Here is a 363,589-nt window from a genome sequence, read left to right as displayed (position 1 = left end):
GCTCGACCTGGGTCCGCGGCACGATCGTGGGATTGACGTTGTCGATCACCGTCTCCCGCGAAATGATCACCCGACCCACATCCTCACGCGAGGGAACCTCGTACATCACCGACAACAACACCTCCTCGATGATCGCCCGCAACCCCCGGGCACCCGTCCCCCGAATGATCCCCTGCTCAGCGATCGCCTCCAGAGCATCCGGCGTGAACTCCAACCCCACACCGTCCAACTCGAACAACCGCTGATACTGCTTCACCAACGCATTGCGCGGCTCCGTCAGAATCCGGATCAACGCCTCACGATCCAGATCATGCACACTCGTGATCACCGGCAACCGACCGATGAACTCCGGAATCATCCCGAACTTCAACAGGTCCTCCGGCATCACCTCACCGAAACCGCCCCCCGCCAACTCCTCCTTCGACCGCAACACCGCGTTGAACCCCATCCCCTGCCGCCCCGTACGCGACTCGATGATCTTGTCCAACCCCGCGAAAGCCCCACCACAGATGAACAACACATTCGTCGTATCGATCTGAATGAACTCCTGGTGCGGATGCTTGCGCCCACCCTGGGGAGGCACACTCGCCGTCGTCCCCTCCAAGATCTTCAACAACGCCTGCTGCACCCCCTCACCCGACACATCACGCGTGATCGAGGGATTCTCACTCTTACGAGCGACCTTGTCCACCTCGTCGATGTAGATGATCCCCGTCTCGGCCTTCTTCACGTCGTAATCGGCCGCCTGGATCAACTTCAACAGGATGTTCTCCACATCCTCACCGACATACCCCGCCTCCGTCAGCGCCGTCGCGTCCGCGATCGCGAAAGGCACGTTCAGAATCCGCGCCAGCGTCTGCGCCAACAACGTCTTGCCCGACCCCGTCGGACCCAACAGCAGGATGTTCGACTTCGCGATCTCCACATCCTCACCACCCGGGCGCTCCCCCTCCGAGCGCACCCGCTTGTAGTGGTTGTAGACCGCCACCGACAACGCCTTCTTCGCCTGGTCCTGACCGATCACATACGAATCCAGGAACTCGAAGATCTCCCGCGGCTTGGGCAACGCATCCCAGGAGAGCTCGGTGGAGTCGGCGAGCTCCTCCTCGATGATCTCGTTGCAGAGGTCGATGCACTCATCGCAGATGTACACGCCGGGGCCGGCGATGAGCTTCTTCACCTGCTTCTGGCTCTTGCCGCAGAACGAGCACTTCAGCAGGTCCCCGCCGTCGCCGATGCGTGCCACCCAGCCACTCCTCGAAACTAAGGCCGCCGATGCCGCGTGCTCTCGCGGTGCGGGGTACCGATACCCCGCACCCGGCCGCGCACGGACGGGCGATCCGTGTGTCGCTCTTTCGCCAGACTAAGCGAAAAACCGGACCGGCTTCACCACCGGGCCCTTCCGGGCGGGTTGGCGGCCGGTCCGGTCGACGCTTTCTCTCGACCTGTGCCCGCAGGGTCTACTTGTTCAGCGAGGCCTTGCGGTACGGGAGCACGAAGTCGATGATGCCGTACTCCTTGGCCTCCTCGGCCGTGAGGATCTTGTCGCGCTCGATGTCCTTGGACACCTGCTCGGGCGTGCGGCCCGTGTGCCGCGCCAGGGTGGTCTCCAGCTGGGTGCGGATCCGGGTGATCTCGTTGGCCTGGATCTCGATGTCGCTGGCCTGACCGTGCATGCCCTCGGTGGCGGGCTGGTGGATCAGGATGCGGGCGTTGGGCAGCGCGCCGCGCTTGCCCGCGGTCCCGCCGGCGAGCAGGATCGCGGCGGCGGAGGCGGCCTGGCCGATGCACACCGTCTGGATGTCCGGGCGGACGAACTGCATGGTGTCGTAGATCGCCATGAGCGAGGTGAACGATCCGCCGGGCGAGTTGATGTACATCTGGATGTCGCGCTCGGAGTCCAGCTGCTCCAGCGTGATGAGCTGCGCCATCAGGTCGTTGGCGGACGTGTCGTCGATCTGCACACCGACGAAGATGATCCGCTCCTCGAAGAGCTTGTTGTACGGATTCATCTCCTTGACGCCGTAGGACGTCCGCTCCACGTAGGACGGCAGAACGTAGCGGCCCTGGGGAGACATCGGGGCCGTGCCGCCGATAAAGGGGTTGAACTCGGTCATTTCACGCCTTCCACGCTTCCACGCACTGCACCCTTCCCGGGACCGCCGGGTCGGGCTGGGTCACTGTGCCGGCCCCGGGTCCGTTCGGGGTCCCGGCGGTTCCGGTCGGAGACCACTTACTGGCTGCGCTCACTGGTCACGTCGAGCGTGCCCTCCAGGACCTCGTCGATGAAGCCGTAGTCCTTGGCCTCCTGCGCGGTGAACCAGCGGTCGCGGTCGGCGTCCTTCTCGATCTGCTCGACCGTCTGCCCGGTGTGCTCGGAGATCTTCTCGATGAACATCTTCTTCACGTAGAGCAGCTGGTCCGCGAGGATGCGGATGTCGGAGGCGGTGCCCCCGATGCCGCCGGACGGCTGGTGCATCATCACCCGGGTGTGCGGAAGCGCGTAGCGCTTGCCGGGGGCCCCGGCGCACAGGAGCATCTGGCCCATCGAGGCGGCCATGCCGATGCCCACGGTGCGGACGTCGTTGGGGATGTACTGCATCACGTCGTAGATCGCCATGCCCGCGGTCACTGAACCGCCGGGCGAGTTGATGTACATCGTGATGTCCCGCTGGCGGTCCTCTGCGGACAGCAGCAGGAGCTCGCCCACCAGACGGTTGGCGATCTCGTCGTCGACCTGCTGGCCGAGGAAAACGATTCGCTGGCGCAACAGGCGCTGAGGCGTCTGCTCAAGAAAAGGGGAAAACTGCGACTCGGACGTACGAGCGTCGAATCGCGAGGACTCATCAAAGATCGGCGGCACTCTCGTCACCTGCTCCGGAATCGAAACGGTTGCGATACAGCGACACTAACGCCGACCGACACCGGGGTCGCACGGATACGGCGCCTGTTCGCTTTGAGCGCAGGGTGACGCAAGCCCGGCGGGCCCTGTTCTCCCGAAGGCGAACAAGAAGGTGTCCGGGAGCGGGAATAACAGGGCTTGCGGTGCCGCCGGGGACGCCCCGGACGCGGGCGGGCACCACCGGGAAAGGCGACGGGCCCCGCCCGACCGCGAGGGGTCGTGCGGGGCCCGCGAACGCTCGGGGCGGGGAGCCTACTTGGCCTCGTCCTTGGCCTCGTCGGCCTTGGTGTCGGCCTTGGTGTCCTCGTCCTTCGCCTCGTCGGCGGGGACCTCGACGGCCTCCTCGGCGGACTCCGTCTCCTCCAGGACCTCCAGGGTCTCGACGGCGGCCTCGGCGGCGGCCTTGGCCGCCTTCTCCTCGTCGGTCTCCTGCTCGATGACGTTGCCGTCCTCGTCGGTGACCTTCGCGGAGGCGAGCACCAGGTCCATGGCCTTGCCGCGGACGACCTCGGTGAAGGCCACGCGGATCTGGTTGGACTGCACCAGGTGCTGGGCCAGCTGGTCCGGGCTGACGCCCATGCGCTGGGCCTGCTCGAACACGTACTGGCTGAGCTCGCCCTGGTCGGCGCTCAGGTCCTCCTGGATGGCCAGCTGGTCGAGGATGAACCCGGCCTTGACCGCGGAGCGGGCACCGGTGGTGAGCTCCTCCTCGAACTCCTCCTCGGTCTTCTCCTGCGACTCCAGGTAGGCCTCCTTGGTGAGGCCGCTCTGGGCGAGCTGCTGCTCCAGGCTCTCGCGGCGGCGCTGGATCTCCTCGTCGACGACCGCGTCGGGCAGCGGCAGCTCGATCGACTCGATCAGCTTCTCCAGGGCCTTGTCACGGGCGGAGGACAGCTGCTGGATGCGGCGCACCTCGGCCATGCGCTTGCGCACGTCCTCGCGCAGCTCGCCGATGGTGTCGAACTCGCTGGCCAGCTGGGCGAACTCGTCGTCCAGCTCGGGCAGCTCCTTCACCTTGACGCTGTGGACGGTGACGGAGACCTCCGCCTCCCGGCCCTCGTGCTCGCCGCCCACCAGAGTGGTGGTGAAGGTGGCCTCACCCTCGGCCTCCATGCCGCGCAGGGTCTCGTCGAGGCCCTCCAGCATGGTGTTGGTGCCGACCTCGTAGGAGTAGCCGCTGACCGCGACGTCCTCCAGCTTCTCGCCGTCGACGGCGGCGGACAGGTCGATGGAGACGTGGTCGCCGTCCTCGACCGGGCGCTCGGCGCCGACCAGGGTCGAGAAGCGCTCGCGCAGGAGGCCGAGCTGCTCGTCGATCTGCTCCTCGGTGACCTCGGAGCCGTCGACGGTCACCTCGATCCCCTTGTAGTCGGAGACCTCGAACTTGGGCCGGATGTCGACCTCGGCCGTGAAGGCGAGCTCGCTGTTGTCCTCCAGCTTGGTGACCTCCACGTCGGGCTGGCCGAGCGCGAAGATCTCCTCCTTCTGGATGGCCTCGTTGTAGAGCTCGGGAACGGCGTGGTTGACCGCTTCGCTGATCACAGCGCCGCGACCGACGTAGCGGTCGATCAGTCGCGCCGGCGCCTTGCCCGGGCGGAAGCCCTTGATCCGAACCTGCTTCGCGAGCGACTTGTAGGTCACGTCGAAAGCGTGATCGAGCTCCTCGAAGGGCACCTCGATGGTCAGCTTGACCCGGGTGGGGCTCAGCTCCTCGACAACGGTCTTCACGGGGCGGTACTCCTAGGTTTGCCGGCTGGTGTCCGCGTCGGCCCGCAGGCGCACCACACAACGGCGAATGCACGCGCGCACCCCCGCCCGATCTGACGATCTCCGGCGTCGGGGTGCCCTGCGACGGGCTGGGACTTACAGTTTCCTGCTGATCGCACCAAGTCTAGGGCAGATGCACAGGGGGCCACCGCGCACGGCCTGAAGCCGCCGTCGCGGTTGGTTTCGTCGGGGTGGCGGGATTCGAACCCGCGGCCTCATGCTCCCAAAGCATGCGCGCTAACCAAGCTGCGCCACACCCCGTGCGCCGTCCCCCGGTCGCCGTGTCCGGCTCGCGGTTCTCGACACGGCCGAACACGCCGCCCGCACGTTCACGCGAAAGGAGTGTGCGACCAACGCTGCGGAGACTGTACTCTTGTCTCCGTCGGCTCAACGAGTCTAGAGGAAACTCGAAGGCTCCGACGCCACGCGGGCGTAGTTCAATGGTAGAACCCCAGCCTTCCAAGCTGGTCATGCGAGTTCGATTCTCGTCGCCCGCTCTCCACGGGGCGGGGGCCGGTGCGCGAGCACCGGCCCCCGCCTTTTGCGCGCCGCCGCAAGCCCCGGGGCGACGGCCCCCCGGTCGGGGCCGAACGGCGTTCGGCCCCGACCGCGGAATACCCCGCACGAGCGGGTACGTTGACCATGCGGGCGGGGTCGCCGACGAAGGCCGGGCACGGGCACCCCTGTGAGAATCGGGTGACTGGATGACGGACGCGGACACGGGTACGGCGCTGAGCGCGCGCTGGTTCGAACGGCCGGACGGGCTGGAGCGGCCCGCCGTCGTCACCGGGGTCTTCGACGTCCTGCACGTCGGCCACATCCGCTTCCTCCAGGCGATCGCCGACCGGGGCCTGCCCCTGGTCGTGGGCATCGAGTGCGACGAGCGCGTCCGCGCGTGGAAGGGCCCCGGCCGCCCGGTCAACCCCGCCGAGGAGCGCGCCGAGACCATCGCCGCCCTGCGCTCGGTGACCGGCGCCTTCGTCATCGACGGACCGCCCGCGGTCGCCGACTGGTCCGCCTACGCCGAGGTGCTGCGCCCCCTGGCCCCGGCCGCCCTGGCCTTCACCGCCGGGGACCGCTACACCCGGGCCAAGGTCCAGGGCGCCGAGGCGCTGGACGCCCTGGCCTGGGAGCTGCCCTTCACCCCCGGGCGCTCCACCACCGCCGCGCTGGGCCGCCTGGCCCACGCCCTCTGAGCACACCCGGCAGGGGCTTGCGGGAAGCGGGACGCGCGGGCGGTTGTTGATCCACGCGTAACGCGAATCGAGGCCCGTATGACCATGATGTCCGGTCGGCCCTCTTACAGGGCCCTGGTCAACGACGGGAGCGCCAGCGGGCAGGACCTGCCCGCGGGCATCACCCGCCGCATCATCTCCTACGCCCGCCCACACTGGCGGGCGATTCTCCTGTTCCTTCTCGTGACGTCGGTGAGCGCCGCCATCGTGGTGGCCAACCCGCTGTTGCTCAAGGCCGTCATCGACCGGGGCATCATCCCCGGGGACACCTCGCTGGTGGTCGGCCTGGCCGTCGCGGCCGGGGTCCTGGCCCTGCTGGAGGGCGTGCTCGCGCTCACCGGCCGGTGGCTTTCCTCCCGCATCGGCGAGGGCGTCATCTACGCACTGCGCACACAGGTCCACACCCACGTGCAGAAGATGCCGCTGGCGTTCTTCACCCGCACCCAGACCGGCTCGCTCATCAGCCGGCTGAACACCGACGTGGTCGGCGCCCAGCGCGCGATCACCTCGGTCCTGCAGTCGGTGGTGTCCAACCTGATCAGCGCCACCGCCGTGATCATCACCATGCTGGCGCTGTCCTGGCAGGTCACCCTGCTGGCGCTGGCGCTGGTCCCGCTCTTCCTCGTCCCCGCCAAGCTGATCGGCCGACGCCTGGCGCACATCTCGCGCGACGCGATGGACACCAACGCCGACATGAGCTCCCTGATGACGGAGCGGTTCAACGTCGGCGGGGCCATGCTGGTCAAGCTGTACGGGCGCCCCGAGGACGAGTCGGCCGGGTTCGCCCGCCGGGCCGGGCGGGTGCGCGACCTGGGCGTGCGCCAGGCGGTGTACGGCGGCCTGCTCTTCACCATGCTGGGCACGGTGACCGCGCTGGCCACCGCGATGGTCTACGGCGTCGGGGGCGTGCTGGCCGCGGGCGGCGCCTTCGAGGTCGGCACCCTGGTGGCGCTGACCACCCTGATGGTGCGCCTGTACGGACCGGTGACGAGCCTGTCCAACGTGCACGTGGAGATCATGACCGCGCTGGTCTCCTTCGACCGGGTCTTCGAGATCCTGGACCTGGAGCCGGCGATCAAGGAGTCCCCGGACGCCCGCCCCGTCCCGTCGGGTCCGGTGGGGGTGGAGTTCGACAACGTGTCGTTCCGCTACCCCGGCGCCGAGGAGACGTCGGTGGCGTCGCTGGAGCTGAGCCCGCGGGGGCGTTCCGGCACCGACGACACCCAGGTGCTGAGCGGGGTGTCCCTGCGGGCGGAGCCCGGGACGATGGTGGCCCTGGTGGGCCCCTCCGGCGCGGGCAAGACGACGCTGACGCACCTGGTGTCGCGGCTGTACGACCCGACCGAGGGCGCGGTGCGCATCGGCGGGCTGGACCTGCGCGAGGCGACCGCGGAGTCGCTGCGCGAGGCGGTGGGCGTGGTCACCCAGGACGCCCAGCTGTTCCACGACACGGTGGGCGCGAACCTGCGCTACGCCAAGCCCGGCGCCACCGAGGAGGAGATGGCGGCGGCGCTGCGGATGGCGCGGCTGGGCCCGCTGCTGGAACAGCTGCCCGACGGGTTGGAGACCATGGTGGGCGACCGCGGCTACCGGCTGTCGGGCGGCGAGAAGCAGCGCCTGGCGATCGCCCGGCTGCTGCTGCGCTCGCCCTCGGTGGTGGTGCTGGACGAGGCCACCGCGCACCTGGACTCGGAGTCCGAGGCGGCGGTGCAGGAGGCCCTGGCCGAGGTCCTGGCCGGGCGCACGTCGTTGGTGATCGCGCACCGGCTCGCGACGGTGCGCGAGGCCGACCAGATCCTGGTGCTGGAGGACGGGCGGATCCTGGAGCGGGGCACGCACGAGGAGCTGCTGGGCCGGGGCGGGCTGTACACGGCCCTGTACCGGACGCAGTTCGCGCCGCAGGACCACTGAGGTCCGGGGGCCGCCGGGGCCCGGGGGCGGGTGCCGCGCTACTTCTTCTCGCGGTCCCCGCCCTTCTTCCCGCCCCTGTCCTTCTTCTTGCGGCGCTTCTTCCCGTCGTCCCGGGCCGTGGGGCGGGAGGCCTTCCCGTCCCCGCCCCCCTTCTCCTTGCGGCGCTTCTTCTCGGCCTTCTCGGCCTTTTTGGCCTTCTCGGCCTTCTTCGACTTCTCGCGCCGCTTGCGCTTCTTGGGCTTCTTGGCATCCTTGGAGGTGACGTGGCCGGCCAGTACCGCGGGTACCGGGGCCAGCCCCGGGCCGCCGTCGAAGATCCAGTCGTCGAGGGCGTCGAGCAGCGCGTCCTCGGTCATCTTTCCCAGCCACACGGGCCGGCCCCCGGCGGCGTGGCCCGCCTGGGAGGGCTGCACGACCACGACGTCGGCCTGGAAGCAGATGCCCAGGCACTTGCTGGTGCGGACCGGCACGGTGCGCCCGGCGTGGTCGTCGATGGCGGAGAGGCGGGCGAGCTGGGCCCTGTGGTCGACGCCCGGGACCTTCTTGCGGGTACCGCAGCAGCAGCCGCGGCAGACCGTGAGCCGGCAGGGCCGCCCGTCGATCTCGCCCACCGTGCCCCCTCGCTCCAACGTTAGGTTCCCCTTACCTGGTCGGCCTCAGGGTAACCCGTCCCGGAAGCACCCTGACCAGTGGGGACGTCGAACGGCCGCCAGGTCTCGGGAAGCCCGTCGGCCGAGCCCCCGTCCCACCCGGCCTCCCACAGGAAGGGCAGGCCCGCGGCGGTCAGCGGTCCGGGCCGGTCCATGAGCTGCATCCGCAGCTGCGGTTCGGTGCACGCCCCCGAGTTGCCGCACCGGGCCACCGGCCGCCCGGCCTCCACCCGGTCCCCCGGGCGGACCGTGGCCGACCCGCGCCGGAGGTGGCCCAGCAGCACGTACGCGCCGCCGATGTCGATGACGACGTGGTTGCCCAGCAGCCCGGACGGGCCGCGCAGCTCGCGCAGGGTGTTCTCCAGGACCGAGCCCAGCAGCCACGGCCAGGAGTTGCGGCTGCGGTGGTCGCGGCTCCGGTCGCGGACGGCCACGACGGTCCCGTCGGCGGGCGCGTACACCGGCGCCCCGAACGCGGGGAAGTCCTCCGGCGGACGGCTCAGCGGCCGCCACCCGATGTCGGGCCGGGTCCCGTCCTCGGCGACCAGGCCCAGCGCGTGGGTCTGCCCGTAGGCGTGGCTCCCCTGGCTGGGGACCGCGTCCACCGGGCTGGTCAGCGCCATCCACCTCCCCCGCACCGGGGGGCGCAGCACCCGCGGGGCGCAGCGGACGGTGCCCAGCCGCAGGTACACCGCGAGCGCGACGGCGAACAGGGACCATCCCGCCCACCAGGACAGGCCGGCGTACCCGGCGAGCAGGGCCGCGCCCGCGGCCCACATGAGGGGGACGCGGATCCGGGCGAGCAGGACCTGGGAACGGGAGGGGGCGAGATCGGGCATCTCCATATTGTGGACGCCCGGTCCCGCCCCCTCGAACCGCGGGCCTACCGCTCCTTGTTCTGCTGTGCTCGTTTGCGCAGGTAGTCGGTGGCGGCTCCGGCCCCCTTGTCGATCTTGTCGTCGTGGGTGCCGCCGGTCGCCTTCTTCGCGGCGTCCGCGGCCTTTCCGATCAGCCCGTCCGCCTTGTCGGCGTGGTCGTCGACGGCCTTCTTCAACTTGTTGAACGCGTCTCCGGCACCGGACATGGAATCCCCCCTCAGATCCGTCCTGCACCCAAGGCGATACCCGGTGTGGCCCGGGTTATGCCGACGGGTCATATGTGCAGGATGAGGCGGGCGACCGAGAAGTAGATGATGAGCCCCGTCGCGTCGACCAGGGTCGCCACCATCGGGGAGGAGACCACCGCCGGGTCCACGCCCACCTTGCGGGCCAGCAGCGGCATCGACGAACCGATGATCGCCGCCCAGGTGCAGATGGCGATGACCGAGACGGCCACCACCACGGCCACCTGGAACCCCACCAGCAGGGCGCCGATGGCCAGCGCCAGTCCGGCCAGCATCAGGCCGAGCAGCAGCCCGACCCGCGCCTCCTTCCAGATGACCCGGGGGAGGTCGCGCACGCGCACCTCGCCGACGGCCAGGGCGCGCACGATCGCGGTGGCGGACTGGGCGCCGACGTTGCCGCCGGTGCCGATGAGCATCGGCACGAACACCGCGAGCGCCGTGACCTCCTCCAGGGTGGTCTCGTACACCTGCATGACGTTGACGGTGAGAGTGGCGGCGACGATGAGGAGCATCAGCCACACCGAGCGGGCGCCGACCAGGCGCAGCACGCCGACGCTCACGTAGTGGTCGCCGACGGGGCTGGCACCGGACTGGCGGGCCATGTCCTCGGAGTCCGCGGCCTCGATGAGCTCCAGGGCGTCGTCGAAGGTCAGCAGGCCCACGAAGCGGTCCTCGGAGTCCACCACCGGCAGGGAGACCAGGTTGGCCTCCTGCATCAGGCGGGCGGCGTCCTCGGCCTGGTGGGTGGCGCGCACCCGCGGGGCGAGCACGTCCACCACGTCCTTGAGCAGTCGGGCGTCGTTGACGACCAGGTCGCCCAGGGTGACGGTGCCGACCAGGCGGCGGCCGTCGGTGACCACCGGCAGGGTGTAGATGGTCTCGGCGTCGGCCCCCTTGGCGCGGACGATCTCCAGGGCGCGGCCCACCGTGAGGTCGCGGTGCAGGACGACCGTTTCGGGCGTCATGTACCGGCCGACGGAGTCCTCCGGGTAGCCCAGCAGGGCCGCCGTCATCCGGCGCTCGGCGGGGCTGAGCCCGGCCAGGGCGCGGGTGGCGATCTTGGCCGGGGCCTCCCCGATGAGGCGGGCCCGGTCGTCGGGGTCCATCTCTTCGAGGATCTCGTGGAAGGCCGTGTCGCGCAGGCCCAGGAGGATGGCCTGCTGCTGGCCGGGGTCGAGTTCCTCGAAGACCTCCAGCTCGCGGTCCTTGTCCAGCAGGCGGAAGGGGATGATCGCCTGGCTGCCCGCCATGCGGGAGAGTTCGTCGGCGATCTCGTAGGGCCTGTGTTCGGCCAACCAGAGCCGGATACCCGTCAGGTCGTTGTTCTCGACCAGTTCCGTGAGTTCTTCAGCGCGCTCGCCTTCTGACATGCGAAGCACCCCCTCGCGTTCTCCTCCGCCCGCAGGGCACGGCCAGCGGGCGACACCGGTTGCGGATGACGGCTCCGGGTCCCGTCGTCACTGGTGTGGTGGACCGCGCGGAGTCGGCGCCGGGGGCGGGAGGGCGCGCACGGGTGTCCGGGGACGTGTACGGGGGCGGTCGCCGTACGCGGGACGGGGAGCACCCCGAACCCTACCCGTCCGCGGGCCGCGCGCGGGTCCGCCGCCCCGTACCGGGGGTGTCGCGTGCGGCTCAGTCGCGCCAGAGGACGACCAGGGCGCAGTCGTCGTTCTTGTCCGCGCTGAGGAGGTCGACCATCTTCTCCGCCCCGGTGGAGAAACCCCTGGTGACCAGGGTCTCGGCTGCGCCGAGCAGTCGGTCGATGCCGGCGTCGAGGTCTTCGCCCGGGGTTTCGATGAGGCCGTCGGTGTACAGCATGATGGCGTCGCCGGGCCGCAGGCGGCCGCGGACCGAGGTGTAGGTCATCTCCGGGATGACCCCCAGGACCACGCCCTTGGCCTCGGTGGCGGCCCAGGAGCCGGCGCCCGCGTCGTAGTGCACCGCGGGCGGGTGGCCCGCGGAGGCGATGCTGTAGTCGCCGGTGGACAGGTCCACGCTCAGGTGCACGGCGGTGACGAACCCCTCACCGCCGCCGGTGCGCATGAGGTAGTCGTTGCAGTGGGAGAGGAAGTCCTTGGTGGGCACCGCGCCGATGAGGCCGCTGAAGGCGCCCGAGAGCAGCAGGGCGCGGGTCCCGGCGTCGACGCCCTTGCCGGAGACGTCGACCACGGCGATGTCCAGGCGGTCGCCGTCTCGGTCGGAGACGACGAAGTCGCCGCCGAAGGAGGAGCCCCCGGCCTGGCGCAGGACCGCGGTGCGGCCCCAGCCCGCGGGCGCCTCGGGCAGGCGGCCCTGCTGGCGGAGGCGGTCGCGCAGGTCCAGGAGCATCATCTCGCCGCTGAGGCCCTGCACTCCCAGGCGCTCGCGCACGCCCGACAGCAGGTAGGACAGCACGGCGGTGACGCCGATGGTGACCAGCAGCCCGGGGCCGACCTGTCCGAAGTCGAGCATGTAGGCGACGAAGACCAGGACGGCGGCGACCACGGCCAGCAGGAACGCCAGGCTCTTGCGCTTGAGCAGCAGGCCGCCGGCCAGGACGGTGAGGATGGTGGAGCTGGGCGGGAACCAGCCGGAGGGGCCCCAGACGGCGCCGACGCCGACGCCGACGGCCAGGGCGACCAGGGTGATGAGGACGAGCCGGTAGCGGAAGAGCACCTTGCGCCGGAGGACCGCGACGATCCGCTGCGCGGTGGTGCGCAGCAGTCGGGTGGCCTTGGCGTTCGGTGTGGGCTTCATGGATCCTCTTGCGGGCGCGCCCGTCCGCGGGGGTTCGGTGTCGGTCGGCTCGGTGACCCGGGCCGTGACCGTGGAGGTACGGCCGGACCCCGACGCCGTCCCCGGCTCGGGACGCGCGACGGGTGGAGGGCGGTGATGGGGGCCCGCCCGGGGTCGTGGCGGCGGGCCGTGGGCACCGCCGGGCGGCGGCCGGGACGGAACCGGGCCGCTGAGGACGAACTGTAGCGCGGGGGGTGTCCGAGTTGCACGTGCATCGATCGGTGTTCTCCCCCATAATCGAGGGTTTGGGCTCAGCCCAAACCCGCCCCTGCCGCCGCGCGCACGTGCGCCGGCGCCCCGGGCGCGGGGCGCCGGGGGCCCGGCGGGGAGGGGTCACGGGCCCGGACGGGCCCGTGGAAGGGATGTCAGGGCAGCGGCGGCAGCTCCCCGGTCGCCTCGTAGGCGCTCAGCATGGCGATGCGGCGGGTGTGCCGCTCCTCGTCGCTGTAGGGGGTGGAGAGGAAGACCTCGACGAAGCGGGTCGCCTCCTCCGGGGTGTGCATCCGGGCGCCGATGCCGAGCACGTTGGCGTCGTTGTGCTGGCGCGCGAGCCGGGCGGTCTCCTCGCTCCAGGCCAGGGCGGCGCGGACGCCGGCGACCTTGTTGGCGGCGATCTGCTCGCCGTTGCCGGAGCCGCCGATCACGACGCCCAGCGCACCGGGCTCGGAGGCGACGCCCTCGGCGGCCCGCAGGACGAAGGGCGGGTAGTCGTCGACCGCGTCGTAGGCGAGGGGGCCGGCGTCCACGACCTCGTGGCCCCGCTCCTTCAGCCAGGAGACGAGGTGCTCTTTGAGTTCGTAGCCCGCATGATCTGATCCAAGGTAAACACGCACGCGGACAGTCTTGCAGGTCGGCGCGGCCGGGGAGCACGGAACCCCGCCCGTCGAGGGGACGGGCGGGGTTCCGGCTGCTGGTGGACCGAGGGTCAGGCGGCGCCGGCGGCGGCCGCGACGCTCAGACCGAGGACGGCGAAGAGGGCCATGGAGGCGATCGCGACGATGTTGCTGATCACGATCATCTTGATGTCCTTGCCGAGAGGTCCGGCCTTGGAGACCGCGGGCTTGTTGCTCAACTCACACCTCGATTGGGTTCGACCAGGGGATGACCAGTCGGAATTTTTCCACACCCCACAACGCGATTCTCACCGGGGCCGATTCCTGGTATGAGCCGTTCCGCGCCGTGAGACGTGACACATCCTTGAATCACATCTGTACGGCCTTGACCTCGCAGAACTCCTCCAGGCCGGGGAGCCCCCACTCACGCCCGTTGCCGGAGCGCTTGTAACCGCCGAAGGGCGCGCGCGGGTTGAGCGCGCCGCCGTTGAGCTCTACCTGGCCGGCCCGCAGGCGGCGGGCCACCGCCAGGCCGCCCTCGGCGTCGGCCGACCACACCGCGGCGCTGAGCCCGTAGACGGTGTCGTTGGCGAGGGCGACGGCCTCGTCCTCGGTGTCGTAGGGGATGAGGGCCAGGACCGGGCCGAAGATCTCCTCCTGGGCGATGCGCATGTCGTTGCGGACGTCGGCGAAGACCGTGGGCCGCACGTGGTAGCCGGGGCCCTCGACCGGTTCGGGGCCGCCGGCGACCAGGCGGGCGCCCTCCCGGACCCCGAGTTCGATGTAGGCACGGACCTTGTCCAGCTGGGCGGCGGAGACCAGCGGGCCCAGCCGGGTCGACTCGTCCTTCGGGTCGCCGGGCACGTACTTGGCGGCGGCCTGCGCGGCGAGGGCGACCGCCTCCTCGTACACGTCGCGGTGGACCAGCATGCGGGTGAGGGCGTTGCAGCTCTGCCCGGTGTTGCGCATGACGTCGGCGACGCCGCGCTTGACGGCCGCGGTGAGGTCGGCGCCGGGCAGGATCACGTTGGGCGACTTTCCGCCGAGCTCCAGGGCGACCCGCTTGACGGTCTCGGCGGCCACCTGGGAGACCCTGACCCCCGCCCGGGTGGAACCGGTGAAGGAGACCATGTCGACGCGCGGATGGGCGGCGACGGCCTCGCCGACGACCGGGCCGGTGCCCGAGACCAGGTTGAACACGCCCGCGGGCAGGCCCGCGTCGTGGAACACCTCGGCCAGGGCGTAGGCGCTGAGCGGGGCGACCTCGCTGGGCTTGAGGACGACGGTATTGCCCGCCAGCAGCGCCGGGACCACCTTGAGCACGATCTGGTGCAGCGGGTAGTTCCAGGGCGTGATGGCGCCGACCACGCCGACGGGCTCGCGGACGATGAGGGAGTTGCCCAGCCTCTCGCCCTCGAAGTACCGCTCGCCGCTCTCCTCGACCAGGTCGATGTAGGTCCGGAACATGAGGGCGGGCAGGCCCGCCTGCACGGAGCGGGAGAACTTGACCGGCGCGCCCATGTCCCGGGTCAGCACGGCGGCGATGGGGTCGATGCGCTCGTTGAAGAGCTCCAGTGCCCGGGCCAGGTGGGTGACCCTGCGGCCGGGGGCCAGCGCCGACCAGGCCGGGAAGGCGGCCGCGGCGGCCGCCACCGCGGCGTCGACGTCCTCGGGGTCCCCGGCCGGAACACCGTCGATGACCTGCTCGGTCGCCGGGTCGATCACGTCCAGGGCCTCGTCGGAGGCGGACTCGCGCCAGGCGCCGTCGATGTAGAGGGATCGCATGCCCCCACTGTCGCAGAACCGGATTCGGTCGGCCAGTGCCGGGACCGCGACCGGTGGTCCCGCCGATGGCGGTCCCCCGCGGGCCCGGGAGGGCGCGCGGGGGGGGCGGTCCCTAGTCCCAGTGCGGGGGGCGCTCGGCGATCAGGCGGGAGGTGGAGTCCTCGGAGACGTCGTCGCCCCAGCCCAGCGCACCCTCGTCGGAGGTGGTGTCGGGCAGGACGTCGAGGTCGTCGAGGAACTCGACCCTGCGGTCGTCGTCGGGTCCGTGCACGGCCGGTCCTTTCATCGTGGTCGGCCGCCCCCGCGGCCCCCTCCAGTGTGCACCCGGGCGCCTCCCGGTCCGCGCCGCGCCCGGGGAGGGCGCGGCGCGGGGCGGCCTAGTCGAAGACGGGGCCGCGGGTGCGGGTGCGCTTGAGCTCGAAGAAGCCGTCGGTCCCGGCGACCAGGCGGACGCCGTCCCAGAGCCTTCCGGCCTCCTCGCCCCGCGGGACGGGGGTGATGACCGGGCCGAAGAACGCGACGCCCTCGATCTGGATGACGGGGGTGCCCACGTCCTCGCCGACCAGCTTCATGGCCTCGGCGTGGGAGGCGCGCAGCGCCTCGTCGTACTCGGTGGAGCCGCCGGCCTCCGCCAGGTCCCCGGGCAGGCCCGCCTCGGCCAGGGCGGCGCGGATCGTCTCCTCGGTGCGGGGCTCGGCGCCGTTGTGGAAGCGCGTCCCCAGGGCGGTGTAGAGGGGGCCCAGGACCTCGGAGCCCAGGCGCTGCTCGGCGGCGACGCACACGCGCACGGCGGCCCAGGACGCGTCGAGCAGTTCCCGGTAGTCCTGGGGGAGGTCGCGGCCCTCGTTGAGCACGCCCAGGCTCATCACGTGCCAGCGCACCCGCACCGGGCGGACCTTCTCGACCTCCAGCAGCCAGCGGGAGGTGATCCACGCCCAGGGGCAGGCGGGGTCGAACCACATGTCCGCGTAAGCGATGTCCGTCTCGCCCGCTTCCGCGGTGGTCTGCGTCATGGAGTGCTCCTCGGTCGAGAGTCGTGGCGGCGCGCGGCAGGGGGCGCCGTAGCGCTACAACCTTCGTTTTCGGTTGCGCATTCCACCCTGGCGCGTGGCAGGATCGGAGCCGAATCGACAACCGATCCACCGGCCCCGACGACGCTCCGTCCAGAGGACTCCCCCGGCCCGAGCCGTCGCCCCCCGGTGCAGTGATCCGGCCGGCGACGACGGCGGCCGTGGAGGGAGCGTGGCGTGGCAGGGAACCTGACCCGGGACGAGGCTCGGGAGCGGGCGCGCATTCTGGGCGTCGACTCCTACGAGGTGGCACTCGACCTCACCACCGGTGACGAGACCTTCCGATCCACCACCGTGGTCCGCTTCTCCTCCTCGGAGCCGGGGGCGCGGACGTTCGTGGAGCTGGCCGCGCCCCGCGTGCTGTCGGCGACCCTGAACGGGGCGGAGCTGGATCCGGACCGGCTGTTCGACGGCGAGCGCCTGACGCTGCCGGAGGTGGCCGCCGACAACGAGCTGAGAGTGGTGGCCGAGGCCGCCTACATGCGCACCGGCGAGGGCCTGCACCGGTTCGTGGACCCGGTGGACGACTCCGTCTACCTGTACACCCAGTTCGAGACCGCCGACGCGCACCGCATGTTCGCGTGCTTCGACCAGCCCGACCTGAAGGCGACGTTCGAGCTGACCGTGTTCGCGCCGCCGTCGTGGACCGTGGTGTCCAACAGCGCCCCCGACGTGACCCGCGAGGAGGCGGGCGGGGAGCGGGTGCGCTGGCACTTCCCCGCCACCGAGCGGATGTCCACCTACATCACTGCGCTGGTCGCCGGTCCGTACCACGAGGTGCGCTCCGAGCACGACGGCATCGACCTGGGCCTGTTCTGCCGTGCGTCGCTGGCCGAGCACCTGGACTCCGACGCCCTGTTCGAGGTCACCCGGCAGGGCTTCGACTTCTTCCACGACCTGTTCGGCGTGCGCTACGCCTTCGGCAAGTACGACCAGCTGTTCGTGCCGGAGTTCAACGCGGGCGCCATGGAGAACGCGGGCGCCGTCACGTTCCTGGAGGACTACGTCTTCCGCTCGCGGGTGACCGACGCCCGCTACGAGCGGCGCGCCGAGACGATCCTGCACGAGATGGCGCACATGTGGTTCGGCGACCTGGTCACCATGCGCTGGTGGGACGACCTGTGGCTGAACGAGTCCTTCGCCACGTACGCCAGCGTGTACTGCCAGGCCAACGCCACCAAGTGGACGGACGCCTGGACCACGTTCGCCAACGTGGAGAAGTCCTGGGCGCTGCGCCAGGACCAGCTGCCCTCGACCCACCCGATCGCCGCCGACATGGTCGACATCCAGGCGGTCGAGGTGAACTTCGACGGCATCACCTACGCCAAGGGCGCCTCGGTGCTCAAGCAGCTCGCGGCGTACGTGGGCGTGGACGCGTTCTTCGCGGGCGTGCGCGCCTACTTCCAGGAGTTCGCCTTCGGCAACACCGAGCTGAAGGACCTGCTCAAGCACCTGGAGGCGGCCTCGGGCCGGGACCTGTCGGGCTGGTCGCGCGAGTGGCTGGAGACGACCGGGGTCAACACGGTGCGGCCGGACTTCGAGGTGGACGCGGACGGGAACTTCACGTCGTTCGCGGTGCTCCAGGAGGCCGCTCCCGACCACCCGACGCTGCGCTCCCACCGCCTGGCGATCGGCCTGTACGACCGCACCGGCGAGGGCATCGTGCGCCGCGAGCGCGTGGAGCTGGACGTCAGCGGCGCCCGCACCGAGGTGCCCGGCCTGGTCGGCAGCGCCCGCCCCGACCTGGTGCTCATCAACGACGACGACCTGACCTTCACCAAGATCCGCCTGGACGAGCGCTCGCTGGCGACCGTCGTCGCGGGGATCGGCGAGATCCGCGAGTCGCTGCCGCGGGCGCTGGCCTTCGGCGCGGCCTGGGACATGACCCGCGACGGGGAGATGCCCGCCCGCGACTACGTGGACCTGGTCGTGTCCGGGATCGACGGCGTGGACGACGTCATGGTCGCCCAGACCCTGCTGCGCCAGGCGGTCTCGGCGCTGCACAACTACGCCGACCCGGCCTGGCGCCCGTTCGGCTTCGAGCGGCTGTCGGAGCGGCTGCGCGAGCTGCTGACGACCGCCGAGCCCGGCGGCGACCTGCAGCTGGCCTACGTGACCGCGCTGGCCTCCAGCGCGGTGGGCGACGCCGACCTGTCCCTGCTCCAGGGGCTGCTGGACGGCGCGATCACCGTGGACGGCCTGGTGGTGGACACCGACCTGCGGTGGACCCTGCTGCGCCGCCTGGTCGCCACCGGCAAGGCCGGCGAGTCGGAGATCGCCGCCGAGCTGAAGAACGACCCGACGGCCACCGGTCAGCGCAACGCCGCCGGCGCGCAGGCGGCGATCCCCACGGCGGCGGCCAAGGCCGCGGCGTGGGACCGGATCGTGGGCGAGGACCTGGCCAACGCCGAGTTCCGGTCGGTGCTGCTGGGCTTCGTCGAGCCGGGCCAGGCCGACCTGCTCCGGCCCTACGTGGAGAAGTACTTCGCGCAGCTGGCCCCGGCGTGGGAGAAGTGGACCGGCGAGTTCGCGCAGACCTTCGCCGAGGTCGTGTACCCGGGCGGCCTGGTGGAGGAGGCGACGCTGGAGCGCACCGACGCCTACATCGCCGAGAACTCCCCCGCCCCGGCGCTGCGCCGCCTGCTCGTCGAGGGGCGCGCCGGCGTGGAGCGGGCGCTGCGGGCCCGCGCCGTGGACATCGCCGCCGGCCAGAGCCGCTGAGGTGTCCGGGGCCCGGGCGCGGGCTCCAGGAGCACGGACGGGCCCGGGGAGGAAGTCCTCTCCGGGCCCGTCCCGTGTGCGCGGCGGCCTACAGCGTGCGGCCGGTCCCGTCGCCGAGGGGGCCCAGGGTGCGGCGGATGCGCGCCACCATGCGCGGGTCGGCGAGCAGCTCGTCCACCAGGACGGGCTCGCCCTCGCCGTTGGTGAGGGGGATCCGCCAGTTCGGGTACTCGGTGTCGGTCCCCGGCTGGTTCTGCATGCGCCGCTCCCCCACCACGTCGGTGAGCGCCACCCCGACCATGCGGGCCGGCGTCCGCACGAGGTAGGCGTGCATGGCCGTGACCACCGCGGCCGGGTCGGCGAGCGGGTCGGCGTCCTCCTCCAGCAGTCCCAGTTCCACGAGCAGGGCGCGCCAGCGCTCCACCCGGGCCTCGGCGTCGGCGCGCTCCTCCTCCACCGGCCTGGCCAGCAGGCCCAGCCGGTCGCGCAGCTCCACGTGCTCGGCGGACAGGAACGACGCCACCGGGGGCAGGTCGTGGGTGGCGACCGTGGCCAGGCAGTCGCGGCGCCAGTCGCCGGGCGCGCGCGGGCCGCCGTCGGCGTCCTGCTCGAACCACAGCACGGAGGTGCCCAGGATCCCGCGGTCGGTCAGGTGGTCGCGCACCCAGGGCTCGACGGTGCCCAGGTCCTCGCCGATGACGACGGCGTCGGCGCTGCGGGCGGCCAGCAGCAGGGCGCCCACGGTCCCCTCGTGGTCGAAGGTGACGTAGGTGCCCTGGTCGGCGGAGGCCCCCTCGGGCACGCACCACAGGCGGAACAGCCCCATGATGTGGTCGATGCGCACCCCGCCGGAGTGGCGCATGGCCTGGCCGAGGATCTGGCGCAGCGGCGCGTAGCCGCGTTCGGCCAGGCGGCGCGGGTGCCAGGGCGGCTGCCCCCAGTCCTGGCCCAGGCTGTTGAACTCGTCGGGCGGGGCGCCCACGTGCAGTCCCCGGACGAGGGCGTCGCCGAACATCCAGGCGTCGGCGCCGCCCGCCTGCACGCCGATGGCGAGGTCGTGCACGACGCCCGTGCCCATGCCGCCGGCGCGGGCGGTGTCCTGGGCCCGGGCGAGCTGCTCGTCGAGGATCCACTGGAGCCAGCGGTGGAACTCCACCAGGGGCCAGCGGTCCAGGGCCGCCCTGCCGACGGCGTCGTCGCCGATGTCGCGCAGGCGTGCGGGCCAGGTGCGGTGGTCGGGCCCGTGCTCCTCGGCCAGCGCCGACCAGGTGGCGAACTCCACCAGGGGGCGGCCCTCGCGTTCCAGATAGGCGCGCAGCGCGGCCTCGCGGCCAGGGGCGCGGGGCACCTGGAAGAGGATCTCCAGGGCCGCGCGCTTGGCCTCCCAGACGGCGTCCCGGTCGAGCAGGTCGGCGGTGCGGCCGCGTTCGCGCAGCGGCCGGGCCAGGCGCTGCACGCCCTCGCGCTGGGCGGGGTCCAGGCGGGCGTACTCGGGGACGTCCTCGATGCGGATGTAGAGGGGGCTGGCGTAGCGGCGGCTGACCGGGAGGTACGGGGAGGGCTCCACCGGGGCGACGGGCTCGGTGGCGTGCACGGGGTTGATGAGGACGAAGCCGGCGCCCAGGTCGCGGGAACCCCAGTCGCAGACCTCCGAGAGGTCGTGCAGGTCCCCGATGCCCCAGGAGGCGCGGGAGCGGACGCTGTAGAGCTGGGTCATCAGGCCCCACAGGCGGGGGTTCTCGCGGAGCGCGGTGGGCTCGATCCGGTCGGGGACGACCAGCAGCGGCGCGTCGTGCTCGGTGCCGCGGTGGGTGGCGCGCAGCGTGTGGACGCCCAGGGGCAGCCCCTGGTCGAAGGGCAGCAGGGAGCCGTCGGCGGTCTCCACCGTACTGTGCGCGCCCTCGGGTAGCACCTGCTCGGGCGCCTTGCCCTCGCGCAGGACGACCGCGGGCGGGAGCAGGCCGGGCGCCCGGTCGGGCGGCGCCTGGTCCGGATCCGCGCCCAGGGCGGCCAGGACATGGCGGACGACGTCGGGATCGACGGGGACCCTGCGCCCCCGCCAGTCCTCGTAACTCGTCGCGACACCGTGCTGCTCGGCCGCGCGGGCCAGCTGAACGTCCCTCACAGAATCCGATCATGCCCTACGCGGGGCTCCGTACACCGCAAGGACGGGCCGGTACCGGCCGCCCGCCGCCCGCTTGGGCCCGCCCTGAAAGGAAAGGGGAGGTTCGTTCCGGGCCCCGTCCGGCGCGTCGCGCCGGACGGGGCCCGGGGAGCGCCGTCCCGGGAGCCATGCCGCCGGGGGTATCGATATTCGGATGGCCCTCCACCTGCACTCCCTGCATAATCTGGGGGTGTGCTCGCGAACTACCGGCGGCTGTTCGCCGTCCCCCACGTCCTGTCCCTGCTCGCCTGGTCGCTGACCGCACGCTTCTACACCCCCGGCCTGATGATCGCGGTCACCTTCCTGGTGGTGGAGTGGACGGACTCCTACTCGCTGGCGGGACTGGTGGCGGGCTCCTTCACCCTGGGCATCGCGCTCGTGGGGCCGCTGCGCGGGCGGATGGCGGACAAGGGCGGCACGGACCGGCTGGTGCTGGTGTGCGGCGTGGTGTTCACGGTGGGGCTGCTGGCGCTGACGTGGCTGCCGGGCTCGCTGTGGTGGGTGTCGATCCCGCTGGCGCTGGGGACCGGCCTGTTCGGCACCCCCGCGAACCAGATCGTGCGGGCGCTGTGGCCGCGGTTGACCCGCGGCCCGGAGCGACAGGCGATCTACGCGGCCGAGGCCACCACGCAGGAGCTGCTGTTCGTCTTCTGCCCCATCCTGACCGCGGGCGCGGTGGCCTTCGCCGGGGCGCGCTGGGCGCTGGTGATGCTCGCGGTGCTGGGCCTGCTGGGCGCGCTGGGCTTCGCCCTGGCCCTGCGCCGGGCCGGGGTGACCGGCCCGGCCCCGGTGGATCCGGGCGCGGCCCCGGCGTCGGCCGGTCCGCGGCGGAGCCTGCTGCGCGAGCCCGCCCTGGTGGTGCTGTTCGCGATGTGCCTGCTGATGGTGAGCGGGATCATGGGCGTGGACCTGGTCATCGTGGCCTGGGCCAACGAGCTGAACGCCCCGTACCTGGTGATGGTGCTGGCGTCGGTGTGGGCGCTGGGCTCCCTCGTGGGCGGCGCCATCGCCGGGGGCCTGCGGGGACGGCCGCGCCTGGTGCGCCGCTCGTTCGCCTCGGCCGCGGGCGTGGCGGTGCTGCTGCCGTTCACGCCGCCGCTGATGGAGCTGTCCACACCGCTGTGGGTGACGCCGCTGCTGTTCCTGTCCGGCCTGGCGATCGCCCCCACCCTGGCCGCCACGATGGGCCGGCTGGGCGACCTGGCCCCGTCCGACCGGCGCGCGGAGGCGTTCGGGTGGATGGCCACGGCGCTGGGCGCGGGCGGCGCGATCGCCGGCCCGCTGGCGGGCGGCCTGATCGACCTCATGGGGATCTCGGGCGGTGTGCTGGGAGCGGCCGTGCTGGTCACGGTGGCGGCGCTGCTGAGCCCGCTCGTGCCCGAGCCGCCGGCCGAGGCCGCGGAGACGGCACCGGTGGAGGCCTCCGGGATCGCCGAGGCGGCTCCCCCCGCGGGCGCGGTCGGGATGGTCGCCCCGGTGGCGGAGTCCGGCCCGGCCGCGCCGGAGGACCCGGCCGGGCGGGGCGGGGACTGATCCGCGGTCCCCGCCCGGGCGGGTCCGCTCACGCGTTCCAGACCGGGGGGACCCGGTCGGCCCAAGGGCGGGCCCGCTCCAGCTGTGCCGCCAGGGACAGCAGCAGGGGCTCCCCGCCCATCCGGCCGGTGACCATGGAGCCCAGCGGGGAGCCGTCGGCCGCGTGGTGCAGGGGCACGCTCATGGACGGCTGGCCGGTGACGTTGAAGACCGACGTGAACGGGGTGAACGCGGTCATCCGCCGGAACTCCTCCCCGGGGCCGTCGCCGGTGAAGTACCCGACAGGGACCGGGGGCGAGGCCAGCGCCGGGGTGACCACCGCGTCGTGCTCCCCGGTCGCGGCCAGCCACGAGCGGATCCCGCGCTGGAGGCGGGCGCAGGCGGCGATGTAGTCCGGGACCGGGAGCGCTCGGGCGCGCTCGCGCAGCCAGCGGTTGAGCTCGCCGAGTTCGTGCTCGCGCCCGGCGGGGACGGGGGTGGCCGAGGCCATCGCCGCCCACACGAGCGCGAAGTCGTCGGAGAAGGTCCCGCCGAAGTGCGCGTCGCCCGGCTCGGGGATCTCCTCGACCTCGTGTCCCAGGTCCGCGAGCAAGCGCAGGGTCGCCTCGTGGGCCGCCAGGACCTCGGGGTGGACGGGGATCCCGGCCGACCCGGTGTGGGCGTAGTGGCCGATGCGCAGCCGCCCCGGCTCGCGGCCGGCGTGGTCGGCGAAGGTCTCGCCGGGCGGCAGCGGCGGAGCGGTGTGGTAGTCGCCCGGGCGGTTCCCGGACATGACGTCGAGCAGCAGCGCGGCGTCGGCGACGTGCCGGGTGAGGGGGCCGCTCGTGGAGAGGCCGACGAGGTCGGGCTTGGCCGGGGCGCCGGAGACGCGGCCCCGGGTGGGTTTGAGGCCGAACAGCCCGCACACGGAGGCGGGGATGCGGATGGACCCGCCGCCGTCGCTCGCGTGGGCGACGGGGGCCAGCCCGGCGGCGACGGCCACCGCGGCGCCCCCGCTGGAACCGCCCGGGGACAGCTCCGGGTTCCAGGGGTTGCGGGCGGGCGGGGCGACCTCGTTCTCGGTGTAGCAGCCGGACCCGAACTCGGGGGTGTTGGTCTTGCCGGTGAAGACCGCCCCTGCGGCGCGCAGGCGGGCGACGGTGTCGGAGTCGAAGGACGCGACGTTGTCGGCCATCACGCGTGAGCCGTAGGTGGCGCGGACTCCGGCGAGGGGTTCGAGGTCCTTGACGGGGACGGGGATCCCGAGCAAGGGGGGCAGCGTCTCCGGCGTGTCGGCCATGGCCCGTTTCTCGGCATATCGGGCTTGCTCCAAGGCCTTTTCCGCTATGACCGTAATGTAGGCCCCCAGGGCGGGACCGTGCCGTTCGGTACGGGACAGAACGTGCTCTGTGATCTCACGAGGGGACAGTTCACGACTGCGGACCATCGCGGCGAGCCGGTGGGCCGGAAGGTCATGGATCTCGGTCATACCGACCCAGATTAGCGGGCACGCCAACGGGCACCACGAGAGGTGGAACCGAAGTTCTCTGGAGAGATCGGCGAATCACCTATCCTTCCCCGCCCTTGCGGTTCCGACACCACCCGGAGCCACAGAACAAGGGGAGGAAAGTGTGAGAAGTAATGCACTAGGACTCGGATATGAGTGGAACTAACCTGTCCGACGTGGAATCGGCAACCAGAGTGAACGCGTCGTCCAAGAAGCCCGGGCCCGAGAGGTCCGAGAACCCCTTCTTCCCCAACCAAAAGACACAAAAGGACATTTCGGGCGCGAAGGCACTTTACGGGGCCCTCCGCGAGAAGGGGGCCGCCCGCAAATGGGCCGTGCGCGGTGTCTCCGCCGTCGCGGTCGCGGTCGCGTGCGCCCTGATCACCTCCGACTGGCGGATCGGCGCGACCCTGGGGATCGCTGCCATGGTCGGCATCTCGATGTACCAGTCCAGGCGCGAGTCGGAGATCCCCCGCTGGCGCAAGCCCTCGGCCGCCCAGCGCAAGACCGAGGTCCAGCTCAAGCTCATGAAACAGCTCGGCTACCGCGTCCTGCACGCCCGCACGGTGCCCGGCGGCAACGGCCAGATCGACCACTTCATCGTGGGTCGGCGCGGCGCGTTCGCCATCGACTCCGAGTCCTGGGACAAGCGGCTGCCGCTGCGCAACAAGCTCGAACAGCTCTACCACGGGCGGTTCAACAAGAACCAGCGCATCGACGAGGCGCTGGAGGAGGCCAAGCGGGCGGAGGAGCTCATCAGCAAGGAGCTCGGCCGCGAGATCAAGGTGCGCGCCTCCCTGGCCATCTACGGCCCCGGCATGCCCTGGGACAGCCACCGGCTGCGGGGCGTGGACATCATCTCCGGCACCAAGGTCCGCAAGTGGCTGCGCACCGGGCGGGCCCGCCTGACCGAGCAGGAGATCGAGGACATCCACAAGGCGGCGGAGCGGGTACTGCCGCCGCGGAACTGACACGCGATCCCGACGGCCCGGCCGGACCACAACGCCGTGGTCCCCGGGCCTCACGTGTGCCCCGGTCCGGCCCCCGCACGGAACCCGAACAGGGCGAATCCGCATCCCGTCTCGGTATGCGGAACCCACGTCTTCCTCCCTGAGACCGCGAGCGCGCCGGAAGGGGGCTACCATCAAGGGGAAACACCCGTAACGATGGGAGTCCGCGCCATGCCACCCCTACGCTCACGCACCGTCACCCACGGCCGGAACATGGCGGGAGCGCGCGCCCTCATGCGCGCCACCGGCGTACAGAGCGAGGACTTCGGCAAGCCCATCGTGGCCGTGGCCAACAGCTTCACCCAGTTCGTCCCCGGCCACGTGCACCTGCGCGAGGTCGCCGACGTCGTCGCCGACTCCGTCCGCGCCGCGGGCGGCGTGCCCCGCGAGTTCAACACCATCGCCGTCGACGACGGCATCGCCATGGGCCACGGCGGCATGCTCTACTCGCTGCCCAGCCGCGAGCTGATCGCCGACGCCGTGGAGTACATGGTCAACGCGCACTGCGCCGACGCCCTGGTGTGCGTGTCCAACTGCGACAAAATCACCCCGGGCATGCTGCTGGCCGCGCTGCGCCTCAACATCCCCACCGTGTTCGTCTCCGGCGGGCCGATGGAGGCGGGCAAGGTGACCGTCGTCAACGGCACCGCCACCACCGTCAAGAAGCTCGACCTGATCAACCCCATGATCGCCGCGGCCGACGAGAGCGTGTCGCAGGCCGAGCTGGACGAGATGGAGGAGAACGCCTGCCCGACCTGCGGTTCGTGCTCGGGCATGTTCACCGCCAACTCGATGAACTGCCTCACCGAGGCCATCGGCCTGGCGCTGCCGGGCAACGGCACCGTCCTGGCCACCCACACCGCCCGCCGCGCGCTGTACGAGGACGCCGGCCGGCTGGTCGTGGAGGCAGCCGAGCGCTACTACGGGCAGGACGACGACTCGGTGCTGCCGCTGTCGATCGCCACCCCGGCCGCGTTCGGCAACGCCATGGCCCTGGACGTGGCCATGGGCGGGTCCACCAACACGATCCTGCACCTGCTGGCCGCCGCGACCGAGGCCGGCGTCGACTTCGGCCTGACCGACATCGACGCGGTCTCGCGCCGGGTGCCGTGCCTGAGCAAGGTGGCGCCCAACACCGACAAGTACCACGTCGAGGACGTCCACCGGGCCGGCGGCATCCCCGCCATCCTGGGCGAGCTGGCCCGCGGCGGGCTGCTGGACACCTCGCTGCCGACCGTGCACGGCAAGACCGTCGGCGAGTACCTGGCCGAGTGGGACATCTCCTCCGACACCGTCCTGCCCGAGGCCGTGGAGCTGTTCCACGCCGCGCCGGGCGGGGTGCGCACCACCCGGGCGTACTCGCAGAGCACCCGCTGGGACAGCCTGGACACCGACCGGGAGAACGGCTGCATCCGCTCCGTGGAGCACGCCTACACCAAGGACGGCGGCCTGGCGGTGCTGTTCGGCAACCTCGCCCCGGACGGCGCGATCGTCAAGACGGCGGGCGTGGAGGAGGAGCTGTGGACCTTCTCCGGCCCCGCCAAGGTGTTCGAGTCGCAGGAGGACGCCGTGGACGGCATCCTCGGCAAGCGGGTCGGGCCCGGCGACGTGGTGGTCATCCGCTACGAGGGCCCCAAGGGCGGTCCGGGCATGCAGGAGATGCTGTACCCGACGAGCTTCCTCAAGGGCCGCGGCCTGGGCAAGGCGTGCGCGCTCATCACCGACGGGCGCTTCTCCGGCGGCACCTCGGGGCTGTCCATCGGCCATGCCTCCCCGGAGGCGGCGGCGGGCGGCGACATCGCCCTGGTCGAGGACGGCGACGTCATCAGCATCGACATCCCCGGCCGGAGCATCGTGCTGGAGGTGTCCCGGGACGAGCTGGACACGCGCCGCGAGCGCCTGCTCAAGGAGCTGGGGCGGTTCCAGCCGCGCGACCGGCAGCGTCCGGTGACGGCCGCGCTGCGTGCCTACGCCGCGATGGCCACCTCGGCCTCCACCGGCGCGGCCCGCGACGTGACACAGATCGAGCGCTGACGCGGCGGTGGGGGGCCGGACACGGCGGGTCCGGCCCCCGCCGTGTCCGGCGGTGGAGAGCACACGGGCACCGTGGGGCGCGCGGCACCGCCGCACCGCCCGAAGGCCGAGACCGCGCGGGCATCCCAGGGGTACGGCACCGCCACCCGCGTACCCGACCTCTCAGGTCGGTACACCTGGACCGCACGGGCACCCCGAGGAACCCGGCGCGGACGCACCACCCGAGGGTCGAAACCGGCGGGGGCGGCCGGAGCCGCCCCCGCCCCGCCGCGGTCAGCCGCAGCAGCCGCCACCGCAGCAGCCGCCACCGCCGCCGGAGGCGGGCGCCGGGGCCATGCCGCCCACGGCGACCGTGGACAGCAGGCGCACCGTGTCCCCGTGTCCCCGCGGGCAGTCGGCCGGGTCCCCGGACTCGGCCATCGGACGGGAGAGCTCGAAGGTGTCGCCGCACTCGCGGCACCGGAAGTCGTATCTGGGCATGCCCCCAGGATAGGGCCGCGGCCACGGCCGGAAAGGGCCCGGACGGGAAAAGCCGCCCCCGGTCGCCCGTCAAAGGCGCCGGGGGCGGTGAGGCGGAGCGGGACGGGACGCGCTGTCCCCGCCGCCGGGTGCGGTCGGGCCGTCAGGCGGCCAGGTGAGCCATGTACGGCTCCCACTGCGGGTCGCCGTGCAGGTCCCCGTTGATCAGCCGCCAGTGCGGCCCCTTGGGCACCTTGGGTGTGACGTGCAGCTCCCAGCCGAGTTCGTCCAGGAACTTGTCGGCCTTGCGGTGGTTGCACGGCTTGCAGGCCGCCACCACGTTCTCCCACACGTGCGCGCCGCCGCGGCTGCGCGGGATGACGTGGTCGATCGTCTCCGCCTTCTTTCCGCAGTAGCCGCAGGTGTGCCGGTCGCGGCGCATCAGCGCCACGCGGGTGAGGGGCACCCTGCGACTGTAGGGAACACTGATGTAGCGCCTGAGCCTGATCACCGACGGCACCTCGTAGGAGTGCGTCGCCGAGTGGAGCAGCGCCCCCGCCCCGTCGCGGTGTACGACCTCCGCCTTCTCCCGGAGCACGAGCAGAATCGCCCTGCGCAACGGCAATGTCGTGAGCGGTTCGAAACTCGCGTTGAGCAGCAGCACGTGTCGGCGGGCGGTTGGGCCGCCCTCTCTGCTGCGCGAGCCGCTCATCGCGTCGCCCCGGCCGTCGGATGCGACGACCGTGTCTCTTCCCCGGCCAGCCGTTCGGCCAGCCAGGAGACCTCCCTGTGCACCGATCCCGTGATCGGTGGCTCTGTACGCCTTGCCACACGGACCTCCCGGTGGTCCCGCCGAGTTGCGTCCCGCATTCAGTGTGCGCGGTGAGGAGGCTCCGGCGCCACCCCAATTTCCACCGCCCGCGTCGCGAGGCCGCTGTTATCGCTATTCCTGGTCATAATGCGTGTCGCCGAAACCACGTTCCCCGTTCCCTTCCTATACCGATCGCATGTGAGATAGCGGTGGATAGAGTGCGAAGCATGCCTGAACTCCGCTATCCGCCGGCCGAGCGGCTCGACCTCGTCGAGAACCTGCACGGCCGCCCCGTCTCCGACCCCTACCGGTGGTTGGAAGACCCCGAATCCGCTCCGGCCAAGGAATGGTCGGCCGCCCAGGACACCCTGTTCTCCGAACTCGGCGCACACCTGCCCGGTCGGGACGCGTTCGCCGCGCACGTGCGCGAACTCCTGGGGGCCGGCAGCGCGGGCGCACCCGTCTGGCGCGGGGAGCGCCGCTTCTCGGGACGCCGGACCGCAGACCAGGAACACCCCGTCCTGTACGTGCGGGACGGCGACGGGCCCGAGCGGGTCCTGATCGACCCCGGGGCGCTGGACCCCTCCGGGCTCACCACACTGGACGCCTGGAAGGTGGACCCGTCCGGGCGGCTGCTCGCCTACCAGCTGTCGGAGGGGGGCAGCGAGGAGTCCGTCCTGAGGGTCGTGGACGTGGACAGCGGGGAGGTCGTCGACGGCCCGATCGACCGGGCGCGGTACACCCCCGTGGCGTGGCTGCCGGACTCGTCGGCGTTCTACTACGTGCGCAAGCTGCCGCCCGGGGAGGTCCCCGAGGGCGAGCAGGACTACCACCGGCGCGTCTACCTGCACCGGCTGGGCACCTCCGCCGACGAGGACGTGCTGATCTTCGGCCAGGGCCGGGACAAGACCGAGTACTTCGGGGTGTGGGTGAGCCGGGACGGCCGCTGGCTGGTCCTGGACGCCTCCAAGGGGACGTCCGCCGCCGCCGACCTGTGGCTGGCCGACCTGGAGCGGAGCAGTCCCGAGGCGCCCGCCTGGGTGAGCGTCCAGGAGGACGTGAACGCCGCCCTGTCCGCCCACACCGGCCGGGACGGCCGGCTCTACCTGTTCACCGACCGCGACGCCCCGCGCGGGCGGCTGTGCGTCGCCGACCCCGAGGCCCCGGAGTACGGGAACTGGCGCACGCTCGTGGCCGAGTCGGACGACGCGGTGCTGGAGGACTACGCGGTCCTGGACGGCCCCGGCCTGGAGCGGCCCGAGCTGCTGGTCTCCTGGACCCGGCACGCCGTCGGCGAGGTGACCCGGCACGACCTGGCCACCGGCGCGCTGCTGGGCACGCTGCCGCTGCCCGGCCTGGGCAGCGTCGGCGGACTGCTGGAGCGCCCCGAGGGCGGCCACGAGGCCTGGTTCGGCTACACCGACAGCACCACCCCGTCGTCGGTGTACCGCTACGACGCCCGCACCGGCTCGGTGGAGCTGTGGGAGAGCGCGCCCGGCTCCGTCACCGTGCCCGAGGTGCGGGTGGAGCAGATCGCCTACACCTCGGGGGACGGCACCACGGTCCGGATGCTGGTGATGGCGCCCGCCGCCCCGGCCGACGGTCCGCGGCCGACCATCCTGTACGGGTACGGCGGCTTCCGGATCTCCCTCACCCCCGGCTACTCGGCGACCGCCCTGGCCTGGGTGCGCGCCGGGGGCGTGTACGCCGTGGCCGGGCTGCGCGGCGGCCTGGAGGAGGGCGAGGAGTGGCACCGCGGCGGCATGCTCGCGGACAAGCAGAACGTGTTCGACGACTGCGCCGCCGCGGCCGAGCACCTGATCGCCACCGGGGTCACCGAACCCGGGCGGCTCGCGGTGATGGGCGGCAGCAACGGCGGCCTGCTGGTCGGGGCGATGGTCACCCAGCGGCCGGACCTGTTCGCGGCGGCGGTGTGCTCGGCCCCGCTGCTGGACATGGTCCGCTACGAGCGGTTCGGGCTCGGCCGGCTGTGGAGCGTGGAGTACGGCAGCGCCGAGGATCCCGAACAGCTGGGGTGGCTGCTGGACTACTCGCCGTACCACAACGTGCGGGAGGGCACCCGCTACCCGGCCGTGCTCTTCACGGTGTTCGACAACGACACCCGGGTCGACCCGCTGCACGCGCGCAAGCTGTGCGCGCAGTTGCAGTGGGCGACCTCGGCGCCGATCACGGAGCGGCCGGTGCTGGTGCGCCGGGAGGCCGAGGTGGGGCACAGCACCCGCTCGGTGAGCCGCAGCGTGGAGCTGAACGCCGACCAGCTGGGCTTCCTCGCCCACCACCTGGGCCTGGGCGTGGACTGAGCCGGGCGGAGCGCGCCCCGCGGCCGGGCCGCGGGGCGCGCTCGCGGGGTGGGTCCGCGGGGTGGGTCCGCGGGGTGGGTCCGCTCTCGCTTCCGCGAGAGCAAGGACACAGCTTCCGCGGGCCCCGGGCCGTGTGCCCGTGCGGCGGCGGCTGGGAGAATCGGGTCCGGCCACCCCCCGCAGAGCCCACGAGAGGACCACGGACGTGACACAGACCGAGGAGGCCGCGGGCGCCGGAACGGCGACCGGGCCGCGCCGCCACGTACACCTGGCGCAGGTCCGCTACGCCGACCTCGACCCGCAGCACCACGTCAACAACGTCCGCATGCTGACCTACCTGGAGGACGCCCGCGTCTCGTTCCTGCGCTTCGGCGGGGCGGTCGAGGGCGAGGAGGTGTTCGGCGCCATGGTGGTGGCCCGCCAGGAGGCGGACTACGCGGCGCCGCTGCTGCCGCGTTCGGAGCCGGTGCGGGTGGAGCTGTGGGTGACCGAGGTGCGCAACGCCAGCTTCTCGCTGGCCTACGAGATCCTCGACGACGACCGCGTGTACCTGCGCGCCCGCACGGTGCTGGTGGGCTTCGACGTCCCCACGCAGAGCGCCCGGCGGCTCAACGACACCGAACGCGCCTTCCTCCGGCAGTACATCTGACCGGCCGGTCCGGACGGTACGCGCAGAGCACCCGACGGCCCGACGACACCGGACGCGCCTTCCCCGGGCAGTACGTCCGACCGGCCACGCTGTGAGCGCCGCGGCCCGGGGGGACGGCCCCGGTACCCGGGGGCGCCCGGAGCCGCCCGGGGCTACTTGAGGGAGATCGAGACGACCTCGCCGTCGTCGCCGTCGTCGTCGGAGGACACCGAGACCCGCGTGGGCTCGGCGACCGCGGGGCGGGACACCTCTTCGGGGACGTTCACCATGCTGTGCGCCGCCATGACCATGTACTCCCACAGCTGGCGCTCCAGCGCCTCGTGGAGTTCCAGGGAGTCGACGGCGACGCGCATGTGCTTCAGCCACAGGTCGCGCTCCACGGCCCCGATGCGGAACGGGAAGTGGCGCATGCGCAGCCGCGGGTGGCCGCGCTGCTCGTTGTAGGTGCGCGGGCCTCCCCAGTACTGGATGAAGAACAGCCGGAGCCGCTCCTCCGCCGGCCCCAGGTCCTCCTCGGGGTACATGGGCCGGAGCAGGGGGTCCTCGGCCACGCCCTCGTAGAAACGACGGACCAGGCGGGTGAAGGTCTCCTCACCGCCCACGGCCTCGTAGAACGTCATGCGCACGGGCTCCTCGCCCGGGCTCTGCTGGTCATCGCGCGCGGAAGTCATCGCCCCTAGGGTATGCGAAGTCCCGGCCGCTCTCCGAGGGCCCTAGGACCCCGGAATAAACCCGCAGGGACACGGAACCCGCCCGCCCCGCTCTCCGGCCGCCGGCCGACCGGACCCCCACCGAGCGCCCGCCCGGGGCAGAGCCCCACGGCGTGCCCGATACCCCGGCCCCGGTCGGGCGGCGCTCCGGCACCGGAGCGGGCCCGCACCCCGTGGCGCGGGACGCGGCCCGCCCGCGGGGGCTCGCCGCCTCCCGGAGAACACCGGGGCCGGCCCGACGCGAACGTCGGACCGGCCCCGGGGCGACGGCGGAACAGGCCTAGTCGCGGGTGAGCTTGCGGTGGGTGACCGCGTGCGGCCGGGCCGCGTCCGGACCCAGGCGCTCGATCTTGTTCTTCTCGTAGGACTCGAAGTTGCCCTCGAACCAGAACCAGTTGGCGTCGCCCTCCCACGCCAGGATGTGCGTGGCGACGCGGTCCAGGAACCAGCGGTCGTGGGAGGTGATCACGGCGCAGCCCGGGAAGTCCAGGAGCGCGTTCTCCAGCGAGCCGAGGGTCTCGACGTCGAGGTCGTTGGTGGGCTCGTCCAGGAGCAGCAGGTTGCCGCCCTGCTTGAGGGTGAGCGCGAGGTTGACGCGGTTGCGCTCGCCGCCCGACAGGACGCCGGACTTCTTCTGCTGGTCCGAGCCCTTGAAGCCGAACGCGGCCACGTAGGCGCGGCTGGGGATCTCGACCTTGCCGACCTGGATGTAGTTCTCGCCGTCGGAGATGCTCTCCCAGACGTTCTTGGAGTCGTTGATCCGGCCCCGGTACTGGTCGACGTAGGAGATCTCGACGGTGTCGCCGACGTTGATGGCGCCCTTGTCGGGGGTCTCCTCGCCGACGATCATCTTGAACAGGGTGGTCTTGCCGACGCCGTTGGGGCCGATGACACCGACGATGCCGTTGGGCGGCAGCGAGAAGCTCAGGTTCTCGATGAGGACGCGGTCGCCGAAGCCCTTGGTGAGGTTCTTGACCTCGACCACGGTGGTGCCCAGGCGCGGACCCGGCGGGATCTGGATCTCCTCGAAGTCCAGCTTGCGGGTCTTGTCCGCCTCGGCGGCCATCTCCTCGTAGCGCTGCAGGCGCGCCTTGCTCTTGGTCTGGCGCGCCTTGGCGTTGGAGCGGACCCACTCCAGCTCGTCCTTGATGCGCTTGGCCCGCTTGGCGTCCTTCTGCCCCTCGACCTTGAGACGGCTCTGCTTGGTCTCGAGGTAGGTGGAGTAGTTGCCCTCGTAGGGGTAGAACTGGCCGCGGTCCAGCTCCAGGATCCAGGTGGCCACGTGGTCCAGGAAGTACCTGTCGTGGGTGATCGCGATGATCGTGCCCGGGTACTTGGCCAGGTGCTGCTCCAGCCAGTTCACACTCTCGGCGTCGAGGTGGTTGGTGGGCTCGTCGAGCAGGAGCAGGTCGGGCTGCTCCAGCAGCAGCTTGCACAGCGCGACACGGCGCTTCTCGCCGCCGGAGAGCCTGGTGACGTCCGCGTCGCCGGGGGGGCAGCGCAGCGCGTCCATCGCCTGGGCGAGCTGGCTGTCCAGGTCCCAGGCGTTGCGGTGGTCGAGCTGCTCCTGCAGCTTGCCCATCTCTTCGAGCAGGTCGTCGGAGTAGTCCGTCGCCATCTGCTCGGCGATCTCGTTGAAGCGGGTCAGCATCGACTTGGTCTCGGCGACACCGTCCTCGACGTTCTCGAGGACGGTCTTGCTCTCGTCGAGGTGGGGCTCCTGGGCGAGCAGGCCGACCGTGAACCCGGGCATGAGGCGAGCCTCGCCGTTGGACGGCTGCTCGATGCCGGCCATGATCTTCAGAAGCGTCGACTTACCCGAACCGTTGGGGCCCACGACACCGATCTTGGCTCCGGGGAGGAAGGACCCCGAAACGTTGTCCAGGACGACCTTGTCGCCGTGCGCCTTGCGCACGTTGTTCATGGTGTAGATGTACTCCGGCATGCCTCCAGCCTAGGGCGTCTCGGGAGATGCCCCCGCCATCGCGGGGGCCTCTCCGGTCAGTCCTTCGGTGCGCGGTCGCGCCACCGCTCCACCGGCAGTCCCCAGGCCAGCGCCCGCCCCAGGAGCACCGCCATGGAGTACCCGGGGTCGGCGGCCAGAGCGGTCTCGACGGCGGCCATGGCGAGCACGTCGTCGCCCTGCTGCCAGGCGGCGACCGCGGTGAGCGCGGCGGGGGCGGCCCGCCACCGGTCGGGCAGGTGGCGGACCAGGTGGGCCCACAGGTCGCGGTGGCGCGGGGCGGTGCCCGCGGTGATGGCGGCCCACGCCCGGTCGCGCACCCGCAGGTGTCCGAGGTGGACGCCCAGCCGGGCGGTGTCCTCGCGCCCGGGCGTCCCGCCGCCCCCGACGGCCGCCCGGACCTCGTCCGTGCCGCGCGCCACCCGCGCGTCGTCCGGCAGCGAGCGCATCCGGGCCTCGAACGCCGCCGCGACGGCGCCCACCGCGGCCCGCTCCGACCCGTCCACGGGGGCGAGCAGGGCGCGCACGCGGTCCAGGTCGGCGGAGGCGGCCCGGGGAGGCCGGGCGGGGGCGATGCCGCGCAGGACGGCCCCGGCGGGCACGGGTGAGCCGTCGACGTCGATGACGGTGCCCTCGGGCGGGCAGCAGGAGGGGGAGACACAGGTGTAGGACCAGTAGCGCCCGCCGGTGACCCGCAGGGCGTCGATGACGCTCACCCCGCGCTCGCGGGCGGCGAGCATCAGGGCGTCCACGTAGGGCGTGACCCGCCCGGGCGGCCCGTAGGCGACGATGAGGAGCCCGCTGCACCCCTCGGCGACGGCCAGGTCGACCGGCGGCCGGGCCCGCTGCAGGGGCGTCAGGTGCCGGTGCTCGCCGTCCAGCGCCCCGCAGAACGCGGCGTGCACGCCCGTGCCCCTGGCCGCGATCACCACGAGGCCGGGGTCGGGCGGCTCGCCGACGAGGTAGGGCATCCCGGCGATGATGTCGAGCGGGTTGCGCAGCTCCAGGCGCCCGCCCACCGGCGGCACCGCCCCGACGGCATCCGGCGGCCGGTCAGCGCGACCCGCGTCCGGGGAACCCGTCCCGTCGCCCGGCGGCGAGCCGCCCCGCTCCGTACCCGAGGGGTCCTTCCCGCGGCCCCCCGCACCGCCCGGAACACCTGACGCGTCCGGACCACCGCCCGGGGGCGGATCGCCGGGGCGCGCACCAGAGGGGTCCGGCCCGGCGGGGTCCCGGGTCCTCCCGCGCCCTCCGTCCGGCCCCTCGGATCCCGGCGGCGGGCCGCCCTCGGCCTCCGGCGTCCGCGGACGGCCCGGCGGGCGGTCGCCGTCCCCCGCGGCGCCGGGCACCCGGTGGTCGGGCACCGGACGGTCGGGCACGGGTCGGCGGGGCGCCGGGCGGTCGGTCGGCGCAGGGGGATCGGCCACGGGCGCGTCGGGCGGGAGGGCGTCGGCGGGCGGGCGGGGCGCGGGGACGCGGCGGCGGCGCGCAAGCGCGGGACGGGGGTCGTCGGGGTCGGCGGACTGCGGGAAACGATCCTGGTCGAAGTGCATATATTCACGGTGCGTGACGGACCGGCCGCACGCAACGGCTTTCCGGGACCTGTGGACAACCCCGGTACGCGCGGCCCCTCAGGCGTCCGCGATGCCCTGCGGCCGCTCCGGCGCGGCCGTGGTCTCGCGCGGATCCGGCACGGTGCCGCCCTCCGGCCGCCCGCCCGGCAGGCACACCCGGTTGCGCCCGGTCTCCTTGGCCCGGTACAGCGCCAGGTCCGCGGCGGTGAGCAGCTCCACCAGGTCGTTGCCGTGCTCCCCCGCCACCGCCAGGCCGACCGACACGGTGACGGTGACCTGCACCTTCTCCACCGCGATCTCCATGCACCCGACCTCCACGCGCAGCCGCTCGGCGGCGTGCCAGGCCTCGTTGACGTCGGCGCCCGGCAGCAGCACCACGAACTCCTCGCCGCCGAACCGACCGAGCAGGTCGGACTGGCGCAGCTGGTGGGAGATCGTGGTCGCCACCCCCATGAGCACCTGGTCGCCGAAGAGGTGGCCGTGCGTGTCGTTGACCCGCTTGAAGTGGTCGATGTCGATGATCAGGACCGCCGACCGGTTGCGCGCCGCGCGGGAGCGGGCGATCTCGATCGACGCCTCCTGCTCCCAGGTGGGCGCGTTGAGCAGCCCGGTCTTGGGGTCGGTCCGCGCCGCCGTCTGCAACTGCTGGTACAGCAGGCTGCGCTGGAGCAGCAGGATCGGCGGGACCACGATCGGCAGCAGGAACAGGGAGATGTGCGCCAGCGCGGCCACGATGACCCCGACGCACAGCTCGACCGTGTCGACCATGAGGGCCTCGCGGTCCCACAGCGGCAGCAGGCCGCTCTTGGTCCCGGTGCTGATGCGGGCCGCCAGGGCGACGATCAGGGTGTTGAGGACGGTGAAGACCGCGCAGCCCGCGAGGGCGAACAGCACTCCGGGCACGGAGGTCAGCTGCTCGGTCACCCCGGCGTCGCCGCGCAGGCCGCCCATGAAGTCGCCGGCGATCATCCAGTGCCAGGCCACGGAGACCACGAACCCGGACACGCCCACCGAGGCCGTGTTGAACACCCGCCGGTACACCAGCGTCTGGCGCAGCCGCCGCTGGACGAGCAGGTAGACGGGGACGGGGATGAGGAACGAGTAGACCGGGGGCAGCAGCAGGACGACGGGGAACCACCAGGCGCCCAGCAGGTCCCGGTTGAGGCCCGCGTGCTGGGGGGTCGCCAGGCGCCTGTTCGCCTCGACGCTGATCGCCGCGCCGGCGACCAGCGTGGCGAACACCGCGAGGTCCACCGGGGAGAACGCGGTCAGCGCGAAGGCCACGCCGAACAGGAACAGCGCGGCGAGGACCAGCAGGGACATGTAGACGATCAGGCCAGGGGGCTCCTGGAGGAACGGCCACCGCGCCCGTCCTCCGGCCGGGCGATCCACCGACGCCGCCGACCTCTCCGAGATACTCACTCCCCCGCCCTCCCTTCACTCCGCACCACGGCCGACTCCTCCCACCGGGTCTCCCACCGCTGACCACCGCCTCCGGCGCCACCTCCTACGACGGCCCCTCCTCGCCCGACGTTCCCTTACAGTGCCACTCGGTCACGACGTATGGATAGTCGTGTTTCCAAGAGGTGATCCTCCGGCCGGTACAAGCCGACGCCCCACGACTTTACATTACTTTGGGTAATAACTTAATCACGGATCGCATGAGCCGGAGTGTGAGAAGGACGATCTTTGGGGGAACCCGGTACCGCCGAGGGTGGTTGCAGCGCGAAAACTAGGGCATTCTGCTCTGGGATCCAAAGGCTCTCATCCGACCGCCGAACAGGTTCGTCGGGGTCCATGCCTACGGGTACCACCGTTCTCCCACAACCAGCGAAGGAGCGCTCCCATGGTCGGCAACGGCGTCACCTGGACCTGATCCGTCCCTGAGACGGAAACCGGGTGAGGGCGACTCGAAGCCACCCTCACCCGGAACGTCTTCCGCGGTGGCGGCCGCCCGGGGCGACCGCCGCCGTTCTCAGTCCTCCGTCGGTGCCGCCGCCGCGTAGGCGGCGCGGAAGGCCCGGTAGCGCGCGAGTTCGGCCTCCATCGGCTCCACCACGCGCGCCGCGGCGATCTCCCGCACCTTGGCCTGCGCCGCCCGCTCCACGTCCTCCCGCCGCTGCACCGCGGCCACCTCCACGAGGTTCCCGCAGCCGACCCCGGTCAGCCACCCCACCGCGAGCGCGGCGACCACCAGGGCGGACGCGTAGGCCACGAACACCGCCTCGTCGAACATGGCGATGCCGGTGATCCCCCCGCCCAGCCGGCTCACCAGCGCCACGACCGCCCAGACCGTGCCGATCCCGGCGACGGCCAGCAGGGCGAACTGCACCGAGCGCGCCAGGCGCCACCACGACGGGCTCTCGTCGGGGTCCCCGACCGCCGACGACACGGCCCCGCCCAGTTCGGCGGGCAGCTCGGCCGCGAAGGACCGGGCGGCGGCGCGCATCCGGCGCCGCCACGGCGCGGGCATGTCCTCGGAGACGGTGTCGGCCGCCTCGGACAGCACCGTCTCCAGCTCGGCCTCGTGGGCGTCCACGGGGCCGCCCAGCACCTGGTCGCCGTCCTTGCGCAGGAAGTCGAGCTGCACCGCGGCGAGCGGGTCCTTGCGCAGGCGCGCCGCGCGGCGGGCGACCGGCCAGCCGACGCGGCGCCGTCCCCGGCGCACGTCGTTGGCCTCCACCGCGTCGGCGACGGCGGTGACGGCGGCGGCCCGGGCCAGCCCCTCCTGGGTGCGCGAGCGCACGTCGGAGGGGACGGTCTCGGGGATCTCGCCCTCACCGGTGTACTCGGCGTAGGGGGCGACGACCTGGTCCAGGTCGGCGACGAGCCGGTCGACGAGGGCGCGCCGGTCGCGCACCGTCTCGGCGAGGAACTCGTGGAGGTCGCGGATGCCCTGCCCGGTGAGCGTCGAGGTGGTCAGCACCCGCGGGTGCACGCCGGACTCCGACTCCAGCAGGCGGCGCAGGTCGGTGAGCAGTTCCTTGAGCTCGTCCGGCTCGACCTTGTCGACCTGGTTGAGCACCGCGACGGTGACCGCGCCGTGCCCGGCCATCTTGGCCAGGTACCGGTGGTGCACCGCGGCGTCGGCGTACTTCTGCGGGTCGAGCACCCACACGAGCAGGTCGACGGAGCCGATGAGCCGGTCGGCCTCGGCGGTGTGCATGCTGCGCACCGAGTCGTGGTCGGGCAGGTCCAGCAGGACCAGTCCGGTCAGCTCGGAGTCGCCCGAGTCCAGGACGCTGGTGCGCGAGTGGCGGTAGCGGGTGGGCACCCCGAGCCAGCCCAGCAGGGCGTCGGCGCCCTCGTGGCCCCACACGCAGGCGTGCGCCTTGGAGGTGGTGGGCCGGGTGATGCCGGTCTGCGACAGCTCCAGCCCGCACAGGGCGTTGAACAGGGAGGACTTGCCGCTGCCGGTACCGCCGGCGAGGGCGACGACGGTGTGCTCCGCGGACAGCCGCAGGCGGGCGCCGGCGTGGTCGAGCAGCTGTCCGGAGCGGGCGGTGAGCTCCTGGGGCAGGTCGCCCTGGCCGAGTTCGTTGAGCGTGGACAGCGCGTCCAGCCGCTGGATCAGCTCGGCCCTGCTGGTGTTCCTGGTGTGCTGCCAGGAGTCGTGGGTGGTGGGCCGGTACTCCTCGTCGTCGGACGGCTCCCCGGGGTCCACGGCCCGGAAGGACCCGGAGACAGCGGAGGGTCCGGGGACGCGGCGGGGCAGCGGCTCGGGACCCTCGTCGGCCCCGGCGTCCGCCGCGTCCGGCTCGGGGACCGGCGGGTTCTCCGCCGCCGGCGCCGCCTTCGCTGCGGTGCCGGGCGTCCGCTCGGGGGCCGGTTCCCCGGCTCCGTCGCGGTCGGCCCCGCCGTCCCCCTCCGCCCCGGCGGGGCGGGGGGCGCGTTCGACCCGGGCGCGGCGGCCCGCGGCGGGGACGGCCGGGAAGGACCCGGTCGCGGCACCGCGCCCGGCGATGCGGGAGTCGTCGGCCGCCTCGGCGAGGCTGCCCACCCATCCGGCGAGGCCGTCGGGGTCCTCGTCGGCGCCCTGCGGCCCCGGCCGGTCCGCCCCGCGCGGACCCCCGGGGGTGTCCGGGGCGCCGCGCCCGGCGGCCGTGTGGCGCCCGTGGCGGCCGCTGCGGCGCTGGGACGGGGACCGGTCGCCGGTGCCCTCGCCGACGGGGCCGCCGTCGCCCCCGGGGGCGTCTGCGGGCTCCTGTCCGGCCGCGGGCGCGGCCGGCCCGCCCGGGACGGCGGACGCGTCGTCGGGGTAGGCGGAGATCCCGTCGTGCGCCGGCTCCTCCTCACCGCCCGGGCGGGCGTGGTCCGCGTGCTCGGGGACCGGCACGGTGTACCCGCGCCAGGCCCCGCTGTCCGAGCCGCCGCCGGCGGACGCCGGAGCGTCCCCGTCCCGGTCGGCGCCGCCGGTGTCCCCGGGCGCGTGCGCGGGGTTCCACTGAGTCGTCATCGCGCAATCTCAAGGTTGTACGTGGCCTGGTAGAGCTGGACGGCGGCGTCCTCGGAGGGGATCCCCGCCGACGCCAGGGCGGTGTCGAAGGGGACCCGCTCGCGGTCGAGCAGGCCGTTGATGCGGGTGACGAGGTTCTCCCGCGCCTTCGCGCCGATGCTGCGCAGCGACTGCGCGCCGAACAACCCCTTCAGCAGGCGTTGCGGTGAGGGCCCGGAGGCCTGGGCCGCGTGCGCGCCGCCCCCGGACCGGGACCTCTCGTAGCCGAGCAGGTCGATGATGAGGATCAGGGTGACGATGTCGCGGTCGAAGGTGACCAGTCGGGCGACGGAGCGCTTGGTCGCGCCGGCCTCCCCGGTCATCTCGGCGATATCGCGCTGCCACTCGCCGATCTCCTGGCGGATCTGCTGGACCAGCAGGCCGGTGCCGGGCTGGTTGAGCGCCTTGGTGGCCAGGTCGGCGCCGCCGGGGACGTCCCGCCAGACGCGTTCGATCTCCTCGGAGGCGCGTTCGCAGGAGGAGACCACGAGGGCCTCCACGGCGTCGCGGACGGCACGCTCCAGGGCGGCCACCCGCTGCCCGCGCTCGGCCTGCTCGGCGCGTCCGGCCCGGCGGGAGCGCCGGCCGCGCGGGCGCAGGCTGCGGGCCAGCTCGCCGCTGGCCGCGACCTCCTGCCAGCGCGCGATCAGGGATCCGCGCAGCAGGGAGCCGTCGCCCAGGCCGGTGCCGATGCGCGTGCGCGCGTCGGCGTAGCCGGTGTCCACGGCGGTGCCCATGACCCGCCCCGCCTCGATCTGGGTCTCCACCTGGCGGGCCAGCTCGGGCACCCGCGTGCGGAAGCTGTCGATGACCCCGATGAAGGTGCGCCGGGAGACCCGGTCGCGCTGCTCGGCCTCGCCCGCGACGTCCGCGAGGAACTCGCGGATGTGGTCGGCGACGTTGGAGGTGAAGCGCTCGCCCCGGATCTGGTCGGTCTCGGGGATCGCGAACCGCGCGGCCGGGCCCAGCCCGTTGGCCTCCAGCATGGCGCCGAAGTGGTCCAGGAGCCGGCGGCGGCCGCGGCGCGGCACGCGGGACAGCACGACCGCCATCGAGGTGTCGCGGTCGCGGGCGACCTGGAGGAACTCCCACACCCGGGCGTCGGCGTAGCGGCTGCTGGTGGTGACGAACACCCACAGGTCGGCGGCGTCGAGGAACTTGGCCGCGAACTCGTGGTGGGCGGCCACCGCCGAGTCGACGTCGGGGGTGTCGAGCAGGGCCACGCCGGGCGGCATGGCCTCGGTGGCGGCCAGGACCAGCATGCCGTCCTTGCCCGGCATGGCCAGGCCCTGCTGGCGCACGCGCGGCAGGGACGGGATGAAGGAGGCCTCGCTGAACCAGTCCACGTCGGCGGGGTTGCACGCCAGCACGGGGCTGTTGGTGGTGGGCCTGCGCACGCCGGTGGTGGTGACCTGCTCGCCGACGAGGCTGTTGACCAGGGTGGACTTTCCCGCTCCGGTGGATCCCGCGACCGCGATGAGCAGCGGGATGTCGGGGCGGCGCACCCGGGGCAGCACGTAGTCGGTGAGCTGGGCGAGCACGTCGGCCTGGAGGACGCGCCCCTCCTCCGCGCCGGGGAGGTCGTCGGCGAATCCGAGGTCCCGGATCTGCTTGCGCAGGGATTCCAGGACGTGCTCGAAGCGGTCGTCCTCCGGGGCGGGTGCGCGGTGCTTGGCGGGTCCGGCCGGAACCGGGACGGTGGGCCCCCGCCGGGCCTCGTTGATGGCCCGGGGGTCCCCCTCGGGCAGCGGTCCGGGGCCCTGGGCGGGCTGGTCGGAGGTGGCGGCCGGTCCGGTTCCGAACCGGTCCGCGGGACCGGAACCGGTGGTGTCCGGCGCGGCCGACGGCCGGGTCATGATCGGTGTGCCCTCCTCATCGGTGCTGACGTCCCTCCGGGCGGGCGACGCCATCGGGGGGTGTTATGGGAGATCGCGCCCGGTCGCCAGTCGATGGGTCTCGAACTGGGTTCCCGTGTGCAGTATGTCAAGTTCCCGCGCTGTTTGGACCACTTCTCCGATGATCGCCACCGCCGGGGGCCGGACTCCGGCGCTCTCGGCCGAATCGGCGATGGTGGCCAGCGTACCCGTGACCGTCCGCTGTCCGGGCAGAGTCGCGTCCTGGACCACGGCGACGGGCGTGTCCGCGGAACGCCCGTGGGACACGAGCGCTGCGGCGATCGCGGACAGGCGTTCGACGCCCATGAGGACGACGACGGTGCCGCCGGCGCGGGCCAGGCCCGCCCAGTCCACGGTGGAGCGGGGGTCGCCGGGCGGGACGTGGGCCGAGACGATGTGGACGTCCTGGGCGACGCCGCGGTGGGTGGCGGGGACGCCGGCGGCGGCGGGGGCGGCGAGCGCGCTGGTGACCCCGGGGACGGCGATGACGGGGATCCCGGCCTCGGCGCAGGCCGCGGCCTCCTCTCCCCCGCGGCCGAAGAGGAACGGGTCGCCGCCCTTGAGGCGGACCACGAACCTCCCCCGCCGCGCGCGGTCGACGAGGACGCGGTTGATCTCCTCCTGCTGCATGGAGCGGCCGTAGGGGATCTTGGCGGCGTCGATGATCTCGACGTCGGCGGGCAGCCGGTCCAGCAGGGAGGTGGGGGCCAGCCGGTCGACGACCACGACGTCGGCCTGGGCGAGCAGCTGGCGCCCCCGAACCGTGATCAGACCGGGATCCCCGGGGCCGCCGCCGACGAGGGCGACGCCGGTGAGGCGCTCGCGCCCGCGGCGGGCGTCCAGGGTCCCGTCGGCGAGGCCGTCGACGATGGCGTCGCGCAGTCCGGCGGCGCGCCGCGGGTCGCCGGACGCGACGACGCCGACGGTGACGCCGCCCTCCTCGCCGCTGGCCGGGGTCCAGGCCGCGGAGGTGTGCCGGTCGTCTGCGCGCACGCACCAGATACGGGCGCCCTCGGCCTCGGCGGCGACGGCGGCGTTGACCGCGGGGTCGTCCGTGGCGGCGTGGACCAGCCAGTGGGCGGGCGCGCCGGGCCCGGCGACGTCGCCCGGCTCGTAGGCGCGGGCGGTCCAGGTGATGCGCCCGGCGGCGGCGAGGTCCTCCAGCGCGGCGGAGACCGCGGGGGACACCACGGTGACCCGGGCGCCCGCCCGGAGCAGCACGGGGACACGGCGTTGGGCGACGCGGCCGCCGCCGATGACGAGGACGTCACGGTCGTGCAGGCGCAGGCCGAGGAGATAGGTCACGGAGCGGACCCCTTCGGTCGTCGGTTCCGGACCCCGGCGACGGCGGCGGGGCACCGGCGGGCGCTCTGACCGGCCGAAAGTCCGGCACACCCGCCGGAAATGGTCGGCGATTGCTCCAAAGTACCTTGTCAAAGCGGTATTACGAGGAGGTGAAGGAAACCTCCTGGGAAATGTGAGACCGCCCGCACCCCGGGGGGTGCGGGCGGTCCCGTCCGGCGGTCCCCCCGGTCAGCGCCCGGAGTCGACCCCGGCGTCGTCGAAGGTGGCGACGTCGCGCAGCGCCCGGGCCGCGCCCTGGAGCAGCGGCAGGGCGAGCAGCGCCCCCGACCCCTCGCCCAGGCGCATCTCCAGGTCCACCAGCGGGCGCAGGCCCAGGTGCTCCAGCACCAGGGCGTGGCCGGGCTCGCTGGAGCGGTGCCCCGCGAAGTAGGCGTCGGTGGAGTCGCCGGAGACGGCCGCGGCGGCCAGGGCCGCCGACCCGGCGATGACGCCGTCGAGCAGCACGGGGACGCGCAGGGCGGCGCCGCCGAGGATGAACCCGGCCAGGGCGGCGTGTTCGAGCCCGCCCAGGGCGGCCAGGGTGCCGATGGGGTCGGCGGGGTCCACAGGGTTGGCGGCCAGGGCGCGGCGGACCACGTCGACCTTGTTCTCGAACATCGCGTCGTCCACACCCGTGCCGCGGCCGGTGGCCTCCTCGGGGGCGGCGCCGGTGAAGGCGCAGATCAGGGCGGCCGAGGGGGTGGTGTTAGCGATGCCCATGTCGCCGGTGATCAGGCAGCGGTTGCCCGCGGCGACCAGGTCCCGGGCCACCTCGATGCCGCTCTCCAGGGCCTGCATGGCCTGGTCGCGGGTCATGGCCGGGCCCTGCGTGATGTCGGCGGTGCCCCGGGCGACCTTGCGCGAGAGCAGCCCGGAGGTGTGGGGCAGGTCGCCGACCACGCCGACGTCGACCACGGTGACCTCGGCGCCGACCTGGGCGGCGAAGGCGTTGACGACCGCCCCGCCGTTGAGGAAGTTGTGCACCATCTGCTCGGTGACCTCCTGCGGCCAGGCGGTCACCCCCTGGGCGTGGACACCGTGGTCCGCGGCGAACACCGCGACGGCCGCGGGCTCGGGGATGGGGGGCGGGCACTCGCCGGCGAGTCCGGCGAGGCGGACGGACACCTCTTCCAGGATCCCGAGGGAGCCCGGCGGTTTGGTCATCCTGTCCTGCCGGTCCCGGGCCTCCTCCACCGCGCGGGTGTTCAGGGCTCCGATGGCGGCGATGGTCTCCTCCAGGAGGGTCGTGGGCTCCTGACCGGGCAGTCCGCGACGGCCGAAGCGGTCGTGGTGCACCGCCCAGGACAGGGGGCGTCCCTTGGCCCAGCCGGAGAGGCTGAGTTCGGGTTCGGTGGGGAACTCCTCGACGTGGCCCAGGCACAAGTAGGCGACGACTTCGAGGTGGGAGGGGAGGTCGAGGGCGCGGGCGACGTCGCGCTCGTCGGCGAAGCCGACCCAGCCCACGCCCAGGCCCTCGGCCCGGGCGGCCAGCCACAGGTTCTCCACGGCCAGGGCGCAGGCGTAGGCGGAGCTCATGGGCTTGGCGTGGCGGCCGGGGGTGGGCCGCGCGCCGCGGGTGGGGTCGACGGTGACCGCGATGTTGAGCGGGGCCTCGGCCACGGCCTCGACCTTGAGCCCGGAGAACGCGCGGGCGCGGACGCTGGGCAGGGCGTGGGCGTACTCGTCGCGTTCGCGGTGGGCCAGGTCCAGGACGCGGCCGCGCAGCTCGGGGTCGCCGATGACGACGAAGTCCCAGGGCTGGGAGTGGCCGACGCTGGGCGCGCGGTGGGCGGCGTCCAGGACGCGGGTGAGCACCTCGGGGTCGACCGGGTCGGGGAGGAACCCGGTGCGCACGTCGCGCCGGTCGTGGATGGCGCGGTAGACGGCGGCGCGGGAGGCGTCGTCGTAGGCGTGGTCCGGGAGCCCGCCTGTCGGGAGGGCCTGCGCGGCGGACGGCTCCGGGCCGGCGGGGGCCGGAGCGGGTCGGGGCGGCTGTGCCGGGTGCGGCTCGGAGTGGGGGAGGGCCGCTTCGTGTGCGTGCATGCTCTGTTCTGCTTCGGTGGTCGCGGGGGTGGTGTCCGCGGGTGTCCCGTCGGCGGTGGCCGCCGGGTGGTCGGCGCGTTCGGGCGGCACGGCGTCCGCGGGCCGGTCCCCGGCGCGGGGGGAGGCCGGGGCGGGCGCGTTCCGGAAGGGGATGACGTTGGGCCGGGGCGCGGGCGGGGCGGGTTCGGCGGGCCGTTCGGGGGCGGGGGGCCTGGCGCCCTGAGCGGGCGCGGGCGGCGGCGCGGGTGCCTCGGGCGGCGGGGCGGGCACGGCCGGAGGTGCGGCCGGAGGTGCGGCCGGAGGTGCGGCCGGAGGCCGGGCGACGGGCGCCGCGGGGGTGGGCCGCTGCTGCGCGGGGAGCGCCGGGGAGGGCGCGGTCCGGGCGGCGGGAGCCGGCTCGGGGCGCCGGAACGGGTTGGCCCCCGCCGGGCGCCGGGGGCTGGTCCCGCGCCCGCTCTCGGGCAGGCCGTCGAGCAGCCCGCCCAGCGGTCCGGATCCGGAGGCCGCGGGAGTCCGGCCGCGGGAGTCCTCGCCGCCGGAACCGCCGTAGCGCGCGTCCTCGCGGTCGTCGTCGGTCATGATCGCCCCCAGTGAAGGTGTGTCGACTGCCCGTTCCCACTGCTCGTCCCGGTGTTCGACCGGTAAGAGTAGCCTGCGGCGGCGCGCCGCCCGCACGGGTCCCCCGGACCTGGGCGGATCGCCGGTCGACCCCCTTCCCCAAGCCCCTCACACCACCGTCAACTGTGCCAGAGCCGCCCCGCGGGCGCGCCCGGGCGGCGTCCTCCCCCGGCCCGGGACCGGACGGCGGCGCGGGGCGCGGGACCGTACGCGGACGGCGGTCCGCCCGGGTCCCCGGCCCGCGGCGGGGCGCCGGCGGCGGGGTACCGCCGCGGCCCGCCGGGGCCGGATCCGGCCACCGCTGGCTCCTCCCCCGCGTTCCCCCGCCCCGTCACCCGGAGTGGCGGCGCGTGTGCGAGAGTGGCAGCGCTCCCTGCCCCCGGGCCCCACCGAGCATCCGAAGGAGACCCCCCATGCGACGACGCACGTTCCTCACCGGTGCCACCGCCGCGGCCGGGCTGGCCGCGCTGAGCGGCGGTCCCGCGCCGCGGGCCGCCCTGGCCGGCACGGACGGCACCGTCCCGCGCGTCCTGGCCGAGACGGCCCCCGCGGGCGGCCCCGTCCGCCCCGAGCGCCCGTTCGACGTGGTCACCGTCACCGGGCGCCCCGGTTCCCGCGGCGCCATCCGGTTCCGGACACCGTCCGGGACCGGCGGCTGGGAGCCCCTGCACCTGCACTCCGAGGGCCGCGAGGGCGAGGAGCCCGTGGGCTCGGCCCTGGTCCGCGCGCCCGAGGGCGCCACCGGCTACGAGGCCGACATCGAGGGGTCCACCGCCGCCGTCAACCTGTTCGACGGCGAGGGCCTGCGCGTCGGCGGCCCCGGGCAGGCCTCCCTGTCCGCCGGGGACACCGGCTCCGCGGGCTCTCCCGTGCTGCGCCTGCGCACCCGCGCGGGCTGGGGCGCCGACGAGTCCTGGAGGTTCGACGACGAGGGCACCGACCTGTGGCCCGCGGTGTTCCACCCGGTGCAGGCGATCACCGTGCACCACACCGCCATGGCGACCACCGGCGACCACGCCGCCGACGTACGGGCCGTGTACTACCTCCACGCGGTGGAACAGGCGTGGGGCGACATCGGCTACCACCTGCTCATCGACCCCGAGGGCACGGTGTACGAGGGCCGCCACTCCGGCGGGGACGGCGTCCCCGTCTTCTCCGGTCCGCCGCGGCCGGGCCGGGCCCGCTCCGTCACCGCCGGGCACGCGTTCGGCGTCAACCACGGCAACATCGGCGTGTGCCTGCTCGGGGACTTCACCGACGCGCTGCCGACCGCCGCGGCCCAGGACTCCCTGGTGCGCGTGCTGCGCGTGCTGTGCGCCGTGACCGGGGTGGACCCCCGCGCCGAGATCGACTACACCCACCCCGACACCGGGGCCCTCACCCCGGGCCCGGCCCTGGGCCGGCACCGCGACTGGCTGGCCACGGAGTGCCCCGGGGAGTCCTTCGCCGAGGTGTTCGAGACCGCCGTCCGCGACCGCGTCGCCCGCGGCCCCGCCTGACCGCCGGTCCCGGCCGACCGCCCGTGGCCGACGCCCCGCGGCGGGGCGCCGGCCACGGCACGGCCGGTGGGACCGCACCCGCGACCTGCCTAGGCTTGTCCGGATCGCGTCCTGTGAACCCGGGAGATGAGCCTCCATGACCGCCGAGCGTCCGCGCCCCGTCCTGCCCTCCGTCGTCCTGGAGACGGAGCGGCTGCGCCTGCGCGCCTTCATCGAGGACGACATCGACGACGTGTACGCCGCCTGCAACGACCCCGGCCTCCAGTCCTGGCTGCCGCTGCCGCGCCCGGGCTGCCCCTACACGCGCACCGACGCCGAGCAGTGGTGCCGGGAGATCGCCCCCGGGATACGCACCGGCGGCGAGGGCCAGCAGTGGGCGGTGACCAGCGCGCAGGACGGGCGCCTGGTCGGCGCGGTGGGACTGATGCGCGTGCTGTGGCCCGCGATGAACAGTGAGATCGGCTACTGGGCCGCGCCCTGGGCGCGCGGGCTGGGCCACACCGCCGAGGCGGTGGTCGCGGTGTCCCGCTGGGCCCTGGACCGGGGGTTCCAGCGGCTGGAGATCAAGGCGGCCACCGGCAACACCGGCTCGCGGCGGGTGGCGGAGAAGGCCGGGTTCACGCTGGAGGGCGTGGAGCGCAGCGCCATGCCGCTGCACGAGGGCCGCACCGACCTGGCCGTGTACGGGCTCGTCCCCGCCGACCTGTACGACGGGCGGGCCGCCCGGGGGTAGGGCGCGCGGACCGGGCGCACCGGGGCCCGCGCGCCGGGCCGTGTTCGAACACCCGGGGCCGGGCGGCCCGGCGCGGGGCGGCCGGCACGGGCACCGCCACCGCGCCGCGGCACCCGCTCAGCCCCACACCCGGGAGAGCGACCAGGTCCCGGTGGCGGTGTCGTGGCGCAGTTCGTACACCCCCTCGGAGCCGGCGGCACCAGCCTCCAGGCGCCAGTGCTCGCTGCGCGGTGCCAGGGGGCCGCGCGAGGCCCGCCAGCCCTCCTGCGGCGTCACCCAGTGGTCCATGATCCGGCGCACGCCGTAGACCCTGCCGTTCCAGGTGAACCGGGCCGGCCGGCCCGCGTCCCGCACGACCGTCACCTCTGTCCCGTAGTACCTTCCCACGACACTTCCCCTCGGCATCGACCCCTCCGGCCCCGCGTGTGCCCGCCCGTGGGGAAGATACGGACAGATGTTCGAACAAGTGTTCCCACAGTAGCGAAATCGGCGGACCCGTGGAACTGTTTCGCGAAGGTCGGCATCACCTCATGTGACCGGTGCGAGACGCCACCGGGGGCGGGACCGGCCGGGCCCCGGCGATCCACCGCCGGGAGGCGCCCGGCGGACCTCCCTCGGTACGCTGGCACCACCCCCATCCCCGATTCCATGCGAGGACCCTGCACCGTGACGTCGAACGGCCACCAGAGCGGCAAACCCCTGCGCGCGGGCGACCCCCGGGAACTCGGTGGCCACCGCATCACCGCACGCCTGGGCCGCGGCGGCATGGGCACCGTGTACCTGGCGCAGGACCCCTCCGGGCGGCCCGTCGCCGTCAAGCTCATCCACCCCGACCTCGCCGACGACGAGTCGTTCCGGCTCCGGTTCGCCCGCGAGGTGGAGTCGGCCCGCCGGGTCGCCCGGTTCTCCACGGCCGGGGTCATCGACGCCCGCCTGGAGGGCGACCCGCTGTACATCGTGTCCGAGTACGTTCCGGGCCCGAACCTGGACGAGGCGGTCCGCGAGGGCGGACCGATGACCGGGGGCACCCTGGAGGGCCTGGCCATGGGCGTGGCCGCCGCGCTCACCGCCATCCACGGGTCGGGGGTGGTCCACCGCGACCTCAAGCCCGCCAACGTGCTGCTGTCCCCGGTGGGCCCCAAGGTGATCGACTTCGGCATCGCCCGCGCCCTGGACGACTCCGGCGGCGGGGTCACCCGGTCCAGCCAGCTCATGGGCACGCCCTCCTACATGGCCCCGGAGCTGCTGATGGGCGAGCGGCCGACCGCCGCGGCCGACATCTTCGCCTGGGGCTGTCTGGTGGCGTTCGCCGGGCGGGGCGAGGCGCCGTTCGACGCCGCCAGCGTGCACGCGGTGCTGCACAACATCACCACGGCGCCCCCGCGGCTGGAGGGACTGGACCCGGCCCTGCACGACCTGGTGGCGGCGGCCCTGGACAAGGACCCCTCGCGGCGCCCCACCTCGCAGCGGATCCTGGCCCGGCTCACCGGGCAGGAGGACCCTGCCGAGTCCGAGGTGCGGCGCACCATCAGCGACTCCTGGGAGCTGCCGGTCGGCTCCCCGGTGCCCGGTACACCGCCCGTCCCGGACACCCCGCCGCACGGGGGGACACCGCCCGGGGGCCGGACCGCCCACCCGTTCGATCCGGGCGCCCGCGGGCCGGGCGGCGGACACGTCCCGCCCCCGCCGCACGACCGGGGTGTCCCCCGCAACGGCGACGGACAGGTTCCGCCCACCCTGTACGAACAGGGGTTCCACGGCCCCGGCGACGGGCGGGTGCCGCCCACGCACCGCGTCCCCACCGGGCACTCCACCCCGCCGTTCGACCAGCCGGCCCACCGTGCCCACACGGGGCCGGGCGACCCGGTCCCGCCGCACCGCGGCACGGACGGGGGCCGGGGCGGTGCCCCGGGCGGCCGCCGCCTCCTGGCCCTCGGCGCGGGAGCGGGTGCGCTGGTCCTGGTCGCGGGGGTCGGCGCGGTGGTCCTGCTGAACCGCTCGCCGGAGGTTCCGCCGAGCAGCTCCCTGTACAAGGACGACTTCAGCACGAACCCCAACTGGAACTCCCAGATCCGGGAGGAGGGGCTGAGCGACGGGTACTGGGCCGACCAGCGCGGCTACCTGCTCACCCTGGAGCCGACCGACATCTCCGACTCCCGCGCCGAGCTGGTCCCGCTCTCGGTCTCGGACGAGGAGCCCCTGCCCGCCTCCGTCGTGGTGAGCGCCACGGCCTACGCGGTCCAGGGCCCCGAGGCCGGACTGTTCGGCGTGCGCTGCTGGAACAACTTCGACGAGGACGACAACCGCAGCCAGTACGAGGCCCTGGTGCGGTTCGACGGCGGCGCCGAGCTGCGGCGGATGAACGAGAACGGCGGCAACCAGGTGGTCGCCGACGTCGGCGCGGTGGGCTCCTTCGAGCCCTACCCCGTGGTGGCCGCGGAGGTGCGCGACGAGGGCTACGAGGCCGGCGAGCCCTACTCCTTCGACGCCGAGGCGGTCCCGCTCAACACCGTCACCCTGTCCTGCCGCTACCACGACGCCGACGCCGAGGGCGGGGAGCGGATGGAGCTGTCGATGTGGGTCAACGACGAGCACGTGCTGTCCTACACCGACGAGGAGCCGCTGCCCGACAACGCCGAGGACGTCGACGAGCGCCGCCAGTCCGGGATGGTGCTGCGGCCGGGCCCGGGTCTGGAGTCCCTGGGCGTGCTCTTCACCGACTTCTACGTCGGCGAGATCGCCGAGGAGGGCGCGCGCTAGGCGCCCCGGCCCGCCGACGGCGGCCGGAGCGCGCCGGGCACAGGCCCCGGCTCCGGGGCCCGGACGCGCCCGGCGCCCTTCCCCGCGCGGGCGGCGGCGGAGCGCCGCCGTGGTGCGCACCGGCACCGGCCTGGCATGATGCCGCGGAGCATTCGCATTCGGTGAGGAGTGGAAGCATGCGCGCCATCGTCCTGGAGGAGACCGGCGGACCCGAGGTCCTGCGCCCGTCCGAGGTCCCCGACCCCGTGCCCGGCCCCGGTGAGGTCCTCATCGACGTCGAGGCCCGCGGGGTCAACTTCATCGACATCTACCAGCGCAGCGGACAGTACGAGGTCCCGCTGCCCTTCGTCCCTGGCATGGAGGCCGCCGGGACGGTGGCCGCCGTGGGGGACGGCGTCGACGACCTGTCCGTCGGGCAGCGGGTGGGGTGGGCGATGGCACCGGGCGCCTACGCCGAGCGCGCCGCGGTCAAGGCCTCCCTGGTGGTACCGGTGCCCGACGCGGTGTCATCGGAGCAGGCCGCCGCCCTGCTGCTCCAGGGCATGACCGCCCACTACCTGGTGAACTCGGTGCACCCGGTGGCCGGGGGCGAGACCGTCCTGGTGCACGCGGCGGCCGGCGGCACCGGGCTGCTCCTGGTCCAGCTGGCCAGGGAGCGCGGCGCCCGCGTGATCGGCACCGTGTCCTCGCCGGAGAAGGAGCGCATCGCCCGCGAGGCGGGGGCCGACGAGGTCGTCCGCTACACCGAGACCCCCGTGGCCGAGGCGGTGCGCGACCTCACCGGCGGGGAGGGCGTGGCCGCCGTCTACGACGGCGTGGGCCGCGACACCTTCGGGGCGAGCCTGGAGTCGCTGCGCCCGCGCGGTGTGCTGGCGCTGTTCGGACAGTCCTCGGGCCCGGTCGAGCCGGTGGACCCGCAGCGGCTCAACGCCGCGGGATCGGTGTACCTGACCCGGCCGTCGCTGGCGCACTTCGTGGCCGACCGCGAGGAGCTGCTGTGGCGGGCCGGCGACCTGTTCTCGCTGGTGGGGGCGGGCCGCCTGGACGTGCGGATCGGCGGTCGCCACCCGCTGGCAGAGGCGGGCGCCGCCCAGGCCGCGCTGGCCTCGCGCGCCACCACGGGCAAGCTCGTCCTGGTCTGACCCGGCCGGGTCCGGGCCGGGGCCCCTCCCCGGCCGGGACCCGTGGGGCGCTACCCCTCCTCGCGCGGGACCGGCGCGGACTCGGTGCCGCGCGTGCCCGCCACCCCGGCGCGGCGCACGTCGTCGCGGGCGTCCTCCACCGCCCGCCGGGCCGCCTCCGCGGCGTCCCGGGCCGCCTGCGCGGACGCCGACCGCTCGGTCGGGTCGGGGCCGGTGAGCTGGGCCGGGCCGGAGCCCCCGGCGTCCTCGTCCTTCTCCGTGGAGGGCCGCGAGCGCACGGCGTCGCCCGCGAAGGCGTGGGTGACGTTCTTGACGGCCTCGGTGAACTCGCCCGGAATGACCCAGAACGTGTTCCCCTCCCCGTTGGCCAGCTGCGGCAGGGTCTCCAGGTACTTGTACGCGAGCAGCTTGGCGTCGGCGTTGTTGGCGTGCACGGCCTGGAAGACCCGCTCCACGGCCTGTGCCTCGCCGTCGGCCCGCAGGATCGCCGCCTGCTGGTCGCCCTGCGCCTCCAGGATCGCCTGCTGGCGGGCGCCCTCGGCCTTGAGGATGCGGGCCTGCCGGTCGCCCTCGGCGTGCAGGATGGCCGCGCGCTTGTCGCGGTCGGCCCGCATCTGCTTCTCCATCGCCTCCTTGATGGTGGGCGGCGGGTCGATCGCCTTGATCTCCACCCGGTTGACGCGGATGCCCCACTTGCCGGTGGTGTCGTCCAGGACGCCGCGCAGGCGGGTGTTGATCTCCTCGCGGGAGGTGAGCGTGCGCTCCAGGTCCATCGAGCCGATCACGTTGCGCAGCGTGGTGACGGTGAGCTGGTCGATGGCCTGGATGTAGTTGGCCACCTCGTAGGCGGCGGCCTTGGGGTCGGTGACCTGGTAGTAGAGGACGGTGTCGATGTTGACGACCAGGTTGTCCTCGGTGATGACCGGCTGGGGGCGCGAGGTGAACACGTGCTCGCGCAGGTCGAACTTGGTGTTGACCCGGTCCACGCCCGGGATGAGGAAGTTCAGCCCGGGCCCGAGTGTGCGGATGTACCGGCCGAAGCGCTCGATGTTGTACGCCCGCGCCTGGGGAACGATGCGGATCGACGTCAGGGCGAGGGCGACGAAGAGGACGGCGAGGATGATGAAAGGTATGACGAGTTCTGTCATGTTCGGCACCTGATCTCGGATCGTGTGTGCGGCGGTGCGCGCGGCCCGGGCCCGCCCCGCCGGTCCCGGCGGCCGGGCCGCCGGCTCAGGGAAGGGCCTCGCGCGGGTAGACCACGGCGGTCGCGCCGTCGATCTCCATGACGTCGACGTGCGCTCCCACGGGGATCACCAGGTCCTCGTCGATGCTCCGCGCCGACCACTCCTCCCCGGAGAGCTTGATCAGTCCCCTGTCCCGGTCCACCGGCTGGAGCACCACGGCGCTGCGTCCCACCAGTCCCTCGACCCCCGAGCGCACCACGGGCCCGCGGGAGAGCTGGCGGCGCATGATCGGCCGGACCAGGTAGACGCCCGCGGCCGAGGCCGCGACGAACCCGATGATCTGCACGGCCACCGGGAGTCCGACGGCGCCGAGGAGGGCGGCGACCAGGGCCGCAGCCGCGAGCAGGCCCAGGACGAAGGTGAGGGTGAAGACCTCGACGACCCCCAGGACGACGGCGAGGACCAGCCAGACCAGCCAGGCGTCCATGTACCCCCCTCCGGTTCGTGTTCCGGGTACTCCTTTGCTACCCACACGGGCCCGACAAACCACACGATTCGCTTACGAGTACGGGGATTTCGCCCGTTGGACCCGGCAGCGCGGTGACCTGTGCCGGAGCCGCTCACCGCACGGCGCGCGACCGGGCGGACGGTGTCCCGGGCGGGGCCGCGGGAGGAGTGCGCGGCCCCGTTCGGCCCCGGACGCGGCGCGGCCCCCGGAGGCACCCGCTCAGGGCCGCCGGGGACCGCGCCGCCCGCCGCTACCGTCCGCCGGAGAACTGGTAGACAAGCTGGTAGGTGGGCCGGTTCTGCCAGGCGATGGGCCACATGTCGATGCCTCCCACCGACTGGTGGATCACCGTGTCGGCGCACAGCTGGGCGCCGACCGCGCAGTGGTCGTCACCCGGGTAGACCTCGCCCGCCGGGGTGGCCACCGCCTCGGCGAGGGTGTCGAGCAGCACCGTACGGCACTGCGCGAGGTCCCCGCCGCCGCAGTAGGCGCCGTCGCCGAGGGGGCCCTCGACGTCCTGCCCCAGCACGGTGCGCAGGTCCTTGTCCACGTACGACCACCATCCGTACTGGAAGGCGGAGCCGCGGTGGGGCTGGCCCTGGTTGACACTGCCGGGCGTGCCCCCGCCGATGTGGCCCGAGGGCGACTCGTCGATCTGCGCCACGGCGGTCAGGCCGGTGTAGAGGTCCTCCCCCAGCTCGGGTTCGAACTGGGCCCGGACCAGGAGCGGCCACCAGGCGTCCAGGACGCGGATGGAATCGGCGTAGGAGTAGTAGCCGGCGTCGCGGAAGGGCTCGCGCCGCTGCGACCCCGCCGCGTTCCACTGCCGCAGGCCCTCGACCGCGGACGCGAGTCCGGGGTCGGTGACCTCCGCGGAGTCGATGACCTCCAGGAGCAGCGGCAGCACCTCCTGGGCGCGCAGGTCCGCCGTGCCGGCCTCCATCATCACCCGGGTCAGGCTCGCGGTGGTGAACGCGTGCCCGCCGTCGACCAGCGCCGACACCCGGGTGTCCAGCAGGTCGCCGCGGTGCACCGAGCCGGTGGACCAGCCCGAGGTGTACCCCTGGGCCGGCTTGTTGTTCCAGTTGACGATGTAGTCCGGGTCGACCGCCTGCGGGTGCTCGCTCTTGGGGATGTAGGCGACGCTGTTGTCCTGCGGGTCCCAGCCGGCCCAGCCCGCGTCGGAGTAGGCGTCGATCGGCAGGTTGGGGTTGGTGCCCGGGTTCCGCTCGGGGTTGGCGCCGGAGTTGATGAACGCGATGTCCTCGTCGTCCACGTAGTGCCAGTTGAACGCGTACCCGATGTCCCCCGCGGCGTCGATGAACGTCTCCGCCGAGGTGATCTCGTCCGGGTCGTTGAAGCGCTGGAACCCGATGATGGAGTCCACCTCGTGCATGTAGGTGGAGCGCAACGACGTGAACGCCACCGGGACCCCGTCCGCCGTCGCGAACGACTGCACCAGCCCGTACTCGGACCGCAGCGAGGTGAGCGTGTAGCCGCCCGCCGGGGTGCCGTCGGCGACGGTGGGCGACCACTCGTTGGTGACGCTGAGCTCCTCGAAGGGCGTGCAGTCACCGGAGGAGTCGACGTAGGCGCGGGAGGCGGTGGTGGGCGCGGACCCGTCCGTCTCGCACAGGTGCACGGCGAAGGTGTCGGTGAGGTCCTGGCCCGCCGACGTGGCGCTCCAGGCGTAGTCGACGCCGCGGCCCATCTGGACGTAGAAGCTCACCCCCGCGAAGGAGGCGCCGCGGGCGCTGATGCCCGGCCCCTGGAGCTCCTGGAGCAGGAGCAGCTGCGGGGAGAAGTACGCGGTCTGCGGGCCCATGACGGCCACCGGGTTGCCGCTCTCGGTGTGCTCGCCGGAGACCAGCAGGGCGTTGGACATGCCGCGCGGGTCGAGCAGCCCCTCGGGCAGCACGCCCTCGTCGAACACGCCCTCGGCGGCGGAGAGGTCGCCCTCCTCCACCATGGCGTCGATCTCCCCCTGCTGCTCCTCGGTGAGGTCCTCGACGGTGGCGTCGCCCTCCTCGCCGGGGGCGGCCGTGGTCGCCGCGTCGGGCTCGGGGGACCGGGCCGCCTGGCCGGAGGCCGCCGAGCCGTGCTCGTCGTGGACGATGTCGTAGTACTCGACCGAGCCCGGGTCGGGGTGGACCTCGCCGACCGGGTCGTCGGGGGTGCCGCCGTAGGGGAACTCGCCGGGGATGCTCACCACGGCCTCGGGGTCGTTCTCCATGCGCCAGTCGTGCCAGAGGGCCAGGCCCTCCTCGGCCCCGTAGCGGTCCTGGAAGTTGGCCAGCACGAGGGCGGACTGGACCTCGCCGCCCCCTCCCCCGCCGAAGATCCCGCCGACCATGGAGGCGATGCCGACGACGTCGGTGGCGGTGAAGCGCTCGATCTCGCCCGCGTTGGTGATGGCGTCCTTGTGCCCGGTCAGGACGTACTCGCCGGGGAAGTACCGGCCGCCGTCGGCCTGGTCGATGTAGGTGTTGACGCCGTCGATGTAGTCCTCGACGTCGGCCAGGGCCTGCTCCCCGCGCTCTCCCGAGGCGGCGACCCGGTCGATCTGGGCCTGCTTGTCCTCCTCGGTGTAGGGCGCGCTGCGCCACAGGTCCTGTTCCAGGCCCCGGTTGCCCTCGGCGCCTCCGGCGAAGGAGGTCAGCTCGCCGCGCCCGACGCGGCGCAGGACGTCCATGAGGAAGAGCCGGTCCTCGGCCGCCGCGTAGCCGGCGCCGAACATGGTGCCCTCGCGGGTGGTCCCCTCGATGTGCGGGATGCCGTGGTGGCGGTCGCGGGTGACCGTGACGTCGGCCCGCGGCTTGTAGGTGCGGCCCACGTCGCCCCGGGCCACGCCGAAGGTGGCGTCGAGGAAGAAGTCGTCCAGGCCCGCCTGGGTGAGGCCGTCGTAGTGGTGCACGAGGTTGTCGTACATGTCGAGCTGGCTGGAGGAGAACTTGGGCCGGGTGCCGAAGACCTGGTGGCCGAGGATCTCGACGAGGGTCGCGCTGCCGTTCTGGCCGGGCGGGAGGATGTCGTGGCATCCCCCGGGGGCGCAGTAGTCGGGGACGGGCTCGGCGGCGGCGGGCGCCGTGGGCAGGGCCGCGACGGTGGCGGCCGCGACCGCCAGGGCGAGGCCGCAGGCACCGGTGCGCAGGCGCCTGCGGAGGGTGGGGGGAGACGGGGGCATGTGCTGTCACCACCTGGGGGTGCGGGCGATGGTTCAGCGGCATGTTACGTACCGGTAAGTAAAGTGCGAAAGAGTTTCATGTTCTGCGGCGGAGCGGGGCGCGGACCTGCGCGCGGCCCCGCCGGACCGCAGGTTTAGAGTGACCTACGCCACATCCAGCACAAACGGGCGGCGACGCGGCGCACCGGAGCCGTCACGAACGGTCCGCACCCTCCGGGGGCGTGGCCACATCCGGCCACGGCCCGCGGGCCCCTGCGGCCGAGGTCGGACGCGGGATCGCGTTCCGCCCTCCCCCTCCCTTTGACACAATCGGCGCATGAACCCTTACCCTTCCCCCGACGGCGACCCCTGGCAGCAGCACCAGCAGCCGCCGCACGACCCGTCCGCATGGAACCCCGCCGACGGGTACGGGGCGGTGGAGCCCTACGGCAATCCCACCGGCGGCTACTCCCCCGTTCCCTCCGGGCCGGTCCCCGGCTCCCACGACGAGCCGGTGCTGAGCACCATCGGGGACATCGCCATCACGCAGAACACCGTCATCACCCCCGCCGGGCGCTTCCCGATCCGCGGGACGGTGTGGACGGTCACCGACATGACCCGCACCGAGCGCACCACCCCGGTCTGGGCCGTGATCGTGGCGATCCTGGTGTTCTGGTGGACCTGCCTGCTGGGCCTGCTCTTCCTGCTGGTGAAGGAGGAGAAGACCAGCGGCCACGTCCAGGTCACCGTGCAGGGGCACGGCCACTACCACGCGGCCTCCATCCCCGCCTCCTACCGCGGGCTGTCGGCGCAGATCAACCAGCAGGTCAACTACGCCCGCAGCCTCGCGGCCTGAGTCCCCGGGAAGGGCTTCGGGGCGGGGGAGGGTTCCCGAGCCCGGGGGCACGGGCAGGGCGGGCGCCGTCGCCGTGGCCGCGTTCGGGACCGCACCGGCGGCCCCCGGTGCGCGGACTCAGAGAGCGGCCACCGCGAGGGCGCCGGCGCCGACCGCCCGGGACAGGCGGACCGCCCGCCGGATGTCGCGCACGGCGGGAGGCGGCCCGTCGCCCATGACGGGCCTGGACTCCGTGTTCTCGCCGTACACGTTGGTACCGCCCAGGGAGACGCCGAGCGCCCCGGCGAAGGCGGCCTCGCACTGACCCGCGTTGGGGCTCGGGTGCCGGCCACCGTCACGGCGCCAGATCCGCAGGGCCGTGGCCGCGTCGCCGCCCACCAGGGGCGCGGCGGCCACCGCCAGCAGGGCGGTGAGGCGAGCGGGCCCCCATCCGGCCAGGTCGTCGAGCCGCGCCGCGGGGGTGCCGAACCTGCGGTACCGGGGACTGCGGTGGCCGACCATGGCGTCCAGCGTGTTCACGGCACGGAACCCGGCCAGGCCCGCCGTGCCGCCGAGAGCGCCCCACACCAGGGGTCCGACGACGGCGTCCGAGGTGTTCTCGGCGACCGACTCCACGACGGCCCGCGCGATCTCGCGCTCCCCCAGCCCCCGCGGGTCACGGCCGCACAGCCGCGGCAACAGCTCACGGGCGCGTTCGAGGTCGCCGGACTCCAGAGCACGGGCGATCCCCTCGGCCTCCCGGCAGAGCATGTCGCCGCCCAGCACGGCCCAGGTGAGCACGGCGGTGGCGGCCTGGCCGCCCCGGCCGGCCAGCCACCCCAGCCCGACCGCGGGCAGGACGGCCCCGGCGGCGAACACCGCACCGGCCACCGCCGAGTCCCGGTACACGCTCCGCTCCCACCACCCCGCGGCCCGGCCGAACGTCGCCACGGGATGGCCCCTCTCGGGGTCCCGCACCAGCACGTCCAGCAGGTAGCCCGCCGCCATTCCTCGTGATCGCACCGCACCACGGTAGCGACTCGGAACCTCACACTCTCCGCGCGATTACCCAGAGTGATTATAGTTACTCAGAGTAGTCGATGCCGAGGAGTCCCCCATGCACATCCCCCTGACCTGGACGCTCCTCCTCATCGGCCAGTGGTGGGGCTTCTGATCACTGGAATCCAGGAGTTCACGAAACACCAGCGGGCCTGCGGCGCAGCATGGGTTAATCACCGGTAACGTGGTGCACGAAACCCATAGAGGCCGGTTTGACGGACCACGGGTGGTAACGAGCGTCAACTACGAATCACTGTAGTTGCCAAACCTTTGCCCGCCCGTGGGCGAGATCTGCCGAATACCCTAGAATGTCTGCCCGAGACACCACGGCACGGGCCGACCGCCCGACCGCAGGTCGTCGACGCCGCCACGGCCGCACCCCAGTGATCACAACGTGGTCACGCCCCGCCACCGCGGGCCACAATTGAAGCGAGCACCCGTAGCTCAGTGGATAGAGCACCGGACTTCTAATCCGATGGCCGCAGGTTCGAATCCTGCCGGGTGCGCCACAAAACCCCAGTTCAGATGGGGTGCATGAGGACCTCGCAAGAGGTCCTCGCCGCGTTTCGGGGCCTGAAGTGCTCCATGTGTGCTCCCCGGTACAAGGTCCCGTACAGGTGGAGTCCGACCTCCCGGAGCACTTTGCCGTCCGGTACCCCTGTGTCCCCTGCCCGGCGGCACCCTGTGTCCGGCCTCCCTATGCCCTATCAGTTCGCATACGGCCGTTTCAGCCGAGCCCCCTTACACGACTGGCCTCACGCAGAAAGAAGCCGATGTGATCGATGCGTTCGACTGGGGTTCCGTTCCCGGTCCCGTGGACTACTACCGTGCGACAGCGGTCCGCGACGGTCTCCGAGGTCTCTCACATGCTCGCGGGCGCATGGACGCGGCGTCGGCTGCGTCCCTCCTGGCGGGTGGAGGAATCATCCATGACCACAGCGGCACGGTCCTGCCCGCGGCCGTCCCGGCGGCCCCGATCCTGCTCCAGATCGCGGAAGAGGGCTGTAGCGGGGTGCAAGAGGCTGCGCTGGAACTCATCGTGAACGCGTTGGACTTCCGTCCCTGGCCAGGGTTCGTACGCACCCGGGGCCAAGTCCGTCTGTGCTGCGCGATCGCCGATCACGTCCACGCACGTGCTCCCGCCCTGGCCAGGTTCGGTGACCGAAGCCGTCGCCTGCTCAGGGCGGCCCGGGAACACTGGCGGGTGAACGTCGAGGAGATTTACACAGAAGGCACCGACACCCTGGTATTCGGCACCATGGCTGGATCACTACCGGTGGTTCCGCAAGCAGCCGAACTCCACGTCGGCGGCAGTGTTGCCGGTGTAAGCACCCTGGCCATGGAGTATCCGGCAGTCGAGGATCACGCGCAGGTGTGCGTTCGTCTGACTTCTACGAAGCTGTCGAAAACCCACTCCGGAGCCAGGCTGTACAACGCATCATGCGGCGGACAGGACACACAACGATCAGTCCTTTGATCCGATGGCCCACCAGCACCGTCAACGGCGAAGCCCCAGACCAGGCGGAGTGAAACCGCCACACGGCCCAGGGCTGACGGCACTGCATCGCTCCTTGTGCGCCCCCGCCCCGCTACCCGACAGAGACTGTTTCCCCACGCAGCATCGCGGTGGTGACCGTCCGCTGCCGCTTGGCCACATCGGGATGCACCGAATGGTAGGTGTCCTGGTTGAAGTGCGTCGTCGCGTGGCCCGGCTCGACCAAGGCCACCTTCACTCCCGTATCCGCTGCCAGAGCGAGCGAGGCAGCTCCGTGGCGGAGCCCGCGTAAGGCAATAGGCGGGAGTTCGGCGGCGTTGGCGACGTGGCAGAACCAGTCACCGGCCTGTCGCGGATGCCACCCGCACTGTCCTGACGAGAGGACGCGGACTCCGAACCGGGGAAAGTTGCCGCTGCTGTGAGGCGCTGCCCGCTCTGAATGAAGAAAACCGAGGGCACGGTGAAACTCCGGGGCGCCTCCCGGCAGGAGAAGACGCCCCGGGCTGCTCGCAGTTTCCTCAGCCCCGCAGTGCCAGATAGGTGCGGATGCGGTCGGTCAGCTCGGCGAACTCGCCCTCAGCCAGTTCGGGAACTGCTGCCGGGGGCCTTGTCGGGTAGTCCTCCGATTCGGCCGTGCGGGGGCGCGGAACAGCTCCGAGGTCGAGGTAGGGGCGCACCAGAGCCCCAGCGACCAGATCGGGGTCGGCGTCCACCCGGTCCGCCGCCGTGAATGGGGCGGAGCAGTCGCGGTAGGCCTGCTCCCAACGGGTCGAGGCGGTCGAGGCCCCGGCCACCCAGGCAGCCTGTGCGGGAAAGCCGGGCGGGTCGGTGAGCAGGTCGCCCCGGCTGAAGGAGGTGACGGGCCGAGGCACAGCGGGCAGCGCGCCCGGGACCAGACGGGGCGACGGGGTCGGCCGAGGGCTGAAAAGTGCGGCCAGGGCGGTGGCCAGCAGCGCGGCGGTCAGCGCCCACACACGCCCGGCCATGCTGTGACAGGGCCGCCGGTGACGGCCGGTAGTAGGGTGTTCCACGGTCTCCTCCTGGAGCTATCAGGTGGTGATCTCGCCCCGGCCCGGTGTTCGAGCACCGGTCGGGGCACATCTGTGTTTCCAGTTTGTGAAGCCGCTTCTCGTGCGGGTGTCCTTGGCCCCGAAGGGCTGGGCTTTCCGCCCGGACCCGCTCGGGGTTGTCTCTCCGCCCCGTGGGGGACGCGGGGTTCCCGGCGGGCTGGTCGATGGTCGCTCTGCCTCGCGAGGTGGTTCAACCCCCGACCCGCAAACCGCCTACGTGCGGGTGTTCGTCATCCACGGGTCGATATCCCGGTCCCGCCACCCGTGGTCCGTTCCTCCCTCCGGGCCCGGGTCTTGGTCACCCGGGAGGCGATCAGAGAAGGGCTGACCCCGAAGCACGCGGCCAGCGCCGCGTAGCTCTCCCCCGCCTCGTGCCGCGCCAGCAGCTCGGCGTCGGGCACCCCCAGGTCCCGGGGCGGTCGGTGCCCGTAGCGGCGCACATGCCCCTCGGCCTTGCGCTGTAGGGCACGGCGCTTGCGCAGCCGGACCAGGTACATCACGTTCTGGTGCCGCGCCCCGGAGCGGTCATAGCCCCACAGCAGGGACGGGGTCTCCCCCTCGTGCCACAGCGCCAGGAACGCCCGCCGGGCCCGCCCCAACGTGCGGGTGAACGTGACCGGGTCCATGTTCAGGGAGCGCTCCGCGCGGCGCCGGTCCTCGTGCTCGGCCAGAGCGGTGAGCACTTCCCGGTGAGTGGGCTTCAGGGCGGTCCAGATCTGCGCCAGGGCGAGGCGGTCGACGATCTGGTCCTCGTGGGAGTGGGCCGGCGCCGAGGCGCTGGTCCAGTACCGCACGAACGCCCGAGTCAGCAGGGCCTTGTCCTTGCCGCCCAGCCCGCGGACCTTGAGGTCCTGGTAGTGCTGCGCCTTCATCGCCTTCCACCCGACGGCGATCAGCTCCGTCTCCTCCGGACGCTCGTGGGCGAGCTGGAGGTGTTCGGCGATGGCCTCCCACGCGGTCTCCGCGCGGTGCGCCGGGTCCATGGCGTCCACCCACCGGCACTCCCGTGCCGCCCACACCGCCAACCGCACCACCTGGAAGGCCGTGTACCCGTGCCCCACCGGATCGTCGGCCCGCGGCCGGGGCAGCAACGGACCGAACTCACTCGACCCATACGGGGCATTGTTGTTAGCGGGCGCCTTCTCGCGGTGATCGGTGAAGGCTCTCGTGAGCCCATCCGGTTCGTTGTGCTCGGCGCGAGCGGGTTCCCGCGCGGGAGCAAGTCCTCGTAGTCGTTGGGTTCGGCAAGGACCGGGGGAAGAGGTCATCAGGGTTCTCCCTCACGTGGTTCGTGACAGAACCCAGTGTCATAAATGGAAATCCCCAGGTGAAGATAGTTGTAGCTTTCCTGGAACCAGACCTAGAAGGCTGGAAAATTCTGGAAAACACCCGTGCAGGCCGGAAGCTCGTGGTCTCATGGGTGCCATGCCCCCTGATAAGAAGGCGCTGATCCGCTATGGCCGTGAGTTGCGTGCTCTGCGTGATGAAGCAGGGCTGACCCAGACCGCCCTGGCCCGTCGGGTGTCCATCAGCAAGAGCACGATCTCCGACATCGAACGAGGCAGGACCGCCCCCACCCCTCAGCTGCGCGCCGACCTGGACGCCGTACTGGGGTCGGGGCGGCTAGAGCGCGTGTGGACCGAGTCGACCGGATCGGGCCGTGAGGCATGGAAGTACGAGGTGGCAGCCCTGGTGGACGGGGCGAGTGCGGTGTACGAGTACCAGGTGCTGGTGTGGCCCGCTCATCTGCAGACAGAAGCCTACGCCCGCACTCTGATCCGCTACGGAGCCCAGTGGTTGTCCGAGGAGGAACGAGAGACACGTGCGGCTGAGAGGCACAAGCGCGCCACACGCATGGCCGAGAGTCTGCACCCGAAGTTGTGGGTGGTGGTGGACGAGACGATCTTGATGCGCCGCTACGGTTCGCCGCAGATCATGAGGGACCAGTTGGCGTTCGTGGCGGACCTGGCCGAGCGGGAGCGGATCACGATGCAGCTCGTTCCCCTGGGGGCCTCCAAGCACCCGGGTAACTCGGGGGCCTTTAAGCTGATCACGACGGACAACACGCCGGATGTGCTGTTCGCGGAGTCCGTCCGTGAGGGTCAGCTTGTCACCGACGCGGTGGAAGTGGCGCAGTTCCGAGGACAGTTCGCCGCTCTGCAGGCCGCGGCGACCAGCCCCGAGGTGGCGCTATCCAGGTTGCAGGACGAGATCAGAAGGTTGGACGATGAACAGGCCCAGGTGGCACAAGAGCAGCTTCAGTGACGGCGGCTCGAACTGCGTGGAGGTGCGAGAGCATGTGAGCGGGGCCGATGTTCGGGACACACAGCACCGCAACGACGCCGAACTCACCTTCCCCGCCGCGGAATGGCACGGCTTCCTGACCCAGTTCAAGCACCAGGCCCTCTGACACCCTCGGTTTCCCGCCTCTGAAGACCACGTCTTCAGAGGCATTTTCTCGTGTTCCTGCCCCACCCCCCCGACCACCGACACATTGGCGGCCCGGTCATGGATGCCGACCACCGAGACGTGTGCCGGGAGGCGATCCCAGCACTCGCCGCAGCCTCCGGCAGACACCGCACAGAACAGTCACGAGAAGCGCCGGGACCCGCGGGAAGTCGGAAGTGGATTTTGGTGCTTCAGGGCAGAGCGGGAACCCCGTTCAGACTCGACCATGCCAGGCCATCCGCTCACCCACCGGGTCGCGGGCTCAGACGGACGGTGGCCACCACAGGGACGCGCACGCCCTGCTCGATCGCGGCCTCACAGACGAAGGCCATCAGCCACCCGATCGCTTCATAGGACCACTCCGCCAGGTGCCCCTCGAAGGTCGCACGGTGCCCCTCCGGCTTCGCGGCAGTGAAGTCGGGGACCCTTGGAGTCAGTCCACGGGCCGCGTCCAGTCCGGGCACGGCGGTGATGTCGGTGAAGACCCGTTGGTGGATCTGAAGCAGCCGGTTCGCCATCGCCGATGCGGCATCGGCGACCTCTGCACTGGTGCCGGAGTCCAGGCTCACCACCACCGCGGTACGGGACTGGGCGGGTAGCTCGGCGAACCAGGGAAGTGCGCTCACGAGGTCGCTGTAGGCGCCTTCGTCAGGATCGGGAGGCAGGTCCTGCAACGGAACGAGCAGTTGGGCGGCCTCCAGGTCGAGCCGCCCCACGCGGTCGGCGACCGCCCCGGCGCAGTCCAGCATCTGCTGGGCGGGCACCGCCCGGCGAGGTCGGGCGAGCGACTGCTGGGAGACCTGGAACCACAGCCGTCGACTGCCCTGACCCACGGAGTCCAGGCCGGCGTCGTTCATGCCCCACAAGCCCGCTTCGGGCCGCCTGTCGTCGGGAGCAGCCAGCCATCGACAGGTCTGAGAGCGTGCGTGAAACAGGATGTAGGGGTCGGCGTCGGCGGTGGCGGGGTCGTACCAGGGGTGGAGATCCAGGGTGCCGTGCAACGCGCAGAACAGCGTCCCGTCAGCCATCGTGCCTCCTCGGCATCAGTTTCGGCAGGTGAGGGGGTTCTCTGTTTCGATGTATCTGCGGAAGGGGTCGTCGAAGATGCCCACCAGGTCGACGTCGACGACCGTGCGCCATTGGGTTCGTGTGCTGGCGTTGCAGTCGGCCCGGGCCACGGCACGGTTGGCCGATCCTCCGCCTGAGTAGACGGTCTTCTTGCCGGTCGAGCCCGCGTACTTCCAGGATCCGCCCACGTATTGCTGGAGGCGAACGGTCACTACGGCCTGGTTGGTATCGCAGTCAATGTTCTCCCACCAGGCATGGCCGGAAGCCTGACCTGAGGATCGGTGGACCCTGTCGGCCAAGGTGTTGAACCTGCAGATGAGCTCACCTTGGGCCTGGCCGGTGGGGGCGTGGCGAGCGGTGGAGAGAACCGACCGGACGTCAGGCGCAGGGTCGGTTCGGGCGTGGGCCGGTGTCGTCAGAGCCAGGGTGAGGGATACAGCCGTGGCCAGGACGACCAGTGTGCTCGCGAACTTGGGCACAGGCCCACCCTCTCTGATACGCGGCAGGGGCCATGACGCACCTGTCAGAGCCTCATGGCCGGGACAGCCGTTCTTCGAGTTGCAGAACGACCAGAGCCAGATTGATCTCTCACTGTGACGGGTGCGCTACACGAACATATACAAGCTTTCGTCAGCCCGAAGGTGACACGCCCAGCGTCGGATCCGGCGCTCGCACTGACCGTTGAATGCGTATGAACCACCAGGCAGCGCAGATCCCCCTCCGCCGGTGCGGGACGGAGCATCACTCGACGACATTACGGCCTCGATAGGCCTCGGCATCGAACACTGGGCCACAGCCGCCTTCGGAAGCGCCGACCAAGGAGTTCATCCGCTTCGGGCCCAACTCGCGAGGTGCCACCGGATGCCGTCGGTAAGCCGTGCGTGCTCCGTTCGTGCTCTGCGGTTTTGGAACGGGACGACACCGGGTGGCATGGCATGGCACCGGTCGACACGGAGGATCGGATGGGGTGGCATGAAACGGTACATAGCGACACGCCACGGTAAGTAACCACTTCTAATCCGATGGCCGCAGGTTCGAATCCTGCCGGGTGCGCACCAAAACCCCAGTTCAGACGGGTTTCCGCGAGGACCTCGCAAGAGGTCCTTGCGGCGTTTTCGGGGCTTGTGTGCTCCTCGTGTGCTCCCCAGTACAAGGTGAGTGCAGGTGGGGGCCGACCTCGCAGAGCACTTTGCCGGGGCGTGACCCTGCGGGGCCGCGCCGGCGTCCCCCTTTTTCCGCCTACCAGCGCCCCACAGCCGCACTGACGGCCCCGCGGGGTGTGTCGACGGCGGGCCCGCTCCTGTCGCACCCGTAGCCCCATATGACCGTTTCCGGCAAACCCCTTACCCGGAACGAAACACTCGCCTGCGCCGCTGGCCGCGCAAGCAGGGGATCGTGCACCGCCCGGACCGCCGGGTGCTGGAGTCCCCTCGGCGGTCGGGCAGGCATCAGTGGCGGGTCGAGCGCACCATGGCCTGGCCGGCCGGATGCCGTCGTCCGCGCCGCCGCTATCGGCCGACCACTTCGTGGCCTTCGTCGGCATCGCCTGCGCACTGATCCGCCATCGCCGACTCACCGAGTGAGATGGGCCCCGATGCGATCGGTACGGGCGGACCTGACGGTCGAAGTGGGTTCCACCGGGACCCCGCGGGAACCGATCCGGGGGTGGCGGGTCCGTCAGCGCTCGCCCGCCACCGTCTCCTCAGGCGTAGCGTCGTCGCGCCGGGAGGCTCTCGGCGTCCCTTCCTCTGCGCCGCGTTTCCCTGACAGGAGCGCGAACACGCCGACGGTGGCGATCAGCGACAGGGCGGCGACACCCAGAGAAGTGCTGTCCCAGGCCGCCGTGAAGTGGTCGGCGAGTACCTCCGACTCGGAACCGCCGAGGTCACCGGCGGCCACCCTGGCAGCGATCTCGGACGAGCCGACGCGTGCGGCAACGATACTGGTCAACGCCGAACCGAAGACGGCGATGACCAGGGCTTCGGCGCCACCGCGGAGCGTGTTGAGGAAACCGGCGGCCATCCCCGCCTTCTGGGACTCGACGATGCTCATCGCCTGCCCGTCGGTGATACCGAACGAGAGTCCCATGCCGGCGCCGATCAGCACGAGCGGCACCAGCAGCCCGAGCGGGGTGATCTCCGGGTGGAGCACGGTGAGCAGGGCGTTCCCACCGGTGACGAACAGCAGCGCGATGATGATCAGGCCGCGTGCCGACACACCCCTGGTGACCAGCCAACCGCCCAGGGGAGGGGTCACCAGCACGGGTGCGGTGAGCATGAGCATCATCAGGCCAGCGGTCTGGACCGAGGCCCCCTGCACCCCCTGAAGGTAGGTCGGCAGGAAGACGAGCACGCCGAGGAAACCGATCGAGGTCGTCAGCGTCGCCAGGCACCAGGCCATGAAACGGCCGTTGCGCACCAGGCTCAGGTCGAGCACCGGTCGGGCCACTCTGCGCTCGATGACGAAGAAGAACACCATGAGCGCCAGGCCGAACGTGAGTGTGCCGATCACCTTCGGAGTTCCCCAGCCCGACTCGGGGGCCTCGATGACCGCGTACATCACCAGCGTCAGGCTGAGGACGAAGGTCACCGCGCCGCCCCAGTCGACTCGTGGCCGTTGGGAGGCGCGGGACTCGGGTATGAACACCGACCCGACCAGGATGAGCAGGCCGACCACGGCGAAGGTCAGGAACGCCGCTCGCCAGCCCACGGCGCCGACCAACAGGCCTGACAGCGTCGGTCCGATGGCGATGCCGACGCCTGCCATGGTGCCCATGGCGGCGAAGGCCCTGGTACGCGCGGCACCGTCGAAGGCGGTGGCCAGCAGGGCACCGCCGCTGGCCATGATCGCGGCGCCGCCGACACCGGTGAACAGCCGGGCCGCGTCGAGCAGGAGGATGTCACCGGTCACGGCGCTCGCCACGTTGCCCAGGGAGAAGACGATCGCACCGATGACGAACAGCAGCCTTCGCCCGAATAGGTCGGACAGGGAACCGCAGACCAGGGTGAACGCGGCGAAGGTCAGATTGTATCCGGCCACCACCCAGTGCAGCGGGGCACCGGAGGCCTCGAGTTGCACACCGATGCTCGGGACGGCGACAGCCGTCCCGGAGATGGACATGGCCACGACCAGAACCCCCAACATGACGCTGGCGAGTAACACGACTGGACGTGACCTCTGCCGCGGTTGGCTACGTGTCATACCTACGTGCCTCTCTTCGTGAGGGGAACCTTTGCCTCCATTCTTGAAACTCAACATAAGTTGAGGTCAAGGGAATACGATGTGCCTTATTTCCGTCGCGGCTCAGGCAAGGAGAAGTCCGCCTATTGATGACTCGGTGACCACGGGGCGGGCCGACCGGCCAGAGCAGCGGGGCCTTTCGCCGTGCGGGCTGGGATCGGACCCTGTGATGGGCGTCGCCCAGGAACTACAGGTCTCCGGTGTCCTCGCACACGGTGTGGGAATCCGTGGCAAGGAAAGCGCCCAAAAGTCCGTTACTACAGTTGGAATCCCGGGATGCCCTGGTCCGCGAAGCAATCGAGGCTTTCGGATTCAGACCCGGCCTCCTCGGCCATGTGACAAGGGCTTCGCGAGATGCCGTCGGACGCCGCCCGCCCACGATGCGTGGTCCGCGGTGCCGTGCCGACACGGCACCAGGCGACATCACACGGAACGGCGTCACGATTCGGATGGGGAGTGACGGAACAACAAGAAGTGACCCGTTGCAGTACGAGACCAGCAGCCTTCCCATCCGATCACCGCAGGACCGAATCCTGTCGGGCGCGCCAAGACCGAATTCCCTAGGGGGTCCATGAGAACCTCGACGCGTTTCGGGCTGACCCGTGCTCGTGATGTGCTCCTCCGCGCAACCTCAGCCACAACACGCCCATCGGACCGGGAAAACCCATCTCAGACCCTCATTCCCTGCCAACGACAGTGGACGCGTACCCGGACCACACGCCTGTGCCCCCTCTCTCGGGGCTCACCGGACCGATCACGCACACTGGGTGCTCGGGGCGAGGCGTCGGGGTCCAGGGGCGGTGTCCTTGTCAGTGGAGGAGGTTGTACGTGATGGCCTCGATCAGGGCGATGGCGAGAAGCGCGGCGACGATGCCCGGGTAGAGGCGGAGGTTGTCCCTGAGGCCCGCCCGGTACCCGGCCCGAGCCGACGGGAGTTCGCGCCGCCGGTAGCCGAAGGTCGACTGCCAGAGGATGACGGACCCCAGTGTCGCCAGGACGTAGGCCTGGAACTCGATCACGAGAACAGGCGAGGTGGCGACGATCGCGATCGCCTGCTCCGGTGACGTCGGGGCGTACGGCATGCCGATGAACACGGCGCGCCCCACCGTCGCGGCCACGCCGAAGAAGGGGATGACGAGCGAGGGCAGGGTGGTCGTCAACAGGGCGGCGAACAGGAGGTTCGCGACGAACGTCAAGAGCGTCGCCGCCAGGATGTCGCCGCTGGTGTAGGCGGCGACGACGGTGGACGCGCCCGGCGCGGCGAGGAATGCCTCGATGTTCTTGAGCCCCCACTCGTACAACCCGGGGACGAGGGAGGTCACGATCATCGTCGCGACGAGGGTGCCGTAGACGGCGAGGTTGATCAGAAGGTAGGTCCTCCGGTTCTCACGCAGGACGGTGCGGAAGTTCGCGAGGATGGGCACGGGCGTGCTCCTTTTCGTGTGGTGGGCGTGGACGCGGCGAACGGCGGGGAGGCGCGGGTGTCGACCGGTCACCTCCGCTCCCCGTGGCCGACGCGGACCGGGGTCGGGCGGGCCGATGACGGTGCGGCGGCGGTGCTACGCACGGAAGGCAGGTGCTCGCTCGCCGCAGGTGATGAAGCGCTGGTGATCGGGGTGCCCCGGGCGTCCCGAGCGGCGACGGTGCGGGGCGGACGGTGTGCCGACGGCCGCGAGGTCCGTACCGCCGCGGACGCGGTCGTCGTGAGGGACGGGACTCTGACCTCGGTGATCAGCGTGGCGGCGCCGGTGCTCACGGCGGAGGTCGGAGCCAGGGTGGCGTTCCGCGCGCCCGGCACCGGGCGGCGCTGTGCGCCGGCGACGTTCTCGACGTACGCCAGCCCGATCACGACGTGCCTCCAGCCGCCGATGCCGCCGGTCGCCGTCCCGGTGACGATCGACCGCACCGGGCTCCGGGCACCACCGCGGCGACGGCCAGGACATCCGCGCCCAGCGGACCGGCCGGCGGTGCCCGGCACCACCAGGGGTGGAGCGATCGCGGTGACGGGGTCGCCCGGGGGCGAGGTTCCGGGCGGCGCGGGGCAGGAGAAGACGATCCGTCGCATGCGAGGACTTCACACCACGACGTCGCGTCGGGGTCAAGCCCGCGCCCGGACCGATCGCTGTGAAGTCCCGTTTCGGGGCCGAGGACCGGTCCGCCGGTGAGCGGTGCCCGTCGGCCCCCCTGTGCTCATGTGCCCGGTGCACACGAGAAGTGAGGGGCCTTCAGCTCCCGGGCCATACCGGACCGGAGCCGCCGCCCCACGACCGCCGGGTACGGGCCGACCACGGAGAAGGCGCACTCCAGGCGAGTCCCAGGGAGGCGGTCCGGCAACCGGGGCCCACCTCGCACCCCGCCCCGCCGTGGGCGGTCGCTTTCCCCGGAACGTCTCCACGGGGCGGCAGGGCCCGGCCGGTGCCCGCCGGGACGAACGGCGCCAGGGCCGCGGGGGTGAAGCCCACGCGCCGACGGGCGGCGCGAGGGGCCGGGGCGAACCCGCTCTCACCGCTCGGTCTCCCCCGGTGCGCGGACGGAACGCGGCGAGGGCCTCTCACGAGATCCTCGCCGCGTTCCGGGCCGCTCCGCGCTCCGTGTGCGCTCCCCGGCATGAGGTTCTGGCGGGGCACACCGCGCGGAGAACGCCCCGTTCCGGGAGCCGCCAGACCGGCTGAAACGTTCTGCGCTGCGGGTCCTGTCCTTCCAAATCGGGGCCGGTGTCGGGAGCGGCTTCGGCGTGGAGCGTGTCGGCACCGCGCGGCGGTGCGAAGGTCCGCGCCCGGTGCCGTTTCGGCCGCCGCCCGGCTCCCCGGGCGGCGGCCACGGCGCCCTGCCCTCCTCCGCTACTTCAGTCCCAGCAGCGCACGGGCGGGGGGCACCCTGCGCACGGCCTCATACGCCGCGACGCTCAGGGCGAGGGAGAGGAGGCAGATCAGGGCGAAGGGGCCGAACCCCCGGTCGGCGTGCTCCACCACGTGGTAGGCGACGGCCACCAGGAGGGTCTGGTGGAAAACGTAGAGGGGGAAGGCGGCGGGGGTGAGGTAGGCCATGATCGGCCACTCGGTGTCCAGGTACCTCTTGCCGTAGCCGAGCATCGCCAGCAGCGTCACCCAGCAGACCAGCGTGCGCAGGGGGCCGGAGGCGGCCTCCTCCAGCGCCCCCGGCAGGAAGGCGTCGAGGAGGACGCCCGCGGCTCCGGCCAGGGCCGCGGCGAGGTACACCCGGCGGCGCCGCACGAGGGCTTCGACGACCGAGCCGTCCAGCGCGATCAGGAAACCGAGGGCGAAGTACCCCGCGTAGACGAAGATGTTCTTTCCGCCCACGTCCGGGAGCAGGGAGAGGAGCACCAGCGCGGTGAACGGGACGAAGACGAGGCGCGATCCCCGCATCCACGCCGGGGAGGCGCCCTTTCCGATCATCGGGAGCATCAGGGGCAGGAGCGCGACGGAGATGACGAAGAGGAACACGAGGAACCACAGGTGGGCCGGGGAGATCCCGCCGCCGTACTCGGACCAGTCGGAGAAATCGGTGAAGTACTTCAGCAGGAAGTCCGCGTAGTCCCCCTCGTACCCCGCGTGGAACCTCATGGCGTAATACGCCTGGGGCGGGACGACGACGAGCACGCCGACGGCGAACGGGACCAGGAGCCGCGCGACGCGCTCCCTGGTGTAGCGCCCGGCCGACCTGCGCCGGAGCGCGTGCAGGCTGGACATCCCGGCCAGCAGGAAGAGCAGCGGCATGAACCAGGAGGAGAGGTGGACCAGGGCGGTCGCCGCCGTGTTCGCCGAGCCCTGGACGTAGAACGGCGTGGACTGGTCGAACACCCTGGCTGTGTGGTATGGGAAGAGGAAGAGTATCCCCAGGTTCCTCAGTCCGTCGATGTAGTGGCTGCGCGGGGTCTCCGCCCGTGCGGTTCGCCGCACGGGCGCGGGCGGGCCGGACACTAGTTGCTCCTTCTCAGCTCGATCGCCCCGTTGTCGGTGGTGACGGTGATCGTGTTCGGGCTGCCGGGGGTGTCGGCCAGGTCGGAGTCCACAGCGCCGTTGTCCGTCGCCGTGGTGACGTCGTACTCGGCGTCGGGGACCTCCAGGGTCACGGCGCCGTTCTGTGTCGTCGCCGCCACCCGGCCGGGGACACCGGTGAAGGACACATGGATCCCCCCGCTCTCGGACTCGGCCTCGACCCGGTCCGAGGTGATGCCGGTGGCGCGCAGCCGACCGTTGGAACCGGACAGGTCCAGAGGTCCCGATGCTCCCCGGACCTCCACGTCTCCGTTGTCGGAGGTGATGCTCAGCTCGGCGCTGAACTCGGAGGCGGTGATCTCTCCGTTGGCCCCCTCGACGGTCAGGGCGGTGTCCTCGGGCACGAGCACCTCGTAGCGGGTCCGGCAACCGCCGAGATCGATCAGTCCGCAGTCGGTGTCCAGGACCAGTGCGCCGTCCTCGAACTCCCAGGAGGTCGTCGCCCGCCCGCCGAGGCCGCCTCCCTCGGTGAACCAGCGCGTGACCTGGAGCTCCTCGACGTCCGCGGGTCTGACGTCGAGGTCTCCGCTGTTCAGGAGGATCGTGACCCGGTCCTGGACCGGGCCGAAGGTACGCTCCTCCGGTTCCACTCCGTCGGAGGAGGCGCAGCCGGTCAACAGGGCGAGGGTGAGGGACATGCCCGCGAGCGGCAGGGGCGTGCGGAGGAGGCGGGGGCGCGCACCCGGAGGGCTCTGCCGGCGGTCGCTCCCCCGGGGGCGGGGCGGGGTCGTCAGGTCATCCACGGCGCACCTCATCGGTCGGTTCGGTGGGGGCGGGCGGCAGCAGTGCCGTGATGACGGCGGACATGGCCCTCTCGACGGTGTCCCGGTCCACGGCCTCGGGGTCGACGAGGTGCTCCATCGACAGGCCGTTGCTCAGGCAGTGGAGGATCAGCCCGGCGAGCTCGGGCGGGACGGCCGGGGTGATGTCGCCCGCCGCCGCGATCTCGGCGATGGAACGGGCCGCCGCTTCCCGCTGCTCCCGGCGGAGCGGTGTGACGACGTCCTTGGTCTTGGGGTCGTGTGCGGCCAGAGCGGCGAACTCCAGCCCGAGCCGGCCCTTGTCGCGGTCCTCGGTGATACGTCGCGCGACGATCCGCGCGGCGCGCCGGGGCAGGGTGGCCGGACCGCCCCCGGTGTTGGACTCGTCCATCACGGCGGTGCGTTCGGCGTCGGCCCGCTCTCTGAGGATGGAGCCGAAGAGTTCCTGTTTGCTCCCGAAGTTCGAGTAGATCGCCCCCTTGGTGAACCCCGCCTCGCGGGCGATGTCCTCCAGGCGGCTGTCCGCGTAACCGCGTTCGGCGAAGACCCTGGCCGCGGCGGCCAGCAGTCGGTGCCGTACCTCCTCACGCGGTGTGCGGGGGGTCGGTCCCTGGGGTGGTTCCTGGGTGTTCTCCATGGCGCAGAAGGTAGCAAACTTTCGGTATCGAAAACTTTCGGTACTGAGATTCGGAGGTGAATCCTCCGGCTTCTTCCCTAAGGGGGACCGCCGCCCGCCTCGGCCGGGCTCCGCGAACCCGGTGCCGGACCGGAGCGCGGGAACGGGACGGGGGCCGGCCCCGCCACCGGAGCGCACACACGGAGGGAGCCGTCACCCGCCGCATCGGACCAGGTGGAACCCGGCCGGGCCGGTGACCCCCTCCGTGGTCCGGACGGTTCCGGCGCCGCCCGGGCCGCTGGTCCGCCCCCCGTCCCCGTGCCGGCTCCCCCTGCCCCCGTGACGTCGTGCCGGGGAGACCCCTGAGGTGCCCCGGAGTTTCGGGGAGGATCCCGGGCCGCCCGGGGACGTCCTTCGGTCCCCCCGGCCGACGGGCGACCGGCCCGCCCGGCGGACGGGCATGAACGCGCTGTTCACCCCGGGGTGCCGACCCGGGGCGCCGTTCGTTCCGGAACACCGGGGATGTTCCGCGTTTTCCGGAGTCGCCGGCGCCCGGTAGCGTCATGGCATAGGGGGCGCGGACACTGGAGAGCCGGGCTTGACCGGCGCCAGGGTCGGCCTTGAGGAGCTGCCGAAGATGTCCCGAGAGCCGGTGCGGTACGTACCTGCGGTGAATGACACGACAGTGCGCGGCGTGGTCTATCCCCGGCGGTCCCTGGTCCTGGTCGCGGGGGTGCCCGGGGCCGGGAAGAGCACCCTGCTGCGGCGGCTGTTCGGTCTCCGCGAGAACGAGAGGCGGACGGTGCTCACCGCGGGGGGCGTGCGGGTGATCGACTCACTGCAGTCGCGGTACCGGCTGCGCCCCCTGCTCACGCGGATCCCCTACCCCCTGTGGCGCTGGGTGGTGCACGTGCTGCACCTGGTCCGGGTGGCCGCGGCGCTGCGCGGGGGCCCGGTGGTACTGCACGAGTGCGGGACCCGGAGACCGGTCCGCGTACTACTGGCCCTGCTCTGCCGGCTCCGACGGTACGAGATGCACGTGGTGATGATCGACGCCACTCCGCGGGAGGCCCGCAAGGGGCAGGACGCCCGTGGCCGCCGGGTGACCGAGCGCAGCCACCGGGCGCATTCGCGGCGCTGGCGGCGGCTGCGCGCGGCCACCCGCCGCGGGCCCGCGGCGTTCGCGCCGGGCGCGTGCAGTCTGCTCACCCTCGACCGGCGGCAGGCGCGGGAACTGGCCTGGATCCGTTTCGGTCCCCGCGCGGGTACCGGTGGTCCCGTGTGCACCGTGGCGGGGCTGCCCACCGCCCGGTCTGAACGCGTGTTGTCGGACACCTAGCGGCGCCGGCGCATCGCCGCCCACGGGAGGACGCCCCGTGGGCCCGCCCGGCGGTCCCTCGCGCCGTGGCCGGTGGTCGCGACGGACTCGCTCCGGGACCGCCGCGGCGGTGCCGGCACCGGGCCGCTCCCGTCACGCGTCCGGGTCGCGTTGCCGGTCGGCGCGCGGGCAGCGCGCCTTCCCGGAGTCTGCGGGCACCGTCTTCGCACACCCGGAGGTCCCGCACCGTCGGAGGTGTCGGCGCACGGGGAGGGATCCCCACCCGGCACGGAGGCGGATCGGCGGCGGCCGGGTCCGGATGCCGCCGCCCGCGGGGCTCGGGGGCGACGGAACGGGACTCCCGGCGGTGGACGCGCCCTCCGTGCTCCCCACCGGGCGAAGGCGGCGCACCGGTACCGCCGGGGGCCTGCGCGGCCCGCCCCGGGGCAAGGACGGAGCGGACGCCGGCGGAGCCGGCCGGTCACCGGCGCGCGGGGAGCCCCGCCCGATCCGGAAGTGGGGTGCGGCAGCGACGACCGGCCGTCCAGGGGCCCTGCCGGGGAGCGACTTTTGTCGGGGGCGGGTCTGCTCTCGCGGACGATGTCCCCGGCGGGGCCGGCTCTCTAGGGTCATAGGTGACGGCAAGCGACCGAGTGGTCACAGGAACAACCGAAGGGACGAATCCAACCCATGGTGGGAATCCGCAGGAACCGGAACGGGCGGGGCCGAGGCGGCATGGCGGTCGCGGGGGCGGTGGGGGCCGTGGCGCTGCTCGGCGCGCTGGTGCCGGCCGCTCCCGCGTCCGCCGTGATCGGCGGGGTCGACGCCACCGAGGAGTACCCGTTCATGACCGCGCTCTTCGACGACCGCGGGCTGCACTTCTGCGGCGGCTCGCTGATCGACGAGCAGTGGGTGCTCACCGCCGCCCACTGCTCCGACTTCGACCTCCTCCCGACCGAGAGCATCTCGGTGCGGGTGGGCAGCAACGACATCGGGGAGGGCGGCAGCGAACGCGAGGTCGTCGACGTGGTCCAGCACCCGGACTACGAGGCCGAGGACGTCAGCGACGACCCGGACTACCCCCACTCCTTCCTCCTCGTCCGCAAGGACATCTCCCTGCTGAAGCTGGACTCCCCGGTGGAGCAGGAGCCCATCCGCCTCGCCCAGGACCGGCCGGAGCCGGGCACGGAGGTGCGGGCGCTGGGCTGGGGCGTGGTCGACGAACTCGGCCAGGAGCCCAAGCCGGAGATCCTCCAGCAGATCGACACCGGGATCGTGTCCGACGACCGGTGCGCCGAACTCGATGACGACCTGTGCTCCGAGCACCCCACCGAGCAGGCGCAGGTCTGCTCGACCGACTCCGGCAGCCCGCTGATCCGCGGCCGGGAGGGCGCGTGGGAGCTGGTCGGCCTGACCAGCCGCGACGGCGACTACGACGAGAACGTCGCCTGCGTGGGCCCGTGGGTCTTCACCGAGGCGGCCCGGCACGCCGACTGGGCCGCGGAGACGGTCGGAAGGTAGCCGGCCGGCCCGCTGCGGGCGGCACCCCGGAGCAGGGCGGCGGACGGGCCCTCCTCACGCCGCGCGCGGTGCGCGGGCGGAGGCGGGCCCGTTTCCGTGCCGTCGCCGCTGCGGTGCCGGGCGGCCCGGGCACGGGAGCACCGCCCCGGGGCACAGCGCTCCCGTGCTCACGGAAGTCGCATGTGCGGTGCCGGGCGGACCGGGGCCGGTCCGGGAAACGGGAAAGGCTCCCCCGGGGCCGTCTCCGCCCCGAGGCCCCGGGCCCGGCGGGGCACCGTGGGAGCGGGCGGATCTCCGGTCCGCGGCACACGGACCCGCCCTCCCCGGGGCGCAGCCCGCAGGGGGCCGTGCCGGGGCGCGCGGCGGTGGCCCTGCGCCGCCCGCGGGGAGCGCCGGGTCACGCGGCCAGGGCGGCCAGGGCCAGGAGCCCGAGGCTGATGGCGTTGTAGACCGCGTGCATGAGGACCCCGGGCCAGATCGACCCGCTGCGGCGGTACAGCTCGGCGCCGATCAGCCCGACGATCAGGGCCGCGGGCAGGACCTCGTTGATGCCGTGCATGAGCGCGAACACCACGGCGCTGCCGACCACACCGACCAGGGCGCCGTAGCGCAGCAGGACGGTGGCCACCACCCCGCGGAACAGGAACTCCTCGCCCAGGGGGGTGAGCACGGCCAGCGTCAGCATCGTCAGGGCCAGGGAGAGCGCCCCGGCCCCGGCCCCGGCGGCGTAGCTGGCCTGGGTGTCGGACCCCATGTCGACGAACAGGCCGACCAGGAAGACCGTCAGGATCCTGGCCACGAACGCGACGAGCCCGGCGGCGGCCCCGATCAGCAGCCAGCGCGCGGTGGTGGCGCGCACGCCGAAGGCCCGCCAGGAGCGCACGCGCAGCATCGCGGCCGCGGCGAAGGCGATCAGTCCTCCGCCTCCGCTGACCACGCCGGAGAGGACGGCGGCGGTGGGGCCGCTCATGTCCAGCCGGTTCAGCTGCGGCGCCAGCACGAAGGCGACGAGCGCCATGACCGCCAGGCCGACGACCAGCTCGATCCATCCGGGGCGCGGTGCGTTCCGGGCGGTGTCCGGGGTGCCGCGGTGCGGGGAGTGCGGGGATTCCAGGTGGTCCACGGGGCGGGTCCTTATCCGGTGGCGGTTCTCCAGGGCCGACCGTCGGCCGGTCCTCCCGGAAGGAGGTCCGGCGCGGCGATCGTGGTGGGCCACTCGTGCCCCCGAATCGCCACACTATGCACGCAAGGGGGAACGGAAGGTCACCGCCACCCCATACGCCGACAGGTGACGACGCCCCGGGGCGGGCGAAGCGCACCGCCCCCGGGAACACCGGGGCGGCATGCCGTTCGGGGCGGACCGGCCGACCACGGCCCCGGCGGACGAACCGGCCCTGAGTGAGCGGGCCCCGGTACCCGTGCGGGCCGCGCACGGCGGCACACCCCGAGGCAGGGGGTGCGCGGCGGCGCGCCCCGGAGTCGGCGGCGCGCGGTAACGCACCCCCGAGGCAGGGGGCGCCGCACAACGGCACACTCCGGCACGGGGTCACCGTGCGTGCTCACCCGCACGGGGCCCGCGCGTCCGGGCACCCCGCCGCCGGAAGGGCTCCGGCGGGGCGCGGGGCCCACCGGAAACCGGGGTCCGGGCCGGCTCCCCATCCGGGGGCCCGGCCCGGGCACAGCGGACCGGGGACACGTTCTCCCAGGTGAAGGAGTGCGCCCTGCCTGCCGCCCGCACCGAACGGGGGCGAAAGCCGCGAGCCGCGCAACCCGCGCGGGAAGTCGGCGAAGCTGGCTGGCCAGGTCCGCCACGGGGGCGCTTTCAACGAGACACCGACTCCTCCGAGTGATAATTTCTTCACCGAAAGTAGTCATGCGGACCGCGGCGCACCCGCGCCGCGCCGTCCCGGGCCGGCTCCGACCGGCCCCTCCGCGTTCGCCCTCGACCGCTGTCCGGCGCCCGTCCCGCCCGCGCCGCCGAGCAGCACACCCGGCCGCCTCGGCCACCGACTCCGCCGCCGATCCCGCTCGGCGTTCCCGAATCCCTGGAGAAGGCACCTTTGACCTCGACCTGTCATCCCTCAGCCACGCCCGGGTCCGACACCGTCACCGCCCGCCGCTCTCCACGGCCCCGCGCCGCGATCGCGACGACCACCGGCGTCCACGTCCGCAACCGCGTCCGCACCGGGGCGGCCTCGTGAAGCGCGAGGCCGTCGTCACCGGGATCGGCGTGGTCGCCCCCGGCGGGATCGGCGCCGCCGCGTTCTGGGACCTGCTCACCGCGGGACGCACGGCCACCCGCGGCATCACCCTGTTCGACCCGGCCGGCTACCGCTCCCGGATCGCCGCCGAGGTCGACTTCGACCCCGCCGCGCACGGCCTGGACGACCACCAGGTCGCGCGGATGGACAGGTACGTGCAGTTCGCCGCCGTGGCCGTGGCCGAGGCGCTGGCCGACAGCGCGGCGCCGCTGGCCGGGGTCGCGCCCTGGCGCGTCGGCGTCAGCATGGGGACGGCGGTCGGCGCCACGACGCGGCTGGACCGGGAGTACACGGCGGTGAGCCGCGGCGGCGCGGACTGGGTGGTCGACCCCGCCAGGACGGCCCCGCACCTGAACCTGGCGCTGATGCCGAGCACGCTCTCCGGGGAGGTCGCGGACCTGGTCGGGGCGCGCGGCCCGGTGCGCACGGTCTCCACCGGCTGCACGTCCGGGCTCGACGCGGTGGGCTACGCGGCGCAGGCGATCGAGGACGACCTCGCCGACGTCGTCGTGGCGGGCGCCGCCGAGTCGCCGATCGCGCCCATCGCCATGGCCTGCTTCGACGCCATCAAGGCCACGTCGAACAGCAACGACGACCCCGCGCGTGCCTCCCGCCCGTTCGACCGCGACCGCAACGGCTTCGTCATGGGCGAGGGGGCGGCGGTCCTGGTCCTGGAGGAGGCCTCCGCGGCCCGGCGGCGCGGCGCGCGCGTGCGCTGCCGGGTGGCGGGCTTCGCCAACCACGGCAACGCCTTCCACATGACCGGGCTGCGCCGGGAGGGGGTCGAGATGGCCCGCGCCATCACCACCGCGCTGGACCGGGCGCGCCGGCCGGCGACCGACGTGGACTACGTCAACGCGCACGGGTCGGGGACGGTGCAGAACGACCGGCACGAGACCGACGCCGTCAAGCGCTCGCTGGGCGAGCACGCCCGCCGGGTGCCCATGACCTCGATCAAGTCGATGGTGGGGCACTCCCTGGGGGCGATCGGCTCCATCGAGCTGGCCGCCTGTGTGCTGGCCATGGACACCGGTGTCGTACCGCCCACGGCGAACCTGTCCACGCCCGACCCCGAGTGCGACCTCGACTACGTCCCAATGACGGCGCGCGAGCGGCGGACCGACGTGGTGCTGTCCGTGGGGAGCGGTTTCGGCGGGTTCCAGTCGGCGGTCGTCCTGGACCGGGGAGAGTGAGGGCCACCATGGACACGGTGATCACGGGGCTGGGCGCGGTCTCCCCGGCGGGCGTGGGAACGGCGGCCTACTGGGCCGCGCTCGTGGAGGGGCGGACGCTGATCGCGCCGATCCCCCACTTCGACACCGCGGGGTTCCCGGTGCGGCTGGGCGGGACGGTCCCGGGGTTCGACCCGCACGAGCACCTCGACGGCCGCTACGTCGTCCAGACCGACGCGTTCAGCTGGTTCGCGATGGTCGCGGCGGCCGAGGCCCTGCGCGACTCGGGGGCCGACACCGCCGCGGACCCGTACTCCACGGGGGTGCTGGTGTGCAGCGGCGCGGGCGGGGTCGAGTTCGGCCAGCGCGAGCTGGCGGCCCTGTGCCGGAGCGGCCCCGACCACGTGGGCCCCTACCAGTCCATCGCCTGGTTCTACGCGGCGAGCACCGGCCAGGTGTCGATCAGCAACGGTCTCAAGGGCATGTGCGGTGTGCTGGTCACCGAGGAGCCGGGCATGCTCGACGCGCTCGGGCAGAGTGGGCAGGAGCTGCGGCGCGGCACGTCCGCGATGCTGGTGGGCGGCAGCGAGGCCCCGCTCGGATCGCCGTTCTCGCTGGCCTGCCAGTTGGAGACCGGCCTGCTCAGCACCGGGGAGGACCCCGGCACGGCCTATGTCCCCTTCTCGGAGGAGGCGCGGGGGTACGTGCCCGCGGAGGGCGGGGCGGTCGCGTTCGTGGAGGGCTCCTCCGACGCGCGGGCGCGCGGCGCGCGGGTGCGCGCCGTCGTCGCGGGCCACGCGAGCACGTTCAGCGGGGTCGGGAGTATGGACCCCGGGGGCGAGGGCCTCCTGAACGCGGCGCTGGGCGCGATGGCCCGGGCCGGGGTCGGGCCCGACGACGTGGACGTCGTCTTCGCCGACGCCATGGGCACGCCCAAGGCCGACGCGGACGAGGCGGCGGCGATCCGGCGGCTGTTCCCGCGCGGGGTCGCCGTCACGGCGCCCAAGACGGGCTTCGGCCGGGCCTACGCGGGGGCGGGCGCCCTGGACGTGGCCGCGGCGGTGCTGAGCCTGGAGCACCAGGTGGTTCCGCCCACCCCGCACGTCAGCGACCCGCCCGTGGGCCTGGACCTGGTCGTCCGGGTCGCCCGGCCCACGCCGCTGCGGACCGCGCTGGTCCTGTCGCGCGGCGCGGGAGGGGGGAACTCCGCGATCGTCCTCAAGCACCCCGACCACGCCTGACACATCCGAGACACCGGATCCGAGGAGGACCATGTCCCAGAGCACCATCACGATCGAGGAGCTGGTGGAGCTGATCTCCACCTGCGCCGGGATCAGAACCGACGCCGCGTCCGCGGCGGCGCGGACCTTCGAGGAGTTGGGGGTCGACTCCCTGGGGGTCCTCGGCATCGTCGCCGAGATCGAGCGCCGCATCGGCCGCAAGCTGCCGGGCGACGCGGACATGTCGCCCTCCCCCGCCGCCCTGGTCGCCCTCGTCGACGAGGGCGCCCCCGCTTCCCTGGAAAGGCTGTGATCGACGTGCCCGTGGTCGCCGAGTACAGCGTCGTCATCGACGCGCCCTACGAGCTGGTCTGGAAGATCACGAACGACGTGGCCTCCTGGACCGACCTCTTCCCCGCGCACGAGTCCGTGGAGATCCTCCACCGGGAGGGCGACACCACCCGGTTCCGGATCACGAAGCGCCCCGACGAGCAGGGGCGGGTGCTGACCTGGGTGTCGGACCGCACCGTGGACCGGGAGGCGGGCGAGGCGCGCGCCGTGCGGGTGGAGACCGGCCCGTTCGCGTACATGCGTCTGCGGTGGGGCTACCTCCAGGTGCCGGAGGGGGTGCGTCTGAGCTGGCGGTACGAGTTCACGATGAAGCCCGACTCCCCCTACGGCGACGCGCAGATGAAGGCGCACTTCGACGAGAGCGCGCCGGCCGAGCTGGAGCAGATCAAGGGCAGGATCGAGGCAAGGGTGCCCGCGGAGGGCTCGGCCGTCTGATCCGGGCCGGAGACCTCTCGGGGCCCGCGGCCCCGGCGCGCGTTCGCGTGCCGGGGCCGCGGGCCCCTCGGTGTCGGTCCCGGACGGTGTCAGGGCTTGAGGTCGATGGTGACCCGTTCGGTGACGCCGTTCACGGTGACGGCGAGGTCGACGACCGCCTCCGCGAGCGCGGTGAACCGGCCGGTCGCCGGGTCGAACGCGGCGGCGTGGCCGTCCCCGGCGTCCCCGGCCGGCCCGATGTGGACGTCGTCGGAGCCGGACCAGTCCGCTCCCACCGGGTAGGCGACCGGTACCCGGTCGCCGTCGTTGTCCACCGTCGCGGTGACCTCGGCGTGCTCGCCCACGGCGACCGCGGTCGGTGCCGCCAGCTCCAGTCCGTCCACGTGGGGGCGCAGCTCCGCCGCCACCCAGTCCTGCGCGGGGTCGCCGCCGGTGTCCACGCCCCACAGCGACCAGCCGGTGAAGCCGCCGTCCGCGGGGCCGGCCGAGGGGTTCTTGCCGACGTTGCCGTTGACGACGTAGGGCACGCCGTCCACCCGCTGCGCGTGGAACAGGCCGGCGTGCGCCCCGATGAACACCGCCCCCTTGCCGGACCCGGCCTGGAAACCGGCGAGCCACCTCTCGACGGTGGCCGCCTCCTTGCGGTCCGACAGCTCGCTCGCCCTGGTGGGGAGCGGGTCGCGCAGGGGCACGTGCTGGGCCACCACGACCGACGTCACGGCGGGGTCCTCGGCCGCGCGGTCGAGTTCCCGGCGCAGCAGCGGGAGCTGCGACCAGTCGCCGGCCCGGTAGGAGAGCCGCGCCGTGTCCAGGAGGAGGAACCTGGTGCCGTGGTGGTCCACCACGTGGCGGGTCGCCCCGAACGCCTCGCGGAAGGCGTCCAGCGAGCCCTCGGACACCTCGTGGTTGCCCGGCACGTAGTAGTAGGGCAGCTCGCCCTCCAGCTCCTCGTCGAGGATGCGCCGGGCCAGCGCGAAGTCCTCCGGAGCGGCCTCGTCGACGAGGTCGCCGTTGACGATGAGGAACTCGGCGTCGGTGGCGCGGATCTCGCGGAGCGCGCGCCGTGTGTAGGCGACGATCTCGCTGTCGGGGTCGCGGGCGACGAACTGCGCGTCGGACAGCACGGCGAACCGCCAGTCGCGGCCGGCCACCTCCCCTCCGGTCGCGGCAACCGGGTCGGTGACCGGTTCGGCGGGCGGGAGGTCCACCGGTGGCGGCACCATCGCGGTCAGCCCGTCGACGACCACCTCGCCGTGGTAGGCGGCGCCCGGGTCGGTCTCGGCGAAGTAGAGGCGGCGCAGCGACAGCGGGTACCGCGTGCCCGGCGGCACCTCGAAGACCAGATCCCGCCATCCCGGCTCGTCGAGGTGGCCGGCGCGCAGCGCGGGCAGCAGCTGTCCGGAGCCGTCCCACACCTGGAGGCTGGCCCACTCGCCGTTCCCCGCGGAGTGCACCCGGGCGCGCAGCTCCTGCGGCTGGCCGGGGATCTCCAGCTCGCCGCCGGGCGGCAGGACCCCGCCGGTGCGGGTGCCGGTGGAGGTGGTGAAGTCGTAGGTCAGCCCCACCGCGGCGCCGTCCTCGCCCTCGGCCGCCGCGACGGCTCCCCGGGCACGCTCGCCGAAGTAGGTCCAGTCGGCCGCGTCCTCGAAGTCGGCGACGACGGCCTCCTCCAGGCCGACGGTGACCGCGAAGGAGGTCTCGACGCCGGCGACCCGGACCGTGGCGACCGCGGCCCCGCCGTCGGTGGCGGCCCGGATCTCGAACCGCCCGTCGGCGGTCGGCTCGGCCCGCGCGACGGACGCGTCGAGGGTCAGCTCGACGTCGGCCGGCTCGATGGGCGCGGCGAACCCGCGGGAGTCGTAACCGGTCACCTCCAGCACGGCGGACGCCTCGGCGTCGGCGAGCCCCACCCGCGGGGAGGTGGTCTCGATCCGGGCCAGTTCGCCCAGCACGGTCAGCTCGGTCTCCCCGGTGGCCCCCCGGCCGATGGCGGTGACGGCGGTGGTGCCGGCCGAGCGGGCGGTGAACACGCCGTTCCGGTCCACCGTGCCGATCCGGCCGTCCTCGGAGCGCCAGTGCGGGTCGGCCGGGACCGGCGCGTAGGTCTCGTCGTGGCCGTCCGCGGTGAGCGTGCGCGTCAGGCCGGGGAACACCCGGTCGGGCCGGGTCGGCGCGACGGCGGCGGGGTCCTCGCCGCGGTCGACGGCGATCCGCGTCCGGACCCAGAAGCCGTCCAGTCGGCCGCTGCCCTGGGGGGCGAACAGGGCGAGGCCGTTGGGGACGGGGCGCTCCTCCCCGTCCGAGGGCCGGTTCTCGACCCGCACCCCGTCCGCACCGGGCGTGCGCGCCACCAGCGTGGTCGAGCCGCCGCCGTCGAGGTTGAGCGCGGTGTGCGCGCCGGCCTCGACCATCATCTCCCCCAGTTCGTCGAGGCCGACGCCCTCGGCGAAGGAGGGCTGGCGGCCGTCGACGCTCAGGAGGTACATCTGCGTGCCGTCCTCGGAGAAGCCGAGGGCCGTGCGCGGGGCGCCCGGGGTGTTGTCGGCCTCGCGGGCCGGCTGGACCTCGCCGTCGACAACGAGCAGCTGGCGGCCGTTCAGCGCGGCGCGGACCTCCTGGTCCCCGGCGGTCCGCACCTCGTAGTCGATGGCGACCGGGTCGCCCACGGCCAGGCCGGACAGCGCGGCGGCGCCGTTCTCGCGGCCGACCAGGACGAAGGAGTCGTCGGCGATCTCCCCCTCCCGGGGCTCGTCCGCGATCTCGGTGACGCGTCCGCCGGTGACGACGACCTCCAGCGTCTCCGCGGCGCCCTCCACCGCCCGGCAGCGGCAGTAGGTCCCCCAGAGCGGGGTGAACGCGGCGATCCCGCCGGCCTCCAGCGCGGGCTTGTTGAGGGCGTCGAGCGGGGCCGCCTCCCCGTCCGGCAGCTCGACGGTGCCCTCGAAGAACACCTCGCCGATGGCGCCGAGCCCGTCGGACGTGAAGACCGCGGCGGAGCGGCGGTGGTCGTTGGTGATCGGGGACTGGATCACCTCGCCGTCCCGCACGGCCACGCCCTGCGGCGCGCCGGAGGCGTTGATGTCGAAGAAGTCGCCGTTGACCGCCGCGACCGCGCCGGCCCGGTCCGCCTGGACGCTGAGCGGCTCCCGGTCGGTCACCCGGCCGGGGAACAGGTGGTCGACGGTGACGCCGCCGGTGAGGTCGGCGGTGAGCAGGTCGGCCTGGAGCCAGGTGGGCGTCCCGGTGTGGCCGTCCGGACCGTAGGCGTCGAACGAGTGCAGCGTGACGCCGGGGGCGACCGGGCGTTCGGCGGCGAACGTCTCCAGCCGCGGCTCGGGGGCGTCGGCCGGCGCGGTCGGACCGCCGGGCGGGACCTCGACCGTCTCGCTGAACGCGGTGTGGTCGCGCGGGTCGTCCGGCTCCGCGCTCGCGGGCGCGAGGGGGGTGAGGGAGAGGGCGAGGGCGAGGGCGGAGCCCGCGACCCCCGCGGTACGCGTGCGTGAGCGGATCGACCGGCGATTCATGGAAGGCCTCCGGACGGCTGAGGGGTGGGGGGAGAGCCCTGTGCGTTGACTTCCTACCATCACGCCGCTCTCCTGTGTAGGAAGTGAACGACCCTCGGAAACGGTGCGGATTTCGGGAGAAAATCGCACGAGGAGGGCGCTGAACAGCGGACACGCCCCGGCGGGGGCGGTCGCGGGGCGTCCTCGGGCACGCCGCCCCGCATCCGGATTTCATCCGGGAACGGCCTGTTCGTCACACGGAGTCCGCCGGCGGGCGGCCGGGCGCGGGCGGGGCGGGGGGCCGTGTCGTGCGGGGGCGTGCGGAGCGGTGCGTGGCGGCGGTACTGCGCACGGCGGCCACGGGCCCGGTCGGCGCATGACGGCGCGCCACGTCCGGTGGAGGCTCCTCAAAAGGGTCCGCCCCGGCGTGCGAAGTGGTGCGGAAGATGGCGGCCACGGGCCCGGTCGGCGCATGCCCGGGGCCGCACGATGGTGTCCCGCCGAGTGGTCTGAAAGCGCCGGAGCGTTCGAACGGGAGCAACCCGCTGGTCAGTGGGTCGTCGCCCCTGTGATGCCGGGGTCGAACGAAGTCACACCACCTCAGGGGACATGACCCGCCGCACCCGGTGGAGGCACCGCGGCGGGGTCCGTCCCGGGGTGCGAAGTGGTGCGGGGGTGGCGTGCGGGACAGCGCCGGGCGGTATGGCGGGCGGCGCGGTGCGGGGCCCGCGGCGGCGAAGGGCGCACGACGGCGGCCCCGTCAGCGGGTGTGGACCGGGGTCAGCCGGAACACGGGGATGAGCCGGTCCGCGCGCTGTTCGTAGAGGGCGAAGTTGGGCCAGACGTGGCACATGAGCGACCAGGCGCGGTCGCGCTCGCGCGAGGTGAGCTCCTGCGCCCGCACCCGGACCCGGCGCCCCGACTTCTCGACGAGGGCGGTCTCGGCGTCCCTGAGGTTGTGCGCCCATGCGGGTGTGCGGGGCGCGCCGAAGGACGAGCCGGCGATGAGCAGGTGCGCGCCGTCGCGGACGTACAGCAGGGGTGTGCTGCGCGGCTTCCCGCTGATCCGTCCGGTGACCGTGAGCATGAGGTTCGGCAGGCCGGCGAGGTCGAGCACCCCGACGTGGCCGCGGCTGATCCGCTGGAGGCCCCGGTCGAGGCCGGAGATCTGCGGCAGCAGTCGCGGCAGCCACGGAAGGGCGCCGATCCGGACGGCGAGCGGGGTCAACAGTCCCATGCCCGCATCGTACGGCCGGGGCGCTCGCGTGGCCACGGCCCACACCGCGCCGGTTCCGCCGGGCTCCGCGCGGCCGGGTCCGCGCCCGCGGACGGACCGGGGCCCGGCGCCGGAAGGTGCCGCGGGGCCCGGAGGGGCCCGCGGCGCCCCCGGCGTCACACCATCGGGTTGCCGTTGACGGAGTCCGCCGGGTCGACCTGTTCCTGGACCACGTCCCAGTGCTCGACGATGCGCCCCTGCGCGAGGCGGAAGACGTCCACGATGACGACCGGCTTCTCCGCCCACCCCAGGACGTGGCTGTGCGTGAAGACCAGGTCCCCCTGGGCGGCGATCCTGCGCGGCTCCCACACGAACCCGCTCAGGGTGGGGGCCACGGCCCGGAGCGTGTCGAGCCCGTCGGGCATCGACGGGTTGTGCTGGACGTAGGGCTCGGCCCAGTACCGGTCCACTGCGGAGACGTCACCCTCGACGAAGAGCTCCCGCATCGCCCGTAGGACGGTCTCGGTGTTCCTGCGTTCGAGGTCCCGCGCCGGGTCGGTCGCGGTCTCCTGGTCGGTCGGGGTGTCCATCGGGGGGTCCTCTCGATCGTTGCGGCGAAGCCGTGCGGCCCTGCGTGGACCGCGGCCGTGGAGTGCGAAGGCCCGTTACCCGAGCCCTCCGGGCACGGCGGTGACGCGCCGCCGGCCCGTGTCCAGGGGTTCGGGGGCACCGTCGCGGATGCGCCTCGGGCCGATCCCCACCGCCGCGGCGAAACGGTCCGGGGCGGTCCCGCCGCCCTTGCCGACGGCGAGGGCGGCCCGTGTCCCGGGGCCGGGGCGGTGGCCGGGCCGCCCCGCGCTACGGCGCCGCCGGATCGCCGCCGGGGGACGGCTCCGGCCCCCCGGACGGGCCCTGGCCGGAAACCCGCGGCGCGTCCGCCGCGAACCGGTACTCCAGCGCGCCCGAGGGGCAGCGCCCCACCACCTCGGCCACGCGGTCGGCGTCGGCGCCGTCCGGCAGGATCCACGGTCGCCGGGCCGGGTCGAAAACCTCGGGCAGGCCGTGGACGCACTCGGCCGCGTGCCGGCAGAGCCCGGCCTCGAAGGTGACGGTGATCGACCGCCCCTCGTACGCCTTCTTCGCGGTCGCACCGCTCATCTGGGTCCTCTCCGCCGCAGTGTCCGGCCGCTCAGTCGCTGACCCTGCTGCGGGACTGGTACAGCAGGTCCTGGTAATCGGGGTGGCGGGCGATCCAGCCCGCGAAGAAGGGGCAGGTCGCCAGCACCCGCAGGTTCGCGGACCGGGCCTCGTCCAGGGCGGTGCGGGCCAGCGCGGACCCGACCCCCCGGCCCTCGTACTCCGGCTCGACCTCGGTGTGCACGAACGCCACGAGCTCCGGAGTCCTGATGTACTCCGCGACGCCCGCGACCCTGGACTCCCCGTCCACCCGGGCCTCGTAGCGCTTGGCCTCGGGCACGTTGTCGACTTCGACCGCCATGTCTGCTCCTCCTGGATAGGCCGACCGGGGCATCACAGTAGCCCTATTCGGTTGATGCATCAACTTTTTGCGGACGGGGCGCCCCGGCGGCGGCCTCCCGGCCACGCCTCGGAAGCCCACCCGGGAGCGGCCCCGCGGCGGCCCTGCCGCCTCCCCCGGCTCCGGTGGCGGGCCCGCCGGAACGGGTGGCGTCCGCGCCCCTCCCGGGTCCGGGGCCGGGAGGGGCGCGGACGGACCCCTCAGCCGGGGCCGGCGCGGGCGCCCCCGCTGCGGATCCCGCGGGCGAGGCGGACCGACCGGCCCGCGCCGGCCGGGGGGCCGAACGGGGACGGGCCGTCCCCGGTGCGGCCCGGGACCCGTTCCGCGACCGGGTCAGACGTCGCTTTTCCGGCGGGCGGCGAGCAGCTGGGTCTCCCAGGCGAAGGCGACACCGGTCGCGCCGCCGTGCTCCAGCAGGACGTCGACCATGGCGGGCAGGGTCTCCTCGCGGGCCCAGTCGCGCTGCCACTCCGACGCCACGGCCAGCCAGGTGATGGGCACCACGCCGGCCTCGACCATGCGCCGCACGGCCATGTCGTGGGCCTCGGCCGAGCCGCTGCCCGAGGCGTCGGTGACGGCGTAGACCTCGAAGCCCTCGCCCGCCGCCTGGATCGCCGGCATGGCCAGGCAGATCTCCGTCCACAGGCCGGCCAGGATCAGCTTCTTGCGCCCGGTGGCCTTGACGGCGTCGACGACGCGCTGGTCCTGCCAGGTGTTGATGAGCGTGCGGTCGATCGGCTTCTGCTCCGGGAAGACGTCCTGGACCGCCTGGATGAGGTAGCCGCCGCGCTCCTCCAGCACGGTCGTCAGGATGGTCGGGACGTCGAACGCCTTGGCGGCCTTGGCCAGGCCCACGGTGTTGTTGACGATCATCGTGGGCTCGTGGCTGTTGAGGTTGGCGAACTGGAACGGCTGGTGGTCGATGAGGACGACCACGCTCTCCTCGGGGGTCAGCAGCGCCTGGAGTCCGGCCTTGGCATCGGTGCTCATGGGAGTCCCTTTCGATGGGTCGCGGTCGGGGGATGCGGAGGGTCCGCCGCCGGGAACGGCGGCGGTACGGGGGTGCGCGTGTCCGCCTCGACGACGGTTCGTCCCGCCTCAAGTAGTTGACGCGTCCCCTAGATTAACGCGGATAGATGATGCGTCAACCATTGCAGGTGAGAGCCGGATCGCCTTCCCTGCAAGGGAAACCAGCGCTGAAAATGTTGATACATCAACAGTTTGAAAAGGCCGGGTGTCCCGGAGAACACGCGGCACGGCTCCTGCCGAGGCCGGGAGGGGTGCGACGGGGAGAACCGCTGCGGCAACCGGCGTGACGGGGCGGTGCGGTCGGGATGCGGCGGGGCGGGACGGCCGGCGCCCCGCGGGACAGGGCGGTCGGCGCCCGGCCGGGAGGGGTACGACGGGGAGGACCGCGGCGGGACGGGGCGGTCGGGACGCGGCGGCGCGGGGCGGTCGGCGGCGCGGGACGGCCGGAGGCGGGCGCGCTCCGGCGTGCGGTGCGCACCGGGCGGCGCCGGTGCGTCTTCGGGCGCGGTGCGGGGCGGGGGTCCCCGGGCGGAACGGCGGGGCCTCCCCCGGCCGGTCCGTCAGTCCGGCTGCTTCTCCATGTGCTCCCGGACGCGGGTGGAGAGCCTGGCGAAGGCGGTCAGCTGGTTCGGGGTCAGGGCGTCGACGAACAGGCGGCGGACGTGCTCGACGTGCAGGGGCGCGGCCTCCTCGATGGCCGCGTGGCCCGCCGGCGTGACGACGATGAACGCTCCGCGCCCGTCGTCGGGGCAGTCCTCCCGGGCCACGAGCCCGCGCTTGGTCATCCGGGTGACCTGGTGCGACATGCGGCTCTTCTCCCAGCCGACCAGCCTGGCCAGCTCCAGGAAGCGCATCCGCCCGCCGCCCTCCTCGGTGAGGTTGACGAGCACGGCGTAGTCGGACGCGGACATCCCCGAGTCCACCTGGAGGCGGCGGGACAGGCGTCCCAGGAGGGCTTCCTGCATGCGGATGAAGCCGTCCCAGGCGGCCTTCTCCTCCGGGTTGAGCCAGCGCGGCGTCGCGGTCATGGGCGCAGTGTAACGACATCCCCGGCGCCCCCTCCACCCGGGACGCCCGGCGTCCCGCCGGCCCCGCCCCGCTGACCAGGAGGGGAACCGCGGAGCCCCGCACACCGGGGCCCGTGTCAGGCGCCCCCCGTGGCGCCGAGGAAGGCCAGCACGGCGCGGACGCGCCGGTTGCCGCTGACGTCGGCGTCGACGCCGAGCTTGGCGAAAACCGCGGTGGTGTGCTTGCTGATCGCCCCCTCGCTGAGGAAGAGGCGGCGGGCGATGGCCTGGTTGGACAGCCCCTCAGCCATCAGCGCGATGACGTCGCGCTCGCGGGCGGTGAGGGCGTCGAGCGGCGAGGCGGAGCCCGCGTTCATGATCTTGGCGACGACGGCGGGGTCGAGCGAGGTCCCGCCGCGGGCGACCCGCTCCACCGCCTCGATGAACTGCTCGGCGTCGAAGACCCGGTCCTTGAGCAGGTAGCCCACGCCGCCGCTCCCCTCGGCCAGCAGTTCGCGCGCGTAGAGCTGCTCGATGTGCTGGGACAGGATGAGCACGGGCAGGCCCGGCCGGTCGCGGCGCGCCCGGAGCGCGACCTGGAGCCCCTCGTCGGAGAAGGTGGGCGGCAGCCTGACGTCCACGACGGCCACGTCCGGCCGGTGCTCCCGGAGCACCCGCAGCGCGGTCGGCCCGTCCCCGGCGGTGGCCACGACCTCGTGGCCGTAGGCCTGGAGCAGCCGGACCAGTCCGTCCCGCAGCAGGTAGAGGTCCTCGACTACGACGATGCGCACGGCACCTCCACGGTGGCGCGGGTGGGCCCGCCGGGCGGGCTGTCGATCCGCAGGACCCCGTCGAACGCGCGGAGGCGGGTCGTGAGCCCCGCCAGCCCCGATCCGGCGCCGATGCGGGCTCCCCCGCGCCCGTCGTCGGTGACGGCGATGGCGACGCCGCCGCGGGTGCGGTCGATGGTGATGTCGATGGCCGATCCGTGCGAGTGCTTGACGGCGTTGGCGACGAGTTCGGCGGTCGTGAAGTACAGGCTGGACTCGATCGGCGTCTCCAGCCGCCGTTCCAGGGTGGAGCGGACCGAGGTGCGCAGGGGCGCGTCCAGGGCGAGGGCGCGGATCGCGTCGACGAGGCCGCGCTCCACCAGGACCGGGGGGACGATCCCCTGGGTGAGTTCGCGGAGTTCGCGCAGGGCGGCCAGCGAGTTCTCCCGGGTCTGCCGCAGCAGCGCCCTGACCTCGGCCTGGTCCTCGCCCAGCAGTCGCTCGGCCGCGCTGAGCGAGAGGCCGATGGAGACGAGCCGCGCCTGCGCGCCGTCGTGGAGGTCGCGTTCGATCCGGCGCAGCTCGGCCTCCTGCGCGTGGGTGAGGTCGGCCCGGCCCTGGACCAGCACGGCGATCCTGGTGGTGGACCGCACCAGCAAGGAGGGGCCGAGCAGGCGCCGCGCCACGAGGACGGCGGCCCGCCACCCCAGGGGCAGCAGGAGCACGCCCAGGGCGGTGGACAGCACGGCGGCGGGCACCCGGGCCTCCTCCGGCAGGGGCGTCGTTTCCGGCCGCGCCGCCGCGGCGGCGGCCCCCGCGGCGACCAGTGCGAGCGGGGCCGCCGCGGCGGCCCCGGCGGTGACGGGGGCGACGAGGATCCAGAGCATGTCCCGCCAGGCCGCGGGGTCGTACACCCGCGTCAGGATCCACCGGTGCAGGAGCGAGATCCAGCGGAACCGCTGGTAGTCGTACCCGTTCCACCAGTAGCGCGTCGCCATCCGGGTCACCGGGACGAGGGGCCGGTAGGAGTCGGGGATCTCCCGCCCGGTCCAGCGCCCGGCCAGGGACCGCACGGCGCGGCAGAGGGGGCGGGGGAACACCACCAGGCTCGGGACCGCCACGCCGAACACGCACCAGAAGGTGCCGACCGCGCTGCCGGTCAGGGCGAGGAAGAAGAACGCGGAGGCCGCCCACGCGCCGGGGACCAGGGCGGTCAGGACCAGGAGCACGGGCGAGCGCACCGCCCCCTGGGCGAACGGTCGGGCGACGGCGAGGAGGCGTCCGCCGGGGAGCCGGCGCATGGTTCCTCCGGTTTCCGGCCGGGAGCGGGTCCCGTCCCGGCCGTGGGTGGGGGTTCTCGGACAGGGGCGGGCGGTCCGGGCCGGCCGCCGTACGGGGGCACGGGCGGGGTCCGGGACCGCCCACCGCCATTGTCCCGGTCGGCGCCCCCGCGCGCACCGCCCCGGCGCCAAGTGTGGGTCCAGACCCACCCCGGCCCGGGGTCCAGACGGATTCCGGCGCGTCCGCCCGGTTCCTAGCCTGCTGGAAGGGCCGTCGCAGAGCCCGGCCCCGGACGCTCCGCGAACCGGGACGACGGATACGGCGGCGTTCCCGCGGGCCGGGCCGAGCACTCCCCGGCGCCGATCCGCCCCCCGAAGGAGAAACCCGCCATGACCCTCCCCTCCGGCCCCGCGACCGCGCGGCCCGCCGGCCGCCCGCGGCTGCTGTACCTGGACAACCTGCGCACCGCGCTGACGGTGCTGGTGGTGCTGCACCACGCCGCCATCGCCTACAGCAACGTCCCGCGCTGGTACTACCGGGAGACGGCGACCGACCCCTCGGGAACGCTCCTGGACCTGATGCTGGTGCTGAACCAGGCGTTCTTCATGGGCGCCTTCTTCCTCATCGCGGGCCTCTTCGTCCCGGGCTCCTACGACCGCAAGGGCGCTCGGCGCTTCCTCGCCGAGCGTCTGCTGCGCCTGGGCGTCCCGCTGCTGGCCTGGCTGCTGGTGCTCCGGCCCCTGGTGACCGCGGGCGACTACGCGCAGGCGCGGGAGGCGGCGGCCCGGGAGGGCGCCGCGCTCCCCTACGCGGAGTACTACCTGGCCTCGTTCTCGCCGGGGCCGATGTGGTTCGTCGAGGTGCTGCTCGTCTTCAGCGTGCTCTACCTCCTCTGGCGGCGCACGGCCGGCCGGGGCCGGGACGCGGAGCGGTCCGCTCCGGCGGCGGTGCGGGCGCCCGGGGCGGTCGCGGTGGCCGGTTTCGTCGCGGGGCTGGCCCTGGCCGGCTACGTGTGGCGGATCTGGCTGCCGATGGACGCCTCGGTCCTGGGCCTGCCCACGCCCGCCTACCTGCCGCAGTACGCGGCGCTGTTCGTCGTCGGGCTGGTCGCGGCCCGGAGCGGCCTGGCGGAGGGCCTGTCCGTGCGGGCGGGGCGGGCGGGGTTCGCCGCCGCGGCGGCGGCAGCGGCGGCGATGGTCCTGCTCATCGTCGGCTCCTCCGGGGGAACGGAGTTCCTGGGCGGCGGGACCTGGCAGTCCCTGGCGATGACCGCCGCGGAGTCGGTCCTGGCCGTCGGGGTCATCGTGGGCCTGCTGGTGCTGTTCCGGGAGCGCTTCGACCGCCAGGGGCGCCTGGGCCGGTTCCTGTCGGGGCACGCCTTCACGGTCTACCTGATCCACCCCGTGGTCCTGGTGGCCCTGGGGCACGCGCTCGGCGGCGTGCAGGCGCCGGCGGTGGCGAAGTTCGCGCTCCTGGCGGCGCTCGCGCTCCCGCTCTGCTGGCTGCTGGCCCTCCCGGTGCGCGCGCTGCCGGGCGCGCGCAGGGTGCTCTAGCCCCGGGTCCGGAGGGCGGCGGTCCCTCCGGGCGGTCCGCGGCGGGCGGCGGCGGGCCGGGAAGCGGCCCCGGCGGGTCGCAGGGCACGGCGGACCGGCGGACCGGCGGACCGGCGGGATGATCCCCGCGAACCGGGGAAAGGGCGCGGCGGGCCGGGAAGCGGTCACCGTGGGACCCGGTAGGTCGGGGGGCGATCACCGCGCGGCCGGGGCGGCCACCGCAGACCCCCGCACGGCGGCGGGGGGCGGTCGCCGCGGGGCGCGGCGGGTCCGCGGGGGAAGCCGAGCGGGCCGCCGCGCGCCCCGGGCCGGGGACCGGGCCCGGCGCGCGGCCGTGCCGGGTCCCGCCGCGCCACCGGGCGGAGCTCCCCGGATCCGCGGAGCCGGGACCTACTGCGGGGCGAGCGGGCTGACCAGGAGCAGGCCGGCGCCCGTGGCCGTGCCCGCGCCGATCCCGTCCAGGCACAGCTCCTGGAGCGCGTCGCTGTCCCGCACCACCGCCTCGCCGGTGAAGTGGTACCGGGCGGGCCTGCCGCCCAGGCGCTTCCACTTGGCCGAGGTGACGTCCAGCGCGCCCGCGAGCTTGTCGGCCAGCCAGTCCTCGAACCCCTCCTCCGCCAGGGGGGCGCGCTTGCCGCGCGGGCGCCCGTCCCCGGTCTCCGCCCCGCGCGGGGCGGTCGGCGCCGTGATCAGCTCCCAGCGGACGGCCTCGCCCTCGGGGTGGCGGGACATCGGGTGGATCGCGGCGGAGGTCGCCCCGGGGACCTTGCCCCAGGCGGGCGCGGTGTCGGAGCTGACCACCAGCGTGCTCGGCGAGAGGCGAGCCCACAGCACCCGGGCGTCCGACCCGGCGTCGGGGTCGACCGCTTTGCGTACGGCCCGCCCCATGGCCGCCCACTGGTCCATGCCGGTGCTGCGCTTGGGGTCGAGGTTGATGCGGGCCAGGTACAAGGGTTCCCCTCCAGGGTGTCCCGCCGGAGCGGGGCTCGTGTCCGGTCGCGGGCCGCGGGGGTCCCGTACGTCCGAGGTGAAGCCTCCACTGTACGAGGCGCGGGCCCCCGGCCCGCCCCGGTGCGGGGCGCGCCCCTCCCCCGCGGCCGGCGGGGGTCAGGGCAGGTCGAGCGACCACTCGCCGTTGTGGGCGACGTGGACGAGGGAGGGACCCGCCGCGAGGCTCCCGGTTCCCGCGCGCTCCTCGAACTCCAGGAAGGCGGCCCGGGACGGGGCGGTGGCGTCCGGGGCCGCCTGCTGGACCGCCAGGCCGCCCTCGGCGCCCGAGCCCGTCACGCCGAGGTCGCCGCCGGGCCCGGAGTACCGGAAGACCCCGTGGCCGCTCCCGGACTCCGGGAGCTCCGGGGCCGTGGAGACGGGCCGCAGGGTGACCCGCCAGGCGCCGTCGGCCTCGACGTTGACGTGCGTCGCCGAGGCGTCGCCCACCAGGCCGGCCACCTGTCCGGAGAAGTCGCCGGGATCGTCGCCGGTGATGGGGAGGAAGGTGTCGAGCAGTACGGAGGAGAACCCGCCGTCCGCGTCGGTGGTGAAGAGCTGCAGTTCCCGCGCGCCCTCCTCGTAGAGGACGTCGACGACCGCGGCCCGGGCGGCCCGCACGTCCTCGGGCAGTTCCACGGCCTGCGCGGAGTCACCCTCGAAGACGACCTCCTCGAACGTGCCGAACGGCTCCCCCTCGGCGGTCGGCCCGGCCTGCTCCGACGGGGACGGCGACGGGGTCGGCGCGGCGGTGCCGGTGCCGTCGGTTCCGCCGCCGCCCGCGCACCCGGCGAGCAGCGCCGCTGCCGCGGCCAGTGCCGTGAGGCGGACGGGACGGACGGGACGGGATCTGTGGGTGTTGCTCCGGGGGACCATGTCCGCTGAGACGCCGGCGCTCACCGCCGGGTTCGGGGCACCGGCCGCGGAGTCCGCCCGCGCGGGCGGCGCCCCGCGACCGGGACGCGCCCCGCGCCCCGCGTCACCGGCTCCCGGGGCCGTCGCCGATCACCGGCAGGCCCGCCAGCAGGGCGCGGCGGCTCTCCCGCACGTGCTCGCGCATCACGCGCTCGGCACTGTCGCCGTCCTTGGCGAGCACGAGCTCCAGCACGCGGTGGTGCTCGCGGTCGGACTCGAAGGGGCGCCCGGGCCGGTTCAGCGAGGTCATGACGAGGCGGGGGTAGGCGAGCTGGTTCATCAGCGTCCGGTAGTGGGCCTCCAGCTTGTGGTTGTCGGCGCCGCGGACGAGCAGGTCGTGGAAGTCGTGGACCAGTTCGGCGTAGCGCTCCCGGTCGTCGCGCGCCACGGCCTCGTCCGACTCGCGCAGGTTGGCCTCCAGCAGGTCGACCTCCGGCACGCGCCCCCGCTGCGCCAGGAGCCGGGCTGCGGCGCCTTCGAGCAGCTCCTTCATCTCGAAGAGCTCGGTGATCTCCCGCCGGGAGGGGATCGTGACGAAGGTGCCCACCCGGGGCCTGATCTCGACGAGGCCCTCGGTCTGGAGCTGCTTGAGGGCCTCCCGGACGGGGGTGCGGCTGACGCCGTACTCCTCGGCCAGCGCGAGTTCGGAGAGCAGGGTCCCCGGCTCGACGGCCCCGCTGATGATGCGTCCGCGCATCTCCTCGATGACCGTGGCCTGGATGGACGTGGGGGGCGATTCACGTGTGCCTCGCGCCACTGTGACACTTCCTTGTCCGTGTCGGGGTCTCGCGGCCGATTATCCCAGAGGGGGCAGCGCCGCCCCGTCGAAGAACCGGCCCGCGCTGTAGACCATGGGGGCGCCGTCGGTGACGTCCGCGTGGACCACGCGGCAGATGAAAACGGTGTGGGTGCTGGCCCGGAGCCGCTCCCGGATCTCCACCTCCATCCGCGCGCTGCTGCCGTCGAGCAGCGGGCTCCCGTGCGGGCCGGGCGTCCAGTCCACGTCCCTGAACTTGTCGTCGGACTTGCCCGCGAAGCGGGTGACGACGTCGAGCTGGCCGGTCGACAGGATGTTGATGGCCAGGTGGTCGGTGCGGAACAGGCAGTCGTGCGTGGAGGAGGTGTGCTGGACGCACACCATGACCACGGCCGGGTCCAGGGAGATGCTGGAGAAGGCGTTGACCGCCAGCCCCTTGGGGACGCCCCCGTCGAGCGCGGTCACGACGGTGACGCCGGTGACGAACTGCCGGTTGACCTGCTTCATCAGGTCGGTGGTGGGCGGGGCGGCGAGCGTGTTCACGGTGGTGCTCCTTGTCATCGCGGTGGCTCAGTCCTGTCCGACGCTGATGATGCCGATCGCGGTCAGCAGCGCCCGGGGGTCCCAGGTCACGACCTCCTCCGCGATCCGGTCGCCCTCGAAGCGGGCGAAGGTGGCGCCGCCGACCCGCACGACGCGGCCGGTGGCGGGGACCCCCATCAGCGGGCCCTGGTGGGTGCCGGTGCTGTGCCAGCGGATCGCGGCCCGGTCGCCCTCGACGACGATCTCGTCGAGGGTGGTGGCCAGGTCGGGGAACGCGGACCGGGTGGCGAGGATCGACGCCTTGAACGCCTCCGGGTCCTGGGGCGGCGACTCGGCGCTGTGGCGGCGGTAGCCGTCGGCGAGGAGGCCGTCGAGCGCGTCGACCTCGCCGAGGTTCCACGCCCGGGCCCAGACCCGCTCGATGAGTTCCCTACGGGTTTCGGGGTGCGGCATCGGACTTCTCCTTGTCGTTGTCGTTGTCGGCACGGTGGTCCCGCACGAGTTCGCGGCCCAGGGCGAGGCTGAGCCCGGCGATGATCACGAGGAAGGGCAGCGAGGTGACGATGACCGTGTTCTGGAGGGCGTCGAGGCCGCCCGCCAGCATGAGCACGATCGCCGTGAGGCCGGTGATCAGGCCCCACAGGACGAGGACGGGGCGGCGGGGGTCGAGGGCGCCGCGGGAGGTGAGCGTTCCGAGCACGTGGGTGTTGGAGTCCGCGCTCGTCACGAAGAAGATGACCGTGAGCAGGATGGCGACCACCGAGGTGGCGGTGGACAGCGGGAGGTGCTCCAGGGTGGCGAAGAAGGCGTTGCCGAAGTCCGCCGCCGTCTGCGCGGCGATGTCCCCGCCCTGGAACAGGTCGACGTGGATGGCCGTGCCGCCGAACACCGCGAACCAGGTGAAGAACGCGACGCTGGGAACGGTGAGGACACCCGCGATGAAGCCGCGGATGGTGCGGCCTCGGGAGATGCGGGCGAGGAAGATCCCCACGAACGCCCCCCACGAGACCCACCAGGCCAGCATGAAGTAGGTCCACCCCTGCATCCACTCCAGGTCGCCGAAGGCGGCGCCCTGGAGGCTCATGCGGAAGAAGTCGCCGGCCCACATCCCGATCGACTCGATGTACAGGTTGACGAGGAAGACCGTGGGCCCCATGACCAGCACGAACACGAACATCGCGGTCGCCAGGCCGCCGCTGACGAAGCTCAGCCACTTGATGCCCCGGTCGATGCCGGTGACGGCCGACAGGGTGAAGAGGGCGGTGACGGCGGCGATGATGAGGACCTGCGGGACGGAGTCGACGGGGATCCCGAACAGGCGGCCCATCCCGCTGTTGATCTGGAGCGCCCCCAGGCCCAGCGACGTCGCGGTGCCGAAGAGCGTCGCGAAGACGGAGAGCACGTCGATCGCCTTGCCGATCGGGCCGTCGGCCCGGTCGCCGAGGAAGGGGCGGAAGAGCTGGCTGACCAGGGGCCGGCGGCCCTTGCGGTACGTCGAGTAGGCGATGGCGAGGCCGAAGACGGCGAAGATCGCCCAGGCGTGCAGCCCCCAGTCGAAGTAGGAGTACTGCAGGGCCCGCACCGCGGCCTCGGGGGTGTTGGGCTCGGCGAGGCCGTGCGGCGGAACGGCCAGGTGCGAGATGGGCTCGGCGACGCCGTAGGAGACGAGGCCGATGCCCATGACCGCGCCCAGGAGCATGGTCAGCCACGCCAGGTTGGAGAACTCCGGCCGGTCGGTGTCCTTGCCGAGCCGGGTGCGGCCGATGGGGCTGAACGCCAGGGACACCAGGAAGACGAGGATCGCCAGGGTGATGAGCAGGTAGCTCCACCCGAAGGACGCGGTGACCCAGTCCAGGGAGGCGGCCGTGACCCTGTTGAGGTTCTCGGTGAACAGGGTCGCCCAGGCCACGAACACCGTGGCGACCGCGATCGAGGCCCAGAAGACCGAGCCGAGCCGCCCGGTGCCGTCGCGCCGGGCGGGCGGCGCCTTCCCGGTCCCGGAGCCGTCGTCGCGCGGCGCCACGAGGTCTTCCGGTTCCGCCGTGCGGTTCGCACCCGAACCCACGTGAACTTGCTCGGACATGAAACTCCTCGTGTCGGTGAGCCGCCGCTACGGCTCTGGCATGCAAGAGATCGTAAGCCACGTCACAGGCGAAGTGTCAAGGGCCACCGTCGCACAGGGACCGCGGACCACGGCGAGAACCAGGGAAATCCCAGTTCAATAAGGAGGTTGAGAAAATATCCCGGACGTCCGCGAATCCCCGGAAGTCGGATCACGGCCGCCCTTGACCTTGCATACATGAGACGCCTAGGGTCTGTGCCATGCAAGAGATCGCTACCAATGCCCCGCGCATCGACCTGCGCAAGCTGGTGACCTATCGCGATGTCGTCGTCACCGAGGCGGGAGCGCGTCCGGACCGGCCCGCGCACCGCGCGAGCGTCGCCGCCGTGGTGCGCAACCCGTGGCTCGGGACCCCGCCGCGCACCGACCTGTCGCGGGAGCAGGCGCGCGTGGCACCGGTGCTGGCCGGCCTCCTCACGGACCGGCTCATCGCCGCGCTGGGCGGCGCGGACCGGATCGAGGCCTTCGGCAAGGCCGCGATCGTCGGGACCGGCGGCGAGATCGAGCACGCGGGAGCGCTCATCCACACGCCGTTCTTCGGCGACCTGGTGCGGGAGTTCCTGGAGGGCGAGTCCATCATCTGCTTCGCGGACGCCCGCGCCGAGGCCGGCGAGGACCTGGTCGTGCCGCTGTGGCACAAGACCCGGGCGGCGACCCGCAGCCACTACCAGACCGTCACCGCACGCGTCTCCGACGCGCCCCGCGCCGACGAGATCGTCGTCATCGCGGCCGCCTCGACCGGGCCCCGCCCGCACCCCCGCATCGGTGACCGCACCACCGACAGCGCCGTGACCTCGGAGAACCTGGAGAGAGTCCTGACATGAAGATCCGCAAGATCGTCACCCACGTGGAGGAGATCCACACCGAGGGCGGCCGACCGGTCGAGCCCGCCGCCCGCATCGCGGTCGTGGCGGCGGTCATCGCCAACCCCTGGGCCGGGCAGGGGTTCGTCGAGGACCTCGGTCCGGGCATCGACGCCACCGCCTCCGACCTGGGCCGGCTCCTGGCGCCGGAGGTCCTGCGGGCGCTCGGCGCCCCGGCCCAGGCCTACGGCAAGGCCGCCATCGTGGGCCTGGACGGCGAGGTCGAGCACGGCTCGGCGCTCATCCACACGCTGAAGTTCGGCGACCACTTCCGCCGGGCGGCCGACGCCACGACCCTGCTGCCCGCCGTCGAGAAGCGCGGCGGGGCGGGCACGGTGTTCGACATCCCGCTCAAGCACGTCACCGACCCGACGATCCGCTCCCACCACCAGACGGTCGAGGTCCGGGTCTCCGACGCGCCCCACCCGGGCGAGATCCTCGTCGCGCTCGCCGCCGCCTCCCGGGGACGGCCGCAGCAGCGGCTGGCCGACCTCTCCACCGAGCAGTAGGCCGCCATGACCCGACCGACCCTCGTGCTGCTGCACGGCGTCGGGCTCGACCACACCATGTGGGAGCCCCTCGCCGGCCCCGCGGCCGACCGCTTCACCGTCGTGGCGCCGGACCTGCCCGGGCACGGGGGCGGCGCCCCGGCCCCGGAGGGCACCGCGCTGGCGGACCTGGCCCGCGGCGCCGCGGCGCACATACCCGCCGGCTCCCACGTGGTGGGCTTCTCCCTGGGCGCCCTCGTCGCCCAGTACCTGGCGCTGCACCGGCCCGACCTGGTCGCCACGCTGACCTCGGTCAGCTCGGTGTGCCGGCGCACGCCCGGGGAGAGGAGCGCCGTGCTCGCCCGCCTGGACGCGGCGCGCGCCGACTTCCCGGCGTCGGCGGCGGCCTCGCTGCGGCGGTGGTACGCGGACACCGACGTCGACGCGGAGCGGGTGGAGCGCACCGGGCGCACCCTGCTCGCCAACGACGTGGACTCCTTCCTGCGCTGCTACCGCGTGTTCGCCACCGCGGACGCCGAACTGGGCCCGGAGCTGGGAAGGATCTCCGTGCCCGCCCTGGCCGTCACCGGGGAGGACGACCCCGGGTCGACCCCGGAGATGACGCACCGGCTGGCGGACGCGATCCCGGGCTGCCGGGCGGTCGTCGTGCCCGGGGCACGCCACATGCTCCCCGTCCAACGGCCCGGGGCGCTGCTCGACAGCCTCACGGACTTCATCGGAGACCACGCCCATGTCTGAACTCAGGAAACTGGACCACCTCATCGGCGGCGAGCGGGTCGCGCCCGCCTCCGGCGACCACTTCGAGAGCACCGACCCGACCACCCGCGCGCCGCTCTACCGGGCCGCGCGGGGCGGCGCCGCGGACGTCGACCGCGCGATGGCCTCCGCCCGGCGGGCCTTCGAGGACCCGCGCTGGCGCGACCTGAGCCAGACCGGGCGGGGCCGTCTCCTGCGGCGCCTGGGCGACCTGGTCGCCGAGAACGCCGAAGAGCTGGCCCGGATGGAGACCCGCGACAACGGCAAGCTCCTGCGGGAGATGCGCGGCCAGCTGGCCGGTCTGCCCGAGTACTACTTCTACTACGCGGGCCTGGCGGACAAGATCCACGGGGACGTCGTCCCGGCCTCGGACCGGCGGGTCCTCAACTACACCTCCCGGGAACCGCTCGGGGTGGTCGGGGCGATCACGCCCTGGAACTCGCCGCTGACCCTGACCACCAGCAAGCTCGCCCCCGCCCTGTGCGCCGGGAACACCGTCGTGGTCAAGCCCTCCGAGCACACCTCGGCGAGCGTCCTCCGGCTGGCCGAACTGGTGGTGGAGGCGGGGTTCCCGCCGGGGGCCGTCAACGTGGTCACCGGGTTCGGCGCGGAGGCCGGCCAGGCGCTGGTGGACCACCCCGGCCTGGCCAAGATCTCCTTCACCGGGAGCACGGGCACCGGGGCGCGCATCGCCTCCGCCGCGGCCGGCCGGTTCGTGGGCTCCACCCTCGAACTCGGCGGCAAGTCCCCCAACATCGTGTTCGGGGACGCGAACGTCGCGAACGCCGCCATGGGGGTCGTCGCGGGGATCTTCGCCGCCGCGGGGCAGACCTGCATCGCCGGCAGCCGCGTCTTCGCGCACCGGTCGGTCTACGACGAGCTCCTGGAGCGGGTCGCGGAACGGGCCGGGCGCATCCGCATGGGCGACCCGATGGACGACGCCACCGAGATCGGCCCCCTGGCCTTCGAGGCGCAGCGGGACAAGGTCGCCGGGTACGTCGACCTGGGACGCGGCGAGGGCGCGCGGGTCCTGACCGGCGGTCGCGCCTCGGACGGCGGCGGGCTGGGCGGCTACTTCTACGAGCCCACCATCCTCGTCGACGTGGACAACGGCATGCGCGTCGTGCGGGAGGAGATCTTCGGCCCCGTCCTGGCGGTCATGCCCTTCGACACCGAGGAGGAGGTCCTGCGCCTGGCCAACGACACCGAGTACGGGCTCGCGGCGGGCGTGTGGACCTCGGACCTGGCCCGGGCCCACCGCATGGCCGCCCGCCTGGAGGCGGGGACCGTGTGGGTCAACACCTACCGGGCGATGTCGCCGATGTCCCCCCGCCAGGGCTTCAAGTCCAGCGGCGTCGGCATCGAGCACGGCACCGAGACCGTCAAGGAGTACACCCGGCTCAAGAGCGTGTGGATCAACACCGACGAGGGGCCCGTCTCCGACCCGTTCGTGCTGAGGAGCTGACATGCCCCAGGTCGACATCACCCTGGCCCGGGGCCGCACCCCGGACCAGGTCAGGGCCCTGATCCACGAGGTGCACGCCGCCGTGCTGCGCACCACGGGCACCAGGCCCGAGCACGTCCGGGTCGTCGTCCACGAGGTCCCGCGGACGCACTGGGCGACCGGCGACGTGACGCTCGCGGAGGCGGACTCCGCCCCCGGGCCGGACGCCGGACCGCAGACCGACAGCGCCGCCGAAGGGCGGCCCGCCGACACCGAACACCAGGAGTGGCAGTGAGATTTTCCCTGTTCGCGCACATGGAGCGCTGGGACGAGGACGTGAGCCCGGCCCGGCAGTTCGAGAACCTGACCGAGCTGACGCAGATCGCCGAGGCGGGCGGTTTCGGGACGGTGTGGATCGGCGAGCACCACTCGATGGAGTACGTGGCCTCGCCGAGCCCGATCCCGCAGCTCGCCTACCTGGCGGCGCGCACCACCACGATCCGCCTCGGCGCGGGCACCATCATCGCGCCCTTCTGGAACCCGCTCCGGGCGGCGGGCGAGACCGCGCTGCTCGACGTGATCAGCGGCGGACGGGCCGAGATCGGGATCGCGCGGGGCGCCCACCAGTTCGAGTTCGACCGGATGGCGGGCGGACTGGCGGCGGCCGACGGGGGCGGGCACCTGCGGGAGCTGGTCCCGGCGGTCCGCGCCCTGTGGCGGGGCGACTACGCGCACGACGGGGAGATCTGGCGCTTCCCCACGTCCACCAGCGTGCCCAAGCCGGTCCAGCGGCCGAACCCGCCGATGTGGATCGCCGCGCGCGACCCCGCGTCCCACGACTTCGCGGTCGCCAACGGCTGCAACGTGATGGTCACCCCCCTGATGAAGGGCATCGAGGAGGTGGAGAACCTGGTCGGCAAGTTCAACACCGCGGTGCGTGCCCACCCGGAGGTGCCGCGGCCCGAGCTGATGGTGCTGCGGCACACCCACGTGCACAGCCCCGGAGATCCCGAGGGGTGGCGCCCGGCGGCCGAGGGGATCCAGCGGTACTACCGCACCTTCGACGCGTGGTTCGGGAACCGGAAGACGCCGGAGAACGGGTTCCTGGAGCCGAGCCCGGTGTCGAAGTTCGCGGAGCGGCCGGAGTTCGCGCCGGAGTCGCTGCGCAGGACCGCGGTGATCGGCACGCCGGAGGAGGTCGTCGAGCGGCTGCGCCGGTACGAGGAGCTGGGCATCGACGAGTACAGCTTCTGGATCGACAACAGCCTGTCGCACGAGGAGAAGCGGGCGTCCCTCGAACTGTTCGTCAAGGAGGTCGTGCCGGCCTTCCGGTAGGCCCGGGGGCCGGGGCCGCGCGGACCGGTCGAACGTCCGCCCGGGGCGGACGCCCGGCCGGCGCGGGCCGGGCACACCGCCGCGGGGGCGGGCGCCCCCGCGGCGGCCCCGTTGCGGCCCGGGCGGGCCGCACCCGGTGCCGGGGCTCACCCGGCCGAGGCGTGCTCCTGGTAGGCGGTGCCGTCGGTGAGCGAGGCGACGAGGCCGCCGAAGGCCGCGATACCGGCCTCCTCGGCCCGCCGCAGCGCACCGGGGGCCTGGAGCAGGTGGGCGCGCGCCTTCGCCTCGGCCGCCGCGAGCAGCGGCAGGACCGGGGTGAGGGGGGACTCCGGGATGCCCAGCGCGTCGGCGTGGGCGCCGTGGTACCTGCGGGCGAGCGCGTGGAGCAGGTCGCGCCAGTCCGGTTCGGTCATCGGCGAGCCCGGGGCGGAGGCCAGCCTGGCGCCCGCCGCGTCGAACAGGGCCGCGACCAGCGCCCTGCTGTTCTCGTCCGGCGCGTCGGCGGTCGAGTCGACCAGGTCCAGCAGCTCCCCCGCCCGCTCGTGGTCATCGACCCCGAGGAAGAACTCCCCGTCCAGGCCCAGCAGGTGGCCCACGTACCACCAGTAGCGGTAGAGGCGCTCCTGCTCCTCCCGGGTGAGCCGGTGGCCGACGCCCTCCAGGAACCTGAACGGGACCACGGTGAAGTCGAGCCACGTGCGCGCGACGTCGGCCTGGTTGATGGGGACGCCCCACCGGTCGGCGTCCCAGCCGTGCGCGGTGGCCGACGCCCGCACGCGGGCGTGCAGCAGCCGGACCTGGACGGTCTGCACGTAGCCCGGGGCCCCGCGGAGCAGTCCGCCGGGCAGGATCGCCGACGCGTTCCACAGCCCGGTCTCGGCGAGCCGGCGCGGCGCGGTCGAGGTCAGCCTTCCCGTGCCCACGAGCAGCCGGGCGATCGAGGGGGAGCTGTAGGTGTGGGTCAGCGAGCCGCCCGCGAAGGCCAGGTTGCTCCAGTGGAACGGCACGGCCAGCGAGGTCAGGTCGCCCTCCTCCAACAGGTCGGCCGACACCCAGTCGGGCACGGTTTCCGTGTGGTCGAGCAGCGCGGCGACGGCGGGCGGGGCGTCCGGCACGCTCGCGCGGCCCTCGGCGAGGCCGCGCTGGAGCGCCGCCCGCGCGGGCCGGCCGAGGTCGTCGAACTCGGTGATGACGGCGTCCGCGAGCGGGTCCCCCGCCCGCAGGCTTCGCACGAGGAGGTCGGCGCGGTCGCCGTGGCGTTCACGGGCGCCGTCGAGGCCGGTGACCCGCAGGGGCGCCGGCGGGGTGTTCTCAGAGTCGGTCATGGGGTCGTTTCTATCCCCGCCGGCCGAGGGCAGCCACGGCCCGCCGATCCCCCCTTCCGGCGGCGGGGCGTCGGCCGGCGGCAGGAGCGGGCCGGATCGGGGACGGGGGTGCACGTCGGAGGGCAGGGCGCCCGGGACGTGAGGCGGGAGGGCGGGCGGCCCCGGCTCCAGCGGTGCGGCGGCGGCTCGGCCGGCGGGCACGGCCGCGGAGCGGCCACCGCTCGGGCGGGAGCCACGGCTCCGGCGGTGGCTGCGGCCGAGGCTCCCCGTACGACGGCCGCGGCGCACGGCAGGGCCCCTCCCCCAGTGGGGGCGGGGCCCTGCGGACGCGGTCCTCAGGCGCCGGTGCGGGTCTTCTCCCGGTCGGCGGGGGCGGTGCGGCGGGACCACAGCATCCGCGCCACCGGGAGGAGGACGACCACGAGCAGGAGCAGGAGCAGGGTGCCGGAGATGGGGCGCGTGGCGAAGCCCAGGGCGTCGCCGTCGAACAGCAGCAGCGACCTGCGCAGCGAGCTCTCCAGCAGCGACCCCAGAACGAACGCCAGGACCAGGGGTCCGGGCTCGAACCCGAACTTCTTCATGAGGTAGCCCAGCGCGCCGAACACGACCACCAGGACGATGTCGAACACGCTGTTGCGCACCGTGTACACGCCCACCAGGGTGATCAGCACGGTGATCGGGGCGAGGATCGCCGGGCGGATGCGCAGGATCCGCACGAAGAGGCCGACCAGGGGGATGCTCATGATCAGCAGCAGGATGTTGCCGATGTACATCGAGTTGATCACCCCCCAGAACAGCTCCGGCTCCTGGGACACCAGCTGCGGCCCCGGGGGCACGCCCTGGATGAGCAGCGCGCCGAAGATGACCGCCATGGTGGCGTTGGCCGGGATGCCCAGCGTCAACAGCGGGATGAACGAGGAGGTGGCCGCCGCGTTGTTGGCGGTCTCCGGCGCGGCCACGCCCTCCACCGCGCCCCGGCCGAACCGCTCCGGGGTGCGGGAGCGGCGCTTCTCCAGGGCGTAGGAGGCCATGGAGGCGAGGGTGGCGCCGCCGCCGGGCAGGATGCCCAGGACGAAGCCCAGGACGGAGCCGCGGGCGATCGCCCCGGAGGACTGGCGCAGGTCGGAGCGGGAGGGCCAGGTGTTGGTGACCTTGACCGCGCCCGAGACCGCCCGGTGGCGCTGCTCCAGGTTGTGCAGGATCTCGCCGATGCCGAAGAGGCCCATCGCGATCGGCACGAAGTCGAGCCCGTCGGCCAGGGCGAGGGAGTCGAACGTGAACCGCTCGGCACCGGTGAAGGTGTCGCGGCCCACGGTGGCCAGCAGCAGGCCGAGCCCGGCGGCGACGAGCGCCTTGACGCGCCCGCCGTTGCCGACGGTGGCCACCAGCAGGATGCCCAGCAGGGCCAGCACGGTGTACTCCGGCGGCCCGAAGCTCAGGGCGAAGCCCGCCACCAGGGGCGCCACGACGGACAGGGCGACGATCGAGACAGTGCCGCCCACGAACGACCCGATGGCCGCGATCCCCAGGGCGGTTCCGGCGCGCCCCTGCCGGGCCATCACGTGGCCGTCGAACACCGTCACCACCGACGACGCCTCGCCGGGCAGGCGGAGCAGGACCGAGGTGATGGTGCCGCCGTACTGGGCGCCGTAGAAGATGCCCGCGAGCATGATGATCGCGGTCACGGGCTCGATGCCGAAGGTGAGGGGCAGCAGGATCGCGATGGTGGCCGCGGGGCCCAGTCCGGGCAGCACCCCGACCAGCATGCCGATCACGACGCCGATCAGGCAGTAGAGCAGGTTGGTCGGTTCGAGGACGACACCGAACCCGTTGATCATGGGGGCCAGGGAATCCATCGGCATTTCCTAGAAGAGGTGGGGGATCGGCACGGACAGCAGGCCCACGAAGACCGCGTAGAAGGCCGCCACGATGAGGACCGAGGCCACGGCGGACAGCCGCCAGGACTCGCCGCCGAGGAAGCGCAGCCACACGAACGCCAGCAGCGCGGAGGGGATCTCGAAGCCGATCGTGCCGATCAGGGCGATGAAGCCGGCCATGGTGCCGATGCCGGCGAGGATCTTCCACGACGCGGCGGAGAAGGCCTCGGTGTCGGCGGTGCGGCGGGCCGTCCCCAGCAGGACGCACCCCAGCACGGTGATCACGGCGCAGACGACCAGGGGCCAGGTGCCCGCCGCGGGCTCGGCGGGGGTCCCCGGTCCCAGGGACCAGGACCCGAGGCATCCGACCGCGCCGAAGGCGGTGACCACCAGGGCGACAGCGGTGTTGGTCCGAGGTCTCGGCGGCTCCGGGGCCTCCTCGAACCCGGGCTCCGCGTCCTGGACGGGGTCCGCTCCGGCCGGCGGCCCCGGGGGCGCCGCGGCGGGGCCGGGCCCCTCCGGGCCGTCCGGGGCTCCGGGGCCGTCCGGGGCGGGCGCCCCGCCGGAGGCCTCCCCGGCCTCCGGCGCGGTGCGCTTCGCGGGTCCGGGCCCCATCACCCTTCTCCGCGCATGTCGATCCCGTACTCCTCGACCATGGCGCGGTAGTCCTCCAGGGAGGCGCCCCACTCCTGCGCCACCTGGGCGGGCTCCGTCTCGTGCGGGGTGTAGAAGTTGTCCTCGTTGAAGGCCTGGTAGGCCTCGCTGGCGAACACCTCGCCGAACGCGGACCGCAGCGACTCGACGGTGTCCTGCGGGGTCCCGCCGGGGGCGACGACGGCCCGGTACTGGGAGACCAGCACGTCGTAGCCCTCCTCGGTGGCCGAGGGCACGTCGGGCAGGTACTGGTTGCGCTCGTCGGCGAACGTGGCCAGCGGGGTCAGCTCGCCGGCCTCGATCTGCGGCATGGCCTCGCCGATCTGCACCACGCCCACGTCCACCTGCGAGCCCAGGACGGCGACCAGGGTGGGCGAGCCGCCGTCGAAGGGCACCGGGGTCCCCTCCACCTCCGCCTGGGCGAAGAGCAGTTCCTGCGCGAGCTGGCTGCCGGTGCCGACGCCGGTGGTGCCGTACTTGATGCCGTCGCCGTCGTCGACCACGTCCTGGAGGGTGTCGAAGTCCGAGGACGCGGCGGTGACGAGCACGTAGTCGTCCCGGGAGATGCCGGTGACCACCTCGAAGTCGGCCAGGTCGACGACCTCGTCCCCGGCCACGGCCAGCGGGGTGATGGCGATGAGGGAGGCGTTGATGACCATGAGGCTCTGGCCGTCGGGCTCCTGGCCGGCGAGTTCGCCCGCGGCCAGGGCGCCGTTGGCGCCGGGGGTGTTGATGACGGGCATCGCCACGCCCAGCGGCTCCTGCGCGCCCTCGGCCAGGGCGCGGGCGATGAGGTCGGTGCTGCCGCCCGGGTCCTGGCCGACGAGGAGGTCGATCGGGCCCCGGGGGTAGTCCTCTCCACCACCACCGCCCCCGCTCGACAGGTTCCCGCCGCAGGCCGCGGCGGACAGCGAGAGACCGACGGCCGTGACGGCGGCCGCCGTTCGGCGCGCGTACCGCCTGCGCGGTGTGTGGATCATGTTTCCTCCTGCTTGCGGTGCCGTGCCGGGGGATCGGTGCACCTGTGAACGGGGTCACGCCTTCGGGTGAGTGGCAGCATAGAAAGCCCTGATCATGCATGTCCAAGTCGAATGCGGCATAAGCTGATACCTTCAGGGCATCATGTTCTCTTTCGACCAGCTGCGCGGGTTCGTCGCCGTCGCGGAGGAGCTGCACTTCGGCCGGGCGGCCGAGCGCCTGTCGATGACACAGCCCCCGCTCAGCCGGCAGATCCAGAAGCTGGAGCGCGAGGTCGGGGTCCTGCTGCTGGAGCGCGACCGCCGCCACGTGGTCCTCACCGCCGCCGGGGAGGCCTTCCTGGCCGAGGCCCGGCGCCTGCTCGCCCTGGCCGAACGCGCCCCCGACCTGGCACAGCGGATCTCCGCCGGGTCCAGCGGCACCCTGCGCATCGGGTTCACCGCGGCCTCGTCCTACGGGGTCCTGGGCCGCCTGCTCAACGCCGTGGAGGAGCAGCTCCCGGAGATCGACATCGAGCTGGCGGAGATGGTCACCCGGGAGCAGGTGGCGGCGCTCTCGTCCGGCGAGCTGGACCTGGGCCTGGGCCGTCCCCCCTTCGACTCCGAGGTCTTCGGCTCCCGGATCCACCACCGCGAGCAGCTGCTCGTGGCGGTGCCGCGGGAGCACCCGCTGGCGGCGCGGCCGGGCCCGCTGCGGCCCGACGACCTCATCGACGTGCCGCTGATCATGCACTCGCCCATCAAGGCCCGGTACTTCTACGACCTGGTGGTGAGCCTGCTCCCCATCTCGCACCAGAACGTCGTCCACACGGTCAGCCAGGTCCTGACCATGGTCTGGCTGGTCGCGGCGGGCCGGGGCATCGCGTTCGTCCCCGCCTCGGCGACCGGGCTGGGGGTGGAGGGGGTGGTCTACCAGGCGCTGGAGGGGCTCCCGGAGAACCCGGTGGAGCTGCACCTGCTCTGGCCGCGCGCCTCGCGCAACCCCGTCGTGCGGCGCGTCCTGGAGATCGGGCCGCGCTGAGCGCACGCCGCCCGGCGGGCGGGGCGGCCGGCGCGGACCCCCTGCGGCACGGGACCGGGGCTCCGGTCCGGACCGCCTGATACCCCCCGGGTATCAGTTGATGCAAAACCAGTCTTGGACAGCATCGAAACGCACTCCGTACGGTAACGGCAACAGCCCGCGGGCACCGGCCCGCCGGGTCCGCCCCCCACCTACGCGAGGACGACGCGTGAACCCGATGCACCCCGATGACCTGGCACGGCGACTCTCCTCAGGACTCCTGTCCTTTCCCGTGACCCACTTCGACGCCGATCTCGCCTTCGACGAGGACCGTTACCGGGAGCACCTGTCCTGGCAGGCGGACCACGACGTGGCGGGCCTGTTCGCCGCGGGCGGCACCGGGGAGGGCTTCTCCCTCACCCCCGAGGAGATCGACCGGGTGGTGCGCGCCGCGGTCGGCGAGATCGGCGGACGGGTGCCGGTGCTCGCCCCGGCGACCGGCGGCACCGCCGCCGCCGTCGCCCAGGCCCGCGCCGCCCAGGAGGCCGGCGCGGACGGCGTCCTGCTGCTCCCCCCCTACCTCACCGAGGCCGGGCAGGCGGGCCTCATCGAACACGTGAGCGCCGTCTGCGCGGCCACCGACCTGGGCGTGATCGCCTACAGCCGGGCCAACGCCGTGTACACGCACCGCACCGTGGCCGCCCTCGCCGAGCGCAACCCCAACCTCATCGGCCTCAAGGACGGCGTCGGCGACATCGAGGCGATGACCCGGACCTACGCCACGGTCGGCGACCGCCTCATCTACATCGGCGGGCTGCCCACCGCCGAGACCTTCGCCCTGCCGCTGATGGAGCTGGGCGTGACCACCTACTCTTCGGCGATGTACAACTTCGTCCCCGAGTTCGCCCTGGAGTTCTTCGGGGCGGTCCGGTCCCGGGACCGGGCGGAGGTCTACCGCCGCCTCAACGAGTTCGTCCTCCCCTACCTGGAGATCCGCGACCGGGGCCGCGGCTACGCCGTCTCCATCGTCAAGGCGGGCCTGGACGCCGTCGGGCGCGGCGGCGGCCCGGTCCGCCCGCCGCTGACCTCCCTCGCCGACGACGAGCGCGAAGAGCTCGCCGCCCTGATCCGGAAGGTCGCCTGAATGACCGAGCACACCACCCACCCGGAGCACCCGGTCCTGGACGGGCGCCCCCTGGTGGCGGGACGGCCCGTCGAGGGGGCCGCCGGCACCCTGCTCGCGGTCGACCCCGCCACCGGTGAGGAGTTCGGCCCGCCCGTCGGGCTGGTGGACGCCGCCCAGATCGAGGAGGCCACCCGGGCCGCGGAGGAGGCCTTCGACGCCTTCCGGTCGCAGACCCCGGCCGAGCGCTCCGCGTTCCTGCGCCGGATCGCCAACGAGATCGAGGCGCTCGGGGAGGAGCTGGTGGACCGCGCGGTCCGCGAGACGGGCCTGCCCCGGGCCCGCATCGAGGGGGAGCGCGCCCGCACCACCGGCCAGCTGCGCATGTTCGCCGGCATCGTCGAGCGGGGCGACGCCCTCCAGCCCAGGATCGACCCGGCGCTGCCGGACCGGACCCCGCTCCCCCGCCCCGACCTGCGCCTGGTGCACATCCCGATCGGGCCGGTCGCGGTGTTCGGCGCGAGCAACTTCCCCCTGGCCTTCTCCACCGCGGGCGGCGACACCGCCTCCGCGCTGGCGGCGGGCTGCCCCGTCGTGGTCAAGGGGCACAACGCCCACCCCGGCACCGCGCTGCTCGTCGGCCGCGCCGTCGCGGCCGCCGCGGCCGCGTCCGGGCTGCCCCCGGGCGTCTTCTCCGTGCTGTTCGGGGAGGGCAACGGGATCGGCCGGGACCTGGTCTCGGACCCGCGGATCAAGGCCGTGGCCTTCACCGGGTCGCGGGCCGGCGGGCGCGCCCTCATGGACATCGCCGCCGCCCGTCCCGAGCCCGTCCCGGTGTTCGCCGAGATGTCCTCGGTCAACCCCGTCGTGATCCTGCCCGGCGCCCTCGCGGGCGAGGGCGCGACGGAGCTGGCCGACGCCTACGTCGCTTCCCTCACCCTGGGCTCGGGGCAGTTCTGCACCAACCCCGGCGCGGTGTTCGTCCCGAGCGGCCCGGACGGCGACCGGTTCGTCGCCCGCGCCGCCGAGGGCGTCGCCCGCACCGCGGGGCGGACCATGCTCACGTCCGGCATCGCCGCCGCCTTCGGCAGGGGCGTGGACGCGCTGGAGGGGCACCCCGGGACGGAGACCGCCGCCCGGGGAGAGGCCGGCCCCGGCCCCAACGACCCGGCCCCCGCGCTGTTCACCGTGGACCAGGCCGACTTCACCGCCGACCCCCGTCTCCAGGAGGAGGTGTTCGGCGCCGCGGGCCTGCTCGTGCGCTCCCCGTCTCCGGAGTCGCTCGCCGAGGCGCTGGAGGGGATGGAGGGCCAGCTCACCGCCACCCTGCACGCCGACGCCGAGGACCCGGACGACCTGGCCGCGGCGCGCGCCCTGCTGCCGGTCCTGGAGCGGCGGGCCGGGCGGGTGCTGTTCGGCGGCTGGCCGACCGGGGTGGAGGTCGCCCACGCGATGGTGCACGGCGGCCCCTACCCCGCCACCTCCGACTCCCGCGGCACCTCGGTGGGCGGCCTCGCCCTGCACCGCTTCCTCCGGCCGGTCTCCTACCAGGGGATGCCCGAGGCCCTGCTGCCGCCCGCGCTGCGCGAGGACGACCCGTGGGGCCTGGACCGGCGGATCGACGGTGTCCCCGCGGCCCCGGGGTCCGGGGGCACGGGAGGGGACCGGCGATGACCGCGCCCGTCGTCACCTCGGTCGAGGTGGTCCCGGTGGCCGGGCACGACAGCATGCTGCTCAACCTGAGCGGCGCCCACGGCCCCTTCTTCACCCGCAACATCGTGATCCTCACCGACAGCGAGGGGCGCACCGGCCTGGGCGAGGTGCCGGGGGGCGAGGCGATCCGCTCCACCGTCACCGACGCCGCCGACCTCGTGGTCGGCCGCCCCGTGGCCGAGCTCAACCCGCTCCTGCGCCGGGTGCAGGACGCCTTCGCCGACCGGGACCGGGGCGGCCGGGGACGGCAGACCTTCGACCTGCGCACCACCGTGCACGCGGTCACCGCCCTGGAGTCGGCCCTGCTCGACCTGCTGGGGCAGTACCTGGGCGTGCCCGTGTGCGACCTGCTCGGCGAGGGCCGCCGGCGCGAGCGGGTGCCCATGCTGGGCTACCTCTTCTACATCGGTGACCGGAACCTGGCGCCCCTGCCCTACCCGGAGGAGAAGGAGCCCGCCGACGACTGGGAGCGGCTGCGCCGCGAACCGGCGCTGACGCCCGAGGCGGTGGTGGCGCTGGCCGAGGCCGCCGCCCGGCGGTACGGGTTCCGCGACTTCAAGCTCAAGGGCGGGGTGTTCCCCGGGGAGGAGGAGGTGGCCGCGGTGCGGGCGCTGGCCGGGCGCTTCCCCGACGCCCGCGTCACCCTGGACCCCAACGGAGCCTGGTCGCTGGCCGAGGCGGTGCGGCTGTGCTCGGACCTGCACGGCGTGCTCGCCTACGCCGAGGACCCCTGCGGAGCCGAGGGGGGCTACTCCTCCCGCGAGGTGATGGCGGAGTTCCGCCGGGCCACCGGGCTCCCCACGGCGACCAACATGATCGCCACCGACTGGCGGCAGCTGGCGCACAGCGTGCGCACGCACGCGGTGGACATCCCGCTGGCGGACCCGCACTTCTGGACGATGCGCGGGTCGGTGCGGGTGGCCCAGCTGTGCCAGGACTTCGGACTCACCTGGGGGTCGCACTCCAACAACCACTTCGACATCTCCCTGGCGATGTTCACCCACGTGGGCGCCGCCGCCCCCGGGCCGATCACCGCCCTGGACACGCACTGGATCTGGCAGGACGGGCAGGCGCTGACCCGTCGGCCGCCGCGCATCGAGGACGGGGCGATCACCGTTCCGACCGCACCCGGGCTGGGCGTGGAACTGGACCGCGAGGCCCTGGACGCGGCCCACCGGCTCTACCTGGAGCACGGCCTGGGAGCGCGCGACGACGCCGCCGCGATGCAGTACCTGATCCCGGGATGGACCTTCGATCCCGACCGCCCGGCCCTGGTGCGCTGACACCCGCCCCTTCCCCTTGGAGCCCTGATGAACACTCCGTCCCCGTCCGGCGAGGCCCTGCGCACCGCGGGAGGGCCCGGCGGCGCCGCCGACCGGATCGCCTCCGTGACCCTCTCCCGCGTCGACCTCCCGCTGGCCGCGCCCATCAGCGACGCCAAGGTGCTCACCGGCCGCCAGCGGCCGCTCACCTCGGTGTCGATGCTGTTCGCCGAGATCCGCACCGAGGAGGGCCTGGAGGGGATCGGCTACACCTACTCCAAGCGGGCGGGGGGACCGGGCCAGTACGCCCACGCCCGCGAGGTCGCCCACGAACTCGTCGGCGAGGACCCCAGCGACATCCAGCGCCTGTGGACCCGCCTGGTGTGGGCGGGGGCGTCCGTGGGCCGCAGCGGCCTGGCCGTGCAGGCGATCGCCGCCATGGACATCGCGCTGTGGGACCTCAAGGCCAAGCGCGCCGGACTGCCCCTGGCCAAGCTGCTCGGCGCGCACCGGGACGCGGTGGACTGCTACAACACCTCCGGCGGCTTCCTGTCCTCCCCGCTGGAGCAGGTCGTGGAGAACACCCGGGCCGCCCGGGCCGCGGGCATCGGCGGGATCAAGATCAAGGTCGGGCACCCCGACCGGCGGGTCGACCTCGCCCGGGTGGCCGCCGTCCGCGAGGAGCTGGGCGACTTCCCGCTCATGGTGGACGCCAACCAGCAGTGGAACCGGAGCACGGCGGTGCGCATGGGGCGCCTGCTGGAGGAGTTCGACCTGGTCTGGATCGAGGAGCCGCTGGACGCCTACGACGCCGAGGGGCACGCGGCCCTGGCCCGGGAGCTGGCCACGCCGATCGCCACCGGCGAGATGCTCACCAGCGTCGCGGAGCACGAGGAGCTGCTGCGGGCCGGGGCGGTGGACTTCATGCAGCCGGACGCCCCGCGCGTCGGCGGGATCACCCCCTTCCTGGAGATCATGGCGCGGGGCAGGCGGGCCGGGGTGCGCATGGCCCCGCACTTCGCCATGGAGATCCACCTGCACCTGGCGGCGGCCTACGAGATCGACCCGTGGGTGGAGCACTTCGACTGGTTGCAGCCGCTCTTCGAGGAGCGGCTGGAGATCGCGGACGGGCGGATGCGCGTCCCCGACCGCCCGGGCCTGGGGTTCTCGCTCAGCGAGCGGGCGCGCGAGTGGACCGCGCAGAAGGCGGCCGTGGACGCGGACGGGACCCGGGACCTCCTGGGCTGAGTCCCGCTCCGGGCGCGGGGGCGTGCCCCCGCGCCCGGCTCCGCCGGGGCGGGGGTCCACCGAACGCGACCGGTCGTCCGGGAGTGTCCCCGCGCCCCCGCGACGCACCGGAGCGCCCCGCGCCCCCGGGGCGTCGCGGGGTCCGCGGACGGGTGCGGGCATCCCCCGGGCCGGGGCGCGGGCGGGTACGGATGCTCCCCGAGCGCCGGTCCCGGGCCGCCGGACTGAGCCGGATTTAGTCGTTGTGCACGTCTTGTGGCGCTACGCCACTACGCATAGCATCGGGCCGACCCCACCGGGTCACCACTGGCATCAGCACCCCTACCCCCGGGAGCCCCCGCATGCTGAGACGTCTCCTCACCCCCCTGCTGGTCGCGCTGAGCGCGCTGGCCCTGACGCTGGTCGGCGCCGCCCCGGCCGCCGCCGCGCCCGCGGAACAGGACCGGCCGCTGCGCCAGACCGTCCTGTACTACGACTCCGGCCAGGCCGCGGAGTACACCTCCGCCGTCGCCGCGGCCGTGGACATCTGGAACTCCAGCGTCTCCAACGTCCGCCTGGAGCCCGCCCCCTCCGGGCGGCGCGCCGAGATCCGCGTCATCGCCGACGACGGCTGGCCCCGCGCCCACCTGGGCCCGGTGCGGCCGGGCGGGCAGGTCACCGTCTGGATGGGCCGCCAGGGCACCGCGGAGGGCTACGACGCGGTGCGCATCGCCGCCCACGAGCTCGGCCACAGCCTGGGGCTGCCCGACGTCAAGCCCGGCCCCTGCTCCTCGCTGATGTCGGGCTCCACCGGCGGCGTGAACTGCACCGTCCGCGCCCCCAACGCCTCCGAGCGCTCGCGGGTCGAGGCCAACTACGGCACCGGCCTGGCCGGACAGCGCGAGGCCGACGGACGGATCCTGGTCGACCGCTTCTGACCGGGCCGGGCGGGCGCCCCCGCCCCCGGCCCCGCCGCCTCCCACGGCGCCGGCCCGTACCGACGGGCCGGCGCCGCGCGCGTTGGGACGGCCGGACCGGGCCGTTCTACACTCCGGCCATGCGCACCGTGTTCGTGTTCCCGGCCGCCGGACTGGACGAGACCGTCGGGACGCTCGACCGGCACCTGCCCGGGCGGCGCCTTCCGTGGGTCATGGAGGGGTGCCTCTACATCGAGCTGGAGGTCGAGGGGACCGACCACCTCTTCACCGACTGGGAGCCCGGGGCCGTGGCGGCCCTCGACGCGGCGCTGGGGTACCACCCGTCGTGGGGGCTCCAGGTGGACGTGTCCGGGCGCGTCGACGGCACCGCCGAGGTCCACCGCATGGCGGCGCTGCTCCTGCGCGGCGGGGGCGTGGCCGTGGACGACTACTCCGACCACCCCTGGACCCCGCGGGAGATCGCGGACGGGGCCGTTGTCGGCGGACTGAGGTTCTTCGACTTCCGCGCGAACGGCGGCCGGGACGGGCCGCGGCCGTGAAGCGGTGCCGTGCACCCGGGAGGGGGTTCGGCGGGCACGGCGGCCGGAACCGGCCGGCCCCTGGAACCGCCGCGGTCGCCTCAACCGCGCCACGGGAGGGGGCTTCCGGTCGGGGCCCGACCGGGGAGGCCTCGGCGGGGCTGTCCGCGGCGGGACCGCCCGCCCCCGGCGCGCGGTTCCTCCCCGGGGCGGCGGAAGCAGGTGTCGGTCCCCTCCCACGCCCGGCCCCGCCCCAAGGCCCGTGGCACGGCCCCGGCGGGAGGCCAGGAGGCCGGCCCGCCCCGGGGCGTGTCCCGCGCCCTCGCGGACACCGCCGTTGTGGAGCCCGGCGGGGCCGCCCTAGGGTCTGTCCCGGGACGGCGGGGCCGTCCGGCGGCCCGCGGGCCCCGGACCGGTCGACGGGGCTGTCGGAGCCGGACCGCGGAGGGCGGAAGCGATGGACGCGCACACAACGGGGTACACGGCGGTGGAGTACGGCCGGGTCGGCGTGCTCGTCGGCGCCGACCGGGGCGCCTACCCCTACGCCAACTCGCTGCTCGTGCGCGGCACGGAGGCCGCGCTGGTCGTCGACCCGTCGCTGTCGCTGCTGGACGACCCTCCGGCCGCGGACCTGGTCGTGGTCAGCCACGCGCACGAGGACCATGTCGCGGGCCTGGGCGGCTACGACGCCCCGGTCCGCGTCCACGCGCGCGACCTGGAGGGGCTGCGCTCACCCGAGGCCCTGGTCTCCGCCCTGGGGCTGGCCCCCGAGGCGGCCGAGGCCACCACGGCGAAGGTGCGGGACCGGTTCCGGATGCACGGTCGGCCGGACGCCTCGGGGTTCGAGGACGGCGCCGTGTTCGACCTCGGGGGGTGCACCGCGACGGTGGTGCACCTGCCCGGCCACACGCCGGGCCACTGCGGCCTCCTCATCGAGCCGGACGGGTTCCTGTTCGTGGCGGACGTCGACCTGACGGGGTTCGGCCCCTACTACGGCGACACCGGGAGCAGCCTCACCGACTTCGAGGCCTCGATGCGGCGCTGCCGGGAGATCGACGCGCGGTGGTACGGCACCTCGCACCAGAAGGGCGTGGTCGAGGGCGCCGGGGAGTTCCGGCGCAGGCTCGACGCCTACGCCGGCGTGGTGCGCAGGCGGGAGGGGGAGCTGCTGGCCCTGCTCGCGGAGCCGCGGACCCTGGAGGACGTCGTCGCGCACCGGCTGGTGTACCGGCCGCACGTGGAGGGCCCGCACGTGGACGCGGTGGAGCGCAGGACCGCCGTACAGCACCTGGAGGTGCTGGTGGGGCAGGGGCGGGTCGCCGAGGTGGAGCCGGGGCTGTTCCGCGCCTCGTGAGCCCGGTCCGCCGGGTCGGGGCGCCCCCGGCGGACACTCCCCGGCGCGGGCGGGCTCCGCAGGAGCGCGGGCCGGGGCGACGCCGGCGTCCGCGCCCCCCGGCGGGCCGCTCTCCCGGTCCGCCTTCCGTGACCGGTGCCGCCCCCGGGCACCGCCGGGAAGCACCGCCGTGTTCCCCCGGCGGGCCGCTCCCCCGGCCGCCCCGCACGGTCATCCACACGATCCCGTGCGCGGGAGGAAGACCGCGTGTCCGCGACCGTCCGCGGGCCCCGGCGCACCGACCGTCCGGACCGCTCCTCCGCGAGCGGCACGGCGCAGGGGGTGCCCGGGCCCCTCCGGGGGGCCGTCCTACCGTGGACCCATGACGAAATACGCGCGGATGTACCGGCTGGGGTTCACTCCGTGGGAGCGCTACGGCGCCGCGGGAGGGAAGCGGCTGGGCGGCCTGCTCGACCGGGAGGCCGCGGAGCGGCCGGGCGGCCCGGGGCGGGCACTGGACCTGGGGTGCGGGCGCGGGCAGTTCACCCCCGAGCCCGCCCGGCGCGGCTGGGAGACCGTGGGCCTGGACCTGGTCCCCGAGGCCGTCGAGGCCGCCCGGGCGAAGGGCCCGGCGGAGGTCGCCTACGTCGTGGGGGACGTGACCGACCTGGGCGCCTCCGGGCTGGGGACGTTCGACCTCTTCCTCGACATCGGCTGCTTCCAGGGCCTGGGGCCGGAGCAGCGGGCGGCCGAGGGGCGGGGCGTCACCGAGCTGGCGGAGCCCGGGGCCGTCCTGCTGATGCTCGCGTTCGGCCCCTCCCGGTACCGGCGGCTCGTCGAGGGCGTCTCGCGGGAGGAGGTCGAGGCCGCGTTCCCCGGATGGGAGACGCTCTCCGCCGAGGACGCCGACCCCGCGGGGCTGGGCTGGCCGATGAACCGCACCTCGCCGCGGTGGTACCGCCTGCGCCGCGCCGCCCGCTGACGCCGGAGCGCGGTGGGAGTCCGTCCCGCGCGGCGCCGCCGATCCGGTCCGCGCGCCGGTCGCCGTCCAGGCGCGGACGGTCGCACGCGGCGGCCGGGCGGATCACCCCGTGCGGGGCCCGGCGCACCGGCCGCGGGCGGGCCGGACGGGAGCGGCGGGCCCCGGAGCAGGGGCGCGGCGCCGACCCATGACATAGGTCATGGCCGACCCGTGCGAAACGGGGGACGCATCCATGATCGGTGACACTGGGTAACGGACCGAACGCTGTCTAGGTTCAAAGTATGAGCACCGACGACGACCACCGCTTCCCCTACCAGCCGCCGCGGCCGGCGGACTCCCCCGCACACGGCGCGGCGCGGACCGCACCGCCCCGGCCGCCCGCAGCCCCGGAACAGGGCCGCCGCGGACCGCGGCCGGTCCCGCCGGACACGGAGTACCACCGCGTGCTCGCCGGGGAGAAGCGCCGCATCGGGCGCGGCGTCCTGGCGATCGCCCTGGTGGTGGTCGGCCTGTACGCCTCCAACATCGTCCTCGCCGTGCTGGCCGCCCTCGCCGACTCCGCGCTGGGGCACACCAACCCGACGTTCGGCGGCACCGAGTACACGGTGCTGTTCCACATCGGCAACCTGCTCTCGGTGGCCCTGCTCATCCCCTGGAGCATGGTCGTCCAGCGCTGGCTCTACGGGGTGCGGGGGGCTTCGCTGCACTCCGTCCTGTCGCGGTTCCGGTTCGACGTGTTCGGCCGGGCGCTGCTGGTCATCGGCCCGCTCTGGCTGCTGCTGTCGCTGGTCGGCATCCAGTTCCTGCCCTACGAGCAGGCCCAGCAGTCGGCGGGCTACCTGCTCGGCCTGTTCGCCTCCACCCTCGTACTGGCACCCCTGCAGTCGGCGGGCGAGGAGTACGGCTTCCGCGGACTCGTCTTCCGGGTCGCCGGGAGCTGGGGCCGGGGACCGCGCACGGCCCTGTTCCTGGGCGTCCTCGTCTCCAGCGTGGTGTTCACGCTCGTCCACCTCTCGGCCGACCTGTGGTTCAACGTCTGGTGCTTCTCGCTCGCCGTCGCCCTGGCCCTGATCACCTGGCGCACCGGCGGCCTGGAGGTCGCGTCCGTCATCCACGCCCTGAACAACACGCTCACCTTCCTGATCCTCACCGTCCTGCACGCCGACCAGAACGCCGGGCTGGAGCGGTCGGCGGGCACCGGGTCGCCCACCCTGCTCATCCCCAGCGCCACCGTCCTCGTCATCGCGGCGGCGGTGTGGCTGGGCACCCGGCGGTCGGGACCGGCCACGACCCCCGCCGGCGCGCCGACCGATCGGTTCCCGACGGCACAATGAAGGGCATGAGCGACTGGGTGATGACCGGCGCACGCAGGTTGGAGGCCTACGTGCGCTGGTCCTCGTACGCCACCGTCACGATCCCGACCACCACCCTCCTCGGGAGCACCCGGTGGTCGGAGTGGTCGTCCGGCGCGGACCTGGCCCTGCCGGCCGCGGCGACCTTCCTCTCCCTCCTCCTCAGCGCCGGCAACATCGTCATCGTCAACCGGAGCATCGACACCGTCGTCGGCCGGGTCAGGCCGCTGCGCCCCGCCCTCGTCGCGGGGTGGGCGGCCGTGCTGGCGGCCGTGGTCGCCACGGCCCTGATGCTCCCCTCGCCGGCGATGACCCTGACGGTGGCGACGACGGCCGGCGCGGTCGCGGCGAGCTTCGCCCCCGCCCTGGACATGCGGCGGGCCCTGCTGCTCAACGGCGCGGTGGTCGCCGCCGCCGCCCTGCTCACACTGGCCTCGGACCCCGGACCGCTGCTGGTCGGCTCGGCCGTGGCGAGCGCCGCCCTGTGGGTGTGCTGGCTGAGCGCGTGGACGCTGTGGGTGCTGCGCGAACTCCAGGCGGCGGTGGAGGACCGGGCCGCGCTCGCCCTGGCGAACGAGCGCCTGCGCATCGCGCGCGACCTGCACGACGTGTTCGGCCGGACCCTGGCCACCATCGCGGTCAAGAGCGCGCTGGCCTCGGAGCTGGTCGACCGGGGCCGGGCCGTTCCCGCCGGCCGCGAGCTGGGCGAGATCCGGCGGATCACGGAGGAGGCGGGCACCGAGGTCCGCCGGGTGGTGCGGGGCGAGCTGCGCACCACCTGGGAGGGCGAGGTGGCGGGCGCGCGGTCGCTGCTGGAGTCCGCGGGCATCGCCTGCGCGGTGACGGGCGACCCGGTTCCCGAGGAGTACGCCGAGGCCCTGGGACGGGTCGTCCGCGAGGGGGTCACCAACCTTCTGCGACACTCGCGGGCGACCCGGGTCTCGCTCACGACGGAGGTCGGACGGGGCCGGGTGCGCCTGGCGATCACGAACGACGGCGTCGGCCCCGGTGCCCCGGGCGCCGTGCAGGGGACGGGACTGCACTCCATGTCGGAGCGGATCGGCGCGCTCGGCGGGAGCGTCACCGCGCGCCGCGACGGAGACCGGTTCCTGCTCGACGCCGTGATCCCGCTCCCGGAGGAGGACCCCGCATGATCCGCATCCTCGTCGCCGACGACGAACACCTCATCCGCGACGCCGTCGCCGGGCTGCTGGACCTGGAGGACGACTTCGAGGTCGTCGGCCGCGCGGCCTCGGGTGAGGAGGCCCTGGCCACGGCCCTGCGGGTGCGCCCCGACGTCGCCCTGCTCGACCTCCAGCTGCCGGGCCCCGACGGGATCGAGGTGGCCCGGCGGCTGGCGGTCGAACTGCCCGACTGCCGCTGCGTCATCGTGACCTCGCACGGCCGCCCGGGGTACCTGAAGTCGGCGCTGGCGGCGGGGGTGCGCGGCTTCCTGCCCAAGACCGTCTCCTCCCGCACGTTCGCCGAGGTCGTGCGCGACGTCGCGGGCGGCGGCCGGTACGTCGACCCGGCGCTGGCCGCGGAGGCGATCAGCACGGGGGACTCGCCGCTGAGCCCGCGCGAGTCCGACGTGCTGGCGCTGGCCCGCGACGGGGCACCGGTCGAGGAGATCGCCCGGCGCGTGTCCCTGTCCCGGGGGACCGTGCGCAACCACCTCGCCTCGGTCATCGGCAAGCTCGGCGCGGCCAACCGGCACGAGGCCGCGCGCATCGCCGCCGAGCGCGGCTGGATCTGACGGCGGCCGGCCCGCGCGGCCCCCGCCCCGGGCACCGTCCGCACGCGGGGGGGCACGGCGGCCGGCCCCCGGGCGGGACGGGCGGCCCGGTCAGGCCGGGCCGCTGAACCCGGTGAAGAGCACCAGCAGCGGCAGCGCCGCGTTGTTGACCGCGTGGACGGCCACGGCGGGCCAGATGGAACCGCTGCGGCGCATCACCTCGGCGGCGATCAGGCCCACCACGAATGCCGCGGGCAGGATGATGTTGACACCGTGGAAGACGGCGAAGATCGCCGAACTGCCCAGGGCGCCGATGACCGGTCCGTAGCGGTACAGGGAGGTGGCGACGACCCCGCGGAAGAGGAACTCCTCGCCGATCGGCGTCAGCACCGCCAGGAACAGGACGGTCAGGACGAAGGCGACCGCCCCGCCGCCCGCGGCGTCGTAGTACATGCCCTGCGGGTCCTCGGCGTACCCGGTCAGGGTGGTGACGGCCAGGATCACCGCGCCCTTGACGACCAGCGCGACCAGGCCCCAGAGGGCGCCGAGCAGCATCCAGCGCCCAGTGGTGCGGCGGACGTTGAAGGCTGCCAGTGAGCGGATGCGCAGCACCGCGGCCACCGCGAAGCCGAAGAGGCCGGTGACGCCCGACCAGGAGGCCACGAGGACGCCGAACGCCACCGGGCCCAGGGGCTCGGACGGGATGAGCACGAGCGAGACCACGGCGGCGGCACCGGCGGCCAGGCCGGCGATGACCTCGGGCCAGCCGGGGCGCTGGGGGGCGGCTCCGGGCGGCGCGGGCCGCCGGGGCCGGTCGGAGCGGGCGTTGGACATGGCGGTGTTCTCCTCTGGCTCGGTCGGTCCGGCGGGGGCCGTCGGGGGGTGGGCGCCGCGGAGGCCGTGAACCCCGTGGACGGTGCCGCGGCGCGGGACGGTGGCACCGTCCATGGAGTCCTCCCCGTTCGCAACGAGCGTTCCACCGGAGCCCGGGGAAGCCGCGGACCTGCGCGGACAGCGTCGTGTCGGGCGCCCCGCCCGTGGTCTCCCGGGCCTGTGCCCATTCCAGCGCGGGCGGCCCCCGGGCGGCAGTGGCGCCGCGTCACCGGCGCGGGATGACATTTCCGGTGTCCGACACGTGACGTGGCGTCACGCCCCCGCCCGGGCGCCGGACCGAGCCGGGGCGGGGCGAAACGGAGCGGGCGACGCCGAACGGATCGCGGAGGGGGATGCCGGGGCGCCGTGTCGCCGAGCCCGGACACGCGAAAGCCGGCCCGACCGTGGCGGTCGGGCCGGCTCCGGGTCCGGTTCCGGGCGGGACCCGGCGCGGGATCAGGCCAGGTCGAAGCGGTCCAGCTCCATGACCTTGGTCCACGCGGCGACGAAGTCCGCGACGAACTTCTGCTTCGCGTCGTCGGAGGCGTACACCTCGGCCAGGGCGCGCAGCTCGGAGTTGGAGCCGAACACCAGGTCGACGCGGCTGCCGGTCCACTTCACCGCGCCGGACGCGTCCTTGGCGACGAACGTCCGCGAGGTCTCGGAGCTCTCCCCGGTCGGGGTCCAGGAGGTCCCCAGGTCGAGCAGGTTGACGAAGAAGTCGTTCGTCAGGGTGCCCGGCGCGTCGGTGAGGACGCCCACCTCGGAGCCGTCGTGGTTGGCGCCCAGCACGCGCAGGCCGCCGACGAGGACGGTGGTCTCCGGGGCGCTCAGGCCCAGCAGGTTCGCCTTGTCGATCAGCAGGTACTCGGCGGGGAGGCGGTTGCCCTCGCCGTAGTAGTTGCGGAAGCCGTCGGCGACCGGCTCCAGGTAGGAGAAGGACTCGGCGTCGGTCTGCTCCGCGGTCGCGTCCACGCGGCCCGGGGTGAACGGCACGACGACCTCGTGCCCGGCCGCCGCGGCGGCCTTCTCCACGCCCACGCCGCCGGCGAGGACGATGAGGTCGGCCAGCGACACCTTCCTGTCGGAGGCGGCGTTGAACTTCTCGGCGACGCCCTCCAGGGTGCCCAGCACCTCGCGCAGCCCGGCCGGGTCGTTGACCTCCCAGTCGACCTGCGGGGCCAGGCGGACGCGGGCGCCGTTGGCGCCGCCGCGCTTGTCGCTGTCGCGGTAGGTGGAGGCCGAGGCCCAGGCGGTCTTCACCAGCTGGGACACGGTCAGGCCGGACTCGGCGACGGCGGCCTTGAGGGCGGCGATCTCGGTCGCGCCGATGGCCTCGCCCTGCGGCTCGGGCAGCGGGTCCTGCCAGAGCAGGGTCTCCTGCGGGACCTCGGCGCCCAGGTAGCGCGACTTCGGGCCCATGTCGCGGTGGGTCAGCTTGTACCAGGCGCGGGCGAACGCGTCGGCGAACTCCCCGGGGTTCTCGTAGAAGCGGCGCGAGATCGGCTCGTAGACCGGGTCGAAGCGCAGCGACAGGTCGGTGGTGAGCATGGTCGGCTTGTGCTTCTTGTTCGGGTCGTGGGCGTCGGGGATGATCTCCCCGGCGTCCTTGGCGACCCACTGGTTGGCGCCGGCCGGGCTCTGTTCGAGCTCGTACTCGAACTCGAACAGGTTCTTGAAGAAGCCGTGGCTCCACTGCGCCGGGGTGGTGGTCCAGGTGACCTCCAGGCCCGACGTGATGGTGTCGCCGCCCTTGCCGGTGCGGAAGTTGTTCTTCCAGCCCAGGCCCTGCTGCTCCAGCCCGGCGGCCTCGGGGTCGGCCTCGACGTTGTCGTCCGGGCCCGCGCCGTGGGTCTTGCCGAAGGTGTGGCCGCCCGCGATGAGGGCGACGGTCTCCTCGTCGTTCATGCCCATGCGGCCGAAGGTGTCGCGGATGTCGCGGGCCGCGGCGACCGGGTCCGGGTTGCCGTTGGGGCCCTCCGGGTTGACGTAGATGAGGCCCATCTGGACGGCGGCCAGCGGCTTCTCCAGCTCGCGGTCGCCGCTGTAGCGCTCGTCGTCGAGCCAGGTGGTCTCGGGGCCCCAGTAGACGTCCTCGTCGGCCTCCCACACGTCCTCGCGACCGCCGCCGAAGCCGAAGGTCTCGAAGCCCATGGACTCCAGGGCCACGTTGCCGGAGAGGATGAGCAGGTCGGCCCAGGAGAGGTTCTGGCCGTACTTCTTCTTGACCGGCCACAGCAGGCGGCGGGCCTTGTCCAGGTTGGCGTTGTCGGGCCAGCTGTTGAGCGGGGCGAACCGCTGCTGGCCGGCGCTGCCGCCGCCGCGGCCGTCGAACAGGCGGTAGGTGCCCGCGCTGTGCCAGGACATGCGGATGACGAGCGGGCCGTAGTGGCCGAAGTCGGCGGGCCACCAGTCCTGGGAGGTCGTGAGGACCTCGGCGATGTCGGCCTTCACGGCGTCCAGGTCCAGGGCGGCGAACGCCTTGGCGTAGTCGAAGCCCTCGCCGAGGGGGTTCGCCACGGCCGGGTTCTTGGCCAGGATCTTCAGGTTGAGCCGGTTGGGCCACCAGCCGCTGTTCCCGCCGCTCTGCGTGGGGTGGGGCGCGCGGCCGTGGGCGACGGGGCAGCCGCCGGACCCCCCGGTCTCGGGGGTCGGGGCGACTACCTCGTTGTTTTCGGACATCGTCTTCCTTCCGGAACAGGGAAGAGGTGGATTCTCGGTTTCAGGACTCGCGTGTACGGGAGCAGTCGGGGCACAGGCCCCAGTAGACGACCTCGGCCTCGTCGACGCGGAAGCCGTGGTCGGACGAGGCCGTCAGGCACGGCGCGTGGCCGACGGCGCAGTCGACGTCGGCTATCGCGCCGCAGGACCGGCACACGACGTGGTGGTGGTTGTCCCCGACCCGTGTCTCATAGCGGGCCACGGAGCCCTGCGGCTGGATGCGCCGGATCAGCCCGGCGCCGTTCAACGCCTTGAGCACGTCGTAGACGGCCTGGCCGGACACCGCGCCGAGGTTCCCGCGCACGATGTCGATGAGCGACTCCGTGTCGGCGTGCGGGTTGTCGTGCACGGCGGACAGCACGGCCATCCGGGGGCTCGTCACCCGCAGGCCGGACTCGCGCAGCATGCGCTCGAAATCCGAAGGGGTAGGCATGGCGGGAAGTCTGCCGTCTTTTCTGGAATCAGTCAAATCATGTGATGGATCCACACCAACCGGACATAGCCCTCCGCACCGGCGGGGACCCCCGGCCCGGGTCGGCCGCGCACGCCCGCCGCGACGGGCGGGAGGGCTCGGCGCGCTCCCCCGCCCCGCACACCCCGCCCGAGCACGGAGAACTCCCCCGGAACGAATACCGGACAGGCCGTGGCGACCCCGGAAAAGGACGACGGGAAAGGCGTGCCGAAGCCGGGCGACGCACCTCCGCGAGCACCGGACCCCCGACGGGAAGGGACCTGAGACACACACGCGCCCCTGACTCCCACGGGAAGAATCGGTTTACCGTGGAATATAAAAACACGGAAACAACGGAGAGGAGAGCCCCCGGGAAACGGCCATTGAAATCATCCTGTGATTCTCCCAAGCGAATTCCGTTCCTTGGGGAACGTAGGCTCATGGGCGGGCGGAACCCGTTTCCGCCTCCGTCCGGGCCCCCATGCCCGGATGGCACCGGAGAGTGCCTCTGCGCGCCTCTCCCATCTCCCACCGCCCAGAGCCGTGCTCCCGTCCCGGACGGCGGCCACGGCCGAGGGCCGATCCGCGACGACGGATCCCAGCCCCCGAGGACCCCCGTGAAGACCAGCACCACCGAGGCACGGCGCGCGCTCCGCGCCGGGGCCGTGTTCGCCGCGCTGGGCGCCCTGAGCCTGGCCTGGGCCGCCCCCGCCACCGCCACCGCCGACGAGGACCCGAACGGCTTCGCCGAGTCGGGCATCAACGACCGGGCGAACATCTCGCACCTGGGCCCGCGCGGCGGCGACGTCCACGGCGTGCGGGGCTACCTGCACGACGGCGACATCTGGGCCGTCGGCATCACCTCGATCCTGGTGGACGTGGACGAGGACGTCCTCCGCTCCTGGGTCCGGTTCGAGGAACTGGGCATCCGGCTCACCGAGTCCGACATCCGGGAGATGCTCGCGGACGACGCCTCCCCCGCGGACGTCGACGGCACGTCCGAGGAGGAGCCGGCGCAGGAGACCGAGGCGCCGAGCCCCGCACCGGAGGGCACCGAGGAGCCGGAGCCCGCCGAGGCCCCCGAGGAGCCGGCGGTGGCCCCCTCCCCCGGCGCTCCCGAAGAGGAGATCCTCCAGGACGCCCCGGGCACCGGGGACGACGGCGTCGCCTCCGTCGTCGGACTCGACGAGAACACCGCCGCGCTGGCCTCGGCGGGCGACGACGTCGTTCTGGACGCCGACTTCACCGGGGTCTGGCTGCGGCTCCAGCAGTCCTGGTCCGGCGGCCCGGCGTACGGGTTCGACGAGGTGGAGACCTCCTTCTCCGTGAACGAGTACGACGCCGAGATCTCCTTCTCCACCGAGGAACTCGTGTGGGAGGACCGCTACCAGGGCCAGCGCCTGTGGGGCGCGGCGCACTTCCTGGAGATGGTGGTCGAGTTCCCCGAGCAGGGGCTGGTCGTCACCTATCCGCTGGGGCAGACGTGGGTCGGCTCCCCCTTCGAGCCGACGGCCGGGGGCGGCGAGGACGGCGGCTCCGAGGGCGGTGAGAGCGGGAACGGCCCCGAGGAGGGCGGTTCCGGCGGCGGGGACGAGGGGAACGGGTCCGCCGTGGGCATGCCCGTGCCCGCGGACAAGTCCACCGACACCCTCCCGCGGACGGGCTCTCCGGTCGTCGGCCTGATCGCGGCGGGCGCGGCGATCGCGGCCGGCGGCGGGGCGGCCGCCTACCTGGCGCGACGCAGGAAGCGGGAGGCCACGGCCTGATCCGCGTGGCGCGGGGCCCCGGGAGCGTCGGCTCCCGGGGCCCCGCCGTTTCGGCGCGGCCCCGGTGGTGAGGTGACGGGGGCACCCGGGGCGGGTGACCTCCGGCCCGGGCGACGGGTACCGGGGCCGGGGGCCGGGGGCCGGGAGGACTGTACGGGTGACGGACCGCGGCGGGCCCCCGCCGGGGAAGCATCCGGGCAGGGGGACGGCCCGCGGCGAAGGCGGCCGGGAGAAGGCTTCGACCCGGTGGACCGCAGGACCGGGTGACCGGGCGGCGGCCCGGGGGCGGGGCGGCGACGGCCCGGCCGGGAGGTGAAGAACGTACAAGACCGGCGGGCGGGCACGGCGCCACCATGGGCGCATGGAGAACACCGAACACCCCGCAGGCGCGGGCGCACCCGTGCGCTTCGACACCAAGATCGCCGTCCTGCTGCGCGACGACCTCGCCGTCTGGCAGCGGTTGAACGTGACCTCGTTCCTGGTCAGCGGACTGGGAAGCCGGGCCCCGGAGGTCGTGGGCGAGCCCTACGAGGACGGCAACGGCACCGTGTACCTGCCCATGTTCCGCCAGCCGGTGCTGGTGTTCGAGGGCGGCAAGGAGGTCCTCACCACGGCCCACGGGCGGGCCGTGTCCCGGGGCATGGACGTCGCCGTGTTCACCTCCGACCTGTTCGCCACCGGCAACGACCGGGACAACCGGGCGGCGGTGCGGGCGGTGCCCCGGGACTCGCTGGACCTGGTGGGGATCGCGGTCCACGGGCCCAGGAACGGGGTGGACAAGGTCGTCAGGGGCGCCCGGCTGCACGGCTGACCGGCGACTCGCGCAGCGCCCGGGCGAAGCGCCCCGGGGACAGCCCCAGGACGCGGGTGAAGTGCCGGTTGAGGTGGGCCTGGTCGTGGAACCCGGCCTCGGCCGCGGCCCGGGCCGGGGCCCGCCCCTCCAGGAGCAGGCGGCGGGCCAGGTCCACCCGGCGCCCCACCAGGTACCGGTGCGGGGGCGTGCCGAACCGGCGCCCGAAGGCGCGCACCAGGTGCGCGGGGTGGGAGTGCAGCTCCGCCGCGGCCTCGTCGAGCGAGACCCCCTCCACCACCCGGGAGTCGATCAGGTCGCGCAGCCGCCCGGCCAGCGCCGGGCGGTCGCCGGACGGCGGCGGTGGCCCCGGGTCCCCCAGGAGATGGCCGCGCAGGCGCTCGGCGACGAACGCCAGCCGGCTCTCGGCCTCCAGCTCCCCGCCGGGTTCGAGCAGGGCGCGGTGCAGGGTGTGGACGCGCCGCCGCAGCGCCGCGTCGTCCAGGGCGGGGCGGTCGACGGAGCGGCCCACGAGGTCGGTGCCGATGCGCGCCGGCTCCAGGTAGACGACGCGCTTGCGCAGCCCCTGGGCCGAGGTGGGCGTCCCGTTGTGCGGCACGTGCGGCGGCAGCAGGGTGACGGTGCGCTCCAGGGCGCCGTGCTCGTGCCGTCCGAGGTCGTAGCGGACCAGGCCGGAGTCGAGGACGAGGAGGGTCCAGGCGGCGTGGGTGTGCATCGGGTAGGCGTGCCCGAGCATGTGGGTGTGGAAGACCTCGACGACGCCCGGGACGTTCGGCCTGGCGACCAGGGTGTCGGCGTGCGCGTCCATGCCGGTAGGGTACGCCCGCTCCGCCGGCCGGGGCCTGCGCCTCATGTCCGGGGAGGGCGGGGCGCATCACCGCCGGCCGCGACACGGGGGTCCGGGCCCCGCCCCGGGCCGGGGCCCGGCCGCCTCCCGGTGGGGGCGGCCGGCCCCGCAGCCGCGGGGTCAGTCGTTGCCGGACTCCATGGCGGCGTGGTCGAGGAACAGCTCGTCCTCGGGGGCGCGGCCTCGGGAGGCGATGGTCTCGGCGCCGCCCTCGGGCATCGCGCCGATGAGGCCGGTGGAGGCGGCCTGGGCGGCGCCCACGGAGGCGGCCTCCCCGGTGCCCACCATGCCGAGCCGGGCGTACTCCTCCAGCTTGGAGCGGGAGTCGGCGATGTCGAGGTTGCGCATGGTCAGCTGGCCGATCCGGTCGGTCGGGCCGAACGCGGAGTCCTCGGTGCGCTCCATGGACAGCTTGTCCGGGTGGTAGCTGAACGCGGGGCCGGTGGTGTCGAGGATCGAGTGGTCCTCGCCGCGGCGCAGGCGCAGGGTGACCTCGCCCGTGACGGCGGTGCCCACCCAGCGCTGGAGCGACTCGCGGAGCATGAGCGCCTGCGGCTCCAGCCAGCGGCCCTCGTACATCAGGCGGCCCAGGCGGCGGCCCTCGGTGTGGTAGGCGGCGAGGGTGTCCTCGTTGTGGATGGCGTTGACGAGGCGCTCGTAGGCGGCGTGCAGCAGGGCCATGCCGGGGGCCTCGTAGATGCCGCGGCTCTTGGCCTCGATGATGCGGTTCTCGATCTGGTCCGACATGCCCAGGCCGTGGCGCCCGCCGATGGCGTTGGCCTCCAGGACCAGGTCCACCGGGGAGGCGAAGGCCTTGCCGTTGATCGTGACGGGGCGGCCCTGCTCGAAGCCGACGGTGACGTCCTCGGGGGCGATCTCCACCTCGGGGTCCCAGAAGCGGACGCCCATGATGGGGTCGACGATCTCGATGCCGGTGTCCAGGTGCTCCAGAGACTTGGCCTCATGGGTGGCGCCCCAGATGTTGGCGTCGGTGGAGTAGGCCTTCTCCGTGCTGTCGCGGTAGGGCAGGTCGCGCTGCTGGAGCCACTCGGACATCTCCTTGCGGCCGCCGAGCTCGTTGACGAAGTCGGCGTCCAGCCAGGGCTTGTAGATCCGCAGGGCGGGGTTGGCGAGCAGGCCGTAGCGGTAGAACCGCTCGATGTCGTTGCCCTTGTAGGTGGAGCCGTCGCCCCAGATCTGCACGCCGTCCTCCAGCATGGCCCGCACCAGGAGGGTGCCGGTCACGGCGCGCCCCAGGGGGGTGGTGTTGAAGTAGGCGCGCCCGCCGGAGCGGATGTGGAAGGCACCGCAGGCCAGGGCGGCCAGGCCCTCCTCCACCAGGGCCGCACGACCGTCGACGAGCCGCGCGATCTCGGCGCCGTAGTCGTGGGCGCGGTCGGGGACCGAGGCGATGTCGGGTTCGTCGTACTGGCCGATGTCGGCGGTGTAGGTGCACGGGACGGCGCCCTTCTCGCGCATCCACGCGACCGCCACCGAGGTGTCGAGACCCCCGGAGAAGGCGATGCCGACTCGTTCACCGACGGGCAGAGAGGTGAGTACCTTGGACATGGCAATAAGTATGCATCATGATGAATGCACATGCAAAGTGGGGGTCGGCCCCTCGGCTGTGAGCCTCGTCATCCCTCCGCCGGCCCGGCCGCGGGCCCGGGTCCGGGCCCCGCCCCGGCGAGGAAGCCGCGCAGCAGGGCGATCCAGGCGTCGGGGACCTCCAGGTGGGCGTCGTGGGAGGCGTCGAGGTCAGCGCGGACCGTGGCGGGGCGGCGCGCGATCATCTCGTCCTTCTGCGCCTCGGTGAACAGGCCCGTGTCCGCGAAGACGGCGAGGGTCGGTGCGGACACGCTCTCCCACTCGGCCCAGCGGGGCCGGTCGGCGGCGGCGATGACCGCCTGCATCACGTCGGCGTCGAACCGGGGGCGCAGTCCGCCGGGCCCCTCGGCCAGGTCGGCGGCCCAGGACGCGGAGAGCAGGTCGGGGCCGAGGAACGCGCGGGCCGCCTCCCGGTCCGGGAACGGCAGCGGCCACGAGGCGAGGAACGCGCCGATGCGCGCCGCCCCCTCCGGGTCGTCGCCCGCCGGGTGCCCCTCCAGCAGCACCAGCCGCTCGACGAGGTCGGGCCGGGCCGCCGCGGTGAGCAGGGCCGTGTGCGCTCCCAGGGACTGGCCGACGAGCCGCACCGGCCCTCCGGCGACCCGCTCGGCGACCGCGGCGGCGTCGGCGACGAAGGCGGCGCGCGAGGTGTCGGCCGGACGGCGGGTACTGCGGCCGTGGCCGCGCTGGTCCGGCAGGAGCACCCGGAAGTCCGGGGCCAGGGCCCGGGCGGTCGGCTCGAACTCGCGGGCGCTGCCCGCCAGTCCGTGCAGCACCAGCACCGGCGGCCCGTCGCCGCCGGTGTCCAGGACGTGCAGGTCGACGTCTTCGCGGCGCAGAACGGTGGCGCGCAGGGGCTCGGTCATGGACGCCAGTGTGCCGGACCGGCCCGGAACGAAAACCGCACAAGCCACATTCGTCACTTGGGCACCAAATACGCGTAGATCTCTTGCGACACCCCGGGAAATCGTGAAGGTTTTCTTCTGAGCGGACCCCGGTCGCGTACCGTCGTCGCCAGGACACGACGCGGAATCCGTCGGGCCCACCCGTAGGAGAGCCTCCGGAAGGAGCCACCTTGGCGCACCCGTCCCGACCCACCTCCCCCGTCCCCCGGCGCGGCGCGGTCCTGGGCGGAGCCCTGGCCGCGGCGCTGACCGCCGCCCTGCTCCCCGCGGTGCCCGCCGCGGCGCTCATCGCGCCCGCGTCCCCCGCGGCCGGCGCCACCGAGTGCCGGGTCGACCCGCAGGCCCCGCCCAAGCGGCAGATGCGCGCCGAGTGGATCGCCGGGGTGCAGAACATCGACTGGCCCAGCCGCACCGGACTCACCCCCGACCAGCAGCGGGCCGAGCTGCGGGCCCTGTACGACCGCTCCGAGGCCAACGGCCTGAACGCCGTGTTCGTGCAGATCCGACCCACCGCCGACGCCTTCTGGCCCTCCCCGCACGAGCCCTGGTCGGAGTGGCTCACCGGGACCCAGGGGCGGGACCCCGGCTACGACCCCCTGGAGTTCGCCGTCGAGGAGGCCCACGCCCGCGGCCTGGAGTTCCACGGCTGGTTCAACCCCTACCGGGTGGCCATGCACGGGGACCCCGCCCGGCTGACCGCGGACCACCCGGCCCGCCGCAACCCCGACTGGACCTTCACCTACGGAGGCCGCCTGTACTACGACCCGGGCATCCCCGAGGTGCGGGAGTTCGTCATCGGCGCCATGATGCACGCCGTCGAGAACTACGACATGGACGGCGTGCACTTCGACGACTACTTCTACCCCTATCCGGTGGACGGCCAGGAGATCCCCGACGCCGACACCTTCGCGGAGTACGGCGGGTCCTACGCCGACATCGGCGACTGGCGCCGGGACAACGTCAACGCCATGGTGCGGGAGATGGACGCGGCCGTGCACGCCGCCAAGCCGCACGTGAAGTTCGGCATCAGCCCCTTCGGCATCTGGCGCAACGCCTCCACCGACCCGGAGGGGTCGGACACCGGCGGGCTCCAGTCCTACGACGCCCAGTTCGCCGACAGCCGCCGGTGGGTCCGCGAGGGCTGGGTGGACTACATCAACCCGCAGGTCTACTGGGAGATCGGGCTGCCGGTCGCCGACTACGCGGAACTCGTGCCCTGGTGGGAGCAGGTCGTGGAGGGCACCGGCGTGCACCTGTACATCGGCCAGGCCGCCTACAAGGTCGGCAACGCGGGCGCCTGGTCGGACCCGCGCGAGCTGGCCCGGCACCTGGACTTCAACCGGGACCACCCCGGGGTGCTGGGCGACGTGTACTTCAGCGCCACGTCGCTGCGCACCAACGCCTCGGAGGCGATGGCGGTGCTGCGCGGGGAGCACTACCGGTACCCGGCGCTGGTCCCCCTGCACGAGGACCTGCCCGGACGCGCCCCGGAGGCGCCGCGGGTGACCGGGGGCGCCCGGGGCGACGGGGTGGAGCTGTCCCTGCGTCCGGGCCGGGGCGAGACGCCCTCCTACTACGCGGTGTACGCCGTGGACGGGGAGCCGGGGCGCGACCCCGACTGCGACGTGGCCGACGCGCGCACCCTGGTCGGCACGGTGCCCGCCGACGGCGACGGCCGGGCGGTGTTCACCGCCGAGGGCGGCGGGCGCACCTACTACGCCACCGCGCTGGACCGGACCCACCACGAGAGCGGTGTGAGCAACCCGAGGCACGTGCGCTAGGTGCGTCCGGCCGCAGGGCCGGAGGACCTCACCCGGCCCGGTCCCGGACGGGAGGAGGTCCTCCGGCGGGTGCGGACGGCCGTCCGCGCCCGCCGGAGGCCGTCGCGGCCCGCGCCCCGCCCGGCGGGTCTCAGGGGCGGCCGGCCCGCCGACCGGCGGCGAGGACGACGGCGATGCCCGCCAAAGCCGCCAGGACCACCACCGTGTTCGGGGACAGGAACTCGGCGAGCGCCCCCGCCAGCGCGAACCCCACCCCCTGGAAGATCATCAGCCCGGCGGTCACGAGGGTCATGACCTGCCCGCGCTCCCCCGCGGGGACCGCCTCCACCAGGAGCCGGTCCACGCCGAGCGCGTATCCGTACCCCGCGCCGGACAGCACGAGCAGGCCGAGCAGCACCGCCGGCCCGGGGTACAGGCCCAGGCCGAGCAGCGGCACGAAGGTGAGCAGCCCGAGCGGGACCACGGCCCGCACCCGCTGAGCGTCGGTGAGCAGGGAGCCGGCCAGGAAGGTGCCCGCGATCATGCCCGCCGGGGTCGCCGACAGCAGCAGCGCGACCAGGGCGGGGCCGCCGCCCAGGCCGTCGGCCAGCGGTGCGGCCAGTGCCTCGGCGGACACGCCGAGCACCGGGGGGAACCAGGTGAGGGCGAGCAGGACGCGCAGGCGCGGAGAGCGCAGCACCCCGCGGGCACCGCGCAGGGACTCCGCGACCGGTGAGGAGGCCCCGCCGGCCGGGGGGAGGGCGCGCCCCGGGCGCCCCGCCGCGGGCGGCGGACGGCGGGCGGGACGGGCGGGGAGCCCCAGGCGCAGCAGCAGGCAGGACGCCAGCAGCAGGCCCGCGCCCGCGAGCAGCGCGAGGGCGGGTGAGAGCGCCGCGAACAGCACCCCGCCGAACGCGAACCCGCAGATCTGCGCGAGCTGCGCCGCCATCCGCAGCAGGGAGCGGCCCAGCGCGAACCCCTCCGGGGGCAGTACGTCGGCCACCGCCGCCGCCTTGGTCCCCTGGTAGAGCGGGGCGACGGCCCCGGTGGCGAACATCAGCAGCAGCATCACCGGGACGGGCGTCCCCGGCACCGCCATGCACGCCACGAGCAGCGCGGTCACCGCCTGGGTGAGGACCATCAGGCGGCGGGCGGGCACCCGGTCGCTCCAGGCGGACAGCAGGGTCGCGCCCAGCAGGTGCGGCAGGAAGCCGACGGCGAAGGCGAGCGCCGCCAGCAGCGGCGAGCCGGTGCGCGAGTACACGGTGAGGGACAGGGTGATCTGCGCGGCGACCTGCCCCAGGATCGCCAGTACCTCGGCCAGGAACAGGACGCGGAACTCGGGGACGGCCAGGACCCTGAGGTAGCCGGTGCGCGCGGCGGCGCGCGGCGCGGTCGGGGATGTCATGCCCCCAGGCTGGGGCCGTCCCGGGATAGCCTCAAAGGATTCGGCACCGGCCGAATGGTCGCGCGCGAACGGGGGGATCGGTGGCCGGACGGCTGGTGTTCACCCATGACGACCTGCTGCGCTGCCGGTTCGCGGTGTCGCCGCTGTGGGAGGCCACCGCGGCGGTGCGGCTGCTGGGCGAGCCCCACCGGGGCACGCTGCGCCGCCTGTGGCCCGAGGCGCTGCGCGAGCGCAGCGGCACCGACCTCGGGCTGGACCCGCTGCCGCTGCTGTCGCCGCGCCCCGGGTACACGCCCGACTTCCTGGCCCCTCCCCCGCCGGGCCCCTCCGTGGACCTGGAGGAGGAGCTGGCGGCGCTGCTCGCCACACCGGTCGACCGGGTCTCCGTGGAGCTGGAGCGCTGCCTGCTGGATCCGCGCCGGGGCCTGCCGGGCCCGGTGACCGGTCCGCTGCTGGCCGACCCCGGGCGGACCCTGGAGCGGATCGCCCTGGCCCTGCGCCGGGCCTGGGACGCGCTGGTGGCACCGCACTGGCCGCGGGCGCGGGCGCTGCTGGAGGCCGACGTGTCGCTGCGGGCCCGCACCGTGGCCCAGGGCGGGCTGCGGGAGGTGATCGCCTCCGTGGCGCCCGACACCCGCTGGCGGGGCCGGGTGCTGCACCTGCCCGCGCCGTCCGAGGGGGAGCGGACGCTGGACGGCCGCGGCCTGGTGCTGATGCCTAGCGTGTTCATGTGGCCGGAGAGCGTGGCCAAGACCGGGGAGCCCTGGCAGCCGACGCTGATCTACCCGGTGCACGGGGTGGGCCGGCTGTGGGAGGCGCCGGCCCCCGGGCCGGCCGGGGACGCGCTGGCCCGGCTGCTGGGACGGACCCGGGCACGGCTGCTCGCGGAGCTGGCCGAGCCGGCGACGACCACGGTGCTGGCGCGCACCCGGGGGTGGAGTCCGGCCACCGTCTCGGAGCACCTGTCGGTGCTGCGCGGGGCGGGGCTGGTGCGCTCCTGGCGGGTGGGGCGGCGGGTGTTCTACACGCGGACCCCGGCGGGGGACACCCTGGTCGCGGCGGGCGGCCGGGAGCACCCCGGGGAGGACCCGAGACGGGCCCTGGCTTAGGGTAGGCATGCCTCACCTGAAACCGGAACGGAGTCCCGTGTCCCCCATCAGCCGTACCCCGCGCCCGCCCGTGCGCGCCCTGCCCTGCGCCGCCGCCCTGGCCGCCCTGACCCTGCTCTCCGCCTGCGGTACCGGCGCGGACACCGCCGCCGGCGGGGACGCCGATGGCGGCGGACCGGCCGCCGAGGAGGGCGCCTTCCCGGTCACCGTCGAGCACGAGTTCGGCGAGACCACCCTCACCGCGGCGCCCGAGCGCATCGTCACCCTGGGCGTCACCGACGCCGACGCCGTGCTGGCCCTGGGCGCCGTACCCGTCGGCAACACCGGGTTCGCGTTCTTCGAGACCGGGCTGGGCCCCTGGACCGACGAGCTGGTCGGCGACGCGGAGACGACCCTGCTGGACTCCGACTCCGAGCCCAACATCGAGCAGGTCGCGAACCTGGCGCCCGACCTCATCATCGGCGTCTCCGCCGGGTTCGACGAGGCCGTCTACGAGGACCTGTCGCAGATCGCCCCCGTGGTGGCGCGCCCGGCCGGGACCGCCGCGTACTCCGTCGCCCGGGAGGAGGCCACCGCCTCCATCGCCGCGGCGATGGGCGTGCCGGAGCGGGGGGCCGAGCTGAACGCGGAGACCGACGCCCTGCTGGAGGAGGTCCGGCGGGAGCACCCGGAGTTCGCCGGCCTGGTCGGCGGGGCGGTGCTGCCCTACGACGGGAGGTTCGGCGCCTTCCTGCCCGGGGACGCCCGCGGGCGGTTCCTGGTGTCGCTGGGCTTCGAGATCCCCGAGGCGATCACCGAGCGCGACACCGGGGAGGGCTTCTTCGTGGAGGTGCCCGCCGAGAACGTCGAGTGGCTCGACGGGGACCTGCTGCTGGTCCTGAGCGACGACGAGGACTACGACCCGGCGGAGGCGGCGCCGGTCTTCGCCGACCTGGACGTGGTGCGCGGGGGCGCCGCCCTCGTCACCACCATCGACCAGCGCGGTGCCATCACCTACAACTCGGTGCTGTCCATCCCCTACGCGGTGGACACCCTGGTCCCCCGCATCGCCGACGCCCTGGCCTGAGGGCGCCGCCGCCGCGGGTCGCTCCCGTCCGTCCCGCGCGCACGGGAGCGACCCGGGACACGGCGGGGCGGGCGGCGCCCGCCGCCGGCCCGGGGAACGGATACGGGGCGGATGTCCCCTTCCGCTTGACCTCGACACGTGTTGAGGGTGTGGAATTCTCCCGGACGCGCGTGCGCCCGGTGAGGAGGAGAGCGTGGAGACGACGAGTCCGGCGGCCCGCGGGGGCGCGCGGTGACCGCGGCGGCCGGGGCGCCCGGACGGGCGCGGCTGTGGGATCCCCCCAACCGGGCGGTGGTGGCCGGGGTGTTCGGGCTGATGACCTTCATCGCCTTCGAGTCCTTCGCCATCACCACCGCGCTGCCGGTCATCGCCCGGAGCCTGGAGGCGGAGCAGTGGTACTCCCTCGCGTTCGCCGCGACCGCCACCACCGGACTCGTGGGCATGACCGTGGGCGGCCGCTGGGCCGACCTGCGCGGGGTGCGCCGGCCCCTGGTCGCGGGCGGAGCACTGTTCCTGGCGGGCATCGCGCTGTGCGCGCTCGCCCCCGGCATGGGGACGTTCGTCGTGGGCCGGCTGCTCCAGGGCGTGGGCGGCGGCATCGACTCGGTCGTGCTGTACGTGGTCATCGCCCGGTACATCCCCGAGGACCTGAGACCGCGCATGTTCGGGCTGCTGACCGCGGCCTGGCTGCTGCCGTCGATCCTGGGGCCGCTGGTCACCGGTGCGCTGGTGGAGCTGATGCACTGGCGCACGGTGTTCGCCCTGGTGCTGGCCGGTTCCGCGCTCTCGCTGGCGGTGCTGCTGGGCGCGACGCGCTCGGCGCCGGCCCCGCGGGGAGAGGGGTCCCCCGTCGGGCGCCGGGGCGTGTGGGCGGTGGCCGCGGCGGTCGCGGTCCTGGGCCTGCACGTGGCAGGGCAGCAGGAGATGCCCTGGCTGGCGGTGGGGACGGTGGCGGGCACGGCCGCGGCGGCGCTCGCCGCGGGGCGGCTGCTGCCCGCCGGGACGCTGCGGGCGCGCGCGGGCATCCCCCGGCTGGTCGCCTTCCGGGGTGTACTCGGGGCGGCCAACGCCGCCACCGACATCTACCTGCCGCTCTACCTCCAGCACCGGTTGGACTTCAGCCCCGTGGCGTCGGGAGCGGTGGTCGCGATCGGGGCGTTCGGCTGGGCCCTGGGCGCCTGGGTGCAGGGGCGTGCCGGCGTCCCGGCCGGTTCGCCCGCCTCGCTGCGCGCCGCCGCCGCGCTGACCCTGTGCGGACCGGTGGCGGCGCTGGGGCTGGTGACCGGGGTGCTGCCGCTCTGGGCGGCCGTGCTGGGCTGTGTCCTCATGGGGACGGGCATGGGACTGGCCTATCCGCAGGTGAGCACGCTGGTGCTGGGGCTCTCCCCCGCCGCCGAGCAGGGCGGCAACAGCTCGGCGCTCCAGGTGTCGGAGTCGCTGGGCACCTCGCTGCTGATCGCGGTGACCGGCGCCGTGCTCACCGCCTCCGCGCTCACCGGGTACGGGCTCGTGTACGGGGTGGTCGCCGGGACGGCCCTGCTGGCCGCGACGCTGACCCTGACCTTCACCCGGCCGCCGGCGCCGGAGGCCGCGGAGCCGGCCGGGTGAGCCGTCCGCCGCCGGGCGGGACCCGGTGGCGGCGGCCGGTGTCCCCTGCCGGAGGTGCCCCGGAGGGTCCGCGGCGGCGTTCTCCGCGGCGGCCGGCCCGGTCGGTGCGCACCCCGGGTGTCCGCGCGGAGGCGGTGGCGGGGCGGACGGCCGAACACGCGTCGAAAGATTCGCATCCCTTGGTGCGCAGGGCCTCCCGCTTCACCCACACTGCGCATCCGCCCCTTATTCCCGGCTTACAGTTCGTGGGTACGGCCCACGGGCAAGGGTCGAAAACCAGTAAGGAGCGTGCGTCGATGTTCGACAGTGTCGTGGAGTGGTTCAAGGGCGTCTTCGGCGGGGCCGCCGAGGAGGCGGTCCAGGGGGTCTCGGAGACCGCCCAGGGTTACGGCGAGGCCGCCCAGGGGTTCGGTGAGACCGCCCAGGGCTACGGCGAAGCGGCCCAGGGCTACGGCGAGGAGGCCTTCGGCGGGGCCGCCGAGGCGGCGCAGGGCTACGGCGAGGCCGCGTTCGGCGAGGCCACCGAAGCCGCCCAGGGTTACGGAGAGGCCGCGTTCGGCGAGGCGGGCGAGGCGGTCCAGGGCTTCCAGGACCAGGCCGGCGCGGTCGGCGGGTTCGTGGAGGACCCGGGCGGCGCCATCACCGACGCCGCGCGCGACCGCCTCACCGGCGAAGGAAGCTAGCGCCGTCCTGCCCGGCGTCCCCACCGGGCAGGACGCGTTCGGCCCCCCGGACGGGACCCCCCTCGTCCGGCGGGAGCCGGCCCGGAAAGGCGGCACCGCCCCGCCGCCGGGGCGCGGACCGCGGCGGGCACACTCCCCCACCGCGAACGCACACCACCGCCGCGGCCGACGCGGGCGGGCCCGCGACGCACCGCCCCGCACACACGTCGCCCGCCCGGGCGCGGACCTCGGTGACACCCTCCCGCCCGCCGCCGGGGCCCACCGCTCTGCGGTGCCGTGGCACGCCCCCGGCCACCCGGGATCCCCGCCGGACCCGCGGGTCCCGCGTCGGGAACTGCGGTGTTCCGCAGTACCGGGCCGGGCCCCGCGGCGGCTACCTTGCCGTAGGGCGAGGACGAGGGGGACCCATGGGCGGACGGTCGGTGCGCGTCTGGGCGCGGGCCGTGGCGGGCACCGGCCTGGGCGCGCTGTCGGCGCTGGCGGCGGCGGTGGTGCTGGTGCCGCTGGCGGTCCTGCTGCCGCTGGCCGCCGCCGACCGGGGACGGCGGCTGCTGCGCCGGGCGCTGCGCCCGCTGGAGCGGGTGGAGCGGTGGCGTCTGGCCGCGCTCTTGGACATCGAGACCGTCGGTGACCCGGGGCCGGCGCGGGTCCTGGCGTACCTGGCGGTGCGCTGCCCGGTGGGGCTGTTCGGCGGTCTGGTACTGGGGTTCTTCCTCCCCGCCGGCGTCTATCTCGCGCTCTCCCCGCTGGGTGTCCTGGACGGCAACCCCGTCGGGATCGTCCCCTTCGGGCTGGCCCTGGTGTGCATGGGTGTGCAGGCGATCGTGGGACTGGTGGGCACCGAGCGCTGGCTCGCGCGCCGTCTGCTGGGCCCCAGCCGCCGGGACCTGCTGGAGGAGCGGGTCGCCGAGCTCACCGCCTCGCGGGCCGGGGTCGTCACCGCGGTCGACCGGGAGCGGCGCCGGATCGAGCGCGACCTGCACGACGGACTCCAGCAGCGGCTGGTCCTGGTCGGCATGGCCCTGGGGCGCGCACGCCGCGACCCCGGCTCGGCGGGCGGCCGGGAGCTGGTGGACCAGGCCCACCGGGAGGTGGGGAACGCGATCCGCGACCTCAAGGAGGTCGCCTGGCGGGTCTACCCCGCGGTGCTGGCCGAGTCCGGGCTGGCGGCGGCCCTGGACGGCCTGGCCGCCCGGTCCGAGCTGCCGATCCGGGTGTCCTGCGGACCGCTGGCGGGGGTCCCGCCCGCGGTGGAGACCGCGGCCTACTTCGTGGTGGCCGAGGCGGTCACCAACACGGTCAAGCACGCCGGGGCGAGCGGGGTGGACGTGAGTGTCGAGAGGAAGGGGGACGCGGTGGCGGTCCTGGTGCGCGACGACGGGGCGGGCGGGGCGGACCCGTCGGGGTCGGGGCTGTCCGGGCTGGCGGGGCGGGTGGGCGCGCTGGACGGGCGCCTGACCGTGGACAGCCCGGCCGGCGGGCCGACGACCGTGGCGGCGGTGCTGCCGTGCGGGTGATCGTGGCCGAGGACTCGGCGCTGCTGCGCGAGGGCCTGGTACGGCTGCTGGAGGACGAGGGCCACCGCGTCACCGCAGCCGTGGGGGACGCCGGGGCGCTGCTCGCGGCCGTGGCGCAGGAGGAGCCCGACGTGGTCGTGGCGGACGTGCGCATGCCCCCCTCCCACACCGACGAGGGCTTGCGGGCGGCGGTGCGGCTGCGCCGGGAGCGCCCGGGCGTCGGGGTCCTGGTGCTGTCCCAGTACGTGGAGCGGCGGTACGCGACCCGGCTGTTCACCGAGAACACCGGCGGCGTGGGCTACCTGCTCAAGGACCGGGTGATGGAGGTGGACGGCTTCCTCGACGCGCTGGAGCGGGTGGGGTCCGGCGGGGCGGCCTTCGACCCCGAGGTGGTGCGGCAGCTGCTGGCGGGCGGGGAGGGGGACGTGCTGACCCCACGGGAGCGCGAGGTGCTGGAGCTCATGGCGCAGGGGCACACCAACCCGGCCATCGCCGGGCGGCTGTTCGTCTCGGTGAGCGCGGTGGAGAAGCACGCCAACGCGATCTTCGAGAAGTTCGGGCTGGGCTCGACGCCCGGCTACAACCGCCGGGTACTGGCGGTCCTGCGCCACCTGGGCGCCTGAGGGCGGCCCGCCGGGGGTTCCGGGCCCCGGCGGGCCGCCCGCCCGCGGGCGGGTGCGCTTCGGCGGGGGATCAGCCGAAGTCGACGTCACTGCACAGGTAGTACACCTGGTCCTGGTGCGAGGCCTTCCAGATCGTGTAGACGATGTGGTGGCCGGTGTAGCCCGAGGTCTCGACGTCGATCAGGTAGTCGTTGCCGGGCGGGTACTGGCCGGTCTCCTCGACCAGCTCCAGGTCGCTCCAGCCGGGGGCCTGCGCCGTGGGGTCGAAGCCCTGGCGGGTGACGTACACCTGGAAGTAGTCCGCCCCGTGCGACGCCTGGTCGTAGAGGTGGATGGTGAAGTCGTCCGCGACGGGGGTGGTCTCCCAGGCGCCGGGGGTGTCGAGGGAGTCGTAGCGCCCTCCCTCGGTGTTGCCCCCGCTGCACAGGGTGCCGTCGGGCACCTGGCCCTGGTGGTCGCCGCCGACGTTGTCGCGGTACAGGCCGTTCCAGTTCCACATGGCGTTGGGGTCGTCCCGCCACGCCTGCCAGCACAGGGGGTCCTCCTGCTCCATCGCCGGGTTGAGGTGGTCGTCCCCCCAGCGGTCGAAGCAGCCGTAGTTGCGGGAGGCGGGGTCGACCACGGAGCCGTGCGCGGAGGCGGGGGCGGCCGTGGCGGTGAGGGCGAGCAGGGGCAGTGCCGCCAGGGTGAGGGCCCGGGCCGCCAGGGGAAGGCGGGGGGCGGTAGGGGCGGGGTCGTGGTTCGTCATTGCGTCTCCGTCTGTCCCGGCCGTGAGGCCGCGTGACGGGGAGCGCTCCCATGGCGATTGTTACCCAGCGGATCCGAACCGAAACACAGCGCTGCCGAAAACCGGTCGACCCGCGGGGACGGCGCGGTCTACGGTTCGGTGAAGGCACACGGACGGAAGGGAAACCCATGCGCGAGAACTCCGGGCGACGAGCCCCCCGCACCCCCGCGTCCGGGGCGACGGCGCAGCGCTGACACCCCGGACGGCGACCGGCGCACCCGTACGGGGCGCGCCGGCGGTCCGTGACGCCCGGAAGGCACCGGACGGGGTCGGGCGGGAGGCACAGGCGTGCCCCTCTCCTCGTTCTCGTGATCCTCCGGGAGTACCCGTGTCCTCGTTCCCGTTCCGTCGCAGGCGCGGCGGGCGCCCTTCCCTGGGCCGCGACTTCACCCTGCTGTGGTGGGCGTCGGCCCTGACCAACCTCGGTGACGGCGCGCTGCTGGCCGCCGGCCCCCTGCTCGTCTCCTCCGTGGCGCCCGCGCCCCTGGCCGTGGCGGGCGCCGCGGCCGTGCAGACCACGCCGCACCTGCTGTTCTCACCGGTCGCGGGCGCCCTGGTCGACCGGCTGCCCCGGCGCTCCGTCCTGGTCGCCGCCGACCTGGCCCGGGGTGCTGTGCTCGCCCTGCTGGCCCTGGCCCTACTGACCGGCGGCGCGGACCTGTGGGCCGTGTACGCGGCGCTGTTCGCGCTCGGCACGGGCGAGGCCCTGGCCGACTCCGCGTACGGCGCCCTGGTGCCCTCGGTGGTCCCGCGTGAGCTGCTGGGGCGCGCCAACGCCCGGCTGGCGCTGACCTTCTCGCTCAACAACCAGTTGCTGGGGCCGCCCCTGGGCGCGCTCATGTTCGCCGCGCTGTGGGCCCTGCCGTTCGGGTTCGACGCCCTCGCCTACGGGGTGGCCGGGCTGGTCCTGCTGCGCCTGGCGGTGCGGCCGCGGGCACCGGAGCCGGAGCGCGCGGCGGGCGGGAGCCTGTGGGCGGACACCGTCCGGGGCCTGGCGTTCGTGCGCGGCGTCCCGGTGCTGCGCACGCTGACGGCGTGCATCCTGGTGATGAACCTGACCGGGGTGGGCGCGTTCTCGGTCTGGGTCCTGTACGCCCGCGAGCACCTGGGGCTGTCCGAGGCCGGGTTCGGCCTGTTCATCGCGGCCGGGGCGGTCGGCGGTGTGGCGGGGGCACGGCTGTACGGGGTCCTGGAGCCCCGGGTGGGCCGGGCGTTCCTGCTGCGCTGGGGCCTGGTGCTGGAGGCGGCCACCTACCCCGTGCTGGTCCTGGTGCGGGACCCCTGGGCGGCCGGGGCGGTCATGGTGCTGTTCGGTGCGCACGCGGTGGTGTGGGGGACGGCCGCCGTGACGGTGCGCCAGTCGGTGACGCCGGACGCCCTGCTGGGCCGGGCCGCCGGGGTGTACCGGTGGGCCGACCTGGGCGGGGCCGCGCTGGGCGCGGTGCTCGGCGGCGTCCTGGCGCAGACCCTGGGGCTGTCTGCCCCGTTCCTGGTCGCGGGGGCGGCGGTGGGGGCGCTGGCGGTGGCGGCCTGGCGCCCGCTCGGCGCGGCCGGGGGGTGACAGGAGGGAATCACGAGGAGAATTCCGGGACACCGTCCCTGAAATAGCCCGGACATATGGTATTTACATATCACCATTGGCGGGTTACCTTTCTGGCACGCCGCCGGAACCTCCGGAAACCGGTACGGGGCAACGGCGGCGCACCACGATCCGTCCCTTCGACAACCCGCTCACAACGTGACTGGGAGCGCTCCCAAACCTGCTGGTCACACCTTTTCGCCGTACCTTTCACCGTGCGGCGCCCAACCCCTTCCCCCTTTTCCGGAGACCATCCCCCGATCCGGGTCGCGCCCGTCCCCCACGGGGCGGGCGCTCGGTCCGCCCCCGCCTGGGATCATGGGCCCCGAGGTCCCGCGGCCCGCGGGGCCCGTACCCGGAGGGAGCGAACGTGGCGGACCCGATGGAGACCGACACCGTCGTCGTCGGCCTGGGCGCGATGGGCGCCCAGACCCTGTGGCGGCTGGCCCGGCAGGGGATCGACGCCGTCGGGGTCGAGCGGTTCACCCCGGGCCACGACCGCGGCTCCAGCCACGGCGAGTCCCGCATCATCCGCACCGCCTACCTGGAGGGCGAGGAGTACGTCCCGTTCGTGCGGGCCGCGTGGCGGGCCTGGGCCGAGCTGGAGGAGGCCTCCGGCGAGCGGCTCGTCCACCGCGTCGGAGCGCTCATGCTGGGCGCCCCCGACAGCTCCGCGGTACGCGGCTCCCTGGCCGCGGCCGCGCTCCACGGCCTGCCCGTGGAGCACCTGTCCGCCGCCGGCCTGGCCGGACGCTTCCCCCGGCACGCGGTGCGCGCGCAGGAGGAGGGGGTCTTCGAGGAGGAGGGCGGCGCCGTCCTGCCCGAGGCCGCGATCCTGGCCGCGGTGCGGCTGGCCCGCGCCGCCGGGGCCCGCGTGCTCACCGGCGCGGCCGTCACCCGGATCGAGCCCGACCCCGACCGCCCCCGCGTCCTCATCGGTGACACCGAGATCCGCGCCCGGCGGGTGGTGGTGACCGCCGGGGCGTGGCTGCCGTCCCTGCTGCCCCCGCTCGCCGGCCTCGGCGGCGGCCTGCGGGTGGAGCGCCGGGTGCTGGGCTGGTTCCGGCTCACCGGCGAGGTCCCGCCGTACGCCGCGGACCCGGTGTTCGCCCGCGACGAGCCCGACGGCACCCTCTGGTACGGCTTCCCGAGCCTGGACGGGCGCACCGTCAAGATCGGGGTGCACGCCGAGGCACCCGGCGCACCGCGGCGGCCCGGGTCCCAGTGGGGCGAGCCCGTGGACCCCGACACCGGACCGCGCGCCCCCGACGCGGACGACGCCCGGCGGCTGGGAGAGCTCACCGCCGGGCTGCGCGGCGTCGAGCCGCTGCCCGAGCGGATGGCGGCGTGCATGTACACCATGACCTCCGACGAACACTTCGTCATCGGCCGCCACCGCGAACTGCCGGGCCTGGTGGTCGCGGGCGGGTTCTCCGGGCACGGGTACAAGTTCGCCTCCGCGGTGGGGCAGGCCCTGGCGGACCTGGCGCGGGACGGCGGGACGGAACTCCCCGTCTCCATGTTCGACCCGCACCGGTGGGACTGACCCGGGCGGCCGTGGCCCCCGGGAGGGGGACGTGCGATCATCTCCCCCAGCGCGGCGCGAGCGCACCCTCCACCTCACCCCGCCCCGGAAGGACCACCGCATGCAGAGCACCACCCGGCGGACCGCGCTCGTCACCGGCGCCTCGTCCGGCATCGGCCGGGCCGTGGCCGCCGACCTCGTGCGGCGCGGCCACCGCGTCTACGGCACCAGCCGCGACCCCGGGACGGTGGCCGACCCCGTGCCCGGGGTGGAGTACCTGGCCCTGGACCTGGCCGACGCCGCCTCCGTCGAGGCCTGCGCCGCGGCGGCCGGGGAGGTGGACATCCTGGTCAACAACGCGGGCGAGAGCCAGAGCGGGCCGCTGGAGGAGCTGCCCATGGACGCCCTGGAGCGGCTGTTCCGACTCAACGTGTTCGGCGCCGTGCGCCTGACCCAGCTGGTCCTGCCCGGGATGCGCGCGCGCCGGTACGGGCGGGTGGTCATGGTCGGATCGATGCTGGCCAGCTTCCCGCTGGCGCACCGGTCCTCCTACGTGGCCTCCAAGGCGGCGGTCAAGGGGTTCGCCGACGCGCTGCGCCGCGAGGTGTCCCCGTACGGGATCGGGGTGGCCACCGTGGAACCGGGGTCGATCAACACGGGGATCAGCGAGCGGCGCACGCAGTACCTGCGCGAGGGCTCCCCCTACACCGCCGACTACCGCACCATGCTGAAGGCGCTCAACGCCAACGAGGCGGCGGGCATCCCCGCCGAGGCGGTGTCGCGCACGGTGCTGCGGGCCGTCGAGGACGCCCGGCCGCGGCCGCTGTACGCGGTGGGCAGCAACGCGCCGGTGGTGTTCGCGCTGCGGCGGCTGCTGCCGCGGTCGGTGGTCCTGGCCATGGTCGCCCGCAGGCACGGCCTGCGGTGAACCCGTCCGGCCGGTCGGCGCCCCCGGTACGGGAGCGGGGGCGCCGGCCGCGCCGGTCCGGTCCCGTGGGGCCACGCGCGCCGGGTCCCGCCGGGGCGTCGGTGCGGGACCGGGGGCGGCCCGCGGAGCGGGCCGCGCGGAGGCGGTAAGCGGGTTGAAAGCGGGAGGTCGGAGAATCGGCTCCGACGCAGGGCGCGAAGCGGCAGGCGACCACGAGAACGCCACAGGACGGAAACACGACCCGTACGCTCCGCCGGAGGGCCGCACCCTCCGGCGGTGATCGGGCCCACCGGTCCGGAGGGCGGCGCCCCCGGTCGGGGACGTGCTCCGGCGCGCGGAGGAGGCGGCGCAGGTCCGGTACGCCGTGGCGGTCGCCGGTCCTGTGCCCGAGGGCGGGACCGGAGCCGAGGCCGTGGGGGAGGCGTGTGCTCCGTCCGGCTCCGCGGTGGCGTCAGCGCGGAACCGGGTGCCGGTCCCGGGCTCGTACACCCCCGGCGCGGCGGACCGCCGCGGCGGTCCTCGCCCGTCCGGAGTGGAGGGGCGCCGCCGGACCGGGGCGGGGCTGTCCTAGGTTGGGCGGTACAGATCGCCGACAACCGTGGAGGTGCCGCGTGAGCGTCGTCAAGTTCAACGTCCTGACCGTCCCGGAGGGCTCCGGGCACACGCTGGAGGAGCGGTTCGCCAAGAGGGCGGGCCTGGTGGAGGGGCAGCCCGGGTTCGAGGAGTTCCAGCTGCTGCGTCCGGTGGAGGGGACCGACAAGTACCTGGTCTACACCCGGTGGCGGTCCCAGGAGGACTTCGAGAACTGGCTCAACAGCCAGGAGTTCCGCAAGGGGCACGCGCAGGCCGCCGCCGACGCGGACCGTGCCGGGCACGGCCACGGGCACGGCCACGGCCACGGACAGGGCGGTCCCGCCGCGACCGGCAGCGAGCTGTGGGGCTTCGAGGTCGTCCAGCGCGTCTCGGCCCCCGGGGAGTAGCCGCGACCGCCCCCGGGCGGGCTCCCGGGGGCGGCGTCCCACCCGCCGACCACCCGGCGGCGGCGCGCTCCTGCCGGTACCCCGCCGAGCTGCGACGCGGCCTGCGCGGGACGGCTCGGCCTCAGGGGCGGCCCGGTCTGCGGGCCTCGATGAGGAAGCGGGTCGTGGTGGCGGTGAAGGAGCCCTCGCGCCCGATGTGGTCGTGCATGGCCCGCAGCCGGTCCAGGTAGGCGTCCACGGTGAAGCCCGGGACCATCCACACGACCTTGCGCAGGAAGTAGACCACGGCTCCGACGTCGAAGAACGCGGTGTGCAGCTCCTCCGACCGCAGGTCCACCACCTCCAGCCCCGCGGCCTGCGCGGCACGCCGCGCACGCTCGGGGTCCCGGCTCCCGCGGCTCTCCCGCGACTGAGGGCCGAGGAAGAACTCCACCACCTCGAAGACGCTCGCCGGCCCCACCTCCTGGGACAGGTAGGTGCCGTCCGGGGCCAGCACACGGGCGATCTCCTCCCAGTCCGCGGACACCGGGTGACGGGAGACCACCAGGTCGAACGCGCCGTCCCCGAACGGCAGCGGATCCGTGTCGGCCGCGGCGACCACGGCGGCGCCCAGGGGGTGCAGCCGTCGGGTGGCGGCGGCGATGTTGGGCGGCCACCCCTCGGTGGCGACCGTCAGCGGCGGCCGGCGGGGAACGCCCGCCAGCAGCTCCCCTCCCCCGGTCTGCACGTCCAGGGCCGCGTGCGCCCGCGCCATGCGCTCGGCCACCAGGCGGTGGTAGCCCCAGGAGGGGCGCTGCTCGGTGGCGCGCCCGTCCAGCCAGGAGAAGTCCCATCCGGCCACGGGTGCGGCGGCGGCCTCGGCCACCAGGTCGTCGAAGGTGCTCATGGCGCCATGGTCACATCCGGGCCCGCCGCGGGTCAGGTGGATTTCCGGCGCGCCGGGGCGGGTCGTCCCGTCACGGGTCCAAGGGACACCCCGCCGCAGGCGCCCCCGGAAGCCCTCGCCAGGATGGTCCCCCATGAGGACCCTCCTCCGGTTCGCCGGTTCCGCCGCACCCCTGCCCGCCGTCACCGCGGGGCTGGTCGCGGTGCTGGTCGGGGTGACGAGTTCCGCCGCGATCGTGTTCACCGCGGCGGAGGCCGCCGGGGCCGACGCCGGGCAGATCGCCTCGTGGATGCTGGCCCTGGGCGTGGGCATGGCCGTCACCTGCGTCGGCCTGTCCCTGCGGTACCGGGCCCCGGTGGTCACCGCCTGGTCCACCCCGGGCGCCGCGCTGCTGGCGGTGGGCCTGGACGGTGTGACGATGGCGCAGGCGGTCGGGGCGTTCGTGTTCTCGGCCGCGCTGATCACGCTGAGCGGGGTCACCGGCTGGTTCGAGAAGGTCATGGACCGCATCCCCGTGCCGCTGGCGGCGGGGCTGCTGGCCGGGGTGCTCCTGCAGTTCGGGATCGGCCTGTTCACGAGCATGCAGGGCGACCCGGCCGTGGTGGCCGCCATGTTCGCCGTGTACCTGGCGGCCCGGCGCTGGTCGCCGCGCTACGCGGTGCCCGCGGCCCTGGTCGCCGGGGGCGCCGTCGCCGCGCTGACCGGGTCCCTGGACCTGTCCGGGGTGACCCCGCGGCCGGCGGTGCCGGTCCTGGTCGTCCCCGAGTTCTCCTGGCAGGTGCTGGTGAGCGTGGGGGTGCCGCTGTTCGTGGTGACGATGGCCTCCCAGAACCTGCCCGGGGTGGCGGTGCTGCGCAACGACGGCTACCGGGTGCCCGTCTCCCCGCTGATCGGGTGGACGGGGGCGACCAACCTGGTGCTGGCGCCCTTCGGCTGCTTCGGCATGAACCTGGCGGCGATCACCGCCGCGATCTGCACCGGCCCCCAGGCCCACCCCGATCCGCGGCGCAGGTACCTGGCGGGGGTGTGGGCGGGTGTGTTCTACCTGGTCGTCGGGGTGTTCGGGGCGACCGTCGCCACCCTGCTGACGGCGCTGCCCCCGGCGCTGATCGCCGCCATCGCCGGGCTGGGCCTGCTCGGCACCATCGGCGGCTCGCTGGCGTCGGCGCTGACGGACGCCCGGTCCCGGGAGGCGGCGCTGGTGACGTTCCTGGCGACGGCCTCGGGGATCACGCTCCTGGGGATCGGATCGGCGTTCTGGGGGCTGGTCGCCGGCGCGCTGACCTGGGCGGTCACCGTGAGGCGCGGAACCGGCGGGGAGGCCGGTCCCGCGTGAAAAGAGGTTGCGGACCCCGCGTCTGCGCCGGTACAAACGACGGGCCCCGGGACGAACGGTGAACCGGGGCCCGACGACGAGAGGAGGCCGGGCCATGTCCACCGTGCACATCGCGCTCGTGTCCTCCCGGGGGAACCACTAGGGCCCACGCGGCCCGCCTCCGGGTGGTCGGGCGCACACACGAAGGTGTCGCCTTGACTGTTGCAGTATCCGACCTGACCGTCCGTCCGATCACCGGACCCGAAGAGCTGCCCCTGTTCAACCGGTTCCCGTACCTGCTGAACGATGAATTCGCCGAGGACCTGGCCGACGGCCGCCGCCGCCCCGCGTGGATGTGGCTGGCCCTGGACGGCGGGCGGCCGGTGGGCCGCCTGTCCTTCTGGGCCTCGAAGCCGGGCGACGACCCCCTGCTGATCGACGTGTTCGACGTCGACGACGAGTCCGCCGGCCTGGACCGGGGCGCCGTCCTCGAACACCTGCTGCGCACCGCGCTTGCGGGCACGCTGCCCGGGGGCGCGGTGCCCCCCGAGTTCCTGAGGTTCGTCTCCGCCGGCTGGCGGTCCGACCCGCGCGAGCACCGGGCGGTGACCGAGCGGATGGCCGCCGTGGAGAGCACCGGCGGCTCGCTGCTGGTGGAGCGGCTGCGTTTCCAGTGGGACGCGGACGGCGCGCCCGTGCGCCCCGGCGACCGGCTGCGCTTCCGGGGGATCCGGGACGAACAGGAGATGCGCGACCTGATGGAACGCGCGCTCCACGGCAGCCTGGACGCCCACCACCGGCACGAACTGGCCGCCAAGTCCCCCGCGGAGGTCGTCTCCGCGGAGTTCGCCGAGGAGTTCGGGCACTACTCCACGCCCCGCTCCTGGTGGCGGATCGCCACCCTGCCCGACGGGGAGCCGGTCGGGTTCGTCCTGCCCGCACGCAACGCCAAGCACCCGATCATCGGGTACATCGCGGTGCTGCCCGAGCACCGGGGCCGCGGGTACATCGACGACCTGCTGGCCGAGGGCACCCGGGTCCTGGTCGAGGAGGGCGGCGTCACGCACGTGCGGGCCGCCACCGACCTGGGGAACACCCCCATGGCCGCGGCCTTCGCCCGGGCCGGGTACGCGACCATCAGCGGGGTGGTCGACATGGTCTGGGACGCGCCGCTGTAGGCCCGCCGGGGGCCGCGCCCGCCGCGCGGCCCCCGCTTTCCGCGGTCCCCGCACGTGCGGGGGCCGTGCCCCGCCCGTGGACGCTCCCGCGGGCGGGGCGGGACGGCGGTCAGATGCCGCGGTCCCGGTCAGGCGGTGGCGAGGACGCGCCCGGCGTCGGCGACCGCCGCCGCCAGGTCCCGGGGGTCGGCGGTCATCCCGGCGACGACCAGGTCGATCTCCTCCAGCCCGGCCCGGGACAGCAGGGCCTTATCGTTGGTCGCCCACTCGCCGCGGGCGGCCAGCACGGCGTGCGCCGTCTGGGCGGCCGCCTGGGCGATGAGTCCCGCGGTCTGGCTCACCCTCCCGTGCGGGGCGTGGTTGTGCTCGGCGTACCCCAGGGTGAGGGCGGCGATCCCCCGCCAGCGGGGCGGCGCGCTCTCGCGCAGCGCCCGCGGGTAGCCCGGCCGGGGCAGGTCCCCCACCAGCGTGCGGCCCAGGGCCAGTTCGGCGACCACCAGGTAGGTGGGGATGCCCGCCAGGTGGAACAGCAGGGGCTCCACGTCGAAGTCCCCCTCCCGCGCCCGCGCGGTCTCCCGCTCCACGACGTCCAGGTCCCGGTAGTGCACGTCCACCCGGCGGCCGTCGACGCGCAGCCAGGCCCCGCCGTTGAAGACGCCCTCCGACCAGCCCCCGATCTCCGACACCTCGCCGGGCCAGCCCACGTCCCGCAGGTCCTGCGGCTCGAACCCGCCGCGGTAGTAGACCGCCAGGTCCCAGTCGCTGTCGTCTCGGTGCGTCCCCTGTGCCCGTGACCCGCCCAGGGCCACCGCCTCCACGCCCGGCAGCCCGCCCAGGCGGTCCGCGGTGCCCTGGAGGAAGGCGTCATCGGAAGTGTCCATCCGGCCATGCTGCCACCCGTCCGGAGCCCTCGCCCCGGGACCGCCGGGCTCCGGGCCGACGGACCGGCGATCTACCGGGGTGCCGGCCCGCCCACACCGGCGGCGCAGGCCCGGACCGCCTCCGGGTCCCACCGCCGCGCGTCCGGGCCGACGGGAGGCGGCTCAGGGAGCCGTGGGCTCCACGGCCGACCGCTCCGGCCGCCGTCCGTCGACGGGGTCGTGGCGGACCGGCGCGTAGGTGCACCACCGCAGGAACCGCTCGGCCGGACCGCGCACCCCGAAGCGGCGCATCAGGTCGGCCACGACCACCGTGGCGGCCCAGACCCCCGCGCCCACCAGCACCGAGGCGGTGTCGGACATCCCCGACCCCAGATCGAGCGTGTAGGGCATGAACAGCACCATCCAGGCCACCGACTGCAGGAGGTAGCAGGTCATCGACCGCTGCCCCGTGGCGACCAGCGCCCGCACCACCGGCCCCCGGCGCCCGCCGAGCCGCACCGCCACCAGGGCGATGAGCGCCGCGTAGCCGAAGCCCCCGGCGTAGCCGGTGACCACGTGCAGCCAGGCCGCCGCGGCGTCGACCGCGGTCGAGGACGGCGACCACAGGCCCGCGACCGCCAGCGCCCGGGGCAGCCCGCCCAGGACGGCCAGCGGGATGCCGATCCCGGCGGTACGGCGCAGCAGCCCCAGGTGGTCCTGTGGTCGCTCCATGACCCGGCGCCGGGCGGCCCACACACCGACGACGAACGGGAAGACCGAGGTGACCAGCAGCAGCGGCGTCATGAACGGCCAGGTCATCAGCCGCGTCAGCAGGTCGGCCAGCGGATCGGGGCTGAGCGCGCCGCCGGACTCGGCCGAGGCCGCGGCGGGCAGGGTGGTGCCCAGCGCGTAGACCAGGGAGCCCGCCGCCATCCAGGCGAACCCGTGGGCGAGCAGCCTGCGGTCGCCCACGTGCAGCAGGCCGGCGAACAGCAGGGCGATGAGCCCGTACACCGAGATGATGTCGCCGAAGAAGAGCAGCACCACGTGCGCCAGTCCGATGGCCACCATCCACCGGCCGCGCCTGCGCACCAGGGCGCGGACCCACGGCCAGGACCGCCCCTCTCCGATCCGCCGCAGGTATATCCAGGCCAGGCCGTACCCGAACAGGGCGGCGAACATCGGGTAGCCGCGGGCCTCGGCGAGCACCAGCACGGCCATGGTGGTGACCGTGTCCGCCACGCCCGCCGGTGTGCCCGTGAGGTCGCCGCCCGCCATCAGGCGGAAGATGTGGGCGTGCACCACGGCGATGACGAGGAGCATCACACCGCGGGCGAGGTCGGGGGCGATCGCCCGGCCCGAGAGGTCGGTGCCGTGGACCCCGGCGGTCGGGGGTCGGCGGGTGGAGGGCATACGAGATCGTTCCGATCCGGGAGAGTCGTCCAGGGAAGTACGGCACGGGCACACGGGGTCCACGGGACAGGGTGAGATACGATGCCGTATCTAAAGCCGCATCTTTAAGATACGTCACCGTATCTTAGTTGGGAAGCCCCTGTGGACGAACGGAACGACGGGTCCGCAGCCCCGAAGACGCGCAGGCGCGGCGAGGAGCTGGTCTCCGCCATTCACGAGGCCGCGATCCTGGAGGCCGCCGAGAACGGCGTCGGGGGGCTGTCCATGGAGGGCATCGCCCGCCGCGCGGGCACCGCCAAGACCTCGCTGTACCGGCGCTGGTCCGTGCCCTCGGACATCCTGCTGGACGCGATGTACAGCCACTTCCCCCAGGAGCGCGCGGCCCCCGGGGCCGACGACCTGCGCGGGGACCTCGTCGAGTCGCTGGCCGTCCTGGCCGGGCTGGGCGAGGACCCCCTGGGCCGGGCGATGTTCGCGGTCATCGCCGAGTCCCTGCGCGACCCCGGCCTGCACGCGCGGTTCGAGGCCGAGGTGTTCGACCCCAAGGGCGGCCGCTTCACCCGCACCGTCCTGCTGCACTACGCCGGGCAGGGCCGGATCGACCCGTCCCGGATCACCGACGTGACCGTGGACATCGGCGAGGCGATGGTGCTCAAGTACGCGGTCGACCACGGCCGGTCCCCCGACCGCGAACACCTCGCCCGGATCGTCGACGAGGTGATCCTGCCCGCCGTCGGCCTGGACCCGCGCCGCGCCGGCGCGGAGTAGTCGCCGCGGCGGACACCCCGGAGGTCCGACGGACCACCCGTGCCGCGCCCGTACAGACCGACCCCGCTGGCGGGCCGCCCACGCGGTTCCGACTCAGAGCAGCCACCGCAGCGGACACACCGGAGGTCCGGTGCGCCACTCGTGCCGTGCCCGCGCGGCGGCGGAAAACCGGTGGGGCCGTGGCCGGGACGGCCGCTAGGCTCCGGGGCATGCGACTGCCACCGGGTGTGACCGCCGACCGGATCGAGGAGGTCGACGTGGGCCTTTCGGGGGCCGCGGTCGCCCGCCTGTACACCGGGGGGCGGCCCGCGGCGGTGTTCAAGTCGGCACGGGAGGACCGCCCCGGGCAGGTGGCCGAGCTGGTCGGCACCGTGCGACGGCTGCGCCTGCTGGCCCGCACACCGCTGCCGGTCCCCCGGCTGCTGGACTCCGGCAGGTGGGAGGGGGCGTACTGGCTCACCATGGAGCACCGGCCCGGCCGTGGCGCCCACGAGCCCGGGCACGACCGGCCGGCCCTGATCGCCCTGCTGGCCCGGGCGCTGCGCGAGCTGCACGCCGTCCCCACCGCGGACCTGCCGCTGCCGATGGGCCCGGACGTGCTGCTGGAGCAGGCGCGCGGGCGGACGGCCTCCGGGGCGGTGGACCGCGGCTGGCGCGCCGAGGGCCACAGGACGGGAACGACCGCCGCCGAGGTGCTGTCCGGCCTGGCCGGGCGCCTGGCCCGGACCCCGGTGTCCGGCCCGGTCCTGCTGCACGGCGACTACTGCCTGCCCAACGTCCTGGTGGACGGGCGGGGCGGGTGGTCCCTCATCGACCTGGGCCGGGTGGGCGTGGGAGACCGGCACCTGGACCTGGCGGACATGACGGGCAGCATGCTGAGCGGCCTCAACCCGTCGTTCGGGCCGCGCGACGCCGAGGCGTTCCTGGACGCCTACGGGCGCGACCTGGTCGACCCGGAGCTGCTGGACCTGTACCGGGTCCTGGACGACTTCTTCTGGCCCGGCTGAGCCGTCAGCGGGGGTCGAGCGAGCGGAGCAGCCCGTTGACCTGCTCGGGGCTCTCGTACAGGGAGAGGTGTCCGGCGCCCTCGATCGTGTGGACCTCGGCGTCCAGGAACCGGCGGGCGGGCCCGTGCAGCCGGGCGGGCGAGAAGAACGGGTCGTGCGACCCGGTGGCGACCGCGACCGGCGTGTCCGACCAGGCGCGGATCTGCTCCGCGTGCAGCGGGCTGGGCGTGGACCCGGTCCGGCAGCTGCGCGCGACCAGGGTCAGCCACTCGGCCTCCTCGCGGGGCTCGTCGCAGGGCGTCTGCGGCCCGCTGAGGAACTCGACGAGGCGACCGCTGGTCTGCTCGGTGGGGCGCAGCATCCACGGCAGGGTGGCGCGCATCGACTCGGAGGTCATGCCCGGCGCCGTCAGCCCGGCCGGGTTGAGCAGCAGCAGGCCGGCGACCAGCGAGGAGGGCGTGGAGGCCAGGGCGATGGCGGCGCCCCGGGAGTGGCCGAGCAGGAGGACCGGACCGTCGGTGATCCGCGGCAGGAGTTCGTCGAGCCAGGCGCCGTACGCCTCGATCCCGGGCCTGCCGACGCGCTCGCCGCAGCTGAGGCCGGGCTGGCCGGGCAGGTCCACCAGGTACACCGGGCGGTCGCCGGCGAGCGCCCGGGCCGCGGGCACCGTCGTGGCGGCGTTGAAGTTGGTGCCGGACAGCACCAGGACCGGGGTCCCGGGGCCTCCCGAGGCCCGGAAGGCCTGGGTGCTCCCCATGTGGGTGTCCACGGGGGGCAGCGGGCCGAGGTCGGGCCAGCGGCTGATGGCTTTGTGGCACCAGGCGTGTACCGAGCGCTCGGCGGTCTCGGAGCGGTAGACACGCGCGGTGCGCGAAGGAACGACGGTCATGGATCTGGGATTTCGCGTAGGGAGAGTGTGTTCGCCGGTCTGCTACCCGGCGCGCCAAAAGAGGACTGTACGCCTCCCTCGGGCCCCGTGCCACCTCGGGGGCGCACCCGGTCTCGGGAAGGTGTCGGGCCGCCTCCCCGAACCCGCGTGGTGTGTCCCTTCCCGTGTCATTTCGCCCTGTTCGAAGGCGGAAATCGACCGGTGATCGGGTGAAATCCGGCCGGTTCCGTGACCGGCTCCGGACTCCGGTGCAAGAAACGCCTGAGGGCGCCCCCGCCGTCGGGGGGACGCCCTCGCGCACCGGGCCGGACGGCGCTACATGTCGTCCGGGTCCGAGCCGATGCGCCCGCCGCGGTCCAGCGCGCCGACGGCGTCCATGTCCTCGGCCGCCAGCTCGAAGTCGAACACGTCGAAGTTCTCCGCGATGCGGGACGGCGTCACCGACTTGGGGATGACGACGTTGCCGGTCTGGAGGTGCCAGCGCAGCACAACCTGGGCGGCGGACCTGCCGTACTTCGCGCCGATCCGGGACAGCACCGGCTCGTCCAGCAGGCCCTTGCCCTGGCCGAGCGGGCTCCAGGCCTCGGTGCGGATGCCGTGGGCGGCGTTGAGCCCGCGCATGGCCTCCTGGGAGAAGTACGGGTGCAGTTCGATCTGGTTGACCGCGGGCACCAGGTCGGTCTCCTCCAGCAGCCGGGTCAGGGTCTTCTCGGTGAAGTTGGACACGCCGACGGCCGTGGCGCGGCCGTCCGCGGCGATGCGCTCCAGCGCCCTCCAGGTGTCCACGTAGGCGTCCTGGGACGGGACGGGCCAGTGGATCAGGTAGAGGTCGACGTGGTCCAGGCCCAGGCGTTCGAGGCTGGCGTCGAAGGCCCGGAGCGCGCTGTCGGCGCCGTGGTCGCCGTTCCACAGCTTCGTGGTGACGAACAGCTCCTCGCGGGGCAGCCCGGAGGCGGCCAGCGCCCGGCCGGTGCCCTCCTCGTTGGCGTAGATGCGGGCGGTGTCGATGCTGCGGTAGCCGACCTCCAGGGCGGTCTCCACGGAGACCTGGGCCTGGTCGTCGGGGACCTGCCAGACGCCGAAGCCGAGCTGGGGCATGCGGAGGCCGTTGTTGAGGGTGATGTACTGCATGGGTCCCTTTCAGGGGTCGCGGAGTCGCGGGGTCGGGGAGGAGCGGGCGCGGTCCGGGCCGCCGCGCCCGCGGGGCGGTCAGCCGGGCAGGCGGACCAGCATCTTGCCGGTGTTGGCGCCGCGCATCATGTCGAGGAAGGCGGTGACGGCGTTGTCGATGCCCTCCACCACGGTCTCCTCGGCGCGCAGGTCGCCCTCGGCCAGCCATCCGGCGGCGCGCCGGGCGTACTCGCCCATGAGGGGCGCGTGGTCGCCGACGATGAAGCCGCGCAGGGAGAGCCGCCTGCCCACCGCGAGGAACAGGTTGTCCGGCCCGGGAACGGGCCCGGTGGCGTTGTACTGGGAGATGGCCCCGCACAGGGCGATCCGGCCGTGCGTGCGCGCGGCGGCGATCGCCGCCCGCAGGTGGTCGCCGCCGACGTTGTCGAAGTAGACGTCGATCCCGTCGGGTGCGGCCAGGGCCAGCTGCTCCTCCAGCCGCCCCTCGCGGTAGTCGATGGCGGCGTCGTAGCCGAACTCCTCGACCAGGCGGCGCTTCTTCTCCGGGCCGCCGGCCGAGCCGACGACCCGTGAGGCGCCCAGGCGGCGGGCGATCTGCCCGGCGAGGGAGCCCACCGCCCCGGCGGCGCCGGAGACGAACACGACGTCGCCCTCGCGGACGGGGGCGATCTCCGTGAGCCCGACGTAGGCGGTGAAGCCGATCATGCCCAGCGCGTTGAGGTAGGCCTGCGCGGGGGCCGCGGCGGTGTCCACGACCCGGAACGCGCCGGCGGGCAGCAGGGCGTGGTCGCGCCAGCCCAGGGAGTGCAGCACGGAGGCCCCGACCGGGACCGCGTCGTCGCCGGAGGCGATGACGGTGCCGACCGCGCCGCCCTCCATGGCCTCGTCCAGCCGGTAGGGGGCGACGTAGGACTCGGCGTCGTTCATCCGGCCGCGCATGTACGGGTCGACGGAGATCCAGTCGTTGCGGACCAGGACCTGGCCGGGCCCGGGATCGGGCAGGGCCGTCTCGACGAGCGCGAAGTCGGCGGGGACGGGCTCCCCGGAGGGGCGGGCGACCAGGTGGACTTCCCTGCTGGTGACGGACACGGTGAACCTCTCGGACGAACGGGCCGGGGCATGGCCCCGCTGCGGCGGGCGGTGGGCCCGGGGGCCGACGCTAGTACCTCCATGTATTCATCGACCAATAAAATCGGCGAAGTGAGGTATAGGTATTCCAATGGATCGGCACCGTCCCGGGAGGACGCCCCCGCCGAGGCCGCCCCCGCACCGCTGGATCTCCAGCAGCTGCGGACCTTCCTGGCCGTGCACCGGTCCGGGTCGTTCACCGCCGCCGCCCACGCGTTGCGTCTGTCACAGCCGACGGTGACCACTCAGATACGCGCCCTGGAGCGCCGGGTGGGACTCACCCTGTTCGAGCGCCTGCCGCGCGGCGTCGCGCCCACCGCGGAGGCCGCGGAGCTGGCGGCGCGGATCGCCGAGCCGCTGGACGCGCTGGAGCTGGTGGCCGGTGCGGGCCCGGCGGCCCCGCACCGGCCCCTGCGGCTGGCGGGGCCGGCGGAGGCGCTCCAGGTGCTGGTGCTGCCGGCCCTGGCCCCGCTGGTGGAGTCCGAGGGGCTGCGGCTGCGGGTCCGCCACGGGCAGGCCGACGCGCTGCTGGAGGAGCTGCGTGCGGGACGGCACGACCTGGTCGTGTCCACCGTGCGCCCGCGCGGGCGCTCGCTGGTGGCCGAGCCGCTGGCGGACGAGGAGTTCGTACTGGTGGGGACGCCGCTGTGGGCGCAGCGCATCGACCCGGAGCGGCTCGCCCGCCAGGGCGCCCCGGCCCTGTGCGAGGTGCCGCTGGTGGCCTACGACGAGAGCCTGCCGCTGCTGCGCCGGTACTGGCGGCACGTGTTCGGGGTGCGGCTCACCTGCAAGGCAGCCGTGACGGTGCCGGACCTGCGGGCGGTGTCGGCCGCCGTCGCGGGCGGCGCCGGGGTCTCGGTGCTCCCCCGGTACCTGTGCCGGGACGAGCTGGAGGAGGGGCGGCTGGTGGCGCTGCTGGAGCCCGAGGACCCGCCGATCGACACCGCGTTCCTGGTCCGGCGGCCGGGGATGCCGGAGGACTCCTGCATGGAGCGGGTGCTGTCGCTGCTGACCGCGGCGGGGCGCTCCTGGTGAGCCGGTGCCCCGTGCGCCGGGCGCAACCACTCCGCCGCCGACGGGATCCCACCGTCCCGACGGACGGCGACGAGGAGGGTCCGATGACGGAGAGCGCACCGGGGGACGGGCGGCGCGGGTCCTGGGCGGTGACCGTCCCGACGGGCCTGGCGGCGGCGGGTTTCGCCGCGTTCGCGCTGGTGCGCGCTCTGGGCCTGGAGAGCGGGTTCCCCCTGGTCCCGGTGCTGGCGTACACCCCCTACGTCGCCGCCGCGGCGGTCCTGGCCGTCCCCCTGGCGGGGGTGCTCCGCCGGTGGGTGTCGCTGGCCGTCCTCGCGGTGGCCGCCGCGGTGCTCGTGGCCGCGGTCGTGCCGCGCGCGGTGCCCTTCGCGGTGACCCACGCGGGCGGTCCGGCGCTGCGGGTGATGACCTTCAACGCCCTGGGCGGCGGAGGACGGGTCGACGAGGTCCTCGCCCTGGTCCGCGACCGGGAGGTGGACGTGCTGGCCCTCCAGGAGGCCACGCCGGAGCTGCTGGCCGACCTGTCCGCCGCCGGGCTGGACGACCTGCTGCCGTACGTCGTCGACCACTCCGGCCCCGGGGCGACGGGGAGCACCGTGCACGCGTCGCTGCCGCTGGCCGACGCGGGCTCGCTGTCGGGTCCGGGCGGGTTCGCGATGCCGGTGGCGGCGCTGGAGGTCCCGGGCGCCGAGTACGGCGGGGCGGTGGAGGTGGTGTCGGTGCACGTCCCCCCGCCGGTGGACCCGCGGTACACCGCGGCCTGGGAGGCGGAGCTGGCGGGGCTGGCCGCCCCCGCGCCCGAGGGTGTGCGGCGCGTGCTGGCCGGGGACTTCAACGCCACCCTCGACCACGCCGCCCTGCGCGGGGTGCTGGACGCGGGGTACCTGGACGCGGCGGCCGCGCTGGGCGGGGGCACCGTCCCCACCTGGCCGGCCCTGGGGAGGCCGCTGCCCCCGGTGGTCATCGACCACGTCCTGGTGGACCCGTCGATGGGCGTGGACGGGCTGGAGGTGGTGGAGGTGACCGGGAGCGACCACCGCGCGGTGCTCGTCACCGTCACACTCCCGGGCGGGCGCTGACGCGGCGCTTGACCTTCACACCGGTGGCACGGTCTACGTTCGGGGCATGAGCGATCAGGAGACCCCCGCGACCCGCTTCCAGGTGGTACTGCCCGACGAGTCGCCGGACATGCCGCCGCGCGTGCTCACCGACCTGGCGCTGCGGGCCGAGGAGCTGGGGGCGGACGCCCTGTGGCTGCCCGACCACCTGCTCCCGCCCGGCCCGTACGGGACGACCTTCGGCGGCGTGTACGAGCCCCTGGTGACGCTGGCGCACCTGGCCGCCCGGACCGAGCGGGTGCGGCTGGGCACGTCGGTGCTGGTGGCGCCGATGCGCGACCCGTTCACCCTGGCCAAGCAGGCGGCCACCCTGCACGCCCTGTCCGGCGGGCGGTTCGTGCTGGGGGTGGGGGTCGGCTGGTCCCGCGAGGAGTTCGCGGCGGTGGGCGCGGACTTCGCCGCGCGCGGCGCCCGCACGGACGAGGCGCTGCGGCTGCTGCGCCACCTGTTCGAGGGCGAGGGCCCCTTCGAGGGGCGTTTCCACTCCTATGCGCACGGGGTTCGAGCCCCGTCCCGCCTCACCCCTCCCGGTCACCGTGGGCGGCGCCTCCGAGCGCGCCCTGGCGCGGGCCGCCGCCCTGGGCGACGCGTGGCAGGGGGTGGGCCTGGACGCCGCCGGGTTCGCGCGCCGCCGCGACCGGCTGCGGGAGCTCACCTCCCGCCCGGTGCGGGCACAAACCCGGATCGCGTGGGCCGGCGGGGAGGCGGAGTTCGAGCGGGCCGCGGACCTGTACCGGGCCCTGGCCGCGGAGGGCGCGGACGCCGTCGCGGTGTGGTTCGGGGACTGGGAGGGGTTCGGCGGCCGGATGGAGCGGTTCGCCGCGGCGGTGGCCCGGCCCGCCCGGGAGGAGACGGCGGGGCCCGCCTGAGGGATGCTCCCCGGGGACGCGGTCGCCCGTCCGGTCGCGCGGGGCGGCTTGCCCGAACCGGCCGGCGAAACCCTCCGAGGGCCACCTGTCGGTGCCGGCCGGTGGACCGGGGCCGCCGGAGAAGCCGCCGCGCGTCCTCGCGGTCAGCCGAAGAGGCCGCCCCGGTACTTCTTGTGGACCGCCTGCTTGGACACGCCCAGGGCTTCGGCGATCCGCTCCCAGGTGGCCCCCCGGTTGCGGGCCCGGCGCACCAGGACCGTCTCCAGCCGCTCCATCTCCTTGCGCATGCGCACGGTGGCGTCCAGCCCCACCAGCGGGTCGTCGCTCTCGGTGGCACGGGCCAGGTCGGTCAACCGCTCGACGTCCATGGCCCGACTTTATTCGAGGCCCGCTCCCGGCCGCACGGCCGGGCGGGCGGCGAGGCGGCCCGCGCCCCCGGGGGCCGTCCGGGGCCGCCCCTGTGGCAGGGTGGGGTCGCTTCGGAGACCGGACGGGGGAGGACGCGTGGGACAGGGTGGCGCGGCGGCGGAGGAACTGGTGCCGGGGGTGGTCGTGGACCGCGCCCGGTTCGACGACGTGCCGGCGATCGTGCGGCTGCTCGCCGACGACCCGCTGGGCGCCGCCCGGGAGTCCCCGGACGAGCCGGAGGTGTACCGCCGGGCCTTCGAGGACGTCGACGCGGACCCGAACCAGTTCCTGGCGGTGCTGCGCCGGGGCGACCGGGTCGTGGGCACGCTCCAGCTGACGGTCGTCCCCGGCCTGTCGCGGCGGGGGGCGGCGCGGGCGCAGGTGGAGGCGGTGCGGGTGCACGACGGCGAGCGCGGCACCGGGCTGGGGACCGCGTTCTTGGAGTGGGCGGAGCGCGCGGCCCGCGCCCGGGGCGCGGTGCTGGTGCAGCTCACCTCCGACCGGGCGCGCGGGGACGCGCACCGCTTCTACGAGCGCCTGGGCTACACGCCCTCGCACCTGGGCTTCAAGAAGCCCCTCGACTGACCGGATCGTTCCGGTGGCGGCCCCGATCGTGTCTGTCGGGGACCGCGGCGGCGCGGGACGATCGGTGCATGAGCAGAGCACTCGTCGTCGTCGACGCGCAGAAGTCCTTCCTCCGGCGGGAGTCCTGGCGGGCCTCCTCCAACCCCGACGTCGCCGACGACGTCGCCGCGCTGGTGGCGCACGCCCGCGGGCGCGGCGACCGGGTGGTGTGGGTCCTGCACACCGAGCCGGGGACGGGCGGCGTGTTCGACCCCGCGCTCGGGTCCGTCGAGCCCCTGGACGGGCTGGAGCCGCGCGGGGGCGAGCCCGTGCTGCGCAAGACGGTGCACAGCGCCTTCGGCGGCACCGGGCTGCACGCCCTCCTCCAGGGGTGGGGCGTGACGGAGGTGGCGGTCTGCGGCATCCGTACCGAGCAGTGCTGCGAGACCACCGCCCGGGCCGCCTCCGACCTGGGGTACGGGGTCGTCTTCGTGGTGGACGCCACCGCCACCGAGCCGATCCCCGCACCGGGCTCGCCGCCCGGGCGCCCGCTGGAGGAGGTCCTCGCCGACCCGCTCACCCTGGGCACCGACGCCGTGGTGACACGGACGGTGTACGCGCTGTCGGGGCGGTTCGCGCGCATCGCCACGGTGGCCGAGGTGGTCGGCGTAGACTGACCGGATCGTGACCACCGTAGGTTTCCTCCTCCTCCCGGGCGTGCACCTGCTGGACCTGGCCGGCCCGGCGCAGGTGTTCTCCACCGCGGCCGACCTGGGCCTGGGGTACGCGGTGCGCTACAGCGCGGCGCGGGAGGAGGTGGTCACCGCGCAGGGCCTGGCCCTGCGGGTGTCCACCGACGCCCTGGCGCCCTCCCCCGACGGGCTGGTGCTCGTTCCGGGGTGGCGGGCCGGCGGCCGGGTCCCCTACCGGGTGCTGGCCGAGGGCCAGGCCGCGGCGCTGGCCGCCCACCGCGCCGCGGGCGGGACGGTGGCGAGCGTCTGCTCGGGCGCCTTCGCCCTGGGCGAGGCGGGGCTGCTGGACGGCCGGCGCTGCACCACCCACCACGGGCTCCAGGACCTGCTGGCACGCCGCTTCCCGCGCGCCCGGGTGGTGCCCGACGTGTTGTACGTGCCCGACGGCGGTGTGGTCACCTCGGCGGGCATCGCCAGCGGTATCGACCTGGCCCTGCACCTGGTCACGGTGCGGCACGGGCCGGCGGCGGCGGCCGCGGTCGCCCGGGAGATGGTGGTGTACGCCCGCCGCAACGGCGACGAGCCCCAGGCCGGGGTGATGCTGCGGCACCGGGGGCACCTGGTGGACGCGGTGCACCGGGTGCAGGACGCCATCGACGCCCGGTTCCGCGAAACCCTGCCGCTGGCGGAGCTGGCCGCGCGGGCGCGGGTGAGCGAGAGGACCCTGACCCGGCTGTTCACGGCGGCGACCGGCCTCACCCCGCTGCGCTACCAGCAGGGCCTGCGCCTGGAGCACGCCGAGCACCTGATCGGCGCGGGCGAGACCGCCGAGGCCGCCGCACGCGCCGTGGGCTTTCGCGACGCCCGCATGCTGCGCCGCCTGCGCGCGCGCCCGGCCTGACCGGGAGCACGCGCCGGGGCCCGCCGCGGCGCGGCGGGCCCCGGGGCGCTCAGGACCGCAGCGCCTCGACCAGCTCGCGCTCGTCGTCCTTGGAGAGGTTGGTCCGCAGGACGGTGGGCTCCAGCGGGCGGTACGCGTCGATGACGCGGTCCGCGGTGGTGATGTCGGCGAGCAGGAAGACGGCCGCGCGACCGCCCTCCAGGTGGGCGCCGATCTCCTTGATCATGTCGTCGTCGATGCCGATGTCGGTCAGCCTGCCCGCGACCGCGCCGGTGGCGGCGCCGACGGCCAGGCCCAGCAGCGGGTTGAGGAAGATCAGCCCGATGAGGGTGCCCCACAGGGCGCCGCCCGCCGCACCGGCGCCGGTGGTGCTGAAGGTCTGGTGGATGCGAGGGCGCCCCTTGTCGTCCTTGTAGGCGTAGGCGGCGTCGTCCAGCCGGAGCAGCTGCTGCCGGTTGAGGTCGGAGGCGATGTCCAGGGCCCGGTCGGCGGTGTCGCGGTCGGCCACGCCGAGGACGATGAGCTGTGCCATGGGTCTGTGTTCTCCCGTCGTCGCCGGACCCGGTGCCGGGCCCGGTCTGCGGGGACCTTCCCCGGGTCCGTCCCGGCCAAGGCCAGGAGGGGTCCCGCGGGCGGCAAAGAACGCCCCCGGCCGGGTCAGGAGCGGCGGGCGAGGAAGAGCCGGGTGACATAGGGGATGCGGACCGCCCCGTCCGGGAAGTGCTCGCGCGCCAGGGCGGTGATCGCCGCGCGGGCGGCGTCCCCGCCCAGGGCGCGGACGACGTCGGCGACCCTGCTGGAGGACAGGGCGCTGCCCAGCAGCGCCTCCAGGCCGAGTTCGCGCGTCCAGGCGGTGGAGTGCGCGACCGCGTGGGCCAGCCCGTCCGCCGCGTTCATCTCCCCCACGGTGTCGAACACCCGGTGGTCGCGCCGGTAGTCGTCCCCGTACTTCTCCAGCAGGCCCTCGTAGGCGTCGACGAAGTCGCTGGACTCCCAGTCGCGGTCGTTGTGCAGGACCGCGACGGTGCCGCCGGGCTCCAGGACCCGGGCGGCCTCGGCGTAGAAGGCGGGCCGGTCGAACCAGTGCACGGCCTGGGCGGCCAGGACCAGGGAGGCGGACCCGACAGGGAAGGGGAGCGCCTCGGCCCGGCCGTCCACGTACTCCAGGCCGTCGGCCTCGTCGGCGGCGGTGCCGCGCATGGCGCGTCCGGGCTCGATCCCCACCACCCGGGGCCCGGGTCCGAACAGGTGGCGCAGGGTTCGGGTGGAGATCCCGGTCCCGGATCCGGCGTCGAGCAGGAGGCGGGGCTCACCGGAGCCGGCCAGGACGTGCTCGCGCAGCCGCGCGGTGATGTCCGCAGGGTAGCCGGGGCGGAAGCGTCGGTAGTCGTCGGCGAGCCGGTCGAAGGCCTGGGTCCTGTCGGTCAACTGCGGTGCCTCCCGGTGGGGGTCGCGCCCGCCCGGGCGGCGGGCCCGGACACCAACCTAACGCTGAGGCGGGCCCGGCCCCGGAGGCGGGCGCGACTCCGACCCAAACCCATTATTCCTACTGAAACAGTTGACTTTTTCGCGACGCCGGACGTACCGTCGTGTCACCCGCAGCGACCGGCCCGCGACCGGACGCGCGAGGCGAACGCCGCGCACTCCCGACCCCCTGGAGCACGCCCATGAGCACCACCACGGACCTGCGCGTCCGCCGGGTCGCCGGTCGCATCGGCGCCGAGATCTCCGGCGTCCGGCTCGGCCCCGGCCTCTCGGAGGCGACCGTTGCGGCGATCCGCTCCGCCCTGCTGGCGCACAGGGTCGTCTTCTTCCGGGACCAGCGGCACCTGACCGACGAGACCCAGGCCGGGTTCGCCGCCCTGCTGGGCCCGCTCACCGCCCCGCACCCCACCACCGGCGCGGCGTTCGGCAAGGACCACCACGTCCTGCCCATCGACTCCGGCCACGGCAGGGCCGACAGCTGGCACACCGACGTCACGTTCGTCGACCGGCCGCCGCAGGCGAGCGTGCTGCGCGCCCTGCACCTGCCGCCGTACGGCGGCGACACCCTGTGGGCCGACACCGCCGCCGCCTACGAGGACCTGCCGCAGGGCCTCAAGGTCCTGGCCGAGGGGCTGCGCGCCGTGCACACCAACGACTACGACTACGCGGCGGTCGCCCCCGAGCCCGAGCCCGGCGAGGACCTCAGGAAGTACCGCGAGGCGTTCGTCTCCACCCTCTACAGGACCGAGCACCCGGTGGTGCGCGTGCATCCCGAGACCGGCGAGCGGGTGCTCTTCCTCGGCCACTTCGCCCAGAGCTTCACCGGGCTGAGCACCAAGGACTTCCACCACCTGTTCGACCTCCTCCAGCACCGGGTGACCCGGCCGGAGAACACCGTGCGCTGGAGCTGGCGCGAGGGCGACGTGGCGGTCTGGGACAACCGCGCCACCCAGCACTACGCCGTCGCCGACTACGGCGACGCGCCGCGCCTGATGCACCGCATCACCGTCGGCGGCGACGTCCCCGTGGGCGTCGACGGCCGCCCGAGCCGGGCCCTGGCGGGCGACTCCGGGGAGTTCACGCCCGCCCTGTGACCCCTCGGCCCCCGCCCGGCGCGGGGCCCGCCGCCCGCGCAGGGGCGGACCGTGCACACGCGACGCGCCCCTTGCGCCGCCCAGCGGCGGCCGGGCCGCCGAGCCGCCGTTCCCGGGCCGTCCGGGGGCACGCCCGGAGCCGGGTCCCCGGCCGCCGCACCGGCGCTCAGGGGGCGGCGGCCGGGGCGCGGTAGCGGGAGGGGCTGAGCCCGGTGTGCTGCTTGAAGGCGGCACTGAAGGCGAAGCCGCTGCCGTAGCCGACCCGGGCGGCGACCGCCTCCAGTCCCAGGTCCGGTCGGGTGGTGAGCAGGTCGCCCGCGACGGTGAGGCGCCAGGTGCGCAGGTAGGTCATGGGCGGGGTGCCCACCGCCCGCTGGAAGCGGTCGGCCAGCGTGGAGCGGGAGACCGCGCAGGCACGGGCCAGCCCGGCCAGGGTCCACGGGTCGGCGGGGCGCTCGTGGACGAGGTCCAGGGCCCGCGCCACCACCGGGTCGCGCCGGGCGTTGAGCCAGCTCGGCGCGTGGTCGGGCGCGTCCTCGATCCAGGCGCGGACGGCCATGACGAGCAGGCAGTCCAGGAGGCGGTCGTTGAGCCCGGACTGGGCGACGCGGTCGCTGGTGATCTCCCGGGTCAGCAGGGAGACCAGGGCCGGGTCGACGCGCTCGCCCGGCAGCACAGCCAGGCGCGGCAGCGCGGACAGCGCCAGGCGGCCCACCTCGCTGTCGTCCTCGTAGGCGCCCACGACCATGGTGTCGGGCCCCTCCGGGTCGTTCCCCCAGGTGCCGACGCCGTGGCGCATGCTCACGCGCACCTCCTGCCCGTCGGCCGCCACACAGCGCTGGCCGGGGTGGACGGTGACCGTGGGGGAACGGCCGCTCCGGTCGGAGAAGGAGTAGGGCTCCGGGCCGCGGACGAGGACCACGTCCCCGGCCGCCGCCGCGGTGCCGCCGTCGCCGACGTCCACCCACACGCGCCCCGAGGTGACCACGGCGAGGGTGAGGGCGGAGCGGTCGAGCAGCCGGATCCCCCACGGGGGACGCATGACCACCCGCAGGGTGAAGGCCCCCCGGGCCCGGGGCCCGTCGAGGAGGTGGGAGAGAGGATCCATGGCCCGACCCTAGTCCAGACGATCTCTTATGTCCTCCGGTGTCCAGACCATGTCGCGTCCGGACCCGGGCTGATGGACTCGGATCATGAGCGAGAACACGATCAACGAGCACATCCTCGTCACCGGCGGCACCGGGATGACCGGACGCCGCGTGGGCGCCCTCCTGCGCGAGGCCGGGGCCGGGGTCCGGGTGGGCTCCCGGACCGGGGAGCCGCGCTTCGACTGGCACGACACCTCCACCTGGGACGCCGTCCTGGACGGGGTCACCGGCGTCTACCTCTGCTATCACCCGGACCTGGCCTTCCCCGGGGCCGCCGGGACCGTGGCGGCGTTCGCCGAACGCGCCGCGGCCGCGGGCGTGCGCCGCACGGCGCTGCTGTCCGGCCGGGGGGAGAAGGGGGCGCAGGACGCCGAGGACCGCGTCCGCGCCGCGTTCCCGGACACCACCGTGCTGCGCTGCTCGGTGTTCGCCCAGGACTTCTCCGAGAGCTTCTTCCTGCCGCCGCTGCTGGAGGGTGTCCTGACCCTGCCGGTCCCCGACGTCCCCGAGCCGTTCGTGGACCTGGACGACGTCGCCCGGGTGGCCGCGGCCGCCCTGACCGGCGACGCGCACCGGGGCGCGACCTACGAGCTGACCGGACCGGAGGCGCTCACGTTCGCCGAGGCGGTGCGCCTGGTGGGCGAGGTGTCGGGGCGGCGGGCCCGCTTCCTGGAGGTGTCCCCGGAGGAGTTCGTCGCGGCGATGTCGGCGGCGGGCGCGCCCGAGGAGCTGGCGCAGGGACTGGTGGGGCTGCTGGAGGAGATCCTGGACGGGCGCAACGCCGCGCCCGCAGACGGGGTGGCGCGCGCCCTGGGCCGCCCCGCCACGCCGTTCGCCGAGTACGCCCGGGGCGCGGCGCACGCCTGGCGCTGACCCGGTCCCGCGCGGCGGCCGCCCCCCTCCGGGGGCGGTCGCCGCCGGGCCGTGCCCCCCGACGCGGTGCGACTTCGTTCGACCCCGGCGTCACAGGGGCGACGAACCGCTGATCAACGGGTCGTTCCCGTTCGAACGATCCGGCGCTTCCACACCGCTCGGCGGGACACCCTCCGCCTCCGCGCGTCCGGGCGGGGACCGCGCCCCCGCCGCCGGGGCGTCGGCCGCCTGCGGTGCACGGCGCGCCGACGGCCCGGGGGCGAGCCCCGGTCGCGCACGGAGCGCATACGGGGCGGCAGGCGTGAAGCCCCCGGACAGGTGAGAAGGGACACCCGGCGGCGGCCGCGGCGGGGCGATCCCGGTTCTACCGGTAGGTAACCTCACCGCCCGTGATCACGGGGGCGCATCGAACACGCTGCGTGGATAAAACACACATAAGCGGGCACGATCCGTGAGCAAATGTCAGGTAAATCTTAAGTTTCCGCTCGAAGTTCGACTGTTACGCGCCCCTCGGTGAGAGTTCCTGTGACCAGCCGCACACCGAACTTTCAGAGGAGGGGGCCCATGCCGATGTTCGGACGCGCCGCCACCGCGGGGAAGGGCACCGTCACGGGCCCGGTCCCCGTCAAGAAGCCCATCTACCGCCACCTGTACTTCTGGGTGCTCATCGGCATCGCGCTCGGCATCATCGTCGGCCTGGCCTTCCCCCAGCAGGCGGCCGGCATGCGCTGGCTCGCCGACCTGTTCATCGCCCTCGTGAAGGTCGTCATCGCGCCGACGATCTTCTGTACGGTCGCCGTCGGCATCGCCGGGATGGGCAACCTCGCCAAGGCCGGCGGGCTGGCGATGCGCACGATGGTGTACTTCACCGTCACGACGGTGATCGCCCTGGCCCTGGGCCTGGTGACCGTCAACATCATGCAGCCCGGTGTCGGCCTGAACATGTCGTTCGACGAGGCCGACGCCGCCGACACCATCGCCGCGGTCGAGGAGACCGAGGGGGGCATCTCGGGCTTCCTCCGCGCGATCGTGCCGGACTCCTTCATGTCCGCCTTCGTCGACGGCCAGCTGCTCCAGGTCCTGCTCCTGGCGATCCTGGTGGCCTGCGCGCTCACCATGCTCGGCAAGCGCGGCGAGCCCGCCGTCCGCGCGCTGGACACGATGTCGCACATCATGTTCGGCGTCATCAAGATCGTCATGTACACCGCGCCCATCGGCGCCTTCGGCGGCATGGCCTTCACCATCGGCGAGCACGGCAGCAAGGTGCTGGGCAGCCTCGCCTTCTTCATGCTCAGCTTCTACATCACCTGTGTCCTGTTCATCGTGGTGGTCCTGGGGATCATCTCCCGCATGGCCGGCTTCAGCCTGTTCAAGGTGATCCGCCTGATCCGCGACGAGCTGCTGATCGTCCTGGGCACCTCCTCCAGCGAGTCCGTCCTGCCGCGCATGATGGTCAAGATGGAGGCCTCGGGCGTGAAGAAGTCGACGGTGGGCCTGACCATCCCCACCGGCTACTCCTTCAACCTGGACGGCACCGCGATCTACATGGCGATGGGCGCCATCTTCATCGCACAGGCCACCGGCTCGGACGTCTCGATCTGGACCCAGATCGGCCTGCTGCTGTTCATGGTGATCTCCAGCAACGGCGCGGCGGGCGTCAGCGGCGCCGGCCTGGTCACCCTGGCCGCCTCGCTGGCGGCGTTCGGCGACGTCATCCCACTGGCCGGGATCGCGCTCATCGTCGGCATCGACCGGTTCATGTCCGAGGCCCGCGCCCTGACCAACCTGACCGGCAACGCGGTCGGCACCCTGGTCATGGGCCGCTGGACCGGGACCCTGGACCGCGAGCGGCTGCGCGAGGTCCTGGACCGGCCCAACTCCATCGACATGGACGCCCTCATGAGCTACAACGACGGGGCCGACCGGGGCGAGGGCGCCGACGGGGCCCCCGAGGGCCGGGAGGAGACCGCCTCCGCGGCGCCGGCCGCCGACGGGGCGCCCGCGGCCGACGGGGACGCGGAGCCGGACGGGGACCGCGCCCGCGTGGACACCCGCACCTGATAACGACCCAGCGCGGTCCGGCCTACTCCCGGCGCACACGGACCGCGCCCGGTGCGCACTCCTCCTGCAACCCTGGTGCCGCACCGGCTCCCCGCCCGCCCCGCGACGGCCCGACAGGGTCGGCGCGGGGCGGCGCTCTTTCCGCGGGGGCGCCCGCCCGGCGTCGCGGTGCCGCAGTGCCGACGCCGGTCGTGGCGGCGGCCCTGGACCGGCCGGCCTCCCCGGCGCCGTCCCGCGCGCCGGCCCCGGGCATCACCGGCGCGAACCGTGGAGGTCGCCTCCGGCCGCCTGGTCGCCGCCGGGGCTCCGCGGGAGCGGGGCGGGACGGTCCGCGGGTTCCTCGACCGGATCCCCCGGCGGCCCGGGCCCGGCCGAACACGAACACCGCGGGTTCCGGATCCGAGCCCTCAGCCCGGTCGGCGCTCCGTGAAGGCGACCGGGGCCTCGAAAGCGGCCCGGCGGGCGGCGCGGCGCAGTGCGGCCAGTACCGCCGGGCCCGCCAGCAGGATCGCGGCGGTGTTGGTGAGCGCCCTGCCGGTGTCCCAGTTCCAGGTGGACGTGTACAGGGTGAACACCGCGAACCGCTGGAGGTTCTCCACCACCGGGGCGCCCGCGACGAAGGACAGCTGCGTGTCGATGCCCGCGGTGAAGGGCCAGAACCACATGTTCATGATGAACCCGAACCCGTAAGCGGCCACGATCCCGTAACCGACCAGCATCCAGATCTCGGCGCGACCGGTCACCCGCCGGGGAAGCAGTCCGGCGCCCATCCCGATCCAGGCCGAGGAGATCATCTGGAACGGCAGCCAGGGCCCCACCCCGGCGGTGAGCAACGCCGACGCGAACAGGGAGACGGCGCCGAGCAGGAAACCGAACCCGGGGCCGAACACCCGCCCGGCGAGCACCAGCAGGAAGAACACGGTCTCGATGCCCATCAGGCCCGCACCCAGCGGGCGCAGCCCGGCGTTGAGCGCGGCCAGCACCCCGAGCAGCGCCAGGGCCTTGGTGTCCATGCCCCCGGAGGTCATCTCGGCGACCGCGACCGCCAGCAGGATCGGCATGGCCACGATGAAGATGAGCGGCGCGTCGGCGCTGTGCGCCATCGCCTCGGGCTCGGGAGCGGCGAACAGCGGCCAGAAGAACATGGCCAGCCCGGCGGCACCGGCCAGGGCCAGCACCACGGCGCTGCGGGCGCCGACCCGTACCGCCGGCACCCGGTCCGCGCCGGAGGAAACGACGGTGGTGCTCATGTGCGCTGCTCCTCGGGTGCCAGGGCCGACTCGACCTGCTCGACGGTGAGCCACGGATCCGGGGCGAGCACCTTGGCGACCTGGGGGGCGAAGGTCGGGGAGGCGACGACGACCTCGGCGGTGGGGCCGTCGGCTACCACCTCCCCCTGGGCCATGACGACGACCCGGTCCGCGGCGCGGGCGACGAACTCCACGTCGTGCGTGGCCACGACGACGGCGCGGCCCTCGCCCGCCAGTTCCCGGACCACCCGGGAGAACCGCTCCTTGGCGTGGTAGTCCAGCCCGCGTGTGGGCTCGTCCAGCAGGACCACCCCGGGTGCGGCGGTGAGCTGCACGGCCAGCACCAGGGACAGGCGCTGGCCCTCGGACAGGTCCCGGGGGTGCCGTCCGCCGGGGACACCGGGCGCGATGCGGTCGAGCAGGGCGCGACAGGTCCCGGGGGCGGCCCCCGACTCGGCGTCGCTCTGGGCGCACTCGGCGGCGACGGTGTCCAGGTAGAGCAGGTCGCTCGCGGTCTGCGGGACCAGGCCGACGCGTTCACGGGCGCCGGCGGCGTCCATATCGCGGGGGTCGGCCCCGTCGGCGTCCACGGTCCCCGAGCGGCGCGGCCCCGAACCCTGCACCGCCCACAGCAGCGATGACTTGCCCGAGCCGTTGCGGCCCATGAGGGCGACGACCTCGCCGGGGAGCAGGTCCAGGTCCACCTCGCGGACGGCGACGGTGCGCCCGTAGGCCACGACGACGTCCCGGGCGCGCAGGGCCGGGGCGGCGGTGTCCCGGGCGGGCGGGGTGCCGGGGACCCGGCCGGCCAGGCGTCGGCGCAGGGGCGCGGCGCGGCGGCGTGCGTCGCGCACCGACAGCGGCAGGGGGTCCCAGCCCGCCGCGCGGCCCAGGCGGACCACGGGCGGGGCCACGTCGGAATCGGCCACGAGGGCGGCCGGCTCGCCGTGCAGCACCCGTCCGTCCCCGGGCAGGTGGACGAGGCGGTCGGCGTACTGGAGCACCCGCTCCATGCGGTGCTCGGCGACCAGGACGGTGGTCCCCAGGTCGTGCACCAGGCGGGTGACGGCGGCGAGCACCTCCTCGGCGGCGGCGGGGTCCAGGGCGGAGGTCGGCTCGTCCAGAACGAGGACGCGCGGGTGCGGGGTCAGGACGGCGCCGATCGCCACCCGCTGCTGCTGCCCTCCGGAGAGGGTGCGCAGGGGACGGTGCCGCAGTTCGGCGATGCCGAGCAGGTCCAGGGTCTCCTCCACCCGCTTGCGCATGACGTCGGCGGGCACGCCGAGCTGCTCCATGCCGTAGGCGAGCTCCTCCTCGACGGTGTCGGTGACGAACCCGGCCAGCGGGTCCTGGCCGACCACCCCCACCAGGTGCGCGAACTCCTGTGGCGGCCGGTCGGCGGTGCTCTGTCCCGCCACCGATACCCGGCCGCGCAGGTGCCCGCCGGTGAACCGGGGCACCAGCCCGTTCACAGCGTTGAGCAGCGTCGACTTGCCCACGCCGGTGCGCCCGGTGACCAGGCACAGCTCGCCCTCCTCCACGGAGAGGTCGATGTCGCGCAGGGCGGGTGCGGGGGCGTCCGGATAGTGGAAGGTCACCCCGGCGAAACGGATCATCAGGTGTCCTCCGGGTTCGGTTCCGCAGTTCGCCGTACCGGGCGCACGGGCCGCACCCGCTCAGGCTCCCCGACCAGGGGGCGCAGCGCCCGGTCCGGGTCGAGAACGGAGAGGGGCGGGGGCGTCAGCCACGCGGGTGACGCGGCCGCGACCAGGGCGAGGAACGGCAGGAGGGTGAGTTCGGGCCAGGCGAGCGGGTTGAGTGAGGGGTACAGGGCGGCGGCCTCGTAGCGGGAGGCCAGCTGCATGAACACGACGGCCGCCGCTCCAGCGCCCGCGGTCAGGAACTCCGCGCCCCGCCACGCGGCGGGCCGGTAGCGGGTGCGGCGCACCCGGCGGCCGCCCAGCACGAACCCGGCGGTGGCCAGGGCCAGGCCGACGGCGATACCCCAGGTGCCCATGTGCGGGGAGGTCGAGGAGTCCATGAGCCCGTACAGGCCCACGCACACGCCGATGAGTCCGCCGATGACCAGCAGGCCGGTGAACAGGCGGGTCCGGGGGGCCACGGCGCCCACCCGGCCGTACCCGTGGGAGGCCATCGCGGCGGCCAGGGCCAGCGAGCGGTCCAGGGCGTCCTCCAGGACGGGGATGACGATGCCCCGCAGTGCCCGCACGCCCCTGCGCCGTCCGGCCCGCAGCCGCCGGGCCCGGCGCACCCGGCGCACGCTCTCCACCAGTTGGGGGGCGACGGTCATCGCGACGACCACGGAGGTCCCGACCTCGTACAGCGCCCCCGGGACGGACTTGAGCAGGCGCTTGGGGTCGGCGAGCGCGTTGGCCGCACCCACGCAGGCCACCACCGCGGCGAGGCGCAGTCCGTCGTAGAGGCCGCCCAGGAGTTGTTCGAGCGCGACCGGGCCGAGCAGGCGGATGCCCCCGGCCGTCTCGGGCAGCGGGATACGCGGCAGGGTGAACAGGACGATGTCGCCCTGTCCTCCGCCGAAGATCACCCGGAACACCACGCGGGACACGATGATGAGCACGCCCACCAGCAGGTACAGCCGGAAGGCCAGCGCCCAGGGCGCGTCGGTGCGCCGCCGGGCGACCACGGTCCCGGCGGCGCACACCGCCAGGACCGCGATCAGCGGGTTGCTGCTCTGGGAGACCGCGGCGGCCAGGCCCAGGGCCCACAGCCACCACGCGCCCGGGTGGAGGGCACGCGGCAGCGTGCGGGCGGTGGCGGGGTTCCTCACTCGGCGTGCGCCCCGCGTTCGCGGCGGCGCTGCCAGGCGGTCGCGAGCCCGACGGTGGCCAGGAGCGCGGCGGCCCCGCCGCCCAGGAGGGTCCCCCAGGGGAGACCGTCGACGTCCGCGGTGCTGGAGACGAGTGCGGCGCCGTCCTCACCTCCGTCCCAGCCGGACACCTCGCTGGGCAGGTCGTCGGGGCCGGGGACGGGCTCGTCGAACCGGGAGGGCTCGACGCCGGGGCCGCTGTCCGGGCCGGCGGCCGTCACGGCCGGGTCGTCCCCGTCGCTCCGGGCCTGCGGCGGGCGGGCCCCGTCCTGCGCACCGGTACCGGAGTCCGTGTCGGTACCGGGGCCGGAACCCGCCTGTTCCGAACCGCCGCGGTCGGAACCACCGGTGGAACCGCCCGGGGCGCCCCCGCCCTCCCCTCCCGCGGATCCCCCGGTGCCGCCCGAGCCCCCGGAGGCCCCGGAGCCGCCGTCGCCGCCGCCGTTCTCCGGCCGCAGGGGGTCGGTACGGGGCGGCGGGTTGGTGTCCTCGGTGCGGTTCAACGAGAACGACCATCCCTCGAAGCTGCCCAACGGCGGCTTGCGGTTCATGGCTCCCCACTGGCTGTAGGTCCAGGCCCCGCCGTTGGGCGCGTGCCAGTAGGACCAGTACGCCGAGGCCGGCGGGGTGTCGATGCAGGGTTCGCTCTCCGGGCCGGGCCTTCCCTCGATCCGGCAGATGAACGCCTCGCCCCACCGGTTGGTGCCGGTGATCTCGATCCCGGCGTTCTTGAGGGCGGAGTGGCCGGTCTCCTGGTCGCCGACCGCGCAGCGGACGATCGTGTCCCCGCCCAGCTCCTGGAAGTCGACGACGACGGTGACGCCGTTGCCGTCGGGGCAGTGGCCCGGCAGGCCCCGGCCGTGGTCGACCGCCAGGACGGGTCCGGGTTCGGCGACCACGGCCCCGCCGGTGACCCCGGCCAGCAGCAGGGCCGCGGCGGCCGTGTGCAGGACGCGGCGCAGGCGGGAAACGGGTCGGGGGATGCGCAGGGTCACGGTGTCTTCCTCTCGGCGGAGCGGCGGGTCGCGAGGAACAGGGAGGCGCCCGCGACGGTGAGCACGAGTGCAACGGCCACGAGCGAGGCGAGCCCGGCACCGGTGACGGCGAGGGAGGGCTTTCCGGCGCCGGCCGACTCCGGCACGGGGGCGCTCGGCCGGCCGGTCGGCGAGGCGGTGGGCCCGCCGGTGGGCCCCGCGGTCGGATCCGTGGTCGGTCCGCCGGTGGGGCCCGTCGTCGGTCCGGTCGTGGGACCGGCGGTGGGTCCGGCCGTGGGGCCCGCGGTCGGTCCGGTCGTCGGCCCCGTGGTGGGCACTTCGCTGGGAGACGCGGTGGGGCCGGGAGGGTCGACCGGAACCAGGCCGATCTCTCCCAGGGGCACCCGGGCCAGGCCCAGCAGGGCCTGGGCGGAGGCGCGGCGCCACTGGTCGCGCTGCATGCCGGGGATGCCCTCGGCCACTGCCCCGTCGCGGGACTCGGCGTTGTAGGCGATGGCGCCGGCCTCGGCGGCGGCCGCCCCCGAGGAGGAGGTGAGCCGGTGCGCGTCGATCCAGTCGGCGGCGGCGTCCGCGGCGCCCTCGCGCCCGGCCGCGGACAGGGCCTGGCCGGCGAGGCCGGTGCTGTTGGTGTTGGAGGCGGCGGTGGGGCCCGAGCCGCCGAAGGAGCCGTCGGCGCGCTGGATCTCCTCCAGCCAGTCGGCCCCGAGCGCCGCGGCCTCGGCGGCGTCCTCGGAACCGGTGTCGGCGGCGGCCAGCAGGGCCTGGACGGCCATACCGGTGGAGTCGGGGTCGAGGACGACGGTCGTGGCCTCGTCGCAGGTGGGGGCCGGGGTGCCGAACTGGTCCGGGAAGAGGCGGAAGCCGCCCGCGGAGCACTGCTGACGGATGAGGAAGTCGACGGCCTCCTGGGGGACCCCGCCGCTGCGGGCCAGACCGATGACGCCCAGGGACTGGCCGAAGGTGTTGCTGTTGTCGGTGTCGCCGCCGGGGATGCGGTCGCTGATCCGTCCCTCGTCGGAGCCGCCCTCGGGCCCCTGGACGAGGTCGAGGGTCTCCTGCCGCATGTCGAACCCTCCGAAGTCGGCGGGGTCGGCGCCGCTGACCACGGAGGCGTAGAGGATCTTGGCGGTCGCGCCGCCGATGCGCGCGTCCGGGTCGCCGCCCCAGCCCGCGTAGCTGTTGTAGTTCGCGACGTTGGCGGCGACCGCGGCCTCGACCCGGTCCGCGGCGGCGGGGTCGGCCCCGGTCGCCTGGAGAGCGACGAGGGCGTCGATGGTCAGGCCCCAGTCGGGGGCGGTTCCGAAGGGGCCGGGCAGGGAGCCGTCCTCCTGGAGCTCTCCGGCGAGCCAGCGGGCGGAGGAGACGGCGGCGTCCGCGTGGGCGGCGTCCTGGGCCCCGGCGGAGGCCGGTGACAGGAGCGCCGCGCCCAGGGCCGCCGTGCCCAGCAGGGCGAGGAGGGGGGTGCGTCGGGGGGGCACGTGGGAGTCCTTCGGGGCGGGGCCTCCTGCGAGGGGCCCGGCCCCGGGCACGCGACCGCCACCCGGGGAAGGCCCCACGAGTAGACCATGACAAGTGGGTGACCGTGTCTCCTCGCGCCTCGGGCGATCCGACTCGCGGTGGTGGGGGCCACCGCACACGGTTGCAGGTCAGCGCCGGATTCCCACCGGACTTTCCCCTGCAGCGCGAAAATGCATTTATTTATTCTTTACCTGACAAAGCGACGTCATCGTACATCAGCCGTACGCCCGCGGCGAGGGGCCCGCCCCCGCGCGGACGTCCTGCCGGGACGGCTTCCGTCACGGGCGGCACAAGATCCCCTTGCGACACGGGAACCGGCGGAGTGGAGGCGGGCCGGAGCGGGTAACGGTTGACCGTCCGGACACGACGTCCGGCTCCCCCTCACCCCCCGGGAGACCCCGTGAAGTTGTACGCCGACCGCCCGGTCCGCGCCCTGTTCCAGCTCGCCTCGGACGCCCTGGCCGTCCTGTGGGTCTACCTGTGGGTCAACGCGGCCCTGGACCTGCGTGCCATGATCGGCCGGCTCGACCGGCCCGGAGAACTCATGGCGAGCACGGGACAGGGGTTCAGCGAGCACATGGACAGCGCAGCCGAGCAGGCCGCCAAGGTGCCCCTGGCCGGGGAGACCCTGGCCGTCCCCTTCACCGAGATGAGCGAGACCGGGGCGTCCCTGACCGCGGCCGGGGACTCCTTCCGGGAGACCGTGGCCTCACTCGCCACCACCCTGCCCCTGCTGGTGGCGGCGGTGCCGATCCTGCTGGTCGCCGCCACCTGGCTGCCCGCCCGCGCCCGGTGGATCGCCCGGGCCACCTCCGTGCGCCGCACGGGGAAGCTGTCCCCGCAGGCCCGTTCCCGGCTGCTGGCGCTGCGCGCCCTGACCGGCGTGGCCCCGGCGCGGCTGGCCGCGGTCCACCCCGACCCGGCGGGGGCCTGGCGGTCCGGGGACACCGCCGCCCTGGAGCGGCTGGCCGCCCTGGAACTGCGCCGCATGGGACTGCGAGCCCGCTGAGCGCGAACCCCGCGGTCCCGGGTCCCGGTGGGCCGGTTCCGGCCACGGGCGGCGGGGGCGGATGTCGGTGCCGGTGCCTAGCCTGGGGTGAGACCACCTCCGGGAGCCGCACATGCACCTTTCCGCCCTGCTCGACTTCGACGTCGTCCCGTTGGACACCGAGGACGCCGTGGCCGTCCTGCTCGACGTCACCGCGCCCGAGCGCGCGAAGGACACCGGCCGGCCCAGGGCCACGCTCCAGATCGTCCTGGACACCAGCGGCTCCATGCACGGGGGCCGCCTGGACGGGGCGGTGAAGGCCCTCCAGGGGTTGGTCGACCGGCTCGACCCCTCCGACGACTTCGGGCTGGTCACGTTCGACACCCAGGCCCGGGTGGTGGTGCCCTGCGGGCCGCTGACCGGCAAGGACGCGATCCGCGGGACCATCGGGGCGCTCCGGGCCGGCGGGGGGACCGACCTGTCCAGCGGCCTGCTGCGCGGCATCCAGGAGGCGCGCCGGGCGGGCGGCGGGCGCGGGGCGACCCTGCTGCTGGTCTCCGACGGGCACGCCAACCACGGCGTCACCGACCACGACCTGCTGCGGCAGGTGGCCGCCGACGCCTACGGCCACGGGGTCTCGGTGGCCACGCTCGGCTACGGGCTGGGCTACGACGAGGCGCTGCTGGGGGCGGTGTCCGAGGGCGGTACGGGCAGCGCCCTGTTCGCCGAGGACCCCGACACCGCGGACGGGCTGATCGCGCAGGAGGCGGAGTACCTGCTGGCCAAGAGCGCGCAGGCGGTGTCACTGCGGATCCCCGCGGGCGAGCACGTGCGCGCGGTGGACGTGGTGGGCGAGATGCCCTCGCACCGGCTGCCGGACGGGTCGGTGATGGTGGAGCTGGGCGACTTCCACTCCGGCGAGGAGCGCAGGCTGCTCCTGCGGCTGGAGGTGCCGGGCGTGGCGTCGCTGGGGACGGTCACGCTGACCACGCTGGAGGCGACGTATGTGGACCCGGAGACGCTGACGACCTACACCGCCGCCCTCCCGGTGAGCGTGAACGTGGTGCCGGGGGACGAGGCCTCGGGGCGGGTGCCGCGCCCGGAGGTACGCACGGAGGAGGCGCTCCAGCGGGCCCAGACCGCCAAGAAGAGGGCGAGCGAGGCGCTGCGGCGGGGGGACCGGGCCGAGGCCGCCCGCCTGCTGGACGAGGCCGGGCAGGGCCTGGAGGACCTGGGCGACGTGGGAGCGCCCGGCGCCCCGGGGGTACCGGGCGCCGCGTACGGCGCCCCGCCGCCCGCCCCGGCGGCCTCCCAGGCCGCGGAGCTGCGGGGCATGGCGCGGATGGCGCGGGAGGACGACCTCTCGCGGGCCGCCAAGACGACGTACGCCAGCCAGTCCGGCTACACCCGTCGGCGCGGCCGGTACGAGCAGCGGTCCCAGCCGCCGCAGAACCCGCAGGGATCCCAGGCACCCTGGCCGCCACAGGCACACCCCGGACCTCCGCCCCCGCTCGGCGCACACCCGCCCGGGACGGCCCCCGCGCCACAGCCGCCCCAGGGGGCGCAGGGAGCGCCTGCGCCCCAGGAACCCGACGGTCCCGGGGCGCCGCAGGACGCCGACGGGGGCCACGGCGCGGCCGGGCGCGAGGGGGGTCCGCGGCGGATCAGCGGCCAGGACCCCGACCGGCGGCTCTCGTCCCCCGACGCGGCGGACGAGGCCTGACGGCGGCCGTCACGGCACCTGGTAGAACGAGTCCTTCACGTCGGTGACGGCCATGTGCCCCGGGGCGTGCCCGATGGCGAACTCCGGGGCCGAGGCCGCCACCGCCGCCTGCGGGGTCACCCCGCAGGCCCAGAACACCGGGACCTCCCCCTCCCGCACCTCGACGGGATCGCCGTAGTCGGGCCGGGCCAGGTCGGCGATCCCCAGCGCGCCCGGGTCGCCCACGTGCACCGGAGCCCCGTGCACGGCCGGGTAGCGCGAGGTGATGCGCACCGCGTCGGCCACCCGGTCGGCCGGGACCGGCCGCATGGACACCACCAGCGGCCCGCGGAACCTCCCCGCCGGGCGGCACTCCCGGTTCGTCCGGTACATGGCCACGTTGGTCCCCGCCTCGATGTGGCGCACCGGCACCCCGGCCTCCAGCAGCGGCGTCTCGAAGGTGAAGCTGCACCCGATGAGGAACGCCACCAGGTCGTCCCGCCACAGGTCGGTGACGTCGGCGCGCTCCTCCACCAGCTCCCCGTGCCGGTAGACCCGGTAGGCGGGCAGGTCGCTGCGCAGGTCGCCGTCGAACACCGACGCCGAGACCTCCCCCGGCTCGGTCACGTCCAGGACCGGGCAGGGCTTGGGGTTGCGCTGGGCGAACAGCAGGAAGTCGAACGCCGCCTCGCGCGGCAGGGCGATGAGGTTGGCCTGGGCGTATCCGGGGCTGTAGCCCGAGGTGGGCGTGCGCAGCCCCGCGCGGAACAGCGCGCGGGCCCGGTGCGGGGACAGCTCTGCCGGGTTCATCGGTCCTCTCCTCCTGGAGTCCTAGAGCGTGAAGCGGACGGCGGTCCCGGGCCGGGCCTGGGCCGCCCGGGGCAGGTCGGCGGTGCGGACCACCGCGATCACCGGGTACCCGCCGGTCGCCGGGTGGTCCGCCAGGAACAGCACCGGCTCCCCGGTGGGCGGCACCTGGAGCGATCCGGGCACCATGCCCTCACTGGGCAGCTCGCCCTCGCGCGCCCGCTCCAGGACCGGCCCGGACAGCCGGGCACCCACCCGGTCGCTGCGCGGGGTGACCTCGTAGGGGAGGGTGAGCAGGGTCTTGAGCGCGGCACCGGTGAACCAGTCCTCGCGCGGCCCGGGGACCACGCGCAGCACCGTCTCCGGGCCGCCGATCGGCGGTACCGGCGCCAGGTCGATGTTGGGGAAGCCTACGGGCGGCGGGCCGACCGGCAGCACGGCGCCGGGGACGGGCAGGTCGGGGCCGAGCCCGGCCAGCACGTCGGTGCTGCGCGAGCCCAGAACCGGCGGCACGTCCACCCCGCCGCGCACGGCGAGGTAGGTGCGCAGGCCGCGGGTCGGCGCGCCCATGGCCAGCTCGGCGCCGTCGGCCAGGCACAGGACGGTGTTCACCGCGGCCCCGCGGCCGTCGACGGTGAGCGGCACGGGGGCCCCGGTGACGGCGACGGTGACGGGGCCGCGGGCGCGCACACGGAGCCCGCCCAGCGTGGCCTCCAGGACGGCGGCCCCCGCCGGGTTGGCGAGCATGCGGTTGGCCAGGGCGTAGGAGTCGGCGTCGGCGGCCCCGGAGCGGCCCACGCCCAGGGCCGCGTGGCCGAACCGCCCGCCGTCCTGGACCGTGGCCATCGGCCCGGTCGCCACGATCTCCAGGGCGCTCACGACACCTCCTCGAAGCGGACGCGCACGCCCGGCCGGAGCAGGCCCGGCGGGTCGCGGTCCAGGTCCCAGATCCTCTCCGCGGTGCGGCCGAGCAGCTGCCAGCCGCCCGGGGAGGCGCGCGGGTAGACGCCGGAGAACTCCCCGGCCAGGGCGACGGCCCCGACGGGGACCCGGGTACGGGCCTCGGCGCGGCGGGGGACGTGCAGCCGGGGGTCGTCGCCGACCATGTAGCCGAACCCGGGGGCGAAACCGCAGAAGGCGACGGTCCAGGTGGCGGCGGTGTGGGCCGCGACCACCCCGCGCGGGGTGAGACCCGTCAGCGCGGCGACGTCGGCCAGGTCCTCCCCGTCGTAGACGACGGGGACGACCACGGTCTCCCCGCCGGCCCGCTCCCCCGCGGGGGCGGGCGGGACCCGGCGCACCGCGGCGGCCACCGCCGCGGGGTCGGTCCCGGGGGCGAGCCGCAGCAGCACCGTCCGGGCGGCCGGGACCACGTCGGCGACGCCTTCGACGGGTGCGGCCTCCAGGGCGGCGACCAGGGCGATCACCGCGGACAGGTCGGCGACCTCCACCAGCACACCGCTGTCGGCGCAGGTCAGTACGCGCACGGTTTCTCCTTCGGGCCGGGGCGGGGCCCCAGTGGGGTCAGGGGGCGAACGGGGCCGGGGTGACGCCCTCGGCGCGCAGCCGGTCGGCGACGGCGCGGGCGATGGCGACCGCTCCGGGGCTGTCGCCGTGCACGCACAGGGAGTCGGCCTCGATGAGGATCTCGGTGCCGTCGACCGCGGTGACGGGCTCGCCGCGGGCGATGCGCAGGCAGCGCTCGGCGATCTCCCCCGGGTCGTGCAGGACGGCTCCGGCCTCGTGGCGGGAGACGAGGGTGCCCTCGGGGGTGTAGGCGCGGTCGGCGAACGCCTCCCGGTGCACCGGCAGCCCGGCCTCCCCGGCCAGGCTCAGGAATCGCGAGCCGGGCAGGCCGAGCACCGGCATGGCGGGGTCGAAGGCGCGGACGGCCTCGACCACGGCGGCGGCCTGGCCCTCGTGGTGGACGATCGTGTTGTACAGGGCGCCGTGCGGCTTGACGTAGCGGATGCGGTCGCCGGCCAGGCGGGTGAAGGCCGACAGCGCGCCCATCTGGTACAGGACGTCGGCGGTCAGGTCCTCGGGCGGGACGTCGATGAAGCGGCGCCCGAACCCGGCCAGGTCCCGGTAGCCGACGTGGGCGCCGACGGCCACGCCCCGGGCCGCGGCGTCCGCGGTGGTGCGGCGCAGGACCGAGGGGTCGCCTGCGTGGAACCCGCAGGCGACGTTGGCGCTGGTGACGATGGACAGCAGGGCCCCGTCGTCGCCGAGTTCCCAGCGGCCGAATCCCTCACCGAGGTCGGAGTTGAGGTCGATGCGCAACGTCGTTCTCCCAGCTTCTCGTTTTCCCGTTTCGCCTCCGGGGTGCCCGTCCCCGGCCCGGCGGGCCGCCGGGCCGGGGACGGGTCCCGGCTACTGCCAGAGCGCGGCGATGCCGCCCAGGGCGTTGTAGGCCATGTAGACGGTGAGCATCCAGGCCAGGACGCCGATGACGATCAGCCACACCGGGTACCTGTAGCCGCCGAGCAGGTCCCGGGAGCGGCGGGCCGCGACCCACAGCATGATGCCCAGGCCGATCGGCAGGATGACGCCGTTGAGGGCGCCGGCCAGGACCAGCAGGGTGTTGGGGGCCTGGCCGGAGACCAGCAGGATGACCAGGGAGACGCCGATGAACGCGGTGACGAGGAGGCCGCGCCGCTTCTCCAGCACCGGGTGGAAGGTGGAGACGAAGGAGATCGAGGTGTAGGAGGCGCCGATCACGGAGCTGACGGCGGCCGCCCACATGATCACGCCGAACAGGCGCATGCCCGCCTCGCCCGCGGCCTGGAAGAAGGCCTCGGCCGACGGGTTGGGGGAGTCGAGGATCTCGACGCCGCCGGAGACCACGCCGAGGATGGCGAGGAAGAGCAGCACGCGCATGACGCCGGTGACGATGATGCCCAGCACGGAGGTGCGGGAGATCGCGGCGATGTTCTCGGGGCCGCCCTGTCCGGCCTCGATGAGGCGGTGGACGCCGGCGTAGGTGATGTAGCCGCCGACGGTGCCGCCGATGATGGTGACGGCGGCGAGGAAGACGTCCGTGCCCAGCTGCTCGGGCAGGACGGATTGGCGCAGGGCCTCGCCGACCGGGGGCCGGGAGATGACCGCGACGTAGAGGGTGAGGCCGATCATCGCGACGCCGAGGACGACCAGGATGCGGTCCAGGGCGGCGCCGAGCCGCTTCGCGCCCAGGATGACCACCGCGAGGACGGCGGAGACGACCGCGCCGATCCGGGGGTCGACCCCGGCCAGGGCGTTCAGGCCCAGGCCGGTCCCGGCGAGGTTGCCGACGTTGAAGACCAGGCCGCCGAACACGATGAGGAAGGCCAGCAGGTAGCCGGCGCCGGGGACGACCTTGTTGGCCAGGTCCTGGGCCCGCATGTTCGCGACGCCGACGACCCGCCAGATGTTCAGCTGGACGGCGATGTCCACGAGGATCGAGACGAGGATCGCGAAGGCGAACGTGGCGCCGAGCTGCGCCGTGAACTGAGTGGTCTGGGTGATGAAGCCGGGCCCGATGGCGCTGGTGGCCATGAGGAACATCGCGCCGAGCAGCGTGCTGCTCAGCGCGACCCGTCCGGGCCTGGGCCGCACCTTGGCGGGGGTGGGGGGCGTCTCGCCCATGGGTCTCTCCTGGGGTGCGAAGTGGAGATGTGACGTGACGCGGACCACTCCACGCCTCGTTGGATTGTTGAACAATACTTCAATCCAACAAGATAGGTAAAGAACGTGGCGGTAAAGATCGCTGGTCAGCGATGTAACAGTGTCTTCACGGCCACCCCTCTATTCATCGGATCATCCAAGGGCGGATTCCCCCGACGGTCCCCGTCCGGATCCCGCCCTTATCGGCGACAATGGGAAGGGCATCGACCCTTCGCCAGCGAGGAGCCCCAGTGACGGCCACGGACGACCGCATCGGCAGGCCGAACCGACGGCTGCTGCCGCCGCTGCCCAGCCAGGCGGAGCGGGTCGCCGAACTGCTGCGCGAGGCCGTCATCGACGGCGACCACCCGCCCGGCGGCCGTCTCTCCGAGGAGCGGCTGTGCGAGGAGCTGGGCGTCTCCCGCAACACCCTGCGCGAGGCGTTCCGGCTGCTGGTCCGCGAGCGGCTGGTGGTCCACCAGATGCACCGCGGCGTGTTCGTCACGCTTCCCACCGCCGAGGACGTCCGCGACCTCTTCGCCGCGCGGCGCTCCCTGGAGCTGCCCGCAGTGCAGCGCGCCGCCGACCCCGCCCCCGAGGCGCTGGAGGCGGTGGGCCGGGCCGTCGAGGAGGGCGGGGCGGCCCGCGACACGGGCGACTGGTGGGGCGTGGGCACGGCCAACATGCACTTCCACCAGGCGCTGGCCGGACTGTCGGGCAGCGCCCGCATCGACGAGTTCATGAGCCGGATACTGGCCGAGACCCGGCTGGTCTTCCACGTGATGGACGCGCCCCGCGAGTTCCACGCCCCCTACCTGGACTGGAACCGGCGCATCCACACGCTGCTCGTCTCCGGCGACCGCACGGCCGCGGCCTCCGAGCTGGAGACCTACCTGGACACCTCCGAGGAGCAGCTGATCACCGCCTTCCTCGCCCGGGAGGCCCCCGGCCCGGCCTGACCGCCCGTGCGGACCGGTGCGAACCGGGCATCGGCCACCGTTTCCGGCCGGGCGCGGCAAAAGCCGGGTGACCCAGGTCCCGAAATGCCATGATGGGCGCGCAATGGAACTGAACGGACGCCCCGCCACCACCGGGGAGCTCGCCTCCCTCGCCCTCCACGGCTACGGCCACTTCACGACGATGCTGGTCACGGACCTGCGCGTGCGCGGCCTCGACCTGCACATGGAACGGCTGAGCCGGGACTGCCGGTCCCTGTTCGGCACCGAGCTCGACATCCTCAGGGTGCGCGAGCTGGCGCGCCGGGCCGCCCGGGCCCACGCCTCCCCCTCCGTGATCCGGGTGACCGTTTTCGACCCCGGGCTGGACCTGGGCCGCCCCGCGGGGCGGAGCCTGCCGCAGATCCTCGTCACCACCCGCCCCGCCCCCGCGTTCGACCGGCTGCCGCCCCCGCTGCGGCTGGGCGTGCGCCTGTACACCCGGGACAGCCCCCAGGTGAAGGGCACCGGCCTGTTCGGCCCGATCCGCCAGCGGCGGGCCGCCCAGCTGGACGGGTACGACGACGCCCTGTTCAGCGGGGTGGACGGCCGGGTGTCGGAGGGCCCCACCTGGAACATCTGCTTCCTGGACGGCGAGGGCCTGGTGTGGCCGCAGGCACCGTCGCTGTCCGGGGTGACCGCCCGGCTGGTGGGCGGGCTGGCCGAGGAGGCGGGGGTGCGGGTCGCCACCCGGCCGCTGTCGGCGGCGGCAGCCGCCCGGATGTCCGGGGCGTTCGTGACCAACGCGGTCACCGGGGTGCGCCCGGTGGCCGCGATCGACGGCGCGCGGCTGCCGCCGGCGGCGCTCACCAACAAGCTGGCCGCCACCTACCGGGATCTGCCCGGCGACCCCCTGTGATCCCCCGGCCCGGTCGGCACCGCGCCGGCCCGGCCGGGCCACCAGGTGCGCGGGCCCACGTCCAGCGCCAGGGCGGGAACCAGGAAGGTGCGCACCAGCAGCGCGTCCACCAGCACGCCGAACGCCACCAGGAAGGCGAGCTGGAGCAGGAACAGCAGGGGGATGACGGCCAGCGCCGCGAAGGTCGCCGCCAGCACGACCCCGGCGGAGGTGATGACCCCGCCGGTGACCGCCAGTGCGCGCAGCACGCCGTCGCGGTGCCCGTGGGCCAGGGTCTCCTCCCTGGCCCGCGACATCAGGAAGATGCTGTAGTCGATGCCCAGCGCCACCAGGAAGACGAACGCGAACAGCGGCACCACCGGGTCGGCGCCCGGCAGGTCCAGCACGTGGTCGAAGACCAGGGTCCCCACGCCCAGGGCGGCGGCGAACGACAGCACGTTGGCGGCCATGAGCAGCAGCGGCGCCACGAGCGAGCGCAGCAGCACGACCAGCACCAGCAGGACCACCACCAGGACCAGCGGCACCACCACGGCGAAGTCGCGCTGGGCGGTCTCCAGGGTGTCCAGGTCGGTGGCGGTGACGCCGCCGACCAGGGCCCCGGCCTCCGGGGCGTCCTCGGCCAGGCGCTCGCGCAGGTCGCGGACGGCGTCCACGGCGTCGGGCGACTCCGGTCCCATGGTGAGGACCACCTCGACCAGGACGCGGCCGTCCTCGGTCAGCGGCGGGAGGTCGGCCCCGGGCGGGCCCGGCTCGGTGGCGGGGGCGGCGGACTCCACGGTCGGGGAGGCCTCGGCCGCGGCAACGACGGCGTCGAGGTGGTCGGCGTCGGCGACCACCAGGGCGGGGGCGGCGGCCGCGTCGGTGCCGAAGCCCCGGTCCAGGACCTCCTGCGCGGTGACCGCCTCCACCTCGGTGCGGAACACCTCGGCCTGGCCGGTGCCCTGGGCGCTGAAGGCGGGGGCGAACACCGCCGCCGCGGCCAGCAGCGCGGTGGCGGCGATCCACAGCGTGCGCGGGCGGCGGGCCACCCCGCGGGCGACGCGCCCCCACAGCGGGTGGGCGTCCATGACGCGGTCGGTGTCCCCGCCGGTGTCCCCGGTGGGCCGGTGCGGGGCGGTGGGCCAGAACGCGGCGCGTCCGGCCAGGGCGAGCGCGGCGGGAAGGAAGGTCATCGCCGAGAGCACGGCGGCGCCGACGCCGATCGCCACGACCGGCCCGAGGCTGCGGGTGGACGCCAGATCGGCGGCGAGCAGGCAGAGCAGGCCCAGGACGACGGTCCCGGCGGAGGCCAGGACCGGGCCGGTGACCCCGCGCACGGCGGCCAGCACGGCGGTGGGGACGTGTCCGTGCCGGGCCAGCTCCTCGCGGTGGCGGGCGACGAGCAGCAGCGCGTAGTCGGTGCAGGCTCCCACGACGAGGATGAACAGGATGCCCTGGCTCTGCCCGTTGAGGCTGACCAGACCGGTATCGGCGGCCAGGTAGACCAGCGCCCCGGACAGGCCCAGGGCCAGCAGGGACGCCAGGACCACCAGGACCGGGAGCAGTGGTGATCGGTAGACGGCGACGAGGATGACCAGCACCGCGGCGATCGCGACCAGGAGCAGGGTGGAGTCGATCCCGGCGAAGGCGGCGGCGAGGTCGGCGGCGTACCCGGCGGGTCCGGTGACCTGTACCTCCAGGGAGCCGACCGGGTGGTCGTCCAGGACGGCCCGGAGCTCCTCGACCGCGTCGGAGGTCTTGTACCCGGAGTCGATCGGCACGACGAGCTGGGCGACGGAGGGGTCCTCGGTGCCGGGGAACGGGCCGACGACGTCCCCGTCCACCCAGGGCTGCGCGGCGACCGCCTCCCCCGCCTCGGCGACGGCGGCCAGGTCCTCGCCGGTGAGGTCGGTCTCCCCCGACCACACGGCGATCGCGGGGACGGCGTCGCCGCGCTCGAAGTCCTCGGCGAAGCGCGCCGCCTCGGTGGACTCGGCGCCCACCGGCAGGAACGCCGCGCGGTCGTTGGTCTGCACCTCGCCGAGCCTGCCCAGGAAGGCGCCCAGGGGCCCGGCCCCCAGGGTCCAGGCCAGGACGACCACCAGCGCCGCCCCGATCCACCACCGCGACCGGCGGGCCGGTCGCCTCTCGTCGTTCACCGTCGTACTCCTGTCACGCCTCATTGCACGGAAAACAAGCTTCTTGTTTTTCGAGCTTTCTGTGGTCGCGACTGTACACCCTTCCGGCGCTCCGGGAGACGGGGGTCCCGGGCTCAGGCGGGCTGCCCCGCCCGCGCCTCCCGTTCGGCGGCCCGCGCCATGTTGCGCGACATCGACCCGAACACCACCCCGTGGAACGGCGTCACCGCGGCCCAGTACAGGTGGCCCGTCAGCCCGCGCGGCCGGAACAGGGCGCGCTGGCGCAGGACGGTGCGGCCCCCGCCGTCCTCCACCCTGAACTCCAGCCACGCCGGGCCGGGCAGCCGCATCTCCGCGCGCAGCCGCAGCAGCTCCCCCGGTACGACCTCCTCCACCCTCCAGAAGTCCAGGGAGTCGCCCACCCGCAGGCGGCCGGGATCGCGGCGGCCCCGGCGCGGCCCCACCCCGCCCACCGCCAGGTCGATCCAGCCGCGCGCGGCCCAGGCCAGCGGCCAGGAGTACCAGCCGCGGGCGCCGCCGATCCCCTCGACCACCCGCCACACCGCCCCGGGCGGGGCGTCCACCCCGCACACCCGCTCGTCGGTGTACAGGCTGCCGCCCGCCCAGTCCGGGTCCGAGGGCAGCGGGTCGGACGGCGCCCCTGCCCAGGACGCCGACGTCCACCGGGTGTCCACCCGGGCCTGGGAGGTGCGGCGGACCGCCAGCTCCACCGCGCGGTCGAACCCGAGCCGCGCGTGGTCGCCGAGCAGGCCGGACAGGTCGTCCTCGCCGCACACGGCGTCGTGGCGCAGCGACTCCACCAGCGGACGGGAGATGGCGGGCGGCACCGGCGTGACCAGCCCCACCCACAGGCTCGACAGCCCCGGCGAGAGGACGGGGACGGGCAGGATCAGGCGCGGGCGCAGGCCCGCCACCCGCGCGAACCGCTGGATCATCTCGGCGTAGGTGAGGACGTCGGGCCCTCCGACGTCGAAGGCGCGGTCCTGCTCCGGCGGCAGGTCGGCCGCCTCCACCAGCAGCCGCAGCACGTCGCGCACGGCGATCGGCTGCACCCGGCTGCGCACCCACCGGGGCGTGGTCATCACCGGCAGGCGCTCGGTCAGGTACCGCAGCATCTCGAAGGACGCCGACCCCGAGCCGATGATCACGGCGGCCCGCAGCACCGCGGCCGGCACCGGGCCCTCCAGGAGGATGCGGCCCACCTCCGCGCGGGAGGCCATGTGCGGCGACAGGTCCTCCCCCTCGGGGGCCAGCCCGCCCAGGTACACCACCCGGCCCGCCCCCGCCCCGGCCGCCGCGTCGGCGAAGTTCCGGGCGCCCCGGGCGTCGGTGTCGGAGAAGTCCCGGCCGCCGGACATGGAGTGCACCAGGTAGTAGGCGACGTCGACGCCCTCCAGCGCCCCGGCCAGCCCCTCCCCCGAGACCACGTCGCCGCGGACCGCCTCGACGTCGCCGCGCCAGGGGTGGTCCCGCAGCTTGCCGGGGTCGCGGGCCAGGCAGCGGACCTCGAACCCGGCGTCCAGCAGCTGCGGCACCAGCCGCCCCCCGATGTACCCGGTGGCCCCGGTCACCAGGGCCCGGCGCCCGCTCACCGGGCCGCGCCCGCCGGGGCGCGCAGGCGGCGGCGCCGCTCCCGGTGCCGGCGGTACGGGTTGTCCTCCGGCAGCCCGCCGGTGAAGCGCCCGTACATGCCGACGGTCAGCAGGGCGATGCCGACGACGAGGCTGAAGAGCACGTTCGGCATCGAGAACGCGAGGATGTTGTGCGCGGTGTCCATGAGAAAGAGATTGACCAGTCCGCTGGCGATGAAACCCGCCCCGACCAGTGTGGACACCGTGGACGAGTAGGTGCCGCCCACGACGGTGGCGCACAGCAGCAGTGAGCCGATGGCCACGGAGAGGAATCCCAGCGCGCCGTTGGTCGTCAGCCCGGCGACGACCTCGCCCCGGGTGTCGAACAGCGGCAGCCGCACGAAAAGGCTCGTGGCGCCAAAGCCCGCCAGCACCAGTCCCAGCAGTCCGGTCCCAACGCGGTGGACGACGCCCAGGCGCGGATCCGCCGAACGTGTGGTGTCGAGGTCCATGATGTCGCTCCCTTCGGAGTTCTCCCAGCTAGAGTCGGTGGTGAGTGAGAAGCGCGGCAACTCGCGGCGCTTTCGCAACGCTTGGGGCGGGCATGGCCGACGCACTGACACCGGGGGCGACCGCGCGGCTGCTGGGGATCGCCCCCTCGACCCTGCGCAGCTGGGACCACCGGTACGGGATCGGGCCCCGCGGGCGCAGTCCGGGGGGCCACCGCCGGTACGCGCCGGGCGACGTGGCCCGGCTGCGCGAGCTGTGCCGCCTGGTGGGCGAGGGGCTCGCCCCGGCGGTCGCGGCCGAGCGGGTGCTCGCCGGGCCCGACCGCGGCGCGGACGCCCCGCGCGCGCCCGCGCCGCGCCCCGGCGGGGACACGCTGGCGGTGGGCGGCGCGCCCGGCATCCAGGGGGTGGCCCGGGCCGCGATGCGCCTGGACGCCGACCTGGTGGAGGAGCTGGTGGGGCGCGCACTGCGCGCCGACGGGGTGGTGGCCGCCTGGGAGGGGCTGGCGATGCCCCTGCTGTACGGGATGGGCCGCAAGTGGGAGGAGACCCGCCGCTACGTGGAGGTGGAACACCTGCTGTCGTGGTGCGTGTCCTCCGCGCTGCGCCGGGTCGCCGCCGGCCCCGCGCCCCCGCACCGCGTCCGGCCGGTGGTCCTGGCCTGCGGGCCCGCGGAGATGCACAGCCTGCCGGTGGAGGCGCTGGCCGCCGCGCTGCGCGAGCGCGCCCTGCCCCACCTGGTGCTGGGGGCGTGCACCCCGGTGGCCGCCACCGAGCGCGCGGTGCGGCGCACCGCGCCCCGGGCCGTGGTGCTCTGGTCCCAGGTGGGCGGTGCCGGGGACCTGTCCGCGCTGCGCGCCGCGGCGGTCGCGGCGGCCCGGTCGCCGCAGGCGGTCCGGGTGTACACGGCCGGGGCGGGGTGGCGCTCGCTCACCGTGCGGGCCGCCGGCGGGCACCTGGGCTCGCTGTCGGAGGCCGTGCGGGCCCTCGATCCCGGGTGAGCGCGGTGCGGGCCGAGTACCAGAGGTGGTCGAGGGCGGTCAGGGACATCGGCCCGACCGGGGTGCGCAGCCCCAGTGCGAGTTCGCGGGGCAGGCGGGTGCCCCCGTCGAGGAAGGCCAGCACGTCGCCGAGCCGGTCGGGGGCGAGCAACCGGGTGAAGAACTCCGCGCCCCGCACCCGCCCCGTGGCCAGGGCCCGCAGGAGAACCGCGTCCATGGCCAGGTGGCGGCGGCGGTGCGGGACCGGCGGCACCGGGACCCGCCCGTGCTCCAGGGCCCGGGCCACGGCCGCGGTCTGGCGCAGCACCCCGCTGAACGTGTAGCCGGTGGAGGGGCGGGTCGCCCCGCCCGCCGTGCCGATCCGGAAGACCCGCCGCCCGGCGCGGGGGCGCAGCGGGGCGTCGGTCATGGGGATGACGCCCTGCTCGGCGGCGGTGACCTCGAACCCCGCCAGTCCCAGGCGGGCGCAGTGCGCGGCCAGCAGGCGGTCGTACTCGGCGGTGGCGAGCGGCGCGGGCCCGAACTCGGTGTACTCCACCAGCGCCTCCCGCGCCGACAGGGGCAGCACGTACGCGAAGGCCACCGCGTTCTCCGGCTGCGGCGGGCGGAAGTCCATCAGCACCGCCGCCCCCGGGTCGAAGGCGTCCCCGGGAGTGCGCACGAACCAGCCGCGGAAGTGCTGGAACAGCAGGGTGCGGCCCGGCGGCAGGGGCCGGGGCGGCCGGGAGTCGAACACCCAGGAGGCGGTCAGCCGGGCCGGGGAGCCGTCGGGCATCACCCCCTCGACCACGGCGCCGTCGGCGCCGTCGCGGACCCCCTCCACCAGCAGCGGGACCGGCTCGACCCGGCCGCCGAACCCGGAACGCACCCGGGACTCCAGGTCGGTCGAGCGCAGCATCTTGTACACGAAGGGGTCGGCGGGCGCGGTGCGGGAGGCGCCGTCGGGCCCCACCACGGTCAGCCGCCGCCAGCGGGCGGCCAGCAGGTCGTCCCAGTCGCCACCGTCGGGCTCCCAGAAGCACCAGGTCCGCGGGGGCGGGGTGTGCGGCCCGAGCGGGGGCTCCAGCAGGGCGACACGCACCGGGGCGCCCCCCGGATGGTTGACGCCCGCCAGGCGGTGGGCCAGGGTGAGCCCTGCGGCTCCCCCGCCGACGATCACCACGTCATGGTCGTTCATGGTGCCCACTCTGCCTGGGGAGGCCGCTCGACCGCGAGAGTTCGCACCCGGAGGATGATACGTGGACACCACGACGGCCAAACGCGACGGAGCGGTGACCGGGGGGTTCGACCACGCGTCGGCCGTGTACGACCGGCTGGTGGCGGGCAGCCCCGGCTACCACGCCCACCTGCGGATCTCCGCCCGCAGGCTCGATCCGGGGGCACTGGCGCCGGAGCCGCTCGTCCTGGACCTGGGCTGCGGGACCGGGGCGTCCACGGCGGCGCTGCTGCACACGCTCCCCTCGGCGCGGATCGTCGGGGTGGACGCCTCGGAGGGGATGCTGGACGAGGCCCGCGCCAAGCCCTGGCCGGACACGGTGTCGTTCCACCGCGCCCGGGTGGAGGAGCTGACGCCGGAGTGGGCGGCCGAGCACCTGGGCGGCCCGGCGGACGCGGTGTTCGGGGCCTACCTGATCCGCAACTGCCCCGACCCCGGCCTGGCGCTGGACGTCATGCGCGACCTGCTGCGGCCGGGCGGGCGGATGGTGCTGCACGAGTACTCGGTCGCCGACTCGACGGCGGCGCGGGCCGTGTGGACGGCCGTGTGCCGGGGGGTGATCATCCCCGCGGGGCGGATGCTGTCGGGTGACGCGGAGCTGTTCCGGTACCTGTGGCGCAGCGTCCTGGAGTTCGACGGCCGCCGGGCGCTGCTGGAGCGGATGCGCGGCGCGGGCCTGGTGTCGGTGGCGTCGGCGCCGATGCCGGGCTGGCAGTACGGGATCACGCACACCTTCGCGGGCATGCGCCCGGAGCCGCGGCGGTGAGCCGCCCGGCGGACGTGCGGGACCGGCGCGCCGAGGAGGTGCGGCCCGCGCCTCCCTCGGGCCCGCGGCCCGCCCTCACCCCGCGGGCGGCCGTGGTGGGCGGCGGGATCGCCGGACTGGCGGCGGCATGCGGGCTGGCCGAGCGCGGCGTGGACGTGACCGTGCTCGAACGCGAGGAGTCGCTCGGCGGACGGCTGCGCGGCTGGGAGACGGAACTGGCCGACGGGTCGCGCGCGGCGATGGACCGCGGCTTCCACGCCTTCTTCCGCCAGTACTACAACCTGCGGGGGCTGCTGCGCCGCGCCGACCCGGGACTGGACTCCCTGGTACCGCTCGCCGACTACCCGCTGGTGCACCGGGACGGCCCGCGCGACCGGTTCTCCGGCCTGCCCGCGACCCCGCCGTGGAACGCGGCCGTACTGGCCGCCACCAGCCCCAGCTTCCCCCTGCGCGACCTGGCGCGGGTGAACCTTCCGGCGGCGCTGCACCTGCTGGACGTGGACGTGCCCGGGGTGTACGAGCGGCTCGACCACGTGAGCGCGCGGGACCTGCTGGAGGCGGTGCGGTTCCCGCCGACCGCCCGGCACCTGGCGTTCGAGGTGTTCACGCGCAGCTTCTTCGCCGCGCCCGAACGCCTGTCCGCGGCGGAGCTGGCGGTGATGTTCCACCTGTACTTCCTGGGGTCGTCCGAGGGGCTGGTGTTCGACGTGCCGCGGGCGCCGTTCCCCGAGGCGCTGTGGGAGCCGCTGGCCCGGTACCTGGGCGGGCTGGGCGCGAAGGTGCGCACCTCGGCTCCGGTGGAGCGGGTCGGGCCGGGGGCGGACCGGCGCTTCTCCCTGCCCGGGCACGGGTCCTTCGACGCCGTGGTGCTGGCCGCCGACGTCCCGGGGACGCGTTCCCTGGCCGCCGCCTCGCCGGACCTGGGGGACGCCGCCTGGCGCTCGGGGCTGGCGCGGCTGGAGTCGGCGCCGCCGTTCCTGGTCTCGCGCTACTGGCTGGACCGCCCGGTGCGCCCGCACCGTCCCGCGTTCCTGGGCACCGCCGGGTACCCGACCCTGGACAACATCAGCGTCCTGGAGCGGTACCGGGACGCGGAGCGGGAGTGGGCCAGGCGCACCGGCGGATCGGTGGTGGAGCTGCACGCCTACGCCCTGCCCGGGGGCTGCGACCCCGAGCGGGAGCGCGGGGCCCTGTGGGAGCAGGCGGTGTCGGTGTACCCGGAGCTGGGGGCGGCCGGGGTGGTGGACGCCCGGCACGAGCTGCGCGAGGACTGCCCGCTGTTCGCGCCGGGCTCCTACCGCGCCCGTCCGGGGACGGCCACCCCGGACCCGTTCCTGGTGGTGGCGGGCGACCACGTCCGCACCGGCCTGCCGGTCGCGCTCATGGAGCGCGCCGCCACCAGCGGCCTGCTGGCGGCCAACGCGCTGCTCTCCCGCTGGGGCCTGCCCGGCCACACCCTGTGGACCGTGCCCCGCCGCGGCCGGCTCGCCCCCGCCCGCGCCCTCGCCCGCCTCACCCGCGGCGCCGGCCGGCCTCAGCCGGGGAAGCGGCCGGTGGAGCGCAGGAGGTAGCGGCGCTCGGCGTAGGCGAGGTCGTCGCGCCACAGGCGGCGCGCGGCTGCGCGCACCGCCGGGCGGACGGCCGCGGACAGGCGGCGGGCCAGGGCGAAGCCGGGCCGGTCGGAGGCGGCGACCGTCGCCTCGACGACCGCGGTGCGCGGCACGCCCCGCCCGTCCACGCCCAGCGGGGTCGCGTGCGTCTCCACCACGCTGCCCAGGCCCTCGCCCTCGATGATGCGCATGACGACGGTGCGCGGCTCCGGGCAGTGGAACTCCGCGCGGACCGGCACCCCCCAGCGGCCCGCCACCCGGAACCCCACTTCCACGACCATGCGGTCCGGGTCGGGGTCCGCGCCGCGCGGCACCTCCGTGACGCGCAGCCCCACGAACGAGTACGGGTGGAACCAGGACCCGTGCCAGGGGTCGAGCCGGTTGGCGATCACGTCCTCGGGCTCGCACCGGCCGGCCAGGCTCTCCACAGCGGTGATCGCCCGGTCCAGCGGCGGGCGCTCGGGGACCACCGGGGCCTGCGTCGGCTCCTCGCGGCCCACCGCGTCCAGGCGCACCCACACCAGTACGCCGTCGTCGTGGACCGGGTAGGGGCTCCAGCCCGGGAAGCCCTCCGCGCCCAGGGCCAGGCCGTGCCAGCGGCAGACCAGGCGGCCGTCGTCGACCGCGCCCCGGCACAGCGGGGCGCCCAGGTGCGGGCAGGCGCCGGGGCCGGCGTGCGCGGTGCCGTCGGGGGTGCGCCAGGAGACGAGTTCGACGCCCCCGACGACGCGTCCGAAGGGCCGGTCGGCGCGGACCTCGCGGGAGGCGGCCAGCACGTACCAGTTGCCGGAGGGGCGGGCCACGGCCCGCTTGAGCGCGGCGGCGATGACCGCGGGCGAGCCCTCCCTCCAGGTGGGGCCCTGGCCGCTCCAGGTGGTGGCGGGCATGCGCCGCAGGGGGAGGCGGCGGGGGGTCGGGTCGGGAAGGTTCACACCGGGCCTACCTTTCGGGTACCGGACGGGGGCGCGGGATCGACCGGGCGATCAGGGAGCGGGCGAGGGCGGGCACCGCGGCGGCGAGCTTGCGGGTGTCGGAGACCCGGTGGCGGGTGCTCCACACGTCGTACCCCGCGGCGGAGATCTCGTCCAGGATGGCGCGGTAGAGCCGGAAGGCGGTGGCGACACACGGGCGTGCCACCGGGTCGAGCATCGCGATCCCCGGCTCGGCCTCCCGGTAGAAGCCCTGGTTCACCTCGACCAGGGCCGCCACGGCCCGGCGGGCGCGCGGGTCGGGGCGGCGGGTCCGGGCGCAGTGCTCCAGCAGCTCCCGGTCCACCCCGTGCGCGTCCAGCACGTCGGCGGGCAGGTACACCCGCCCCCGGGCGAGGTCCTCCGCGGTGTCGCGCAGGAAGTTGGTGAGCTGGAACGCCTCGCCCAGGGCCGCCGCCGGGCGCTCGGCCTCCCCCGGCGGGACGACGGTGCCCAGCACCGGCAGCACCTGGAGGCCGATGACGGCCGCCGACCCGTACATGTACTCGCGCAGGTGGTCGAGGTCGCGGTAGTCGGCGACCTCCAGGTCCATGCGCATGGAGCGCATGAACGCGGTGAAGTGCCCGGCGGGCAGCCGGTACCGCCGCACGGTGTGCGCGAGGGCGCTCAGGACGGGCTCGCCGGGCTCGCCGCCCTCCAGGGTCCGGACCAGGTCGGCGTCGACCGCGTCCAGGCGGGCCGCCCGGTCGGCGGCGGCCCCCGGCGCGGGCTCGTCGACGATGTCGTCGACCCAGCGGGCGAACCCGTAGAGGGCGTGCACGCCCGGCCTGCGGTCCGGCGGCAGGACCCGGGTGGCGGTGAAGTAGGTGCGCCCGTGGCGGGCGTGCAGCTCCCGGCAGCGCAGGTAGGCGCTGCGCAGCGGCGGCGGGGTGATCCCCGCGGCGTCGAGTTCGGCGTTGGCGGTCCTCATCGTCCCCCCGTCCGCGCCACCACGCGGGCGGCGGCGAGCTTCCCCGAGATCAGCACGGTCGGCAGCCCGACCCCGGGCGTGGTGCCGCACCCGGCCAGGGCGACGTTGGCGAGGCCGGGCACGGTGTTGCGGGGCCGGAACGGCCCCGTCTGCGAGAAGGTGTGGGCGAGCGAGAACGGGGTCCCCCGTGCCAGCCCCTGGCGGGCCCAGTCCGCCGGGGTCACCAGGTGCTCGGCCCGGACGGCCGCGTCCAGGCCGGTCAGCCCCCGCTCCTCCAGGGTGGCCACCAGGCGGTCGCGGTAGCGCGGCCCCTCGGCGTCCCAGTCGATGTCCCCCGCGGCCAGGTTGGGAGCGGGTGCGAGCACGTAGAGGGTCTGGTGGCCCTCCGGGGCGAGCGAGGGGTCGGTGTGCGTGGGCCGGGTGACCAGCAGGGAGGGGTCGCTCATCGTGCGGCCCTGGCGGATGACCTCGTCGAAGGTCCGGTCCCAGGCCTTCCCGAAGGAGATCGTGTGGTGCTCCAGGTGGTCCCAGCCCCGGTCCACACCCAGGTGCAGGACCACCGCGGACGGGGAGTGGCGGAGCGGCACCGCGCGGCGCGGCGCGCCGCCGAGCAGCCGGTACGCCGCGGGCAGGTCCGCGGTGACCACGGCCTGGTCGCAGGGGAACCGCTCCCCCGAGGCGGTGACGGCGGCCGTGACCCGGTCCCCGGCGCGCTCCAGGGACGTGACGGCGTCGCCGTACCGGAACGCGACGCCCGCCTTGGCCGCCGCGGCGGCCAGGGCGTCGCCGAGCGCGCGCATCCCCCCGCGGGGGAAGTACACGCCGGCGATGGTGTCCATGTAGGAGATGACCGCGTAGGCGGCCAGGGCGCGGCGCGGCGCCACCCCGGCGTACAGGGCCTGGAACGAGAAGATCCGCCGCAGGCGCTCGTCGCGCACGCGGCGTCCGACGGCGGCGGAGAGCCGCCCGAACCCGCCCAGCGCGGCCAGCCGCACCAGGTCCGGTCCGGCCAGGTCCAGCGGCGAGTCGAACTGGGCGTCGATGAACGTGCCCATCTCCGCCCGGTACAGCCGGGTCAGCCAGTCGCGCAGCCGCAGGTAGCCGTCGGCCTCGCGCTCGCCCGCCGCGCGGGCGACCTCTGCGGCCATGGCCTCGGCGTCGGTATGGACGTCGATGGTGGAGCCGTCGGCGAAGGCGGCCCGGTAGGCGGGGTGCAGCGGGACCAGGTCGAGGCGGTCGGCGACGGTCTCGCCGACCGCGGCCAGGGCCTCGTCCAGGAGTTCGGGCATGGTCAGGACGGTGGGGCCGGTGTCGAACCGGTAGTCCCCGATGTCCAGGCGCCCGGCCCGGCCGCCCGGGTGCTCGTCGCGCTCCAGGACCGTGACCTCCCGTCCGGCCCCGGCGAGGTGCAGGGCGCAGGCCAGCCCGGACAGGCCGGCCCCTACGATGACGACCCGGCCCCGGCCCGCCGGGGTGCGGCCGCTCATACGCCCTCCCCGATGCGGCGGGCCAGGTCGGCGAGGTGGGTGTGCACCGGTTCAGGCAGCTCCACCCCGTCCAGGTGGGCGGCCCCGCGGGCGGCCAGCCCGCGGCAGTGCTCCCGGACCCGGTCGGCGGCCCCCAGCCGCTCCAGGGCGGCGGCCGCCTCCGCGGTGTCGGCCCCCGAGCCGACGCGTTCCAGCAGTTCCAGGGCCTGTGCGTCGCCCTCCTCCCGGGCGATGCGGGTGCCCAGCGCCAGCAGCAGGGTGGTCTTGCCCTCGCGGAGGTCGTCCCCCACGGGTTTGCCCGTGGCCCGGCTGTCGCCGTAGGCGCCGGCGAGGTCGTCGGCGAACTGGAAGGCGACCCCGACGTCCCGGCCGTAGGAGCGCAGGGCCTCGATGACCGCAGGCGGCGCCCCGGCCATGGCGGCCCCCAGGTGGAGCGGGCGCTCCACGGTGTAGGAGGCGGTCTTGAGCAGGTCGATGCGCAGCGCCAGCGACTCCGAGCGCGACCGCGTCGCCTGGCCGCGCACGTCGAGGAACTGGCCGGCGATCATCTCCGTGCGCATCTCCCTCCAGACCTCGCGCCCCTCCTCCGGGCGCGGGACCCCGGGCAGGGCGCCGGAGAGCATGTCGTCGGCCCAGGCGAGGGCGAGGTCGCCGACCAGCACCGCGAGGGACTCGCCGTAGCGCCTGTCCTCCCCGGACCAGCCGTGCTCCCGGTGCTCGGCCTCGTGGACCCGGTGGACGCACGGCACGCCCCTGCGGGTCTGCGAGCCGTCCATGACGTCGTCGTGCACCAGGGCACAGGTCTGGAGGAGCTCCAGCGAGGCGCAGGCGGCCAGGGCGTGCTGGGCGACGGGACCGGACACGGGCCCGCCGCCGGCGCGCCAGCCCCACCAGGCCAGTGCCGACCGAAGGCGCTTGCCCCCGGCCAGGGTGAAGGCGACGGTCTGGGCGGCGGTGCCGGCGGCGAACTCGGCGTCGGTCGCCTCGACCCGGCGCAGGCGGCGGTGCAGGTGGTCGCGGAGCACCTGGTCGAGAACCGCCCGGGGATCACCGTGCACGTGGTGGATCCGGAGCGGAACCGGCTCGTTCAGAACGGGTTCGATGTCTGCCTCCCCTGGACTGTTCATGTCACCGCCAATAATCTCGGAAACCATGAATCTCGGCAACCAAACTATTTTTCCGGTGCCCGAGACCCTCTCCCGGACCGGCGAGATGGAGTGTCCCGGCGTCGTAGACTCGGAGTGACCCAAGGCCGAGCCCCGGGGAGAGAGGAACAGTGGGCAACGTGTCGACCACCTCCCCCACCGAGCCCGAAGGAATCACGAGGTTCGGTCACTACCAGTCCCTGCAGAACGACGGGCAGATGCTCGCCGTGCGGCTCATCAAGCTCCTGCACCGGATGGCCGACCGCTCCGGGATGAATCCCACCGACTTCCAGTGCTACACACTGTTGCGCGTGGCGGGCACGATGACACCCGGAGAGATAGCCGCGAGTTTGTGTCTTTCCACCGGATCGGTGACCGGCGTGATCGACCGGATGGAGGCCCACGGGCTGGTCGAGCGCACCCGGCACCCCGAGGACCGGCGCAAGGTCGCCGTGCGCCTCACCGAGGGCGCCGACGGGATCAACGCCGCGTTCGCCCCCGGGATGCGGCGCGCCATGACGGAGCTGCACGACGGCTACTCGTCCGAGGAGCTGTCCGTCATCGTCGACTGGCTGGGACGAGTGGGCCGCACCCTGGACCACCTGTCCGAAAAGCCCTAAAGAGCACTTTTCTCCGCTTTAAGGCGGATTAGTCCGGACACGCCGCAGCCGCGCGGCTCCCCGTGCGCGCCGGTCCGGGCTCCTAGGATGCCGCCAGACCTGCTCGACGCCCGTGGCGCGGTCCGTTCCCCGCGCCCGGCCGACACTCCGCCCGGGAGGATCCCCCCGACCTTCCGAGGTCGGAAAGGAATCGTCATCCCGACCCTGCGCGCCTACATCAGAGAACACACCAACCCGGCGGTCTTCACGGTCTCCGGACTCGTCATCCTCGCCTTCGTGGTCCTGGGCATCGCGTTCACCGATCCCCTGCTGGAGGCCGCCACGGCCACCCGGGACTGGATCGGCGTCAACCTGGGCTGGCTGTACGTGCTCGCCACCACGTTCTTCCTCGCGCTGGCGCTGTTCCTCATGTTCAGCAAGTTCGGGAGCGTCCGGCTGGGCCCCGACGACTCCCGCCCCGAGTTCGGGACCGTCGCCTGGTTCGCGATGCTCTTCACCACCGGCATGGGCATCGGCCTCGTGTTCTGGGGCGTCTCCGAGCCCATCCACCACCTGCACTGGCCGCGCTCCGTCGAGCACCTGCCCGCCGAGGGCGAGCCGCCCTCCGTGGCCGCGGCGGGCGAGGCCATGGCGCTGAGCTTCTTCCACTGGAGCTTCCACCCCTGGGCGATCTACATCGCCCTGGGGATGTCCCTGGGCTACTTCACGTACCGCAAGGGGCTGCCGCTGCGCCCCGCCTCCGCGCTGTACCCGCTGCTCGGGGACCGGGCGTTCGGCTGGCCCGGCAACCTGGTGGACATCCTCGCCGTGTTCGGCACCATCTTCGGCCTGGCCACCTCCCTGGGCCTGGGGACCCTCCAGATCAGCGGCGGCCTCCAGCACGTCTTCGGCATCGAGTCCAACGCGTTCGTCCACTCGGTGCTCATCGTCGTCATCACCGCCGTGGCGCTGCTCAGCGTCCTGGCCGGGATCGACAAGGGCATCCGCCGCCTCTCGGTGATCAACCTCTGGCTGGCGGCCGTGCTGCTGCTCATCATCTTCCTGCTCGGCCCCAAGCTGTGGATGGTCAGCGTCACCACCACCGGCCTCGGGGACTACCTGGCCAACCTCGTACCGTGGAGCCTGTCCTTCCCCAGCCCGCTCATGGACGAGCAGGCCGCGAGCTGGACCACCACCTGGAGCATCTTCTACTGGGGCTGGTGGATCTCCTGGGCGCCGTTCGTCGGCATCTTCCTGGCCCGGGTCTCCTACGGGCGCACCATCCGCGAGTTCGTGATCGGGGCGCTCTTCGCCCCGGTGCTGGTCTCGGTGCTGTGGTTCGGGGTGTTCGGCGGCTCGGGCCTGTACTACGACCTCTTCGAGGGCGGCGGCTTCAACGCCCTGGAGGAGGAGGACCGGGCGTTCCGGCTGATCGAGATGCTGCCGATCGGTCCGGTCGTCGGGATGATCATCTCCGTGCTGCTGATCATCGTGGTGGCGGTCTTCTTCATCACCTCCTCCGACTCGGGGTCCCTCGTGGTCGACATGCTCACCAACGGCGGAGACCCCAACCCGGTCAAGGTCCAGCGGGCCTTCTGGGCGATCAGCGAGGGCGCCGTCACCCTGGTGCTGCTGGTCCTGGGCGGGGCGGACGCCCTCGCCGCACTCCAGGCGGCGGCGGTGGTCACGGGCCTGCCGTTCGCGGTGATCCTGCTGTTCATGTGCTGGGGGCTGGCCAGGGCCCTCAAGGACGAACGAGCGCCCGGGCGCGGGCCCAAGGTCGTACGCGATCCCGAGGAGCAGATGCCGTCCTACCGCCCGCCCGGCGAGCGTCCCGGGCACTGACAGGAAGAGGCACCGCGATGTCCCCGAAGAAGTTCAGCAACCCGTTCCACGGAGTCGTGGACATGATCACCGAGATGAACCGGGTCTCCGACGCCATGTCGTCGATCGAGACCGGGCAGGCCGGGCACCGCGAGCGCGGGTACTCCGACGCCTGGAGCCCGCCCACCGACATCCTCGCGCGCGGGGAGGACCTGATCGTCCGCTGCGAGGTGGCCGGGGTGTACGAGGAGGACGTGTCCGTCAACCTCGTCCACGGGGTCCTCACCATCAGCGGGGAGCGCAGGCGCGACGAGGAGGGGAGCGTCGTCTACTACTCGTCGGAGCGGTTCATGGGCACCTTCCGCCGCGAGATCGCCCTGCCCGAGGGGGTGAACGAGCGCGACATCGAGGCCTCCTACGGGGAGGGCCTGCTGGAGGTGGTGGTCCGCGGGGCCGCCACCGCCGCCGCGCCCAAGGCGATCTCCGTGCGCAGGCGCAAGCGCGGCTCCTGAGGCCGGGCGGCGGCGCACCCGTGCGCCGCCGCCCGGAACCGGCGGGAACCGAACGCCCCCGCCGCACGACTCCGAATACCGAGGGCCGTCTCCGGCACGGCCCCCGTATCGGAGGAACGATGCAGCACACCCGTACAGCCCGTGGCACCCTGCCGATCGCGGCCCTGCTCGGCCTCGCGCTCACCGCCTGCGGAACCGGAGCGGGCGCCGACGCGCCCGAGGGCGCGTCCGCCGAGTCCGCGCCGCCCTCCCCCGCGGCCGAGCAGGCCGAGGCGTTCTCCATCACCGACCCCTGGATCAAGGCGGTCACCGCCGAGGAGGGCATGACCGCCGTCTTCGGGGAGGTCGCCAACGGCTCCGACTCCGAGATCGTCATCGTGGCGGCCGAGTACCCGGACGCCGAGATGGTCGAGCTGCACGAGGTCGTCACCGAGGGCGCCGACGCCACCATGCGCGAGATCGACGGCGGTTTCCCCGTCGAGGCCGGGGGCACCCGCCTCCTGGAGCCGGGCGGCGACCACATCATGCTCATGGGCCTCACCGCGGACGTGGAGCCGGGGGCGGAGGCCACCGTCACCGTGGAGTTCGCCGACGGCTCGACGGCGGAGTTCACCGCCCCGGTCAAGGAGTACGCGGGGGCCAACGAGGAGTACGAGGGCGACGGCCACGGCGGGGACGGCCACGGGGAGCACGAAGACGGCGGGGACCACTGATGGCGGGCCTCAGCAGACGGGGCCTGCTCCTGGGCGGGGCGGCGGCGGGGGCGGGCGCCGCCGCCGGGGCCGCGGGCGGCGTCCTCGCCGCCCGCTCCCCCGCCGCGGAGCCGCCGGCCGCCGCGCCCCTCAACGGGGAGCGGACCGTGCCCTTCCACGGTGCGCGCCAGGCCGGGGTGGAGACCCCGCCGCAGGCCCACGCCTGCTTCCTCGGCCTGGACCTGCGCGAGGGGGTGGACGCCGAGGGCGTGCGCCGGCTGATGCGGCTGCTCAGCGACGACGCCGCCCGGCTGTGCCGGGGCGAGCCCGCCCTCGCCGACACCGAGCCCGAGCTGGCCACCGTCCCGGCGGGGCTCACCGTGACGTTCGGGTTCGGCCCGGGGCTGGTGGAGCGGGTGGACCCCGCGGCCGTCCCCGGGTGGCTGCGACCGCTCCCGGAGTTCGACCACGACGACCTGGACCCGCGCTGGGGCCAGGCCGACCTGGTCGTCCAGGTCTGCGCGGACGACCCCGTGACGGTGGCGCACGCGGTGCGGATGCTGGGCAAGGACGCGCGCGCCTTCACCGGGCCCCGCTGGACCCAGAGCGGGTTCCGGCGCGCCCACGGCTCCGAGGCCGACGGCACCACCATGCGCAACCTCATGGGCCAGGTGGACGGGACGGTCAACCCCCGGCCCGGGACCGGCGACTTCGACCACCTGGTGTGGCGGGAGGAGGGGCCGCCCTGGCTGGCCGGGGGCACCGGTCTGGTGCTGCGGCGCATCGCCACCCACCTGGACACCTGGGACGAGTTGGACCGGCCCGCCCGGGAGGCCGTGATCGGCCGCCGCCTGTCCGACGGGGCGCCGCTGACCGGCGGCGGCGAGCACGCGGAGGCCGACCTGGACGCCACCGACTCCTCCGGCCTGACGGTGGTCCCGGCGTTCGCGCACGTGCGCCGCGCCCGCACCGGCGATCCGGACGAGCGGATCTTCAGGAGGGGCTACAACTACGACCTGCGCGACCACGGGGCGGCCGAGGCCGGGCTGCTGTTCGCCGCGTTCCAGGCCGACCCGGTACGCCAGTTCGTGCCCCTCCAACGGCGGCTGGACGAGCTGGACCTGCTCAACGAGTGGGTCACCGCGGTCGGCTCGGCGGTGTTCGCCGTCCCGCCGGGGTGCGCCGAGGGCGACTACGTCGGCAGGACGCTCCTCGAACCCTGACCCGGAGCGGGCGGACCGCCGCCCGTGCGCGCCGCGGGCCCGCGCCCCGGAAGGGGGCGCGGGCCCGGCGGTCCGCGGCGGCCCGGATCAGAAGGTGCGGCCCTCGTCGTAGGGGCCGATGACCGCCAGCGCCTGCGGTCGCGACAGCAGCTCGGCGGCGACCTCGGCGACCTGGCCGCCGGTCACCGCGTCGAACCGGGCCAGGTCCTCGTCGATGGAGGAGTGGCGCGGGTGGTTCAGCTCGTGCCCCAGCAGGCGGCCCATCCGGGCGTTGGTGCCCTCGCTGCCCAGGACCAGGGAGCCCTGGATCTGCCCCTTCGCCCGGCGCAGCTCCTCGTCGGTGATCCCCGACGCCGCCACCTTGGCCAGCTCCTCGCGGCACACGCCGATGACCTCGTCGGCCTTCTCCGGCAGGCACCCCGCATAGATCTGGAAGGCACCGGTGTCGGCGTAGCCCGTGTGGTAGGCGTGGACCGCGTAGGCCAGGCCGCGCTTCTCGCGCACCTCCTGGAACAGGCGCGAGGACATGCCCCCGCCCAGGGCGGCGCTGAGCAGCCGCAGCGCGTGCCAGCGCGGGTCGGTGCGCATGATGCCCTCCGACCCCAGGATGATGTGCGCCTGCTCGGTGTCGCGCGACTGCACCACCTGGCCGCCGGCGGTGGCGACCGGGCCGCCGCCGATGCGGGGCCGGGCCGGGCGGGCGTCGCCCGCGGCGGCCAGCCGCTCGGCGAACATCTCCCGGACCTGCTCCACGACCCGGTCGTGGTCCAGGCTCCCCGCCGCCGTGACGATCAGCTCCGAGGGGACGTAGGCGTCCCGGTACTGCTCGGCGATCCGCTCGCGGGGCAGTGCCTTGATGGTGTCGATGGTGCCCAGGATCGGCCGCCCCAGCGGCGTGTCGCCGAAGAAGTGCGCCGCGAAGACGTCGTCCACCAGGTCGGCGGGCTCGTCCTCGTACATGGCGATCTCCTCCAGGATCACCCCGCGCTCGGTCTCCACCTCCCCCGCGTCCAGTACCGAGTTCGCGACCATGTCGCCGACCACGTCGATCGCCAGCGGCAGGTCCCGGTCGAGCACCTTGGCGTAGTAGCAGGTGTGCTCCTTGGTGGTGTACGCGTTGTGGTCGGCGCCCACCCCGTCCAGCAGCGCGGAGATCTCCAGCGCCGACCGGGTCCGGGTCCCCTTGAACAGCAGGTGCTCCAGGAAGTGCGCCGAGCCGGCGTGCGCGGCGTCCTCGTCGCGCGAGCCCGTGGTCGCCGAGATCCCGAACGCGGCGGAGCGCCCGCCCGCGATGTGCTCGGTGACCACGCGCAGGCCTCCGGGCAGCACGGTCCGGCGTACCAGGCCGGAGCCGCCGTCCGGGTCCAGCAGGGTCACGGTCGTGCCCGGCTCCTGCTCGGCGGCGATGGGGACAGAACTCATGGATCCTTCTTCTTCGCGTCGGGTGCGGCGGGCTTACCCGCCCGAGGATACGCGGTGGGGGCGGCCGCACCCACGGTGCGACCGCCCCCTCACGTGCTCAGAGCGGATCAGGTGTTCTCGGAGCGGCTGCTCGAACGGCGGCGGCGCCGGCGCGGGGCGCCCTCGCCGCCGTCCTTGTCGGCGTCGTCGTCCTCCGGCTCGGCCGGGGCCTCGTCGGCGGCGGCCGGGGCGGCCGGGGCGGACTCCGCCTCGACGACCTCGACCGGGACCAGCGACAGCTTGCCGCGGTCGTCGATCTCGCGGATCTCGACCTGGATCTTCTCGCCGATGCCGATCACGTCGTCGAGGTTCTCGATCCGCTTGCCGCCGTGCAGCTTGCGGATCTGCGAGATGTGCAGCAGGCCGTCCTTGCCGGGCAGCAGCGACACGAACGCGCCGAACGTCGTGGTCTTGACGACGGTGCCCAGGTAGCGGTCGCCGACCTCGGGCATCGTCGGGTTGGCGATCTGGTTGATCGTGTCGCGGGCGGCCTCGGCCGAGGGGCCGTCGGTGGCACCGATGTAGATGGTGCCGTCGTCCTCGATCGTGATCTCGGCGCCGGTCTCGTCCTGGATCGAGTTGATCATCTTGCCCTTGGGGCCGATGACCTCGCCGATCTTGTCGACGGGGACCTTGACGGTCAGGATGCGCGGGGCGTTCGGGCTCATCTCGGCCGGACGCTCGATGGCCTCCTGCATGACGTCGAGGATCGCCAGGCGCGCGCCGCGGGCCTGCTGGAGCGCGAGCGCCAGCTGCTCGGCGGGGATGCCGTCGAGCTTGGTGTCGAGCTGCAGGGCCGTGATGAGGTCACGGGTGCCGGCGACCTTGAAGTCCATGTCGCCGAACGCGTCCTCGGCGCCGAGGATGTCGGTGAGGGTGACGAACTCGTCGCCCTCGCTGATCAGCCCCATGGCGATGCCGGACACCATCTCCCGGAGCGGCACGCCGGCCGACAGCAGGGCCATGGTGGAGGCGCAGACCGAGCCCATCGAGGTGGAGCCGTTGGACCCCAGCGCCTCGGAGACCTGGCGGATCGCGTACGGGAACTCCTCGCGCGTGGGCAGGACCGGGAGCAGGGCGCGCTCGGCGAGGGCGCCGTGCCCGATCTCGCGCCGCTTGGGCGAGCCCACCCGGCCGGTCTCACCGGTGGAGTAGGGCGGGAAGTTGTAGTTGTGCATGTAGCGCTTGGTCTTCTCGGGGTTGAGAGTGTCGACCGTCTGCTCCATGCGCAGCATGTTCAGGGTGGTGACGCCCAGGATCTGGGTCTCACCGCGCTCGAAGAGCGCCGAGCCGTGGACGCGCGGCAGCACGCCGACGTCGGCGGACAGCGGGCGGATGTCCTTGGGGCCGCGGCCGTCGATGCGGACCTTGTCGCGCAGGACGCGCTCGCGCATGAGGTTCTTGGTGAGCGAGCGGAAGGCGGCGGAGACCTCCTTCTCGCGGCCCTCGAAGGCCTCGGCGACCTTCTCGGCCGCGACGGCCTTGACCTTGTCCAGCTCGGACTCGCGCTCCTGCTTGTCCGCGATGGTCAGCGCCTTGGACAGGTCCTCGCGCACGGCGGCCTCGACGGCCGAGTACGCGTCCTCCTCGTAGTCGAGGAAGATCGGGAACTCGCCCTCCTCGCGGCTGGTCTGGTCCGCGACGGCCTGCTGGGCACGGCACAGCACCTTGATGAAGGGCTTGGCGGCCTCCAGGCCCTCGGCCACCGTCTGCTCGTTGGGGCCGACGGCGCCCTCGGCGACCAGCTTGAGGGTGCGGACCGTGGACTCGGCCTCGACCATCATGATCGCGACGTCGCCGTCCTCCAGGACGCGGCCGGCGACGACCATGTCGAAGGTGGCGCCGTCGAGCTCGGAGTGGGTCGGGAAGCCGACCCACTGGCCGTCGATCAGGGCGACGCGCACGCCGCCGATCGGACCCGAGAAGGGCAGCCCGGCGATCTGGGTGGACATCGAGGCGGCGTTGATGGCCACGACGTCGTACAGGTGGTCCGGGTGCAGGGCCATGATCGTCTCGACGATCTGGATCTCGTTGCGCAGGCCCTTCCTGAACGACGGGCGCAGCGGCCGGTCGATCAGGCGGCAGGTGAGGATGGCGTCCTCGGAGGGACGGCCCTCGCGCCGGAAGAAGGAGCCGGGGATGCGGCCGGCCGCGTACATGCGCTCCTCGACGTCCACCGTCAGCGGGAAGAAGTCGAGGTTGTCCTTGGGGCGCTTCGAGGCGGTGGTGGCCGACAGGACGACGGTCTCGTCGTCCAGGTACACCGTCGCCGAACCGGCGGCCTGGCGGGCCAGGCGACCGGTCTCGAAGCGGATGGTACGGGTGCCGAACTTGCCGTTGTCGATGACGGCTTCGGCAGAGTAAACGCCCTCCATGGGCGACCTCCTACTACACGTGTTCGCGTTCGAATGCACCGGACCCGCTGGTCCGGCGTGTGGTTTCGTTCCCCGCGTCCGTGCCCCGGAGTTGATGACGGCCGGTCATCGATCGAAGCCCACGGGGTCCCGTGACGGGACCTTCCGGGAGCCACTACCGAGGACCGGCCCCGACTCTGCGGCCGAGGGAGTGTGGGCGCGGGTGGTCTCTGTTCGGTCAGGGTGCCGGGCGGGAGTGACCGCCGACACGTACACCCTACTAAGAAAGGGGGAGCGGCCGGAGCCGCTCCCCCCGACGTCCTAGCGGCGCAGGCCCAGGCGCTCGATCAGGGAGCGGTAGCGGGTGATGTCCTGCTTGGCGATGTACTTGAGGAGACGGCGGCGGCGGCCGACCATCAGGAGCAGGCCACGACGGCTGTGGTGGTCGTGCTTGTGGTCCTTGAGGTGCTCGGTGAGCTCGGTGATGCGGTGCGTGAGCAGCGCGACCTGGACCTCGGGGGAGCCGGTGTCACCCTCGCCGGTGGCGTACTCGGCGATGATCTTCTCTTTGGTGGCGGTGTCGATCGACACGTCGCTCCTTCTCTGCTGAATCGGCACGCAGGGAGAACCCGGACCGGGAGGGCTCGGGTTCAGACGCGGTGACCGCGCGTACGAACAGTCACCGTCGCGTGTGTCGCACGGCTCCCGCCGATGACGGGAGGGCATCGCGCTTCCCCTGGTCACGAGAGCGTGATCTCGCGCGGGGCACACGTGGACGACTCCACCCTACCGCAAACGCGGAGGCCCGGGGCGCGCACGGAGCGTGGGGACGGTCTCCCCCGGGCTCAGGAGACCCCCAGGACCACGCGGCAGCGCTCCACGTCGCGGCGCATCGCCACGATGAGGTCGTCGATGCCGTCGAACCGCTCCTGGCCGCGGATGCGCGCGGTGAAGTCCACCGTCATCCGCACTCCGTACAGCTCCAGGTCGTCACGGTCCAGGGCGTAGGCCTCCACGGTGCGCTCGGCGCCGTCGAAGGTGGGGTTGGTGCCCACCGAGACCGCGGCCGGCCAGCGCGACTCCCCCCGCGGGGACCGCTCCGCACGGCTCAGCCAGCCCGCGTACACGCCGTCCCCCGGGACGGCCGTGGCCGGGGCCAGGTCCATGTTGGCCGTGGGGAACCCCAGCAGCTCGCGACCGCGGGCCGCGCCGTGCACGATCTCACCCTCGACGCGGTGCGGACGGCCCAGCAGCCCCGCCGCCCCGGCCACGTCTCCCGCGGCCAGCAGGGCGCGCACCCGGGTGGAGGTGATCGTCTCGCCGTCGGCGACCAGCGCGACGCCGTCGACCGTGAAGCCGTGCTCCGCGCCCAGGCGGGCCAGCTCGGCCACGTCCCCGGCCGCGCGGTGGCCGAAGCGGAAGTCCTCGCCGACCACCACCGCCGCGGCGTGCAGCCGGTCCACCAGGAGGTCGCGCACGAACTCCTCGGGGGTGCGCCCCGACAGGTCCTTGGTGAAGGGCACCACGCACACGGCGTCCGCCCCGTACCCGCCGAGCAGGTCGATGCGCCGCTCCAGGGGCGTGAGCACCGCGGGCGGGGTGCCGCGCAGCACCGCCCCGGGGTGCGGGTCGAAGGTCACCACGACCACCGGCAGACCCAGGGCCCCGCCCCGCTCGACCGCGGTCTCCAGCAGGGCCCGGTGCCCCCGGTGCACGCCGTCGAAGACACCGACGGCCACGACGGACCGCCCCCATCCGGAGGGCACGCCCTCGGGCCCGTACCATCGCCGCACGTTCGACTCCCCTTCGCCGTTCGCCTTGGCGGAGGGCCCTTCGGCCCTCCCGCCCCAAGCCTGCCACGCCCCCCGGGCGTCCGCGGACGCGAACCCCCCGCGCCCGCCCCACGCCACCCTCGACAACCGTCACGCAAAGTATTACGATGTACTACGTTACCCGGTGTGAAACTGTGGATCCACTGGACCGAGCGCAGCGAAGCACACATCGCCCGCCATGACGTCGAGCCCTACGAGGTGGAGGAGACCGCCGAGGCCCCCTACCTCGCCTTCCCCGGGCGGGAGGGGTGCACGATCCTTCTCGGCAGAACACACGCGGGGCGGCACCTGACCGTCGTCATGGTCGAGGCGACCGACGAGCACCGTTCCTGGTACATCGTGACCGCGCGGGACATGACCCGGGCGGAGCGCCGACGATTCGAACGAAAGCACGGCTGACATGGACGCCAAGAGACTGGAAGAACTGGCCGATTACTACGACACCCATGACGTGGCCGACGAACTGGGCGAGGCCACCGGGCATCCGCCGGTCGCCCGCGACGATGTCATGATCGTGTCCTCGATCCGCCTGCCCAAAGCCACCATGGACCGGGTCAGGGAGGCCGCCCACCAGGAAGGCGTCAAGCCCACGGCGCTCATGCGGCGGTGGATAGAACGGCAGCTCGACCTGGCCGAGAGGGTCGCCGTCGAACGCGAGTCGGCTCAAGAGGAGCACCTGGCTCTCCTGCTGCGCTTGGCCGTGCGGCAGGAACTCCAGGACGCCGGGCTGCGCGGGGTGTGAAACCGGGTTGTGCGGTCGGGGAAGGGGTCGACAGGGGGCGGGGGGCTCGCTAGCCTGCCCGGATGCCGATGATCGACACGGGATCGACCCGACTCGCCTACGACGAGGCCGGCGACGGACCGGCCGTGGTGCTGCTGCACGCGGGACTCGCCGACCGGCGCATGTGGGACCACCAGTTCGCCGCCCTGTCCGCCGGGCACCGGGTGGTGCGCTACGACCGGCGCGGGATCGGCGGATCCGCCGACCACGAGGGGCCGGTCGAGCACCACCGGGACCTGCTGGACCTGATGGACGCCCTGGACATCGACCGGGCGGCCCTGGTGGGCGCGTCGTTCGGCGGCGCCCACGCCGTGGACGCCGCGCTGACCGCGCCCGGCCGGGTCGGCGCGCTGGCGCTGGTCTGCCCCGGGGTGTCCGGACACCGGTGGCCGCGGTCGTTCACCGACGCGGCGGCCGCCGCCGTGGGCCCCGCCGTACCCCCCGGCCGCATGGCCCGCTACCGGGCGGGCAACGCCGCCCCCGACCCCGCGGACGTGGCGGCGATGGCGCAGGCACAGGCGCGGTTCATGGTGGCGGGCCCCGGGCGCTCCCCGGACGACCTCCCACCGGAGGCCTGGGACCTGTCGCTGCTGATGCTGCGCGAGCTGTTCGCCCGCCTGTGGTCCTCCCCCGCCAACCGGCCGCGGTGGATCGACCCGCCCGCCAACGGGCTGCTGGCCAAAATCGGGGTGCCGACGCTGGTCGTCAAGGGCCTGTCCGACGTGCGGGAGGTCCAGGACGTCGCCGACCTGTACGCCGCCGGCGTCCCCGGGGCCCGGCTGCTGGAGCTGCCCGACACCGGCCACCTGCCCCCGCTGGAGCGCCCCGCCGAGTTCACCGCCGCCCTGGCCGGGTTCCTGGAGGAGGCGGCCGCGGGGTCCTGAGGGGTCCTCCCCCCGCTCCGGGCGGCACACCGGTCAGGCGGGCTCGAAAACCACCAGCGGCTTCATGTGGTCGCGGCGGTTCTCCGCCAGCGCGATCACCCGGCCGTCGGGGTCGAACAGGCCGATGGGCCCCCGCCCCTGGTCGGTGGGGTCGATCCGGTTCCCGTGCCGCACCCTGCGGGTCTCCTCCGCGGTGAGGGCGCGGGCGGGGAAGGCCGCGGCGACCGCCTCGGCCAGCGGGACCTGGGTGAACTCGGTCGCCAGCTGCTCCAGGGTGCGCGCCTGCTCCAGGCCGTAGGGCCCCACCCGGGTGCGGCGCAGCGCCGTGAGGTGGCCGCCGGTCCCCAGGGCCTCGCCCATGTCGCGGGCCAGGGAGCGGATGTAGGTTCCGCTGGAGCAGACGACGGAGGCGTCCACGTCCACGAACCCCCCGTCCGCGTCGGCGACCCGGCGGATGTCGGTCACCTCGAACGCGGCGACGGTGACCGGCCGCGCCTTCAGCTCGACCTCCTTGCCCTCCCGTGCCGACTTGTAGGCCCGCTTGCCGTCCACCTTGATGGCGCTGACCTGCGGCGGGACCTGCATGATCTCCCCGGTGAGCGCTCGCACCGCCGCGCGGACCGCCTCGTCCCCGACCCCGGAGGCGTCGGCCCGCACCCCCGGCCGGCCCTCGGCGTCGTCGGTGTCGGTGGTGAGCCCCAGCCGGATCGTGGCGTCGTACGCCTTCTCCGTGAGGGTGAGGTGGCCCAGGAGCTTGGTGCCCTTCTCGATCCCCAGCACCAGGACCCCGGTGGCCATCGGGTCCAGGGTGCCCGCGTGCCCGACCCGCCGCGTGCGGGCCAGCCCGCGGGTCTTGGCGACCACGTCGTGCGAGGTCCAGTCGGCGGGTTTGTCGATCACTACGACGCCGCTCTCGGCCATCGGTCTCCTCGGTCAGGGATGGGAAGGGGGGCGGGCGGGCGGCGCGGGGCCGCCGCCCGCCCCCCGGGTCGTCCGTTCGGGGAGGACGGGGAGGCTACTTCTCGTCCCCGTCGTCCTCGTCGTCCTCGATCTCGCGCGGGGCCTTGTAGGGGTCGGCCTCGCCCGCGGGGCTCGCGCCGGTGGCCCGCTCGGCCACCTCCGCGTCCGACCTGCGCGCCTGCACCAGCAGCTCCTCGATGTGCTGGGCGTTCTCCTGCACCTCGTCGATGACGAAGGTCAGGCTCGGCGTGTGGCGGATGCCGGTCTGCCTGCCCACCTCGCTGCGGATGAGGCCCTTGGCGCTCTCCAGCGCGGCGGCGGAGGCCGAGCGGTCCTCGGCGCTGCCGAACACCGTGTAGTACACCGTGGCGTCCCGCAGATCGGCCGTGATGCGCGCGTCGGTCACGGTGACGAATCCCAGGCGCGGGTCCTTGATCCGCCGGTCCAGCATCTCGGCGACGATGCGCTGGATGCGGTCGGCGATCTTGCGCGCGCGTGCGGCGTCAACCATCGTCAGTCTTCCTCTTCGTTGAAGAGCCGCTGCCTGGCGGACAGCAGCTCCAGTTCGGGGCGGCCCGCTACGAAGTTCTCGCAGGTGTCCATCTGCTCCCGGGCGTGGGCCGCGGTCGGGGCGACCACAGCGACACCGATCTTGGCGCGGCGGTACAGGTCGTGCTCCCCCACCTCGGAGACCGACACCGAGAACTTGCGGCGCAGCTCGGCGATGACCGGCCGCACCAGCGAACGCTTCTGTTTGAGCGAGTGGACGTCCCCGAGGAGGACGTCCAGGGTCAGCGCCCCAACGTACAAGTGATCACCTGTGGTGTTGTGAACCGTCAAAGGCGGGGCCCCGGACAGCGAGTGTCCGGGGCCCCGGTGGATCAGGCCTCGCGACGACTAGTCGCGGGGCTTCTCCTGCATCTCGTACGTCTCGATGACGTCCTCGATGCGGACATCGTTGTACCCGACACCGATACCGCACTCGAAGCCCTCGCGGACCTCGGTCGCGTCGTCCTTGAACCGGCGGAGCGACTCCACCGTGAGGTTCGCGGAGATGACGACCCCGTCGCGGATGAGCCGCGCCTTGGAGTTGCGGCGGATGATGCCGTCGCGGACGATCGAACCGGCGATGTTGCCGATCCGGGGCACCTTGAAGACCTCGCGGATCTCAGCCGAACCGAGCTTGACCTCCTCGTAGATGGGCTTGAGGAGACCCTTGACGGCGGCTTCGACCTCGTCGATGGCCTGGTAGATGACCGAGTAGTAGCGGATGTCGACGCCCATGCGGTCGGCGAGCTCGCTGTTCTTACCCTCGGGCCGAACGTTGAAGCCGATGATGATGGCGTCGGCGGAGGCCGCCAGGTTGATGTCGTTCTGCGTGATCGCACCGACACCGCGCCCGATGACCCGGATGCTCACCTCGTCGCCACCGGCGTCGATCTTGAGCAGCGACTCCTCCAGGGCCTCGACGGAACCGGACATGTCGCCCTTGATGAGCAGGAGCAGCTCGGAGCGCTCCCCCTCCTCCAGGGTCTTCTGCCAGTTGTCGAGGGTGACCCGGCGGGCCGACCGCGCCTGCTGGGCGAAGCGCTCGCGCGCCTCGCGCTGCTGGGCGATCTGGCGGGCCACCCGGTCGTCCTTGACGACCAGGAAGCTGTCGCCGGCGCTGGGAACGTTGGTCAGACCCAGCACCTGCACCGGACGGGACGGCTCGGCGCTCTGCACGTTGTTGCCGTGCTCGTCGAGCATGGCGCGAACGCGGCCGTAGGCGTCGCCGCAGACGATCGAGTCGCCGACGTTCAGCGTTCCGCGCTGGACCAGCACCGTGGCGGTGGAGCCGCGGCCGCGGTCCAGGTAGGCCTCGATGGCCAGGCCCTGCGCGTCCATGTCCGGGTTGGCCTGGAGGTCCAGGGCCGCGTCGGACGTCAGCACGATCGACTCCAGCAGCGAGTCGATGTTGGTGCCGCGGAGCGCGGAGATGTCCACGAACTGGACGTCGCCGCCGTACTCCTCGGCCACCAGGCCGTACTCGGTGAGCTGCGCGCGGACCCGCTGCGGGTCGGCGCCCTCGACGTCGATCTTGTTGACCGCGACCACGATCGGCACCTCGGCCGCCTTGGCGTGGTCGATGGCCTCGGCCGTCTGCGGCTTGACGCCGTCGTCGGCCGCGACCACCAGCACCGCGATGTCGGTGACCTTGGCACCGCGGGCACGCATGGCGGTGAACGCCTCGTGGCCGGGGGTGTCGATGAAGGTGATCTTGCGCTCTTCGCCGTCCACCTCGGTCGCGACCTGGTAGGCGCCGATGTGCTGGGTGATACCGCCGGCCTCGCCGCTCACGACGTTGGACTTGCGGATGGTGTCCAGCAGTCGGGTCTTACCGTGGTCGACGTGGCCCATGACGGTGACCACGGGCGGACGGGGACGCAGGTCCTCTTCGGTGCCGTCGTCCTCGCCGAACTCGATGGAGAAGGACTCCAGGAGCTCGCGGTCCTCGTCCTCCGGGCTGACGACCTCGATGCGGTACTTGAGCTCCTCGCCCAGCAGCATCAGGGTCTCGTCCGGGAGGGACTGGGTCGCGGTGACCATCTCGCCCAGGTGCATGAGCACCTGGACCAGCGACGCCGGGTTGACCTCGATCTTGTCGCCGAAGTCGGACAGCGAGGCACCGCGGGACAGGCGGATGACCTGGTTGTTGCCGCTCGGGATCTTGACGCCGCCGAACGACGGGGCCTGGAGGTCGTTGAACTCCTGGCGCCGCTGCTTCTTGGACTTGCGGGCGCGCCCGGGACGACCGCCCGGACGTCCGAACGCACCGGCCGTGCCGCCGCCGCGACCGCGACCGCCGCCACCGGGACGGCCGCCGAAGCCGCCGCCACCGCCGGGACGGCCGCCGCCACCGCCGCCACCGCCCGGACGCGGACCGCCGGCACCGGCCGGGGCTCCGCCGCGACCGCGGCCGCCGGGGCCGGGACGGCCGCCGCCCGCACCGCCGCGACCGGCACCCGCGGGCGGGTTCGGACGGGAGGAGGGCATGTTCATCGGGCTGGGGCGCGGACCGCCCGGGCGCGGGCCCGGACGGGGGGCACCCGCGGCGCCGCCGGGGCGCGGCACGCCCGCGGCACCGCCCGGACGCGGGGCGCGGTCGCCCTGCGGACCCGGACGCGGACCGGGGCGGGGACCGCCCGGAGCACCGGTGGCACCCGGACGCGGAGCGCCGCCCGGACGGGGCGCGCGCTGGTCGCCCTGCGGACCCGGACGCGGACCGGGGCGGGGACCGCCCTGGCCGCCGGGGCGCGGGGCACCGCCGCCCGGACGCGGGGCGGCCGACTTGGCGCCCATGCCCGAGGCGTTCGTCTGGAACGGGTTGTTGCCGGGACGCGGGCCGGCCGGGCGCGGGCCCGGACGGGGGTTGCGGCCCTCGGAACGGGGACCGCGGTCTCCGCGGTCACCGCGCTGCGGACGCTCGCCGCGCTCGGGGCGGTCGCCACCGCGCTCGGGACGGTCGCCGCGGGGGGCACCGCCCTCGGGACGGCCCTGCTGGCCGGGGCGCGGAGCGCCGCCGGGACGCGGGCCGGACTCGGAACGCGGGGCCTTGGGGCCGGGCTTGGGGCCCGGGGCCGCCGGACGCGCGGCCTCGCCCTGGGCGGGCGGGGCGGCCTGCGCCGCCGGAGCCGGTTCGACCGGAGCCGGTGCGGCGGGCGCCTGCGCAGGCGGAGCCTGCTGGGGCGCCGGGGCCTGGGCCGCCGGAGCCTGCGGCGCGGGCTTGGGAGCCGGACCCGGCTTGGGTCCCGGCTTGGGGGCGGGCCCCGGCTTGGGGCCCGCGGAGGACTCGGCACGCGGGCCGGGCTTGGGAGCCCCGCCCTTCTTGCCGCCGTCACCGCCGTTGTTGAAAGCTTCCTGCAGGCGTCGTACGACGGGGGCCTCTATCGTCGAGGACGCCGAACGGACGAATTCGCCCATCTCGTTGAGCTTGGCCAGGACGGCCTTGCTCTCTACTCCGAACTCCTTGGCGAGTTCGTACACCCGGACCTTCGCCACTACTCTCCTTCAGCTTCGGTCCGGGACATGGGCTCGTGCCGGACCGTTGTTAGCTCGTACTCATCGCTGCGTACTCATCAGGCGCTCATCGCAATCTCGACCTGCTTCCTCATCGCTACACAACAATGGGCCGTACACATCACGTGCAGCACGCAGCACTGCACACCGACCTCGGTCACTACAACCCGGAGGCCGGTCCGGACATTCCAACCCTATCGGGACGGCTCCGCCGGGGGGTCGTGCGGGGTGGCGCCGAACAGCGCCTCCACACGTGAAACGTCCCACCCGTCGTCGCCCGGTCCCCTCCGAAAGGCGCGTGACCACACCCGCCTGCGCTCGGCCGCCCGAAGGCACCGCCGATCGTCGTGCAGGTAGGCACCGCGACCCGGACGTCGACCCCGGACGTCGGGGATGACGGCCCTGCCCTGGGCCACCATCCGAACGAGGTCGGATTGGACTGCCCGCGACCGACACCCCACACACGTACGCGTGGGGCGGTCGGGACCGTCTCCCGCAACCATATCGCGTCGAGGCATGGCCGCGACCCGTTAACCGTCCGTCGCGGCGTCGCGGCCGTCCGTGTCGTCCGCGTCGCCGGTCGGCCCCGCGGCCTCGGCGGGCTCCGCGTCGGAGCGGATGTCGATGCGCCAGCCGGTCAGACGCGCGGCCAGGCGGGCGTTCTGGCCCTCCTTGCCGATCGCCAGAGACTGCTGGTAGTCGGGCACGACCACCCGCGCCACCCGGGCGGCCATGTCGAGGATTTCCACGGAATTGACCCGCGCCGGGGACAGCGCGTTGGCGACGAAGACCGCCGGGTCGTCGGAGTGGTCGACGATGTCGATCTTCTCCCCGTGCAGCTCCGCCATGACGTTGCGCACGCGGCTGCCCAGCGGGCCGATGCAGGCGCCCTTGGCGTTGACGCCGCCCCGGTTGGAGCGGACCGCCATCTTGGTGCGGTGCCCGGCCTCGCGGGCGATCGCGGCGATCTCCACCGTGCCGTCGGCGATCTCGGGGACCTCCAGCTCGAAGAGCTTGCGCACCAGGTTGGGGTGGGTGCGGGACAGGGTCACCGAGGGGCCGCGGTGGCCCTTGCGCACCTGGACCACGTAGGCGCGCAGGCGCTCGCCGTGCGTGTAGGTCTCGGTGGGCACCTGCTCCTGCGGGGGCAGCACCGCTTCGAGCCGGCCCAGGTCGACCAGGACGTTGCGGGGGTCCCGGCCCTGCTGGATGATGCCCGAGACGATGTCGTGCTCGCGCCCGGCGAACTCGCCCAGGGTCAGCTCGTCCTCGGCGTCGCGCAGGCGCTGGAGGATGACCTGCTTGGCGGTGGAGGTCGCGATGCGGCCGAAGTTGGTGGGCGTGCCGTCGGACTCGCCGACGACGCCGCCCTCCTCGTCCAGCTCGGCCACCCACACGGTGACGTGCCCGCTGGAGCGGTCGAGCTCGACCCTGGCCTTCTTGTCGGGGCCCTCCTCGCGGTGGTACGCGATCAGGAGGGCGTCCTCGATGGCGCGGGCGACCAGCTCGACGGAGATGTCCTTCTCGCGTTCCAGGCTGCGCAGAACGCTCATGTCAATGTCCACGGGGCTCCCCCTCTAGTCCGCCGCGTCGGTGTCGGCGGCACGGCGGAATTCCACCTGCACCCTGCCCTTGCCGAGATCGGCGTAGGAGTAGGTGCGGGGACGGCCCTCGACGTCCAGGGTGACGCCGTCGTCGTCGGCCCCGGTGACCCGGCCGGTGACCTCGCCGCCCTCCGCGAGCGACGCCTGTACCAGGCGCCCGCGCGAGCGGCGCCAGTGCCGCGGCTCGGTCAGCGGGCGGTCCACCCCGGGGGAGGTGACCTCCAGGACGTAGGGCAGCTCGCCCATGACGTCGGAGGACTCCAGGAGGGTGTCGACCTCCTGGCTGACCTCGCCGACGGTGTCCAGGTCCACCCCGTTGTCGGAGTCCACGACCACCCGCAGGACCCGGCGCTTGCCGGCCGGTGTCAGCTCGACGGCCTCCAGGTCCAGCCCGGCCGCGGCCAGGACGGGTTCCAGCAGCTCGGCGATGCGCTCCTCGCGCGCCTGCGCTCCCATGTGGTGTGCCCCTTCAAGGCGAGAATCCCGCCCGTGCGGCCTTCGGGCCGGTGTACGGGGCGGTCCAGCTCTGTACGTGAGTCTTCGACTGTCGGGTCCGCTCCCCCCACGGGGACGCGAACCGGCCGCGCGTCGCGTACGACGGCGGTCGTGGTGCAAGGGTATCCACACCCGGGGGCTTTCCAGGTCGCCGTCCTCCGGGGGACGGGTCGCGGGGCGCCCGGGCCGGCCCGCAGGGCCCGCCCCGCAGGAGATGCGGGCGGGGAGCGGTGCCGGCCCCGGCCGTGGAAAGATGGAGGCGGCCGCCGCCGAGGGCGGTACGGGGCACGGAGGGAGAGCGCGTGGGCGAGGTGAGCGTCAGTCGCCGCACCGTCCTGGGCGCGGTGGTGGCGGGCGCCGCCGTCGCGGGGGCGGGCGGGTGCGGAGGAGCCGAGTGGTACCCGGCCGACGTGACCCCCGACGAGCACGTGGTCCGCACGCTGCTGCGGGAGAAGGAGCTGGTCGCGGCCCGCTACGCGAAGGCCGTCGAGACCGGTTCGGGCCCCGCCGACCTGCTGGAGCGGCTGCGCGGCCACCACCTGGAGCACGTGGACGCGCTGGCGGCCGCGCTGCCCGAGGAGTCCGCCGCGGCGCAGGGGCCCGGGGAGCCGTCGGAGCGGCCGGTGGACCCGGCCCCGGACACCGCCCCGGACGCGGAGGGGCTGCGGGTGCTGGAGGTCTCGGCCGCGGCAGCCCGCATCGACCAGGCGGCGGCGGTCTCCGACCCCGGCCTGGCCCAGCTGATCAGCGGCATCGGGGCCTGCGAGGCCGTGCACGCCCACCTGCTGGCGCGCGCGTGAGCAGGCGGGGCCGCGAGGGAAGTGGAGGAGGGCGATGCCCGTGAGTGACGCGGACCTGTCCGTCGAGGCGGCCGACGACGGCCCCCGGGCGCTGGCCGAGGCCCTGTCCGCCGAGCACGCGGCGGTGTACGGGTACGAGTTCGCGGGCGGTGCCGGCGGCGGCCTCGACTACCGCACGCGGGCCGGCGAGGCGGCGCTGGTGCACAAGGCGCTGCGTGACGAACTGCACGGGCTGGCGGTGGCGTCGGGCGTGCGGCTGAAGCCCGCTCCGGCCTGGTACCCCCTGCCGGAGGAGCGCGGCGACGAGGCGCTGGACGCCTTCCTGCTGGGGCTGGAGGAGGACACGGCCCGCGCCTACGCGTGGCTGTCGTCCGCCCGCGACACCGACCTGCGCACGACCGGGGCCCGCAACCTCCAGGGCGCGGCGGTGCGGGTGCTGGAGCTGGGCGGGGACCCCGGGGCCCTGCCGGGGTTCGACGCCGCCTGACGCCGGGCGGCACCGTACTGCGGCCCCGCCCGCGGGAGTGCGGGCGGGGCCGGTCGCGTCGGTGCGTCAGGCGCGGCAGGCGGCCTCGGCGCGCTCGACGACCGCGTCCAGGGCGACCTCCTCGCGCCCGCCGGTGGCGCGGTCGCGCAGCTCCACCACGCCGTCGGCGAGGCCGCGGCCCACGATGACGGCGGTGGGCACGCCCAGCAGCTCGGCGTCGGTGAACTTGACGCCGGGCGAGACGCCCTTGCGGTCGTCCACCAGGACGCGCAGCCCGCGGGCCTCCAGCTCGCCGGCGATGCGCAGCGCCTCCGCGATCTGGTCGCCCTTCCCGGTGCCGACGACGTGCACGTCGGCCGGGGCGATCTCGCGCGGCCACACGATGCCCTTGTCGTCGTGCGACTGCTCGATGACGGAGGCCACCACCCGGGAGACGCCGATGCCGTAGGAGCCCATGGTGACGCGCTTGGGCTTGCCGTCCGGGCCCAGGGCGTCGACCTGGAACGCGTCGGCGTACTTGCGGCCCAGCTGGAAGATGTGGCCGATCTCGATGCCGCGCGCGGTGTACAGGGTGCCCTGCCCGTCCGGGGAGGGGTCGCCGTCGCGGACCTCGGCGACGTCGATGGTGCCGTCCGGGGTGAAGTCGCGCCCCGCCACCAGGTCGATGACGTGGTGGTCGGGCCGGTCCGCGCCGGTCACCCAGGCGGTGCCGGTGGCCACGCGCGGGTCCACCAGGTAGCGGACCTTGTTGTCGAGCAGGGCGCGGGGGCCGATGTAGCCCTTGGCCAGGAACGGGTTGGCGGCGAAGTCGGCCTCGTCCAGCAGCGCGACCTCGGCCGGCTCCAGCGCGGCCTCCAGGCGCTTGAAGTCCACCTCGCGGTCGCCGGGCAGGCCGACGGCGAGCAGCTCCCACTCCCGCGCGCCCGGGACGCGGGTCTTGACCAGGACGTTCTTGAGGGTGTCGGCCTCGCTGAAGTCGCGGCCCAGGTCCAGGTCGTTGAGGAGGTCGACCAGGGTCCGGATGGTGGCGGTGTCCGGGGTGTGGTGGACCCTCGCCTCGGGCAGCCCCTCGACCGGCAGCGCCGCGGGCGCCGGGGTGGTGACCGCCTCGACGTTGGCCGCGTAGTCCGACCCCGTGCTGCGCACGAAGGTGTCCTCGCCGGTGGGCGCGACCGCGAGGAACTCCTCGGAGGCCGAGCCGCCCATGGCGCCGGAGGTGGCCTTGACGACGACGTACTCCAGGCCCAGCCTGTCGAAGATGCGGATGTAGGCGGCCCGGTGCTTGTCGTAGGACTCCTGGAGGCCCGCGTCGTCGATGTCGAAGGAGTAGGAGTCCTTCATGTGGAACTCGCGGCCGCGCAGCACGCCCGCCCGGGGCCGCGCCTCGTCGCGGAACTTCTCCTGGATCTGGTACAGGATGACCGGGAAGTCCTTGTAGGAGGAGTACTCGCCCTTGACCAGGAGGGTGAAGACCTCCTCGTGGGTGGGGCCGAGCAGGTAGTCGGCGCCCTTGCGGTCCTGGAGGCGGAAGAGGGTGTCGCCGTACTCCTCCCAGCGGCCGGTCGCCTCGTAGTACTCCCGGGGCAGCAGCGCGGGCAGCAGCAGCTCCTGGCCGCCGATCGCGTTCATCTCCTCGCGCACCACGCGGGCGACGTTCTCCAGGACGATCTTGCCCAGGGGCAGCCAGGAGTAGACGCCGGGGGCGGCGCGGCGCACGTAGCCGCCGCGGACGAGCAGCTTGTGGCTCGGCACCTCGGCGTCCGCCGGGTCCTCACGCAGGGTGCGCAGGAACAGGTTCGACATCCGCAGTAGCACGGCCACTCCTCGGTGATCGCGCCCCGGCGGGGGCGCGGTTGTGTTGGAAGGCCAGGGGACGGCGCCGCGCGGCCGGACGGGGGCGGCGTGCGGCGGGAACCCTGGGCAGACCCAGGCTAACGCCACCGGGGGGCGGTGCGCGCGCTCATTCCCCTCCCCGCGGACGACTACGCTGGGGGCCGCATCGGGACGGACGGGACGGGGACATGGGCGGACGCGGTACGCGGGACGACGACGAGGTCATCGGGGCCCCGGGGATGGAGCTGCTGGCCGACGCCGACCGGGCCGACTCCTGGTTCCTGGTGGTGGGCGGCACGCCCCAGTCCCACGTGGACCTGTCCGACCCGGCACACCTCGACTTCTCTTACGTGCGGCGGATCGCGCACGCCGCCGACCTGGTCGCCCCGGAGCGGGAGCCGATCAGCGCCCTGCACCTGGGGGCGGGGGCGCTGACCCTGGCCCGCTACATCGCGCACACCCGGCCGGGCTCGCGCCAGCGGGCGGTGGACGTGGACGCCCCACTGGTGGAGCTGGTCCGGCGGCGGCTGCCCTGGGACCGGCGCGCGCAGCTGCGGGTGGGGATCGGCGACGCCCGCGAGTGGCTCGCGACCCGCCGGGACGCGAGCGCCGACCTCATCGTGTCCGACGTGTTCGCGGGCGCCCGCACCCCGGCCCGCCTGACGTCGGCGGAGTTCTACGCCGAGGCCGCCCGGGTGCTGCGGCCCGGCGGGCTGCTGGCGGTGAACGTGGGCGACGGAGGGGCGCTGGCGCACACCCGCGGCCAGGTGGCGACGGTCCGGGAGGCGCTCGCGCACACCGCGCTGTCGGCGGAGCCGGGCGTGCTGCGCGGCCGCCGGTTCGGCAACCTGGTGCTCACGGCCTCCCACTCCCCGCTGCCCGAGGACGAGCTGTCCCGGCGGGCGCACCGCGACCCGGAGATGGCGCGCCTGCTCTCCGGCGGGGACCTGGACCGGTTCGCCTCCGGCCACGCGCCCGTGCGCGACGCCGCCGCCGTCGACTCCCCCGCCCCGCCCGACGACGTCTTCTGACCGCGCCGGGGGCGCCGCCTACTCCCGGGGGAGTAGGCGGGGCGGGGGATCGCCTCCCGGGGGAGGACGGAAACCCCTGCGTGCGGGCCGTACCGTCGGGGGTGTGACAGCACCACTCCCGCGTCCCACGCGTACCGACGTCCGGATCGCGCTGGGCCTGCTCCTGCTGTCGGCGGGCAGCACCTTCGTGATCGGACTGGTGGACCCCGAGCCCGGGGTCGCCGAGCCGTGGCCGTGGGGGTACGCGGTCATCGCCGCCGCCGCACTCCCCCTGCTGTGGCGCACCGCCCTCCCCCGCACCGTCGCGGTGGTGTCGGTGACGGCCGCGACCGCCTACTACCCGCTGGGGTACCCCGACGGGGTGGTCATGGCCTGCACCGCCGTGATGCTGTACACCCTGGTCAGGTGGGGGCACCGCGCGTTCGGATGGACGCTGGGGATCACCCAGTTCCTGGCGGTCAACGGCTACGAACTGCTGGTCGGCCAGACGTTCCGGGCCGAGGCGATCGGCGTCGTCGGCTGGGTGCTGGTCCTGCTGTGCACGGGCGAGGTGGTGCGCTGGCGGCACGAGTACCTGCGGGCGGACCGCGAGCGCCGGGCGGAGGCCCTGCGCACCCGGGACGAGGAGCTGCTGCGGCGGGCCTCCGAGGAGCGGCTGCGGCTGGCCCGCGACGTCCACGACACGGTCGCGCACAACATCTCCCTCATCAACGTGCAGGCCGGGACCGCCCTGTACCTGATGGAGAACGAGCCGGAGCGGGCCTCCGAGGCGCTGGCCACCATCAAGCAGACCAGCAAGGACACGCTGGTGGAGCTGCGCGCCATCCTGGGGGTGCTGCGGACGGTGGACGAGGGCGCGCCCCGCTCCCCCGTCCCGGGCGCCGACCGGATCGACGAGGTCGCCGAGGCCGCCCGGAGCGCCGGGATCGAGGTGGAGGTCGAGGTCGCGGGGTCGCCGGTGCGGCTGCCCGTGGGCACCGACAACGCCGTGTACCGCACCGTGCAGGAGGCACTGACCAACGTGGTGCGCCACGCGGGCGCGGACCGGGCGACGGTGCTGGTGGACTACCGGCCCCGCGAGGTCCTCGTGGAGGTGTCCGACGACGGGCGGGGCACGCTGGGCGAGCCCTCGGCGGGCAACGGCATCACGGGCATGCGCGAGCGGGCCTCCCTGGTCGGCGGCACGGTGGACGCCGGCCCCGCGGAGGGGGGAGGATTCCGGGTGCGGGCCCGGCTGCCGATCGAGGGTTCCGACGAGCGAACGGGGTGACCGGTGATCCGGGTACTGCTGGCCGACGACCAGGCGCTGGTGCGCGCCGGCTTTCGCGCCCTGCTGGACAGCGCGGACGACATCCAGGTGGTGGCCGAGGCCGCCGACGGCGGCGAGGCCGTGCGGCTGGCCCGCGCCGAGCGCCCCGACGTGGTCCTGATGGACATCCGCATGCCCGGGGAGGACGGGCTGGCGGCCGCCGCGCGGATCATCGCCGAGCCCTCCCTGGCGGGGACCAGGATCATCATCCTCACCACGTTCGACCTGGACGAGTACATCTTCGAGGCGCTGCGCTCGGGGGTGAGCGGGTTCCTGGTCAAGGACACCGAGCCGCGCGACCTCCTCCAGGCCGTGCGCGTGGTGCACGGCGGCGAGGCCCTGCTCTCCCCCGGGATCACCCGGCGGCTGATCGCCGACTACACGAAGAACCGCCGCCGGGCCCCCCGGCCCTCGCCGCGGCTCAACGGCCTCACCGACCGGGAGCGGGAGGTGGTGGCGCTGGTGGGCCGCGGGCTGTCCAACGAGGAGATCGCCGCGGAGCTGGTGCTCAGCCCCGCCACCGCCAAGACCCACGTCAGCCGGTCCATGGTCAAGCTCGGGGTGCGGGACCGGGCGCAGCTGGTCGTGCTGGCCTACGAGTCGGCGCTCGTCTCCCCGGGCTGGAGCGGGGACCAGGCCCCCTAGGGGTCCCCCTAGCCCCCGGGGAGTAGGGCCCCGCGCCCGGCTACCCCGGGAGGAGGCGGGCGAAAGCCCTCCCCGGGACGATGTCCCGGACCGGACCCGCACCGGATGCTTCTCGTGGTTCCCGACGACGATCACGAGGCCCTGCGATGTTCGACGACCCCCTCCTCCTGGCGCGGCTGCAGTTCGCGTTCACGGCGGCGACGCACTACATGTTCGTGGCCCTCACCCTGGGCCTGGCGCCCTACATCCTCACCGCCCAGCTGCGGGCCGCCCTCTCCGGTGACCGGGAGCGGATGTCCGCGGTCCGCTTCTGGGGCGGGCTGTACCTGGTCAACTACGGCATGGGCGTGCTCTCCGGGCTGGTCATGGAGCTCCAGCTGGCGCTCAACTGGAGCGGCCTCCAGGAGATGTACGGCTACTCCTTCGGGGCGCCGCTCGCCCTGGAGACGATGACGGCGTTCTTCATCGAGTCCACGTTCCTGGGGCTGTGGATCTTCGGGTGGGAGCGCATGGGCCGCTGGGCGCACCTGGCGTGCTTCGCCGTGGTGACCGCGACGGCGTACCTGTCGGCCTGGTGGGTGCTGGTGTCCAACGGGTTCCTGCGCAACCCGGTGGGCTTCGAGATGGAGGACGGCGTCGCCCACCTGACCGACCCGGCCGCCCTGTTGGCGAACCCGGCGGCGACCATGGCGTTCGGGCACGTCGTGACCGGTTCCCTGCTGGTGGGCGCCGCGGTGGTCATCGCGACGAGCGCCCACCACCTGCGGCGCGGGAACGACCCGCAGCGGATGTTCTCGCGCGGCATGGGGTACGGGGCGCTGGTGATGTGCCTCGTGCCGATCCCGGTGGCGGCCTTCGGCGGGGTGCAGTTCCAGCTGTTCGGCCAGGACCCGCCGACCAGCGGCCAGACCTACACCGCGGCGGAGATCGAGGCGGTCGAGGCCGCCGGGAGCGGGATCCACCCCGCCGTCGGGGCGACCGCGGACATCCTCATGATGGGGCTGTGGTCGCTGATGTTCTTCCTGGGACCGCTCCTGCTGCTGGGGCTGCTGGCGGCCCGCTTCTCCGGGCGCGTGCGGGCGGTCCGGTGGCCGCTGTACCCGCTGGCCGCCCTGCCCTTCCTTCCCTACCTGGCGAGCGTGGCCGGGTGGGTGTTCCGTGAGACCAGCCGCCAGCCGTGGACGGTCGTGCACCACCTGACCACGGCGGACGCGGTGACCCCGATGTCGCCGGCCGCCGCGGCGGTCTCCTTCGGGCTGTTCACGGCCGCGTTCGCGGGGCTGGCCGCCACGACCTGGTGGCTGCTGGTGCGGTTCGCCCGGCGCGGACCCGGGGGCGGTCCGCTGGCCGAGCACCGCGACGACGCCCCGGAGCAGGACCCCGCCCGCGTACCCGCCCTCTGAACCGGAGCCGTGCCATGTTGGACGTCCTGTCTTCTCTTCTGCTCGTGCTGTTCGTCGTGGGCTACCTGGTGCTGGCCGGGGCCGACGTGGGACTGGGCATGCTGATGCCGCGCGTGGCGCGCGGCCCCGGGCAGCGGCGCCGCGTGGTGGCCGCGATCGCCCCGTACTTCCTGGCCACCGAGGTGTGGCTGGTCGCCCTGGTCGGGGTGCTGGCCGGGATGTTCCCGTCGGTGGAGCACCACGTGGTGGAGCGGCTGTGGCCGGTGCTGCCGGCGCTGGCGGCCGGGCTGCTGGTGCGCGACGCGGGGCTGTGGCTGCGCTCGCGGGTGCCGGGTGCGGCGTGGGCCGCGCTGTGGGACGGCGCAGTGGTGGCGGGCAGCTGGACGCTGGCGCTGTCCTGGGGCTGGATCCTGGCGGCCCTGATCGCCGGGGATGCGGGGGCCACCCTGTTCACCGTGCCGTGCGCGCTGACGGTGGCGGCGCTGTTCGCGCTGCGGGGCGCGGCCTTCGGCGCCGAGCGGCTGGTGGGCGAGTCCGACGCCGAGAGCGCGGACGTCGCCGCCCGGGACACCCGCCGGATCGCGGCCGCCGCCCTGGCCGGCTGCCTGGTGACGGCGGCGGCCGCCGTCCCGGTGGCGGGGGTGGGCCCGGCGGCGCTGCTCCCGGCCGTGCTGCTGGCGGCCTGCCTGGCGGCGACCGCGGGCCTGTCCGGGCCCATGCTGTCCCGGCACACCTCCGCGGTGGCGATCGCCGTGCCGGGCGTGCTGGTCGCGGTGGCGGGCGGCCTTCCGGTGGCGCCGATCCCGGAGGCGACAGCGGTGCTGGTCTGGTCGGTGCTGACACCCGCAATTCCGGTCATGCTCATCGGCCAGGTTTGGCTCTACCGAATGACACGCCGCCCGAGCCCGGCCCCGGGGTTCTTCGCCTGAGGCGGGACCCGCCGGGCCTGTGGCGACGGGCCTGGCGGGACACGGGCGTGTCGGTAAGGATTCGTCGATGGGACCGTCCCGGATTGGGCAAGCCCGGTCACGGGCAGGTCATGTGTCGGGAACCGCGCCGCCCGGGCGCGGTGGACCGGACTTCGGACCGATCCGAGGAGGGATCATGACCCACCCCCTGACCGCTCCCCCGAGCGCCTGCAGCTGCGGTTCGGGCTGCGGCTGCGGCTGCCAGAGCGGCGGCTCGTGCGCCTGCGGCGGCAGCTGCGGCTGAGACCGGACCCCGCTCCGCACCCCCTTCCCGGCGGGCTGCCCCTCCCCTTGGGGGCAGCCCGCCCCCCTGTGCACCGCTCTCCCGTTTCGCGACATTGCGCGACGATGGGTATACGCTGTGTTACCAGATGTAGCTGCGCATCCACCCGTTGGGGGGAGATCGGCGATGCCGCTCACCAGGCCGACGAAAGGGAGTGCCACCGAGCACGCGAGGCTGCTCCGGTGCGTCCAGGGCATCCAGGAGCGCTCGGCCCGGGCGGTCCCCTGGGAGCCCGACACGGTCGGGATACCGAGGGGCGGCTCCGAGAGACCGCTGTCCCGGATCAACGACGTGGCCTTCTACGCGAACGCGCGCAACGAGGTGGCGGCCCTGGCGGCGGTGTGCGCGGAGCTGCTGCGGCTGCACCACCCCGGGGACGGGGAGGGCGCACCGTGCGCGGGGTGCGGGCGGGCGTGGCCCTGCCCCACCTTCGAGGAGATCTCCCGACTGCCGGGGTGAGACGGACGCCGCCCGCCGGAGCCGGGGCGCGATCCGGCTGCCGACGGGCGGCGGTCCTCACCGGCCGTACTCGGCGTCCGGTGACCGAACCACCGGGCGCCCGGACCGGGCATGAACCGAGCGTAATACTGAAACACGTTCTAATGCAAGCCCTCTGGAGCGCGCGCATCCCAGCATTCGCACGGAATCTTTGCAAACCCAGAGACTGGAACCGGTTATGGGTTTCTGGTCCGGAGACGGGCAGGGCCGCCCCCCGGAGGGGGAAACGGGTGGGGCGGGGAAGGCTCCCGGCCGGCGGGGGAAGGTCAGGCCCAGGGGCGGGGGACAGCCCCTGGGACCGACCACGGGGCAACGGGCGCGGCGTCCCGGAACCGGGGCGCACCCTGTAAGAACGACGTTAACGACACCGCGCCGCATCGGACACCCCCATCAGATAACCGGAGCGTCTCGATTCCCCGGAAGGCGCCGAAAAGCCCGCGGTGACCTGGGGCTACGTCGGGGCGGAACGTCACCGGACGCTCACCGGGCGAATACGCCCGCACATGAAAAACCGGGAACCGCCACCCCGGACGACCTTTTCAGAAAGGTTGCGCAAGGTTGCGATTCCCAGCCCAAGCAAACACGGGGGATCCCTCCGGACTCCGTCCGCGGGGGTGTTCTCAACTAATACGCGTGGCCAGCAGGTGGGCGGACGGTGAGTCGGCGTCGACGATATCGGTGACCTTCCACACCTGACCGCCGACGCTGAAAACGTCGCCCACCCGGACGTCGATCATCGGAGTGGGCCTCCACTCCTTGGGGCCGCCGATCTTGGCGACCGCCCGGCCGTCGTCGTCGATCCAGAACTGGCCGCCGCCCACCGGACCACCGAGGAAGCGGTCGTTGCGTCCGTAACTGATCTTTTCCTGCGCGCCGATTTCGTGGACCACAGCAGTTTCTGTCCCAACCGTCTCGGATTCCCTGGAAAACTCAGCCATGTTAACCCGTACGGGTCAATTGTGCATGGCGATTCCAGCCTCACGGAGGCTTTTTAGAAGAGTAGCCGACAAAAGTAAGTGCGGGCCGGGACCAAAGTCCCGACCCGCAGTGGCAAAACAAGGGCGCCGAACCCCGGGGAACTACCGGTTCCCCATGAGCCCCTTGATGCGTCCGGCGACCGCCTCCAGGGCGGAGCTGAACGGGTGGTCGTGGACCATGTACGTCCACGTCATCGACGGGCGCTTGACGCCGACCTCGGACACGTCCAGGGCGCCGTCCCGGACCTCCAGCTCCTCGAAGCTCTCCGCGGCCCGCGCGCGGGCGCCGTCCAGGAAGCCCTTGAACACCGGGACCGCGTCGCGGTTGAACTCGTCCAGCGGGTCCCGGCGGCCAAGGAAGCGCAGGTGGATCCCCTCGCGCAGCTCCGAGAGGAACGCGTTGTGGTCGGTCCAGCCGCGGTCCAGGTGGTACAGGGTGATGAGCCGGGCGGCGTCGGCGACCGCCTCCTCCCCCACCTCTTCGACCAGCTCCGCGTGCCTCTCCGACCGGTCCTTCCTGATGTGCCGGTCGCCCTCGTCGCCGCTGAGGACCAGCTCGCGGTGTTCCAGGACCACGTCCCGCTGCACGTCGATGAGCTGGTTGTAGCGCCACGTGTTGCGGTGCACCTCCAGCAGCTGCCCCTCGGCCACCCGCTGGGCGTGGTCGACCATGGACAGCCAGGCCGGGTCGGTGACCTCGCCGCGGTCGTCGGTGGTGAAGCCCGAGGTCTCCGTGGCGTTGTTGACCACCAGGTCGTCGTCCATGCTGACGAAGAAGACCGAGTCACCAGGGTCGCCCTGGCGTCCGGCACGGCCGCGCAGCTGGCCGTCCAGGCGGCTGCTGGGGTAGCGGCCGTAGCCCATCACGTACAGGCCCCCGGCCTCGACCACCCGGTCCCGGTCGGCCATGTCGCTGCCGCCCAGGCGGATGTCGGTGCCGCGCCCGGCCATCTGGGTGGAGACCGTGACGGCCCCGTGGGTGCCCGCCTCCGCGATGACGGCGGCCTCGTCGGCGTCGTTCTTGGCGTTGAGGACCACGCACTCCAGGCTGGCCTTGCGCAGCCGCTCGGCGAGCCTCTCGGACTCGGCGACGTCCTGGGTGCCGATGAGGAGGGGCCGCCCGGTGGCGTGCACCTTCTCGGCCTCCGCGACGAGGGCGTCCTCCTTCTCCTCGCGGGTGGCGAAGAGGTGGGTGCCGTGGTCCTCGCGGACGTTCGGCTTGTTGGAGGGGATGACCGCGACCTCGAGCTCGTAGAACTCGCGCAGCTGCTCGGCCACGGACATGGCGGTGCCGGTCATCCCGGCCCGGGTCGGGTAGCGCAGGATCAGCGACTGGACGGTGATGGAGTCCAGCACCTCGCCCGTCTCGCTGACCGCGACCTTCTCCTTGGCCTCGACCGCCGCCTGGAGGCCGTCGGGCCAGCGCTGGAGCAGCGCGATGCGGCCGCGGGACTCGTTGATGATCCGGACCTCGCCGTCGCGCACCACGTAGTGGACGTCGCGCTGGAGCAGCACCTGGGCGTGCAGGGCCAGGTTGACCTGCGGCAGCAGGGAGGACTCCTCCTCCGCGTACAGGTCGACCCCGCCCAGCGCCTTCTCCACCGCGTCGATCCCGGCGTCGGTGAGCTGGACGTTGCGGCCCTCGCCGTCGATCTCGTAGTGCATCCGGGGCTTGAGGGTGCGCACGATGTCGGCCATCTCGACGTCGGCGTCGACCCGCTCGGCCGCGCCCGCCAGGACCAGCGGCACGCGGGCCTCGTCGACGAGCACGGAGTCGGCCTCGTCGATGATGGCGATGTGCGGCTCGGGGACCACCCGGTCGGCGATGTCGGTGACCATGCGGTCGCGCAGGACGTCGAAGCCCAGCTCGCTGACCGGGGCGTAGGTGACGTCGCAGGAGTACGCCTCGCGGCGCTGCCCGGTGGTGGACTCCTCGGTGATCCAGCCGACGGTGACGCCGAGCATGTCGTAGAGCGGCTTCATCCACTCCGCGTCGCGGCGGGCCAGGTAGTCGTTGACGCTCATCAGGTGGACGCGGCGGCCGCGCAGGGCGAAGCCCGCGGCGGCCAGGGCGCCGGTCAGGGTCTTGCCCTCACCGGTGGCCATCTCGGCCACGTGGCCGTCGAGGAGCGCCATGACGCCCAGGATCTGAACGTCGAAGGGGCGCTCGTCGAGGGAGCGCCGGGCGGCCTCGCGTCCCACGGCGCACAGCGACACGAGGTCGTCGCGGCCGTAGGGGAGGTCGCCGGTGCCGAGTTCGATGGCCTTGTCCGTCAGCTCGGCGTCGTCGAGCTCGCGCAGACCATCCTCCTCGGCCTCGATAGCCGACAGGAGCTTGGTATAAGGCCGCAGATCCACCGCGCCGGGCTTACCCAGCAGACGGCGCACGCTTTCCGCCATTCGTCCGAACACCACCACAGGGTAACGCCGGACACACACCCCACAAGACCCCCGAACGGGCACGTTCGAGAACCGGCCGCGCGAGCGGGGCGGCCGGTCGGCCTCGGGATCAGTTGACGAGCTGGTGCCCGCTGCGCTGGCGGGCCTCCACCGCCATGGCGTGCTTGACGAGGGTGACCAGGACCCGGACCACGGATCTGCGGTCGCGGGCGTCGCAGGGCACGACCGGGACGTCGGGGGTGAGGTCGAGCGCGTCGCGCAGGTCCTCGGCGGTGTACATCGACGCCTCGGGGTCGAACTCGTTGATCGCCACGACGAACGGCAGCCGGTACTGGCGCTCGAAGTAGTCCAGGGCCTGGAAGGTGTCCTCCAGGCGGCGGGTGTCGGCCAGGATGACCGCCCCCAGGGCCCCGCGCACCAGGTCGTCCCACATGAACCAGAAGCGCTGCTGGCCGGGCGTGCCGAACAGGAACAGGGTCAGGTCGGTGTCCAGCGAGATGCGGCCGAAGTCCATGGCCACGGTCGTGGTCTGCTTGTCCGGCGTGTGGGAGAGGTCGTCGACCCCGGCGCTGGCGGCGGTCACGGCCGCCTCGGTCCGCACCGGGGGGATCTCCGAGACGGCGCCGACGAACGTGGTCTTGCCGACGCCGAATCCCCCGGCGATGATGATCTTCGTGGACAGTGCACCGGGTGCTTGAACGTCGTTCGTGGTGTTGGCTGGATCTATCACAGTCACATGTCCTAGCGAGAGTGCCGGGGCCGGACGGGCGAGTGCGGCCCGGTCTTCCGAGGGGCACGGCGTTCCCGGGTCCGAACCCCCGCAGGTTCGCCGCCCCTGGAACCTAACACCGGACGGCCGTTTTGGACGGCGTTTTGGCACAGTGGCCGCGCGGGTCCGCTTTCTCACACTGTTCGGGGCCGGGGCCCCGGACAGCACGAAAGACCACCGCGGCGCCCGTGGAGCCCGATGGCGATCCGTCCCCCCGCGGGGGAACCCAGAGTGACCAGGTAAGCACAGAACTCTACCCCGGGCGCCGGACTTTACGACATTGTGAGCGGCCGTTTTCGGCCGCTTTCGGCCGCGCCGATCCCTGTCCGACACCGCCCGCGGCGTCTACGGTGGGGGCACGGCACCCGCAACGATGCACGCGGTCGCGGAACCGACTCCTGGCACGAGCACCCGACCGCACCGCGGGAGCCGTCGGCGGCGTCCCGGACGCGCGTCCGGTGAACCGACGTCCCGCTCTTCGACGTCGGGGCGGCCGCGCCCGACCTCCGCCGGAGCCCCACCGGCCCACAACCGTCCACGTGGGCCGGTGGCGGCCGTGCCCGGAGCCCGTCACCCGGAGCCCGGGCCGGCCCGGGCGGGCGGCCCGCCCCCCGGCCCCGCGCCCCGGCGGGACCCCCGCGCGCGCCCGGCGCCGCGGATCACGGGCGGCACCCGCCCGACACGATCTAGGATGGGAGCGCCTGCGCGGCGCGGGCCGCATCCGAAGCCCCCCGCGCGAGCGCACACCCGTCCTACTTTTCAGGGAGCCGAGAACTCCGCATGTCCGATCAGCGCGTCGTCCGTCCAGCCCCGATCAGCGGTTTCCCCGAGTGGACCCCCCGGGTCCGGTCCGTGGAGCAGCACTGGCTGGACCATATCCGCGCCGGATTCGAGTCCTTCGGCTTCGCGTCGGTGGAGACCCCGTCCGTGGAGAGCCTGGACGTGCTGACGGCCAAGGGCGAGACCTCCCAGGAGGTCTACACCCTGCACCGGCTCCAGGCGGACCCCAAGGACGACAGCGACGCCCGGCTCGGGCTGCACTTCGACCTGACCGTGCCCTTCGCGCGCTACGTCGCCCAGCACTTCAACGAGCTGACGTTCCCGTTCAAGCGCTACCAGATGCAGCGCGTGTGGCGGGGCGAGCGGCCGCAGGAGGGCCGCTCCCGCGAGTTCACCCAGTGCGACATCGACGTCATCAACGTCGACTCCGTGCCGCTGCACTTCGACGCCGAGCTGCCGCGCATCGTGCACCGGGTGCTCAGCGGGCTGGACCTGCCGGCCTGGACGCTCAACGTCAACAACCGCAAGGTGCTCCAGGGCTTCTACGAGGGCCTGGGGGTCGAGGACCCGGTCGCGGTGATCCGCGCCGTGGACAAGCTCCACAAGATCGGCGACGACGGCGTCCGGGAGATCCTCACCGGCGGCGGCCTGACCGCCGGGCAGGCCGACGCCTGCCTGGCGCTGGCGCGCGTGCGCGGCACGGGCGCCGAGGTGCCCGGGCGGGTGCGGGCGCTGGGCGTGTCCTCACCGCTGCTGGAGGAGGGTCTGGAGGAGCTGGCGTTCGTCCTGGACGACCTGGCCGACCTGCCCGAGGGCGCGGTGGTCGCCGACCTGTCGATCGCCCGCGGGCTGGACTACTACACCGGCACGGTCTACGAGGCCTCCTTCGACGACGACCCCGGCTACGGCAGCATCTGTGCGGGCGGCCGCTACGAGGACCTGGCCGGGCAGTTCATCCGCCGCAGGCTGCCGGGGGTGGGCATCTCCATCGGCCTCACCCGGATCTTCGCCAAGCTCGTGGCCGAGGGCAGGATCCAGGGCGGCCGGATCTGCCCGACCGACGTCATGGTCGTGGTGCCCGCCGCCGAGCGGCGCCGCGAGGCGCTGGCGGTGGGCGAGCTGCTGCGCTCGCGCGGGTTCAACACCGAGGTGTTCCACTCCGCCGCCAAGGTCGGCAAGCAGATCCAGTACGCGTCCAAGAAGGGCATCCCCTTCGTGTGGTTCCCGCCTTTCGGCGAGGACGGCGGCCACGAGGTCAAGGACATGGGGAGCGGTGAGCAGGCCGCGGCAGACCCCTCCACCTGGTCGCCGGGGGACCGCACAGAGTAGTCGGTCCGCGACGCGGATGCGACCGGCATGGGCGGTTTCCGACCGCTCGTGCCGGAACCGGCCATTCCCGGGACAGACCGCGGGGAGAAGTGCGACACTGGTCGCGGCTGTTCTCCGCGGTCCCGGGTCCGGACGGACCCGCGCCGCGGGCCGTTCGGTGTCCTAGTAATCGAGGCCATGTCTCCTCCTCGCCACAACCTGCCCCTGTCCGCCGGCGAGTTCATCCGCTTCGTCGGCCGTGAACGCGACATCGTCGACCTGGGCCGCCTGCTGGGCACCGCCCGGATGGTCACGCTGACCGGGACCGGCGGGATCGGCAAGACCAGGTTGGCCCTGCACCTGGCCGAGCGCGTGATGCGCCGGTTCCCCGACGGCGTGCGCTTCGTGGACCTGAGCGAGGCCACCACCGAGGACCAGGTGCTGCGCGCCGTGGCCGGGGTCCTCCAGGCGGTCGAGGACGACAGCCGCACGATGACCGAGGCGGTCATCACCGCGCTGCGCACCCAGAGCCTGCTGCTGTTCCTGGACACCTGCGAGCACGCGGTCGACGCGGTGGGGCGGCTGTGCCGCGCGGTGCTGCGCGACTGCCCCCGGGTGCGCGTCCTGGCCACCAGCCGCCAGCCGCTGCACGTCCAGGAGGAGAGCATCTGGCGGGTGCCGCCGCTGTCGCTGCCCGCCCGGCCCACCCCCACCGACCCCTACTCCGCCGACCCGGCGCCGCTCCCCCGGCGGGACGCCCAGCGCTACGAGTCGGTGCGGCTGTTCGTGACCCGGGCGCACGCCGCCCGCGCCGGGTTCGAGATGACCCGGGAGAACTCCGGCCACATCGCCGAGATCTGCCGGCTGCTCGACGGCATGCCGCTGGCCATCGAGCTGGCCGCGGCGCGGGTGCGGGTGCTGTCGGTGCAGCAGATCCTGCGCCGCCTGGACGACCGGTTCCAGCTGCTCACCAGCGACGGGTCCTCCGGCGCCCTGCCGCCGCGCCAGCGCACGCTGCGGGCGGTCCTGGAGTGGAGCCACGACCTGCTGAGCGGCCCGGAGCGGGCACTGCTGCACCGCCTGTCGGTGTTCGGCACCTGGTACCGGGAGGCCGCCGAGGACGTGTGCGCGGGCGACGGGGTGGACGCGGGCGACATCCTGCCGCTGCACTTCTCCCTGCTGGACAAGTCCCTCATCATGGTGGACGCCGAGATCGAGGGCACCGCGCACTACCGGCTCACCGAGACCGTGCGCGCCTACGCCGCCGAGCACCTGGCCGCGGAGGGCGGCGAGGACGAGCGGTGGTCCCGGTACCTGGACTTCTGCGTCACCCGGCTGGAGGAGGCCGCGGAGGGCTCGCGGTCCCCGCTGTCCTGGGCGGAGCGGCTGGCCCACTTCCGCCTGCTCGACCACCACCGGGAGAACCACGCCCGGGTGGTGCGGTGGGCGCTCTCCAAGGGAAGGGTGGACGAGGCGCTGCGGGTGTGCGTGGCGCTGCGCCCCTACTGGCTGGTGCGCGACCTGGCCGCCGAGGGCGGGCGGATCCTGGAGTCGGTGCTGGCCACCGACCCCGACGAGCAGTCGCCCCGGCTGCGGGCCCGCGCGCTGGCGCTCCAGGCGGAGCTGCGCCTGGACCTGGACGTGGCGCCGCGGGTGTCGACGCTGGCCATGTGCGCGCTGGAGGCGGCGCGCGCCTGCCGGGAGGCCGGGGCCGCGGCCTCCGCGCTGGCCACCATGGCGGCGCTGGCGCTGCGCACCAACGCCCTGGACGAGGGCCGCCTGCACGCCGAGCGCGCCCTGGCCTGGGCCGAGCAGGACGGCGACCCGCTCACCGAGACCACCGCCCTGGGCGTGCTGGCACAGCTGGCCCGGCGGCGCGGGGAGCCCGACCGGGCCGTGGAGCTGCTGCGGCACTGCATCGCGCTGGGCGAGAAGCTCAACGACCGGTGGAGCGTGGCGCGCTGCCTGCACGTGCTGGGGTCGATCGACGCCGAGCGCGGCGACTTCGAGCGGGCCCGGGAGCTGTTCGCCGAGTCCCTGGCGGTGTTCGAAGAGCTGGGCGCGGCCCCGGCCATCGCGCACTGCTCGCGCGAGCTCGGGCGGCTCTACCTGGCGCAGGGGCACATCCTCCCGGCGCGCGAGCCGCTGGCCTCCTGCCTGCGGGTGAGCTTCACCTCCGGACAGCGCATCGCGGTGGCCCGGGCGCTGGAGGCCCTGGGCGAGCTGGCGCTGGCGGAGGAGGAGTCCGAGCGGGCCGCCGCCCTGGCCGGCGTGGCGGCCGACCTCAGGACGGCGCTGGACCGCCCCTCGGCCGAGACCATGCGGCTGCGGGCGGCCGTGGAGCGGCGGGTGGGCCCCACCCGCACCGCCGACGCGTGGAACGCCTGGCGGGCCCTGCCGCTGGAGCAGGTGCGCGACCGCGCCCTGGCCTTCCCGCGCGCCTCGGACCGCCCCGCCGAACCGGTCACCCTCACCCCGCGTGAGCGGGAGATCGCCGAACTCGCCGAGCAGGGCCTGTCCAACAGGGAGATCGCCGACCGGCTCACGATCAGTCAGGCCACCGCAGCCCGACATATCGCGAACATCTTCAGAAAACTCTCCATTTCCTCCCGGACCCAGCTGACCGGCTGGGCTTCGGCCCGGGATCGGACATGAACACCCCGGCGCGCTCCGACCGCACTTGCACACGGCGCGTACAGACGCTAAGACAGAGATTCCGACCGCCCCCTACGATGCCGTCCCCTTGCCAGCGAACCCCACCACGGTGAGGACCTCCCCCGACCGCCCCGACATGTGAAGGCCATGGCACCTTTGACCGCGCCCGCGCGGCACAACCTCCCTCGGCCGGGCACCGGCTTCGTGGGCCGCGAGCGGGACCTGAGCAGCCTGCTCCGCCTGCTGGAGTCGAGCCGTTCGGTGACGCTGTGCGGCACCGACGGGATCGGCAAGACCCGGCTGGCCCTGCGCGTGGCCGAGCAGTCCACCGCCTCCTTCCCCGACGGGGTGTGGGCCGCGGACCTGGCCGACACGCACACCGAGCTGGAGGTCCACGCCCGGGTGGCGCACGCGGTGGGCGTGGTGGAGGAGCCGGGGCAGCCGCTGGGGACGACCGTGGCCGAGGCGCTGCGCGACCGGCGGCTGCTGCTGGTGCTGGACGGCTGCGACCACGTCGCGGACGCGGTGACCCGGATCGGCGAGACCCTGCTGGCCTCCTGCCCGGGGGTGTCGATCCTGCTCACCGCCCTGGACCCGCTCCGGCTGCCGGGCGGGACCGTGTGGCGGATGACGCCCATGGCGCTGCCGGTGGCCTCGCGCAACGGCCCTCCCCCGGACCCCGCCGACTCCGAGGCGGTGCGGCTGTTCCTGGACAGGGCCCGCATCCGCGACCAGCGCTTCGACCCGTCCCGGCCGGAGCTGGAGACCGTGGCGGTGCTCTGCGACCTGGCGGGCGGCGTACCGCTGGGCATCGAGGTCCTCGGTGGGAGCGCTCCGGGCGCCGGTCCCGACACCCTGGCCCGGGGGCTGCGCGAGCACCTGGCCTCGCCCGAGTTCCAGCCGGGCCCGGGGCAGGCGGTGGCGCGCAGCGACGTGCTGCCGGTCGTGCTCGACTTCGTGTACCGGGCGCTGCCCGCACCGGAGCGGATCCTGCTGCGCCGGCTGTCGGTGTTCCGCGGCTGGGACGTGGAGACGGCCGAGCAGGTGTGCGCCGACGGCGGCCTGGCCCGGGAGCAGGTGCTGGACCTGATGGCCTCGCTGCTGGACCGGTCGCTGATCACCGTCACCGGGGAGTTCGAGGGGCGGCTGCGGTACCGGCTGCCCGAGGCGGTGCGCGGGTTCGCCGCCGACCGGCTGGCCGAGGCCGGTGAGGACGTCCTGTTCCGGGAGCGGCTGCTGGAGCGGATGATCCTGCTGACCGAGGACCTGGGGCGCCGGCTGGAGTCCAGCCGGTCCATGCCCTGGAGCGAGCGCGACGCCGGACGGCGCCGGGTGCTCGCCGAGTACGACACGCTGCGCTCCCTGCTGCGCTGGACGCACCGGGAGGGGCGGGCCGAGCAGGGGCTGCGGCTGGCGTCGAGCCTGGCCGCGTACTGGGTGAGCCACCAGGACTACTCCGAGGGCGCCCACCTCATGGACCTGCTGCTGGCGCTGGAGGACGCGGAGAAGGCGCCCTCGCGGGCGCGCGCCCTGGTGGGCCGGGCCCAGCTGGCGCGGGTGCGCCGCGACCACGCGCTGGCGCTGTCCCTGGGCGAGGAGGGGCTGCGGCTGTGCCGGGAGTCCGGCGACGAGATGTTCGTGCGCACCGCCCTCAACCTGCTGGCCCTGGTGGAGGTGCGCGAACGCGTGCCCGACCGGGCGGCGGTGCGGGTGGAGGAGGCCCTGCGGCTGTGCCGGGAGTCCGGCGACCTGTGGGGCGAGGCGATCGCCCTGGGCACCCGGGGGGCGCTGGCCGCCCAGCAGGGCGACCACCAGACCGCCGACCAGCACTACAACGCGGCGCTCACGCTGCTGCGCGGGATCGACCACCGCTGGGGCGTGGGGGTCACCCTCATCGGGCAGGCCCGTGCCGCCGAACTGGGCGGCGACCTGGTGACCGCGGACCGGTGCTACCGGGAGGCGCTGGACACCCAGCGGCTGATCGGCGCCCCCGCCGAGGAGGCCCGCTGCCTGGCCGGGATCGGCCGGGTGGCGTACGCGCAGGAGCGGGTGGAGCAGGCCTGCGACTACCTGAGCGAGGGGCTCCTGCTGAGCCACGCGGCCGGGCAGCGCGCCGAGGTCGGGCGGGCGCTGGTCGCGATCGCCAGGGTCGCCTTCGCGGTGGGGATGCGCGACGGGGCCTGCGGGATCGCCGGGGCGGCCGTGCAGATGCGCGAGCAGCTAGGCCTGTCGGTCCCCGAGGCCCCGTGGCCGTTCGGCGACGAGGAGAAGACCCGGCGGCGCAGGAAGCGCCTGGTCACGCTGTGGGAGGAGGGGCGCCGGATGAGCACCGCGGAGGCGGTGCGCGAGGCCGAGCGCCTGGCCGAGGAGGTGCGCCGGCCGCCGTCGCGGCGCAGCGCGTCCTCCGGGGGCTCCCCGCGCGGGACGGCCGCCCGGGCGTCCCGTCCGGCGCGCAGACCCGCGGCGCCGCTCCCGCCCCCGCCGCTGACCCCGCCGCAGGACCGGCTGACCCGCCGCGAACTGGAGGTGGCCCGCCTGGTGAGCAAGGGGCGGAGCAACCCGGAGATCGCCCGCGTGTTGTTCATCAGCCCCGCCACGGCGGCCCGGCACATCGCCAACATCAACCGCAAGATGGGCTTCCACTCGCGCGCCCAGATCGCGGCATGGATCCAGAGCCATGGTGACCGGGACTGACGGTTCCCGCCGAAACCCCCACGAAGGGGGCGTGGATTTCCCCTGCACATGGAATCTACATATGCATCTGCATAGCAATATGCATGTGCATCCGACCGTGAACGCGCTAGGCTTCCAGCCATGGGACGCCAGCGGTCGCGGCACCTCGGTGACGCGGACGCGAGCGGTCCCACAGCGGCCGTCGAGCCCGGGCCGAACCCCCGGGTTCACGGCGGACCGTCAGTCCCGGGAGGATTCCCGGGGCCGGTGGGAACCCGCGCCGGCGCGAGGTGGAACCTGGGGAGGGACCTCGCTCGGACCGGTCGGTGCGGCGCCGCCGGGCTCGCCACGTGGAGGGGGCGTGACGAGCCCGGACGGCGGTACCACCGCGACCAGGGCGAACTGGGGGAAACCATGGGGGTAGGACTGTCTTCTGGAACCGGACGACCGGGGCGCAACCTGCCGCGCCGGGACGACCCCATCGGCTCGCTGACCGGCGGCCTGTGCGAGCGCCTGCGGCTGCGCCAGGGGCGCGGCGGCAGCATCCGCGGTGAGGGGTCGCGCGTGGACGCGCTGGCCTTCGCCGCGACGGTGGAACGCGCCGCCGCCGGGCTGAGCCGCCGGGGCCTGTGCCTGGGCGACGTGGTGGGCGTGCTGGCACCGGTCTCGCCCGAACGGTTCCTGGGCACCTACACCGTGATGGCGGTGGGCGGGCGCGCCCTGCCCCTGTCCCCGTTCTCGGAGCCGGACGTGCAGTGCGCCGCCCTGACCGAGACCGATGCCCGCCTGCTCGTGGTGAGCGCCGACCTGGTCCCGGTCGCGCTGGAACTGGCCGACCGCTCCCGGGTGCGGCAGGTGATCGCGTTCGGCGACGCCCTGGGGACGACGTCGTTCGAGGACCTGCTCCGGCCCAGCCCGGACGGCACCGGCTACAGCCCCTCGCGGGGGCTGTTCGACAACGGCATCCTGGGCTACGAGGAGACCGGGGCCGGCCTGCTGACGACGCTGTACCCGCACAGCGACCTCATGGCGCGGTTCGTGGCGCTGCGCGAGCGGCTGTCGCTGACCGCCGAGGACGTGGTGTACGTGGACGAGCACGGCGAGGAGGCCACCCGGGCGGCCCTGGTGGCGCTGGCGCTGTGGACCGGGGCCTGTGTGGTGGCGGGGACGGACTGCCCGGCTCCCGAGGGCCGCCGGGTGACGGTGCGCTGCGCCCCCGAGCCCGAGCGGGTCGCCGCTCCGGGCCCGCACGCCTGAGCCGGGCCCCTCCGCGCACCCGCGGCCCGCGTCCGGGATCCGCCGACCGGTCGTGCGGGAGCGCCCGTCCCGAGCACGGGGCGGCCCACCTGAAGCACGCTCGCCCCACAGGGGCGGGTCGAGACGCGTGGTCGCACGTGCCGCTCCGGCACACCCGCGACCGGAGCACGGGCATGCGGGCCCGCCCGTATCCGCCGCACCGGCCCACCAGAAGCGCGTCCGCCCCCGGAGAGGTGTCGAAACGCGTGGTCGCGCGTGCCGCTCCGGCACACCCGCGACCGGAGCACGGGCATGCGGGCCCGCCCGTATCCGCCGCACCGGCCCACCAGAAGCGCGTCCGCCCCACGGGGGATCAGAGGTCGGTGGTCGCACGGCACCGCTCGGACAGGGACGCCCTCAGAGCGCGGTGTCGGCCAGGGACAGGCCGGGCCGGGGGTCCTCGATCTCGAACCAGGCGACGTGGGTGGCCTCGCTCCAGTACTCGCCGCTGCGGGTGGCGCAGCTGTCCACGATGAGCTTGCCGCGGCCGAAGTCGTCGCCGTCCTCGCGGCTGTGCCCGCCCTCTCCCGCGCGCTCGCCCTGGTCGGCGACGGCGACCCGCAGGCGGGTGCCGTCGGAGCGGATGAACAGCGTCATGACGCCCCCGCTCTGGCCGGAGCGGGAGTGCAGCAGGGCATTGGTCGCCAGCTCGCTGACGGCCAGCTCGGCGTCGTCCAGGACGGTCTCGGAGTGACCCATGCGGGCGAGGAAGTCGCGGACGCGGGCGCGGACGGAGCGGACCGCGGTCAGGTTGCCCGCACAGCTCCACACGGTGTGGTCGGTGGCGCCGCCGGTGAGGTCGCCGTCCTCGATCGTCGCGGGCGCCGCGCTCTCGGGTACCTCCGCGGGCACGTATTCCCGGAGTTGCCTCGCCTCAGCCATCCGGTCACTCCAATCACCCGCGCGGGCGCGCGGGTTGCGCCGCCTGCACTCACCTTAGACAAGGGTGTGCCGACTCCAGAACAGCACACCCTCCTTCGCCGCACCTGGGATTGGCCACAAAACCCCGTCACGTGTCCTCCCCGATGCAGACAAAGGAAACAGTCCGGACCTCAGGCGAACCCATGTGACATGCAACACGTTGGCAATGACCAGGAGCGGGGCCGCCGACCAGGGGAGGGGGACTCCAGTGAATCCCGCGAATCGACCATTAAATCAACGAACCTCATAAAACGGAAAATAATCTATTCAAACACCACGTTTTCGCCTCCACTCGACATCGATCGGGACACGACCCCGGTGCGCCCCGGCAGTGCGGGGAAGGGGTTCCGGACCCCCGGAACCACCCCCCGGAGCACAGCCCGGAGACCTCACCGAACCCGCCGCGACCAGGGGTTTCACCGCTTCCGTACCCACCTCGGCACAGCCGCGACCAAATGGTCACCCTCCGTGACAACGCATGCGGGAGGCGTTGTTTGACGCCCGTGAGAAGGGACAACAAGGTTCTGTCGACACCGTGCCGCCCTCTCTCGTCCCGCGCGCCCGGTGTCCGCCCCCGCCGTCCCCTACCCCCGTGAGGTGTCCCGTGTCGTCCCGTCCCGATCCCGCCCCCTCCTCCCCCAGCCGCCGGACCCTGCTCAAGGTGTCCGCGGCCGGAGCGGCCGTCGCCCCCGTCCTGGCCGCCTGCGGCGGCTCCGGGGGAGGCGGCGGAGGGGGCGGCGGCGAGCCCGTCCGGGGCGGCCGGCTGAGCGTGGGCGTGGCGGGCGGCGGTGTCAACGACACACTCGACGCGCACAACCCCACCGACAACGTCGACATCGCCCGCAACTTCGCGCTCTACGCCACCCTGGTCCGCTACGCCAGCGACGGCACCATCGAGAACTGCCTCGCCGACTCCCTGGAGCCCGACGAGGACGCCACCGAGTGGACCGTCGTCCTCAAGGACGGGCTGACCTTCCACGACGGCTCCCCCGTGACCGCCGACTCCGTGGTGTACTCCCTGCGCCGCATCCTGGACCCGGACGCCCCCCAGCGCGGGGCCGGGGACCTCACCGGGGTGGACGCCGAGGGGCTGGAGGCCGTCGACGGGCTCACCGTGCGCATCCCCTGCACCGAGCCGACCGTCACCCTGCCCGAGGCCCTCGCCGAGTACTACAACTGCGTCGTCCCGGAAGACTACGACCCGCGGGAACCGGTGGGCTGCGGCCCCTTCAAGGCGGTCGAGTTCGTGGCGGGCGAGTACAGCCTGTTCGAGCGGCACGAGGGCTACCACGAGGAGGGGCTCCCCTACGCGGACGAGCTGGAGATCGTGGACTTCCCCGACGACGACGCCCGGGTCAACGCGCTCAACAGCGGCAGCGTCGACATCATCACCCAGGTGCCGCACGTGCAGGTGCCGATCATCGAGGGCAACCCGGACCTGGACATCATGGAGTCCGAGACCGGCATGTGGCTGCCCTTCACCATGCGGGTCGACACCGCCCCCTTCGACGACGTGCGGGTGCGCCGGGCGTTCCGGCTCATCGTGGACCGCCAGGAGATGATCGACCAGGCCCTGGCCGGGTACGGGCAGGTGGGCAACGACATGTACGCCCGGATGGACCCCTCCTACCCCGAGGACCTCCCCCAGCGCGAGCAGGACATCGCCGAGGCGAAGCGGCTGCTCGCCGAGGCCGGGCACGGGGACGGCCTGGAGGTGGAGCTGGTCACCTCCGACATCAGCGCGGGCGTGGTCGCCGCCGCCGAGGTCTTCCAGGAGCAGGCCCGCGAGGCCGGGGTGACCGTGAACCTGCGCCGCGTCAACCCCAGCGAGTACTGGAACGAGGAGGAGGGCTTCCCCTACCCCTTCGGCCAGGACTTCTGGAGCGCCCGCCCCTACATCACCCAGGCCGCCCAGGGGTCGGTGGTGGGCGCCCCCTACAACGAGACCATGTGGGGCGAGCACGAGGAGTGGCTCGGCCACCTGGAGGAGGCCCGCCGCACCGCCGACCTCGACGCGCGCAACGAGCTGATCCGCGAGGCCCAGGAGATCGAGTACGAGGAGGGCGGCTACATCGTCTGGGGCTTCGTCAACCTGCTCGACGCCCACCACGCGTCCGTGGGCGGGCTGGAGCCGGCCGTCTCCGGGCACCCGCTCGGGTCCTACGCCTTCCGGAACTTCTGGAAGGACGCGTGATGTTCCGGCTCGTCGCCGTTCGCCTGTTCTTCGGGCTGCTCACCCTGTGGGCGGTGTCCGTGGCGGTGTTCGCCGCCACCCAGGCCCTGCCCGGTGACGCCGCCCTGATGATCCTGGGCCGCGACGCCACCGAGGCGCGGGTCGCGGCGCTGCGCGAGCAGCTGCACCTCGACCAGCCCCTGGTCGTGCAGTACGCGCAGTGGCTCCAGGGGGTCGTCCGGGGCGACCTGGGGATCTCCTACTCCAACCGGTCCCCCGTGACGGAGGTGCTGAACGGCCCCATCGGGGCGTCGCTGACGCTGATGGGCCTGGCCGCGCTGGCCGCCGCGCCGCTGGCCCTGGCCGTGGGCGCGTTCAGCGCGCTGCGCCGGGACCGGGCGTTCGACCACACCGCGTCCCTGGGGACCCTGGTGACGGCCGCCGTCCCCGAGTTCGTCGTCGGCATCCTGCTGATCCTGGCACTGGGACCGGGCGGACTGGACCTCTTCCCGTCGGTGTACTCGCGCAACGGCGGCCCCGAGCAGTGGGTACTGCCGGTGCTGACCCTGGCCTTCGCGGTCGCCCCGCCGATCGTGCGCATGATGCGGGCGACCATGATCGAGGTCCTGGAGAGCGAGTACGTGCAGCAGGCGCGGCTCAAGGGGCTGGACGAGCGGACGGTGCTGGTGCGCCACGCCCTGCCCAACGCCGTCGGCCCGGTCGCCCAGGTGGTGGCCCTCCAGCTGGCGTGGCTGGCGGGCGGCGTGGTGGCCGTGGAGTTCCTGTTCAACTTCCCCGGCATCGGCAAGGTGCTCATGGACGCCATCGAGAACCGCGACGTGCCCCTGGTGCAGGCCGTGGTGCTGCTGATCGCCGGGGTGTACATCCTCGTCAACCTGGCCGCCGACGTGATCGGCCTGGCCGCCAACCCGAAGGTGAGGGTGACCCGATGAGCGCTCCCCCGATCGAGGACCTGGCCGCCGGAGCGGCCCGGGGGCGCCGCGGCGGCGGGCTGTTCCGCGCCGCCTGGGGCCACGGCCGGACCAGGGTGGGCGTGGTCCTGACCGCGCTCGTCGTCCTGGTCGCCGTGCTCGGCCCCCTCCTGGCGCCCTACAGCCCGACCGAGTTCGTGGCCCGCCCCTTCGAGACCGGGGTGGACGGCACCGTGTTCGGCGGGGACAACCGCGGGCGGGACGTGCTCACCCGGTTCCTGTGGGGCGGGTGGACGCTGCTGCTCCTGGCCGCCGCGTCGGCGGGGCTGGGCGTGCTGGCCGGGACGGTGGTCGGCGTGGTCGCCGGGTACCTGCGCGGCTGGGCGGACGAGGCCATCATGCGCGTCAACGACATGCTGCTGGCGTTCCCGCAGCTCATCGCGGCCCTGCTGGTGATGTCGATCATCGGGCCGCGGACATGGCTGATCGTGGCCGTCATCGCGGCGTCGCACATGCCCCGGGTGGCGCGGGTGATCCGCGAGGCCACCCGTGCCGTGGTCGAGCAGGACTACGTGAAGGCGGCGGAGGCCGTCGGACTGCCCCGGTGGCGGATCATGGCGTTCGAGATCCTGCCCAACGTGACCGGCCCGCTGCTGGTGGAGCTGGGCCTGCGGCTGACCTACTCGATCGGCGTGGTGGCGGTGCTGGGCTTCCTCGGGATGGGGTTGCAGCCGCCGACCGCCGACTGGGGCCTGATGATCAACGAGAACCGGCAGGGCATGCTCGTGCAGCCGTGGGCGGTCCTGCTGCCCGTGACCGCGATCGCGACCCTGACCATCGGCGCCAACCTCATCACCGACGGGCTGTCCCGGGCGGCGATCGGCATCGACCGGGGGGTCGGGAAATGACGGAGTCCGAGGAGACCGTGCTGGCGGTGGAGGGCCTGACCGTGATCGGCCGCCCCTCCGACGTGACGATCGTCGGCGACGTGTCGCTGACCGTGCGGCGCGGCGAGATCCTGGGCCTGGTGGGCGAGTCCGGTTCGGGCAAGACCACGGTGGGCCTGGCGCTGCTGGCGCACCGCAAGCGGGCCACGGAGATCACCGGGGGCCGGGTGGAGGTGTCCGGGCGGGAGCTGACGGCGCTGGACGAGCGGGGCGTGCGCGCCCTGCGCGGCCGGGCGGTCGCCTACATCCCGCAGTCGCCCGCCTCGGCGCTCAACCCGGCGCTGCGCCTGCGCGTCCAGCTGCGCGAGGCCCTACACGACGGCGCGGTGCCCCCGGAGGGGGCCGACGCCCGGGTGCGCGAGGTGCTGCGGGAGGTGGCGCTGCCCGACGACGCCGCCTTCCTGAGGCGGTACCCGCACCAGCTCTCGGGCGGGCAGCAGCAGCGGGTGGCGATCGCGATGGCGTTCGTGGGCCGCCCGGACGTGGTCGTCATGGACGAGCCCACCACCGGCCTGGACGTGACGACCCAGGCGCACGTGCTGGACACCGTGCGGCGGATGACCCGCGACTACGGGACCGCCGGGATCTACATCAGCCACGACATGGCGGTGGTCGCCCGGCTGGCCGACTCGGTCGCGGTCATGTACCGCGGCGGGCTGGTGGAGCACGGGCCGACCGCGCGGGTGCTGGCGTCGCCGAGGCACGAGTACACGCGGGCGCTGCTGGCGGCGGTGCCCCGGATGCGCACCGACGTGCCCGAGGCCGAGCGCGACGGGGAGCTGCTGCGGGTGTCGGGCCTGTCGGCCGGCTACGGGCGCACGCGGGTGCTGGAGGGCATCGACCTGTCGGTGGCCCGCGGGGAGTGCACGGCGCTGGTGGGCGAGTCGGGGTCGGGCAAAACGACGCTGGCGCGCACGGTGGCCGGCCTGCACCGGGGCGCCGCGGGCGAGGTGCTGTTCGACGGCGCGCCGCTGCCCCTGCCCGGCCGCCGGCGCACCGCCGAGCAGCGCCGCCGCGTCCAGTACGTGTTCCAGAACCCGTACGAGGCGCTCAACCCGCGCAAGCGGGTGCGGGACCTGGTCCTGGGCCCCTACACGCACCTGGTGGGCCGCCCCGCCGACCCCGACGGCGTGGTCTCGCTGGCGCTGGAGCGGGCCGCGCTCCCCGCCTCCTACGCCGACCGGTTCCCCGAGCAGCTCAGCGGCGGGGAGCGCCAGCGGGTGTGCATCGCCCGCGCGGTGGCGACCGGGCCCGACCTGCTGGTGTGCGACGAGGTCACCTCGGCCCTGGACGTGTCGGTGCAGGCGGAGATCGTGGCGCTGCTGCGCGGCCTCCAGGACGAGGGGATGGCGCTGCTGTTCGTCACCCACGACATCGCCCTGGTGTCGAACATCGCGCAGCGCGTGGCGGTGCTGGAGCAGGGCCGGATCGTGGAGTACGGGCCGGTGGGGCGGGTGATGTCGGAGCCGGACCACGCGTACACGCGGGCGCTGCTGGCCGACACCCCGGACTTCGCCCCGGAGGCGGGCGCCGCCGCCGGGTGACCCCGGGCCGGCGGGTCCGCCCGCCGGCCCGCCGTTCGCGGCGGGGGGCGCGGGGTGGTTCCCTGGTCGGGCCGGAACCGCACGGCCGTTCCCGGTTCCCGTGCCCGGCCCCCGTCTCCCCCGTCCCGAAAGGCGTCCGATGCCCCGTCTCCCCTTCTCCTCCCTCGCGGTCCCGGCCGCGGCCTGCCTGCTGTTCGCCACCGGCTGCTCCTCCCCGGAGGACGGCGCCGGGACCGGCGGCGAGGCCGCTCCCCCCGCCGAGTCCGCCGGCGCGGGCGCGCAGGAGTCGCCCGCGCAGGACGGCGCCGCGGCGGGCGAGGGGGCGGTGGACCTCGTCCTCTCCTACACCTCGGCGGAGTCCGCCGGCATCGGCCTGCACGGGCAGGGCGCAGGCCCCTCCGCGGGGGACGCCGCCTCGGAGTTCGGCTCCGACGTGCTGACGATGGACGACGCCACCTGCACCGGCACCGCCGAGCTGGTGGACTTCGAGGCGACCGACGAACTCGGCACCCTGGTCAGCGGACAGGTCGCCGCGGACGGCACCGGCTCCCTGTACATCGACCAGCCCGACAACGAAAGCCACCCGGGGTGGCTGAGCGTCTCCAACGGCTCCGGCCAGACCGGGACGTGGAGCCGGTCGGAGGACGTGGTCATGCTGACCGAGATCGCCATGAACACGGTGGACCTGGCCGGGACGGCCTCGCTGTCGGGCGAGGTCACCTGCACGGTGTTCGAGATCTTCTGACCCGGACCGCGGCCCCCGCTCAGCCCTCGGCGACGGGGACGCGGGGGCGGCGGGCGGTCATGGCCAGCAGGACGGCCAGCCCGGCGGCGGAGGTGCCGAACAGCAGCGCGCCCATCGGCACCGCCGTCGTCTCGTCCAGCCCCACCAGGGGGGCGACCACCGCGCCGCAGAGCGGGGACAGGGCGCCCAGCAGGGCGCTGGCGCTGCCCGCGCGGCGCTCCTGCCCGTCCATGGCCAGGGCGAACGAGCCGGTGAGGATCATGCCCATGCAGGTCATGTAGACGAAGATCGGAACGACGAGGGAGACCAGCGGCCCCTGGAGCAGGGTGGCGGCGAGCAGCACCCCGGTGGCCAGCACCGCGACCGAGACCGCGGCGACCAGGAGGCGGCGCTCGCCGAAGCGGGGCGAGAACCGGCCCACGGTCCAGCTGCCGCCGATGATGGCGATCCCGTTGATCCCGAAGAGCACCCCGAACACCTGCGGGGACACCCCGTGGAGCTCCTGGTAGACGAAGGGCGTCCCGGCGACGTAGGCGAAGCTCCCGCCGTGCAGCAGCCCGGTGACCAGCGCGTATCCCAGGAACACCCGGTCGCGCAGCAGCTCGCCGATGGTGCGCGCGGTGGCGCCCACGCTCCCGGGCGTGCGCCGCTCCCGGGGCAGTGTCTCGGGCAGGCGCAGGGCGGTGACGGCGACGATGGCGGCGCCCAGCAGCGCCAGGGCCCAGAACACGATCTCCCAGCCGGCGAAGGAGGGCCACAGCAGGGCACCGCCGACCACCGGCGCCACCAGCGGGGCCACGGCGTTGATCACCATCAGGAGGGCGAAGAAGCGGGTGAGCTCGTGTCCGTCGAACACGTCGCGCACGACCGCCCGGGAGAGCACCACCCCGGCCGAGGCGGTGAGCCCCTGGAGGAAGCGCCCCGCCACCAGCACCGCGATGTTCGGCGCCAGCGCGCACAGGGCCGACGACAGCACGAAGAGGCCCAGCGAGACCAGCAGCGGTCCCCGGCGGCCGTACGCGTCGCTGAGGGGGCCGACGACGAACTGGCCGAGCGCCAGCCCGACGAGGCAGGTGGTGAGGCTGAGCTGGACCTGGGAGGCCCGCGCGTCCAGGTCGGCGGAGATCTCCGGGAACGCGGGCAGGTACATGTCGATGTTGAGCGGCCCCAGCACGGCCAGCAGCCCCAGGAGGAGGGCCAGGGACAGGCGGGCGCGGCCCGTGGGGTTCCGCAGGGTCATCGGCGCTCTCTCGGGGGTGCGGGGACGGAAAAGCGCGGTCCGCGCCGCTAGCAGGCTAACCGGGACGGGATGCCGCGAAACCGCCCCCTGCCGTCATCTGACACCGATGTGTGCGAAACCGCGCGGCGGCCGGGCCGGGTTCAGGCACCCGCCCGCGCCTGGACCGCGGTGATGGCGACGGTGCTGACGATGTCCCGCACCGTGGCACCCCGGGAGAGGTCGTTGACCGGGCGGCGCAGCCCCTGGAGCACCGGTCCCACCGCGACCGCTCCGGCACTGCGCTGGACGCCCTTGTACAGGGTGTTGCCGGTGTTGAGGTCGGGGACGACGAACACCGTGGCGCGCCCGGCCACCGCGCTGTCGGGGAGCTTGGTGCGGGCCACCCCGGGGTCGACCGCCGCGTCGTACTGGATGGGGCCCTCGACGGGCAGGTCCGGGCGGCGGGCGCGGACCAGGTCGGTGGCGGTGCGGACCTTGTCCACGTCGGCGCCGCTGCCGGAGGCGCCGGTGGAGTAGGACAGCAGGGCCACCCGGGGGTCCACGCCGAAGCGGGCGGCGGTGTCGGCGGAGGCCGAGGCGATCTCGGCGAGCTGCTCGGCGGTGGGGTCGGGGACCACGGCGCAGTCCCCGTAGACGAGCACGCGGTCGGCCAGGCACATGAAGAACACGCTGGAGACCAGCGAGGTGCGCAGGATCTCGAAGGAGGGCCGGATGGTCTGGGCGGTGGTGTGCACCGCCCCGGACACCATGCCGTCCGCGTACCCCAGGTGGACCATGAGGGTGCCGAAGTAGGAGACCTCCCGCACGGTGTCGCGGGCGAGCTGCTCGGTGACGCCCTTGTGGGAGCGCAGTCGGGCGTACTCGGCCGCGAACTCGTCGCGCAGCGGCGAGGACTCCGGGTCGACCAGGTCGGCGGCGGTCACGTCCAGGCCCAGGTCGGCGGCGCGGGCCCGGATCTCCCGGGGGTCGCCGAGCAGGGTGAGGTCGGCGACGTCGCGGCGCAGCACCAGGTCGGCGGCGCGCAGCACCCGCTCCTCGGTCCCCTCGGCCAGGACGATGCGGCGGCGGTCCGCGCGGGCCCGCCCCAGCAGGGTGGACTCGAACATGAGCGGGGTGACGGTGTCGGTGCGGGCCACCTGGAGGCGTTCGAGCAGGGCGGGGCCGTCCACTCCGGAATCGAACGCGGCGACCGCGGACTCGACCTTGTGGTCGGGCAGCGGCGCTTTGCCGCCCCGGACGTCGGCGAGCAGGGTGGCCGCGGTGAAGGTGTCCAGGCCGGTGGCGATGACCGGCACCCGGACGTGCATGCCCGCGAGCAGCCGCCACACGGGTTCGGGCATGTCGGAGTCGGTGTCGCCGGTGAGGAACACCCCGGCGATCGCCGGGAAGTCCGGGGACAGGTGGGCGGCGATGAGCGCGGGCAGGACCGCGCCCGCGCGGTCGGCGGGGAGGATGACGGCGCTGTCGTCGCGCACCCGGTCCAGGATGTGCGGCAGGGACATGGCGGCGACCAGGAGGCCCGACACCTCGCGTCCGGTCCGCTTGTCCTCGCCGAACAGCAGCCGCCCGCCGCAGGCGCGCTGGAGGTCGCGGACGGTGGGCACGGTGAGGCCGGGGACCTCGGGCACCACCGACCAGGGTCCGGCGGCGCGCAGGTCCGCGGCGCGCTCGGGCTCGACCCGGCCCACGACGGTGCCCAGCAGGGCGGCGTGCTCGCGCTCCAGCTCGGCCTCGGCGACCGCGGCGGCGCCGCGGACCTGCTCCTCGGAGCGTCCGCGGCCCGAGAGCGACAGCAGGACGGGGGTGCCCAGGTTGGCGGCGACGCGGGCGTTGAACGCGAACTCCGTGGGGGTGACCACGTCCGTGTAGTCGGTGCCCACGACCACGACCGCGGCGCACTTGGCGGCCAGCGCCCCGTAGGCGGCGACGATCTCGGACATGGCCTGGTCGGGGTCGTCGTGGACCCGGTCGTAGACCACGCCGACGCACTCCTCGTAGGGGGCCGTGACGCCGAACCTGCGGCGGACCGTCTCCACCAGGGGGTCGCGCTCGCCCCCGCCCACGACCGGCCGGAACACCCCGAGGGAGTCGACCGTACCGGCCAGCAGCTCGGCCAGGCCGAGCGCCACCGGTCTCTTGTCGCCCTCGGCGTCGCTGGAGGCTATGTAGACACCGTGCACCGTCGCTGTCCCTTTCTCCGGGGTGGGGGGTCGGCGGGCGCCGGTCAGAAGAGCACCGACATGACCTCTCCGACCTGCTGGAACCCGACCCGCTGGTAGGCGGCCCGGGCCGGGGTGTTGAAGTCGTTGACGTACAGGGTGACCCGCGGGGCGATGTCGGCGCGCGCGTGCCCCACGACCGCGGCCATGCCCGGCGCGGAAAGGCCCTGCCCGCGCAGGTCGGGGTGGACCCACACGCCCTGGATCTGGCAGGCCTGCGGGGTGACGGCGCCGATCTCGGCCTTGAACACGACCCGGCCGTCCTCGATGCGGGCGAAGGCGCGGCCGGTGCGCACCAGCTCCTCGATGCGGGCGCGGTACAGGGCCCCGCCGTCGCCGGCGTCCGGCGGGACGCCGACCTCCTCGGTGAACATGGCCACGCAGGCGGGTACGAGGATGTCGAGTTCGGAGATCCGGACCCGGCGAACCCGCGGGTCGGCGGCGACGGCGGGCTCCCCGGCGATCTCCAGCACGGGCTGGCGGGCGCGGATGGCCCGGGCCGGGCCCCAGGCGGGGGCGACCTGCTGCCAGAAGTCGCCGACGGCGTCGACCGGGCCGACGATGGACGAGCAGCGGCGGCCCCGCCAGCGGGCGTGGTCGGCGAAGCTGCGGATCGCCGCGGGGCCGGCGTTGACAGGGACCAGGTTCGCCCCGGAGTAGCAGAGGGCGGCGAGGCGGCCGTGTTCGACGTGCCCCCACACCTCGGTCCCGTTGCCCGCGGAGATCCCCGCGGTCATCAGCCGTGAGGTGACGAACACGTTCCCCACCGGATCCGTGTCCAGGAGGGCGCGCACGGCCTCCCTGTCACGTTCGCCGAGAATCCTCACCGGTGAGGTCCGCAGCATCGCATCTCCCCCATCCGCCCGCCGTCGCCGCCGACCGCGGGATCAGGTCCGTTCGCGCCGCTTCCAGCCTATTCCACGCTCACCCGGACGTCCCGGGGCGATCCACCAGAGGTTCGCTCTGCGCGGTGCGCGGGGACGGCTCGGGGCGCGCCTGGCAGACGGCGTCGGGCCCGGTGCCGTCGGCGCGCTCGGGGAGCGTGCCCTCCAGCAGGTAGTCGCGGGCGATCTCATCGACGCAGACGTTGCCGGTGAGGGCGACACCGTGGGTGAGCCCGCCCTCCTCGATGACCAGGGACGCGCCGGTCAGGCGCTCGCGCAGCGCGTAGGAGCCCTCGACGGGGGTGGCCCCGTCCCCGGTGGCGTGCACGATGAGCGCGCCGCCCCGGTACGCGGGGTGCCGGTAGGGGCCGTCGCCGACCTGGAACCACGCGTCGGCGTCGGCGCCCCAGGTCGCACACGGGGCGTTGTACCAGATGTTGTGCCAGCCCATGAAGGGCGCGGAGTCGTGCACGTCCTCGGCGTCCTCGTGCCAGGTCTCCCGGTCCGCGGGCCAGGGGGCGTCGGTGCACTGGACGGCCAGGTAGGCGCCGTACCCCGTGTCGGTGGCGGCGTCGGGCATCTCTCCGTAGGACTCGTGGAGGCTCCTCAGCGCGGCGGAGTCGCCCCGGGTGATCCGGTCGGACAGGGCCGCGGCGACGGTGGGCCAGGAGGCCCCGCTGTAGGCGACAACGATGACGGAGCTCTCCAGTTCGGTGGGCCCGACCACGCCGCCGGCGGGGTCCTCCGCCAGCTCCGAGCGCAGCGCGTAGTAGGCCTTCTCGACGGTGTCGGGGTCGGCGCCCAGGCCGTAGGCGTCGTCGTGCCGGGCGACCCAGCCGAAGAAGCCGCGGGCCGACCGGTCCAGGGCCAGGCTCTGGCGCAGGTTGCTCTCGTACCAGGGGTTGTCGGGGTCGACGACGCTGTCGAGGACGAGCGCGCGCACCCGGTCGGGGTACAGGGCGGAGTAGACGGTGCCCAGGTAGCTGCCGTAGGAGTAGCCCAGGTAGTCGATCTCCTCCAGGTCCAGGCCGACCCGGATGGCGTCCATGTCGTGGGCGAGGTCCTCGGTGCGCATGTGGTCCAGCAGCGGGCCGGTGTTCTCCGCGCAGGAGCGGGCGTAGGCCTCGGCGTCGGCGTGCAGCGCCTCCTCGGCCGCGGCGTCCGCGGGGACGCCGTCCGGCCGCGGGGCGGTGAAGTGGGAGGGGTCGCAGGTGACCCTGGGCGTGGAGGCGCCCACCCCGCGCGGGTCGAAGGCGACCACGTCGTAGACCTCGCGCAGCTCGGGCGACATCCGCCGGTGCGTGTGGGAGGCCCACCGGCGCCCGGCGCTGCCCGGGCCGCCGGGGTTGACCAGCAGGGTGTGCTCGGCGGTGCCGGTGGCGGGCACGCGGGAGAGGGCGATCTCGACGGTCTCGCCGCCGCCGGGGGCGCCGTGCTCCAGGGGCACGGTGAGCGCGGCGCACTCCAGGGTCTCGTCGCCGACCGGCTCCAGGTCCTCGCAGGGCCCCCAGCGCAGGGCCTTCTGGTCGATCCGGGTGGCGGGGGCCGCCCCCGGGGCGTGTGCGGCGGCGGGCGCCGGGAGCGCCACCAGGGAGGCCGTCAGGACTCCCGACATCACGGTCAGAGCAGGTGCTCGCACGTGTCCACTCCCTCAGCCAGGCGTCATGACCATATGTATTTTCCATGTCACGAACAGTGATGACAGGAAACGACACGGCCGCTCACCTGGGGATGCGCCGGTAGCATGTGACGGCCCGCACCAGAAGGGGACAAAGGACACCATGCGTCTTGACCGTGTCGATGAGCGGATCATCGCCGTCCTCGGCGCCGACGCGCGCATGAGCTTCGCGGAGATCGGCGTCCGGGTCGGGCTCAGCCCGTCCGCCGTCAAGCGGCGGGTGGACCGCCTGGTGGAGTCGGGCGCCGTGCGCGGGTTCACCGTCGTGGTCGACCCCCGGGCCGTCGGCTGGACCACCGAGGCGTTCATCGAGCTGTACTGCCGCGCCCGCACCTCCCCCGGCGAGATCCGCACCGTCCTGACCCGCTACCCCGAGATCACCTCGGCCTGCACGGTCACCGGCGAGGCCGACGCCATCGTGCAGGTGCGGGCGCGCGACACCCGCCACCTGGAGGAGGTCATCGAGCGCATCGGCGCCGAGCCCTTCGTGGTCCGCACCAAGAGCACCCTGGTCCTGTCCCGGCTGGTCGACCGGCCCGTCCCGGCCGGGAGCACCGAGACCCCGGGCTGAGCCCGGGTCCGACCGCAGAGCGGTCGGCCCCGCCGCCCTCTCCCGCAGCGCACGTGGAACAGCGGCGGGATCCGACGAGGGAGGCGTTCCGGCGCCGGAGGACGGGAGACCGGGCGCGGGCGTCCCGCACGGCCGGTGGAAGGACGGCCCTCTCAGCGGAGGGAGCGGAGGTGGCGGCGGAGGTGGGGTTCGAGGTCGGCGGCGGAGGCGTCGTAGGGGGCGGCCTGGACGACCTCGGCGGCGACGGCGAGCTGCGCCAGGCGCCCGGCCGGGGTGTCCAGCAGCCCCGAGAACTCCGCGCGCACGCGGCGGGCGGCCTCCGGCACCGGCAGGGAGTACGTGTACAGGAGCGCGGCGTCGAACCCGGCCGGAGCGGTGCCCCAGCCCTCCCAGTCGATGATGCGCAGCGGGGCCGCGGTGAGGTTGGCCCAGTGCAGGTCGCCGTGGGCGGTCTCCCAGTGCTCGACCGCCAGGTCCTCCCCCGCGAACTCCGGCAGGATGTCCGGAATGCGGTTGACGTACGCCTGGTCGACGACCCCGCGCTCGGGGTGCGGCGGGACCGCGCGGATCGCGTCGACGGCCTCCGCCAGGCCGTCCCACCACCGCTCGTCCAGATCCGGGAGCCGGTGCGGCACCGGGCCGGGTGACAGCGGCGGCGACGACAGCCGCTCGTACAGGTGGGCCTGCACCGCCCAGCGGCCGTCGTCCTCCCCGTCCCAGGCGGCCTCGGCCAGCAGCGCCGGCCGCGGGACCCGCTCGTCGAGGAGGTGGGCGGCCAGGGCCGGGCCCTCCCACACCGCGCCCCGCGCCCGGGGCGCGCACCAGACCCGCAGCCAGCCCGCCTCGCCCCCGTCCGTGGTGACCGGACCGCTGCGGGTGTGTCCGCCCGACCCCGGCCCCGGAGGGGCCGCGGGGTCCGCGACGGCGCCCAGGTGGTGGGCGGCGCGCAGCCAGCAGGCGTCCAGGTCGGGGGGCGACGGGATCAGCAGGGACACGGTTCTCCTCGGCGGGCGGACTGCGGTGGCGCGGGGACGGCTCCCCGCCGCGCCATCCTGCCCGCTCCGAGTCCTGCCCGGGGCCGTTTCCACCGGATCGGCTCGGTAATTTATGGATTCCAGGATTTTAATACCTGGAATCCAAGCGATAAGAACCGCATGCCACCCCTCCGGCACAGGGCCGCGATCACCCGCCCGGGCTCCCGCGTAGGGTTTCGGGTGCACGTTCGCCCGCCGCGGCCGGACCGCCGGGCAGCCCGAGAACGAGGAGTGACATGTCCGTCTTCGATGTCGAGATCGACGCCCTCACCGGCGGTTCCGCCGACCTGGCCGGCTACCGGGGCAGGGCGGTGCTGGTCGTCAACGTCGCCTCCCGGTGCGGGCTGACCCCGCAGTACGCGGGCCTGGAGGACCTCCAGCGGCGGTACGAGGAGCGCGGGTTCACCGTGCTCGGCGTCCCCTGCAACCAGTTCATGGGCCAGGAGCCGGGCACCTCCGAGGAGATCTCCACCTTCTGCTCGACCACGTACGGCGTCACCTTCCCGATGACGGAGAAGGTCGACGTCAACGGCGAGGGGCGCCACGCGCTCTACGGCGAGCTGGTGTCCGCGGTCGACGCCGAGGGCCACACGGGCGACATCCGCTGGAACTTCGAGAAGTTCCTGATCGCCCCGGACGGCACCGTCGCCGCGCGCTTCTCCCCCAAGACGGAGCCGGGCTCCGGGGAGGTCGCCAAGGCCATCGAGGCCGTCCTGCCGGGCTGAGGGACCGGCCGCCGCCGGCCCCGGGCCCCGCTCCCGCAGGGCCGGGGCCGGCAGCGGCTGCGGGCCGCGGCGCCCGCGCACGGGGCCGGCCGCGTCGGGCCGGGCCGGCCCCCGGACAGCGGACGCGACCCGCGGCAGGTCACGGACTTTGACATAGATGTTGTCAATGCATACTTTGTGCGGCATGGACAGGCCAGGGTGGACCAGGCAAGACATCCCCGACCAGTCCGGGCGGACCGCCGTCGTCACGGGCGGCAACACCGGTCTGGGGTCGCGGACCGCGGCGGCGCTCGCCGAGAAGGGCGCGCTGGTCGTGCTCGCCGTGCGCGACACGGACAAGGGCGCGCGGGCCGCCGAGCGGATCACCGCGCGGGCCCCGGGCGCGGACGTCCGGGTGCAGCGCCTCGACCTCGCGTCGCTGGCATCGGTCCGTACGGCCGCGGAGGAGTTGCGGACCGCCCACGAGCGCATCGACCTGCTGGTCAACAACGCCGGGGTGATGTGGACGCCCAGGTCGACGACCGCCGACGGGTTCGAGCTGCAGTTCGGCACCAACCACCTGGGGCACTTCGCCCTCACCGGCCTGCTGCTCGACCGCCTGCTGGCCGCCCCCGGCTCACGGGTCGTCACCGTGAGCAGCGAGGCCCACCGGTTCGGGGCCTCCATCGACTTCGGGAACCTGGACTTCGAGCGCGGGTACACCAGGAACGCGGCCTACGCGCGGTCCAAGCTGGCGAACCTGCTGTTCGCGTACGAGCTCCAGCGCCGCCTGGCAGAGGGCGGCCACGGTACGGTCTCCGTCGCCGCCCACCCGGGCGGGAGCACCACGGAGCTGAGCCGCGACTTCCCCCTCCCCGCGCGGGTGCTGTTCGACGGCATCTTCGTTCCGCTGCTGGGGCAGAGCCCCGAGGACGGCGCCCTGCCGACGCTGCGGGCGGCGACCGACCCCGGGGCGCGGGGCGGCGAGTTCTACGGCCCCGGCGGGATCACCGGGATGCGGGGCCGGCCCCGGCCCGTCCGCTCCAGCGCGAGGTCCTACGACCGGGCTGTCCAGCTGCGGCTGTGGCAGGTCTCCGAGGACCTGACCGGGGTCTCCTACCCCCGGTGACCCCGCCCCGCTCCCGCACCCGGCCTCAGTCCCCGTCGAAGGCCACCCCCGTCATCTCCTCTGAGGCCGCCCAGACCCTGCGCGCCTCCTCGGGATCGCGCAGGGGCGCGTAGAGGCGCTGCTCCACGGGCGGCCCGCCGAGGTGGCCCAGGCCGCCGGGGCCGTAGAGACGCGCGCCCCGCGCGGCCGGCGAGGTCGCCGCGTACAGGGCCGGGAGCGGCGCGGTCTCCACCGTTCCGACCAGGATGCCCCGGGAGGACAGCGCCCGGATGAGCCGCACGCCCGCGGTGTCCCGGTCGCGGCCCATCTCGGGCCGGGCGGCGAGCAGGCTCGTCGGCGCCACCCCCGGATGGGACAGGTTGCTCGTGATGCCCCAGCCACCGGCCAAGCTGCGCCGCTCCAGTTCGAGGCCGAACAGCCCGAACGCGATCTTCGACTGGGCGTAGGCACGGCCGGCGTCGTAGGACCGCTCCCAGTTCAGATCGTCCCAGTTGACGGCGCCCCGCCGCGCGGCGACGCTGACCTGCGAGGTCACCCGCGCCCGGCCCGCCCGGAGCAGCGGCAGCAGGTGGCCGGTCAGGGCGAAGTGCCCGAGGTGGTTGGTACCGAACTGCAGCTCGAACCCGTCGGCCGTCGTCCGCCGCTCCGGCGGGGTCATCACCCCCGCGTTGTTGACGAGGACACGGATCGGTGTGCCCTCCTCGCGGAGCGCGCCGCCCAGGGCCGCCACCGAGTCCAGCGAGGACAGGTCCAGGGTGCGCAGCGACACCGCGGCGCCGGGGACCCGGCGGCGGATCTCGGCGAGCGCCGCCTCCCCCTTGCCCGGGTTGCGGACCGGCAGGACCACCTCGGCCCCGGCCCGCGCGAGCATCGCGGCGAGGCGCAGGCCGAGGCCGTCGCTGGCGCCGGTGACGACGGCGCGCGCGCCGGACAGGTCGGGAACGGCGGCTTCGGGTCGTGTACGCGGCATGGTCGTCTCCAGGGTCGTGACCGTCCGTATAAGAGTCCCCGGAGCAGGCCCGACTTATCCCCGCCCCCGCGATCCGACCTTCCACCGGGGGAACCGGGCCCGCGGAGGGTAGGGCTACTGGATCGCACCACCGGCGACCAGCAGAGACTGCCCGCTGACCCAGGAGGCGAGGTTCCCCGCGAGGTACTCGGCGGCGTCCGCAACGTCGTCGGGCGTCCCGCCCCGGCCGCCCAGCGGGCGGAACGCGGCGTTCCCCTGGTGGAATTCGTCGCCCTCCGTCACCGAACTGAAGACGCCCGCCCCCGCGGTGGCCGTGGGCAGGATGGTGTTGACGGTGATGTCGCGCGGGCCGAGTTCCAGGGCGAGGACGCGGACGAGCCAGGCCACCGCGGCCTTGCTCGACGAGTACAGGCCCACCCCCGGGTGGGGGCTCGCGGTGGTGCTGGACCCGATGTAGATGAGGCGTCCGCCGTCGGAGAGCAGGGCGGCCGCCTTCTGGAGCGTGAAGAAGGCCCCCTTGGTGTTGACCGCGAAGAGGTCGTCGAACTCCTCCTCGGTCACGTCCAGGACGGGCTGGTCGATGATCTCCTTGCCCGCGTTGGCGACGACGATGTCCAGGCGGCCGAAGGCGCCGAGGGCGGCGGACAGGAGCCGGTCCAGGTCGGGAGGGAGGGACACGTCGGCGCGCACCGCGATGGCCCTCCCCCCGGCCTCCTCGATCTCCGCCACCGTGTTCCGGGCGTTCTCACCGTCCCCCGCGTGGTTGATGACGACATCGGCTCCGAGGGAGGCGTAGCGCAGGGCGATGCCCCGGCCGATGCCGCGGCTGGAGCCCGTGACCAGGGCGGTCTTTCCGGTGAGGTCGGTCATGGTGCCGTTCCTTTCGTGGACGGGTGGGGTCTCGCGGTTCCTCGACCGCGCACGGGAGGGGGACGGGGAAGGACGGGGTCCGCGGGTGCACGGCGGACCCTCGTCCACCCGGACCGGTACGGCCGCGTGGCGGCCGGCCGTGCCGCGGACGGTGGCGGCGCGGACGGCGTACAGCCGTCCCGGTCCGGTCCGTGCCGGGCGGGCGGGGGTAGGGCCGCGCCCGGCGGGTCTGTGCGGGCCTCAGCCGCCGGTGCCGAGGCTCTCCCTGCGGGCGGGGCCCTGGCCCTCGCCCTCGGCGACGCCGCTGAGCACCTCGGAGGCGGCCATCTCGTCCCGCGCGGCGAGCCGGTCGAATCCGGCGAGCGGCGGGTAGGCGTACCGGCCCAGGGAGCCGATGAGGACGGCGCCGACGACCAGCACGCCCATCAGGACAGGGATGACCGGGTCGTAGGAGCCCAGCTCGTCGTAGGCGACCCCCAGCAGGAGGGGGCCGAAAGCGGTGCCCAGGAGGAAGGCGGCCTGGACCGCGGCGAGGATGCGCCCGAAGTGGCGGGTGCCCAGGTAGCGGCTGATGAGGATGGCCAGCAGGTCCCCCTCGATGCCGAAGGCGACCCCGATCAGGGCGACCGCGGCAACGGCCGTCGGGAAGGGCGGCTGGAGGAACAGCAGGCCCACGATGGGGAGGAGGATGACGATCGGGCCGACGACGGTCCCGCGCACGCGGTCGATGATGACACCGCCGATCAGGCGCCCGACCAGGGACGCCAGGCCGAAGACGACCAGCAGCATGCCGGCCTGGTCGGCGCCGAGCCCCCGGTCGCCCATCATGGGCACGAGGTGCACCTGGAGGCCGATGATCGCGGTCCCGACCATGCCCAGCCCGAGGGCGATGAACCAGAACCGGCGGGTGCGCACCGCCTCGCCGAAGGTCAGGCCGGGGAGTTCGAGGCTGACGTCGCGGTCCCCCACCCGGGTCTCGTGGACGAGCCTGCCCCGCACGTGCTTCTCCGCGCGGGCGCGGACGAACAGCAGCACCGCGGCGACCGACACGGTGACGGAGACCAGGGACATGATCCCGTACGCGGACCGCCAGCCGAAGTCCTCGATGAGCACGCCGACCAGCAGCGGCGCCAGCGCCGCGCCCAGGCCGATGATGGCCGTCACCACGCCGATCGCGAGGGCCCGGCTGTTGTCGAACCAGGTCACGACCGCCCGCGTGGCGGGGACCGCGGTGCCGGCACCGAAGAATCCGACGAAGAAGCAGGGGATGAAGTAGACGATCTCGATCGGCGGCGTGGCGCCGACCAGTGCCAGGGAGGCCGAGAAGAGCACGAAGGACGGGACGAGGATGTGCCGCACGGCGAAGCGGTCGACCAGCCGCCCGACCACGAACAGGCCGATGACCATGCCGACCGCGGCCACGGAGTACGCCCCGGTGACGGTGGTGCGGCTGAACCCCGTCTCCTCGACGATCGGCACCACGAACAGGCCGAGGGTGGCCAGGAACATCGTGTTGGGACCGACGGCGTTGGCGAGGCCGCTGCCGAAGATCACCCACCACGGGCTCCGCTGTCTCGTCGTTCCCGGAGGGCTGGAGTTCACGTGGCTGCTCCTGTCGCTGGTCTCGGTCGGTCTCGTACGGGCACGGCCCGCCCGTGATCGGGTGGCGGCGCCGACGGGTCGGCGGCGGCCGGGGGGCCGGGGGCCGTACTGCGGTACTGCGGTCCTCGGACGGGGCGCGCCCGCGCCACCGGTTACGGCCGCGGTGGTGGTCGGGCCGCGGTGCGGCGGCGCTCGGGCACCCGGCCGGGCCGGGCGCGCCGGTGACGGCTCCGCGGTTACGGCCGCGGTGCCGGTCAGACGGCGGAGAACACGGTCTCCGTGAGCCGCTCGGAGGCCTCCCAGACGCGCGCGGCCTCCTCCGGGCTGCGCAGGGTCGAATAGAGCTTCTGCTCGGTGGGCGGGCCCCCGAGGTTGCCGAAGCCGCTGGGGCTGTAGAGCGCGCCCGGCTCGGTGGCCGGGTCCGTCGCGGCCATCAGGGCGGGGAGCTTGGCGGTCTCGATGGTGCCCAGGATGATGCCGCGGGCGGAGAGGAACCGGATCCCGCGGATGTTCAGGCGCTCGCTGTCGCGGCCGATCTCGGGACGGGCGGCGAGCAGGCTCGTGGGGGCCACCCCCGGGTGGGACAGGTTGCTGGTGATGCCCCAGCCGTTGGCGCGGCTGCGCCGCTCCAGTTCGAGGCCGAACAGCCCGAACGCGATCTTGGACTGGCCGTAGGCGCGCATGCCCTGGTAGGACCGCTCCCAGTTGAGGTCGTCCCAGTTGATGGACCCCTGCCGGGCGGCCACGCTGATCTGGGACGTGACGCGGGCCCGGCCGGCGCTCAGCAGCGGCAGGAGGTGGCCCACCAGTGCGAAGTGCCCGAGGTGGTTGGTGCCGAACTGCAGCTCGAACCCGTCCTCGGTGGTCTGCCGGTAGGGCGGCATCATCACACCCGCGTTGTTGATGAGCAGGTGGAACGGCTCGCCCTCCTGCCGGAGCGTGTCCCCCAGCGCCGCCACCGACGTGAGGGAGGACAGGTCGAGGCTGCGCAGCGAGAGCCGGGCGTTCGGCACGCTCCGGCGGATCTGCGCGACGGCGGCCTCGCCCTTGGCGGGGTTGCGGACGGGCATGACGACCTCGGCGCCGGCCGCGGCCAGCCGCTGGGCCATGCCCAGTCCCATGCCGTCGCTGGCGCCGGTGACGAGCGCGCGCTTACCGGTCAGGTCCGGAACGGTGATGTCGATGTCTCGGCGGGGCATGTTCGTCTCCTCGGGTGGTGGTGACCTCACGATGGGCGATCTTCCGCGGGGCTTCCAGGGACCGCCGATCCGAGGCTCGCGGAACCGCCCCTGCGCGCAGAGGGGGATCGGCCGTCCGTGGCTACCGCCGCGCGGAGGCGGTAGACACGGAACAGGCCTGGACGTGGGCCCCGAGGAGGAGAAGCCGTGATCGATCGCACCGGGCTGGCGGAGTTCCTCCGCAACCGCCGGGAGTCCCTACAGCCCGAGGACGTCGGCATGCCGCGGGGGCAGCGCCGCAGGACCAAGGGCCTGCGGCGTGAGGAGGTCGCGGTGCTGTGCCACATGTCGACCGACTACTACTCGCGGCTCGAACGCGAGCGCGGACCGCAGCCGTCGCAGCAGATGCTCGCCTCGATGGCCCAGGGGCTGCACCTGTCGCTGGACGAGCGGGACCACCTGTTCCGCCTGGCCGGGCACAACCCGCCCGCGCGGGGTGTGGTCAGCGAGCACATCAGCCCGGGCATGCAGCGGATCCTGGACCGTCTGGACGACACGCCCGCGGAGATCGTCACCGAGCTCGGGGAGACGCTGCGCCAGAGCCCGATGGGGGTGGCGCTGACCGGGGACACGACCCGGTTCACGGGCCCCGAGCGCAGCCTGGGGTACCGGTGGTTCACCCGCCCGGAGTCGCGGCTGCTCTACGCGCCGGAGACGCACGGGTTCCTCACCCGGATGTACGCCTCGGGCCTGCGGCAGATCCTCACGCTCCGGGGGCCGGACTCGCGGGCCGCGTACCTGGCGGACCTGCTGTTGGGCGAGAGCGAGGAGTTCCGGCGGGTCTGGGAGGAGCACGAGGTGGGCGTGCGGCCCAACGAGCTCAAGCACTTCGTCCACCCGGAGGTCGGCGCCCTGGAGCTGAACTGCCAGCGGCTGCAGGACCCGGAGCAGTCGCACTCGCTGCTCGTCTACACCGCCGTCCCCGGCAGTGAGAGCTACGAGAGGCTGCACCTGCTGTCGGTCATCGGGACCCAGTCGCTGCACTGAGCACAGCGGCGGCCGGCCCGGCTCCCCGGAGGGACCGGAGGGGAGTGCACGTATCCGTCCCGGGCCCGCTAGCCTGACCTCGCGAACAGTGGAGCACCCTCCAGGAAGCGGGACGGTATGAGCGGCATCGGGAAGTGGAGTCTGGGCCTGGGGGTTCCGCTCCTGGTGGTGGCGGTCCTGTGCTCGGTGCTGGACGTGATCCCGGTCTCGGTGATCACCGGGCTGCTGGGGCTCATGGGCGTGGGCATCGCGGGATACGACGCGCTCTACAACCTGCTGTCGCGCGCGCAGCTGCGCCGACGGGGCGCCCGGGCCGCCGCCCGGGGCCCGCGTCCGCACGGGGACGCCCGGTGAGGCGACCCGGGCATCCGGACCGGCGCCCTGCGCGACCGCGGCGCCGACCGTGATGGGTGGGCCGCGGCCCGCCACCGCCGCCCGCGGGCCGTTCCCCGAGGAGTTCGGGGCCCTGTCGACCGGCCCGGGGCTCCTCTTCTTCGCCGTCGGGGCGGCGTAGGGCGTCCCCGACCGCGCCCGGCGGGTCCTCGGCGCGCGGGCACCCGCCCGGCGACTCGGACCGGGGCGCGCCGCGGGGGACGGGGCGGATCCGGCCCGGCGGCGCCGGCCGTCGGCTCCGGGTGCGGCCGGCCGCTCAGCCGCCGGCCGCGGTGGCGGACAGCCCGCAGTCGCGCAGGATGCGGGCGGCGGTGTCCGCCGCGCTCGCGTGCCGGTCGATGGTCCGCTCCGCCGCGCCGGGCAGGAGGTCGCGGGGGCGCCACCACCGGCGCAGCTCCGCCTCTCCGAGCTCGCGGGCGAGCGGTTTGGTGGCGTGCCGGGCCAGCGTCACCTCGAAGGGGAGGTCGAAGTAGTACGCGTGCGCACGGCCGGGGTGGTCGTCGATCAACGCCGTGAGCATGGGCCCGTAGTGGTCGGCGTAGAAGATGCCTTCGAGGACCACGTGTGCGCCCCGCCCCAGGATGTGCCGGACCATCAGGTCGATGAGGCCGATGTTGACGGCGCCAGGCCGGTCCCGCTCCCTGAGGATGTCCCGGCGAACCACGTCCTGCCCCACGACCGCCATGCCCCGGCGCCCGTAGGCGGCGCGCACGGTGGCGGCCACCGTGCTCTTCCCGGACCCGGAGTTGCCGCGCAGCACCACGAGCCGCGGCCCGGACCCGGCGTCGCCCGTCGAGACCATGGGGTCACCGTAGCCGACCCCGGCCGGGCCCGCCGCGGATTCGCCGACACGTCCGCCGGGAAGAAAGGGCGCGCCGTGCGATGAGTCCGGGGGATCGTGGAGGTCGGAAGCGGGAGAGACCCGCGAATGTGGAGAAGGGAAGTGCCCATGGCGTCGAACGAGGGCGGGGTCGTGCTGAGCCTGCCGATCGCGGACCGGATGCGGGCGATGGTGTTCTATCGCGAGGTGTTCGGGTTCGCCCTGGTGGGCGAACCGGCCGGGGACGGGGTACCGGAACCGCTGCAGTTCGCGATCGGGGACCGGACCCTGCTGGCGCTCATCCCCTCGGGAGGGTTCGGGTGGGTGCTGGGCGAGGGGCGGGAGGTCGCGCCGCCCGCGTCGCACGAGGTGCTGCTGAGCCGGGCGGTGGCCACACCGGCCGCGGTCGACGACCTGGTCGAGCGGGCGCGGCGGGCCGGGGGCGCGGTCGCCTCGGAGCCCCGGGAGCAGCCGTGGGGGTACTCCGGCGTCCTCGCCGACCCCGACGGGCACCTCTGGCAGATCACCGTCGCGGAGGACGGCCCCGCCTGAGGGGCCCGGGGCGGGGGCCGCGCCCACGCGAACGCCGTCACACCCGGGGACGGGTCCCCGCCCCCGGGTGTCACCGGCCCCCGGCCTCCCCGGTGCCGCGCCGGGGACGGGCGTTACAGTGGCAGCCCGATACCGCCGACGGGCAGGAGTCACCCATGCGGCTGTGGACGATCCCCGCCTCCGTCGCCGCGGCTCTGACCGCGGCCACCCTCGTCCTGCTCACCCAGGCCGGGGACGAGGCCCCCGCGCGGTGGATCGCGTTCGGCATGTTCTGCGGAGCCCTCGTCTTCACCGGCATCACGTGGCCGGTGGCGCGCACCGAGGCGGCCGGTGTCCGCTTCGACCGCTCGGGCCCCGTCCCGCCCGGGGCGGACCTGCCGACGGGCGCCCCCTGGACCTTCGAGCAGTACGCCCGGGCCCTCTCCGCCCGGGTCCACCGGCAGGGCGGGATCGTCTTCGCCGACCCCCGGCGCGACACCGTGCGCGTGATGTTCGACCCCGCGGCCTCGATCCGCCTCGTCACCCGGATCGAACACGGCGACGGCACCTCGTCCACCGGGGTCCGGCGACGCTGGCAGGGACTCTTCCTCCAGATCCGGGCCGTTCCCGGCGAGCGCCCCCGCGTCCGCGTCGCCGACGCGGGCGTCGGCGCCCGTGTCGACGGGTCCGGGCGCCTCATCCCCGTGTGGGCGCCCGGCCGGGGCTCGGCCCGGACCACCGAACAGGCCGTGGGCCGCGCGAACGCGGGTCGGCCCCGGACCGGCACCTCCCTGAGTACCCGGGCGTTCGAACCGCTCGTGCTCGGTCTGGCGGCCGAGGCGGGCTGGATCGACCGCTCGGAGGTCCCCTCCCCGCCGGCCCCGTCGGAGAACACGCGGGGAGGCCCCGCCGGGGACTCCCGCGACCCCTACCGGGCCTTCACCTACGTCGGCGGAGGCGTCCTGGCAGCCTGCGTGGTCGCGACCGCCGTCGGCCTGGCCCTCGGCATGCCCTGGTGGGCGTCGTTCATCGTCGTCGGCAGCGGCCTGTTCTTCTGCCTCGTCTTCGCCCTCCCCGCCCTGCTCCTCCCGCGTCCGGGCGCGGGGACCGCGGGCCGCCGTCCGCCGCCGGGGCACTGAGCGCCCCGGCACGGCCGGGACCCGGGTCCTTCGGCCGCCCCGGGGGCCGCCTCCGGCGGACCTGCGCGGCGGACGCCGGTAGCCGGGCGGCGGGCCCGACCGGTCCGGGATGTCACAGCGGGCGGGGCGGCGGTGTCGGAAAGGGCGTACCCCCGGACAAGGAGGCACCGCCCCGTGAACACCGCCCTCTGGATCGCCGCCGCCGTGCTCGCCTGCGTCGCCCTCGCCGCGGGCGCCGGAAAGCTCCTCCTGCCCATGGAGAAACTCGCCTCCGCGGCCGGCGGGGGGTGGACCGCCGACGCGGGCCCCGGCTTCGTCCGCACCCTCGGCGCGCTCGAAGTCCTCGCCGCCGCGGGCCTCACCCTCCCCGCCCTCCCGGGCGCCCTCCCGGTCCTGGTCCCCGTCACCGCCGTGTGCTGGGTCCTCCTGATGGCCGGGGCCATGGCCACCCACATCCGCCGGGGGGATCCCCTCCTCTTCCCCGCCGTGAACGGCGCCTACCTCGTCCTCGCCGCGTTCCTGGCCTGGGGCCGGTTCTTCGCCGTCCCCCTCTGATCCACGGCCCCTGTCACACCCGGCCCGCCGCCGGTGTCCCGTGGTCGACCCGCCGCGTCCGAAGGAGTCTCAAGGAAGTCGTCAAGCCCCTGCGGGAGCGGCGGGGCCGGGCAGCCGCTCCTTCGGAGCCACAGACGGCGGGACCCCGTCGGCCGCACCCGGCCCCGGCCACCCGGCAACTCACGGAGGCACCATGAACGCGCCCACCCGCACCGCCGTCGTCCGCGGCTCCGGCCTCCCCGCGGCACGGGCCCCGACAGCCGTGCCGTCCCCCTCCGGACCACCCGGCGCGCGGTCGGCGCACGCGGCACGCACACCGCCGGGACCGCCGGGGGGCGCGCCCGCCGTGGCACCGTGGAGGGACACCGCGAGGGCCGGCGGCCACCGCGAGCGCCCGCTCCGGCTCCGGTCCGCGACCGAACCGGCGAAGGGCTGAGGGGGGAGACCATGGACACCGGCTCGAGCACCGGCGGTACCGGAGGCGGCGGGCGGACCGACCCGGCGACGGAGGTCTTCCTCGCCCACCGCAACCTGCTCTTCACCGTCTCCTACGAGATGCTCGGCTCCGCCGCCGACGCCGAGGACGTCCTCCAGGAGACCTGGCTGCGCTGGTCCGGGGCGGACCGGGCGCGGGTGCGCGAACCGCGCGCCTACCTGGTCCGGATCGCCACCCGCCAGTCCCTGAACCGCCTGCGCACCCTCAAGCGCCGCCGCGAGTCCTACGTCGGCGCCTGGCTCCCCGAGCCGCTGCTCACCACGCCCGACGTGGCCGAGGACGTGGAGCTGGCCGAGAGCGTGTCCATGGCCCTGCTGCTGGTCCTGGAGACGCTGTCGCCCACCGAGCGGGCGGTGTTCGTCCTGCACGAGGCCTTCGGGTTCGGCTACGGGGAGATCGCCGCCGCCGTGGACCGGACCCCGGCGGCCGTCCGCCAGATCGCGCACCGGGCCCGGCGCCGCGTGGAGGCACGGCGGCCCCGGGCGACGGTCCCTCCCGGCCAGGCACGGGCGGTGCTGGAGTCGTTCAGGCAGGCCTTCGAAACGGGCGACGTCCAGGGCCTGCTGGACGTGCTCGCCCCCGACGTGGTCGTGGTGGGCGACGGTGGAGGCGTCAAGCAGGCGGTGCCCAACCCGGTCACCGGTGCCGGGAAGGTCGTCCGGCTACTGCTGGGCGGCCTGCGCAAGGTGGGCCGCGCGGTGACCGGGTCCCCGACCCTGGTCAACGGCGGTCCCGCCCTGGCGATCCACCTGGACGGGGAGTTCGACGGCGTCCTGGCGGCCCGCGTGGAGGGCGGCCTGATCACGGGCCTCTACCACGTCCGCAACCCGGAGAAGCTCACCCGGCTGGGCTCCGAGACCCCGCTGACCCTGCGGTGACGCCCCGGTCCGGGGCCGCCCGGCCGCGGGTACGGGAACGCCCCGGGGCCATCCCCATGCCCCCGGGGCGCGCTCCCCCGGTCCGCGGCGGCCGGTGCGCGGGCGCGCGGGGTCCGCGTTCCGCGCGCCCGCCGCCGGGGGCCCCGCGGACCTCAGCCCTCGGGCAGGGCCACCGGCGCGAGCCCGTCGAACTCGTCGCCCGGTCCCGGGTTCGTCGGGTCGGTGGCGCCACCGAGGTGGTGCATCACCCCCCACACGGCGTTGAGCGCCGTCTGCACCGCGCCCTCGGCCCATCCGGCCGTCCAGGACACGTCGTCGCCCGCCAGGAACAGCCCCCGGTACTCCTCCGCGAGCGCGTCCTGCGCGAAGTGCGTGAACAGGCGGCGCTGGTACCGGTAGTGCCCCGGCAGGTTGGCCTTGAAGGCCCCCATGAAGTACGGCTCGTCCTCCCACGACACCGTGACCGGGTCGCCGGTGATGTGCGAGCGCACGTCCACGCCCGGGTACACCTTGGCCAGCGAGGCCAGCATGACCTCCAGGCGCTCGTTGGGCGAGAGCGGCAGCCACTTCAGCGAGTCGTCGCACCAGGTGTAGGACATGCAGATGGCGGCGGGCCCGTCCGGGTCCGGCCCCTCCAGCAGGTAGGTGCCGCGGGTCATGCGGTCGGTGAGCGTCATGCTCATGACGTCGCGCCCGGTCGCGGGGTCCACGTCCTTCCAGAAGGCGCGGTCGACCGGTACGAACAGCTTGGAGGACTCCATGTAGTGGGTGCGCTCGATGGCGGTCCAGTGGTCGATCGGCAGCAGCGACTCGTCGCAGTCGATCTTGGACAGCATCATCCAGCTCTGCGCGGTGAACACCGCCGCGGCGTACGTGCGGGTGGAGCCCGACGCGTCCGTCACGGTGATGTTGCCCGCCGCCGAGCCCTTCGCCGCGGTGCGGCGAAGGGCCGTGACGGCCGGGCGCGGACCTTCCGCGTGCAGCTTCTCCAGAGTCGTGCCCTGCGCCCAGTGGACGATCTTGTCCGGGGCGTCCTCCCAGAGCCGCCGGGGAAGCTGCTGGACACCGCCGACGATGCCCATGTGGTCGTCGTCCGCGCCCGTGTACGTGACCCGGAGGATCTCCAGGATCGAGTTGGGGAAATCGGTGTCCCAACCACCGGTGCCGAATCCCACCTGTCCGAAGATCTCACGGTGGCGGAAGGAAGCGAAAGCCGGAGAATCACACAAAAATCCGTAGAAGGTCTGGTTGTCGAGCTTCTCGACGAGGTCGTTCCAGATCTCCTTCTGGGTCGCCACGTCGCGCTCGCGGATGGCGCGCCGCATCCGGGTGTGCTGTGCGCCCTCCTCCAGGGTCCGCTCCCAGGCCCGCGCGACCTCGCGGTACACCTCGGGCAGGTCGTCCAGGGTGGTCGCGTAGTGCGACTCCCCCTTGAGGTCGACGACGGTGCTGGGGGTGGTCGGCGCGAGCGGGTTGGGGAACGGCTCGGCGCGCAGGCCCGCCCGGTCCGCGTAGTGCCAGAACGCCGTGGAGGAGGGTGGGAAGCGCATGGCCCCCATCTCGGCGACGACCTCTTCCTCCTCGACGCCCGGGAAGCGCTCGGTGCGCAGCCGCCCGCCGATCCGGTCGGCCTCGTAGACGACCGGCCGCAGGCCCATCTTCATCAGCTCGTAGGCGGTGACGATGCCCGCCAGGCCGCCGCCGATGACGGCGACCTCGGTGCCGAGCCGCTCCGCCGGGACCTGGCCGAGTCCGGCCGGGTGCTCCAGGTACCGGTCGTAGGCGAACGGGAAGTCCGGTCCGCACATGTTCGGCGGCGGCTCCTGCACCGGTCCGGTGCCGGCGGCCGTGGGCACGGCAGACGTCATGAATCCCCTCCAGGGTCGGTGTGGGCGGTGCGTGCGGGTGGTGCGGTGCGCGTGCGGGCGGTGTGCGGCCCGTGCGGGCGGTGTGCGGCCCGCGCGGGCGCGGGCTCAGCCGCGGCTCAGGGGGCCGTACAGGTCCGGCCTGCGGTCGTCCAGGTAGGACTGTTCCTCGCGGGCCCGGGCGATGGCGCCCAGGTCGGCGTCGCCGACGAGGAGTTCCTCGCCGGGGCCAGCGCGCAGGGTCTCGGACCCGTCCGGGGCGATGAGGGCGCTGCGGCCCGCGTAGCGCAGGGCGCCCTCGGTGTCGCAGCGGTTCACGTACGCCAGGTGGATCTGGTTCTCCAGCGCCCGCACCGGCACGACGCGCTCGGGCACGTCGGTGAACGGCAGCATGAGGGCGGTGGGCACCACGAGCAGTTCGGTCCCGGCCAGCGCGTGGGCGCGCACCGGCTCGGGGAACTCCACGTCGTAGCAGACCAGCAGCCCCAGGCGCACGCCGTGCAGGTCGGCCTGGACGACCGGGGTGTCCCCGGGGGCGAAGGCCGAGCGGTCGAGGTCGCCGAACAGGTGGGTCTTGCGGTAGGCGGCCAGGCGCCCGCCGTCCGGGCCGGTGAGGACGACGGTGTTGTACACCGCGTCCCCGTCCCGCTCCGGGAAGCCGTGGACGAGGGCGACGCCGGTGTCGGCGGCGATGCGCGCGACCCGGTCGGCCAGCCGTCCGTCGAGGGGTTCGGCCAGGCGGGCGAGGTCGGCGCCGATGTTGTAGCCGGTCAGCGACATCTCGGGCCCGACGAGCAGCGCGGCGCCCGCGTCGGCGGCGGCGCGCGCCCGGTCGGAGAGGCGGGCCAGGGCGTCGGCGGGGTCGCCGCTGCGCCCGGTGCCCTGGTCCAGGGCCACGCGCAGGGTCCGCCGTGCCATCCGCTCCTCCGTCCGGTGCGCTCGTTCCGGGCCCGGGGCGCCCTCGCCTCGGCCCGGCCCCGTCACCGCTGGTGGGACGGCGGCGAGGCCGGGTCCACTCTAGGCGGCGCCCCCCGTCGGAAGTGTGCGTCGGACATCGGATGTCTTGCGTCTTTCCGGCACTCGCGTACGGTTCGTTGCGCACGCACGCGGGTTCGCGCCGGACTCGTGCGCGGGGCGCCGCGCAGGCCGCGGCGCACGGCCGCGGACCACGGCGGAGGGGGCCGTGGGACCCGGCCCCCTTCGCGGGCCCGTCCCGGGTCAGGGGCGGGCCGCGACGCCGTCCGCGGTCTCCAGCGCGGAGCGCTTCATGCCGTAGCCGAAGTAGACCGCCAGGCCGACCACCAGCCAGCCGGCGAACGCCGCCCACACGCTCACGCCCATGCTGGCCATCATGGAGGCGCAGGCCAGCACGCCCAGGACCGGGGTCACCGGGGCACCCGGCACCCGGAAGGTGCGGGGCAGCTCCGGCCGGGTACGGCGCAGCACCAGCACCGCCACGTTCACCAGGGCGAACGCGAACAGCGTGCCGATCGCGGTGGCGTCGGCGAGCGGGCCCAGCGGGATGAGGGCGGCCAGGACCGCGATGAGCACGGAGGTGATGACCGTGTTCAGGCGCGGGGTGCCGTTGGCGTCGACCTTGGAGAACGCCGCGGGGATGAGGCCGTCGCGCGACATGGCGAAGAGGATGCGGGTCTGGCTGTAGAGGACCACCAGCACGACGCTGGCCAGGGCCAGGACGGCGCCCGCGGCGAAGACGACCGCCCAGACCGGGGTGCCCGTGACGCCGGTGAGGATGCCGGCGAGGGAGGTCTCACCGTCCGCGAAGTCCGTCCAGTTCAGCGCGCCGACCGCCGCGAAGGCCACCAGGCAGTAGAGGGCCGTCACCAGGATCATCGAGAACATGATCGCGCGCGGCAGGTCGCGCTGGGGGTTCCTGGCCTCCTCGCTGGCGGTGGAGACCGAGTCGAACCCGATGTAGGAGAAGAACAGGGTGGCGCCCGCGGCGCTCACGCCCGCCATGCCCAGGGGCATGAAGGGGGCGAAGTTGCCGTCCTGGACGGCGGTGGCGGCGATGGCCACGAACATCACCAGGATGGCGATCTTGACGGTGACCATGACGGCGTTGACGCGGCTGCTCTCACGCACCCCGGCGAGCAGGGCGAACATCGACAGCAGGACGACGGCGGCGGCCGGGAGGTTGACCAGCCCGCCCTCCATCGGCCCGGCCAGCACGGCGGACGGCAGGGAGAGGCCGGTGGTCAGGTGCAGGAGTTCGTTGATGTACTGCCCCCAGCCCACGCCCACGGCGGCCACGGAGACGCCGTAGGTGAGCATCAGGCACCAGCCGCAGATCCACGCCATGAACTCGCCGATGGTGGCGTAGCTGTAGGAGTAGGCGGAGCCGGAGGCCGGGATCATGCCCGCCATCTCGGCGTAGGCCAGGGCGGAGAACAGCGCGGTGATGCCCGCGAGCACGAACGAGAGCACGACCGCCGGGCCGGCGACGGGGACGGCCTCGCCTAGGACCACGAAGATGCCGGTGCCCAGGGTCGCGCCGATGCCGATCATGGACAGCTGCCAGAAGCCCATGTGCCTGCGGAGCCCGGCGCCCGCGGCGCCCTCGGTCTCGGCGACGAGCTTCTCCACCGGCTTGCGCCTGGTCAGGCGCTCCCGAAGCGCGGGCGCACCGCCCGGGCGCGCGGACGCCCGGGGGGCGTCCGCGGGGGTCTTCTGGTCGACCACGTGTCACTCCTCGTCTCGGACGCGGGCACACCGCTCTCCCGTGGTGAGGGCACGCCCGAGTGCCCCGGGAGGGGTGCGGTGTGGGGGAGGATACGCGCTTTGTCCCACTTACTGTGGGAAAACGCCCCCAGCAACGGTAGTCGCGTTATCTGGGTAACATGACCCACATTCGTTGCTTATATCCGTTTTCCGCGCGAGGAACGTGCGCGTCGGCGCAAAGAACGCCCTCCGGCGTGAGCGATGACACATCGGATCACCGTGGGTGAGGTGGTCGGGTGACCTGCACGTATAAGGGGAACGTGTCCGCCCGAAAGAGGGCTCCCGCCGCGGAGCGGCGGCGCCGGTCGCCCGGCCCCCGGCCGGGGGCGGCGCGCCCTCCCGGCCGCGCACCCTCAGGGCGGACGGCCCCCGGCCGCGGCGGCCCGCCGTGCGGGGCCGGGATGCGCGGGGAGTCCCCCGGCACCGGTCCGGAAACGGGAAAGGCCGCGCTCCCGGTGCGGGAGCGCGGCCGTCGGCCGGGTCAGACGCCGGATCCGTCGGGCGTCACGGGTGCCTCGTCGGGGCGGGCCCGCTCCAGGGCGGAGGCCATCGTGTTCCACTGGCCCCGGTCGGCGGCGCGCCGGTGCACCGGGAGCGGGGTCCGCGTGCCGTCCGCCGACACGTGCAGGAGGCGCCCGTCCTCGATCTCGAAGTGCTCACCGCTTCCGGCGACCACGGCCTCGCCGCGGTTCGGCGAGGCTCCCGCGCCGGACACGCTGGCCCGGCCGTCCAGGATCTCCAGCACGAAATAGGTACCGCGCCACCTCCAGATCGCCAGGCCGAGCACCACGACCGCGACCAGCACGGCCGGGAAGAGCGTCTCCAGGCCCGCGGCCCACAGGCCGAGGAACGAGGCGAGCGCTGCCGCGGCGGTGAGGAGGGCCGGGCCGACCGGGGACCTGCGGATGACGAAACGCGCGGGGGCCATGTCATCTCCTCTTCTCGGGGGAGCGGAGCTGCTGCTCTCTCCTTGCCCGGATTCGCGCACGTCACACCCCCGGGCCCCGCCGCAACGCCCGCGGGGCCGGTGAAGCGGCGAACGGCCGCGCCCCGGTCAGGGGCACGGCCGTCGGAAACACAGGGTCAGCCCGCCACCGCGACCGTCGGCGTACCCGACTCGGCCCCGGCCTCGCCCATCTCCTCGGCGATGCGCATGGCCTCCTCGATGAGGGTCTCCACGATCTTGGACTCGGGCACGGTCTTGATGACCTCGCCCTTGACGAAGATCTGGCCCTTGCCGTTGCCGGAGGCCACGCCCAGGTCCGCCTCGCGGGCCTCGCCCGGGCCGTTGACGACGCAGCCCATGACGGCCACGCGCAGCGGCACCTCCATGCCCTCCAGCCCTGCGGTGACCTCCTCCGCCAGCGTGTACACGTCCACCTGGGCGCGGCCGCAGCTCGGGCAGGACACGATCTCCAGGCCGCGCTCGCGCAGGCCCAGGGACTCCAGGATCTGGGCGCCGACCTTGACCTCCTCCGCCGGGGGCGCCGACAGGGAGACGCGGATGGTGTCGCCGATGCCCTCGGACAGCAGGGCCCCGAACGCGACCGCCGACTTGATGGTGCCCTGGAAGGCGGGGCCGGCCTCGGTCACGCCCAGGTGCAGCGGGTAGTCGCAGGCGGAGGCCAGCTGCCGGTAGGCGTTGACCATGACGACCGGGTCGTTGTGCTTGACGGAGATCTTGATGTCGCGGAAGCCGTGCTCCTCGAACAGCGAGCACTCCCACAGCGCCGACTCCACCAGGGCCTCCGGGGTGGCCTTGCCGTACTTGGCGAGTAGGCGCTTGTCCAGCGACCCGGCGTTGACGCCGATGCGGATGGGCACGCGGGCGTCGCCCGCGGCCTTGGCGATCTCGGCGACCTTGTCGTCGAACTTCTTGATGTTGCCCGGGTTGACGCGCACCGCGGCGCAGCCCGCGTCGATCGCCTGGAAGACGTACTTGGGCTGGAAGTGGATGTCGGCGATCACCGGGATCTGCGACTTCTTCGCGATGATCGGCAGCGCGTCGGCGTCGTCGTTGGTGGGCACCGCCACACGGACGATCTGGCAGCCCGAGGCGGTCAGCTCGGCGATCTGCTGGAGCGTCGCGTTGATGTCGGAGGTACGGGTGGTGGTCATGGACTGCACGGACACCGGCGCGTCCCCGCCCACGGGGACGTTGCCGACCATGATCTGCCGGGTCTTGCGCCGGGTCGCCAGCGGGCGCGGCGGGGTGGCGGGGATACCGAGATCGACGGTCGTCACGCTTGATTCACCTCGTCTGCCGCCGGAGGGAGGGGCGGCACTTGGAATTTCGTCCGATTCACAGAGAAGACGCCCGGCGCGCTGCGCGGAGCCACGACCGGAAATCGACGCCTGTGCGGGGCGGCCGTGCTGAACCTGCCGCCGTTCCCGGATCGCGAACCCAGATTACCCGCACCTCGGAGGGTGTCCCGCACCACCGGGGAGGGCCGGACCGGACCGGGCGGCGCCGCGGCCCACCGGCCGGAACAGCCGTTCGAGAACCGGGCGGACGCCGGGTGTCCGGCGAACGTCCGCGGAGCGTCCGGCGCAAGACGGACGGGGGGCGGGGCGGGAGGCCCTCGGAACGCGCCGCGCCCGGCCCCGGGGCGGAACGGACGCGGGCGGGGGGTCGTCCGGGCCGCGGGGCACGCCGTGGCCCCCGGCCCCGCGGCGGCACGGGGAGGCCCCCGCGGCGGCGGACCCGCCGGGACCGCGCAGGCGCGCGGATCCGAACCGCCGGGTCCTCACCCCCGGGCAACGCGCGTCCGGGGCCGCGCAGGCGCGCGGGAGCCGACCGGGCGGCCCCGCTCCCGGGCACGCCGACGGGCCCCGCGGCGGCCCCGGCCCTCGGGACCGCCGCGAGCGGTCAGCCGAACAGGCGGACCGGGTTGAACAGGTCGGCGATGAGCAGGACCACGCTGAACACCAGGAAACACGCCACCACGATGTAGGCGACCGGTGTCAGCATGGCCACGTCGACCGGCGCCGGGGCCGGCCTGCGGGTGAGCTTGGCCCAGCCGCGCTTGATCCACTCCCAGAGGGCGCCCGCCATGTGCCCGCCGTCCAGCGGCAGGATCGGCAGCATGTTGAAGGCGAACAGGAAGAGGTTCACACCGGCCAGGATCTGGATCATGATCGAGGCGGTGTCGGCGATGGGCAGGCCCTGGGCCATGATCTCGCCGCCGATGCGGGAGATGCCCACGATGCCCACCGGGGAGTCCGCGGTGCGCTCCTCGCCCAGGAACGCGGCGCCGAACACCCCGGGGATCTTGGACGGCAGGGCGATGAGCGCCTCGGCCACGCCCACCATCATCGAGCCCATCTCCCCCGCCGACTCGGCGAAGGTGAGCGGGGCGCGCTCGGTGGCGAACATGATCCCCAGGAACCCGACGGTCTCCATCCGGTAGACCGGGAAGCCCTCGGAGTCGGTGACCTCGTCGCCGTCGGCGTCGGTCTCGTAGATGAAGTCGCCCTCGGCGGTGCGGGCCGGGAGCTCGTTCTCGATGATGTCGACGGTCAGCGGGATCCGCTCGCCGTCGCGCTCCACCACGAACTCGGTGGGCCCGAGGGAGTCGCGGATGAGCTGGTTGGCGTCGTTCCACTCCGGGGTGGCCCGCCCGTCGACCTCGACGATGACGTCGCCCGCGCGCAGCCCCGCCTCGTTGGCCGGGGTGGGCGGCCGGCCCTCGCAGGAGTCGACCTCGTCCTGGACCTCGGCGGAGACCACGCACTCGTTGACCACACCGATCTGGGTGGTCTGCTGCGGGACGCCGATGCCCATGAAGAGCACCGCGAGCAGGATGGCCGCCAGGATGACGTTCATGCCGGGCCCGGCGAACATGACGATGAGGCGCTTCCAGGGCGCGCGCTGGTAGAACTGCCGGTCCTGGTCCTCGGGGTCGAGTTCCACGTAGGAGGCCTCGCGGGCGTCCTCGGCCATCGCGCGCCAGCGGGAGAGCCTGCGGCCGCCGTCGTCGTCGGTGCGCCGCGCGGGCGGCATCATGCCGACCATGCGGACGTAGCCGCCCAGCGGCACGGCCTTGACCCCGTACTCGGTCTCGCCCCTGCGGAACGACCAGAGGGTCCTGCCGAACCCGACCATGTACTCGGTGCACTTGATGCCGAACATCTTGGCGGTGCCGAGGTGTCCCAGTTCGTGCCAGGCGATCGAGAACAGCAGCCCCAGAACGAACAGGACGATCCCGACCACGGTCAGCAGCAGGACCATGCATCTCTCCCTACACCGGTGTCAGGCCCGGCGTGCGACCAGTTCGCGCGCTCGGGTACGGGCCCATCCGTCAGCGGCGTACACGTCGTCGAGGGTGAGGTCCCCTGGTCGGTGGGACGCTGCACCGGGGCGCTCCGTTCGCTGATGCTCCGAGACTACCCTCGCGACGGTGTCCAGGATCGACGGGAACGCGAGGTTTCCGGCGAGGAACGCGGCGACGGCCTCCTCGTTGGCGGCGTTGTACACGGCCGGGGCGGTGCCGCCCGCCTCGCCGACCTCGCAGGCGAGCCGGACGGCGGGGAAGGCCTCGTGGTCCAGCGGCTCGAAGGTCCAGGTCTGGGCCCGGGTCCAGTCCATGCCGGGCGCGGCGTCGGCGACCCGGTCGGGGGCGCTCATGCCGTAGGCGATGGGGATCATCATGCTGGGCGGGCTGGCCTTGGCGATGGTGGAGCCGTCCACGTACTCGACCATCGAGTGGACGATCGACTGCGGGTGGACGACCACGTCGATGCGGTCGAAGGGGATGTCGAACAGCAGGTTGGCCTCGATGACCTCCAGGCCCTTGTTGACCAGGGTCGCCGAGTTGACGGTGATGACCGGCCCCATGCTCCAGGTGGGGTGGTCGAGCGCCTCGGCCGGGGTGACGCGCTCCAGCTCCTCCCGGCGGCGGCCGCGGAAGGGGCCGCCGCTGGCGGTGACGACCAGGCGGCGCACCTCGTCGCGGCGGGCGGTGACGTGCCCCTGGGCGAGGCTGCGCAGCTCGGGGCCGGGCAGGTGGGGGAAGCACTGGGCGATGGCGAAGTGCTCGGAGTCGACGGGGACGATCTGGCCGGGGCGGGCCAGCGCGCGGACCAGCGGCCCGCCGATGATGAGGGACTCCTTGTTGGCCAGGGCCAGGGTGCTCCCGGCGCGCAGCGCGGCGAGCGTGGACTCCAGGCCCAGGGCCCCGGTGATGCCGTTGAGGACGACGTCGCAGGGGTCGGCGGCGAGTTCGGCCACCCCCTCGGGGCCGGCGAGGACGGTGGCTCCGCAGCCGTGCCCGGCCAGGGCCCGCCGCAGCTCGTCGGCGCGGGCGGGGTCCGCCACGGCCACCCGCGGGACGCCGAACGCGGCGGCCTGCTTGGCGAGCAGGTCCACCCGGCCGCCCCCGGCGGCCAGTCCGGCGACGCGGAAGCGCCCGGGGTTGCGGTGGACGATGTCCAGGGCCTGGGTGCCGATCGAGCCGGTGGAGCCGAGGAGGACTACGGATCGCTGCTGTTCTTGTCGCACGCCCCCATTGTCGCGCACGCGGCGCACCGCCGCCGGGGCCTGTGGACAACGGGAGGGGAAAGGCGGGGGTCCTCCCGGCGGACCGGCGGAGCAGCGGGTTCACGGGGTCTTTACATCCGACGCCCGCTGTCCTAACTTAACCGGTGAGTAAGTTACCTCACGGTCACTTACGATCCCCCTCACCCCCGTCCCCCACCCCCGCCCCGCGGCACCCCCGCGCACCGGCCGGCCCGGATCCGGCCCTCCCCCGATGGTCCTCGGTGGCGCGACGACCCATCGGAAACCTCCCGTCCCCTGCTCCCCGAGGTTCCCGACCCATGCGTTCCCAGACCCCGCGTTCCGCTCCCCCGCGCCCGCGCCCCGCCCCCGTCCGGCTGCTGGCCGGCCTGGTGGCGGCGGTGCTCGCCGCGGTCCTGCTCTCCCCCGCGCCGGCCGCAGCAGCGGTCGGCTCCCAGATCCGCTACACGACCATCACGAGCCACGACGGCACCGCGATCAGGGCCAAGGTCATCACCCCCACCGGCACCGAGGGCCCGCACCCGCTGCTGGTCATGCCGTCCGCCTGGGGCACCCCGCACCTGCTCTACGTCGGCGCGGGCGCCCGGCTCGCCCAGGAGTCCGGCTACCAGGTCGTCACCTACTCCTCCCGCGGCTTCTGGGACTCCGGCGGCCGGATCGAGGTCGCCGGTCCGCAGGACCGGGCCGACGCGAGCGCGGTGATCGACTGGGCGCTGGAGAACACCGACGCCGACCCCGGGCGCATCGGCATGGCAGGGATCTCCTACGGCGGCGGCATCAGCCTGCTCACCGCCGCCGAGGACGACCGGATCAGGGCGGTGGCCTCGCTCAGCGGCTGGGCCGACCTCCAGGAGTCCCTGTACCCCGGCGGGACCGTCGACGTGCAGTCCGCCGAGCTGCTGCTGGGCGCGGCCGCGCTGACCGGCCGCAAGGGCGAGACCCTCCAGAACGTGGAGCGCGCCTACCGCCGCGGCGACATCGGCCCCGCCCTGGACATGGCCCCCGACCGGTCGGCGGCCACCAAGGTGGACCGGATCAACGCCAACGGCACCGCCGTGATGATGGCCCACGGCTGGAACGACGGCATGTTCCCGGTCGGCCACATCACCGACTTCTACGGCGAGCTGTCCGGCCCCAAGCGGCTCATGCTCGCCCCCGGCGACCACGCCACCCAGGAGCTGTTCGGCGCGGCCGGGCTGCCCGACGAGGTCTGGGAGGGGGTCGGCGACTGGTTCGACCACCACCTCAAGGGCGAGGACAACGGAGTGGGGGCCGCCGACCCGGTCATGGTCAAGCCCAACAACGGGCGCGGGGCCTGGTCCTCGCACCCCGACTGGGAGTCGGTGACCGGCGGCGAGCAGACCTTCCACCTGGGCAGGCCCGGCACGGACTGGACCCGCTGGCAGAGCAGCGGCGCGATGGGCGCCGAGCCCGACACCGGGTGGAGCCACGGCGTGCGCACCGGGATCGGCACGACCGCCGAGAGCGGGACCGTGCTGCTGAGCGGCGCCCTCCAGCAGTTCTTCGACGTGCCCACGGGCGTACTGCTGCCCACCGTGGACCGCTACCGGGCGGGGGTCTGGACGAGCCCCGCCTACCCGGACGGCGCCCGGGTGGCGGGCGCGCCGGAGGCGACGTTCACGCTGACCCCCACCGCGCGGGAGCAGTCGGTGTTCGTGTACCTGTACGCCATCGACTCCAACGGCCGGGGGGCGCTGCTCTCCCACGCCCCCCACACGCTGCGCGACGCGGTCCCGGGCGCACCGGTGACCGTGACCACGGAGCTGGCGCCGGTGGTGTGGGACGTGCCCGCCGGACACCGGCTGGCCGTCGTGGTGGACACCCGCGACCTGCGGTACCGCTCGGAGAGCACGATCGGGAACCGGGTGACGTTCACCTCGCCGGAGGCCGAGCCCACGCGGGTGACCATCCCCTTCGCCTGACCCCGGTCCGCTCCGGCGGGGCCGTGCGACCGAATCGGTACCGTCGCAAACCCCGCCGGACGCAAGGCCGGAACCCGGTCGAAGCGATCGGCCGGTCGCGCCGCGGCCCTGGCGGGGCGGCGCGACCGCCGTGACCGCCTCCGATGCGCCCCCGCACCGGAGGCGGTCGCCGCCGCGTCCCCGAAAAACCGCGGACACAAACTCAAAGTAGTCATGTGATTACTTCATGTGTGCAAAAATGCGGTCCATGACCTCGTCCACCGCGCACAAACTCCTGGCCGCCCTCGCCGCGGCGGCCCTGGCCGTCGGCGGCCTCGTCCACGCCGACCGGTCCCTCGAACCCGCCCAGGCCGGGACCGTACCCGAACGCCTCCACGAGGCGCACGCCGTCCTCGACGAGGCCGACGGAGTGGTACGCCAGAGCGCGGCGGTCTCCGAGGCGCAGCACCGGGCCGTGCTGTCCTACTGGACCCCCGAGCGCATGGCCGCCGCGCTGCCCATCAGCGAACTGCTCGCCCAGACCCTGCCCGGGGCCGCGGACGTGATCCCGCGCCCCGAGCCCGAGCACCAGGCGGCCCCGCGCGACGACAGCACCGGGGAGAGGTGGACCGCCGGGGGGCGCGTCGTGCGCACCACCGGCAAGGTGTTCCTGACCATGGACGGGCGCGACTTCACCTGCTCGGCGTCGGTGGTGGACTCCCCCAACCGGAGCACCGTCGTCACCGCCGGGCACTGCGCCAAGGACGGCACCGGCTCCTGGGCGCGCAACTGGACCTTCGTGCCCGCCTTCAGCGACGGCTCCTCGCCCTACGGCCGCTACACCGCCCGCGACCTCCTGGTGTCGCCGGAGTGGTCCAAGCGGGCCGACGACAGCTTCGACCTGGCGGTCGCGGTGCTCAACACCGACGGCGGCAGGTCGGTGCAGAACGAGGTGGGCGCCCAGCGGATCTCCTTCGACACCTGGACCGACACCCGGGTGCGCGAGGGCGTGCAGGTGTACTCGTTCGGCTACCCGGCGGCGTCCCCGTACAACGGCCGCGAACTGCACTACTGTTCGGGCGCCACCCGGGCGGACACCGGCGGGACCACGGCCAACGGGATGCGCTGCGGGATGACGCAGGGCTCCAGCGGCGGCCCGTGGCTGACCGGGTTCGATCCCGCGACCGGGGTGGGCACCGTGTCCTCGGTGGTGAGCTTCAAGTACGCCGACGACCGGCGGACGCAGTTCGGACCGCGGTTCGGCGCCGAGGCCCGCAAGCTGTACGACCACGCCTCCGGGCTGTAGCCCGCGCCGGTGCGCCGGACCGCCCGGGGCGGCCCGGCGCGGTGACCGCGGCGGTGCCCGCCCCGCCCCACGCGGGGCGGGAGCCGCCGGGGCCGGCCCGCCGGCCGGTGCCGGCGGGAGCCCGTCAGGAACGGCTCACAGGCTGATGCCGGTGAGCACCAGGACCCGCTCGCAGGTCAGGTCGGTCATGGCCGCGCGCACGCCCTCGCGGCCCACGCCCGAGCCCTTCACCCCGCCGTAGGGCATCTGGTCCGCGCGGAACGTCGGCACGTCGCCGATGATCACACCGCCCACCTCCAACTCCCGGTGCGCGCGGAACGCGGTCGGCAGGTCGCGGGTGAACACGCCCGCCTGGAGGCCGAAGTCGCTGTCGTTGACCGCGGCGAAGGCGGCGTCGGTGTCGGCGACCCGCTGGAGCACCAGCACCGGGCCGAACACCTCCTCGCGCATCAGCCGGCTGTCGGCCGGAGCGCCCGCGACCACCGTCGGGGCCATGGTGACGCCGTCGCGGACGCCGCCGGTGAGCAGCTCGGCTCCGCCCGCGGCGGCCTCCCGGACCCACTCCTGGACACGGACGGCCGCGGCCTCGTTCACCAGCGGTCCCACGTCGGTCTTCTCGTCGGCGGGGTCGCCGGTGCCCAGCGCCTCCACCCGTTCGACCAGGCGCGACACGAACGCGTCGTACACGGCGTCGGTGACGACGACCCGCTGCACGCCGATGCAGACCTGGCCGGCCTGGTTGTTGCCGAACAGGGCCACGCGCTCGGCCGCCCACTCCAGGTCGGCGTCGTCGAGCACCACGGCCGCGGCGTTGCCGCCCAGCTCCAGGGTGACGTGCTTGTGCGGGGCGCGCTTCTGGATCTCCCAGCCGAACGCGCCGCCGGTGAACGAGACGACCGGCAGCCGGTCGTCCTCGATGAGGCGCCCGGCCAGGTCGTCGGGCATCGGCAGCACCGACACCGCGCCGGCGGGCAGGTCGGTCTCGGCGATGATCTCGCCCAGCAGCAGCGCGGTCATCGGGGTGGCCGGCGCCGGCTTGAGGATGATGGGGGCGCCGACGGCGATCGCCGGGGCGATCTTGTGGGCGACCAGGTTCAGCGGGAAGTTGAAGGGCGAGATGCCGAGCACCGGGCCGCGCGGGACCCTGCGGACCAGGGCCATCCGGCCGGTGCCGCCGGGGTCGGTGTCCAGGCGCTGGAGCTCGCCGCTGTCGCGGCGCGCCTCCTCGGCGGCCCAGCGGAACACGGACACGGCGCGGGCGGCCTCGACCCGGGACCACTTGACCGGCTTGCCGCTCTCGGCGGTGATGGTCAGGGCGATCTCCTCGGCGCGCTCGCCGATGCGGCGGGAGATGTGGTCGAGGGCGGCGGCCCTGGCGTGCGCGGGGAGCGCCGCGGACCCGGCGGCCGCGGACCGCGCGGCGGCCACGGCCTGCTCGACCTGGTCGGCGGTGGGCACGGAGACGCGGCCCGCGACCCCGCCGGTGTAGGGGTTGACGACGGTGATTTCGCTGTCGCCGGTCGCGGCGGTGCCGGCCAGCCAGAACGGGTGCGTGGACATGCAAGGGACGCTAGTGCCGGGGCCCCGTCCGCGCCTTGTCCAGAATTGCCAGGCGGGCACCGCCGATTGGCCGCGATGGAGCATGTCGGCGCGGTCTTCTAAGGTCGTGCCGTACGGCACGACGCGCGCACCCGCGCCCCGACGAAAGGCCCTCCCATGGGCGTATCCCTCTACTACAGCGCCGAGCGCGGCACCCCGCTGACCGCGGACGAGCGCGCGGCCGTCGAGCGCCTGGCGAGCGCGGGCGAGGACTCCCTGCGGGAGGAGGCCCTGGAGCTCTTCCCGGTCTGGCACGCCTCGGGCGAGGTACCGCGGGAGTACCGGTCCCCGGCGGAGGTCTTCGAGGGGCTGTACCTCTACGCCGACGACCACCTCTCCGCCGGGCAGGTGCTGGCCGGGTCCAGCAAGATGCCCCCGGCCGCCTGCGGGGGCGAGCCCCTCCTCGCCCAGCTGCGCCACTACCTGGACGCCCTCACCCTGATGCGGCGCGCCCTGCCCGACGCCCGGTGGCACGTCCACGCCGAGGAGGTCGAGATTCCCTGGACCGAGGACGGGTACACCCTGGGCGACGCGACCACGTGAAGATCCCCTCCGGTCTCCCGACTGGCACCGGAGGGTTCTTTCGTACACAGTGGTGGTGAGGGCCCCGCCGTCGTGTCCGGTCCGGGTCCTCGGGTCCGCCGCCGCCGACGGAAGCCCGGGAGTGCCCATTGCCGCTTGTCTACCGCACGCTCATCGCGGTCCCGGAGGACCAGGACCCCATCGCCGCCGCGTCGGCCGTGCTGTCCCGGTGGCTGAGCAAACGGGGCAACTCGGGAGCGCGCGTGGACTTCACGGCCTCCGGCCGCTATGAGCTGAGCAACCGCTCCCGGGCTCTCGTGGTGCGGCACGACAACCCCGACGAGGGCCTGTCCTTCCTCCGGCTGACCACCGAGTCCGACAAGCCGGACGGGGTGTGGCGGACCGTCGTCACGGTCGTGGTGGACCCGGAGCTGGCGCCGTGGCGGTACCTGTGGCTGGACATGACCGTGGACACGGCGGGCGCCTCCGAGCAGCCCCGGCTCGACATCATGCCGCCCGAGGCCGCGCGGATGCTGCTGGACGCCCTGCCCGCGCACGACGGCCGCCACCGGGTGCCCTCGGCACCGGTGATCGTGCGGGGCCGCGACGACTCCCTGATGGACGTGCTGGTGTCCGCGATCCGCGACCCCGAGCGGCGGCTGGCGGTGCTGGCGACCGGCGCGCCCGGCGACGTCACCGTCGCGGACTGGCGCACCTCCATGGCCGCCGCCCTGTCGCGGTGCACCGGCATGTGCTCGGTGTACGTGCTGGACTCCGCCGCCCAGGAGCGGATCGTCGACCTGCTGCCCGCCGGTATGGACATCCCCTCGGGCGGGGTGCGGACCTTCTTACCCGGGATGGAGGGGGACCCCTCCCGGCACCCGCGGATGAGCCCGACCACACTGGACACCGCGCGTGACGGAGAGCGCATCCGCAACTGGGTGGGGGCGGCGCTGTCCCGGCGGGTACGGGAGAACGCGCTGGAGGTGGCCCTGCCCGGGCCCCTGCCCGCGGTGGACGCCCTCCTGGCCGAGGAGACCGACGACCTGCGCCGCACCCCCTCCCCCGCGACGGGCGCCTCCCCCGGCGTCCCCGCCGCGGGGGCGCATCCGGCGGCCGATCCCGCCCCGGCCGCGGACCTGGCCGCCGTCCAGGAGGCCAAGGCCCTGGAGGTCCAGGTGCAGCGCCTGCGGGAGGAGGTCACCCGGCAGGGCGAGCGGATCGGTGAGCTGTCCGAGGAGCGCCGCCAGCTGCTCGCCGAGAGCGCGGACCTGGCCGAGGAGCTGGAGGAGGAGCGCGGACGGCTGCGCGCCGCCCGCTACGAGGTGCGGTGGCTGCGCGAGCAGGCCCGCGAGTCCGGGCTGTTCCAGCTGTCCGCCGCCCCCGCGCCGCGCGACCCGTCCCGGCGCCCCCCGTACAGCGTGTCCGAGCTGCTGGAGCGGATCACCGACGACACCGCGCTGCCGCACCTGTTCTTCACCATCGAGGACCAGACGGTCTACGAGCTGTCCGACAGCCGCAAGGAGACGCTGTGGGTGACCCGGGCCTGGGAGGCCCTGCTCGCCCTGAACGACTACGCCCGCTACCAGTTCGACAACCCCGACCGGGGGCTGGGTTTCCACTCCTACCTGAAGGAGAACCCCGACGGGTACCGGGTGATCCCGGTCAAGCGGCTGGCCTCGCAGGAGTCGGACCACGTGCGCAACCGGGGCAAGCTCAACGAGAAGCGGTTCTTCCGGGTGCCGGAGGACGTCCACCCGGCCGGGCGGGTGCCGATGTACGCGCACATCAAGCTCGACATCGAGTACGGGATCTGCCCGCGGCTGTACTTCTACCCCGACCTGGGGCCCGGGACCACCAACCGGGTGTACATCGGGTACCTGGGACGGCACCTGCCGGTGCAGCAGTCGAACTGACCGCGCGTACCCTGGGGCCGTGAGGGGAACGAGCACCCGGGCCGTACGGGTCCTGGCCGAGGACGAGTGGCGCGGGCGCGCCCGCCGCCACGAGGAGCGGGTGGACGCGCTGACCGCCGGCCACCTGAGGCGCCGCCGGGCGGGCGAGAGCCACCCGGTGGAGGACTTCCTGTTCACCTACTACAACCTCAAGCCCGCGCGGCTGCGGCGCTGGGACCCCGGGGCGGGCACCGTGCTGGCCGGCGAGGGCGCGCGGGAGCGGCTGGCGGACCGGTTCGCGGTCCGGACCCCGCTGGGCGTGGGCCTGGACGCGGCGGCGTTCCTGGAGGCGCGGCCGGTGGTCGGGTTCGTGGAGCGGCTGCTGTCGGCGGTCGCGGACCGCCCGGCGCACCTGGGGTGCTTCGGGCTGCACGAGTGGGCGATGGTGTACCGCACCCGGGAGGTCCGGCACGGCGGGGTGCCGCTGCGGCTGGGGCACGAGGGGACCGACCGGGTGGTGGAGTCGCACCGCGTCCGGTGCTCCCACTTCGACGCGTTCCGGTTCTTCACCGACGAGGCCAGGCCGCTCAACACGCTGCGGCCCACCCGGGAGACGCAGGTCGAACTGGACCAGCCGGGCTGCCTGCACGCCAACATGGACCTGTACAAGTGGGCGTACAAGCTGTCCCCGGCGGTGCCCTCGGAGCTGGTGGCGGACTGCTTCGAGCTGTCCCGGGACATCCGGGAGCTGGACATGCGGGCCTCACCGTACGACCTCGCGGACCGGGGCTACGCTCCGGTGCGGATCGAGACGGCCGAGGGCAAGGCCGAGTACAAGGACGCCCAGGAGGGGTTCGCCGAGCGCGGGGCGGTACTGCGCGCGCGGCTGCTGGACGCGTGCCGGACGCTGCGCGACGCGGCCGCCTAGCCGCGGGGCAGGGCGCAGGAGGCGGTGCCGCCGGGCAGGCGGTGGCGGTGCGCGGCCACCCACCCGTAGGCGACGCGGTTGGCCGAGCGCAGCAGCGGCAGCCGCATGAGGCGGCCCAGGGGGCGCAGCGCGGGCCGGGAGTGCAGCAGCACCTCGGCGACGGCGTCGCCGCCGCGCAGGCGCCGGCCGTCGGCGTGGACCACCCAGGCCGCTTCGGAGGTCTGTTCGGGTGTGAGGCCGAGGGCGGCGAGGTCGGTGTCCTGCCAGGCGGCGAACGCCGTGCGCGCGCCCAGCCGGTCCCGCGCCACCGCGACCATCCGCTTGCAGAAGCCGCAGTCGTCGTCGTACAGGAACGTGCCCGCCGGGCTGCCCGTGCTCATACCCCCATCATGCCCCCGCCGCTCCGCGGCCACGAGCGGGGGGCGGCGGGCGCGCTCTCCCCGCCCGCCGCCCCCCGGGGTCAGCCGGCGGCCCCGTGCACGATGCGCTCGGCGCGCTCCTCGCTCGGCGGGATCTCCCCCGAGAGGATCCTCTCCGCGTGGTGGCAGGCCACCCGGTGCCCCGCACCGCCGACGGGCCGCAGCTCCGGGCGCTCGGTGTCGCACCGGTCCTCCTGCCGCCAGGGGCAGCGGGTGTGGAACCGGCAGCCGGCCGGCGGGTTCGCCGGGGAGGGCAGGTCCCCCGCCAGGAGGATGCGCTCCCGGGTGTCCTCCACCGTGGGATCGGGAACCGGCACCGCGGACATCAGGGCCCGGGTGTAGGGGTGCAGCGGCGTCTCGTACAGCTCGTCGCTGGGCGCCTCCTCCACCAGGGCGCCCAGGTACATCACCCCCACCGTGTCGCTGACGTGGCGGACGACCGCGAGGTCGTGGGCGATGACCAGGTAGGTCAGCCCCAGCTCCTCCTGGAGCTCCTCCAGCAGGTTGAGCACCTGCGCCTGGATGGACACGTCCAGCGCCGAGACGGGCTCGTCGCAGATGATGAGGTCGGGCTCCAGCACCAGGGCGCGGGCGATGCCGATGCGCTGGCGCTGGCCGCCGGAGAACTCGTGCGGGTAGCGGTCCAGCGCGTTCGCGGACAGGCCGACGCGCTCCAGCGCGCCCACGACCCGCGCGCGCCGGTCGGCGCGGGTGGCCTCCCTGCGCTCCCTGGCGCCCATCGACGCCGCCTCCTCGTCGGAGGGCCCGCCGATCCCGTGGGTCTCCAGCCCCTCCATCAGGATGGAGCCGATGTTCTGCCGGGGGTTGAGGCTGCCCAGCGGGTCCTGGAAGACCATCTGGAGGTTGCGGCGCTCCCGGCGCATCGCCTCGCCGCCCAGCGTGGCCAGGTCGCGGCCGTCGTGCACGACCGACCCCGAGGTGATGTCGACCAGGCGCAGCACCGCCCGGCCCAGGGTGGTCTTGCCGCAGCCCGACTCCCCCACCAGGCCGTAGGTGCTGCCGCGCTCGATGCTCAGGCTGACCCCGTCCACCGCGTACACGTGGCCGACGGTGCGGTCGAACACGACGCCCCGTCTGATCGGGAAGTGGACCTTGAGGTCCTCGATCCGCAACAGGCTCATGCCCTCTCCTCCTCGTCGCCCACCACGGACGGGCTCTCCAGAACGGCCCGGTCCACCACGTCGGCGTGCCGGACGGGGTTGACGCAGCGGTGCGCGTGGGCGTCACCGGTCTCCGAGCGGACCAGCCGGGGCGGCCCCTGGAGGCAGTCCAGGGTGTAGTGGTCGCAGCGGGGCGCGAACGCGCACCCGTCGTTCCAGGCGATGTTGTCGTTGACCGACCCGCGGATCGGGGTCAGCGGCTCGCCGCGCGGGGCGTCCAGCCGCGGGATCGACCCGAGCAGGCCGACCGTGTACGGGTGGGTGGGGTCGGCGAACAGGGGCTCGCGCGGCGCGGTCTCCACCGCGCGGCCCGCGTACAGGACGTTGATGTCGTCGCACAGGCCCGCCACCACGCCCAGGTCGTGGGTGATCATGAGCAGGGCGGTGCCCTCCTCGGTGACCAGGTCCTTGAGCAGTTCCAGGATCTGGGCCTGGATGGTGACGTCCAGGGCGGTGGTGGGCTCGTCGGCGATCATCACCCGGGGCCGGCAGGCGACCGCCATGGCGATGAGGGCCCGCTGGCGCATGCCGCCGGAGAGCTGGTGCGGGTACTCCTTGAGGCGCCGCTTGGGGTCGGGGATGCCCACCCGGTACAGCAGGTCGGCGGCCTCCTTCTCGGCCGCCGAGCCGCGCAGCCCCCGGTGCCTCGTGAGGATCTCGGTGACCTGGCGGCCGATGGGGACCACCGGGTTCAGGGAGCTGAGCGGGTCCTGGAAGATCATCGCCAGCTGCGAGCCGCGCAGGTCGCGCATCTTCTTGGGGGACAGCCGGAGCAGGTCGGCCTCGGTGTCGCCGGTGCGCAGCACCGCGGAGCCCCCGACCCTGACCCCGCGCGGGGGGAGCAGCCCCATCAGGGCCAGCGAGGTGACGCTCTTGCCGCAGCCGGACTCCCCCACCAGCCCGGTGACCCTGCCCTCCTCCAGGGTGAACGAGACCCCGTCCACGGCCCGGACCTCGCCGGAGCCGCGCCCGTCGAACACGACGGACAGTTCTTCGACCGCGAGCAGCGGTGTGCTGGAACCCATGCTTACTTCCTCAGCTTCGGGTCGAGGGCCTCGCGCATCGCCTCACCCAGCAGGGTGAAGCCCAGGGCGGTGACGATGATGGCCAGGGCCGGGTAGACGGCCAGCTGGGGGGCGCTGGAGAGGAACCGCTGCGCGTCGGCGAGCATCGTCCCCCACTCCGGGAAGGACGGGTCGGGGTTGCCCAGGCCCAGGTACGACAGGGCCGCCGCGTCGATGATGGCGGTGGCCAGGGTGAGCGTGGACTGCACGATCACCGGTCCCAGGGAGTTGGGCAGGATGTGCGTGAGCGCGATCTTGTGCCTGCGCACGCCCAGGGCCCGGGCGGCGACCACGTAGTCGCGGTTGCCCTGGGAGATCATCGCGCCGCGCAGCAGGCGGGCGAAGATCGGCACCTGGGCGATGCCGACCGCGAGCATGACCGTGGTGAGGCTGGGCCCGACCAGGGCCGCCACCGTGACCGCCAGCAGCAGGGTGGGCAGCGCCAGCATCATGTCGATGACGCGCATGATGACGTTGTCGATGAGCGCGCCCCAGCGCCCGCCCAGGGTGGCCGCGGCACCGGCGGTGCCGCCCAGCAGCGCGCCGGCGCCGAACCCGACCAGGGTCGCCACAACGCCGACCAGGAGGGTCTGGCGGGCGCCGATGACCATGCGGGAGAACTGGTCGCGGCCGAGGTTGTCCAGGCCGAGCCAGTTCTCGGCGCGGGGGCCGACGAAGATGTTCTGGTTGGGGAAGACCTCCCCGCCCCAGGTCTGCGCGGTGGCCGAGTAGGGGGCGATGAGCGGCGCGAACAGGGCCACGAGGACGAACAGCGCGACGACCACCGCGCCGGAGATCGCCATGGGGCTGCGGCGCAGGCGGCGGAAGGCGGTGAGCCAGATCCCGGCGCCGCCGGAGCCGTCGTCGCGGGGGCCCATCAGCTCGGCGAGGCGGTCGATCCGGTCCGCCTTGCGGGTCAGCAGGGAGGTGCCGCCGGAGCCCTCCGGGGCGCCGGCGCCCGGGTCCTGCGCGTCCTCCGCGGGGTTCTGCGCGTTGGGTGTCGTCGGCATCACTGGGCCCGCACTCTCGGGTCGAGGAGGCTGTAGGAGATGTCCACCAGCAGGTTGATCAGCACGTACATGGTCGCGATGAGCAGGATGAACCCGGTGAGGACCGGGTAGTCGCGGGTCTGGGTCGCCGCGTACACGAACGAGCCCACTCCCGGGAAGGCGAACACGCTCTCGGTGAGGACCGCGCCCGCGAACAGGCTTCCGGTGAGCAGGCCGATGGCGGTGACGACCGGCAGCATGGCGTTGCGCAGCACGTGGCGTCCGCGCACCGTACGACGTTGCAGGCCCTTGGCGTTGGCGGTGCGCACGTAGTCCTCGTCGAGCACCTCCAGGACGCTGGCACGGGTCATGCGGACGATGACCGCCAGCGGGATGGAGGCGAGCGCCAGGCCCGGGAGCGCCAGGTGCATCAGGGCGTCCCACACGACGTCGAGTTCCCCCGTGCGCAGGCCGTCCAGGACGACGAACCCGCTCAGGTCGGTGCGGTTCAGCCCCGGGGAGAGCCGGAACGCCGAGGGGAACACGCCCAGGCGCTCGGCGAAGACCACCTTGAGCAGGAAGGCGAGGAAGAACACCGGCGTGCAGATGCCGATGAGCGAGCCGCCGACGGCGGCGAAGTCCAGGACGCCGCCGCGGCGGCGTGCGGCCAGGTAGCCGAGCGGGATGCCGACGGTGACGGCGATGAGGATCGCGGTCAGCGCCAGCTCGAACGTGGCCGGGAACCGGGTGAAGAACTCCTCCACGACCGGGCGCCCGGTCTGCAGGGACGTCCCCAGGTCGCCTTGGAGGATGTTGCGCAGGAACCTCACGTACTGGACGGTGAGGGGCTCCTCCAGGCCGAGGGAGCGACGCAGCTGGGCCCGCTGCTCTTCGGTCGCGTCGTCGGGGAGGAGGGCGTACTCCGGCCCGCCGGGTAGGCGTTGGAGCCAGATGAACAACAGGATCGACAGACCGCCGAGGGTCGGGATCAGCTGGAGAGTACGCCTGACGATGAAACGCAGCACCTTCGCCGCCTTTCGCCAGTGGGGTGGAACCTCCCCCGCCGGGATGGGGCGGGGGCGACATGGACGGGGCCCGGCCGACCGGGGGACGGGTCGGCCGGGCCCTCCCCCTCCCGCGGGGCGGGAGGGGGGTTTCCGAGGCCCCGGATCACGGGGCCGTGCGGTCGGAGGCCGGGCTGTGCCTTCGGGAGTCCGCGCCCCGCTCCGGTCCGGCCCGGCGTCCGGGGACGCCGGGCCGGACCACCGGCGGCGCGGCGGAGCGTCCGGCGACGGGCCTCAGTCCTCCTTCCAGGAGCCCTCCGAGAAGTTCTCCTGGGTGAGCGGGCTGACCTCCGGCGGGTTCACGTTCTCCGCGAACACGATGGAGGGCGGGGAGCTGGAGATCGGCAGGCCCGGCAGGACGTCCATGATCTGCTCGTTCAGGCCCTGGTAGGCGGCGTTGCGCTCCTCCGGGTCCGGGTTGCCGCTGGCCTCGGCCATGGCGTCGAACAGCTCGGGCTCGTCCATGCCCCAGGCGTCGTTCTTGACGGAGAACCAGGTGCCCAGGAAGTTGTAGGCGTCGTTGTAGTCGCCGGTCCAGCCCAGCAGGTACAGCGAGCACTCGCCGCTGTCGGTGTTGGGGACGTACTCGGTCCACTCGAAGGACTTGGGCTCGACCGTGACGCCGACGCTCTCCAGGTCCTGGCTGATGACGTCGAAGATGTCGCGCGGGGCCGGCATGTACGGGCGCGTGACCTCGGTCGGGTAGCAGAAGTCGAGGGTCAGGTCCTCCTGGCCGGCGTCGGCCAGCATCTCCTCGGCCAGCTCCGGGTCGTAGTCGTAGGTGGTGACGTCCTCCGACCAGCCGTCGAGCGTGTCCGGGTGGAACTGGGTCGCGACCTCGCCGCCGGCCGGGAGGATGGTGTCGACGATGCGCTGGCGGTCGACCGCGTGGGCCAGCGCCCGCCGCACCTCGATGTCGGCCAGCTCCTCGCTGGTCTCCTGCTGGAAGGCCAGGTAGAGGACGTTGAAGACCTCGCGGGTCGGGACCTGGAAACCGGCCTCGACCAGGGGCTCGACGTCGGCCGGGGCAACCAGGTCGTAGCCGTGGATGTCACCGGCCTCCAGGGCCTGGCGGCGGGCGGTCTCGTCGGGGATGGCGCGCAGGATCATGGTCTCGAACCCGGCGGGGTCGCCCCAGTAGTCGTCGAAGCGCGCCAGGGTGACCTCGGCCTGGTCGCGGTTCCACTCCTGGGCCGTGAACGGGCCGGTGCCCGCGACGGCGCCGGGCTCGCTGGTGTAGTCGGGCAGCGTATAGCTGCCCTCCTCGCCGGTGATCTCGGCGTCGGCGATGGTCTCCAGGCTGGTGGGGCTCAGGATGCCGAACGCGGCGAGGCTGAAGCCGCCCGGGAAGATGGAGGAGTACTCCGAGATGGTGATGACGGCGGTGAGCTCGTCGGTGGCCTCACAGGAGACGTAGCGGGAGTCGGGCAGGCCCTCGTCCTCGTTCTCGGCGAAGCCGCCGAAGATCGTCTGCCAGTAGTAGGAGTTGTTGGAGCTCTGCCAGGCGCCGGTGAGGTTGTGCCAGCGGTCGAAGTTGGCGCAGACGACCTCGGCGGTCAGCTCGTCGCCGTCGTGGAAGAGGACGCCGTCGCGGAGGTTGAAGGTCCACTCCGTGCCGTCCTCGGACTGCTCCCAGGTCTCGGCCAGGCCGCCGACGATCTCACTGCCGCCGGATTCGTGTTCGAGGAGGGTTTCGTAGACCTGGCGGCTGTAGCGGAAGGTCTCGCCGTCGCTGGCGAGGAACGGGTCGAGGGACTTGATGTCGCCGGCGGAGGCGAAGACGAACGGCGCGGAGGAGTCCGCTGCCGGGTCCCGCTCACTCTCCGCACACGCTGTGGCCAACAGCGCGACGGACGCCGCTGCGGCCAGCAGGGCCAGCGGTTTCCTGGAAGACTTCGTGAACATGTCCACCTCTGTGGGGGGTGGGCGCCTGTGCCCGGGGGTCGATTGAGAGGACACTAGACCGGGGTCATAGCAGCGGGGAAGATAGACGTCCGGGTATTAATACAACCGTTTCAGATCTGTGGCGCGATCCATAGGTGCGTTTCGCTGGGCGCCTTGTTCAACCGGGGCCGAAAGTCCGGGGTCCGCGTCGCCGGGGTGAAGCGCGGGACCCGACGGGGAGTGCGGGGTAACACCGCCTTCATCTTTTGTGCGCTCCGGGAAACAATGACGGAACGTGATATTGGGTCATCGGATGAATGACCATTATGTCCATATCGGGTCTTCCCCGGGGTGCCCGTGGCGGGGGCGTGCGGGGCCTATGATCTTCCGGGTGACCACTCCCCTTGACGACGCGGCGCTGACCGCGTTCCTCGAAGGCCAGGACAGTGCCTGGCTGGCGGAACAGCTCATGCTGGCCGCAGACGACGACCCCATCACGCGGATCCGGCTGACCGCCGCCGCGGGCTCGGAGAGCGCCGTGGACGACGCGCGCGCCGTCCTCCTCACCGCCGTCGAACAGCACCTCCCCGAGGAGGAGGCCGACGACGACGCGCTGCACCGCGCCATCGACCTGCTCGACGACCTCGTCGACTACGGGTTCGAGGACGAGGGCGGCGACATCGCCGACGAGGCCCGCGACACGTACGTGGACCGCCACGGCGACGACGACAGCGACCACCTCTCCCGCCTGAGCGCCCTCGCCGACGACTGAGCCGCCGCCCGACCACGCCCGCCGTCCCCGGGCCCCGGGGCCGGGGACGTACAGAACGGCGGGGGACCGGCCGCGCCGGTCCCCCGCCCCGATCGGTCGCTACTTCCCGCCCGAGGGCGCCTTCCCGGTCCCGTCGGCGTCCTGCGCCTCGGCCGTGGTACCGGCGGGCTCGTCCGCCTCGCCCTCGGCGGCACCGGTGGGCTCGGAAGCCCCGACCGGCTCGGCCGCCGCGCCGGTCTCGGTGTCGGTAAGCCCGGCCTGCGCCTCGGCCGTCCCACCAGACGCAGCCTCTTCGCTGGACTCGGACGCCCCGGCCGCCCCGGCACCGCCGGTGGACTCATCGGCCTCGACCGCCTCGCCCTCGGCGGCACCGGGCCGCTCAACAGCCTCAGTGGGCTCATCCGCCTCGGAAGCCTCAACGGACTCGTCCGAAACAGCGGTACCCGCGTCGACGACCGCGTCGGCGGTCGTCGCCCCGGCCGCCTCATCGGACACGACGCCCTCGGCGGACGCGGAATCCCCGGCGGGCTCATCAGACGCGGACACACCACCGGTGGCCTCTTCGGCCTCGCCCTCGGCGGCACCGGTGGGCTCGGAAGCCCCGACCGGCTCGGCCGTGGTGCCGGCGGGCTCGACCGCCTCCGACGTCTCGACGGCCGGGTCCTTCACCTCAACCCCGGCGACCCCGGAATCCTCAACGGAATCGTCCGACACAGCAGTGCCCGCGTCGGTGGCCGCAGGCACGTCGACGACCGCGTCGGCGGTCGTCGCCCCGGCACCGCCGGTGGACTCGTCGGCCTCGGCCGCCTCGGAGGACACGGGGGTGTCGGCGAGGTCGCCGTCCCCATCCGGAGCAGCGGCGCCGGCGGGCTTCTCCTCACCCGCACCGGTGTCCGCGGCTTCTTCCTGCGCTCCGGCGGTCTCACCGGACACGGCCTCCCCGCCGGTCCCAGCGGCTTCAGAACCCTCAACGGACCCGTCCGACACGGTGGCACCGGACGTCACGGACGCAACGTCGTCCGACGCGGGGGCCGCGGCCTCGGAGGCCCCGTCCGCTCCCTCGGAACCGGCGCTCTCCTCCGGCGCGGAGGCGTCGACGGCTTCGGCGGACGTGTCCTCGCCGTCGGCGCCGGTACCGACCGCGCCGACCACGGCGGCGGCCTCGACGACGTCGGTGGACACGGCCCCGGAGGACGCGTCGGCCTCGTCGGCCCAGGCCGGGTCGTACCAGCTGGCCACCGGCGCGGGCTCGTCCTCGGCGGCGGGGACCGGGTCGGAGACGCCCGCGGAAGCGACGGCCTCCGACGGCTCCGGGGACACCGTCTCGGAGGACGCGTCGGCCTCGTCGGCCCAGGCCGGGTCGTACCAGCTGGCCACCGGCGCGGGCTCGTCCTCGGCGGCGGGGGCCGGCTCGGAGGGGCCCGAGGAAGCGACGGCCCCTGCCTCGGGGGAGTCGGAGGCCGCGGGGCCCGAGAAGAGCGCGGACGTGGCGAGGTCCCCGGAGTCTCCGGTGTCCTCCTCGGCGGGGGCGTCCGGGAGGGTGGTGGCCGCGGAGGCACCCGCGGTCGCAGCGCCCACGGTCGCGGCGGCGGCGCCCACGGTCGCGGTGGCCGCACCGGCGGGCATGGCGACCGCCGCGGCCAGGGCGGCGACGTCCTGGGCGCTCTCGGTGTTCCTCGGGCGCTCGGGCGAGCACCAGCGGCGGACCTCGGTGGTCCACAGCGCGATGTTGACGACGATGGCCGCCACCGCCGCCGCCAGGGCTCCCGCCAGCAGCGGCGTCACCGCCAGCTTCGAGGACAGGAACAGCGCGTACAGCGCGACGCCGAGCATCAGCAGGGCGACCGCCTGGGACGTGCGCCACAGGGCGTGGTCGCCGCGGCGGACCGGCACCGCCAGGGCCGCGGACGCGATACCCGCCAGGATCGCGGCGACCAGGAGGATCCACAGGTCGCCCACCACCTCCTCGGGGATGTCGGCCGGGAAGAGCGACCAGGTCAGATAGCCCAGCAGACCGAACACGGGAGCGGCGACGAACATCAGGACACACGTCTGCCGCACGTCCAGCGGGGGCCGCACTGGGGAGGCTGCGGGGGACGAAACGGAATCTTGCATGACAAAAGGTTCCCGTGTCGCCCTCTCCCACGCAAGACGGCAGGTCAGGACGGTTGCCCTGCGCTTTCCACGTAGGCCAGCGCCTCCCTCGTCAGGGTGTCCACGTCCAGCCGCACGTCGAACTCGCGCCCCGGCTCGTCCGGGTCCAGCGGTTGCAGGGTCTCCAGCTGGGACCGCAGCAGCCCGGGGGGCATGAAGTGGTCCGGCCGGACGGCCAGCCGCTCCCAGATGACCTCCTCCGGGCCGTGCATGTGCAGGAAGCGCACCCCCGGCGCCCCCTCCCGCAGCAGGTCCCGGTACGACCGCTTGAGCGCGGAGCAGGCCATCACGGTGGACTCCCCCAGCGCCTCGTGGTCGGCGATCCACCCGGCGAGCTCGCGCAGCCACGGCCAGCGGTCCTCGTCGGTCAGGGGGACCCCCGCCGCCATCTTGTCGATGTTGGCGCGGGGGTGGAAGACGTCGGCCTCCGCGAAGGGCAGGTCGAGGGCGCGGGACACGCGTTCGGCGACGGTGGTCTTGCCGCTGCCCGAGACGCCCATGAAGACGAGATGCATGGTTTCTCCTCGTGGGGGACCTGCACGACCGCAAGTGCCGCCACCAATAGTGATATCAATCGGTCCGGCTAGGCTTCAGCCGGACCCCCGGTCGAGACAGGGAGAACGATGGGCACTGATCACCGCACGCTGCACAACCGGGTGCTGGCGGTCCTCGGGCCCGCCATCGCCGCGGGCGAGTACTCCACCGGCCACACGTTCACCCTCCAGGGGCTGGAGGAGGACTTCGGCGTGTCGCGGACGGTGGCGCGCGAGGCGGTGCGGGTGCTGGAGTCGATGCGGCTGGTGGTCAGCAGGCCCCGCACCGGGATCCGGGTGCGCCCGATGCGGGACTGGAGCATCTTCGACCCGCAGCTGATCCGCTGGCGGCTGGCCGGTTCCGGCCGCATGGAGCAGCTGCGCTCCCTCAACGAGCTGCGCGCCGCCGTCGAACCCGGCGCCGCCGCCCTGGCGGCGGTCCGCGGCGACGCCCAGGCCCGCGCCCACCTGGTGGTGGTCGCCGACGAGATGGTCCGCACCGGCCGCGCCGGCGACCTGGACACCTTCCTCGAACTGGACATCGCCTTTCACCGCCACATCCTGGAGCTGTCGGAGAACGAGATGCTCATGGGCCTGGCACAGGTGGTGTCGGAGGTCCTGGTGGGGCGCACCTCCTACGACCTGATGCCCCGCCACCCGCGCCCGGAGGCGCTGCGGCTGCACAAGGCGGTGGCCCAGGCCATCCGCGACGGCCTGCCCGACGTGGCCGAGGCCGCCATGCGCGCCATCGTCACCGAGGTCGTCGAGGCCCTGGAGGACGACCCGACCCGGGCCGACGAGGACGACGTCCCCGCCTGAGCCGGGCCGGCGCCCTACAGCACCAGGCTCAGGCCGAAGGCCAGGCCGAACCCGATGAAGCCGATGAGGGTCTCCATCACGGTCCAGGTCTTGAGGGTGGTCTTGACGTCCATCCCCAGGAACCGGCCGACCAGCCAGAACCCGGAGTCGTTGACGTGCGACAGGGCGGTGGCGCCGGAGGCGATGGCGATGACGATCAGCGCCAGGTCGATCGACGACAGCCCGGAGGCCGCCTGCACGGCGGGGGCGATGAGCCCGGCCGCCGTGGTGATGGCGACGGTGGCCGAGCCCTGGGCGACGCGCAGGGCGAGCGCGATCACGAACGCGGCCACGATGACCGGCAGCCCGGCGGCCTCCAGGGTCTCGGCGAGCGCGCCGCCGATACCGCTGGTCCGCAGGACCATGCCGAACATGCCGCCGGCGCCGGTGATGAGGATGATGCCGCAGACGGGGCCGAGGGAGTCGCCGATCAGGGTCTCCATGCCCTGGCGGGTGAACCGGCCCCGGCTGAGCGCGAGCATCGCGACGATGACGGTGATGAGCAGGGCGATCGGTGTCTGGCCGACGAGCTGGGAGACCTGCACCCACAGCGCGTCCTCGGGCACGGTGCCGGTGGCGGCGAGGGTGGTCACACCGGTGTTGGCGAAGATGAGGAGCATCGGCAGGAGCAGCAGGCCGATGACGGTGCCCAGGCTCGGCGGGTTCTCGTGGTCCACGGTGCCGTCGGACATGATGTCGTCGGGTACGGGGATGACGATGCGCTTGCCGATCCACAGGCCGAACAGGTAGCTGGACAGGTACCAGGTGGGGATGGCCAGCAGGAGGCCGATCAGGAGCACCAGGCCCATGTCGGCGCCGATCTCGACGGCGGCGGTGACCGGGCCGGGGTGCGGGGGCACGAAGGCGTGCATCACCGCGAAGGCGCCCGCGGTGGGCAGCGTGTAGGTCAGGACGGAGCCGCCGACCCGGCGGGCCACGCTGAAGACGATCGGCAGCATGACGATGAGGCCGACGTCGAAGAACAGCGGGAAGCCGAAGAGCAGTGACGAGACGCCCAGCGCCAGGGGCGCCCGCTTCTCACCGAACGCCCTGATCAGGGCCGAGGCCAGCACGGCGGCGCCGCCGGTGACCTCCAGCATGCGCCCGAGCATGACGCCGAGGCCGACCAGCAGGGCGACGTTGGCGAGCGTCCCGCCGAACCCGTCCAGGAGGGTCGGCATGATGCCGCCGACGGGGATGCCCGCGGCGACCGCGGTCAGCAGGCTGACCAGGACGAGCGCGAGGAAGGCGTGCAGCCTCAGGCGGATGATCAGGAACAGCAGCAGGGCGATGGCCCCGGCCGCGATCCCCAGGAGGGGACCCGTCCCGTAGACGGGGGTGAAGTTCTCCACAGCGGAGCCTTCCGGTGAGCGGGTGACGGTGCGACAGGGTCGTCGGATGGCACGACCTCGACCCGGCCTTGAACCGAGTGCACGAAATGGTAATACCATTTGTGAGCATCTGTGAACACCGGAGTGGGTTTCTGTGACCCCGGCGAGACCCGCGTCACCCGCACCCCCGCGGACACGGGCCTTCCGACCCGAGAGTGACCCCCATCACTACCGACGCGGCCGGGATCCCTCCGGATCGGGGACGTGAATTCCTCCGTCGCCTTTTGCGAACACACGGACACCGGCCGCCGCCCCGCCCCCTTGGCACCCCCTCCGGGGCGCGGCCGAACACAACGTCGAATCCCCGAACACACCCGCATTGACCTGGAGCGATCCTTCACCTCCCCGTTTAGGCGAGGGGTTTATTCGGTTTTCCTCACCGCCCGGAAAAGCACGAAGGGCGGCACATGGTTCACCATGCTCTTCAAGCTCCGAGCGCCCCCGCGGAACACTCTGTCCGAAAATTACTAAAAGGTGCTTCTATCGCATGTCCACGAACTTCGGCCCCGTCGACCCCGAACCCTTGACAGCATGCTGTCAAGATGACAGGATGTTGTCATGAACGCTGAGAGCACGCAGATCGTCCACCTCGCCGTCTACGAAGGCCTCGCGGACTGGGAGATCGGGCACGCCGTCGCCACCGTCCGCAGCGGCGAGTGGCAGCGCTCCCCCGGCCGCTACGACGTGGTCACCGTCGGGCACAGCGGCGCACCGGTGACCACCATGGGCGGTGTCACCGTCCTGCCCGACATCACGCTGGCCCAGCTCAAACCGTCCACCAGCTCCATGCTGATCCTGCCGGGGGCCGCCTCCTGGGACACCGACCCGGAGTCGATGACCTCCTTCGCCTCGGCCGCCGGGATCTTCCTCGACGCCGGAGTCCCCGTCGCGGCGATCTGCGGGGCCACCGCCGGCCTGGCCCGCGAGGGCCTGCTCGACTACCGCGACCACACCAGCGCCGCCCCGGAGTACCTGCTGGCCACCGGCTACACGGGCGCGGGGCGGTACCGCAACGCCCTGGCCGTCACCGACGACGGACTGATCACCGCAGGCCCCACGGCGCCGATCGAGTTCGCCCGGGAGATCTTCGCCCAGCTGGACCTGTTCGCCCCCCGCACCCTGGAGGCCTGGTACCGCCTGCACGCCCAGCACGACGCGGGCGCCTACTTCGCGCTGACGGAGGGGGCCTGAGCACGGCCGGTCCCGACGCGGGCAGAGCCGAGCTGCTCAGCGGGACCGCCCTCGCCGTCTTCCGCCTCAACGGCCAGTTCCTGGCCGTCGCCGAGGAGCTGGCCCGGCCGGCGGGGCTGACCGCCGCGCGCTGGCAGGTGCTCGGCGCGGTCACCGACACCCCCAAGGCGGTGTCGGGCATCGCCCGCGAACTCGGCACCGCCCGGCAGAGCGTCCAGCGCATCGCGGACGTGCTGGTGGAGCAGGGGCTCGCCGAGTACCTGCCCAACCCGGCGCACAGCCGGGCCAAGCTCCTGTCCCCCACCGCGGAGGGGGTCGCCGCCCTGCGCCGGATCGACCCCGCGCACGGGCGGCTGGCCCGGGCGCTGGTCGCCGAACTCGGGGAGGAGGGCGCCGCGAGCGCGCTGGCCTCCCTGCGCCTGCTGTCGGAGGCGATGGAGAGGATCGGCCCGCAGGGCTGAGGGGGCGGCGCAGTATCGTCGGTCGCGGACCCGCCCGCCCCCTCCGAGGAAGTGACCATGATCGACCTGCGCTCGGACACCGTCACCCGCCCCACCCCCGCCATGCGCCGGGCCATGGCGGAGGCCGAGGTCGGCGACGACGTCTTCGGCGAGGACCCCACCGTGCGGGCCCTGGAGGAGGAGACCGCCGCCCTGCTGGGCAAGGAGGCCGCCCTCTACGTCACCTCCGGCCACATGGCCAACCAGCTGGGCCTGTACGTGTCCGTGCGCAGCGGCGACGAGGTGTGGGCGCACGAGCACCACCACCTCGTCGGCGACGAGCAGGGCGCCACGGCGGTGCTGGCCCGGGCCCTGCCGCGGATGTACTCCGAGGGGACCGCGCCCTCCGACGCGCTCCTGGAGGAGTGGATCTCCGGGCGCGGCGACGTCCACCGGGCGGAGCCCGCCCTGCTGTGGCTGGAGAACACCTTCACCGGCCGGGTCGTCCCGCTGTCCGAGCAGCGCAGGGTGACCGCGTTCGCGCACCGCCACGGGCTGCGCGCCCACCTGGACGGCGCGCGGCTGTGGAACGCCGCCGCGGCGCTGGAGGCCTCCCCCGCAAAGGTGGCCGAGGGGTTCGACTCGGTCTCGGTGTGCTTCTCCAAGGGCCTGGGCGCCCCGGTGGGCTCGGCCCTGGCCGGGGACGCCGACACCGTCGCCCGCGCGCGGCGGGCGCGCAAGCTGCTGGGCGCGGGGATGCGCCAGGCGGGCATCATCGCGGCGGGCGCCCTGCACGCCCTGCGCCACCACCGGGAGCGGATCGCCGTGGACCACGCGCGCGCGGCACTGCTGGCGGAGCGGATCGCGCGGGTGCCCGGCCTGGGGGCTCGGGCACAGACCAACATGGTGCTGGTGGACACCCCCTCCGGGCGGGCCGCCGCGTACCGGGAGGCGTTCGCCCGGCACGGTGTCCGGGTCCTGGAGATCGGGCCGCGGACCCTGCGCGCCGTGGTCCACCTGGAGATCACCGACGGTGACGTGGAGACGGCGGCCACGGCGGTCGCCAAGGCGGCCGCGGAACTCTGACCGGCGGTCCGCTCCCGCAGTCCCCGCACGTCGGATGCGGCCCCCTCCCCGCCCCTGGCTAAACTGTGGCGGTCCCGGGGACCGTCGCGCGCGGACGGATGCCACTCGTCCCATGGCGGGCGTCACATCGCGTAGTAACATTCGCGTATGACATTGTCGTACTAGAGAGCGGTAGCACCCCCATGCCGGGAAGAATCCAGTCCATCGAACGCGCGGCCGCGATCCTGCGCCTCCTGGCCGGGGGCGCCCGGGGGCTGAGCCTGGCGGAGATCTCCCGCTCCCTCGAACTCCCCAAGGGCACGGTCCTGGGCATCCTGCGCACCCTCCAGCACGTGGGGTTCGTCGAGCAGGACCCCGAGTCCGGGCGCTACCGCCTGGGCGGCGGCATGCTCAGCCTGGGCACCCGCTACCTCGACGGCAACGAGCTGCGCACCCGCGCCCTGAACTGGGCCGACACCCTGGCGTCCCGAAGCGGCGAGAGCGTGCGCATCGGCACCCCGCACCAGGGCCGGGTCCTGGTGGTGCACCACGTGTTCCGCCCCGACTCCTCCCGGCAGACCCTGGACGTGGGCACCCTGCTGCCGCTGCACGCCACCGCGCTGGGCAAGGTACTGATGGCCTTCGACCCGCTGGTCACCCCGCTGGAGGAGGCGTCCGCCGAGGAGGGGCCGGTGGTCCTGCCCTCCTACACCCGCTTCACGATCACCTCCCCCGGCGAGCTGGAGAAGCAGCTGGAGGAGGTCCGGGACAACGGGTGGGCCTGGGAGGCCGAGGAGCTGGTGGACGGCGAGGTCTCCCTCGCCGCGCCCATCCGCGACCGGCGGGGGACCGCGGTCGGGGCGATCGGCGTGCGCGGTGCGGTCGAGCGCTTGCGCGGCCCCGACAACAGGCTCGACATGGAACAGGTGTCCTACGTGCGCGACGCGGCCCGGGCGATCTCCCGGGAGCTGGGCGCCACCCCCTACTGATCCCCGCACCGCCCCGCGCCGCCTCCCCCGCCCGTCGGGGGGCGGCGATTTCGTCGTACTTCCGAGGTGTTGTCACGGTGTTCGAGAGGGTACGTGACCCACGCGACACGATTGCGTCACGCCGTCTTGACACAGGTGGGAAAAGCGGATGAAACTAACGCCTACTTCATACGTCAATGTCGTACAACGTGCGGGTATAGCCCGTTGTTCGCGCGTGACCGTACCCGTTCCCGAGCCCTCCAGCTGAAGGCGAGAGCATCCGATGAGCCAGCAGTACGTCGCGGCGATCGACCAGGGCACCACGTCGAGCCGCTGCATCCTCTTCGATCGGGACGGCCGCATCGTCTCCGTCGACCAGCGCGAGCACCGGCAGATCTTCCCCAGACCCGGCTGGGTCGAGCACGACGCCGACGAGATCTGGGCCAACGTCGAGGTCGTCGTCCAGAACGCGCTGGAGAAGAGCGACATCACGCCCGACCAGGTGGCCGCCGTCGGCATCACCAACCAGCGCGAGACCACCGTCGTCTGGGACAAGGAGACCGGCGAGCCGGTCCACAACGCCATCGTGTGGCAGGACACCCGCACCGACGACCTCGTACGCGAACTGGGCGGCACCGAGGGCCAGGACCGCTTCCGCGCCGCATGCGGCCTACCGCTGGCCACCTACTTCTCCGGTCCCAAGCTCCGCTGGCTGCTGGACAACGTCGACGGCCTGCGCGGGCGCGCCGAGCGCGGCGAGGTCCTCTTCGGCACCATGGACACCTGGATCATCTGGAAGCTCACCGGCCGCCACGTCACCGACGTGACCAACGCCAGCCGCACCATGCTGATGAACCTGTCCACCCTGGAGTGGGACTCCGAGATCCTCGACGCCATGGGCATCCCGGCGTCCGTGCTGCCGGAGATCCGCTCCTCCTCGGAGGTCTACGGCGAGGCCCGCGGCTACCTGTCCGGCGTGCCGGTCGCCTCTTCCCTGGGCGACCAGCACGCCGCGCTCTTCGGCCAGACCTGTTTCGACCCGGGCGACGTCAAGGGCACCTACGGCACCGGCACCTTCCTGGTGATGAACACCGGCACCGAGCCGGTCACCTCGGAGAACGGCCTGCTGACCACCCTGGGCTACAAGCTCGGCGACGCCCCGGCCGTGTACGCGCTGGAGGGCTCCATCGCGGTCACCGGCTCGCTCGTGCAGTGGCTGCGCGACAACCTGGGCCTGATCTCCACCGCACCGGAGATCGAGACGCTGGCCCGCACCGTGGAGGACAACGGCGGCTGCTACTTCGTCCCCGCCTTCTCCGGCCTGTTCGCCCCGCACTGGCGCAGCGACGCCCGCGGCGTCATCACCGGCCTGACCGGATACGTGAACAAGGGCCACATCGCGCGCGCCGTCCTGGAGGCGACCGCCTGGCAGACCCGCGAGGTCGTCGACGCGATGAACGCGGACGCCGACATCGAGCTGACCACCCTGAAGGTGGACGGCGGCATGACCGCGGACAACCTGCTCATGCAGATCCTGTCCGACGTCCTGGACGCCGAGGTGGTGCGCCCCATGGTCGCGGAGACCACGTGCCTGGGCGCCGCCTACGCCGCGGGCCTGGCGGTGGGCTACTGGCCCGACGTGGAGACCCTGCGCGCGAACTGGCACAAGGCCGCGGAGTGGACGCCCGAGATGGAGCCCGCCGTGCGCGAGCGGGAGTACCACAACTGGAACAAGGCGGTGAAGCGCACCCTCGGCTGGATCGAGCACGACGAGAAGTGAGCCGGACGGGCCCGCGCCCGTCCCGACGACCGCGTCCCGGGGGCACACCGGCTGCCACCTGACGGCCCCCGGGCGCGACCGGGCCGCCCCTGCGGGGACGGCCCACCCGATCCCATTCCTGTGACGGGTGCATCCGATTATGCCCGTGCCCGCGGGCGGACGCGGACCCCGTGACCCGGCTGCCCCGCAGGGGCGGAGGCCACCATGGCGGTTTATCTCGCGGAGTTCGTCGGAACGGCGATCCTCATCCTGCTCGGCGGCGGCGTCGTCGCCGGCGTTGTCCTCGCGAAGTCCAAGGCATTCAACGGCGGCTGGATCGTCATCACCCTCGGCTGGGGTATGGCGGTGGCGATGGCCGTGTACACGGTCGGCACCATCAGCGGCGCGCACATCAACCCGGCGGTGACGCTGGGCCTGGCCAGCATCGGCGACTTCGAGTGGGCGCTGGTCCCCGGCTATCTCGCGGCGCAGCTGGCCGGCGCGTTCACCGGTGCGGTGCTCGTGTACCTGGCCTACTTCGCGCACTGGAAGGAGACCGACGACCCGGAGGCCAAGCTGTCGGTGTTCAGCACGGCCCCGGCGGTGCGCAACCCGGTCGCCAACTTCACCACCGAGGCCATCGGCACGGCGATGCTGGTCCTGGGCGTGCTGGGCATCGGCGCCAACTCCGGCCACGTGACGCAGGGGGACGCCGACCTGTCCGCCCTGTTCTCCTCCGGTATCGCCCCGCTCCTCGTGGGTCTGCTGGTGCTGGCCATCGGCCTGTCCCTGGGCGGCCCGACCGGGTACGCCATCAACCCCGCCCGCGACCTGGGGCCGCGGCTGGCGCACGCGGTGCTGCCCATCCCGGGCAAGGGCCCCTCCGACTGGGGGTACGCCTGGATTCCCGTGGTGGCCCCGATCGTCGGCGGCGTCATCGGCGCCTGGATCTGGAAGCTGACCGGCTTCGGCGGCTGACCGGCACCGGTACGGCGCGGGGCGGGGGCGGTGGACCCAGTCCACCGCCCCCGCCCCGCGCGACCGCTCCCCCGCCGGTGCCGGCCCGGACCCGGCGTACGGCGCCTCCGCGCCCCGGTCGGTCCCGGCGCCCCGCGAGCGCCCGCCGCCGCGGGGCCGGGGTCCTCGCCGGCGCGGGCCCGGCCCGGGTGCCGTCCTGCGCGCACCGTGCCGTTCCCCCGCCCCACCGAACGGGGGACGCCGGTCGCGGAGGCGCCGTTCACGCCGGTCCGCGGCCGGAGGCGGCCCCGCCCGCGTCCCCGCCCCCGCGAAGGACGCGCAGCAGGGCCCGCCACTCGGCGCACCCGAAGGCCAGGACGGTCTCCTCCGGGCGTCCGCTGTCGCGGATCGCCCGGCCCCCGGGGACCGCCGCGACCTCGACGCACTCCCCCTGGTTGGGCTGGCTGTGCGTGGACTTCCGGTACGGGAGCCGGGTCCGGTACGACGGTTCAGGGTCGACCGCTTCGGGCACTCGGCGCCTCCAGGTAGGTCTCGCGCAGGTGGTCCAGGGTCTCTCCGGGGCGCAGCGCCACCAGGCGCAGGTGCTCGGCGAGGGTGCGGTAGCGGGCGACCTCGTCGGAGTCCTCCAGGTAGATGCCGTCGGCGGTGGTCTCCAGGTAGACGACGGTGGGGTCCACGGGGTGCGGGAAGTCCATGATGACGAAGGGGCCGCCCGAACCCGGGTTGAGCCGGTCGGCCAGGGTCATCTGGACGGTGATGTTGGGGCGCTCGGACATCTCCAGCAGGTGGCGGACCTGCCGGACGAGGATGTCGGGCTGGGTGCGCAGCCGCAGCAGCGCCCCCTCGTCGAAGATCGCCCGGAGCAGGGGCGGGTCCTCGTCGTCCAGGATGCGCTGCCGGATGAGGCGGGCGTCGGTGAACCGCCGGATGTCGTGCGGGACGGACAGGCAGGCCTGGGCGGTGACCCGCATGTACTCCGGCGTCTGGAGCAGGCCGGGCAGGACGAGCGGCTGCCAGGTGCAGATGTCGTCGGCCTCGGTCTCGAAGCCGACGTAGGGCGAGGCCACGACGTCGCGGTACCGGCTCCACCATCCCCGGTCGAGGGCCTGGCGGCACAGGAGGAGGACCTCGTCGAACTCCGGTCCCGGCTCCATGCCGCAGGCGTCGAGGATGGCGCGGACCTCACGGATCCGCGGCCGCTTCTTCACCCCCGATTCGATGTTGGAGAAGGTGGACTTGGACAGACCGGCGGTCCGCGCTACCTCCTCGCCGGTCTTTCCGGAGGCGAGCCGTACCCTGCGCAGCTCAGAGGACAGGCGACGGCGGCGGATCGTGGGTGAGTACCTGGTGGCCATGATGCCCTCATGCTAGGACCGGCGATCACCGCGGAGCGGGGTAATCCGAGGAATCAGAGGTTCGGGGCTATACATCGCGGCGGAAACCGCGATGACCGTTTTCTTGCACCTGGAATTCAGGTTTTCGTGCCCCCTGCCCCGCTGTTTTGGAACGTTCTCGAACTCCCGACTGAGGCGACCCGAACCCCCGGGCGCCGTCCACCTGCGATTCCGCGGCCCCCGTGCCCGCACGGAGGGCCGCCTCCCACCACGTTCGACATTGACGCACCACGGACACGTCATGCGCCACACCGGTCACCACCGGTCACAGGAGACGGTGCGCTTTGCCCGCCGGACACCCCTGCGCCCGACGGAGCCCCCCGGAACTCCCCGTACGCCTGCACTCTCGTGCGGCATTGTCGTATGATATCTGCGATGGCCGCATGGAACGCGGAGCCCGTTCCGGCGGCCGCACAGCCATCCCTCTCCGAGGAGCAACCGGCCATGACGACCACTCCCGAACCGGCAGCCGCCCACCGCCCCGGCGCACCCGCGCCGCACGCCGACGCCCCCGGTCCCGCCGTCCCGGACACCGGGGCCCCGGGTCCCGGGGCCGCGCTCCCGGGACGCGGCGCGGAGCGCGGGCGCACCCGCGCCGAGCTGTCCCGCGGCACCTTCGACCTCCTCGTCGTCGGCGGGGGCATCCTCGGCACCTCCGTCGCCTGGAACGCGGCCCAGGCCGGCCTGCGGGTCGCCATGGTGGACGCGGGCGACTTCGCCGGGGCCACCTCCAGCGCGTCCTCCAAGCTCGTGCACGGCGGCCTGCGCTACCTCCAGACCGGCAACCTCAAGCTGGTCGCGGAGAACCACCGCGAGCGCCGCTCGCTGGCCACCACCGTCGCCCCGCACCTGGTCAACCCGCTGCCGTTCCTGGTCCCGGTCTACGCGGGCGGCCCGCACGGCGCCGCCAAGATGGGCGCGGGCGTGTTCCTGTACTCGGCGCTGTCCGCGTTCGGCGACGGCGTGGGGCGGCTGCTGTCCCCCGCGCAGGCCGCCCGGCTGGCGCCGGGGCTGCGCACCGAGGGCCTGAAGTCGGTCGCCGCCTACGGGGACCACCAGATGAACGACAGCCGCATGGCCATCATGACCGTGCGCGCGGCCGTCGAGGCGGGGGCCGTCGTCCTCAACCACGCCGAGGTGGTGGACCTGCGCCGCACCGGGACCCGGGTCACCGGGGCCGAGCTGCGCGACAGCGCCGAGGGGGCGGAGTTCGGCGTCGACGCGCGCCTGGTCCTCAACGCCACCGGGCCGTGGGTGGACCGGCTGCGCCGGCTGGAGGACCCCGCGGCGGCGCCGAGCGTGCGCCTGTCCAAGGGGGCCCACCTGGTGCTGCGCACCCCGGAGCCGTGGCGCGCCGCGCTCACGATCCCCGTGGACCGGCACCGGGTGTCGTTCGCCATCCCGTGGGAGGGCCGCCTGCTGCTGGGCACCACCGACGAGGAGTACACCGGCGACCCGGCGGAGGTGGCCGTGGTGCCCTCCGACGTGGACCAGATCCTGGGCGAGGCGGCGCTGGGCATCGACGCGCCCTACCTGGACGCCTCCCACGTGGACTACGCGTTCGCGGGACTGCGCGTGCTGCCGGGCGGCGGCGGGGACACCAGCGCCGCCAAGCGGGAGACCGTGGTCACCCAGGGCCGGGGCGGCATGCTGTCGGTGGCCGGGGGCAAGTGGACGACCTACCGGCACATCGGCCGGACGGTCCTGGAGGAGCTGCGCAGGGTGCGGGCGGTGCCGCTGGCCGAGGAGATGGCCGACCCGCTGCGGACGGTCCCGCTGCCGGGGCTGGCGAGCCCGGACGCGGTGGCGCAGCGGATCCTCATCGACCGCGAGCCGGGGGCCCGCCTGGAACCGCCGGTGGCCCGCCACCTGGCCTCCCACTACGGGAGCCTGGCCCTGGACATCGCGGCGCTGATCCGCGACGAGCCGGAGCTGGGGGAGCGCATCCACCCCGAGGGCCCGGACGTGTGGGCGCAGGTGGTGTTCGCGCGCGACCGCGAGTGGGCGGTGACCGTCGACGACGTGCTGCGCCGCCGCACCACGGTGACCGTGCGCGGCCTGGAGACCCCCGGGGTCCGGGCAGGCGTCCAGCGGCTGCTGAGCGCCCCCGCTGCCGCCCGGCGCTGACACGGCCCCGGCCGGGGTCCCGCCCGGGACCCCGGGGAACACGGAGAGCCCCCGGAAGGACGGACCTTCCGGGGGCTCTCGAACGTGTGGTGCCGGTCTAACCGGAGTTAGATGGCGACGACGTTCTCGGCCTGCGGGCCGCGAGTGCCGGCGACGATGTCGAACTCCACGCGCTGGTTCTCCTCCAGGTTACGGAAGCCCGAACCCTGGATGGCGCTGTAGTGAACGAAGGCGTCGGGGCCACCGTCGTCGGGGGAGATGAAGCCGAAGCCCTTCTCGCCGTTGAACCACTTCACAGTTCCCTGAGCCATGTTGTCTCCTTCAGCTCGGTGTACAACGGGCGCAACCTCACGCCCGAGAATTGCCGCGAGCCGACTTCTCAGGGAAACCGCCCGCCGGTCACAAACTCCGCGGGCAAGACACCAACTGCGAAATTCAACGACTAACAATCATCACGAACGTACCACAGACCCCTGCGATCGCGAGGGTTTTCGGTGTGGCAACACGCACGGGCGACCGGGGAATAACCGGTGTCCGCGCAGGACGGGGCGCGGCATCCCCGCGATGGTGGGGGATGCCGCGCCCCGGTGGCTCTGACCGGCCCGGACTCAGCCCTGGTCGATCCCCACGAAATGTCCCTTCTCCGCCTCCAGCAGCGGCGCCGACTCCTCGTCGGGGGCCACCGGGAGGTCGATGTCCTCCGGCGGGTTCGCCTTCATCTCGGCGTCCACCTCCGCCCAGGTCCGGTGCAGCTGGGGGACGCACGAGAGCAGGTGGCGGCTGTAGGGGTGCAGCGGGTTCTCGAACACCCGCGCGGTGGGCCCCATCTCCGCGATCGCGCCCTTGCGCAGGATCACCGACCGGTCGCTGACGTAGTTGCCCAGGGAGAGGTCGTGGGTGACGAACAGGATCGCCATCCCCCGCTCCTTCAGGTCCGCCAGCAGGTTGAGCACGTCGATCCGGGTGGAGGCGTCCAGCATGCTGATCACCTCGTCGGCGACCAGCAGGTCCACGTCCAGCAGCAGTGCCCGCGCGATGAGCAGGCGCTGGAGCTGTCCGCCGCTGAGCTGGTGCGGGTACTTGCCCAGGACGTTCTCCGGGTCCAGGCGGACCGTGCCGACCGCCTTGAGCACCCGCTCGCGCCAGTCGGCGTCCGAGGTCCCCGGGAAGTAGGAGCTGCGGATCATCTCGAACACCCGGTCGGCCTTGAAGATCGGGTTGAACGAGCTGAACGGGTCCTGGAAGACCCCCTGCACCCGCCGGTAGTACGCCTTGCGGGCGGCGTGCCCGCGGATGGTGGTGATGTCGGTGCCGTCGAAGGAGATGACCCCGGACGTGGGCTTGAACAGCCCCAGCACCATCTTGCCGAGGGTGCTCTTGCCGCTGCCGCTCTCCCCGATGAGGGAGACGACCTCCCCCGACTCCACCTTCAGGCTGACATCGCGGACGGCGCGCAGCCGCCCCCCGCCGAACGCCCCGACCCGGTACACCTTGTGCACGTGGCTGAGTTCCAGCACGTCCGTCTCACCCCGTCTTCCAGCAGGCGGCCCAGTGGCCGGGTTCGATCTCGACCAGCGGGGGGCGCTCCGCGCACTTGGCGAACGCCAGCGGGCAGCGGTCCTTGAAGCGGCACCCCGTGGGCGGGTTGAGCAGCCCGGGCGGGGTGCCGGGGATGCCCTCCAGCCGGCCCTGCTCGGTGGTGGAGCCCACCTCGGGCAGAGCCGAGATGAGCATCTGCGTGTACGGGTGGCGGGGGGCGTTGACGATGGTGGACGCCGACGCCTTCTCCACGATGTGGCCCGCGTACATCACCATGATCGTGTCGGCCATCTGGTACACGAGCGAGATGTCGTGGGTCACGAACACCATGCTCTTGATGTACTCCCGGTCGCGGAACTCCACCAGGGACTCCGCGACCGCGCGCTGGGTGGACACGTCCAGGGCCGAGGTGACCTCGTCCGCGATCAGCAGCGACGGGTTGAGCAGCGTGGACATCACCATGACCACGCGCTGCTTCATCCCGCCGGACAGCTCGATCGGGAACCGGTCGAGCACGTCGGTGTCGAGGCCGACCAGTTCGAGGCGGCGCTTGAGCTCGTCGGCGATGTCCGCCGGGCGCACCCCCCGCGCCCGGAGGAGGTCGTTGATCATCCGCCCGATCTTGCGGGTCGGGTTGAGCGCGCTCATCGCGTACTGCGGGATGAGCGAGATCTCGTGGTACCGCAGCGGCACCATCGCCTTCTCGTCGGCGATGGGCACGTCCTTGCCGTCCAGCTCGATCGTGCCGCCGATGTGGCGCATGCGCGAGTCGAGGCGGATCAGGCTCTTGCCCAGCGTGGTCTTGCCGCACCCGGACTCGCCGGCCAGACCCATGATCTCGCCGTCGGCCAGATCGAAGGTCACGCCGTCCAGGGCGTGGACGTCCCCGCGCAGGGTCTGGTAGTAGACCTTGAGGTCGTTGACGCGCAGAGTCATCAAAGCTCCCGCAGCTTGGGGTTGAACACCTCGTCCAGCCCGACATTCAGGATGTACAGGGAGCCCACGATCGCGGTGATCCCGAGGCCCGGCGGAATGAACCACCACCACATGCCCAGGTAGAGGGAGCTCCACTTCATCGCGCTCTCCAGCATGAGGCCGAGGGAGACGCCGTTGGTCGGGCCGAGGCCGATGAAGTCCAGGCCGGCGGCGATGAGGATCGAGCCGCCGAACAGCAGGATGAAGGACATCACCAGGTAGGAGCTCATGTTGGGAGCGATCTCGGTGGTGATGATCCGCCACGTGCGGCGTCCGCTGAGCCTGGCCAGGTCGACGTAGTCGCGGGTGGACAGCGACAGCGCCTGGGAGCGGACCGCGCGGGCCGCCCACGGCCAGGAGGTCAGGCCGATGAACACGCCCTGGATGAAGACGCCGCGCACTTCCAGGTAGGCGGTGATGACGATGAGCACGACCAGGGCGGGCAGCACCAGCACGACGTTGGTGAGCATGTTGAGGATCTCGTCGACGATCCCGCCCTTGTAACCGGCGACGAACCCGACCGTCGTCCCGATCACGAAGGCCACGCCGCCGCCGAAGACCCCGATGAGGAAGGTCGCGCGCAGGCCGAACACGAACTGGGCCCAGATGTCCTGGCCGAAGCTGGTGGTGCCGAGCCAGTACTCGCCGCTCGGCGGCTGGCTCTTGGGGCCGACGTACTCGTTGGGCCCGTGCTCGATGAAGAGCGGGCCGATGATGCCGAGCAGCAGCAGGCTCAGCACGATTCCCAGGCCGATGAGCAGCTTGGGGTTGCGCACTGCGAAGTGCAGGACCTCGGAGGTCTTGCGCTCGGTGGTGGGCTCGGGGCCGCCCGCGGCGTCCGCGGTGCCCGGTGCTCCGGCGATCTCGCTCACGCCGCGCCTCCCGTCATCTGGACCCGGGTGCGCGGGTCGACCAGCACGTAGACGATGTCGATGATGAAGTTGGCGATCAGGACGCCGACCACCACGAACAGGAAGGTGCCCTGGAGCACGAAGAAGTCGCGGTTGTTGAGCGCCTGGAGGATCAGGGTGCCCAGGCCGGGGTAGTTGAACACGATCTCGGTGAGCAGGGCGCCCGACAGGACGGTGCCCAGCTGGACGGCCAGCCCGGTGATCTGCGGCAGCATCGCGTTGCGGAACGCGTAGCGGCGGATCAGGCGGGTGGGGGCGCCCAGGGCCTGGAGGTAGTTCGAGTAGTCCGCCTCCAGCTCGTAGATGATCATGTTGCGCATGCCGATCGCCCAGCCGCCCAGTGCCACGACGAACATGGACAGGAACGGCAGGACCCAGTGCGTGAGCAGGCTGGAGATGAACAGCCAGGAGAACTCCACCCGCAGGGACGGCGAGTAGCCGCCCGCGGTGGGCAGGACGCCGGCGACGATGCCCAGGCTCCAGGCCAGCAGGAGGGCCAGCCACATGTAGGGCATGGCGGTGAGGATGTACCCGACCGGCAGGATCGTGTTGTCGAGCAGCTTCTTGCGGGCCGCGAAGGCGCCGATCCGGTTCCCGACGATCCAGCTCAGGATGATCGAGGGCAGGAGCAGGCCCAGGGTGAAGGGGACCGCCCTGAGGATGATGTCCAGGACGGGCTGGGGGTACAGCATGACGCTGACGCCCAGGTCCCCGCGGAAGAGGTTGGCCCAGAAGGAGAGGTACTGCTCGTGCAGGGGGGTGTCGAGGCCGAAGACCCCCGTGTAGTACTCGTTCATGCGCTGTAGGGCCTCGGGGTTGCCGACCGAGGCGCGGGAGAGCATGCTCCGGACCGGGTCACCCGGCATAAAGCGCGGGATCATCCAGTTGATGGTGACCGCGATGACGAACGTAAGCAGGTAGACGAAGAGCTTACGGCCGATGTAGCGCCACACACGTTCCTCCAGGTGATGGTGGCGGACGGACGACGAGCCCCGGGCGGGGCGGGACACGGGACGGAGCCCCGGTCAGGGGTTCTCCGTGGGGGTGGCCGGTGTCCCGCCGGCGCCGGGGTGGTCCCGGGCGGGCTTTCGCGCCGTGCCCGCCCGGGACCGGGCGGTCGGCGGGACTCGGGAGGAGGGGTGCTCCGGCCCGCCGACCAGGGGTGCGGCTACTCGCCGGCCGGCTCGATGGTGGCCAGGGTCTGGATGCCGCCCAGCTGCCAGATGCCGTTCCACATGGAGGCGTACGTCTGGGGCGCGCCCTCGCGCTCACTCGGCCAGTTGGTCCAGTACGTGTTGTTGGCCTGCGACCACATGCCGTTGTACCAGAGCGGGATGGCCGGGAGTTCGGCCAGCTGGATCTCCTGGATCTGCGAGGTGATCTCGGCCGCGGCCTCGATGTCGTCCGCGGGAACGGCGGCGAGCTGCTCGACGAGGGCCCACGCCTCCTCGTTCTCGTAGCGGCCGAAGTTGACCGTGGACTGCTGCTCGTTCACCGGGAGCTGGAAGACGTAGTCGTAGTACGTCCACGGGGTGTTGCTGGCCCCGCGCTCGTTGTTGATGATCAGGTCGAACTCACCCGAGTTGCGGTTGTCCACCAGCAGGTCGAACTCGGGGGTCTGGGCCTCGATGTTGATGCCGACGGCCTGGGCGTTGGCCGCGATGACGTTGGAGGCCTCCATCCAGTCGGTCCAGCCCGCGGGGACCTCCAGCGTCAGCGAGATGGGCTCGCCGTCGGGGGTCTCGACGAAGCCGTCGCCGTCCTCGTCCTGGTAGCCGGCGTCCTCGAGGAGCTCCACCGCGCGGTCGGCGTTGAAGGTGAAGCCCTCGTCCTCGACCAGGCCGTGGTCGATGTAGTCGTCCCAGATCGGGAGCAGGCCGGTCGGGCTGGCCGCCTCGACCAGGTTGGCGTACGGGCCCTCGATGATCTGGGTGATGTCGATCGAGTGGGCCAGCGCCTGGCGGAACGCCGGGTCGTCCAGCGGGGCCTTGGTGGTGTTGGGCACCAGCCAGGCCGTGTTGGCGGGCTGCATGTAGGGCGGCCCGTCGTAGTAGCTGGTGATCGTCTCGTTGCCGTTGATGATCTGGTCGATGCCCGGCAGGAAGTTGTTCGACAGGTCGACCTGTCCCTGCTGGAGCATGCCCAGGGTGACGTCGTTGGAGGCGTTGACGAGGTCGACGATGTAGCGCGGCTTCATGTCGAGGTCGAGGGCCTCGGTGCCCCACCACTCGTCGTTGCGCTCCCAGACCAGGCGGTCGTCGGTGTGCGACTCGTAGAAGTAGGGACCGGAGCCGACCGGGTCCTCGTTCACGTCGCTCATGATCTGCTCTTCGGTCTTCTCGCCCCAGATGTGCTCGGGGGCGATCGGATGCGAGTAGACCCAGTTCATCCACTCCTGGGGACGGTTCTCGGCGAACGTGACGCGGACGGTCTGCGCGTCCACGGCCTCCACGCCCTCGATGAAGTTCCACAGGTTGCTGAAGGGGACGGAATCGAACTGCCCGACCTCCAGCGTGGAGACCACGTCGGCCGAGTCGAAGACCTCGCCGTCCCGCCACGTGATGCCCTCGCGCAGGACGATCTCGTGGACGTTCTCCTCGGGCCAGCTGTCGCTCTCCGCCAGCCAGGGGACGTACTCGCTGGTGTTGGGGTCGAAGAGGAAGAGCGGCTCGTAGGCGAGGCCTACCGTGCCGACCGCGTACTGCCCCTGCATGAAGGGGTTCCAGTTGGCGGGCGGGCCCCAAGCGGTACCGGTGGTGTAAAGCGTCTCGTTCCGCGGGTACTCGCCGGAACCTTCTCCGTTTCCGCCGCCGCCACCCGAGCAGGCCGTGACCGCGAGGGCCACTGCCGCGAGTGCCGCCGGAAGCCGAAGAGATCTCATCTCGACTCCTCCTTCATCCACCCGGTCGGCCGCTCGTGGGGGGAACTGCCCTCTCCGGGACTCGGAGAGGTGGGAGCGCTCCCAATCAGGGGCGCGGAGACAGGCCGTTGCTGAACCGGGTAAGTGACGTTAACAACAACACGCGGACGGGAAGGGCGTCAATGGGCGTCACTTCGCTGTTATTCGCTTGTAACAGCACAGATGTGGGCAAGACATTCGGTCGACCGCCGCTGAACCGGTTCCGCACGGGACCCCGCCCCCCTCTCCGGCGACGTGATGGAGACCACGCCGTGCGCGGTAGTTTTCCATAGTGCGCGGCGTTTTGGTAGCGCTCCCACGCACCTCGGAGGCACCGTCGGCCACACGCTTCCCACCGGCCGGCCACGGTGCCCGGACGCGCCCCCTCAGCCGCCCAGGGGGCCCGTGCTGCCGCGCGGCTGGAGCTCTCCGCGGTCCGTCTCGCGGGCGCCCACCGCGCGCCCCTCGACGGCCCGGGACAGCATGCGCACGGCCTCCCGGCCGCAGGCGACCACGTCCCGCGCGACGGCGGTCAGCGAGGGGCGCACCAGACGGCACAGGGTGGAGTCGTCCCAGGCCACGATGGACAGCTGGCCGGGGACGTCCACGCCCATCTCGTGGGCCACGCCCAGCCCGGCCACCGCCATGATGTCGTTGTCGTAGACCAGGGCGGTGGGCCGTTCGGCGCTGGCCAGCAGGCGGCGGGTCATCCGCGTGCCCGCCTCCCCCGTGTAGTCGGCGTGGACCGTCACCGCCCCCGGGAGCCCCACCTCGGCGGCGGCCTCCTCGAAGGCGCGGGTCCGGTCCCGGGTGTGCATGAAGTCCTCCGGCCCGGCCACCCGCACCACGCGCCGGTGCCCCAGCGCGGCGAGGTAGTGCACGACCTCGCGGACCGAGGAGGCGTCGTCGGTGTACAGGCACGGCAGGGTCCCGGCGCCCTTGGGACCGCCCAGGACCACCGCGGGCAGCGGCAACTCCTCGACCAGGGCGACACGGGGGTCCTCGACGCGCAGGTCGACCATGATCACCCCGTCCACCCGGCGCTCGGCGAACCAGCGCCGGTACGCCTCGATCTCCGCGTCCCGGTCCTCGGTGACCTGGAGCAGCAGGTCGGTGCCGCCGACCGCCAGCTCCGCCTCGATACCCGAGATGAGCTGCATGAAGAACGGCTCCACGCCCAGGTCGCGGGCGGGCCGGTCGATGATCAGGCCGAAGGCGCCCACCCGGCCGCCGGGCGACAGGGCCCGGGCCGTGCTGCTGGGCGCCCACCCCAGGTCGCGGGCGATCGCCAGGATGCGTTTGCGGGTCTCCTGGGAGACCCCCGGGCGGCCGTTGAGGGCATAGGAGACCGCCCCCTTGGACACCCCCGCGGCCTTGGCGATGTCCATGATGGTCGGCCGTCGCATCAAACCCCCCACACGTCCCCCTGACCTCGAATGCTGAACCGGTTAAGCGGCGATGTGGGATTGTACTGCACGCCCCGCGGGGCGCTTCGGCCGCGGCGGGGCCGGGGGTTCACCCGGACTGGCAGCCGGGGCACCGGTAGAGCGTGCGCCCGGCCAGCTCGGACGCGGCGATCGGGGAGCCGCACACGCGGCAGGGCTCCCCGGTCCGGTAGCAGACGTAGAGGGTGTCCGGCCGGGGCACCGGGCGGGCGTCGGGGTCGGGCCGGTGCTCGGGGCGCGTGGTGATGATGTACCCGTCGCGGACGCCGTCCCGGAGCAGACCGGACAGGTCCTCCCACAGCGCGTCCCACTGCTCCCGGGTCAGGTCGCGGCCCGGGGTCATGGGGTCCAGGCCCGCGCGGAACAGGGACTCCGCCCGGTAGATGTTGCCGATTCCGGCGATGACCTCCTGCCGCATGAGCAGGGCGGCGATGCTCGTCCGGGAGCGGGAGACCGCCCGCCAGGCGCGCCCGGGGTCGGCGTCGGCGCGCAGCGGGTCGGGGCCCAGCCGGTCCTGGACGGCCAGTTTCTCCTCCTCGGTGACGACCTCGCAGGCCGAGGGGCCGCGCAGGTCGGCCCAGCCGGAGGCGCCGACCAGCCGGGCGCGCACCGCGCCGACCGGCGGGGGCGGGACGGCGAACCCGTCCGGGCCGCGGACCAGGCCGGTCCGCCCGGCACCCGCGGCGCGGGGCGCGCCCAGGTGGCGCTCGCCGTCGGCGTCACCGAAGGTCCAGGCGCCGTACAGGCCCAGGTGGACCCGGAGCCACTCCCCCGAGTCGAAGCCCAGGAACAGGTGCTTGCCGTGCGCCTCGCCCGTGGTCAGGACACGGCCGTCGATCCGTGCGGCACCGTCCGCGAAGCGGCCCTGGGGGCTGGACGCCCGTACCGCGCCGCCGCCGAAGGCCTTGTCGAAGTGCGCCGCCAACCGGTGCAGCGTGTGGCCCTCGGGCACCCGTTCCCCCTTGCTCGCGTCCCGGAACGCGACGTGCCGGGATCCGCACCACAGGGTAGTGCGGCCGGGGCGGTGCGGTTCAGTGGGCGCCCAGGATCTCCCGGACGAGGCGGTCGGGGTCGGCGTGGCAGCGCCAGGCGGGGACCACGATGACGGGATCGCCGGTGATGCGGTTGAGGGCGTCGCCGCGGTCCATGAGGCGGCGCAGCCGGCGCCCGTCGGGCTCGCGGTCCAGCAGGACGAGCAGGCGCCGGGCGCCGAAGCGGACCACCAGGTCGGCGGTCCACCCCTCCGCGGTCTGCTGGAGCGAGACGCGGGTCCCCGCCTCCCGGAGGCGGTCCACCAGGGCCCGGCAGGCGCCGTCCGGGGCGCTCTCGGGGGCGCGGACCAGCTCCGCCAGCGGGCCGTCTCCGGACTCCCAGTGGGAGCGGTCGCCCACGACCACGAGCCGCTGGCGGGTCCGGGTGAGCACCGCGGACCACAGGTGGCCCATACGGCGCACCCGGCGCTCGATGATCGCCGGAGCCCCCTGGGCGAGCAGCGGCGAGAGCACGGTGACGTCGGTCCGGTCGAGCGCGCCGCCGAGCAGGTCGGGGCCGCCCACCAGGACGCGGTGGCGGAAGACCCGCGGCCGCAGCAGCCGGCGCAGCAGCGCCACCTGGGGCTGGGTGGGGGCGACCACGGCGATCGTGCGCCCGAGCGGCAGGTGCTCGTCGATCTCGTCGACGACCACCACCGCCCGGTAGGCCTCCTCGCGGTTGATGTAGGACAGGCCGGGGGCCGCCTCGCAGACGCCGGCGATGTCGCGCCACTCGAAGGCGGGTCCGCCGCCGGGGTCGGGCGCGGTGCGCACCGACACCCGGCCGCCGTAGCAGTGGCGCGAGGCCGTCTCGGCGAGCAGCGGCGGCGCCCCGGAGTGCTCGTCCAGCCACAGGGTCTCGTCGACGGCGCGGCGGGCGGCCCGCAGCGCCGAACCCGTACCGTGGCGCAGGCCCTGCTCGTCGAGCCGGTCGGCGGCGAGCCCGGCGGCGGCCAGGGCACGGCGCTCCTCCCCCGGTTCCAGGGCGCTGGCGGGGCCGGGGTGGGCCGGGTCGCCCAGGACCAGGGCGCGGGTCGCCCGGTGCAGGGCGGGCAGCAGTTCGGCGACCCGCGTGCGCTCGGCGCCCAGCACCACGACCAGGTCGAACAGGCCGGCCTGCGGCGGCAGGGCGCGGACCTGGTCGGTACGGCACGCCCAGGCGGGCAGCACGTCGATCAGGCCGTTCATGCCGGGCCAGCCCAGGCCGTGGTGCCAGTTGAGGGCCTCCAGGCGGTTCTCCAGGGCGGGTCTGCCGCGCCACAGCCGGGGCGCGACGGCGGCGGCCAGGCACTCGGCGGCGATACGCCGGTGCGCCTCCCCGGCCCGCGCCAGCCGGTCCGTCAGCTCGTCCAGGGGGTCGTGCCGGGTGCGCCGGTCCAGGGCCGCGCGCCAGCGGCTCTCCAGGCGTGCGGTGGCGCACAGGCGGGCGAGGGTCTCGGGGTCGGTGTCCAGGCCGAGTTCGCGGCGGATGGCCGAACGGTGCTGGAAGGCGCCCAGTCCCCCGGCGAAGGCGCGCTCGGCCCGGGGCAGCCAGTACTCGGGGCCGCCCCGCTCGGGGGTGAAGAGCCGGTCGGGGTCCCAGCCGTCGGCGATGCCGCGCTCGCGCTCCTGGGCCAGGTGGGCGAGTTCGTACCCGCCCGCCGCCATGGCGTCCATCTCGTCCCAGGCGGCGCGGACGCGGGACCAGTGGTGGGCGAGGTCGCCCCCGTGGTCGGCGGGGTCCGCACCGCGGGGCGGGACGCCGCCGTGCTCGGCGAGCAGCCGCTCGATGACGCGGGCCTCGGAGGCCCGGTGCTCCCTGCCGCCGACGCGCATGACGGGGTGTCCCCCCTGCGCCCGGAGCAGGACCTCGCGGACGTCGTGCTCGGTGCGCCCGCACACCAGGACCCGCTGCCCGGAGCCGACGGCGGTGCGCACCAGGGCGTCGACGAGGTCGTGGGCGCCGGTGCCGGGCGGGGCCGCGGCGGCGGTGAGCCGGTCGTTCATGGCCGCGCGCAGCACGGTGTACCCGGCCTGGTCCAGGGGGGTGGCGCTGAGCGGGACGGGCGGGGCCGCGGGGTGGGGGGCGGTCCCGGCCTCGCGGGCGCGCCGCGCCCCGCGGGCGGGTCCGGGCCCGGGGTCCGGCACGCCGTCGGCCCCCTCCAGCAGAGCGTGCAGGGCGGTACCGCCCAGCGCGCCTGGGTCGATGCCGTCCCGCTCGGTGGGGTCCAGGTCGGCCAGGACCGCCTCGACCGTGCCCGGCTCGGGCGCCTCGTCTCCGGAGCGGGCGCCGGGGCCGGCGCGGAACAGGACGGCGACGTTGTGCGCCCCGGTGACCCGGTCGCGGGGGGTGCCGCGGGTGGCCGCCGGGTCGATGTCGTCGACCCGCTCGATCTCCAGGCGGGAGAGCAGGGTGCGCACCTTGGCGGCCAGGTCGGTGACGGCGGCCGGGAGCCCGGCGGGGTCGGGGGCCCCGGAGCGCAGCCGGGTCCGCAGCTCGAAGAGGTCCTCGGGGTCGGTGGTGCCCAACCGCTCCAGCAGGGCGGCGTTGACGTCGGGCGGGCCGATCGCGCGCAGGCGCGGGGCGTCGGGGGCGGCGGGGTCCTCGACCGCCTGGACGTCGACGGTCAGCAGGGGCAGGGCGGACCGGTCGGCGCCCTCGCCGAGGATGACGAGGGGGTAGCCGTAGCGCAGGGCCTGTCCGTGGCGGGCGGCCAGGCGCACCACCCGGGCCGCGGCGGGCCCGGCCGGGGCGCGCGCACCGCTCCCGGCGAAGAGGGTCTCGGTGCCGCCGGGCAGGCAGGCGCAGGTGTCGCCGTCGAGTTGGGCCAGCAGGACCGTGTGGGTGTGCACGGCCTCCCGCCGCAGGCAGGCGCGCAGGTAGCCGAGCAGGGCCCGGGGGTCGGTGCCCTCGGCGGCGGGCGGCTTCCAGCGCAGGGTGGGCCCGTTCGCCTGCTGTGCGCCGATCCGGATGACCGCGGGCCGGTGCCCGCCGGGCACCGGTTCCCGAAGGTCGCCGATCTCCTGCTCGTCGTCCCGTAGTGATCTCACGTCCGCCCCCGGCACCGATTTCGGTGATCAGTCGATCACACACCGCTGTCAGCGCCCATTGTCGTGGATAAGGCGGGCCGATATCCCCCGAACGCGTGAACCCGTGCGGACTTTCAGGCGCGGGCGCCGTGCAGGCGCAGGGAGATCCACAGTTCGGCGCGCACGTCGGGGTCGTCGAGATCGACGGGGAGCAGTTCGCGGATGCGGCGCATCCGGTACCGCAGGGTGTGCCGGTGCACGCCCAGGGCCTCGGCGGCGGCGTCCCAGCGCCCGGACGCCGCGAGGTAGGCGCGCAGGGAGGCGAGCAGGTCGGCTCCGGAGCGCTCGGCCAGCAGCGGGGCGAGCAGTTCCTCGGCCATCCGGGTCCCGGCGGGGGTGTCGGCCAGGCCCAGCAGCCCGCCGGGGAGTTCGGCCGCGCGCACCGGGCCGCCGCCCCGGGACCGGGCCGCCTCCCGGGCGCGCTCGGCCTGGGCCAGCGCGGCGGCGAGCCCCGTGTGGTCCGCGGGGTCGCTGATCCCGACGGGGCCGTCGAGCAGGTCGGTGACGACGGCGTCCGGGGTGTCGGCGGCGGTCAGCAGCACGGCGCCCTCCCCGTACGCGGCCACGAGGGCGCCCGGCGGCGGAGGGGCCCCCGGCGCCCCGTCCGCGGCGGCGACGACCACGGGGGCGGGCGGCAGGGTGGCGACCAGCCGCTCCGCGCCGGGGTCGGCCGGGTCCAGGGCCCCGGAGAGGAGGGCGGCGAGCACGCCCTCGCCCAGGCGGGCGCCCTCCCCGTGGGCGTCGCGCTCCAGTTCGAGGGAGAGCAGGGAGACGGCGGCGTTGACGAGGGTCCGCTGCTCGGGCCCCAGCGGCCCGTCGGTGCCCACCGCGAGGAACCCGCGGACCCGGCGGCCGGTGGCCAGCGGCTGCGCCCAGATGTGCTCGGCGCCCGCGGTGACGGCCGCACTGGCGCGGGGCCCGGCGGCCCTGAGGCGGTCCAGCCCCCCGCCCAGGTCCCGCGGGAGCGGGGACGCCCCCGCGGGCGCGGTGTGGCGGGGCGCGCCGTCGGAGGACAGCAGCAGCACCCTGGCGCCCAGGTCGCGGGCGAGCCGGTCGACCACGGCCGCGGCCCCGGACAGGGCGGCCCGGGTGAGGTCGCGCTGGGCGGTGAAGGCGCGGCTGAGCCCTTCGTACTCCTCCTTGGCCAGGACCCGGGAGACCTCCTTGCCGATGGCGATGAAGGGGGTCGGGCGCGGCACCTCCAGCAGGGCGACCCCGAACTCGACGGCCGCCTCCCGCAGCTGGTCGGGGGTCCGCTCCAGGGCGACCCCCACGCCGAAGCCCAGGCCGGCGATGTCGCGCAGGGCCAGCCTGTGCACGTATTCGCGCAGGTCCACGGGGGAATCGGCCCAGCGGACGCCGGTGGTCAGCAGCAGCTCGCCCCCGGCGAGGTAGGGGGTGGGGTCGGTGAGCTCGCTGACGGCGACCCACCCCACCGCGCGGTCCAGCCCCCCGTCTCCGGTGAGCGGGCGCAGTCCCAGCGAGGGCGTCCGCACCAGTCCGCCCAGGGTCGGTGGCATCGGCCCTCCACTCGTCGCGGTCGGCGGCCCTGCCGCATTGGCGCAGGGACCTGCACCGATTATCCACGGTGTCCATGTCCGCCGGCCCGGGCGCGCCCTAGTGTCAGGCGGGTCGGGGCGGCTCGCCCCGTCCTGTTCCGCACCCCCGTGTCGCACTGAAGGAGGCAGACGCATGGCCGTGACCGAGGTCGCCCAGTCCCGCCGGGTCGTCACCGAGATCCCCGGCCCCCGCTCCCGTGAGCTCCAGGAGCGCCGTGCCGCCGCCGTCGCCAGGGGCGTCGGCAGCGTGCTGCCCGTGTACGTGGCCCGGGCCGGCGGCGGGATCGTCGAGGACGTCGACGGCAACGCCCTGATCGACTTCGGGTCGGGCATCGCCGTGACCAACGTCGGCAACGCCGACCCGCGCGTGGTGGAGCGCGCCGCCGAGCAGCTGGGGCGGTTCACGCACACCTGTTTCATGGTCAACCCCTACGAGGCGTACGTCGAGGTCTGCGAGGCCCTCAACCGCGTCACCCCCGGCGACCACGAGAAGCGCTCGATCCTGCTGAACTCCGGCGCCGAGGCCGTCGAGAACGCGGTGAAGATCGCCCGCAGCGCCACCGGCCGGCAGGCCGTCGTGGTGTTCGACCACGCCTACCACGGGCGCACCAACCTCACCCTGGGCCTGACCGCCAAGAACATGCCCTACAAGCAGGGCTTCGGGCCGTTCGCGGGCGAGATCCACCGCATGCCCATGGCCTACGCCTACCGCTGGCCCACCGGCCCGGAGAACTGCGGTCCCGAGGCCGCGGCCCTGGTGGTCGACCAGATCAGCAAGCAGGTCGGCGCGGAGAACGTGGCCGCCGTGGTGATCGAGCCGATCCAGGGCGAGGGCGGCTTCATCGAGCCGGCCCCCGGCTTCCTGCCCGCCGTGGCGGAGTTCTGCCGCGCGAACGGGATCGTGTTCGTCGCCGACGAGGTGCAGACCGGCTTCGCGCGCACCGGCGACATGTTCGCCTGCGAGCACGAGGGGATCGTCCCCGACCTCATCGCCACCGCCAAGGGCATCGCGGGCGGCCTGCCGCTGGCCGCGGTGACCGGCCGGGCCGACCTCATGGACGCCGTGCACGCCGGCGGCCTGGGCGGCACCTACGGCGGCAACCCGGCCGCCTGCGCCGCGGCGCTGGCGTCGCTGGAGGCCATCGAGTCCGACGGCCTGGTGGGACGCGCCCGCGAGATCGGCGACCTGATGCTGGGGCGCCTGCGCGGGCTGGCCGAGAAGCACGCGGTGATCGGCGACGTGCGCGGACGCGGCGCGATGATCGCGATCGAGCTGGTCAAGGACGACCGGAGCCCGGACCCGGAGACGCTGGCCCGGGTCCTGTCGTACTGCCACTCCCAGGGCCTGGTCCTGCTGAGCGCGGGCACCTACGGCAACGTGGTCCGCATGCTGCCGCCGCTGGTCATCGGCGACGACCTGCTCCACGAGGGCCTGGACATCCTGGCCGAGGCGTTCGCCCGCCTCTGAGGGGCCGGGGCCGCCGCCCCGCGGGGCGGCGGCCCCGGGGCTCCCGGCGGGGACCGCCCCTACCGGGTGCCCCAGGCGTAGGTCTGCTTGCGGAGCTTGAGGTAGAGGAAGGTCTCGGTGGAGGCCACCGACTCGACGGCGCGCATGGCCGCCAGGATCTCCAGCAGGCGGGTGTCGTCCTCCGCGACGACCTCGACCAGCAGGTCGAAGGAGCCCGCCGTGATGACGACGTACTCCACACCGGGGATCTCGGAGATCACGTCGGCGGCGGCGTTGAGGTCGCCGTCCGTGCGCACGCCGATCATCGCCTGGCGGTGGAATCCGAGCATCATGGGGTCGGTGACGCCCACGACCTGGACCACCCCCGACTCCAGGAGCCGCTGCACGCGCTGGCGCACCGCGGCCTCCGAGAGGCCTACGGCCTTGCCGATGGCGGCGTAGGAACGGCGGCCGTCCTCCTGGAGCACCTCGATGATGCGCTTGGCGGTCTCGTCCAGGACGATGCCGCCGCCCCGGCGCGCGGGTGCGGGGTCCGACTGGCCGCTCACATGGCCCTCCGTGAATCCAACGTATTCTGTGCACATGAACGGCGGATTTCATTGAGATCCGCATCCCTTACAACGGATTCCAAGGCTACTGCACGGTCATCCCTTTGACGAAGCCGACGGCGGGCCTCAGCGCTGTCCCTCGCGGACCGAGTCCAGCGACAGCAGCGCCACGTGCAGCGACAGGCAGGTCTCGACCGAGTCCAGGTCGGCGTCGAGCACGTTGGAGATCCTGCGCAGTCGATCGTAGAACGCGGGCCGCGACAGGTGCGCGCGGGAGGCCGCCGCGGCCTTGTTGCGGCCGGCCGCCAGGTAGTGGCGGAGCATGTCCGCCAGGTCCGAGCCGTGGCGGGCGTCGTGGTCCAGCAGCGGGCCCAGCTCGCGCTCCACGTAGGTCTGCAACCGCTCGTCGTCGCGGAACAGGTGCAGCAGCCCGCGCAGGTGCAGGTCGGGCAGGCGGTAGAACGGCCGCCGGTCGCTCTGGCGGACCGCCACGTCGCCCACCTGGCGGGCCTCCAGGAAGGAGCGGCGCACCTCGCGGACGTCGTCGGCCGGGGAGCCGACCGCCAGGACGGCGGCGTCCCCGACGGTGACCGCCAGCCGCTCGGCGAGCATGTGCAGGGTGGCGTCGACGCGCCGCCTCGGCGGCAGCGCCAGCAGGACGCCGACCCGCAGGTCGTCCAGGGAGCCCACCAGCGCGGGCAGCCGCAGGTCGCGGCAGGCCCGGGCGGCGCCCTCGGCGGTGTCGGACAGGCGGGCCTGGGCCGCCAGGCCGGTACCGTTCTCGCGCAGGCGCAGTACCAGGCCCAGGAGTTCGCGGTTGTTGAGGGGCACGCCCACCGCGCGGGCCCGGACCAGGGCCTCGTCGGGGTCGGAGTAGGCGCGGTCGATGATGCCCGCGATGATCGTGCGGTGGGTCTGGCGCTCCAGGCTCTCCTCGTGGCGTTCGAGCAGGCGCCCCAGCGCCAGGGTGGTCGCGGCCCGCTCGATGAGCATGCTCTGGCGCGGGGTGGGGTTGGCCCCGGCGATGAGGATCAGCCGGCCCCAGTCCTGCCCGCGGGCGCCGACCGTGGTGACCAGCCAGCCGGTGGCCGGGGCGTGGACGGTGCGGGTGCCCGAGCGGACCGCGCGCGAGCGGCTCTCCCAGGAGGTCAGCAGGGTTCCGGGGTCCTCGCCGTTGAGGTCGCAGGCCAGGACCTGGTGGGCGAGGTTCTCCAGGACCACGGGACAGCCGGACAGCTGGGTGATCTCGTGCAGGATGCGTTCGGTGTCGGCGCCCTCCACCGACAGGCGGGTGAAGACCGAGTGGAGCTTCTCGGACTCGCGCAGCTCCTCCAGCTGCTCGTTGACGACCCGGATGTGCACCGCCTCGGTGATCTCCACGAACCGGGCCTCCCGGTCCAGGAGTATCACCGGGACCCCGGCCCCGCGGGCGGCGTCGAGGAACGCCGCGGGCAGCTCCGCGTGGTACTTGCGGCCCAGTTCGACGGCGATGCCGCTGACGCCGACGGCCGCCAGGTCGTCCATGTAGCGCTTGAGCGCCTCGGGGTCGTCGGGCATGGCGATGCCCGTGCTGAGCACGAGTTCTCCGCCGCGCAGCAGGTGCGCCAGGTCGGTGACCTCGGCGATGTGGACCCAGCGCACCGGCACGTCCAGGCGCTCGGAGCCCACGACGACGCGGGGGCGGGCGCGCTGGAGGGCGGGCAGGCGCAGGACCTCGGCAAGGGTGGGAAGCACGTCCGCAGTCTAGGACACAGTGTCAGCGCCGCCCCGGTCGCGCTTGACACTGTGCGCGGCCCCGACGCCGCCCGCGGCCCGGAGCCCCCGGTGAGCAGGGGAAGCGGCGCCCTTACAGTCCGTAAGTCCGGCCTGCATGTTGTCAACATGGTGGTTCTGGCCAACGCCGCGGGCCCCGGCGAGACTGGGGGCATGTCGGAACTTCTCTCGCGCCACCGCGCGGTCATGCCCTCCTGGCTCCCCCTGTACTACGAGTCCCCGCTGGAGATCGCCTCCGGGAGCGGCTCCCGCGTCACCGACGCGCAGGGCCGCACCTACCTGGACTTCTTCACCGGCATCGTCACCAACATGCTCGGCTACGACGTGGCCGAGGTGCGCGAGGCCGTGGAGAGGCAGATCGCCAAGGGCGTCGTGCACACCTCCACGCTGTACCTGATCCGCTCCCAGGTCGAGCTGGCCGAGAAGATCGCCCGCCTCTCGGGCATCCCGGACGCCAAGGTGTTCTTCACCAACTCCGGCACCGAGGCCAACGAGACCGCCCTGCTGCTGGCCACCTGCGCCCGCGGCAGCGACGAGGTGCTGGCGCTGCGCGGCAGCTACCACGGCCGCTCCTACGGCACCATCGCCGTCACCGGCAACCGCGCCTGGAAGAACTCCTCGCTGTCCCCTCTCAACGTGCACTACCTGCACGGCACCGACCACGCCTCCCCGGTGTTCCGCGGCATGTCGGAGAAGGAGTACGTCGAGGCCTGCGTCGCCGACCTGCGCGACGTCCTGGACACCGCGGCCCCGAACGTCGCCTGCCTGATCGCCGAGCCGGTCCAGGGCGTGGGCGGGTTCGCCATGCCGCCGGACGGGCTGTACGCGGCCTACAAGGAGGTGCTGGACGAGCACGGCATCCTGTTCGTCTCCGACGAGGTGCAGACCGGCTGGGGCCGCACCGGCACCAGCTTCTTCGGGATCGGCGGCCACGGGGTGACCCCCGACGCCATGACCTTCGCCAAGGGCCTGGGCAACGGCTTCGCGGTGGGCGGCGTCGTGGCGCGCGGCGACCTCATGGACGGCCTGTCCGCGCTGGGCGTGGCCACGTTCGGCGGCAACCCGGTGTCGATGGCCGCAGCCGGAGCCGCCCTCGACTACGTGCTGGAGCACGACCTCCAGGGCAACGCGCTGCGCCAGGGGGCCCTCATCATCGAGGGCCTGCGGCCGCTCACCGGGCTGGCGTCGGTGTCGGACGTGCGCGGCAAGGGCCTGATGTTCGCCGTGGAGATGGCGGACCCCCGTACCGGCGCCCCCTCCCCCGCCCTGGCCGGGCGGGTGCTGGAGGAGACCCGCGAACGCGGGCTGCTGGTCGGCAAGGGCGGCGTGCACGGCAACGTGCTGCGGATGGCCCCGCCGCTGAACCTGTCCGCCGAGGACGCCGCCGAGGGCCGCGACCTGCTGGTCGACGCCGTGCGCGCGGTGGACGCCCAGGCCTGAGAAGACCCGAGGAGACGAGGGAAGACCATGGGAAAGCACGTCACCCACTGGATCGGCGGACGCCGCCACGAGGGCCCGGCCGGGCGCCGGGGCTCCATCCACAACCCGGCCTCGGGAGAGGTCTCCGGCACCGTCGACCTCGCGGGCCCGGAGGAGGTGGACGCGGCGGTGGCCGCCGCCGGGGCCGCGTTCCCGGCCTGGCGCGACACGTCGCTGTCCCGCCGGGTGCAGATCCTGTTCCGGTTCCGCGAACTGCTCAACGCCGAGCGCGACGGGCTGGCCGCAGCCGTCAGCGCCGAGCACGGCAAGGTGTTCTCGGACGCACAGGGCGAGGTGGCCCGCGGCCTGGAGGTCGTGGACTTCGCCTGCGGCATCCCCCACCTGCTCAAGGGGGGCTTCTCGGAGAACGTGTCCACCGGCGTGGACTCCTACTCCATCCTCCAGCCGCTGGGCGTGGTCGCCGGCGTCACCCCGTTCAACTTCCCGGCCATGGTGCCGATGTGGATGTTCCCGGTGGCGATCGCCTGCGGCAACGCGTTCGTGCTCAAGCCCAGCGAGAAGGACCCGTCCGCCTCGCTGCTGATCGCGGACCTGTGGGCGCGGGCCGGCCTGCCCGAGGGGGTCTTCAGCGTGGTCCAGGGGGACCGGGAGGCCGTGGACGCGCTGCTGGCCCACCCCGGCGTGGCGGCCGTCAGCTTCGTGGGCTCCACCCCCGTCGCCCGGCACATCTACCGGACGGCGGCCGAGCACGGCAAGCGGGTGCAGGCGCTGGGCGGGGCCAAGAACCACATGGTGGTGCTGCCCGACGCCGACCTGGACCTGGCCGCCGACCAGGCGGTGTCGGCCGGGTTCGGCTCGGCGGGCGAGCGCTGCATGGCGATCTCCGCGGTGGTTGCCGTGGACCCGGTGGGCGACGAGCTGGTCGCCAGGGTCAAGGAGCGGGTGTCCCGGCTGCGGGTGGGGCCCGGCGACGACGAGCGCAGCGAGATGGGCCCGCTGGTCACCCGCGAGCACCGGGACAAGGTCGCCTCGTACCTGGAGTCCGGGGTGCGCGAGGGCGCCTCGCTGGTCGCGGACGGCCGGGTGCACCCCGTCCTGGGCGGCGGGGGCGACGGGTTCTGGCTGGGCCCGACGATCCTCGACCACGTCGGCCCGGAGATGTCCTGCTACCGGGACGAGATCTTCGGCCCGGTGCTGAGCGTGCTGCGCGTGCCGGACTACGACGCGGCAGTGCAGCTGGTCAACGACAACCCGTACGGCAACGGGACGGCGATCTTCACCAACGACGGCGGGGCCGCCCGGCGGTTCCAGAACGAGGTCGAGGTGGGGATGGTCGGTATCAACGTGCCGATCCCGGTGCCGATGGCCTATTACTCGTTCGGTGGGTGGAAGCAGTCCCTGTTCGGGGACTCGCACGCGCACGGCACCGAGGGCGTGCACTTCTACACCCGCACCAAGGCGGTCACCGCCCGGTGGACGGACCCGGGGTCGCGCCCGGCCGGGGGCGTGGATCTGGGCTTCCCCGTCAACGGGTAACGGCCATTCCGGACAGTCGGTAGTTCCAGGAAATACCGGACGGATGCGGCTCACCGCCGGTCACGGCGGGCGACTCGGAGTATCGTGGATGTCGCCCGCCCCTGCGGGGGCGGCCACGGCCTCATCGCGGGACCATTCCGGAAAAGACGCGCTCACCTTCCCCTCCTCCCCATGGAAGCGGGCGCGTCCGCGGAGCGCTCCGGGTCCTCCTCCCCCTTGGACCCGGAGCGCGACCGCGCTCTGCTCATCGGGCCGCGAAGACCCGGGTGTCGGCCGCGACCGGCGCCCCGGCGCCGACCAGCGCCGCGCAGTCACCGCAGCCGAACACCGCTCCCCCGTCCGGCAGAACGCCCAGGGCGGTCCGCGGCCGGGGCCATCGCGTGTGGCAGACGACGCAGGCGTCCCCCGTGCACTGCTCCGCGCTCAGCCGTTCCGGGTCGTACACGTATCCGTCGGACAGGGCCTCGACCCTCGCATCCGATGCGCACATCGTGCTCGTTCCGCGCAATGTCCCTGCTCCCCCCGTGGTTTAGGACAGTCTTGCGGGCCGATAGTTACCGGCTCTTTATTCAATCAGAGGCACGAGGCCCCTGGAAGGGTCCGGACCGATCTAAATCACTCCGCGCATGGAGATCATAGCTCTAAGTAACCAAGTCTGGGAAGACCCCATCTGGAACGTACGCAATCTGCGCATTTGTCGGACATCCAGAAGCTGAATCGCCTCCGGAAGGCACGCATCAGCCCCGTGGAACCACGGTGAAGCGGCGCAGGGCCAGCGCGGGGTTGGTCGCCCGGACCTCAGCCACCCGGGAGGCCGAAACCTCGGCGGCGGCCACCTCGAAGGCCTGCTCCCCCAGGGACGCGAGGGGCGTGCCCATCGGGTCGACCACCATGCTGTTGCCCGACCCCGAGGGCGCCGCCTGCCCGGCCGCGGCCACGTACACGGTGTTCTCCACCGCGCGGGCGCGCACCAGGGTCCGCCAGTGCTCCTCCTTGAGCGGGCCGGGCACCCACTGCGCGGCCAGCAGCACCACGTGCGCCCCCGCGTCGGCGATCCGCCGCGTGACCTCGGGGAAGCGCAGGTCGTAACAGGTCTGGAGGCCGAAGGTCACGCCCCCGACGGCGAAGGTCCGCGGGTCCTCGATGGGCCCCGGGGCGACCACGTCGGACTCCCTGACCCCGAACGCGTCGTACAGGTGGACCTTGCGGTAGAGCGCGACCCCCTCCCCCGCCGGGGACAGCGCCACCAGCGTGTTGGTGAAGTGCGTCCCGCCCGGGGTCTCCTCGTTGACGCCGAACACCAGGTGGACGCCCTCGCGCCGGGCCGTCTCGGCCGCCGCCGCGACGAACGGCCCGTCCAGGGGTTCGGCCGCCTTCACGTAGCGGTCGTCGGTGCGGGGCGCGGTGAACATCGTGTACTCGGGCAGCAGCACCACCCCGGCGCCCAGGGCGGCGGCCCGCGCGGTCAGCCGCGCCACCGAGCGCAGATTCTCCGCCTTGTCCTGGCCTGGGGCGAACTGGGCGACCGCGACCTGCACCATCGGACCCTCCTCGTCGACACGGGTGCCACGAGTGTACGGCCGCGGCACCGCCCCGGCCCGCCCCCTTGCCCTCGCGTTGAACATGCGTTTAATCTATTGAACATGAGTTCAACCGCTGCCTCCGACCTCACCGCCCGGGCCCGGATCCGCGACGCCGCGATCGAGTGCTTCGCCCGCAGGGGGTTCGGCGCCACGGTCCGCGCGATCGCCGGGCACGCCGGGGTCTCCCCGGGCCTGGTGATCCACCACTTCGGCTCCAAGGCCGGGCTGCGCCGGGCCTGCGACGAGCACGTGTCCGGGCTCGTCTCGGCGCTGGAGGGCGGGGAGGCCTCCGGGGCGGACGGGTTCCTCGTGCACCTGGCCGCCGTCGACGAGTACGCGGACCTGCTCGCCTACGTCCTGCGGACGTTCCAGGACGGCGGGCCCCTGGCCGCGGGACTGTACGAGCGGATGGTCGCGGACACGGCGCGCTACTTCGAACGGGAGGTCCGGGCGGGGACCGTCAAGCCCTCGCGCGACCCCGGGGGGCGGGCCCGGTTCGCCGTCGCGAGCGCCCTGGGGTCGCTGCTCGTGCTCATCACCCTCGACGGCGGCGACGGGGACACGGACTACGGCGCGCTGCTCCGGCGGTGGACCGCCGGGTTCATGCTCCCCGCCCTGGAGCTCTACACGGACGGGGTCTTCGCCGACTCCTCCGCCTTCGACGCCTTCCTCCGCCACACCGGTGCCGACGGCACCGCCGACGGGGCCGGAGACGGTCCCGGCACCACCCACCCCTGACGGGAGCGCCCATGTCCTCACCCGCCGTCGACGCCCGCGGCGTCGACAAGTACTTCGGCCGGTTCAAGGCCCTGGACGGTCTGGACCTGACCGTGGAGACCGGGCAGGTCGCCGGGTTCCTCGGCCCCAACGGGTCCGGCAAGTCCACGACCATCCGCGTCCTGCTCGGCCTGCTCCGGGCCGACGCCGGTGCCGTCCGCCTGCTGGGCGGCGACCCGTGGAAGGACGCCGTCGCCCTGCACCGGCGGCTGGCCTACGTCCCCGGCGACGTCACCCTGTGGCCCAACCTGACCGGGGGCCAGGCCATCGACCTGCTCGGCCGGCTGCGCGGGGGCCTGGACCGGGGCCGCCGGGAGGAGCTGCTGGCCCGGTTCGAGCTGGACCCGACCAAGAAGGCCCGCACCTACTCCAAGGGCAACCGGCAGAAGGTCGCCCTCGTCGCCGCCCTCGCCTCCGACGCCGAACTGCTCATCCTGGACGAGCCGACCTCCGGGCTGGACCCGCTCATGGAGGCGGTGTTCACCGGGTGCGTGCTGGAGGCCAAGGAACAAGGGCGCACCGTGCTGCTGTCCAGCCACATCCTGTCCGAGGTCGAGAAGCTCTGCGACACGGTCACCATCATCCGCCAGGGGAAGGCCGTGGAATCGGGGACCCTGGAGGACATGCGCCACCTGACCCGGTCATCGGTGCGCGCGACCGTCACCGGTGACCCCGCCGCCCTGGCCTCCCTCCCCGGCGTGCACAACGCGGAGATCGACGGGGACCGGATCTCGATGGACGTGGACAACGACCACCTCGACACCGTCATGCGGTCGGTGACCGATCTGGGCGTGCGCTCCCTGGTGAGCAACCCGCCGTCCCTGGAGGAGCTGTTCATGCGCCACTACGGCGACGAACTGGCCGCCCTCAACGGCAACAGGGGGAGTGCGGCATGAGCGCCCTCACCGGGACCGGGACCCTCACACGGTTCATCCTGCGCCGCGACCGCATCCGGATGTCGGTGTGGACGGTCGCCCTGGTCGGCACGGTCGCCATGACCATCCCCACCCTGGACGAGGCCTTCTCCACCGACGCCCAGCGCCAGGCGCGGGCCGCGCTCATGGACACGCCCACCGGGATCCTCTTCGGAGGACCGGGCTACGGGCTGGACGACTACACGCTCGGTGCCATGGTGGTCAACGAGCTGACCATGAGCCTGCTCATCGCCACGGCGATCATGAGCATCCTCCATGTGGTCCGGCACACCCGGGCCGAGGAGGAGAGCGGCCGCGCCGAGCTGCTGCGGGCCGGGGTGCTGGGCAGCGGCGCCCAGATGACGGCGGCTCTGGTCACCGTCGCACTGCTCAACCTGGTCATCGGCGGGCTGTCCGGGGCGCTCATGGCCGGCTACGGCCTGGACGCCACCGACTCCCTGGCCTACGGGCTGGGGCTGGGGCTGGCAGGCCTCACCTTCGGGGCCGTCACCGCAGTGTGCGCCCAGCTCACCGAGCACGGGCGGGCCGCCTCCGGGACGGCCTTCCTCGCCGTGGGCCTGCTCTTCATGGCCCGCGTCGTCGGCGACCTGGCCGAGCGCGGGGGCGGCCCCTCGTCCTGGGCCTCGCCGTTCGCCTGGGTGCAGCAGGCCCGGGTGTTCGACGACCTGCGCTGGTGGCCGCTGGCCCTGTACCCGCTGTCCATCCTGGCCCTGTTCGGCACCGCCTACGCCCTGGCCGGGCGCCGGGACCTGGGGGCGGGGCTGATCCCGGCCCGTCCCGGGCCCGCCGCCGCGAGCCCGCTGCTCAACGGCGTGTTCTCCCTTCACCTGCACCAGCAGCGGGGGTCGATCATCGCCTGGAGCGTCGCCACCTTCCTGTTCGCGATCTCCTTCGGCACCCTCGCCACCGAAGTCGAGGGGATGCTCGACTCCAACCCCGACCTGATGGCCATGCTCGGTGGCGCGGCCGAGGACGTCACCGCGGGCTTCCTCGGCGTCATGTCGGGCTACGTGGTCATGGCGGCGGCGGCCCAGGGCATCCTGTCGGTCCTGCGGGCGCGGAGCGAGGAGTCGGCGGGCCGCGCCGAACTCGTGCTCGCCACGGCGGTGGGCCGGGTCCGCTGGTACGGGGCGGCCCTGGCGGTGGGCGTCCTGTCCACGTCGCTCCTCGTGGTCCTGGGCGGGCTCGGCATCGGGATCGGTGCGCTCAGCTCCACCGACGACTCCTCCTGGATCGGCACGATGCTGGAATCGGCGCTGTCGCAGCTCCCGGTGGCGCTCGCCTTCGTCGCGGCCACCGCACTCGCCGTCGGGGCGGTCCCGCGCCTGATGTCGCTGGTGTGGGCGTGGCTGGGGTACAGCGTCTTCACCACCATGCTCGGCGCCCTGCTGGGCATGCCCGACTGGGCGCTGAACCTCAGCGCGTTCGGGATGCTGCCGCAGCCGCCGGTGGAGCCCTTCGAGGCCGCACCCGCCGCGGTCGCCTCAGCCGCGATCCTGGCCGCCCTGGTCCTGGCCCTGGCGGGCTTTCGCCGCCGGGACCTGGCCGTCGGCTGAGGCCGGGGGCGGGGGTCCGGGGTCGCGCCCGGTCCCTCAGGGCAGGAACGACAGGGCCCAGGCGGGGGCCAGCACGACGATGAGGAAGCGGGCGGTGCGGGTGGCGAAGGTGACCGCGCAGAACAGCAGGATGTTCATCCGCACCACGCCGGCCAGGACGGAGACCACCATGAAGGGCGGGACGCTCGCGAAGGAGCTCAGCGCCAGCAGGCCCACGCCCCAGGCCGGGCGCTCCTCGGCCCGCAGGCGCCAGCGGGCGGCCCGCTCGGTCCACTTGCCCGGCGTCCGGGTGCGCCTGCGCAGCCAGGGGGCCGAGAGGGTGCCCTTGCCCGCGTAGTAGTAGGGCAGCTTGCCCAGGGTCTGGCCGAGTCCGGCCGCCACCGCCATGGCCACCAGGGCGCCGTCGCCGTTGAGGGCGACGGCGCCCAGCAGGTAGACCTCGATGTTGAGGACCGGGACGAGGCCGGCCGCGAGGGCGACGACGAAGGCCAGCCCGGTCTCGACCACCGCGCGCCCCGGGTCAGTTCTCCGCGGCCGCGAGCTGGCCGCAGGCCCCGTCGATCTCCTGGCCGCGGGTGTCCCGGACGGTCACGGAGACGCCGTGGGCCTGGAGCCGCCGGACGAACTCGCGCTCGTCCTCGGGCCGCGACGCCGTCCACTTGGACCCCGGGGTGGGGTTGAGCGGGATGAGGTTGACGTGCACCAGGTGGCCCCGGAGCAGCTCGCCCAGCAGGTCGGCGCGCCAGGCCTGGTCGTTGATGTCCTTGATGAGCGCGTACTCGATGGAGACCCGGCGGCCGGTGGTCCCGGCGTAGCGCCAGGCGGCGTCCAGCACCTCGGCGACCTTCCAGCGGGTGTTGATCGGCACCAGCTCGTCGCGCAGCTCGTCGTCGGGGGCGTGCAGCGAGATCGCCAGGCGCACCTGCATCTTCTCGGAGATGAGCTTGTCGATCGCCGGGACCAGGCCGACCGTGGACACGGTGACGCCGCGCTGGGAGATCCCCAGCCCCTCGGGCACCGGGTCGGTGATCCGGCGCACCGTCTCCAGGACGCGCTTGTAGTTGGCCATGGGCTCGCCCATGCCCATGAACACGATGTTGCTGATGCGCCCGGGGCCCCCGGCGACCTGCCCGCGGTCCAGGTCGCGGGCGCTGGAGACCACCTGCTCGACGATCTCGCCGGTGGACAGGTTGCGGGTGAGGCCCGCCTGGCCGGTGGCGCAGAACGGGCAGTTCATGCCGCAGCCCGCCTGTGAGGAGATGCACAGGGTGACGCGGTCCGGGTAGCGCATGAGCACCGACTCGAACAGCACCCCGTCGAACGCCTTCCACAGGGTCTTGCGGGTCATCCCGTTGTCACAGGTGATGTGCTTGACCGGGGTGAGCAGGCGGGGCAGCAGCGCCTCGCCCAGCTTCTCACGGGAGGCGGCGGGCAGGTCGGTCATCGCCGAGGCGTCCGACTCCAGACCGCCGAAGTAGTGCTTGGCGATCTGCTTGGCCCGGAAGGGCTTCTCCCCCAGGTCCGTGACGATCTGGGCCCGCTCCTGCGGGGTGAGGTCGGCCAGGTGCCGGGGCGGCTTGGCACGGCGCGGTGCGACAAAGGTGAGCTCGGCGGGCATAGAGAGTCCGTAAGGGGTGGAGTCGATGGTCTCGGCCCGGCGCGGGACGGCAGCGGTACGGGTCGTTATACGACCTATACGCGGCTGCGGGTACGGCTCCGCCTGTCAGGGCACTACCGTCGATCCTACCCGTCATATCCGAGAGTGTTCCGGCCCCGGGGCCGGCCGCGGATCCGACCCGGTCCCGCCGCCGCGGCGGAGCCCCGTACCGGGTCCCGGCGGCCGCGAGCGCCTCCGTCGCGGGCGCTCGACGCGTCGGGGCCGCCGCCCGTAAGGTAGGCGGGGATCTCCCGGCTCCGGCGGGGAGAGCACTTCAAGCACTGTGCGGACGGGTCGGACCGGGCCCGGCGGGACGGCGGGTCGGCGCGCGTGGGAGGGCCGGTGACAGGGATCGAGGTCCTGCTCGACGAGATCAGCCCGTATCAGAGCCGCCGTGTGGTGGTCGAGTGCGACTCCCGGACCACGGCCGCCTACCTGCTGGACGCGCGCGGCCGCATCCGCGTCCCGGTGTGGCTGGCCAACCACGAGATCGCCCCCCGCGCGGCCGAGCCCGGCGGCTCCTTCGAGGGCCGGGCCCCGCTGATGCCGGAGGGGCACACCAAGCACCCGCAGGGCCGCCCCCGGTTCGACCCCGCGTGCCTGCGCGCGGTGTGGTTCGAGGAGGGCGACGGCGTCGCCCTGGTCGACGAGGAGGGCCTGCTCGCGGTCATCCCCGGCTGGGCGGAGGCCGACAGCGGCCTGCCCGGGTACGCGCGCGAGGCGATCGGGCGCAGCGCCTACGCCTGGGAGCTGGACCCGGTGAAGGGGCAGCTGTGGCCCCGGGTGGTGCACGCCGAGGCCTACTGGGACTGGCGGCGGGCCTCGGGGGCCTGGCGCAGCGTGCAGCGCACGGTGCTGGGCCACCTCAACCGGTCGGTGGGCGAGGCGGGCCACTACTGGGACGTGTCCGACGGCCACCCGCCGCTGCTGCGGGTGTCGGAGCGCCCGCCCACCGGGCAGCGGCCGTTCACGATCCTGTCCACCGTGGGCATGTGCGGGCAGCGGATGCCCACCCTGGACCGGTACATGGCCGACACCTCCAGGTACGCGCGGGTGGAGCTGGCGCTGGCCACCACCATGCCCGCGCACCACGCCGCACGGATCTTCCGGTGGATCGGGGCGTTCCCGTGGCGGGCGGTGACCTGGTTCGGCACCGGGCACACGGTGAAGTGGCTGGACAACCCCGAGGACCGGGCGATGCGCCGCGGCGCGGGGGCGGTGCTGCTGCTGGAGGACCCCTCCCCGCTGGTCGCCGCGGCCGGCCACGCGCCGCCGGACACCGCGGGGCTGGCCTTCCAGGGCGACCCGGTGCGGTGGCTGTGGATCGTGCCCATCACCCGCCCCGAGCACCTGTTCGCCAAGGAGCACGACAGCGCGACCCTGGTGGAGAAGCTGGCGGCGGAGGGCCGCAGCTGGATCCTGTCCTGAGGGCCGCCGGCCGCCCGCACCAGGCCCCGGCACGGTCCCCGGGGTCCGGGTGGGGGCGGGTGGAGCGCGAAGGCCGGCGCCGGCCGTACCGGGCGCGCGCCGAACGCGCGGACCCCGGATGCGGGGTGCGGGGCCGCGCGGAGTGCGCGGCCGGGGCGCGAAGGCCGGCGCCTACGGTGCCGGGCGCCCGCCGCCCGGGCGGAGCCTAGATGGTGACGCCGCGGTCGAGGCGGACCTGGCTGAGCACGCGGTGGAAGGAGTCCATCTCCTCGTCGCTGAAGCGCTCGACGAAGCTGCGCAGGGTGGCCTGGGGCTCGGGGCAGGTGTCGAGGAACTCGTCCATGACCCGGGCCGTGTACTCGGCGTGCGACTCCAGCGGCCAGTAGACCCAGGCGCGGCCGCGCTTCTCCCGGTCGAGCAGGCCCTTGTTGAAGAGGATGCCCGCGACGGTCATGACCGTCGTGTACGCGATGTCCCGGTCGTAGACCATCGTCTCGTGGATGAGCCGCACGGGCAGCGGTTCGTCGGACCGCCACAGCGCGTCCATGATGGCGGCTTCCAGTTCCCCCAGGCCCCTCATGGGTCCCTCCCCACCCCTCGCGTCTACCGGTGTGCGCGTATCGCGATCTTGGCACGCGGGGCGCTCCGGCGTGGGAGAACGCCGAAGAGCGTACAGATCCGCACATCCTCGGCGGCGTTCACCGGCGATTCACGAGCGCGGTGCCCCGTCGCGGCAGGGAAAGGAGGCGGCGCGGGCGCGGGTGTGCGGCGACCGGGCCCGGGTCCCACCGCTCCCGCTGGGAACGTCGGCGGCGGGGCCCGGCCGTCCCGCCCGGTCGCTCGCACCTACTCCGACGGGGGCCAGTGGGACCGGGTTCCCCCGGAATCTCGATATCGAGAGTGGTACAGGACACATCCGGTGCGGCCGATAGCGGACAAAACCTTCACACGCCAAATTCGCCACAAAAGCCTACAAAACAGGCACCACAGACACATCGCGCTTGGTTACCGACGCGTAGCGCCAGGGTGGTTGTGAAAAAATGTTAGCTATCTCCTAGTTTCAACACGGCCCGTGTTCCCCGAGGGGAGGCCGGTACAAGTAGCCTGGTACCCGACGAGTGCCGGCCTGGTCAGACCGGTCTTCCGCCACGCGGTTGACCCCGTGTTCTTCCTTGAGCCCGCCGAGCCGGCAGCCACCCGTCTTCCCATACATCCACGAGCGAGCTGCGGAAGTGGGCGATCTCCGCCGTGTCGTCTGAGGCGTCTCAACCCCTGACAGATTTCGGTCCCAACGAGTGGTTGGTCGAGGAGCTTTATCAGAAGTACTTGAACGACCCCAACTCGGTCGACAAGGCCTGGTGGAACTTCTTCGCGGACTACAAGCCCGCGGAAGCGGCCGGTACCAAGAGCGGGGGGACCACGGCCGCCAAGCCGCAGGCCCCGGCCCCCGCGACCACCGCCGCACCCAAGAAGCCCGCCGCGCCGGCCCCCGCCAAGGCGGCCCCGAGCGCGGACGAGGCCCTCCAGGTCGACGAGGAGCGGCTGCGCGGTGCACCCGCGCGGACCGCGACCAACATGGAGTCGAGCCTGACCATGCCGACCGCGACCAGTGTGCGCGCGGTGCCGGTCAAGCTCCTCTTCGACAACCGGATCGTCATCAACAACCATCTCCGGCGCGGCCGCGGTGGGAAGGTCTCCTTCACCCACCTCATCGGCTACGCCATGGTCAAGGCCCTCGAGTCGATGCCGGAGATGAACCACTCCTACACGGAGATCGACGGCAAGCCCGGTGTCGGCAAGCCCAGGCACGTCAACTTCGGCCTGGCGATCGACCTGCAGAAGCCGGACGGCTCCCGCCAGCTGGTCGTGCCCTCCATCAAGAAGTCCGACGAGATGGACTTCATGGAGTTCTGGAGCGGCTACGAGGACCTGGTCCGCAAGGCCCGCACCAACAAGCTGGGGGTGCCGGACTTCCAGGGCACCACCATCAGCCTCACCAACCCCGGCGGCATCGGCACCGTGCACTCGGTCCCGCGCCTCATGCCGGGCCAGGGCACCATCCTGGGCGTCGGCGCGATGGAGTACCCGGCCGAGTTCCAGGGCGCGTCCGCGGACACGCTGGCCGAGCTGGGCATCAGCAAGGTCATGACGCTGACCTCCACCTACGACCACCGCATCATCCAGGGTGCGCAGTCGGGTGAGTTCCTGCGCCGCATCCACCGGCTGCTGCTGGGCGAGAACGGCTTCTACGACGAGATCTTCAACTCCCTGCGCATCCCCTACGAGCCGGTGCGCTGGGTGCAGGACATCCACGTCAACAAGGCCACCCAGCTCGACAAGACCACGCGGGTCCAGGAGCTGATCCACGCCTACCGGGTGCGCGGCCACCTCATGGCCGACACCAACCCGCTCGACCACGAGCAGCGCAAGCACCCGGACCTGGACGTGCTCCAGCACGGCCTGACCCTCTGGGACCTGGACCGCGAGTTCCCCACCGGGGGCTTCGGCGGCAAGCAGGTCATGAAGCTGCGCGACATCCTGGGCGTGCTGCGCGACACCTACTGCCGCACGGTGGGTATCGAGTACATGCACATCCAGAGCCCGGAGGAGCGGGAGTGGATCCAGGCGCACGTCGAGCGCGAGCACGAGAAGCTCGACCGTGACGAGCAGCTGCACATCCTGCACCGGCTCAACAGCGCCGAGGCGTTCGAGACCTTCCTGCAGACCAAGTACGTCGGCCAGAAGCGCTTCTCGCTGGAGGGCGGCGAGTCCCTGATCCCGCTGCTCGACGGCGTGATCTCCAGGGCCGCCAAGGCCGAGCTGGACGAGGCCATGATCGGCATGGCCCACCGCGGCCGGCTCAACGTGCTGGCCAACATCTGCGGCAAGTCCTACGGGCAGATCTTCGGCGAGTTCGAGGGCAACCTCGACCCGCGCAGCGCGCACGGCTCCGGCGACGTCAAGTACCACCTGGGCACCGAGGGCGTCTTCCAGACCCACGAGGGCGAGAAGATCAGCATCTCGCTGGCGGCCAACCCCTCCCACCTGGAGACCGTCGACCCGGTCCTGGAGGGCATCGTCCGCGCCAAGCAGGACCTGCTGGACAAGGGGCCGCACGGCTTCACCGTGCTGCCGATCCTCATCCACGGCGACGCGGCGTTCGCCGGGCAGGGCGTGGTCGCCGAGACCCTCAACCTGTCCCAGCTGCGCGGCTACCGCACCGGCGGCACCGTCCACATCATCGTGAACAACCAGGTGGGCTTCACCACCTCGCCGTCGGACAGCCGGTCCAGCGTGTACGCCACCGACGTCGCGCGGATGGTCCAGGCGCCGATCTTCCACGTCAACGGGGACGACCCCGAGGCCGTGGTCCGGGTCGCGCACCTGGCCTTCTCGTACCGCCAGGCGTTCAACAAGGACGTCGTCATCGACCTCGTCTGCTACCGGCGCCGCGGCCACAACGAGGGGGACAACCCCGAGTTCACCCAGCCGCTGATGTACAACGTCATCGACGCCAAGCGCTCCACCCGCAAGCTGTACACCGAGGCCCTCATCGGCCGCGGGGACATCACGGTGGAGGAGGCCGAGTCGGCCCTGCGCGACTACCAGACCGAACTGGAGCGCGCGTTCACGGAGACCCGTGAGGCCGACAAGAAGCCGATCGAGCCGGGTGCCGTGGTCAAGCCCGAGGTGTTCACCGAGGGCCGCCTGGACCACTCCTCCGTGGAGACCGCGATCAGCACGGAGACGGTCAAGCGGATCATCGACACCCAGGTCAACATGCCGGACGGGTTCACCCCGCACCCGCGCCTGGCCCCGCAGCTCACCCGGCGCGCCACGATGGTCGAGAACGACGCGGTGGACTGGGCCACCGGCGAGCTGCTCGCCTTCGGCGGGCTGCTGCTGGACGAGCACCCGATCCGCCTGATCGGCCAGGACAGCCGCCGCGGCACGTTCGGCCAGCGGCACGCCGCCCTGGTGGACCGCGAGACCGGCGAGACCTACACGCCGCTCAAGCGGTTCGACGACGGGACCGTGAAGTTCCACGCGCACGACTCGCTGCTGAGCGAGTACGCGGCGCTGGGCTTCGAGTACGGGTACTCGCTCACCCGCCCCGAGGCGCTGGTGATCTGGGAGGCGCAGTTCGGCGACTTCGTCAACGGCGCCCAGACCGTCATCGACGAGTACATCAGCTCGGGCGAGCAGAAGTGGGGACAGCGCTCCAGCGTCACCCTGCTGCTGCCGCACGGCTACGAGGGACAGGGACCGGACCACTCCTCGGCCCGGATCGAGCGGTTCCTCCAGATGTGCGCCCAGGAGAACATGACGGTCGCGATGCCGACCACCCCGGCGAGCTACTTCCACCTGCTGCGCTGGCAGGCGAAGTCCCCGCTGGAGCGGCCGCTGGTGATCTTCACCCCCAAGTCGCTGCTGCGCCTGAAGGCCGCGACCTCCGCCGCCGCGGACTTCACCTCGGGGCACTTCCGGCCGCTCATCACGGACGACTCGATCGCTCCGGACAAGGTGCGCCGCGTGGTGCTGTGCTCGGGCAAGATCTACTACGACCTGGACGCGGCGCGCCGCAAGAGCGGTGACAAGCACACCGCGATCATCCGGGCGGAGCGGCTCTACCCGCTGCCGATCGAGGAGATCCGGGAGCAGCTCAAGGCCTACCCGAACGCGGGCGAGGTCCTCTGGGTCCAGGAGGAGCCGGCGAACATGGGCCCGTGGCCCTTCGTCGCGCTGGTCTTCTCCGAGCAGCTCGACCGCCCGTTCACCCGGATCTCGCGTCCGGCGTCCTCCTCCCCCGCGGCCGGCTCGGCCAAGCGGCACGAGGCGGAGCAGCGCGCCCTGGTGGACACGGTCTTCCCGCCCGCGGACTAGCGGGGGGACCGAGGTGTACTACACGGATCGCGGGATCGAGGAGCTGGAGGCGCGCCGGGGCGAGGAGCAGGTCAGCCTCTCCTGGGTCGCCGAACAGCTGCGGACGTTCACCGACGTCCACCCCGAGTTCGAGACACCGGTCGACCGGCTGGCCACCTGGCTGGCCCGGCTGGACGACGAGGACGAAGAGTAGGGAACACCCCCGAAGGGGCCCGGGAGAGATCCCGGGCCCCTTCGGCGTTCCCGTGCGGCCGGGCGGGGCCGCCGGGCCGGGGCAGGGGGCGCAGGGCCCCGCCGCCGGGGTGGGCGCGGGCGGGGAAGGGGTCGGTATCGGGGAGAACCCGGAGACACCCCCGGGAATCCGCGACATATCTTGAGTTCGCCGGACTCGCGACATATCGTGAAGGCATCGGAGCGAGCGAAAGGGTGCACACGATGGCACGTTGGACCATCGACAGGCCGACGACACAGACCCTCGACGGCATCGTGGCCTTGCGGGTACGGATCCTCGGCGGCCAGGTCAACATTCTTCCCACCGACGACCCGGTCACCTTCGAGGTGTCCGACATCGTCGGCGAGCCCCTCCTGGCGGTCCAGGAGGCGGGCATCCTCACCATCCACTACGAGGACCTCACCGGGTCCGGCCTGATCGAGCGGCTGCGCCCGGTCCAGCTGGGCGGCTACAAGCAGGTGCAGCGGCGCAGCGCGACCGTCGACCTGCGCGTCCCCCGCGACTGCCCGGTCGACGTCACCACCATGGGGGCGCCGATCGTGGTCGCGGGCGTGGGCGCGCGGACCAGGCTCAAGACCGCCTCGGGCGAGGTCACCGTGGACGGGGCGTCCGGCGAGACCGACGTCAACACCGTGTCCGGCAACGCCTCCCTGCGGAACGTGTCCGGGGGCCTGGCCTTCAACAGCGTCAGCGGGCAGCTGGCCGTGGCGGGCGGGCGCGTCTCCTCCCTGAGCGCCAAGACCGTCTCCGGCTCCGTGCTGGCCGACACCGACCTGGCCCCGGCGGCCCGGGTCCGGATCAACACCGTCTCCGGCGAGGTCGCCCTGCGGGTGCCCGCGGACACCTCCGCCTCGGTGGAGATCCGCAACGCCGGCTCCGCGGTGGACTCCGACTTCGGCCTGGAGAAGCGCGGCGGCCGTGCCCGGACCCTGCTGAGCGGGCGCATCGGCAGCGGTGTGGACCCGGCGACCATCACCATCAACTCCGCGTCCAACCGGAGCGCGCTGCTGCGGCGCGCGCCCGAGACTCCGGCCGCGATCCCCGAGGGGGCATGAATGAGCACTTTCTTCGGCCACGGCAGACTCCGGCTCTACCTGCTCAAGCTGCTGGACGAGAGCCCCCGGCACGGGTACGAGATCATCAGCCTGCTCCGGGACAGGTTCCTGGGGGTCTACTCCCCCTCGCCCGGCACCATCTACCCGCGACTGGCCCGCCTGGAGGAGGAGGGCCTGGTCACGCACACCGAGGAGGGCGGCCGCAAGGTCTACAGCCTCACCGACAAGGGGCGTGCGGAGCTGCGGGCGCGCGAGAACGACCTCGACGACCTGGAGCGGGAGATCACCGACTCGGTGCGCGACATCGCCCGCGCGGTCAAGCAGGACGTCCGGGAGACCATCAGCTCGCTGCGCGAGGAGCTGAAGTTCGCCGCCGGCGGCGCCCGGCGGCCCGCCGAGGAGCCGGCCGCCCGGCAGGCCCCGGCCGGGGAGGCCCCGCGCCGCGAGGAGCCCGCCGCGAAGGAGGAGCCGGCCGCGGAGAAGGAACCCGGGACCGGGACCGCTGACGGGGGCGGCTCCCGTGAGCAGGACCGACCGCGGGACGGCGAGCAGGCCGCGGGGGACCGGGCCTGCGACGACGGCCACCGCTGGTCGCGCGAGTGGGAGAGGTTCACCCAGGGGTTCGGCGCCTTCGGGGCGGTCTGGGGCCGGGGCGGCTCCGGCCGGACCCCGGACCTGGACCAGGCCCTGCGGGACTTCAGCGAGCGCGTCCGCGACGTGGCCCGGGAGGCGGGCACGGTCGGCGAGGCCGCCGTGCACGACCTGCGCCGCATCCTGGACGACACGGTCGAGGTGATCCGCAGGGACGCGCGCGGCTGGGGCCCGCCCGCCGGGCAGGGCGCGGAGCCCGGGACCGACGGGTCCGCGACCGCGGAACCGCAGGCCCCGGGGACCGGGGAGCCCGGGACCGCGGCGGCCGGCGAGGCCCCGGCGGCCGGGACCGGTGGTCCCGAGCCCGCGGCCGACGCGCAGGCACCGAAGCCCGGGGCCGACGGTCCCGAGCCCGCAGCCGACGCGGGGCCGGGGCCCGCGGCGGCCGGCGAGGCCCCGGGGGCCGGGACGCCGGACGCCGGCGACACCCCCGCCGCGGAGCCGGAGGGGTCCGACCGGCCCGGGGCGGCGCGGCCCGCTCCGCCCTCGGACGACGACGGCGGCGGCGACCCGTGGAGCCGGGTGGTCGACGACCCCGGCACCGACCGGTAGCCGCGGAGCGGGAAACGGAGAGGGCCCGGAGGGGCGCCGCGGGGGCGCGCCTTCCGGGCCCTTCCCGTGTCCGGTCAGCGGCGGGCGACGCCGTCCTCACGGGCCTGGGCGGCGACGGCGGCCGAGACCGCCGGGACCACCCGCTCGTCGAAGGGGCTGGGGATGATGTGGTCCGCCGACAGGTCGTCGCCGACGAGGCCGGCCAGCGCCGTGGCGGCGGCCAGCTTCATGTTCTCGGTGATGTCGGTGGCGCGGGCCGCGAAGGCGCCCCGGAACACGCCGGGGAAGGCCAGGACGTTGTTGATCTGGTTGGGGAAGTCGCTGCGCCCGGTCGCCACGACCGACGCGTACTTGCGCGCGACGTCCGGGTGGATCTCCGGGTTGGGGTTGGCCATCGCGAAGACGATCGAGTCCGGGGCCATCGTCGCGACGACGGACTCGGGGACCTCGCCCGCGGACAGGCCGATGAACACGTCGGCGCCGGCCAGGGCGCTCTCGATGGAGCCGCGCAGGCCCGCCCGGTTGCTGATCGCGGCCAGCTCCCGCTTGACGGGGGTCAGGCCCTCGCGCCCCTCGTAGACCATGCCCTTGGAGTCGGCCACGGCGATGTCGCCGATGCCGCCGTCGATGAGCATCTTGGTGACGGCGACCCCGGCCGAGCCCGCGCCGGAGACCACGGCGCGCAGGTCGCCCAGCGTGCGCCCGGTAAGGCGGGCCGCGTTGTGCAGGGCCGCGACGGTGACGATCGCGGTGCCGTGCTGGTCGTCGTGGAACACGGGGATGTCCAGCCGCTCCCGCAGGCGCTTCTCGATCTCGAAGCAGCGCGGGGCGGAGATGTCCTCCAGGTTGATACCGCCGAAGGACGGGGCCATCCGCACGACGGTCTCGACGATCTCGTCGACGCCGGTGCAGGCCAGCGCGATGGGCACGGAGTCGATGCCGCCGAACTGCTTGAACAGCAGCGACTTGCCCTCCATGACGGGGAGCGAGGCCTGGGGGCCGATGTCGCCCAGGCCCAGGACCGCGGTGCCGTCGGTGACGACGGCGACCAGGTTGCTCCGCCAGGTGTAGTCCTCCACCAGTTCGGGCGCGTCGGCGATGCCGCTGCAGACGCGGGCGACGCCCGGGGTGTAGGCGAGGGCGAGCCCCTCGTGGTCGTGCACGTCCACGGTGGGGGTGACCTGGAGCTTGCCGCCGCGGTGCAGGGCGAAGGCGGGGTCGTCGTCCAGGTGCGGATTCCGGGTATGCGAAGAAGAATCGCTGGTCATCGAAAACCCTTCAAGGTCTTACTGCCGCCGGCGTCGGCCATGACGCGGCGGATGGTGTCGGCGCGTACCGCGCGCGAAGCAGGGGTGCCGTGCTAGGGGAGCCCGTTCCCGCGCCGGTCGGCCATGACCGGTGGTGCCGCGGGAAGGGGTCGTGCTTCGCGTGACTCTTATACGAGTTCTGCGCGTACGCCTCTCTACGGGGATGACCCGTTACGCAATCCTCTCACAACGGTGACCGCAGGAAAATCGCAGGGTCGGCACCATGGGACGGCACCGACGTATCAACATTTGCCACATATTGCACCGTATGTCGCTTTGGTTCGGGTGGAGGGGCCGCGAACCCGACTCCGACCAGGCACTTCGTGCCCCAGAAGGAGATCCACGATGGCCCTGCACAAGCCCCTGTCCGCGCTCCTCCCCGTCGGCGCCCTGGCCCTGACCGGTGTCCTCGCGCTGAGCGCCTGCGGCGGCTCGGGCGAGCCCGCGGGAGAGGAGTCCGCGGCCCCCGAGAAGCCCGCGGTCGAGGTGGACGAGGAGCTCGCCGCCCTGGTCCCCGCCGACATCGCCGAAGCCGGCTCCGTGACGATCGGCGTGGAGGCGTCCTACCCCCCGGGCGAGTTCCTGGACGCCGACGGCGAGACCGTCATGGGCTTCAACGTCGACCTGCTGGAGGCGGCCCTGGGCAAGCTGGGCCTGGAGGCGCAGTGGGAGCCCACCACCTTCGACTCCATCATCATCGGCGTCGACACCGGCACCTACGACCTGGGCTCCTCCTCGTTCACCGTGACCGAGGAGCGCATGGAGCAGGTCAACATGATCTCCTACTTCTCCTCCGGCACCCAGTGGTTCGCCCAGGCCGGGAACCCGCAGGACGTCGACCCCGACAACGCCTGCGGCATGCGCATCGCGGTCCAGTCCGACACCACCCACGACGAGGACATCGAGGCCCGGAGCCAGGCCTGCGTCGACGCGGGCGAAGAGGCCATCGCCATCCAGAAGTTCGAGAACCAGCCGCTGGCCACCGAGACCGTGGTGTCCGGCGTCAACGACGCCTCCCTGGCGGACATGCCCACCGCCGCGTACGCCCTGGAGCAGACCGGTGAGGGCGTCCTGGAGTTCATCGGCGAGCAGTACGACGCCGCCCCCTACGGCATCCTCGCGCACCAGGACGGCACCGAGCTGGCCGAGGCCGTCGCCGCCGCCTTCAACGCCATCATCGAGGACGGCACCTACGAGCAGGTCCTGGGCGAGTGGGGCGTCGAGGCCGGCGGTCTGGAGACCGCCGAGGTGAACCCCGCCGCGGAGTAAGGGAAGACCTCCCCCGTCCGTCACCCGAACGAAAGTCCGACCTGTGTCCTCACCGAGCGCACCGGTGGGCGGCCCGGAGCCGAGCAGCACCCCGGCTCCGGGCCGACCGGCCGAACCCATCACCGCCGTCCCCGTCCGCTACCCCGAACGGTGGATCGCCGCCGGCGTCGTCCTGCTCCTCGCATCGATGTTCGTGCACATGCTCTTCACGAACGACGCCTTCAACTGGCCGTTCATGGTGGAGCACATGTTCTCGGACCCCGTGGTCCGAGGCGTGTGGGTCACCATCAGCGCCACCGTCCTGTCCATGGTCATCGGCATCGCCCTGGGCATCGTGCTGGCCGTGATGCGGCTGTCCGGGAACCCGGTGCTGAGCACCGTCTCCTGGCTCTACACCTGGTTCTTCCGGGGCGTGCCGCGCCTGGTCCTGGCCGTGCTCTTCGGCAACCTGGCGATCCTCTACCAGACCATCGAGCTGGGCCTGCCCTTCGACAACTACTGGATGGCCTGGCTGGGCCTGGAGGGCGACGCCCGCTTCTTCGAGATCGACACCCGCACCCTGCTGAGCGGCTACGTGGCCGGCCTCATGGCGCTGTCGCTCTCCGAGGGCGCCTACATGGCGGAGATCATCCGCGCCGGCCTGCAGTCCGTCGACAAGGGCCAGACCGAGGCCGCCCAGGCCCTGGGCATGAGCCGGGCCAAGGTCCTGCGGCGCATCACCCTTCCGCAGGCGATGCGGGTGGTGATCCCGCCCACCGGCAACGAGACCATCGCCATGCTCAAGGACACCGCGCTGCTCGCCTACGTGCCGGTGACCATCGAGCTGTTCTACCAGCTCCAGGCCATCGGCGCCCGGACCTACCAGATCTTCCCGATGCTGGTGGCGGCGTGCCTGTGGTACCTGGCCATCACCAGCGTCCTGATGGTGGGACAGTACTTCATCGAACGCCGCTTCAACCCCGGCCAGTACGGCGGCATCCGCAACCGGATCGTGGGAGGGGCGCACTGATGAGCGAGCCGAACGAGCCGGTCATCGAGACCGCCGAGGGCGCCGAGCTGCCCTCCGACGCCCTCGTGGTCGCCGAGAACGTGCACAAGAGCTTCGGCCGCCTGGAGGTGCTCAAGGGCATCGACCTCCAGGTCCGCCGGGGCGAGGTCATGTGCATCATCGGCCCCTCGGGGTCGGGCAAGTCGACCTTCCTGCGGTGCGTCAACCACCTGGAGAAGCTCACCGCCGGGCGCCTGTGGGTCAACGGCGAGCTGATGGGGTACCGGCAAAAGCGCGGCAAGCTCTACGAGCTGCGCGAGACCGAGGTCGCCGCGCAGCGCAGCGACATCGGCATGGTCTTCCAGCGCTTCAACCTGTTCCCCCACCTGAGCGTGCTGGGCAACATCATCGAGGCCCCGATGCAGGTCAAGCGGGTCCCGCGGGCCGAGGCCACGGCCAAGGCCACCGAGCTGCTGGAGCGGGTGGGCCTGCCCGACAAGGCCTCCGCCTACCCCGACCAGCTCTCCGGCGGCCAGCAGCAGCGCGTGGCGATCGCCCGCGCGCTGGCGATGGAGCCGTCGCTGATGCTGTTCGACGAGCCCACCAGCGCCCTGGACCCGGAGCTGGTCGGCGAGGTCCTGGACGTGATGCGCGACCTGGCCGAGAACGGCATGACCATGATGGTCGTCACACACGAGATGGGGTTCGCCCGCGAGGTCGGCGACTCCCTGGTGTTCATGGACGACGGGGCGGTCGTGGAGTCGGGCGAGCCCGCCGAGGTGCTGGGGAACCCGCAGCACGAGCGCACGCGGGCGTTCCTGTCCAAGGTGCTCTGAAACGGCGGTCGCGGAGGCGGCCCGCCCCTTCGGGGGGGCGGGCCGCCCGCTTTTTGCGCCCTCTCCCGGAGAAACGCGCCGCCACCCCTTGACCGGGGGCCCACGGGGACACAGAGTCGGGGTGGTGAGCACAGCGGGCGAGGACATGAACGTACGGCGGCCGTGGACCGGGCGGGGGCGAGCGGAGCCCTGGGAGGGGCCCGCGCTGCGCCGCACCCGGGAGATCCTCTGCGCGGGCGCGCGCGAGCGCACCCTGGAGGTGGGCGTGGGCACCGGCGCCAACCTGCGGTACTACCCGCCCCAGGTACGGCTGACCGCGATCGACACCGACTCGGCGGCGCTGGCCTCGGCCCGCAAGCGCTCCGAGGAGCTGGGCCTGGTCGCCCGCTTCACCGAGGGCGACGCCCTGTCACTGGACTTCCCCGACGAGGGGTTCGAGACCGTCGTGTGCATGCTGGCCCTGGACACCGTCGACGACCGGGCGCGGGCGCTGCGGGAGATGTACCGGGTCCTGGTGCCGGGCGGGCGGCTGCTGGCGGCGGAGCGGATCCCCCGCGCCCGCCTCCTCCCCCGCCTGTCGGCGCGCCGCCGGGAGCACCGGCGCGCGCCGCGCGAGGAGGCCGCCGAGGCGGGGTTCCGGGTCGGCCACCACGACCGGCTGTTCTTCGGCACCGTCGAACGGATGGTCGCCCACCGGCCCTGACGCCCGCCGGCCCCCGCACCCGCGGCCCCGGACGGGCCGCCGGGTGCGCGTAGGCTGGAAGCGGCCCTGTCCCCTTTCCCGTCCGAGGTGATCCGATGATCCGTCCCGCCGTGCCGGACGACGTGCCGGAGATCCTCGCGATGATCCGCGAGCTCGCCGAGTACGAGAAGGAGCCGGAGTCCGCGCAGGCCACCGCACAGGACCTGCACGCCGCGCTCTTCGGACCCGGCCCCGCGGTGTTCTCGCACGTCGCCGAGGCCCCAGGGCCGGACGGGACGCCCGTCGCCGTCGGCTTCTCGGTGTGGTTCCTCACCTACTCCACCTGGACCGGCAGGCACGGGATCCACCTGGAGGACCTCTACGTGCGCCCGCACGCCCGCGGTCGGGGACACGGCGTGGAACTGCTGCGCGCCCTGGCGCGGATCTGCGTGGAGCGGGGCTTCACCCGCCTGGAGTGGTCCGTGCTGGACTGGAACGAGCCGGCCGTCCGCTTCTACGAGGCGCTCGGGTCGCAGCCCCTGAGCGAGTGGACGGTACGCCGCCTGGACGGCGCGGAGCTTGCCGCCCTGGGTTCCCAGGGCCCCTGATCACGACCGTTCGTCTCGCGTTCGCCCCGATGGGGCGGACACGTTCCGTCGTCCCTGCGCCAGTGGCAGGGTGAAACGAGATACATTGCATTCAAGCGGCAACCTCGCCCCCCGAAGGAGGGACGTGACCGAAGAAACCGCCGTGCCCATGGCCGACGCCACCGGTGTACGCGACGCTGTCACCGTCAACATGCCCGCGGACAGCGCATACCTGTCCGTCCTACGCACGGCGACGGCGGGACTGGCCGCGCGACTCGACTTCACCCTCGACGAGATCGAGGACCTGAGGATCGGTGTCGACGAGGCCTGCGCGATGCTCCTCTCCCAGGCGCTGCCCGGCACGGAGCTGACCACCGAGTTCGAGCTCGCCGCGGACGGGATGCGCATCTCCGTCTCGGTGATCACCGCCGACGGCCGACTGCCCGCGCGCGATACCTTCGCCTGGACGGTGCTGTCCGCCCTGGCCGGAGAGGTCGACGCCGAGGTCGGACCCGACGACCGTGTCTCCATCGTCCTGTACAAACGCCGTGGCACCTTGGAGCCGGCGTGAGCGAAAGGGGGCCCGCTCTGACCGCGAAGACCGAGCACGCGGTGCCCGACCGGGCGCGCGCGAGAGCGCTGTTCGAACGCCTCAACGAACTCGACGCCGACTCCGAGGAGCGGCGCAGGATCCGCGACGAGCTGGTGGAGCTCCACCTTCCTCTGGTGGAGTACCTGGCCCGCCGGTTCCGCAACAGAGGGGAATGGCTGGACGACCTCACGCAGGTCGCCACGATCGGGCTCATCAAGTCGATCGACCGGTTCGACCTGGAGCGCGGGGTGGAGTTCTCCACCTACGCCACTCCGACCATCGTCGGTGAGATCAAGCGCCACTTCCGGGACAAGGGGTGGGCCGTCCGGGTCCCCCGCCGCCTCCAGGAGCTGAAGCTCTCACTGACCAAGGCCGTCAGCGACCTGTCGCAGCGCGAGGGGCGCTCGCCGACGGTCGCCGAGCTGGCGGCGCACCTGCAGATGACCGAGGAGGAGGTGCTGGAGGGCCTGGAGTCCGCCAACGCCTACTCGACGGTGTCGCTGGACGCTCCGGACAGCGGGGACGAGGACGCGCCCGCGGTCGCCGACTCGCTGGGGATCGTGGACGAGTCCCTGGAGGGCGTGGAGTACCGCGAGTCCCTCAAGCCGCTCCTGGAGCAGCTGCCGCCGCGGGAGAAGCGGATCCTGCTGCTGCGGTTCTTCGGGAACATGACCCAGTCGCAGATCGCCCAGGAGCTGGGCATCTCGCAGATGCACGTGTCGCGCCTGCTGGCGCGCACCCTGGCCCAGCTGCGACAGGCTCTGACCACCGACGACTGACACGCGCCGACGGCCGCGGCCCACCGCTCCTTACTCCTCTCCCCATTCGCCGGGGAACAGGGCCGCGGTCGTCGGAGGTGAGAGCACCGCCGCCGAGGCGGCCACCGCCACGGCCACCAGCACGCCGCCGACCAGGTACTGGCCGCTGGTGAACATGTAGTACGCCACCACGCCGAGGAAGAGCTGCGTGATGAAGACCGGTGTGCGCGCCCACTCCTTGAGCCGCCACAGGCCCTGGGCGACGAAGAGCAGGAGCGCGGCCACACCCAGCCCGATGACGGTGAGCGGCAGCGCGCTGTCCAGCTCGCCGGTGCGCCCGGTGACCGCGGTGAACATGCTGTAGAGCCCGCCGACACCGGCGGCCGCCCCGATCAGCGCCTCCAGCGCTGCTGCGACGACGACGGTGAACGGGCGGGAAGAGACCTCGGAAGACACCCCCCGAGCCTATCCGTGCCCCGCCCGCGCCCCCCACCGCCCTCCCGGGCGGCGCGCTCCGCGGTCCCGTACCCCCGGGACCGCGTCCCATGGGCCTACACTGGCCGTGTGCGCGCCCTTTTCATCGTGAACCCCCAGGCGACCACGACCACCTCACGGACCCGTGAGGTGATCCTGGGCGCCCTGGCGTCGGAGCTGGACGTCACCGTCGCCGAGACGGAGTACCGCGACCACGCGATCGAGCTGTCCCGCAAGGCGGCCACCGACGGATACGAACTGGTGGTGAGCCTGGGCGGCGACGGCACCGTCAACGAGGTCGTCAACGGCCTGCTGGCCACGCCGCCGGAGCTGAAGCGGCCGCGCTACGCCGTGATCCCCGGGGGCAGCGCCAACGTCTTCATCCGCGCCCTGGGCGTGTCCGGCGACCCGGTGGAGGCCACCGGGACCATCCTGGAGGCCCTGCGCGCGGGCCGCGAGCGCGAGATCAACCTGGGCCGGATCACCAGCGACCGGGACGACCGCTACTTCACCTTCTGCGCGGGGTTCGGCTGGGACGCCGACGTGGTCCAGCGGGTCGAGAACGAGCGGTCGAACGGGCGCAAGGCGACCCCCGCGCTGTACGCGGAGGTCGCGTTCAAGCTGTTCTTCGGCGGGGATATCCGCGATCCCTCACTGGCCGTGCAGACCCGCGGCGGCGGGGTGAACGACGTCTATTTCGCTCTCGTCACCAACACCACTCCGTGGACTTACGCGGGTGCGCTGCCGCTCCAGCCGACCGCCGCCTCCCGTTTCGAGCTGGGGCTGGACGCTTTCGCGCTGACCCAGGCGGGACACGCGCTCACCGGCTGGATCCTTTCCCAGATGTTCTTCCCCAAAGGGCTCCCCGCACAGGGTGACGGCTATCTGACCTGGCACGATCAGGAGACTCTGCGGATCACGTCGTCCCATCCCCGGGCGTTCCAAATCGACGGGGAGTACCTGGGTGAGCGGGAAGAGGTCAACTTCCATTCCGTACCGAAGGCATTACGAATCGTCTGTTAATTGTCGGCGCAGTAGCCATTCAACGGCACTGTGACGCATGCGACATGCCTTACGGGACCTTTGACCCCGCGGCCTCTTGCACGCCGGGTTCAGGCCTGCCACGCTCAAGATATCGCCGCGAGTTACGGGCGAGTTAATTCGGGCGCTTCCCGAGTGGCCGCGGGGTGAACCCGCAGTCCGGACCCACCGATGGGACCCATCCATCGGGCGCCCGCCGCGCAGTGTTCGTGAAATTCTTCACAAGCCCCCGGACCTCGACATGAGGAGTGGACCGCATGGACTGGCGCCACGACGCAGCCTGCCGTGACGAAGACCCCGAACTCTTCTTCCCCATCGGCAACTTCGGCCCGGCACTGATGCAGATCGAAGAGGCCAAGGACGTGTGCCGGCGCTGTCCCGTCAGCTCCGCCTGTCTGAACTGGGCTCTGGAGAGCGGCCAGGACGGCGGCGTGTGGGGCGGCACCAGCGAGGACGAGCGCCGTCTGATCAAGAAGCGGCGCGGCATCCCCCACCGTTCGATGGTACGCAGCTGACCCGGGACGCCCGCACCGCCCCCCGGCGAACGAGTGCCGGGGCCGGCCGGACGCCGCGCGGAACGCGCCTGCCCGCCCCGGGGGGAAGGGGAGCCGGCTCTCGCAAAGGGCGCCGCGCCCCCAGGGCCTCCGAGGGCGCCTGAGGGCCGCTGAGGCCCTGGGGCACCGCGTCCGCGGAAACGCCGGACCCCCGGCCCGCACGCGAACCCACGACGCGTTTCCCGGGGAGGGTGCCGCCGGCGCGGTCCTGCCCGCCCACGCGCGCGGACCAAGCGGACCGACTCGACACCACCATGCCGCACCCCCGACGGCCCGCCCCGGCCGCGCACATACCCGGCACCGGGACACCGGGCCCGCACGCACACGGCCCCCCGACACCACCACGGCACACCCCGGCCGCGGGCCGCACCGCGCCCCGGCCGCGCAGGCGGGCGGACACGGGGAACGCCCCCGGCCCCGTCGCCCCACGCGGTCGCCGGACCTCGTCCGCGCACCCGGCCCCGCGGCCGCGGTCCGCGCGGGGAGGACGGACGCGGACCGCTCCCCCGACCACGCGGGCTAGGGCAGGAACGCCTCTTCCCTGTCCAACGGCAGGGTGATCGCCACCTCGGTCCCGCCGCTCTCCTTGGGCTTGATCGCCAGGGTCCCCCCGAGCTCTCCCACGATGAGCGTCCGCACGATCTGGAGCCCCAGGCTCGTGGTGCCCTCCAGGTCGAAGTCCTCCGGCAGCCCCCCGCCGTCGTCGGAGACGGCCAGCTCCAGGCTTCCCGCCCCCGTGTACCCCGCCCCGCCCTCGAACCGGCGCACCCGCACCTCGATGGACCCCGGCCCCTGCCCGAGGCCGTGCTCCACCGCGTTCTGCACCAGCTCCGCGAGCACCATCGACAGCGGCGTCGCCACCAGGGCGTTGAGCAGGCCGAACCCGCCCACCCGGCGCGGCACCACCGTGTTGCCCGAGGACGTGGAGGACACCTCGGCCGCCATCTGGATGACCCGGTCGGCGATGTCGTCGAAGTCCACCACCTCGTCCGGGGTGTGCGACAGCATCTCGTGGACGATCGCGATGGAGCCGACGCGGCCCACCGCCTCGTCCAGCGCGGCCCGCGCCTCGGGCACGTCCAGCCGGCGCGCCTGGAGCCGCAGCAGGGCCGCCACCGTCTGGAGGTTGTTCTTGACCCGGTGGTGGATCTCCCGGATGGTCGCGTCCTTGGTCATCAGCTCGCGCTCGCGGCGGCGCAGGTCGGTGACGTCGCGGACCATCACCAGGGCGCCGATGCGCACCTCGTCGATGATGAGCGGGATCGCGCGCAGCTGCACGGTGACCCCGCGGGCGTCCACCTCGGCCTCCTGGGGCGCCCGGCCGCCCGCCGTGTAGGTGAGGTTCTCGTCGCGGGCCTCCCCCGGCGCGGCCAGCTCCAGGGTGATGCGGTCCAGGCGGGCGCCCACCAGGTCCGCGGCGAGCCCCAGCCGCCGGTAGGCGGACAGGGCGTTGGGGCTGGCGTAGACCACCTCGCCGTTCTGGTCCAGGCGCAGCAGCCCGTCGCCCACCCGGGGCGAGCGCACCATGAGCGGCCCCTGGTCGATGAAGGGGAACACGCCCTCGGCGATCATCTGCGCCAGGTCGCCTGCGCTCTGGAGGTAGGTCAGCTCCAGGCGGCTGGGGGTGCGCGCCGAGCTGAGGTTGGTGCTGCGCTGGATGACCGCGATGAGGTTGCCCTCCCTGCGGACCGGGATGGTCTCCTCGCGCACCGGGACGCCGCCCGACCAGTCGGGGTCCCCGTCCCGGCAGATGCGCCCCTCCCGCCAGGCGCGGTCGATGAGCGCCCTGCGGCCCACCACGCGCGGGGCGGTACGGGATGTGAGGTCCGTCATATCGTCGTTGAGAAGGGTCTCGACCAGGTCGTCCTGGAACGCGGTGGGGCCGGTGGTGGGGCGCATCTGCGCGACCGCCACCCATCCGTCGTCCTCGCGCAGCCGCACCCACAGCACCAGGTCCGCGAAGGAGAGGTCGGCCAGCAGCTGCCAGTCGGATACCAGGGAGTGGATCCACTCCAGATCCGCCTGCTTGAGAGACGTGTGACGCCTGATGAGATCACTGAGGTGAGGCACTCACAAATCATCCCATGAAGGCGTGCATACTCAAGAGGTACGCGCTCGACCAGTGGTCCACACCAATTCCCCGGGCGCGGCCGAACGCGGAGGAGACTGATGACCGGGCAGGGGACACTGGACGGCAACCCCCGGGTGCCGAAGTACTACCAGGTGAAGAAGCAGCTCCTGGAGCTGATCGAGGCGATGCCGGCGGGCAACCCGGTGCCGCCGGAGCGGGCCCTGGCCACCCAGTTCGGCACCTCCCGGACCACGGTGCGGCAGGCGCTCACCGAGATGGTCGTCGAGGGCCGGCTGCTGCGCATCCAGGGCAAGGGCACGTTCGTGGCCAAGCCCAAGGTCGCCCAGGTGCTCCAGCTCACCAGCTACACCCAGGAGATGCGCTCGCACGGCCTGCACCCGGCCACCCGCATCCTCGACGTGAGCTACATCAACGCCGACGACCAGCTCGCCGAGCTGCTGGCGATCCGCTCCGGCGGGCGGGTGCTGCGCATCGAGCGGCTCCGGCTGGCCAACGGGGAGCCGATGGCCGTGGAGACCGCGCACCTGGCCGCCCGGCGCTTCCCCGGCCTGCGCCGCCAGCTGGACCGCTACGCCTCGCTGTACGAAGCGCTGGCGAGCGCCTACGACGTCTCGCTGGCGGAGGCGGAGGCGTCCATCGAGACCGTCCTGGCGACCCCGAACGAGGCGCGGCTGCTCGGCGTGGACGTGGGCCTGCCGCTGGTCCTGCACTGCCAGCACAGCTTCGACCGGGACGGGCACCCCGTGGAGTGGGTGCGCTCGCTGTACCGCGGCGACCGCTACAAGTTCGTCACCAGGCTGCGCCCCCCGACCGACTGAGGCCCCCGGAGCCCCGTACGGCCGGGGGTGCCGGACCGCCCCGGCACCCCGCCGAGGGCCGGAGCGCCCCGCGGGGCCCGGGACCGCGCCCGGGCCCCGCGCCGGCTACCCGCGGTCCAGGACCGTGGCCAGGGCCTCCACCACCCGGGGGTCGTACTCGGTGCCCGCGTCCATCCGCAGCCGCTCCAGCACGGCCTCCCGGCGCTCGGCGTCGCCGTTCTCGCCGACCAGGTCGTCGAAGGCGTTCGCCACCTTGATGATCCGGCTGCCCAGCGGCGGCACGCCCTCGTCCCCGTCGCCGTCGACCGGCTCGCACTGGCGGCGCACCGTCTCGGCGACGGAGTCCAGCACCCCGGTCTCCCGGATGATCCCCGCGCCCAGTTCGGCGATGCGCCGCTGCTCGCGGGGCGAGGCCAGCACGGTCGCCCCGCCCGCGATGGGCTCGCGCAGGGACAGCTGCCCGATGTCGTGCATGAGCGCCGCGTACTCCAGCTCCAGCAGGTCGGCCTCGGCCAGGCCCAGCTCGCAGGCGACCAGGTGGGACAGGTGGCTGACCCGGCGCGAGTGCCCGTTCTCGACGTATCCGCCGACCTCGGTGACCCTCGACAGCGCGCGCACGGTCTCCAGGTAGGTGCGGCGCACCTCGGCGTGCCTGCGAAAGGCCACCTGAGCGACCAGCAGCGGGGCGCTGAACACCAGCAGTCCGGCCAGGCCGGTGACGGTGCAGGCCAGCGCGATGAGCACGCCGCTGGAGCCGATGGCCATACCGGAGGCGAACTGGGCGCGCATCTCGTCGCGGGCGGCCACCCGCAGCCGGGTGCGCAGCCGCTCGGCCCGCAGCACCGCAGCCAGCAGGGCGTCCACGGTCCACACCGTCAGCACCAGCGTGAACATGAGCAGGGTCGCCGTCACCGAGGGACCCGACAGCTGGAGCTGGTCGGCGATGGGCCGAAAGCCCACGGCCAGCAGCCCGGCGGAGAGGACCCGGCGGGCCACGTCCTCCACCCGCGGGGCGCGGCCCACCGCGATGTGCGGCAGCTCGCCCACCGCCACACCGCAGGCGACGACCGCCAGCACCTGCCAGGGCGAGTGGGACGCGGGCCCCTCCCCCAGGCCGAGCAGGAAGGCGTAGCCGACCGCCCCTGCCGAGGCGATCGGCGCGACCTCCCGGTGCCCGGGCAGCGTGATCCGCACCAGTTCGCCGACGGCGATGACCAGGCAGAAGCTCAGCGCCACAGAGGGCTCGACGAACCCGGTGGCCGAGGTCCACACCAGGGAGGCCAGGGAGAGGGCCCCCACCGCCGACACCAGGAGCGCGCGCACCGGGCGGGGGGTCCGCCAGAGCGGACCTCCCCGGCGCTGGTCGCTCAGCGCTCCCCCCTCGGGTCCCATCGGCCGCCGCGGGGGCGGCCCCTCCGTCTGCCGCTGCGTCATCACCGTTCCCGACCGCCCGTCGCGGTGCCCGTGGGCAGCGCCGTCGTGGGCGCCGCGGACTCGGCCGGCACCGGCAGGGCCTCCCCGTCCGCGGGCGCGGCGGGCGCGGGCTCCGCCTCGGGCTCGGAGCCGTCCCGGGCGGCATCCCGGGCCGCGGCGGCCTCGGCCTCGGCCGAGCCGTAGCACCCGCCCGGCGCCTCGGCGATGTCCGGCGTCTCCCAGCCCTCGCGCTCCACGGCGCGGACCAGGGCCTCGACCATGCGCGGGTCGAACTGGGTCCCCGCGCAGGCGCGCAGCTCGACGATCGCGTCCTCCACCGACCACGCCTGGCGGTAGGAGCGCGTGGAGGTGAGGCAGTCGAAGACGTCGGCGACGCTGATGACACGGGCCGACTCGGGGATCTCCATCCCCACCAGCCCCATCGGGTAGCCGCGGCCGTCCAAGCGCTCGTGGTGGTGGCGGATCCCGGCCAGCGCCTCGTCGAGGAAGCCGATCTCGCGGACGATCTCATAGCCCCTGGTGGGGTGCAGCTTGATGGCGGCGTACTCCTCGTCCGTGAGCTTGCCGGTCTTCTGGAGCACCTTGGTGGGCACCCCGAGCTTGCCGATGTCGTGCAGCATCCCGGCGTAGCGGATCTTCTGCACCCGTTCGGCGGACATGCCCAGCTCGCGGGCGATCATGGCGGCGCCCTCGGCGACGCGCATGCAGTGGCCGCGCGTGTAGTAGTCCTTGGTCTCCACCGCCTGGCAGAGCGTGGCCAGGGTGGCCTCGTGCGCGCGGACCTCGTCGGCCTGCTGCGCGAACGCCCAGCGCGCGATGAACAGCGGGAGCAGGACCAGGAGGGGGGCGATGACGCCCACGCCGCCCCAGACGGCCGCGATCGCCAGGCCGAGCATCTGGTAGCCCATCGAGGACAGCTCCACCGCGGCCAGGGGCCGCCAGTTGAACCTGCCGCGCCCCCTCCGGCGGGCCTGGCCGAGTGTTCCGAGCAGGATGGCGACCAGGAGGGAGTTGAGGACGGAGTGGGTCAGGACGGCGGCCGCGTAGGGAAGGACCACTGCCGGGAAGTCCTCCCGGCCGAGTTCCCCGACGACGCCGCCGCACATGAGGTAGACGTGTCCGGAAACGTACGCCGCCAGCGCGAACTGCGCCCCGTTGAAGGCCCGCTTGACCGCCTCCTGCCTGCGGACCGCGAGGCAGGAGGCGAAACCGACCACCGCCGCTCCGACCGGGCCCACGAGTACGACCGCCGCCAGCGAGACCGCCGAACTGGGTGAGATGCCCGCCTTGCCGCCCGCCGAGACGCTCGTACTGATCGACTCCGCGACCACGAACAGCAGCGCCACGACGATCAGCGTCCGCAGATCGATACCCGTGTAGGGCCCGATGAGCAGGATGGTGACAGCACTGACAACGATGATTCCGACGTAGACACGCGCGCCCCCGGGAAGAGCCCGCACCCTCGTTCACCTCCCACCAACGACGACCGTACTGTCATGGTTTCACCGGTTCTGTTCTACCACCAGGACCATCCGGTGAAGGAGGAAGCGGCCAAGATCGCCGCAGCGGCGGTGTGAAACAGAGCCATGAACATCGTTGTCCCCTCTCCCCTGAACGGCATGCCTTATTCCCCCGGGCACGCCGCGCAAATTACCCCATTCGTTGGATATGGCGACCAGTTTAACGGGCCCCGAAGGCACCCGGATTCACCACAACCCGAACCATCGGCACCACGGACTCCGAAGAGGATTAGAAATTCCGGAATATGGAATTACTAATTCAATTAGAGATCACGGTCGACTACCCTGTGTGATCATGCATCACGGAGACGTGATCGGGGAAGTCCGACACCCGAGCAGCTCCCACCAGGCACACCTGACGAGGGGAACCGAGATCGGCTACACAAAGTGATCACCTGGGGCCACCTCACCCCCGCATAGGAAAATTCATTCCGAGTCGATCACGGGACGCGGCGCCGGCGGGCGGTCGGGCGTGTCGCAGGACAGGACGAAGGCGTCACCCGGAAAGTCCGATGACCAAAAACCCCTGCGACACAGCAGAATCCGACATGACATTTCCGAGAAATGACTCGAAACCCGACCAAAAGCCCAGAATGCGACAAGAAACCAAAAACCCCACAAGACAACAAAAGGCGGAAGCTGGAATTCCAGCTTCCGCCTCGGAGGGTTCCGCCCTCCCGAAAAAAGAACCGGGTCCGAACGGGAACCGCGTCCGCGTGCCTCAGGCGACCGTACCGGGTTCCGCCGCCTCACGCGCCGCCTGCTCGTCGCGCGCCTGCGCCAGGCGCCCCAGCACCTTGTCGCGCAGGTCCAGCGGGACCGGGTCGCAGCCGCAGTGCTTGGCCACGAGCTTCTTCACGGCCTCGTCCAGGCCGTACTCCTCCAGACAGGGGTCGCACCCGTCCAGGTGCTGCCTGATCTGCTCGCAGTTGTTCTCCTCGAGCTCCCCGTCGATGTACGTGTAGAGCTTGTCGAGCACCTCACTGCACGGGGTTTCCCCGTCACGACCCTGGCCGCTCATTGCCGATCTCCTCGATCCGACCCGTCCTGAGCCCGCCCGCCCGCGGACGTTCCAGAGGCGGTCGCGCCGGCCGTGGCGCGCACCGCGGGGAGGAAACCGCGGTCGACCGCGTACTCCTCCAAGAGGGAACGCAACTGGCGACGCCCCCGGTGCAGACGGGACATGACCGTCCCGATCGGCGTCCCCATGATCTCGGCGACCTCTTTGTAGGCGAAGCCCTCGACATCGGCGAGGTAGACCGCGATCCGGAAGTCCTCGGGCAGCTCCTGCAGCGCCCGCTTGACGTCGCTGTCGGGGAGGTGCTCCAGCGCCTCCGCCTCGGCGGACTTCAGCCCCGCGGCGGTGTGCGAGGCGGCCTGCGCCAGCTGCCAGTCCTCGACGTCCTCGGTGCCGGCCTGCTTCGGCTCGCGCTGCTTCTTGCGGTAGGAGTTGATGAAGGTGTTCGTGAGAATGCGGTACAGCCACGCCTTGAGATTCGTCCCCTCCTTGAACTGGTGGAACGAACCGAACGCCTTGGCGAAGGTCTCCTGGACGAGATCCTCCGCGTCGGCGGGGTTGCGGGTCATGCGCAGCGCCGCGGAGTAGAGCTGGTCGAGGAAGGGAAGCACGTCCCTCTCGAAGCGCTCTTCCCGCTCCTCGGCTGTCTCCTGGCCCTGATCCAAGCCCGTCGGCCTCCTCGCACTGGTCCCGGCTGGGAAATCCGTACCTACAAGATACGGTTCCCCGGCACGGAGCCGTGCATCGGCACCACGTGGCGTGGTCGACGCCTCCTCGCGTTCGAGGCACGCACCGGCGATCGGCATGGTCTGACGGTCCTCCTCCGGAAGTCCCTGGCGGTGGGACCGGGTCCCTGCCCGGTCACGGTGTTCCGTCACAACAACGGCCGCCGCCCGCTGATTCCGGACAGGGCATGGGTCGAAGGTCCTTTCCGGGACCGAACTTCACCGATCGGGCGCGTCGGCGGAGGTGAGGCATGGCAGAGTGCGGGTAAGACCCTTTGAAGGATGGAGAGGAGTGCACGTGCGACCGTCCTCGACTCCGGCCTCCGACCGCCCCCGGTCACCGGCGGCCCAGTTCGCCACCCCCGACCGGCTCTCCGACTACTGGCGGTTCTACTGGGCCGTCGCCGAGGCGCAGATCGCCCGCTGGCTTCCGGAGGCCCCCTCACGGCTGCTCGACCTGTCCAGCCCGGACTACCAGGGGACCCCCCGCGCCGTCGCCGCGGGCCACGACGTGGTCGCCCTGCTCCCCTCCGCCGACCTCGCGGTGCGCCGGCCCCTGCGCCTGGTCAACGGCCGCGCCGCGGTACCGCGCCCGGCCCCCCGCGGGCGGCTGCGCCAGATCGTCGGGGACGCGGCGTTCCTGAGGTTCCTGGCCCCCGGGAGCTTCGACGGCGTCATCGCCGACAACCGCGTCCTGTCCCGGCAGCTCGCCACCGAGGAGGCGGTCGCCGAGATCGCCCGGGTGCTGCGTCCGGGCGGGCGGGTACTGCTGTGCGTCGACTCGGTGGTGCTGGGCATGGCCCTGCTGGCCGAGCAGGACTGCTGGCCCGAGCTGAGCCACGCGCCCAGTGCCGACGTGCTGCTGGTGCCCTGGCCGGACGGGTCCATCACCCGCTGCTTCACCGCCGAGCAGCTCGCCGACACCCTCGCCGAGGCCGGCCTGGAACTGGAGTGGGTCAAGCCCCGCACGGTGCTGTCCGCGTCCACGGTGGAGATGATGCTGGCCCGCGACCCGCGGTCGATGAACCGGCTGGTCGAGATGGAGCTGCGGGCCACCGAGTCCGACGACTACGTCGGCGTGCACCTCCTGGCCGGGGCCCGCAAACCCGGCTGACCCGGAACGCCGTCAGAGGGCGGCGGCCACGGCGGCCGCGGCCGGCAGGGCGGTGAGCAGCAGCGCCGGGCCGGCGCCGACACCGGTGGTGAAGCTGTAGGCCAGGTCCCGGCGGTCGGCCCAGCGCACGGCGAGGAACGGCCACAGGGTCAGCCACACCGCCAGGGGGTACAGCAGCACGTTGTCCAGGACGGGCGCCATCGGGAAGAAGTGCACGCCCACCACCAGGCAGATCCACGGGGCGAAGTACTCGCGGCGGCCCAGCGCGAGCAGGACCAGCACGCCGAGCAGCGCGGCGCCGAACTCCACCGCCAGGATGACCAGGTACAGGGCCATCGCACCGTCCCCGCCCAGCACCGACCCGGTGTCCCAGTGCAGCCAGGACAGCACGCCCCCGGCCACGGCCAGCAGCAGGCCGGCGGCGGAGCCGCCGCCCAGCCACCACGTGGCCGGTCCCGCGGGGGGACGCTCCTGGGCCCACCCGAACCAGGCGGAGGCGAAGAAGCCGAAGATCGCCGTGGTCATCGCGGCGTCGCGGAGGAGGATGTCCATGGGGGCCTCACTGTCGGGGGAACCTGCGGGGCCAGCCTGGCACGGCACGGGTCCGGTCCGCCACGGTGATTCCGCGGCGGACCGGTGACAGCGCGGTGCCCGCCGCCGGAGGCGGGCGGCGGTCAGGGCGTGCGCGGCGGGCCGGAGCGGTCGCGGCCACCGGGCCGTCCCCGCCGCGCCGGCGCCGTCCGGACGGGGCCCGGTGCGGTGCCCGGCGGGCACCGCACCGGGGAGGGCGCCCTCACGCGCCCTCCGGCGCGCGCGCCGGACCCGAGGGGGGAACCCGCCGAACGGCGGCCTAGGTGTACTGACCACAGAGGTTGGTAACACCCACCCCGCCCGACACACACGAAGAGGGCCTTCGGTATCGGTGTGGATTGCGACATCTGCACCGACTCACCAGAAGGCCCTCGATGCCCCACACTACCCACCCCAACGCCCGCCTCACACCCGCCGGGCGCCTGGCCCTGGCCCGCTGCGTCGTGGACGACGGCTGGCCGCTGCGCCGGGCCGCCGAACGCTTCCAGACCAGCCCCACCACCGCCAAACGCTGGGCCGACCGCTACCGGACCCTCGGCGAGCCCGGCATGCACGACACCTCCAGCCGCCCCCACCACAGCCCCCGGCGCACCCCCACCCACCGCGAGCGCCGGATCATCAAACTCCGCATCCTCCACCGGTGGGGACCAGCCCGCATCGGCGGCCACCTGCGCATGCACGCCTCCACCGTCCACCGCGTCCTGACCCGCTACAAGTGCGCCCGCCTCACCCACCTGGACCGGGCCACCGGCCGTGTGGTGCGCCGATACGAACGCGAGCGGCCCGGCGAGCTGGTCCACGTGGACATCAAGAAGCTCGGCAACATCCCCGACGGCGGCGGCCACAAGACACTGGGCCGCGCCCGGGGGCGCAAGAACCGGGCCAGGGCCGGGTACGCCTACCTGCACAACGCCGTGGACGACCACTCCCGCCTGGCCTACTGCGAGATCCTGGCCGATGAGAAGAAGGAGACCGCCACCGGGTTCTGGGAACGCGCGGCCGCCTACTTCGCGTCGGTGGGCATCGTCGTGGAGCGGGTGCTGACCGACAACGGGTCCTGCTACAAGTCCCACGCCTGGCGGGGCCTGCTGGCCGGCCAGGGCATCGAGCACAAGCGCACCCGCCCCTACCGTCCCCAGACCAACGGCAAGGTCGAGCGGTTCAACCGCGTCCTGGTCGAGGAATGGGCCTACGCCCGCCCCTACACCAGCGAGAGCGAGAAGCGGGAGGCGTTCACAGGGTGGTTGCACCACTACAATCACCACCGGTTCCACACCGCCCTCGGGGGCCCTCCCGCTTCCCGCGTACCTAACCTCTCAGGTCAATACACCTAG

310 protein-coding genes, 3 tRNA genes and 2 pseudogenes are annotated in these 363,589 nt (G+C 73.7%); 148 read left to right on the top strand and 167 right to left on the bottom strand.

The window, feature by feature from the left end:
* From clpX to BUE45_RS12200, 5 genes are all read right to left on the bottom strand, one after another.
* Window positions 1–1,246 (bottom strand): ATP-dependent Clp protease ATP-binding subunit ClpX (gene clpX, locus BUE45_RS12220; RefSeq protein ID WP_073378879.1); only part of this gene is annotated, 1,246 nt, incomplete at its 3' end.
* A gap of 214 nt (window positions 1,247–1,460) precedes the next feature.
* Window positions 1,461–2,117 carry an ATP-dependent Clp protease proteolytic subunit gene (locus BUE45_RS12215; RefSeq protein WP_073378877.1) on the bottom strand — a complete coding sequence of 219 codons (657 nt, stop codon included), beginning with the start codon at window positions 2,115–2,117 and terminating at the stop codon, window positions 1,461–1,463.
* A 116-nt stretch (window positions 2,118–2,233) separates the two neighbouring features.
* Window positions 2,234–2,863, bottom strand: coding sequence for a ClpP family protease (locus tag BUE45_RS12210; RefSeq protein ID WP_178378513.1), 630 nt, complete (start codon window positions 2,861–2,863; stop codon window positions 2,234–2,236).
* A gap of 291 nt (window positions 2,864–3,154) precedes the next feature.
* Window positions 3,155–4,630, bottom strand: coding sequence for a trigger factor (tig, locus tag BUE45_RS12205; RefSeq protein ID WP_073378875.1), 1,476 nt, complete (start codon window positions 4,628–4,630; stop codon window positions 3,155–3,157).
* A 225-nt stretch (window positions 4,631–4,855) separates the two neighbouring features.
* Window positions 4,856–4,930: transfer RNA gene (locus BUE45_RS12200), tRNA-Pro, on the bottom strand.
* A 165-nt stretch (window positions 4,931–5,095) separates the two neighbouring features.
* Between BUE45_RS12200 and BUE45_RS12195 the strand changes: the two genes are divergently transcribed.
* The 3 genes from BUE45_RS12195 (at window position 5,096) to BUE45_RS12185 (ending at window position 7,815) form a co-directional block, all read left to right on the top strand.
* A tRNA-Gly gene (locus tag BUE45_RS12195) sits at window positions 5,096–5,166 on the top strand.
* A 207-nt stretch (window positions 5,167–5,373) separates the two neighbouring features.
* Window positions 5,374–5,865: an adenylyltransferase/cytidyltransferase family protein gene (locus BUE45_RS12190; RefSeq protein ID WP_073378873.1), complete on the top strand. Its 492-nt coding sequence runs from the start codon at window positions 5,374–5,376 to the stop codon at window positions 5,863–5,865.
* A gap of 84 nt (window positions 5,866–5,949) precedes the next feature.
* Window positions 5,950–7,815 carry an ABC transporter ATP-binding protein gene (locus BUE45_RS12185; RefSeq protein WP_073378992.1) on the top strand — a complete coding sequence of 622 codons (1,866 nt, stop codon included), beginning with the start codon at window positions 5,950–5,952 and terminating at the stop codon, window positions 7,813–7,815.
* A 38-nt stretch (window positions 7,816–7,853) separates the two neighbouring features.
* Here the strand turns inward: BUE45_RS12185 and BUE45_RS12180 are convergent, their stop codons facing one another.
* The 10 genes from BUE45_RS12180 to BUE45_RS12145 all read right to left on the bottom strand — a co-directional run bounded on the left by BUE45_RS12180 (window position 7,854) and on the right by BUE45_RS12145 (window position 15,994).
* Window positions 7,854–8,426: a hypothetical protein gene (locus BUE45_RS12180; RefSeq protein ID WP_073378989.1), complete on the bottom strand. Its 573-nt coding sequence runs from the start codon at window positions 8,424–8,426 to the stop codon at window positions 7,854–7,856.
* 20 nt (window positions 8,427–8,446) lie between these two features.
* A complete protein-coding gene (locus tag BUE45_RS12175; RefSeq protein WP_073378871.1) occupies window positions 8,447–9,304 on the bottom strand; it encodes a M23 family metallopeptidase in 858 nt (285 codons plus the stop codon).
* A 44-nt stretch (window positions 9,305–9,348) separates the two neighbouring features.
* Entirely contained in the window at window positions 9,349–9,549 is a 201-nt protein-coding gene (locus tag BUE45_RS12170) for an antitoxin (protein WP_073378869.1), read from the bottom strand.
* Between the two features lie 68 nt (window positions 9,550–9,617).
* Window positions 9,618–10,958 carry a magnesium transporter gene (gene mgtE, locus BUE45_RS12165; RefSeq protein ID WP_073378867.1) on the bottom strand — a complete coding sequence of 447 codons (1,341 nt, stop codon included), beginning with the start codon at window positions 10,956–10,958 and terminating at the stop codon, window positions 9,618–9,620.
* A gap of 262 nt (window positions 10,959–11,220) precedes the next feature.
* Complete coding sequence (locus BUE45_RS12160; protein ID WP_073378865.1) at window positions 11,221–12,324, bottom strand: PP2C family protein-serine/threonine phosphatase; 1,104 nt, start codon at window positions 12,322–12,324, stop codon at window positions 11,221–11,223.
* Window positions 12,325–12,728: 404 nt separating this feature from the next.
* Window positions 12,729–13,196: a ribose-5-phosphate isomerase gene (locus BUE45_RS12155; RefSeq protein ID WP_073378864.1), complete on the bottom strand. Its 468-nt coding sequence runs from the start codon at window positions 13,194–13,196 to the stop codon at window positions 12,729–12,731.
* A gap of 92 nt (window positions 13,197–13,288) precedes the next feature.
* A complete protein-coding gene (locus tag BUE45_RS32505; protein WP_178378512.1) occupies window positions 13,289–13,435 on the bottom strand; it encodes a hypothetical protein in 147 nt (48 codons plus the stop codon).
* Window positions 13,436–13,565: 130 nt separating this feature from the next.
* Window positions 13,566–14,981, bottom strand: coding sequence for an aldehyde dehydrogenase family protein (locus BUE45_RS12150; protein ID WP_073378862.1), 1,416 nt, complete (start codon window positions 14,979–14,981; stop codon window positions 13,566–13,568).
* A gap of 112 nt (window positions 14,982–15,093) precedes the next feature.
* Complete coding sequence (locus tag BUE45_RS32500) at window positions 15,094–15,252, bottom strand: hypothetical protein (RefSeq protein ID WP_178378511.1); 159 nt, start codon at window positions 15,250–15,252, stop codon at window positions 15,094–15,096.
* A gap of 106 nt (window positions 15,253–15,358) precedes the next feature.
* Window positions 15,359–15,994: a mycothiol-dependent nitroreductase Rv2466c family protein gene (locus tag BUE45_RS12145; protein WP_073378860.1), complete on the bottom strand. Its 636-nt coding sequence runs from the start codon at window positions 15,992–15,994 to the stop codon at window positions 15,359–15,361.
* A gap of 234 nt (window positions 15,995–16,228) precedes the next feature.
* Between BUE45_RS12145 and pepN the strand changes: the two genes are divergently transcribed.
* Window positions 16,229–18,772, top strand: a complete 2,544-nt coding sequence (pepN, locus tag BUE45_RS12140; RefSeq protein WP_073378858.1) for an aminopeptidase N — start codon at window positions 16,229–16,231, stop codon at window positions 18,770–18,772.
* 88 nt (window positions 18,773–18,860) lie between these two features.
* Here pepN and malQ read toward each other — a convergent pair whose 3' ends face one another.
* Window positions 18,861–20,897, bottom strand: a complete 2,037-nt coding sequence (gene malQ / locus BUE45_RS12135) for a 4-alpha-glucanotransferase (protein ID WP_073378856.1) — start codon at window positions 20,895–20,897, stop codon at window positions 18,861–18,863.
* 231 nt (window positions 20,898–21,128) lie between these two features.
* On the opposite strand from malQ, the gene BUE45_RS12130 reads away from it, so the two are divergent.
* Window positions 21,129–22,469, top strand: coding sequence for an MFS transporter (locus BUE45_RS12130; RefSeq protein WP_084737152.1), 1,341 nt, complete (start codon window positions 21,129–21,131; stop codon window positions 22,467–22,469).
* Window positions 22,470–22,497: 28 nt separating this feature from the next.
* Here the strand turns inward: BUE45_RS12130 and BUE45_RS12125 are convergent, their stop codons facing one another.
* Window positions 22,498–23,937, bottom strand: a complete 1,440-nt coding sequence (locus tag BUE45_RS12125; protein WP_073378852.1) for an amidase — start codon at window positions 23,935–23,937, stop codon at window positions 22,498–22,500.
* A 170-nt stretch (window positions 23,938–24,107) separates the two neighbouring features.
* Between BUE45_RS12125 and BUE45_RS12120 the strand changes: the two genes are divergently transcribed.
* Window positions 24,108–24,926, top strand: a complete 819-nt coding sequence (locus BUE45_RS12120; RefSeq protein WP_073378849.1) for a nuclease-related domain-containing protein — start codon at window positions 24,108–24,110, stop codon at window positions 24,924–24,926.
* Window positions 24,927–25,136: 210 nt separating this feature from the next.
* On the top strand, window positions 25,137–26,999 hold the full coding sequence (gene ilvD / locus BUE45_RS12115; RefSeq protein WP_073378987.1) for a dihydroxy-acid dehydratase: 1,863 nt from the start codon (window positions 25,137–25,139) through the stop codon (window positions 26,997–26,999).
* Between the two features lie 273 nt (window positions 27,000–27,272).
* On the opposite strand, the gene BUE45_RS12110 is transcribed toward ilvD, so the two are convergent.
* Window positions 27,273–27,479 carry an FmdB family zinc ribbon protein gene (locus tag BUE45_RS12110; RefSeq protein WP_073378846.1) on the bottom strand — a complete coding sequence of 69 codons (207 nt, stop codon included), beginning with the start codon at window positions 27,477–27,479 and terminating at the stop codon, window positions 27,273–27,275.
* A gap of 142 nt (window positions 27,480–27,621) precedes the next feature.
* Window positions 27,622–28,122, bottom strand: a complete 501-nt coding sequence (locus BUE45_RS12105) for an HNH endonuclease (RefSeq protein ID WP_073378842.1) — start codon at window positions 28,120–28,122, stop codon at window positions 27,622–27,624.
* Between the two features lie 374 nt (window positions 28,123–28,496).
* Between BUE45_RS12105 and BUE45_RS12100 the strand changes: the two genes are divergently transcribed.
* Together BUE45_RS12100 and BUE45_RS12095 are read left to right on the top strand one after the other, a co-directional pair.
* Window positions 28,497–30,590 (top strand): prolyl oligopeptidase family serine peptidase, encoded by a 2,094-nt coding sequence (locus tag BUE45_RS12100; protein ID WP_073378839.1) that lies wholly within the window; start codon window positions 28,497–28,499, stop codon window positions 30,588–30,590.
* A gap of 205 nt (window positions 30,591–30,795) precedes the next feature.
* A complete protein-coding gene (locus BUE45_RS12095) occupies window positions 30,796–31,239 on the top strand; it encodes an acyl-CoA thioesterase (RefSeq protein WP_073378835.1) in 444 nt (147 codons plus the stop codon).
* 152 nt (window positions 31,240–31,391) lie between these two features.
* Here BUE45_RS12095 and BUE45_RS12090 read toward each other — a convergent pair whose 3' ends face one another.
* The 8 genes from BUE45_RS12090 to cobT form a co-directional block, all read right to left on the bottom strand.
* Entirely contained in the window at window positions 31,392–31,910 is a 519-nt protein-coding gene (locus BUE45_RS12090) for a globin (RefSeq protein ID WP_073378831.1), read from the bottom strand.
* A 319-nt stretch (window positions 31,911–32,229) separates the two neighbouring features.
* Complete coding sequence (gene ettA, locus BUE45_RS12085) at window positions 32,230–33,894, bottom strand: energy-dependent translational throttle protein EttA (RefSeq protein ID WP_073378827.1); 1,665 nt, start codon at window positions 33,892–33,894, stop codon at window positions 32,230–32,232.
* A 56-nt stretch (window positions 33,895–33,950) separates the two neighbouring features.
* On the bottom strand, window positions 33,951–34,931 hold the full coding sequence (locus BUE45_RS33310; protein WP_245833017.1) for a DUF4192 domain-containing protein: 981 nt from the start codon (window positions 34,929–34,931) through the stop codon (window positions 33,951–33,953).
* Between the two features lie 612 nt (window positions 34,932–35,543).
* Complete coding sequence (locus tag BUE45_RS12075; protein WP_073378822.1) at window positions 35,544–36,908, bottom strand: GGDEF domain-containing protein; 1,365 nt, start codon at window positions 36,906–36,908, stop codon at window positions 35,544–35,546.
* 553 nt (window positions 36,909–37,461) lie between these two features.
* A complete protein-coding gene (locus tag BUE45_RS12070) occupies window positions 37,462–39,942 on the bottom strand; it encodes a GTPase (RefSeq protein ID WP_073378818.1) in 2,481 nt (826 codons plus the stop codon).
* Window positions 39,939–41,837: a dynamin family protein gene (locus BUE45_RS12065; protein WP_073378817.1), complete on the bottom strand. Its 1,899-nt coding sequence runs from the start codon at window positions 41,835–41,837 to the stop codon at window positions 39,939–39,941. The genes BUE45_RS12070 and BUE45_RS12065 overlap by 4 nt, the downstream gene beginning before the upstream one ends.
* A 63-nt stretch (window positions 41,838–41,900) precedes the next feature.
* Window positions 41,901–43,181, bottom strand: coding sequence for a uroporphyrinogen-III C-methyltransferase (cobA, locus tag BUE45_RS12060; RefSeq protein WP_073378816.1), 1,281 nt, complete (start codon window positions 43,179–43,181; stop codon window positions 41,901–41,903).
* Window positions 43,182–43,409: 228 nt separating this feature from the next.
* Window positions 43,410–45,842, bottom strand: coding sequence for a nicotinate-nucleotide--dimethylbenzimidazole phosphoribosyltransferase (gene cobT, locus BUE45_RS12055; RefSeq protein ID WP_073378814.1), 2,433 nt, complete (start codon window positions 45,840–45,842; stop codon window positions 43,410–43,412).
* A gap of 452 nt (window positions 45,843–46,294) precedes the next feature.
* Here cobT and BUE45_RS12050 point away from each other — a divergent pair, with 452 nt between their 5' ends.
* Window positions 46,295–47,380, top strand: a complete 1,086-nt coding sequence (locus BUE45_RS12050; protein WP_073378812.1) for a peptidoglycan recognition protein family protein — start codon at window positions 46,295–46,297, stop codon at window positions 47,378–47,380.
* Between the two features lie 136 nt (window positions 47,381–47,516).
* Window positions 47,517–48,113, top strand: a complete 597-nt coding sequence (locus tag BUE45_RS12045) for a GNAT family N-acetyltransferase (protein WP_073378810.1) — start codon at window positions 47,517–47,519, stop codon at window positions 48,111–48,113.
* Window positions 48,114–48,230: 117 nt separating this feature from the next.
* On the opposite strand, the gene BUE45_RS12040 is transcribed toward BUE45_RS12045, so the two are convergent.
* Window positions 48,231–48,518 (bottom strand): DUF6504 family protein, encoded by a 288-nt coding sequence (locus BUE45_RS12040; RefSeq protein ID WP_073378801.1) that lies wholly within the window; start codon window positions 48,516–48,518, stop codon window positions 48,231–48,233.
* 261 nt (window positions 48,519–48,779) lie between these two features.
* On the opposite strand from BUE45_RS12040, the gene BUE45_RS12035 reads away from it, so the two are divergent.
* Together BUE45_RS12035 and BUE45_RS12030 are read left to right on the top strand one after the other, a co-directional pair.
* Window positions 48,780–50,873, top strand: coding sequence for a serine/threonine-protein kinase (locus BUE45_RS12035; RefSeq protein WP_073378799.1), 2,094 nt, complete (start codon window positions 48,780–48,782; stop codon window positions 50,871–50,873).
* A 176-nt stretch (window positions 50,874–51,049) separates the two neighbouring features.
* Window positions 51,050–52,015 (top strand): quinone oxidoreductase family protein, encoded by a 966-nt coding sequence (locus tag BUE45_RS12030; protein WP_073378797.1) that lies wholly within the window; start codon window positions 51,050–51,052, stop codon window positions 52,013–52,015.
* Between the two features lie 50 nt (window positions 52,016–52,065).
* On the opposite strand, the gene BUE45_RS12025 is transcribed toward BUE45_RS12030, so the two are convergent.
* The 3 genes from BUE45_RS12025 to BUE45_RS12015 form a co-directional block, all read right to left on the bottom strand.
* Window positions 52,066–53,163, bottom strand: coding sequence for an SPFH domain-containing protein (locus BUE45_RS12025; RefSeq protein ID WP_073378795.1), 1,098 nt, complete (start codon window positions 53,161–53,163; stop codon window positions 52,066–52,068).
* Between the two features lie 85 nt (window positions 53,164–53,248).
* Entirely contained in the window at window positions 53,249–53,689 is a 441-nt protein-coding gene (locus BUE45_RS12020; protein ID WP_073378793.1) for an NfeD family protein, read from the bottom strand.
* Between the two features lie 271 nt (window positions 53,690–53,960).
* On the bottom strand, window positions 53,961–56,894 hold the full coding sequence (locus tag BUE45_RS12015; RefSeq protein ID WP_073378792.1) for a penicillin acylase family protein: 2,934 nt from the start codon (window positions 56,892–56,894) through the stop codon (window positions 53,961–53,963).
* A gap of 316 nt (window positions 56,895–57,210) precedes the next feature.
* Between BUE45_RS12015 and BUE45_RS12010 the strand changes: the two genes are divergently transcribed.
* Window positions 57,211–57,729: a hypothetical protein gene (locus BUE45_RS12010; protein ID WP_073378791.1), complete on the top strand. Its 519-nt coding sequence runs from the start codon at window positions 57,211–57,213 to the stop codon at window positions 57,727–57,729.
* Window positions 57,730–57,846: 117 nt separating this feature from the next.
* Here the strand turns inward: BUE45_RS12010 and BUE45_RS12005 are convergent, their stop codons facing one another.
* Window positions 57,847–58,716 carry a cobalamin biosynthesis protein gene (locus BUE45_RS12005; RefSeq protein ID WP_245833048.1) on the bottom strand — a complete coding sequence of 290 codons (870 nt, stop codon included), beginning with the start codon at window positions 58,714–58,716 and terminating at the stop codon, window positions 57,847–57,849.
* Window positions 58,717–59,200: 484 nt separating this feature from the next.
* Between BUE45_RS12005 and BUE45_RS12000 the strand changes: the two genes are divergently transcribed.
* Window positions 59,201–59,276: transfer RNA gene (locus BUE45_RS12000), tRNA-Arg, on the top strand.
* Between the two features lie 266 nt (window positions 59,277–59,542).
* Window positions 59,543–60,244: a hypothetical protein gene (locus BUE45_RS31805; protein ID WP_143173337.1), complete on the top strand. Its 702-nt coding sequence runs from the start codon at window positions 59,543–59,545 to the stop codon at window positions 60,242–60,244.
* Window positions 60,245–60,780: 536 nt separating this feature from the next.
* Here BUE45_RS31805 and BUE45_RS11990 read toward each other — a convergent pair.
* Window positions 60,781–61,248 carry a hypothetical protein gene (locus BUE45_RS11990; RefSeq protein ID WP_143173336.1) on the bottom strand — a complete coding sequence of 156 codons (468 nt, stop codon included), beginning with the start codon at window positions 61,246–61,248 and terminating at the stop codon, window positions 60,781–60,783.
* A 314-nt stretch (window positions 61,249–61,562) separates the two neighbouring features.
* The gene (locus BUE45_RS11985) at window positions 61,563–62,423 is read right to left on the bottom strand and encodes a hypothetical protein (RefSeq protein WP_073378787.1); all 861 of its coding nucleotides are present in this window, start codon (window positions 62,421–62,423) and stop codon (window positions 61,563–61,565) included.
* A gap of 334 nt (window positions 62,424–62,757) precedes the next feature.
* Between BUE45_RS11985 and BUE45_RS11980 the strand changes: the two genes are divergently transcribed.
* Together BUE45_RS11980 and BUE45_RS11975 are read left to right on the top strand one after the other, a co-directional pair.
* Window positions 62,758–63,597 (top strand): helix-turn-helix domain-containing protein, encoded by an 840-nt coding sequence (locus BUE45_RS11980; protein ID WP_073378983.1) that lies wholly within the window; start codon window positions 62,758–62,760, stop codon window positions 63,595–63,597.
* Window positions 63,560–63,742, top strand: a complete 183-nt coding sequence (locus tag BUE45_RS11975) for a DUF397 domain-containing protein (RefSeq protein ID WP_073378785.1) — start codon at window positions 63,560–63,562, stop codon at window positions 63,740–63,742. The genes BUE45_RS11980 and BUE45_RS11975 overlap by 38 nt, the downstream gene beginning before the upstream one ends.
* 280 nt (window positions 63,743–64,022) lie before the next feature.
* On the opposite strand, the gene BUE45_RS11970 is transcribed toward BUE45_RS11975, so the two are convergent.
* Both BUE45_RS11970 and BUE45_RS11965 read right to left on the bottom strand, forming a co-directional pair.
* Entirely contained in the window at window positions 64,023–64,808 is a 786-nt protein-coding gene (locus tag BUE45_RS11970) for a hypothetical protein (protein ID WP_073378783.1), read from the bottom strand.
* 15 nt (window positions 64,809–64,823) lie between these two features.
* A complete protein-coding gene (locus BUE45_RS11965; protein WP_073378782.1) occupies window positions 64,824–65,327 on the bottom strand; it encodes a hypothetical protein in 504 nt (167 codons plus the stop codon).
* Between the two features lie 886 nt (window positions 65,328–66,213).
* On the opposite strand from BUE45_RS11965, the pseudogene BUE45_RS33300 reads away from it, so the two are divergent.
* Window positions 66,214–66,431 (top strand): annotated as a pseudogene (locus BUE45_RS33300) (IS5/IS1182 family transposase); the annotation flags it as partial.
* Between the two features lie 94 nt (window positions 66,432–66,525).
* Here the strand turns inward: BUE45_RS33300 and BUE45_RS11960 are convergent.
* The 5 genes from BUE45_RS11960 to BUE45_RS11935 form a co-directional block, all read right to left on the bottom strand.
* Window positions 66,526–67,992 carry an MFS transporter gene (locus tag BUE45_RS11960; RefSeq protein WP_073378979.1) on the bottom strand — a complete coding sequence of 489 codons (1,467 nt, stop codon included), beginning with the start codon at window positions 67,990–67,992 and terminating at the stop codon, window positions 66,526–66,528.
* 905 nt (window positions 67,993–68,897) lie between these two features.
* The gene (locus tag BUE45_RS11955) at window positions 68,898–69,512 is read right to left on the bottom strand and encodes a hypothetical protein (RefSeq protein WP_073378781.1); all 615 of its coding nucleotides are present in this window, start codon (window positions 69,510–69,512) and stop codon (window positions 68,898–68,900) included.
* A gap of 1,416 nt (window positions 69,513–70,928) precedes the next feature.
* The gene (locus BUE45_RS11945) at window positions 70,929–72,008 is read right to left on the bottom strand and encodes an acyltransferase family protein (RefSeq protein ID WP_245833042.1); all 1,080 of its coding nucleotides are present in this window, start codon (window positions 72,006–72,008) and stop codon (window positions 70,929–70,931) included.
* A gap of 20 nt (window positions 72,009–72,028) precedes the next feature.
* Entirely contained in the window at window positions 72,029–72,745 is a 717-nt protein-coding gene (locus BUE45_RS11940) for a DUF4097 family beta strand repeat-containing protein (RefSeq protein WP_073378975.1), read from the bottom strand.
* 97 nt (window positions 72,746–72,842) lie between these two features.
* Window positions 72,843–73,505 carry a TetR/AcrR family transcriptional regulator gene (locus tag BUE45_RS11935; protein WP_073378778.1) on the bottom strand — a complete coding sequence of 221 codons (663 nt, stop codon included), beginning with the start codon at window positions 73,503–73,505 and terminating at the stop codon, window positions 72,843–72,845.
* 616 nt (window positions 73,506–74,121) lie between these two features.
* On the opposite strand from BUE45_RS11935, the gene BUE45_RS11930 reads away from it, so the two are divergent.
* Together BUE45_RS11930 and BUE45_RS11925 are read left to right on the top strand one after the other, a co-directional pair.
* The gene (locus BUE45_RS11930; RefSeq protein WP_073378777.1) at window positions 74,122–74,823 is read left to right on the top strand and encodes an AAA family ATPase; all 702 of its coding nucleotides are present in this window, start codon (window positions 74,122–74,124) and stop codon (window positions 74,821–74,823) included.
* Between the two features lie 714 nt (window positions 74,824–75,537).
* The gene (locus BUE45_RS11925) at window positions 75,538–76,323 is read left to right on the top strand and encodes a S1 family peptidase (RefSeq protein ID WP_073378776.1); all 786 of its coding nucleotides are present in this window, start codon (window positions 75,538–75,540) and stop codon (window positions 76,321–76,323) included.
* 397 nt (window positions 76,324–76,720) lie between these two features.
* On the opposite strand, the gene BUE45_RS11920 is transcribed toward BUE45_RS11925, so the two are convergent.
* Window positions 76,721–77,446: a CPBP family intramembrane glutamic endopeptidase gene (locus BUE45_RS11920; protein WP_245833014.1), complete on the bottom strand. Its 726-nt coding sequence runs from the start codon at window positions 77,444–77,446 to the stop codon at window positions 76,721–76,723.
* 1,074 nt (window positions 77,447–78,520) lie between these two features.
* Here BUE45_RS11920 and BUE45_RS11915 point away from each other — a divergent pair.
* From BUE45_RS11915 to BUE45_RS11900, 4 genes are read left to right on the top strand one after another with little or no spacing between them, the layout of a single operon-like run.
* Entirely contained in the window at window positions 78,521–79,777 is a 1,257-nt protein-coding gene (locus BUE45_RS11915; RefSeq protein WP_073378775.1) for a beta-ketoacyl-[acyl-carrier-protein] synthase family protein, read from the top strand.
* Between the two features lie 8 nt (window positions 79,778–79,785).
* On the top strand, window positions 79,786–80,997 hold the full coding sequence (locus BUE45_RS11910; protein ID WP_073378774.1) for a beta-ketoacyl synthase N-terminal-like domain-containing protein: 1,212 nt from the start codon (window positions 79,786–79,788) through the stop codon (window positions 80,995–80,997).
* Between the two features lie 31 nt (window positions 80,998–81,028).
* Window positions 81,029–81,289, top strand: a complete 261-nt coding sequence (locus tag BUE45_RS11905) for an acyl carrier protein (RefSeq protein WP_073378773.1) — start codon at window positions 81,029–81,031, stop codon at window positions 81,287–81,289.
* Window positions 81,286–81,762: an SRPBCC family protein gene (locus BUE45_RS11900; protein WP_073378768.1), complete on the top strand. Its 477-nt coding sequence runs from the start codon at window positions 81,286–81,288 to the stop codon at window positions 81,760–81,762. Before BUE45_RS11905 ends, BUE45_RS11900 begins: the two co-directional genes overlap by 4 nt.
* Window positions 81,763–81,851: 89 nt before the next feature.
* Here the strand turns inward: BUE45_RS11900 and BUE45_RS11895 are convergent, their stop codons facing one another.
* The 9 genes from BUE45_RS11895 to BUE45_RS11855 form a co-directional block, all read right to left on the bottom strand.
* Entirely contained in the window at window positions 81,852–85,286 is a 3,435-nt protein-coding gene (locus tag BUE45_RS11895; protein WP_073378766.1) for a phosphodiester glycosidase family protein, read from the bottom strand.
* 739 nt (window positions 85,287–86,025) lie between these two features.
* On the bottom strand, window positions 86,026–86,502 hold the full coding sequence (locus tag BUE45_RS11890) for a nitroreductase family deazaflavin-dependent oxidoreductase (RefSeq protein ID WP_073378765.1): 477 nt from the start codon (window positions 86,500–86,502) through the stop codon (window positions 86,026–86,028).
* A 155-nt stretch (window positions 86,503–86,657) separates the two neighbouring features.
* Window positions 86,658–87,071, bottom strand: coding sequence for a nuclear transport factor 2 family protein (locus BUE45_RS11885; RefSeq protein WP_073378764.1), 414 nt, complete (start codon window positions 87,069–87,071; stop codon window positions 86,658–86,660).
* Window positions 87,072–87,339: 268 nt separating this feature from the next.
* Window positions 87,340–87,639 carry a (4Fe-4S)-binding protein gene (locus tag BUE45_RS11880; RefSeq protein WP_084737145.1) on the bottom strand — a complete coding sequence of 100 codons (300 nt, stop codon included), beginning with the start codon at window positions 87,637–87,639 and terminating at the stop codon, window positions 87,340–87,342.
* Between the two features lie 31 nt (window positions 87,640–87,670).
* On the bottom strand, window positions 87,671–87,979 hold the full coding sequence (locus BUE45_RS11875) for a GNAT family N-acetyltransferase (RefSeq protein WP_073378763.1): 309 nt from the start codon (window positions 87,977–87,979) through the stop codon (window positions 87,671–87,673).
* A 372-nt stretch (window positions 87,980–88,351) separates the two neighbouring features.
* The gene (locus tag BUE45_RS11870) at window positions 88,352–89,008 is read right to left on the bottom strand and encodes a hydrolase (RefSeq protein ID WP_073378762.1); all 657 of its coding nucleotides are present in this window, start codon (window positions 89,006–89,008) and stop codon (window positions 88,352–88,354) included.
* A 599-nt stretch (window positions 89,009–89,607) separates the two neighbouring features.
* Window positions 89,608–90,075, bottom strand: coding sequence for a MarR family winged helix-turn-helix transcriptional regulator (locus tag BUE45_RS11865; RefSeq protein WP_073378761.1), 468 nt, complete (start codon window positions 90,073–90,075; stop codon window positions 89,608–89,610).
* A 116-nt stretch (window positions 90,076–90,191) separates the two neighbouring features.
* Window positions 90,192–90,845, bottom strand: a complete 654-nt coding sequence (locus tag BUE45_RS11860; protein WP_073378760.1) for a response regulator transcription factor — start codon at window positions 90,843–90,845, stop codon at window positions 90,192–90,194.
* Window positions 90,830–92,125 (bottom strand): sensor histidine kinase, encoded by a 1,296-nt coding sequence (locus tag BUE45_RS11855; protein ID WP_073378759.1) that lies wholly within the window; start codon window positions 92,123–92,125, stop codon window positions 90,830–90,832. Before BUE45_RS11855 ends, BUE45_RS11860 begins: the two co-directional genes overlap by 16 nt.
* A 369-nt stretch (window positions 92,126–92,494) precedes the next feature.
* Between BUE45_RS11855 and BUE45_RS11850 the strand changes: the two genes are divergently transcribed.
* Complete coding sequence (locus BUE45_RS11850; RefSeq protein ID WP_073378757.1) at window positions 92,495–93,658, top strand: acyltransferase family protein; 1,164 nt, start codon at window positions 92,495–92,497, stop codon at window positions 93,656–93,658.
* Window positions 93,659–94,048: 390 nt separating this feature from the next.
* Here the strand turns inward: BUE45_RS11850 and BUE45_RS11845 are convergent, their stop codons facing one another.
* From BUE45_RS11845 to BUE45_RS11820, 6 genes are all read right to left on the bottom strand, one after another.
* Window positions 94,049–94,609, bottom strand: a complete 561-nt coding sequence (locus tag BUE45_RS11845) for a type I-E CRISPR-associated protein Cas6/Cse3/CasE (RefSeq protein ID WP_073378755.1) — start codon at window positions 94,607–94,609, stop codon at window positions 94,049–94,051.
* Between the two features lie 156 nt (window positions 94,610–94,765).
* Entirely contained in the window at window positions 94,766–95,545 is a 780-nt protein-coding gene (locus BUE45_RS11840) for a hypothetical protein (protein WP_143173335.1), read from the bottom strand.
* A 79-nt stretch (window positions 95,546–95,624) separates the two neighbouring features.
* Window positions 95,625–96,317 (bottom strand): GntR family transcriptional regulator, encoded by a 693-nt coding sequence (locus BUE45_RS11835; protein ID WP_245833011.1) that lies wholly within the window; start codon window positions 96,315–96,317, stop codon window positions 95,625–95,627.
* A 39-nt stretch (window positions 96,318–96,356) separates the two neighbouring features.
* Entirely contained in the window at window positions 96,357–96,860 is a 504-nt protein-coding gene (locus BUE45_RS11830; RefSeq protein ID WP_218619524.1) for a flavin reductase family protein, read from the bottom strand.
* A 27-nt stretch (window positions 96,861–96,887) separates the two neighbouring features.
* Window positions 96,888–97,313: an ester cyclase gene (locus BUE45_RS11825; RefSeq protein ID WP_073378749.1), complete on the bottom strand. Its 426-nt coding sequence runs from the start codon at window positions 97,311–97,313 to the stop codon at window positions 96,888–96,890.
* Complete coding sequence (locus BUE45_RS11820) at window positions 97,291–98,943, bottom strand: BCCT family transporter (protein WP_073378747.1); 1,653 nt, start codon at window positions 98,941–98,943, stop codon at window positions 97,291–97,293. Before BUE45_RS11820 ends, BUE45_RS11825 begins: the two co-directional genes overlap by 23 nt.
* 239 nt (window positions 98,944–99,182) lie before the next feature.
* Between BUE45_RS11820 and BUE45_RS11815 the strand changes: the two genes are divergently transcribed.
* The 6 genes from BUE45_RS11815 to BUE45_RS11790 are packed head-to-tail and all read left to right on the top strand — an operon-like array spanning window position 99,183 to window position 103,889.
* On the top strand, window positions 99,183–99,806 hold the full coding sequence (locus BUE45_RS11815) for an amino acid synthesis family protein (protein ID WP_073378745.1): 624 nt from the start codon (window positions 99,183–99,185) through the stop codon (window positions 99,804–99,806).
* Window positions 99,803–100,354, top strand: a complete 552-nt coding sequence (locus tag BUE45_RS11810) for an amino acid synthesis family protein (RefSeq protein WP_073378743.1) — start codon at window positions 99,803–99,805, stop codon at window positions 100,352–100,354. Before BUE45_RS11815 ends, BUE45_RS11810 begins: the two co-directional genes overlap by 4 nt.
* Window positions 100,355–100,360: 6 nt before the next feature.
* The gene (locus BUE45_RS11805; protein ID WP_073378741.1) at window positions 100,361–101,092 is read left to right on the top strand and encodes an alpha/beta fold hydrolase; all 732 of its coding nucleotides are present in this window, start codon (window positions 100,361–100,363) and stop codon (window positions 101,090–101,092) included.
* Window positions 101,085–102,575, top strand: coding sequence for an aldehyde dehydrogenase (locus BUE45_RS11800; RefSeq protein WP_073378738.1), 1,491 nt, complete (start codon window positions 101,085–101,087; stop codon window positions 102,573–102,575). Before BUE45_RS11805 ends, BUE45_RS11800 begins: the two co-directional genes overlap by 8 nt.
* A gap of 1 nt (window position 102,576) precedes the next feature.
* A complete protein-coding gene (locus tag BUE45_RS11795; RefSeq protein ID WP_073378736.1) occupies window positions 102,577–102,849 on the top strand; it encodes a tautomerase family protein in 273 nt (90 codons plus the stop codon).
* Window positions 102,846–103,889 carry an LLM class flavin-dependent oxidoreductase gene (locus BUE45_RS11790; protein WP_073378734.1) on the top strand — a complete coding sequence of 348 codons (1,044 nt, stop codon included), beginning with the start codon at window positions 102,846–102,848 and terminating at the stop codon, window positions 103,887–103,889. Before BUE45_RS11795 ends, BUE45_RS11790 begins: the two co-directional genes overlap by 4 nt.
* Window positions 103,890–104,035: 146 nt before the next feature.
* Here BUE45_RS11790 and BUE45_RS11785 read toward each other — a convergent pair whose 3' ends face one another.
* From BUE45_RS11785 to BUE45_RS11770, 4 genes are all read right to left on the bottom strand, one after another.
* On the bottom strand, window positions 104,036–105,214 hold the full coding sequence (locus BUE45_RS11785) for an oxygenase MpaB family protein (RefSeq protein WP_084737143.1): 1,179 nt from the start codon (window positions 105,212–105,214) through the stop codon (window positions 104,036–104,038).
* Between the two features lie 335 nt (window positions 105,215–105,549).
* Window positions 105,550–107,070 carry a tripartite tricarboxylate transporter permease gene (locus tag BUE45_RS11780; RefSeq protein WP_073378732.1) on the bottom strand — a complete coding sequence of 507 codons (1,521 nt, stop codon included), beginning with the start codon at window positions 107,068–107,070 and terminating at the stop codon, window positions 105,550–105,552.
* Between the two features lie 9 nt (window positions 107,071–107,079).
* Window positions 107,080–107,706, bottom strand: coding sequence for a tripartite tricarboxylate transporter TctB family protein (locus tag BUE45_RS11775; protein WP_084737142.1), 627 nt, complete (start codon window positions 107,704–107,706; stop codon window positions 107,080–107,082).
* Complete coding sequence (locus BUE45_RS11770) at window positions 107,706–108,725, bottom strand: Bug family tripartite tricarboxylate transporter substrate binding protein (RefSeq protein WP_073378730.1); 1,020 nt, start codon at window positions 108,723–108,725, stop codon at window positions 107,706–107,708. Before BUE45_RS11770 ends, BUE45_RS11775 begins: the two co-directional genes overlap by 1 nt.
* A 142-nt stretch (window positions 108,726–108,867) precedes the next feature.
* Here BUE45_RS11770 and BUE45_RS11765 point away from each other — a divergent pair, with 142 nt between their 5' ends.
* The 12 genes from BUE45_RS11765 to BUE45_RS11710 all read left to right on the top strand — a co-directional run bounded on the left by BUE45_RS11765 (window position 108,868) and on the right by BUE45_RS11710 (window position 121,926).
* Entirely contained in the window at window positions 108,868–109,743 is an 876-nt protein-coding gene (locus BUE45_RS11765) for a LysR family transcriptional regulator (protein ID WP_073378728.1), read from the top strand.
* Window positions 109,744–109,960: 217 nt separating this feature from the next.
* Window positions 109,961–110,866, top strand: coding sequence for a 5-dehydro-4-deoxyglucarate dehydratase (gene kdgD, locus BUE45_RS11760; protein WP_073378958.1), 906 nt, complete (start codon window positions 109,961–109,963; stop codon window positions 110,864–110,866).
* Complete coding sequence (locus BUE45_RS11755; protein ID WP_073378726.1) at window positions 110,867–112,519, top strand: aldehyde dehydrogenase (NADP(+)); 1,653 nt, start codon at window positions 110,867–110,869, stop codon at window positions 112,517–112,519.
* Window positions 112,516–113,841: an enolase C-terminal domain-like protein gene (locus BUE45_RS11750; protein ID WP_073378724.1), complete on the top strand. Its 1,326-nt coding sequence runs from the start codon at window positions 112,516–112,518 to the stop codon at window positions 113,839–113,841. Before BUE45_RS11755 ends, BUE45_RS11750 begins: the two co-directional genes overlap by 4 nt.
* A 27-nt stretch (window positions 113,842–113,868) precedes the next feature.
* Window positions 113,869–115,068, top strand: coding sequence for an L-talarate/galactarate dehydratase (locus BUE45_RS11745; RefSeq protein WP_084737138.1), 1,200 nt, complete (start codon window positions 113,869–113,871; stop codon window positions 115,066–115,068).
* 341 nt (window positions 115,069–115,409) lie between these two features.
* The gene (locus BUE45_RS11740) at window positions 115,410–115,985 is read left to right on the top strand and encodes a snapalysin family zinc-dependent metalloprotease (protein WP_073378722.1); all 576 of its coding nucleotides are present in this window, start codon (window positions 115,410–115,412) and stop codon (window positions 115,983–115,985) included.
* 119 nt (window positions 115,986–116,104) lie between these two features.
* Window positions 116,105–116,524, top strand: coding sequence for a hypothetical protein (locus BUE45_RS11735; protein WP_073378720.1), 420 nt, complete (start codon window positions 116,105–116,107; stop codon window positions 116,522–116,524).
* 436 nt (window positions 116,525–116,960) lie between these two features.
* Complete coding sequence (locus tag BUE45_RS11730; protein ID WP_073378718.1) at window positions 116,961–117,857, top strand: MBL fold metallo-hydrolase; 897 nt, start codon at window positions 116,961–116,963, stop codon at window positions 117,855–117,857.
* A 361-nt stretch (window positions 117,858–118,218) separates the two neighbouring features.
* Window positions 118,219–118,818, top strand: coding sequence for a class I SAM-dependent methyltransferase (locus BUE45_RS11725; RefSeq protein WP_245833006.1), 600 nt, complete (start codon window positions 118,219–118,221; stop codon window positions 118,816–118,818).
* A gap of 281 nt (window positions 118,819–119,099) precedes the next feature.
* On the top strand, window positions 119,100–120,152 hold the full coding sequence (locus tag BUE45_RS11720; protein WP_073378713.1) for a CPBP family intramembrane glutamic endopeptidase: 1,053 nt from the start codon (window positions 119,100–119,102) through the stop codon (window positions 120,150–120,152).
* Between the two features lie 5 nt (window positions 120,153–120,157).
* On the top strand, window positions 120,158–121,324 hold the full coding sequence (locus BUE45_RS11715; protein ID WP_073378710.1) for a sensor histidine kinase: 1,167 nt from the start codon (window positions 120,158–120,160) through the stop codon (window positions 121,322–121,324).
* Complete coding sequence (locus tag BUE45_RS11710; protein WP_073378708.1) at window positions 121,321–121,926, top strand: response regulator transcription factor; 606 nt, start codon at window positions 121,321–121,323, stop codon at window positions 121,924–121,926. Before BUE45_RS11715 ends, BUE45_RS11710 begins: the two co-directional genes overlap by 4 nt.
* Before the next feature lie 90 nt (window positions 121,927–122,016).
* On the opposite strand, the gene BUE45_RS11705 is transcribed toward BUE45_RS11710, so the two are convergent.
* The 3 genes from BUE45_RS11705 to BUE45_RS11695 form a co-directional block, all read right to left on the bottom strand.
* On the bottom strand, window positions 122,017–122,739 hold the full coding sequence (locus BUE45_RS11705) for a CPBP family intramembrane glutamic endopeptidase (protein WP_073378951.1): 723 nt from the start codon (window positions 122,737–122,739) through the stop codon (window positions 122,017–122,019).
* A 495-nt stretch (window positions 122,740–123,234) separates the two neighbouring features.
* Complete coding sequence (katG, locus tag BUE45_RS11700; protein WP_073378706.1) at window positions 123,235–125,460, bottom strand: catalase/peroxidase HPI; 2,226 nt, start codon at window positions 125,458–125,460, stop codon at window positions 123,235–123,237.
* Window positions 125,461–125,500: 40 nt separating this feature from the next.
* Window positions 125,501–125,932 (bottom strand): Fur family transcriptional regulator, encoded by a 432-nt coding sequence (locus BUE45_RS11695; protein WP_073378704.1) that lies wholly within the window; start codon window positions 125,930–125,932, stop codon window positions 125,501–125,503.
* A gap of 635 nt (window positions 125,933–126,567) precedes the next feature.
* Between BUE45_RS11695 and BUE45_RS11690 the strand changes: the two genes are divergently transcribed.
* Together BUE45_RS11690 and BUE45_RS11685 are read left to right on the top strand one after the other, a co-directional pair.
* Entirely contained in the window at window positions 126,568–127,716 is a 1,149-nt protein-coding gene (locus BUE45_RS11690) for an LPXTG cell wall anchor domain-containing protein (RefSeq protein WP_073378702.1), read from the top strand.
* Window positions 127,717–128,077: 361 nt separating this feature from the next.
* Window positions 128,078–128,527: a DUF2000 domain-containing protein gene (locus BUE45_RS11685; RefSeq protein WP_073378700.1), complete on the top strand. Its 450-nt coding sequence runs from the start codon at window positions 128,078–128,080 to the stop codon at window positions 128,525–128,527.
* Here BUE45_RS11685 and BUE45_RS11680 read toward each other — a convergent pair.
* From BUE45_RS11680 to BUE45_RS11670, 3 genes are all read right to left on the bottom strand, one after another.
* Window positions 128,502–129,335 (bottom strand): AraC family transcriptional regulator, encoded by an 834-nt coding sequence (locus BUE45_RS11680; protein WP_073378698.1) that lies wholly within the window; start codon window positions 129,333–129,335, stop codon window positions 128,502–128,504. The two genes, BUE45_RS11685 and BUE45_RS11680, sit on opposite strands and share 26 nt — an antisense overlap.
* 159 nt (window positions 129,336–129,494) lie before the next feature.
* Window positions 129,495–130,943: an argininosuccinate synthase gene (argG, locus tag BUE45_RS11675; protein WP_073378695.1), complete on the bottom strand. Its 1,449-nt coding sequence runs from the start codon at window positions 130,941–130,943 to the stop codon at window positions 129,495–129,497.
* A gap of 68 nt (window positions 130,944–131,011) precedes the next feature.
* Window positions 131,012–131,848 carry an alpha/beta fold hydrolase gene (locus tag BUE45_RS11670; protein ID WP_143173334.1) on the bottom strand — a complete coding sequence of 279 codons (837 nt, stop codon included), beginning with the start codon at window positions 131,846–131,848 and terminating at the stop codon, window positions 131,012–131,014.
* A gap of 209 nt (window positions 131,849–132,057) precedes the next feature.
* On the opposite strand from BUE45_RS11670, the gene BUE45_RS11665 reads away from it, so the two are divergent.
* Entirely contained in the window at window positions 132,058–133,668 is a 1,611-nt protein-coding gene (locus tag BUE45_RS11665) for a glycoside hydrolase family 10-like protein (protein ID WP_073378693.1), read from the top strand.
* Between the two features lie 130 nt (window positions 133,669–133,798).
* Here the strand turns inward: BUE45_RS11665 and BUE45_RS11660 are convergent, their stop codons facing one another.
* Window positions 133,799–135,055 carry an MFS transporter gene (locus BUE45_RS11660; protein ID WP_073378691.1) on the bottom strand — a complete coding sequence of 419 codons (1,257 nt, stop codon included), beginning with the start codon at window positions 135,053–135,055 and terminating at the stop codon, window positions 133,799–133,801.
* Window positions 135,056–135,135: 80 nt separating this feature from the next.
* Here BUE45_RS11660 and BUE45_RS11655 point away from each other — a divergent pair, with 80 nt between their 5' ends.
* From BUE45_RS11655 to BUE45_RS11630, 6 genes are all read left to right on the top strand, one after another.
* Window positions 135,136–136,164 (top strand): ArsR/SmtB family transcription factor, encoded by a 1,029-nt coding sequence (locus tag BUE45_RS11655; RefSeq protein WP_245833004.1) that lies wholly within the window; start codon window positions 135,136–135,138, stop codon window positions 136,162–136,164.
* Window positions 136,165–136,201: 37 nt separating this feature from the next.
* Window positions 136,202–137,230, top strand: a complete 1,029-nt coding sequence (locus BUE45_RS11650; protein WP_281256339.1) for an iron-siderophore ABC transporter substrate-binding protein — start codon at window positions 136,202–136,204, stop codon at window positions 137,228–137,230.
* A gap of 231 nt (window positions 137,231–137,461) precedes the next feature.
* Window positions 137,462–138,838: an MFS transporter gene (locus tag BUE45_RS11645; RefSeq protein ID WP_073378687.1), complete on the top strand. Its 1,377-nt coding sequence runs from the start codon at window positions 137,462–137,464 to the stop codon at window positions 138,836–138,838.
* A 296-nt stretch (window positions 138,839–139,134) separates the two neighbouring features.
* Window positions 139,135–139,521 carry a hypothetical protein gene (locus tag BUE45_RS11640; protein ID WP_073378685.1) on the top strand — a complete coding sequence of 129 codons (387 nt, stop codon included), beginning with the start codon at window positions 139,135–139,137 and terminating at the stop codon, window positions 139,519–139,521.
* Window positions 139,522–139,928: 407 nt separating this feature from the next.
* Complete coding sequence (locus tag BUE45_RS11635; RefSeq protein ID WP_073378683.1) at window positions 139,929–141,038, top strand: sensor histidine kinase; 1,110 nt, start codon at window positions 139,929–139,931, stop codon at window positions 141,036–141,038.
* A complete protein-coding gene (locus BUE45_RS11630) occupies window positions 141,029–141,661 on the top strand; it encodes a response regulator transcription factor (protein WP_073378681.1) in 633 nt (210 codons plus the stop codon). The genes BUE45_RS11635 and BUE45_RS11630 overlap by 10 nt, the downstream gene beginning before the upstream one ends.
* 70 nt (window positions 141,662–141,731) lie before the next feature.
* Here the strand turns inward: BUE45_RS11630 and BUE45_RS11625 are convergent, their stop codons facing one another.
* Window positions 141,732–142,409, bottom strand: a complete 678-nt coding sequence (locus BUE45_RS11625; protein ID WP_073378679.1) for a lytic polysaccharide monooxygenase auxiliary activity family 9 protein — start codon at window positions 142,407–142,409, stop codon at window positions 141,732–141,734.
* A 367-nt stretch (window positions 142,410–142,776) separates the two neighbouring features.
* Between BUE45_RS11625 and BUE45_RS11620 the strand changes: the two genes are divergently transcribed.
* The 4 genes from BUE45_RS11620 (at window position 142,777) to BUE45_RS11600 (ending at window position 147,460) form a co-directional block, all read left to right on the top strand.
* Window positions 142,777–144,009, top strand: a complete 1,233-nt coding sequence (locus BUE45_RS11620) for an MFS transporter (RefSeq protein ID WP_218619523.1) — start codon at window positions 142,777–142,779, stop codon at window positions 144,007–144,009.
* Between the two features lie 400 nt (window positions 144,010–144,409).
* Window positions 144,410–145,573 carry an N-methyl-L-tryptophan oxidase gene (gene solA, locus BUE45_RS11615; RefSeq protein ID WP_394328514.1) on the top strand — a complete coding sequence of 388 codons (1,164 nt, stop codon included), beginning with the start codon at window positions 144,410–144,412 and terminating at the stop codon, window positions 145,571–145,573.
* A gap of 100 nt (window positions 145,574–145,673) precedes the next feature.
* Window positions 145,674–146,480 carry an SDR family oxidoreductase gene (locus tag BUE45_RS11610; protein WP_073378675.1) on the top strand — a complete coding sequence of 269 codons (807 nt, stop codon included), beginning with the start codon at window positions 145,674–145,676 and terminating at the stop codon, window positions 146,478–146,480.
* A gap of 611 nt (window positions 146,481–147,091) precedes the next feature.
* Window positions 147,092–147,460: an antibiotic biosynthesis monooxygenase family protein gene (locus tag BUE45_RS11600; protein WP_073378672.1), complete on the top strand. Its 369-nt coding sequence runs from the start codon at window positions 147,092–147,094 to the stop codon at window positions 147,458–147,460.
* Between the two features lie 121 nt (window positions 147,461–147,581).
* Here BUE45_RS11600 and BUE45_RS11595 read toward each other — a convergent pair whose 3' ends face one another.
* A complete protein-coding gene (locus tag BUE45_RS11595; RefSeq protein ID WP_073378671.1) occupies window positions 147,582–148,346 on the bottom strand; it encodes a class I SAM-dependent methyltransferase in 765 nt (254 codons plus the stop codon).
* Between the two features lie 133 nt (window positions 148,347–148,479).
* On the opposite strand from BUE45_RS11595, the gene BUE45_RS11590 reads away from it, so the two are divergent.
* Both BUE45_RS11590 and BUE45_RS11585 read left to right on the top strand, forming a co-directional pair.
* Complete coding sequence (locus BUE45_RS11590) at window positions 148,480–149,682, top strand: benzoate/H(+) symporter BenE family transporter (protein ID WP_073378670.1); 1,203 nt, start codon at window positions 148,480–148,482, stop codon at window positions 149,680–149,682.
* A 194-nt stretch (window positions 149,683–149,876) separates the two neighbouring features.
* Window positions 149,877–150,839, top strand: coding sequence for a GNAT family N-acetyltransferase (locus BUE45_RS11585; protein WP_073378669.1), 963 nt, complete (start codon window positions 149,877–149,879; stop codon window positions 150,837–150,839).
* Window positions 150,840–150,967: 128 nt separating this feature from the next.
* Here the strand turns inward: BUE45_RS11585 and BUE45_RS11580 are convergent, their stop codons facing one another.
* Window positions 150,968–151,720 carry a nucleotidyltransferase domain-containing protein gene (locus BUE45_RS11580; protein WP_073378668.1) on the bottom strand — a complete coding sequence of 251 codons (753 nt, stop codon included), beginning with the start codon at window positions 151,718–151,720 and terminating at the stop codon, window positions 150,968–150,970.
* Window positions 151,721–151,882: 162 nt separating this feature from the next.
* On the bottom strand, window positions 151,883–153,112 hold the full coding sequence (locus tag BUE45_RS11575; protein ID WP_073378667.1) for a DUF418 domain-containing protein: 1,230 nt from the start codon (window positions 153,110–153,112) through the stop codon (window positions 151,883–151,885).
* Window positions 153,113–153,253: 141 nt separating this feature from the next.
* Between BUE45_RS11575 and BUE45_RS11570 the strand changes: the two genes are divergently transcribed.
* Together BUE45_RS11570 and BUE45_RS11565 are read left to right on the top strand one after the other, a co-directional pair.
* Window positions 153,254–153,880: a TetR/AcrR family transcriptional regulator gene (locus BUE45_RS11570; protein ID WP_073378666.1), complete on the top strand. Its 627-nt coding sequence runs from the start codon at window positions 153,254–153,256 to the stop codon at window positions 153,878–153,880.
* A gap of 209 nt (window positions 153,881–154,089) precedes the next feature.
* Window positions 154,090–154,887 (top strand): phosphotransferase, encoded by a 798-nt coding sequence (locus BUE45_RS11565; RefSeq protein WP_073378664.1) that lies wholly within the window; start codon window positions 154,090–154,092, stop codon window positions 154,885–154,887.
* Between the two features lie 4 nt (window positions 154,888–154,891).
* Here BUE45_RS11565 and BUE45_RS11560 read toward each other — a convergent pair whose 3' ends face one another.
* The 3 genes from BUE45_RS11560 to BUE45_RS11550 form a co-directional block, all read right to left on the bottom strand.
* Complete coding sequence (locus tag BUE45_RS11560) at window positions 154,892–155,776, bottom strand: alpha/beta fold hydrolase (RefSeq protein ID WP_073378661.1); 885 nt, start codon at window positions 155,774–155,776, stop codon at window positions 154,892–154,894.
* 315 nt (window positions 155,777–156,091) lie between these two features.
* The gene (locus BUE45_RS11555; protein WP_073378659.1) at window positions 156,092–156,907 is read right to left on the bottom strand and encodes an aldo/keto reductase; all 816 of its coding nucleotides are present in this window, start codon (window positions 156,905–156,907) and stop codon (window positions 156,092–156,094) included.
* A gap of 78 nt (window positions 156,908–156,985) precedes the next feature.
* On the bottom strand, window positions 156,986–157,996 hold the full coding sequence (locus tag BUE45_RS11550) for an NADP-dependent oxidoreductase (protein WP_073378657.1): 1,011 nt from the start codon (window positions 157,994–157,996) through the stop codon (window positions 156,986–156,988).
* Window positions 157,997–158,179: 183 nt separating this feature from the next.
* On the opposite strand from BUE45_RS11550, the gene BUE45_RS11545 reads away from it, so the two are divergent.
* From BUE45_RS11545 to BUE45_RS11535, 3 genes and pseudogenes are all read left to right on the top strand, one after another.
* The gene (locus BUE45_RS11545; protein ID WP_245833027.1) at window positions 158,180–159,070 is read left to right on the top strand and encodes a LysR family transcriptional regulator; all 891 of its coding nucleotides are present in this window, start codon (window positions 158,180–158,182) and stop codon (window positions 159,068–159,070) included.
* An 83-nt stretch (window positions 159,071–159,153) separates the two neighbouring features.
* Window positions 159,154–160,149 carry an endonuclease/exonuclease/phosphatase family protein gene (locus BUE45_RS11540; RefSeq protein WP_073378655.1) on the top strand — a complete coding sequence of 332 codons (996 nt, stop codon included), beginning with the start codon at window positions 159,154–159,156 and terminating at the stop codon, window positions 160,147–160,149.
* 46 nt (window positions 160,150–160,195) lie between these two features.
* Window positions 160,196–161,057: pseudogene (locus BUE45_RS11535) on the top strand (TIGR03619 family F420-dependent LLM class oxidoreductase).
* A gap of 143 nt (window positions 161,058–161,200) precedes the next feature.
* Here BUE45_RS11535 and BUE45_RS11530 read toward each other — a convergent pair.
* Window positions 161,201–161,425 carry a helix-turn-helix domain-containing protein gene (locus BUE45_RS11530; RefSeq protein ID WP_073378653.1) on the bottom strand — a complete coding sequence of 75 codons (225 nt, stop codon included), beginning with the start codon at window positions 161,423–161,425 and terminating at the stop codon, window positions 161,201–161,203.
* A gap of 136 nt (window positions 161,426–161,561) precedes the next feature.
* On the opposite strand from BUE45_RS11530, the gene BUE45_RS11525 reads away from it, so the two are divergent.
* The 3 genes from BUE45_RS11525 to BUE45_RS11515 all read left to right on the top strand — a co-directional run bounded on the left by BUE45_RS11525 (window position 161,562) and on the right by BUE45_RS11515 (window position 163,622).
* Window positions 161,562–162,050, top strand: coding sequence for a GNAT family N-acetyltransferase (locus tag BUE45_RS11525; RefSeq protein ID WP_394328513.1), 489 nt, complete (start codon window positions 161,562–161,564; stop codon window positions 162,048–162,050).
* 68 nt (window positions 162,051–162,118) lie between these two features.
* Complete coding sequence (locus BUE45_RS11520) at window positions 162,119–162,706, top strand: isochorismatase family protein (RefSeq protein WP_073378651.1); 588 nt, start codon at window positions 162,119–162,121, stop codon at window positions 162,704–162,706.
* A 7-nt stretch (window positions 162,707–162,713) separates the two neighbouring features.
* Entirely contained in the window at window positions 162,714–163,622 is a 909-nt protein-coding gene (locus BUE45_RS11515) for a GlxA family transcriptional regulator (RefSeq protein WP_073378649.1), read from the top strand.
* Window positions 163,623–163,671: 49 nt separating this feature from the next.
* Here the strand turns inward: BUE45_RS11515 and BUE45_RS11510 are convergent, their stop codons facing one another.
* Both BUE45_RS11510 and BUE45_RS11505 read right to left on the bottom strand, forming a co-directional pair.
* Window positions 163,672–164,154, bottom strand: coding sequence for a DUF1269 domain-containing protein (locus BUE45_RS11510; protein ID WP_073378647.1), 483 nt, complete (start codon window positions 164,152–164,154; stop codon window positions 163,672–163,674).
* A 125-nt stretch (window positions 164,155–164,279) separates the two neighbouring features.
* Window positions 164,280–165,050 (bottom strand): class I SAM-dependent methyltransferase, encoded by a 771-nt coding sequence (locus BUE45_RS11505; protein ID WP_073378645.1) that lies wholly within the window; start codon window positions 165,048–165,050, stop codon window positions 164,280–164,282.
* A gap of 239 nt (window positions 165,051–165,289) precedes the next feature.
* On the opposite strand from BUE45_RS11505, the gene BUE45_RS11500 reads away from it, so the two are divergent.
* On the top strand, window positions 165,290–166,201 hold the full coding sequence (locus BUE45_RS11500) for a TauD/TfdA dioxygenase family protein (protein WP_073378643.1): 912 nt from the start codon (window positions 165,290–165,292) through the stop codon (window positions 166,199–166,201).
* 166 nt (window positions 166,202–166,367) lie between these two features.
* Here BUE45_RS11500 and BUE45_RS11495 read toward each other — a convergent pair whose 3' ends face one another.
* Window positions 166,368–167,309, bottom strand: a complete 942-nt coding sequence (locus BUE45_RS11495; RefSeq protein ID WP_073378641.1) for an AraC family transcriptional regulator — start codon at window positions 167,307–167,309, stop codon at window positions 166,368–166,370.
* An 85-nt stretch (window positions 167,310–167,394) separates the two neighbouring features.
* On the opposite strand from BUE45_RS11495, the gene BUE45_RS11490 reads away from it, so the two are divergent.
* Entirely contained in the window at window positions 167,395–168,222 is an 828-nt protein-coding gene (locus BUE45_RS11490; protein ID WP_073378639.1) for a Rossmann-fold NAD(P)-binding domain-containing protein, read from the top strand.
* Window positions 168,223–168,786: 564 nt separating this feature from the next.
* On the top strand, window positions 168,787–170,283 hold the full coding sequence (gene dctA / locus BUE45_RS11485; RefSeq protein WP_084737134.1) for a C4-dicarboxylate transporter DctA: 1,497 nt from the start codon (window positions 168,787–168,789) through the stop codon (window positions 170,281–170,283).
* Window positions 170,284–170,690: 407 nt separating this feature from the next.
* On the opposite strand, the gene BUE45_RS11480 is transcribed toward dctA, so the two are convergent.
* The 5 genes from BUE45_RS11480 to BUE45_RS11460 are packed head-to-tail and all read right to left on the bottom strand — an operon-like array spanning window position 170,691 to window position 176,854.
* Window positions 170,691–171,533: an ECF transporter S component family protein gene (locus BUE45_RS11480; RefSeq protein ID WP_073378637.1), complete on the bottom strand. Its 843-nt coding sequence runs from the start codon at window positions 171,531–171,533 to the stop codon at window positions 170,691–170,693.
* On the bottom strand, window positions 171,530–173,149 hold the full coding sequence (locus BUE45_RS11475; RefSeq protein ID WP_073378635.1) for an ABC transporter ATP-binding protein: 1,620 nt from the start codon (window positions 173,147–173,149) through the stop codon (window positions 171,530–171,532). Before BUE45_RS11475 ends, BUE45_RS11480 begins: the two co-directional genes overlap by 4 nt.
* Entirely contained in the window at window positions 173,149–174,342 is a 1,194-nt protein-coding gene (locus BUE45_RS11470) for a CbiQ family ECF transporter T component (RefSeq protein ID WP_073378633.1), read from the bottom strand. The genes BUE45_RS11475 and BUE45_RS11470 overlap by 1 nt, the downstream gene beginning before the upstream one ends.
* Entirely contained in the window at window positions 174,339–175,376 is a 1,038-nt protein-coding gene (locus BUE45_RS32950) for an ABC transporter substrate-binding protein (RefSeq protein WP_218619522.1), read from the bottom strand. Before BUE45_RS32950 ends, BUE45_RS11470 begins: the two co-directional genes overlap by 4 nt.
* Window positions 175,373–176,854, bottom strand: a complete 1,482-nt coding sequence (locus BUE45_RS11460) for a prenyltransferase/squalene oxidase repeat-containing protein (protein ID WP_073378631.1) — start codon at window positions 176,852–176,854, stop codon at window positions 175,373–175,375. The genes BUE45_RS32950 and BUE45_RS11460 overlap by 4 nt, the downstream gene beginning before the upstream one ends.
* Window positions 176,855–177,294: 440 nt before the next feature.
* Here BUE45_RS11460 and BUE45_RS11455 point away from each other — a divergent pair, with 440 nt between their 5' ends.
* On the top strand, window positions 177,295–177,903 hold the full coding sequence (locus tag BUE45_RS11455; protein ID WP_073378629.1) for a hypothetical protein: 609 nt from the start codon (window positions 177,295–177,297) through the stop codon (window positions 177,901–177,903).
* A gap of 112 nt (window positions 177,904–178,015) precedes the next feature.
* Window positions 178,016–179,605: a vWA domain-containing protein gene (locus BUE45_RS11450; protein WP_073378626.1), complete on the top strand. Its 1,590-nt coding sequence runs from the start codon at window positions 178,016–178,018 to the stop codon at window positions 179,603–179,605.
* A 9-nt stretch (window positions 179,606–179,614) separates the two neighbouring features.
* Here BUE45_RS11450 and BUE45_RS11445 read toward each other — a convergent pair whose 3' ends face one another.
* From BUE45_RS11445 to BUE45_RS11425, 5 genes are all read right to left on the bottom strand, one after another.
* The gene (locus BUE45_RS11445) at window positions 179,615–180,394 is read right to left on the bottom strand and encodes a putative hydro-lyase (RefSeq protein ID WP_073378624.1); all 780 of its coding nucleotides are present in this window, start codon (window positions 180,392–180,394) and stop codon (window positions 179,615–179,617) included.
* 21 nt (window positions 180,395–180,415) lie between these two features.
* Window positions 180,416–181,270 carry a 5-oxoprolinase subunit C family protein gene (locus tag BUE45_RS11440; protein WP_073378622.1) on the bottom strand — a complete coding sequence of 285 codons (855 nt, stop codon included), beginning with the start codon at window positions 181,268–181,270 and terminating at the stop codon, window positions 180,416–180,418.
* Window positions 181,267–181,878, bottom strand: coding sequence for a 5-oxoprolinase subunit B family protein (locus BUE45_RS11435; RefSeq protein ID WP_073378620.1), 612 nt, complete (start codon window positions 181,876–181,878; stop codon window positions 181,267–181,269). The genes BUE45_RS11440 and BUE45_RS11435 overlap by 4 nt, the downstream gene beginning before the upstream one ends.
* 37 nt (window positions 181,879–181,915) lie before the next feature.
* The gene (locus BUE45_RS11430) at window positions 181,916–182,674 is read right to left on the bottom strand and encodes a LamB/YcsF family protein (RefSeq protein ID WP_073378618.1); all 759 of its coding nucleotides are present in this window, start codon (window positions 182,672–182,674) and stop codon (window positions 181,916–181,918) included.
* A 90-nt stretch (window positions 182,675–182,764) separates the two neighbouring features.
* Window positions 182,765–184,015, bottom strand: coding sequence for an NRAMP family divalent metal transporter (locus tag BUE45_RS11425; RefSeq protein WP_073378616.1), 1,251 nt, complete (start codon window positions 184,013–184,015; stop codon window positions 182,765–182,767).
* 269 nt (window positions 184,016–184,284) lie between these two features.
* Here BUE45_RS11425 and BUE45_RS11420 point away from each other — a divergent pair, with 269 nt between their 5' ends.
* Together BUE45_RS11420 and BUE45_RS11415 are read left to right on the top strand one after the other, a co-directional pair.
* Window positions 184,285–184,992 (top strand): GntR family transcriptional regulator, encoded by a 708-nt coding sequence (locus BUE45_RS11420; RefSeq protein ID WP_073378614.1) that lies wholly within the window; start codon window positions 184,285–184,287, stop codon window positions 184,990–184,992.
* Between the two features lie 103 nt (window positions 184,993–185,095).
* Entirely contained in the window at window positions 185,096–185,887 is a 792-nt protein-coding gene (locus BUE45_RS11415) for an aminotransferase class IV (RefSeq protein ID WP_073378612.1), read from the top strand.
* Here the strand turns inward: BUE45_RS11415 and BUE45_RS11410 are convergent.
* The 3 genes from BUE45_RS11410 to BUE45_RS11400 form a co-directional block, all read right to left on the bottom strand.
* Window positions 185,857–188,049: an MMPL family transporter gene (locus BUE45_RS11410; protein ID WP_073378610.1), complete on the bottom strand. Its 2,193-nt coding sequence runs from the start codon at window positions 188,047–188,049 to the stop codon at window positions 185,857–185,859. The two genes, BUE45_RS11415 and BUE45_RS11410, sit on opposite strands and share 31 nt — an antisense overlap.
* A gap of 89 nt (window positions 188,050–188,138) precedes the next feature.
* A complete protein-coding gene (locus tag BUE45_RS11405) occupies window positions 188,139–189,617 on the bottom strand; it encodes an SDR family oxidoreductase (RefSeq protein WP_073378608.1) in 1,479 nt (492 codons plus the stop codon).
* Entirely contained in the window at window positions 189,614–190,108 is a 495-nt protein-coding gene (locus BUE45_RS11400) for a DUF4383 domain-containing protein (protein ID WP_073378606.1), read from the bottom strand. Before BUE45_RS11400 ends, BUE45_RS11405 begins: the two co-directional genes overlap by 4 nt.
* Window positions 190,109–190,200: 92 nt before the next feature.
* Here BUE45_RS11400 and BUE45_RS11395 point away from each other — a divergent pair, with 92 nt between their 5' ends.
* Entirely contained in the window at window positions 190,201–191,106 is a 906-nt protein-coding gene (locus BUE45_RS11395; protein ID WP_073378603.1) for a B12-binding domain-containing protein, read from the top strand.
* Here the strand turns inward: BUE45_RS11395 and BUE45_RS11390 are convergent.
* Window positions 191,036–192,283 (bottom strand): lycopene cyclase family protein, encoded by a 1,248-nt coding sequence (locus BUE45_RS11390; RefSeq protein WP_073378601.1) that lies wholly within the window; start codon window positions 192,281–192,283, stop codon window positions 191,036–191,038. The genes BUE45_RS11395 and BUE45_RS11390 overlap by 71 nt on opposite strands.
* 61 nt (window positions 192,284–192,344) lie before the next feature.
* Between BUE45_RS11390 and BUE45_RS11385 the strand changes: the two genes are divergently transcribed.
* Window positions 192,345–193,088 (top strand): class I SAM-dependent methyltransferase, encoded by a 744-nt coding sequence (locus tag BUE45_RS11385; protein WP_073378599.1) that lies wholly within the window; start codon window positions 192,345–192,347, stop codon window positions 193,086–193,088.
* Window positions 193,085–194,659, top strand: a complete 1,575-nt coding sequence (locus BUE45_RS11380) for an FAD-dependent oxidoreductase (RefSeq protein WP_084737133.1) — start codon at window positions 193,085–193,087, stop codon at window positions 194,657–194,659. The genes BUE45_RS11385 and BUE45_RS11380 overlap by 4 nt, the downstream gene beginning before the upstream one ends.
* Here BUE45_RS11380 and BUE45_RS11375 read toward each other — a convergent pair.
* From BUE45_RS11375 to BUE45_RS11360, 4 genes are read right to left on the bottom strand one after another with little or no spacing between them, the layout of a single operon-like run.
* Entirely contained in the window at window positions 194,623–195,630 is a 1,008-nt protein-coding gene (locus tag BUE45_RS11375; protein ID WP_073378597.1) for a DUF5914 domain-containing protein, read from the bottom strand. The genes BUE45_RS11380 and BUE45_RS11375 overlap by 37 nt on opposite strands.
* Window positions 195,631–195,637: 7 nt before the next feature.
* The gene (locus tag BUE45_RS11370; RefSeq protein WP_073378595.1) at window positions 195,638–196,597 is read right to left on the bottom strand and encodes a phytoene/squalene synthase family protein; all 960 of its coding nucleotides are present in this window, start codon (window positions 196,595–196,597) and stop codon (window positions 195,638–195,640) included.
* Complete coding sequence (gene crtI / locus BUE45_RS11365) at window positions 196,594–198,084, bottom strand: phytoene desaturase family protein (RefSeq protein ID WP_073378593.1); 1,491 nt, start codon at window positions 198,082–198,084, stop codon at window positions 196,594–196,596. The genes BUE45_RS11370 and crtI overlap by 4 nt, the downstream gene beginning before the upstream one ends.
* Window positions 198,081–199,211 carry a polyprenyl synthetase family protein gene (locus BUE45_RS11360; RefSeq protein ID WP_143173331.1) on the bottom strand — a complete coding sequence of 377 codons (1,131 nt, stop codon included), beginning with the start codon at window positions 199,209–199,211 and terminating at the stop codon, window positions 198,081–198,083. The genes crtI and BUE45_RS11360 overlap by 4 nt, the downstream gene beginning before the upstream one ends.
* Before the next feature lie 236 nt (window positions 199,212–199,447).
* Between BUE45_RS11360 and BUE45_RS11355 the strand changes: the two genes are divergently transcribed.
* From BUE45_RS11355 to BUE45_RS11335, 5 genes are all read left to right on the top strand, one after another.
* The gene (locus tag BUE45_RS11355; RefSeq protein ID WP_084737154.1) at window positions 199,448–199,849 is read left to right on the top strand and encodes a MarR family winged helix-turn-helix transcriptional regulator; all 402 of its coding nucleotides are present in this window, start codon (window positions 199,448–199,450) and stop codon (window positions 199,847–199,849) included.
* Window positions 199,850–199,936: 87 nt separating this feature from the next.
* A complete protein-coding gene (locus BUE45_RS11350; RefSeq protein WP_084737131.1) occupies window positions 199,937–201,673 on the top strand; it encodes a BCCT family transporter in 1,737 nt (578 codons plus the stop codon).
* A gap of 17 nt (window positions 201,674–201,690) precedes the next feature.
* A complete protein-coding gene (locus tag BUE45_RS11345) occupies window positions 201,691–202,164 on the top strand; it encodes an Hsp20/alpha crystallin family protein (RefSeq protein WP_073378587.1) in 474 nt (157 codons plus the stop codon).
* A gap of 119 nt (window positions 202,165–202,283) precedes the next feature.
* Entirely contained in the window at window positions 202,284–202,877 is a 594-nt protein-coding gene (locus BUE45_RS11340) for a copper chaperone PCu(A)C (RefSeq protein WP_073378586.1), read from the top strand.
* Window positions 202,877–204,079 carry a Dyp-type peroxidase gene (locus tag BUE45_RS11335; RefSeq protein WP_073378584.1) on the top strand — a complete coding sequence of 401 codons (1,203 nt, stop codon included), beginning with the start codon at window positions 202,877–202,879 and terminating at the stop codon, window positions 204,077–204,079. The genes BUE45_RS11340 and BUE45_RS11335 overlap by 1 nt, the downstream gene beginning before the upstream one ends.
* 87 nt (window positions 204,080–204,166) lie before the next feature.
* Here the strand turns inward: BUE45_RS11335 and BUE45_RS11330 are convergent, their stop codons facing one another.
* The 4 genes from BUE45_RS11330 to BUE45_RS11315 all read right to left on the bottom strand — a co-directional run bounded on the left by BUE45_RS11330 (window position 204,167) and on the right by BUE45_RS11315 (window position 209,687).
* Window positions 204,167–205,501, bottom strand: a complete 1,335-nt coding sequence (locus BUE45_RS11330; protein WP_073378582.1) for a M16 family metallopeptidase — start codon at window positions 205,499–205,501, stop codon at window positions 204,167–204,169.
* Window positions 205,502–205,608: 107 nt separating this feature from the next.
* Complete coding sequence (locus BUE45_RS11325) at window positions 205,609–207,915, bottom strand: polyribonucleotide nucleotidyltransferase (protein WP_073378580.1); 2,307 nt, start codon at window positions 207,913–207,915, stop codon at window positions 205,609–205,611.
* Between the two features lie 300 nt (window positions 207,916–208,215).
* Entirely contained in the window at window positions 208,216–208,485 is a 270-nt protein-coding gene (gene rpsO, locus BUE45_RS11320) for a 30S ribosomal protein S15 (protein ID WP_019607976.1), read from the bottom strand.
* Window positions 208,486–208,739: 254 nt separating this feature from the next.
* Window positions 208,740–209,687 (bottom strand): bifunctional riboflavin kinase/FAD synthetase, encoded by a 948-nt coding sequence (locus BUE45_RS11315; protein WP_073378578.1) that lies wholly within the window; start codon window positions 209,685–209,687, stop codon window positions 208,740–208,742.
* Between the two features lie 165 nt (window positions 209,688–209,852).
* Here BUE45_RS11315 and BUE45_RS11310 point away from each other — a divergent pair, with 165 nt between their 5' ends.
* The 3 genes from BUE45_RS11310 to BUE45_RS11300 all read left to right on the top strand — a co-directional run bounded on the left by BUE45_RS11310 (window position 209,853) and on the right by BUE45_RS11300 (window position 211,391).
* Window positions 209,853–210,125, top strand: a complete 273-nt coding sequence (locus tag BUE45_RS11310; protein WP_073378576.1) for a BrnT family toxin — start codon at window positions 209,853–209,855, stop codon at window positions 210,123–210,125.
* Window position 210,126: 1 nt separating this feature from the next.
* Window positions 210,127–210,468 (top strand): hypothetical protein, encoded by a 342-nt coding sequence (locus tag BUE45_RS11305; protein WP_073378574.1) that lies wholly within the window; start codon window positions 210,127–210,129, stop codon window positions 210,466–210,468.
* Between the two features lie 62 nt (window positions 210,469–210,530).
* On the top strand, window positions 210,531–211,391 hold the full coding sequence (locus tag BUE45_RS11300; RefSeq protein WP_073378572.1) for an alpha/beta fold hydrolase: 861 nt from the start codon (window positions 210,531–210,533) through the stop codon (window positions 211,389–211,391).
* A 33-nt stretch (window positions 211,392–211,424) separates the two neighbouring features.
* On the opposite strand, the gene truB is transcribed toward BUE45_RS11300, so the two are convergent.
* From truB to rimP, 7 genes are all read right to left on the bottom strand, one after another.
* Window positions 211,425–212,312 carry a tRNA pseudouridine(55) synthase TruB gene (gene truB / locus BUE45_RS11295; RefSeq protein ID WP_073378569.1) on the bottom strand — a complete coding sequence of 296 codons (888 nt, stop codon included), beginning with the start codon at window positions 212,310–212,312 and terminating at the stop codon, window positions 211,425–211,427.
* A 94-nt stretch (window positions 212,313–212,406) separates the two neighbouring features.
* Window positions 212,407–212,862 (bottom strand): 30S ribosome-binding factor RbfA, encoded by a 456-nt coding sequence (gene rbfA / locus BUE45_RS11290; protein WP_073378567.1) that lies wholly within the window; start codon window positions 212,860–212,862, stop codon window positions 212,407–212,409.
* A gap of 2 nt (window positions 212,863–212,864) precedes the next feature.
* Complete coding sequence (locus BUE45_RS11285) at window positions 212,865–213,161, bottom strand: DUF503 domain-containing protein (protein ID WP_073378565.1); 297 nt, start codon at window positions 213,159–213,161, stop codon at window positions 212,865–212,867.
* A gap of 87 nt (window positions 213,162–213,248) precedes the next feature.
* Window positions 213,249–216,392: a translation initiation factor IF-2 gene (gene infB, locus BUE45_RS11280; RefSeq protein ID WP_073378563.1), complete on the bottom strand. Its 3,144-nt coding sequence runs from the start codon at window positions 216,390–216,392 to the stop codon at window positions 213,249–213,251.
* A gap of 212 nt (window positions 216,393–216,604) precedes the next feature.
* Window positions 216,605–216,913 carry a YlxR family protein gene (locus BUE45_RS11275; protein WP_073378561.1) on the bottom strand — a complete coding sequence of 103 codons (309 nt, stop codon included), beginning with the start codon at window positions 216,911–216,913 and terminating at the stop codon, window positions 216,605–216,607.
* A 27-nt stretch (window positions 216,914–216,940) separates the two neighbouring features.
* Window positions 216,941–217,963 (bottom strand): transcription termination factor NusA, encoded by a 1,023-nt coding sequence (gene nusA, locus BUE45_RS11270; protein WP_073378559.1) that lies wholly within the window; start codon window positions 217,961–217,963, stop codon window positions 216,941–216,943.
* Window positions 217,964–217,987: 24 nt separating this feature from the next.
* Window positions 217,988–218,470, bottom strand: coding sequence for a ribosome maturation factor RimP (rimP, locus tag BUE45_RS11265; protein WP_073378556.1), 483 nt, complete (start codon window positions 218,468–218,470; stop codon window positions 217,988–217,990).
* 341 nt (window positions 218,471–218,811) lie between these two features.
* Here rimP and BUE45_RS11260 point away from each other — a divergent pair, with 341 nt between their 5' ends.
* Window positions 218,812–219,309 carry a ferritin-like domain-containing protein gene (locus BUE45_RS11260; protein ID WP_073378553.1) on the top strand — a complete coding sequence of 166 codons (498 nt, stop codon included), beginning with the start codon at window positions 218,812–218,814 and terminating at the stop codon, window positions 219,307–219,309.
* Between the two features lie 40 nt (window positions 219,310–219,349).
* A complete protein-coding gene (locus BUE45_RS11255; RefSeq protein ID WP_073378916.1) occupies window positions 219,350–219,796 on the top strand; it encodes a ferritin-like domain-containing protein in 447 nt (148 codons plus the stop codon).
* 66 nt (window positions 219,797–219,862) lie between these two features.
* Here the strand turns inward: BUE45_RS11255 and BUE45_RS11250 are convergent, their stop codons facing one another.
* Window positions 219,863–221,599 (bottom strand): proline--tRNA ligase, encoded by a 1,737-nt coding sequence (locus tag BUE45_RS11250; protein ID WP_073378551.1) that lies wholly within the window; start codon window positions 221,597–221,599, stop codon window positions 219,863–219,865.
* A gap of 218 nt (window positions 221,600–221,817) precedes the next feature.
* On the opposite strand from BUE45_RS11250, the gene BUE45_RS11245 reads away from it, so the two are divergent.
* From BUE45_RS11245 to BUE45_RS11220, 6 genes are all read left to right on the top strand, one after another.
* Complete coding sequence (locus tag BUE45_RS11245) at window positions 221,818–222,660, top strand: spermidine synthase (protein WP_073378549.1); 843 nt, start codon at window positions 221,818–221,820, stop codon at window positions 222,658–222,660.
* Between the two features lie 103 nt (window positions 222,661–222,763).
* The gene (locus BUE45_RS11240; RefSeq protein ID WP_073378547.1) at window positions 222,764–223,930 is read left to right on the top strand and encodes a sensor histidine kinase; all 1,167 of its coding nucleotides are present in this window, start codon (window positions 222,764–222,766) and stop codon (window positions 223,928–223,930) included.
* Window positions 223,931–223,933: 3 nt separating this feature from the next.
* The gene (locus tag BUE45_RS11235; protein ID WP_073378545.1) at window positions 223,934–224,614 is read left to right on the top strand and encodes a response regulator transcription factor; all 681 of its coding nucleotides are present in this window, start codon (window positions 223,934–223,936) and stop codon (window positions 224,612–224,614) included.
* A 146-nt stretch (window positions 224,615–224,760) separates the two neighbouring features.
* Window positions 224,761–226,017 carry a cytochrome ubiquinol oxidase subunit I gene (locus tag BUE45_RS11230; protein WP_073378543.1) on the top strand — a complete coding sequence of 419 codons (1,257 nt, stop codon included), beginning with the start codon at window positions 224,761–224,763 and terminating at the stop codon, window positions 226,015–226,017.
* 17 nt (window positions 226,018–226,034) lie between these two features.
* Entirely contained in the window at window positions 226,035–226,946 is a 912-nt protein-coding gene (locus BUE45_RS11225) for a cytochrome d ubiquinol oxidase subunit II (RefSeq protein ID WP_073378912.1), read from the top strand.
* A 448-nt stretch (window positions 226,947–227,394) separates the two neighbouring features.
* Window positions 227,395–227,727, top strand: coding sequence for a hypothetical protein (locus BUE45_RS11220; RefSeq protein ID WP_073378541.1), 333 nt, complete (start codon window positions 227,395–227,397; stop codon window positions 227,725–227,727).
* A 659-nt stretch (window positions 227,728–228,386) separates the two neighbouring features.
* Here the strand turns inward: BUE45_RS11220 and BUE45_RS11215 are convergent.
* From BUE45_RS11215 to BUE45_RS11205, 3 genes are all read right to left on the bottom strand, one after another.
* Complete coding sequence (locus BUE45_RS11215) at window positions 228,387–228,656, bottom strand: DUF6406 domain-containing protein (RefSeq protein ID WP_073378539.1); 270 nt, start codon at window positions 228,654–228,656, stop codon at window positions 228,387–228,389.
* Window positions 228,657–228,845: 189 nt separating this feature from the next.
* Window positions 228,846–231,143, bottom strand: a complete 2,298-nt coding sequence (gene secA2 / locus BUE45_RS11210) for an accessory Sec system translocase SecA2 (RefSeq protein WP_073378536.1) — start codon at window positions 231,141–231,143, stop codon at window positions 228,846–228,848.
* A gap of 109 nt (window positions 231,144–231,252) precedes the next feature.
* Window positions 231,253–231,873, bottom strand: coding sequence for a GTP-binding protein (locus BUE45_RS11205; RefSeq protein WP_073378534.1), 621 nt, complete (start codon window positions 231,871–231,873; stop codon window positions 231,253–231,255).
* 819 nt (window positions 231,874–232,692) lie between these two features.
* Between BUE45_RS11205 and hisS the strand changes: the two genes are divergently transcribed.
* The 4 genes from hisS to BUE45_RS11185 all read left to right on the top strand — a co-directional run bounded on the left by hisS (window position 232,693) and on the right by BUE45_RS11185 (window position 240,585).
* On the top strand, window positions 232,693–234,021 hold the full coding sequence (gene hisS / locus BUE45_RS11200) for a histidine--tRNA ligase (RefSeq protein WP_073378532.1): 1,329 nt from the start codon (window positions 232,693–232,695) through the stop codon (window positions 234,019–234,021).
* Between the two features lie 177 nt (window positions 234,022–234,198).
* Window positions 234,199–236,655: an ATP-binding protein gene (locus BUE45_RS11195; RefSeq protein WP_073378530.1), complete on the top strand. Its 2,457-nt coding sequence runs from the start codon at window positions 234,199–234,201 to the stop codon at window positions 236,653–236,655.
* A 147-nt stretch (window positions 236,656–236,802) separates the two neighbouring features.
* Window positions 236,803–239,349 carry a LuxR C-terminal-related transcriptional regulator gene (locus BUE45_RS11190; RefSeq protein ID WP_245832993.1) on the top strand — a complete coding sequence of 849 codons (2,547 nt, stop codon included), beginning with the start codon at window positions 236,803–236,805 and terminating at the stop codon, window positions 239,347–239,349.
* Between the two features lie 393 nt (window positions 239,350–239,742).
* A complete protein-coding gene (locus tag BUE45_RS11185; RefSeq protein ID WP_073378526.1) occupies window positions 239,743–240,585 on the top strand; it encodes an AMP-binding protein in 843 nt (280 codons plus the stop codon).
* A gap of 396 nt (window positions 240,586–240,981) precedes the next feature.
* Here the strand turns inward: BUE45_RS11185 and BUE45_RS11180 are convergent, their stop codons facing one another.
* Window positions 240,982–241,506 (bottom strand): ATP-binding protein, encoded by a 525-nt coding sequence (locus BUE45_RS11180; protein WP_073378524.1) that lies wholly within the window; start codon window positions 241,504–241,506, stop codon window positions 240,982–240,984.
* A gap of 643 nt (window positions 241,507–242,149) precedes the next feature.
* Between BUE45_RS11180 and BUE45_RS11175 the strand changes: the two genes are divergently transcribed.
* The 5 genes from BUE45_RS11175 to BUE45_RS11155 all read left to right on the top strand — a co-directional run bounded on the left by BUE45_RS11175 (window position 242,150) and on the right by BUE45_RS11155 (window position 247,886).
* Window positions 242,150–243,739 (top strand): ABC transporter substrate-binding protein, encoded by a 1,590-nt coding sequence (locus tag BUE45_RS11175; RefSeq protein ID WP_245832990.1) that lies wholly within the window; start codon window positions 242,150–242,152, stop codon window positions 243,737–243,739.
* Window positions 243,739–244,671 carry an ABC transporter permease gene (locus BUE45_RS11170; protein WP_073378520.1) on the top strand — a complete coding sequence of 311 codons (933 nt, stop codon included), beginning with the start codon at window positions 243,739–243,741 and terminating at the stop codon, window positions 244,669–244,671. The genes BUE45_RS11175 and BUE45_RS11170 overlap by 1 nt, the downstream gene beginning before the upstream one ends.
* Complete coding sequence (locus tag BUE45_RS11165; protein ID WP_073378518.1) at window positions 244,668–245,558, top strand: ABC transporter permease; 891 nt, start codon at window positions 244,668–244,670, stop codon at window positions 245,556–245,558. The genes BUE45_RS11170 and BUE45_RS11165 overlap by 4 nt, the downstream gene beginning before the upstream one ends.
* Window positions 245,555–247,141, top strand: coding sequence for an ABC transporter ATP-binding protein (locus BUE45_RS11160; RefSeq protein WP_073378516.1), 1,587 nt, complete (start codon window positions 245,555–245,557; stop codon window positions 247,139–247,141). The genes BUE45_RS11165 and BUE45_RS11160 overlap by 4 nt, the downstream gene beginning before the upstream one ends.
* Window positions 247,142–247,280: 139 nt before the next feature.
* Window positions 247,281–247,886 (top strand): hypothetical protein, encoded by a 606-nt coding sequence (locus BUE45_RS11155; RefSeq protein ID WP_073378514.1) that lies wholly within the window; start codon window positions 247,281–247,283, stop codon window positions 247,884–247,886.
* A 19-nt stretch (window positions 247,887–247,905) separates the two neighbouring features.
* On the opposite strand, the gene BUE45_RS11150 is transcribed toward BUE45_RS11155, so the two are convergent.
* The 4 genes from BUE45_RS11150 to BUE45_RS11135 all read right to left on the bottom strand — a co-directional run bounded on the left by BUE45_RS11150 (window position 247,906) and on the right by BUE45_RS11135 (window position 253,844).
* Complete coding sequence (locus BUE45_RS11150) at window positions 247,906–249,126, bottom strand: multidrug effflux MFS transporter (protein ID WP_073378513.1); 1,221 nt, start codon at window positions 249,124–249,126, stop codon at window positions 247,906–247,908.
* 140 nt (window positions 249,127–249,266) lie between these two features.
* Window positions 249,267–251,306: a phosphate acetyltransferase gene (gene pta, locus BUE45_RS11145; protein ID WP_073378511.1), complete on the bottom strand. Its 2,040-nt coding sequence runs from the start codon at window positions 251,304–251,306 to the stop codon at window positions 249,267–249,269.
* Between the two features lie 44 nt (window positions 251,307–251,350).
* Window positions 251,351–252,190 carry a GNAT family N-acetyltransferase gene (locus BUE45_RS11140; protein WP_073378509.1) on the bottom strand — a complete coding sequence of 280 codons (840 nt, stop codon included), beginning with the start codon at window positions 252,188–252,190 and terminating at the stop codon, window positions 251,351–251,353.
* Between the two features lie 79 nt (window positions 252,191–252,269).
* Window positions 252,270–253,844 (bottom strand): alpha/beta fold hydrolase, encoded by a 1,575-nt coding sequence (locus BUE45_RS11135; protein WP_073378507.1) that lies wholly within the window; start codon window positions 253,842–253,844, stop codon window positions 252,270–252,272.
* 166 nt (window positions 253,845–254,010) lie between these two features.
* On the opposite strand from BUE45_RS11135, the gene BUE45_RS11130 reads away from it, so the two are divergent.
* The gene (locus BUE45_RS11130) at window positions 254,011–254,478 is read left to right on the top strand and encodes an Lrp/AsnC family transcriptional regulator (RefSeq protein ID WP_073378505.1); all 468 of its coding nucleotides are present in this window, start codon (window positions 254,011–254,013) and stop codon (window positions 254,476–254,478) included.
* 152 nt (window positions 254,479–254,630) lie between these two features.
* Here the strand turns inward: BUE45_RS11130 and BUE45_RS33295 are convergent, their stop codons facing one another.
* Window positions 254,631–255,473 (bottom strand): phosphotransferase, encoded by an 843-nt coding sequence (locus BUE45_RS33295; RefSeq protein ID WP_245832987.1) that lies wholly within the window; start codon window positions 255,471–255,473, stop codon window positions 254,631–254,633.
* A 275-nt stretch (window positions 255,474–255,748) separates the two neighbouring features.
* Between BUE45_RS33295 and BUE45_RS11120 the strand changes: the two genes are divergently transcribed.
* Both BUE45_RS11120 and BUE45_RS11115 read left to right on the top strand, forming a co-directional pair.
* Window positions 255,749–256,237 carry a glutathione peroxidase gene (locus BUE45_RS11120; RefSeq protein ID WP_073378503.1) on the top strand — a complete coding sequence of 163 codons (489 nt, stop codon included), beginning with the start codon at window positions 255,749–255,751 and terminating at the stop codon, window positions 256,235–256,237.
* Window positions 256,238–256,421: 184 nt separating this feature from the next.
* On the top strand, window positions 256,422–257,345 hold the full coding sequence (locus BUE45_RS11115; protein ID WP_073378501.1) for an SDR family NAD(P)-dependent oxidoreductase: 924 nt from the start codon (window positions 256,422–256,424) through the stop codon (window positions 257,343–257,345).
* Window positions 257,346–257,370: 25 nt separating this feature from the next.
* Here BUE45_RS11115 and BUE45_RS11110 read toward each other — a convergent pair whose 3' ends face one another.
* The 4 genes from BUE45_RS11110 to BUE45_RS11095 form a co-directional block, all read right to left on the bottom strand.
* The gene (locus tag BUE45_RS11110; protein WP_073378499.1) at window positions 257,371–258,315 is read right to left on the bottom strand and encodes an SDR family oxidoreductase; all 945 of its coding nucleotides are present in this window, start codon (window positions 258,313–258,315) and stop codon (window positions 257,371–257,373) included.
* A 114-nt stretch (window positions 258,316–258,429) separates the two neighbouring features.
* The gene (locus BUE45_RS11105; RefSeq protein WP_073378497.1) at window positions 258,430–259,185 is read right to left on the bottom strand and encodes an SDR family NAD(P)-dependent oxidoreductase; all 756 of its coding nucleotides are present in this window, start codon (window positions 259,183–259,185) and stop codon (window positions 258,430–258,432) included.
* Between the two features lie 240 nt (window positions 259,186–259,425).
* A complete protein-coding gene (locus BUE45_RS11100) occupies window positions 259,426–260,739 on the bottom strand; it encodes an MFS transporter (RefSeq protein ID WP_073378495.1) in 1,314 nt (437 codons plus the stop codon).
* A 302-nt stretch (window positions 260,740–261,041) separates the two neighbouring features.
* Window positions 261,042–261,986: an SDR family oxidoreductase gene (locus BUE45_RS11095; protein ID WP_073378493.1), complete on the bottom strand. Its 945-nt coding sequence runs from the start codon at window positions 261,984–261,986 to the stop codon at window positions 261,042–261,044.
* Window positions 261,987–262,172: 186 nt separating this feature from the next.
* On the opposite strand from BUE45_RS11095, the gene BUE45_RS11090 reads away from it, so the two are divergent.
* Window positions 262,173–263,012, top strand: a complete 840-nt coding sequence (locus BUE45_RS11090) for a helix-turn-helix transcriptional regulator (protein ID WP_073378491.1) — start codon at window positions 262,173–262,175, stop codon at window positions 263,010–263,012.
* Between the two features lie 117 nt (window positions 263,013–263,129).
* Complete coding sequence (locus BUE45_RS11085; RefSeq protein ID WP_073378489.1) at window positions 263,130–263,366, top strand: hypothetical protein; 237 nt, start codon at window positions 263,130–263,132, stop codon at window positions 263,364–263,366.
* A 295-nt stretch (window positions 263,367–263,661) separates the two neighbouring features.
* Here the strand turns inward: BUE45_RS11085 and BUE45_RS11080 are convergent, their stop codons facing one another.
* On the bottom strand, window positions 263,662–264,207 hold the full coding sequence (locus BUE45_RS11080; protein ID WP_073378487.1) for an AAA family ATPase: 546 nt from the start codon (window positions 264,205–264,207) through the stop codon (window positions 263,662–263,664).
* Window positions 264,208–264,354: 147 nt separating this feature from the next.
* On the opposite strand from BUE45_RS11080, the gene BUE45_RS11075 reads away from it, so the two are divergent.
* From BUE45_RS11075 to BUE45_RS11060, 4 genes are all read left to right on the top strand, one after another.
* Window positions 264,355–264,777, top strand: a complete 423-nt coding sequence (locus BUE45_RS11075; RefSeq protein WP_084737126.1) for a VOC family protein — start codon at window positions 264,355–264,357, stop codon at window positions 264,775–264,777.
* A 155-nt stretch (window positions 264,778–264,932) separates the two neighbouring features.
* Entirely contained in the window at window positions 264,933–265,895 is a 963-nt protein-coding gene (locus BUE45_RS11070) for a hypothetical protein (RefSeq protein WP_073378485.1), read from the top strand.
* Between the two features lie 174 nt (window positions 265,896–266,069).
* Window positions 266,070–266,450 carry a DoxX family protein gene (locus BUE45_RS11065; protein ID WP_073378483.1) on the top strand — a complete coding sequence of 127 codons (381 nt, stop codon included), beginning with the start codon at window positions 266,070–266,072 and terminating at the stop codon, window positions 266,448–266,450.
* A 447-nt stretch (window positions 266,451–266,897) separates the two neighbouring features.
* Complete coding sequence (locus BUE45_RS11060; RefSeq protein ID WP_073378480.1) at window positions 266,898–267,824, top strand: RNA polymerase sigma-70 factor; 927 nt, start codon at window positions 266,898–266,900, stop codon at window positions 267,822–267,824.
* Window positions 267,825–267,976: 152 nt separating this feature from the next.
* Here the strand turns inward: BUE45_RS11060 and BUE45_RS11055 are convergent, their stop codons facing one another.
* The 7 genes from BUE45_RS11055 to dxr form a co-directional block, all read right to left on the bottom strand.
* Complete coding sequence (locus tag BUE45_RS11055) at window positions 267,977–269,692, bottom strand: flavin monoamine oxidase family protein (protein ID WP_073378477.1); 1,716 nt, start codon at window positions 269,690–269,692, stop codon at window positions 267,977–267,979.
* Window positions 269,693–269,797: 105 nt separating this feature from the next.
* On the bottom strand, window positions 269,798–270,607 hold the full coding sequence (locus BUE45_RS11050) for a carbon-nitrogen hydrolase family protein (RefSeq protein ID WP_073378475.1): 810 nt from the start codon (window positions 270,605–270,607) through the stop codon (window positions 269,798–269,800).
* A gap of 300 nt (window positions 270,608–270,907) precedes the next feature.
* Window positions 270,908–272,392, bottom strand: a complete 1,485-nt coding sequence (locus BUE45_RS11045) for an amino acid permease (protein WP_073378473.1) — start codon at window positions 272,390–272,392, stop codon at window positions 270,908–270,910.
* 520 nt (window positions 272,393–272,912) lie between these two features.
* Entirely contained in the window at window positions 272,913–273,359 is a 447-nt protein-coding gene (locus BUE45_RS11040) for a hypothetical protein (RefSeq protein WP_073378471.1), read from the bottom strand.
* A gap of 155 nt (window positions 273,360–273,514) precedes the next feature.
* Window positions 273,515–274,675: a flavodoxin-dependent (E)-4-hydroxy-3-methylbut-2-enyl-diphosphate synthase gene (gene ispG, locus BUE45_RS11035; protein ID WP_073378469.1), complete on the bottom strand. Its 1,161-nt coding sequence runs from the start codon at window positions 274,673–274,675 to the stop codon at window positions 273,515–273,517.
* Between the two features lie 625 nt (window positions 274,676–275,300).
* Window positions 275,301–276,662, bottom strand: a complete 1,362-nt coding sequence (locus BUE45_RS11030) for a M50 family metallopeptidase (RefSeq protein ID WP_073378468.1) — start codon at window positions 276,660–276,662, stop codon at window positions 275,301–275,303.
* Window positions 276,663–276,683: 21 nt separating this feature from the next.
* Complete coding sequence (dxr, locus tag BUE45_RS11025; RefSeq protein WP_073378466.1) at window positions 276,684–277,931, bottom strand: 1-deoxy-D-xylulose-5-phosphate reductoisomerase; 1,248 nt, start codon at window positions 277,929–277,931, stop codon at window positions 276,684–276,686.
* A 317-nt stretch (window positions 277,932–278,248) separates the two neighbouring features.
* On the opposite strand from dxr, the gene BUE45_RS11020 reads away from it, so the two are divergent.
* A complete protein-coding gene (locus BUE45_RS11020) occupies window positions 278,249–279,892 on the top strand; it encodes an alpha/beta fold hydrolase (protein WP_073378463.1) in 1,644 nt (547 codons plus the stop codon).
* 247 nt (window positions 279,893–280,139) lie between these two features.
* Window positions 280,140–281,177, top strand: a complete 1,038-nt coding sequence (locus BUE45_RS11015) for a trypsin-like serine peptidase (protein WP_073378904.1) — start codon at window positions 280,140–280,142, stop codon at window positions 281,175–281,177.
* Between the two features lie 135 nt (window positions 281,178–281,312).
* Here BUE45_RS11015 and BUE45_RS11010 read toward each other — a convergent pair whose 3' ends face one another.
* A complete protein-coding gene (locus BUE45_RS11010; protein WP_073378460.1) occupies window positions 281,313–282,737 on the bottom strand; it encodes an aldehyde dehydrogenase family protein in 1,425 nt (474 codons plus the stop codon).
* Between the two features lie 156 nt (window positions 282,738–282,893).
* Between BUE45_RS11010 and BUE45_RS11005 the strand changes: the two genes are divergently transcribed.
* The 3 genes from BUE45_RS11005 (at window position 282,894) to BUE45_RS10995 (ending at window position 286,121) form a co-directional block, all read left to right on the top strand.
* Window positions 282,894–283,319 (top strand): hypothetical protein, encoded by a 426-nt coding sequence (locus BUE45_RS11005; RefSeq protein WP_073378457.1) that lies wholly within the window; start codon window positions 282,894–282,896, stop codon window positions 283,317–283,319.
* 128 nt (window positions 283,320–283,447) lie between these two features.
* Window positions 283,448–285,214: a hypothetical protein gene (locus BUE45_RS11000; protein ID WP_073378454.1), complete on the top strand. Its 1,767-nt coding sequence runs from the start codon at window positions 283,448–283,450 to the stop codon at window positions 285,212–285,214.
* Window positions 285,215–285,233: 19 nt separating this feature from the next.
* On the top strand, window positions 285,234–286,121 hold the full coding sequence (locus tag BUE45_RS10995; protein ID WP_073378451.1) for a 3-methyladenine DNA glycosylase: 888 nt from the start codon (window positions 285,234–285,236) through the stop codon (window positions 286,119–286,121).
* Here the strand turns inward: BUE45_RS10995 and BUE45_RS10990 are convergent.
* From BUE45_RS10990 to BUE45_RS10965, 6 genes are all read right to left on the bottom strand, one after another.
* Entirely contained in the window at window positions 286,118–286,501 is a 384-nt protein-coding gene (locus BUE45_RS10990; protein ID WP_073378449.1) for a thiol-disulfide oxidoreductase DCC family protein, read from the bottom strand. The two genes, BUE45_RS10995 and BUE45_RS10990, sit on opposite strands and share 4 nt — an antisense overlap.
* A gap of 80 nt (window positions 286,502–286,581) precedes the next feature.
* Window positions 286,582–287,682, bottom strand: coding sequence for an ABC transporter ATP-binding protein (locus BUE45_RS10985; protein ID WP_073378447.1), 1,101 nt, complete (start codon window positions 287,680–287,682; stop codon window positions 286,582–286,584).
* Complete coding sequence (locus tag BUE45_RS10980) at window positions 287,679–288,746, bottom strand: ABC transporter ATP-binding protein (RefSeq protein WP_073378445.1); 1,068 nt, start codon at window positions 288,744–288,746, stop codon at window positions 287,679–287,681. Before BUE45_RS10980 ends, BUE45_RS10985 begins: the two co-directional genes overlap by 4 nt.
* Window positions 288,747–288,748: 2 nt before the next feature.
* Complete coding sequence (locus BUE45_RS10975; protein ID WP_073378443.1) at window positions 288,749–289,795, bottom strand: ABC transporter permease; 1,047 nt, start codon at window positions 289,793–289,795, stop codon at window positions 288,749–288,751.
* Window positions 289,795–290,799, bottom strand: coding sequence for an ABC transporter permease (locus BUE45_RS10970; RefSeq protein ID WP_073378441.1), 1,005 nt, complete (start codon window positions 290,797–290,799; stop codon window positions 289,795–289,797). The genes BUE45_RS10975 and BUE45_RS10970 overlap by 1 nt, the downstream gene beginning before the upstream one ends.
* Window positions 290,800–291,072: 273 nt before the next feature.
* Complete coding sequence (locus tag BUE45_RS10965) at window positions 291,073–292,743, bottom strand: ABC transporter substrate-binding protein (protein ID WP_073378439.1); 1,671 nt, start codon at window positions 292,741–292,743, stop codon at window positions 291,073–291,075.
* 370 nt (window positions 292,744–293,113) lie between these two features.
* On the opposite strand from BUE45_RS10965, the gene BUE45_RS10960 reads away from it, so the two are divergent.
* Window positions 293,114–293,494, top strand: coding sequence for a hypothetical protein (locus tag BUE45_RS10960; RefSeq protein ID WP_073378902.1), 381 nt, complete (start codon window positions 293,114–293,116; stop codon window positions 293,492–293,494).
* Window positions 293,495–293,593: 99 nt separating this feature from the next.
* Here BUE45_RS10960 and BUE45_RS32495 read toward each other — a convergent pair whose 3' ends face one another.
* Window positions 293,594–295,609 carry a hypothetical protein gene (locus BUE45_RS32495; RefSeq protein WP_178378508.1) on the bottom strand — a complete coding sequence of 672 codons (2,016 nt, stop codon included), beginning with the start codon at window positions 295,607–295,609 and terminating at the stop codon, window positions 293,594–293,596.
* Window positions 295,610–295,653: 44 nt separating this feature from the next.
* On the bottom strand, window positions 295,654–296,163 hold the full coding sequence (locus BUE45_RS10950; RefSeq protein ID WP_073378435.1) for a gluconokinase: 510 nt from the start codon (window positions 296,161–296,163) through the stop codon (window positions 295,654–295,656).
* Window positions 296,164–296,271: 108 nt separating this feature from the next.
* Between BUE45_RS10950 and BUE45_RS10945 the strand changes: the two genes are divergently transcribed.
* Window positions 296,272–297,000, top strand: coding sequence for a FadR/GntR family transcriptional regulator (locus tag BUE45_RS10945; protein WP_073378433.1), 729 nt, complete (start codon window positions 296,272–296,274; stop codon window positions 296,998–297,000).
* A gap of 14 nt (window positions 297,001–297,014) precedes the next feature.
* Here the strand turns inward: BUE45_RS10945 and BUE45_RS10940 are convergent, their stop codons facing one another.
* Window positions 297,015–298,391, bottom strand: a complete 1,377-nt coding sequence (locus BUE45_RS10940; RefSeq protein WP_073378431.1) for a GntP family permease — start codon at window positions 298,389–298,391, stop codon at window positions 297,015–297,017.
* A gap of 597 nt (window positions 298,392–298,988) precedes the next feature.
* Here BUE45_RS10940 and BUE45_RS10935 point away from each other — a divergent pair.
* The 6 genes from BUE45_RS10935 (at window position 298,989) to BUE45_RS10910 (ending at window position 304,831) form a co-directional block, all read left to right on the top strand.
* Complete coding sequence (locus BUE45_RS10935) at window positions 298,989–299,621, top strand: DJ-1/PfpI family protein (RefSeq protein ID WP_073378429.1); 633 nt, start codon at window positions 298,989–298,991, stop codon at window positions 299,619–299,621.
* Window positions 299,618–300,082 (top strand): MarR family winged helix-turn-helix transcriptional regulator, encoded by a 465-nt coding sequence (locus BUE45_RS10930; protein ID WP_073378900.1) that lies wholly within the window; start codon window positions 299,618–299,620, stop codon window positions 300,080–300,082. The genes BUE45_RS10935 and BUE45_RS10930 overlap by 4 nt, the downstream gene beginning before the upstream one ends.
* Window positions 300,083–300,139: 57 nt before the next feature.
* On the top strand, window positions 300,140–301,147 hold the full coding sequence (locus BUE45_RS10925) for a threonine aldolase family protein (protein ID WP_073378426.1): 1,008 nt from the start codon (window positions 300,140–300,142) through the stop codon (window positions 301,145–301,147).
* A 182-nt stretch (window positions 301,148–301,329) separates the two neighbouring features.
* Window positions 301,330–302,115, top strand: a complete 786-nt coding sequence (locus tag BUE45_RS10920; RefSeq protein ID WP_073378424.1) for an IclR family transcriptional regulator — start codon at window positions 301,330–301,332, stop codon at window positions 302,113–302,115.
* 262 nt (window positions 302,116–302,377) lie between these two features.
* Window positions 302,378–303,874 (top strand): glycerol kinase GlpK, encoded by a 1,497-nt coding sequence (gene glpK, locus BUE45_RS10915; protein ID WP_073378422.1) that lies wholly within the window; start codon window positions 302,378–302,380, stop codon window positions 303,872–303,874.
* Between the two features lie 204 nt (window positions 303,875–304,078).
* Window positions 304,079–304,831: an MIP/aquaporin family protein gene (locus tag BUE45_RS10910; protein WP_073378419.1), complete on the top strand. Its 753-nt coding sequence runs from the start codon at window positions 304,079–304,081 to the stop codon at window positions 304,829–304,831.
* A gap of 259 nt (window positions 304,832–305,090) precedes the next feature.
* On the opposite strand, the gene BUE45_RS10905 is transcribed toward BUE45_RS10910, so the two are convergent.
* Together BUE45_RS10905 and BUE45_RS10900 are read right to left on the bottom strand one after the other, a co-directional pair.
* A complete protein-coding gene (locus BUE45_RS10905; protein ID WP_073378417.1) occupies window positions 305,091–305,342 on the bottom strand; it encodes a DUF397 domain-containing protein in 252 nt (83 codons plus the stop codon).
* Window positions 305,320–306,186, bottom strand: a complete 867-nt coding sequence (locus BUE45_RS10900; protein WP_073378415.1) for a helix-turn-helix domain-containing protein — start codon at window positions 306,184–306,186, stop codon at window positions 305,320–305,322. The genes BUE45_RS10905 and BUE45_RS10900 overlap by 23 nt, the downstream gene beginning before the upstream one ends.
* 483 nt (window positions 306,187–306,669) lie before the next feature.
* On the opposite strand from BUE45_RS10900, the gene BUE45_RS10895 reads away from it, so the two are divergent.
* Entirely contained in the window at window positions 306,670–308,352 is a 1,683-nt protein-coding gene (locus BUE45_RS10895; RefSeq protein WP_084737122.1) for a glycerol-3-phosphate dehydrogenase/oxidase, read from the top strand.
* A 107-nt stretch (window positions 308,353–308,459) separates the two neighbouring features.
* On the opposite strand, the gene BUE45_RS10890 is transcribed toward BUE45_RS10895, so the two are convergent.
* From BUE45_RS10890 to BUE45_RS10845, 10 genes are all read right to left on the bottom strand, one after another.
* Complete coding sequence (locus BUE45_RS10890; RefSeq protein ID WP_073378413.1) at window positions 308,460–308,663, bottom strand: cold-shock protein; 204 nt, start codon at window positions 308,661–308,663, stop codon at window positions 308,460–308,462.
* 297 nt (window positions 308,664–308,960) lie between these two features.
* Window positions 308,961–309,869 (bottom strand): ATP-binding cassette domain-containing protein, encoded by a 909-nt coding sequence (locus BUE45_RS10885; RefSeq protein WP_073378411.1) that lies wholly within the window; start codon window positions 309,867–309,869, stop codon window positions 308,961–308,963.
* Between the two features lie 7 nt (window positions 309,870–309,876).
* A complete protein-coding gene (locus tag BUE45_RS10880) occupies window positions 309,877–310,827 on the bottom strand; it encodes an ABC transporter ATP-binding protein (RefSeq protein ID WP_073378409.1) in 951 nt (316 codons plus the stop codon).
* Window positions 310,827–311,738, bottom strand: a complete 912-nt coding sequence (locus BUE45_RS10875; RefSeq protein ID WP_073378407.1) for an ABC transporter permease — start codon at window positions 311,736–311,738, stop codon at window positions 310,827–310,829. The genes BUE45_RS10880 and BUE45_RS10875 overlap by 1 nt, the downstream gene beginning before the upstream one ends.
* Entirely contained in the window at window positions 311,735–312,730 is a 996-nt protein-coding gene (locus BUE45_RS10870; protein WP_073378404.1) for an ABC transporter permease, read from the bottom strand. The genes BUE45_RS10875 and BUE45_RS10870 overlap by 4 nt, the downstream gene beginning before the upstream one ends.
* A 215-nt stretch (window positions 312,731–312,945) precedes the next feature.
* The gene (locus BUE45_RS10865; RefSeq protein ID WP_073378402.1) at window positions 312,946–314,658 is read right to left on the bottom strand and encodes an ABC transporter substrate-binding protein; all 1,713 of its coding nucleotides are present in this window, start codon (window positions 314,656–314,658) and stop codon (window positions 312,946–312,948) included.
* Window positions 314,659–315,062: 404 nt separating this feature from the next.
* Entirely contained in the window at window positions 315,063–316,082 is a 1,020-nt protein-coding gene (locus BUE45_RS10860) for a LacI family DNA-binding transcriptional regulator (protein WP_073378400.1), read from the bottom strand.
* A 109-nt stretch (window positions 316,083–316,191) separates the two neighbouring features.
* Entirely contained in the window at window positions 316,192–317,073 is an 882-nt protein-coding gene (locus BUE45_RS10855; protein WP_073378398.1) for an Fpg/Nei family DNA glycosylase, read from the bottom strand.
* A 79-nt stretch (window positions 317,074–317,152) separates the two neighbouring features.
* A complete protein-coding gene (locus tag BUE45_RS10850) occupies window positions 317,153–320,182 on the bottom strand; it encodes a DEAD/DEAH box helicase family protein (RefSeq protein WP_073378885.1) in 3,030 nt (1,009 codons plus the stop codon).
* Window positions 320,183–320,295: 113 nt separating this feature from the next.
* On the bottom strand, window positions 320,296–321,741 hold the full coding sequence (locus BUE45_RS10845; protein WP_073378396.1) for a PucR family transcriptional regulator: 1,446 nt from the start codon (window positions 321,739–321,741) through the stop codon (window positions 320,296–320,298).
* 172 nt (window positions 321,742–321,913) lie between these two features.
* On the opposite strand from BUE45_RS10845, the gene gabT reads away from it, so the two are divergent.
* The gene (gene gabT / locus BUE45_RS10840) at window positions 321,914–323,248 is read left to right on the top strand and encodes a 4-aminobutyrate--2-oxoglutarate transaminase (protein ID WP_073378394.1); all 1,335 of its coding nucleotides are present in this window, start codon (window positions 321,914–321,916) and stop codon (window positions 323,246–323,248) included.
* A gap of 59 nt (window positions 323,249–323,307) precedes the next feature.
* Here the strand turns inward: gabT and BUE45_RS10835 are convergent, their stop codons facing one another.
* Both BUE45_RS10835 and BUE45_RS10830 read right to left on the bottom strand, forming a co-directional pair.
* Window positions 323,308–323,796 carry an Lrp/AsnC family transcriptional regulator gene (locus BUE45_RS10835; RefSeq protein WP_073378392.1) on the bottom strand — a complete coding sequence of 163 codons (489 nt, stop codon included), beginning with the start codon at window positions 323,794–323,796 and terminating at the stop codon, window positions 323,308–323,310.
* 126 nt (window positions 323,797–323,922) lie between these two features.
* A complete protein-coding gene (locus BUE45_RS10830; protein ID WP_073378390.1) occupies window positions 323,923–325,530 on the bottom strand; it encodes a PucR family transcriptional regulator in 1,608 nt (535 codons plus the stop codon).
* A gap of 192 nt (window positions 325,531–325,722) precedes the next feature.
* Here BUE45_RS10830 and BUE45_RS10825 point away from each other — a divergent pair, with 192 nt between their 5' ends.
* Both BUE45_RS10825 and BUE45_RS10820 read left to right on the top strand, forming a co-directional pair.
* Window positions 325,723–327,009 carry an aspartate aminotransferase family protein gene (locus BUE45_RS10825; protein WP_073378883.1) on the top strand — a complete coding sequence of 429 codons (1,287 nt, stop codon included), beginning with the start codon at window positions 325,723–325,725 and terminating at the stop codon, window positions 327,007–327,009.
* A 27-nt stretch (window positions 327,010–327,036) separates the two neighbouring features.
* Window positions 327,037–328,545, top strand: coding sequence for a CoA-acylating methylmalonate-semialdehyde dehydrogenase (locus BUE45_RS10820; RefSeq protein WP_073378388.1), 1,509 nt, complete (start codon window positions 327,037–327,039; stop codon window positions 328,543–328,545).
* A 244-nt stretch (window positions 328,546–328,789) separates the two neighbouring features.
* On the opposite strand, the gene BUE45_RS10815 is transcribed toward BUE45_RS10820, so the two are convergent.
* Together BUE45_RS10815 and BUE45_RS10810 are read right to left on the bottom strand one after the other, a co-directional pair.
* On the bottom strand, window positions 328,790–329,035 hold the full coding sequence (locus BUE45_RS10815; RefSeq protein WP_073378385.1) for a hypothetical protein: 246 nt from the start codon (window positions 329,033–329,035) through the stop codon (window positions 328,790–328,792).
* A gap of 247 nt (window positions 329,036–329,282) precedes the next feature.
* Complete coding sequence (locus BUE45_RS10810; protein WP_073378383.1) at window positions 329,283–330,086, bottom strand: carbon-nitrogen hydrolase family protein; 804 nt, start codon at window positions 330,084–330,086, stop codon at window positions 329,283–329,285.
* A gap of 102 nt (window positions 330,087–330,188) precedes the next feature.
* On the opposite strand from BUE45_RS10810, the gene BUE45_RS10805 reads away from it, so the two are divergent.
* Genes BUE45_RS10805 through BUE45_RS10795 form a run of 3 tightly spaced genes read left to right on the top strand, consistent with a single transcriptional unit; the run spans window position 330,189 to window position 333,396 of the window.
* A complete protein-coding gene (locus BUE45_RS10805) occupies window positions 330,189–330,866 on the top strand; it encodes a TetR/AcrR family transcriptional regulator (protein ID WP_073378381.1) in 678 nt (225 codons plus the stop codon).
* An 11-nt stretch (window positions 330,867–330,877) separates the two neighbouring features.
* Complete coding sequence (locus tag BUE45_RS10800) at window positions 330,878–331,801, top strand: ABC transporter ATP-binding protein (RefSeq protein WP_073378378.1); 924 nt, start codon at window positions 330,878–330,880, stop codon at window positions 331,799–331,801.
* The gene (locus tag BUE45_RS10795; protein ID WP_073378376.1) at window positions 331,798–333,396 is read left to right on the top strand and encodes an ABC transporter permease; all 1,599 of its coding nucleotides are present in this window, start codon (window positions 331,798–331,800) and stop codon (window positions 333,394–333,396) included. The genes BUE45_RS10800 and BUE45_RS10795 overlap by 4 nt, the downstream gene beginning before the upstream one ends.
* Before the next feature lie 36 nt (window positions 333,397–333,432).
* Here the strand turns inward: BUE45_RS10795 and BUE45_RS10790 are convergent, their stop codons facing one another.
* On the bottom strand, window positions 333,433–333,903 hold the full coding sequence (locus BUE45_RS10790; RefSeq protein WP_073378374.1) for a YqaA family protein: 471 nt from the start codon (window positions 333,901–333,903) through the stop codon (window positions 333,433–333,435).
* A gap of 13 nt (window positions 333,904–333,916) precedes the next feature.
* Window positions 333,917–335,014, bottom strand: coding sequence for a dual-specificity RNA methyltransferase RlmN (gene rlmN / locus BUE45_RS10785; protein ID WP_073378372.1), 1,098 nt, complete (start codon window positions 335,012–335,014; stop codon window positions 333,917–333,919).
* A 381-nt stretch (window positions 335,015–335,395) separates the two neighbouring features.
* On the opposite strand from rlmN, the gene BUE45_RS10780 reads away from it, so the two are divergent.
* Window positions 335,396–336,481 (top strand): suppressor of fused domain protein, encoded by a 1,086-nt coding sequence (locus tag BUE45_RS10780; protein ID WP_073378370.1) that lies wholly within the window; start codon window positions 335,396–335,398, stop codon window positions 336,479–336,481.
* A 205-nt stretch (window positions 336,482–336,686) separates the two neighbouring features.
* Here BUE45_RS10780 and BUE45_RS10775 read toward each other — a convergent pair whose 3' ends face one another.
* Entirely contained in the window at window positions 336,687–337,061 is a 375-nt protein-coding gene (locus BUE45_RS10775; protein ID WP_073378368.1) for a BlaI/MecI/CopY family transcriptional regulator, read from the bottom strand.
* Window positions 337,062–337,729: 668 nt separating this feature from the next.
* On the opposite strand from BUE45_RS10775, the gene BUE45_RS10770 reads away from it, so the two are divergent.
* The 4 genes from BUE45_RS10770 (at window position 337,730) to BUE45_RS10755 (ending at window position 343,855) form a co-directional block, all read left to right on the top strand.
* Window positions 337,730–341,365, top strand: coding sequence for a multifunctional oxoglutarate decarboxylase/oxoglutarate dehydrogenase thiamine pyrophosphate-binding subunit/dihydrolipoyllysine-residue succinyltransferase subunit (locus tag BUE45_RS10770; RefSeq protein ID WP_073378366.1), 3,636 nt, complete (start codon window positions 337,730–337,732; stop codon window positions 341,363–341,365).
* Window positions 341,366–341,378: 13 nt separating this feature from the next.
* Entirely contained in the window at window positions 341,379–341,558 is a 180-nt protein-coding gene (locus BUE45_RS10765) for a DUF6104 family protein (protein WP_073378365.1), read from the top strand.
* Between the two features lie 242 nt (window positions 341,559–341,800).
* Window positions 341,801–342,652 (top strand): DUF4097 family beta strand repeat-containing protein, encoded by an 852-nt coding sequence (locus BUE45_RS10760; protein ID WP_073378363.1) that lies wholly within the window; start codon window positions 341,801–341,803, stop codon window positions 342,650–342,652.
* Complete coding sequence (locus tag BUE45_RS10755; protein WP_073378361.1) at window positions 342,653–343,855, top strand: helix-turn-helix transcriptional regulator; 1,203 nt, start codon at window positions 342,653–342,655, stop codon at window positions 343,853–343,855. It abuts the gene before it with no gap.
* Between the two features lie 74 nt (window positions 343,856–343,929).
* Here BUE45_RS10755 and BUE45_RS10750 read toward each other — a convergent pair whose 3' ends face one another.
* Window positions 343,930–345,123, bottom strand: coding sequence for an NAD(P)-dependent malic enzyme (locus BUE45_RS10750; protein WP_073378359.1), 1,194 nt, complete (start codon window positions 345,121–345,123; stop codon window positions 343,930–343,932).
* Window positions 345,124–345,507: 384 nt separating this feature from the next.
* Between BUE45_RS10750 and BUE45_RS10745 the strand changes: the two genes are divergently transcribed.
* The 7 genes from BUE45_RS10745 (at window position 345,508) to BUE45_RS10715 (ending at window position 350,895) form a co-directional block, all read left to right on the top strand.
* Window positions 345,508–346,431 carry an ABC transporter substrate-binding protein gene (locus BUE45_RS10745; RefSeq protein WP_073378357.1) on the top strand — a complete coding sequence of 308 codons (924 nt, stop codon included), beginning with the start codon at window positions 345,508–345,510 and terminating at the stop codon, window positions 346,429–346,431.
* A 43-nt stretch (window positions 346,432–346,474) separates the two neighbouring features.
* Complete coding sequence (locus BUE45_RS10740; RefSeq protein WP_073378355.1) at window positions 346,475–347,440, top strand: amino acid ABC transporter permease; 966 nt, start codon at window positions 346,475–346,477, stop codon at window positions 347,438–347,440.
* Window positions 347,440–348,255: an amino acid ABC transporter ATP-binding protein gene (locus BUE45_RS10735; RefSeq protein WP_073378353.1), complete on the top strand. Its 816-nt coding sequence runs from the start codon at window positions 347,440–347,442 to the stop codon at window positions 348,253–348,255. The genes BUE45_RS10740 and BUE45_RS10735 overlap by 1 nt, the downstream gene beginning before the upstream one ends.
* A 145-nt stretch (window positions 348,256–348,400) precedes the next feature.
* The gene (locus BUE45_RS10730; RefSeq protein ID WP_073378350.1) at window positions 348,401–348,958 is read left to right on the top strand and encodes a class I SAM-dependent methyltransferase; all 558 of its coding nucleotides are present in this window, start codon (window positions 348,401–348,403) and stop codon (window positions 348,956–348,958) included.
* 95 nt (window positions 348,959–349,053) lie between these two features.
* The gene (locus BUE45_RS10725; RefSeq protein WP_073378348.1) at window positions 349,054–349,545 is read left to right on the top strand and encodes a GNAT family N-acetyltransferase; all 492 of its coding nucleotides are present in this window, start codon (window positions 349,054–349,056) and stop codon (window positions 349,543–349,545) included.
* Window positions 349,546–349,669: 124 nt separating this feature from the next.
* A complete protein-coding gene (locus BUE45_RS10720; RefSeq protein ID WP_073378345.1) occupies window positions 349,670–350,095 on the top strand; it encodes an ATP-binding protein in 426 nt (141 codons plus the stop codon).
* Window positions 350,096–350,136: 41 nt separating this feature from the next.
* A complete protein-coding gene (locus BUE45_RS10715) occupies window positions 350,137–350,895 on the top strand; it encodes an RNA polymerase sigma factor SigF (protein ID WP_073378881.1) in 759 nt (252 codons plus the stop codon).
* 30 nt (window positions 350,896–350,925) lie between these two features.
* Here BUE45_RS10715 and BUE45_RS10710 read toward each other — a convergent pair whose 3' ends face one another.
* Window positions 350,926–351,330: a hypothetical protein gene (locus tag BUE45_RS10710; RefSeq protein ID WP_073378343.1), complete on the bottom strand. Its 405-nt coding sequence runs from the start codon at window positions 351,328–351,330 to the stop codon at window positions 350,926–350,928.
* A 108-nt stretch (window positions 351,331–351,438) separates the two neighbouring features.
* Between BUE45_RS10710 and BUE45_RS10705 the strand changes: the two genes are divergently transcribed.
* Window positions 351,439–352,371 (top strand): diacylglycerol/lipid kinase family protein, encoded by a 933-nt coding sequence (locus BUE45_RS10705; RefSeq protein WP_073378341.1) that lies wholly within the window; start codon window positions 351,439–351,441, stop codon window positions 352,369–352,371.
* 275 nt (window positions 352,372–352,646) lie between these two features.
* On the top strand, window positions 352,647–352,904 hold the full coding sequence (locus BUE45_RS10700) for a WhiB family transcriptional regulator (protein WP_073378339.1): 258 nt from the start codon (window positions 352,647–352,649) through the stop codon (window positions 352,902–352,904).
* 558 nt (window positions 352,905–353,462) lie between these two features.
* On the opposite strand, the gene BUE45_RS10695 is transcribed toward BUE45_RS10700, so the two are convergent.
* Complete coding sequence (locus BUE45_RS10695) at window positions 353,463–355,013, bottom strand: sensor histidine kinase (protein WP_073378337.1); 1,551 nt, start codon at window positions 355,011–355,013, stop codon at window positions 353,463–353,465.
* A 99-nt stretch (window positions 355,014–355,112) separates the two neighbouring features.
* Between BUE45_RS10695 and BUE45_RS10690 the strand changes: the two genes are divergently transcribed.
* Window positions 355,113–355,853 (top strand): GntR family transcriptional regulator, encoded by a 741-nt coding sequence (locus tag BUE45_RS10690; RefSeq protein WP_073378335.1) that lies wholly within the window; start codon window positions 355,113–355,115, stop codon window positions 355,851–355,853.
* 105 nt (window positions 355,854–355,958) lie between these two features.
* On the opposite strand, the gene BUE45_RS10685 is transcribed toward BUE45_RS10690, so the two are convergent.
* From BUE45_RS10685 to BUE45_RS10670, 4 genes are all read right to left on the bottom strand, one after another.
* Entirely contained in the window at window positions 355,959–357,287 is a 1,329-nt protein-coding gene (locus BUE45_RS10685) for an HD-GYP domain-containing protein (RefSeq protein ID WP_073378333.1), read from the bottom strand.
* Window positions 357,287–358,681 carry an HD-GYP domain-containing protein gene (locus BUE45_RS10680; RefSeq protein ID WP_178378514.1) on the bottom strand — a complete coding sequence of 465 codons (1,395 nt, stop codon included), beginning with the start codon at window positions 358,679–358,681 and terminating at the stop codon, window positions 357,287–357,289. Before BUE45_RS10680 ends, BUE45_RS10685 begins: the two co-directional genes overlap by 1 nt.
* 847 nt (window positions 358,682–359,528) lie before the next feature.
* The gene (rsrA, locus tag BUE45_RS10675; RefSeq protein WP_073378330.1) at window positions 359,529–359,828 is read right to left on the bottom strand and encodes a mycothiol system anti-sigma-R factor; all 300 of its coding nucleotides are present in this window, start codon (window positions 359,826–359,828) and stop codon (window positions 359,529–359,531) included.
* The gene (locus tag BUE45_RS10670; protein ID WP_073378328.1) at window positions 359,825–360,490 is read right to left on the bottom strand and encodes a sigma-70 family RNA polymerase sigma factor; all 666 of its coding nucleotides are present in this window, start codon (window positions 360,488–360,490) and stop codon (window positions 359,825–359,827) included. The genes rsrA and BUE45_RS10670 overlap by 4 nt, the downstream gene beginning before the upstream one ends.
* 352 nt (window positions 360,491–360,842) lie before the next feature.
* On the opposite strand from BUE45_RS10670, the gene BUE45_RS10665 reads away from it, so the two are divergent.
* Window positions 360,843–361,664: a class I SAM-dependent methyltransferase gene (locus BUE45_RS10665; protein ID WP_073378326.1), complete on the top strand. Its 822-nt coding sequence runs from the start codon at window positions 360,843–360,845 to the stop codon at window positions 361,662–361,664.
* A 12-nt stretch (window positions 361,665–361,676) separates the two neighbouring features.
* Here the strand turns inward: BUE45_RS10665 and BUE45_RS10660 are convergent, their stop codons facing one another.
* Window positions 361,677–362,216 carry a hypothetical protein gene (locus BUE45_RS10660; RefSeq protein ID WP_073378324.1) on the bottom strand — a complete coding sequence of 180 codons (540 nt, stop codon included), beginning with the start codon at window positions 362,214–362,216 and terminating at the stop codon, window positions 361,677–361,679.
* 413 nt (window positions 362,217–362,629) lie between these two features.
* Between BUE45_RS10660 and BUE45_RS10655 the strand changes: the two genes are divergently transcribed.
* Complete coding sequence (locus BUE45_RS10655) at window positions 362,630–363,589, top strand: IS481 family transposase (protein WP_073378321.1); 960 nt, start codon at window positions 362,630–362,632, stop codon at window positions 363,587–363,589.

This window comes from Nocardiopsis flavescens, from assembly GCF_900141985.1.
GTDB lineage: Bacteria > Actinomycetota > Actinomycetes > Streptosporangiales > Streptosporangiaceae > Nocardiopsis > Nocardiopsis flavescens.
The sequence above is the reverse complement of the archived record's forward strand: the minus strand, read 5'-3'. Positions and strand labels throughout refer to the sequence as shown.

Excerpts from the sequence above, each read along its gene's own strand:
- BUE45_RS11785 (WP_084737143.1), bottom strand. The coding sequence starts at position 105,214 with ATGACCGACTCTGAGAACACCCCGCCGGCGCCCCTGCGGGTCACCGGC.
- BUE45_RS11390 (WP_073378601.1), bottom strand. The coding sequence starts at position 192,283 with ATGAACGACCATGACGTGGTGATCGTCGGCGGGGGAGCCGCAGGGCTC.
- BUE45_RS11445 (WP_073378624.1), bottom strand. The coding sequence starts at position 180,394 with ATGAACCCGGCAGAGCTGTCCCCGCACCGGGCCCGCGCGCTGTTCCGC.
- BUE45_RS10800 (WP_073378378.1), top strand. The coding sequence starts at position 330,878 with ATGTCCTCACCCGCCGTCGACGCCCGCGGCGTCGACAAGTACTTCGGC.
- BUE45_RS11910 (WP_073378774.1), top strand. The coding sequence starts at position 79,786 with ATGGACACGGTGATCACGGGGCTGGGCGCGGTCTCCCCGGCGGGCGTG.
- BUE45_RS12145 (WP_073378860.1), bottom strand. The coding sequence starts at position 15,994 with ATGACGCAGACCACCGCGGAAGCGGGCGAGACGGACATCGCTTACGCG.
- BUE45_RS11400 (WP_073378606.1), bottom strand. The coding sequence starts at position 190,108 with ATGGACCTCGACACCACACGTTCGGCGGATCCGCGCCTGGGCGTCGTC.
- BUE45_RS11800 (WP_073378738.1), top strand. The coding sequence starts at position 101,085 with ATGTCTGAACTCAGGAAACTGGACCACCTCATCGGCGGCGAGCGGGTC.
- BUE45_RS11105 (WP_073378497.1), bottom strand. The coding sequence starts at position 259,185 with ATGACCGACCTCACCGGAAAGACCGCCCTGGTCACGGGCTCCAGCCGC.
- BUE45_RS10945 (WP_073378433.1), top strand. The coding sequence starts at position 296,272 with ATGGGCACTGATCACCGCACGCTGCACAACCGGGTGCTGGCGGTCCTC.
- BUE45_RS11720 (WP_073378713.1), top strand. The coding sequence starts at position 119,100 with ATGAGCACCGACGACGACCACCGCTTCCCCTACCAGCCGCCGCGGCCG.
- BUE45_RS10750 (WP_073378359.1), bottom strand. The coding sequence starts at position 345,123 with ATGACCAGCGATTCTTCTTCGCATACCCGGAATCCGCACCTGGACGAC.
- BUE45_RS11990 (WP_143173336.1), bottom strand. The coding sequence starts at position 61,248 with ATGGCCGGGCGTGTGTGGGCGCTGACCGCCGCGCTGCTGGCCACCGCC.
- BUE45_RS12050 (WP_073378812.1), top strand. The coding sequence starts at position 46,295 with ATGCGACGACGCACGTTCCTCACCGGTGCCACCGCCGCGGCCGGGCTG.
- BUE45_RS12020 (WP_073378793.1), bottom strand. The coding sequence starts at position 53,689 with ATGGACGCCTGGCTGGTCTGGCTGGTCCTCGCCGTCGTCCTGGGGGTC.
- BUE45_RS11960 (WP_073378979.1), bottom strand. The coding sequence starts at position 67,992 with ATGTTGGGGGTTCTGGTCGTGGCCATGTCCATCTCCGGGACGGCTGTC.
- BUE45_RS11635 (WP_073378683.1), top strand. The coding sequence starts at position 139,929 with ATGGGCGGACGGTCGGTGCGCGTCTGGGCGCGGGCCGTGGCGGGCACC.
- BUE45_RS11890 (WP_073378765.1), bottom strand. The coding sequence starts at position 86,502 with ATGGGACTGTTGACCCCGCTCGCCGTCCGGATCGGCGCCCTTCCGTGG.
- BUE45_RS12065 (WP_073378817.1), bottom strand. The coding sequence starts at position 41,837 with ATGACCCGGCCGTCGGCCGCGCCGGACACCACCGGTTCCGGTCCCGCG.
- BUE45_RS11135 (WP_073378507.1), bottom strand. The coding sequence starts at position 253,844 with ATGTCGGGAGTCCTGACGGCCTCCCTGGTGGCGCTCCCGGCGCCCGCC.
- BUE45_RS10775 (WP_073378368.1), bottom strand. The coding sequence starts at position 337,061 with ATGAGGGGCCTGGGGGAACTGGAAGCCGCCATCATGGACGCGCTGTGG.
- rsrA (WP_073378330.1), bottom strand. The coding sequence starts at position 359,828 with ATGAGCGGCCAGGGTCGTGACGGGGAAACCCCGTGCAGTGAGGTGCTC.
- BUE45_RS12175 (WP_073378871.1), bottom strand. The coding sequence starts at position 9,304 with ATGCCCGATCTCGCCCCCTCCCGTTCCCAGGTCCTGCTCGCCCGGATC.
- BUE45_RS10825 (WP_073378883.1), top strand. The coding sequence starts at position 325,723 with ATGTCGGAACTTCTCTCGCGCCACCGCGCGGTCATGCCCTCCTGGCTC.
- BUE45_RS11130 (WP_073378505.1), top strand. The coding sequence starts at position 254,011 with ATGCGTCTTGACCGTGTCGATGAGCGGATCATCGCCGTCCTCGGCGCC.
- BUE45_RS11020 (WP_073378463.1), top strand. The coding sequence starts at position 278,249 with ATGCGTTCCCAGACCCCGCGTTCCGCTCCCCCGCGCCCGCGCCCCGCC.
- BUE45_RS11755 (WP_073378726.1), top strand. The coding sequence starts at position 110,867 with ATGACCGAGCACACCACCCACCCGGAGCACCCGGTCCTGGACGGGCGC.
- BUE45_RS10685 (WP_073378333.1), bottom strand. The coding sequence starts at position 357,287 with ATGACGCAGCGGCAGACGGAGGGGCCGCCCCCGCGGCGGCCGATGGGA.
- BUE45_RS11590 (WP_073378670.1), top strand. The coding sequence starts at position 148,480 with ATGAGGACCCTCCTCCGGTTCGCCGGTTCCGCCGCACCCCTGCCCGCC.
- BUE45_RS11185 (WP_073378526.1), top strand. The coding sequence starts at position 239,743 with ATGGGGGTAGGACTGTCTTCTGGAACCGGACGACCGGGGCGCAACCTG.
- BUE45_RS10845 (WP_073378396.1), bottom strand. The coding sequence starts at position 321,741 with ATGCCACCGACCCTGGGCGGACTGGTGCGGACGCCCTCGCTGGGACTG.
- BUE45_RS12025 (WP_073378795.1), bottom strand. The coding sequence starts at position 53,163 with ATGACAGAACTCGTCATACCTTTCATCATCCTCGCCGTCCTCTTCGTC.
- BUE45_RS11245 (WP_073378549.1), top strand. The coding sequence starts at position 221,818 with ATGGGCGGACGCGGTACGCGGGACGACGACGAGGTCATCGGGGCCCCG.
- BUE45_RS11975 (WP_073378785.1), top strand. The coding sequence starts at position 63,560 with ATGAACAGGCCCAGGTGGCACAAGAGCAGCTTCAGTGACGGCGGCTCG.
- BUE45_RS11300 (WP_073378572.1), top strand. The coding sequence starts at position 210,531 with ATGCCGATGATCGACACGGGATCGACCCGACTCGCCTACGACGAGGCC.
- BUE45_RS11825 (WP_073378749.1), bottom strand. The coding sequence starts at position 97,313 with ATGCCGCACCCCGAAACCCGTAGGGAACTCATCGAGCGGGTCTGGGCC.
- BUE45_RS11495 (WP_073378641.1), bottom strand. The coding sequence starts at position 167,309 with ATGGATCCTCTCTCCCACCTCCTCGACGGGCCCCGGGCCCGGGGGGCC.
- BUE45_RS11060 (WP_073378480.1), top strand. The coding sequence starts at position 266,898 with ATGGACACCGGCTCGAGCACCGGCGGTACCGGAGGCGGCGGGCGGACC.
- BUE45_RS11595 (WP_073378671.1), bottom strand. The coding sequence starts at position 148,346 with ATGAGCACCTTCGACGACCTGGTGGCCGAGGCCGCCGCCGCACCCGTG.
- BUE45_RS12015 (WP_073378792.1), bottom strand. The coding sequence starts at position 56,894 with ATGCCCCCGTCTCCCCCCACCCTCCGCAGGCGCCTGCGCACCGGTGCC.
- BUE45_RS11345 (WP_073378587.1), top strand. The coding sequence starts at position 201,691 with ATGTCCCCGAAGAAGTTCAGCAACCCGTTCCACGGAGTCGTGGACATG.
- BUE45_RS11410 (WP_073378610.1), bottom strand. The coding sequence starts at position 188,049 with ATGAGGCGTGACAGGAGTACGACGGTGAACGACGAGAGGCGACCGGCC.
- BUE45_RS11520 (WP_073378651.1), top strand. The coding sequence starts at position 162,119 with ATGAGCAGAGCACTCGTCGTCGTCGACGCGCAGAAGTCCTTCCTCCGG.
- BUE45_RS11875 (WP_073378763.1), bottom strand. The coding sequence starts at position 87,979 with ATGGCGGTCGAAGTCGACAACGTGCCCGAGGCCAAGCGCTACGAGGCC.
- BUE45_RS11555 (WP_073378659.1), bottom strand. The coding sequence starts at position 156,907 with ATGCAGTACATCACCCTCAACAACGGCCTCCGCATGCCCCAGCTCGGC.
- BUE45_RS11575 (WP_073378667.1), bottom strand. The coding sequence starts at position 153,112 with ATGCCCTCCACCCGCCGACCCCCGACCGCCGGGGTCCACGGCACCGAC.
- BUE45_RS11865 (WP_073378761.1), bottom strand. The coding sequence starts at position 90,075 with ATGACCGCGACGCCGCGCTGGCTCAACCCGGAGGAGAAGGCCGCCTGG.
- BUE45_RS11085 (WP_073378489.1), top strand. The coding sequence starts at position 263,130 with ATGAGCGGCATCGGGAAGTGGAGTCTGGGCCTGGGGGTTCCGCTCCTG.
- secA2 (WP_073378536.1), bottom strand. The coding sequence starts at position 231,143 with ATGGCGGAAAGCGTGCGCCGTCTGCTGGGTAAGCCCGGCGCGGTGGAT.
- BUE45_RS12185 (WP_073378992.1), top strand. The coding sequence starts at position 5,950 with ATGATGTCCGGTCGGCCCTCTTACAGGGCCCTGGTCAACGACGGGAGC.
- BUE45_RS11610 (WP_073378675.1), top strand. The coding sequence starts at position 145,674 with ATGCAGAGCACCACCCGGCGGACCGCGCTCGTCACCGGCGCCTCGTCC.
- BUE45_RS11355 (WP_084737154.1), top strand. The coding sequence starts at position 199,448 with ATGCTCGCCGTGCGGCTCATCAAGCTCCTGCACCGGATGGCCGACCGC.
- BUE45_RS11850 (WP_073378757.1), top strand. The coding sequence starts at position 92,495 with ATGACCCTCCCCTCCGGCCCCGCGACCGCGCGGCCCGCCGGCCGCCCG.
- BUE45_RS11010 (WP_073378460.1), bottom strand. The coding sequence starts at position 282,737 with ATGTCCACGCACCCGTTCTGGCTGGCCGGCACCGCCGCGACCGGCGAC.
- BUE45_RS10925 (WP_073378426.1), top strand. The coding sequence starts at position 300,140 with ATGATCGACCTGCGCTCGGACACCGTCACCCGCCCCACCCCCGCCATG.
- gabT (WP_073378394.1), top strand. The coding sequence starts at position 321,914 with ATGGCCGTGACCGAGGTCGCCCAGTCCCGCCGGGTCGTCACCGAGATC.
- dctA (WP_084737134.1), top strand. The coding sequence starts at position 168,787 with ATGCCGATGTTCGGACGCGCCGCCACCGCGGGGAAGGGCACCGTCACG.
- BUE45_RS10655 (WP_073378321.1), top strand. The coding sequence starts at position 362,630 with ATGCCCCACACTACCCACCCCAACGCCCGCCTCACACCCGCCGGGCGC.
- BUE45_RS11580 (WP_073378668.1), bottom strand. The coding sequence starts at position 151,720 with ATGGACACTTCCGATGACGCCTTCCTCCAGGGCACCGCGGACCGCCTG.
- BUE45_RS11725 (WP_245833006.1), top strand. The coding sequence starts at position 118,219 with ATGACGAAATACGCGCGGATGTACCGGCTGGGGTTCACTCCGTGGGAG.
- BUE45_RS10820 (WP_073378388.1), top strand. The coding sequence starts at position 327,037 with ATGGGAAAGCACGTCACCCACTGGATCGGCGGACGCCGCCACGAGGGC.
- BUE45_RS10745 (WP_073378357.1), top strand. The coding sequence starts at position 345,508 with ATGGCCCTGCACAAGCCCCTGTCCGCGCTCCTCCCCGTCGGCGCCCTG.
- BUE45_RS10900 (WP_073378415.1), bottom strand. The coding sequence starts at position 306,186 with ATGGCCACCAGGTACTCACCCACGATCCGCCGCCGTCGCCTGTCCTCT.
- BUE45_RS10920 (WP_073378424.1), top strand. The coding sequence starts at position 301,330 with ATGCCGGGAAGAATCCAGTCCATCGAACGCGCGGCCGCGATCCTGCGC.
- BUE45_RS10795 (WP_073378376.1), top strand. The coding sequence starts at position 331,798 with ATGAGCGCCCTCACCGGGACCGGGACCCTCACACGGTTCATCCTGCGC.
- BUE45_RS11855 (WP_073378759.1), bottom strand. The coding sequence starts at position 92,125 with ATGCGCCGGCTCCCCGGCGGACGCCTCCTCGCCGTCGCCCGACCGTTC.
- truB (WP_073378569.1), bottom strand. The coding sequence starts at position 212,312 with ATGGCCGAGAGCGGCGTCGTAGTGATCGACAAACCCGCCGACTGGACC.
- BUE45_RS11740 (WP_073378722.1), top strand. The coding sequence starts at position 115,410 with ATGCTGAGACGTCTCCTCACCCCCCTGCTGGTCGCGCTGAGCGCGCTG.
- BUE45_RS10895 (WP_084737122.1), top strand. The coding sequence starts at position 306,670 with ATGACGACCACTCCCGAACCGGCAGCCGCCCACCGCCCCGGCGCACCC.
- BUE45_RS12040 (WP_073378801.1), bottom strand. The coding sequence starts at position 48,518 with ATGCCGAGGGGAAGTGTCGTGGGAAGGTACTACGGGACAGAGGTGACG.
- BUE45_RS10980 (WP_073378445.1), bottom strand. The coding sequence starts at position 288,746 with ATGGGTTCCAGCACACCGCTGCTCGCGGTCGAAGAACTGTCCGTCGTG.
- BUE45_RS11715 (WP_073378710.1), top strand. The coding sequence starts at position 120,158 with ATGAGCGACTGGGTGATGACCGGCGCACGCAGGTTGGAGGCCTACGTG.
- BUE45_RS11330 (WP_073378582.1), bottom strand. The coding sequence starts at position 205,501 with ATGAGTTCTGTCCCCATCGCCGCCGAGCAGGAGCCGGGCACGACCGTG.
- BUE45_RS11885 (WP_073378764.1), bottom strand. The coding sequence starts at position 87,071 with ATGGACACCCCGACCGACCAGGAGACCGCGACCGACCCGGCGCGGGAC.
- BUE45_RS10815 (WP_073378385.1), bottom strand. The coding sequence starts at position 329,035 with ATGTGCGCATCGGATGCGAGGGTCGAGGCCCTGTCCGACGGATACGTG.
- BUE45_RS11880 (WP_084737145.1), bottom strand. The coding sequence starts at position 87,639 with ATGAGCGGTGCGACCGCGAAGAAGGCGTACGAGGGGCGGTCGATCACC.
- BUE45_RS11810 (WP_073378743.1), top strand. The coding sequence starts at position 99,803 with ATGAAGATCCGCAAGATCGTCACCCACGTGGAGGAGATCCACACCGAG.
- BUE45_RS11490 (WP_073378639.1), top strand. The coding sequence starts at position 167,395 with ATGAGCGAGAACACGATCAACGAGCACATCCTCGTCACCGGCGGCACC.
- BUE45_RS11070 (WP_073378485.1), top strand. The coding sequence starts at position 264,933 with ATGCGGCTGTGGACGATCCCCGCCTCCGTCGCCGCGGCTCTGACCGCG.
- BUE45_RS11040 (WP_073378471.1), bottom strand. The coding sequence starts at position 273,359 with ATGGCCCCCGCGCGTTTCGTCATCCGCAGGTCCCCGGTCGGCCCGGCC.
- rbfA (WP_073378567.1), bottom strand. The coding sequence starts at position 212,862 with ATGGTTGACGCCGCACGCGCGCGCAAGATCGCCGACCGCATCCAGCGC.
- BUE45_RS11360 (WP_143173331.1), bottom strand. The coding sequence starts at position 199,211 with ATGAACAGTCCAGGGGAGGCAGACATCGAACCCGTTCTGAACGAGCCG.
- BUE45_RS11970 (WP_073378783.1), bottom strand. The coding sequence starts at position 64,808 with ATGGCTGACGGGACGCTGTTCTGCGCGTTGCACGGCACCCTGGATCTC.
- BUE45_RS10865 (WP_073378402.1), bottom strand. The coding sequence starts at position 314,658 with ATGAGATCTCTTCGGCTTCCGGCGGCACTCGCGGCAGTGGCCCTCGCG.
- BUE45_RS11350 (WP_084737131.1), top strand. The coding sequence starts at position 199,937 with ATGCCGCCAGACCTGCTCGACGCCCGTGGCGCGGTCCGTTCCCCGCGC.
- BUE45_RS11220 (WP_073378541.1), top strand. The coding sequence starts at position 227,395 with ATGCCGCTCACCAGGCCGACGAAAGGGAGTGCCACCGAGCACGCGAGG.
- BUE45_RS11940 (WP_073378975.1), bottom strand. The coding sequence starts at position 72,745 with ATGTCCCTCACCCTCGCCCTGTTGACCGGCTGCGCCTCCTCCGACGGA.
- BUE45_RS11710 (WP_073378708.1), top strand. The coding sequence starts at position 121,321 with ATGATCCGCATCCTCGTCGCCGACGACGAACACCTCATCCGCGACGCC.
- BUE45_RS10810 (WP_073378383.1), bottom strand. The coding sequence starts at position 330,086 with ATGGTGCAGGTCGCGGTCGCCCAGTTCGCCCCAGGCCAGGACAAGGCG.
- hisS (WP_073378532.1), top strand. The coding sequence starts at position 232,693 with ATGTCCGATCAGCGCGTCGTCCGTCCAGCCCCGATCAGCGGTTTCCCC.
- BUE45_RS11735 (WP_073378720.1), top strand. The coding sequence starts at position 116,105 with ATGCGCACCGTGTTCGTGTTCCCGGCCGCCGGACTGGACGAGACCGTC.
- BUE45_RS11120 (WP_073378503.1), top strand. The coding sequence starts at position 255,749 with ATGTCCGTCTTCGATGTCGAGATCGACGCCCTCACCGGCGGTTCCGCC.
- BUE45_RS11935 (WP_073378778.1), bottom strand. The coding sequence starts at position 73,505 with ATGGAGAACACCCAGGAACCACCCCAGGGACCGACCCCCCGCACACCG.
- BUE45_RS10690 (WP_073378335.1), top strand. The coding sequence starts at position 355,113 with ATGACCGGGCAGGGGACACTGGACGGCAACCCCCGGGTGCCGAAGTAC.
- BUE45_RS10985 (WP_073378447.1), bottom strand. The coding sequence starts at position 287,682 with ATGAGCCTGTTGCGGATCGAGGACCTCAAGGTCCACTTCCCGATCAGA.
- BUE45_RS11765 (WP_073378728.1), top strand. The coding sequence starts at position 108,868 with ATGTTCTCTTTCGACCAGCTGCGCGGGTTCGTCGCCGTCGCGGAGGAG.
- BUE45_RS11165 (WP_073378518.1), top strand. The coding sequence starts at position 244,668 with ATGAGCGCTCCCCCGATCGAGGACCTGGCCGCCGGAGCGGCCCGGGGG.
- BUE45_RS10700 (WP_073378339.1), top strand. The coding sequence starts at position 352,647 with ATGGACTGGCGCCACGACGCAGCCTGCCGTGACGAAGACCCCGAACTC.
- cobT (WP_073378814.1), bottom strand. The coding sequence starts at position 45,842 with ATGACCGACGACGACCGCGAGGACGCGCGCTACGGCGGTTCCGGCGGC.
- BUE45_RS10990 (WP_073378449.1), bottom strand. The coding sequence starts at position 286,501 with ATGAGCACGGGCAGCCCGGCGGGCACGTTCCTGTACGACGACGACTGC.
- BUE45_RS11005 (WP_073378457.1), top strand. The coding sequence starts at position 282,894 with ATGGGCGTATCCCTCTACTACAGCGCCGAGCGCGGCACCCCGCTGACC.
- BUE45_RS11480 (WP_073378637.1), bottom strand. The coding sequence starts at position 171,533 with ATGAGCACCACCGTCGTTTCCTCCGGCGCGGACCGGGTGCCGGCGGTA.
- katG (WP_073378706.1), bottom strand. The coding sequence starts at position 125,460 with ATGTCCGAAAACAACGAGGTAGTCGCCCCGACCCCCGAGACCGGGGGG.
- BUE45_RS11730 (WP_073378718.1), top strand. The coding sequence starts at position 116,961 with ATGGACGCGCACACAACGGGGTACACGGCGGTGGAGTACGGCCGGGTC.
- BUE45_RS11780 (WP_073378732.1), bottom strand. The coding sequence starts at position 107,070 with ATGGATTCCCTGGCCCCCATGATCAACGGGTTCGGTGTCGTCCTCGAA.
- BUE45_RS11640 (WP_073378685.1), top strand. The coding sequence starts at position 139,135 with ATGTTCGACAGTGTCGTGGAGTGGTTCAAGGGCGTCTTCGGCGGGGCC.
- BUE45_RS11695 (WP_073378704.1), bottom strand. The coding sequence starts at position 125,932 with ATGCCTACCCCTTCGGATTTCGAGCGCATGCTGCGCGAGTCCGGCCTG.
- BUE45_RS11905 (WP_073378773.1), top strand. The coding sequence starts at position 81,029 with ATGTCCCAGAGCACCATCACGATCGAGGAGCTGGTGGAGCTGATCTCC.
- BUE45_RS11820 (WP_073378747.1), bottom strand. The coding sequence starts at position 98,943 with ATGTCCGAGCAAGTTCACGTGGGTTCGGGTGCGAACCGCACGGCGGAA.
- BUE45_RS11030 (WP_073378468.1), bottom strand. The coding sequence starts at position 276,662 with ATGGTCCTGCTGCTGACCGTGGTCGGGATCGTCCTGTTCGTTCTGGGG.
- BUE45_RS11160 (WP_073378516.1), top strand. The coding sequence starts at position 245,555 with ATGACGGAGTCCGAGGAGACCGTGCTGGCGGTGGAGGGCCTGACCGTG.
- BUE45_RS12030 (WP_073378797.1), top strand. The coding sequence starts at position 51,050 with ATGCGCGCCATCGTCCTGGAGGAGACCGGCGGACCCGAGGTCCTGCGC.
- BUE45_RS12150 (WP_073378862.1), bottom strand. The coding sequence starts at position 14,981 with ATGCGATCCCTCTACATCGACGGCGCCTGGCGCGAGTCCGCCTCCGAC.
- BUE45_RS11140 (WP_073378509.1), bottom strand. The coding sequence starts at position 252,190 with ATGCTGCGGACCTCACCGGTGAGGATTCTCGGCGAACGTGACAGGGAG.
- mgtE (WP_073378867.1), bottom strand. The coding sequence starts at position 10,958 with ATGTCAGAAGGCGAGCGCGCTGAAGAACTCACGGAACTGGTCGAGAAC.
- BUE45_RS10880 (WP_073378409.1), bottom strand. The coding sequence starts at position 310,827 with ATGACTCTGCGCGTCAACGACCTCAAGGTCTACTACCAGACCCTGCGC.
- BUE45_RS11450 (WP_073378626.1), top strand. The coding sequence starts at position 178,016 with ATGCACCTTTCCGCCCTGCTCGACTTCGACGTCGTCCCGTTGGACACC.
- BUE45_RS11115 (WP_073378501.1), top strand. The coding sequence starts at position 256,422 with ATGGACAGGCCAGGGTGGACCAGGCAAGACATCCCCGACCAGTCCGGG.
- BUE45_RS12070 (WP_073378818.1), bottom strand. The coding sequence starts at position 39,942 with ATGACGACTCAGTGGAACCCCGCGCACGCGCCCGGGGACACCGGCGGC.
- BUE45_RS11895 (WP_073378766.1), bottom strand. The coding sequence starts at position 85,286 with ATGAATCGCCGGTCGATCCGCTCACGCACGCGTACCGCGGGGGTCGCG.
- BUE45_RS11190 (WP_245832993.1), top strand. The coding sequence starts at position 236,803 with ATGGCACCTTTGACCGCGCCCGCGCGGCACAACCTCCCTCGGCCGGGC.
- BUE45_RS10805 (WP_073378381.1), top strand. The coding sequence starts at position 330,189 with ATGAGTTCAACCGCTGCCTCCGACCTCACCGCCCGGGCCCGGATCCGC.
- BUE45_RS11325 (WP_073378580.1), bottom strand. The coding sequence starts at position 207,915 with ATGGAGGGCGTTTACTCTGCCGAAGCCGTCATCGACAACGGCAAGTTC.
- argG (WP_073378695.1), bottom strand. The coding sequence starts at position 130,943 with ATGTCCAAGGTACTCACCTCTCTGCCCGTCGGTGAACGAGTCGGCATC.
- ettA (WP_073378827.1), bottom strand. The coding sequence starts at position 33,894 with ATGCCGGAGTACATCTACACCATGAACAACGTGCGCAAGGCGCACGGC.
- rimP (WP_073378556.1), bottom strand. The coding sequence starts at position 218,470 with ATGGGAGCGCAGGCGCGCGAGGAGCGCATCGCCGAGCTGCTGGAACCC.
- BUE45_RS10755 (WP_073378361.1), top strand. The coding sequence starts at position 342,653 with ATGAGCACTTTCTTCGGCCACGGCAGACTCCGGCTCTACCTGCTCAAG.
- BUE45_RS10965 (WP_073378439.1), bottom strand. The coding sequence starts at position 292,743 with ATGTTCACGAAGTCTTCCAGGAAACCGCTGGCCCTGCTGGCCGCAGCG.
- BUE45_RS11080 (WP_073378487.1), bottom strand. The coding sequence starts at position 264,207 with ATGGTCTCGACGGGCGACGCCGGGTCCGGGCCGCGGCTCGTGGTGCTG.
- BUE45_RS11340 (WP_073378586.1), top strand. The coding sequence starts at position 202,284 with ATGCAGCACACCCGTACAGCCCGTGGCACCCTGCCGATCGCGGCCCTG.
- BUE45_RS11395 (WP_073378603.1), top strand. The coding sequence starts at position 190,201 with ATGGCCGACGCACTGACACCGGGGGCGACCGCGCGGCTGCTGGGGATC.
- BUE45_RS11155 (WP_073378514.1), top strand. The coding sequence starts at position 247,281 with ATGCCCCGTCTCCCCTTCTCCTCCCTCGCGGTCCCGGCCGCGGCCTGC.
- BUE45_RS11335 (WP_073378584.1), top strand. The coding sequence starts at position 202,877 with ATGGCGGGCCTCAGCAGACGGGGCCTGCTCCTGGGCGGGGCGGCGGCG.
- BUE45_RS32495 (WP_178378508.1), bottom strand. The coding sequence starts at position 295,609 with ATGCAAGATTCCGTTTCGTCCCCCGCAGCCTCCCCAGTGCGGCCCCCG.
- ilvD (WP_073378987.1), top strand. The coding sequence starts at position 25,137 with ATGCCACCCCTACGCTCACGCACCGTCACCCACGGCCGGAACATGGCG.
- BUE45_RS11815 (WP_073378745.1), top strand. The coding sequence starts at position 99,183 with ATGCAAGAGATCGCTACCAATGCCCCGCGCATCGACCTGCGCAAGCTG.
- BUE45_RS11415 (WP_073378612.1), top strand. The coding sequence starts at position 185,096 with ATGGAACTGAACGGACGCCCCGCCACCACCGGGGAGCTCGCCTCCCTC.
- BUE45_RS12005 (WP_245833048.1), bottom strand. The coding sequence starts at position 58,716 with ATGGCGGCGGGCTACCTGCTGGACGTGCTGGTGCGGGACCCCGAGAGG.
- BUE45_RS11870 (WP_073378762.1), bottom strand. The coding sequence starts at position 89,008 with ATGAGCACCGATGCCAAGGCCGGACTCCAGGCGCTGCTGACCCCCGAG.
- BUE45_RS11530 (WP_073378653.1), bottom strand. The coding sequence starts at position 161,425 with ATGGACGTCGAGCGGTTGACCGACCTGGCCCGTGCCACCGAGAGCGAC.
- BUE45_RS12170 (WP_073378869.1), bottom strand. The coding sequence starts at position 9,549 with ATGTCCGGTGCCGGAGACGCGTTCAACAAGTTGAAGAAGGCCGTCGAC.
- BUE45_RS10725 (WP_073378348.1), top strand. The coding sequence starts at position 349,054 with ATGATCCGTCCCGCCGTGCCGGACGACGTGCCGGAGATCCTCGCGATG.
- BUE45_RS11795 (WP_073378736.1), top strand. The coding sequence starts at position 102,577 with ATGCCCCAGGTCGACATCACCCTGGCCCGGGGCCGCACCCCGGACCAG.
- BUE45_RS11150 (WP_073378513.1), bottom strand. The coding sequence starts at position 249,126 with ATGACCCTGCGGAACCCCACGGGCCGCGCCCGCCTGTCCCTGGCCCTC.
- BUE45_RS11475 (WP_073378635.1), bottom strand. The coding sequence starts at position 173,149 with ATGATCCGTTTCGCCGGGGTGACCTTCCACTATCCGGACGCCCCCGCA.
- BUE45_RS10890 (WP_073378413.1), bottom strand. The coding sequence starts at position 308,663 with ATGGCTCAGGGAACTGTGAAGTGGTTCAACGGCGAGAAGGGCTTCGGC.
- BUE45_RS12125 (WP_073378852.1), bottom strand. The coding sequence starts at position 23,937 with ATGACCGAGATCCATGACCTTCCGGCCCACCGGCTCGCCGCGATGGTC.
- BUE45_RS11015 (WP_073378904.1), top strand. The coding sequence starts at position 280,140 with ATGACCTCGTCCACCGCGCACAAACTCCTGGCCGCCCTCGCCGCGGCG.
- BUE45_RS11195 (WP_073378530.1), top strand. The coding sequence starts at position 234,199 with ATGTCTCCTCCTCGCCACAACCTGCCCCTGTCCGCCGGCGAGTTCATC.
- BUE45_RS11980 (WP_073378983.1), top strand. The coding sequence starts at position 62,758 with ATGCCCCCTGATAAGAAGGCGCTGATCCGCTATGGCCGTGAGTTGCGT.
- BUE45_RS11930 (WP_073378777.1), top strand. The coding sequence starts at position 74,122 with ATGTCCCGAGAGCCGGTGCGGTACGTACCTGCGGTGAATGACACGACA.
- glpK (WP_073378422.1), top strand. The coding sequence starts at position 302,378 with ATGAGCCAGCAGTACGTCGCGGCGATCGACCAGGGCACCACGTCGAGC.
- BUE45_RS12160 (WP_073378865.1), bottom strand. The coding sequence starts at position 12,324 with ATGAAGCCCACACCGAACGCCAAGGCCACCCGACTGCTGCGCACCACC.
- BUE45_RS11250 (WP_073378551.1), bottom strand. The coding sequence starts at position 221,599 with ATGTCGAACCTGTTCCTGCGCACCCTGCGTGAGGACCCGGCGGACGCC.
- BUE45_RS11705 (WP_073378951.1), bottom strand. The coding sequence starts at position 122,739 with ATGTCCAACGCCCGCTCCGACCGGCCCCGGCGGCCCGCGCCGCCCGGA.
- BUE45_RS11425 (WP_073378616.1), bottom strand. The coding sequence starts at position 184,015 with ATGGGCGAGACGCCCCCCACCCCCGCCAAGGTGCGGCCCAGGCCCGGA.
- BUE45_RS11805 (WP_073378741.1), top strand. The coding sequence starts at position 100,361 with ATGACCCGACCGACCCTCGTGCTGCTGCACGGCGTCGGGCTCGACCAC.
- BUE45_RS11565 (WP_073378664.1), top strand. The coding sequence starts at position 154,090 with ATGCGACTGCCACCGGGTGTGACCGCCGACCGGATCGAGGAGGTCGAC.
- BUE45_RS11745 (WP_084737138.1), top strand. The coding sequence starts at position 113,869 with ATGAACACTCCGTCCCCGTCCGGCGAGGCCCTGCGCACCGCGGGAGGG.
- solA (WP_394328514.1), top strand. The coding sequence starts at position 144,410 with ATGGAGACCGACACCGTCGTCGTCGGCCTGGGCGCGATGGGCGCCCAG.
- BUE45_RS12045 (WP_073378810.1), top strand. The coding sequence starts at position 47,517 with ATGACCGCCGAGCGTCCGCGCCCCGTCCTGCCCTCCGTCGTCCTGGAG.
- BUE45_RS11770 (WP_073378730.1), bottom strand. The coding sequence starts at position 108,725 with ATGATCCACACACCGCGCAGGCGGTACGCGCGCCGAACGGCGGCCGCC.
- BUE45_RS10735 (WP_073378353.1), top strand. The coding sequence starts at position 347,440 with ATGAGCGAGCCGAACGAGCCGGTCATCGAGACCGCCGAGGGCGCCGAG.
- BUE45_RS12120 (WP_073378849.1), top strand. The coding sequence starts at position 24,108 with ATGAGTGGAACTAACCTGTCCGACGTGGAATCGGCAACCAGAGTGAAC.
- rlmN (WP_073378372.1), bottom strand. The coding sequence starts at position 335,014 with ATGCCCGCCGAGCTCACCTTTGTCGCACCGCGCCGTGCCAAGCCGCCC.
- BUE45_RS11170 (WP_073378520.1), top strand. The coding sequence starts at position 243,739 with ATGTTCCGGCTCGTCGCCGTTCGCCTGTTCTTCGGGCTGCTCACCCTG.
- BUE45_RS12110 (WP_073378846.1), bottom strand. The coding sequence starts at position 27,479 with ATGCCCAGATACGACTTCCGGTGCCGCGAGTGCGGCGACACCTTCGAG.
- BUE45_RS11075 (WP_084737126.1), top strand. The coding sequence starts at position 264,355 with ATGGCGTCGAACGAGGGCGGGGTCGTGCTGAGCCTGCCGATCGCGGAC.
- BUE45_RS12190 (WP_073378873.1), top strand. The coding sequence starts at position 5,374 with ATGACGGACGCGGACACGGGTACGGCGCTGAGCGCGCGCTGGTTCGAA.
- BUE45_RS11625 (WP_073378679.1), bottom strand. The coding sequence starts at position 142,409 with ATGACGAACCACGACCCCGCCCCTACCGCCCCCCGCCTTCCCCTGGCG.
- BUE45_RS11750 (WP_073378724.1), top strand. The coding sequence starts at position 112,516 with ATGACCGCGCCCGTCGTCACCTCGGTCGAGGTGGTCCCGGTGGCCGGG.
- BUE45_RS11925 (WP_073378776.1), top strand. The coding sequence starts at position 75,538 with ATGGCGGTCGCGGGGGCGGTGGGGGCCGTGGCGCTGCTCGGCGCGCTG.
- BUE45_RS10975 (WP_073378443.1), bottom strand. The coding sequence starts at position 289,795 with ATGCCGACGACACCCAACGCGCAGAACCCCGCGGAGGACGCGCAGGAC.
- BUE45_RS10730 (WP_073378350.1), top strand. The coding sequence starts at position 348,401 with ATGAACGTACGGCGGCCGTGGACCGGGCGGGGGCGAGCGGAGCCCTGG.
- BUE45_RS11510 (WP_073378647.1), bottom strand. The coding sequence starts at position 164,154 with ATGGCACAGCTCATCGTCCTCGGCGTGGCCGACCGCGACACCGCCGAC.
- BUE45_RS11230 (WP_073378543.1), top strand. The coding sequence starts at position 224,761 with ATGTTCGACGACCCCCTCCTCCTGGCGCGGCTGCAGTTCGCGTTCACG.
- BUE45_RS11775 (WP_084737142.1), bottom strand. The coding sequence starts at position 107,706 with ATGGGGCCCGGACCCGCGAAGCGCACCGCGCCGGAGGCCGGGGAGGCC.
- kdgD (WP_073378958.1), top strand. The coding sequence starts at position 109,961 with ATGCACCCCGATGACCTGGCACGGCGACTCTCCTCAGGACTCCTGTCC.
- BUE45_RS11540 (WP_073378655.1), top strand. The coding sequence starts at position 159,154 with ATGACGGAGAGCGCACCGGGGGACGGGCGGCGCGGGTCCTGGGCGGTG.
- BUE45_RS10910 (WP_073378419.1), top strand. The coding sequence starts at position 304,079 with ATGGCGGTTTATCTCGCGGAGTTCGTCGGAACGGCGATCCTCATCCTG.
- BUE45_RS12215 (WP_073378877.1), bottom strand. The coding sequence starts at position 2,117 with ATGACCGAGTTCAACCCCTTTATCGGCGGCACGGCCCCGATGTCTCCC.
- BUE45_RS12010 (WP_073378791.1), top strand. The coding sequence starts at position 57,211 with ATGAACCCTTACCCTTCCCCCGACGGCGACCCCTGGCAGCAGCACCAG.
- BUE45_RS10660 (WP_073378324.1), bottom strand. The coding sequence starts at position 362,216 with ATGGACATCCTCCTCCGCGACGCCGCGATGACCACGGCGATCTTCGGC.
- BUE45_RS12100 (WP_073378839.1), top strand. The coding sequence starts at position 28,497 with ATGCCTGAACTCCGCTATCCGCCGGCCGAGCGGCTCGACCTCGTCGAG.
- BUE45_RS11660 (WP_073378691.1), bottom strand. The coding sequence starts at position 135,055 with ATGACATCCCCGACCGCGCCGCGCGCCGCCGCGCGCACCGGCTACCTC.
- BUE45_RS11180 (WP_073378524.1), bottom strand. The coding sequence starts at position 241,506 with ATGGCTGAGGCGAGGCAACTCCGGGAATACGTGCCCGCGGAGGTACCC.
- BUE45_RS11305 (WP_073378574.1), top strand. The coding sequence starts at position 210,127 with ATGGACGCCAAGAGACTGGAAGAACTGGCCGATTACTACGACACCCAT.
- crtI (WP_073378593.1), bottom strand. The coding sequence starts at position 198,084 with ATGAGCGGCCGCACCCCGGCGGGCCGGGGCCGGGTCGTCATCGTAGGG.
- BUE45_RS11095 (WP_073378493.1), bottom strand. The coding sequence starts at position 261,986 with ATGCCCCGCCGAGACATCGACATCACCGTTCCGGACCTGACCGGTAAG.
- BUE45_RS10935 (WP_073378429.1), top strand. The coding sequence starts at position 298,989 with ATGAACGCTGAGAGCACGCAGATCGTCCACCTCGCCGTCTACGAAGGC.
- BUE45_RS11670 (WP_143173334.1), bottom strand. The coding sequence starts at position 131,848 with ATGACCGAGCCCCTGCGCGCCACCGTTCTGCGCCGCGAAGACGTCGAC.
- BUE45_RS11685 (WP_073378700.1), top strand. The coding sequence starts at position 128,078 with ATGGAGAACACCGAACACCCCGCAGGCGCGGGCGCACCCGTGCGCTTC.
- BUE45_RS11370 (WP_073378595.1), bottom strand. The coding sequence starts at position 196,597 with ATGAGGACCGCCAACGCCGAACTCGACGCCGCGGGGATCACCCCGCCG.
- BUE45_RS11050 (WP_073378475.1), bottom strand. The coding sequence starts at position 270,607 with ATGGCACGGCGGACCCTGCGCGTGGCCCTGGACCAGGGCACCGGGCGC.
- BUE45_RS11055 (WP_073378477.1), bottom strand. The coding sequence starts at position 269,692 with ATGACGTCTGCCGTGCCCACGGCCGCCGGCACCGGACCGGTGCAGGAG.
- BUE45_RS11560 (WP_073378661.1), bottom strand. The coding sequence starts at position 155,776 with ATGACCGTCGTTCCTTCGCGCACCGCGCGTGTCTACCGCTCCGAGACC.
- BUE45_RS10760 (WP_073378363.1), top strand. The coding sequence starts at position 341,801 with ATGGCACGTTGGACCATCGACAGGCCGACGACACAGACCCTCGACGGC.
- BUE45_RS11500 (WP_073378643.1), top strand. The coding sequence starts at position 165,290 with ATGAGCACCACCACGGACCTGCGCGTCCGCCGGGTCGCCGGTCGCATC.
- BUE45_RS11110 (WP_073378499.1), bottom strand. The coding sequence starts at position 258,315 with ATGCCGCGTACACGACCCGAAGCCGCCGTTCCCGACCTGTCCGGCGCG.
- BUE45_RS11275 (WP_073378561.1), bottom strand. The coding sequence starts at position 216,913 with ATGGTTGCGGGAGACGGTCCCGACCGCCCCACGCGTACGTGTGTGGGG.
- BUE45_RS10860 (WP_073378400.1), bottom strand. The coding sequence starts at position 316,082 with ATGCGACGGCCGACCATCATGGACATCGCCAAGGCCGCGGGGGTGTCC.
- BUE45_RS12090 (WP_073378831.1), bottom strand. The coding sequence starts at position 31,910 with ATGACTTCCGCGCGCGATGACCAGCAGAGCCCGGGCGAGGAGCCCGTG.
- BUE45_RS11680 (WP_073378698.1), bottom strand. The coding sequence starts at position 129,335 with ATGGACGCGCACGCCGACACCCTGGTCGCCAGGCCGAACGTCCCGGGC.
- BUE45_RS10950 (WP_073378435.1), bottom strand. The coding sequence starts at position 296,163 with ATGCATCTCGTCTTCATGGGCGTCTCGGGCAGCGGCAAGACCACCGTC.
- nusA (WP_073378559.1), bottom strand. The coding sequence starts at position 217,963 with ATGAGCGTTCTGCGCAGCCTGGAACGCGAGAAGGACATCTCCGTCGAG.